General features: G+C 67.6%; 436 protein-coding genes, 12 tRNA genes, 1 other RNA gene and 2 pseudogenes (1 of these 451 only partly in view). 210 read left to right on the top strand and 241 right to left on the bottom strand.

The features are described from left to right. Positions 1–1,009, top strand: the 3' end of a protein-coding gene (locus SOM10_RS03300) for a DNA gyrase/topoisomerase IV subunit B (RefSeq protein ID WP_082297819.1). The gene continues 1,094 nt to the left of window position 1, outside the view; the window shows 1,009 of its 2,103 coding nt (coding positions 1,095–2,103); the start codon falls outside the window, past its left edge; it ends in the stop codon at positions 1,007–1,009. A gap of 87 nt (positions 1,010–1,096) precedes the next feature. Here the strand turns inward: SOM10_RS03300 and SOM10_RS03295 are convergent, their stop codons facing one another. Then, complete coding sequence (locus SOM10_RS03295; protein WP_082297818.1) at positions 1,097–3,538, bottom strand: DNA gyrase/topoisomerase IV subunit A; 2,442 nt, start codon at positions 3,536–3,538, stop codon at positions 1,097–1,099. A gap of 59 nt (positions 3,539–3,597) precedes the next feature. On the opposite strand from SOM10_RS03295, the gene SOM10_RS03290 reads away from it, so the two are divergent. After that, positions 3,598–4,719: an alkaline phosphatase family protein gene (locus SOM10_RS03290; RefSeq protein WP_320488381.1), complete on the top strand. Its 1,122-nt coding sequence runs from the start codon at positions 3,598–3,600 to the stop codon at positions 4,717–4,719. A 27-nt stretch (positions 4,720–4,746) separates the two neighbouring features. Here the strand turns inward: SOM10_RS03290 and sepH are convergent, their stop codons facing one another. Next, the gene (gene sepH / locus SOM10_RS03285; protein ID WP_053096248.1) at positions 4,747–5,781 is read right to left on the bottom strand and encodes a septation protein SepH; all 1,035 of its coding nucleotides are present in this window, start codon (positions 5,779–5,781) and stop codon (positions 4,747–4,749) included. A 196-nt stretch (positions 5,782–5,977) separates the two neighbouring features. On the opposite strand from sepH, the gene SOM10_RS03280 reads away from it, so the two are divergent. Next, positions 5,978–6,271 (top strand): DUF4193 domain-containing protein, encoded by a 294-nt coding sequence (locus SOM10_RS03280; protein WP_042540214.1) that lies wholly within the window; start codon positions 5,978–5,980, stop codon positions 6,269–6,271. A gap of 114 nt (positions 6,272–6,385) precedes the next feature. On the opposite strand, the gene SOM10_RS03275 is transcribed toward SOM10_RS03280, so the two are convergent. Beyond that, positions 6,386–6,850: a DUF3093 domain-containing protein gene (locus tag SOM10_RS03275; protein ID WP_056278808.1), complete on the bottom strand. Its 465-nt coding sequence runs from the start codon at positions 6,848–6,850 to the stop codon at positions 6,386–6,388. A 12-nt stretch (positions 6,851–6,862) separates the two neighbouring features. On the opposite strand from SOM10_RS03275, the gene dut reads away from it, so the two are divergent. The 5 genes from dut to dxs all read left to right on the top strand — a co-directional run bounded on the left by dut (position 6,863) and on the right by dxs (position 13,747). Further along, entirely contained in the window at positions 6,863–7,336 is a 474-nt protein-coding gene (dut, locus tag SOM10_RS03270; protein WP_056278807.1) for a dUTP diphosphatase, read from the top strand. Further along, complete coding sequence (locus tag SOM10_RS03265; RefSeq protein WP_056278806.1) at positions 7,329–7,916, top strand: DUF3710 domain-containing protein; 588 nt, start codon at positions 7,329–7,331, stop codon at positions 7,914–7,916. The genes dut and SOM10_RS03265 overlap by 8 nt, the downstream gene beginning before the upstream one ends. Beyond that, positions 7,913–8,647 carry a DUF3159 domain-containing protein gene (locus SOM10_RS03260; RefSeq protein ID WP_056278805.1) on the top strand — a complete coding sequence of 245 codons (735 nt, stop codon included), beginning with the start codon at positions 7,913–7,915 and terminating at the stop codon, positions 8,645–8,647. The genes SOM10_RS03265 and SOM10_RS03260 overlap by 4 nt, the downstream gene beginning before the upstream one ends. Before the next feature lie 108 nt (positions 8,648–8,755). Next, a complete protein-coding gene (locus SOM10_RS03255) occupies positions 8,756–11,638 on the top strand; it encodes an aconitate hydratase (RefSeq protein ID WP_171821918.1) in 2,883 nt (960 codons plus the stop codon). Between the two features lie 168 nt (positions 11,639–11,806). Beyond that, entirely contained in the window at positions 11,807–13,747 is a 1,941-nt protein-coding gene (dxs, locus tag SOM10_RS03250) for a 1-deoxy-D-xylulose-5-phosphate synthase (RefSeq protein WP_056278804.1), read from the top strand. A gap of 57 nt (positions 13,748–13,804) precedes the next feature. On the opposite strand, the gene SOM10_RS03245 is transcribed toward dxs, so the two are convergent. The 3 genes from SOM10_RS03245 to SOM10_RS03235 form a co-directional block, all read right to left on the bottom strand. Next, the gene (locus SOM10_RS03245; RefSeq protein WP_053096235.1) at positions 13,805–14,500 is read right to left on the bottom strand and encodes an SPFH domain-containing protein; all 696 of its coding nucleotides are present in this window, start codon (positions 14,498–14,500) and stop codon (positions 13,805–13,807) included. Positions 14,501–14,641: 141 nt separating this feature from the next. Further along, positions 14,642–16,087: a glycerol-3-phosphate dehydrogenase/oxidase gene (locus tag SOM10_RS03240; protein WP_320488373.1), complete on the bottom strand. Its 1,446-nt coding sequence runs from the start codon at positions 16,085–16,087 to the stop codon at positions 14,642–14,644. Further along, positions 16,084–16,692, bottom strand: coding sequence for a TetR/AcrR family transcriptional regulator (locus tag SOM10_RS03235; RefSeq protein WP_320488372.1), 609 nt, complete (start codon positions 16,690–16,692; stop codon positions 16,084–16,086). Before SOM10_RS03235 ends, SOM10_RS03240 begins: the two co-directional genes overlap by 4 nt. A gap of 20 nt (positions 16,693–16,712) precedes the next feature. Here SOM10_RS03235 and SOM10_RS03230 point away from each other — a divergent pair, with 20 nt between their 5' ends. The 3 genes from SOM10_RS03230 to SOM10_RS03220 are packed head-to-tail and all read left to right on the top strand — an operon-like array spanning position 16,713 to position 20,897. Continuing rightward, positions 16,713–18,344 (top strand): FAD-binding oxidoreductase, encoded by a 1,632-nt coding sequence (locus SOM10_RS03230; protein ID WP_320488371.1) that lies wholly within the window; start codon positions 16,713–16,715, stop codon positions 18,342–18,344. Further along, positions 18,337–19,248: a YegS/Rv2252/BmrU family lipid kinase gene (locus SOM10_RS03225; protein WP_320488369.1), complete on the top strand. Its 912-nt coding sequence runs from the start codon at positions 18,337–18,339 to the stop codon at positions 19,246–19,248. The genes SOM10_RS03230 and SOM10_RS03225 overlap by 8 nt, the downstream gene beginning before the upstream one ends. Next, entirely contained in the window at positions 19,245–20,897 is a 1,653-nt protein-coding gene (locus tag SOM10_RS03220) for a GMC family oxidoreductase (protein ID WP_320488367.1), read from the top strand. Before SOM10_RS03225 ends, SOM10_RS03220 begins: the two co-directional genes overlap by 4 nt. Before the next feature lie 46 nt (positions 20,898–20,943). On the opposite strand, the gene SOM10_RS03215 is transcribed toward SOM10_RS03220, so the two are convergent. From SOM10_RS03215 to SOM10_RS03200, 4 genes are all read right to left on the bottom strand, one after another. Next, a complete protein-coding gene (locus SOM10_RS03215; RefSeq protein ID WP_320488365.1) occupies positions 20,944–23,103 on the bottom strand; it encodes a 3-hydroxyacyl-CoA dehydrogenase NAD-binding domain-containing protein in 2,160 nt (719 codons plus the stop codon). A 5-nt stretch (positions 23,104–23,108) separates the two neighbouring features. Then, positions 23,109–24,314 (bottom strand): thiolase family protein, encoded by a 1,206-nt coding sequence (locus SOM10_RS03210; protein ID WP_053096225.1) that lies wholly within the window; start codon positions 24,312–24,314, stop codon positions 23,109–23,111. A gap of 73 nt (positions 24,315–24,387) precedes the next feature. Further along, positions 24,388–25,581 carry a ribonuclease D gene (locus tag SOM10_RS03205; RefSeq protein WP_320488363.1) on the bottom strand — a complete coding sequence of 398 codons (1,194 nt, stop codon included), beginning with the start codon at positions 25,579–25,581 and terminating at the stop codon, positions 24,388–24,390. Then, positions 25,574–26,155: a DUF3000 domain-containing protein gene (locus SOM10_RS03200; RefSeq protein ID WP_056278798.1), complete on the bottom strand. Its 582-nt coding sequence runs from the start codon at positions 26,153–26,155 to the stop codon at positions 25,574–25,576. The genes SOM10_RS03205 and SOM10_RS03200 overlap by 8 nt, the downstream gene beginning before the upstream one ends. A 25-nt stretch (positions 26,156–26,180) precedes the next feature. Between SOM10_RS03200 and SOM10_RS03195 the strand changes: the two genes are divergently transcribed. Continuing rightward, entirely contained in the window at positions 26,181–27,335 is a 1,155-nt protein-coding gene (locus SOM10_RS03195) for an alpha/beta hydrolase family protein (RefSeq protein WP_056278797.1), read from the top strand. Here SOM10_RS03195 and SOM10_RS03190 read toward each other — a convergent pair. Beyond that, the gene (locus SOM10_RS03190) at positions 27,319–27,750 is read right to left on the bottom strand and encodes a SufE family protein (RefSeq protein ID WP_072591311.1); all 432 of its coding nucleotides are present in this window, start codon (positions 27,748–27,750) and stop codon (positions 27,319–27,321) included. The two genes, SOM10_RS03195 and SOM10_RS03190, sit on opposite strands and share 17 nt — an antisense overlap. A 19-nt stretch (positions 27,751–27,769) precedes the next feature. Then, on the bottom strand, positions 27,770–28,663 hold the full coding sequence (locus SOM10_RS03185) for a sulfurtransferase (protein WP_320488361.1): 894 nt from the start codon (positions 28,661–28,663) through the stop codon (positions 27,770–27,772). Positions 28,664–28,809: 146 nt separating this feature from the next. On the opposite strand from SOM10_RS03185, the gene zapE reads away from it, so the two are divergent. The 4 genes from zapE (at position 28,810) to SOM10_RS03165 (ending at position 32,290) form a co-directional block, all read left to right on the top strand. Then, positions 28,810–29,859 (top strand): cell division protein ZapE, encoded by a 1,050-nt coding sequence (gene zapE, locus SOM10_RS03180; protein WP_056278794.1) that lies wholly within the window; start codon positions 28,810–28,812, stop codon positions 29,857–29,859. Between the two features lie 115 nt (positions 29,860–29,974). After that, positions 29,975–31,213: an ammonium transporter gene (locus SOM10_RS03175; RefSeq protein WP_053096211.1), complete on the top strand. Its 1,239-nt coding sequence runs from the start codon at positions 29,975–29,977 to the stop codon at positions 31,211–31,213. A 20-nt stretch (positions 31,214–31,233) separates the two neighbouring features. Further along, positions 31,234–31,812, top strand: a complete 579-nt coding sequence (locus tag SOM10_RS03170) for a type II toxin-antitoxin system PemK/MazF family toxin (RefSeq protein WP_083569336.1) — start codon at positions 31,234–31,236, stop codon at positions 31,810–31,812. A gap of 94 nt (positions 31,813–31,906) precedes the next feature. Continuing rightward, entirely contained in the window at positions 31,907–32,290 is a 384-nt protein-coding gene (locus SOM10_RS03165) for an SPW repeat domain-containing protein (protein WP_053096209.1), read from the top strand. Between the two features lie 51 nt (positions 32,291–32,341). Here the strand turns inward: SOM10_RS03165 and SOM10_RS03160 are convergent, their stop codons facing one another. The 3 genes from SOM10_RS03160 to SOM10_RS03150 all read right to left on the bottom strand — a co-directional run bounded on the left by SOM10_RS03160 (position 32,342) and on the right by SOM10_RS03150 (position 33,414). Then, entirely contained in the window at positions 32,342–32,704 is a 363-nt protein-coding gene (locus SOM10_RS03160; RefSeq protein WP_320488360.1) for a GIY-YIG nuclease family protein, read from the bottom strand. An 89-nt stretch (positions 32,705–32,793) separates the two neighbouring features. Continuing rightward, a complete protein-coding gene (locus SOM10_RS03155) occupies positions 32,794–33,246 on the bottom strand; it encodes a hypothetical protein (RefSeq protein ID WP_056278792.1) in 453 nt (150 codons plus the stop codon). A 92-nt stretch (positions 33,247–33,338) separates the two neighbouring features. Next, positions 33,339–33,414 (bottom strand) — tRNA-Val (locus tag SOM10_RS03150). Between the two features lie 152 nt (positions 33,415–33,566). Here SOM10_RS03150 and SOM10_RS03145 point away from each other — a divergent pair. From SOM10_RS03145 to SOM10_RS03135, 3 genes are all read left to right on the top strand, one after another. After that, positions 33,567–33,639 (top strand) — tRNA-Gly (locus tag SOM10_RS03145). A 53-nt stretch (positions 33,640–33,692) separates the two neighbouring features. After that, positions 33,693–33,763 (top strand) — tRNA-Cys (locus SOM10_RS03140). A 25-nt stretch (positions 33,764–33,788) separates the two neighbouring features. Then, a tRNA-Val gene (locus tag SOM10_RS03135) sits at positions 33,789–33,860 on the top strand. A 71-nt stretch (positions 33,861–33,931) separates the two neighbouring features. On the opposite strand, the gene SOM10_RS03130 is transcribed toward SOM10_RS03135, so the two are convergent. Continuing rightward, positions 33,932–35,281: a deoxyribodipyrimidine photo-lyase gene (locus SOM10_RS03130; protein WP_320488358.1), complete on the bottom strand. Its 1,350-nt coding sequence runs from the start codon at positions 35,279–35,281 to the stop codon at positions 33,932–33,934. A gap of 56 nt (positions 35,282–35,337) precedes the next feature. Then, positions 35,338–35,757, bottom strand: a complete 420-nt coding sequence (locus SOM10_RS03125) for a DoxX family protein (RefSeq protein ID WP_053096202.1) — start codon at positions 35,755–35,757, stop codon at positions 35,338–35,340. 101 nt (positions 35,758–35,858) lie between these two features. Between SOM10_RS03125 and SOM10_RS03120 the strand changes: the two genes are divergently transcribed. The 3 genes from SOM10_RS03120 to SOM10_RS03110 all read left to right on the top strand — a co-directional run bounded on the left by SOM10_RS03120 (position 35,859) and on the right by SOM10_RS03110 (position 38,810). After that, the gene (locus SOM10_RS03120) at positions 35,859–36,218 is read left to right on the top strand and encodes a YnfA family protein (RefSeq protein ID WP_053096200.1); all 360 of its coding nucleotides are present in this window, start codon (positions 35,859–35,861) and stop codon (positions 36,216–36,218) included. Positions 36,219–36,339: 121 nt separating this feature from the next. Beyond that, entirely contained in the window at positions 36,340–38,265 is a 1,926-nt protein-coding gene (gene thrS / locus SOM10_RS03115; RefSeq protein ID WP_232224560.1) for a threonine--tRNA ligase, read from the top strand. Continuing rightward, positions 38,262–38,810 (top strand): HIT family protein, encoded by a 549-nt coding sequence (locus tag SOM10_RS03110; RefSeq protein ID WP_053096196.1) that lies wholly within the window; start codon positions 38,262–38,264, stop codon positions 38,808–38,810. Before thrS ends, SOM10_RS03110 begins: the two co-directional genes overlap by 4 nt. Before the next feature lie 21 nt (positions 38,811–38,831). On the opposite strand, the gene pdxY is transcribed toward SOM10_RS03110, so the two are convergent. Together pdxY and SOM10_RS03100 are read right to left on the bottom strand one after the other, a co-directional pair. Beyond that, positions 38,832–39,683: a pyridoxal kinase PdxY gene (gene pdxY / locus SOM10_RS03105; RefSeq protein WP_320488356.1), complete on the bottom strand. Its 852-nt coding sequence runs from the start codon at positions 39,681–39,683 to the stop codon at positions 38,832–38,834. Between the two features lie 46 nt (positions 39,684–39,729). Next, a complete protein-coding gene (locus SOM10_RS03100; protein ID WP_320488355.1) occupies positions 39,730–41,037 on the bottom strand; it encodes an aminotransferase class I/II-fold pyridoxal phosphate-dependent enzyme in 1,308 nt (435 codons plus the stop codon). A gap of 114 nt (positions 41,038–41,151) precedes the next feature. On the opposite strand from SOM10_RS03100, the gene pdxS reads away from it, so the two are divergent. The 5 genes from pdxS to SOM10_RS03075 all read left to right on the top strand — a co-directional run bounded on the left by pdxS (position 41,152) and on the right by SOM10_RS03075 (position 48,179). Beyond that, positions 41,152–42,045 (top strand): pyridoxal 5'-phosphate synthase lyase subunit PdxS, encoded by an 894-nt coding sequence (gene pdxS, locus SOM10_RS03095; protein WP_056278787.1) that lies wholly within the window; start codon positions 41,152–41,154, stop codon positions 42,043–42,045. Then, positions 42,035–42,640: a pyridoxal 5'-phosphate synthase glutaminase subunit PdxT gene (pdxT, locus tag SOM10_RS03090; protein ID WP_320488353.1), complete on the top strand. Its 606-nt coding sequence runs from the start codon at positions 42,035–42,037 to the stop codon at positions 42,638–42,640. Before pdxS ends, pdxT begins: the two co-directional genes overlap by 11 nt. Before the next feature lie 73 nt (positions 42,641–42,713). Beyond that, positions 42,714–44,177, top strand: coding sequence for a DUF3375 domain-containing protein (locus SOM10_RS03085; RefSeq protein ID WP_053096186.1), 1,464 nt, complete (start codon positions 42,714–42,716; stop codon positions 44,175–44,177). After that, positions 44,170–44,829 (top strand): DUF4194 domain-containing protein, encoded by a 660-nt coding sequence (locus tag SOM10_RS03080; protein ID WP_053099121.1) that lies wholly within the window; start codon positions 44,170–44,172, stop codon positions 44,827–44,829. Before SOM10_RS03085 ends, SOM10_RS03080 begins: the two co-directional genes overlap by 8 nt. Then, complete coding sequence (locus tag SOM10_RS03075; protein ID WP_320489743.1) at positions 44,826–48,179, top strand: ATP-binding protein; 3,354 nt, start codon at positions 44,826–44,828, stop codon at positions 48,177–48,179. The genes SOM10_RS03080 and SOM10_RS03075 overlap by 4 nt, the downstream gene beginning before the upstream one ends. A 15-nt stretch (positions 48,180–48,194) precedes the next feature. Here SOM10_RS03075 and SOM10_RS03070 read toward each other — a convergent pair whose 3' ends face one another. Further along, positions 48,195–49,574, bottom strand: coding sequence for a pyridoxal phosphate-dependent decarboxylase family protein (locus tag SOM10_RS03070; protein WP_320488350.1), 1,380 nt, complete (start codon positions 49,572–49,574; stop codon positions 48,195–48,197). Between the two features lie 155 nt (positions 49,575–49,729). Here SOM10_RS03070 and SOM10_RS03065 point away from each other — a divergent pair, with 155 nt between their 5' ends. The 8 genes from SOM10_RS03065 (at position 49,730) to SOM10_RS03030 (ending at position 58,339) form a co-directional block, all read left to right on the top strand. After that, positions 49,730–50,491 (top strand): YebC/PmpR family DNA-binding transcriptional regulator, encoded by a 762-nt coding sequence (locus SOM10_RS03065; RefSeq protein WP_053096182.1) that lies wholly within the window; start codon positions 49,730–49,732, stop codon positions 50,489–50,491. 45 nt (positions 50,492–50,536) lie between these two features. After that, positions 50,537–51,121 (top strand): crossover junction endodeoxyribonuclease RuvC, encoded by a 585-nt coding sequence (gene ruvC / locus SOM10_RS03060; protein WP_053096180.1) that lies wholly within the window; start codon positions 50,537–50,539, stop codon positions 51,119–51,121. Positions 51,122–51,130: 9 nt separating this feature from the next. Next, positions 51,131–51,736 (top strand): Holliday junction branch migration protein RuvA, encoded by a 606-nt coding sequence (gene ruvA, locus SOM10_RS03055; protein WP_053096177.1) that lies wholly within the window; start codon positions 51,131–51,133, stop codon positions 51,734–51,736. Further along, complete coding sequence (gene ruvB / locus SOM10_RS03050; protein ID WP_320488346.1) at positions 51,729–52,754, top strand: Holliday junction branch migration DNA helicase RuvB; 1,026 nt, start codon at positions 51,729–51,731, stop codon at positions 52,752–52,754. The genes ruvA and ruvB overlap by 8 nt, the downstream gene beginning before the upstream one ends. Positions 52,755–52,829: 75 nt before the next feature. Beyond that, positions 52,830–53,249 carry a preprotein translocase subunit YajC gene (locus SOM10_RS03045; RefSeq protein ID WP_308418036.1) on the top strand — a complete coding sequence of 140 codons (420 nt, stop codon included), beginning with the start codon at positions 52,830–52,832 and terminating at the stop codon, positions 53,247–53,249. Positions 53,250–53,301: 52 nt separating this feature from the next. Beyond that, positions 53,302–55,032 carry a protein translocase subunit SecD gene (gene secD, locus SOM10_RS03040; RefSeq protein ID WP_053096171.1) on the top strand — a complete coding sequence of 577 codons (1,731 nt, stop codon included), beginning with the start codon at positions 53,302–53,304 and terminating at the stop codon, positions 55,030–55,032. After that, complete coding sequence (gene secF / locus SOM10_RS03035; RefSeq protein WP_320488341.1) at positions 55,032–56,024, top strand: protein translocase subunit SecF; 993 nt, start codon at positions 55,032–55,034, stop codon at positions 56,022–56,024. The genes secD and secF overlap by 1 nt, the downstream gene beginning before the upstream one ends. 65 nt (positions 56,025–56,089) lie before the next feature. Further along, complete coding sequence (locus SOM10_RS03030; RefSeq protein ID WP_053096167.1) at positions 56,090–58,339, top strand: RelA/SpoT family protein; 2,250 nt, start codon at positions 56,090–56,092, stop codon at positions 58,337–58,339. Here SOM10_RS03030 and SOM10_RS03025 read toward each other — a convergent pair. Further along, on the bottom strand, positions 58,326–58,877 hold the full coding sequence (locus tag SOM10_RS03025; protein ID WP_053096165.1) for a type IV toxin-antitoxin system AbiEi family antitoxin: 552 nt from the start codon (positions 58,875–58,877) through the stop codon (positions 58,326–58,328). The two genes, SOM10_RS03030 and SOM10_RS03025, sit on opposite strands and share 14 nt — an antisense overlap. 61 nt (positions 58,878–58,938) lie before the next feature. Further along, complete coding sequence (locus SOM10_RS03020) at positions 58,939–60,303, bottom strand: DUF349 domain-containing protein (RefSeq protein ID WP_320489742.1); 1,365 nt, start codon at positions 60,301–60,303, stop codon at positions 58,939–58,941. 209 nt (positions 60,304–60,512) lie between these two features. Between SOM10_RS03020 and nirB the strand changes: the two genes are divergently transcribed. Genes nirB through SOM10_RS03000 form a run of 4 tightly spaced genes read left to right on the top strand, consistent with a single transcriptional unit; the run spans position 60,513 to position 65,345 of the window. Continuing rightward, the gene (gene nirB, locus SOM10_RS03015; RefSeq protein WP_320488340.1) at positions 60,513–63,092 is read left to right on the top strand and encodes a nitrite reductase large subunit NirB; all 2,580 of its coding nucleotides are present in this window, start codon (positions 60,513–60,515) and stop codon (positions 63,090–63,092) included. Then, on the top strand, positions 63,089–63,457 hold the full coding sequence (gene nirD / locus SOM10_RS03010; protein WP_320488339.1) for a nitrite reductase small subunit NirD: 369 nt from the start codon (positions 63,089–63,091) through the stop codon (positions 63,455–63,457). The genes nirB and nirD overlap by 4 nt, the downstream gene beginning before the upstream one ends. Continuing rightward, the gene (cobA, locus tag SOM10_RS03005) at positions 63,454–64,221 is read left to right on the top strand and encodes a uroporphyrinogen-III C-methyltransferase (RefSeq protein ID WP_053096161.1); all 768 of its coding nucleotides are present in this window, start codon (positions 63,454–63,456) and stop codon (positions 64,219–64,221) included. Before nirD ends, cobA begins: the two co-directional genes overlap by 4 nt. After that, the gene (locus SOM10_RS03000; protein WP_053096159.1) at positions 64,218–65,345 is read left to right on the top strand and encodes a uroporphyrinogen-III synthase; all 1,128 of its coding nucleotides are present in this window, start codon (positions 64,218–64,220) and stop codon (positions 65,343–65,345) included. The genes cobA and SOM10_RS03000 overlap by 4 nt, the downstream gene beginning before the upstream one ends. A 65-nt stretch (positions 65,346–65,410) precedes the next feature. Here the strand turns inward: SOM10_RS03000 and SOM10_RS02995 are convergent, their stop codons facing one another. Further along, entirely contained in the window at positions 65,411–65,707 is a 297-nt protein-coding gene (locus SOM10_RS02995; RefSeq protein WP_320488338.1) for a hypothetical protein, read from the bottom strand. Positions 65,708–65,819: 112 nt separating this feature from the next. On the opposite strand from SOM10_RS02995, the gene SOM10_RS02990 reads away from it, so the two are divergent. From SOM10_RS02990 to SOM10_RS02770, 45 genes are all read left to right on the top strand, one after another. Then, a complete protein-coding gene (locus SOM10_RS02990) occupies positions 65,820–67,151 on the top strand; it encodes a replication-associated recombination protein A (RefSeq protein WP_082297813.1) in 1,332 nt (443 codons plus the stop codon). A gap of 161 nt (positions 67,152–67,312) precedes the next feature. Continuing rightward, positions 67,313–67,942 carry a 30S ribosomal protein S4 gene (gene rpsD / locus SOM10_RS02985; protein WP_052677824.1) on the top strand — a complete coding sequence of 210 codons (630 nt, stop codon included), beginning with the start codon at positions 67,313–67,315 and terminating at the stop codon, positions 67,940–67,942. A 106-nt stretch (positions 67,943–68,048) separates the two neighbouring features. Beyond that, entirely contained in the window at positions 68,049–68,237 is a 189-nt protein-coding gene (locus SOM10_RS02980) for a hypothetical protein (protein ID WP_053096155.1), read from the top strand. 79 nt (positions 68,238–68,316) lie between these two features. Beyond that, positions 68,317–70,977 carry an alanine--tRNA ligase gene (gene alaS, locus SOM10_RS02975; protein WP_053096153.1) on the top strand — a complete coding sequence of 887 codons (2,661 nt, stop codon included), beginning with the start codon at positions 68,317–68,319 and terminating at the stop codon, positions 70,975–70,977. Next, positions 70,974–71,450, top strand: coding sequence for a Holliday junction resolvase RuvX (gene ruvX, locus SOM10_RS02970; protein ID WP_053096151.1), 477 nt, complete (start codon positions 70,974–70,976; stop codon positions 71,448–71,450). The genes alaS and ruvX overlap by 4 nt, the downstream gene beginning before the upstream one ends. Beyond that, complete coding sequence (gene mltG, locus SOM10_RS02965) at positions 71,450–72,988, top strand: endolytic transglycosylase MltG (protein WP_320488335.1); 1,539 nt, start codon at positions 71,450–71,452, stop codon at positions 72,986–72,988. The genes ruvX and mltG overlap by 1 nt, the downstream gene beginning before the upstream one ends. Then, positions 72,985–73,797 (top strand): shikimate dehydrogenase, encoded by an 813-nt coding sequence (locus SOM10_RS02960; RefSeq protein ID WP_320488334.1) that lies wholly within the window; start codon positions 72,985–72,987, stop codon positions 73,795–73,797. The genes mltG and SOM10_RS02960 overlap by 4 nt, the downstream gene beginning before the upstream one ends. 54 nt (positions 73,798–73,851) lie before the next feature. Beyond that, positions 73,852–75,081 carry a chorismate synthase gene (gene aroC, locus SOM10_RS02955; RefSeq protein WP_320488333.1) on the top strand — a complete coding sequence of 410 codons (1,230 nt, stop codon included), beginning with the start codon at positions 73,852–73,854 and terminating at the stop codon, positions 75,079–75,081. Further along, positions 75,065–75,583: a shikimate kinase gene (locus SOM10_RS02950; RefSeq protein WP_320488332.1), complete on the top strand. Its 519-nt coding sequence runs from the start codon at positions 75,065–75,067 to the stop codon at positions 75,581–75,583. Before aroC ends, SOM10_RS02950 begins: the two co-directional genes overlap by 17 nt. Continuing rightward, positions 75,580–76,668 (top strand): 3-dehydroquinate synthase, encoded by a 1,089-nt coding sequence (aroB, locus tag SOM10_RS02945; RefSeq protein ID WP_320488330.1) that lies wholly within the window; start codon positions 75,580–75,582, stop codon positions 76,666–76,668. Before SOM10_RS02950 ends, aroB begins: the two co-directional genes overlap by 4 nt. Next, entirely contained in the window at positions 76,665–77,102 is a 438-nt protein-coding gene (locus SOM10_RS02940) for a type II 3-dehydroquinate dehydratase (RefSeq protein WP_320488329.1), read from the top strand. The genes aroB and SOM10_RS02940 overlap by 4 nt, the downstream gene beginning before the upstream one ends. Positions 77,103–77,177: 75 nt before the next feature. Continuing rightward, positions 77,178–77,738, top strand: coding sequence for an elongation factor P (gene efp / locus SOM10_RS02935; protein ID WP_053096137.1), 561 nt, complete (start codon positions 77,178–77,180; stop codon positions 77,736–77,738). A 3-nt stretch (positions 77,739–77,741) separates the two neighbouring features. Then, positions 77,742–78,152 carry a transcription antitermination factor NusB gene (nusB, locus tag SOM10_RS02930; protein ID WP_053096135.1) on the top strand — a complete coding sequence of 137 codons (411 nt, stop codon included), beginning with the start codon at positions 77,742–77,744 and terminating at the stop codon, positions 78,150–78,152. A 56-nt stretch (positions 78,153–78,208) separates the two neighbouring features. Beyond that, entirely contained in the window at positions 78,209–81,508 is a 3,300-nt protein-coding gene (locus SOM10_RS02925) for an SNF2-related protein (protein WP_320488327.1), read from the top strand. Positions 81,509–81,583: 75 nt separating this feature from the next. After that, on the top strand, positions 81,584–83,161 hold the full coding sequence (locus SOM10_RS02920) for a Rieske 2Fe-2S domain-containing protein (RefSeq protein ID WP_187249660.1): 1,578 nt from the start codon (positions 81,584–81,586) through the stop codon (positions 83,159–83,161). Positions 83,162–83,213: 52 nt separating this feature from the next. Continuing rightward, positions 83,214–83,747, top strand: a complete 534-nt coding sequence (locus SOM10_RS02915) for a hypothetical protein (protein WP_320488325.1) — start codon at positions 83,214–83,216, stop codon at positions 83,745–83,747. Positions 83,748–83,815: 68 nt separating this feature from the next. Beyond that, positions 83,816–84,346, top strand: coding sequence for a bifunctional pyr operon transcriptional regulator/uracil phosphoribosyltransferase PyrR (gene pyrR / locus SOM10_RS02910; protein ID WP_053096130.1), 531 nt, complete (start codon positions 83,816–83,818; stop codon positions 84,344–84,346). Then, the gene (locus tag SOM10_RS02905; RefSeq protein ID WP_053096128.1) at positions 84,343–85,308 is read left to right on the top strand and encodes an aspartate carbamoyltransferase catalytic subunit; all 966 of its coding nucleotides are present in this window, start codon (positions 84,343–84,345) and stop codon (positions 85,306–85,308) included. The genes pyrR and SOM10_RS02905 overlap by 4 nt, the downstream gene beginning before the upstream one ends. Beyond that, a complete protein-coding gene (locus SOM10_RS02900; RefSeq protein ID WP_056278771.1) occupies positions 85,305–86,609 on the top strand; it encodes a dihydroorotase in 1,305 nt (434 codons plus the stop codon). The genes SOM10_RS02905 and SOM10_RS02900 overlap by 4 nt, the downstream gene beginning before the upstream one ends. Then, positions 86,606–87,133, top strand: a complete 528-nt coding sequence (locus SOM10_RS02895) for a hypothetical protein (protein ID WP_320488322.1) — start codon at positions 86,606–86,608, stop codon at positions 87,131–87,133. Before SOM10_RS02900 ends, SOM10_RS02895 begins: the two co-directional genes overlap by 4 nt. Then, the gene (gene carA / locus SOM10_RS02890; protein ID WP_320488320.1) at positions 87,130–88,275 is read left to right on the top strand and encodes a glutamine-hydrolyzing carbamoyl-phosphate synthase small subunit; all 1,146 of its coding nucleotides are present in this window, start codon (positions 87,130–87,132) and stop codon (positions 88,273–88,275) included. The genes SOM10_RS02895 and carA overlap by 4 nt, the downstream gene beginning before the upstream one ends. After that, positions 88,275–91,562: a carbamoyl-phosphate synthase large subunit gene (gene carB, locus SOM10_RS02885; protein WP_053096119.1), complete on the top strand. Its 3,288-nt coding sequence runs from the start codon at positions 88,275–88,277 to the stop codon at positions 91,560–91,562. Before carA ends, carB begins: the two co-directional genes overlap by 1 nt. After that, positions 91,559–92,404 carry an orotidine-5'-phosphate decarboxylase gene (gene pyrF, locus SOM10_RS02880; protein WP_053096118.1) on the top strand — a complete coding sequence of 282 codons (846 nt, stop codon included), beginning with the start codon at positions 91,559–91,561 and terminating at the stop codon, positions 92,402–92,404. Before carB ends, pyrF begins: the two co-directional genes overlap by 4 nt. Continuing rightward, positions 92,397–93,305, top strand: a complete 909-nt coding sequence (gene gmk, locus SOM10_RS02875; RefSeq protein ID WP_187249657.1) for a guanylate kinase — start codon at positions 92,397–92,399, stop codon at positions 93,303–93,305. Before pyrF ends, gmk begins: the two co-directional genes overlap by 8 nt. 65 nt (positions 93,306–93,370) lie before the next feature. Beyond that, positions 93,371–93,628 carry a DNA-directed RNA polymerase subunit omega gene (gene rpoZ / locus SOM10_RS02870; RefSeq protein WP_042536631.1) on the top strand — a complete coding sequence of 86 codons (258 nt, stop codon included), beginning with the start codon at positions 93,371–93,373 and terminating at the stop codon, positions 93,626–93,628. A 93-nt stretch (positions 93,629–93,721) separates the two neighbouring features. Next, positions 93,722–94,915, top strand: a complete 1,194-nt coding sequence (metK, locus tag SOM10_RS02865; protein ID WP_053096114.1) for a methionine adenosyltransferase — start codon at positions 93,722–93,724, stop codon at positions 94,913–94,915. Positions 94,916–94,922: 7 nt separating this feature from the next. Continuing rightward, on the top strand, positions 94,923–96,905 hold the full coding sequence (locus SOM10_RS02860) for a primosomal protein N' (protein ID WP_320488316.1): 1,983 nt from the start codon (positions 94,923–94,925) through the stop codon (positions 96,903–96,905). Between the two features lie 66 nt (positions 96,906–96,971). Beyond that, positions 96,972–97,892, top strand: a complete 921-nt coding sequence (gene fmt / locus SOM10_RS02855) for a methionyl-tRNA formyltransferase (protein WP_285365522.1) — start codon at positions 96,972–96,974, stop codon at positions 97,890–97,892. Continuing rightward, positions 97,889–99,451 carry an RsmB/NOP family class I SAM-dependent RNA methyltransferase gene (locus SOM10_RS02850; RefSeq protein ID WP_320488314.1) on the top strand — a complete coding sequence of 521 codons (1,563 nt, stop codon included), beginning with the start codon at positions 97,889–97,891 and terminating at the stop codon, positions 99,449–99,451. The genes fmt and SOM10_RS02850 overlap by 4 nt, the downstream gene beginning before the upstream one ends. Positions 99,452–99,454: 3 nt before the next feature. Beyond that, entirely contained in the window at positions 99,455–100,135 is a 681-nt protein-coding gene (gene rpe, locus SOM10_RS02845) for a ribulose-phosphate 3-epimerase (RefSeq protein ID WP_053096108.1), read from the top strand. Continuing rightward, positions 100,132–100,395, top strand: a complete 264-nt coding sequence (locus SOM10_RS02840; protein WP_017202142.1) for a phosphoribosyl-ATP diphosphatase — start codon at positions 100,132–100,134, stop codon at positions 100,393–100,395. The genes rpe and SOM10_RS02840 overlap by 4 nt, the downstream gene beginning before the upstream one ends. Before the next feature lie 38 nt (positions 100,396–100,433). Then, positions 100,434–101,276, top strand: a complete 843-nt coding sequence (hisG, locus tag SOM10_RS02835; protein ID WP_053096106.1) for an ATP phosphoribosyltransferase — start codon at positions 100,434–100,436, stop codon at positions 101,274–101,276. Beyond that, positions 101,276–102,037 carry an imidazole glycerol phosphate synthase subunit HisF gene (gene hisF, locus SOM10_RS02830; RefSeq protein WP_320488307.1) on the top strand — a complete coding sequence of 254 codons (762 nt, stop codon included), beginning with the start codon at positions 101,276–101,278 and terminating at the stop codon, positions 102,035–102,037. The genes hisG and hisF overlap by 1 nt, the downstream gene beginning before the upstream one ends. Next, entirely contained in the window at positions 102,034–102,393 is a 360-nt protein-coding gene (gene hisI, locus SOM10_RS02825) for a phosphoribosyl-AMP cyclohydrolase (RefSeq protein ID WP_056278765.1), read from the top strand. Before hisF ends, hisI begins: the two co-directional genes overlap by 4 nt. Continuing rightward, a complete protein-coding gene (locus tag SOM10_RS02820) occupies positions 102,390–102,980 on the top strand; it encodes a Trp biosynthesis-associated membrane protein (RefSeq protein WP_285365525.1) in 591 nt (196 codons plus the stop codon). The genes hisI and SOM10_RS02820 overlap by 4 nt, the downstream gene beginning before the upstream one ends. A 48-nt stretch (positions 102,981–103,028) precedes the next feature. After that, on the top strand, positions 103,029–103,274 hold the full coding sequence (locus tag SOM10_RS02815) for an HGxxPAAW family protein (protein ID WP_053096098.1): 246 nt from the start codon (positions 103,029–103,031) through the stop codon (positions 103,272–103,274). 2 nt (positions 103,275–103,276) lie between these two features. Continuing rightward, the gene (trpC, locus tag SOM10_RS02810) at positions 103,277–104,047 is read left to right on the top strand and encodes an indole-3-glycerol phosphate synthase TrpC (protein WP_053099114.1); all 771 of its coding nucleotides are present in this window, start codon (positions 103,277–103,279) and stop codon (positions 104,045–104,047) included. Beyond that, positions 104,047–105,315: a tryptophan synthase subunit beta gene (trpB, locus tag SOM10_RS02805; protein WP_320488302.1), complete on the top strand. Its 1,269-nt coding sequence runs from the start codon at positions 104,047–104,049 to the stop codon at positions 105,313–105,315. The genes trpC and trpB overlap by 1 nt, the downstream gene beginning before the upstream one ends. Beyond that, positions 105,312–106,115 (top strand): tryptophan synthase subunit alpha, encoded by an 804-nt coding sequence (gene trpA / locus SOM10_RS02800; protein WP_053096094.1) that lies wholly within the window; start codon positions 105,312–105,314, stop codon positions 106,113–106,115. The genes trpB and trpA overlap by 4 nt, the downstream gene beginning before the upstream one ends. A 10-nt stretch (positions 106,116–106,125) precedes the next feature. After that, positions 106,126–107,154 carry a prolipoprotein diacylglyceryl transferase gene (lgt, locus tag SOM10_RS02795; RefSeq protein WP_053096092.1) on the top strand — a complete coding sequence of 343 codons (1,029 nt, stop codon included), beginning with the start codon at positions 106,126–106,128 and terminating at the stop codon, positions 107,152–107,154. 135 nt (positions 107,155–107,289) lie between these two features. Then, positions 107,290–111,813, top strand: coding sequence for a glutamate synthase large subunit (gene gltB, locus SOM10_RS02790; protein ID WP_320489741.1), 4,524 nt, complete (start codon positions 107,290–107,292; stop codon positions 111,811–111,813). Beyond that, the gene (locus SOM10_RS02785; protein WP_053096090.1) at positions 111,806–113,272 is read left to right on the top strand and encodes a glutamate synthase subunit beta; all 1,467 of its coding nucleotides are present in this window, start codon (positions 111,806–111,808) and stop codon (positions 113,270–113,272) included. Before gltB ends, SOM10_RS02785 begins: the two co-directional genes overlap by 8 nt. Positions 113,273–113,327: 55 nt before the next feature. Beyond that, on the top strand, positions 113,328–114,779 hold the full coding sequence (pyk, locus tag SOM10_RS02780; protein WP_053096089.1) for a pyruvate kinase: 1,452 nt from the start codon (positions 113,328–113,330) through the stop codon (positions 114,777–114,779). A gap of 136 nt (positions 114,780–114,915) precedes the next feature. After that, entirely contained in the window at positions 114,916–115,575 is a 660-nt protein-coding gene (locus SOM10_RS02775) for an esterase/lipase family protein (protein ID WP_230100793.1), read from the top strand. 73 nt (positions 115,576–115,648) lie between these two features. Continuing rightward, positions 115,649–116,191 carry a hypothetical protein gene (locus tag SOM10_RS02770; RefSeq protein ID WP_320488300.1) on the top strand — a complete coding sequence of 181 codons (543 nt, stop codon included), beginning with the start codon at positions 115,649–115,651 and terminating at the stop codon, positions 116,189–116,191. 16 nt (positions 116,192–116,207) lie between these two features. Here SOM10_RS02770 and SOM10_RS02765 read toward each other — a convergent pair. Then, positions 116,208–116,290 (bottom strand) — tRNA-Leu (locus SOM10_RS02765). 101 nt (positions 116,291–116,391) lie between these two features. On the opposite strand from SOM10_RS02765, the gene SOM10_RS02760 reads away from it, so the two are divergent. Together SOM10_RS02760 and SOM10_RS02755 are read left to right on the top strand one after the other, a co-directional pair. Then, the gene (locus tag SOM10_RS02760; RefSeq protein WP_042536652.1) at positions 116,392–117,012 is read left to right on the top strand and encodes an ANTAR domain-containing response regulator; all 621 of its coding nucleotides are present in this window, start codon (positions 116,392–116,394) and stop codon (positions 117,010–117,012) included. A 3-nt stretch (positions 117,013–117,015) separates the two neighbouring features. Beyond that, entirely contained in the window at positions 117,016–117,579 is a 564-nt protein-coding gene (locus SOM10_RS02755; RefSeq protein WP_320488289.1) for a GNAT family N-acetyltransferase, read from the top strand. Here SOM10_RS02755 and SOM10_RS02750 read toward each other — a convergent pair. After that, entirely contained in the window at positions 117,554–117,982 is a 429-nt protein-coding gene (locus SOM10_RS02750) for a hotdog fold thioesterase (protein WP_320488288.1), read from the bottom strand. The two genes, SOM10_RS02755 and SOM10_RS02750, sit on opposite strands and share 26 nt — an antisense overlap. A 45-nt stretch (positions 117,983–118,027) precedes the next feature. Between SOM10_RS02750 and polA the strand changes: the two genes are divergently transcribed. From polA to SOM10_RS02720, 6 genes are all read left to right on the top strand, one after another. Then, entirely contained in the window at positions 118,028–120,661 is a 2,634-nt protein-coding gene (polA, locus tag SOM10_RS02745; protein WP_320488285.1) for a DNA polymerase I, read from the top strand. Positions 120,662–120,763: 102 nt separating this feature from the next. Next, complete coding sequence (locus tag SOM10_RS02740; RefSeq protein WP_320488283.1) at positions 120,764–122,440, top strand: DUF885 domain-containing protein; 1,677 nt, start codon at positions 120,764–120,766, stop codon at positions 122,438–122,440. Between the two features lie 53 nt (positions 122,441–122,493). Continuing rightward, positions 122,494–123,528: an LLM class flavin-dependent oxidoreductase gene (locus SOM10_RS02735; protein WP_320488282.1), complete on the top strand. Its 1,035-nt coding sequence runs from the start codon at positions 122,494–122,496 to the stop codon at positions 123,526–123,528. Positions 123,529–123,570: 42 nt separating this feature from the next. Next, on the top strand, positions 123,571–124,923 hold the full coding sequence (locus SOM10_RS02730) for an MFS transporter (RefSeq protein ID WP_072591281.1): 1,353 nt from the start codon (positions 123,571–123,573) through the stop codon (positions 124,921–124,923). Positions 124,924–124,960: 37 nt separating this feature from the next. After that, complete coding sequence (locus SOM10_RS02725; protein ID WP_320488281.1) at positions 124,961–125,719, top strand: SGNH/GDSL hydrolase family protein; 759 nt, start codon at positions 124,961–124,963, stop codon at positions 125,717–125,719. Continuing rightward, positions 125,716–126,471: a formylglycine-generating enzyme family protein gene (locus tag SOM10_RS02720; protein WP_320488280.1), complete on the top strand. Its 756-nt coding sequence runs from the start codon at positions 125,716–125,718 to the stop codon at positions 126,469–126,471. The genes SOM10_RS02725 and SOM10_RS02720 overlap by 4 nt, the downstream gene beginning before the upstream one ends. Before the next feature lie 16 nt (positions 126,472–126,487). Here SOM10_RS02720 and SOM10_RS02715 read toward each other — a convergent pair whose 3' ends face one another. Both SOM10_RS02715 and SOM10_RS02710 read right to left on the bottom strand, forming a co-directional pair. Further along, entirely contained in the window at positions 126,488–126,637 is a 150-nt protein-coding gene (locus SOM10_RS02715; RefSeq protein ID WP_320488278.1) for a hypothetical protein, read from the bottom strand. An 85-nt stretch (positions 126,638–126,722) separates the two neighbouring features. Next, a complete protein-coding gene (locus SOM10_RS02710; RefSeq protein ID WP_053096080.1) occupies positions 126,723–128,048 on the bottom strand; it encodes an MFS transporter in 1,326 nt (441 codons plus the stop codon). 96 nt (positions 128,049–128,144) lie between these two features. Between SOM10_RS02710 and SOM10_RS02705 the strand changes: the two genes are divergently transcribed. From SOM10_RS02705 to SOM10_RS02690, 4 genes are read left to right on the top strand one after another with little or no spacing between them, the layout of a single operon-like run. Continuing rightward, complete coding sequence (locus tag SOM10_RS02705; protein ID WP_320488276.1) at positions 128,145–128,513, top strand: VOC family protein; 369 nt, start codon at positions 128,145–128,147, stop codon at positions 128,511–128,513. Between the two features lie 15 nt (positions 128,514–128,528). After that, a complete protein-coding gene (locus tag SOM10_RS02700) occupies positions 128,529–129,074 on the top strand; it encodes a GNAT family N-acetyltransferase (protein WP_285365551.1) in 546 nt (181 codons plus the stop codon). Positions 129,075–129,101: 27 nt separating this feature from the next. After that, positions 129,102–129,434, top strand: coding sequence for a metalloregulator ArsR/SmtB family transcription factor (locus SOM10_RS02695; protein WP_320488271.1), 333 nt, complete (start codon positions 129,102–129,104; stop codon positions 129,432–129,434). A 34-nt stretch (positions 129,435–129,468) separates the two neighbouring features. Beyond that, complete coding sequence (locus SOM10_RS02690) at positions 129,469–130,578, top strand: GNAT family N-acetyltransferase (protein WP_320488269.1); 1,110 nt, start codon at positions 129,469–129,471, stop codon at positions 130,576–130,578. A gap of 121 nt (positions 130,579–130,699) precedes the next feature. Here SOM10_RS02690 and SOM10_RS02685 read toward each other — a convergent pair whose 3' ends face one another. Further along, complete coding sequence (locus SOM10_RS02685; RefSeq protein ID WP_053096077.1) at positions 130,700–131,026, bottom strand: hypothetical protein; 327 nt, start codon at positions 131,024–131,026, stop codon at positions 130,700–130,702. Positions 131,027–131,126: 100 nt separating this feature from the next. On the opposite strand from SOM10_RS02685, the gene SOM10_RS02680 reads away from it, so the two are divergent. After that, positions 131,127–131,972, top strand: a complete 846-nt coding sequence (locus tag SOM10_RS02680; protein WP_320488267.1) for a class I SAM-dependent methyltransferase — start codon at positions 131,127–131,129, stop codon at positions 131,970–131,972. 66 nt (positions 131,973–132,038) lie between these two features. Here SOM10_RS02680 and SOM10_RS02675 read toward each other — a convergent pair whose 3' ends face one another. The 3 genes from SOM10_RS02675 to SOM10_RS02665 are packed head-to-tail and all read right to left on the bottom strand — an operon-like array spanning position 132,039 to position 135,230. Further along, on the bottom strand, positions 132,039–134,390 hold the full coding sequence (locus SOM10_RS02675) for an excinuclease ABC subunit UvrA (RefSeq protein ID WP_320488266.1): 2,352 nt from the start codon (positions 134,388–134,390) through the stop codon (positions 132,039–132,041). Between the two features lie 25 nt (positions 134,391–134,415). Then, on the bottom strand, positions 134,416–134,826 hold the full coding sequence (locus SOM10_RS02670) for a VOC family protein (RefSeq protein ID WP_056279056.1): 411 nt from the start codon (positions 134,824–134,826) through the stop codon (positions 134,416–134,418). 5 nt (positions 134,827–134,831) lie between these two features. Then, complete coding sequence (locus tag SOM10_RS02665; RefSeq protein ID WP_232224559.1) at positions 134,832–135,230, bottom strand: helix-turn-helix transcriptional regulator; 399 nt, start codon at positions 135,228–135,230, stop codon at positions 134,832–134,834. Positions 135,231–135,409: 179 nt separating this feature from the next. Here SOM10_RS02665 and SOM10_RS02660 point away from each other — a divergent pair, with 179 nt between their 5' ends. After that, complete coding sequence (locus SOM10_RS02660) at positions 135,410–136,009, top strand: HdeD family acid-resistance protein (protein WP_053096073.1); 600 nt, start codon at positions 135,410–135,412, stop codon at positions 136,007–136,009. A 63-nt stretch (positions 136,010–136,072) separates the two neighbouring features. Here the strand turns inward: SOM10_RS02660 and SOM10_RS02655 are convergent, their stop codons facing one another. Then, positions 136,073–136,837: an SDR family oxidoreductase gene (locus tag SOM10_RS02655; protein WP_072591275.1), complete on the bottom strand. Its 765-nt coding sequence runs from the start codon at positions 136,835–136,837 to the stop codon at positions 136,073–136,075. Between the two features lie 120 nt (positions 136,838–136,957). Between SOM10_RS02655 and SOM10_RS02650 the strand changes: the two genes are divergently transcribed. The 4 genes from SOM10_RS02650 (at position 136,958) to SOM10_RS02635 (ending at position 139,646) form a co-directional block, all read left to right on the top strand. After that, complete coding sequence (locus tag SOM10_RS02650) at positions 136,958–137,431, top strand: NfeD family protein (protein WP_053096071.1); 474 nt, start codon at positions 136,958–136,960, stop codon at positions 137,429–137,431. 9 nt (positions 137,432–137,440) lie between these two features. Next, positions 137,441–138,367 (top strand): SPFH domain-containing protein, encoded by a 927-nt coding sequence (locus SOM10_RS02645; protein WP_053096070.1) that lies wholly within the window; start codon positions 137,441–137,443, stop codon positions 138,365–138,367. Further along, on the top strand, positions 138,364–139,137 hold the full coding sequence (locus tag SOM10_RS02640; protein ID WP_320488263.1) for a glycerophosphodiester phosphodiesterase family protein: 774 nt from the start codon (positions 138,364–138,366) through the stop codon (positions 139,135–139,137). Before SOM10_RS02645 ends, SOM10_RS02640 begins: the two co-directional genes overlap by 4 nt. 125 nt (positions 139,138–139,262) lie before the next feature. After that, positions 139,263–139,646 (top strand): RNA polymerase-binding protein RbpA, encoded by a 384-nt coding sequence (locus SOM10_RS02635; RefSeq protein WP_053096068.1) that lies wholly within the window; start codon positions 139,263–139,265, stop codon positions 139,644–139,646. Here the strand turns inward: SOM10_RS02635 and lnt are convergent. The 9 genes from lnt to SOM10_RS02590 are packed head-to-tail and all read right to left on the bottom strand — an operon-like array spanning position 139,643 to position 149,358. Continuing rightward, the gene (gene lnt, locus SOM10_RS02630) at positions 139,643–141,166 is read right to left on the bottom strand and encodes an apolipoprotein N-acyltransferase (RefSeq protein ID WP_320488261.1); all 1,524 of its coding nucleotides are present in this window, start codon (positions 141,164–141,166) and stop codon (positions 139,643–139,645) included. The two genes, SOM10_RS02635 and lnt, sit on opposite strands and share 4 nt — an antisense overlap. 11 nt (positions 141,167–141,177) lie before the next feature. Next, complete coding sequence (locus SOM10_RS02625; protein ID WP_320488260.1) at positions 141,178–143,655, bottom strand: DEAD/DEAH box helicase; 2,478 nt, start codon at positions 143,653–143,655, stop codon at positions 141,178–141,180. Next, positions 143,652–144,410 carry a twin-arginine translocase subunit TatC gene (gene tatC, locus SOM10_RS02620; RefSeq protein ID WP_320489739.1) on the bottom strand — a complete coding sequence of 253 codons (759 nt, stop codon included), beginning with the start codon at positions 144,408–144,410 and terminating at the stop codon, positions 143,652–143,654. Before tatC ends, SOM10_RS02625 begins: the two co-directional genes overlap by 4 nt. 54 nt (positions 144,411–144,464) lie before the next feature. Further along, the gene (gene tatA, locus SOM10_RS02615) at positions 144,465–144,722 is read right to left on the bottom strand and encodes a Sec-independent protein translocase subunit TatA (protein ID WP_053096064.1); all 258 of its coding nucleotides are present in this window, start codon (positions 144,720–144,722) and stop codon (positions 144,465–144,467) included. A 27-nt stretch (positions 144,723–144,749) separates the two neighbouring features. After that, positions 144,750–145,739, bottom strand: a complete 990-nt coding sequence (locus SOM10_RS02610; protein WP_295102627.1) for a helix-turn-helix transcriptional regulator — start codon at positions 145,737–145,739, stop codon at positions 144,750–144,752. Further along, positions 145,736–146,731, bottom strand: coding sequence for a helix-turn-helix transcriptional regulator (locus SOM10_RS02605; protein WP_320488258.1), 996 nt, complete (start codon positions 146,729–146,731; stop codon positions 145,736–145,738). Before SOM10_RS02605 ends, SOM10_RS02610 begins: the two co-directional genes overlap by 4 nt. Beyond that, positions 146,731–147,648, bottom strand: a complete 918-nt coding sequence (locus SOM10_RS02600) for a hypothetical protein (protein WP_320488257.1) — start codon at positions 147,646–147,648, stop codon at positions 146,731–146,733. The genes SOM10_RS02605 and SOM10_RS02600 overlap by 1 nt, the downstream gene beginning before the upstream one ends. Positions 147,649–147,658: 10 nt before the next feature. After that, the gene (locus SOM10_RS02595) at positions 147,659–148,678 is read right to left on the bottom strand and encodes a tRNA (adenine-N1)-methyltransferase (protein WP_053096060.1); all 1,020 of its coding nucleotides are present in this window, start codon (positions 148,676–148,678) and stop codon (positions 147,659–147,661) included. Continuing rightward, the gene (locus tag SOM10_RS02590) at positions 148,675–149,358 is read right to left on the bottom strand and encodes an HAD family hydrolase (RefSeq protein ID WP_072591272.1); all 684 of its coding nucleotides are present in this window, start codon (positions 149,356–149,358) and stop codon (positions 148,675–148,677) included. Before SOM10_RS02590 ends, SOM10_RS02595 begins: the two co-directional genes overlap by 4 nt. 91 nt (positions 149,359–149,449) lie before the next feature. Here SOM10_RS02590 and SOM10_RS02585 point away from each other — a divergent pair, with 91 nt between their 5' ends. Further along, positions 149,450–150,298: a PAC2 family protein gene (locus tag SOM10_RS02585; RefSeq protein WP_053096058.1), complete on the top strand. Its 849-nt coding sequence runs from the start codon at positions 149,450–149,452 to the stop codon at positions 150,296–150,298. 18 nt (positions 150,299–150,316) lie between these two features. Here the strand turns inward: SOM10_RS02585 and SOM10_RS02580 are convergent, their stop codons facing one another. After that, the gene (locus SOM10_RS02580) at positions 150,317–151,141 is read right to left on the bottom strand and encodes an undecaprenyl-diphosphate phosphatase (protein WP_053096057.1); all 825 of its coding nucleotides are present in this window, start codon (positions 151,139–151,141) and stop codon (positions 150,317–150,319) included. Positions 151,142–151,186: 45 nt separating this feature from the next. Then, on the bottom strand, positions 151,187–152,482 hold the full coding sequence (locus tag SOM10_RS02575) for a M20/M25/M40 family metallo-hydrolase (RefSeq protein ID WP_320488256.1): 1,296 nt from the start codon (positions 152,480–152,482) through the stop codon (positions 151,187–151,189). A gap of 113 nt (positions 152,483–152,595) precedes the next feature. Between SOM10_RS02575 and SOM10_RS02570 the strand changes: the two genes are divergently transcribed. Further along, a tRNA-Leu gene (locus SOM10_RS02570) sits at positions 152,596–152,678 on the top strand. A 122-nt stretch (positions 152,679–152,800) separates the two neighbouring features. Here SOM10_RS02570 and SOM10_RS02565 read toward each other — a convergent pair. Beyond that, positions 152,801–153,898, bottom strand: coding sequence for a VIT1/CCC1 transporter family protein (locus tag SOM10_RS02565; RefSeq protein ID WP_056278715.1), 1,098 nt, complete (start codon positions 153,896–153,898; stop codon positions 152,801–152,803). 125 nt (positions 153,899–154,023) lie between these two features. Continuing rightward, positions 154,024–155,766 (bottom strand): DEAD/DEAH box helicase, encoded by a 1,743-nt coding sequence (locus tag SOM10_RS02560; protein ID WP_072591269.1) that lies wholly within the window; start codon positions 155,764–155,766, stop codon positions 154,024–154,026. Positions 155,767–155,913: 147 nt separating this feature from the next. Between SOM10_RS02560 and SOM10_RS02555 the strand changes: the two genes are divergently transcribed. Next, on the top strand, positions 155,914–156,741 hold the full coding sequence (locus SOM10_RS02555) for an SGNH/GDSL hydrolase family protein (protein WP_053096053.1): 828 nt from the start codon (positions 155,914–155,916) through the stop codon (positions 156,739–156,741). An 18-nt stretch (positions 156,742–156,759) separates the two neighbouring features. On the opposite strand, the gene SOM10_RS02550 is transcribed toward SOM10_RS02555, so the two are convergent. Continuing rightward, positions 156,760–157,563, bottom strand: coding sequence for an RNA methyltransferase (locus SOM10_RS02550; RefSeq protein ID WP_320488255.1), 804 nt, complete (start codon positions 157,561–157,563; stop codon positions 156,760–156,762). 97 nt (positions 157,564–157,660) lie between these two features. Here SOM10_RS02550 and SOM10_RS02545 point away from each other — a divergent pair, with 97 nt between their 5' ends. Together SOM10_RS02545 and SOM10_RS02540 are read left to right on the top strand one after the other, a co-directional pair. Continuing rightward, positions 157,661–158,500: a Sir2 family NAD-dependent protein deacetylase gene (locus SOM10_RS02545; protein WP_053096052.1), complete on the top strand. Its 840-nt coding sequence runs from the start codon at positions 157,661–157,663 to the stop codon at positions 158,498–158,500. Then, positions 158,497–159,084: a histidine phosphatase family protein gene (locus SOM10_RS02540; protein WP_320488254.1), complete on the top strand. Its 588-nt coding sequence runs from the start codon at positions 158,497–158,499 to the stop codon at positions 159,082–159,084. The genes SOM10_RS02545 and SOM10_RS02540 overlap by 4 nt, the downstream gene beginning before the upstream one ends. A 26-nt stretch (positions 159,085–159,110) precedes the next feature. Here SOM10_RS02540 and SOM10_RS02535 read toward each other — a convergent pair whose 3' ends face one another. Genes SOM10_RS02535 through SOM10_RS02515 form a run of 5 tightly spaced genes read right to left on the bottom strand, consistent with a single transcriptional unit; the run spans position 159,111 to position 165,082 of the window. Beyond that, the gene (locus tag SOM10_RS02535) at positions 159,111–159,917 is read right to left on the bottom strand and encodes a CoA ester lyase (protein ID WP_320488252.1); all 807 of its coding nucleotides are present in this window, start codon (positions 159,915–159,917) and stop codon (positions 159,111–159,113) included. Continuing rightward, positions 159,914–160,393: a MaoC family dehydratase gene (locus SOM10_RS02530; RefSeq protein ID WP_320488251.1), complete on the bottom strand. Its 480-nt coding sequence runs from the start codon at positions 160,391–160,393 to the stop codon at positions 159,914–159,916. Before SOM10_RS02530 ends, SOM10_RS02535 begins: the two co-directional genes overlap by 4 nt. A gap of 47 nt (positions 160,394–160,440) precedes the next feature. Next, the gene (locus SOM10_RS02525) at positions 160,441–161,598 is read right to left on the bottom strand and encodes an acyl-CoA dehydrogenase family protein (protein ID WP_320488249.1); all 1,158 of its coding nucleotides are present in this window, start codon (positions 161,596–161,598) and stop codon (positions 160,441–160,443) included. 2 nt (positions 161,599–161,600) lie between these two features. Continuing rightward, complete coding sequence (locus SOM10_RS02520) at positions 161,601–163,523, bottom strand: acetyl/propionyl/methylcrotonyl-CoA carboxylase subunit alpha (protein ID WP_320488248.1); 1,923 nt, start codon at positions 163,521–163,523, stop codon at positions 161,601–161,603. Positions 163,524–163,528: 5 nt separating this feature from the next. Beyond that, the gene (locus SOM10_RS02515) at positions 163,529–165,082 is read right to left on the bottom strand and encodes a carboxyl transferase domain-containing protein (protein ID WP_320488246.1); all 1,554 of its coding nucleotides are present in this window, start codon (positions 165,080–165,082) and stop codon (positions 163,529–163,531) included. Positions 165,083–165,194: 112 nt separating this feature from the next. Here SOM10_RS02515 and SOM10_RS02510 point away from each other — a divergent pair, with 112 nt between their 5' ends. Continuing rightward, a complete protein-coding gene (locus SOM10_RS02510; RefSeq protein ID WP_320488244.1) occupies positions 165,195–165,788 on the top strand; it encodes a TetR/AcrR family transcriptional regulator in 594 nt (197 codons plus the stop codon). Here the strand turns inward: SOM10_RS02510 and SOM10_RS02505 are convergent. The 3 genes from SOM10_RS02505 to pdhA are packed head-to-tail and all read right to left on the bottom strand — an operon-like array spanning position 165,781 to position 169,270. Beyond that, positions 165,781–167,145 (bottom strand): dihydrolipoamide acetyltransferase family protein, encoded by a 1,365-nt coding sequence (locus SOM10_RS02505; protein WP_320488243.1) that lies wholly within the window; start codon positions 167,143–167,145, stop codon positions 165,781–165,783. The two genes, SOM10_RS02510 and SOM10_RS02505, sit on opposite strands and share 8 nt — an antisense overlap. Beyond that, entirely contained in the window at positions 167,142–168,152 is a 1,011-nt protein-coding gene (locus SOM10_RS02500) for an alpha-ketoacid dehydrogenase subunit beta (RefSeq protein WP_056278708.1), read from the bottom strand. Before SOM10_RS02500 ends, SOM10_RS02505 begins: the two co-directional genes overlap by 4 nt. A 2-nt stretch (positions 168,153–168,154) precedes the next feature. Continuing rightward, positions 168,155–169,270: a pyruvate dehydrogenase (acetyl-transferring) E1 component subunit alpha gene (gene pdhA, locus SOM10_RS02495; protein WP_320488242.1), complete on the bottom strand. Its 1,116-nt coding sequence runs from the start codon at positions 169,268–169,270 to the stop codon at positions 168,155–168,157. Between the two features lie 168 nt (positions 169,271–169,438). Here pdhA and SOM10_RS02490 point away from each other — a divergent pair, with 168 nt between their 5' ends. After that, on the top strand, positions 169,439–169,912 hold the full coding sequence (locus tag SOM10_RS02490) for an Lrp/AsnC family transcriptional regulator (RefSeq protein WP_053096043.1): 474 nt from the start codon (positions 169,439–169,441) through the stop codon (positions 169,910–169,912). Here SOM10_RS02490 and SOM10_RS02485 read toward each other — a convergent pair. Further along, entirely contained in the window at positions 169,884–170,783 is a 900-nt protein-coding gene (locus SOM10_RS02485) for an alpha/beta fold hydrolase (RefSeq protein WP_053096042.1), read from the bottom strand. The two genes, SOM10_RS02490 and SOM10_RS02485, sit on opposite strands and share 29 nt — an antisense overlap. A gap of 80 nt (positions 170,784–170,863) precedes the next feature. On the opposite strand from SOM10_RS02485, the gene SOM10_RS02480 reads away from it, so the two are divergent. From SOM10_RS02480 to SOM10_RS02455, 6 genes are all read left to right on the top strand, one after another. After that, positions 170,864–171,616 carry an exonuclease domain-containing protein gene (locus tag SOM10_RS02480; RefSeq protein WP_053099106.1) on the top strand — a complete coding sequence of 251 codons (753 nt, stop codon included), beginning with the start codon at positions 170,864–170,866 and terminating at the stop codon, positions 171,614–171,616. Further along, positions 171,597–172,535: an AraC family transcriptional regulator gene (locus tag SOM10_RS02475; RefSeq protein WP_320488240.1), complete on the top strand. Its 939-nt coding sequence runs from the start codon at positions 171,597–171,599 to the stop codon at positions 172,533–172,535. Before SOM10_RS02480 ends, SOM10_RS02475 begins: the two co-directional genes overlap by 20 nt. Positions 172,536–172,621: 86 nt before the next feature. After that, on the top strand, positions 172,622–172,954 hold the full coding sequence (locus tag SOM10_RS02470) for a hypothetical protein (protein WP_056278704.1): 333 nt from the start codon (positions 172,622–172,624) through the stop codon (positions 172,952–172,954). 77 nt (positions 172,955–173,031) lie between these two features. After that, a complete protein-coding gene (locus SOM10_RS02465; RefSeq protein ID WP_320488237.1) occupies positions 173,032–173,862 on the top strand; it encodes a glycosyltransferase family 2 protein in 831 nt (276 codons plus the stop codon). Then, positions 173,859–174,692: an endonuclease/exonuclease/phosphatase family protein gene (locus tag SOM10_RS02460; protein ID WP_320488236.1), complete on the top strand. Its 834-nt coding sequence runs from the start codon at positions 173,859–173,861 to the stop codon at positions 174,690–174,692. The genes SOM10_RS02465 and SOM10_RS02460 overlap by 4 nt, the downstream gene beginning before the upstream one ends. Beyond that, entirely contained in the window at positions 174,689–175,315 is a 627-nt protein-coding gene (locus tag SOM10_RS02455) for a hypothetical protein (protein ID WP_320488235.1), read from the top strand. The genes SOM10_RS02460 and SOM10_RS02455 overlap by 4 nt, the downstream gene beginning before the upstream one ends. Here the strand turns inward: SOM10_RS02455 and SOM10_RS02450 are convergent. Beyond that, positions 175,297–175,370, bottom strand: a tRNA-Ile gene (locus tag SOM10_RS02450). The genes SOM10_RS02455 and SOM10_RS02450 overlap by 19 nt on opposite strands. Positions 175,371–175,399: 29 nt before the next feature. Then, on the bottom strand, positions 175,400–175,936 hold the full coding sequence (locus SOM10_RS02445; RefSeq protein ID WP_230100818.1) for a gamma carbonic anhydrase family protein: 537 nt from the start codon (positions 175,934–175,936) through the stop codon (positions 175,400–175,402). 140 nt (positions 175,937–176,076) lie between these two features. Here SOM10_RS02445 and SOM10_RS02440 point away from each other — a divergent pair, with 140 nt between their 5' ends. Further along, positions 176,077–176,562 (top strand): Dps family protein, encoded by a 486-nt coding sequence (locus tag SOM10_RS02440; RefSeq protein ID WP_053096038.1) that lies wholly within the window; start codon positions 176,077–176,079, stop codon positions 176,560–176,562. 57 nt (positions 176,563–176,619) lie between these two features. Here SOM10_RS02440 and SOM10_RS02435 read toward each other — a convergent pair whose 3' ends face one another. Genes SOM10_RS02435 through SOM10_RS02415 form a run of 5 tightly spaced genes read right to left on the bottom strand, consistent with a single transcriptional unit; the run spans position 176,620 to position 181,485 of the window. Continuing rightward, complete coding sequence (locus SOM10_RS02435; RefSeq protein ID WP_320488231.1) at positions 176,620–178,116, bottom strand: amidohydrolase; 1,497 nt, start codon at positions 178,114–178,116, stop codon at positions 176,620–176,622. After that, positions 178,113–178,754: an FMN-binding negative transcriptional regulator gene (locus SOM10_RS02430; protein WP_053096036.1), complete on the bottom strand. Its 642-nt coding sequence runs from the start codon at positions 178,752–178,754 to the stop codon at positions 178,113–178,115. The genes SOM10_RS02435 and SOM10_RS02430 overlap by 4 nt, the downstream gene beginning before the upstream one ends. A gap of 23 nt (positions 178,755–178,777) precedes the next feature. After that, positions 178,778–179,776 (bottom strand): Fpg/Nei family DNA glycosylase, encoded by a 999-nt coding sequence (locus SOM10_RS02425; protein WP_056278701.1) that lies wholly within the window; start codon positions 179,774–179,776, stop codon positions 178,778–178,780. Between the two features lies 1 nt (position 179,777). Then, the gene (locus tag SOM10_RS02420; protein WP_320488228.1) at positions 179,778–180,263 is read right to left on the bottom strand and encodes a ribose-5-phosphate isomerase; all 486 of its coding nucleotides are present in this window, start codon (positions 180,261–180,263) and stop codon (positions 179,778–179,780) included. Positions 180,264–180,300: 37 nt separating this feature from the next. Further along, complete coding sequence (locus SOM10_RS02415) at positions 180,301–181,485, bottom strand: ferrochelatase (protein ID WP_320488226.1); 1,185 nt, start codon at positions 181,483–181,485, stop codon at positions 180,301–180,303. A gap of 124 nt (positions 181,486–181,609) precedes the next feature. Here SOM10_RS02415 and pepN (SOM10_RS02410) point away from each other — a divergent pair, with 124 nt between their 5' ends. The 4 genes from pepN (SOM10_RS02410) (at position 181,610) to SOM10_RS02395 (ending at position 187,410) form a co-directional block, all read left to right on the top strand. Next, complete coding sequence (gene pepN / locus SOM10_RS02410; protein ID WP_320488225.1) at positions 181,610–184,162, top strand: aminopeptidase N; 2,553 nt, start codon at positions 181,610–181,612, stop codon at positions 184,160–184,162. Positions 184,163–184,235: 73 nt separating this feature from the next. Next, positions 184,236–185,309, top strand: coding sequence for a mechanosensitive ion channel family protein (locus tag SOM10_RS02405; RefSeq protein WP_320488224.1), 1,074 nt, complete (start codon positions 184,236–184,238; stop codon positions 185,307–185,309). Further along, entirely contained in the window at positions 185,264–185,755 is a 492-nt protein-coding gene (locus tag SOM10_RS02400) for a globin (RefSeq protein WP_394194394.1), read from the top strand. The genes SOM10_RS02405 and SOM10_RS02400 overlap by 46 nt, the downstream gene beginning before the upstream one ends. After that, positions 185,752–187,410, top strand: a complete 1,659-nt coding sequence (locus SOM10_RS02395; RefSeq protein ID WP_320488221.1) for an FAD-binding dehydrogenase — start codon at positions 185,752–185,754, stop codon at positions 187,408–187,410. The genes SOM10_RS02400 and SOM10_RS02395 overlap by 4 nt, the downstream gene beginning before the upstream one ends. Positions 187,411–187,422: 12 nt before the next feature. On the opposite strand, the gene SOM10_RS02390 is transcribed toward SOM10_RS02395, so the two are convergent. After that, positions 187,423–188,088, bottom strand: coding sequence for a hypothetical protein (locus SOM10_RS02390; RefSeq protein WP_187249618.1), 666 nt, complete (start codon positions 188,086–188,088; stop codon positions 187,423–187,425). Between the two features lie 51 nt (positions 188,089–188,139). Here SOM10_RS02390 and SOM10_RS02385 point away from each other — a divergent pair, with 51 nt between their 5' ends. Then, positions 188,140–189,027, top strand: a complete 888-nt coding sequence (locus tag SOM10_RS02385; RefSeq protein WP_053096027.1) for an acyl-CoA thioesterase — start codon at positions 188,140–188,142, stop codon at positions 189,025–189,027. A 29-nt stretch (positions 189,028–189,056) separates the two neighbouring features. Here the strand turns inward: SOM10_RS02385 and SOM10_RS02380 are convergent, their stop codons facing one another. The 4 genes from SOM10_RS02380 to SOM10_RS02365 all read right to left on the bottom strand — a co-directional run bounded on the left by SOM10_RS02380 (position 189,057) and on the right by SOM10_RS02365 (position 192,446). Continuing rightward, entirely contained in the window at positions 189,057–189,545 is a 489-nt protein-coding gene (locus SOM10_RS02380) for an acyl-CoA thioesterase (protein ID WP_056278694.1), read from the bottom strand. A gap of 7 nt (positions 189,546–189,552) precedes the next feature. Next, on the bottom strand, positions 189,553–191,232 hold the full coding sequence (gene ettA, locus SOM10_RS02375; RefSeq protein ID WP_053096025.1) for an energy-dependent translational throttle protein EttA: 1,680 nt from the start codon (positions 191,230–191,232) through the stop codon (positions 189,553–189,555). A gap of 83 nt (positions 191,233–191,315) precedes the next feature. Beyond that, positions 191,316–191,819, bottom strand: coding sequence for a DUF6993 domain-containing protein (locus SOM10_RS02370; RefSeq protein WP_320488217.1), 504 nt, complete (start codon positions 191,817–191,819; stop codon positions 191,316–191,318). An 81-nt stretch (positions 191,820–191,900) separates the two neighbouring features. Further along, complete coding sequence (locus tag SOM10_RS02365) at positions 191,901–192,446, bottom strand: single-stranded DNA-binding protein (RefSeq protein WP_320488216.1); 546 nt, start codon at positions 192,444–192,446, stop codon at positions 191,901–191,903. 202 nt (positions 192,447–192,648) lie between these two features. Here SOM10_RS02365 and SOM10_RS02360 point away from each other — a divergent pair, with 202 nt between their 5' ends. Beyond that, positions 192,649–192,918: a hypothetical protein gene (locus SOM10_RS02360; protein ID WP_053096023.1), complete on the top strand. Its 270-nt coding sequence runs from the start codon at positions 192,649–192,651 to the stop codon at positions 192,916–192,918. Between the two features lie 24 nt (positions 192,919–192,942). On the opposite strand, the gene SOM10_RS02355 is transcribed toward SOM10_RS02360, so the two are convergent. Continuing rightward, positions 192,943–193,018 (bottom strand) — tRNA-Arg (locus SOM10_RS02355). 59 nt (positions 193,019–193,077) lie between these two features. On the opposite strand from SOM10_RS02355, the gene orn reads away from it, so the two are divergent. The 6 genes from orn to SOM10_RS02325 all read left to right on the top strand — a co-directional run bounded on the left by orn (position 193,078) and on the right by SOM10_RS02325 (position 195,733). Next, entirely contained in the window at positions 193,078–193,704 is a 627-nt protein-coding gene (orn, locus tag SOM10_RS02350; RefSeq protein WP_053096022.1) for an oligoribonuclease, read from the top strand. A 36-nt stretch (positions 193,705–193,740) separates the two neighbouring features. Beyond that, positions 193,741–193,816: transfer RNA gene (locus SOM10_RS02345), tRNA-His, on the top strand. 125 nt (positions 193,817–193,941) lie between these two features. Beyond that, positions 193,942–194,571 carry a LysE family transporter gene (locus SOM10_RS02340; protein WP_320488214.1) on the top strand — a complete coding sequence of 210 codons (630 nt, stop codon included), beginning with the start codon at positions 193,942–193,944 and terminating at the stop codon, positions 194,569–194,571. Positions 194,572–194,607: 36 nt separating this feature from the next. Further along, positions 194,608–194,955 (top strand): metallopeptidase family protein, encoded by a 348-nt coding sequence (locus SOM10_RS02335; RefSeq protein ID WP_053096020.1) that lies wholly within the window; start codon positions 194,608–194,610, stop codon positions 194,953–194,955. Further along, positions 194,952–195,245, top strand: coding sequence for an ATP-dependent Clp protease adapter ClpS (gene clpS, locus SOM10_RS02330; RefSeq protein WP_320488212.1), 294 nt, complete (start codon positions 194,952–194,954; stop codon positions 195,243–195,245). The genes SOM10_RS02335 and clpS overlap by 4 nt, the downstream gene beginning before the upstream one ends. Next, complete coding sequence (locus SOM10_RS02325; RefSeq protein ID WP_320488211.1) at positions 195,242–195,733, top strand: DUF2017 family protein; 492 nt, start codon at positions 195,242–195,244, stop codon at positions 195,731–195,733. Before clpS ends, SOM10_RS02325 begins: the two co-directional genes overlap by 4 nt. A 1-nt stretch (position 195,734) precedes the next feature. On the opposite strand, the gene SOM10_RS02320 is transcribed toward SOM10_RS02325, so the two are convergent. From SOM10_RS02320 to gatC, 6 genes are read right to left on the bottom strand one after another with little or no spacing between them, the layout of a single operon-like run. Next, positions 195,735–196,316 (bottom strand): hypothetical protein, encoded by a 582-nt coding sequence (locus SOM10_RS02320; protein ID WP_157538167.1) that lies wholly within the window; start codon positions 196,314–196,316, stop codon positions 195,735–195,737. Beyond that, positions 196,300–196,617, bottom strand: a complete 318-nt coding sequence (locus SOM10_RS02315) for a hypothetical protein (RefSeq protein ID WP_053096016.1) — start codon at positions 196,615–196,617, stop codon at positions 196,300–196,302. Before SOM10_RS02315 ends, SOM10_RS02320 begins: the two co-directional genes overlap by 17 nt. A gap of 37 nt (positions 196,618–196,654) precedes the next feature. Then, positions 196,655–197,911 carry a DNA polymerase IV gene (gene dinB, locus SOM10_RS02310; protein WP_320488210.1) on the bottom strand — a complete coding sequence of 419 codons (1,257 nt, stop codon included), beginning with the start codon at positions 197,909–197,911 and terminating at the stop codon, positions 196,655–196,657. 47 nt (positions 197,912–197,958) lie between these two features. Continuing rightward, positions 197,959–199,473, bottom strand: coding sequence for an Asp-tRNA(Asn)/Glu-tRNA(Gln) amidotransferase subunit GatB (gene gatB, locus SOM10_RS02305; protein WP_320488209.1), 1,515 nt, complete (start codon positions 199,471–199,473; stop codon positions 197,959–197,961). Further along, complete coding sequence (gatA, locus tag SOM10_RS02300) at positions 199,473–200,990, bottom strand: Asp-tRNA(Asn)/Glu-tRNA(Gln) amidotransferase subunit GatA (protein WP_320488208.1); 1,518 nt, start codon at positions 200,988–200,990, stop codon at positions 199,473–199,475. The genes gatB and gatA overlap by 1 nt, the downstream gene beginning before the upstream one ends. Continuing rightward, the gene (gatC, locus tag SOM10_RS02295; protein WP_053096012.1) at positions 200,987–201,286 is read right to left on the bottom strand and encodes an Asp-tRNA(Asn)/Glu-tRNA(Gln) amidotransferase subunit GatC; all 300 of its coding nucleotides are present in this window, start codon (positions 201,284–201,286) and stop codon (positions 200,987–200,989) included. Before gatC ends, gatA begins: the two co-directional genes overlap by 4 nt. Before the next feature lie 67 nt (positions 201,287–201,353). Between gatC and SOM10_RS02290 the strand changes: the two genes are divergently transcribed. Both SOM10_RS02290 and SOM10_RS02285 read left to right on the top strand, forming a co-directional pair. Then, the gene (locus SOM10_RS02290; RefSeq protein ID WP_320488207.1) at positions 201,354–203,054 is read left to right on the top strand and encodes a long-chain-fatty-acid--CoA ligase; all 1,701 of its coding nucleotides are present in this window, start codon (positions 201,354–201,356) and stop codon (positions 203,052–203,054) included. A 47-nt stretch (positions 203,055–203,101) separates the two neighbouring features. After that, positions 203,102–204,946 (top strand): DEAD/DEAH box helicase, encoded by a 1,845-nt coding sequence (locus SOM10_RS02285; protein ID WP_053096010.1) that lies wholly within the window; start codon positions 203,102–203,104, stop codon positions 204,944–204,946. Positions 204,947–205,049: 103 nt separating this feature from the next. Here SOM10_RS02285 and SOM10_RS02280 read toward each other — a convergent pair whose 3' ends face one another. From SOM10_RS02280 to SOM10_RS02265, 4 genes are read right to left on the bottom strand one after another with little or no spacing between them, the layout of a single operon-like run. Further along, entirely contained in the window at positions 205,050–205,526 is a 477-nt protein-coding gene (locus SOM10_RS02280; protein ID WP_320488206.1) for a hypothetical protein, read from the bottom strand. Next, complete coding sequence (gene ligA, locus SOM10_RS02275) at positions 205,523–207,838, bottom strand: NAD-dependent DNA ligase LigA (protein ID WP_320488205.1); 2,316 nt, start codon at positions 207,836–207,838, stop codon at positions 205,523–205,525. The genes SOM10_RS02280 and ligA overlap by 4 nt, the downstream gene beginning before the upstream one ends. 42 nt (positions 207,839–207,880) lie before the next feature. Then, the gene (mnmA, locus tag SOM10_RS02270) at positions 207,881–208,978 is read right to left on the bottom strand and encodes a tRNA 2-thiouridine(34) synthase MnmA (RefSeq protein ID WP_187249587.1); all 1,098 of its coding nucleotides are present in this window, start codon (positions 208,976–208,978) and stop codon (positions 207,881–207,883) included. 9 nt (positions 208,979–208,987) lie between these two features. Continuing rightward, complete coding sequence (locus SOM10_RS02265) at positions 208,988–210,163, bottom strand: cysteine desulfurase family protein (RefSeq protein ID WP_320488204.1); 1,176 nt, start codon at positions 210,161–210,163, stop codon at positions 208,988–208,990. A 95-nt stretch (positions 210,164–210,258) separates the two neighbouring features. On the opposite strand from SOM10_RS02265, the gene glgX reads away from it, so the two are divergent. The 3 genes from glgX (at position 210,259) to glgB (ending at position 216,672) form a co-directional block, all read left to right on the top strand. Then, positions 210,259–212,331 (top strand): glycogen debranching protein GlgX, encoded by a 2,073-nt coding sequence (gene glgX, locus SOM10_RS02260; protein WP_053096005.1) that lies wholly within the window; start codon positions 210,259–210,261, stop codon positions 212,329–212,331. A 76-nt stretch (positions 212,332–212,407) separates the two neighbouring features. After that, on the top strand, positions 212,408–214,471 hold the full coding sequence (locus SOM10_RS02255; protein WP_320489737.1) for an alpha-1,4-glucan--maltose-1-phosphate maltosyltransferase: 2,064 nt from the start codon (positions 212,408–212,410) through the stop codon (positions 214,469–214,471). Next, complete coding sequence (glgB, locus tag SOM10_RS02250) at positions 214,468–216,672, top strand: 1,4-alpha-glucan branching protein GlgB (protein ID WP_320488203.1); 2,205 nt, start codon at positions 214,468–214,470, stop codon at positions 216,670–216,672. Before SOM10_RS02255 ends, glgB begins: the two co-directional genes overlap by 4 nt. 68 nt (positions 216,673–216,740) lie before the next feature. Here glgB and SOM10_RS02245 read toward each other — a convergent pair whose 3' ends face one another. Then, positions 216,741–217,670, bottom strand: coding sequence for a tetratricopeptide repeat protein (locus tag SOM10_RS02245; RefSeq protein ID WP_072591237.1), 930 nt, complete (start codon positions 217,668–217,670; stop codon positions 216,741–216,743). After that, positions 217,667–219,685: a glycosyl transferase gene (locus SOM10_RS02240; RefSeq protein ID WP_187249581.1), complete on the bottom strand. Its 2,019-nt coding sequence runs from the start codon at positions 219,683–219,685 to the stop codon at positions 217,667–217,669. Before SOM10_RS02240 ends, SOM10_RS02245 begins: the two co-directional genes overlap by 4 nt. A gap of 179 nt (positions 219,686–219,864) precedes the next feature. Between SOM10_RS02240 and SOM10_RS02235 the strand changes: the two genes are divergently transcribed. After that, positions 219,865–220,926, top strand: a complete 1,062-nt coding sequence (locus SOM10_RS02235; protein WP_053096001.1) for an AI-2E family transporter — start codon at positions 219,865–219,867, stop codon at positions 220,924–220,926. Here SOM10_RS02235 and SOM10_RS02230 read toward each other — a convergent pair. The 9 genes from SOM10_RS02230 to rpsB form a co-directional block, all read right to left on the bottom strand. After that, on the bottom strand, positions 220,923–221,636 hold the full coding sequence (locus SOM10_RS02230) for an alpha/beta hydrolase (RefSeq protein WP_295101719.1): 714 nt from the start codon (positions 221,634–221,636) through the stop codon (positions 220,923–220,925). The genes SOM10_RS02235 and SOM10_RS02230 overlap by 4 nt on opposite strands. A 2-nt stretch (positions 221,637–221,638) precedes the next feature. Next, positions 221,639–221,926 carry a hypothetical protein gene (locus tag SOM10_RS02225; RefSeq protein ID WP_320488202.1) on the bottom strand — a complete coding sequence of 96 codons (288 nt, stop codon included), beginning with the start codon at positions 221,924–221,926 and terminating at the stop codon, positions 221,639–221,641. A 9-nt stretch (positions 221,927–221,935) separates the two neighbouring features. Further along, entirely contained in the window at positions 221,936–222,619 is a 684-nt protein-coding gene (locus tag SOM10_RS02220; protein WP_320488201.1) for a transglycosylase SLT domain-containing protein, read from the bottom strand. A 48-nt stretch (positions 222,620–222,667) separates the two neighbouring features. Further along, positions 222,668–223,252, bottom strand: a complete 585-nt coding sequence (locus tag SOM10_RS02215) for a DivIVA domain-containing protein (RefSeq protein WP_072591233.1) — start codon at positions 223,250–223,252, stop codon at positions 222,668–222,670. Beyond that, positions 223,252–224,391 (bottom strand): phosphatidate cytidylyltransferase, encoded by a 1,140-nt coding sequence (locus tag SOM10_RS02210; RefSeq protein ID WP_320488199.1) that lies wholly within the window; start codon positions 224,389–224,391, stop codon positions 223,252–223,254. Before SOM10_RS02210 ends, SOM10_RS02215 begins: the two co-directional genes overlap by 1 nt. 5 nt (positions 224,392–224,396) lie before the next feature. Next, positions 224,397–224,951 carry a ribosome recycling factor gene (gene frr / locus SOM10_RS02205; RefSeq protein WP_053095997.1) on the bottom strand — a complete coding sequence of 185 codons (555 nt, stop codon included), beginning with the start codon at positions 224,949–224,951 and terminating at the stop codon, positions 224,397–224,399. Positions 224,952–225,017: 66 nt separating this feature from the next. Then, entirely contained in the window at positions 225,018–225,734 is a 717-nt protein-coding gene (pyrH, locus tag SOM10_RS02200; protein WP_056278675.1) for a UMP kinase, read from the bottom strand. Positions 225,735–225,824: 90 nt separating this feature from the next. Then, positions 225,825–226,652 (bottom strand): translation elongation factor Ts, encoded by an 828-nt coding sequence (gene tsf, locus SOM10_RS02195; protein ID WP_053095995.1) that lies wholly within the window; start codon positions 226,650–226,652, stop codon positions 225,825–225,827. A 44-nt stretch (positions 226,653–226,696) separates the two neighbouring features. Next, positions 226,697–227,641 (bottom strand): 30S ribosomal protein S2, encoded by a 945-nt coding sequence (gene rpsB / locus SOM10_RS02190; protein ID WP_053095994.1) that lies wholly within the window; start codon positions 227,639–227,641, stop codon positions 226,697–226,699. Positions 227,642–227,946: 305 nt separating this feature from the next. Here rpsB and SOM10_RS02185 point away from each other — a divergent pair, with 305 nt between their 5' ends. Further along, positions 227,947–228,474, top strand: coding sequence for a M23 family metallopeptidase (locus SOM10_RS02185; protein WP_320488198.1), 528 nt, complete (start codon positions 227,947–227,949; stop codon positions 228,472–228,474). A gap of 16 nt (positions 228,475–228,490) precedes the next feature. Here the strand turns inward: SOM10_RS02185 and SOM10_RS02180 are convergent, their stop codons facing one another. The 3 genes and pseudogenes from SOM10_RS02180 to SOM10_RS17930 all read right to left on the bottom strand — a co-directional run. Beyond that, positions 228,491–229,393, bottom strand: a complete 903-nt coding sequence (locus SOM10_RS02180; RefSeq protein ID WP_053095992.1) for a tyrosine-type recombinase/integrase — start codon at positions 229,391–229,393, stop codon at positions 228,491–228,493. A 35-nt stretch (positions 229,394–229,428) separates the two neighbouring features. Then, positions 229,429–230,610 (bottom strand): DNA-processing protein DprA, encoded by a 1,182-nt coding sequence (dprA, locus tag SOM10_RS02175; protein ID WP_414683561.1) that lies wholly within the window; start codon positions 230,608–230,610, stop codon positions 229,429–229,431. Next, positions 230,607–231,215: pseudogene (locus SOM10_RS17930) on the bottom strand (ATP-binding protein); the annotation flags it as partial. The gene dprA and the pseudogene SOM10_RS17930, both read right to left, overlap by 4 nt. Before the next feature lie 51 nt (positions 231,216–231,266). Here SOM10_RS17930 and SOM10_RS02160 point away from each other — a divergent pair. The 3 genes from SOM10_RS02160 (at position 231,267) to SOM10_RS02150 (ending at position 235,401) form a co-directional block, all read left to right on the top strand. Further along, positions 231,267–232,964 (top strand): recombinase family protein, encoded by a 1,698-nt coding sequence (locus SOM10_RS02160; protein WP_320488196.1) that lies wholly within the window; start codon positions 231,267–231,269, stop codon positions 232,962–232,964. 915 nt (positions 232,965–233,879) lie between these two features. Continuing rightward, the gene (locus tag SOM10_RS02155; protein ID WP_320488195.1) at positions 233,880–234,818 is read left to right on the top strand and encodes a P22 phage major capsid protein family protein; all 939 of its coding nucleotides are present in this window, start codon (positions 233,880–233,882) and stop codon (positions 234,816–234,818) included. A gap of 91 nt (positions 234,819–234,909) precedes the next feature. Continuing rightward, complete coding sequence (locus SOM10_RS02150; protein ID WP_320488194.1) at positions 234,910–235,401, top strand: hypothetical protein; 492 nt, start codon at positions 234,910–234,912, stop codon at positions 235,399–235,401. A 310-nt stretch (positions 235,402–235,711) separates the two neighbouring features. On the opposite strand, the gene SOM10_RS02145 is transcribed toward SOM10_RS02150, so the two are convergent. After that, positions 235,712–236,326 (bottom strand): hypothetical protein, encoded by a 615-nt coding sequence (locus tag SOM10_RS02145; protein WP_320488193.1) that lies wholly within the window; start codon positions 236,324–236,326, stop codon positions 235,712–235,714. A gap of 105 nt (positions 236,327–236,431) precedes the next feature. Continuing rightward, the gene (locus SOM10_RS02140) at positions 236,432–237,040 is read right to left on the bottom strand and encodes a hypothetical protein (RefSeq protein ID WP_320488191.1); all 609 of its coding nucleotides are present in this window, start codon (positions 237,038–237,040) and stop codon (positions 236,432–236,434) included. A gap of 679 nt (positions 237,041–237,719) precedes the next feature. On the opposite strand from SOM10_RS02140, the gene SOM10_RS02135 reads away from it, so the two are divergent. Then, entirely contained in the window at positions 237,720–239,768 is a 2,049-nt protein-coding gene (locus SOM10_RS02135) for a KAP family P-loop NTPase fold protein (protein ID WP_320488189.1), read from the top strand. 54 nt (positions 239,769–239,822) lie between these two features. Here the strand turns inward: SOM10_RS02135 and SOM10_RS02130 are convergent, their stop codons facing one another. The 8 genes from SOM10_RS02130 to SOM10_RS02095 all read right to left on the bottom strand — a co-directional run bounded on the left by SOM10_RS02130 (position 239,823) and on the right by SOM10_RS02095 (position 244,851). Next, positions 239,823–240,464, bottom strand: a complete 642-nt coding sequence (locus tag SOM10_RS02130) for a hypothetical protein (protein WP_320488188.1) — start codon at positions 240,462–240,464, stop codon at positions 239,823–239,825. A gap of 92 nt (positions 240,465–240,556) precedes the next feature. Beyond that, the gene (locus SOM10_RS02125; protein ID WP_320488186.1) at positions 240,557–241,492 is read right to left on the bottom strand and encodes a YifB family Mg chelatase-like AAA ATPase; all 936 of its coding nucleotides are present in this window, start codon (positions 241,490–241,492) and stop codon (positions 240,557–240,559) included. Next, the gene (locus SOM10_RS02120; protein ID WP_053095956.1) at positions 241,489–241,851 is read right to left on the bottom strand and encodes a YraN family protein; all 363 of its coding nucleotides are present in this window, start codon (positions 241,849–241,851) and stop codon (positions 241,489–241,491) included. Before SOM10_RS02120 ends, SOM10_RS02125 begins: the two co-directional genes overlap by 4 nt. Positions 241,852–241,952: 101 nt before the next feature. Continuing rightward, the gene (locus tag SOM10_RS02115; protein WP_042541663.1) at positions 241,953–242,279 is read right to left on the bottom strand and encodes a DUF2469 family protein; all 327 of its coding nucleotides are present in this window, start codon (positions 242,277–242,279) and stop codon (positions 241,953–241,955) included. Positions 242,280–242,326: 47 nt separating this feature from the next. Further along, positions 242,327–242,986, bottom strand: coding sequence for a ribonuclease HII (locus SOM10_RS02110; protein WP_320488181.1), 660 nt, complete (start codon positions 242,984–242,986; stop codon positions 242,327–242,329). Beyond that, positions 242,983–243,717 carry a signal peptidase I gene (gene lepB / locus SOM10_RS02105; RefSeq protein WP_053095952.1) on the bottom strand — a complete coding sequence of 245 codons (735 nt, stop codon included), beginning with the start codon at positions 243,715–243,717 and terminating at the stop codon, positions 242,983–242,985. The genes SOM10_RS02110 and lepB overlap by 4 nt, the downstream gene beginning before the upstream one ends. 118 nt (positions 243,718–243,835) lie before the next feature. Next, positions 243,836–244,183 (bottom strand): 50S ribosomal protein L19, encoded by a 348-nt coding sequence (gene rplS / locus SOM10_RS02100; protein WP_053099097.1) that lies wholly within the window; start codon positions 244,181–244,183, stop codon positions 243,836–243,838. Between the two features lie 179 nt (positions 244,184–244,362). Next, positions 244,363–244,851, bottom strand: a complete 489-nt coding sequence (locus SOM10_RS02095; RefSeq protein ID WP_072591208.1) for an MFS transporter permease — start codon at positions 244,849–244,851, stop codon at positions 244,363–244,365. Between the two features lie 121 nt (positions 244,852–244,972). Between SOM10_RS02095 and map the strand changes: the two genes are divergently transcribed. Further along, entirely contained in the window at positions 244,973–245,755 is a 783-nt protein-coding gene (gene map / locus SOM10_RS02090) for a type I methionyl aminopeptidase (RefSeq protein ID WP_320488178.1), read from the top strand. Here map and SOM10_RS02085 read toward each other — a convergent pair. Both SOM10_RS02085 and SOM10_RS02080 read right to left on the bottom strand, forming a co-directional pair. Then, positions 245,735–246,211, bottom strand: coding sequence for a pyrimidine dimer DNA glycosylase/endonuclease V (locus SOM10_RS02085; RefSeq protein ID WP_320488177.1), 477 nt, complete (start codon positions 246,209–246,211; stop codon positions 245,735–245,737). The two genes, map and SOM10_RS02085, sit on opposite strands and share 21 nt — an antisense overlap. Beyond that, entirely contained in the window at positions 246,208–246,945 is a 738-nt protein-coding gene (locus SOM10_RS02080) for a class I SAM-dependent methyltransferase (RefSeq protein WP_320488176.1), read from the bottom strand. The genes SOM10_RS02085 and SOM10_RS02080 overlap by 4 nt, the downstream gene beginning before the upstream one ends. An 88-nt stretch (positions 246,946–247,033) precedes the next feature. Here SOM10_RS02080 and SOM10_RS02075 point away from each other — a divergent pair, with 88 nt between their 5' ends. Then, positions 247,034–247,606: a histidine phosphatase family protein gene (locus SOM10_RS02075; protein WP_320488174.1), complete on the top strand. Its 573-nt coding sequence runs from the start codon at positions 247,034–247,036 to the stop codon at positions 247,604–247,606. Here the strand turns inward: SOM10_RS02075 and trmD are convergent. The 4 genes from trmD to rpsP are packed head-to-tail and all read right to left on the bottom strand — an operon-like array spanning position 247,603 to position 249,608. Beyond that, positions 247,603–248,313, bottom strand: coding sequence for a tRNA (guanosine(37)-N1)-methyltransferase TrmD (gene trmD / locus SOM10_RS02070; protein ID WP_053095944.1), 711 nt, complete (start codon positions 248,311–248,313; stop codon positions 247,603–247,605). The genes SOM10_RS02075 and trmD overlap by 4 nt on opposite strands. A gap of 19 nt (positions 248,314–248,332) precedes the next feature. After that, positions 248,333–248,944 carry a ribosome maturation factor RimM gene (gene rimM / locus SOM10_RS02065; protein ID WP_053095943.1) on the bottom strand — a complete coding sequence of 204 codons (612 nt, stop codon included), beginning with the start codon at positions 248,942–248,944 and terminating at the stop codon, positions 248,333–248,335. Then, positions 248,937–249,167 (bottom strand): RNA-binding protein, encoded by a 231-nt coding sequence (locus SOM10_RS02060; protein WP_053095941.1) that lies wholly within the window; start codon positions 249,165–249,167, stop codon positions 248,937–248,939. The genes rimM and SOM10_RS02060 overlap by 8 nt, the downstream gene beginning before the upstream one ends. Positions 249,168–249,173: 6 nt before the next feature. Beyond that, complete coding sequence (rpsP, locus tag SOM10_RS02055) at positions 249,174–249,608, bottom strand: 30S ribosomal protein S16 (RefSeq protein WP_053095939.1); 435 nt, start codon at positions 249,606–249,608, stop codon at positions 249,174–249,176. A gap of 209 nt (positions 249,609–249,817) precedes the next feature. Between rpsP and SOM10_RS02050 the strand changes: the two genes are divergently transcribed. Then, on the top strand, positions 249,818–250,969 hold the full coding sequence (locus SOM10_RS02050) for a glutamate--cysteine ligase (RefSeq protein WP_320488170.1): 1,152 nt from the start codon (positions 249,818–249,820) through the stop codon (positions 250,967–250,969). Positions 250,970–250,971: 2 nt separating this feature from the next. Here the strand turns inward: SOM10_RS02050 and SOM10_RS02045 are convergent, their stop codons facing one another. After that, on the bottom strand, positions 250,972–251,943 hold the full coding sequence (locus tag SOM10_RS02045; protein WP_053099094.1) for a sugar-binding transcriptional regulator: 972 nt from the start codon (positions 251,941–251,943) through the stop codon (positions 250,972–250,974). Positions 251,944–252,043: 100 nt separating this feature from the next. Between SOM10_RS02045 and SOM10_RS02040 the strand changes: the two genes are divergently transcribed. From SOM10_RS02040 to glpK, 3 genes are all read left to right on the top strand, one after another. After that, positions 252,044–253,753 carry a glycerol-3-phosphate dehydrogenase/oxidase gene (locus tag SOM10_RS02040; RefSeq protein ID WP_053095938.1) on the top strand — a complete coding sequence of 570 codons (1,710 nt, stop codon included), beginning with the start codon at positions 252,044–252,046 and terminating at the stop codon, positions 253,751–253,753. 92 nt (positions 253,754–253,845) lie between these two features. Beyond that, entirely contained in the window at positions 253,846–254,598 is a 753-nt protein-coding gene (locus tag SOM10_RS02035; protein ID WP_320488169.1) for an MIP/aquaporin family protein, read from the top strand. Between the two features lie 29 nt (positions 254,599–254,627). After that, the gene (glpK, locus tag SOM10_RS02030; protein WP_053095934.1) at positions 254,628–256,142 is read left to right on the top strand and encodes a glycerol kinase GlpK; all 1,515 of its coding nucleotides are present in this window, start codon (positions 254,628–254,630) and stop codon (positions 256,140–256,142) included. A 2-nt stretch (positions 256,143–256,144) separates the two neighbouring features. On the opposite strand, the gene SOM10_RS02025 is transcribed toward glpK, so the two are convergent. Beyond that, positions 256,145–257,080 (bottom strand): LysR family transcriptional regulator, encoded by a 936-nt coding sequence (locus SOM10_RS02025; protein ID WP_320488168.1) that lies wholly within the window; start codon positions 257,078–257,080, stop codon positions 256,145–256,147. Positions 257,081–257,158: 78 nt separating this feature from the next. Between SOM10_RS02025 and SOM10_RS02020 the strand changes: the two genes are divergently transcribed. Beyond that, the gene (locus SOM10_RS02020) at positions 257,159–258,067 is read left to right on the top strand and encodes an EamA family transporter (protein ID WP_320488166.1); all 909 of its coding nucleotides are present in this window, start codon (positions 257,159–257,161) and stop codon (positions 258,065–258,067) included. Positions 258,068–258,076: 9 nt separating this feature from the next. On the opposite strand, the gene ffh is transcribed toward SOM10_RS02020, so the two are convergent. Both ffh and SOM10_RS02010 read right to left on the bottom strand, forming a co-directional pair. Beyond that, the gene (gene ffh, locus SOM10_RS02015; RefSeq protein ID WP_320488164.1) at positions 258,077–259,630 is read right to left on the bottom strand and encodes a signal recognition particle protein; all 1,554 of its coding nucleotides are present in this window, start codon (positions 259,628–259,630) and stop codon (positions 258,077–258,079) included. 13 nt (positions 259,631–259,643) lie between these two features. Next, on the bottom strand, positions 259,644–260,264 hold the full coding sequence (locus SOM10_RS02010) for a TetR/AcrR family transcriptional regulator (protein WP_053095926.1): 621 nt from the start codon (positions 260,262–260,264) through the stop codon (positions 259,644–259,646). A 93-nt stretch (positions 260,265–260,357) separates the two neighbouring features. Here SOM10_RS02010 and lipB point away from each other — a divergent pair, with 93 nt between their 5' ends. After that, complete coding sequence (lipB, locus tag SOM10_RS02005; protein ID WP_320488162.1) at positions 260,358–261,011, top strand: lipoyl(octanoyl) transferase LipB; 654 nt, start codon at positions 260,358–260,360, stop codon at positions 261,009–261,011. Then, a complete protein-coding gene (gene lipA / locus SOM10_RS02000) occupies positions 261,008–261,997 on the top strand; it encodes a lipoyl synthase (protein ID WP_053095923.1) in 990 nt (329 codons plus the stop codon). The genes lipB and lipA overlap by 4 nt, the downstream gene beginning before the upstream one ends. 16 nt (positions 261,998–262,013) lie before the next feature. On the opposite strand, the gene SOM10_RS01995 is transcribed toward lipA, so the two are convergent. Genes SOM10_RS01995 through smc form a run of 3 tightly spaced genes read right to left on the bottom strand, consistent with a single transcriptional unit; the run spans position 262,014 to position 266,995 of the window. Then, on the bottom strand, positions 262,014–262,514 hold the full coding sequence (locus tag SOM10_RS01995) for a DUF2004 domain-containing protein (RefSeq protein ID WP_053095921.1): 501 nt from the start codon (positions 262,512–262,514) through the stop codon (positions 262,014–262,016). Positions 262,515–262,558: 44 nt separating this feature from the next. Further along, a complete protein-coding gene (ftsY, locus tag SOM10_RS01990; protein ID WP_320488159.1) occupies positions 262,559–263,431 on the bottom strand; it encodes a signal recognition particle-docking protein FtsY in 873 nt (290 codons plus the stop codon). Positions 263,432–263,455: 24 nt separating this feature from the next. After that, positions 263,456–266,995: a chromosome segregation protein SMC gene (gene smc / locus SOM10_RS01985; RefSeq protein ID WP_320488157.1), complete on the bottom strand. Its 3,540-nt coding sequence runs from the start codon at positions 266,993–266,995 to the stop codon at positions 263,456–263,458. 543 nt (positions 266,996–267,538) lie between these two features. On the opposite strand from smc, the gene SOM10_RS01980 reads away from it, so the two are divergent. The 5 genes from SOM10_RS01980 (at position 267,539) to SOM10_RS01960 (ending at position 272,099) form a co-directional block, all read left to right on the top strand. Beyond that, positions 267,539–267,817: a hypothetical protein gene (locus SOM10_RS01980; protein WP_320488156.1), complete on the top strand. Its 279-nt coding sequence runs from the start codon at positions 267,539–267,541 to the stop codon at positions 267,815–267,817. A gap of 13 nt (positions 267,818–267,830) precedes the next feature. Continuing rightward, entirely contained in the window at positions 267,831–268,919 is a 1,089-nt protein-coding gene (locus tag SOM10_RS01975; RefSeq protein WP_320488155.1) for a GNAT family N-acetyltransferase, read from the top strand. After that, on the top strand, positions 268,916–269,995 hold the full coding sequence (locus SOM10_RS01970; RefSeq protein WP_320488153.1) for a GNAT family N-acetyltransferase: 1,080 nt from the start codon (positions 268,916–268,918) through the stop codon (positions 269,993–269,995). The genes SOM10_RS01975 and SOM10_RS01970 overlap by 4 nt, the downstream gene beginning before the upstream one ends. An 89-nt stretch (positions 269,996–270,084) precedes the next feature. Next, the gene (locus SOM10_RS01965) at positions 270,085–270,780 is read left to right on the top strand and encodes an ABC transporter ATP-binding protein (protein WP_320488151.1); all 696 of its coding nucleotides are present in this window, start codon (positions 270,085–270,087) and stop codon (positions 270,778–270,780) included. Next, the gene (locus SOM10_RS01960) at positions 270,777–272,099 is read left to right on the top strand and encodes a permease (protein ID WP_320488150.1); all 1,323 of its coding nucleotides are present in this window, start codon (positions 270,777–270,779) and stop codon (positions 272,097–272,099) included. The genes SOM10_RS01965 and SOM10_RS01960 overlap by 4 nt, the downstream gene beginning before the upstream one ends. A gap of 3 nt (positions 272,100–272,102) precedes the next feature. Here the strand turns inward: SOM10_RS01960 and mutM are convergent, their stop codons facing one another. The 6 genes from mutM to SOM10_RS01930 form a co-directional block, all read right to left on the bottom strand. After that, the gene (mutM, locus tag SOM10_RS01955) at positions 272,103–272,966 is read right to left on the bottom strand and encodes a bifunctional DNA-formamidopyrimidine glycosylase/DNA-(apurinic or apyrimidinic site) lyase (protein WP_320488148.1); all 864 of its coding nucleotides are present in this window, start codon (positions 272,964–272,966) and stop codon (positions 272,103–272,105) included. Further along, entirely contained in the window at positions 272,959–273,651 is a 693-nt protein-coding gene (rnc, locus tag SOM10_RS01950) for a ribonuclease III (protein WP_053095908.1), read from the bottom strand. Before rnc ends, mutM begins: the two co-directional genes overlap by 8 nt. Positions 273,652–273,668: 17 nt before the next feature. Continuing rightward, positions 273,669–273,878 carry a 50S ribosomal protein L32 gene (gene rpmF / locus SOM10_RS01945; RefSeq protein WP_017830754.1) on the bottom strand — a complete coding sequence of 70 codons (210 nt, stop codon included), beginning with the start codon at positions 273,876–273,878 and terminating at the stop codon, positions 273,669–273,671. A 2-nt stretch (positions 273,879–273,880) separates the two neighbouring features. After that, entirely contained in the window at positions 273,881–274,429 is a 549-nt protein-coding gene (locus SOM10_RS01940) for a YceD family protein (protein WP_053095906.1), read from the bottom strand. Between the two features lie 82 nt (positions 274,430–274,511). Continuing rightward, positions 274,512–275,009 carry a pantetheine-phosphate adenylyltransferase gene (gene coaD / locus SOM10_RS01935; protein ID WP_053095905.1) on the bottom strand — a complete coding sequence of 166 codons (498 nt, stop codon included), beginning with the start codon at positions 275,007–275,009 and terminating at the stop codon, positions 274,512–274,514. Positions 275,010–275,039: 30 nt separating this feature from the next. Then, a complete protein-coding gene (locus SOM10_RS01930) occupies positions 275,040–277,214 on the bottom strand; it encodes an ATP-dependent DNA helicase RecG (RefSeq protein WP_320488126.1) in 2,175 nt (724 codons plus the stop codon). A 61-nt stretch (positions 277,215–277,275) separates the two neighbouring features. On the opposite strand from SOM10_RS01930, the gene rsmD reads away from it, so the two are divergent. Further along, positions 277,276–277,878 carry a 16S rRNA (guanine(966)-N(2))-methyltransferase RsmD gene (gene rsmD, locus SOM10_RS01925; RefSeq protein WP_320488125.1) on the top strand — a complete coding sequence of 201 codons (603 nt, stop codon included), beginning with the start codon at positions 277,276–277,278 and terminating at the stop codon, positions 277,876–277,878. On the opposite strand, the gene thiL is transcribed toward rsmD, so the two are convergent. Beyond that, the gene (thiL, locus tag SOM10_RS01920; protein ID WP_320488124.1) at positions 277,848–278,843 is read right to left on the bottom strand and encodes a thiamine-phosphate kinase; all 996 of its coding nucleotides are present in this window, start codon (positions 278,841–278,843) and stop codon (positions 277,848–277,850) included. The two genes, rsmD and thiL, sit on opposite strands and share 31 nt — an antisense overlap. Before the next feature lie 23 nt (positions 278,844–278,866). Between thiL and SOM10_RS01915 the strand changes: the two genes are divergently transcribed. Next, positions 278,867–279,373 (top strand): DUF3515 family protein, encoded by a 507-nt coding sequence (locus tag SOM10_RS01915; protein WP_320488123.1) that lies wholly within the window; start codon positions 278,867–278,869, stop codon positions 279,371–279,373. A gap of 11 nt (positions 279,374–279,384) precedes the next feature. On the opposite strand, the gene SOM10_RS01910 is transcribed toward SOM10_RS01915, so the two are convergent. The 6 genes from SOM10_RS01910 to leuC form a co-directional block, all read right to left on the bottom strand. After that, complete coding sequence (locus tag SOM10_RS01910; RefSeq protein ID WP_320488121.1) at positions 279,385–280,467, bottom strand: D-alanine--D-alanine ligase family protein; 1,083 nt, start codon at positions 280,465–280,467, stop codon at positions 279,385–279,387. After that, the gene (locus tag SOM10_RS01905; RefSeq protein WP_150115057.1) at positions 280,373–281,530 is read right to left on the bottom strand and encodes an NAD(P)H-dependent glycerol-3-phosphate dehydrogenase; all 1,158 of its coding nucleotides are present in this window, start codon (positions 281,528–281,530) and stop codon (positions 280,373–280,375) included. The genes SOM10_RS01910 and SOM10_RS01905 overlap by 95 nt, the downstream gene beginning before the upstream one ends. Further along, positions 281,496–282,251, bottom strand: coding sequence for a lysophospholipid acyltransferase family protein (locus SOM10_RS01900; RefSeq protein ID WP_053095891.1), 756 nt, complete (start codon positions 282,249–282,251; stop codon positions 281,496–281,498). Before SOM10_RS01900 ends, SOM10_RS01905 begins: the two co-directional genes overlap by 35 nt. 5 nt (positions 282,252–282,256) lie before the next feature. Next, positions 282,257–283,624, bottom strand: coding sequence for a UDP-N-acetylglucosamine 1-carboxyvinyltransferase (murA, locus tag SOM10_RS01895; protein WP_053095889.1), 1,368 nt, complete (start codon positions 283,622–283,624; stop codon positions 282,257–282,259). 65 nt (positions 283,625–283,689) lie between these two features. After that, positions 283,690–284,289 carry a 3-isopropylmalate dehydratase small subunit gene (leuD, locus tag SOM10_RS01890; RefSeq protein ID WP_056278654.1) on the bottom strand — a complete coding sequence of 200 codons (600 nt, stop codon included), beginning with the start codon at positions 284,287–284,289 and terminating at the stop codon, positions 283,690–283,692. A 2-nt stretch (positions 284,290–284,291) separates the two neighbouring features. Beyond that, positions 284,292–285,743 carry a 3-isopropylmalate dehydratase large subunit gene (leuC, locus tag SOM10_RS01885; RefSeq protein ID WP_056278653.1) on the bottom strand — a complete coding sequence of 484 codons (1,452 nt, stop codon included), beginning with the start codon at positions 285,741–285,743 and terminating at the stop codon, positions 284,292–284,294. 187 nt (positions 285,744–285,930) lie between these two features. On the opposite strand from leuC, the gene SOM10_RS01880 reads away from it, so the two are divergent. Both SOM10_RS01880 and SOM10_RS01875 read left to right on the top strand, forming a co-directional pair. Beyond that, the gene (locus SOM10_RS01880; protein ID WP_320488118.1) at positions 285,931–287,226 is read left to right on the top strand and encodes an O-acetylhomoserine aminocarboxypropyltransferase/cysteine synthase family protein; all 1,296 of its coding nucleotides are present in this window, start codon (positions 285,931–285,933) and stop codon (positions 287,224–287,226) included. Next, positions 287,223–288,536, top strand: a complete 1,314-nt coding sequence (locus SOM10_RS01875; RefSeq protein WP_320488117.1) for an LLM class flavin-dependent oxidoreductase — start codon at positions 287,223–287,225, stop codon at positions 288,534–288,536. Before SOM10_RS01880 ends, SOM10_RS01875 begins: the two co-directional genes overlap by 4 nt. 17 nt (positions 288,537–288,553) lie before the next feature. Here SOM10_RS01875 and SOM10_RS01870 read toward each other — a convergent pair whose 3' ends face one another. Next, positions 288,554–289,051: a DUF427 domain-containing protein gene (locus tag SOM10_RS01870; RefSeq protein ID WP_053095884.1), complete on the bottom strand. Its 498-nt coding sequence runs from the start codon at positions 289,049–289,051 to the stop codon at positions 288,554–288,556. A gap of 36 nt (positions 289,052–289,087) precedes the next feature. Between SOM10_RS01870 and SOM10_RS01865 the strand changes: the two genes are divergently transcribed. Continuing rightward, on the top strand, positions 289,088–289,681 hold the full coding sequence (locus SOM10_RS01865; RefSeq protein ID WP_053095883.1) for an LON peptidase substrate-binding domain-containing protein: 594 nt from the start codon (positions 289,088–289,090) through the stop codon (positions 289,679–289,681). A 51-nt stretch (positions 289,682–289,732) separates the two neighbouring features. Here the strand turns inward: SOM10_RS01865 and SOM10_RS01860 are convergent, their stop codons facing one another. Beyond that, positions 289,733–290,737 carry a TerC/Alx family metal homeostasis membrane protein gene (locus SOM10_RS01860; protein WP_053095882.1) on the bottom strand — a complete coding sequence of 335 codons (1,005 nt, stop codon included), beginning with the start codon at positions 290,735–290,737 and terminating at the stop codon, positions 289,733–289,735. 247 nt (positions 290,738–290,984) lie between these two features. Between SOM10_RS01860 and SOM10_RS01855 the strand changes: the two genes are divergently transcribed. The 4 genes from SOM10_RS01855 to SOM10_RS01840 all read left to right on the top strand — a co-directional run bounded on the left by SOM10_RS01855 (position 290,985) and on the right by SOM10_RS01840 (position 294,487). Next, positions 290,985–291,542, top strand: coding sequence for an RNA polymerase sigma factor (locus tag SOM10_RS01855; protein WP_056278648.1), 558 nt, complete (start codon positions 290,985–290,987; stop codon positions 291,540–291,542). Continuing rightward, positions 291,539–292,615 (top strand): DUF4349 domain-containing protein, encoded by a 1,077-nt coding sequence (locus SOM10_RS01850; RefSeq protein ID WP_320488116.1) that lies wholly within the window; start codon positions 291,539–291,541, stop codon positions 292,613–292,615. Before SOM10_RS01855 ends, SOM10_RS01850 begins: the two co-directional genes overlap by 4 nt. Positions 292,616–292,694: 79 nt before the next feature. Next, the gene (locus SOM10_RS01845) at positions 292,695–293,243 is read left to right on the top strand and encodes a winged helix-turn-helix domain-containing protein (RefSeq protein WP_320488115.1); all 549 of its coding nucleotides are present in this window, start codon (positions 292,695–292,697) and stop codon (positions 293,241–293,243) included. Continuing rightward, a complete protein-coding gene (locus tag SOM10_RS01840; protein WP_320488114.1) occupies positions 293,240–294,487 on the top strand; it encodes an MFS transporter in 1,248 nt (415 codons plus the stop codon). The genes SOM10_RS01845 and SOM10_RS01840 overlap by 4 nt, the downstream gene beginning before the upstream one ends. A gap of 52 nt (positions 294,488–294,539) precedes the next feature. Here SOM10_RS01840 and SOM10_RS01835 read toward each other — a convergent pair. Continuing rightward, positions 294,540–294,612 (bottom strand) — tRNA-Glu (locus SOM10_RS01835). Positions 294,613–294,765: 153 nt separating this feature from the next. On the opposite strand from SOM10_RS01835, the gene SOM10_RS01830 reads away from it, so the two are divergent. Further along, positions 294,766–295,404, top strand: coding sequence for an MBL fold metallo-hydrolase (locus tag SOM10_RS01830; protein WP_053095878.1), 639 nt, complete (start codon positions 294,766–294,768; stop codon positions 295,402–295,404). A gap of 1 nt (position 295,405) precedes the next feature. Next, positions 295,406–296,284 carry an aminoglycoside phosphotransferase family protein gene (locus tag SOM10_RS01825; RefSeq protein ID WP_320488113.1) on the top strand — a complete coding sequence of 293 codons (879 nt, stop codon included), beginning with the start codon at positions 295,406–295,408 and terminating at the stop codon, positions 296,282–296,284. On the opposite strand, the gene pepN (SOM10_RS01820) is transcribed toward SOM10_RS01825, so the two are convergent. Next, complete coding sequence (pepN, locus tag SOM10_RS01820; RefSeq protein WP_320488111.1) at positions 296,281–298,764, bottom strand: aminopeptidase N; 2,484 nt, start codon at positions 298,762–298,764, stop codon at positions 296,281–296,283. The genes SOM10_RS01825 and pepN (SOM10_RS01820) overlap by 4 nt on opposite strands. 82 nt (positions 298,765–298,846) lie before the next feature. On the opposite strand from pepN (SOM10_RS01820), the gene SOM10_RS01815 reads away from it, so the two are divergent. Next, entirely contained in the window at positions 298,847–299,293 is a 447-nt protein-coding gene (locus tag SOM10_RS01815; protein WP_053095875.1) for a MarR family winged helix-turn-helix transcriptional regulator, read from the top strand. Between the two features lie 35 nt (positions 299,294–299,328). Continuing rightward, positions 299,329–300,186, top strand: a complete 858-nt coding sequence (locus SOM10_RS01810; RefSeq protein WP_320488108.1) for a 3-hydroxyacyl-CoA dehydrogenase — start codon at positions 299,329–299,331, stop codon at positions 300,184–300,186. A gap of 6 nt (positions 300,187–300,192) precedes the next feature. On the opposite strand, the gene SOM10_RS01805 is transcribed toward SOM10_RS01810, so the two are convergent. Further along, complete coding sequence (locus SOM10_RS01805; RefSeq protein WP_414683560.1) at positions 300,193–301,152, bottom strand: DNA topoisomerase IB; 960 nt, start codon at positions 301,150–301,152, stop codon at positions 300,193–300,195. Positions 301,153–301,346: 194 nt separating this feature from the next. Between SOM10_RS01805 and SOM10_RS01800 the strand changes: the two genes are divergently transcribed. Beyond that, positions 301,347–302,168 carry a hypothetical protein gene (locus SOM10_RS01800; RefSeq protein WP_072591174.1) on the top strand — a complete coding sequence of 274 codons (822 nt, stop codon included), beginning with the start codon at positions 301,347–301,349 and terminating at the stop codon, positions 302,166–302,168. Positions 302,169–302,220: 52 nt separating this feature from the next. On the opposite strand, the gene SOM10_RS01795 is transcribed toward SOM10_RS01800, so the two are convergent. Then, positions 302,221–302,292, bottom strand: a tRNA-Gln gene (locus SOM10_RS01795). Positions 302,293–302,441: 149 nt separating this feature from the next. Next, positions 302,442–303,947 (bottom strand): glutamate--tRNA ligase, encoded by a 1,506-nt coding sequence (gene gltX / locus SOM10_RS01790; protein ID WP_320488107.1) that lies wholly within the window; start codon positions 303,945–303,947, stop codon positions 302,442–302,444. A gap of 173 nt (positions 303,948–304,120) precedes the next feature. Between gltX and SOM10_RS01785 the strand changes: the two genes are divergently transcribed. Continuing rightward, positions 304,121–305,365 (top strand): acyl-CoA dehydrogenase family protein, encoded by a 1,245-nt coding sequence (locus tag SOM10_RS01785; protein WP_053095871.1) that lies wholly within the window; start codon positions 304,121–304,123, stop codon positions 305,363–305,365. 87 nt (positions 305,366–305,452) lie between these two features. On the opposite strand, the gene SOM10_RS01780 is transcribed toward SOM10_RS01785, so the two are convergent. The 6 genes from SOM10_RS01780 to SOM10_RS01755 all read right to left on the bottom strand — a co-directional run bounded on the left by SOM10_RS01780 (position 305,453) and on the right by SOM10_RS01755 (position 312,137). Further along, complete coding sequence (locus tag SOM10_RS01780; RefSeq protein WP_320488105.1) at positions 305,453–306,217, bottom strand: class I SAM-dependent methyltransferase; 765 nt, start codon at positions 306,215–306,217, stop codon at positions 305,453–305,455. Continuing rightward, the gene (locus tag SOM10_RS01775; RefSeq protein WP_320488103.1) at positions 306,214–307,470 is read right to left on the bottom strand and encodes an MFS transporter; all 1,257 of its coding nucleotides are present in this window, start codon (positions 307,468–307,470) and stop codon (positions 306,214–306,216) included. Before SOM10_RS01775 ends, SOM10_RS01780 begins: the two co-directional genes overlap by 4 nt. Then, positions 307,467–308,243, bottom strand: a complete 777-nt coding sequence (locus SOM10_RS01770) for a fumarylacetoacetate hydrolase family protein (protein ID WP_072591169.1) — start codon at positions 308,241–308,243, stop codon at positions 307,467–307,469. Before SOM10_RS01770 ends, SOM10_RS01775 begins: the two co-directional genes overlap by 4 nt. Before the next feature lie 78 nt (positions 308,244–308,321). After that, positions 308,322–309,422 carry a branched-chain amino acid aminotransferase gene (locus SOM10_RS01765; protein ID WP_320488101.1) on the bottom strand — a complete coding sequence of 367 codons (1,101 nt, stop codon included), beginning with the start codon at positions 309,420–309,422 and terminating at the stop codon, positions 308,322–308,324. A 60-nt stretch (positions 309,423–309,482) separates the two neighbouring features. Beyond that, entirely contained in the window at positions 309,483–310,526 is a 1,044-nt protein-coding gene (locus tag SOM10_RS01760; protein ID WP_320488100.1) for a 3-isopropylmalate dehydrogenase, read from the bottom strand. Positions 310,527–310,601: 75 nt separating this feature from the next. Further along, complete coding sequence (locus tag SOM10_RS01755) at positions 310,602–312,137, bottom strand: MFS transporter (RefSeq protein WP_295100319.1); 1,536 nt, start codon at positions 312,135–312,137, stop codon at positions 310,602–310,604. 112 nt (positions 312,138–312,249) lie between these two features. On the opposite strand from SOM10_RS01755, the gene SOM10_RS01750 reads away from it, so the two are divergent. Continuing rightward, the gene (locus SOM10_RS01750) at positions 312,250–312,795 is read left to right on the top strand and encodes a TetR/AcrR family transcriptional regulator (protein ID WP_053095865.1); all 546 of its coding nucleotides are present in this window, start codon (positions 312,250–312,252) and stop codon (positions 312,793–312,795) included. 72 nt (positions 312,796–312,867) lie between these two features. Here SOM10_RS01750 and serA read toward each other — a convergent pair whose 3' ends face one another. The 3 genes from serA to SOM10_RS01735 all read right to left on the bottom strand — a co-directional run bounded on the left by serA (position 312,868) and on the right by SOM10_RS01735 (position 315,455). Then, entirely contained in the window at positions 312,868–314,472 is a 1,605-nt protein-coding gene (serA, locus tag SOM10_RS01745; protein WP_053095864.1) for a phosphoglycerate dehydrogenase, read from the bottom strand. A gap of 114 nt (positions 314,473–314,586) precedes the next feature. Beyond that, on the bottom strand, positions 314,587–314,937 hold the full coding sequence (locus tag SOM10_RS01740) for a hypothetical protein (RefSeq protein WP_056278633.1): 351 nt from the start codon (positions 314,935–314,937) through the stop codon (positions 314,587–314,589). Then, complete coding sequence (locus SOM10_RS01735) at positions 314,934–315,455, bottom strand: hypothetical protein (RefSeq protein ID WP_056279044.1); 522 nt, start codon at positions 315,453–315,455, stop codon at positions 314,934–314,936. Before SOM10_RS01735 ends, SOM10_RS01740 begins: the two co-directional genes overlap by 4 nt. A 77-nt stretch (positions 315,456–315,532) precedes the next feature. Between SOM10_RS01735 and SOM10_RS01730 the strand changes: the two genes are divergently transcribed. Continuing rightward, the gene (locus SOM10_RS01730; RefSeq protein WP_320488099.1) at positions 315,533–316,462 is read left to right on the top strand and encodes a hypothetical protein; all 930 of its coding nucleotides are present in this window, start codon (positions 315,533–315,535) and stop codon (positions 316,460–316,462) included. Positions 316,463–316,529: 67 nt separating this feature from the next. On the opposite strand, the gene ilvC is transcribed toward SOM10_RS01730, so the two are convergent. From ilvC to SOM10_RS01695, 7 genes are all read right to left on the bottom strand, one after another. Further along, a complete protein-coding gene (gene ilvC, locus SOM10_RS01725; protein WP_072592268.1) occupies positions 316,530–317,579 on the bottom strand; it encodes a ketol-acid reductoisomerase in 1,050 nt (349 codons plus the stop codon). Positions 317,580–317,604: 25 nt separating this feature from the next. Further along, positions 317,605–318,114 carry an acetolactate synthase small subunit gene (gene ilvN, locus SOM10_RS01720; protein ID WP_056278631.1) on the bottom strand — a complete coding sequence of 170 codons (510 nt, stop codon included), beginning with the start codon at positions 318,112–318,114 and terminating at the stop codon, positions 317,605–317,607. Positions 318,115–318,116: 2 nt separating this feature from the next. Next, complete coding sequence (locus SOM10_RS01715) at positions 318,117–319,919, bottom strand: acetolactate synthase large subunit (protein ID WP_320488096.1); 1,803 nt, start codon at positions 319,917–319,919, stop codon at positions 318,117–318,119. 61 nt (positions 319,920–319,980) lie between these two features. Beyond that, positions 319,981–321,699, bottom strand: a complete 1,719-nt coding sequence (gene ilvD / locus SOM10_RS01710; RefSeq protein WP_053095858.1) for a dihydroxy-acid dehydratase — start codon at positions 321,697–321,699, stop codon at positions 319,981–319,983. A 9-nt stretch (positions 321,700–321,708) separates the two neighbouring features. Continuing rightward, on the bottom strand, positions 321,709–322,503 hold the full coding sequence (gene otsB / locus SOM10_RS01705) for a trehalose-phosphatase (protein WP_320488095.1): 795 nt from the start codon (positions 322,501–322,503) through the stop codon (positions 321,709–321,711). A gap of 63 nt (positions 322,504–322,566) precedes the next feature. Then, entirely contained in the window at positions 322,567–323,976 is a 1,410-nt protein-coding gene (locus SOM10_RS01700; RefSeq protein ID WP_056278630.1) for an alpha,alpha-trehalose-phosphate synthase (UDP-forming), read from the bottom strand. Positions 323,977–324,027: 51 nt separating this feature from the next. After that, entirely contained in the window at positions 324,028–325,299 is a 1,272-nt protein-coding gene (locus tag SOM10_RS01695; protein ID WP_320488094.1) for an MFS transporter, read from the bottom strand. Between the two features lie 237 nt (positions 325,300–325,536). On the opposite strand from SOM10_RS01695, the gene SOM10_RS01690 reads away from it, so the two are divergent. Continuing rightward, complete coding sequence (locus SOM10_RS01690; RefSeq protein WP_053095855.1) at positions 325,537–325,818, top strand: hypothetical protein; 282 nt, start codon at positions 325,537–325,539, stop codon at positions 325,816–325,818. 3 nt (positions 325,819–325,821) lie between these two features. Here the strand turns inward: SOM10_RS01690 and SOM10_RS01685 are convergent, their stop codons facing one another. From SOM10_RS01685 to SOM10_RS01675, 3 genes are read right to left on the bottom strand one after another with little or no spacing between them, the layout of a single operon-like run. Beyond that, positions 325,822–327,024 carry an acetyl-CoA C-acetyltransferase gene (locus tag SOM10_RS01685; protein WP_320488092.1) on the bottom strand — a complete coding sequence of 401 codons (1,203 nt, stop codon included), beginning with the start codon at positions 327,022–327,024 and terminating at the stop codon, positions 325,822–325,824. Positions 327,025–327,047: 23 nt separating this feature from the next. After that, positions 327,048–327,698, bottom strand: a complete 651-nt coding sequence (locus SOM10_RS01680) for a CoA transferase subunit B (RefSeq protein ID WP_320488090.1) — start codon at positions 327,696–327,698, stop codon at positions 327,048–327,050. Position 327,699: 1 nt separating this feature from the next. Then, on the bottom strand, positions 327,700–328,473 hold the full coding sequence (locus tag SOM10_RS01675; RefSeq protein ID WP_056279039.1) for a CoA transferase subunit A: 774 nt from the start codon (positions 328,471–328,473) through the stop codon (positions 327,700–327,702). Positions 328,474–328,579: 106 nt separating this feature from the next. Between SOM10_RS01675 and SOM10_RS01670 the strand changes: the two genes are divergently transcribed. The 3 genes from SOM10_RS01670 to SOM10_RS01660 are packed head-to-tail and all read left to right on the top strand — an operon-like array spanning position 328,580 to position 331,065. Beyond that, the gene (locus SOM10_RS01670; RefSeq protein ID WP_320488087.1) at positions 328,580–329,365 is read left to right on the top strand and encodes an IclR family transcriptional regulator; all 786 of its coding nucleotides are present in this window, start codon (positions 328,580–328,582) and stop codon (positions 329,363–329,365) included. A 39-nt stretch (positions 329,366–329,404) separates the two neighbouring features. Further along, complete coding sequence (locus tag SOM10_RS01665; protein ID WP_056278629.1) at positions 329,405–329,842, top strand: MarR family winged helix-turn-helix transcriptional regulator; 438 nt, start codon at positions 329,405–329,407, stop codon at positions 329,840–329,842. After that, positions 329,839–331,065 (top strand): MFS transporter, encoded by a 1,227-nt coding sequence (locus SOM10_RS01660; RefSeq protein ID WP_320488084.1) that lies wholly within the window; start codon positions 329,839–329,841, stop codon positions 331,063–331,065. Before SOM10_RS01665 ends, SOM10_RS01660 begins: the two co-directional genes overlap by 4 nt. 99 nt (positions 331,066–331,164) lie before the next feature. Here SOM10_RS01660 and SOM10_RS01655 read toward each other — a convergent pair whose 3' ends face one another. Together SOM10_RS01655 and SOM10_RS01650 are read right to left on the bottom strand one after the other, a co-directional pair. Beyond that, positions 331,165–331,575: a protease inhibitor I42 family protein gene (locus SOM10_RS01655; protein WP_320488083.1), complete on the bottom strand. Its 411-nt coding sequence runs from the start codon at positions 331,573–331,575 to the stop codon at positions 331,165–331,167. Between the two features lie 110 nt (positions 331,576–331,685). Next, positions 331,686–331,758, bottom strand: a tRNA-Lys gene (locus SOM10_RS01650). 145 nt (positions 331,759–331,903) lie between these two features. Here SOM10_RS01650 and hisN point away from each other — a divergent pair. Together hisN and SOM10_RS01640 are read left to right on the top strand one after the other, a co-directional pair. Next, positions 331,904–332,701 carry a histidinol-phosphatase gene (hisN, locus tag SOM10_RS01645; RefSeq protein ID WP_053095850.1) on the top strand — a complete coding sequence of 266 codons (798 nt, stop codon included), beginning with the start codon at positions 331,904–331,906 and terminating at the stop codon, positions 332,699–332,701. Between the two features lie 21 nt (positions 332,702–332,722). Then, positions 332,723–333,286 carry a hypothetical protein gene (locus SOM10_RS01640; protein ID WP_320488081.1) on the top strand — a complete coding sequence of 188 codons (564 nt, stop codon included), beginning with the start codon at positions 332,723–332,725 and terminating at the stop codon, positions 333,284–333,286. A 3-nt stretch (positions 333,287–333,289) separates the two neighbouring features. On the opposite strand, the gene SOM10_RS01635 is transcribed toward SOM10_RS01640, so the two are convergent. Continuing rightward, positions 333,290–333,604 carry a hypothetical protein gene (locus SOM10_RS01635; protein ID WP_285362958.1) on the bottom strand — a complete coding sequence of 105 codons (315 nt, stop codon included), beginning with the start codon at positions 333,602–333,604 and terminating at the stop codon, positions 333,290–333,292. Between the two features lie 88 nt (positions 333,605–333,692). Here SOM10_RS01635 and SOM10_RS01630 point away from each other — a divergent pair, with 88 nt between their 5' ends. Continuing rightward, positions 333,693–334,547: a transposase gene (locus SOM10_RS01630; RefSeq protein WP_320488079.1), complete on the top strand. Its 855-nt coding sequence runs from the start codon at positions 333,693–333,695 to the stop codon at positions 334,545–334,547. Positions 334,548–334,672: 125 nt separating this feature from the next. Then, positions 334,673–336,037 (top strand): GmrSD restriction endonuclease domain-containing protein, encoded by a 1,365-nt coding sequence (locus SOM10_RS01625; RefSeq protein WP_320488078.1) that lies wholly within the window; start codon positions 334,673–334,675, stop codon positions 336,035–336,037. A 103-nt stretch (positions 336,038–336,140) separates the two neighbouring features. Here the strand turns inward: SOM10_RS01625 and ssrA are convergent. After that, positions 336,141–336,510: a transfer-messenger RNA gene (ssrA, locus tag SOM10_RS01620) on the bottom strand. 131 nt (positions 336,511–336,641) lie between these two features. Here ssrA and SOM10_RS01615 point away from each other — a divergent pair. Continuing rightward, positions 336,642–337,313 carry an SIMPL domain-containing protein gene (locus SOM10_RS01615; RefSeq protein WP_320488077.1) on the top strand — a complete coding sequence of 224 codons (672 nt, stop codon included), beginning with the start codon at positions 336,642–336,644 and terminating at the stop codon, positions 337,311–337,313. A 24-nt stretch (positions 337,314–337,337) separates the two neighbouring features. Here the strand turns inward: SOM10_RS01615 and hflX are convergent, their stop codons facing one another. Then, positions 337,338–338,672: a GTPase HflX gene (hflX, locus tag SOM10_RS01610; protein WP_372983662.1), complete on the bottom strand. Its 1,335-nt coding sequence runs from the start codon at positions 338,670–338,672 to the stop codon at positions 337,338–337,340. A 245-nt stretch (positions 338,673–338,917) separates the two neighbouring features. Here hflX and SOM10_RS01605 point away from each other — a divergent pair, with 245 nt between their 5' ends. After that, positions 338,918–339,559, top strand: a complete 642-nt coding sequence (locus SOM10_RS01605; RefSeq protein WP_053095844.1) for a class I SAM-dependent methyltransferase — start codon at positions 338,918–338,920, stop codon at positions 339,557–339,559. 18 nt (positions 339,560–339,577) lie between these two features. Here SOM10_RS01605 and SOM10_RS01600 read toward each other — a convergent pair whose 3' ends face one another. The 16 genes from SOM10_RS01600 to dapA all read right to left on the bottom strand — a co-directional run bounded on the left by SOM10_RS01600 (position 339,578) and on the right by dapA (position 354,853). Further along, entirely contained in the window at positions 339,578–340,228 is a 651-nt protein-coding gene (locus SOM10_RS01600; protein WP_320488076.1) for an HAD family hydrolase, read from the bottom strand. After that, positions 340,228–341,100, bottom strand: a complete 873-nt coding sequence (dapF, locus tag SOM10_RS01595) for a diaminopimelate epimerase (protein WP_053095842.1) — start codon at positions 341,098–341,100, stop codon at positions 340,228–340,230. The genes SOM10_RS01600 and dapF overlap by 1 nt, the downstream gene beginning before the upstream one ends. A gap of 22 nt (positions 341,101–341,122) precedes the next feature. Beyond that, on the bottom strand, positions 341,123–341,599 hold the full coding sequence (locus SOM10_RS01590) for a GNAT family acetyltransferase (RefSeq protein WP_320488074.1): 477 nt from the start codon (positions 341,597–341,599) through the stop codon (positions 341,123–341,125). Then, the gene (locus SOM10_RS01585; protein ID WP_056278524.1) at positions 341,592–342,119 is read right to left on the bottom strand and encodes a dihydrofolate reductase family protein; all 528 of its coding nucleotides are present in this window, start codon (positions 342,117–342,119) and stop codon (positions 341,592–341,594) included. The genes SOM10_RS01590 and SOM10_RS01585 overlap by 8 nt, the downstream gene beginning before the upstream one ends. 58 nt (positions 342,120–342,177) lie before the next feature. Then, the gene (miaA, locus tag SOM10_RS01580) at positions 342,178–343,116 is read right to left on the bottom strand and encodes a tRNA (adenosine(37)-N6)-dimethylallyltransferase MiaA (protein ID WP_320488073.1); all 939 of its coding nucleotides are present in this window, start codon (positions 343,114–343,116) and stop codon (positions 342,178–342,180) included. Positions 343,117–343,148: 32 nt separating this feature from the next. After that, positions 343,149–344,696 carry a tRNA (N6-isopentenyl adenosine(37)-C2)-methylthiotransferase MiaB gene (gene miaB, locus SOM10_RS01575; RefSeq protein WP_053095838.1) on the bottom strand — a complete coding sequence of 516 codons (1,548 nt, stop codon included), beginning with the start codon at positions 344,694–344,696 and terminating at the stop codon, positions 343,149–343,151. 86 nt (positions 344,697–344,782) lie between these two features. Then, positions 344,783–345,355, bottom strand: coding sequence for a regulatory protein RecX (locus SOM10_RS01570; protein WP_320488072.1), 573 nt, complete (start codon positions 345,353–345,355; stop codon positions 344,783–344,785). 306 nt (positions 345,356–345,661) lie between these two features. Further along, positions 345,662–346,705 (bottom strand): recombinase RecA, encoded by a 1,044-nt coding sequence (gene recA / locus SOM10_RS01565; protein WP_053095836.1) that lies wholly within the window; start codon positions 346,703–346,705, stop codon positions 345,662–345,664. 285 nt (positions 346,706–346,990) lie between these two features. Next, complete coding sequence (locus tag SOM10_RS01560; RefSeq protein ID WP_053095835.1) at positions 346,991–347,215, bottom strand: DUF3046 domain-containing protein; 225 nt, start codon at positions 347,213–347,215, stop codon at positions 346,991–346,993. Between the two features lie 23 nt (positions 347,216–347,238). Continuing rightward, positions 347,239–347,547 carry a helix-turn-helix domain-containing protein gene (locus SOM10_RS01555; RefSeq protein WP_042541772.1) on the bottom strand — a complete coding sequence of 103 codons (309 nt, stop codon included), beginning with the start codon at positions 347,545–347,547 and terminating at the stop codon, positions 347,239–347,241. A gap of 141 nt (positions 347,548–347,688) precedes the next feature. Beyond that, positions 347,689–348,171 (bottom strand): CinA family protein, encoded by a 483-nt coding sequence (locus SOM10_RS01550; RefSeq protein ID WP_320488068.1) that lies wholly within the window; start codon positions 348,169–348,171, stop codon positions 347,689–347,691. After that, positions 348,168–348,743 (bottom strand): CDP-diacylglycerol--glycerol-3-phosphate 3-phosphatidyltransferase, encoded by a 576-nt coding sequence (gene pgsA / locus SOM10_RS01545; RefSeq protein WP_053095833.1) that lies wholly within the window; start codon positions 348,741–348,743, stop codon positions 348,168–348,170. The genes SOM10_RS01550 and pgsA overlap by 4 nt, the downstream gene beginning before the upstream one ends. Further along, positions 348,743–351,481 carry an FtsK/SpoIIIE family DNA translocase gene (locus SOM10_RS01540; RefSeq protein ID WP_320488067.1) on the bottom strand — a complete coding sequence of 913 codons (2,739 nt, stop codon included), beginning with the start codon at positions 351,479–351,481 and terminating at the stop codon, positions 348,743–348,745. The genes pgsA and SOM10_RS01540 overlap by 1 nt, the downstream gene beginning before the upstream one ends. Positions 351,482–351,562: 81 nt before the next feature. Then, entirely contained in the window at positions 351,563–352,057 is a 495-nt protein-coding gene (locus SOM10_RS01535; protein WP_056278507.1) for a GNAT family N-acetyltransferase, read from the bottom strand. A 73-nt stretch (positions 352,058–352,130) separates the two neighbouring features. Beyond that, entirely contained in the window at positions 352,131–353,807 is a 1,677-nt protein-coding gene (locus SOM10_RS01530) for a ribonuclease J (RefSeq protein WP_053095830.1), read from the bottom strand. Positions 353,808–353,875: 68 nt separating this feature from the next. Beyond that, complete coding sequence (gene dapA / locus SOM10_RS01525; RefSeq protein ID WP_053095829.1) at positions 353,876–354,853, bottom strand: 4-hydroxy-tetrahydrodipicolinate synthase; 978 nt, start codon at positions 354,851–354,853, stop codon at positions 353,876–353,878. Positions 354,854–354,965: 112 nt separating this feature from the next. Between dapA and SOM10_RS01520 the strand changes: the two genes are divergently transcribed. Continuing rightward, on the top strand, positions 354,966–355,505 hold the full coding sequence (locus SOM10_RS01520) for an NUDIX hydrolase (protein WP_320488066.1): 540 nt from the start codon (positions 354,966–354,968) through the stop codon (positions 355,503–355,505). Positions 355,506–355,565: 60 nt separating this feature from the next. Here SOM10_RS01520 and SOM10_RS01515 read toward each other — a convergent pair whose 3' ends face one another. From SOM10_RS01515 to SOM10_RS01505, 3 genes are read right to left on the bottom strand one after another with little or no spacing between them, the layout of a single operon-like run. Beyond that, a complete protein-coding gene (locus tag SOM10_RS01515) occupies positions 355,566–356,327 on the bottom strand; it encodes an SDR family oxidoreductase (RefSeq protein WP_320488064.1) in 762 nt (253 codons plus the stop codon). After that, entirely contained in the window at positions 356,327–356,803 is a 477-nt protein-coding gene (locus SOM10_RS01510) for a dihydrofolate reductase (RefSeq protein WP_053095826.1), read from the bottom strand. The genes SOM10_RS01515 and SOM10_RS01510 overlap by 1 nt, the downstream gene beginning before the upstream one ends. After that, positions 356,800–357,609 carry a thymidylate synthase gene (locus SOM10_RS01505; protein WP_320488063.1) on the bottom strand — a complete coding sequence of 270 codons (810 nt, stop codon included), beginning with the start codon at positions 357,607–357,609 and terminating at the stop codon, positions 356,800–356,802. Before SOM10_RS01505 ends, SOM10_RS01510 begins: the two co-directional genes overlap by 4 nt. Before the next feature lie 96 nt (positions 357,610–357,705). On the opposite strand from SOM10_RS01505, the gene SOM10_RS01500 reads away from it, so the two are divergent. From SOM10_RS01500 to SOM10_RS01490, 3 genes are all read left to right on the top strand, one after another. After that, entirely contained in the window at positions 357,706–358,119 is a 414-nt protein-coding gene (locus SOM10_RS01500) for a thioredoxin family protein (protein ID WP_053095824.1), read from the top strand. Between the two features lie 16 nt (positions 358,120–358,135). Continuing rightward, positions 358,136–358,702, top strand: a complete 567-nt coding sequence (locus SOM10_RS01495; protein ID WP_320488062.1) for a DUF4395 domain-containing protein — start codon at positions 358,136–358,138, stop codon at positions 358,700–358,702. Positions 358,703–358,787: 85 nt separating this feature from the next. Beyond that, complete coding sequence (locus SOM10_RS01490; protein WP_056278497.1) at positions 358,788–359,213, top strand: OsmC family peroxiredoxin; 426 nt, start codon at positions 358,788–358,790, stop codon at positions 359,211–359,213. A 6-nt stretch (positions 359,214–359,219) separates the two neighbouring features. Here SOM10_RS01490 and SOM10_RS01485 read toward each other — a convergent pair whose 3' ends face one another. The 6 genes from SOM10_RS01485 to SOM10_RS01460 form a co-directional block, all read right to left on the bottom strand. Next, positions 359,220–359,654: a hypothetical protein gene (locus SOM10_RS01485; RefSeq protein ID WP_083569321.1), complete on the bottom strand. Its 435-nt coding sequence runs from the start codon at positions 359,652–359,654 to the stop codon at positions 359,220–359,222. Continuing rightward, positions 359,654–360,394 (bottom strand): 4-hydroxy-tetrahydrodipicolinate reductase, encoded by a 741-nt coding sequence (gene dapB / locus SOM10_RS01480; RefSeq protein WP_320488061.1) that lies wholly within the window; start codon positions 360,392–360,394, stop codon positions 359,654–359,656. Before dapB ends, SOM10_RS01485 begins: the two co-directional genes overlap by 1 nt. Positions 360,395–360,464: 70 nt before the next feature. Beyond that, positions 360,465–361,067, bottom strand: a complete 603-nt coding sequence (locus tag SOM10_RS01475; protein WP_053095819.1) for a histidine phosphatase family protein — start codon at positions 361,065–361,067, stop codon at positions 360,465–360,467. An 80-nt stretch (positions 361,068–361,147) separates the two neighbouring features. Beyond that, positions 361,148–362,176: an aldo/keto reductase gene (locus SOM10_RS01470; RefSeq protein WP_053095818.1), complete on the bottom strand. Its 1,029-nt coding sequence runs from the start codon at positions 362,174–362,176 to the stop codon at positions 361,148–361,150. Positions 362,177–362,392: 216 nt separating this feature from the next. Beyond that, positions 362,393–364,669 (bottom strand): polyribonucleotide nucleotidyltransferase, encoded by a 2,277-nt coding sequence (locus tag SOM10_RS01465; protein WP_320488060.1) that lies wholly within the window; start codon positions 364,667–364,669, stop codon positions 362,393–362,395. A gap of 292 nt (positions 364,670–364,961) precedes the next feature. Then, positions 364,962–366,887, bottom strand: a complete 1,926-nt coding sequence (locus SOM10_RS01460; RefSeq protein ID WP_320488059.1) for a GDSL-type esterase/lipase family protein — start codon at positions 366,885–366,887, stop codon at positions 364,962–364,964. A gap of 154 nt (positions 366,888–367,041) precedes the next feature. Here SOM10_RS01460 and SOM10_RS01455 point away from each other — a divergent pair, with 154 nt between their 5' ends. Together SOM10_RS01455 and SOM10_RS01450 are read left to right on the top strand one after the other, a co-directional pair. Further along, positions 367,042–367,614, top strand: a complete 573-nt coding sequence (locus SOM10_RS01455) for a DedA family protein (protein WP_320488058.1) — start codon at positions 367,042–367,044, stop codon at positions 367,612–367,614. Between the two features lie 39 nt (positions 367,615–367,653). Then, positions 367,654–367,830, top strand: coding sequence for a DUF5302 domain-containing protein (locus tag SOM10_RS01450; protein WP_320488057.1), 177 nt, complete (start codon positions 367,654–367,656; stop codon positions 367,828–367,830). A gap of 59 nt (positions 367,831–367,889) precedes the next feature. Here SOM10_RS01450 and SOM10_RS01445 read toward each other — a convergent pair whose 3' ends face one another. Beyond that, positions 367,890–369,329, bottom strand: coding sequence for a cation:dicarboxylate symporter family transporter (locus tag SOM10_RS01445; RefSeq protein ID WP_072591145.1), 1,440 nt, complete (start codon positions 369,327–369,329; stop codon positions 367,890–367,892). A gap of 161 nt (positions 369,330–369,490) precedes the next feature. On the opposite strand from SOM10_RS01445, the gene SOM10_RS01440 reads away from it, so the two are divergent. Both SOM10_RS01440 and SOM10_RS01435 read left to right on the top strand, forming a co-directional pair. After that, positions 369,491–370,762 (top strand): sensor histidine kinase, encoded by a 1,272-nt coding sequence (locus tag SOM10_RS01440; protein WP_320488056.1) that lies wholly within the window; start codon positions 369,491–369,493, stop codon positions 370,760–370,762. Next, on the top strand, positions 370,759–371,457 hold the full coding sequence (locus tag SOM10_RS01435; RefSeq protein WP_320488055.1) for a response regulator: 699 nt from the start codon (positions 370,759–370,761) through the stop codon (positions 371,455–371,457). The genes SOM10_RS01440 and SOM10_RS01435 overlap by 4 nt, the downstream gene beginning before the upstream one ends. Positions 371,458–371,541: 84 nt before the next feature. Here the strand turns inward: SOM10_RS01435 and SOM10_RS01430 are convergent, their stop codons facing one another. The 3 genes from SOM10_RS01430 to SOM10_RS01420 form a co-directional block, all read right to left on the bottom strand. Next, positions 371,542–372,894, bottom strand: a complete 1,353-nt coding sequence (locus tag SOM10_RS01430) for an FAD-binding oxidoreductase (RefSeq protein ID WP_320488054.1) — start codon at positions 372,892–372,894, stop codon at positions 371,542–371,544. 80 nt (positions 372,895–372,974) lie between these two features. Then, a complete protein-coding gene (locus SOM10_RS01425; protein WP_053095813.1) occupies positions 372,975–373,619 on the bottom strand; it encodes an FMN reductase in 645 nt (214 codons plus the stop codon). A gap of 1 nt (position 373,620) precedes the next feature. Next, entirely contained in the window at positions 373,621–374,844 is a 1,224-nt protein-coding gene (locus tag SOM10_RS01420; protein WP_056279032.1) for an LLM class flavin-dependent oxidoreductase, read from the bottom strand. 109 nt (positions 374,845–374,953) lie between these two features. On the opposite strand from SOM10_RS01420, the gene SOM10_RS01415 reads away from it, so the two are divergent. Together SOM10_RS01415 and SOM10_RS01410 are read left to right on the top strand one after the other, a co-directional pair. Further along, positions 374,954–376,111 (top strand): acyltransferase family protein, encoded by a 1,158-nt coding sequence (locus SOM10_RS01415; RefSeq protein ID WP_320488053.1) that lies wholly within the window; start codon positions 374,954–374,956, stop codon positions 376,109–376,111. Further along, the gene (locus tag SOM10_RS01410) at positions 376,108–376,971 is read left to right on the top strand and encodes a serine hydrolase domain-containing protein (protein WP_320488052.1); all 864 of its coding nucleotides are present in this window, start codon (positions 376,108–376,110) and stop codon (positions 376,969–376,971) included. The genes SOM10_RS01415 and SOM10_RS01410 overlap by 4 nt, the downstream gene beginning before the upstream one ends. Before the next feature lie 13 nt (positions 376,972–376,984). Here the strand turns inward: SOM10_RS01410 and efeB are convergent, their stop codons facing one another. Genes efeB through efeU form a run of 3 tightly spaced genes read right to left on the bottom strand, consistent with a single transcriptional unit; the run spans position 376,985 to position 380,500 of the window. Then, positions 376,985–378,298, bottom strand: a complete 1,314-nt coding sequence (gene efeB, locus SOM10_RS01405) for an iron uptake transporter deferrochelatase/peroxidase subunit (protein ID WP_320488051.1) — start codon at positions 378,296–378,298, stop codon at positions 376,985–376,987. Between the two features lie 22 nt (positions 378,299–378,320). Continuing rightward, positions 378,321–379,553, bottom strand: a complete 1,233-nt coding sequence (gene efeO, locus SOM10_RS01400) for an iron uptake system protein EfeO (RefSeq protein ID WP_320488050.1) — start codon at positions 379,551–379,553, stop codon at positions 378,321–378,323. Further along, the gene (gene efeU / locus SOM10_RS01395) at positions 379,550–380,500 is read right to left on the bottom strand and encodes an iron uptake transporter permease EfeU (RefSeq protein WP_320488049.1); all 951 of its coding nucleotides are present in this window, start codon (positions 380,498–380,500) and stop codon (positions 379,550–379,552) included. Before efeU ends, efeO begins: the two co-directional genes overlap by 4 nt. A gap of 155 nt (positions 380,501–380,655) precedes the next feature. On the opposite strand from efeU, the gene SOM10_RS01390 reads away from it, so the two are divergent. Further along, on the top strand, positions 380,656–381,660 hold the full coding sequence (locus tag SOM10_RS01390; RefSeq protein ID WP_187249516.1) for an isopenicillin N synthase family dioxygenase: 1,005 nt from the start codon (positions 380,656–380,658) through the stop codon (positions 381,658–381,660). A 6-nt stretch (positions 381,661–381,666) separates the two neighbouring features. Here the strand turns inward: SOM10_RS01390 and SOM10_RS01385 are convergent, their stop codons facing one another. The 4 genes from SOM10_RS01385 to rpsO form a co-directional block, all read right to left on the bottom strand. Beyond that, complete coding sequence (locus tag SOM10_RS01385; RefSeq protein WP_082586569.1) at positions 381,667–381,996, bottom strand: transcriptional regulator; 330 nt, start codon at positions 381,994–381,996, stop codon at positions 381,667–381,669. Further along, complete coding sequence (locus SOM10_RS01380) at positions 381,989–382,564, bottom strand: hypothetical protein (RefSeq protein WP_320488048.1); 576 nt, start codon at positions 382,562–382,564, stop codon at positions 381,989–381,991. The genes SOM10_RS01385 and SOM10_RS01380 overlap by 8 nt, the downstream gene beginning before the upstream one ends. After that, positions 382,549–382,854 (bottom strand): hypothetical protein, encoded by a 306-nt coding sequence (locus SOM10_RS01375; RefSeq protein ID WP_320488047.1) that lies wholly within the window; start codon positions 382,852–382,854, stop codon positions 382,549–382,551. The genes SOM10_RS01380 and SOM10_RS01375 overlap by 16 nt, the downstream gene beginning before the upstream one ends. Positions 382,855–383,009: 155 nt before the next feature. Then, positions 383,010–383,279: a 30S ribosomal protein S15 gene (rpsO, locus tag SOM10_RS01370; RefSeq protein ID WP_017203073.1), complete on the bottom strand. Its 270-nt coding sequence runs from the start codon at positions 383,277–383,279 to the stop codon at positions 383,010–383,012. 185 nt (positions 383,280–383,464) lie between these two features. Here rpsO and SOM10_RS01365 point away from each other — a divergent pair, with 185 nt between their 5' ends. Next, positions 383,465–384,757, top strand: a complete 1,293-nt coding sequence (locus tag SOM10_RS01365; protein ID WP_320488046.1) for an MFS transporter — start codon at positions 383,465–383,467, stop codon at positions 384,755–384,757. 27 nt (positions 384,758–384,784) lie between these two features. Here the strand turns inward: SOM10_RS01365 and SOM10_RS01360 are convergent, their stop codons facing one another. The 4 genes from SOM10_RS01360 to SOM10_RS01345 all read right to left on the bottom strand — a co-directional run bounded on the left by SOM10_RS01360 (position 384,785) and on the right by SOM10_RS01345 (position 388,157). Continuing rightward, complete coding sequence (locus SOM10_RS01360; RefSeq protein WP_053095805.1) at positions 384,785–385,339, bottom strand: YceI family protein; 555 nt, start codon at positions 385,337–385,339, stop codon at positions 384,785–384,787. Between the two features lie 181 nt (positions 385,340–385,520). Beyond that, a complete protein-coding gene (locus SOM10_RS01355; protein WP_053095804.1) occupies positions 385,521–385,889 on the bottom strand; it encodes an FKBP-type peptidyl-prolyl cis-trans isomerase in 369 nt (122 codons plus the stop codon). Between the two features lie 219 nt (positions 385,890–386,108). Then, positions 386,109–386,804, bottom strand: a complete 696-nt coding sequence (locus SOM10_RS01350; protein ID WP_320488045.1) for an alpha/beta hydrolase — start codon at positions 386,802–386,804, stop codon at positions 386,109–386,111. Positions 386,805–386,816: 12 nt separating this feature from the next. Next, the gene (locus tag SOM10_RS01345; RefSeq protein WP_083569320.1) at positions 386,817–388,157 is read right to left on the bottom strand and encodes a PrsW family intramembrane metalloprotease; all 1,341 of its coding nucleotides are present in this window, start codon (positions 388,155–388,157) and stop codon (positions 386,817–386,819) included. Positions 388,158–388,245: 88 nt separating this feature from the next. On the opposite strand from SOM10_RS01345, the gene SOM10_RS01340 reads away from it, so the two are divergent. Then, positions 388,246–389,112 carry a fumarylacetoacetate hydrolase family protein gene (locus SOM10_RS01340; RefSeq protein ID WP_053095802.1) on the top strand — a complete coding sequence of 289 codons (867 nt, stop codon included), beginning with the start codon at positions 388,246–388,248 and terminating at the stop codon, positions 389,110–389,112. A 72-nt stretch (positions 389,113–389,184) separates the two neighbouring features. On the opposite strand, the gene SOM10_RS01335 is transcribed toward SOM10_RS01340, so the two are convergent. Together SOM10_RS01335 and SOM10_RS01330 are read right to left on the bottom strand one after the other, a co-directional pair. Beyond that, positions 389,185–390,645: an aspartate ammonia-lyase gene (locus SOM10_RS01335; RefSeq protein WP_053095801.1), complete on the bottom strand. Its 1,461-nt coding sequence runs from the start codon at positions 390,643–390,645 to the stop codon at positions 389,185–389,187. A gap of 93 nt (positions 390,646–390,738) precedes the next feature. After that, a complete protein-coding gene (locus tag SOM10_RS01330) occupies positions 390,739–391,653 on the bottom strand; it encodes a metallophosphoesterase (protein ID WP_320488044.1) in 915 nt (304 codons plus the stop codon). Positions 391,654–391,733: 80 nt separating this feature from the next. Between SOM10_RS01330 and SOM10_RS01325 the strand changes: the two genes are divergently transcribed. After that, entirely contained in the window at positions 391,734–392,300 is a 567-nt protein-coding gene (locus SOM10_RS01325) for a TetR/AcrR family transcriptional regulator (RefSeq protein ID WP_056278461.1), read from the top strand. Between the two features lie 25 nt (positions 392,301–392,325). Here the strand turns inward: SOM10_RS01325 and SOM10_RS01320 are convergent, their stop codons facing one another. Then, positions 392,326–392,661 (bottom strand): peptidase, encoded by a 336-nt coding sequence (locus tag SOM10_RS01320; protein ID WP_053095798.1) that lies wholly within the window; start codon positions 392,659–392,661, stop codon positions 392,326–392,328. Further along, positions 392,658–394,037 (bottom strand): inorganic phosphate transporter, encoded by a 1,380-nt coding sequence (locus SOM10_RS01315; protein ID WP_320488043.1) that lies wholly within the window; start codon positions 394,035–394,037, stop codon positions 392,658–392,660. The genes SOM10_RS01320 and SOM10_RS01315 overlap by 4 nt, the downstream gene beginning before the upstream one ends. A gap of 159 nt (positions 394,038–394,196) precedes the next feature. Here SOM10_RS01315 and SOM10_RS01310 point away from each other — a divergent pair, with 159 nt between their 5' ends. Then, the gene (locus SOM10_RS01310) at positions 394,197–396,296 is read left to right on the top strand and encodes a S9 family peptidase (RefSeq protein WP_320488042.1); all 2,100 of its coding nucleotides are present in this window, start codon (positions 394,197–394,199) and stop codon (positions 396,294–396,296) included. 73 nt (positions 396,297–396,369) lie between these two features. Here the strand turns inward: SOM10_RS01310 and SOM10_RS01305 are convergent, their stop codons facing one another. The 6 genes from SOM10_RS01305 to truB form a co-directional block, all read right to left on the bottom strand. After that, a complete protein-coding gene (locus SOM10_RS01305; protein WP_053095796.1) occupies positions 396,370–397,398 on the bottom strand; it encodes an ATP-dependent 6-phosphofructokinase in 1,029 nt (342 codons plus the stop codon). 222 nt (positions 397,399–397,620) lie between these two features. Further along, positions 397,621–399,765, bottom strand: coding sequence for a DEAD/DEAH box helicase (locus SOM10_RS01300; protein ID WP_053095795.1), 2,145 nt, complete (start codon positions 399,763–399,765; stop codon positions 397,621–397,623). 209 nt (positions 399,766–399,974) lie between these two features. After that, complete coding sequence (locus SOM10_RS01295; protein WP_053095794.1) at positions 399,975–400,928, bottom strand: bifunctional riboflavin kinase/FAD synthetase; 954 nt, start codon at positions 400,926–400,928, stop codon at positions 399,975–399,977. Continuing rightward, positions 400,925–401,371, bottom strand: coding sequence for a hypothetical protein (locus SOM10_RS01290; RefSeq protein WP_261987734.1), 447 nt, complete (start codon positions 401,369–401,371; stop codon positions 400,925–400,927). The genes SOM10_RS01295 and SOM10_RS01290 overlap by 4 nt, the downstream gene beginning before the upstream one ends. A 53-nt stretch (positions 401,372–401,424) precedes the next feature. Then, positions 401,425–401,793 (bottom strand): hypothetical protein, encoded by a 369-nt coding sequence (locus SOM10_RS01285; protein WP_320488041.1) that lies wholly within the window; start codon positions 401,791–401,793, stop codon positions 401,425–401,427. Continuing rightward, the gene (truB, locus tag SOM10_RS01280) at positions 401,790–402,683 is read right to left on the bottom strand and encodes a tRNA pseudouridine(55) synthase TruB (protein WP_320488040.1); all 894 of its coding nucleotides are present in this window, start codon (positions 402,681–402,683) and stop codon (positions 401,790–401,792) included. The genes SOM10_RS01285 and truB overlap by 4 nt, the downstream gene beginning before the upstream one ends. A 104-nt stretch (positions 402,684–402,787) precedes the next feature. Between truB and SOM10_RS01275 the strand changes: the two genes are divergently transcribed. Beyond that, positions 402,788–403,687, top strand: a complete 900-nt coding sequence (locus tag SOM10_RS01275; RefSeq protein WP_320488039.1) for an A/G-specific adenine glycosylase — start codon at positions 402,788–402,790, stop codon at positions 403,685–403,687. Positions 403,688–403,696: 9 nt separating this feature from the next. On the opposite strand, the gene SOM10_RS01270 is transcribed toward SOM10_RS01275, so the two are convergent. The 5 genes from SOM10_RS01270 to nusA all read right to left on the bottom strand — a co-directional run bounded on the left by SOM10_RS01270 (position 403,697) and on the right by nusA (position 410,666). Beyond that, on the bottom strand, positions 403,697–405,895 hold the full coding sequence (locus SOM10_RS01270; RefSeq protein ID WP_320488038.1) for a helix-turn-helix transcriptional regulator: 2,199 nt from the start codon (positions 405,893–405,895) through the stop codon (positions 403,697–403,699). A gap of 64 nt (positions 405,896–405,959) precedes the next feature. Continuing rightward, positions 405,960–406,394, bottom strand: coding sequence for a 30S ribosome-binding factor RbfA (rbfA, locus tag SOM10_RS01265; RefSeq protein ID WP_320488037.1), 435 nt, complete (start codon positions 406,392–406,394; stop codon positions 405,960–405,962). Positions 406,395–406,465: 71 nt separating this feature from the next. Next, complete coding sequence (infB, locus tag SOM10_RS01260; protein WP_187249504.1) at positions 406,466–409,273, bottom strand: translation initiation factor IF-2; 2,808 nt, start codon at positions 409,271–409,273, stop codon at positions 406,466–406,468. A gap of 95 nt (positions 409,274–409,368) precedes the next feature. Continuing rightward, positions 409,369–409,623 carry a YlxR family protein gene (locus SOM10_RS01255; protein ID WP_072591126.1) on the bottom strand — a complete coding sequence of 85 codons (255 nt, stop codon included), beginning with the start codon at positions 409,621–409,623 and terminating at the stop codon, positions 409,369–409,371. Positions 409,624–409,682: 59 nt separating this feature from the next. Continuing rightward, positions 409,683–410,666, bottom strand: coding sequence for a transcription termination factor NusA (gene nusA / locus SOM10_RS01250; protein WP_053095786.1), 984 nt, complete (start codon positions 410,664–410,666; stop codon positions 409,683–409,685). A gap of 167 nt (positions 410,667–410,833) precedes the next feature. Between nusA and SOM10_RS01240 the strand changes: the two are divergent. Beyond that, a pseudogene (locus SOM10_RS01240) lies at positions 410,834–412,152 on the top strand (flavin monoamine oxidase family protein). Here the strand turns inward: SOM10_RS01240 and SOM10_RS01235 are convergent. After that, positions 412,121–413,161 (bottom strand): TIGR00730 family Rossman fold protein, encoded by a 1,041-nt coding sequence (locus SOM10_RS01235; protein WP_053095785.1) that lies wholly within the window; start codon positions 413,159–413,161, stop codon positions 412,121–412,123. The pseudogene SOM10_RS01240 and the gene SOM10_RS01235 sit on opposite strands and share 32 nt — an antisense overlap. A 124-nt stretch (positions 413,162–413,285) precedes the next feature. On the opposite strand from SOM10_RS01235, the gene SOM10_RS01230 reads away from it, so the two are divergent. Then, positions 413,286–413,789: a pyridoxamine 5'-phosphate oxidase family protein gene (locus SOM10_RS01230; protein WP_053095784.1), complete on the top strand. Its 504-nt coding sequence runs from the start codon at positions 413,286–413,288 to the stop codon at positions 413,787–413,789. A gap of 66 nt (positions 413,790–413,855) precedes the next feature. On the opposite strand, the gene SOM10_RS01225 is transcribed toward SOM10_RS01230, so the two are convergent. Both SOM10_RS01225 and SOM10_RS01220 read right to left on the bottom strand, forming a co-directional pair. Continuing rightward, entirely contained in the window at positions 413,856–415,613 is a 1,758-nt protein-coding gene (locus SOM10_RS01225; RefSeq protein ID WP_320488035.1) for a proline--tRNA ligase, read from the bottom strand. 43 nt (positions 415,614–415,656) lie between these two features. Continuing rightward, positions 415,657–416,427, bottom strand: a complete 771-nt coding sequence (locus SOM10_RS01220; RefSeq protein ID WP_320488034.1) for an isocitrate lyase/phosphoenolpyruvate mutase family protein — start codon at positions 416,425–416,427, stop codon at positions 415,657–415,659. A gap of 163 nt (positions 416,428–416,590) precedes the next feature. Between SOM10_RS01220 and SOM10_RS01215 the strand changes: the two genes are divergently transcribed. Both SOM10_RS01215 and SOM10_RS01210 read left to right on the top strand, forming a co-directional pair. After that, on the top strand, positions 416,591–418,006 hold the full coding sequence (locus SOM10_RS01215) for an RNB domain-containing ribonuclease (protein WP_320488033.1): 1,416 nt from the start codon (positions 416,591–416,593) through the stop codon (positions 418,004–418,006). A 40-nt stretch (positions 418,007–418,046) separates the two neighbouring features. Beyond that, positions 418,047–418,739 carry a nucleotidyltransferase domain-containing protein gene (locus SOM10_RS01210; protein ID WP_320488032.1) on the top strand — a complete coding sequence of 231 codons (693 nt, stop codon included), beginning with the start codon at positions 418,047–418,049 and terminating at the stop codon, positions 418,737–418,739. Positions 418,740–418,746: 7 nt separating this feature from the next. On the opposite strand, the gene SOM10_RS01205 is transcribed toward SOM10_RS01210, so the two are convergent. Together SOM10_RS01205 and ispG are read right to left on the bottom strand one after the other, a co-directional pair. Further along, positions 418,747–419,613: a hypothetical protein gene (locus tag SOM10_RS01205; protein ID WP_320488031.1), complete on the bottom strand. Its 867-nt coding sequence runs from the start codon at positions 419,611–419,613 to the stop codon at positions 418,747–418,749. A gap of 84 nt (positions 419,614–419,697) precedes the next feature. After that, positions 419,698–420,849, bottom strand: coding sequence for a flavodoxin-dependent (E)-4-hydroxy-3-methylbut-2-enyl-diphosphate synthase (gene ispG, locus SOM10_RS01200; RefSeq protein WP_187249498.1), 1,152 nt, complete (start codon positions 420,847–420,849; stop codon positions 419,698–419,700). A 230-nt stretch (positions 420,850–421,079) separates the two neighbouring features. On the opposite strand from ispG, the gene SOM10_RS01195 reads away from it, so the two are divergent. Next, positions 421,080–422,963, top strand: a complete 1,884-nt coding sequence (locus SOM10_RS01195; protein ID WP_320488030.1) for a chorismate-binding protein — start codon at positions 421,080–421,082, stop codon at positions 422,961–422,963. Between the two features lie 43 nt (positions 422,964–423,006). Here the strand turns inward: SOM10_RS01195 and SOM10_RS01190 are convergent, their stop codons facing one another. Further along, positions 423,007–424,323 (bottom strand): M50 family metallopeptidase, encoded by a 1,317-nt coding sequence (locus SOM10_RS01190; protein WP_150115054.1) that lies wholly within the window; start codon positions 424,321–424,323, stop codon positions 423,007–423,009. Positions 424,324–424,405: 82 nt separating this feature from the next. Between SOM10_RS01190 and SOM10_RS01185 the strand changes: the two genes are divergently transcribed. From SOM10_RS01185 to SOM10_RS01175, 3 genes are all read left to right on the top strand, one after another. Then, positions 424,406–424,978 (top strand): hypothetical protein, encoded by a 573-nt coding sequence (locus SOM10_RS01185; RefSeq protein WP_053095776.1) that lies wholly within the window; start codon positions 424,406–424,408, stop codon positions 424,976–424,978. Between the two features lie 88 nt (positions 424,979–425,066). Beyond that, entirely contained in the window at positions 425,067–425,762 is a 696-nt protein-coding gene (locus SOM10_RS01180; RefSeq protein WP_320488029.1) for a YcnI family protein, read from the top strand. A gap of 89 nt (positions 425,763–425,851) precedes the next feature. After that, positions 425,852–427,474, top strand: a complete 1,623-nt coding sequence (locus SOM10_RS01175; RefSeq protein ID WP_320488028.1) for a Mur ligase family protein — start codon at positions 425,852–425,854, stop codon at positions 427,472–427,474. Between the two features lie 84 nt (positions 427,475–427,558). Here the strand turns inward: SOM10_RS01175 and dxr are convergent, their stop codons facing one another. Continuing rightward, positions 427,559–428,641: a 1-deoxy-D-xylulose-5-phosphate reductoisomerase gene (gene dxr, locus SOM10_RS01170; protein WP_320488027.1), complete on the bottom strand. Its 1,083-nt coding sequence runs from the start codon at positions 428,639–428,641 to the stop codon at positions 427,559–427,561. A gap of 36 nt (positions 428,642–428,677) precedes the next feature. After that, complete coding sequence (locus SOM10_RS01165; RefSeq protein ID WP_053095772.1) at positions 428,678–429,667, bottom strand: FKBP-type peptidyl-prolyl cis-trans isomerase; 990 nt, start codon at positions 429,665–429,667, stop codon at positions 428,678–428,680. A gap of 123 nt (positions 429,668–429,790) precedes the next feature. Between SOM10_RS01165 and SOM10_RS01160 the strand changes: the two genes are divergently transcribed. After that, complete coding sequence (locus tag SOM10_RS01160; protein WP_072591116.1) at positions 429,791–430,570, top strand: lysophospholipid acyltransferase family protein; 780 nt, start codon at positions 429,791–429,793, stop codon at positions 430,568–430,570. A gap of 12 nt (positions 430,571–430,582) precedes the next feature. Here SOM10_RS01160 and SOM10_RS01155 read toward each other — a convergent pair whose 3' ends face one another. Beyond that, positions 430,583–431,077 carry an OsmC family protein gene (locus SOM10_RS01155; protein WP_320488026.1) on the bottom strand — a complete coding sequence of 165 codons (495 nt, stop codon included), beginning with the start codon at positions 431,075–431,077 and terminating at the stop codon, positions 430,583–430,585. Between the two features lie 79 nt (positions 431,078–431,156). On the opposite strand from SOM10_RS01155, the gene SOM10_RS01150 reads away from it, so the two are divergent. Beyond that, positions 431,157–432,152, top strand: coding sequence for an asparaginase (locus tag SOM10_RS01150; RefSeq protein ID WP_053095770.1), 996 nt, complete (start codon positions 431,157–431,159; stop codon positions 432,150–432,152). Between the two features lie 19 nt (positions 432,153–432,171). On the opposite strand, the gene SOM10_RS01145 is transcribed toward SOM10_RS01150, so the two are convergent. The 16 genes from SOM10_RS01145 to prmC form a co-directional block, all read right to left on the bottom strand. Beyond that, the gene (locus SOM10_RS01145) at positions 432,172–434,946 is read right to left on the bottom strand and encodes an FtsK/SpoIIIE domain-containing protein (protein ID WP_320488025.1); all 2,775 of its coding nucleotides are present in this window, start codon (positions 434,944–434,946) and stop codon (positions 432,172–432,174) included. Between the two features lie 57 nt (positions 434,947–435,003). Further along, a complete protein-coding gene (locus SOM10_RS01140) occupies positions 435,004–435,822 on the bottom strand; it encodes a PP2C family protein-serine/threonine phosphatase (protein WP_320488024.1) in 819 nt (272 codons plus the stop codon). 242 nt (positions 435,823–436,064) lie between these two features. After that, positions 436,065–436,868: a DUF5684 domain-containing protein gene (locus SOM10_RS01135; RefSeq protein WP_320488023.1), complete on the bottom strand. Its 804-nt coding sequence runs from the start codon at positions 436,866–436,868 to the stop codon at positions 436,065–436,067. 118 nt (positions 436,869–436,986) lie between these two features. Continuing rightward, positions 436,987–437,733, bottom strand: a complete 747-nt coding sequence (locus SOM10_RS01130) for a peroxide stress protein YaaA (protein ID WP_320488022.1) — start codon at positions 437,731–437,733, stop codon at positions 436,987–436,989. A 72-nt stretch (positions 437,734–437,805) separates the two neighbouring features. Further along, entirely contained in the window at positions 437,806–438,066 is a 261-nt protein-coding gene (locus tag SOM10_RS01125; RefSeq protein WP_053095764.1) for a F0F1 ATP synthase subunit epsilon, read from the bottom strand. A gap of 2 nt (positions 438,067–438,068) precedes the next feature. After that, positions 438,069–439,523, bottom strand: coding sequence for a F0F1 ATP synthase subunit beta (gene atpD / locus SOM10_RS01120; RefSeq protein WP_053095763.1), 1,455 nt, complete (start codon positions 439,521–439,523; stop codon positions 438,069–438,071). Between the two features lie 23 nt (positions 439,524–439,546). Beyond that, entirely contained in the window at positions 439,547–440,446 is a 900-nt protein-coding gene (locus SOM10_RS01115; RefSeq protein WP_053095762.1) for a F0F1 ATP synthase subunit gamma, read from the bottom strand. 20 nt (positions 440,447–440,466) lie between these two features. Further along, positions 440,467–442,107, bottom strand: a complete 1,641-nt coding sequence (atpA, locus tag SOM10_RS01110; RefSeq protein ID WP_053095761.1) for a F0F1 ATP synthase subunit alpha — start codon at positions 442,105–442,107, stop codon at positions 440,467–440,469. Positions 442,108–442,154: 47 nt separating this feature from the next. Next, a complete protein-coding gene (locus tag SOM10_RS01105; RefSeq protein WP_053095760.1) occupies positions 442,155–442,943 on the bottom strand; it encodes a F0F1 ATP synthase subunit delta in 789 nt (262 codons plus the stop codon). Further along, on the bottom strand, positions 442,943–443,497 hold the full coding sequence (locus SOM10_RS01100) for a F0F1 ATP synthase subunit B (RefSeq protein ID WP_053095759.1): 555 nt from the start codon (positions 443,495–443,497) through the stop codon (positions 442,943–442,945). Before SOM10_RS01100 ends, SOM10_RS01105 begins: the two co-directional genes overlap by 1 nt. A gap of 27 nt (positions 443,498–443,524) precedes the next feature. Next, complete coding sequence (gene atpE, locus SOM10_RS01095) at positions 443,525–443,761, bottom strand: ATP synthase F0 subunit C (protein ID WP_042541851.1); 237 nt, start codon at positions 443,759–443,761, stop codon at positions 443,525–443,527. 43 nt (positions 443,762–443,804) lie between these two features. Then, on the bottom strand, positions 443,805–444,587 hold the full coding sequence (gene atpB / locus SOM10_RS01090) for a F0F1 ATP synthase subunit A (protein WP_053095758.1): 783 nt from the start codon (positions 444,585–444,587) through the stop codon (positions 443,805–443,807). A 146-nt stretch (positions 444,588–444,733) separates the two neighbouring features. Then, positions 444,734–445,309: a hypothetical protein gene (locus SOM10_RS01085; protein ID WP_072591112.1), complete on the bottom strand. Its 576-nt coding sequence runs from the start codon at positions 445,307–445,309 to the stop codon at positions 444,734–444,736. After that, positions 445,306–446,478, bottom strand: a complete 1,173-nt coding sequence (locus tag SOM10_RS01080) for an MraY family glycosyltransferase (RefSeq protein WP_053095756.1) — start codon at positions 446,476–446,478, stop codon at positions 445,306–445,308. Before SOM10_RS01080 ends, SOM10_RS01085 begins: the two co-directional genes overlap by 4 nt. After that, the gene (locus SOM10_RS01075; RefSeq protein ID WP_320488021.1) at positions 446,475–447,182 is read right to left on the bottom strand and encodes an L-threonylcarbamoyladenylate synthase; all 708 of its coding nucleotides are present in this window, start codon (positions 447,180–447,182) and stop codon (positions 446,475–446,477) included. The genes SOM10_RS01080 and SOM10_RS01075 overlap by 4 nt, the downstream gene beginning before the upstream one ends. Before the next feature lie 48 nt (positions 447,183–447,230). Beyond that, positions 447,231–448,091, bottom strand: coding sequence for a peptide chain release factor N(5)-glutamine methyltransferase (prmC, locus tag SOM10_RS01070; protein ID WP_056278391.1), 861 nt, complete (start codon positions 448,089–448,091; stop codon positions 447,231–447,233). Between the two features lie 100 nt (positions 448,092–448,191). Between prmC and cysK the strand changes: the two genes are divergently transcribed. Further along, positions 448,192–449,130: a cysteine synthase A gene (gene cysK / locus SOM10_RS01065; RefSeq protein WP_053095753.1), complete on the top strand. Its 939-nt coding sequence runs from the start codon at positions 448,192–448,194 to the stop codon at positions 449,128–449,130. Between the two features lie 7 nt (positions 449,131–449,137). Continuing rightward, on the top strand, positions 449,138–449,707 hold the full coding sequence (gene epsC, locus SOM10_RS01060) for a serine O-acetyltransferase EpsC (protein WP_053095752.1): 570 nt from the start codon (positions 449,138–449,140) through the stop codon (positions 449,705–449,707). Between the two features lie 13 nt (positions 449,708–449,720). Here epsC and SOM10_RS01055 read toward each other — a convergent pair whose 3' ends face one another. Together SOM10_RS01055 and SOM10_RS01050 are read right to left on the bottom strand one after the other, a co-directional pair. Next, entirely contained in the window at positions 449,721–450,134 is a 414-nt protein-coding gene (locus SOM10_RS01055; protein WP_320488020.1) for a hypothetical protein, read from the bottom strand. An 18-nt stretch (positions 450,135–450,152) separates the two neighbouring features. Beyond that, complete coding sequence (locus SOM10_RS01050) at positions 450,153–451,697, bottom strand: CitMHS family transporter (RefSeq protein WP_320488019.1); 1,545 nt, start codon at positions 451,695–451,697, stop codon at positions 450,153–450,155. A gap of 157 nt (positions 451,698–451,854) precedes the next feature. On the opposite strand from SOM10_RS01050, the gene SOM10_RS01045 reads away from it, so the two are divergent. Both SOM10_RS01045 and SOM10_RS01040 read left to right on the top strand, forming a co-directional pair. Beyond that, a complete protein-coding gene (locus SOM10_RS01045) occupies positions 451,855–453,504 on the top strand; it encodes a sensor histidine kinase (RefSeq protein WP_320488018.1) in 1,650 nt (549 codons plus the stop codon). Beyond that, the gene (locus SOM10_RS01040) at positions 453,501–454,154 is read left to right on the top strand and encodes a response regulator (protein ID WP_320488017.1); all 654 of its coding nucleotides are present in this window, start codon (positions 453,501–453,503) and stop codon (positions 454,152–454,154) included. Before SOM10_RS01045 ends, SOM10_RS01040 begins: the two co-directional genes overlap by 4 nt. Positions 454,155–454,171 lie beyond the last annotated feature (17 nt).

Genomic DNA, 454,171 nt, shown 5'->3' with positions numbered 1-454,171 from the left:
CGTCCTCGCCGGGCTCACCGCGGTGCTCACGGTGAACGTCCCCGAGCCGCAGTTCGAGGGCCAGACGAAGGAGATCCTCGGCACCCCGGCCGTGCGTCAGATCGTGGCCCAGGTGCTCCGGAAGGATCTCGGCGCCCGATTCAGCTCGACGAAGCGCGACGACAAGAGCCAGTCGACGCAGCTGCTCGACAAGGTGGTCGCGGAGATGAAGGCACGAGTCTCCGCTCGTGCCCACAAGGAGACCCAGCGCCGAAAGAACGCGCTCGAGTCCTCGACCCTTCCGACCAAGCTGGTCGACTGCCGCACGAACGAGGTGGAGCGCAGCGAGCTGTTCATCGTCGAGGGAGACTCCGCGCTCGGCACAGCGAAGAACGCACGGAACAGCGAGTTCCAGGCGCTGCTGCCCATTCGTGGAAAGATCCTCAACGTCCAGAAGGCGTCGGTCGGCGACATGCTGTCGAACGCCGAGTGCGCATCGATCATCCAGGTGATCGGTGCGGGCTCCGGCCGCAGCTTCGACATCGACGCCGCGCGGTACGGCAAGGTCATCCTGATGAGCGACGCCGATGTCGACGGCGCGCACATCCGCACGCTCCTGCTCACGCTGTTCTATCGCTACATGCGGCCGCTCATCGAGCATGGCCGCGTGTTCGCCGCGGTGCCGCCGCTGCACCGCGTGATCGTGATGAATCCGGGCTCCAAGCCCAACGAGACCATCTACACCTACAGCGAGCAGGAGATGCACGCCCTTCTCGCCAAGCTCCGCAAGTCGGGCAAGCGGTGGCACGAGCCGATTCAGCGATACAAGGGACTCGGCGAGATGGACGCGGAGCAGCTCGCCACGACCACCATGGAACGCGGCGGCCGCCTGCTGCGCCGGGTGCGCATGGAGGATGCCGAGGCTGCGGGTCGCGTGTTCGAGCTGCTGATGGGCAACGAGGTCGCGCCTCGACGTGAGTTCATCATCGATTCGTCCGATCGCCTCTCCCGGGAATCGATCGACGCCTGATCGTTCAGCGCCTCAGCGCCAGAGCCGCGCGGTAGACATCGAGCAGCGCGTCGCGGTGGGCGTTCGGCAAGCGGCGTGGAACAGAGCTCAGACCAGAGTGCGGCCGATGCTCCCGATCACGCCGTCCACCGGCTGACCCGATGCGTCGCGTCGTGCTCCGGGTTCGGGGAGCTTGCGCACCGCACCCGTCGGATCGACGGCCTGCGCCGGGCTCGGCCCGACCCAGGCGACCATGAGGCGGTCCTCGCCCTTCAGGAAGGCGTGGGCACGGACTCCGCCGGTCGCTCGGCCCTTCGAGGGATACTCCGCGAACGAGGTCACCTTGGCACGTCCCGGTTCGGTACCGGGCAGGCTGCTGTCGGAACCGGAGACCGTGGCGACGACGGCATCGGCATCCGGAGTGACAGCGCCGAAGAACAGCACGGACGCGCCGGCCCCCAGCTTCATGCCCGCCATGCCGCCGGCCGGTGCTCCCTGCGGGCGCACGGCTGAGGCCGAGAAGCGCAGCAGCTGGGCATCCGTGGTCACGAACACGAGGTCTGCGTCATCCTGAGCCTCGACAGCACCCACGACCGTGTCGCCGGGCTTCATGCCGATGACCTCGAGGTCGGGACGCACGGGGAGCGTGGAGGGAACGATCCGCTTGACTGTGCCCTGGGCCGTGCCCAGGGCGATCGGGACGTCGCTGTCGAAGCGCACGAACGCGAGGATCCGCTCTCCGCGGGTGGTGATCCCGAGGTAGTCGCGCAGCGGCGCGCCTGCTGCGAGCTGCACGGAAGACGACGGTACCGACGGCAGATCGACGGGGGAGAAGCGCAGCACGCGCCCTTCCGTCGTCAGTGCACCGATCTCCGCGCGCACCGTCGTGTCGACGGTGGTCAGGATCGCGTCGTGCTTGCTCCGTCGGGCCGGCAGCGTGAGCTCCTGCCCCTCGGCGAGGTCCACGCGCACGGCGCGTCCGGTCGTCGACAGCACGAGCACGGTGGGAGCATCGGCGATCTGCAGGTCGACGGCCCCCTTCGTCGCGCGCGGCTTCGGGGGCGCGGCGTTCATCAGGAGCGTACGGCGAGGAGTGCCGTAGGCCTCGGCTGCGGCATCCAACTCCTGTGCGACCACTGCGCGCAGCAGGGCCTCGCTCGACAGGAGATCGCGGAGTCTGGCGATCTCGGCGAGCAGCGCGTCGCGCTCGGTCTCGAGCTCGATGCGCGAGAACTTCGTCAGACGCCGCAGGCGCAGCTCGAGGATGTACTCCGCCTGCAGTTCGCTGAGGTCGAAGACGGACCGCAGTCGTGCGCGCGCCTGCTCGGAGTCGTCGGAGGAGCGGATGACCTGGATGACCTCGTCGATGTCGAGGATCGCGATGAGGAGCCCCTCGACGAGGTGCAGACGCTCTTCGCGGCGAGCGAGGCGATAGCGGCTGCGGCGCGTGATGACCTCGAGCCGGTGCGCGACATAGACGCGCAGCATCTCCTTGAGCCCGAGGGTGCGGGGCTGGCCGTCGACCAGAGCCACATTGTTGATGCTGAAGGAATCCTCGAGAGGCGTGAGCCGGTAGAGCTGCTCGAGGACGGCGTTGGGGTCGAACCCGGTCTTGATGCCGATCGCGACGCGCAGGCCGTGGTTGCGGTCGGTGAGGTCGGTCACGTCGCTGATGCCCTGCAGCTTCTTCGACTGGACGGCGTCACGGATCTTCTCGATCAGTCGCTCCGGCCCGACCATGTACGGCAGCTCGGATACGACGATGCCGGTGCGCCGCGGGCCGAGTGGCTCGACCGACACCTTGCCGCGCACCTTCAATGCGCCGCGTCCGGTCGCGTATGCGTCCTTGACTCCGTCGAGACCCATCAGGATGCCGCCCGAGGGGAAGTCCGGTCCGGGGACGAACTCCATGAGCTCTTCGGTCGTCGCGTCGGGATTCTCGAGCAGGTGGGTGGCGGCGGCGACGACCTCGATCAGGTTGTGCGGTGCCATGTTGGTCGCCATGCCGACGGCGATACCGCTCGCTCCGTTGACGAGCAGGTTCGGGAAAGCTGCGGGCAGCACGGACGGCTGCTGGAACTGGCCGTCGTAGTTCGGGATGAAATCGACGACGTCCTCGTCGAGGTTCTCGGTGAGCGCCATCGCGGGGGAGGCGAGACGCGCCTCGGTGTAGCGCGCAGCCGCGGGACCGTCGTCGAGCGAGCCGAAGTTGCCGTGTCCGTCGACCAGCGGCACGCGCAGCGCCCACTCCTGGGCGAGGCGCACGAGGGCGTCGTAGATCGCCGAGTCGCCGTGCGGGTGCAGCTTTCCCATGACCTCGCCCACGACGCGGGCGCTCTTGACGTGACCGCGGTCGGGACGGAGGCCCATCTCGGCCATCTGATACAGGATGCGTCGCTGCACGGGCTTCAGGCCGTCGCGAGCGTCGGGCAGAGCCCGCGAGTAGATCACCGAGTAGGCGTACTCGAGGAAGGAACCCTGCATCTCTGTCTCGAGATCGATGTCCTGGATACGCTCAGGGGCGAGCTCGGCAGGCGGGGTCTTCGGCATGGGCATCCTGAATGGTGCGAGGCTGAGGGCGTACGGGAGCCTGTGTCAGACTGGCTCGGATGTCCCTCATTCTACCGTCCGAGTCGCCGGCAGCCCGGAGCGTCGTCGGGGTGGCGGACGACGTGTTCGCCGCTCTGCGCGGTGAGTCCGCGACCCTGCCGCGGGCTGAGTCCGTCGTCCTCGTGCTCATCGACGGCCTCGGCGCCATCAGTCTGCGCGCCCATGCCGGCCACGCCAGAGCGCTCACCGCCGGCATGGCGAAGAAGGATGTCGCCCAGTCGGTCTTCCCGTCGACCACCGCGGCGGCTCTCACCAGCATCCTCACGGGCACATGGCCCGGCCAGCATGGACTGGTCGGCTACCGGGTCCTCGATCCGGACAGGGACGTGCTGGTCAACCAGCTCACGGGCTGGGAGTCGGATGGTCTCGATCCGGCGACGTGGCAGGCGGCTCCGACGGTCTTCGAGCGCGCCAGGTCAGAGGGTCGTCCGACCTTCGCCGTCGGCGTCGCGGCGTACGCGGGGAGCGGGTTCACCCGTGCGACGCTGCGCGGTGCCGACTTCGTCGCCGCCCAGACACCCGCCGAGCGAGTGGAGGCCGCATACGACCTCGCGGAGCGCCACCAGGGCTCGCTCGTCTACTGCTACCTCCCCGAGGCCGACAAGGCGGGGCACAGATACGGCCTCGACTCCGTGCACTGGATCGCCGCGCTCGAGGAGATCGACGCCGCGCTCTCACGACGTGTGCCGCCGGGTGTCGGTGTGCTCGTGACGTCGGACCACGGCATGCTCGACGTGCCGGCGCACCGGCAGATCGTTCTCGAGGCAGAGCACCTCGAGGGAGTTCGCCATCTCGGTGGGGAACCGCGGATGCTGCACGTCTATGTCGAACCGGATGCCGACGCATCTGCGGTCGCCGAGCGGTGGGTTCGTGACCTCGACGGCGTCGCTGATGTCGGAACCCGGGATCAGGCGATCGCGGCGGGGTTGTTCGGCCCGGAGGTGACCGAGGCGGCCTCGTCGCGGATCGGCGATGTCCTCGTCGTGGCCCGGGGCAACGGTGCCGTCTACGACGGCACGGCTGCAGACCAGCGCGGCCGTGGAATGATCGGGCAGCACGGGGGACTGACTCCGGAAGAGCGTCAGGTTCCGCTGCTCAGGTTCGGAGCCTTCGCGCGCTGAGTCCTCGCACTCGTGCCGGGGGCCGGTCTACTCGTCGGTGCGGGCCCCGAAGACGATCTCGTCCCACGACGGCATCGCGTTGCGGCGTCGACGGCGACCGTTGCCCTCGTTCGCGGGCTCCGGTGCGGGCTCCGGCTCGTCACTCTCCGCAGGAACGCTCTCGAAGGCGTCGAACAGTGCGATCGGACTCTGGTCCGTGTTCTCGTCGTCCGGCTCGTCGAGGATCGGTGCGGTCTCGCGCTGACCCCGCCGGCGTCGCAACGCCTCGAGCAGGTCGGCGGTCTCGGGGCTCGTCGTCGCGGACTCCGGCGCGCGCTTGATCGCGGCGTCCTGCGCCGCTGCCATCGAGCGCTCTGGGGCGATGCTGTCGTCGACCTCGGCTTCGGGCGCCGGGAGCAGACGTGGTCCGAATGCGCCGGAGTCGAAACGGCTGTCGTCCTTGTAGGGCGATGCCTGCCGTTCGGCCTCGACGGCGCGCAGTCGCGGGATGAGTCCGTCCGGCAGCGAGCCCTGGCGAGACAGCTGGGTCGCGTCGGCGTTGAGCGGTGCGAGGGCGCTGCGGCGGGGGTCGAAGCTCCAGCGAGCGTCGTGCTCGACCTCGTTGGCGGTGAACTCGAGCTTGATGATCCAGCCGCTCTCGTCCTTCCAGCTCGCCCAGCGCTCGGCAGAGGCCTCGACCTCTGACAGCTTGGCTCGGATCGCGGTGCCGAAAGTCGGCTGAGCGTCGGGCTCGACATCGCTGCCGATCAGGACGGGTACGGCGAGCGCCTGGCCGATGACGTGCTCGCGCTCGGCGAGAACGGGTCCTTCGAAGCGGATGACGTCGTCGACGCCGATGCCGAGGAGGGCCGCGACCTCGGGCGCCGTGAGACCGGCGCGGATCTGAGCCTGGATGTCGCGCGGGCTCGCCGCGAGACGCTGAGCAGCCGGCTCGCTCTGTCGCGTCGCCCGACGGATCTCTCGGTGCAGGACGTCGTCGATGGGCAGCGCGAACCGCTCGCCCGACTCGGTCGCGAGTACGAGCAGTCCTGCTTCTGTGCCGACGATGGTGACGTTTTCCATGCGAATGCCCCTCTGATGGGTGTGCGTTCATGGTGTCACGCGGGGCCGCTCAGAACCGGGAATAGTCTGGGCGTGCCGTGAGTTTGGTCTGTCGCAGCCGCGGGCATTTGCTTATTCCTCCGCGGTCATGCAAACTATGGCCGCCGATTACCCCGACGGCGCACCACCCACTCGCATGAAAGTGGAGATTTACCACATGGCAACCGACTACGACGCTCCCCGCAAGAGTGAAGACGACTCCGAGTCGATCGAAGCCCTCAAGGAGCGTGTGCCGGACAAGCTCTCCGGCTCATCGGGAGACGAAGACGCGGACAACCCGTCCAGCTTCGACCTCCCGGGAGCGGATCTCTCCGACCTCGAGCTCGATGTCGTCGTGCTGCCCGCGCAGCAGGACGAGTTCACCTGCATGAACTGCTTCCTCGTGAAGCACCGTTCTCAGCTCGACCACGAGGGCGCATCCGGCCCCATCTGCAAGGAGTGCGCCGCCTGAGCGCACCATAGAGCGAGATCTCACGCGCCCCCGACCTCTTGGTCTGGGGCGCGTCGTCTTTCCGGCCTTGAGCGGCGTGATCGATCCCGCAGCGTGCTCAGGCGGGCGGCGTGGTCAGCGCTGGGCGGCGACGATCGCGGCGGCCAGCCGATCGGGCGTGCGCGACGAGATGGTCCAGGTGTCGACGGGATCGTCGGGGTCGATGTTCGGAACGACGACGATGCCGTCTACCCCGCCCCGGATCAGATGCCAGCCTCGCGCCGGAAGCCCCGGTCCTCGAGCCTGGCGCGCCTCTTCGCCGTTCAGCGCCCGTGGTGTGCCGAGGTGTCGGACGTCGATGTGCGCTCGACCGGCCCGCAGCACATCGCCGTCGACCGAGACGGGCGGGGCGAGTGCGAGGAAGGCGATCACGAGGAGAGCCGAGACCGCTGCGCCGACGACCAGGGCGATGGTCGAGCCGACGGGCACGAAGATGAGCGCCACCATGGGGCCCGCCAGAGCGACCGTCACCAGCAGCCACAGGCTGGGGGACAGTCTCTCGCGGTAGTGGATCCGCGCGTCAGGAGCGATGTTCTGCATTAGCCTCGTGGGGTGACTGATTCCGTTGATGTCCCCATTATCGCCTCTGTGGTGCCCGGCTACGCCCACCCCGGTGATGCGGGCGCCGATCTCGTCGCCGCCGAGGCCGTCCACCTGGCACCCGGCGAGCGGGCGCTCGTGGCCACCGGAGTGCGCATCGCCCTGCCCGAGGGATACGCCGCCTTCGTGGTGCCGCGCAGCGGACTCGCGGCCAAGCACGGGATCTCGATCGTCAACTCGCCCGGCACGGTGGATGCCGGCTATCGCGGTGAGATCAAGGTGAGCCTGATCAACACCGACATCCACAGCGCGTACGATGTCGCCGTCGGCGATCGCATCGCGCAACTGATCGTGATGCCCGTGACCCGAGCCGTGTTCATCCCGGTCGAGGAGCTGCCAGAGAGCGTCCGCGGCGAGGGTGGCTTCGGCTCGACGGGCTACCAGGCAGGATCCCATTCCCCTTCGGCAGGACAGACCAATGACTGACAACAACGCGACTCCTTCGAAGTCCGCACCGGACGACCGGGCGACACAGGGCCCGTTCGACGACTCCGAGGCGAACCCCGTCCGGCCCTACATCGATCTCGGCGGCATCAAGATCCTTCCGCGCGAGGGCCTCAACCTTCGGCTCGAGGTCGAAGAGCAGTCCAAGCGCATCGTGGCCGTCGGGCTCGACTACGCCGATTCGTCCCTGCAGGTGCAGCCTTTCGCGGCACCGCGCTCGGGCGGCCTCTGGGACGAGACCCGGGTGCAGCTGCGTGATCAGGTGCGCACCCAGGGCGGCCGGGTCGAGGAGCGCGACGGTCCCCTCGGCAAGGAGCTCCTCGCCGAGGTTCCCGCGGCGGCCAACGAGGGATCCGAGCTGCGCCTCGCGCGCTTCATCGGCATCGACGGGCCCCGCTGGTTCCTTCGTGGGGTCATCGGCGGAGCCGCGGCATCCGATCTCGAAGCGGCCGCCAAGGTCGAGGATCTCTTCCGGTCGATCGTCGTCGTGCGCGGTGGCGCTCCGATGCCGCCGCGCGACCTGATCCCGCTGAAGATGCCCGCGACTCCCGGCTCCGCGTGACCACCCCGGCCCCGGAGCCCGAGCGCGAGCAGAGCGCGTCGGACATCGTCGGCGCGGCTCTCGGCGGCGCCGCTCGCCGAGCGGGTCTCGACCCGAACGAGAGCGGCGCGACGCACCGTGTGGTGTGGTCCGCGATCGGCGGATGGCGCGGCATCCTCGAGTCCGTCCTTCCGAGCCTCGCGTTCGTCATCCTCTTCACCATCCGCCCCGAGCCGCTGATCGTTCCTCTGGGCGTGTCGGTCGGGCTCGCCGCGGTGTTCACCGTCGTGCGGCTGATCCAGAAGTCACCCCCGTCTGCGGCCATCGGCGGTCTCGTGGCCGCCGCAGCCGCGGCTGCGCTCGCGCTGTGGACGGGCCGCGGCGAAGACAACTTCGTCCCCGGTCTCATCACCAACGCCCTCTATGGCACCGGCATGCTGGTGTCGGCGCTGATCGGCTGGTCGCTGATCGGTCTCGCGGTCGGTTTTCTGATGGGGGAGGGCACCGCATGGCGGCGCGACCGTCGCAAGCGTCGTGCCTTCCTGTGGCTCGGCGTGGCCTGGGCCGCTCTGTTCTTCGCACGTCTCGCAGTGCAGTTGCCGCTGTACCTCGCCGGAGACGTCACCGCGCTCGGCACGCTGAAGCTGATCATGGGCCTGCCGCTGTTCGCGCCGCTGATCGCCGTCACCTGGCTCGTCGTGCGCGCGCTGTATCCGCGCGGCGCCGATGCCGACAAGGCCGCTCAGCCGTGATAGATTTATCTTGACATCAAGATAAATTGCAGGCTTTCGCCTGAGGGCTGAGCGGAGCAGACTGGTTAGGTCTGCCTTGCTAGCCGCAGGGGCTCGCTGGCGAGCAAGATGGAGGCGCCTGTCGCTCCCATCCGAATAGAAGGAGACGGATTCGTGTCCACGGTGAACAGCTTCGGTGCCAAGAGCACCCTGACGGTCGGCAGCACCGACTACGAGATCTTCCGCATCGACACGGTGCCCGGTTTCGACAAGCTCCCTTTCAGTCTGAAGGTCCTCCTCGAGAACCTGCTTCGCACCGAGGACGGCGCGAATGTGACCAAGGCGCAGATCGAAGCACTGGGTTCGTGGGATGCCGCGGCTGAGCCGAGCACCGAGATCCAGTTCACGCCGGCCCGTGTGGTCATGCAGGACTTCACCGGTGTTCCCTGCATCGTCGACCTCGCCACCATGCGCGAGGCCGTCACGGCGCTGGGTGGCGACGCGAACAAGATCAACCCGCTCTCGCCCGCCGAGATGGTCATCGACCACTCGGTGATCGCCGACCTCTTCGGTTCCGAGAACGCCCTCGAGCGCAACGTCGAGATCGAGTACGAGCGCAACGGCGAGCGGTACCAGTTCCTTCGCTGGGGCCAGACGGCATTCAGCGACTTCAAGGTCGTTCCCCCCGGAACCGGCATCGTGCACCAGGTGAACATCGAGCACCTGGCCAAGGTCATCTACGACCGTGACGTCGACGGAGTGCTGCGCGCCTACCCCGACACCTGCGTCGGCACCGACTCGCACACCACGATGGTCAACGGCCTGGGTGTGCTCGGGTGGGGCGTCGGCGGCATCGAGGCCGAGGCCGCGATGCTCGGCCAGCCCGTGTCGATGCTCATCCCGCGCGTCGTCGGCTTCAAGCTCTCCGGCGAGATCCCGGCCGGCGTCACGGCCACGGACGTCGTGCTGACGATCACCGACCTGCTGCGCAAGCACGGAGTCGTCGGCAAGTTCGTCGAGTTCTACGGTGAGGGCGTGGCATCCGTGCCGCTGGCCAACCGCGCGACGATCGGCAACATGTCGCCCGAGTTCGGTTCGACGGCGGCGATCTTCCCGATCGACGACGTGACCCTCGACTACCTGCGTCTGACCGGCCGCAGCGACGAGGCCGTCGCGCTGGTCGAGGCGTACGCGAAGACCCAGAAGCTCTGGCACGACGCATCGCAGGAGCCCGTCTTCAGCGAGTACCTCGAGCTCGACCTCGGCACTGTGGTGCCGTCGATCGCCGGCCCGAAGCGCCCGCAGGACCGCATCCTCCTCTCCGAGGCGAAGTCGCAGTTCGAGCAGGACATCCTGGCCTACGCCGCACCGTCGACCTCGGACGACGTCGTCGACCTCGAGTCGAAGCACTCGTTCCCCGCCTCCGACCCGGGCAACGCGCCCGGTGAAGAGGAGCCGCGCACCACCCGGCCCGTGCACATCAACAGCGGCGCACCGGCGAACGCGTCGAAGCCCGTGCCGGTCACCACTCCGTCGGGTGAGAAGTACATCCTCGACAACGGTGCAGTGACCCTCGCGGCGATCACCTCGTGCACCAACACCTCGAACCCCTCGGTGATGATCGCCGCAGGTCTCGTCGCCCGCAAGGCGCTCGAGAAGGGCCTGAAGCAGAAGCCCTGGGTCAAGACCACCCTCGGCCCCGGCTCGAAGGTCGTCACCGACTACTACGAGAAGTCCGGACTCGACAAGGACCTCGAGGGCCTCGGCTTCTACACCGTCGGCTACGGCTGCACCATCTGCATCGGAAACTCGGGTCCGCTGATCGAAGAGGTCTCCGCGGCCATCAACGATCACGACCTCGCCGTGACCGCCGTGCTCTCGGGCAACCGCAACTTCGAGGGCCGCATCAGCCCCGACGTGAAGATGAACTACCTCGCGAGCCCGCCGCTCGTGATCGCCTACGCCCTCGCGGGGTCGATGCACTTCGACTTCGAGAACGATGCGCTCGGCAAGGGATCCGACGGCAACGACGTGTTCCTCAAGGACATCTGGCCGACGCCCGACGAGGTGCAGGAGATCGTCGATTCCTCGATCTCGCGTGAGCAGTTCATCAAGCAGTACGCGACCGTCTTCGACGGTGACGAGCGCTGGCGCAGCCTGCCCACCCCGGACGACGACATCTTCCAGTGGGACGAGAACTCGACGTACGTGCGCAAGGCTCCGTACTTCGACGGCATGACGATGGAGCTCACCCCGGTGCGCGACATCGAGGGCGCCCGCGTCATGGCGACTCTGGGCGACTCGGTCACGACCGACCACATCTCGCCCGCCGGCAACATCAAGCCCGGCACCCCCGCGGCGCAGTACCTCATGGAGCACGGGGTCGACCGCAAGGACTTCAACTCCTTCGGATCGCGTCGCGGCAACCACGAGGTCATGATCCGCGGCACGTTCGCGAACATCCGCCTGAAGAACCTGATGGTCTCGGCTGTCAACGACGGCCAGGTCGTCGAGGGTGGCTACACCCGCGACTTCACCCAGCCCGGTGGACCGCAGTCGTACATCTACGACGCGAGCATGAACTACCAGGAGCAGGGCACGCCCCTCGTCATCTTCGGTGGTAAGGAGTACGGTTCGGGATCGTCGCGCGACTGGGCGGCGAAGGGCACGAGCCTCCTCGGCGTCAAGGCGGTCATCACCGAGAGCTTCGAGCGCATCCACCGTTCGAACCTGATCGGAATGGGCGTCGTCCCGCTGCAGTTCCCGGCCGGTGAGAGCTGGGAGTCCCTGGGTCTCGACGGCACCGAGATCGTCTCGATCTCCGGTCTCGAGGAGCTCAACAACGGCGTGACCCCGAAGACGGTTCGCGTCACGGCCACGCCGAGCGAGAACTCGCCCGAGGGCAAGCAGGTCGTCGAGTTCGACGCGGTCGTCCGCATCGACACCCCCGGTGAGGCGGATTACTACCGCAACGGCGGCATCCTGCAGTACGTGCTGCGTTCGCTGGTCTGATCGCACGATCGGAAAGGGCTCGGTCCTTCGGAACCGGGCCCTTTCCGCGTGCCGGGGGCGGTGTCAAGGGGGAGTCGCTCTCCGAGCTTTCCCGGGTGCCCGGGGTAGGATCGAGCAGGCGTCCGTACCGGAATCGGCGCCGCGAACGGTGCCTAAGAGGAGGTGCAGATGCCCATTCTTCCGAGCATCTCAGGACCCCGTGACCTCGACTCCCTGTCAGAGGATCAGCTGATCGAACTCGCCGGTGAGATCCGCGAGTTCCTCGTCGAGAACGTGTCGCGCACCGGCGGGCATCTCGGCCCCAACCTCGGTGTCGTCGAGCTCACGATCGCTCTGCACCGCGTCTTCTCGTCGCCCGACGACCCCTTCATCTTCGACACGGGGCACCAGTCCTACGTGCACAAGCTCCTCACCGGTCGCCAGGACTTCTCGTCTCTGCGAGTGCGCGGTGGACTCGCCGGGTATCCGCAGCGCGGCGAGAGCCCTCACGACGTGGTCGAGTCCTCGCACGCGTCGAGCTCGCTCAGCTGGGCCGACGGTGTGTCGCGCGCGCTGACCGCCACGGGGCGAGCCGACCGTCACGTCGTGGCCGTCGTCGGCGACGGAGCACTCACGGGCGGCATGACGTGGGAGGCGCTCAACAACATCTCCGACGACAACGATCGCAACCTCGTGATCGTCGTGAATGACAACGGTCGTTCCTACGCGCCGACCATCGGCGGCATGTCCCGGTTCCTCAACCGGGTGCGCACCGCGGCTGCGTACAAGGAGCTGCACCACAAGTCGGACCGACTCTTCCGTGCGTTCGGTCCGGTCGGCCGCGCGGTGTTCCGCGGGGTGCGCGGCGGCACCCACGGCTTCCTCTCGCGGTTCACGAACAACGAGGCGCTGTACTCGAACCTCGACATCAAGTACCTCGGCCCGGTCGACGGGCACGATCTCCCCGCCCTGCTCGAGACGCTCGAGCTGGCCAAATCGTACGGTGCGCCGGTGATCGTGCACACGATCACCGAGAAGGGCCGCGGCTACCAGCCTGCTCGCGACGATGAGGCCGACCAGTTCCATGCGGTCGGACGCATCGACCCCGCGACCGGCGAGACACTCTCTTCCAGCGGAACGGGCTGGTCCGACGTGTTCTCCGAGTCGCTCGTCGCCATCGGAGAGCGTCGAAGCGATGTCATCGCGATGACCGCAGCGATGCTGCGACCGACCGGTCTCGCGCCGTTCGCCGAGCGCTTCCCCGATCGCGTGTACGACGTGGGCATCGCCGAGCAGCACGCCGTCGCGTCGGCCGCAGGTCTCGCCTTCGGAGGTCTGCACCCCGTCGTCGCGGTCTACGCCACCTTCATGGGGCGCGCCTTCGACCAGGTGCTCATGGACGTCGCTCTGCATCGGGCGGGCGTGACCTTCGTGCTCGACCGCGCCGGCGTCACCGGCCCGGACGGTCCCAGCCACCACGGCATGTGGGATCTCGCGATGCTGCAGATCGTCCCGCACATCCGCATCGCCGCGCCGCGTGACGGAGCCCGGTTGCAGGAGGCCCTCGATGAGGCGGTGCTCGTCGACGATGCGCCGACCGTCATCCGCTTCCCGAAGGGCGACGTCGCGGCGGATCTTCCGGCCATCGAGCGGCTGCACGACGGCGTCGATGTGCTCGCCCGCGGCGAGTCCGAGGATGTCCTGCTCATCGGCATCGGCCCGTTCGCCGCGCTCGCGATGGACGTCGCAGAGCGTCTGCGCGCTCAGGGCATCGGCGCCACGGTGATCGATCCGCGCTGGGCCATCCCGGTGCAGCCCTCGATCGTGAGCATGGCAGCTCGTCATCGTCTGGTCATCACCATCGAAGACGGCATCCGCGTCGGCGGCATCGGCACGCGTGTCCGGCAGGTGCTTCGCGAGGCGGGCATCGACACCGCCGTCGACGAGCTGGGGCTTCCGGACGAGTTCATCGATCACGCGTCGAGGGACCAGATCCTCGCCGACGCCGGTCTCACCGCATCGAAGATCGCGCAGGACGTCGTGTCGCAGGTGCTCGGGACTCGGATCCCCGTCGCTCGGGATGCGGGCACGAGCGGGACGGTCGATCTGCCGCTGCACGAACGCCGCTGACCGGCGTCGCCACCGCGTGACGGCGGATGACGGTCACAGACCGTTCGACCGCTGCGATCAGTTGAGAGCGTGGAGTGCGGCGACCGCCTGCGCCCCGCGATCGGTGTCCCGGAGCGCGGCCGAGAGCAGATAGCCGTCGGTGAGCGCGTCACCGGTGACCATGACGCGTACCAGCTCGACGCCGCATGCCCGACGCACCTCGTCGGCGCTGGCCGCGATCACGCGGGTGTTGATCTCGTCGTTGTGGGGCAGCTCCGCGCCCTCGAGGCCGCGGATGACGTCGCGCAGTGCGGCGCCCACGATGTTCGAGGCCCGTTCTTTGACGTTCACGACGTCGAGTTCGAACACTCGGAGATCTCGTCCGGTCGGGATCGGTCGCCACTCGAACGACGCGTGCACCCGGTGCTGATGGCCGCTCGCCCCGGTCATCTCGCGCGCGGGCAGATCCGTCGCCCTGCAGCGCACATCGATCAGTCGATACCAGTAGAACAGGGGGAACGCGCCATGCGACCCCGGATCGAGGACCACGACTTCGCCGACCGCTCCGCCACGTGAGGTGGGGCGCCGTTGCGGGCGGTTCCGGATGATCGGCTTGCCGTTCCGGGTGCGGATCGCAGCCCACCCCTCATCGACCGTGACGATGAAGATCTTCAGCAGTGCCGGCACGACCAGCAGGATCGTGAGGATCGCCGTGCCGGTCTTGAAGAGCCCCGACATTCCCTTGCCGCCCAACATCGAGAGGAGCATGTCCATGCCACCACTGTGCCCCCTCGATCGCGTTCGGAGCGCTCTCTGAGCGGCGCTGGCGAAGGTGTTCATTCGCTGTTCCGTGCTCGTTACCCGGTGTGCCGTGACGCGGATACGGTTGGCGGCGGTCGCGCGGATGCGGCGTCGTCAGGAGAACGTGGCGAGGATCTCGGCGACCTCGGATTCGACGAACGCCCTCTGCCGCTCCCTGTCGTCGTCGACGAGGCCGAGCCGGGTGCGGCGATCGAGGACGTCGTCGGCGGTCATCGCGCCCTCCGCGCGGACGGCGAAGTCGATGGTCGCTGGGGAGATGTGCCCCCGGCCCCCGCTGTCCCCGGCCCTCATCGCGGAGTCGGTGAGGCGGAGGGATGCCGTGCGGCTCGCGCCGGCGTCGAGCCCCGCCGATGCCACGGCGAGGTCGACCGCATCCTCCGCCATCCGCCGGTAGGTGGTCAGCTTGCCTCCGAGGACGTTGACGAAGCCGCGCTCGGAGACGCGGACCAGATGCCGACGGGAGATGTCCGCCGTCGACGCCGCACCGGTGTCGACGAGCGGCCGCAGGCCCGCGAACGATCCCCTGACCTGCGTGCGCGTGATCGGGACGGTCAGTACTCGGTTGAGGTTCGCGAGCAGGAACTCGATCTCGCCCTCGGTCGGCTCGGGGACCCGCGGAACAGGGCCCGGCGCATCTTCGTCAGTGAGTCCGACGATCACGCGGCCGTGCTGCTGCGGCAGCGCGAACACGAAGCGGCTGATCGACCCCTCATGCGGAATGGTCAGTGCCGAGGACGGGTCGCCGAGATCCGCGGCATCCAGCACGATGTGCGTTCCGCGGCTGGGCCGCACGGTGATCGAGTCGTCGAGGCTTCCGGCCCAGACGCCGGTGGCATTGACGACGGATCGGGCGCGCATGTCCAGACGCTCGCCCGTCAGCACGTCTTCGGCGGTCGCGCCGTCGACGCGCAGCTCGAGCGCTCGGACGCGGGTGAGGACGCGGGCGCCCAGACTGGCGGCTGTCCTGGCGACGGTCACGACCAGGCGGGCGTCGTCGATCAGCTGCCCGTCGTAGGAGAGCATCCCTCCGCGCAGCCCAGCTCCGGCGAGCGACGGGAAGAGCCGCTGTGCCGTACGCGCCGAGACGAGACGCGGCGGGGGGAGGAACCGGCGCGGCGTGCCCGCTCGCATCCGCAGCAGATCACCCAGGGCCATCCCGACCGCGCCGGCTGCGCGCTGGCGGGCCGTCAGCCCTGTCGTGAAGGGCAGCAGCTGCGGGAGAGAGCGAATGAGGTGCGGCGCGATCCTGGTCATCAGCAGGTGACGCTCGAATGCGCTCTCCTTCGCCGTGGCCACATCGCCGGTGGCGAGATAACGGAGTCCGCCGTGCACCAGTTTCGAGCTGAATCGGCTGGTGCCGAAAGCGAGGTCCTCGCCTTCGAGAAGAGTGACGCTCAGACCCCGCGAGGCGGCGTCGAGCGCGACACCGACCCCCGTGATGCCTCCGCCGATCACCAGAAGGTCGACGGTCTGCTCCGCGGCCAGGGAGAGATCTGCGGCCCGACGCGCGACGTTGAGGTCGGGGGAGTGCGCGGTCATGGCCGCAGGAGCCCGTCGAGGGCTGCTCGCAGCTCGCGCTCCCAAGACTCCTCGGAGAGGAGCTCCGACACCGTTCCGTGCGAGAGCACGGCCGACTGCGCGATGAGCAGCAGCATGACGGCAATCTCGTCGGGATCGCCGTGCCTCACCGATCCTCCCTGCTGCGCCGCACCGATCGCGGTCGCCAGCCACCTCAGGATGAGTCTCTGGCTCGAACCCACACGCTGCAGCGTGTAGCGGGTGAACGCCTCCGGTTCATCGGCGAGAAGCCGTCCGTACACGTCGTCGGCACGGAAGAGGGTGGAGAAGCGGAGAACATCGTAGACGAGTCCGTGTCGGCTGGTCGCGTGCGTGGGGAACTGCGCGAGGATCACCGCGACTCTGCGCAGGAGCGCTGAGCGGACGACATCGTCGGCGTCGTTCCAGCTGCGGTAGATCGTCGGCCGGCTGTGACCCGCGCGCCGAGCGAGCTCTGCGATCGTGACGCCATGCACGCCTCGTCGACCGATCAGCGCATCGGCGGCGTCGAGGATGCGCGACTGCGTGGCATCCCACTCCGGAGCGCGGTCGGACATCGCGTCGAGCACCAGTTGACGTTCTTCCATGATCTGTCACACTGTAACGCATGGGCTCAGAGAACGGCAGGGTTGCCGTGACGACGGAGATGCGATGGAACGGCTGGGGCGATCCCGCCAGGGCGTCGGATCTGCCGCGCGCCGTCCGGATGATGCTGCCGTTGCTGCTCGGTCGCGTGCACAGGCCCGCGACGCCCGTGGAACTCGCCGAGGTGGCGCTCGCGAAGTCGTCGCTCCAGGAGGACGATCTCGAGGGACTGGCCGCCGTCGTCGGCGCGGAGCACATCGACATCTCGAGCGAGACGCGCATCCGCCATGCCGGGGGACGTTCGACGCCGGACCTTCTCCGGCGCCGTAGACCTCAGCAGACTTCCCCTGACGCGGTGGTGCTGCCGGGAACCCACGATGAGGTCGCGGCGGTGCTCCGGGCGTGCGTCGACCGGAGGATAGCCGTGGTCCCGTTCGGCGGTGGGACGAGCGTGGTGGGCGCTCTCGATCCCGAACGCGGCACGCACCGCGCTGTCGTCAGCCTGGATCTGCGCCGGCTCTCGGGCCTCATCCACTTCGACGAGGCGAGCGGCGAAGCGATTCTCGCCGCCGGAACGACGGGGCCGGATGCTGAGGCTCTGCTAGCGGCCAGGGGGTTCGAACTCGGTCACTACCCCCAGAGCTTCCGGTACGCCACGATCGGAGGGTTCGCCGCTGCACGCTCGTCAGGTCAGAACTCGGCAGGGCATGGGCGATTCGACTCCATGGTCACCGGGCTGAGAGTCGCGACGCCGACCGGCGACATCGAGCTCGGACGGTCGCCGGGATCTTCAGCCGGGCCCGATCTCGTCCGCGTCTTCCTGGGGTCGGAGGGCATGTTCGGCGTCATCACGGAAGTGAGAGTGCGCGTTCATCCGGTACCGCGCGACCGCCTCTTCGAAGCCTGGACCTTCGCGGACTTCACGCAGGGCGTCGAGGGACTGCGCCGCGTGACGCAGCACGGTGGCGGCCCCACAGTGCTGCGTCTGTCGGATGAAGCCGAGACGGCGGTCAGCCTCGCCCAGGTCGGTCGGATCGGGCAGGCCCTCGCGAAGGGCGCGAGCCTCGTCACCGTCTATGAGGGAGACGACATCGCCGAGCGTCGGGGGCGCACATCGGCGATCCTGGCGGCGGCCGGTGGGATCTCGTCGGGTGAGGGCGCCGCAGAGGGGTGGCTCTCCGGGCGCTTCGACGGTCCGTATCTGCGCGACTCGCTGCTGGATGCAGGAGTGTTCTGCGAGACGCTCGAGACGGCGACCACCTGGTCGAACCTGCTGCACCTCAGAGCGGCGGTCACGTCGGCTCTTCGCGCAGGATTCGAGGATGCCGGCGCCCGGTCGTACGTGATGTGCCACGTCTCGCACGTCTATCCCACCGGAGCCTCGCTGTATTTCACGGTGATCGCGAACCTCCGATCCGAACCGCTCGACACCTGGACGCAGATCAAGCGACGCGTGAACGATGCGCTGCTCGCGGCGGGCGGTACCATCAGCCATCATCATGCGGTCGGTCGTGATCATGCCGCCTGGCTGGAGCAGGAGATCGGAGACACGGGGGTGCGAATCCTCGCGGCCATCAAGCGGGAGCTCGATCCGACGTGGATCCTCAACCCGGGAGCGGTCATCTCGTCGGATCGGTCGCGCGGACGTGGCTGAGCACATCGCGGTGCTGTCGAACCCGTTCGCAGGAAAAGGTCGTGGTGCCCGAGAGACCGAGGTCGCCGTGGCGCACCTGCGATCCCGAGGAGCGGACGTGCGGGCGTACACGGGCGAGTCGGCGGCATCGAGTCGGCTCCTGGCGACTCGGGCGCTCGACGCGCGCCCGGGGGTGCTCGTCGTGGTGGGCGGAGACGGCACGCTGTCCGGCATCCTCGACGTGGTCTGCGCTGCGGGGGTTCCGGTGGTCCTGGTGCCTGCGGGCACGGGCAACGACCTCGCTCGAGCCCTGGGCCTGCCGCGTCGCGACGCGGTCGCTGCGGCCGAGCTCGCTCTGACGGGTATCCCGCGCACGATCGATGTCGGCGAAGTCCGCGCCGCCGACCGCGTCGATCTGTTCCTGACGATCGCCGCCCTCGGGTTCGATGCGAAGGTGAGCGATCGGACCAATCGGCTGCGCTGGCCGCGCGGCGTGCTGCGCTACTACCTGGCGCTGGTCGTGGAGCTCGTGCGACTGCGGCCGATGGATTTCACCGTCTCCCTCGATGGCGCGGAGCCGGTTCACGTGCCGGGAACGCTCGTCGCCGTGGGCAATACGCCGAGCTACGGAGGTGGCATGCCTCTCTGCGTGGGCGCCGCCGCGGACGACGGGATGCTGGACATCGTGCACGTCGCGCCGCTGACCCGGCTCCGCCTGCTGCGGCTGTTCCCGCTCCTGCTGCGCGGAGTGCATCTCGCTCGACCGGAGGTGACGCGGCGCCAGGCTCGTACCGTGACAGTGAGCGCGCCGGGACTCGTCGTCTACGCCGACGGAGAGCGCATCGCCGAAGATGAGTGCACGATCGGAATCCGGCGCTCCGCGCTGACCGTCCTCGTCCCCTCGGGTGCCGGAGGGACACCGTGAACCACAGGTCGGCTTCTCCTCACCACGCCCAGGACTTCGACGAGGACGTCGTCGTCATCGGCTCGGGGTTCGGCGGATCGGTCGCTGCGTTGCGGCTCGTGGAGAAGGGCTACCGTGTCCGCGTGTACGAGGCGGGCCGACGCTTCGAGGACGAGGACTTCGCGAAGACCAGCTGGGACGTCCGCCGCTATCTGTGGGCACCGAGGCTCGGCTGTTTCGGCATCCAGCGCATCCATCGCCTGCCGCACGTGATGATCCTCGCCGGGGCGGGCGTGGGCGGAGGGTCTCTCAACTATGCCAATACGCTGTACCAGCCCGGCGGAGCGTTCTTCGCGGATCCGCAGTGGGGCGCTCTCGCAGACTGGGAGGAGGAGCTGGCGCCGCACTATGCGACGGCGAAGCGGATGCTCGGGGTGGTCGAGCGCTACCCGCACTCCGGACCCGTCGAGCGCATCATGGCAGGAGCGGCCGAAGATCTCGGCGTAGGAAGCACATTCCGACACGCGCCGGTCGGGGTCTGGTTCGGCGCGCCGGGAGTTCGAACGCCCGATCCCTTCTTCGGTGGGGAGGGGCCGGACCGCACCGGATGCACTCTCTGCGGCAACTGCATGGTCGGATGCCGCGTCGGCGCGAAGAACACGCTCATGAAGAACTACCTGGCTCTGGCCCAGAGGCGAGGCTCCGTCATCGAAGCGCTGCGCACCGTCACCGAGGTGCGTGCCCTGGCAGACGGCGGCTTCGCCGTGACGACGGAGCGCAGCGGAGCGTGGTTCCGGCGCGACCGTCGCACCGTGAGCGCGCGTCAGGTGGTGCTCGCCGCGGGAACCTGGGGCACGCAACAGCTGCTGCATCGGATGAAGCTGTCCGGGGCCCTTCCACGGGTCTCCGATGCGGTGGGTCGCCTGACGCGGACCAACTCCGAGGCTCTCGACGGTGCCGTCGCCGTCGCCGTTCCGGCGTCCCTCGAACTCGCGCACGGTGTCGCGATCACGACCTCGTTCCACATCGACGAGAGCACTCACGTCGAGAATGTGCGGTACGGGCCGGGATCGAACCTGATGGGGGCCCTCGCATCGCTGATGGTGCCGGGCGACCGAGGTCTCGGAGGCCGTCTCGTGAGTGTGCTGGGCCAGGTCGTCCGCGCACCGATCCGTCAGTTTCGCCTGGGCTCGCTCCGACGTTGGAGCGAACGGGGCATCATCGCACTCGTGATGCAGACCCTGGACAATTCGCTCACTCTGTCGCTCCGGCGCAGATTCGGGCGGATGGTCATGACGAGCGCGCAGGGGCACGGCGAACCGAACCCCAGTCATCTTCCGCAGGCTCATCGCGCGGCTTCGGCGATCGCCGCGCGTGTCGAGAAGGACGGCGGGGTCGCCGCCGAGCCTCGCGGATCCTGGCCCGAGATCTTCGGGATTCCGCTCACCGCCCACTTCCTCGGCGGAGCGGTGATCTCTGGGGCGCCCGAGACCGGTGTCGTCGACCCCTTCCACCGGGTGTGGGGTCACCCGGGGCTGCACGTCATGGACGGCGCAGCGGTTCCCGCGAATCCCGGGGTGAATCCGTCGCTCACGATCACCGCGCTCGCTGAGAGAGCGATGTCGTTCTGGCCGCGTTCCGGTGAGCTCGACGAGCGTCCTGCACCGTAGACACGGAAAAGGGGGCCGCCGGACGGCGGCCCCCCAGAGGTTCAGCTCAGCGGTGCTCGATGCCGCGGATCTGCGGAGTGTGGAACTCTCCGCCGAACGCGCGCTGCGAGGCGCCCTCGCGGTCGAGGTAGGGCGAAGCCCCACCATCGATGAAGGGCCAGCCCGCGCCGAGGATCAGGCACAGGTCGATGTCCTCGACCTCGGGTACGACGCCCTCGTCGAGCATCATCTTGATCTCGCTCGCAAGGCCGTCCTGCACCCGTTGCAGGATCGTCTCGGCCGACGCGGGCGTCTTGCCGACAGCGGGCTTCAGCAGCTTCTCGGCCTGCTTCGTCCAGCCGGTCACACGACCGCCCTTGTCCTTCTCGATGACCCCGTCGAGCTCCGCGAGAGCGTGGAAGTTCTCGTTTGCGTAGAAGCGATCGGGGAACGCGTGCGCCATCGTGTCCTGCACGTGGGCGGCGACCTTCCATCCGACGAGATCGATCAGCTGGAAGGGACCCATCGGGAGTCCGAGGGGCGCGAAGGCCTTCTCGACATCCGTGATCGGGGTGCCCTCGTACACCGCGCGAGCCGCTTCGCCCATGACCTTGGCCAGCAGACGGTTCACGACGAAGCCCGGCGCGTCGGCGGTGAGGACCGCGTTCTTGCCGAGATTCTTCGCGACGACGAACGCGGTCGAGAGCGCCGCCTCCGAGGTCGTCGGTGTCTTGACGATCTCGATCAGCGGCATCACTGCCACCGGGTTGAAGAAGTGGAAGCCGACGAGGCGCTCGGGGTGAGCGAGCTTCGCGCCGATCTCCTCGACCGAGAGCGAGGAGGTGTTGGTCGCCAGGATCGCGTCCTCGGCGATGATCTTCTCGATCTCGCCGAACACCTGCTGCTTGACGCCGACCTCCTCGAACACGGCCTCGATGACGAAGTCGCAGTCCGCATAAAGGTTCTTGTCCGTCGTCCCGGTCACGAGCGCGCGCAGCTTGTTCGCGGAGTCCGCATCCAGGCGGCCCTTGGCCTCGAGCTTGCCGATCTCCTCGTGGATGTAGGCCACGCCCTTGTCGACGCGCGCCTGATCGAGGTCGGTGATGAGTACCGGCACCTGCAGCTTGCGCACGAAGAGCAGGGCGAACTGGCTCGCCATGAGACCAGCGCCGATGATGCCGACCTTCGTGACCTTCTTCGCAAGTGCCTTGTCGGGGGCTCCCACCGGACGCTTCGCACGCTTCTGCACGAGGTCGAAGGCGTACATGGATGCTGCGAACTTGTCGCCCGTGACGAGTTCGGCGAGCGCCTCGTCCTCACGGGCGAAGCCCTCCGCCTTGGTGCCGCTCTTGGCCTTGTCGAGCAGGTCGAGTGCGGCGTAGGGCGACTTCGGGACGGTGCCGATCTTCGATTCCAGCATGCCGCGTGCCATCTTGATGGCGATCGGCCACTTCGTGAGTCGCTCGATCTTGCCCGGCTCGTTCCTGCGCTCGACCTTCTTGCCGCCGAGCACGGCGTCCGCCCACGCGAGCGAGTTCTCGAGATAGTTCGCGGCGGGGAAGATCGCGTCGACGATGCCGAGGTCGAACGCCTGCTGCGGCTTCAGCATCCGGTTCTGCTTGAGCGGGTTCGAGATGACCACCTCGAGGGCGTTCTCGATCCCGATCAGGTTGGGCAGCAGGTAGGCGCCGCCCCAGCCGGGGATGATGCCGAGGAAGACCTCGGGGAGTGCGATCGCCGCGGCGGAGGCGTCGACCGTGCGGTAGGTCGAGTTGAGTGCGATCTCGAGTCCGCCTCCGAGTGCGAGTCCGTTCACGAAGGCGAACGACGGAACGCCGAGCTCCCCGAACTTTCCGAGCACCTTGTGGCCGAGCTGCGCGATCAGGCGAGCGTTGTCCCGCGACCCGACCTTGCTGATGTCGGAGAGATCGGCGCCGGCGGCCAGGATGTACTGCTTGCCGGTGATGCCGACCGCCTGGATCTCGCCGGCTGACGCACGAGCGGCCAGGCCGTCCAGCGTCTCACCGAGGGCGGTGAGCGTCGCCGGCCCCAGAGTGTTCGGACGCGTGTGGTCGCGTCCGTTGTCGAGGGTGATCAGTGCGAGCACCTTGCCCGACGCGAGACGGATGTCACGCACGGGGGAGTGCGTGATCACCTCGCCGTCGGTGAGCGCCTGGATGGGGGAGAAGTCCACGTTCGCGTACTGCTCGGAAATCGAGTGGGCCATCAGGCTTACTTCCTCTTCTTGCCGTCGAAGTGCGGGTTCTCCCAGATGACCGAGCCGCCCTGTCCGAGACCGACGCACATGGCCGTCAGGCCGTAGCGCACATCGGGTCGCTCGGCGAACTGCGCCGCGAGCTGGATCATCAGACGCACGCCGGATGCCGCGAGCGGGTGGCCCAGCGCGATCGCGCCGCCCCACTGGTTGACGCGGGGGTCATCGTCGGCGATGCCGAAGTGGTCGAGCAGCGAGATCACCTGGATGGCGAAGGCTTCGTTGAGCTCGAACAGGCCGATGTCGGCGATCGTGAGTCCGGCCTTCTTCAGGGCCTTCTCGGTCGAGGGAATCGGGCCGATTCCCATGATCTCCGGCTGCACGCCTGCGAAGGCGAACGAGACCATGCGCATCTTCGGCGCGAGACCGAACTCCTTGACCGCGCCGCCTCCGGCGAGCAGTGACATCGTGGCGCCGTCTGTGAGGGGCGACGAGGTTCCGGCGGTCACACGGCCGTGCGGGCGGAAAGGAGTCTTGAGGGCCGCGAGGTCCTCCATGGTGGTCTGCGGACGACGACCTTCGTCCTCCGTCGCCAGGCCCCATGCGCCGTCGGCGGTCTTGGTCGCGACGGGCACGAGATCCGGCTGGATCTTGCCCGCGTCGTACGCCGCCTGCACCTTGTGCTGGCTGAGCATGCCGAATCGATCTGAGCGCTCCTTGGTGAGGTGCGGGAAGCGATCGAAGATGCGCTCGGCCGTGACACCCATGTTCAGAGCGCCGGGGTCGACCATGCGCTCCGCGACGAATCGCGGGTTGGGGTCGGCGTTGCCGCCGATCGGGTGGTGACCCATGTGCTCGACCCCGCCGGCGAGCGCGAAGTCGTACATGCCGACCCCGATCGATGCTCCCATCGTGGTGACGCTCGTCATCGCTCCCGCGCACATGCGCTCGACGGCGAGTCCGGGCACCGTCTGCGGGAGTCCTGCGAGGATCGCCACGGAGCGCCCGAGGGTCAGGCCCTGGTCTCCGGTCTGGCTGGTCGCGGCGATGGCGACGTCGTCGATGCGGTCGGCCGGAACGGCTGCGTTCCGCTCCATCAGGCCGATGGTCGCCTTGACGGCGAGGTCATCAGCGCGGGTGTTCCAGTACATGCCTTTTTCGCCGGCGCGCCCGAAGGGGGTGCGCACTCCATCGACGAAGAAGACGTCCGAGATCTCGGCCACTCTGCCTCCAAGTTTGTGCGGTGGCCTCAGTCTATGGAGGGCCGGAAACGGGGAGGAATCGGTTGGATCGAACCTACGAAGCCGGTGCGGACGCCTCGTCGGGCGTTTGCGTCGCCTCTACAAAGGCGTCCGCGATCTTCTGTGCAGTCTGTGCAATCTGCCACGGGCGGGCACCCAGCGCGGCGAGTGCCTCGCCGATGGCCTCGGGCGTCGTTCCCGGTACATCCCACGCCACACGGCGCAGGTGATCGGGGGTGAGCAGGTTCTCGGTCGGCATCCCGAGTTCCTCGGCCGTGGCCTCGACGACCGGGCGGGCGGCTTTGAGTCGCGCGTCGGCCTCCGGATTGCGATCGGACCAGGCTCGCGGCGGCGGCAGCGTATCGCTGGGAACCCGCTCCCGGGGAAGCTCCTCCGTGGCACGTCCGTCGACCATCGCCTGCCACCAGCGGTCGAGCTGGGTGCGGCTCGCTCGGCCCTGGAACTCCTTGATCCCCGCGAGCGCCTGCTTGCTCTGCGGGTTCGCCAGCACGGCCGCGATGAGCGATCGGTCCGGCACCAGACGGCCGGGAGAGACGTCCTGATCCTGGGCGAAGCTCTCGCGAGCCTGCCACAGCGAGCGAGCGACCGCGAGGTTCCGCGCGCCGCGCACCTGGTGCAGTCCGCTGAGTCGTCGCCAGGGGTCTTCGCGAGGAGGCTTCGGCAGTCGGGCGAGCGTGGCGGCGAACTCCTCGGCCGCGTACTCGGTCTTCCCCTGCTCCTCGAGCTCCGCCTCCAGAGCCTCGTAGACGTCGATGAGGTGCAGCACATCGAGTGCCGCGTACTCGAGCCATGCAGCGGGAAGGGGTCTGGTCGACCAGTCCGCCGCGGAGTGCTCCTTCTTGAGCGTGATGCCGAGCGTGTTCTCGACGACCGCGGCGAGTCCGACTCGGTCATGACCCAGCAGTCGCGATGCGAGCTCCGTGTCGAAGATCGTGTGGGGGAGCAGATCGAGTTCGCGCAGAGACGGAAGATCCTGGCTGGCGGCGTGGAACACCCACAGGGCGTCGCCGATGGCCTGCTGCAGAGGGCTGAAGTCGCCGAGAGCGGGAGGGTCGAACAGGAAGACCCCCGCGTCGCGGCGGAACACCTGCACGAGATAGGCGCGCTGGGAGTAGCGGAATCCGGATGCCCTCTCGACGTCCACGGCGACAGGCCCAGTTCCTGCGGCCAGTGCGGCGCATGCCGCGTGGAACTCCGAGACGTCGGAGATCACGGAGTATTCAGTCACGTGCTGCCTTTCGCGCGCCGATAACGGCGATGCCCTCGGAACCGGGCGGAAGACCCGCCAGCATCCCGACCAGTTCGACCCAGGCCTCGACATGGGGTGTGAAGGGGCCCTCGGGTGTCCAGGACGCCCTCAACTCTATCTGTGCGCCGTCTCCTTCGTCGGCGAGTCCGCCGAACCCCTTCGACAGGGTCTTGGTCGACGTGCCCGACGCGGAGTGGTAGCCGGCGCCTCTCGAGTCGAGTGCATCGACGAGCCAGGACCACGTGACGTCGGCGAGCAGGGGGTCGGTGCCGATCTCGGTCTCGAGCGGCGCCTGGGCGAAGATCACGATCCGCCAGTCGCCGTCCCATGCGGCCGGGTTGTCGGGATCATGCAGCAGAACGAAACGTCCCGTCCCGTATGCCGACTCTCCGCCGTCGTCCGGGCGGACGTCGGCTGCGAGGGCGAGGGCGTGCGGAGCGAGGCCCTGCGGCGTCGCTATCTCGCGGATGGTGATGTCTGAGCGGAAGGCGATGTCGCGCAGTTCAGCCACGGCGGCGTCGAAGATCGTCCCGGCATCGGGGTGTGCGGTCACGGCAACAGGCTAGAGTCAGGAAGCGATGAAGAGTCTCAGGCACGCCGTTGCACTCCTTGTCCCTGCTCTGCTCGCTCTGGGGACGGCGCTGGCTCTGCTCGTCTTCAGCGTCGCCCGTCGGGTCGTCATGCCGGCGAAGCGACCGGCGAACGTCGAGATCCTCGCCGTCGACACCGGGGCGCAGACGATCGAGCTCACCCGGACGCGGGACACCGAGCTCCCGGGTCGATACGGACTCTTCACCTCGGGAACGTATGGCTACGTCAAGCTCGGCGCGGTGCTGAGCGCTGATGCCACCACCGTGAGGCGCAAGCTGCTGACGCAGATCGAACCGGGCGCCCGCGTCGACAGGAGCGCGGCGTTCAGCGGTTGGTACTACTCCACTCCCGGCGAGCTCCACCTGCCCTCGCAGAACGTGCTCATCGGTTCCCCGGCCGGGCCATGCCCCGCCTGGCTGTTCCCGGCCGACTCCTCGACGTGGGTGATCCAGGTCCACGGACGAGGGGTCACCCGAGCCGAGTGCCTTCGTGCCGTCCCCGTGCTGCATGCCGCGGGCTTCCCGAACCTCGTCGTCTCATACCGCAACGACGGTGAGGCGCCGCGCAGCCGAAGCGGTGCGTACGCTCTGGGGGCTTCGGAGTGGCGCGACGTCGATGCGGCGGTGTCGTATGCGCTCCGACACGGCGCCGATCGAGTGATCCTGATGGGATGGTCGATGGGCGGAGCGGTCGCGATGCAGACCGCCCTGAACTCGGGCAACCGCGACCGCATCGTCGGTCTCATCCTCGAGTCGCCGGTGATCGACTGGCGCAGCGTGCTGCGATTCCAAGCGCGCGAGTCCGGCATGCACGCACCGCTGCCGGACCTCGCGATGGGCGCACTGTCCGTCCCGTTCACCGCGCGGCTCAGCGGCGCGGAGAACGCGATCCCGTTCGACAGCCTGGACATGGTGTCGCGCGCCGACGAGCTGTCGGTGCCCATCCTCATCCTGCACAGCGACGACGACGGATTCGTGCCCGCCGATGCATCGCACGCACTCGAGCAGGCCAGACCCGACCTGGTCACGATGCCCCGCTTCACGGTCGCCCGGCACACCAAGATCTGGAACTACGACCAGGCAGGGTGGAGCGATGCCATCACCGGATGGCTCGCAGCGCAGGGGTTCAGCGCTTCTGCATGACCTGCTTCTTGGCGCGCATCAGCATGCCGGTCATGCCGCCGATGCGCAGCGGCGACACCGCGCGGGTGAGACCGATCGACTGCGGATAGTCGTCGGGGATCGCGAGAACCTCGTCAGGGGTGAGGCCGGAGATGCCCTGCACGAGGATGCTCGCGAATCCGCGCGTGGTCGGCGCCTCGGGCGGGGCGGTGGCGTGCATGGTCACGATTCCGTCGGCGACCTCGACGTAGATGTAGACCGGTGACTGGCACTCCGCGACGCGCTCGCACATCTCGGGGTGATTCGCGACCTCTTCGGAGACCTCCGGCAGCTCGTCCGAGTACTCCAGCAGGAGCAGCAGTCGATCCGCCTCGGGGGTCTCGAGGAATCCGTCGCGGATCTCGGCGAGGGTGTCAGGAACGTGCGTGGTGCTCATCCCTGTCATTCTCCCACGATCAGAGGGATCCGGGCTCCGCGCCGGTCACGATCGGGACCCGCACCGCGCTGCCCCACTCGGTCCACGAGCCGTCGTAGTTGCGGACGTTCTCGAATCCGAGCAGGTGCTTGAGGACGAACCACGTGTGGCTCGAGCGCTCTCCGATGCGGCAGTACGCGACGACCTCGTCGCCATCGGCGAGTCCGGCCCCGTCACGATAGATCGCGTCGAGTTCGGCCCGCGACCGGAAGCCGCCGTCCTCAGCCACGGCCTTCGCCCACGGCACGCTCTGGGCGGTGGGGATGTGCCCCGCGCGCAGGGCTCCCTCTTCGGGGTAGGCCGGTGCGGTGGTGCGCTCACCGCTGTACTCCTCGGGAGAGCGCACATCGATCAGCGGGCTGCCGATGTGAGCGAGGACATCCTCCTTGTATGCGCGGATCTCCGAATCGTCGCGTTCGACCACGGGATACTCCGTCGGCGTGATCTGCGGGGCGTCCCGGGTGATCTCGCGGCCCTCGGAGATCCAGCGATCGCGTCCGCCGTCGAGCAGCCGAACGTCCTCGTGGCCGAAGAGCGAGAAGACCCAGAGCGCGTAGGCGGCCCACCAGTTGTTCTTGTCGCCGTAGATCACGACGGTGTCGTCGCGGGAGATCCCCTTGGAGCTGAGCAGCTTCGCGAAGCCCTCGCCGTCGACATAGTCGCGCACGACGGGATCGTTGAGCTCGGTGTGCCAGTCGACCTTCACGGCCCCGGGGATGTGGCCCGTCTCGTACAGCAGCACGTCCTCATCGGATTCGACGACGACCAGGCCCGGTGTGCCGAGGCGCTCGGCCAGCCACTCGGTGCTCACGAGACGGCCGGGCTCGGCGTACTCGGCGAACTTTGACGAAGTGGTGTCGAACTCGATGGCCACAGGGATCTCCTCAGACGGTGAGCGGCGATGATGCAGGGGACGACGGCGTAATGTGGAGCCGATACTTCGACGATAGATCCACGCCGTGCGCCCTGCACCCGATTCGTAAGACTTCGACACAGGTGCGCCCCCGACACAGGACCGTGATGACCGACACGCCCAGCCGCACGGGCATCGTGCACCTGACAGATCGACAGCCGACCGTCACCGGTCCCGAGATGCTGGCCAGCCTCGTGCCGCCGCCGCAGTTCGACGGTGCGACGTTCGAGAGCTATCGTGCCGATGCGGCCTACCCCTCGCAGGAGGACGCCAAGGAGACGCTCATCCGGTTCGCCGGACGCGGTGCTCCGCTCAAGCGGGGCGGATTCTTCAGCCGAGCCAAGAAGGAGCCGGAGACGAAGCCGGGCGTCTATCTCGACGGCGGATTCGGCGTCGGCAAGACCCACCTGCTGGCGTCGATCTATCACGCGATGCCCGCGCGCAGGAAGTACTTCGGCTCGTTCATCGAGTACACGGCTCTGGTCGGCGCGCTCGGCTACAAGAACACCGTCGACCTGCTCAAGGGTGCAGACCTGCTGTGCATCGACGAGTTCGAACTCGATGACCCGGGCGACACCATGGTCATGACTCGGCTCATCGGTGAGCTGGTTCCCACCGGCACCAAGCTCGCGGCGACCTCGAACACTCCGCCGAACGCACTGGGTGAGGGCCGCTTCGCCGCACAGGACTTCCTCCGAGAGATCCACGCGATGTCCGACAGCTTCCAGACGATCCGCATCGACGGTGTCGACTTCCGCCAGCGGGCGCTCGACGGGCACGCCGTCGTGAGCGACGACGATTCCTATGCCCGCGCGATCGACGAGGGGGCGGGGCACGGAAACGCGTCCGACGATTCCTTCGCCGACGTCATCCGTCACCTGGCCCGGGTGCACCCCTCGCGGTATCTGCGGATCATCGCCGAGCTGGATCTCGTGGGCCTGCGGGATGTGCGGGTCCTGACCGATCAGTCGGAGGCTCTGCGCTTCGTCGCGTTCGTCGACCGCGTGTACGACGCGCAGATCCCGATCGTCGCCACCGGTGTGAGCCTCGACCAGGTCTTCGCAGAAGAGATGCTGAACGGGGGATATCGCAAGAAATATCTGCGCGCTGTCTCCAGACTCAATGCACTTACACACGCGGATCGCAGTGTCGCGTAACGCAGTGTTCACACACGCGGCGTCTCTGTAACGCCACCGCAACAAACCTCACGCATTCCGGAAATCGGGCCTCGTCACACTGAAGCTCTCAGTTTCCCGAATGTGAGGTTTGACTATGGATGCTCCAGGCAACATCTCCTGGGCGATCACCGCGACCGCCCTCGTACTGCTCATGACGCCCGGCGTCGCCTTCTTCTACGGCGGTCTCGTCAAGGCCAAGAGCGTCGTCAGCATGATGATGATGAGCTTCGGCTCGATCGGTCTCGTCGCCGTCCTCTGGATCCTCTTCGGATTCTCGATGAGCGCGGTCGACAGCCCGACGGCATTCGCCGGCAACCCCTTCGCCGACTTCGGTCTCTCGAGCCTCGCGGCCGGTGAGGGCTCGAACGTCGCACTTCTCGGAGTCGCCTACGGCGCGACCTTCGCGATCATCACCGTCGCGCTCATCTCGGGCGCCATCGCCGACCGCGCGAAGTTCGGCAGCTGGCTCATCTTCGCCGGTGTCTTCGCCACCGTCGGATACTTCCCCGTAGCCGCATGGGTCTGGGGCGGCGGCTGGATCATGAACCTCGGCACCACGCTGTTCGGTGAGGACAGCGGCATCGGCGTCATCGACTACGCCGGTGGTACCGCGGTGCACATCAACGCCGGCGCCGCGGCTCTCGCCCTCGCGATCGTCCTCGGCAAGCGCATCGGCTTCCAGAAGGGCATCCTCAAGCCGCACAACGTGCCGCTGACGCTCCTCGGCGCAGCGCTGCTGTGGTTCGGCTGGTTCGGCTTCAACGCCGGCGCCGAGTGGCTCGCAGAGGACATGGGCGGCGTCGGACTCATCGGCCTGAACACCCTCGGCGCCACGGCGGCCGCGATCCTCGGCTGGATCCTCATCGAGCGCATCAAGGACGGCAAGGCAACCTCGGTCGGTGCAGCGTCCGGCGCGGTCGCCGGTCTCGTCGCCATCACCCCGGCCTGCGCGAACCTGACGCCCGGATGGTCGCTGCTGCTCGGTGCCGTCGCCGGTATCGTCTGCGCCCTGGCGGTCGAGATGAAGTTCCGTCTCGGCTTCGATGACTCGCTCGACGTGGTCGGCATCCACCTGGTGGGTGGCCTCATCGGAACGCTGTACCTCGGCTTCTTCGCCACCGAGACCGGTCTGTTCGTCGGAGGCGACGCACGTCAGCTCGCCGTCCAGGCGATCGCAGCGCTCGGTGTGCTGATCTACTCCTTCGTCGTCGCCTTCATCATCGGCTTCGCGATCGAGAAGACGATCGGCTTCCGCATCACGAGCGAAGACGAGATCGCCGGTGTCGACCAGGTCGTCCACGGCGAGGAGGGCTACGCGCTGGCCGACGCCTGAACTGCCGTTAGGGTGACCGTGTGAGCAACACCAACGGCATCCTGGCACGACTCGCGGAGATCCTCTTCACAGCACTGGGATCTGACCGGGCGTCTCGGACGAAAACTCGTCCGAGACGCCCGGTCTCGCGTCTGCGCACCTCCGAGGAGGTCCGCTCCGCCTCAGGGGCGTCGAGAGCGGCGTCGCGCGGCACCGAGACACGGCGGGTCGACCCCGACCGGATCGATGACCTCCGCATCGGCTACGCGCCCGACCGGGACGGCGCCCCTGACGCGGGTGAGATCATCTGGACCTGGGTGCCCTACGAGGAGAACGACGGTCGAGGCAAGGATCGGCCGGTGCTCGTGATCGGGCGCGAATCCGCAGAACGTGTCTATGCGGTGCGGATGACGAGCAAGGCGCACGACGGCGACCGCGACTACCTGTCGATCGGATCCGGCGGCTGGGACGCGCAGGGACGGGAGTCCTGGGTCGACATCGAGCTGCTGTACAGCGTGCACGAGAGCGGACTGCGCCGTGAGGCCGCGGTGCTCGACCGATCGCGCTACGGGGAGGTCGCTTCGGCTCTGGCTCGACGATACGGCTGGGCGACCGCCTGAAGCCCCGACCCGTGTGACCCGGTCGCAATCCGTTCGACGAACGGCTGCGAACAGTCTGTGAGTCGCAGGATGCGACGACACCACAGGAGGAATCATGCGTTTCATCCCCACCAAGGTCCATGGAATTCTCGACTACATCGTCGGAGTGGCGCTGATCGCCGCTCCGTGGCTCTTCGGCTTCGCGAGCATGGGCGGCCCCGCCGTGATCATCCCGATCGTGCTCGGAATCGGGCTCATCGTCTACAGCCTCTTCACGAAGTACGAATGGGGGCCGTTCGGCGTCATCCCGATGCCCGTCCACCTCGTGTTCGACATCGTCGCGAGCCTGTTCCTCGCGCTGTCGCCGTGGATCTTCGGCTTCTCGACGGAGGCGCCGAACGTCTGGGTGCCGCACGTGGTCGTCGGCGTCGCCGTGATCGTGGTCGTGCTGTTCTCGCAGCCGCAGCCCGCGAAGGTCAAGGCCACCGCTCGCGTTTGATGGCGTACGAACTCTGAAGCCCCGCACGGAACGTCGGCCCTGTGCGGGGCTTCAGTTCTGCAATGCCGCCGCCACCCAGCGCGCGTAGAGCTGCCAGGGGTCGTCCAGCGTGCGCAGTCCGTCGATGTGGGCCGCGAGAGACGGGGTGAGGGTGAACCATTCGCCGCCCTCCCGGATGTCGGCGAACTCGCGGTGTCTCGATTGCTCCACCGCACGGCCACCCGGCTCGAACGCGAGGAGCTCGTCGTGGCGGATGCTCGCGAGTCGGTGACGCGGCCGGCGACTGGTGCCGATCTTCACCCGACGGTCGTAGCGGATGTAGTAGACCACCTCGACCACCGGGCGGGGGAGGTCGGGGTCGGGGGAGTCGCCGTAACGCCACCCGCACCAGTCGCACAGCAGCGCGGTGGTCACGCGCACCGCGTCTCCATGGCCGCAGAGCGGACAAGGGCTCGGGAGCGGAGTGCGCGGCATGGTCGGAACGCTACCGCCGGCCACCGACGTCAGACCTCTCCGCGACTTCTCTTCACCCCGCGCGGCACCCATCTCCACCACATGAAGTGATGGTCCCCCTGCTCGACATCGAACAGCCTCCCGCACACGGCGCATTCGGTGACATAGGTCATCGACCAGCCAGGATCACTCGTCGAGAGGATGCTGACGTGGCCGAGCGCCTGTTCCTTCTCGGGGTCATTCGTGAGCAGCCCGGGGTAAGCGGCGCACCAGCACTCCCTGTCGCGATACTGTTCGAGTTTGGTGAGCGCGTGCGCCAGATGGGCGTTGTTCGAATAGATCATCCCGCCCAGATCGAGCCTCGTCGCCTCGCGCCGGAGCTGCGGAAGCGCGGCGACGAGGGGGTCGAGAGTCGCGGCATCCCGCGAGCGGATCGTCTCCCACACCGCGTGCATCACGCGTCCGCGATCTCCGGAGAGGAAGTCGTCGAGCAGGGTGGGCATGCCGCAACGCTAGCAATCGGAAGATCGGCGCTGGCTCCCGCGCCCTCGCGCCATGAGCAAACCCCGCGGCATCTCAGATGCGCGGGGTTCTGTGGTGGGCGATACCGGACTCGAACCGATGACCTCTTCCGTGTGAAGGAAGCGCGCTACCAACTGCGCCAATCGCCCATACCTGCGGGGTACGTCAACCGATACTACCCGACCGTCGGAGGCCAAGTTGACCACCCTGCGAGACACGCGCGAGATTCGGTTTCGGTTTGGACAGTCGCCGATCATCGGCTAATGTTTCATAAGTGCCCGGGACAACAACCGGGAACAACGCGGATGTAGCGCAGTTGGTAGCGCACAACCTTGCCAAGGTTGGGGTCGCGAGTTCGAGTCTCGTCATCCGCTCAAGTGCAGGGGCCTTCTTCGGAAGGCCTTCGGCACGTGGGGTCAATCCACACGGTGGCGTGGCCGAGCGGCTAGGCACCGGCCTGCAAAGCCGTTTACACGGGTTCGAATCCCGTCGCCACCTCTCAGTAACTGAATAGCCCCAACGGGCGCGATTGGCGCAGCGGTAGCGCGCTTCCCTGACACGGAAGAGGTCACTGGTTCGATCCCAGTATCGCGCACAGACAAAACCCCCGGTTCTCCGGGGGTTTTTTGTTGTCCCATGACGGGGCGCAGCCGTCACCGGCGGCGGTCACCCCGAGACCGGGGACGACCGCTTGACGACCTCGTACGCTGCGAGCGCCGCTTTGCGGGTGGCGGCGAGATCGACGATCGGCTCTGTCGGGGCATCCGACGCCCACTCCGAGATGTACAGGCCGTGCGGGTCGAACTTCTTCGCCTGCAGCTCGGGGTTGAACACCCGGAAGTACGGGGCGGCGTCGGCGCCGGATCCTGCCACCCACTGCCAGTTGAACGGGTTGCTCGCGCCGTCGGCGTCGACCAGGGTGTCCCAGAACCACTCCTCGCCGCGCCGCCAGTCGATGAGCAGGTTCTTCACGAGGAACGAGGCCGTCACCATGCGCACCCGGTTGTGCATGAAACCCGTGTGCCACAGTTCGCGCATCCCCGCATCGACGAGCGGGATCCCGGTATCGCCGCGCTGCCACGCCTCGAGTTCCGACGGCTTGAGCCGCGGCCAGGGGAAGGCGTCGTACTGACGACGGAGGTTCTTCGTGGCGATGTCCGGTGCGTGGAACGTCGTGTGCCAGGCGAATTCGCGCCAGTCCAACTCCGAGAGGAACCCGGCCGCGCCATCTGCCTCCACCGCCGCGTGCCACACGGTGAACGGGCTCAGCTCGCCCCACCGCAGACGCGGTGACAGCAGTGACGTCGCGCCCGCCGACGGCTCATCCCGCGCGCGATCGTACGAGCCGATGTCGTCATGCAGGAACGTACGCAGCCGAGCTCTGGCCGCCGGCTCACCGGGCTCCCAGGCGTCGCGGAGTCCGCCCGCCCAGTCGGGGCGGGTCGGCAGCAGATCCCAGTCGACGAGATCGTCGGACGCCGGGGGTCGGGGCACGCCAGCGACACTCCGGGGCGCGGGGAGGGGCACTCGCGGCGTGGGGAGGGAGAGACATGCCCGCCAGAACGGCGTGAACACCGAGAAGTGGGTGCCGCCGCCGGTCTTCACCGTCCACGGTTCGTGCAGCAGCGACGCCTGGAACGACGTGACCTCGTGGCCGTCCGCGCGCAGCGCCGCTTTGAGCGCTGTGTCGACCTCGCGTTCGGCGCCCCCGTATCGCCGGTTCCAGAACACGGCAGTCGCGCCGGAGTCTGCAACGGTCTCGCGGACGATGCGTTCGGCAGGACCTCGACGCAGCGTCAGAGTGGCGCCGAGTTCCCGCAGCGCATCGTCCAAGGACGCGAGGGAGTGGTGGAGCCACCAGCGTGCGGCTCCGCCGAGCGGTCGGATGCCGGGGGACTCCTCGTCGAGGACGAACAGCACGACCAGTGGTTCACCGCGATCGATCGCCGCCCTGAGCGCCGGATTGTCGGCGAGTCGAAGGTCGTCGCGGAGCCAGACGAGCGAGGGAGAGGCCATGGCTCCATTCTGACGGGGTGGACGGAACGAGTGGGCGGGCTTGCGCTGCCGGCTGCTCAGCGGATACGAGGCACCGCGCGCATCCGCGGTCGAGCCGGCTCAGTCGTCGCCCACAGCGCCCAGACGACGAGAAGAGGCTGGAGGAAGAGTCGTCCGAGACGCCGCGCCTCGGTGTCGAGCCCCGGGGTGGACCGGTGAGTGCGCCACTGGTGCACGTTTCCCGGGAACACGGCGACGAAGAACGCGGCGGTGGCGATTCCGACACGCCGTCTCTCGTTCGGCAGCAGGAGCAGCCCGGCGGCGAGGGCGACCTCCGCGGCGCCCGACGCGATGATGATCGCCTCCTTGTCGAGACGAGTGGCCCGAGTCGCCCAGTCAGGCACGACGACGCGGAAACCGCGGGTGCTCGTGAAGTGGACGATGCCGATCGCACCCAGGGCGAGTGCGAGGATCCAGCGCGCCAGTGGTCTGATCATCCGCTCACGCTACCCCGGCGGAATCGGAGCTCACGGGTGTCGCCCGGGCGCGTCGCGGCAGGTCTGCCCGCCCAAGTGGCGGCCTTTGCCACACTGAGTGCATGACCGTCCTGCGCATCAGCATCCTCTTCGTGCTCGCCGCCGTCGCCGAGATCGGCGGCGCGTGGCTGATCTGGCAGGCCGTGAAGGAGAACCGTGGCTGGGTCTTCGCTGTGCTCGGCGTGATGGCTCTCGGTGCGTACGGGTTCATCGCGGCGCTCCAGCCTGACGCGAACTTCGGACGTGTGCTCGCCTCGTACGGCGGGGTGTTCATCGCCGGATCGCTCGCGTGGGGCATCATCGTCGACGGCTTCAAGCCGACCGTCTGGGACTGGGTCGGCTCGGCGATCGCGCTCGTCGGCGCGGCGATCATCATCCTCGCTCCCACGGCGGCGAACACCGAGTCTGAGGTGGCGTCGTAGCGGTCAGCGGCCCCCGGGCATGCGAGTAGCCTAGATCCAGACCCAGATGGAGTGTGCAGTGCCTGAAAATGCTCAGCCGAAAGACGGCTTCGCCCTGTTCTCTGACCGTTCAGTCGTCGCCATGCGCGTCAACGGGACCCTCAAGGACCTCGCCGCGACAGTGACGGATGCCGACGAGGTCGAGCCGGTCACGATCGACAGTCCCGACGGGCTGAACATCCTGCGTCACTCGGCCGCGCACGTGCTCGCGCAGGCGGTGCAGCGGATCAACCCGCAGGCGAACCTGGGCATCGGGCCGCCCATCACCGACGGCTTCTACTACGACTTCGGCGTCGACACCCCGTTCACGCCCGAGGACATCAAGGCCATCACGAAGGAGATGCAGCGCATCGTCCGTGAGGGGCAGCGCTTCGTGCGTCGTGTCGTCACGGACGACGAGGCGCGGGCAGAGCTGGCCGACGAGCCGTTCAAGCTCGAGCTCATCGGTCTCAAGGGCGGCAAGGAAGCCGCCGAGGGCGCCTCCGTCGAGGTCGGCGAGGGCGAGCTGACGATCTACGACAACACGACCCGCGACGGCGAGGTCGTCTGGAAGGACCTCTGCCGCGGGCCGCACCTGCCCAACACCCGCATGATCGGTAACGGCTGGGATCTGACCCGCATCGCCGCCGCGTACTGGCGGGGCAGCGAGAAGAACCCGCAGCTGCAGCGGATCTACGGCACCGCCTGGCCGTCGAAGGACGAGCTGCGTGAGTACCAGCACCGCCTCGAGGAGGCCGCCAAGCGCGACCACCGCCGTCTCGGCAAGGAGCTCGACCTCTTCTCGTTCCCCGAGGAGATCGGTTCGGGTCTGTCGGTCTGGCACCCCCGTGGCGGCATCGTCCGCGGCGAGATGGAGCAGCACGCTCGCAGGCGCCACATCGAGGGCGGCTACACCTACGTGTACACCCCGCACATCTCGAAGGAAGACCTCTTCCTCACCTCGAACCACCTCGTGACGTACAAGGAGGGCATGTACCCGCCGATCGTCATGGACGAGGAGCGCGACGACGAGGGCAACATCACGAAGCAGGGCCAGGACTACTACCTGAAGCCCATGAACTGCCCGATGCACATCCTGATCTATAAGGAGCGCGCGCGCAGCTACCGTGATCTGCCCCTGCGGTTCGCCGAGAACGGCACCGTCTATCGCAACGAGCTCTCCGGTGCGCTGCACGGCCTCACCCGAGTGCGCGGCTTCACTCAGGATGACTCGCACCTGTTCGTCACCCCCGATCAGCTCGAGGGCGAGGTCGCGAAGGTCCTGGAGTTCATCCTGTCGATGCTGCGCGACTTCGGTCTCACCGACTTCGAGCTCGAGCTGTCGATGAAGGATGACGAGAAGTCCAAGTGGATCGGCTCGGACGAGTTCTGGGAATCGTCGACCGATGCTCTCCGCCGGGTCGCCGTGGCATCCGGCCTGAAGCTCACCGAAGTCCCCGGCGAGGCCGCGTTCTACGGACCGAAGATCGACCTCAAGACGCGTGATGCGATCGGCCGCACCTGGCAGCTGTCGACCGTGCAGGTCGACCCTAACCTGCCCGAGCGCTTCGAGCTCGAGTACATGGACAAGGACGGCCAGAAGAAGCGTCCGATCATGATCCACCGTGCGCTGTTCGGCTCGATCGAGCGGTTCTTCGCGATCCTCCTCGAGCACTACGCCGGCGACTTCCCGGTGTGGCTGTCGCCCGTGCAGGTCGTGGGGATCCCCGTCGCCGACGAGTTCGCCGACTACCTGGGCGAGATCGTCCAGACGCTGCGCACGCAGGGCGTGCGCGCCGAGCTCGACGCCTCCGACGACCGGATGCAGAAGAAGATCCGCACGCACACGACCGGCAAGGTCCCGCTGCTGCTGATCGCGGGCGAGAAGGATCGCGACGCGGGCACCGTCTCGTTCCGCTACCGCGACGGCACGCAGGAGAACGGCGTGCCGATCACCGATGCAGTAGCGCGCATCCGCGCAGCGATCGATGCACACACTCTCGTGCAGACAGCAGGGGACCTGGCGTGACGTCCTCGGAGTCGTGGGAGGACGCCGGCGAGTTCGCGGGCGTCCCCGACGAGTTCCAGCGGCTCTGGACGCCGCACCGGATGGCCTACATCCAGGCTGGTCCTGAGCCACTGCGCGAGGAGTGCCCGTTCTGCGAGGCTCCGAAGTTCCCGGATGCCGAGCGGCTGATCGTCGCCCGGGGGGAGACGGCCTATGTGCTGCTCAACCTTTTCCCGTACAACTCCGGACACCTGCTGGTGTGCCCGTACCGCCACATCGGCACCTACGACCAGGCGACACCCGAGGAGGTCGCCGAGATCGGGGCACTGACCCAGATCGGCATGCGCGTGCTCCGCGAGGTCTCGCGCTGCGACGGCTTCAACATCGGGATGAATCAGGGTGCCGTCGCCGGTGCCGGAGTCGACGGCCACCTGCACCAGCACATCGTGCCGCGGTGGACGTCGGACGCCAACTTCTTCCCGATCATCGCCAAGACCAAGGCCCTGCCCCAGCTGCTCGGCGAGGTGCGCGAAGCCGTGGCGAACGCCTGGCCGACGACGGCGTAGGCCACGGCTCGGAATCGCGGGTCAGCGCACCTGGCGTGCCGTGAACTGCATCCGAGGGTTCGCGTAGAACTCCTGCGCTTCGACGAGCTGCAGCTCGCGCGCACCCGACTCGAGGGTCGCGGCGAGCAGGTCGAACACGCTGGACGCGGTGCGCTCGAGCGCCGTCTTCGCGTCACCGGATCCGACATAGTGGGCCGTGAAGAGCGCCGCGGTGACATCGCCCGAGCCGTTCGCCTTCATCGGAAGCCGAGGCGTCTGCACGATCCAGGCTCCTGCGGCGTCGGCCACGAGCATCTCGATCGTGTCGTCCTCTCGGTCCGGTCGCTCGACGCTCGTGACCAGCACCGTGCTCGGTCCCATCGCCATGGCCAGGTCGACCGAGGCCAGGGTGGACTCGAGCGTGTCGGGCTCTGTGCCGGTCAGGAACCCGAGCTCGAACTGGTTCGGAGTGATGATGTCGGCAGCCGGCACGACCTTCTCGCGCAGCAGGATCGGGATGGCCGGGGCGACGAAGCACCCTGACTTCGCGTTGCCCATCACCGGATCGCAGGCGTACACGGCGGCGGGATTGGCGGCCTTGACGCGCGCCACGGCGTCGATGATCACATCGCCGATGCCCTCGCCGCCCTGGTAACCGCTCAGCACCGCGTCGATCTCGCCGAACACGCCGCGCTCCTCGATGCCCGTGATGACCTCGCGCACGTCGTCCGGCGAGATGAGCGGACCGCGCCAGGCGCCGTAGCCGGTGTGATTGGAGAAGTTCACGGTGTAGACCGGCAGAACCTCGACGCCGATGCGCTGCAACGGGAAGACCGCGGCGGAGTTCCCGACATGCCCGTACGCGACGGCGGACTGGATGGAGAGGACCTTCATTCCCCGATCCTTTCTTTCAGAGCGGGAATGCTCCCGCGGCGGTGGGTCATCGTGCGGCCGATACGAGGTCGGCGACGAGTGTCGCAGTGTCGTCTTCGGACAGGTCATGCACTGTGAGGCGCAGATGGCGCGACGGATCGGCGCGTTCGTCGAGGGCGAAGTCGTCGCCGGTTCGAGCGAGCCAGCCTCGACGCATGAGGCGTTCGGCGACGATGCGCGCCGGCTTCGGCAACTCGATCCACAGGCTCAGACCGTCGGTGGCGGGGGAGTCGAGGCCATGCTCACGCAGCCGCGACGCGAAGGCCGAATTGCGTGCCGCGTAGTGCTCGCGGGCGTCGGCGATGCGTGCGAGCACCGACTCGTCGGTCAGCTGAGTGAGGGTGAGACGCTGCAGCAGGTGGCTGACCCAGGTGGTTCCGGGACTCAGACGCATGGCGAGGCGCTCTGCCGTGGTGGCATCCGTCGCCGCGATGGCGAGGCACATGTCCGGCCCGAGGAACTTCGAGACCGAGCGCACCAGCGCGAACCGCCGGTGGTCCGGGCCGATCAGCGATTCGTATGGACGCTGCGACAGCATCGAGAAGTGATCGTCCTCGATGATCAGCGCGTACGGATGAGCCGCGAGCACGGCGCGCAGCTCCGCCGCACGAGCGGCCGTGAGACTCGCCCCCGTCGGGTTCTGAGCGCGCGGGGTGCAGATCACCGCTCGCACGCCGGCATCCAAGGCGGCGCGCAGCCCCTCGACCGTCATCCCCTGTTCGTCCACCGGCACGGGAACGGCCCGATACCCGCCGAGTCGGACCGTGTGGATGCTCGCCAGGAAGCAGGGATCCTCGAGTGCGACGGCATCGTCGCGCATCAGCGCCTGCGCGAGCAGTCGCTCGACGGCGTCGACGGCGCCGCTCGTGACGGTGATGCCGAAGTCGAGGTGACCGAGATCATGCGCGATCCATTCGCGCGCCCAGTCCTGCAGCCCCGGGTCGATGACGGGCTCGCCGTAGAGCACCGGACGACCGGCCACCGTGGCCAGCGCAGGCGACGGATCGGGGATCAGCCGAGGGTCAGGGTTGCCTGTCCCGACGTCGCGCAGCACCGTATCGGAGGCGTAGCCCTCCTGGGCCACCGACTCGAGACCGGCGATGACCGTGCCGGCGCGACCTCGGGAGATCACGAGCCCGGCCTGAGCGAGCTGTCGGTATGCGGCGACCGCGGTGTTGCGATTGACGCCGAGGGTCGTGGCGAGCTCCCGCACGGGAGGGAGGGGACTGCCGGCGCGCAGCACACCGCGCTCGCGCAGACCGCGCACGCTGTCGGCGATGTCCGCTGCGGTCGTTCCGGTGATCTGGTCGCTCATGTGTCCTCACCACCGATTCTAGGTCGTTCGGGACAGTGCTACTGTTTGGCCTAGATCAAACGAGACATCGTTCGACACACTCATGCACATCGTGCTTCCCCGACAGGAGCTCTCATGACCGAACAGACCACCACCGGATCCTCGCGCGTCAAGCGCGGTCTCGCCGAGATGCTCAAGGGCGGCGTGATCATGGACGTGGTCACCGCCGATCAGGCCAAGATCGCCGAAGACGCGGGCGCCGTCGCCGTCATGGCGCTCGAGCGGGTTCCCGCCGACATCCGCGCACAGGGCGGTGTCTCGCGCATGAGCGACCCCGACATGATCGACAGCATCATCGCGTCGGTGTCGATCCCCGTCATGGCGAAGGCACGCATCGGCCACTTCGTCGAAGCGCAGGTGCTGCAGGAGCTCGGCGTCGACTACATCGACGAGTCCGAGGTGCTCTCTCCCGCCGACTACGTGAACCACATCGACAAGCACGGCTTCGCTGTGCCCTTCGTCTGCGGTGCCACCAACCTCGGTGAGGCGCTGCGCCGCATCAATGAGGGCGCGGCGATGATCCGCTCCAAGGGTGAGGCCGGCACGGGGGATGTCTCCGAGGCGATGAAGCACATCAGGAAGATCCGTGGCGAGATCGCGGCTCTCACGGCTCTTCCGAAGGACGAGCTGTTCGTCGCGGCGAAAGAGCTGCAGGCGCCGTACGAGCTCGTGGCCGAGATCGCCGAGACCGGCAAACTCCCCGTCGTGCTGTTCGTCGCGGGTGGCGTCGCGACCCCCGCGGATGCAGCGATGATGATGCAGCTGGGCGCCGACGGCGTCTTCGTGGGCTCGGGCATCTTCAAGTCCGGCAACCCGGCGGAGCGCGCCAAGGCGATCGTCAAGGCGACCACCTTCTTCGATGACGCCAAGGTGATCGCCGAGGTCTCACGCGGACTCGGCGAGGCCATGGTCGGCATCAACGTCTCCGACCTCCCCGCGCCGCACCGCCTGGCCGAGCGTGGCTGGTAGTCCACGGGTCGGCGTCCTCGCGCTGCAGGGCGACGTGCGCGAGCACGCCGCCCTGCTCGCGGGGCTCGGAGCCGAGGTGGCGCTGGTGCGCCGCCCGGAGGAGCTGGCGTCTGTCGACGGTCTCGTCATCCCCGGCGGCGAGTCCAGCGTGATCGACAAGCTGTCGCGCACATTCGGGATGCAGGAGCCGATCAGGGACGCGATCGCTGCGGGGCTCCCCGTGTACGGGACGTGCGCCGGGCTGATCCTTCTCGCCGATGAAGTACTCGACGGCATCGAGGGACAGCAGTCATTCGGCGGCCTGGACATCGCCGTACGCCGCAATGCCTTCGGACGCCAGACGGAGTCCTTCGAGATGGACCTCGACGTTCCGGCGCTCGGTGAGGTGCCTGTGCACGCGACGTTCATCCGAGCTCCGATCGTCGAACGCGCAGGCGAGCGGGTCGAGGTGCTCGCCTCGCTTCCGGACGGCAGAATCGTCGCCGTGCGGCAGAGGACACTCATCGGCACCAGCTTCCACCCCGAGGTCGACGGCGAGACGCGCTTTCACGAGCTGTTCCTCGCGGGAGTCCGGGAGCGCACCTCGCGCCGTTGACGCCCTGCCGTGCGACCCGCCACGGACCGGCGCGTGACAGGCGAGGGCCCGAGGTCGGACTATTCTCGTTCGAGTGACTGGATCCAGGGCTGAGGCCGCGTATGCGCGTGCCGTCACCGCATTCAGCACCCCGACACTCGATCTGCTGCACGGTCGGTTCGCCCCGTTCGTGGTCGCGTCGCTCACTCTTCTGTTCACCGCCGACCGGGCGTCTGTCGCGGTCGCGGATGCGCACGCCGAGCTGGGCGAGGTGCTCGACGAACTCCGAGCGGCGGGGTACGACGACGACAGGCGGCTTCCGTCCGGGAGCGGCCGGGACGTGTGCCGGAACTGGGTGCGCCTCGGCTGGCTGATCCAGCAGATCGACGACGACGTCGAGGTCTACCGCCTGTCTGCGCATGCCGTCGCAGCACTCGAGATATCCGGCCGCACCGGCGGAGGGCGCACGCGCGTGTCGAACTCCCGCGTGCGCACCCTCCTCGACGCGGTCGACCACCTGTCGGTGAGCGCGGAAGTCGACCCGGTCCGGCGGCTGGCGCGGCTGTATGACGAACGCGATCTGCTCGACGCAGAGATCGCTCGCATCCAGGAGACCGGGCATGCCGACCCTGCCGACGATGAGGAGCTCCTCGAGGAGGCCGAGAACGTCCTGCACCTGGCACGCGAACTGCCCGCCGATTTCACGCGCGTCGCCGAGTCGCTCAGGTCGATGCAACGCGACGTCGTCGCCCACCTGCGCAGGGACGAGAGACCGACGAGCGAAGTGCTCCGCGAGTATCTGCAGCGCGCCCAGGATGTGATGCAGTCGACACCGGAGGGGCGCGCGTTCGCAGGAGCCCTGCGTCTGATCGGCGACCCCGATCGCATCGATGCCCTCACAGAGCAGCTTCGCGGACTGCTCGGCCGGCCCTTCGCCCGTATGCTCGACGGCGCGCAGCGCGCCGAGCTCGACGCCATCGGTCGACGCGTAGAGCAGGGGGTGGAGGAGGTGCTGGCCGCGCAGCGCCGCGCTTCGCACGTGATCACCGGCCAGGTGAAGACCCACGATCCGCTGCGCGATCGTCAGATCGACGACCTCCTGCGCGACGTCATCGCCGGGCTCCATGGGTGGTCCGGCCCGGCGACGGTCGTCGACCCGGTGCGCAGCATGCCGCTGATCGATCTCGGGCATCTGCGTCAGACCACCAGCGATATCCGCCCGCCGCGTGCACCGGCGCCCCTCGCCGACGCCGATGACGTCGACTTCCTCGATCACGACACGCGCGCCTGGGGTGGTCCGAGATATGCCGAGCTCGAGGAATACGTCGCCGGACTGGGGACGGACTTCGACCTCGCCGATGCCTTCCGGTCGGTGCCCGACGCGGCTCGGCGCCCTGTCGATCTGCTCGGTCTGCTCGAGATCGCGCACCGGAACGGCCTCACCGAGGGAGATGGCATCTCGACGGTCGAAGCATTGCGCCCGGACGGCACGAGCAGGCGATTCGCATTCGGCGCCGTGACCGCCCGCAGCACGAAAGAGGATTCAGATGATGAGTGACGACGACCTCACCACAGCCGGCGCGGATGAGGGGTTCATCGCTCCGACGGCGATGGAGGACGACCTCGAGGCGCACTTCCCCGGCGATCGCGGCACGCTCGATCCCGAGATCAGACGCGTGCTCGTGCACCTGCTCCAGCGGCGTTTCATCTCGATGGAGCGCAACCGACGTGAGTGGACGCTGCTGCTCGAGCACCAGCAGGTGATCGAGTCGCGGCTCAACGACATCTACCTGCGTCTGATCATCGATCACGCCAGAGGGTTCGCGTACAAGCAGCAGCTGCGCTCTGACGAGGTCGAGATGCCCGTGCTGCTGAAGGACTCTCCGTACTCGCGCGCCGAGACGCTCGTTCTCGTGCACCTGCGGACCGTCTACCAGCGCGAGTCCGCGTCCGGCGAGGGTTCAGTGCGGATCGACATCGAGGACGTCGAGCAGACCGTGCTGAGCTACTTCGCGGACGTCGACGGCGGAACCGCGAAGCAGCAGCGCGCCATCCGCAGCGCATTGGATCGGCTGGATCGAGAGGGCATCGTGCAGGAGGAGACCAGCGGACGCTACCGGATCACCGCGCTCGTCGAGGTGGTGCTCAGTGCGGAGACGCTCAAGGAGCTGCGGGAGTGGCTGCGATCCCAGGCGGTGGTGGCGCGATGACGATGATGGACACGCTCTTCGGGATGATCCCCGCGAGCTCACGCGGTCAGCAGTGGGTCGCGGAGGAGCTCCAGCTCATCAACTGGGGCGGCTACGACGGCGGTCCCCACCGCGTGCGGTTCTCGCCCGATGCGACCCTGCTGTGCGGCGGATCGGGGTCGGGCAAGTCGACGCTCATGGACGGCTACATCGCGCTGATGATGCCGCACACGACGCCCTTCAACGGCGCGTCCAACGGCGGCGTCACGGGCCGTCCCCGCGGCGACGAGCAGCGGAACATCCTGTCGTACGGGCGCGGCAAGATCGACGAGTCCCGCACCGAGGAGGGGACGAAGCTCCGCGTGCTGCGCGGCGACGGCGAGGACACCTGGAGCGCCGTCTCGATGACGTGGTTGGATCACGACGGCTCGCGCTTCACGGCGGTGCGCGGGTGGTACATCCCCGCGGACGCCCGCACCCTCGAGGACACCACGCGATTGCGGGCCACGATCGACGGCGCCTTCGACCTCTCGCAGCTCGAACGCGCTGCGGTCCAGCGACTCAGTGACGCGTCGGTGCGCGCCGGCGGGCTGGAGCCCGTGGCGACCGACCGCGAGTTCTCGGCTCGACTTCACGCCGTGCTCGGCATCGGCGCGGCCGGTTCGGGGGCGAAGGCGATCAGTCTTCTCGCCCGCATCCAGGCCGGTCAGCAGATCACGACGGTCGACGACCTCTACAAGAAGCTCGTGCTCGAGGAGCCCGAGACGATGGCGACCGCGGACGCGGTGGTCGCTCATTTCGATGAGTTGGAGAGCACCCGGACGCGGATGCTCGTCGCCAAGCAGCAGGTGGCGGCTCTCGAGCCGATCCGCGAGATCTCGCAGCGCATCGAGGCGGCGTCGGCGCGGATGAGCGTCGTGGACGAGGTCGGGGTCTTCTCGGAGCCGACCTCCCTCGCGTCCCTGTGGAGCGCCGAGCGCCGCCTCGATCTGCTGCGCGAGGTGGAGGCGGATCTGCGTGACCGCACCCAGGCGCTGCAGCTGGCCGTCCGCGAGAAGAACGCACTGATCGCCGCCGCCGAGGTCGAGCGGGAGGGGCTGCTCGACGTCCTGCGGCAGTCCGGAGGCGACCGCCTCGAGACCGCTCAGCGCGAGCTGCGGGGTGTCGAGCGCCGACTGGAGGACGTCCAGCGCGAGCGGGCGCGCTTCGACAGCGTCGCCAGGGAGCTCGGCGCCGAGGTGCGCACCGCATCCGATTTCGAGGAACTGCTCGCCCGCGTCGGCCGGGAGCTCCCGCAGAGCGGACTGCGCGGAGCCCGCGCCGCCTTCGCCGACGCAGAGTCGTCGCGCCGAGCGGTCGAGAGCGAGCTGAGTCGGGCGCGTGCCGAGCAGGACCGCACCCGTGAGCTCCGCGGGAGCATTCCCGCGCATCTGCAGGAGGCGAGAACTCTCCTCGCCCAGGCGGCCGGGCTCACCCCGACGGATCTGCCTTTCGTCGGTGAGCTCATCGAGGTGCGCACCGAGTTCGAACCCTGGCGGGACGCGTTCAACCTCGCCCTCGGCGGGTTCGCGCGGACATTGCTCGTCGATGTCGCGGACCTCGGGCGGTTCCGTGCGGCCATCGAGTCGGTGCGCATCGCTGAGCGGATCAGCTACGAAGGCGTCCCGATGGGCGTCGCCGACTCTCGGACGGCGGACCCCCGCACGCTCCCCGGTCGTCTCGATCACCGATCGACGCCGTTCACCGGATGGCTTCAGCAGCGACTCCGTGAGCGGTTCGAGTACGTGTGCGTGGACTCGTCGACCGAGCTCGCCGAGCACTCTCGCGCGCTGACGCTCGCGGGGCAGGTGTCGCACGGAGACCGCGGGTCCCATGGCGGGCATGGCCGGGCGAACATGCTCGGATTCTCGAACGCGCGCCGTCTTCGCGAGCTCGACGAGCAGATCAGCCAGCTCGAGAGCCGCCGCGATGCTGCGACTCAGGCCGCTGCGGACGCCGAGGCCGACCTCGACCGGATCGAGGCGACGTCCAAGGCGCACGCGAAGATCGAGGACCTCACCTGGGATCAGATCGACGTCGAGGCCGTCACGGCGGAGCGCGCGCGATGGGTCGCAGTGGAGGCGGAGGTCACCGACGAGAACCCGAAGATCGCCGAGCTGAAGTCGCAGGCCGAGGAGCTCAGAAAACGGGTCGGCCGTCTGCGCGACGAGAGCTCCCGACTCGGGGGAGACCTCACACTCGCTCAGGACCGTTGGGTGGAGGTCACCGACCAGGTCGACGACTGTCAGCGGATCGTCGATGCGGCTGAGGCGGCCGAGATCGCGCTGGAGGAGCGGCATCGTTCGTTCCTCGACGCGCGCTTCCTCGGAGCAGACGCGGCCGTCAGCGTGACGGCGTCGGAGCGCCTCGCTCACCTCGACGCCGCATTGCGCACGGCCGCGACCAGACTGCTCGAGGACCGCACGTCGGCAGCCGCGGCGCACGCCGAGCAGCGTGAGCAGATGCGACGCCTGATGACGGGCTTCCTCGAGCGCTGGGATACGCTCACGATCCTCCCCGACCCCGACGAGTCGGTCGCGGAGTTCGAGAGCATCCTCGTGGCGCTCGAGACCAACGGCCTGCACGAGCTGGAATCCGAATGGCGAGACAGCCTCCTCAAGCTCTCCGGAAACGATCTGACGAGCCTGGATTCGACGCTGGGTCGTGCACTGCGCGAGATCAAGAACCGCATCGACCCGATCAACAGGATCATGGAGGAGCTGCCGTTCTACGACGATGATCACCGTCTTCAGATCACACCGCGCGAGAACCAGTCCGAGGCGCGCAGGCGATTCCGCAAGGAGCTTCGCGAGGTGCGCAGCCTCATCGACGCAGCGGAGACGGATGTCGATCGTGAGAGCGTCTACCGGAGGATGAGCCGTCTCATCGGTCGGATGCGACGCACAGCTCCCGACTTCGCCGAGCTCATCGACGTGCGCAACCATGTGCGGGTGAGCGCGGAGCGGGTCCATGCGACGACCCGGGAGCATGTCGCGCTCTACGACCACATCGGCGAGAAATCGGGTGGAGAGTCGCAGGAGCTGGTCGCCTTCATCGTGGGCGCGGCACTGCGCTACCAGCTCGGCGACGCGGGTGCCGAGCGTCCGAGGTATGCACCCGTGTTCATGGACGAGGCCCTGATCAAGGCGGACGCGCACTTCACGAAGCGTGCGATCGGAGCATGGCGGGGTCTCGGCTTCCAGCTCGTGATCGGTGCGCCGAACGACAAGTACAGCGCCATCGAACCGCATGTCGACGTGGAGTACGACATCCTCAAGGACACGCGCGGCCGCTCCTGGGCACGGCCGAAGGTCGGTCTGCCCGCCGAGTGACACCGGCGATGATGGTCAGCGCGACACGAGAGTTCGGATCGCGCCGACCGTGCGGTCGATGTCGTCCCGGGTCGTCGCCCAGGACGACATCGAGCAGCGCAGCGCAGCGCGACCTCTCCACTCGGCCCCGGTCATGGCGGCGGTGCCCTCCACGAGCACGGCCTCACCCAGCCGTCGCGTCGCCTCATCGGAATCGAGACAGAACATGACCTGCGTGTAGTCGACGTCGTTGAGGATGCGGATGCCGTCGATCGTCGTGAGCCCCTCGGCCATCGCCACCGCGTTCTCGTGCAGCCTGTCGATCAGGTTCGAGATGCCGTCCCGTCCGAGGCTGCGCATCGCCGCCCACGCGGGCACGCCGCGTGCGCGACGGGACAGTTCCGGCGTCACGTCCCACGGGTCCAGACTCGTGTAGATGAGGTAGTCGCCACCCGTGCGGAACGCGGCGATCGAGTCCGCAGGGTCGCGGACGATCGCCATGCCGCAGTCGTAGGGCACGTTGAGCGTCTTATGCGCGTCTGTCGCCCACGAATCGGCGTCGGACATGCCCGCCGTCAGCGGCCGCAGCGACTCGGAGGCCGCGGCCCAGAGGCCGAATGCGCCGTCGACGTGCACCCAGGCTCCGTGCCGATGGGCTATCGGTATGAGGGCAGCGAAGTCGTCGAATGCGCCGGTGTGCACTTCTCCGGCCTGTAGACAGACGATGGTCGGTCCGGAGCCGTCCGCGAGGACGCTGTCCAGGGCGTCTGGTCGCATGCGCCCCTGCGCGTCGGATTCGACGGCAGTGATGCCGGTGCGTCCGATCCCGAGGAACCGCGCTGCACGGTCGATCGACCCATGGCGGTCGGCACCTACGACGAAGCGCATCTGCGGAGATCCGTGCAGTCCCTTCTCGCTGAGGTTCCAGCCGACTCGAGCGAGAACGGCGTTCCGTGCCGTCGCGAGGCAGGTGAAGTTCGCCATCTGGCCGCCGGTGACGAATCCGACGCTCGCGTCGTCGGGCAGGCCCAGGATGTCGAGCATCCACCGGCCGGCTATGCGCTCCAACGCCACGGTCGTGGGCGTGAGCAGGGCGGATCCCGAATTCTGGTCCCAGGCGGACACGAGCCAGTCGGCGGCGAGGGCAGCGGGATGCGTGCCGCCGATGACGAACCCGAAGAATCGTCCTCCGGGGATCGCGACGAGACCGGGGTCCGCCCGCGACACGATCTCGCCGATCACCTCTTCCGGGTCCATGCCTTCGGCGGGCAGGGGGCCGCCGAAGGCGTCGAGCATCTCGGCGAGGGTCGCCCGCGGCCACACCGGTCTGTCGTCGAGCGACCCGAGGAACTCGAGTGCTGCTCGGTGGGCGGCGTCCAGTCCGCGGATCCTGTCATCGTCGACGCTCTGGTCCATGTGTCAGGACTACACCCAGGCCTGCCCTCACACCAGAGCGATCACGGGAACAGGAGGCCGCCGCTCCGTGTGCGGCCACAGGCCGCGGGCATGGTTCGATAGAATGGACGATGCCCTGGGCCGTGCCCACGGGCGGATACGACGAGCGGAGAATTATGTCCGGGCATTCCAAGTGGGCCACCACGAAGCACAAGAAGGCCATCATCGACTCCAGGCGCGCCAAGTCCTGGGCCAAGCTCATCAAGAACATCGAGGTCGCGGCCAAGCTCGGCGGAGCCGACCTGCAGGGAAACCCGACGCTGTTCGACGCGGTGCAGAAGGCGAAGAAGACGTCGGTCCCGAAGGACAACATCGATCGCGCAGTGAAGCGCGGCGCGGGCATCGGCGGCGAAGCGGTCGAGTACACCTCGATCATGTACGAGGGGTACGGACCCAACGGCGTCGCGATGATGATCGAATGTCTGACCGACAACAAGAACCGTGCTGCGGCCGAGGTCCGCACTGCTCTCAGCCGCAACGGCGGAACCCTCGCCGACCCGGGCAGCGTCGCCTACAACTTCAGCCGCAAGGGCGTGATCGTGGTCGGCTCCGAGGGGACCACCGAGGATGACGTGATGATGGCCGCGCTCGAAGCGGGGGCCGAAGAGATCGAGCCGCACGCCGAGGGCTTCGAGATCATCACCGAGGCGACGGATCTCGTGACCGTCCGCAGCGCGCTGCAGGAGGCGGGAATCGACTACGAATCCGCCGACGTCGAGTTCGTGCCGAACCTCAAGGTCGAGATCGACGCCGACACCGCTCGCAAGATCTTCCGCCTCATCGATGCACTCGAAGACAGCGAGGACGTGCAGAACGTCTTCACCAACTTCGATCTCACCGCCGAGGTGCAGGCCGAGCTCGAGAACGACGACGCGTAGGCGCGCCGACCGCGTGCCGTCGGACGAGACGCTTAGCCTGGGGGAGTGACCTCCTCCTCGCTTCGCGTGCTCGGCATAGACCCGGGTCTCACCCGGTGCGGCGTGGGGGTCGTCGACGTCGACCGGGCTCGACGAGGCACGCTCGTGCATGTCGGAGTCATCCGCTCGGCGCCCGATCTCCCGATCGGCGAACGACTCGCGATCGTCGCCGCGGGCATCCGAGAAGTGCTGGAGCTCCATCGGCCCGACGCTGTCGCGGTCGAGCGCGTGTTCGCGCAGCAGAACAGTCACACGGTGATGGGCACCGCCCAGGCGAGCGGCGTGGCTCTGCTGCTCGCTGCTGAGGCAGGACTCCCGGCGGCCACGCACACTCCGAGCGAGGTCAAGGCGGCGGTCACCGGCTACGGCTCGGCGGACAAGCGTCAGGTGCAGACCATGATCGCCCGGATCCTGCGCCTGGATGCGCCGCCGCAGCCGCCGGATGCCGCTGACGCCCTCGCGATCGCGCTCTGCCACGCGTGGCGTCGGGGCGCAGCGGGGGTCCCGGGTGTGGATGCGCTCACCCCGGCCCAGAAGGCTTGGGCCGACGCGGAGCGTGTCGCTCGAACATATCTACGATCGGGTGCGTAGGCTGGGCGGATGATCTCCTCGCTGCACGGCGCTGTCCTCCACTCGACCGCCGATCAGGTCATCATCGACGTCGGGGGAGTCGGGTTCTCCGTCTCGGTGCCCGCAGACGTGGCTCACACCGCGACCGTCGGCGAGAAGCTGATGCTGCACACGAGCCTCATCGTGCGCGAGGATGCGCTGTCGCTCTACGGGTTCGCCGACCGCAGCGAGCTGGAGATCTTCGGCCTGCTGATCAGCGTGACCGGCGTCGGGCCGAAGTCGGCGCTGGGGGTGCTGTCGCATCTCACCGTCGACCAGATCGCGGAAGCCGTGACATCGGAGGATGACGCCCCGTTCCGCCGTGTCTCGGGTATCGGCCCCAAGACCGCCAAGCTCATCGTCCTCCAGCTCGCGGGCAAGGTGCATCCGGTGGGCGCGGCGTCGAAGCCCGCCGCGAGCGGACCCGTCGACGTCGTCGATCAGGTCGCTGCCGCGCTCGTCGGTCTGGGGTGGTCCGAGAAGGTCGCCGCCGAGGCCGCCGCGCAGACCGCCGCGGAGGCCTCTGAGGCCGAGCGGGCAGCCGTCGCACCGCTGCTGCGCCGCACGCTCGCACTGCTGGGACCGGCGCGTGTCTGACATCCGCGACGCCGCCGAGCCCTCCGACGACACCGAGCTGGCGATCGAAGGAGCCCTGCGACCCACGAGCCTGGGTGAGTTCGTCGGTCAGCAGAAGGTGCGGGGGCAGCTCCAGCTGCTCCTCGATGCCGCACGGATCCAGAATCGCCCGCCCGACCACATCCTGCTCGCGGGCCCGCCCGGGCTCGGCAAGACCACGCTGGCGATGATCGTCGCGCACGAGAGCGAACGTCCGCTGCGCCTCTCGAGCGGACCGGCGATCCAGCACGCCGGTGACCTCGCCGCGCTCCTCTCGAGCCTCGTGCCCGGAGAGGTGCTGTTCATCGACGAGATCCACCGGATGGCGCGGTCGGCGGAGGAGATGCTCTATCTCGCGATGGAGGACTTCCGCATCGACATCATGGTGGGCAAGGGCGCGGGGGCGACCAGCATCCCGCTGGACCTCGCACCGTTCACGCTCGTGGGTGCGACGACGCGCTCGGGTCTGCTGCCGAACCCGCTGCGGGATCGCTTCGGCTTCACCGGTCACCTGGAGTTCTACGAGGAGTCGGAGCTCGAGCGCGTCATCGCACGCTCGGCCCTCATGCTGGGCGTCGATCTGCCGCGGGATTCGCTGTCGGAGATCGCCCGTCGCTCGCGCGGCACTCCTCGTATCGCGAACCGCCTGCTGCGTCGAGTGCGCGACTATGCGCTCGTTCACGGCGGCGGCGCGGCCTCCCTGGTCGGGGTCAAGGCCGCGCTGGAGCTCTACGACGTCGACCCCATCGGACTGGACCGCCTCGACAGAGCGGTGCTCGAGGCGCTCGTTCGGCGCTTCCGCGGGGGTCCCGTGGGGCTCAGCACGCTCGCGGTCGCCGTGGGCGAGGAGGCCGAGACGGTCGAGAGCGTCGTCGAGCCCTATCTCGTGCGCATCGGATTCCTGGGTCGCACACCTCGAGGTCGCGTCGCCATGCCGGAGGCCTACAGCCACCTCGGCATCGCGCACCCGGACGGGGCGCTCCGACTTGATGACCTATAATCGCTGAAGACTTCCCCTGATAGAACTGCGCGACCGTCCTGTGGTGCGCGCACCTGAGAAAGGCCCTTTGCCACCATGCCCATGGAAATCCTCCTCTTCGGCCTTCTCGCCGTTCTCGTCGTCTTCATGTTCGTCAACGGACGCAAGCGCCAGAAGCAGATGAAGGCTGAGCAGGAGGAGAAGGCGACCAAGACCGTTCCCGGGGTCAAGGTGCTCCTCCAGGGTGGTATCTACGGCACGATCGTGGCCTACGACCATGACGACCTCGACTCGCCCGCGCTCGTCGAGATCGCTCCCGGCACCGTCATCGAGGTGCACAGCCAGGCGATCCTGCGCATCGTCGAGCCCAAGGACGCGATCGAGACCGACCCGGCAGTGCTCGCCGCCGAGGATGCACCGATCGTGAACGACGTTCCCGTCGTCGACGATGCTCCGGCCCTCGAGACTCCCGAGGAGACCCGTCGCCGTCTCGAGCGCGACGCCGACGACAAGTAGCCTTCGCGCTGCACCACCTCGGCACTCCGGCATCTTAGAAAGCTGATCACACGTGGCCACTTCTTCTCCGGTCCGTCATGCCTGGCGGGTCCTCATGGGCCTGCTCCTGGTGACGGGCGTCCTCTTCGGCATCAACGCGCTCGGCGTCCACGTGTTCGAGAAGAGCTCCTGGACCCCTGAGCTCGCGCTCGACCTGCAGGGCGGCACGCAGATCGTGCTCAGTGCCGAGACCGAGGACGGCGCTGCGCCCTCCCCGGAGCAGCTCGATCAGGCGGCCGCGATCATCCGCCAGCGCGTCGATGCATCCGGTGTGGCCGAGGCCGACATCACCACCGAGGGCGGCCGCAACATCGTGGTGCAGATCCCGGGTGTCGCGGACGAGCAGACGCGTGCGCGCATCCAGTCCAGCGCGCAGCTGGAGTTCCGCCCGGTGCTCGCCACGACGGCAGGCACGAATCAGTACGTGGGTGAAGACGGCAACGAGACGGCGTATCCGACCCCGGACGACTCGCTGAACGCGACGCCGACGGCCGAGCCGACGGACGCGAGCGACCTCGCCTGGGTGACCGACAGGCTCGCCGCGGAGTTCCAGGCCTACGACTGCGCCAACCCCGAGAACGACCCCTCGAACGCGCCCAAGGACCAGCCGCTCATCGCGTGCGATCCCTCGGGCCAGGCGAAGTACCTCCTCGGTCCGACCGAGCTCACGGGTGACGCCATCACCGACGCATCCGCGGGTCGCGACCCGAAGACGGGCGCGTGGCTCGTCCAGCTGACGATGAACGGCGACGGCGCCGAGGCCTTCGGCGAGGTGAGCACCCGTCTCAACCAGAACCGCCTCGCGGAGCTCTCGCCGCGTGATCAGTTCGCCTTCGTCCTGGACGGATCGGTGATCAGCGCACCGCGCATGAACGGACAGATCCTCGACGGTCGCCCGAGCATCTCGGGAGACTTCAACCAGGAGTCGGCGACCGCCCTCGCCGACCAGCTCAAGTTCGGCGCCCTGCCCCTGAGCTTCGAGGTTCAGAGCTCCGACACCATCTCCGCGACCCTGGGCACCCAGCAGCTTCAGATCGGTCTCATCGCGGGCCTCATCGGTCTCGCACTCGTGGCGATCTACTCACTGATCGTCTATCGGGCGCTCGGCTCCGTGATCATCGCGTCCATCGCGGTGATGGCTGTTCTGACGTACATCATCATCTGCATCCTCGCGTGGCGATTGGGCTTCCGCCTGTCGCTCGCCGGCGTCGCGGGCCTCATCGTCTCGATCGGCTTCACCGCCGACTCGTTCATCGTGTACTTCGAGAGGATCCGAGACGAGCTCCGCGACGGAAAGTCGATCACCTCGGCGGTCGAAGACGGCTGGGGCAGAGCGAAGCGCACGATCTACATCTCGAAGTCGATCAACATCCTCGCGGCAGTGGTGCTGTACATCCTCGCGGACTCCACTGTGAAGGGCTTCGCCTTCACTCTGGGGCTCACGACCCTCATCGACGTGTTCATCTTCGTGATCTTCACGCACCCGGTGATGCAGCTGCTCGCCCGCACCAAGTTCTTCGGCGGGGGCCACAAGCTCTCCGGTCTCGATCCCGAATCGCTCGGTGCGGTGTACCGCAGCCGATCGCAGTTCCGTCAGGTGTCGACCGCCACCGCGGGCCGCGGGGCGAAGAACGCCAGAGCCAAGGGCGAAGCCGAGCGCCGTCAGACCATCGCAGAGCGCAAGCGCGCCGAAGCACTAGCCGGTGAGAGAACCACCCGCACCGGAAGCGAGGGGGACGCCTGATGGCTTCCATGAACGAGTTCGGTAACAACCTCTACACGGGAAAGACGTCCTTCCCGTTCGTCGGCAAGCGCCGCCTGTGGTTCATCATCGCGATCGTGCTGGTCGTCGGCTCGGCGCTGGTGCCGCTCATCCGCCCGATCCAGTTCTCGATCGAGTTCACGGGCGGGTCGCAGTTCACCGTGCAGGCGCCCGACAGCTTCGAGCAGGAGACCGCGAAGACCGCGGTGCAGTCGGTCGTACCCGGTGCGGCGACCAAGGTCGTCGTGGTGGGCGGCAACGACATCCGCGTCCAGACCGATCAGATGAGCGCTGCCGAGACGCAGCAGGTCTCCAACGCCCTCGCCGATGCCTATGGCGTCGAGCCCGAGAGCGTGACCTCGTCGTTCATCGGACCGGCGTGGGGTGAGAACGTCACCAAGCAGTCCCTCTGGGGTCTCGCGATCTTCCTCGCACTGACGTTCCTGATCCTCGCGATCTACTTCCGGACGTGGAAGATGTCCGCGGCAGCGATCCTCGGGCTGCTCGACGTCCTCGTCATCACGGTCGGCGTCTACGCCCTGGCCGGGTTCGAGATCTCACCGGCCGCGGTCATCGGATTCCTGACGATCCTCGCCTACTCGCTGTATGACACCACGGTGGTGTTCGACAAGATCAGGGAGAACACCACGGAGGACGGCGAGAACTCGACGCGAACCTTCGGCGAGTCGGTCAACCTGGCGGTGAACCAGACGCTCATCCGATCGATCAACACCTCGGTCGTCGCCGCACTGCCGGTCGGCGCGGTCCTTTTCATCGGAGCCTTCTGGCTGGGCGCCGAGTCCCTCACGGACATCTCGCTCTCGATCTTCGTCGGCATCCTGGTCGCGACCTACTCGACCCTGTTCTTGGCCGCGCCGCTCTACTCGCTCTTCCGCGAGAACGAGCCGCAGATCGCGGCACGAGATGCCAAGATCCGCGAGGCGCGAAGCCTCGCGACCGCAGAGACCCGATAGTCCCCGCTCCGCGGGGCCGCACCCCGTGGAGCACGCGTAAGCTGTTGTGATTCGGAGGTGAGCGGATGGCGGAACCGCAGACGGCGTCGCAGGGCTCCAGCCTGAGACGACTGGTTCCCCGCATCTTCTCCCGCGCGCCCAGGATCAACGACCTCGACAATCTGATCCGCACGGTCCGTGCGAATCACCCGCGAGGCGATCTCGCCGTCATCGAGCGCGCCTACGCCGTGGCCAAGGAGAAGCACACCGGCCAGCAGCGCCAGAGCGGCGAGCCCTACATCACGCACCCGCTCGCCGTCGCGCAGATTCTCGCAGAGATGGGCCTGGGTCCTCGAGCCATCGCTGCGGCGCTGCTGCACGACACCGTCGAAGACACCGGCTATGCGCTCACCGACCTCACGGCGGAGTTCGGCGACGAGGTCGCGATGCTCGTCGACGGCGTCACCAAGCTCGACAAGGTCAAGTACGGCGAGAGCGCCCAGGCCGAGACCGTCCGCAAGATGATCGTCGCGATGTCGAAGGACATCCGCGTCCTGCTGATCAAGCTCGCCGACCGCCTGCACAACGCCCGCACGTGGGGATTCGTCCCGCCCGAGAAGGCTGCGAAGAAGGCCAAGGAGACGCTCGAGATCTACGCGCCTCTGGCCAACCGCCTCGGTATCCAGGCGATCAAGTCCGAGCTCGAGGACCTCTCGTTCGCCGTGCTGCATCCGAAGATCTACAACGAGATCCACAACCTGATCGCCCAGCGCACCCCGCAGCGCGAGAAGTACCTCGCTCAGGTCGTCGAGGAGATCGACGAGGACCTGCGCGATCTGCGCATCCGAGGCAAGGTCGTCGGGCGTCCGAAGCAGCTGTACTCGGTGTACCAGAAGATGGTCGTACGAGGCCGTGAGTTCGACGACATCTACGACCTGATCGGCATCCGCGTGCTGGTCGCGTCGGTGCGCGACTGCTACGCGGTGCTCGGCGCCATCCACGCGCGCTGGACGCCGCTGCCCGGTCGCTTCAAGGACTACATCGCCACCCCGAAGTTCAACCTCTACCAGTCGCTGCACACCACGGTGATCGGACCGTCGGGTCGGACGGTCGAGATCCAGATCCGCACGCACGAGATGCACCAGCAGGCGGAGTACGGCGTCGCCGCGCACTGGATGTACAAAGAGCGGATGAACGGCGGCAAGACCGAGGTCCGCGCCGCGGACAACGACATGGCGTGGCTCGCGCACATCTCGGACTGGCAGGCCGAGACGGCGGATCCCGGCGAGTTCCTCGACTCTCTGCGCTTCGAGATCGGCGCGAAAGAGGTCTACGTCTTCACGCCGAAGGGGCGCGTCGTCGGGCTACCGGCGGGTGCGACGCCGGTCGACTTCGCGTACGCCGTGCACACCGAGATCGGCCACCGCACGATGGGCTCGAAGGTCAACGGGCGCCTCGTGCCGTTGGAATCGGAGCTCAAGAGCGGTGACGTGGTCGAGGTCTTCACCTCGAAGAACCCCGACGCCGGCCCTAGCCAGGATTGGCTCGGCTTCGTCAAGAGCACCCGCGCACGCAACAAGATCCGCGGATGGTTCACGAAGGAGCGTCGCGAAGAGGCGATCGAGCAGGGCAAGGAGGCCATCGCTCGCGCCATGCGCCGCCAGAACATGCCGCTGCAGCGCCTGATGAGCCAGGACTCGTTCGCCGAGGTCGCACATCAGCTCCGCTATGAGGACGTCTCTGCGCTGTATGCCGCCGTGGGCGAAGGTCACGTCTCCACGCAGTCCGTGCTCGAGAAGGTCACCGCGCTGGTCGCGGCGACCGATCCCGCCACAGGTCCGATCGACCTCCCCGGCAGCATGCCGTCGCGGGAGCCCCGGGCAGGGGATTCGGGTGTCCTGGTGCGCGGAGCATCGGACATCCTCGTGAAGGTCGCGAAGTGCTGCACTCCGGTTCCCGGAGACGAGATCGTCGGTTTCGTGACGCGTGGCAGCGGCGTGTCCGTGCACCGCACGGACTGCCCGAACGTCAAGGCGCTCGCGAGCGAGGAGGACCGATTCGTCGAGGTGTCGTGGGCCCCGACGACGAAGAGCGTCTTCCGGGTGCAGATCCAGGTCGAGGCCCTCGACCGTTCGGGGCTGCTCTCGGATGTCACCCGGGTGCTGAGCGAGCATCACGTCAACATCCTGTCGGCGACCGTCAGCACCACCGACGAACGCCTCGCCATCAGCCGCTTCGTCTTCGAGATGGGCGATGCCGTCCACCTCGACCGGGTGCTGAACGCGGTGCGTCGCATCGACGCGGTATATGACGTGTACCGCGTCACCTCGTCCTGACGAGAATCCTCTCGAGCGCGCCGCGTCCGGCGCGCTTTCCCGGCACGCGGGTCATGCGCTCGAGCTCCCGAAGCGCAGCGGACACGAGATCCGGTTCGGCGTCGGCGAGGAGCACCATCCACCGATGCAGGGATCCGTCGCGGTGGAGTCCGAGAGCGAGATCGACCATGGTGCGCTCCGGCGTCATCACCGGTACGCCGCCGATCACGACGAGATCCGACGGCGGCAACGCTGTGTCATGAAGGATCACTCGTGCAGGCAGAGCGGGGCGAATCCGATGGCTCACTGCGCGCCGGACGTGATGGCGCGCAGGGGGAGTGTCGCCGGCACCGTGGATCCATGCTGCCGTCGGGCCGGAGGCGGCCGTGTCCGCAGGGACGAGGGGCGCGAGCGCGGCTGCTCTCGCGCTTGCGCTCTCGACGAGATCGGCGGGGATGTAGCCCTCGCCCAGATCGACGAGATGCCCGTCGAGCCTCGCCGCGCTGAGTTCGGGGATCGTGAGGCGTTGGCCGGGCAGATACAGGAACGCGGGATGCATCACGCCAGTCTGGCGCGGTGCATCCCGCGTACTGATTCGATCCGGAGATCTGTGGAGAAGGTCAGCCGCCGAGGGCGTTGAGCCAGGTGCGGCGCGCTTCGAGAGCATCCGCCGCGGTCTTGGCGGCCTTCTTGTCTCCCGACTTCTCTGCGGCGGCCAGCTCGGACTCGAGCTTCTCGATCGCGTCGAGCAGCTGCGAGCTCATGTCGTTGGCGCGTGCCTTGGTCTCGGGGTTGTTCTTCTTCCAGTCGACCTCTTCGCGTGCCTTGAGCGCCTGCTCGATCACACGGAGACGATCGTCGAGAGCGCGCTCCTTCTCGCGGGGGAAGATGCGGCCGATCTCATCCCACTGGCGCTGGATGCCGGTGAGCAGCGCGCGGGCGCGCTTGATGTTCGGCTCGTCTGCGACTGCCTTGGCCTCTTCGAGAAGGGCCTGACGTGCTTCGATCTTCGGAACGGAGTCCGCCTCTTCAGCCGCCGACTGCTCGGCACGAGCGGAGTACAGCGCGTCGCCGGCTGCCTTGAATCGCGCCCAGAGCGCGTCGTCGGCCTTGCGACCAGCGCGACCGGCGGCCTTCCACTCGTCGAGCAGACTGCGATACGCGGGGATGCCGTCGACTCCGCGAGGAGCGAGAGCCTCCGCGCGCTCGACCAGCCGCGTCTTGGCGTCACGAGCGGTCTTGTGGGTGTCGTCGAGCTCGGAGTAGAACGCGCGGCGTGCCTTGTCGACGGTGCCGCGCGCGTCACGGAACCGCTTCCAGAGCTGCTGGGACACCCCCTTCGACAGACGAGGGCCGTTCTGCTGCTGCGCCTGCCACGCGTCGAAGAGTTCGCCGAGCTCGGCGGTCACCTGCTTCCACTGCACCTTCGAGAGGTCGCGGGCTGCGATCGCCTCGGCGCGCTCGACGAGAGCCGTGCGCTCGGCGATGGCCTTGTCGACCAGCTCCTTGGCCTGCTGGGCCTCCTGAGCGGTCGCCTCGGAGAGCGAGGAGACCAGGGTGTTCAGACGCTCACGGAGTCCGGCGAGGTCGCCCACAGCGGCAGCGTCGGTGGCCTCGGTGAGAAGATGACCGGCCTGCTTGACCAGGTCACCCGCAGACGCGCCGCCGGCCTGGTGACGCTGCTCGAGCGTGTGCACCTTGAACGCGATGTCTTCGTACTTGCGCACGAAGTAAGCGAGTGCCTCGTCGGGGGTGCCGTCGGGATACTGCCCGACCACGCGCCACTCGTCGCCCTCGCGAACCTCGACCGTGCCGTCTTCGGCGACACGGCCCCACTTCGCTGCCTCGGCACTCGATGCGGAGGTCGCGGGCGATGCTGCGGCTGCGGGAGTCGCTGCAGTGGGCTTGGTCAGCTTTCGCGGCAGCGGCGCTGCCGGGGGAGCGGGAATGGGGGGAGTCGGCTTGGACGGCTCAGACACGGTGATTCTCCTTGCGCGGTAGGGCCCGCGGGAGGCGGAAAGGACGAGCTTCAGCCTAGTACGAGAGCGAGGTTGCAGTGTGGTCGTCGAATCTCACAATGGCCGTTACCGTTCTGTGAGCGAATCGTTCGACGCACGAAACACCGCGCGTCACATGCGGGAAACACCAGGCTCCTATCGTCGCCATCACGACGTCCCCCGGCGATTGGAGCAACATGAGCGAGGTCCTCCTCACACCCCAGGAGATCGTGGTGGTCGGTGCAGGGATGGTCGCGCATCGATTCGTGGAGAGCCTGATCAGCCGGACCGAGACGCCGATGCATGTGACGGTGATCGGAGACGAGGCCCGTCGACCGTACGATCGGGTCGGACTCACCGGGTTCTTCTCGGGGGCGACTCCCGAGGAGCTCGAACTCGATCGCTCGGTGTTCGACGACTTCCGCGTGCGATTCCTCGCCGACGACAGAGTGCTGCGGATCGATCGCTCGGCCCGCACCGTCACGACGAGGTCGCGCACGAGCATCCCGTACGACACCCTGGTGCTGGCGACCGGCTCCTACGCCGCGAAGGTCGCCGTGGACGGTGCGGACCTGCCCGGCTGCTTCGTCTATCGCACACTCGACGACGTCCAGGGCCTCAAGGACTTCGTCGAGCGGCGAGGACGCATGCTCGGTCGTCCGCTGCGCGGCGCGGTGATCGGCGGAGGGCTCCTCGGGCTCGAGGCCGCCGGTGCTCTGCAGGGAATGGATGTCGACGCCACCGTCGTGCAGTACTCCGATCGCCTGATGTCCGCTCAGCTCGACTCAGCGGGTGGAGGGATGCTCAAGCGTCTGCTCGAAGCGCGTGGCATCTCGGTGCGCACCGGATCGAGGACGACTCGGCTGGACCCGGATGACTCCGGCGCGGTCACGGCGCTCGAGTTCCAGGACGGATCGATCGAACGGGCGGACGTCGTGGTCTTCACCGTCGGCGTGCGTCCCCGGGACGAGCTGGCGCGCAATGCGGAGATGCAGGTGGACCCCCGCGGCGGTGTGATCATCGACGATCGGTGCTCGACGTCCGACCCCCACATCCTGGCGATCGGCGAGGTCGCCAACTTCGACGGTCGCTGCGTCGGACTGGTGGCTCCCGGATACGCCATGGCAGAGGTGGCGGCGACGCGCCTGCTCGGAGGCGATGCGGCGTTCCCCGGCTACGACGACTCCTCCAAGCTGAAGCTCTCGGGTGTCGATGTCGCGAGCTTCGGCGATGCGATGGCCACGACTCCCCATGCGCTCGACGTCGTCTATGCGGATCCTGTCGCCGGTGTCTATAAGAAGCTCGTGCTGTCGGATGACGCTCAGACGCTGCTCGGTGGGATCCTCGTCGGCGATGCGGCGGCCTACGGCGCGCTGCGTCCCCTCGTCGGCGCGAAGCTCGGCGCCGACCCGGCCGCCTACCTGCTGCCGGAAGGCGGGAACGAGGCTCCTGGTGGCGAGCTGCCGGATGAGGCCGTGGTCTGCTCGTGCTCGAATGTGACCGCCGGGCGCATCCGCCGGGCAGTGCACGACGAGGGGTGCACGGACGCCGCCGCGGTGAAGGGCTGCACGAAGGCCGGGGCGACCTGCGGATCCTGCGTGCTGATGGTGAAGAAGGTCGTGGGGCAGGAGCTCACCAAGCTCGGCCAGACCGTGTCGCATGCCCTCTGTGAGCACTTCGATCTCTCGCGCCGCCAGCTCTTCGACGCGGTACGGGTGGCTCAGCTCACGACGTTCAGTGGCATCGTCGAGCGCTTCGGGCGCGGCCGAGGGTGCGACATCTGCAAGCCGGCGATCGCCAGCATCCTCTCGGTGCTCGTGGGCGCGCACGTGCTCGACGGCGAGAACGCCACGCTGCAGGACACCAACGACCACGTGATGGCCAACATGCAGAAGGACGGCACGTACTCCGTCGTCCCGCGGATGGCCGGTGGCGAGGTCACCCCGGAGGGACTGATCGCGATCGGGCAGATCGCGAAGGACTTCGCGCTGTACACGAAGATCACCGGCGGGCAGCGGATCGACATGTTCGGAGCGCGGCTCGAGCAGCTTCCGGTGATCTGGCAGCGTCTGGTCGACGCGGGCTTCGAGTCGGGGCAGGCGTACGGCAAGTCGCTGCGCACGGTGAAGTCGTGCGTCGGGTCGACGTGGTGCCGCTATGGCGTCCTCGACGCGGTCGGCATGGCCGTCAAGCTCGAACTGCGCTATCGGGGGCTCCGTGCTCCCCACAAGCTCAAGCTCGGCGTCTCGGGCTGCGCTCGTGAATGCGCGGAGGCGCGGGGCAAGGACGTGGGAGTCATCGCCACCGAGACGGGGTGGAACATGTATGTCGGCGGCAACGGCGGCTTCACGCCGCGGCACGCGCAGCTGCTCGCGTCGGACCTCGACGACGAGGGTCTCATCAGGGCCATCGACCGCTTCTTCATGTACTACATCCGCACCGCCGATCGTCTGCAGCGCACGGCTCCCTGGTGCGAGGAGCTCGAGGGCGGACTCGACGGGCTGCGGAGTGTGATCTTCGACGACAGCCTGGGCATCTGCGCCGACCTCGATGCCTCGATGGCGCAGCACGTCGATCGCTACGAGGACGAATGGGCGGCCACCCTCGCTGACCCCGTGAAGCTCGAACGGTTCCGGTCGTTCGTCAACGCGGCCGATACGGCGGATCCGTCACTCGCCTATGTCTCTGAGCGCGGGCAGATCCGCCCGGCGTCGCCGGAGGAGCGTCGCGCCGGAGGCATCCTGATCGCCGGAACCGCTCTGGAGGTGCGCCGATGACCGTCGCGATGGACTCCACCACGCATGTGCGGGTATGCACGCTCGAGGACCTCGAGGTCGAACGAGGGCGAGCCGCTCTCTTGGACGGACAGCAGGTGGCGCTGTTCCTCCTCTCGGACGGCACCGTGCTCGCAGTCGACAATCTCGACCCGTTCAGCGGAGCCAACGTCATCTCCCGCGGGATCGTGGGAAGTCGTGGGGATGTCCCCACGGTCGCATCCCCACTTCACAAGCAGATCTTCGATCTCCGCACCGGCGAGTGCATCGAGAACCACGGCAAGCCCCCCGCAGCACTGCGGGTGTGGCCGGTCGCGATCGACGACGGCGTCGTGTACGTCCGGATGCCGGAGAGCGTCGGATCATGAGGCGGACGCGTGTGGGCAGGGTCGACCTCGTCGGCGGTGGGCCGGGTCCCGCCGACCTCATGACGGTGCGCGCCTATCGCCTGCTGATGGCGGCCGACGTCGTGGTCGCCGATCGCCTCGGTCCGTTCGCGGAGCTCCGGAACGAGCTCCCGTCCCACGTCGAGGTCATCGATGTCGGCAAACGCCCGGGTCACCACCCCGTCCCTCAGCACGAGATCGATGCCCTCCTCGTCGAACGCGCCCTCGCCGGCCACCGCGTGGTGCGGCTGAAAGGCGGCGATCCCTTCGTGCTCGGTCGCGGGGGAGAAGAGGTTCTCGCGTGTGAGGCCGCCGGTGTGCCGGTCAGTGTGACCCCGGGCGTGAGCAGCGCGATCTCGGTGCCTCAGGCCGCGGGGATCCCGGTGACCCATCGCGGCGTCGCGTCAGCGGTGCACATCATCAACGGGCACGGCGACCTCACCCCGAGTGCGCTCGCATCTCTGTCCGATCCGACGGTCACCACCGTCGTCCTGATGGGCGTGGCCTCGCTGCCTCGCCTCGCAGCCTCGGCCGCGTCGCACGGGGTGTCCGGCGACATCCCTGTGGCGATCGTCGAGAACGGTCACACCGAACGACAGCGGACCATCCGCAGCACCCTGGCGACGGCGGCGCAGGACGCGGCCGCTGCGCAGGTCGTGAACCCGTCCGTCATCGTGATCGGCGAGGTGGCTCGCGCGGGACTGCTGCTGCCGACGAGGGCGATGATCGCGGAGAGCGCCACATGACGACCGCGCGCACGCTCGACTCGGCGCTGGCCGGATGCACGATCATCGTCGCCGCAGACCGCCGCTCGATCGACCTGGCGACAGCCCTCGAGCGTCGCGGTGCGGTGGTCCATCGCGCGCCGGCGCTGAGCATCGTCACCAACTCCGACGACGCGCAGCTTCTCGCCCGCACCGAGCAGGTGATCGCCGCTCCTCCGGACATCGTGATCGTCACCACGGGCGTCGGGTTTCGCGGATGGATGGATGCCGCGCACGAGCACGGCCTCGACGGACAGCTCGACGCGGCACTGCAGGGCGCGCACTTCGTCGCACGGGGACCCAAGGCGCACGGCGCGATCCAGCAGGCGGGTTTCACGGCTGACTGGGTCGCCGAATCCGAGACGTCGGCCGAGGTCGGCGAGTACCTCCTCGCCTCCGGGGTCGCGGGCAAGCGGATCCTCGTGCAGCATCATGGCGCCGGATCGGACGGCCTCGACGAGTTGCTGGCGGATGCCGGAGCCGAGGTGCTGAGCATCACGGTCTACCGGTGGGGGCCGCCGCCGGATCCTGAGGTGGTGCGGCGTTCGGCATTGCAGGCGGCGGCCGGCGAGGCGGACGCCGTGCTGTTCACCTCGGCACCGGGAGCGGCGTCGTGGATCGCGGTGGCAGAGGAGTCCGGCGCGCTCGAGCGCATCAGGAGACGCGCGGAGTCGGGCCGCCTCCTCCTGGCGTGCGTGGGCCCGATCACGGCCGCGCCGCTGCACGGCGCGAACCTCCGCACCACGATCGCCGACCGGGGGCGACTCGGATCCCTCGCTCGAACGGTCATCGCGCATTTCGGCGGCGGGAGGGCACCGTCACTCCCGACCGACGCGGGTCTGGTCGAGGTACGCAGCGGCGGAGTCCTCGTGGACGGCGTGTTCATCCCGCTCTCGCGGTCGGCTGCCGCCTTGATCGAGGCGCTCGCCTCTGCGGGCGGGCGTGTGCTCTCGCGCGCCGAGCTCGGGGGCGTTCTCCCCGGCGCCGAGCGCAACGGACATGCGGTCGAGGTGGCCGTCGCACGGCTGCGGGAGGCTCTCGGCGGCAACGAACTCGTGCACACGGTGGTGAAACGCGGCTACCGCCTGGCGGTCACCGAGTACTGAGCGAGGTGCGCGCGGGGGAGTGCGGGCAGTGAACGCCCGTGTCCGCCACCCACAGGGACCGTGGTCTATCCGGCGGGGGCCTCAGTGGGTGCAGGCTCCGGCGTCGCGGGGTCTGTCGGCACGGGCGCCTCCGTCGGCTCGACGGTAGGCGTGGGCGAGGGGGCCGGGGGATTCACCTGCGCGTGAACGACCTGGCTCACCACGGCTCCGGCGACGATGAGCACTCCGGCGACGACGGCGATCGTGTTGTCGCGGGTGCGACGCCGGATCTGACCCTCATGCCACGTCTTGCGGGCGGTGTGCAGACGTGCGCGCTCCACCTCGGTGCGCGACTGCTGCGTGCTCTTCCCGCGTCCGGCCATTGCGTGCTCCCTTACTGGGCGTGAATGTGCAACGTCGCCTGAGAGCCTACCGTCGAGATCGCGTCACGCCGTTCCCACCCGAAGTGTCGGTCCCCCGCGTTAGCCTGGACGGATGACCTCCGCCTCCGCACTGCTCTCCGGGCAGACGCCTCTCGCCGTGCGAATGCGCCCCGTGTCGCTCGATGAGGTCGCCGGTCAGAAGCACCTGCTGCGCGCGGGTTCCCCGATCGTCGCACTCGCCGACCCTGCCGCGACATCCCCGGGTGCCGTCTCGATCATCCTGTGGGGTCCGCCCGGCACCGGCAAGACCACTCTGGCGCAGGCGATCGCACGCTCATCGGGCCGCCGGTTCGTCGAGCTCTCCGCGATCACCGCCGGCGTGAAGGACGTGCGCGAGGTCATGCAGGAGGCGATCACCCAGCGCGACCTCTATGGCCAGACGACGATCCTCTTCCTCGATGAGATCCATCGGTTCACCAAGGCGCAGCAGGACGCCCTGCTCCCGGGCGTCGAGAACGGCTGGGTGCTGCTGATCGCGGCGACCACCGAGAATCCCTCGTTCTCGGTGATCTCGCCGTTGATGTCGCGATCGCTGCTCCTCACGCTTCAGCCGCTGACGGATGACGACATCGGGCTCCTGGTCGATCGGGCGGTGACCGATGCGCGCGGACTCAATGGCGCGGTCACCCTGGCCGACGACGCGCGCGCGGCGCTGATCCGGCTGGCGTCGGGCGATGCGCGGCGTGCGCTCACCGGACTCGAGGCGGCAGCGGCCGTAGCCCTCTCGAAGGGGGAAGAAGGCGCGGTGCCCGCCGCGACGGCGGACGACGTCGCTCAGGCCGTCGACAAGGCGCTGCTGCGATACGACCGCCAGGGAGACGAGCACTACGACGTCATCAGCGCGTTCATCAAGTCGATCCGAGGATCCGACCCGGATGCGGCCCTGCACTATCTCGCGCGGATGATCGAGGCGGGGGAGGACCCTCGCTTCATCGCTCGGCGCCTGGTCATCTCGGCCTCCGAGGACGTGGGCCTCGCCGACCCGCAGGCGCTCTCCATCGCGGTCGCGGCCGCGGACGCCGTCGCGTTCATCGGAATGCCGGAGGGGCGGATCCCGCTCGCCGAAGCGACCGTCTATCTGGCCACGACAGCCAAATCGAATGCGGCGTACGTGGGAATCGACCAGGCGATCGCCGACATCCGCTCCGGGGGGTTCGGACGCGTCCCGCTGCATCTGCGAGACGCGCACTATCCGGGCGCGAAGCGGCTCGGTCACGGCCGGGGATACGTCTACCCGCACGACAGCGAGTTCGGCATCCTGCCGCAGCAGTACCTCCCTGACGAACTGCGCGGAAAGCGGTACTACGAACCCAAGAACCTGGGTGCCGAGCGCGACATCTCGGCTCGCCTCGAGCGCATCAGACGCATCCTCGACGGGCGCTGACGCGAATCTGTTAGACTTGATCGGCTCGAAACCGTGTTTTCGGGCATCTCCTCGTTCACACCACACCTTGCTGGCGCCCCGGCGTGCGCTCCAAGGCAGAACGCGGACGATACGTCCGTGAGTCGTGAAAGACGCGACCACGTCATCGGAAGGAACACTTCGTGACCACGAAGTCCCAGGACCGCCGCAAGGTACGTCTGAGCCGTGCCCTCGGCATCCCGCTCACCCCGAAGGCCGCCCGCTACCTCGAGAAGCGTCCCTACGCTCCGGGTGAGCACGGCCGCACCAAGCGCAAGGCAGACAGCGACTACGCCGTCCGTCTGCGTGAGAAGCAGCGTCTGCGCGAGCAGTACGGCATCCGCGAGAAGCAGATGCGCAACACGTTCAACGAGGCTCGCCGTCAGGACGGCCTGACCGGTGAGAACCTGGTCGAGCTGCTCGAGATGCGTCTCGACGCCCTCGTCGTGCGTTCGGGCTTCGCCCGCACCACCGCGCAGGCTCGTCAGCTCGTCGTGCACCGTCACATCCTCGTCGACGGTCAGCTCGTCGACCGCCCGTCCTTCCGCGTGAAGCCGGGTCAGCTCATCCACGTCAAGGCCAAGAGCGAGGGCACCGAGCCCTTCCAGGTCGCAGCGGCCGGCGGTCACGCCGAGGTCCTGCCTCCCGTTCCCGGCTACCTCGAGGTCGAGCTCGACAAGCTCCAGGCTCGCCTGGTTCGTCGCCCGAAGCGCGCCGAGGTCCCCGTGACCTGTGAAGTGCAGCTCGTCGTCGAGTACTACGCAGCTCGCTGAGTTCCAGCTTTTCCGCAGAAGGCGTCGGGGTCACCCGACGCCTTCTGTCGTTTGCGCATACGATGGTGACACCGCGCCTTCGCGGGTCAGAGGCAAGGATGACGACATGAAGAACGTGCTGTGGTTCCTGATCGGTGTGATCGGCGGATTCGTCGCTGCGCATTTCATGAACAAGGACCCGCGCGGTCACGACATCCTCGCCGAGGTCGACGCTCGCTTCAACGAGTTCACCGGCATCATCGGCGACTCGTACCGCGAGCAGCAGGCGCGACTCGTAGACCCCGCGGACGACTGATCGCGCGCGGTCTCCCGGCCGCTGCCGCATCATCGTCCCGCCCTTCCACACCCTGTACGCAAGGACACCTGGCACCCCTATGAAAACTGCGGAGATCGCGCAGCGCTATCTCGACTTCTTCGAGAAGAACGACCACGTCATCGTCCCCTCGGCCTCTCTGGTCAGCGACGATCCGTCGCTGCTGTTCACGGTCGCCGGAATGGTGCCGATGATCCCGTACCTCACCGGAGTCGTGCCCGCGCCGCACCCGCGCATCGCGGACCTGCAGAAGTGCATCCGCACCAACGACATCGAAGAAGTCGGGAAGACCGCGCGTCACGGCACCTTCTTCCAGATGATGGGCAACTGGTCCTTCGGCGACTACTTCAAAGAGGGCGCGATCCGCTACGCGTGGGAGCTGCTGACGAGCTCGGAGGCAGACGGCGGCCTCGGTTTCGACGAGAAGGACCTCTGGGTCACCGTCTACGAGACCGACGACGAGGCTGAGGCCATCTGGCGCGACATCATCGGCCTGAAGCCGGAGCGCATCCAGCGTCTGGGGCGTGCGGACAACTACTGGAACACCGGTCAGCCCGGTCCCGGTGGCCCCGACAGCGAGATCTTCTTCGACCGAGGTCCCGCGTACGGCAAGGACGGCGGCCCCGCGGCCGACGACTCGCGGTTCCTCGAGATCTGGAACCTCGTGTTCATGCAGGACTTCATCGACAACATCCGCGGCAAGACCGAGTTCGACATCGTGGGCGAGCTGCCCCAGAAGAACATCGACACCGGCATGGGACTCGAGCGCGTCGCGTTCCTCAAGCAGGGCGTCGAGAACATGTACGAGACGGATCAGGTGCGCCCGGTCCTCGATCGCGCGGTCGAGCTCTCCGGCCGCCGTTACGGTGCCGTCCACGAAGACGACGTGCGCTTCCGTGTCGTGGCCGACCACGTGCGCTCGTCCCTCATGCTGCTGTCCGACGGCGTCCGCCCGTCCAATGAGGGCCGCGGATACATCCTCCGCCGCCTCATGCGGCGCACGGTGCGCTCGATGCGTCTGCTCGGCGTCGACGAGCCGGTCTTCCCCGAGCTCTTCGCCACGTCCCGTGATGCCATGAAGTCGGCATACCCGGTGCTCGAGAAGGAATGGTCGACTCTCTCGGCCTCCGCCTTCGCCGAGGAGGAGACCTTCCGGCGCACTCTGGCGCAGGGGTCGACGATCCTCGATCTCGCTCTGGACGAGACGAAGAAGGGCGGCGGGGCGGCGCTGAGCGGCTCCGAGGCGTTCCTGCTGCACGACACGTACGGCTTCCCGATCGATCTCACGCTCGAGGTCGCTGAGGAAGCAGGTCTCGCGGTCGACCGTGAGGCGTTCGACACCCTGATGCAGGAGCAGCGCTCGCGCGCCAAGGCGGACGCTCGCAACCGCAAGCGTCAGCTCGCGGACGTCTCGGTGTACCGCGATCTCCGTGCGCTGGGCGAGACGGGCTTCGACGGCTACTCCGAGCTGGAGGTCGACTCGCGCATCCTCGGCATCCTGGTCGACGGGCAGCCGGCCCGCACCGCCTCAGAGGGGCAGATCGCCGAGGTCGTGCTCGCCGAGACGACTCTCTACGCCGAGTCCGGCGGTCAGGTCGCCGACAAGGGCGTCATCGTCGGGCCGGGCTACGAGCTCGAGGTGCTCGATGTGCAGCGTCCGGTGCCCGGTCTGATCAGCCACACGGTCGAGGTCACTCGCGGGGCTGTAGCCGTGGACGACCCCGCGACCACGGTCGTCGACGCCGCCAACCGACGCGCCGCCAGGCAGGCGCACTCGGCGACGCACCTCGTGCATGCGGCGCTGCGTGACACGCTCGGACCGACCGCCACGCAGGCCGGTTCGCTCAACCGTGCCGGGTACATGCGTTTCGACTTCTCGTGGTCTCAGGCTCTCTCGGCCGACACGCGCACCGAGATCGAGGAGATCACCAACCGCGCGGTCAACGACGCCCTCGAGGTCACGACTCGCATCGTGACGCTCGACGAGGCGAAGGAGGCCGGTGCTATGGCGCTCTTCGGCGAGAAGTACGGCGACGTCGTGCGGATGGTCGACATCGGCGGTCCGTGGTCGCGCGAACTCTGCGCGGGCACGCACGTCACCACGAGTGCCGAGATCGGCCTCGTCAGCGTCGTCGGCGAGTCGTCGGTCGGCGCGTCGAACCGCCGCATCGAGGCCCTGGTCGGCCAGGACGCGTTCCGCGAGCTCGCTGCAGAACGCGCGCTCGTGTCGCAGCTGACCACCTCGCTCAAGACCCCTCGCGACCAGCTCGCCGAGCGCATCGCGGATCTCTCCGCCAACCTCAAGGCGGCCGAGAAGCGCATCGCCCAGTTCGAGTCCAAGGAGCGCGCGGGCCGTGTCCCGGCCATCGCCGATGCCGCGAACCGCGTCGGCGCGTTCCGTGTGGCCGCGCAGTCGCTCGGTGAGGTGGCGTCGGCCGACGATGTGCGCGAGCTCGTCCTCGGCGTCCGCGACCGTCTCGGTTCCGACCCCGCCGTCGTCGCTCTCGGCGCGGTCGTGAACGGACGCCCGGTGGTGGTCGTCGCGACGAACGATGCCGCACGCACCGCCGGAGCGAAGGCCGGTGCCCTCGCGAAGCGCGCCGCCTCCGTACTCGGCGGCGGCGGCGGAGGTCGTGACGACGTCGCTCAGGGTGGTGGCACGGATGTCGCCGCCCTGCAGGCAGCGCTCGAGGCCGTGTCGCAGGAGCTGCAGTCAGCGTGAGCGGCTTCCGCCGCGGCGTGCGGCTCGGTGTCGATGTCGGGCGTGCCCGGGTCGGCGTCGCCCGCTGCGATCCGGACGGCATGCTCGCGGTGCCGGTCGAGACCGTGCAGCGCAACGACACGTCGATCGACAGGATCGCCGCGATCGCCGAGGACTTCGACGTGCTCGAGTTCGTGGTCGGGCTGCCGGTCAATCTGCAGGGCGCCGATACCGCGTCGACGACGGACGCTCGCGAGTTCGCAGCGGCTCTGCAGGCGCAGACGGGCACTCCCGTCCGGCTCGTCGACGAGCGCCTCAGCACCGTCACCGCACACGCCGCTCTGCGTTCTTCGGGCAGAACACAGAAGAAGTCTCGTAGCATTGTGGATCAGATCGCCGCGGTGATCCTGCTGCAGCAGGCGATCGACACGGAGAAGAGCACCGGAAACCCGCCCGGTGCCACGATTCCGCTCGACGAGGAGTCCCCCCGATAATGCCCGAACGCGAGAGCGCTTCGCCTCAGCACGATCCGGATGCCCGTCTGGGCGATCTGTTCGAGAACCTTCCCGACCCGTCGCCGCAGATCCCGACGGTCGACAACACCCCGCCCGCTCCAGGGTCGCGCCGGGCGGCGCGTGAAGCCGCGGCTGCGCAGCCGGGGGCTCCGGCCGGGCCAGACAGCACCCCCGCGGACCGCTCGTCGTCGGACGATGCGTCGACCAGGGCGATGCCCGCACTGTCCGCGGACGAGCCCGTTGCCGCCCGACTTTCCGAAAGCGAGTCCTCCGTCGGCGAGGCGGCCGCGGACCGAGCCGAATCCGGCTCGGGGTCGGAAGCATCTGCCGGCGCCGCGGTGGGCGCCGCGTCGGGGAGCGCGGCAGCAGGCGGACGCCTCGAAGACCTCTTCCACGCGCATCCGGAACACGATGCCGGCCACCCAGCGCCCGCGAAGAAGAAGCGCCGCACGGGCTGCCTGGTGGCGCTCGTCATCGTCCTCGCCGTGATCGGCGGCATCGTCGGCGCGGGATTCTGGGCGTGGGGCACCTACGGCGACAAGGTCAGCGAGGCGCTCGGATGGGGCGACCCCAAGGACTGGGAGCCCGGGCTCGCATCCGGCGAGGTGCTCGTCACCATCCATGAGGGCGACACCGGCGCTCCCGTGTCCACCGCGCTCTACGAAGCGGGCGTCACGCGCACGGAGGACGTCTTCTACGACTACCTGGTCACCGAGAACGTCGCGGTCACCTTCTATCCGGGCATCTACAGCCTGAAGGAGAAGATGACAGCCGAGGCGGCGCTCGAGGCGCTGCAGGACCCCGCCAACAAACGCGAGAACTCTGCGAGCGTGGGCGAGGGCGCGACCATCGAATCCTCCCTGCCCGACATGGCCGAATCGCTCGGCATGCCCATCGAGGAGCTCCAGGCGGCGGTCGACGCCGACCCTGCGACCTACGGCGTGACCGCGCAGAGCCTCGAGGGGTGGCTGTTCCCGGCCGTCTACACGTTCGATCCGGGAGTCACCGCCACCCAGGTCATCCAGCGGATGGTCGACCGCACGAAGGAATCGCTGACAGAGGCCGGGGTGCCGGCGGAGGACGCTCAACGCGTTCTCACGATCGCCTCGATCATCCAACGTGAGGGCCTCACCGCAGACTTCCCGAAGGTGTCTCGTGTGATCGAGAACCGCCTCGACATCGACATGAAGCTGCAGATGGACTCGACGGCGCAGTACGGCTACGGTTCGCTGCACGAGGGCGTCGTGTCGAGTTCGGCGGAGGCGCTCGAGGACGACAATCCTTGGAACACCTACGTGCACACCGGCCTGCCGGTCACGCCGATCGCGAGCCCGAGCTTCGCTGCGATCGACGCGGCGATGCACCCCGCAGACGGCCCCTGGCTCTACTTCGTGACGACGAACCTCGCCACCGGAGAGACCCAGTTCTCGGTCACCTACGAGGAGCACCTCCAGGGAGTCGAGAAATGGGAGCAGTGGTGTCAGGAGAACCCCGACGGGGGTTGCTCGGCCGGATGAGCTCCCCGCGGCTCGCAGTCTGGGGCGACCCGATCGCGCACTCCAAGTCTCCGCAGCTGCACGCGGCCGCCTACCGTGCGCTGGGCCTCGATTGGGAGTACACGCGTCGCCAGGTCGACGACGTGGCGTTCGACACGACTCTGGCCACTCTGGACGATTCGTGGCGGGGGCTCTCGCTCACGATGCCGCTGAAGGAGAAGGCGCACAGCGCGTCGTTCACGCACGACCGCTATGCCGACCTCACCGGAGCAGTGAACACGCTGCTGCTCACCGACGGCATCCGCGGCTTCAACACCGATGTCGGCGGGATCCTCGACGCCCTGGGCGAGCAGGACCTTCGGGGAATCGGTGATGTCCGCATCCTCGGCGCCGGCGCCACGGCATCCTCGGCTCTGGTCGCGTGCGTCGAGGCCGGGGCCCGCACTGTCGATGTGAGGGCGCGCCGTCCCGAACGGGCAGCCGGACTGGTGGCTCTCGGACGGAGACTCGGCGTCTCGATCACGGCCTCGACGTTCGATGCCGACGCCGACGATGTCGGGCTCACCGTCGCGACGCTCCCCGGAGGCTCCGTGCTGGACGAGGCGACGTCAGCGCGCCTCAGCGAGAGCGGGGGCGCGCTGTTCGACGTCGCGTACTCACCCTGGCCGTCGGCGCTCGCATCGGTGTGGCGCGGGGGGCGGGCCGTCTCCGGGGAGGCGATGCTGCTGCGTCAGGCCGTGCGCCAGATCCGCATCTTCCTGCACGGAGACCAGAGCGTTCCGCTCCCCACGGAGGAGGTCGTGGTCGCCGCGATGGAAGCCGCCCTGTAGTCACCGGCCGTCACGCGGCACGATCCGAGGCGAAACGCGTGGGAGACTAGACCAATGCTCCGCGTGCTCACGGCCGGCGAATCGCACGGCCCAGAACTCATTGCCGTCATGGAGGGTCTGCCTTCGGGCGTCCCGGTGTCCTCCGAGGCGATCCAGGCCGATCTCGCACGACGCAAACTCGGCTACGGTCGAGGCTCCCGCATGAAGTTCGAGCAGGACGAGCTGACGATCTCGGGCGGCGTCCGCCACGGCAAGACGCTCGGAAGCCCGATCGCTCTTCGCATCGGCAACACGGAGTGGCCGAAGTGGATCGAGGTCATGAACCCGGAGCCGGTCGAGCTGACAGACAGGTCGCGTGGCCGGAGCGCACCGCTGACCCGCCCGCGGCCGGGACACGCCGATCTCGTCGGCATGCAGAAGTACGACTTCGACGAGGCTCGCCCCATCCTCGAACGTGCCAGCGCCCGAGAGACGGCGGCCAGGGTGGCGCTCGGCGCCATCGCGCGGTCGTTCCTCGGCGAGCTGGGCATCCGTCTCGTCAGCCACACCCTCTCGATCGGCCCGGTGCGCGTGCCCGACAGCGCCGCACTGCCGACCCCGGACGACGTGGACCGGTTGGACGCCGATCCGCTGCGCTGCTTCGACGCGTCGACCTCCGCCCTGATGGTGGCCGAGGTCGATGACGCGAAGAAGGACGGCGACACGCTCGGCGGGATCGTCGAGGTGCTCGCCTACGGTCTTCCGCCCGGACTCGGCTCGCACGTCCACTGGGATCGCCGTCTGGACGCGCGGCTGGCGCAGGCTCTCATGAGCATCCAGGCCATCAAGGGCGTGGAGGTCGGCGACGGCTTCGAGACCACACGACGACGCGGATCCGCGGCTCACGACGAGCTGTTCGCGACGGCAGACGGCATCTCGCGCGGCTCCGACCGCGCCGGAGGCACCGAGGGAGGGATGTCGACGGGTACGGTGTTGCGCGTCCGTGCGGGCATGAAGCCGATCGCCACCGTGCCGCACGCGCTGCGCACGATCGACATCGCGTCCGGCGAGGATGCCACGGCGCACCATCAGCGATCCGACGTGTGCGCCGTGCCTGCGGCAGGCGTCGTGGCCGAGGCCATGGTCGCCGTCGAGCTCGCCAACGCCGTGCTCGAGAAGTTCGGCGGCGACAGCATCGGCGAGACGCGCCGCAACCTCGACGCCTACCTCGCTGCGATCCCGGCCGAGCTGCGGACGACGCCTGCGTCCGAGGCGGCGCTCATCGCGCATGACGAGCGCGGCTGACCTGCTGTCGCTGGTGCTCGTCGGCCCGATGGCGGCGGGCAAGACCAGCGTCGGTCGTCGTGTCGCGCGCAAGCTCGGCGTCCCGTTCGTCGACACGGACAAGCGGGTGGTCGCGGTGCACGGCCCGATCCCCCTGATCTTCGAGGAGCACGGGGAGTCGCATTTCCGCGCGCTCGAACGGGCCGAGGTCGCAGAGGCGCTGCGTGCGGGCGGCGTGATCTCGCTGGGCGGGGGAGCGGTGACCGACCCTGAGACCAGGAGGCTGCTGCTCGACCACCCGGTCGTCTTCCTGACGGTCACCCCCGCAGCGGTGGCTGACCGCATACAGAGCGGCGGCCGACCGCTGCTCGCGGGCGACGACCCCGTCGGGCGATGGACGCAGATCTTCGAAGAACGTCGAGACTGGTATGACGAGGTGGCATCCGTGACGTTCGACACGTCGCGGCGCCCCATGCAGCGCATCGCCGACGACATCGCGGCGTGGAGGAGAGAACTGGGATGACTACGACAACCATCAGCGTGACGGGCGAGAACCCCTACGACATCGCCATCGGGCGGGGGATCCTCGATCAGGTGTCCGCGGCACTCGATCCCGGAGTCCGCAAGGTGCTGGTCGTCCACCCGCCGACCCTGGCCGCGCGTGCGGCAGAGCTTCGTGACAGGCTGCTCGCCGATGTCGAGAACGGTCCGCGGGAGGTCCTGCTCGCCGAGGTGCCGGATGCCGAGCAGGGCAAGCGCATCGAGGTCGCCGCCTTCTGCTGGCAGGTCATGGGGCAGGCCGACTTCACGCGCTCGGACGCGGTCGTCGGATACGGCGGAGGCGCCGTGACCGACCTCGCCGGATTCGTCGCGGCGACCTGGCTTCGCGGCGTGCAGCTCGTGCAGGTGCCCACCACCGTGCTCGGCCTCGTCGATGCCTCCGTGGGCGGCAAGACGGGGATCAACACCGCTGAGGGCAAGAACCTCGTCGGAGCGTTCTGGGCTCCCCGTGCGGTGATCGGCGATCTCGACGAGCTGGCGAGCCTCAGCCCGAACGAGGCGACCGCCGGATTCGCCGAGGTGGTGAAGGCGGGGTTCATCTGGGCACCGGAGATCCTCGACATCATCGAAGCCGATCCGGTGCGCGCCGTCGACTCGACCACACCGGAGTTCCGGCGTGCGGTCGAGCTCGCGATCGACATGAAGGCCCAGGTCGTCTCGGACGACTTCCGCGAGGCGGGGCAGCGCGAGATCCTCAACTACGGCCATACGCTCGGCCACGCCATCGAGCATGCCGAGCGCTACCGCTGGCGCCACGGCGCGGCGATCTCGATCGGCATGCTGTACGCCGCCGAGCTGTCGCGTCTCGCGGGGCGACTGTCCGACTCCGCAGCCGAGCGCCACCGCACGGTCCTCGAGTCGCTGGGCCTTCCGACCGTCTACCGTGCCGGTGCGTGGCCGCAGCTGCTGGCGACGATGCAGCGCGACAAGAAGAGCCGCGGCGGCATGCTGCGCTTCATCCTCCTCGACGACATCGCGAAGCCCACCGTGCTGCAGGCACCCGATGAGTCGCTGCTCTTCGCCGCGTACCAGGAGATCGGCGAATGACACGCTGCATCCTGCTCGTCAACGGGCCGAACCTCAACCTGCTCGGCAGTCGCGAGCCCGAGGTCTACGGCACGGCGACGCTCGCCGATGTGGAGCGACTCACCGCTGAGGCGGCCGCAGCCGAGGGCTTCGAGATCCGCGCTGTGCAGAGCAATCACGAGGGTGTGCTGATCGACGAGATCCATGCCGCGCGCGCGGACTGCGCGGCGATCATCATCAATCCGGGCGGGCTCACGCACACGAGCGTGTCGCTGCGCGATGCGCTCACGGGAGTCGCGCTGCCGTTCGCCGAGGTGCACATCTCCGACGTGTACGCACGTGAGGAGTTCCGGCACCACTCGTACCTGCACGATGTCGCTGCGGTGCGGGTCATCGGCGAGGGTGTCGACGGCTACGCGAGCGCTGTGCGGCAGCTCGCAGCGCTGATCCCGTAGAATCGACTCTCGGCCCACCCCAGTCCAGACCGGACGCGAGCGGCCCCCAGACTCGAGAAACGGAAAGTCCAGCGCATGGCATCTACCGCAGACATCAAGAACGGCGTCGTCCTGAGCATCGAGCGGCAGCTCTGGAGCGTCGTCGAGTTCCAGCACGTCAAGCCCGGCAAGGGTGGCGCCTTCGTGCGCACCAAGCTGAAGAACGTCATGACCGGAAAGGTCGTCGACAAGACGTTCAACGCCGGTGCCAAGGTCGAGATCGAGAACGTCGACCGTCGCGACTTCACCTACCTCTACACCGATGGTGACGGGTACGTGTTCATGGACCAGACGGACTACGACCAGATCACGGTCCCCGCTGCGACCGTCGGCGACGCGAAGAACTTCCTGCTCGAGAACCAGCAGGTCACGATCGCGCTCAACAACGGCAACCCGCTGTACATCGATCTCCCCGCGTCCGTGATCCTCGAGATCACCTACAGCGAGCCCGGTGTGCAGGGCGACCGCTCGTCGGCGGGAACGAAGCCGGCCACGCTCGAGACGGGCTACGAGATCCAGGTGCCGCTCTTCGTCGAGACCGGCACCAAGGTCAAGGTCGACACGCGCACCGGCGACTACCTCGGTCGCGAGAAGTAAGGCGTGAGCGCCCGTACGAAAGCGCGCAAGCGCGCACTCGACATCCTGTTCTCCGCCGACGTCCGTGGGGACGAGATCGCGGTGACCCTGGCCGCAGAGGCCAAGCGCGCCGCGAGCGAACCCGCTCGCGAGGCCTCCTGGCTCTACGCCCGTGAGGTGGTGGACGGCATCATCGACCACCACGACGAGATCGACGAGCAGATCACGACCCACAGCCGCGATTGGAGGATCGAGCGCATGCCCGCGGTCGATCGCGCGCTGCTGCGCATCGGCGTCTGGGAGATCCTGTTCAATGACGCGGTGCCGACCGCTGTCGCCATCGATGAGGCGGTCGAACTCGCCAAGGAGTTCTCCACCGACGATTCGGGCGCGTTCGTGCACGGCGTGCTCGCACGCGTCTCTCGCGCGGCCTGAGCGACGACTCGGGACGCGGTCTCCGAGATGTCGGAGGCCGCGGGAAGGATGGGGCCATGCCCGCGCCGCACGTCGATCTTCGCGACCTCATGCAGATCACCGATGTCGGGGGCTACCAGCGCGGTCTCGCGTACTTCCGCGAGGGCAATGTGCTCGACGTGGTGTGGCACGAGGATCTGCTCGAACTCGAGGGCCATGTGCGCGGCAGCTCGGACGCGCAGTATGTGACCGAGATCGTCTTCCTCTCGTCCAACGGGACGAGACGGGTTCGGACGACCCGCTGCACCTGCCCGGTGCGGAGCGGCTGCAAGCACGTGGTCGCCACGCTGCTCGCGTCCAATGTGCACGAGTACTCGCAGCAGGCCGCGGCTCTCCAGCGGCAGCCCGACGCGGAGCAGAAGCCCGCCGCACCGCGCACCGCCGCAGTGGCGTCGTGGCGGACCCTGCTCGACCCTGCGGTGTCGCAGCACCCGCAGCGCCTCGCTCTCGGCATCGAACTGCGTCACCGTGAGTCTCGGAGCGAGAACCACTGGGGGCCGCGCCCCGTCCGGGCGGCGACCGCGCGCGATCTCGCCCGCCCGAGCGGTGAGCTGCTTCTGGCGATCCGCCCGATGATGCGCAGCGCGCAGACCGGTGCATGGATCCAGGGCGGCGCAGGCTGGGATGCGGTCCGTCGCGACGCCTCGCAGTTCGGTCGCGACCAGAACCGCTGGTTCGGGGATCTCCTCAGCATCTCGCGGGACTCGCTGCTCTCCGGCAATGCCGGCGAGTGGCTCGTCCTCGACCAGGTCGAGTCGCCGCTGCTGTGGAGGCACCTCCGATCGGCCACCGACGTCGGAATCCCTCTCGTTCCCAGTCAGAAGAGCGCCTCGGTGCGGATCGCATCCGCGGCCGACGTCTCCGCGAAGATCAGTCGCACCGAGGAGGGTGCTCTGGAGGTCGCCGCCGACGTGCGCATCGACGATCGAGTGATTCCCGCCCGCGAGGTGCATCCGATCGGTCGTACGGGTGTCTACGCGGCGAGCCTCGTGGGTGCGCGGATCGAGGTCGTCCTCGCCGAAGTGTCGTTGAGCGAGCAGACACGTGCCCTGCTCGCGGCCTCCGACCCTATCCTCGTGCCGGCCGACGACGAGCAGGCGTTCATCGCCGACGCCTATCCGCTTCTGGCCCGGCGCAGCACCGTGCGCACGGTCGGGGAGGTCGCGCTTCCCGACGTGCCCGAACCGGAGGCGGTGCTCACGGTCAGCTACGAGCGCGGCGACGTCGTCAGCTACGCATTCGAGTGGTCGTACGGTCCGTTCGGCCGAGTGCCGTTCGCGTGGAATGACGCAGCGGTGCGAGATGCCGAGAGCGAGACGACCAGACGCGCGGCGATCGAGGCGGCATGGCAGGAGTTCCGCACGACGAGCTTCCGCCCGAGCGGTTCGTTCCACGACATCGATGCGGCGGCGTTCATCGCGGAAGGCGTTCCCGCGCTCGAGGCTGTGGGCGTCCGCGTCGAGTCCCACGGAGAACGCAAGGCGTATCGCGAGCTGACGGGGGATCCTGAGGTCAAAGTCACGACCGTCGAATCGACCGACTCGGACTGGTTCGATCTCGGCATCCTCGTGACGATCGACGGTCGACTCATCCCGTTCGGACCGCTGTTCACGGCGCTGAGCAGGGGGCGCAAGAAGCTGCTCCTCTCCGACGGCGGCTACTTCTCGCTCAACCACCCGTCGCTGGATCGTCTGCGTGATCTCATCGAGGAGGCGGGCGAGCTCGACGAGTGGGAGACCGGTCCGCGCATCAGTCGCTACCAGACCGATCTGTGGGAGGAGTTCGAAGACCTCGCCGACGAGGCCCAGCCGGCTGTCAGCTGGCGCGCCACGGCCGACGGGCTCCGTCAGGCCACGGGGGTTCCGCCGACGCCCGTTCCTGCGGGAGTGCAGGCCGATCTCCGCCCTTATCAGAAGGCCGGCTTCGACTGGCTTGTCTTCCTGTGGCGTCACCGACTGGGCGGGATCCTCGCCGACGACATGGGCCTGGGCAAGACCCTGCAGCTCCTCACGTTCGTCCAGCACACGCGGGATGCCGGCGAGACGAGACCGTTCCTGGTGCTGGCCCCCACGTCTGTCCTGAGCACGTGGCGGTCGGAGGCGGCCCGATTCACTCCCGGGCTTCGTGTCTCCATCGTCGACAGCACGAGCGGGAAACGCGCCGACGTCCTGAGGGCGGCGGCCCGGTCGAGCGATCTCGTCGTGAGCTCGTACACGGTCGCCCGACTCGACGAAGAGGAGTTCCGCGAGATCGAGTGGGCCGGACTGATCCTCGATGAGGCCCAGTTCGTCAAGAACCCCAAGACGCGGCTCCACCGCGCCATCTCGACATTCCATGCCGACGTCACGTACGCGGTCACGGGAACCCCGATGGAGAACAGCCTCTCCGAGCTGTGGTCGCTGCTCAAGCTCGCCGCCCCCGGCCTGTTCCCCTCGGCTCGGAAGTTCAAGGACCGCTACATCCAGCCGATCGAGAAGGGCAAGGTGCCCGAGAACGAGGAGGGCGGCGAGTACCGCGCGCGGCGCCTCGCTCAGCTGCGTCGTCGAGTGAGACCCCTGATGCTGCGACGTACCAAGGAGCTCGTCGCTCCCGACCTGCCGGCGAAGCAGGAGCAACTGCTCGAGGTCGAGCTGAGTCCGCCGCACAGGGCCCTCTACGACGTCGTGCTGCAGCGCGAACGGCAGAAGGTCCTGGGGCTGATCGACGACCTCGATCGCAACCGCTTCATCGTCTTCCGCTCGCTCACCCTGCTGCGCATGCTGAGCCTCGCTCCCGTGCTGGTCGACGAGGCCGACGCCGAGATCGGGTCGAGCAAGCTCGACACACTGCTCGAGCGCGTCGCCGAACTGCAGGCCGAAGGGCACCGTGCTCTGGTCTTCAGCCAGTTCACGTCGTTCCTCGACCTCGCGGCTGCCCGGCTCGAGGCCGCCGGCATCCCGTATGCGCATCTCGACGGCTCGACGCGCCGCAGAGAGCAGGTGATCGACGGCTTCAAGTCGGGGGAGCAGCCGGTCTTCCTCATCAGCTTGAAGGCGGGTGGGTTCGGACTCACGCTGACGGAAGCCGACTACGTGTTCCTCCTCGATCCGTGGTGGAATCCCGCGGCCGAGGAGCAGGCGATCGACCGGACGCACCGCATCGGTCAGACCAATCAGGTGTTCGTCTACCGGATGATCTCGACCGGCACGATCGAGGAGAAGGTGCTCGAGCTGCAGCGCCGCAAGGCCAGGCTCTTCACCGCGGTGATGGACGACGACGAGCTGTTCGCGCAGTCCCTCACCGCAGACGACATCAAGGGTCTGTTCGACGGCGCGTGATTTCTCCCGGCCGGGTCACCGCGTCCGCCCAGGACCCCGTCGGTAGAATCGAACGGTTCACTTCAGGAGGAATGCATGCGGATCACGGGACTCGGCCACGCCGGGATGTTCATCGAGACGGTCGGCGGGAACATCATCTGCGACCCGGTTCTCGGGCCCTCGTTCTTCGGCTCGTGGTTCCCGTTCCCCGACAACCGCGGGCTCGACTGGGAGCGTTTCGGCCGCGAAGCGGACTTCCTGTACATCTCGCACCGGCACCGCGACCACTTCGATCCCCGGCTCCTCGAGCGCTACATCCGCAAGGACATCGAGGTGCTGCTGCCCGAGTACCCGATCGATGACCTCGAGCAGGACATCAGGGCGCTGGGCTACACGAACATCACCTACGCCCCGGCCGGCGAGATCATCGAGCGCGGCGATCTGAAGATCATGATCACTCCGCTGCGCGCTCCGAGCGACGGACCCATCGGAGACTCGTCGCTGAGCGTCGACGACGGCACCGGCTCGGTGCTCAACCAGAACGACTCGCACCCTCTCGATCTCGACACGCTGCTGCACTTCGGCAAGCCCGACGCGTACTTCACTCAGGTCTCGGGTGCGATCTGGTGGCCCATGGTCTATGACCTGCCGCTGGATGCGAAGCAGAACTTCGCGAAGCTCAAGCGCGACGCGCAGAACAAGCGGGCGATGTACTACATCGACAAGGTGGACGCGCCTCACGTCTTCCCGATGGCCGGTCCGCCGATGTTCCTGCGCGACGAGCTCTTCGATTTCAACGGCGTCGGGCGCAACGGCGAATCGATCTTCACCGACCAGAAGCAGTTCCTGGCCCACATGAAGGAGCTCTCGCCCCAGTACGACGGACATCTGTTCGTGCCGGGCACGGTGGTCACCGTCGAGAGCGGCTCCGTGTCCACCGAGCAGTCGCTCTACACCGAGGCCGAGCTCGCCCACATCTTCGACGAGAAGTGGGACTACCTCGAGGAGCAGCGCGCCTCCCGACAGCGGGAGATCCGTGACGAGGAGGCGTCGCGCGCCGAGGTCATGCCCGCCGCCGAGATGCTCGAGGAGCTGAAGACCTGGTGGGAGCCGCTGCTGAAGAAGTCGCGCACGATCCGACTCGGAGTCGGGGGATGCGTGCGCTTCAGGATCGGCGACCTCGACATGGTCGTGGACTTCCCCCGCGCGAAGGTTCGCGAGTACGCGGGCGAGGAGTGCATCTACTGGTACACGATCCCCGCCGACCTCGTCTCGACGAACATCCGCGACCACGAGATCGACTGGTCGAACTCGATCTTCCTCTCGATGCAGTTCGAGGTGGGGCGCAGCGGAAAGTTCAACGAGTTCCTCACGACGTTCCTCAAGTGCCTCTCGGTCGATCGCATCGAGTACGTCGAGAACTGGTATCAGGAGCAGACGGACCAGACCGAGGATGCCGAGATCGGCGACTGGGTCGTGCAGCGTCGCTGCCCCCACCTGCGCGCCGACCTGACCAAGACCGGAAAGGTCGACGACGACGGCATCCTGACCTGCAGCATGCACGACTGGAAGTGGGACCTCAACACAGGCCGCTGCCTGTCGACGAGCGGCCACCCGATCCGCTCCACGAAGATCGACGAGGTCACCGACGCAGTGCTTCGCGAGGCCAGCTGACGTGGTTCGTTCCTCGCACCCGCACGGATCGGGGCGCGACGCTCGAACGCCGATGCCGATGTTCACTGGGCTTCTCCGCGGGGCTCGATGGATCACCCGCTCCACGCCGGAACGGCTGATCCGGGTGGCCGTGGAATTCCTCGAGGACGCCGGTTTCGAGCAACGGCACGATGGCTTCGACGAGAAGCTGAGAGGCCGCGGATCCGAGTGGACGGCCGTCGCGCTGGAGATCGGGGACGAGGAGAAGTCGAAGAGGCGCGCACTGCTCGGGCTCGTGATCGACGAACTCCCGTTCCCCGTCCCCCGGGCGTTCCAGCGTGTGCTGTCGCCGACGCTGGTCGTCGTCGCGTCCCGTCCCGTCGGACCCCTCGTGTCGGAGCTGATCGTCTTTCCCCACACCTCGCGTCGCGGTGCGCCGCCCTACTCGAGAGCCGCGGCTCCTCGCGTGCGCGACGCCCTCGAGCAGATCACCGCGGCAGCGGGCCTGGAAGGCGCGATGCTCTCGCACGAATCGCTCGCCGGAGTCCCGGATGACGGTTCCCCCGTCTCGCAGGCGGTCGTCCGAGAGGTCCTGGGCTGGCACTGACGCACGCTAGACTGGTGCCATCAAGCAACCTTTAACACCGTCCTGTGAGGCGGAGAAGGGAGCGGCCGATGTCTGCACGAACCGTGCTGCACGAAGCCGATATCTCGCGGGCTCTCACCCGTATCGCGCACGAGATCCTCGAATCCAATCGAGGGGCTGAGAACCTCGTCCTGCTGGGCATTCCGACCCGCGGCGTCACTCTCGCCCACCGCCTGTCCGCAGCGATCGGCGCCATCGCGAAGACCACCGTTCCGGTGGGGGCTTTGGACGTCACCCTCTTCCGTGACGACCTCGCCTCGCAGCCGACGCGTTCTCCGCGGCCCACGGACATCCCTGCCGGCGGGATCGACGGCAGGACCGTCGTCCTCGTCGACGACGTGCTGTTCTCCGGCCGCAGCATCCGCGCCGCACTCGACGCGCTGCAGTCGATCGGTCGCCCGTCGATCGTCCGCCTCGCGATCCTCGTCGATCGCGGCCACCGGGAACTCCCGATCCGCCCCGACTTCGTCGGCAAGAACATCCCGTCGTCTCGCCAGGAGCGCGTCAACGTCCGGCTGACCGAGCACGACGGCACCGAAGAGGTGACGATCGAAGCATGAGACACCTGCTGGATACCCGCACCCTCGACCGAGAGTCGGCTCTGCGCATCCTCGATGTCGCCGAGGACATGTCCGACACCCAGTCGCGCGAGGTCAAGAAGCTTCCGACCCTTCGCGGCAAGACGGTCGTGAATCTGTTCTTCGAGGACTCGACCCGCACCCGCATCTCCTTCGAAGCCGCTGCGAAGCGCCTCTCAGCCGATGTGATCAACTTCGCAGCCAAGGGCTCGAGCGTGTCGAAGGGCGAGAGCCTCAAGGACACCGCCCAGACGCTGCAGGCGATGGGAGCGGATGCGGTCGTCATCCGCCATCCCGCCTCCGGCGCCCCGCAGACCCTCGCGACCAGCGGGTGGATCTCCGCCGGAGTCGTGAACGCCGGCGACGGCACGCACGAGCATCCGACCCAGGCTCTCCTCGACGCGTTCACGATCCGCAAACGGCGCTTCGGCGCCGACAGCCGCGGTCGTGATCTCGCCGGCATCCGGGTCGTGATCGTCGGCGACGTGCTCCACTCCCGCGTCGCACGGTCGAACGTCTGGCTGCTCGCCACGCTCGGCGCCGAGGTCACCCTGGTCGCGCCGCCCACCCTGGTGCCGCAGAACGTCTCGCTCTGGCCTGCGAAGGTCGTCTACGACCTCGATCAGGCTCTGGCGGACGGTCCGGACGCCGTGATGATGCTCCGCATCCAGCTCGAACGGATGAGCGCTGCATATTTCCCCACTGAGCGGGAGTATTCCAGGCGATGGGGTTTGGACGCACTGCGTGTGGCCGGCCTTCCGGACGGTAGCATTGTGATGCACCCCGGACCCATGAACCGAGGGTTGGAGATATCCTCCGAAGCCGCAGATTCCCCGCGCTCGACAGTGCTGGAACAGGTGACGAACGGGGTGTCCATCCGCATGGCGGTGCTGTACCTGCTCCTTGCAGGAGAACGAGACGACGAACGAGGGGGAGACCAGTGAGCGAGACCCTCGTCATCACCGGAGCACAGCTTCTCGGTGCCGAGCGCGCCGACATCATCGTGGAGAACGGGCAGATCTCCGAGATCGGCACCGGACTGAGCCGCTCCGGTGCGCGAGTCATCGACGCCGACGGCCTGGTGGCCCTTCCCGGACTCGTCGACCTGCACACCCACCTCCGGGAGCCGGGCTACGAAGCCTCCGAGACGATCCTCACCGGGACCCGTGCTGCGGCGGCAGGCGGGTTCACGGCGGTGTTCGCGATGCCGAACACCTCGCCGGTCGCGGACACGGCCGGTGTGGTCGAGCAGGAGCTCGCCCTGGGCGAGGCCGCCGGGTACGCGACCGTGCAGCCCATCGGCGCCGTCACCGTGGGGCAGAAGGGCGAGCGCCTCGCCGAACTCGGTGCGATGGCCACCTCGCGCGCCCAGGTGCGCGTCTTCAGCGACGACGGCTTCTGCGTCTTCGATCCGCTGATCATGCGGCGCGCACTCGAGTATGTGAAGTCGTTCGACGGAGTCATCGCGCAGCACGCTCAGGATCCACGCCTCACCGAGGGCGCCCAGATGAACGAGGGCACAGTGTCGGCCGAGCTCGGACTCGCCGGATGGCCGGCGGTCGCGGAGGAGTCGATCATCGCTCGCGATGTGCTCCTCGCGGAGCATGTCGGATCCCGACTGCACGTGTGCCACCTGTCGACCGCAGGCTCTGTCGACATCATCCGCTGGGCGAAGAAGCGGGGGATCAACGTCACGGCCGAGGTCACCCCGCACCACCTCCTGCTCACCGATGAACTGGTGCGCGGCTACGACGCCCGCTACAAGGTCAACCCGCCGCTGCGCCGTGAGGAAGACGTCATGGCGGTGCGCGAGGGCCTCGCCGACGGCACCATCGACATCGTGGCGACCGATCACGCCCCGCACCCGAGCGAGCACAAGTCGTGCGAGTGGCAGGCCGCAGCCAACGGCATGGTCGGACTCGAGAGCGCCCTGCGCGTCGTGCACCAGTCGATGGTGCAGACCGGCCTGATCGGCTGGGAGGACGTCGCCCGGGTGATGAGTGCGGCCCCCGCGCGGATCGGACGTCTGTCCGATCATGGGCTGCCCCTGCAGGCCGGTGCTGCTGCGCAGATCACCCTCTACGACCCGTCCGCCGCCGGCGTGTTCACCGAATCCGACCTGCACGGTCGGAGCGTGAACTCGCCGTACCTCGGTCGCGACCTCCCCGGCCGCGTCGAGTTCACGATCCACCGCGGGCTGCTGACGGTCGACGGCGGATCCGTGGTCGAGGAGCTGAACGCATGAGCACGCGCGACATCGCCATCGCGATCACGATCGCCGTGGCGGCACTCGTCCTGGTCGCCATGTTCACGGCGTGGCGCCGACGACTCCGACGCGACTCGGGTCTGGCGGCTCCCCTGGGCGTGCCGGAGCATGCGGAGGTCCTCGACCGTCACGAGGTGCTCTACGTCTCGACGACGAAGCACGATCAGCCGCTGGAGCGCCTCGCCATCCGGCCGCTCGCCTATCGCGCCAGGGGAGAGGCTGCGGTCACCGATCGCGGACTCGCACTCTGCCTCGACGGTGCGCCGACCGTCTTCCTCGCCTCTGCACGACTCGCGAGCGTCGACCGCGCCACGGTGACGATCGACCGCGTCGTCGAACCGGGTGGACTCGTCCGCGTCGCCTGGAATGCGGACGACGACACGATCGTCGACTCGTATCTGCGGGTCACCGACGGCGATCCCCAGAACTTCATCTCAGAACTGCAGCGCCTCGTCCCCGCCACGGACGACACCGCCGCCCCCGACACAGGAGCAACGTCATGACAGCCCTCCCCGAACCCGCCGTCCTCGTCCTCGAAGACGGGACCCGCCACGTCGGCCGTGCATACGGCGCGCTGGGCACCACCTTCGGCGAGGTCGTCTTCTCGACCGGCATGTCCGGATACCAGGAGACGCTCACCGACCCGTCGTACGCGGGCCAGATCGTCCTGCAGACGGCCCCGCACATCGGCAACACCGGCATGAACGACGAGGACCCTGAGTCCCGTCGCATCTGGGTCGCCGGCTACATCGTGCGCGACCCCTCACGAGTCGTCTCGAACTGGCGTGCGACCGCTTCGCTGGACGAGATCCTCGAGCGGGACGGCATCGTCGGCATCAGCGGCATCGACACCCGATCGATCACGCGGCACATCCGCTCTGCCGGGTCTATGCGCGGCGGCGTCTTCTCGGGCGAGGCCGCGCAGATCGACGCCGACGAGCAGCTGCGCCTCGTGCGCGAGGCGCCTCAGATGGTCGGCCAGAACCTCTCGGCGCAGGTCTCGGTCGACGTCGCCACGGTCACGACGGCGATGGGGGAGCGGGTCGGCAATCTCGCCGTCCTCGACCTCGGCGTCAAGCAGGCCACGATCGACAACCTGGCGGCCCGTGGCTTCGAGGTGCACGTCCTGCCTCAGAACGTCACGATCGATGACATCCGTGCGATCGATCCCGTCGCCGTCTTCTACTCGAACGGCCCTGGCGACCCCGCAGCCTCCGGCGACCACGTCGAGCTGCTGCGCTCGGTGCTCGACGACGGGCTGCCCTTCTTCGGCATCTGCTTCGGCAACCAGCTGCTCGGCAGGGCGCTGGGTCTCGGCACCTACAAGCTGCCGTTCGGGCACCGCGGCATCAACCAGCCCGTACTCGACAAGTCCACCGGACGCGTCGAGATCACCGCGCACAACCACGGGTTCGCCGTGGAGGCGCCGCTGGAGGGCTCGTTCGACAGCCCCCACGGCTACGGCAAGGTCGAGGTCAGTCACATCGGCCTGAACGACAACGTGGTCGAGGGCCTCCGCGCTCTCGACATCCCGGCGTTCTCGGTGCAGTACCACCCGGAGGCTGCGGCCGGACCGCACGACGCCAACTATCTCTTCGACCGGTTCCGTGACATGGTCATCGCCAGCAAGAAGGACACCAAGTAATGCCCAAGCGCGACGACATCAACTCCGTTCTCGTCATCGGCTCCGGCCCGATCGTCATCGGTCAGGCGTGCGAGTTCGACTACTCCGGCACCCAGGCCTGCCGCGTCCTGCGCGAGGAGGGCGTGAGGGTCATCCTGGTCAACTCCAACCCGGCGACGATCATGACCGACCCCGACTTCGCCGACGCGACGTACATCGAGCCGATCACCTGGCAAGTCATCGAGACGATCATCGCGAAGGAGCGTCCCGACGCGATCCTGCCGACCCTCGGCGGGCAGACGGCCCTGAACGCCGCGATCGAGCTGCACAACCACGGCATCCTCGAGAAGTACGACGTCGAGCTGATCGGTGCGAGCTTCGAAGCCATCAACAAGGGCGAGGACCGCCAGATCTTCAAGCAGCTCGTCCTCGATGCCGGCGCCGACGTCGCCCGCAGCATCATCGCGCACACCATGGACGACCTGCTCGAGGGAGCGGCCGAGCTGGGCTACCCGCTCGTCGTGCGCCCCTCGTTCACGATGGGCGGTCTCGGGTCCGGCTTCGCCTACGACGAGGCGGATCTGCGTCGCATCGGCGGTGCCGGTCTGCGCGACTCTCCGACCACGGAGGTCCTCCTGGAGGAGTCGATCCTCGGCTGGAAGGAGTACGAGCTCGAGCTCATGCGCGACACCGCCGACAACACGGTGGTCGTCTGCTCGATCGAGAACGTCGACCCCGTCGGCGTGCACACGGGCGACTCGATCACCGTGGCTCCCGCTCTGACGCTCACGGACCGCGAATACCAGAAGCTCCGCGACATCGGCATCGACATCATCCGCGCGGTGGGCGTCGACACCGGCGGCTGCAACATCCAGTTCGCCATCGACCCGAGCAACGGGCGCATCATCGTCATCGAGATGAACCCTCGCGTCTCGCGCTCGAGCGCCCTGGCCTCCAAGGCTACGGGGTTCCCGATCGCGAAGCTCGCCGCGAAGCTGGCGCTCGGCTACCGTCTCGATGAGATCCCGAACGACATCACGGGCGTCACCCCCGCGAGCTTCGAACCCACGCTCGACTATGTCGTCGTCAAGGTGCCGCGGTTCGCGTTCGAGAAGTTCCCGGCCGCTGACGCGACGCTGACGACCACCATGAAGTCGGTCGGCGAGGCGATGGCGATCGGCCGCAACTACGCGACCGCGCTGCAGAAGGCGCTGCGCTCGCTCGAGAAGCGCGGTTCCAGCTTCCACTGGGGCGCGGAGAGCCGTTCCGTCGACGAGCTGCTCGAGATCTCGAAGGTCCCGACGGACGGTCGGATCGTCACCCTCCAGCAGGCGCTGCGCAAGGGCGCGACGGTCGAGCAGGCGTTCGAGGCCACGGCGATCGATCCCTGGTTCATCGACCAGATCGTCCTGATCAACGAGGTCGCCGAGATCGTGCGCACGGCACCGGAGCTCGACGCGGCCACGCTGCGCTACGCCAAGGAGCACGGCTTCTCCGACGCGCAGATCGCGGAGCTCCGCGGCGAGAAGGAAGCGGAGATCCGCGGCGTGCGCCACGGACTCGGCATCCGTCCGGTGTTCAAGACCGTCGACACCTGCGCTGGCGAGTTCCCGGCTCTCACGCCGTACCACTACTCGAGCTACGACTTCGAGACCGAGGTCACACCGTCCGATCGCACCAAGGTCGTGATCATCGGATCGGGTCCGAACCGCATCGGTCAGGGCGTCGAGTTCGACTACTCGTGCGTGCACGCGTCGTTCGCCCTCTCGGATGCCGGCTTCGAGACCATCATGGTCAACTGCAACCCCGAGACGGTGTCCACCGACTACGACACGTCCGACCGGCTCTACTTCGAGCCGCTCACGCTGGAGGACGTGCTGGAGGTGCTCGACGCGGAAGCCGCGAGCGGCACCATCCTCGGAGTCGTCTGCCAGCTCGGCGGCCAGACGCCGCTGGGGCTCGCAAAGGGCATCGAGGCAGCCGGCTACCAGGTGCTCGGCACCAGCCCGGAGGCCATCGACATCGCCGAGGAGCGCGAGCTGTTCTCGCAGCTGCTCGACACGGCAGGCCTCATCGCCCCGCGCCACGGCACCGCTGTGGACGCGGACGGCGCGGTGGCCGTCGCCGAGGAGATCGGATACCCGGTGCTCGTGCGTCCGAGCTTCGTGCTCGGCGGACGCGGCATGGAGATCGTCTACAGCTCCGAGTCGCTGCGCGAGTACTTCGTGCGCACGGCGGGCGAGGTCATCATCGAGGAGGGCAAGCCCCTGCTCGTCGATCGCTTCCTCGATGACGCGATCGAGCTCGATGTCGACGCCCTCTACGACGGCACCGAACTGTTCATCGGCGGCGTGATGGAGCACCTCGAAGAGGCCGGCATCCACTCGGGCGACTCGAGCTGCACCCTTCCGCCCGTCTCGCTCGGCCGCACCGACATCGACCGGGTGCGCGAGGCGACACTCGCGATCGCGAAGGGCGTGGGCGTCCGTGGCCTGCTCAACGTGCAGTTCGCGATCAGCGCCGGCGTCCTCTACGTGATCGAGGCGAACCCGCGCGCGAGCCGCACCGTGCCCTTCGTCTCGAAGGCGCTGGGCATCCCGATGGCCAAGGCCGCGAGCCGTGTGATGGTGGGGTCGACGATCGCGGAGCTCCGCGCCGAGGGCATGCTGCCCGAGCAGGACGGCTCGCGAGTGCCCCTCGACGCCCCCGTCTCGGTCAAGGAGGCCGTGCTTCCGTTCAAGCGGTTCCGTACGGCCGACGGCAAGACCGTCGACTCGATCCTCGGCCCGGAGATGCGCTCGACCGGCGAGGTCATGGGCATCGACCGCGACTTCCCGACCGCGTTCGCCAAGAGCCAGGCGGCCGCGTACGGCGGAATGCCGACCTCCGGCACCGTGTTCATCTCGGTCGCGGACTCCGACAAGCGCGCCGTGATCCTGCCGGCGCATCGCCTGCAGCAGCTGGGGTTCACGATCGTGGCCACCGAGGGCACTGCCGAGATCCTCTCGCGCAACGGCATCGCGGTGACGGTGGTCGAGAAGTACAGCGAGACCCAGGAGTCCGGCGCGACGAACATCGTCGACCTCATCAACGACGGCTCGATCGACATCGTCGTGAACACCCCGTCCGGGGGCGCGGCGCGTGCAGACGGCTATGAGATCCGCGCGGCGGCTGTCGCGGCCGACAAGGCGCTGTTCACCACGATGGCGGTGCTCGGCGCCGCCGTGAGCGGTATGGACGCAGCGCACGAGGGCTTCCAGGTGAAGAGCCTGCAGGAGTACGCCCTCGACCGGAAGGCCGCAGTGTGAGCGCACGCTTCGGCGAACGGGTCCGTGTCGCCCTCGCGGCGCACGGCCCGCTGTGCGTGGGCATCGACCCGCACGCCGCCCTGCTCGGATCCTGGGGCCTCGGCGACGACGCCTCGGGCGTCCGGGAGTTCGGGCTGCGCACGGTCGAGGCCGCGGCGGGCCGTGCCGCGATCGTGAAGCCTCAGGTGTCGTTCTTCGAGCGCTTCGGATCCGCAGGATTCGCGGCGCTCGAAGAGGTCATCGCGGCTGCGAGGGACGCCGGCCTCCTCGTGATCGCGGATGCCAAGCGCGGCGACATCGGGTCGACCATGGACGCCTACGCGGCTGCGTGGCTCACCCCGGGGTCTCCGCTCGAGGCCGACGCCCTCACCGTGAACCCGTTCCTGGGTGTCGGCGCGCTCGACGGCGCCTTCGCCCTCGCCGATCAGCACGACAAGGGTCTGTTCGTGCTGGCTGCCACGAGCAACCCCGAAGCCGAGGTGCTGCAGCGCTCGATCTCGGAGACCGGCCGTGCCGTCTCGGCGGACATCGTCTCGGTCGTCTCGGCGCGCAACACCGAGCACACGCCCGCAGGGGAGTGGGGGAGCTTCGGCTTCGTCATCGGCGCGACCGTGGACTGGACGGATGCCGGCATCGCCGCCTTCGCACCGGTGGCACCCATCCTCGCTCCGGGATTCGGCACGCAGGGTGCGACGCCGTCAGACCTGCACCGCCGGTTCGGTTCGATGAGCGCCGCCGTCATCGCGAGCGAGAGCCGCAGCATCCTCTCGGCTGGACCCGCCGGTCTCGCCGCCGCCATCGACGCCCGCGTCGCAGAGTACAGGGAGGCCGGCCGTGGCTGAGTCCCGTCCCGTCCCCGAGGTCGACCGCGCTGCCGCCGCACGCAAGGCGGTCGAACGACGCCGCGCCCGCGCATCGCTCAAGCGCGATCTGACCACGCGTGTCGTGACACCGCAGGCCGTGCTCGAGCGGGCGACCGCAGACCCGGACTCGGTCGAGGGGTCCATGCGCATCACGGACTTCCTGCTCGCTCTCCCCGCGATCGGCGCGGGCAAGCGCGACCGCATCCTGGCAGAGCTGCACATCTCGCCGGTCAAGCGACTGGGAGGGCTCGGCGTCCGCCAGCGGGTGGCGCTCTCGCAGTGGCTCGACGCGCGCTTCCCGCTGCTCGAGCCGCGTGGCGCACGAAGCCGTCTGCTCGTGCTCGCCGGGCCCACGGCAGTCGGCAAGGGCACCGTCGCCGCCCACATCCGTGAGCACAACCCCGAGATCCATCTGTCGGTCTCGGCGACGACGCGCGCACCGCGACCTGGCGAGATCGATGGCGTGCACTACTACTTCGTCGACGATGCGGAGTTCGACCGTCTGATCGCAGACGACGAACTCCTGGAGTACGCCGTCGTCCACAACAAGTCGCGCTACGGCACGCCGCGTGCGCCGATCGACGCCGCTCTCGCTGCAGGCAAGACCGTGCTGCTCGAGATCGACCTGCAGGGCGCGCGCCAGGTGCGCAAGGCGGAGCCTGCAGCCACGCTCATCTTCCTGCTGCCTCCGACCTGGGACGAACTCGTCCAGCGGCTGGTCGGACGAGGCACGGAGGGCGCGGAGGAACGCGCTCGCAGACTGCGCACCGCGAAGGTCGAATTGGCAGCGCAGAACGAGTTCGACCACCTCATCGTGAACGAGGACGTCGCCGCTGCGGCCGCGGAGGTCGTAGAATTGTCTTCGAGCTCTGCGCGCTGAGCGTCTTCGCGCGCCCGCATCACCGTCTTCGCGACGATCCCGTCGCCTGATCAGGAGGTCCCACCATGGCCGGACACCACACCAACGGAATCATCGATCCCCCCATCGACAACCTGCTCGACCGGGTCGACTCGAAGTACGAGCTCGTGATCTACGCCGCCAAGCGCGCCCGTCAGATCAACGACTACTACTCCGACCTCCACGAGGGCAACCTGTTCGACAACGTCGGGCCGCTCGTCGACTCGTCCGTCGAGGACAAGCCGCTGACCATCGCTCTGCACGAGATCAACGAGGACAAGCTCCGCCTCCGTCACGCCGAGTGACGTCCGATGACCGCACCGCCGACTGATGTCGGCGGTGCGGTCCATCATGGGAGCCACCCCCTTCCTGCTGTCCGATTCCGTTCTGGAGCCCTGATGAGCGCGCTGCGTCTGTTCACGTCCGAGTCCGTCACCGAGGGGCACCCCGACAAGATCTGCGACCAGATCTCGGACAGCATCCTCGACGGACTCATCGCGAAAGACCCCGGCTCCCGGGTCGCCGTCGAGACGCTGGTGACCACCGGTCTCGTCCACGTCGCCGGCGAGATCCGCACCGAGGCGTACGTCGACATCCCGACGATCGTCCGCCAGGTGGTCAACGGCATCGGCTACACCTCGAGCGAGACCGGCTTCGACGGAGATTCCTGCGGTGTGAGCATCTCGGTGGGAGAGCAGTCGACCGACATCGCCCACGGCGTCGACAACGCCCAGGAGCACCGCGACGGCGGCTCCATCGATCCTCTCGACGGCCTCGGCGCTGGCGACCAGGGCATCATGTTCGGCTTCGCGACGAACGAGACCCCGCAGCTCATGCCCATGGCTGCGTGGACCGCGCATCGCATCGCGGAGCGGCTCAGCGAGGTCCGACGATCGGGTGCGCTGCCGTTCCTGCGCCCGGACGGCAAGACCCAGGTCACTCTCGGATATGAGGGCTTCACCCCCAAGACCGTGGATGCCGTCGTGCTGTCGACCCAGCACCACCCCGACATCTCGCAGGACGACCTCAAGGCTCAGGTGCGCGAGCACGTGATCGATCCGATCCTGGCCTCCACGGGGCTCGATCTCGGCGACCTCACGTACTACATCAACCCCGCCGGTCCGTTCGTGACGGGCGGCCCCAAGGGCGATGCCGGACTCACCGGACGCAAGATCATCATCGACACCTACGGCGGAGCGGCGCGACATGGTGGCGGTGCCTTCAGCGGCAAGGATCCGTCGAAGGTCGACCGCTCCGGCGCCTATGCCACGCGCTGGGTGGCCAAGAACGCGGTCGCCGCAGGACTCGCCGACCGTCTCGAGGTCCAGGTCGCCTACGCGATCGGGGTCGCTCGTCCGGTCGGTCTCTACGTCGAGACATTCGGCACGGGCAAGGTGTCCGACGAGGTGATCACGCGCGCCATCGACGAGGTCTTCGATCTGCGTCCCCAGGCGATCATCGAGCAGCTCGACCTCCTGCGCCCGATCTACGCGCAGACCGCCGCCTACGGGCACTTCGGACGCGAGTTGCCGGAGTTCACGTGGGAGCGCACCGACCGCGCGGAAGAGCTGCGGCGCGCTGCAGGACTCTGAGGGCCGCATGCCTGATGGCGTCCCTTCTCCTCTGACATCGCAGAGTCGGAGGATCGCGCGCGTGCTCTTGGACTCGCCGCTTCCACAGTTGGATCGTCTCTTCGACTACGCCGTGCCTGCGGAGCTCGGAGACGTCCCTCTGGGTGTGCGCGTGCGTGTGCCCCTGCGTACCGCCGGTCGTGTCATCGACGGCTACGTCGTCGAACTCGACACCGAACACGATGGCGACAGGCCACTGTCCGAGGTCGACAGCGTCGTATCCCCTGTGGCGGTGCTTCCGGAGCGTCTCTACCGCCTCGCGCGCCGCGCCGCCGATCGCGCTGCGGGCTCCGCCTCCGACGTCCTGCGGCTCGTCATCCCGAAGCGCCAGGTGCGGGTGGAGAAGGCCTGGAGCGACGACTCCCCGGAGCTCGCCCCATCAGACGAAGCACTCTCGGCCGCATCCGAGCTGATCGCGTCCTACGACTCGCTCGCCGATGTGCTCGATGCGGGCGGCCGGGCCGCGGTCGAGGCGATCCCCGTGCGCCATCAGGACGATCCCGGGTGGGCGGCTCTTCTCGCGTCCGCAGCGGCGCGGACGCTGGCAGCGGGCCGCTCCAGTGTTCTCGTCGTGCCTGACCACCGCGACCTCGATCAGCTGCTCGCCGCTCTCGGCTCGTATGTCCCTGACCAGGCCGTCGTGCGCTTCGACTCGCGCCAGACGAACCCCGATCGGTACCGCGCGTTCCTCCGCTCGCTCGAGGACGCGCCGTGCATCGTGGTGGGCAATCGTTCTGCGGTGTACGCGCCGGTTCGTGCGGGCGTCGTCGCTGTGTGGGACGACGGCGATCCTCTCCTCGGCGAGCCGCTCGCGCCGTACATCAACGCACGGGACGCTGCTCTCCTCCGTCAGGAGCAGGAGGGATCCGCACTGCTGTTCGTCGGCCACACCCGCACCACCGACGTCGAACGCCTCGTCGCCCACGGATGGCTGCAGGATGTCCGGGCCGCGCGTCGGGTGCTGCCGCGCGTGATCCTCAGCACACCCCAGGAGATGGATGCTCCGACTGCACAGCGGATGCCGTCGTCCGCGTTCCTCTCCGCGCGCAATGCCGCAGCCGAGGGACCGGTGCTGGTGCAGGTGTCACGACCGGGGTTCGCCCCGTCGCTGGTCTGCGCGGAATGCCGGGCGCCTGCACGGTGCGCCCACTGCGGCGGACCGCTCGGAGCCAAGCACCGTGGTGCCGTGCCGGTGTGCGCCTGGTGCGGCAGGGGAGCCCGAGCGTGGGCGTGCCCGGCGTGCGCGTCGACCAAGCTGCGCCTCGCCTCCTCGGGCAGCGAGCGGACGGCGGATGAGCTGGGCAAGGCGTTCCCCGGAATCCGGGTCATCGTGGCAGACAGCGCTCATCCGGTCGAGCGCGTCGCCGACAAGCCGGCCCTCGTCGTCGCGACACGGGGGGCCGAGCCGCTGGCGGAGGGCGGATACCGTGCCGTGGTCCTGCTCGACGGACCGAGGATGCTCCAGGCCCCCGACCTGCGGATCGGCGAGTCCTGTCTGCGCTGGTGGTCGAACGCGGCTGCACTCGCGGCTCCCGGTGCTCCCATCCATCTGGTCGGCGTCGACGGAGCGATCGCGCGAGCGCTTGCCACCTGGAGCCAGTCCGCCTATGCGAGGACCGAGCTCTCCGAACGTGCGCCGTTGCACATGCCGCCGGCTGCGAGGGTCGCGCTGGTCGAGGGGTCGACGGCATCCGTGGCGAGAGCGCTGGCGTCGCTGCAGGAGCTCGCTCTGCCCTCCGACGCGGTACTCGGCCCGGTGCCGATCGAGTCTGACGACTACCCGCCGCGTGTCAGGGCCCTGATCCGGTTCGACTACAGCGCGGGTGCCAGGGTCGCCACCACGTTGCGGGCCGCGGTCGTCGCCGAAGCGGTCAGCAACCGGCGGGGCAAGGGCAAGTCGACTCGGAGCGCCCTCACGGTTCGACTCGATATCCTCGATCCGGAACTCTGAACGCGAAGAACCACCTCGCGCTCCGATTTCACCCGATCCACCCCCGCATCCCTCCGGAGCACCTTCATGCGTCTCGTCTTCGCCGGCACACCGTCGGCAGCCGTCCCCACACTCCGCCGCCTCGCGGCCGAGCACGACATCGCTGCGGTCGTCACCCGCCCGGACGCGCCGCTGGGCCGCAAGCGGGTGCTCACGCCGTCGCCTGTCGCTCACGCCGCCGACGAGCTCGGACTGCCGGTCATCAAGGCGGCTCGTCTCGACGACGACGCGACGGCCGCCATCACCGCGCTCGATGTCGAGCTCGGTGTGATCGTGGCGTACGGCGGACTCGTTCGCGAGCCGCTGCTCTCCACACCGTCGAAGGGCTGGATCAATCTGCATTTCTCGCTCCTCCCGCAGTGGCGCGGTGCCGCACCCGTGCAGCGCGCACTGATCAACGGCGATGCGCAGATGGGCGCCAGTGTGTTCCAGCTCGTTCCCGCGCTCGATGCCGGTGATGTCTTCGCGACGCGGGTCGTCGCGGTCGCTCCCGAGGCGACGGCGGATGCCGCACTCGACGCACTCGCTCTCGATGGCGCCGAACTAACGGCGGAAGTGGTCGCGGCCATCGCCGACGGCACTGCGCGCGCTGTGCCCCAGGAGGGGGAGGCGTCGCTGGCCCCGAAGCTGACTCTCGACGATGGTCTGCTCGATTGGACCCGCCCGCTCAGCGAGGTGTTCGCGCGGTTCCGTGGAGTCACCCCCGAACCGGGCGCCCACACGACCGTCGACGGGATCCGCCTCAAGGTGCTGGAGGCCACTCCCTCGGAAAGCGACGTCGCCCTCGCGCCGGGCGCGTTCACCGCGACCAAGTCCGCTCTCCTCATCGGAACGGCCTCGGCCCCGCTCGCGGTCACGCGTGTGCAGCCCTCGGGCAAGGGCGCGATGAGCGCGGTCGACTGGTGGCGCGGGCAGCGCGACACCGAGAACCTGCGAGCCGGCGCATGAGCGGGCGGCAGGACGACGGCGCACGTCGCGAGCCGCGTCGCGGCGAGTCCGGCCGCGGATCCCGTTCGGGACCGAGCACGCCGCGCGATCAGCGTCCACGTGACGGCCAGGCTCGGGGCGGGAAGCGCGACGGACAGTTCCGCGGCCCGCAGCGCACGGCGCCGCAGCGCACGGTGCAGCCTGCGCGGCGCGTGGCCTACGACGTGCTGCGGGCGGTGTCGGAATCGGATGCCTACGCGAACCTGATCCTTCCGGCCGCGATCGCGGACGCAGGACTCACTCCACAGGACGCCGCTCTCGCCACAGAACTCGCCTACGGCACACTGCGACGCCGCGGAACGTATGACGCGATCATCGCCGCGGCCGCCGACAGGCCTGTCGAGGAGATCGACGCCGGTGTGCTCGACGCGCTGAGACTCGCGACCCATCAGCTGCTCGCGACCCGCGTCGCGTCGCACGCGGCCGTCAACGAGTCGGTGAACATCGTCGCCGCCACCCAGGGCCGCGGTGCATCCAGCTTCGCGAACGCCGTGCTGAGGCGAATCTCCCGCGAGACGCCGGGGGAGTGGGAGCAGCGCATCGAGTCCTCCGCGCGGTCGGACGACGAGCGGCTGGCGCTGCGCTCCGCTCACCCCGTCTGGGTCATCCGTGCCCTGCGTCGCGCGTTGGCCGCTGAAGGTCGCGTCGAGGAGCTCGACGACCTACTCGACGCCGACAACGCCTCGCCGGAGGTCACTCTCGTCGCTCTGCCCGGCCTCGCCGAGCCCGGGGAGCCACGTCGACCGTATGCGCCGACGGCCTACGGATCTCAGGGCGGCGACCCGCACCACGTGATCGCCTCCTCGGGCGGCACGGTGCGTGTGCAGGATGAAGGGTCGCAGCTCGTCGCACTGGCTCTCGCCGAAGCTGCGCCGATCCGTTCCGGCGAACGCTGGCTCGACCTGTGCGCAGGCCCCGGCGGCAAGACGGCGCTGCTCGCGGCGGTCGCGCGACAGCACGATGTGTCGCTGGAGGCGAACGAGGTGGTGCCCACCCGTGCGCGACTCGTCCGCAACGCCCTGCGCGCCGTGCCCGCCGATGTCGTGGTTCATGAAGAGGACGGCCGCACGTTCGGCACCTCCCACGCGGGCCAGTTCGATCGCATCCTCGTCGATGCGCCGTGCACGGGACTCGGGGCTCTGCGGCGGCGGCCCGAGGCGAGATGGCGCAAGACCCCCGGTGATGTCGCCGAGCTGGTGCCGCTGCAGGTCGAACTGCTCTCGGCGGCCCTCGACGCGCTGGCGCCCGGCGGCATCGTCGCGTACGCGACCTGCTCGCCGCATCTCGCCGAGACGACGGGCGTCGTCCAGGAGGTGCTCCGTGGCCGCACCGACATCACCGAGCTCGATGCGCGTGCGGTCCTCGAGGGTGTCGTGACCTCACCGATCGATCTCGGCAGCGACGGCACCGGGCGGGTCCAGCTGTGGCCGCACCGGCACGGGACCGATGCGATGTTCCTCGCGCTCCTCCGACGAGCAGACACCGATCAGCGCGACGCCAGCGCCGAGCAAGGAGACTAGAGAGTGGACCTGCCCCGCGCACCGCGCATCAACCCCAGCATCCTGGCCGCCGACTTCGTGAACATGCAGCGTGATCTCGCCAAGATCGCCACTGCCGACTTCGCGCATGTCGACGTCATGGACAACCACTTCGTCCCGAACCTCACGTTCGGGCCGCAGATGGTCGAGCGGATCCAGGCGACCAGCCCGATCCCGCTCGACGTGCATCTGATGATCACCGACCCCGAGCGGTGGGCTCCCGCGTATGCGGAGCTCGGTGCCGCGAGCGTCACGTTCCACCTCGAGGCCGCCGCCGATCCGATCTCGCTGGCCCGCACTCTGCGCAGCATCGGGGCGAGGGCCGGAGTGGCGATCAAGCCGGACACACCCGCGGACGGTCTCTACAGCGTGCTCGAGGAGTTCGACCAGATCCTCGTGATGACCGTCGAACCAGGGTTCGGCGGGCAGGGATTCATGCCCGAGACGATGCCGAAGCTGCGCGCTCTCGCCGACGAGGCGAAGCGGCGAGGGTCGAACGTCTGGCTGCAGGTCGACGGCGGGATCTCCGATGCGACGATCGAGGCGGCGGCCGCCGCCGGCGCAGACACCTTCGTCGCAGGATCCGCGGTCTACGGCGCCGACGACGTCGAGGCGGCCGTCACCCGGCTCAGAGACCGCGCCAGAGCCGCTAGCCTGGAATCGTGAAGACTTTCGACGAGCTGTTCGCCGAGCTCAGCGTCAAGGCCGAGACCCGCCCCGAGGGATCAGGCACGGTTGCAGAGCTCGACGGCGGCGTGCACACGATCGGCAAGAAGATCGTCGAGGAGGCTGCCGAGGTCTGGATGGCGTCCGAGTACGAGTCCGACGAGGCCGCTGCAGAGGAGATCTCGCAGCTGCTGTACCACGTGCAGGTGATGATGCTCGCGAAGGGCCTGAGCCTGCAGGACGTCTACCGACATCTGTGAAGCGCTCCGCCCCACTCGCTTCGATCTGAAGGCATCCCATGCTGCGCATTGCTGTTCCCAACAAGGGCTCTCTCTCCGAGACGGCCGCCGACATGCTCGCGGAGGCCGGCTACGCCGGTCGTCGTGACCCCAAGACGCTCCACGTCGTCGACAGCGACAACGACGTCGAGTTCTTCTACCTCCGTCCGAAGGACATCGCGACGTACGTCGGCTCCGGCGCCATCGATGTCGGCATCACCGGTCGCGACCTGCTTCTCGACGCCCGCATGCCCGGCGCGCGCGAGATCGAGGCGCTCGGCTTCGCCGGCTCGACCTTCCGCTTCGCCGCGCCCTCGGGGCGCTACACCGAGGTGTCCGAGCTCGACGGTCTGCGCATCGCGACCTCGTATCCCGGTCTCGTCGACGCGTTCCTCGATGAGCGCGGAATCGCGGTCGACCTCGTGCCGCTCGACGGTGCGGTGGAGTCCGCCGTGCGCCTCGGTGTGGCCGACGCCGTGGCTGACGTCGTCGAGACGGGCACGACCCTGCGTCAAGCGGGGCTCGACGTCTTCGGTCCCGTGATCCTGCAGTCCGAGGCCGTGCTGATCGCGGGTCCGCAGGACGCCGAGGGATCCGAGACGCTTCTCCGCCGTCTCCGCGGCGTCATGGTGGCCCGCCGGTTCGTGATGATCGATTACGACCTGCCGCTCGCTCTGCTCGACGACGCCGTGAAGATCGCCGGCGGCATCGAGTCTCCCACCGTCTCGCCCCTGCGCGACCCCGAGTGGGTCGCGGTGCGGGTCATGGTGGCCCGCGCGCGGGTCAACCCCGTGATGGATGCGCTCTACGCTCTCGGTGCCCGAGCGATCCTCGTCACGGCGATCCACAACGCGAGGCTCTGATGGCGCTCGCGAGTCGCGTCATCCCCTGCCTCGACGTCGCCGCCGGCCGCGTCGTCAAGGGAGTCAACTTCGAGAACCTGCGCGACATGGGCGACCCGGTCGAGCTTGCCCGCCACTACGCGGCGCAGGGCGCCGATGAGATCACCTTCCTCGACGTGACCGCGACGGTCGATGCACGCGCGACGACCTACGAAGTCGTCCAGCGCACCGCCGAGCAGGTGTTCGTGCCGCTGACGGTCGGCGGGGGAGTCCGCAGCGTCGACGACGTGTCACGCCTGCTGTCCGTCGGAGCCGACAAGGTCGGTGTGAACTCCGCTGCGATCGCGCGCCCCGAGCTGATCGGCGAGATCGCCGACCGCTTCGGGGCGCAGGTGCTCGTGCTGTCGCTCGATGTCAAGCGGGCCGACACGACCGCATCCGGCTTCGTGGTCACCACCCACGGCGGACGCACGCAGACCACCCTCGACGCACTCGACTGGGCGCGAGAGGCCGCTGAACGCGGCGCGGGCGAGCTGCTCGTCAACTCGATCGACGCCGACGGCACGCGAGACGGCTTCGATCTCGAGCTGGTGAAGCTGATGCGCGAGGCAGCCTCCGTGCCCGTGATCGCGTCGGGCGGAGCAGGCAAGGCCGCAGACTTCGCTCCGGCGATCAAGGCCGGGGCGGATGCGGTTCTGGCAGCCAGCGTGTTCCACACCGGCGCGCTCACGGTCGGCGACGTGAAGGATGCACTGCGTGCGGAAGGAGTGCTCGTCCGATGAGCGACGTCGAAGAGCGCATCGCGCAGGTCGCCTTCAATGACGACGGTCTCGCACCGGTGATCGTGCAGCAGTGGGACACTGCAGAGGTCCTGATGCTCGCCTGGGTGGATGCCGAGGCGCTGCGACGTACCCTCACCACCGGACGTGCGGTCTACTGGTCTCGATCCCGCCGGGAGTACTGGCGCAAGGGCGACACCTCGGGCAACATCCAGGTGGTGCACGAGGCGCGGCTCGACTGCGACGGCGATGCGATCCTGCTTCGTGTCGACCAGACGGGACCGGCCTGTCACACGGGCACGCGTACCTGCTTCGACACGACCGACCTGCAGGCCGTCGAGGGGGGCTCCGCAGAATGACGCTCGCACGCAGAGGCCGGTCGATCGCCGTCTCGGGGTTCCTCCTCTCCGGTGCGATCGGCATCATCTCGTCGACGCAGACCTGGCTGACCGTCGCGCGCACCGATGCGGGAGAGGCGATCCTCGTGCCGGGGGCGTCGGCGCTGCCCTTGCTCGCGCCTCTCAGCCTCGCCGTGCTGGCGCTCGGCATCGCGCTCTCGATCGTCGGTCCCGTGCTCCGGCTGATCTTCGGCGTGCTCGCCACCGCTGCCGCGCTCTTCCTCGGGTGGACGACGCTCCAGTTGGTGCTGACCGAGCCGCTGAGCGCTGTCGGCCCCACCGTCACCGAGACGACCGGTCTCGCCGGGAGCTCGGCGATCACGGACGTGGTCGCCGGCATCGAGCTCTCCGCCTGGCCCGTCATGACGCTCATCGGCTGGGTCATCCTGCTCGCGGCATCCCTCGTCGTGCTCATCACGTGGCGCCGCTGGAAGCGCGGCGGCCGCCGCTACCGCACCGATGCCGCACATGTGGACGCGACCGCCGGCCCCGTGGACGCGATCGATTCGTGGGACGACCTGTCTCGCGGAACCGACCCGACGCGATGACCCCGATAGACTTGACCCGAACCAGCACGTCGTCCCCCGGAGGAGACCATGACCAACCCGATCGCTGACCCCGGCCACGGACACTCGCCTGCCGCATGGACGGGCGTCATCATCATGCTCGCCGGCTTCACGATCGGCACGCTGGCGTTCTGCCTCGCCGAGTTCAGCCCCGTCTGGGTCGCCCTGATCTGGGTCGGCGCGGCCATCATCCCGATCGGCGCGCTCGTGGGCTGGCTGCTCGCGAGGGCCGGCTACGGCGTGAAGGGCCCCAAGTACTCGCCGAAGGCGCACTAATGGTGCTCGCCGACCTCACGGCCGGCGCAGTCGCAGACGCTGAGCGTCGCGCTCTCACCAGGCCACTGGCCGAGGTGGAACGCGATGCTCTCGCACGCCCCGCCGCCAAGGACGCCCTGGCGTTCCTCGCTCCCGCCGAGCGCGTGAAGATCATCGCCGAGGTGAAGCGCGCGAGCCCGTCGCGTGGCGCCCTGGCCGAGATCCCGGATCCCGCTTTCCAGGCGTCGCTGTACGAGACGGGCGGCGCGTCGGCGATCAGCGTCCTGACCGAGGAACGCCGGTTCGGCGGCAGCCTCGCCGATCTCGAAGCCGTCACCGCGCGCGTGTCCCTTCCCGTGCTGCGCAAGGACTTCATCGCGAATCGATATCAGGTCCTCGAAGCACGAGCCGCCGGTGCCGATCTCGTGCTGCTGATCGTCGCGGGGCTCGAGCCGCATGTGCTCCGTGAGCTCTTCGGCTTCATCACCGAGCTCGGCATGACGCCGCTCGTCGAGACGCACTCGGCCGACGAGCTCGAGGTCGCGATCGATCTCGGGGCATCGCTGATCGGCGTCAATGCGCGCGACCTGAAGACCCTCGAGCTCGACCGCGATCTCTTCGGCCGTCTCGTCGACCGGATCCCTGAGACCGCGGTCAAGATCGCGGAATCCGCGGTCCTCACACCTGAAGACGTCAGGCACTACCGCTCAGCGGGCGCTGACGTCGTCCTGATCGGGGAGGCGCTCGTCACGGGCGACCCGGTCGCCACACTCAAGAGCTTCCTGGAGGCGTGATGAGCCTGCGAGACCAGCACGGTCCACTGTTCGGCGACTACGGCGGACGCTACATGCCCGAGTCGCTGATCGCCGCGATCGACGAGCTCTCGGCGGCATACGCCGACGCGATCGTCGATCCGGTCTTCCGCGACGAGCTGGCGTCTCTGCTCAGCTCCTACGCCGGGCGCCCGTCGCCGCTCACCGAGGTCGCCCGGTTCGCCGAGCACGCCGGCGGAGCGCGAGTGTTCCTCAAGCGCGAGGACCTCAACCACACCGGCTCGCACAAGATCAACAACGTGCTGGGGCAGGCGCTGCTGACGAAGCGCCTCGGCAAGACCCGCGTGATCGCCGAGACGGGGGCAGGCCAGCACGGCGTCGCCACGGCTACCGCTGCCGCTCTCTTCGGCCTCGACTGCACCATCTACATGGGCGAGGTCGACACCGAGCGCCAGGCGCTCAACGTCGCGCGGATGCGACTGCTCGGCGCCGAGGTGATCGCGGTCACCTCCGGATCGCGCACGCTGAAGGACGCGATCAACGACGCGTACCGCGACTGGGTGGCGAGCGTCGAGACGACCAACTACATCTTCGGCACCGCGGCGGGGCCGCACCCGTTCCCCGCGATGGTTCGGGACTTCCAGAAGATCATCGGCGAAGAGGCTCGCCAGCAGCTGCTCGACGAGGTCGGCCGACTGCCTGACGCGGTCATCGCGTGCGTCGGAGGCGGCTCGAACGCGATCGGAATGTTCGATGCGTTCCTCGACGACGCCGGCGTGAAGCTCTACGGAGTCGAGGCGGCCGGCGACGGCGTCGACACACCTCGCCACGCGGCCTCCATCGAGCGTGGGCGTCCCGGCATCCTGCACGGCGCGAAGACCTACGTCCTCCAAGACGAAGACGGCCAGACGGTCGAGTCGCACTCGATCTCCGCAGGTCTCGACTACCCGGGCGTGGGCCCGGAGCACTCCTGGCTCGCCGACATCGGTCGCGCCGAGTACATCCCGGCGACCGACGACGAGGCCATGCAGGCGCTGCGCCTGCTGAGCCGCACCGAAGGCATCATCCCCGCCATCGAGTCCGCCCACGCCCTCGCGGGCGCCCTGCGCCTCGGACGTGAGATGGGTCCGGACGCCGTGCTCGCGATCTGCCTGTCGGGTCGCGGCGACAAGGACATGGACACAGCAGCCCGCTACTTCGACCTCTACGACGCCGAGGCGCTCGCGCACGATGTCGCCGACGAGAGCGACGTCGAAGCAGCCGCGTCGAAGGGGGAGCCGGAGCTGTGAGCCGCGTCGAACAGGCGATCGCCGCCGCCCATGACGCGGGCCGCAGCGCCTTCGTCGGATACCTCCCCGTCGGCTACCCCGACCTCGAGACGAGCATCCGCGCCGCCATCGCCCTCGCCGAGAACGGCGTCGACATCATCGAGCTCGGACCGCCCTACAGCGACCCGGTGATGGACGGCGCCGTGATCCAGGAGGCGACCACCGCGGCTCTCGCGAACGGCTTCAAGATGAAGGACCTCTTCACGGCCGTGCGCGCGATCACCGACGCCACCGATGTGCCCGTCCTGGTCATGACGTACTGGAATCCGGTGTTCCAGTACGGCGTCGATCGCTATGCGGACGACCTGCTGGCCGCGGGGGGAGCGGGCCTGATCACGCCCGACATCACCCCTGACGTGGCAGGGGAGTGGATCGCAGCGAGCGAGCGCACGGGCCTCGACCGCGTCTTCCTCGCCGCGCCCACCTCGACCGACGAGCGCCTCGACCTCGTCGTGAAGTCGTCCACCGGCTTCGTCTACACCGTCTCGACCATGGGCATCACCGGTGAGCGCACCGAGCTCGACCGCGCTGCGCGCACCCTGGTCGGACGCCTTCGCGAGCACGGCGACATCCGCGCCTGCGTCGGGATCGGCATCTCGACCGCCGAGCAGATCGCCGGAGTCTCCGAATACGCGGACGGCGCCATCGTCGGCACCGCACTCGTCCGCGCCCTCCGCGACGGCGGCATCCCCGCCCTCGCAGAGGTCACCCGAAACCTGGCGGTCGGCACGTCGTCGGCACGCCCCGTACACGAGAACTAGAATCGCACTCATGTCCCTCGCGCTCCACAGCACCTTCAGCGGCGTGCTCGCCAGCATCCCGAGCCCCACGGTCTCCTACATCGACCTCGGCCCGCTCCGGATCCACTTCTACGCGCTCTGCATCATCGCCGGCATCATCGCGGCGGTACTGCTCACCAACCACCGCCTCACCAAGCGCGGTGCAGAGCCGTGGGTCGTGATCGACATCTCGATCCTCGCCGTTCCGCTGGCCATCATCGGCGCGCGCATCTTCCACGTCCTGACCCACCCGAACTTCTACTTCGGCGAGGGCAGGAACACCTGGAACCCCTTCGAACCCGGATCCGTCTGGGCCATCTGGGAGGGCGGTATCGCCATCTTCGGCGCCCTCATCGGCGGCGCAGTGGGCGCGTACCTCGGATGCCGCTGGACCGGCATCCGCTTCTGGACCTTCGCCGACGCACTGGCACCCGGGCTCCTGCTCGCACAGGCCATGGGCCGTTTCGGCAACTGGTTCAACAACGAGCTCTACGGTCTGCCCACCGACCTGCCGTGGGGCCTCGAGATCCCCTCCGACAACTCCGCGTTCCCTCCCGGCCTCCCCGAGGGCACGCTCTTCCACCCCACGTTCCTGTACGAGGTGATCTGGAACGGTCTCGGCGTGATCGTGCTGCTCTGGCTGAGCCGCAAGGCGACCGCGTTCCAGTGGGGAAAGCTCTTCGCCATCTACCTCATCTGGTACAGCGCCGGACGTGTGGTCTGGGAGTCGATCCGCATCGATCCGAGCGAGATCATCCTGGGTCTCCGCAGCAACGTGTGGGCCGCCATCATCGGCATCATCGTGGGCATCGCGATCCTCATCGTCCAGTCTCGCCGTCACCCCGGTCTCGAGCCGTCGCCCTACCAGCCCGGCCGCGGCCGGAAGGACCTCGACGCTGATGTAGAATCGCAGAACAATCCCTCCGATTTCGTGGACGTGAGTGAGCCTCCGTCCGAAGAAGTCGCCGCAGGAGCCAGCGCCACAAGCACCGCTCCCACGGACTCGGAAGGCGCTCGATAGCCCACCGGTCCGTGCGGACCCCATCGCATCCACCCGGCCAATGACGCCCCCGGGTCATCCGAAGATCTGAGGACGGTACTGGTGTATTTTCAGCCTCCCTACGGCGCTTCCGGCGCTTACCCCCCGAAGCAGGGCATGTACAACCCGGCGTTCGAGAAGGACGCCTGCGGCCTCGCCATGGTCGCGACCCTCCGCGGCGAGGCGGGCCACGACATCATCGCGCTCGCGCTCGAAGCGCTGCGCAACCTGGAGCACCGCGGGGCGATCGGCTCGGATGCCGGCACCGGAGACGGCGCGGGCATCCTGACGCAGATGCCGGACGCGTTCCTGCGCGCCGTCACCGACTTCGAACTGCCCCCGGTCGGCGAGTACGCCGCGGGCCTGGCATTCCTGCCGCGCGATTCCAGCGAGCGCCGCCAGCAGAAGGCCGGCATCGAGAAGATCGCCCGCTCGGAGGGACTCCGCGTCCTCGGCTGGCGCGAGGTTCCGACGGTCAACGACAACCTCGGAAAGCTCGCCGACGAGGCGCGTCCCGCCTTCGAGCAGCTCTTCGTGAGCGCCGGGGGAGCGACGCACTCGGACGCCCCGCTGACCGGCATCGCCCTCGACCGCGTCGCATACCGACTGCGCAAACGCGCCGGTCACGAGCTCGGCGCCTACTTCGTGACGCTGTCCGCCCGCACTCTCGGCTACAAGGGCATGGTCACGACGCTGCAGCTCGAGCCGTTCTACCCCGACCTGCAGGACGAGCGCTTCATGTCCGAGCTCGCGGTCGTGCACTCCCGCTACTCCACGAACACGTTCCCCTCCTGGCCGCTCGCTCAGCCGCTGCGCATGCTCGCGCACAACGGCGAGATCAACACGGTCGGCGGCAACCGCAACTGGATGCGCGCTCGCCAGTCGCAGCTCGAATCCGAGCTGCTGGGCGATGTCGCGCCGCTGCTGCCGATCTGCACCGACGGTGCCAGCGACTCCGCGTCGTTCGACGAGGTGCTCGAGTTGCTCACCCTCACCGGCCGCAGCCTGCCGCACGCCATCATGATGATGGTCCCCGAGGCGTACGAGAAGCAGTCCGACATCTCTCCGGAGCTTCGTTCGTTCTACGAGTACCACTCGAACCAGATGGAGCCCTGGGACGGCCCGGCGGCGCTCATCTTCACCGACGGCACCGTCGTCGGCGCGACCCTCGACCGCAACGGGCTCCGCCCCGGGCGCTGGACCGAGACGACCGACGGCCTCATCGTCATCGGCTCGGAGACCGGTGTGCTCACCTTCGAACCCGAGCGGATCAAGCGTCGCGGACGCCTGCAGCCCGGCAAGATGTTCCTCGTCGACACGTCGCAGCGACGCATCATCGAAGACGAGGAGATCAAGCACGATCTCGCGACCATGCACCCGTGGCAGGAATGGCTGGATGCCGGTTCCGTGCGGCTCGCCGACCTTCCCGAGCGGGAGCACATCGTGCACCCGCCCGCATCGATCACCCGCCGTCAGCGCACCTTCGGCTACACGGAGGAGGAGGTGCGCATCCTGCTGACCCCGATGGGCCAGAACGGTGTCGAGCCTCTCGGCGCGATGGGATCCGACACTCCGATCGCGGTGCTCAGCAAGCGTCCCCGCCTGCTCTTCGACTACTTCACTCAGCAGTTCGCGCAGGTGACCAACCCGCCGCTCGACTCGATCCGCGAAGAGGTCGTCACGAGTCTGAAGCTCGGTCTCGGCCCCGAGAGCAATCTGCTCACCTGGGGTCCCGACCACACGCGCACGGTGTCGCTCGACTTCCCGGTCATCGACAACGACGAGCTCGCGAAGATCCGTCACATCGACAAGGCTCTTCCCGATCGCTCCAGCGTGACGATCAGGGGCCTGTACCACTTCGACGCCGGCTCGAACACGCTCGAGAAGCGTCTGACCGAGATGTGCGACGAGGTCGATGAGGCCATCGAGAGCGGTGCCGAGTTCATCATCCTGTCGGATCGCGACTCGAACAAGGATCTGACCCCGATCCCTTCGCTTCTCATGGTCTCGGCCATCCATCACCACCTGATCCGTCGCGAGAACCGCATGAAGGTCGGTCTGATCGTGGAGGCGGGTGACGTCCGCGAGGTGCACCACGTCGCGACGCTGATCGGATACGGCGCGTCGGCGGTCAACCCGTACCTCGCGATGGAGACCGTGGAGCACCTGGTGCGCACCGGTTACATCACCGGCATCAGCCCCGAGAAGGCCGTCCGCAACCTGATCTACGCGCTCGGCAAGGGCGTTCTGAAGATCATGTCGAAGATGGGCATCTCGACCGTCTCGTCGTACGCCGGCGCACAGGTCTTCGAGGCCGTCGGTCTGAGCGAGGAGTTCATCGACAAGTACTTCACCCGCACCGAGTCGAAGCTCGGCGGCATCGGGATCCAAGAGATCTTCATCGAGAATCAGGCTCGTCACGATTACGCCTACCCGGAGGATGAGGCTGCTCGCGCTCACGAGCGCCTCTGGACCGGTGGCGAGTACCAGTGGCGTCGCGACGGTTCCCCGCACCTCTTCAACCCGGAGACGGTGTTCAAGCTGCAGCACGCCACACGCGAGCGCCGCTACGACATCTTCCGCGAGTACACCAGGATGGTCGACGATCAGGCGGCGGAGCTCAAGACGCTGCGCGGTCTGTTCTCGCTGCGGACCGGTACGCGCAAGCCCGTGCCGCTCGACGAGGTCGAGCCGGCCTCGGCGATCGTCAAGCGGTTCTCGACCGGCGCGATGAGCTACGGATCGATCTCGAAAGAGGCACACGAGACTCTCGCGATCGCCATGAACAGGCTCGGCGGCAAGTCCAACACGGGTGAGGGCGGGGAGGATGCCGACCGTCTGCTCGATCCCGAGCGCCGCAGCGCGATCAAGCAGGTCGCCTCGGGACGCTTCGGCGTCACCAGCCTGTACCTCACCGAGGCCGACGACATCCAGATCAAGCTCGCCCAGGGTGCGAAGCCCGGCGAGGGCGGTCAGCTGCCTCCGCAGAAGGTGTATCCGTGGGTAGCGCGCACGCGCGGCGGAACACCCGGTGTGGGACTCATCTCGCCCCCGCCGCACCACGACATCTATTCGATCGAAGACCTGAAGCAGCTCATCTTCGACCTGAAGCGGGCCAACCCCGAGGCGCGGATCCACACGAAGCTCGTCAGCCAGTCGGGCATCGGCGCGGTCTCGGCGGGTGTCGCGAAGGCTCTGAGCGACGTCATCCTGGTCTCAGGTCACGACGGCGGCACGGGTGCGAGCCCGATGAACTCGCTCAAGCACGCGGGAACGCCGTGGGAGCTCGGCCTCGCCGAGACCCAGCAGACGCTGATGCTCAACGGCATGCGCGACCGCGTGGTCGTGCAGGTCGACGGCCAGCTCAAGACGGGACGCGATGTCATCATCGGCGCTCTGCTGGGCGCGGAGGAGTTCGGATTCGCGACGGCTCCGCTCGTCGTCAGCGGCTGCATCATGATGCGCGTCTGCCACCTCGACACCTGCCCGGTGGGCGTCGCGACGCAGAACCCCGTGCTGCGCGAGCGCTTCACCGGCAAGCCGGAGTTCGTCGTGAACTTCATGGAGTTCATCGCCGAAGAGGTGCGCGAGATCCTGGCCGAGCTCGGCTACCGCTCGATCGATGAGATCGTCGGCCGCACCGAGCTGATCGAGGCGAACGCCGCACTCCAGCACTGGAAGGCGGAGGGCCTCGACCTGAGCCCCGTGCTCGAGGGACCGGCATTCCCGGCGAGCGAGCCGCGTCGCAGCCGCCGCACGCAGGATCACGAGCTCGAGAAGCACTTCGACGTGCAGCTCATCGACATCGCCAAGCCGGCGCTCCTCAACGGCGAACCGGTGGTGGTCGAGCTGCCGATCGCGAACACCGAACGCGCCGTCGGGACGATGCTGGGTCACCAGGTCACCTCCCGACACGGCGCCGCGGGGCTTCCCAGCGGCACCATCGACGTCACGCTGCACGGCACCGCCGGTCAATCGCTCGGCGCTTTCCTGCCTTCTGGGATCGTGCTTCGACTCGAGGGCGACGCGAACGACTACGTCGGCAAGGGGCTCTCGGGCGGCGACATCTCGATCCGTCCCGCTCGCGGGGCTGCCATCGCTCCGCACGAGAACGTGATCGCCGGCAACGTGATCGGCTACGGCGCGACGTCCGGGACCATGTATCTCTCCGGGGTGGTCGGCGAGCGATTCCTCGTGCGCAACTCCGGCGCGACAGCCGTCGTCGAGGGAGTGGGCGACCACGCGCTCGAGTACATGACGGGCGGCGTCGCGGTGATCCTCGGCTCGACGGGTCGCAACCTCGGCGCCGGCATGTCCGGGGGAGTGGCCTACATCCACTCGCTCGACAGCGGCAAGATCAACGCCCAGTCGCTCGGCAGCGGCGAGCTCCGGCTCGAACCGCTCGACCGAGCCGACCTCGAAGTGCTGCGGAGCCTGATCGTGGCACACGTGGAGCGCACGGCCTCGCCGCTCGGCTCCGACATCCTGGCACGGTTCGATGAGACCGCAGGCCAGTTCACGAAGGTGCTTCCTCGCGACTACGCGGCAGTCCGCAGCATGCGCGAAGAAGCAGTCGCCGAGGGCATCGACCCCGACGGCGACATCGTCTGGAACCGCATCCTGGAGGTGACCGGTGGCTGATCCCAAAGGTTTTCTGAAGGTCACAGAACGTGAGCTTCCCCCGCGTCGCCCTGTGCCCGTACGCATCATGGACTGGAAAGAGGTCTACGAGCCCGGCGACCAGGCCGTCCTGAAGCGGCAGGCAGGTCGCTGCATGGACTGCGGCGTGCCGTTCTGTCATCAGGGCTGCCCGCTGGGCAACCTGATCCCCGAGTGGAACGACCTGACCTGGCGCGGCGAGGGCCGTGCGGCGATCGATCGCCTGCACGCGACCAACAACTTCCCGGAGTTCACCGGTCGCCTGTGCCCGGCACCGTGCGAGAGCTCCTGCGTGCTCGGCATCAACCAGCCTCCTGTCACGATCAAGCAGATCGAGGTCTCGATCATCGACGAGGCGTTCGCCAAGGGCTGGGTCGAACCGCAGCCACCGGCCCGCCTGACGGGCAAGACCGTCGCGGTCGTCGGGTCCGGCCCTGCCGGTCTCGCCGCTGCTCAGCAGCTCACGCGCGCCGGTCACACGGTCGCGGTGTTCGAGCGCGACGACCGCATCGGCGGCCTGCTGCGTTACGGGATCCCCGACTTCAAGATGGAGAAGGGGCAGCTCGAGTCGCGCCTTCGCCAGATGCAGGAAGAGGGAACACGCTTCCGCGCCGGAGTAGAGATCGGCAAGGACATCTCATGGGCCGACCTGCGCGCCCGCTACGACGCCATCGTGATCGCCACCGGATCCACGGTTCCGCGCGACCTGTCGATCCCCGGTCGCGACCTCGACGGAGTGCACTTCGCGATGGAGTACCTGGTCGAGTCGAACCACGCGGTCGCCGGTGACAAGGTGCCGGAGCAGATCACCGCCGAGGGCAAGCACGTCATCGTGATCGGTGGCGGTGACACCGGTGCGGACTGCATCGGCACCGCACACCGTCAGGGCGCGATCAGCGTCACGAACCTCGCGATCGGCAAGCAGCCAGGCACCGAGCGACCGGGCCACCAGCCCTGGCCGATGATGCCGACGCTGTTCGAGATCTCCTCGGCACATGAAGAGGGCGGCGAGCGGGTCTTCCTCGCCTCGACCGTCGAATTCCTCTCGAACGATGTGGGCGAGGTGCGCGCGCTCCGCGTCGCCGAGACCGAGTTCATCGACGGCCGCCGGGTTCCCAAGAGCGGGACGGAGCGCGAGATCCCCGCAGATCTGGTACTGATCGCGATGGGCTTCACCGGTCCGGAGCAGGACGGCTACTCCGAGGACACCCTCCCGCAGGTGACCGACCGCGGTGCCTTCCGACGTGATGACAGCTACGAGTCCACGGTTCCCGGCGTCTTCGTCGCCGGCGATGCCGGTCGCGGACAGTCGCTGATCGTCTGGGCGATCGCCGAGGGCCGCGCGGCTGCGGCGAACGTCGACCGATTCCTCATGGGGACCACCGTGCTGCCCGAGCCGGTGCGACCACATGAAGTCGCTATCGGTCTCCAGCCCGCGTAGGCTGAGCGGCGGCACCGTCGCCTGATTTCCATCCCCCACTACCCTGGAGCAATCTTTGAGACGCGCGAAAATCGTCGCCACCCTGGGCCCCGCCACCTCCACGTACGAGACCGTTCGTGCACTCATCGACGCCGGAGTGGACGTCGCCCGTCTGAACCTCAGCCACGGTGACTACTCCGTGCACGAGAACAACTACGCCAACGTCCGTCGCGCTGCCGACGATGCGGGCCGCGCCGTCGCCATCCTCGTCGACCTTCAGGGGCCGAAGATCCGTCTCGGCAAGTTCGAGAACGGTCCCTACGAGCTCGCCGAAGGCGACATCTTCAAGATCACGACCGAAGACATCATCGGCAACAAGGAGATCTCGGGCACGACGTTCAAGGGCCTGCCCAACGACGTCAAGCCGGGCGACTTCCTGCTTATCGACGACGGCAAGGTCCGCGTCGAGGTCGTCGAGACCGACGGAGTCACCGTCACGACGCGCGTGATCGTCGCGGGCGCCGTCTCGAACAACAAGGGCATCAACCTGCCCGGCGTCGCCGTCAACGTCCCCGCGCTCAGCGAGAAGGACGAGGACGACCTCCGTTGGGGCCTGCGCATCGGCGCCGACCTCATCGCCCTGTCGTTCGTCCGCAACGCCGAAGACGTCAGCCGCGTGCACGAGATCATGGCAGAAGAGGGCGTCAAGGTCCCCGTCATCGCCAAGGTCGAGAAGCCGCAGGCCGTCGACGCTCTCGAGGAGATCGTCGACGCGTTCGACGCGATCATGGTCGCCCGTGGCGACCTCGGGGTCGAGCTGCCTCTGGAGGCCGTGCCGATCGTCCAGAAGCGCGCTGTCGAACTGGCACGCCGCAACGCGAAGCCCGTCATCGTCGCCACTCAGATGCTCGAATCGATGATCAACAGCCCGGTGCCGACGCGCGCCGAGACCTCCGACGTCGCCAACGCCGTGCTCGACGGCGCGGATGCCGTGATGCTCTCGGGCGAGACCAGCGTGGGTGACTACCCGGTCGTCGTCGTCGAGACGATGGCTCGCATCATCGAGTCCACTGAGGAGCACGGACTCGAGCGCATCGCTCCGCTGACGAACAAGCCGCGCACGCAGGGTGGTGCGATCACTCTCGCCGCTCTCGAGGTGGCCGAGTTCGTCGACGCGAAGTTCCTCTGCGTGTTCACCCAGTCGGGTGACTCGGCGCGTCGTCTCTCGCGTCTGCGCTCGCGCATCCCGATGATCGCGTTCACACCCGAGCCGAGCATCCGCCGTCGCATGGCGCTCACCTGGGGCATCCGCTCGAAGCTCGTCGACATGGTCCAGCACACGGACCTGATGTATCTGCAGGTCGACGACTATCTGCTCAGCAGCGGACTCGCCGTCGAGGGTGACAAGGTCGTCGTGATCTCCGGTTCCCCTCCCGGAATCGTCGGCTCGACCAACGACATCCGCGTGCACAAGGTCGGAGACGCCGTGAACGGCGCGGCTCCGATCTACAAGGAAGCCACGGTCTGATCCAGGCAAGAGGCGAAGGGGCGGAGCCACGGTTCCGCCCCTTCGTCGTATCCGTCGCCGGGGAGTCCTGGCGGTTGGTATCGTCTGGCGTGACGGATGCGGCGCGGCCACCAGGGGAGGGGACATCATCGATCTCGTGAGACGGGCCCGCTGGTGGATCGCGGACTACGCCTATGCCGCCTACTGGCAGGTGCGCTCGGCCTTCGACCGCCGCGATCCGTCTTCGTTCGCCGGGGGCCATGCTGCTCCGATCGTCATCCTTCCCGGGGTCTACGAGACATGGCGCTTCATGCAACCGCTGATCACGGCCCTGCATGATCGCGGCCATCCGATCTACGTGGTCGATGCCCTGAGACGCAATCAGCGTCCCGTGCGGGATGCAGCGCGGGTCGTGACGGCCTTCCTCGAGCGCGCGGACCTGTCCGACGTGCTGCTCGTCGCGCACAGCAAGGGCGGACTCGCGGGGAAGCTCGCGATGGCCGGCCCGGCGGGGACTCGAGTGCGCGCCATGTTGGCGGTCGCGACTCCCTTCGGCGGTTCCCGGTACGCACGGATACTCCCTGTCCCGTCCCTGTGGGCCTTCGCCCCCTCGCACCCCTCGATCGTGGAGCTCGCTCGGCATCAGGACGTGAACGAACGGATCGTATCGGTGTACGCCACCTTCGATCCGCATATCCCCGAGGGCAGCGAACTGCCGGGTGCGCGCCGGAACGTCCGGCTCGACACAGGCGGGCACTTCCGGATCCTCGCGGATCCTCGCGTCCTGGGCGAGGTCGCGTCTCTCTCCGAACCCTGAGCCGGTCGGCCTCGGCGCCTGCGGGCACCGTCTCGGGACCGGTCGGCGCCGTGACATGACGGATTCTCAGCGCATGACGGATACTCTGGTGCTGGCGCACGCCGTGACAGACCACGCGGGCGCCGTGCCCATGGATGAAGCGACCATCGAACCCGCCACGGACGCGCGCCTCGACAGCGCCCGGCCGCCGTGCGGCGTGCCCGGTGCGGGTCGTTCTGAGGCCCCGGTCGACCCTGCTGCGGTGATGGCTGATCCGATGACGTCGTCGAAGCCCGGCAGCATCGGGGTCCGCTACCGCCTCAAGCGCCGATTCCGAACGTGCGACGCGATCGCGTGCGTGCCGGTGCCGCTCGCGCAGACGCACATCGCGGAGACGATCGCGGCGGACGACGGAGCCCGCATCTACGGTGGCGGCACCTACATGCCCGTGCTGCGTGACGGAGCCCCGGTTGACGCCTCCGACGAGAACCTCGACGCGATCATCCGTGCGGCGGTGCCGACAGGGGTCGTGCTCGCAGAGCATCCTGCCGTCGCGGAGCGCGAACTGCACGCGGCCATGCGGCCCGTACTGGATCGCTACCTGCTCATCGACGATGAGATCTGGTCACTCGTCTGAGGGCTGTTCTCTGATGTGCCGGCGGTGGGACTCGAACCCACACGCCCTTTCGGACAAAGCATTTTGAGTGCTCCGCGTCTGCCATTCCGCCACGCCGGCTCGTGTGTCGCGTCTTCGACTTTAGCGCAGCGCATCAGTGTCGATCCTCACGCGCCGCGGCATCGGGGGACCTCAGAGGCGCTCTCCACTAGGATGGATCTGTGACCGAGCAAGAACAGGCAGCCGAGCAGCCCACGTCATCCGCACCCCGACGCGTCGTCGTCGCCGAGGACGAGTCGCTGATCCGTCTCGACATCGTCGAGATCCTCCGCGACAACGGCTTCGATGTCGTCGGCGAGGCCGGCGACGGAGAGACCGCCGTGGCGCTGGCGACCGAGCTGCGCCCCGATCTCGTCATCATGGACGTCAAGATGCCGCAGCTCGATGGCATCAGCGCCGCCGAGAAGCTGCACAAGGGCAACATCGCACCCGTCGTCCTCCTCACGGCATTCAGCCAGAAGGAACTCGTCGAACGGGCCAGCGAGGCCGGCGCCCTGGCCTATGTGGTCAAGCCGTTCACGCCGAACGACCTGCTGCCCGCCATCGAGATCGCTCTCGCTCGCCACGAGCAGATCATCACGCTCGAGGCCGAGGTCGCCGACATGGTCGAGCGCTTCGAGACCCGCAAGCTCGTCGACCGCGCCAAGGGACTGCTCAACGAGAAGATGGGCCTTTCCGAGCCCGAGGCGTTCCGCTGGATCCAGAAGGCATCGATGGACCGCCGCCTGACGATGCAGGACGTGGCGAAGGCGATCATCGAGCAGCTCGCTCCGAAGAAGTAGCCTTTGCTTCCACTCGACGCAGAGCATGTTCTGCGTCCGGTCCGGATCGGCGACGGCGCGGCCCTCGCGAGAGCGTACTCCGCGAATCGCGACCATCTCGCGCCGTGGGAACCGCTCAGGGCTCCGGAGTTCTTCACTCCGGAGTGGCAGGAGTTCCATGCGGAGCAGTGCGTCATCGAAGCCTCGGCCGGTCGCAACATCCGGTTCGTGATCGAGTCGTCCGATGGTGAGATCCGCGGAAGGATCAACCTCAACAACATCGTCCGCGGGGCTTTCTGGAATGCGGACCTGGGCTACTGGGTCGACAGGACGCGTCTGCGGCGGGGACTCGCTTCCCGCGGCGTCCACCGGGTCGCCGAGTACGCCCGCGACGAGGTGCAGCTGCACAGGCTGCAGGCAGCGACCCTCCTGCACAACTCTGGTTCACAGCGTGTGCTCGCCGACAACGGCTTCGAGCGCATCGGAATCGCGTCGCAGTACCTGCGCATCGCGGGGGAGTGGCAGGATCACCTGCTGTTCCAGTTGCTGCTGGTCGAGCCGCTCAGCCTGCCGCGGGAGCGTCCTTGATCATGTTGGTGATCCGGATGGTCGAGCAACGACGCCCCTGATCGTCGGTCACGACGATCTCGTGCACGGTGATGCTGCGGCCGAGATGGACGGGTGTGCAGACGCCCGTCACGACACCCGACGTGGCGGAGCGCGTGTGGGTGGCGTTGATGTCCACCCCGACCGCGAGTCGGCCCGGGCCCGCGTGCAGGTTCGCCGCCATCGAGCCGAGCGACTCGCCGAGAACCACGTAGGCACCGCCGTGCATGAGGCCGACGGGCTGTGTGTTCCCCTCGACCGGGAGCGTCGCGACGCATCGCTCGGTGGTGAATTCGAGGAACTCCATGCCCATCTTCTCAGCGAGAGCACCCATTCCACGGGCTGTCGCCCAGTCGAGTCCTGCACTGGTGGCAGTGTCGCTCATGGTTCCTCCTCAGCGGGTGTCTGTCGTCCTCGTTAGGCTGACAGGGTGACGGACTCCGCAAAGCCTACCCTCATGGTCGTCGACGGCCATTCGCTCGCCTATCGTGCCTTCTTCGCCCTCCCGGTCGAGAACTTCACGACGAAGGACAATCAGCACACGAACGCCATCTACGGTTTCCTGTCGATGCTGGTGAACCTCATCAAGGCCGAGCAGCCGACGCACATGGCGATCGCGTTCGACACCTCCCGTCATTCGTTCCGCACCGATCAGTACCCCGAATACAAGGCGACGCGGTCGGAGTCCCCGCAGGAGTTCCGGGGTCAGATCCCGCTGCTGCAGGACTGCCTCGCGGCGATGTCGATCCCCGTGCTCACCAAAGAGGGCTTCGAGGCCGACGACATCCTCGCGACGCTCTCGACGCAGGGCGCGGAGCAGGGATACGACGTCCTGGTGGTCTCCGGAGACCGCGACACGATCCAGCTGGTCACCGACGACGTCACGCTGCTGTACCCGTCCGTGCAGGGCGTCTCGCAGCTCAAGCGCTACGACCCGGTGACCGTGCAGGAACGCTACGGAGTGCGGCCCGAGCAGTATCCCGACATCGCGGCTCTCGTGGGCGAGACGAGCGACAATCTCCCCGGCGTGCCCAAGGTGGGGGAGAAGACCGCCGTCAAGTGGCTGACGCAGTTCGGTTCGCTCGACGACCTGCTCGAGCGAGCCGATGAGATCAAGGGGGTCGTGGGCGGCAACCTGCGCGATCACATCGAGGACGTGCGCCGTAACCGTCGGCTCAACCGACTGCTGCGCGACGTCGAGCTTCCCGTCGCTCCCGACGACCTCGCGGTCGCCCCGATCGACGCTCAGGCTGTGCGAGACATCTTCGCCCGCCTCGAGTTCCGCACCCTGCTGCCCCGTGTCTTCGAAGCAGTCGGCGCCGGCGAGGTCGCCGACGATCCGGCTGCGACGGTGGTGCTGCCCGAACCGACGCAGGTCACCGCAGCAGAGTTCGTCAGCTGGGCCGACGCGCAGACGGACGACGTCGCACTGCGTATCGTCGTGCAGGGCGGGGCACCGACGCGTCTCGGCGCCGCGACCGCGAGCGAGCTCCGCGAACTCGACTGGAACGATGACGTCATCGAGGTGCTGAGACCGTGGCTCGAGTCGACGCGCCCCAAGGTGCTGCACGATGCGAAGCCGCAGGTGAAGGCGCTGCTGCGCCTCGGCATCCGCCTCCAGGGACTCGCTTACGACACCAGTCTCGCAGGCTGGCTGCTGCGACCGAGCTTCCCCGACAAGACTCTGTCCGACCTCGTAGAACGGTATCTCGGAGAGAAGCTCCCCGAGGCGGATCCCTCGCAGCTCGTGCCGGAGACCGAGGGCGCCACCCCATCGCAGGAGGCCTGGTTCGCGCTCCGCGTCGCCACGGCTCTGCGTGACGACATCCCCGAGTCGGTCGCCGCTGTGCTCACCGGCATCGAGCTTCCGACCCTGCTCACTCTGGCCGACATGGAGGTCGCGGGAGTCGCGGTGTCGCACGACGTCCTCTCGACGTTCTCGGGCGAGCTGGCGACGCGCGCCGACCGCCTCGCACAGGAGGCGTTCGGGATCGTCGGTCGCGAGTTCAATCTCGGATCTCCGAAGCAGCTCCAGGAGGTGCTGTTCGACGACCTGCAGCTGCCCAAGACCCGCAAGACGAAGACCGGATACTCCACGGATGCTGCGGTGCTCGCCGATCTCCAGGAGTCGCATCCGCATCCGTTCCTCGGTCTGCTGCTGCAGCACCGTGAGGCCACGAAGCTCCGTCAGATCATCGAGTCGCTCGACACTGCGATCGGAACCGATCACCGTGTGCACACGACGTATGTGCAGACCGGAAGCCAGACCGGGCGCCTGTCGAGCACAGACCCGAACCTGCAGAACATCCCGGTGCGCACCGAGGAGTCGCGTCGCATCCGCAGCGCGTTCCAGGTGGGAGAGGGGTACGAGTCGCTGCTCACCGCCGACTACTCGCAGATCGAGATGCGCATCATGGCCCATCTGTCCGGCGACGAAGGCCTCATCGAGGCGTTCAACAGCGGTGAGGACCTCCACCGCTTCGTCGGCGCGCGAGTGTTCGGGGTCGAACCGAGCGAGGTGACGTCCGCGATGCGCACGAAGGTGAAGGCGATGTCCTACGGCCTCGTCTACGGTCTCTCCGCGTTCGGCCTGTCGAAGCAGCTCCGCATCGAGCAGTCCGAGGCGAAGCAGCTGATGGTCGAGTACTTCGCGCGGTTCGGAGCGGTACGCGACTACCTCCGGGCATCTGTCATGAAGGCCAAAGAGGTCGGCTACACCGAGACCATCTTCGGGCGGCGGCGACCCTTCCCCGACCTCGCGAGCCCCAACCGCGTGCTGCGCGAGAACGCAGAGCGCGCAGCGCTCAACGCACCGATCCAGGGCAGCGCGGCCGACATCATGAAGATCGCGCTGCTGCACATCCACGAAGACCTCAGGTCGGAGGGACTGTCCTCGCGTGCGCTGCTGCAGATCCACGACGAACTCGTCGTCGAGGTCGCACCGGGGGAGTGGGACGCGGCCGAGCGGATCGTTCGGACTCGCATGGGCGATGCGGCGGATCTCACCGTGCCGCTCGACGTGCAGGTCGGGCGCGGGCAGGACTGGAACGAGGCGGCGCACTGATTCCGACCGCGCGTCCGTGACGACGGATGCGACCGCGAGGGCCGACAGCCCCGGCGACGGGTACCAATATCCTGTGCCGGGGCGCAGGGCTACGCTGGAGGGATGACCTCTTCCTCTCGCACACCGTCTGCCATCGACAGAGTCGCCGATGAGTGGGTCGACACCATCGCGGTGCTCGCTCCGACGCTCGGCACCTACATCGGCCGGGACGACGTCAACGACCGTTTCGGCGACCTGAGCCCCGAGGGGCACGAGGAGATCGTGCGAGCGACTCGTTCGACCCTCGCCGCGCTCGAAGCGCTCGAGCCCGTGGACGCGATCGATGAGGTCACCAAGACCGATCTGGCTGCCGAGCTGAGTCTCGACCTCGAACTGCACGATGCCGACTGGCACCTGCGCGACCTGAACGTCATCGCGTCGGAGGCGCAGGACGTACGGTCGGCCTTCGACCTGATGCCTACGGCGACGGCGGACGACTGGAGCGTCATCGCCACCCGCCTCGCCGCGGTCCCTGATGCGCTCCGGGGCTACACCGAGACCCTCCGTGCAGGCATCGCCGCCGGAGTGACCCCCGCACGCCGTCAGGTCGTGGAAGTCGCGACGCAGATCGATCGCTATACCGCCGATGACGGATTCTTCGCTGCATTCGTCGCCGAGGCAGCGCCTCAGGAAGGCAATCTCCCCGCATCGCTCGCCCGTACTCTGGCTGACAACTCGGCCGCCGCTCGGGTCGCCTACGACGAGCTCCGCAGCTTCCTCGCGGACGAGCTGGCACCGGCAGCGACTGAGACGGACGCCGTCGGCCGAGAACTCTACGCGCTCAACTCGCGACGTTTCCTCGGAGCGACGATCGACCTCGACGAGACCTATGAATGGGGCCGCGAAGAACTCGCCCGCATGGTCGCGGAGCAGACCGCGATTGCGAACGAGATCCTGCCCGGAGCCACCGTTGAAGAGGCTGTCGCCCATCTCGAGGCCGACCCGTCCCGCAAGCTCGTGGGCACCGATGCTCTACAGCGCTGGATGCAGGAGACGAGCGACCGTGCCGTCGCAGAGCTCGGCGCGACGCACTTCGACATCCCGGAGGCGATCCGGACCCTCGAGTGCATGATCGCTCCGACGCAGGAGGGCGGCATCTACTACACCGGCCCCACCGACGACTTCTCACGCCCCGGCCGGATGTGGTGGTCGGTGCCCGAAGGCGTCACCGAGTTCGATACCTGGCGGGAACTGACGACCGTCTACCACGAGGGCGTCCCGGGGCACCACCTGCAGATCGCCCAGGCGGTCTACAACCGCGCGGAGCTCAACTCCTGGCGCCGTCTGCTCGCAGGGACGTCGGGACACGCCGAGGGATGGGCGCTGTACGCCGAACGTCTGATGCAGCAGCTCGGCTACCTCGACGACCCGGCGGACAGGCTCGGCATGCTCGACGGTCAGCGGATGCGCGCAGCCCGCGTCGTGCTCGACATCGGTGTGCACCTCGGCAAACCTCGTCTCGACGGTCAGGGCACGTGGGATGCCGACTACGCCCTGGACTTCATGCGCAAGAACGTGAACATGTCCGATCAGTTCGTGCAGTTCGAGGTCAATCGGTATCTGGGCTGGCCGGGGCAGGCTCCGTCGTACAAGGTCGGCCAGCGCATCTGGGAGCAGGTGCGCGACGCGTATCAGGCTGAGCGTGGCGCGGACTTCGATGTGAAGGAGTTCCATAAGCGCGCGCTCGACATGGGCGGGGTCGGACTCGACACGCTCCGCACGGCACTTCTGAATCGCTGAGGGAATGCCGCGCCGGTGTGCGCTGTTCATTCAGCTGAATAGAAAGGGCTGACATGAGCATCGAGTTCGGACTGGACACCTTCGGAGACATCACGAGAGGCGACGACGGCGAGCTCCTGACCGGCGCGCAGACGATCCGCAACATCGTCGAGCAGGCGGAGCGAGCCGACAGCGTCGGAGTCGACTTCTTCGGTGTGGGGGAGCACCACCGTGAGGAGTTCGCGGTGTCGTCCCCGGAGATGGTGCTCGCCACCATCGCAGGGCGCACAGAGAACATCCGCCTCGGCACCGCCGTCACCGTGCTCTCCTCCGACGACCCGGTGCGCGTCTTCGAACGGTTCTCGACACTCGACGCGCTCTCCAGCGGACGCGCCGAGGTCGTGCTCGGGCGCGGATCGTTCATCGAGTCCTTCCCGCTCTTCGGATACGACCTCCGCGACTACGACGCGCTCTTCGAGCAGAAGCTCGAGCTCTTCGTCGAGCTCCTCAAGGAGGAGCCGGTGACCTGGTCCGGCTCGATGCGCGCATCGCTCGAGAACGCGAATGTCTTCCCGAAGACGGAGAACGGTCTGCGCACCTGGGTGGGTGTCGGCGGCAGCCCCGAATCCGTCGTGCGGGTCGCCCGCCACGGACTGGGCCTGATGCTCGCGATCATCGGAGGTCCTGCGGGGCGATTCCGTCAGTTCGTCGACCTCTACCACCGCTCGATTGCGTCCTTCGGCACGACGTCGCATCCGATCGCGGTGCACTCGCCTGGTCACATCGCCGATACCGACGAGGAGGCGTGGGAGGCCGCGTACTCCGGTTTCGAGGCGATGAACAACACCATCGGTCGCGAACGCGGGTGGCCTCCCTACAGCCGGGCGCGGTTCCAGAACGACGTCGGTCCCGCGGGTGCCCTCTACGTCGGTTCTCCCGACCGGGTCGCGGCCAAGATCGCCGACACCGTCACGACGCTCGGACTCGGGCGATTCGACATGAAGTACGCCACCGGCACGCTGTCGCACGACTCGATGATGCGCAGCATAGAGCTCTACGGGTCCGAGGTCATCCCTCGGGTGCGCAAGCTGCTGGCCGCCCAGGACTGACGCGGGACTCGGCAGCGCGGCGCTCCCCTCTACGATGAGGGGATGGCCAATACCGCGCTGCCGAGCCGGGCGTCCATCGCCGGGCGTCTCGATGAGCTTCCGTTCACGCGCCGCCACCTTCGTCTGCTCACAGGATCAGGCGTGGGGTGGGCTCTGGATGCGATGGACGTGGGACTCATCTCGTTCATCCTCGCCGCACTCACCCAGCAGTGGGGCCTGACGAAGGCGGATGCCGGGTGGATCGCCTCCGTCGGCTTCATCGGAATGGCGATCGGCGCAACGCTGGGCGGACTTCTCGCCGACCGGCTCGGACGGCGCCAGGTCTTCGCTCTGACGTTGCTCATCTACGGCATCGCCACCGGAGCGAGTGCGCTCGTGAGCGGCCTCGCCGCGCTTCTCGTGCTGCGCTTCCTGGTGGGGCTGGGGCTCGGCGCCGAGCTTCCCGTGGCGTCGACGTACGTGAGCGAGTTCGCGCCGGCGCGCATCAGAGGCCGACTGATCGTCATCCTCGAGGCGTTCTGGGCGGTGGGATGGACGGCGGCCGCACTGATCGGCTTCTTCGTGATCCCCGCGTCCGACGCCGGCTGGCGCTGGGCGTTCGCCCTCGGCGCGATCCCCGCGGTCTACGCACTGATCGTGCGCTGGGGACTGCCGGAATCGCCTCGGTGGCTCGCGTCGCGCGGGCGCATCGCAGAGGCCGATCGCATCGTCTCGGCATTCGAGGCCGACGCCGGTGTCGAGCCGGGGCCTGCGATCAGACGCGAGCCGATGTCGCGGGCGATCGCCGTGACGACGCGAGCTCGTCTGACGACACTGTGGAACGGCGAGTTCCGCGTGCGCACCCTGTGTCTATGGGTCGTCTGGCTGTGCGTGAATTTCGCGTACTACGGCGCCTTCATCTGGATCCCCAGCATCCTGGTCGATGCAGGCTTCGATCTCGTCCGCTCGTTCGGTTTCACTCTCATCATCACGCTCGCGCAGCTTCCGGGTTACGCCGTCGCCGCGTGGCTCATCGAGGTGTGGGGTCGACGCACGACGCTGTCGGTCTTCCTGATCGGCTCGGCGGTCTCGGCCGTCTTCTTCGGCACGTCGACGACCGAAGCCGCGATCATCGCCTCGGGCATGGCTCTCTCGTTCTTCAACCTGGGCGCATGGGGTGCGCTGTACGCGGTCACCCCGGAGATCTACCCGACCTCGCTTCGCGGCACCGGCGCGGGCTGGGCCGCCGGAGTGGGGCGTATCGCGTCCATCATCGCTCCGCTCGCGGTGCCGGTCGTGCTCGTCGCCGGGGGCGCGCCGGTGCTGTTCGCGGTGTTCGGCGCGTGCTTCGTGGTCGCGGCCGCGGCGGCATGGGGCCTGGTCGATCGCGGCGGGATGGCGCTGGACGACCGCTGATGCGCCTGGTGTCGGCGAGCGGGAATAGGCTGTCGAGGTGACAGACGTTCGTTATGTGGCCATCGGAGATTCCTTCACCGAGGGAGTGGGTGATGTGCTGCCCGACGGCCGCGAGCGAGGCTGGGCCGATCTCGTGGCTCAGGGGTGGGCCGATGCCGCCGGCCATTCGATCAGCTATGCCAACCTCGCCATCCGCGGCAAGCTGGCTTGGCCGATCGTCGAGCAGCAGCTGGAGCCGGCGCTCGCGCTGCGCCCGACCCACCTGTCGTTCAACGGCGGAGGCAACGACATGCTGCGGCCGCGGACCGACCTCGAGCACATCGCTGACGCGTTCAGCCGGGTCCTGCGCCGCTGCGACGAAGAAGGCGTCACCCTGATCCTCCTCTCCGGAGCGAATCCGAGCGGCCAGCTCCCGATGGGATCGCTCGTGCAGCGGCGAGGCGACCAGCTCTCGGATGCCGTGCTTCGACGCGTCGAAGGGCGCGACGATGTCGTGCGCGCATTGAACTGGCCCGACCGCGAGTTGGCAGATGCGAAGTACTGGTCCGAGGACCGCCTGCACATGAACGCCGCCGGTCACCACCGCGTCGCCGCACGGGTGCTGAAGGGGCTGGGCTACGAGCCTCCGTCGACCTGGTGGTCACCGACAGCCCTCACCGCGGGTGGCCCCGCGGGGCTCGCCTACTATCGAGAGTTCGTCGGCCCGTGGGTCAGGCGACGCGTCACGCGCACCTCGTCCGGTGACGGACGTGCCGCGAAGTACCCCGACTGGGTCGAGAGGGTGCCGCAGGCGTGACCGATATCGAGATGCGACCGATCCGGGGCGGGTCGGTCACACTGCATGATGCGCGCCGAAAGGTGGAACGCACCGTCAGTCTCGAGGATTTCGAGATCGGCGTCTTCCCGATCACCGAGGAGCAGCTGGCGGAGATCCTTCCGATCTCCTCACGCCATCCCCGTCGACCGGCCGCGGACCTGAGCTGGTTGCGCGCGATCCACTTCTGCAATGCCGCATCGGAGTGGGAGGGATTCGACCCGGTCTACCGATTCGACGGCGAGGACGTCACGTGGGACGTGACCGCAGACGGCTATCGTCTCCCGACCGAAGCCGAATGGGAGTACGCGTGCCGGGCAGGGTCGACGGGGCCGCACTATGCACCTCTCGCCGAGGCCGCGTGGACGAGTGCCGACGGTGTGTCGGCTCCCCAGGAGGTCGGCGGCAAGCTGCCCAACCTCAACGGGCTGTTCGACATGCTCGGCAACGTGTGGGAGTGGTGCTGGGATCTGCTGGATCCCGCGCGATACGACGACTATCGCGTGTTCCGCGGGGGCGGCTTCGCAGACGATTCGTGGAGCGTCCGCGCCTCGGTGCGTCGCGGAGGAGGACCCCGCATGCACCATGAGGACGTCGGGCTTCGAGTCGCGCGCGGCGCGTATGAGACTCCGGGAGAAGCTCAGGGGTGGTCGACGCGCGCCGACCAGGAGAGAGCAGCGTTCGACGGCCCGGTGCCGTTCGGCTGGACGCCGTTGCGGCGCCCAGGGCGCTGAATCGCTCGAGGCCGTCTCATCGCGACATGGGCCTGATCATGTACCGGCTCAGTCCCTCCGGCTCGGAGAAGCCGAACTTCGCGTAGAGGCCGTCCGCATCGCTGGTGGCGAGCATGATGCGCTTCACGGTCGAGGTCTCCTGCAGATCATCGACGATGCCCTGCACGAGCATCCTTCCGATTCCGATTCCGATTCCGAGTCCTCGTTCGAGAAGGTGAAGCTCGGGGGCATGAGCACCATCCTAGGATTCCTCAGCGTCGCCGCTCAGGATCCAGCCCCATCCGGATGCGGGTGCGCTTGCGTTCGATCACGATGAAGGTGACACCGAGGATCCACAGCGGGATGGGCATGAGGAACGCCACTCGGAACGCCTCCAGCGAGTAGGTCTCCGGCGTCCCCGCGCCCTGCAGGTCGAGTGCGAGACCGATAAGGAAGATCGCGATGAGAGCGGCGATGAAGCCACCGGCATTCGTCACTCCTGTGGCCGTGCTGAGACGATGCGAGGGGTTGTGCGTGCGCGCGTGGTCGAAGGCGATCATGCTCGCCGGGCCTCCCGTCGCGAGCGCCACGGCGAGGACGTAGAGCAGCCAGAGCGGAGCCGGTTCGGGCAGGGCGAGGACGGCGACCCATGCGACGACCTGCACCCCGACGGCCGGAAGGACGAGTGCGAGCGAACGCTGATTCGGCAGCCGACGCGAGAGGTCTCCGATGATGGGGCCCAGTGCCATTCCGGCGATCACATACACCGAGATGATGCCCGCAGCATGCGCCGTGTCGAGCCCCTGCGCTGCGGTCAGGAAGGGCATTCCCCAGAGGAGGATGAACGCCGTGCCCGCGAAAGGTGTCGTGAAGTGCGACCAGAACGCGAGGCGGGTGCCGGGGTGCGCCCACGCGGCGCGGATGCCGACACCGGTGTCGATCGCCGACGTGACGACGCGGATGACACCCGTGTCGGTGTTGACCGTCACGTCGGCCCCACGCTCCGCCGGGTGATTGCGGATGACGAGCGCGACGAGAATGGTGAACAGCACGCCGAGCCCCGCGATGCTGCCGAAGGTGATCGTCCACGTCGTCGCGTGCAGGAGTGCGGCGAGGGGCACGAGTGCGATCAACTGTCCCGCCTGCCCGATGATGCCGGTGAACTGGACCATGATCGGCCCGCGCTGCGCAGGGAACCACGTCGCCACGAGCCGCAGCACGGCCGGGAAGATCGCCGCGTCGCCGGCGCCGAGCAGGATGCGCGCGAAGATCGCGATGCCGATGCCGGGGGAGAGGGCCATGGTGAGCTGACCTGCAGCCATGAGCAGCATGCCGATCGTCATGATCGGGCGCGAGCCGAAACGGTCGAGCAGGATGCCGATCGGAATCTGCATTCCGCCGTAGACGGCGAGTTGGACCACGGCGAACAGCGCGAGGGTCGACGCGTCGGCCTGGAATCGATCCGCGGCCTCCACCCCGACGGCGCCGAGGGAGGTGCGGTTCGTGATCGCCAGGACGTACGCCGCGACGCCGACACCCCAGATGAGCCAGGCTCTCCATCCCGGGGCGGTCACGGGGGAGCGGGGAACCTGATGCACTCCTCCCACGGTACTCCTGGTCGCGACCTCCCCTGTCGCGCAGCCCGCCCTCTCGGTTGTCTGGCGCATGTCGGATGCTGTCGCTAGCGTGGCCGCATGACACCCGCACCCGTGCACCACGCCATCCACTACGTCGAACTCGTCGTCAATGATCTCGAGACGGCGAAACGGTTCTACCGCGACGCCTTCGGATGGGTTTTCGTCGACTACGGTCCCGCCTATGCAGGGATCGCCTCGCCCACAGGCGACGGATCCGAGGTCGGCGGGCTGCTCCTCTCCGATCAGGGGCGCCCGCCCGGTGGCCCTCTCGTGCTGTTGTACTCCGACGATCTGGATGCCACCCAGGTGGCGATCACCGAGGCCGGCGGTGCGGTCGTGCAAGGTCCGTACGAGTTCCCCGGCGGCCGCCGCCTGCACTTCCTCGACCCGAGCGGCAACGAGCTCGGCGTCTGGTCCTCACGCTGAGGGCAGAATGAACCTGTGACCGAACAGCCTGATCTCGACACACTCATACGCCCCGAGCGCGCCTCTGTCCGCATCCGGCGGACGAACCTGCACGGTTCCGACGCGGTTGCGGTGACCCATCTCGTGCGGACGTACCTCCTACAGACCGAGGACGAGAAGCGGGAGCACGGGATCGCAGTGCCATCCCCGCCCGGCACGCTGCCGCCGCATTACAGGCAGGAGGCTGATGACCCCGCTCTGGCGTACGCCGGGTGCGTTGTGCTCATTGCAGAGCTGGACGATCAGCCCGTGGGAGTGGTCGTCATCCGGCCGGTCGCCGGAGAAGCAGAGGTCAAGAGGTTCTGGACGGATCCGAGCGTGCGGGGACGAGGCGTCGGCGGTGCTCTGCTCGATGCCGCCCTGGAGGTCGCGGGTTCCCCTGTCCGGCTGTCCGTCTGGCATTGGCGTGATGCGGCGATCCGTCTGTATGAATCCCGGGACTTCCTGCGTGTCGAATCCTGGGAGGATCGCGAGGCCCTCGTGTGCATGGTGCGACACCGCGACACTTTGCCCTTGCGCTAACCGTTCAGGTGCAGAATACTTTCATCTATGGCTAACCATGAAGGCGTGAACGGAGTATTCCTCGCGCTCGCAGACCCGACGCGGCGGGAGGTGATCCGGATTCTCGGATCGGGTCCGGCGAGCGTGGGGGAGTTGGCGAAGTCGTTCGCGATCACGCTGCCCTCTTTCATGAAGCACGTGCGCACGCTGGAGGAGAATGGTCTCATCCGCACGACCAAGCGCGGACGCGTGCGCACCTGCAGCCTCGACCGCGATCGACTCGCCACCGTGGGGGACTGGCTCGACGCTCAGCGCCGAATCTGGGATTCCCGTACCGATCGACTCGAAGTGGTCGCTGCAGGACTGGAGGAGCGCCGATGATCGACACGCTGGCGGCCGAGAACCCCGAGGCCCCGTGACGAACACATCCGGCCGAGCGGGCGCAAGACCCCTTCCTGGTCGCCTGCGGACGGCGCGCCTGATCCTTCGGCCGCAGACCGCCACCGACGCGACCGTCTTCCACACGCTCTGGACCGAGCGGGATGAGCGCGTGCCGGCGCACCGGAAGCTGGACGCAGCCGGACACCCTACGGCGTCCGACATCGCCGCGCACATCACCGATCCGGCCTCGGAGCGATCGAGCCTGCTCACAGTGGAGGACGCGGTGTCAGGGGAGGTTTACGGATACTGCGGGCTCGTCTTCGACGCGAACGGCAACGATGAGGAGCCCGAGGTAGCGTTCGAGCTCCTCCAGGCCGTGCACAATCGCGGATATGCCACGGAGGCCGCGACGGCGGTCCTGCGGTGGGCTGCCGAAGCGGGCTATCGCCGTGCGTGGGCGGGAGTCTGGGAGTGGAACGTGAGTTCGCGTCGCGTGCTCGACAAGCTGGGGTTCGTGGATTCGGGCCGATCGGGCCGCGTCAGCGAGCACGGTCGCACCCTCATCACGGTCCGCGACCTCGGGACCGAGCACACCCCGATCGAACGCACCGAGCTCGTCGAGCATCAGGATCTTTCCACATCGCAGTTGTCAGCGCTCGGCAAACTCTTCGACTCCGAGTACCGCGTGACGCACGGCGCCTGGAATCCTGACCGCCCGTACGGGTATTCGCCGGCGCATGTTCATGTGATGCTGTCGATCGGCCGGATCGTGATCGCGCATGTCGGCTTTCAGCGACGCACGATCAGTGCAGGCGGCCACGAGATCGTCGTCGCCGGAACCGGGGGAGTCCTCGTGCATTCCGACTGGCGCGGCAGCGGGGTCGGGCGACGGGTGATGGCGCGTGCCCAGCAGGCGATGCGGGACGACGCGCTGGTCGACTTCGGGTACCTCGGATGCCGTGAGGCGGTCGTGCCGTTCTATGAGAGCACCGGCTGGAGGCGGATCCGCGCGCAAGAACGTCACATATCGATCGCCGACGGTTCCGACGCGACCGAGCCCTTCGGAGCTCCCATACTCATCTACGACGCATCTGACTCGCGATGGCCGCCGGGGGACGTCGATCTGAGGGGTACGCCCTGGTGACGCTCAGGCCTCCAGGAGAGGGCGCTTCTCCCTCGAACTGACATAATGTGCATTATCGGCTATTACCCGTTCCGGTGGCTCCCGCTGCGCCGTCGTCCAGAACGCCGCGGGACGGCCGGTGTCATTCGAGGTCGTATCCGGGTGGATACTCGATCTCCAGCGGCTGACTCGTCGGAGACTCGATAGAACGGGTGCGCTGTCGCAGTCGCTCGACGAGTTCGGGATCCTCGATCTCCGGACCCTCGCCAGCGGCCTCCTTGGACACGATCTGGCTCGCTGGACCGATGAGGAACTTCGCGACGGCTGTGCCGCCGTCGTTCTCCCGCACCGGGATCTCGACGATCTCCGCACGCTCATCGTCTCCCAGTGCTCGGCTGTAAGCCAGCAGCGCATCGGCGATCGCATCTCCAGTGAGGTACTCATCTCCGGCGTAGATGATCTTCTGCATGCTGCTTTTCTAGAGGATGACGCCGTCGACAAGATCTCCCTTGATCCGCGACTCGTTATTTGCTACGAGAACGATGCGAGCGCATCGCTAGGCTCTAGGCGTGAACGGTAGCAACATCGACATCGATTGGACGGTCGCCCGCGACGCCAATCAGGACAACTGGAACGATCGCGTACCGCTGCATGAGGTCGCCTACGGTCTCGACGCGTTCGACGATCCTTCGCATCTCAGCGACGTCGTCAGTGCCGATCTCCCGGTGCTTCGCCGATTCCTGCCCGACGGCAGGATCACGGGACTCGACCTGTGCCATCTGCAATGCCATATCGGTACCGACACCGTCTCGCTGGCCCGTGCGGGAGCGACCGTCACCGGCGTCGACTTCTCGGCGCCGGCCCTTGCTGCGGCCGAAGCGCTGGCCGAGCGCACGGGGGTTTCGGCGACATGGATCGAGACGGACGTCCTCGACGCACGCGCAGCCGTGACGGGTGACTTCGATGTCGTCTACACGAGCATCGGCACGATCACCTGGTTGGACGACCTCGACCGCTGGGCTGCGCAGATCGTCGGCCTGCTGCGTCCGGGAGGCACGTTCTTCATCCGCGACGGACATCCTGCTCTGTACGCGCTCGACGAAGATGCGCCGACGCTCGTGACCCGCTACCCGTATTTCGGCGACGGCCGGGCGCAGCGATGGGACGACGAATCGACCTACGCCGGAGACGGCAAGGTCGCGCACCCGCGCACGTACGAATGGCCGCACCCGCTCTCGGAGATCCTGGGGTCGCTGTTGAAAGCGGGCCTGCGTCTTCTGCACTTCGACGAGGGACGAACACTCCCCTGGCGGTTCAGTCCTCGGATGGTCGAGGTCCCCGGCGGGTATGCCTGGCCTGAAACGGAACGGAACCTTCTCCCCTGCACGTACACGGTGGTCGCACGCAAGGACTGATCGCTCGTCGCGAAGGTTCGTACTCATCTGGCGACACGACTCGTGACATGGCGCCAGCCGCCCGCTCTACGCGCCGACGTACTCTGCCAGATGCTCGCCCGTGACCGTCGTTCGCGAAGCCACGAGTTCTGCGGGGCTTCCCTCGAAGACGACGCGGCCGCCGTCGTGGCCCGCGCCGGGACCGACGTCGATGATCCAGTCGGCGTGCGCCATCACAGCCTGGTGATGCTCGATGACGATCACGGTCTTTCCGGATTCGACGAGTCGATCGAGCAGTCCGAGGATGTTCTGGACGTCAGCGAGGTGGAGCCCCGTGGTCGGCTCGTCGAGCACGTACGTGTCGCCCTTCTCCCCCATCTGGATGGCCAGCTTGATGCGCTGGCGTTCGCCTCCGGACAGAGTGGACAGCGGCTGTCCCAGCGACAGGTAACCGAGGCCCACATCTTCGAGGCGTCCGAGGATCGTCGCTGCCGCCGGCAGCTTCGCCTCCCCCTCGGAGAAGAACACCCGTGCCTCGGCGACCGGGAGATCCAACACCTCTGTGATGTCCTTGCCCGCCAGCTTGTACTCGAGGACGGCAGCCTGGAAGCGCTTGCCGCCGCAGTCCTCGCAGGGTGTCTCTATCGTGTCCATGAACCCGAGTTCGGTGATGATGACACCGGCGCCCTTGCAGGTCGGGCAGGCACCCTCGGAGTTCGCGCTGAACAGGGCCGGCTTGACGCCGTTGGCTTTGGCGAAAGCCTTGCGGATCGGTTCGAGCATGCCCGTGTAGGTGGCGGGATTGCTGCGCCGTGATCCCTTGATCGCGCCCTGGTCGATCGCCACGACCCCCTCGCGCTTCGACACGGACCCGTGGATCAGGGAGCTCTTGCCTGAACCCGCGACCCCGGTCACGACGGTGAGGATCCCGGTGGGGATGTCGACATCGACGTTCTGCAGGTTGTTGGCCGAGGCGCCTCGGATCTCGATCGCGCCGGTGGCACTGCGCACCGAATCCTTCAGCGCGGCTCGATCGTCGAGGTGGGCGCCGGTGCGGGTTCCGCTGGCCTTCAATCCCTCGATGGTCCCCTCGAAGCAGATCTCACCGCCGGCGCTTCCGGCGCCGGGACCGAGATCCACCACGTGGTCTCCGATGGCGATGGTCTCCGGCTTGTGTTCCACCACCAGCACGGTGTTGCCCTTGTCGCGCAGGCGCAGCAGGAGGGTGTTCATCCGCTGGATGTCATGCGGGTGGAGGCCGATGGTCGGCTCGTCGAACACGTACGTGACATCGGTGAGAGACGAGCCGAGGTGACGCAGCATCTTGATGCGCTGCGCCTCTCCCCCGGACAGCGTCCCAGATGGACGCTCGAGGCTCAGGTATCCCAGGCCGAGCGTGACGAACGCGTCGAGGTTCGCGCTCAGCGCCTCGAGCAGGGGCGCCGCCCCGGGGAGTTCCAAGCCTCTCACCCACTCGGCGAGATCGGTCACCTGCATGCGGCAGGCATCGGCGATGCTGATGCCGTCGATCTTGGAGGACCTCGCTCCTTCGGTGAGGCGGGTGCCATCGCACTCCGGGCATGTCGCGAACGTCGCCACGCGTTCGACGAAGGCGCGGATGTGCGGCTGCAGCGCGTCGAGGTCTTTCGAGAGCATCGACTTCGTGATCTTGGGGATCAACCCCTCGTACGTCATGTTGATGCCCGAGATCTTGACCTTGGTGACCTCGCCGTAGAGGAAGAGCTGTCGCTGCTTCTCGGTGAACTCCGAGACCGGCTTGTCGGCGGGATAGAAGCCCGATGCGGAGAAGCCCTTCACCATCCAGCCGTCCGCCGTGTAGCCGGGAACCATGATCGCTCCCTCGTCGAGAGACTTCGACTCGTCGACGATCTGCGCGAGGTCGAGATCCGACACCGCTCCCCTGCCCTCGCACCGAGGGCACATGCCGCCGAAGTAGATGGCGTCCTTGACGATCTTCTTCTCGCCGCCCGGCCCCGTCATCACTCCGCTGGCCTTCTGAGTCGGGATGTTGAACGAGAACGCCGTCGGGCCTCCGATGTAGGGGTCACCGAGCTTGCTGAAGAGGATGCGCAGCATGGCGTTCGCGTCGGTGACCGTTCCGACGGTGGATCGCGGATTCGCGCCGAGACGCTCCTGATCGACGATGATCGAGGTCGTGAGTCCCTCGAGCACGTCGACGTCCGGACGCGGGACCGACGGCATGAACCCCTGGACGAACGCGCTGTACGTCTCGTCGATCATGCGCCGTGACTCGGCGGCGATCGTGTCGAAGACCAGCGAGCTCTTGCCGGATCCGGAGACTCCGGTGAAGACGGTGAGGCGACGCTTGGGAATGTCGACGCTCACCTCTTTGAGGTTGTTCTCGCGCGCACCCTGTACGCGGATGATGTCGTGGCCGTCAACGGGGTGCGTCGTCATGGTGATCCTCGAGTAGCGACCGGGGTCAGCCGGCCTGGTTGATTCGGAGCAGGTTGCCTGCGGGGTCTCGGAAGGCGCAGTCGCGCACGCCGTAGGGCTGATCCATGGGCTCCTGCACCACATCGGCGCCGTTGTCGACAAGTCGCTCGAACACCGCGTCGAGATCGTCGCTCGCGAGAGTCAGCGCGCCGTAGCTGCCCTTCGCGATGAGTTCGAGGATCGTCTGGCGCTCGGCGTCCGTGATCCCGGGATCGGTTGCCGGCGGGTGCAGCACGATCGACGTCTCCGGCTGCCCCGCGGGACCGACCGTGAGCCACCGCAGGCCGTCGTAGCCGACGTCGTTGCGCACCTCGAAGCCAAGGGCGTCACGGTAGAAGCCGAGAGCCGCCTCGGCATCGGTGTGCGGAAGGAATGCGTAGTGGATGCTGATGTTCATGAGACTCACGTTAGGTGCGCGCCCGTGCGCGGCGCTTCTTGATTCCTGATCGGTCGGATGACGTGCTTCGCCTGGAACGTCGGAATGCCGTCGACGTCGGCGGCGCGCTCACGATACACGCGGGGTGGGACACCGACCAGTTCCGTGAATCGAGTGCTGAACGTGCCCAGCGATGAGCATCCGACTTCGAAGCACACCTCGGTGACGCTGAGGTCGCCGCGGCGCAGCAGAGCCATCGCGCGCTCGATCCGCCGCGTCATCAGATAGGAGTATGGCGACTCGCCGTAGGTCTCCTTGAAGCGCCTGCTGAGATGGCCGGCCGACATGTGTGCTCCGCGGGCGAGCGCCTCCACATCGAGAGGTGTGGCGTACTCGCGGTCGATCCGATCCCGCACCTTGCGCATCACGACGAGTTCGCGGAGCCGCGCGTCATCGTCCGAGGTCACCCCCTGATTTTGCCATGACCGCGCGTGACGGAGTGTGAACGTCGGCGACATATCGATATCGGGTTCCCCCATCCGTCACCGGACAGCGCTACTCTGTCAGCATCCCTCACAGGATTTTCTCAGAAAGGGTCCCCACCATGACTGATTCCCTCGCTTCCGAAGCGAAATCGCTGTTCAAGTCCATTCGAGTCGTCCTGGCCGTCTCCGGTGTCATCGCACTGATCGCGGGCATCGTCCTGCTCGTCTGGCCCGCCAAGTCCGCCGTCATCGTGACGGGCATCTTCGCCACCTACCTCGTGATCGCGGGCCTCGTCTACATCGGGCTCGGCATCTTCTCCCGCGTGAAGGGCGGGTGGGCTCGAGTCGGGCACATCGTGCTGGGCCTCGTGTACATCGTGGCCGGCGTCATCGCGTTCGCGAACCTCGGCGTCGCCGCTGCCACTCTCGCGCTCGTCGTCGTCATCTTCATCGGCATCAGCTGGATCGTCGACGGAGTGGTGGCGTTGTCGCTTCTCGGAAAGGACGGCTCGCGAGTCTGGACGCTGCTCTACGCTCTGCTCAGCATCATCGCCGGTATCGTCGTCCTCTTCTCGCCCCTGTACGCGGCAGCCGTGCTCTGGCTGGTGCTCGGCATCTCGCTCGTCGTCCTCGGGATCGTCCAGATCGTGCGCGCGATCACACTGGGCAAGGACGCGAAGGAGTTCGTGGCATCGGCGAAGGCCGACTCCGCGCTCTGATCCTCCCCGCAACGCGAAGAGCCCCGACCACGCGGACGGGGCTCTTTCGGTGCTATCAGCCGCTCACTCCGCGACGAATGCGCTCACATCGCCGACGAGACGCGTGTTGTCGGCGGGGACAGCGTCGATTGCCGCGCGAGCGACCTCCGCGGCGAACTCCGACACGTTGTAGAGCTTGCCGGCGGATTCGCGCCGCTCCGCGATCGCTCCAGGGTTGGCGCGCTCGAGCAGAGTCGCGGTGATCGTGCCTTCGATCATGTCTCCGGACACCACGGTGAAGCCGATGCCCTTACCCGCGAGCCCGGGGATCCGCTCGCGGAGCGCGTCTTCTCCGGCGCGCTTCGACAGGGCGACGGGCTCGTACTCCGGCATCGTCGGGGTGGTGCGGATGAAGTGCGCCTGGTGGCTCGTGACGAAGACGACCCGCGCGCCGTCGCCGAGCAGCGGAACAGCCGCATCGAGGACGTTCAGCTGCGCGTCGCGGTTGAGGGTCAGGGCGTAGTCCTCGGCCATTCCCGATTCCATGCCGCCGGAGGCATTGAGGACGAGGACGTCGAGGCGTCCGAACTCGGCCTTCACCGCATCGAACATCTCGCCGACGGACGCGGGGTCGGTCAGGTCGGCACCGACGACCAGCACGCGGCGGCCCAGCTCGCGCAGCTGCCCGGCGAGCTTCTCTGCACGTGGGGCCTTGTTGCGGAAGTTGATCACCACGTCGGCGCCGGCCTCGGCGAGGTAGCGCACGGTGTCCGCCCCGATGCCTCGAGACGAGCCGGTGACGAGGGCGACCTTGCCCTCGAGAGAACCTGCGGGAAGAACGTCGGTCACAGTGACTCCTCTGATGCGTGATTCGCCGTGATGACACGGCGCTTTCAGACTATCAAGCCGGCCCCGTCCAGCCGGGACCGCGCTCGACCTGCGTGATAGGTTGACCGCAAAGGAGGCCGCATGGACAACTTCGCGACATTCGTTCAGTTCATCGACCAATGGGCATGGATCGGTTGGCTGATCCTGATCGCCATCTTCCTCGTGATCGAGATGCTGACTCTCGACTTCACCTTCCTGATGCTGAGCTTCGGCAGCGTCGTCGGGCTCGTCACGGACTTCCTCGGCATCCCGGTCTGGGTACAGGTGCTGATCGCCGCCGCGGCGGCCGCGCTCTTCATCCTGTTCCTGCGTCCGCCGCTGATCAAACGCCTGCATCGGGGCGAGGACCCGACCAAGTCCAACGTCGACGCGCTTCTCGATCTCCGAGGCATCGCGCTGCAGGACATCACCCAGATCTCCGGCCAGGTGAAGCTGAGCAACGGCGACACCTGGACCGCCCGCACCGCCGGAGCCGTGCCGATCCCGCAAGGATCACCGATCGCCGTCATGACGATCAACGGCGCGACCGCGACCGTCCGTCCCGTCAACGACTAGGAGAGTCTCTTGGACGATGCATCGTTCATCCCCGCAGCGATCGGGTGGATCCTCGTCATCGCGATCATCATCTTCGTGGTGGTCACGCTGGCTCGCTCCATCCGAATCATCCCCCAGGCCACGGCCGGCGTGGTCGAGCGCCTGGGCCGATATCACAAGACACTGACGCCGGGTCTGAACATCCTGGTGCCGTTCATCGACCGGCTGCGTCCCCTCATCGACATGCGCGAGCAGGTGGTGTCCTTCCCACCGCAGCCCGTGATCACCGAGGACAACCTGGTGGTCTCCATCGACACCGTCGTCTACTTCCAGGTCACCGATGCTCGCGCTGCGACATACGAGATCGCCAACTACCTGGGCGCCGTCGAGCAGCTGACGACGACGACACTGCGAAATGTGGTCGGTGGACTCAACCTCGAAGAGGCCCTGACCAGTCGCGACAACATCAACGGACAGCTTCGCGTCGTGCTCGACGAGGCGACGGGCAAGTGGGGAATCCGCGTCGGCCGCGTCGAGCTGAAGGCCATCGACCCGCCCATCTCCATCCAGGACTCGATGGAGAAGCAGATGCGCGCCGAGCGGGACCGTCGAGCGGCGATCCTCACGGCTGAGGGAACCAAGCAGTCGGCGATCCTCGAGGCCGAAGGTGCGCGACAGGCCGAGATCCTCCGCGCAGAGGGCGACAAGCAGGCCGCCGTGCTGCGCGCCCAGGGTGAGGCCGAAGCGATCCAGAACGTCTTCACCGCCATCCACCAGGGCGAGCCTGACGACAAGCTGCTCGCGTACCAGTACCTGCAGATGCTTCCGAAGATCAGCGAAGGCCAGTCGAACAAGCTCTGGATCATCCCGAGCGAGCTGACCGAGGCGCTCAAGGGCATCGGCACCGCGTTCACCCCGCGACCGGGACAGCCCCCGACGAACCTGCCGGGCGCGTGACGCACCCGTATTTCGTCAAGGCGCGTCACCCCCGAGTCCTCGCTCACCGCGGTCTGATCACCGCGGCGGGCGGGGACTCCGGTGTCTGGGAGAACTCGGCCGCCGCCGTCGCCGCCGCTCATGCCGCCGGAGCAGAGTACATCGAGACCGACTGCCGAGTGACGGCCGACGGTGACGTCGTGCTCTTCCACGACGCGACGCTGCACAGACTGGCCGACGATCCCCGTCCCGTCGGTGAGGTGCGCACCCGCGAACTCTCGGCGATCTTCTCCGACCACGGCGGGCTGCTCACGGTCGCTGACGCACTCTCCGCCTTCCCGACCACGCGCTTCAACATCGACGTCAAGACCGTCGACGCGGCAGCACCCCTCGGCCCCCTCCTGGCGGACCACACGCATCGAGTTCTCGTGACCAGCTTCTCCGATGCGAACCGACGTGCGACGATCGCAGCGGTCCTGCGCGCGGGGGCTCCGCTCCGACCGGCGACGTCGGGCGGCAGCCGCACCATCGCCGCGGTCCGCGCTCTCTCCGCTCTGCGCCTCGCCCCCGGCCGCGCTCTGCTCGACATCGACGTGCTGCAGATTCCTGAGCGGCATCGCGGCGTGAAGGTGCTGACGCCTGCACTCCTCCGAGCGGCGCACCGGCGCGGCGTCGAGGTTCACGTGTGGACGGTGAACGACGCGGACTCCATGCGACGACTCGTCCGGCTCGGTGTCGACGGCATCGTCACCGACCGCGCCGATCTCGCGCTGGTCACGATCGGCCGCTGAGACCGCCACGCCGCCATTACGCTGTGGCGCTGGGATTCCGCTGTGAATAGCGCCGAGAACGCGCTCGTATGGATGAAGCGCACAGGCTGGAGCGTTATACCTGACAGCGACGAGAGGACCACACAATGGCAGATCGCAGCCTACGCGGCATCCGACTCGGCGCCCAGAGCCTACAGAGCGAAGAGGGCGTCGTTTTCATGGAGCGCCGTGAAACCACCTACATCTGTGACACCTGCGGCCATGTCACGAACCTGATGTTCTCGGCGGACGCAGAGCCGCCCCAGACGTGGGAATGCCGTTCCTGCGGAGCGGACGCGCGCCTGAACGTCGACGGCCAGGCCGTCACGCTCGATGCCACGGACGAGAAGGCCGCCCGCACACACTGGGACATGCTTCTCGAGCGTCGTACCCGCGCAGAGCTCGAGGAGCTCCTCGAGGAGCGACTCGCCTTCATCCGTGCCCGCCGCGGCGCAGGTGAAGACCCGACCCGCGAGAAGATCGGCGCCTAGCGCCTGCGGGCGCGCAACCACCCGAAGGCCAGCGCGCCCAGTCCGCCCCAGACCAGAAGACCTTGGATCCAGGGTCCCAGGACGACTCCAGCAGTCAGGCCGGAGCGCAGCTCGACATCCTCGAGCAACGCTCCGGCCTTTCCTGCATCCAGGCTCGAGACCGTCGTGCCATCCGCGCGGATCACCTGGCTGGTGCCGACCGTCGAGATGTTCACGACGCTGCGGCCGGTCTCGATCGCACGCATCCGCGCGACGGCGAGTTGCTGCAGATTCTCATTCGTCCCACGGAAGTCCGCGTTGTTCGTCTGGAAGACGAGCACTTCGGCACCGTCTGCCATGCCCTCGCTGATCACGTCGTCGTAGATCACGTCGAAGCAGATCGCCAGCCCGACCTTCACACCGTCGACGTCGATGACCGGCGGATTCGAGCCCGGGGTGTACTCGCGCTGGATCAGACCGATCAGATCGGGTGCGAGTGCGTTGAAGAAGGCGCGGTCGGGGACGTACTCCCCGAAGGGGACCGGATGCCGCTTGTCATGGACCTGCCCGTCAGCGCCCTCTTGCGTCCAGAGCATCGACGTGTTGTAGAAGAGACCGTCTCGTTCCGTGGCGGCATTCGCCAGCAGCGATGCGCCGACACGCGAGGCGATCGCGCTCATTCTTCTCGCCAGAGAGTCCGATTGGAACGGATCGAAGTCGAGCGACCCCTCGGGCCAGACCAGCAGGTCGACGTCCTCGCCGTAGAGCGGTTCGGTCGCGTCGGTCTGCGCGTCGATGAGCGAGTAAGGCTCGCGCTCGTCGAAATACCCGCTCGGCCCGTTCCCCTGCACCGCCGCGATGCGCAGCGATCCGCTGGTGGTCGTGGGGAAGAGCGGTGTGAGCAGCAGAACCACGGTCACGACGACCGGTGCGATCAGCGCAGCCGGCCGGCGCCAGAGTCGTTCGCGCACCACCTGGATCACGAGGGCGACGAGGAACACCATCAGGAAGCTGAGACCGCTCACGCCGGTCCAGGACGCGACGTGAGCCAGCGGGCTCTCGGCCTGGCTCATGCCCAGACGAGCCCAGGGGAACCCTCCATAGGGCCAGGAGCCGACGAACACCTCGCGCCCGACCCAGAGCGCCGCCACCACGGCCGGAAGGAGCAGGAGCCGCGCCCAGACGCTCGGGAAGGCTCGGGGCATCCAGCGATAGGCGAGGGTGATCAGGATAACGGCCACCGCCGTGAGCACGCCTTCCAGGACACTCAGCGCCGCCCAGGGCAGCGGGCCCAGGTAGCGAGACGTGAAGGACACGAGCAGTCCGAAGAAGAGCACACCGTAGACGAGTCCGACCGCCAGAGCTCCGCAGGCCCGTCGACCGATCAGCGCCACGAGCAGCAGCGCGGTGGCCGGGAAAGCCAGCACCCACACCGCAGTGGACGGATAGGACAGATTCATCAGGAGCGCGGCCATCGCCGCAGCGGGGAGGGCGAGCGAGAGCGGCAGGAGGGGGCGCTGCGGCACGCGGGGTTCGGGCATCCTTCCTATTCTCACATCGAGGAATAGGCGACGATGCCGCGACGGACGCCGTCCAGAGCCACGCGGGCGTTGCGGGCCAGCGCACCGTCTTCCGCGACGATCGAGAGCTGATCGAGCAGATCGATCGTCTGTTTGGCCCATCGCACGAAGTCGCCGGCCGCCATGTCTGCGTCCACGAGGACGCGGTCCAGCATCCCTCCTCGCGCCCACGAGTGCATCGCACCGGCGAGGCCTGCCGACAGAGGCTCGGATCCCGGCAGATGGTGGTCCTTCTCGAGGTCGTCCAGCTCGGCCCACAGGGTCGTCGTCTTCTCGTACGCTGCGCGGAAGGCACCGCGGGGCAGGTCCCGCTCCCCCGCGTTCGCCTCGTCGCGACGAGGCTCGTAGACGAGGCAGCAGGCCATCGCAGCGAGGGACGGCGCGTCGAGACCGTTCCACAGCCCCTGCCTGAGAGATTCGGCCACCAGCAGATCGCGTTCGCCATAGATCCGGCGCATCGTCCGCCCGGCCTCGGTGAGCGTTGTCTCCCCCTCGTCGTCTCGGTGGAGATAGTCCAGGGTCTCGAGCACCTCGACGACGCGGTCGAAGACGCGCGCCACCGTGCCGGTCCTCGTCTCGATCTGTCGGCGGATGCGATCGTTCTGACGCTTGAGCTTCCAGTACCGCTCGGCCCAGCGCGCATGGGCTTCGCGATCAGGGCATCGATGGCATCCGTGACGCTGCATGCGCGTGCGGAGGCTGTGGATCTGCTTCATGCGCTTGTCGCGCGATGTGCGCGACGCGTTCGAGTCCTGGCGGTTCTTCTTCTCGAGATCGCTCAGCTCGCGGCGTATCGAGGCGTAGTCCAGGAAGTCGCCGTGATCGCAGACCATCGCCGCCTTGTACCCGTCGAGCGACTCCTCCGCTTCGCGGACCTGTCTCGCCAGTCCGACGACTGCGCGGTCGGCCTGGAACTGCGCGAAAGACGACTCGAGCACTTCGCGGGCCCGGGGCTTGCCGAACAGATCGATCAGGTTGACGGCCATGTTATACGTCGGCCGGAAGCTGGAGTTCAGCGGATAGGTGCGGCGAGAGGCGAGGGCCGCGACCGCCTGCGGATCCATGCCCTCGGTCCACTGCACCACCGCGTGACCTTCGACGTCGATGCCGCGTCGTCCCGCGCGACCGGTGAGCTGCGTGTACTCCCCCGATGTGATCGCGACTCGGGCCTCGCCGTTGAACTTCTCCATCTTCTCGAGAACGACGGTTCTCGCGGGCATGTTGATGCCCAGAGCCAGGGTCTCGGTGGCGAAGACGACCTTCACGAGCTTGCGCTTGAAGAGGTCCTCGACGACCTCCTTGAAGGCCGGCAGCAGACCCGCATGGTGCGCAGCCACACCGCGCTCGAGGTTCTCGAGCCACTCCCAGTAGCCCAGCACGCCGAGGTCCTCATCCTGCAGCGAACGGGTGCGGTCCTCGACGATCGCCCGGATCTCCGCGCGCTCCTCGGTCGACGTCAGCCGCACGCCCGATCTCCGGACCTGCTGCACCGCCGCATCGCACCCGACTCTGCTGAAGATGAAGAAGATGGCAGGCAGGAGGTTGGACTGCTCGAGCAGCCGCACCACGTCCGGGCGATCCATGCGCTCGATCCGACGCACGTTCGCGGAACGGACGGGGCGACGTCCGCCTCGTGGCGGGCGCTGCGCCTGTCGGCCGGCATGGCGATTGCTGCGATACTCCTGCGCCGAACGATTGTTGTCGTAGTTGGAGCCGGTGAAGGAGCGGATCCGCATCAGCTCCTGATTGACCTGTGCGGTCGCGATCCCCGCCCGATCGTCGAAGAGCGGCAGCAGATCATCGCGGACGAGCACGTGCTGCTCGAGCGGAACCGGACGGATCTCCGAGACGATCACCTCGGTGTCCCCGCGCACGGTGTCGAGCCAGTCCCCGAACTCCTCGGCGTTCGAGACGGTGGCGCTCAAGGAGACCAGCCGTACGTGCTGCGGCAGGTGGATGATCACCTCTTCCCACACTGCCCCGCGGAAACGATCCGCGAGGTAGTGGACCTCGTCCATGATGACGTAGCGGAGGTCTCGGAGCGCGGCCGAGTCGGCGTAGATCATGTTGCGCAGCACCTCGGTCGTCATCACGACGATCCGGGCGTTGCCGTTGATGTTCGTGTCGCCGGTGAGCAGACCGACGTCGTCCGGGCCGTACACATCGACCAGCTCGCGGAACTTCTGATTCGAGAGCGCCTTCATCGGCGTCGTGTAGAAAGCCTTGTCCCGTGGAGTCTGCATCGCGAGATGGATCGCGAACTCGCCGACGATCGTCTTGCCTGCACCGGTCGGCGCGGCGACGAGCACGCTCTGGCCGTCTTCGAGTGCGTGGCATCCTTCGACCTGGAAGGGGTCGAGCTCGAACTTCTGGTTCGCAGCGAAGGCGACGGTCGCCGGGTGCCCTGCCGCCTGTCGAGCCGCGGCGTATCGTTCGGCCGGCGAGCTCATACGGCCACGGGTTCGATGCCTGCAGCGGCGTCGCGCTTGCGCTTGCGTCGGTCGAAGAGCATCGAGATGAAGGTCGCCGCGAAGTACAGCACGATCATCGATCCCATCAGCAGCAGCATCGAGAACACATCAGCAGGCGGAGTCGTGACGGCGGCGAAGATCGTGCACACCAGGATGGCGACTCGCCAGCCCTTCAGGATGTCGCGGCCCGACATGATGCCGGCGAGATTGAGTGCCACCAGGAAGACAGGCAGCACGAAGGCGATGCCGAGCACGAGCAGGAACTTGAAGACGAAGTCGTAGTAGGTGGAGTAGTCGAAGAACTGCGCCATGCCGGTGGGGACGAACGATGCCATGACTTCGATCACATGCGGAAGCACGAAGAACGCGACCGTGCAACCGCCGAAGAACAGCGGGATGGCCGCCCCGAGGAATCCCCAGGTGTACTGGGTCTCCTTCTTCGTGAGCCCCGGCATGACGAAGGCCCAGACCTGCCACAGCCATACCGGCGCGGAGATCAGGAGTCCGATTGCGAAGGCAATCCGCATCCGCAGATCGAACCCGCTCGTGACGGTCGTGAAGTTGAGACCCGTGTACTCGCGCCCGGCTTCTGCAGCGATCGTGCGGATCGGCACCGAGAGGAGCTCGATGATCGGCTCCGTCACGAAGAAGGCGATGATCATGCCGACCACCAGGGCACCTGCCGCGATGAACAGACGCTTACGGAGCTCGATCAGGTGCGCGCCGAGAGACATCCGCCTGTCACGGCCCGGCGTCTCCTGGTCGGCGGAATCGAGAGCGGACACGAACTAGGCGGATCGAGGAGGCTGACCCGGATCCGTGTCGCGAGCCGTCACCGTGGTGTCTGCGACCGAGGTCGTGGTGGTCGGGGATGCCGGATCTGCGGCATCAGTCGCGTCCTCGTTCTTCATCGCCTTCATCTCGCCCTTGAACACCCGGGCGGACTGACCGAGGCTCTTCGCCAGTGCCGGCAGCTTCGCCGCACCGAAGAGCAGCAGGATGACGGCGAGGATGATCAGCAGATGTGGCCAACCGAAAGCGCCCATGATTCTCCTTCGTCGTTTGGTGAAAGTCTAACGGGCGTTGTCGCCTTCGGGGTGGCGATACAGGGCGAGTCCGGCCGCAGCCCATTCCCGCGCGGCAGTTCGAGCGACCCCGGGATCCACCACTTCGAGGGCGCCGCCGAACTTCGCCGCCAGTCGCTTCACTCCCCGAGGGTCTGCGAGATGCAGCCGAACGGTGACGATCCCATCGCTGGCGTCGGAGTTGTCGGCCGTCAGGAAGTCTCCGAGCAGGGGCGCCATCCGCTCGGGCACCCGCACTCGCACCTCCCCCTCGTCCTCGACGGCCGAGAAGGCCTCAGGGACGTGCTCGCCCGCGTGCGTGATCGGGATGTCGGTCAGCCGGGCATCGCTCACGCGATCCAGGTGGAAGGTGCGCATGGCCTGTCGCATGTGGCACCACCCCTGCAGATACCACTGCGCGTTGGTGATGAGCACCTGCACGGGATCCACGGTGCGCGTCGTGGGCGCGGCATCGGGCGCCTGATACGTGAACGACACGGCGACGCCGTTCTGCACGGCCCTCGACACCACCTGGCGGACCTCGTCGACGGCGCTCGGCGCGACGACGACCTCGGCCGGCGCATCGGCCGCGCCGCGCGAGAGCTTCGAGATGAGGCCGCTGACCAATCCCGAGTCGGAGACCGCCGGCACGGCGGCGACCATCTGCAGGCCCGCGAGGAGCGCGGCGGCTTCTCGGGCCGTGAATCGAGGAACCCGGCGCAGAGCGACGTCGTTGGTGATCTCGATGATGTCCTCTTCGTCGAGGAGGTCCCAGTTGATGTCGAACATCTCCTGCGGCTGCTGCCAGAAGCCGGAATCACCGGGCAGGCCGATGACCGTGAGCTTCTCGACCATCTGCCGCATCTCCGTCGAGGTCACACCGAACTCGGCAGCCGCCTCGGCGAGCGAGACCTGTCCGTGCTCGAGGAGATAGGGCACCAGAGTCAGATAGACGCGGACTCGGTCAGCGGCGAGCAGCGGCTTGCCTTGGGCGCTCATCGGACCTCTCCCACATCTGAATTCGTCGCCACGACCGCCGTCAGGCGATCGACGACGGCCGAGCGGAGCTCCGCAGGCTCGACAACCCGCACCTCGGGACCGTACGACGCGAGCTCGTCGGCGAAGATGTGCAGGTCCACGAACGGGACGAGGATGCCCTGGGTCGCCGCCGGAGTCGCCCGGCGGCCGAGCCGCAGCGACGCCTCGGTGCCGGGTGTGACCTCGAGCAGCGCAGAGTTCTGAGCGGCGACGCGCTCGAGACCGGCCAGGGCACGCTCCCCCGCGCCCTCGCGCAGCGCAGGGTCGAATGCCTTCGCCGTGATCTTCACATCGCCGACGATCCTGCTGAGCAGGAACATGCGGTCCTGCTCGATGTCCACATCGACGCCGAACACGTGCCATCTCGCTTCATAGTCGACGAGTGCGAGCGGGCGGATGCTGCGGCGCCGCGGTGCGCCCTCCCCCGGCTTGAGGTAGTCGAAGACGACCACGCGGCTCTTCTCGATGGCATCCTGCAGTGGAGGGAAAGCGGCATCGCGCGCGGTGATCCGCGGCGCGAACCCGATGATCGGTTCGTCGCCGTCGATCCCGAGCGCCCGGATCTTGCGCACGCCGGCCTTGGCGTCGCCGGATGCGGACTCGGCGCTCCACACGCTCCCCGCCAGCTGCAGCACGGCGAGCTCGGCGGCCGTGAACTCGATATCGCTGGGCAGGTCGTATTCCGCCTGCGGAATACGGTAACGCGCTTCGCGGAGGTCATTCGGATCGGCCTGATCCCCGATCGTCTCGACGGGGACGCCGAGAGTGCGCAGTTCGTCCTTGTCGCGCTCGAACATCTTCTCGAGTGCATCCGAACGCACGCCCGCATCGGCGCGCTGACGGTAACCCGACACGTTGTCGAGGATCTGCTGCTTCGTGAGCCCGATCTCCGTGGCCATGAGCGCCACGACGAGATTCGTCAGGCGCTCTTCCGCGGGAATACGGGCCGCCATCACTGCTCCAGGACGGGAACGACGCCCAGGATGTCGACCACGATCGCGGTCGCCGGGTTTCCGTCTGCCTCGGGCACGACGACCAGGAGCTGGGAGCCGACCGTCGCGCCGACGAGCTCCTTCGCTGCGGGGCCGATGTTGGGCTCGGCACCCCACGTGCTCGAGGTGACCGTCTTGTCGTCCCATCCGAGCGCCATGATGTTGGTCACGATGGTCGATTCCTTCTCGACCTTCTCCCCGTCACCCTTGATGAGCGTCTGAGTGACGGTCTCGGTGGGGGCGTCGCTGTCGGGGATGATCACTCCGGGGGTGCCATCGGGAGCGCGGACGACCGTCGGCAGGCCCCGGGCGTCGTTGAACTGCGATGAGCCCTCGGCGTGAGCGAGGTAGACATCCTGGAGGTCGATGATGGCGACCACGTTCTCATCCTCTTCGAGACCGAAGGCCTCGACATTCGCCTCGCCGAAGTCCTCTGGGGTCAGCACCGCGACGATCCGGCTGCCTCCGGTCGCGCACTCCAAAACGGTCTCGAGACCGGCGGACCGCTCTGCCCAGTAGGAGATGCTGTGCACACGGCTCGGGTCGCCGTTGAACTCGGACTCGTACAGCTTCTCGCCGCTCTCGCCGCCATAGAAGGCGATGTCGAGCACCATCGGCTGGGAGGTGGTGGTGAGGGTGTTTCCCTCTCCGGTCACCACGTCGGCGAAGGACGTCTCGTCCGCCTTCACCGGGCTGTACACGGTGACGTCCGGAGCCTCTCCGAGGTCGCCCTCGACGGTGACCGAATCCTTCACGGATGCGGTCGATGCCGCCGCCCGATCGCACGCATCACCGGCGAACGAGGGCGCCGAGGCGCATCCGGTCAGAGTGAGGACGGCGAGGCTGATGGTTGCCAGAACGGCGGACGTTTTACGCACGCGCTCCAGTCTATTCCGTCGGTGGCTCGGATTCGCGCGAACCGGCGGCGAGACGGGCGCCCTCAGCGGCCTTCGCGGCCTCTCTCGCCCGCTTGCGCAGATTCTTGTCGTTGATCTCGCGATCGCCGACAGCCCCCGGCGTCCACGCCTCGACATCCGCATCGCCGTAGCTGCTCTTCGATGCCCTGCGCTTCACCTGAGGGGCCACGGCGCCCGGCGCCAGCCGACGAGCCGTGAGGAGGAAGCCGGTGTGCGCCACCATCCGGTGATCGGGTCGCACGGCGAGACCCTCGACGTGCCAGCCGCGAACCATCGTCTCGGACGCCTCGGGATCCGTGAACAGGCCCGTGCTGCGGATGTACTCGGCCACCCGTGAGAGCTGCGTGGCGGTGGCCACGTAGCACAGCACGACGCCGCCGGGGGTGAGTGCGTCGGCGACGACATCCATGCATTCCCACGGCGCGAGCATGTCGAGTACGACACGGTCGACCGTGCCCGCCGGGAACTCCGCCGGCAGCGCATCCGCGAGATCTCCCACCACGACGTCCCAGGTGTCCGGCGTCTCGCCGAAGAAGGTCTCGACGTTGCCCCGTGCGACCTGGGCGAAGTCCTCACGACGCTCGAACGACACCAGCCGGCCGACCGGACCGATGGCCCGCAGGAGCGAGAGCGAAAGGGCACCGGACCCGACACCCGCTTCCACGACGACGGCACCGGGGAAGATGTCGGCCTGCATCACGATCTGCGCGGCGTCCTTGGGGTAGACGATCGCGGCGCCGCGCGGCATCGACATCGCGAAGTCGCGGAGCAGAGGCCGGAGCGCGAGGTACTCGTGTCCCGAGCTGTTCGCGGCCACTGAGCCGTCGGGCAGACCGATGAGGTCGCGGTGCCGGAGCACGCCCTGGTGCGTGTGCAGCTCGCCGTCCTCTCGGAGGGTCACGGTGTGCAGGCGACCCTTGGGGCCGGTCAGCTGCACCCGATCGCCCTCGCGGAACGGCCCGCTCGGCCGCTGTGAGGTGGTGTCGGTCATCGGGTGGCTCCCGTCATGGAGGTCTTTCGGTCGAAGAGTTCGATCAGGTCGGCGGCGGTGCGCCCCTCGAGGCTCGGCCACAGCTCATGCGCGCCCACGTGATCGAGCGAGACGATGTGCGGCACGCCGAGGGCGACGGCGCCGGATGCGATGCCCGCGCGGAGCCCGGTCGGCGAGTCCTCGATGACCACAGCATCGGCGATGTCGATCTCGAGCAGGGATGCCGCGTGGAGGTAGGGCTCGGGGTGGGGCTTCGGGTTGGTCACATCATCGCCGGCGACGACGATGTCGAAGGCCTGGAACTCGATCAGGTCGACGACGCTCAGCGCCATGCGACGCAGCGACATCGTGACGAGTCCTGTGGGGATCCCCGCTGACCTCAGGTCCTGCAGCAGCTCGCGGGCGCCGGGGCGGAAGGGCACTCCTTGCGTGCGCAGTGCATCCTGCACGCCGTCGGTGAGGAGCGAGATGATCGCCTCGGCATCCATGTCGACGCCCGCGTTCTGAAGGATGATCGCGCTGTCGATGAGTCCGTTGCCGACGAGCTGAAGCGCATCCTCGTGGGTCCACGTGCCGCCGAAGGATTCGACCAGCGCGGTCTCGGCCGCCATCCAGTACGGCTCGGTGTCGACGAGTGTTCCGTCCATGTCCCAGAGGATCGCGCGGGGCTGTCTGCTCACCGAACCATGTTACCCGTGGGTCCACCCTGTCCCCGCGCCGTCGGACTAGCCTGGAGGGATACCGATCCGGAATCCACGAAGGGAGCCCACGATGGATGGCCTCGGTTCACGCATCGTCATCGTCGCCTTCGACGGGTGGAACGACGCAGGGGAAGCCGCGAGCGGCGCGGTCGCCGCACTGCGCGAGACGACGGATTACGACCTCGTGCACTCGATCGACCCGGAGCTGTACTTCGACTACCAGTACACGCGCCCTGCGACGAAGATGGACGCCGAAGGGCGTCGCCAGCTCACATGGCCCGAAGCCGGACTCTGGCGCCCGCGCGACCCGGGTCCCGGTCCCGAGTTCTGGATCCTCACGGGAGTGGAGCCTGCGCGCACCTGGCAGGCTTTCGCGTCGGAGTTCATCGACGTCGCTCTCCGCGACGACATCACGGGCTTCGTGACGCTCGGCGCGATGCTCTCCGACGTGCCCCACACCCGCCCCATCTCGATCTTCGCGTCGAGCCAGAACGAGCAGGTCCGCGAGGCGCACGGCCTCGAGCGCTCGCTCTACGAAGGCCCCGTCGGAATTCTCAGCGTCATCGAGCACTTCGCCGAGAGCGCCGGCATTCCGACCGCCAGTCTGTGGGCGAGCGTGCCGCACTACGTCGCCTCCGCCACACCGTCGCCCAAGGTGACCCTCGCTCTTCTCGATCGGCTCGAGGAGCTGACCGGCGTGGATGTGCCTCGCGACCACCTGCGCACCGAGGCCGCCGCCTGGGAGGCATCGATCGATGCCGCCGCCGCGGACGACGAGGACATGACCGAGTACATCCATCAGCTCGAGCGCACGCGCGACACGTGGGACTCCCCCGATGCGTCGGGCGATGCCATCGCTCAGGCCTTCGAGCGCTATCTCAAGCGCCGTGGCGACGGCCCCGGCGACCACAAGCGGTAGTCGCCGGGGCCCTCGTCATCACGCCGCGATGACGCCGGTCCCCAGCAGCACCAGGAGGACGGTGCCCAGGAGGATGCGGTAGATCACGAACGGCAGGAAGCTCCGCTTCGAGATGTAGTTCATGAAGAAGGCGATCACGCCGAGCGCCACGACGAATGCGATGCCCGTCGCCGCGAGCGTGTCTCCGAAGGAGAAGAACGACGGCTCGTCCCAGCTCTTGAACACCTGGTAGAAGCCACTGCCGAACACGGCGGGGATCGCGAGCAGGAACGCGTAGCGAGCGGCTGCGGCACGCTCGTAGCCGAGGAAGAGTCCCATCGTGATCGTTCCACCGGAGCGCGAGACTCCGGGGATCAGCGCCAGAGCCTGCGCGAAGCCGTACGCGATGCCGTGCGGGTAGGTGAGCTGATCGAGCTTGCGCCGCTTCGCGCCGACGTGGTCGGCGATCCCGAGCAGGATGCCGAAGACGATCAGCATGATCGCGACGATCCAGAGGGAGCGGAAGACGGTCTCGATCTGGTCCTGGAAGAGCAGCCCCAGGACCACGATCGGGATGCTGCCGATGATGATCATCCATCCCATGCGCGCATCCGGATCGCTGCGCGGGACCCTGCCGGTCAGCGACCGGAACCACTGCGCGATGATCCGCACGATGTCGCGCCAGAAGAACACCACGACCGCCGCCTCCGTGCCGATCTGGGTGATCGCGGTGAACGCGGCGCCGGGATCCTCGCCCGAGGGCAGGAAGGTGCCGAGGATGCGCAGATGGGCGCTGGAGGAGATCGGGAGGAACTCGGTGAGTCCCTGGACTATGCCGAGGATGAGCGCTTCGAACAAGTGCATGGAGGAGCTTTCTGAGTCGTGGTGCGCGGACGTGGAGCCGAGAGCTCAATACGTGCGCAGCAGATCGGCCAGCACCCGCTGACCGAAGACAAGCGATTCTACGGGCACCCGCTCATCGACCCCGTGGAACATCCCGGTGAAGTCGAGGTCTGCGGGAAGCCGGAGAGGCGCGAACCCGTACCCGGTGATTCCGAGATAGGCGAGCGCCTTGTTGTCGGTTCCTGCACCCAGCAGGTACGGGATGACCGGCACGCCGGGGTCATGCCGGCCGAGACTCGCGACCATCGCCTCGACGAGCTCGCCGTCGAAAGGCGTCTCCATGCCGATGTCCCGCACCACCGTCTGGATCTCGATCTCGTCGCCGACGATCTGCTGCAGCTCGGCGAGCACGTCGTCTTCGGTTCCGGGGATCACCCGCACGTCGATCAGCGCCTCGGCACGCTCGGGGATCACGTTGTGCTTGTATCCGGCGGACAGGGCGGTCGGGTTCGTCGTCGTGCGGAACGACGAACGGAGGAAGGCCTCGGCGGGCCCTGCAGCCGCCGCGAGGGCATCCGGGTCGTCGACGGAGCGCCCGGTGAGATCGCTCAAGCCCTGCAGCAGTGCCTCGGTGGTGGGAGTGAGTCGCAGGGGCCACCGCGTGCCACCCAGGGCCGCCACGGCCTCCGCGAGCTTCGTGACCGCATTGTCGTCGTGGAGACGGCTTCCGTGGCCGGCGCGGCCCTTCGCCACGAGGCGTATCCAGATGAGCGCCTTCTCCCCCACCTGCAGCAGGTAGGCGCGGCGATCGTCGACCGTGATCGAATAGCCGCCCACCTCGCTGATCGCCTCGGTCGCGCCCTCGAACCACTCGGGGCGGTTCTGCACCACGAGAGCCGATCCCTCGACTCCGCCGTTCTCCTCATCGGCGAAGAAGGCGAGCACCAGGTCGCGTTCGGGCTGCTCGCCCGCTCGCAGCAGGTCGCCGACCGCCGTCAGGATCATCGCGTTCATGTTCTTCATGTCGACGGCGCCCCGCCCCCAGAGCATGCCGTCCTTGACGACGCCCGCGAAAGGATCGACGGTCCAGTCCTCGGCCATGGCCGGGACGACGTCGAGGTGGCCATGCACCACGAGCGCCGGCTTGCTCCGGTCGCGTCCGGGCACCCGCGCCATGACGTTCGTGCGCCGCGGGATGGGCTCGTAGTACTCGACTTCCAGGCCGAGATCCTGCAGATAGGCGCCGACGTAGTCGGCCGCTTCCCGCTCGCCCTTCGCGTTGCCCCCGCCGAAGTTCGAGGTGTCGAATCGGATCAGGTCGCGCGCGATGCGAACCACCTCGGGCAGAGACACGTCAGTCATGGAGTCCAGGCTATCGAAAGGCCGTGGCGCGCCCGGGCGTCGCCGTCGGTTTCTGAGTGCCCCGAAGCTCGTGCTAATGTAAATCTTCGTTCGGCAACGAACATCCAACACCTGCGCGGGTGGCGGAATGGTAGACGCGCTACGTTGAGGTCGTAGTGCCCGTAAGGGCGTGGGGGTTCAAGTCCCCCTCCGCGCACAGACAGGCCCCGGATATCCACATGATATCCGGGGCCTTCTTCGTTTCCGATGTCGCCGTGTCGTCGGACAGGACTCGCGTGGATCGTCGAGTCCTGTCCGACGCGGTCGGGCCGGCGCCTGTCAGACCGCGCCGACGCCGAACACCAGACCGAGCACGTACGTGACCGCTGCGGCTCCGAAACCGATCGCCAGCTGACGCAGCGCACGACGCAGGGGCGGCCCTCCGGACAGGATGCCGACCATCGCTCCCGTCGACAGGAGCGCGATGCCCACGAGCACGAGAGCGACGACCACCGCTGTGGTCCCCTCGAGCCCGAAGAGCCACGGGAGCACGGGGATGATCGCACCGGATGCGAAGAGCAGGAAGCTCGAGATCGCGGCGGTCCAGTCGCTGCCGACGATCTCGTGGTCGTCTCCGGCGTGGACGTGGACCGGCCCTGTGGCGGTGCGTTCCACGCCGGCGCGCGCGGCATCGACGATGCGCCGTGCGCGCTCCAGAGCCTCCTGCTGGCCGATCCCGCGCGCCCGGTATACCAGAGCGAGCTCGTTCTCATCGATGTCGAGGTCGGCGGCGGATGCGGCAGCATCCTCGTTGGCCTCCGTCGACGCGAGCAACTCTCGTTGAGACCGCACGGACACGAACTCCCCCGCTCCCATCGACAGCGCGCCGGCGAGCAGGCCTGCGATGCCGCTGAACAGGACGAAACCCGAACTGACGCCCGTGGCGCCGATGCCGAGCACGAGCGCGAGGTTGCTCACGAGGCCGTCGTTGGCCCCGAAGACCGCTGCGCGGAACGAGCCCGACAGGCGACGCCGACCCCGCGCAGCGAGACCGCGAACCACCTCGTAGTGCACTTTCTCGTCAGCGCGCATCGCCGGCGTCGCGTACTGCTCCGAGTCGTACGGTGAACGTGCCTCGGCGCTCTGCGCGAGGGCGAGCACGAAGATGGATCCGAAGCGGCCCGCCATCCAGCCGAGGAGGCGGGAGCGGATGCCGGCGCGTGGCAATCGGCCCGGTTCCGCGCCGAGCAGATCGAGCCAGTGCTGCTCATGGCGCCGCTCGGCGTCGGCGAGGCTGAGAAGGATCTCACGCTCCTCCCCCGTGCGTCGGCTCGCGAGCTTCTGGTACACGTGTCCTTCGGCGCGTTCCTCGACGAGGTACCGCGCCCAGCGGCGGCGGTCTGCGGCGGTGGGCTCGGCGGCAGCGGGGGCTGTCATGAAGTCTCCTGATCGACGGTCCCCGTTCTCGGGGCAACCGTTCAACGCTAGCTTCGGGAGCCCGTCTCAGTCGCACCCGGCGACGGTATTGCCAGCTTTTCGGGTATCCGAACCGACGCCAGGGTTCAGGAGCGGACGCGCTTGCGGAGTACGTCGATACGGGACTGCAGCTGCGTCACGGTCGCCTGGGCGACTGCTGGTCCACCGCAGATCCGGCGCAGCTCGGCATGGACCGCGCCATGCGGTTCGCCCTTCTGACGGGCGTACAGCCCCACGAGGCTGTTCAGCAGCTGCCGTTGCTCGCGCAGCGTGCGGTGCAGGGGCGCAGGGAGCGTCGTCGTCTCGGTGGGACCCGCCTCGGCTTCTCTCGTCTCTCGCAGTCGCGTCTGCCGTGCCTGTCGCTGCATCAGGAGCTCGTGCACGTGCTCGGGCTCGAGAAGACCGGGAAAGCCGATGAACTCCTCTTCTTCGGGGGTGCCCGGCTCGGCCAGCTGACCGAACTCCTGGCCCTCGAACACGACCCGGTCGAAGTGGGCCACCGACGAGAGCGCCTGATAGCTGAATTCCTGGGTCAGCGCGTCGGACGCGTCGTCCTCGCGGTTCGCGGAGTCGAGCAGCGAGTCCTCGAGCCCGTCGTCGTCCTTCGACTGACGGTCGAGCGCGTGATCGCGCTGCTTGTCCATCTCGTTCGCGAGACCCATCAGGACCGGCACCTGAGGGAGGAATACGCTCGCGGCCTCGCCACGGCGGCGTGCTCGCACGAATCGGCCGATGGCCTGAGCGAAGAACAGCGGCGTCGACGACGACGTGGCGTAGACGCCGACCGCGAGACGCGGCACGTCCACCCCCTCGGACACCATGCGCACCGCGACCATCCAGCGGTCCTCGCTGTTGCTGAACTTCTCGATGCGTTCGGAGGCCGTCGCGTCATCGGACAGGACGATCGTCGGCTGCTGACCGGTGATGCTGTGCAGGATCTTGGCGTAGGCACGCGCGACGGTCTGATCGGTCGCGAGCACCAGGCCGCCGGCATCCGGAACGTGATGCCTGATCTCGGTCAGACGACGATCGGCTGCGGACAGCACAGCCGGCATCCACTCGCCCTCGGGGTCGAGCGCCGTGCGCCAGGCCTGCGAGGTCACGTCCTTGGTGTTGTCCTGCCCGAGATGCGTCTCGAGCTCGTCTCCGGTGCTCGTGCGCCATCGCATCTTGCCGGCGTACATGTGGAACAGCACGGGGCGGACGACGCCGTCAGCCAGGGCGCGACCGTAGCCGTAGTTGTAGTCGGTGCGGGAGATCCGTGCACCGGACTCGTCAGGGTGATACTCCACGAACGGGATCGGTGCGGTGTCGCTGCGGAAGGGCGTTCCAGACAGCAGCAGTCGGCGCTTCGCCGGCCCGTACGCGTCTCGGATCGCATCACCCCAGCTGAGGGCGTCTCCGCCGTGATGCACCTCGTCGAGGACGACGAGGGTCTTCGCATCCTCGGTCAGATGACGGTGGACCGACGACTTCGCCGCGACCTGCGCGTAGGTCACGACGGCGCCGTGGTAATGCCGCGCCGGTGCCCAATGACTGTTGCGGAACCGGGGATCCAGACGGATGTGCACCCGCGCTGCTGCATCGGCCCACTGCGTCTTGAGATGCTCGGTCGGCGCGACCACGATGATCCGGTTGACCTCCCCCATGCGCATGAGCTCGACCGCGAGGGTGAGCGCGAAGGTCGTCTTGCCTGCACCGGGTGTCGCCGCGACGAGGAAGTCACGCTGATCCGCCTGGAAGTACTGTTCGAGCGCCTCCTGCTGCCAGGCGCGCAGCTTGTTCGCAGTACCCCAGGGGGCGCGCTGGGGGAAGGACGGAGAAAGCATCGAGTCAACGATAATCGCTGCCGCCGACACTCGGCACGCTCACGCGATCCGCCGCGCGCGTCCTCCCCACAGCCCACGCACCCGAGTAGGCTCGGTCACTGCGTGGCCGCCCCACATGGGCCGCGTTCGTTCGCGAAGGAGAGCTGGATGACAGACCAGGATTCGATCCGAACCCCGGAACTCGACAACGAGAATCCGCACCCCTGGCGGAGGTTCGTCGCGATCGGCGACTCGTTCACCGAGGGGATCGGCGACCCCGACCCGTCGCAGCCCGGCAGCCACCGCGGCTGGGCCGACCGCGTCGCCGAGGTGCTCTCGCGTCAGGTCGACGACTTCGCGTACGCCAACCTCGCCGTGCGCGGCAAGCTGATCGCCCAGATCGTGCGCGACCAGATCGAACCCGCCGTGGCGCTGCATCCCGACCTGATCTCGATCTGCGCGGGCGGCAACGACGTGATCCGTCCGGGCACCGACCCCGACGCCATCGCCGTCCAGCTGGAGGACGCCGTCGCACGCCTGTCGTCGACGGGTGCCGCCGTGCTGCTGTTCACCGGGATCGACACCGCCTTCACTCCTGTCTTCCGAGCGTTCCGCGGCAAGGTCGCGATCTACAACGAGAACGTCCGCGCGATCGCCGAGCGCCACGACTGCATCGTCGCCGACCAGTGGGCGCTCAAGGTCGTGCAGGACATGCGGTTCTTCGATGACGACCGTCTGCACTACAACTCGCTGGGCCATCATGAGGTCGCCCGCATGGCGCTGCGCGCGCTCAACGTGCCCAACGACCTCGAGTCCATGCAGCCCGAGCCGCTTCCGCTGCGCACCTGGCGGGAGGCGCGCTCCGAAGACCTCGGCTGGGCGCGGGAGCATCTGGTTCCGTGGGTGCTGCGGCGTCTTCGCCATGAGTCATCCGGTGATCACATCGTCGCGAAGCGTCCCGAGCCCTCGCCGATCATCTTCCCGTCGTCCGACTGACCATCTCATCCCATCCCGTCAGCGGCGTCCGAGCGCCCACAGCGCCACGGCCGCGGCAGACGCCACGTTCAGCGAGTCGACGCCTCCCGACATGGGAATCGTCACCACGGTGTCTGCCTCGTCGAGGGCGGTGCGTGAGAGTCCGTCGCCTTCGGATCCCATGACGAGAGCGACGCGCTCGGGACGCGACGCGACATAGGCGTCGAGAGTCACCGCGTCGTCGCTCAGCGCGAGGGCCGCGACGTCGAACCCCGCGGCATGAAGGTCGGTGACGGCGGACGCCCAGTCCGTGATCCGGGTCCACGGCACCTGGAACACCGTTCCCATGCTGACGCGCACGCTGCGCCGGTACAGGGGGTCGGCTCCCCCGGGAGACACCAGCACGGCATCCGCTCCGAGCGCGGCGGCCGCACGGAATGCGGCGCCGACATTCGTGTGATCGCCGACGTTCTCGAGAATCAGCACGAGCGTGGCGGAGTCGATGACCTCACGCACCGTCGGCAGGTCAGGACGATGCATCGAGGCGATCGTGCCCCGGTGCACGGCGAAACCGGTCAGCGCCTCCGCCACCTCGTCCGGGACGACGTACACAGGTACATCGAGTTCTCCGACGATCGCTCGGATGTCGTCCACCCGCCGCTCCTGAACGAGGACCGATCGCGGACGATGCCCCGCAGCGACTGCTCGCGCGATGACTTTCGTCGATTCGGCGATGTACAGCCCGCCGGCCGGGTCGCTCACACTTCGGAGCGCGGTGTCGGTCAGTGCGCGATAGTCGTCGAGTCGTCGATCATCGGGATTCGTCACGCGCAGCAGTTCCACGAGCCCCAGTCTGCCATCGCTCTCCGAGTCGCCGTCGCGGTCGGCCGCGACGCGTCGAGCGACCTGCGCACGCCGTAGACTCGCACAGGGAGGTCCTGTGAGCGCATCGAGTCCGGTCGAACTGTCGACCACCATCGCTCGCACCGCCGAACTCCTGCGCGGTCGGAAGATCGCCTTGCTCACCGGCGCCGGGATCTCCACGGACTCGGGAATCCCCGCTTACCGCGGCGAAGGGTCGCGCAACCGGACTGATCCCATGACGATCCAGCGGTACCTGGCCGATGAGACGGCGCGGCGTCGTTATTGGGTCGGCGGGCATCTCGGCTGGCGGGCGTTCGCCCGCGCCGAGCCGAACCCCGGCCATCTCTCTCTAGCCGCCATGGAGTCCTCCGGACACGTCACCGGCGTCATCACCCAGAACGTCGACGGACTGCATCTGCGCGCGGGCAGCTCGCACGTCATCGAAGTGCACGGCACCATGCGCAGGGTTCTCTGCCTGAAGTGCGGCCAGGTCTTCGATCGCCGCGACATCGCAGTGCAGATCGAAGAGCGCAATCCGTGGATCTCCGTCCCCGAGAATGTGGCGCTCGCTCCCGACGGCGACGTGCTCCCCGAGAGCACCGACGGCTTCATCGTGCCGGTGTGCACGGTGTGCGAAGGGATGCTGAAGCCCGACGTCGTGTTCTTCGGCGAATACGTGCCGCAGGGGCGCTTCAAGGCCGCGGAGTCGCTGCTCCGGGCGAGCGATGCGCTGATCGTCGCCGGCTCATCCCTCGTCGTCAACTCCGGTGTGCGCCTCGTCGAGCGCGCACGACGCCGCAGCATCCCCCTCATCATCATCAACCGCGAGCCGACGCGCGCGGATGTCTGGGCCGATGCCACCATCGCCGCAGGCACCAGCGACGTGCTCCCCGCGATCCAGGAGCTCCTCGAATGACTCTGCTCACGCTCATCCGCCACGGCCAGACGGATTGGAACCTCGCCCGACGGATCCAGGGCTCCACCGACATCCCCCTGAACGAGAAGGGCCGTGCGGACGCACGCACCGCCGCGGATCGTCTCGAGGGCGTGACACATCACTCGATCTACGCCAGCCCGCTGAAGCGGGCGCGGGAGACGGCAGAGATCATCTCCGAAAGCCTGGGCCTCGGGGCTCCCGTGCTGGTGCCGGACATGCGCGAGCGCGAGTTCGGTGAGGGCGAGGGCATGCTCGTCTCCGACTACATCGAGAAGTACGGCGATTGGCTCTCGCCGGTTCCCGGCGCGGAGACCCTGGAAGGTGTCGCCGAACGGGCGCTGGTCGCCCTCGACGCGATCGCCCGCGATGCTCGCCGTCGCTCCGCACCGGTGGCGGAGTCCATCATCGTCGTGACGCACGGCGGCGTGATCCGGTCACTGATCAACCACGTCTCCGGCGGCACGCTGCCGCGCGTCGGCGAGGTGCTCGCGAACGGTTCCGCCCACCGTTTCGAGGCCTCCCCCGGATCTCTGCGTCTCATCGACCAGGCGATCCTGGTCTGAACGACCGACCGCCAGAGATCGTTCGATCAGCGGGTGCGACCGAGCAGCGACCGAGCATGCCTCAGCACGGGCTCGTCGATCATGCGTCCGTCGAAGCGGAACACGCCTCGCTCGCTCGCTGAGGCGGCGAGAACCCGGCGGGCCCACTCGAGCGCCGCGTCATCCGGAGCGTACGCCGCGCGGATGACCGCCACTTGACTCGGGTGGATGCACGCGGTCGCGATGAACCCGGACGCGGCGGCGTCGACAGCCTCGGCCTCCTGACCTGCGACATCGCCGATCTCGATGTGCACGGCGTCGATGGCGCGCTTGCCCTGTGCCCCCGCTTCGAGGAGAACCCGGGAGCGGGCATAGCGCGCGATGTCTCGATAGCCACCCTCCGGTGTGCGGCTCGATGTGCCGCCGAGGGAGGCGACGAGATCCTCCGCGCCCCACATCATCGCGACGACCTGCGGATGTGCTGCGATGCGATCTGCCGCGTGGATCCCCTTCGCCGTCTCGCACAGGGCGATCAACGAGAACCTCTCGTCGAAAGCGCTGAGGCTCTCAGCGCTCTCGGTCTTCGCGACCATCACGGTGCGGAAGTCGGTCTGAGCGAGCATGGCGAGGTCTGAGACGTAGGCGTCGGAACCCGGTGCGTTCACGCGGACGATCACTCGATCGGGGTCCAGGTCGGCATCGACGAGATTGTCGCGAGCTGCGGCCTTCGCCTCGGCCAGCACCGCGTCTTCGAGGTCGAGGATGACAGCGTCCGCCTTCTCGAGGGCGCCGCGGAACCGTTCGGGTCGATCGGCAGGGCAGAAGAGCAGTGCCGGTCCGAGATCAAAGCTCATCGTTCCCCCTCGGCAAGACAGTGCACGAGCACCGTTCGGGTCGCGGTGGCGACGACTGTGCCGTCCTGGTTGCGTCCGGTATGCGCGATGGTCACGATCCCCTGCCCCGCTCGTGACGTCGAGAGCCGCTTGTCGACGACCACGCTCTCGGTGTACAGCGTGTCACCGGCGAACAGCGGATGCGGGAAGGCGATCTCGCCCAACCCGAGCTGAGCCACCAGGGTGCCTTGGGTGAGCTGCGCGACGGATGCCCCGACCATGGTCGAGAGCGTCCACATCGAGTTGATCAGACGCGCACCGAACGGCTGCTGCCCATCGGCGAAGGCGGCGTCGAGGTGCAGCGCCTGGGTGTTCATCGTGAGCGTCGTGAAGAGGACGTTGTCGGCCTCGGTCGCGGTGCGCCCAGGGCGATGAAGATATCGGGCATCGGTGACGAACTCCTCGAAGAAGAGACCGCGCTGGACGATGTCGTGCATGATCACCTCACCTCCTCGGTTCGCTGAGCGGATGGCATCCTGCCACGCTACCCGGCGAGCCCCAACGCTCGCGCGATCACGAGGAGCTGCACCTCGGTGGTGCCCTCGCCGATCTCGAGGATCTTCGAGTCGCGATAGTGACGGGCCACCGGGAACTCGTTCATGAAGCCGTTGCCGCCGAAGATCTGCGTCGCGTCCCTGGCGTTGTCCATCGCGGCCTCGCCCGCCACGAGCTTCGCGATCGCCGCCTGCTCCGCGAACTGCCGCCCGGCGTCACGGAGCCGTGCCGCATAGTGCCAGGCGAGCCGTGCCGTGTGCACTCGGGCACGCATGCGCGCGAGGGTGAACTGTGCGTTCTGTCGCGTGCTGAGGGCGCTGCCGAAGATGGTGCGACTCTTCGCATAGTCGACGGCTGCCTCGAGGCAGCCCTCCGCGGCGCCGGTCGACAGCGCGGCGATCGCGATGCGGCCCTCGTCGAGGATGCTCAGGAAGTTGCGGAAGCCGCTCCCCTGCTCGCCCAGGAGGTTGCCGGCGGGGACCCGTGCCCCGGTGAAGCTGAGCGGATGCGTGTCGGACGCGTTCCACCCGACCTTGTCGTACGGCGCCTCGACGGTGAACCCGGGTGTGCCGTTGGGCACGATGATGGTCGAGATCTGCTTGCGGCCCCCCTCGTTCCCGGTGACCGCGGTGACCGCGGTGACCGTGACGAAACGCGTGATGGGCGTTCCTGAATTGGTGATGAACTGCTTCGACCCGTCGATGACCCATTCGTCGCCGTCGAGCCGGGCGGTGGTCCGGGTCGCTCCCGCGTCGCTCCCGGCCTCCGGCTCGGTGAGGCCGAAGCCCGCGAGCGCTCGGCCGGCGAGCAGGTCCGGCAGGTACTCCTGCTTCTGCTCTTCGGTGCCGAAGCGGAAGACGGGCATCGCACCGAGGCTGACTCCGGCTTCGAGCGTGATGGCGATGGACTGGTCGACGCGTCCGAGCGCCTCGATCGCGATGCCCAGCGCCATGTAGTCGCCGCCCTGACCCCCGTACTCCTCGGGGAACGGCAGGCCGAACAGCCCGAGGTCACCCATCTGGGCGACCACGTCCATCGACAGCGTGTGCGTGCGGTCCGCCTCGTAGGACTGCGGCGCGACGACCGTCTCGGCGAACTCGCGCACCATCGCCGCGAGTTCGCGCTCTTCATCGGTCAGCTCATGCATCGTCACTTCTCCTCCGTCGTCATGTGCGCGACCGGCTGGTCGCGTCGAACCTGATCGCCGACGGCGACCAGGAGGCGCACCGTCCCGTCCTGGGGCGCCAGCACCGGGTGCTCCATCTTCATCGCCTCGATCGATACGAGCGGCGTGCCGGCGGTCACGACGTCGCCGTCGCGGACATGCACGGCCACCACGCTTCCCGGCATCGGGGCTCTCGCATCCGGACCGTTCGCGGACTCGCTCTGCTCCCTCTGCTGCAGACGGTGCAGCAACAGGGCTCGGCGATCGAGAGCCTCCAGGCGCACGGTGCGTCCGTCCTCGCTGACCCAGACCGCACCGTCGTCGTCCACCGCAGCCATGGCGCGCGACCGCGAGCCGCTGGATGCAGGCGCGGGGATGACCTCGCCGCGTTCGGTCCGGAAGGAGATCTCGCGCCGATCGTCCTGCGTGAGGTCCTGCCACACCGCGCCCGCTCGCTGACTCGCCCTGGTCGCGCCGACCGCGTCATCCGTGCCTGAGACGGTTCGCCGTGCGGCGGCCAGCATCGTCGGCGATGGCGGCTCCTCGACGAGCGGCAGAAGCGTCTCGATGAGTCCCGTGTCGAGGTCCCCGGCCGTGACCCGCTCATCGCGGCAGAGTGTGCGCAAGAACCCGATGTTCGTGTCCACACCCAGCACGACGGTCCTGCTCAGAGCCTCATCGAGCAGGCGGAGCGCGGTGGTCCGGTCGTCAGCGAACGCGATGATCTTCGCGATCATCGGGTCGTAGAATCCGGTCACGTCGTTGCCCGTCTCCACGGCCGCATCGACCCTCACGCCGCGCGGCGGATCGAACAGCAGCACGCGTCCGGTCGAGGGCAGGAACCCGCGCTCCGGCGATTCCGCGTACACGCGCGCCTCGACGGCGTGACCGTGCAGACCCGGCGCAGGGTCGAGACGTCCGCCTGCCGCGACGTGGATCTGCAGGGCGACGAGGTCGAGGCCGGTGACCTCCTCGGTGACGGGGTGCTCGACCTGCAGACGGGTGTTCATCTCGATGAAGAAGACCTGGTCCGGAACATCGGCGTCGATGAGGAACTCCACGGTTCCGGCGCCGACGTACGAGACGCTCTGTGCGGCCTGCATGGCGGCTTCGAGGAGTCGGTCCCTCGTCGACTCGGGGATCCCCGCAGAGGGAGCCTCCTCGATCACCTTCTGGTGACGTCGCTGCAGCGTGCACTCGCGCTCGCCGAGGGTGATCACCGTTCCGTGAGCGTCGCCGAACACCTGCACCTCGATGTGCCGGGGGCGTCGGATGAGCCGCTCCAGGATCAGGGAGTCGTCACCGAACGCCGAACGCGCCACCCGTCGACCGGACGCCAGTGCGGCGCTGAGCCCGGATGCCGCCTCGACGACCTCCATACCCTTGCCGCCGCCGCCCGCACTCGGCTTGACGAGCAGCGGGTAGCCGACAGCGTCGGCCTCGTCAGCGATCTCCGCGTCCGACAGTCCTCTCGCATCGAAACCCGGCACCACCGGGACGCCGGATCGCACGACATGGTCGCGGGCCTTCGCCTTGTCTCCCATGACCTGGAGTGCGTCGACCGACGGACCGATGAAGACGATGCCGCTCTCCGCGCATGCCTCGGCCAGCCCGACGCTCTCCGAGAGGAATCCGTAGCCCGGATGGATGGCCTGCGCTCCGGTCGCGCGGGCTGCGGCGATGACGGCATCGATGTCGAGGTACGACTCGGCGACCGGCGCCGGGCCGATCCGCACGGCTTGATCGGCCTCGCGCACATGGGGGGCGTCGGCATCCGCATCGCTGTAGACGGCGACGCTGCGGATGCCCATCGCACTGAGAGTGCGGATGACCCGGCGTGCGATCTCCCCTCGATTGGCGACGAGGACGCTGTCGAAACGATGGGAGGTGGAGACACTGTTCGTCATTGCGGTCACATCCGGAAGAGGCCGAAACGCGGCTCGGGCAGAGGGCTTCGCGCGACCACATCGAGGGCGAGCCCCAGCAGGTCGCGGGTCTGGGCGGGGTCGATGATGCCGTCGTCCCACAGGCGGGCGGTGGCGTAGTACGGCTCACCCTGGGTCTCGTACTGCTCCCGGATGGGCTGTTCGAACGCGAGCCTCTCGTCGGTGTTCCACGCCTGTCCGCGAGCCGTCAGCTGGTCGTCCTTCACCGTCCCGAGAACGGAGGCCGCCTGGGCGCCGCCCATCACCGAGATACGGCTGGCCGGCCACGTCCACAGGAAGCGAGGCGAGTACGCACGTCCGCACATGGAGTAGTTGCCGGCCCCGAAGGATCCGCCGATGATGACGGTGAGCTTCGGCACGCGGGTGCTGGCGACGGCGGTGACCATCTTCGCTCCGTCCTTCGCGATGCCGCCCGCTTCGGCTTCCGATCCGACCATGAAGCCGGAGATGTTCTGCAGGAACACCAGAGGGATGCCGCGTTGGTCGCAGAGCTCTATGAAGTGCGCGCCCTTCAGGGCGGATTCGCTGAAGAGCACTCCGTTGTTCGCGACGATCCCGACCGGGTGCCCGTGCAGGCGCCCGAAGCCGGTGACGAGGGTCGTGCCGTACTCCTTCTTGAACTCGCGGAACGTGTCGCCGTCGATCAGCCGATCGATCACCTCGTGCACGTCGTACGGGGTGTTGACGTCGACCGGGACGACGTCATAGAGCGAGCCGGGTTCGGACGGCCGACGCGACTCGACCACGTCCCAGACCGGAGCGAGGGGCGACGGCAGGGTGGCGACGATGTCGCGCAGGATCTCGAGTGCGTGCTCGTCATCCTCGGCGAGATGGTCGACCACCCCGCTGCGCCGGGCGTGCAGTTCGCCGCCGCCGAGCTCCTCCGCCGACACGATCTCACCGATCGCCGCTTTCACGAGCGGAGGGCCGCCGAGGAAGATCGTCCCCTGGCCACGCACGATGACGGTCTCGTCACTCATCGCGGGGACATAGGCTCCGCCCGCCGTGCACGAACCGAGCACGGCGGCGAGCTGCGGGATCCCCTCCGCGGACATCCTGGCCTGGTTGAAGAAGATGCGTCCGAAGTGCTCGCGGTCCGGGAACACCTCGTCCTGCTTGGGGAGGAAGGCGCCGCCGGAGTCGACGAGGTAGAGACACGGAAGTCGATTCTCGAGCGCTATCTCCTGTGCGCGCAGGTGCTTCTTGACCGTGAGCGGATAGTAGGTTCCGCCCTTGACTGTCGCGTCGTTGCACACGACCATCACGTGCCTGCTGTGGACGAGGCCGATCCCCGCGATGACTCCTGCGGCTGGCGCCTCTCCCTCGTACAGTCCGTCGGCCGCCAACGGGGCGATCTCGACGAAGGGGCTGCCCTCGTCGAGGAGTCTGGTCACGCGATCACGCGGGAGGAGCTTGCCGCGCGCGATGTGCCGTTCCCGGGACGCCTGCGGCCCCCCTTGAGCGGCGACGGCCAGTCGTTCGTGCAGCTCGGCAGCGAGAGACTGCTGGGTTGCGGGCATCGTGACGTCCTCCTCGACCACATCGCGCCGGCGTCATCGCCCTGGCGCATTCGATGCTTTCTCGGTTAGTGTTCACTAACCGATCGCATCAGGTTAGCGAGGATTAACTGAGATGACAAGCCCTCCCACTGCGCGAGACCGCGCCAAGGCGGAGCGGTCTGACGCCATCCTCCGAGAAGCCGCACGACTCTTCGCCGAGAGCGGATACAACGGTGTGAGCCTCGAAGACATCGGCGCCGCCGTAGGCGTCTCCGGACCGGCGGTCTACCGCCACTTCGCCGGCAAGCAGGCGCTGCTCGGCGCCGTGCTCGTCCAGGTGAGCGATGACCTGGTCTCGGGCGGCACGAGTGTCGCGGCGGGCGGGTCCACACCCGAGGAGCGCATCCGCGCGCTCGTCGCCTTCCACGTGGAGTTCGCGCTGGGTCACGCGGATGTGATCCGAGTGCATGACCGGGACGTCGCGCATCTCGCCGCTCAGGATCATGCCGAGGTCCGCCGGCTGCAGCGCGCATACATCGAGCTCTGGATCGAGACCCTGAGCCATCTGGTCGATGCCGACGCCGACGAGCTTCGTCTGCGGGTGCAAGCGTGCTTCGGGCTCATCAACTCGACACCGCACAGCACGCGCGCGGCGTCCCGGCAGCGCTCCGCCACCGCGACAGTGCTCGCCGCGATGGCGGAATCAGCGCTCCGAGCGACTACCTGAGCAGCATCGCCCTCCCAGGTTCCTCCAACACGTCCGCGACGTCCTTGAGGAACCTCGCTCCCTCCGCCCCGTCGACGATGCGGTGGTCGAACGACAGGCTGAGAGTCATCACCTGGCGAAGGGCGATCTCACCGCGGTACTCCCACGGAAGGCGCCGGACGGCGCCGACGGCGAGGATTCCCGACTGCCCCGGAGGCAGGATGGGGGTGCCCGCGTCGATGCCGAACACACCGATGTTCGAGATGGAGAAGGTGCCGCCCGCCAGCTCGACAGGAGATGTGCGTCCTTCCCGCGCGGTGACGGCGAGAGATGCCACCGCATCGGCGAGCTCTGTGAGTGTCAGAGACTCGGCGTCGCGGATGTGAGGCACGATGAGTCCCCGCTCGGTCGCTGCGGCGATCCCGAGGTCCACGTATCCGAACTGCACGATCTCGCCCGCGGACTCGTCCCATCGGGCATTGAGCCCGGGCGTGCGACTCAAGGCGAGACAGGCCGCTTTCGCCACCACCGCAAGCGGACCGATCCGATGCTCCGAGAGTGAGCGGTCGCCCCGCAGCGAGGCGATGAGGTCCATCGTCGCCGTGACATCCACCGTGTGGAAGACCGTGACGTGCGGTGCGGTGAACGCGCTCTCGACCATCGCCGCAGCCGTGTGCTTGCGAACTCCGCGGATGGGGATCCGCGTCTCCCGAGAGCCATCACGGAGGCTCGCGGCATCGTCCGGAACCCGCGGTCGGGGAGGCGCGGGATCGACCTGTTCTGCGGTCGTCGCCGTGCGAGACGCGTAGTCGTCGACATCCCCGCGGGTGATCACGCGATCCCCCACCGTCGCCGCCACCAGCACGAGATCGATCCCGAGACGCTTGGCATACGCACGCACGGGCGGAGTGGAGCGCGGCCGCTCGGCGACGACCTCGACGCTCACGGTCGGCGACGCGTCGTGCGGCGCCGCTTCGAGCACGGCCGTGTCGGTCGCCGCCCGTCCGCCGACCGCACGTCTGGCACGTCGGGCCGGTCGCCCGGATGCTGATGGCGCAGCTCCGTAGCCCACGAGGTTGGGTTGCGCCTTCTCCTCAGCACCGCCGCCATCCGAGGCGGCAGACGAAGCGTCGTCGGCTCCCTCGACATCGAACTCGATCAGCGGCGCGCCCACTGCGACGGTCTCCCCCGCCGCAGCATGCAGGGCTGTGACGACGCCTGCGTGCGGAGAAGGCAACTCGACGATCGCCTTGGCGGTCTCGACCTCGGCGAGAGTCTGATTGAGCGCGACGACATCGCCGGGAGCGACGAGCCACTGGACGACCTCCGCCTCTGTGAGTCCTTCTCCGAGGTCGGGCAGTCTGAACTCCGCGTTCACGCGTCTGCTCCCGTCAGGCTGTTCGGACGGTCGAGCACCCGGTCGACGGCGTCCAGCAGTCGGTCGAGATCCGGCAGATGGTATTTCTCGAGCTTCGCCGGCGGGTACGGGACGTCGTGTCCGGTCACGCGCAACGGCGCCGACTCGAGGTACTCGAAGCAGCGCTCCGTGACGCTCGCGATCACCTCAGCCGCCATACCGGCCTCTCGCGACGCCTCGTGCGCGACGACGACACGGCCGGTCTTGCGGACCGACGTCGCCACGGTGTCGTAGTCGACCGGCGACAGCGAGCGCAGATCGATGACCTCGAGCGAGATGCCATCGTCTTCGGCGGCCTCGGCGGCCTGCAGCGCGGTCGTCACCATCGCCCCGTAGGTGATGAGCGTCGCATCATCGCCTGTGCGGACGACTCGCGCGAGTCCCATGGGGGCGGCATCCGCGAGCGGGGCGTCGAGATCGACATCGCCCTTGTGGTGGTAGAGCCGCTTCGGCTCGAAGAAGATCACCGGGTCGTCCGACGCGATCGCCTGGCGAAGACTCCGGTAGGCGTCTTCCGGATTGGAGACCGCGATCACACGGAGCCCTGCGGTGTGCACGAAGTACGCCTCAGGCGATTCCGAGTGATGCTCGGCAGCACCGATGCCTCCCGCCCAGGGGATGCGGATCGTTATCGGCATCTTCACTCGGCCCTGCGTCCGGTAGTGCAGCTTCGCCACCTGCGCGACGATCTGGTCGAAGGCCGGATAGACGAAACCGTCGAACTGGATCTCGACTACAGGCCGATAGCCGCGGAACGCCAACCCGACCGCCATGCCGACGATGCCGGATTCAGCGAGGGGCGTGTCGATGACACGCTGGGGCCCGAACTCGTCGAGGAGTCCATCCGTGATGCGGAAGACGCCTCCGAGCTTGCCGATGTCCTCGCCCAGCAGCACGACCTTGTCGTCGTCGCGCATCGCCCGTCGTAGACCTGCTCCGAGCGCCTTTCCGAGAGTGATCTGAGTCATGCTCACGCCTCGCCGTCGAATGACGCGAGGTACGCGGCGTACTCGTCGCGCTGCCGCTCGAGGCCGGAGTGCGGCTCTGCGTAGACGCCGTCGAACACCGCGAGCGGAGGACGCGTCACCATGCCCAGGCACTCGGCGCGCATGTCTCGAGCCGCGGCGTCCGCCGCTCTCTGCGTGTCCGCGAGCTGCTCGTCGTCGAGCTCGCCGATCGATCGCAGGTGTGCCTCCAGCCGGGCGATCGGGTCACGCTCACGCCATGCCTCGAGTTCGTCGTCGCTGCGGTAGCGGGTCGGGTCGTCGGCTGTCGTGTGCGGACCCATGCGATATGTGACGGCCTCGATGTAGGCGGGGCCCTGTCCGGACCGCGCGTGCGCGAGAGCCCAGCGCATCGCGGCCATGCAGGCCAGCACGTCGTTGCCGTCCACGCGCAGGCTCGGGATGCCGAAGCCGGGCGCGCGTCCGGCGATCGGATACTGCGATTGCACCGACACCGGCTCCGAGATGGCCCAGTGGTTGTTCTGGCAGACGAACACCACCGGAGCCTGATACGAGGACGCGAAGATCATCGCCTCGTTCACATCTCCCTGGCTCGTGGCACCGTCGCCGAAGTAGGTGACGGCGACCTCGTCCGCATCTTCGTGACGGATGCCGAGCGCATACCCGACCGCGTGGAGCGTCTGCGCTCCGATGATGATCTGCAACGGAGCGACGCGGAGTGCTGCGGGGTCGTGACCCGCGCCCTCTTCACCACGCCACATACGGACGAAGTCGCCCGGCTGCGCGCCCCGTGCATAGATGACCCCCGTCTCGCGGTAGCTCGGGAAGACGTAATCCTGCGGTGCGAGCGCCCTCGCGGTTCCGATCTGGGTCGCCTCCTGCCCCTGGCATGGCGCCCAGAGCCCCAGCTGGCCCTGGCGCTGGAGCGCCACCCCCTCCGCGTCGATGCGCCGGAGGATGACCATGTCGCGGTGAAGCGCGCGCAGTCCGGCACCGTCGACGTCGGCGACGAACCCGTCGAGACGAGTGTTCGCGACGCGCTCGCCGTCCGGCGCGAGGATGCGCTCCGCGAGTTCGAGATCCTGCGCCATGTCGGCGATCGGAGTGATCTGGGGTGACATCGTCGTCCTCCTCGTTCGTGGCCGTCGTCACGGGTTCTACGCGCGGCCCCGGCCTCAGCGCCGGTTCACTTGAGAGTACGTCCGCTCATCACCTCGCTCAAGCAATCGAGAGCGGCTTGAGCATGTTGCCAAATATGGGGTGCATCGTCCCTGCTATCGTTTGGCACTATGGCCGGACTTGACCGCATTGATCTGGAACTTCTCGCCGCACTCGCCGATGACCCTCGCGTGACGATCGTGGCGCTGGCAGAGAATCTCGGACTCTCCCGCAACACCATCCAGGCGCGCATGGCGAGACTCGAGCAGACAGGGATCTTCCAGTCGTACGAGCGGTCGTTCTCGACCGACGTGCTGGGGTTCCCCCTTCAGGCGTTCGTGAGCATCGGCGTGCGTCAGACCGAATTGCCGCGGATCATCAACGAACTGGCGCGCATTCCCGAGGTCGTGCAGGCGCACGGACTCAGCGGATCGATCGATCTGCTGGCACGCGTCGCGTGCAGGGACGCCCGCCACCTGTTCGACACCGATGCGCGCATCCTGTCGATCGACGGAGTCGAGCGGACTGAGACCTCCCTGGCCATGGGCGAGGTCATCCCCTTCCGGGTTGCCGGCCTCATCGGGCTCGCGAGACGGGAATCCTGAGGAATCGTCGTACGGCGCCTGCAGCCTCGGCAGGCGTCTCGTAATGGATCAGGTGTCCGACCTCGGCGATCTCCACGAGGGTCGCGTCATCGAATCTGGTGGCGAGCTCCCGCTCGACTTCGATCGGTGTGATGTCGTCGCGCTGAGCGGCGATGAGCAGAGTCGGGGTCGGGATCGAGCGGGCGAATTCGCTCACATCATGCGACACGCTCGTCACGAAGGCGTCCCGCAGGACATCGCGGTCGGCGAAGCGCGAGAAGTAGGTGTCGTGCTGATCGTGGATGAAACGGCGCAGCTGCGGGTCCGACGTCTTCGCCATCGTGATGCTCATGACTCTGACGATCAGTCGATTCCGCAGCAGAGCAGTGCCCAGCCGCTCGGGCAGCCGCGCCCCGAGCGAGTAGTACAGCACGGCCAGCCGCGTCATGATGCCCTTGGGGCCCTCGAGGGCGGGTGCTCCGATCGGATTGATGAGGATCAGCCGCGGAGTCTCGAGCCCTGCCGCCACGGCCGCGGAGGCGACGATCGATCCGAAGGAGTGCCCGAGGATCACCGCCCCGGGGGCCACCGCAGCGGCGAACTCGGTCAGCCACGCGACATACTCATCGAGATCGTACGAGCGCCCGGCGACGGGCGCCGTCTCTCCGAAGCCGGGAAGGTCGGGAGAGATGACCCGGACCTCGGGAAGGAACGCGAGAACCGGCTCGAGACCGTGGTGCTCACCTCGGAATCCATGCACGGCGACGACTGTCACATCTGCATCGGAGGGACCGTACTCCCAGTACACGGTCGTCCCGCCTCTGACCTCGACCTCATGACGCACGACCGGCAGTCGGCTCAGACGGTCGGCATACGGGGAGGGCGCGGGCATGGATCAAGTCTAGGGTCGTCGCATGCGGGATCCCCGTGTGCCTCCGCCCCGATGTCGGAGCCCGGTTCTACGGTGAGATCATGCCCCCGGCACCCTCGCTCCCGCACTGGATCACTCGCGTAGGCGTGTTCGACCTCGAGACGACCGGTGTGGACGTGGAGCACGACCGCATCGTCAGCGCACACGTCGGGCTCCTCGACGCCGGCGGCCGCGAGATCGCCGCACGGGACTGGCTCGCGGATCCCGGCATGCCGATTCCGGACGGCGCCACCGCCGTGCACGGGATCACGACCGAGCACGCGCGCCGCCACGGACGGCAGGGCGCCGAGGTGGTCCGAGAGGTCACGGCGGCCCTGCGATCCCTGCTTTCTCAGGGTGTGCCGATCGTGGCCTACAACGCCGCATACGATTTCTCCCTCCTGGCACACGAGGCGCACCGCCACGGCATCCCGCCACTGGAGGACCCTTCACCGATCATCGACCCGCTCGTGATCGACAAGGCCTATGACCGCTATCGTCCGGGCAAGCGCACGCTCGAGGTGGTCGCAGCCCTCTATGCGGTGCGCCTCGAGGACGCCCACGAAGCGGCGGCGGATGCCGTGGCCGCAGGCCGGGTCGCGCAGGCTCTGGCCCGCCAGTTCGTGCTTCCGGATACCCTGGAAGAGCTGCACACACGCCAGATCGGGTGGGCCCGCTCTCAGGCGGCGAGCCTCACGGAGTACTTCATCCGGATGGGGCGCATCGAACCTGATGAGCGCCTCGACGGAACCTGGCCGGTCCGTGCACGTCGAACCGTTCAGGAGGTGCCCCGCGATGCGATTCCGTACCAGTGACGTCTCGCGTGTCGAGAGCACCTGGAAGCAGTTCGTCCCGTCCGCCGTACTGCACGACGTCGACCCGCAACGCTTCCGCTTCGACTGGCACTCTGCCGATCTCGGTGCCGTGAGTCTCGTGCGCTACGACCTCGCCGCCGAGGTGCGCTCGACAGCCGAACCACAGGACCAGGTGCTGGTCTGCCGTGTCGATGGGCCCGATGCCCGGGTGTACTCCGATCGAGGAGATCTCGATGCGAGTCTCCCCTGGATCTCCGATGGTCCGAGAGTGCGCGCCCGCTGGGATGCGGGAGCGAGGGTCACGGCACTCGTCTTCGAGCGGGACACCCTGACCCACCTCGCGAAGAGGATCAGTGGCGACGACGGCGTATCCGTCCGCGTGGGCGATCTCGCTCCGCGCTCCGCGCACGCCGGGGCTGCCTGGGATCGCATGTTCGCGTATCTCGAGATGAGCGCCGCGGATCTCGTCGACGATGCGGACGATGACGATCTCGTGCGCAGCGAACTGGCTCGCCATGCCGCGGCGACGACGCTCGCGGCCTTCGCGACGACGAGTCGCCTGCAACGGCATCGGCCGGCGCAGAGCACGCCGGCGCCGGCGACGGTGCGTCGCGCCCTCGCCTTCATCGCCGAGAACTCGCACCGGCCGATCACGGTCGACGACGTCGCCGCTGCCGTCCACATCTCGACGCGAGGCCTTCAATACGCCTTTCGGCGCGCGCTCGACACGACGCCGGCGGAGTCGCTGAGGCAGGCGCGCCTCGATGGAGCGCACCGCGACCTGCGTTCGGGCTCACTGACGACGGTCGCCGCGGTGGCCCGCCGGTGGGGTTTCTCGCATCCGTCTCGCTTCGCCGCGGCGTATCGCGAGAGCTTCGGCGTGCTTCCTTCTGTGACGGCGGCGAAGCACCGTCGATGACACTATGCGAACAGATTGTTCGCACGTGTCGCGCGCCGCGACCAGCACGCCGAGAGCGGCGCCGACTGAGACATATATTCCGAGATATGGGTTCTCTCTATTACGGCGGCTCGGAGCCGATCCATATCGAAGATCGGGCGCTCGCGCACCTCAAGGTCGTCGTCGCGACGAAGTTGCGTCGCAACGAGAGCTTCACACTCACGTGGAAGCATCCCGACGGTGACACCGAAGGCCGTTCGACGGTCTGGCTGCATCCGTCGATCCCGCTGCGGTTCGTCTTCGACGAGAGCGAGACGCCCGAGCTCAGCCGCCGATGGATCGAGGATCTCGCTCATTCGGCCAACTCGAGCGGGGGCATCACGCTCGTCGACGAGGTCATCGACCCCTCGCCCGACCTCGACGCCGCGGGCACTCGCTGACGTCCACAGGCATCGGCACGCACCCGCCGGTGTCAAGTCCCTCGCGCCCGACGTCGGGTGATGCCACGATCGAACCGATGACGGCACACACCGAGGGGCACACGATGGAGACGGTCGATGGCCTTCCGTCGACGGCGAATCAGGGCACACGGCTCACCACGTCAGTGGTCATCCCGGTCAAGGACGATGCCGAGCTGCTGGCGCGCTGCCTGAGCGCTCTGCACGCCCAGGACCAGCCGGCCGACGAGATCATCGTCGTCGACAACGGCTCATCCGACTCGTCGGCCTCCGTCGCCCTCGCCTGGGGTGCGCGCGTGCTGACGTGTCTCGATCCCGGCATTCCCGCTGCGGCGTCGACCGGGTATGACGCGGCTCTCGGCGAACTGATCCTGCGCCTCGACGCGGACTGCGAACCGGATGCTCAGTGGATCACGGCCATCGTCTCGGCCTTCGACGACGACGAGCACCTCGGGGCGATCACCGGGGCCGCGCGCTTCACGGACGGGCCGGCAGCCCTGCGCACGCCACTCTCGCGGCTCTATCTCGGCGCCTATATGACCCTCTTGAGCGTCACTCTCGGACATCTGCCCCTCTTCGGATCCAATCTCGCGTTCCGCAGGGAGGCCTGGCAGGCCGTGCGGTCCGACGTGCACCGAGGAGACCCCGACATCCACGACGACCTCGACCTCGCCTTCCACCTCGGCGAGAACCACCGCATCGCCCGGCTCCCGCACACCACGATGGGGATGTCGATGAGGCCGCTCACCGCAGGACAGTTCGGTCGACGCGTGCACCGAGGCGTCCGTAGCGTGCTCGTGCACTGGCCCCGCGACTTCCCACCCCTGCGTTGGGGACGGCTCATCGTCCGCCGCCGCCTGTTCAGCACCGCGGGACGGAGCGCCCGGTGACGGTCGTGCCGCTGATCGGTCCCGCTGCTGCACCGGACCTGCACGTGATGTCGTTCAACATCCGTCGCGCGATGGAAGGCGCCCTGCGTCGGAAGCGTGACCGCTGGAGCCATCGCGAGCCTGCGGTCGCTGAGATGGTCCGCTCGGAGCGGCCGACCGTCCTCGGACTGCAGGAAGTGCTCCCCCGGTCGCTGAAGGCCGTCACCGACGCGCTCGGGCGGGACCATCGGTTCATCGGCAGAGGGAGGAACCGCGATGGCACGGGTGAGGGAACACCCATCCTCTACGACGCATCGCGGCTGGAACTGCGCGGGTGGGACCAACACGCTCTCTCGACACGGATCGACGAGCCGGGCAGCCTGTCATGGGGAGCGCTCTTTCCTCGCATCGTCGTCTCCGCGGAGTTCAGGGACAGGTCGACAGGGGTCGGGTTCCTGGTCGTCAACACCCATCTCGATCATCTCTCGCCTCGGTCTCGGCGACGTTCTGCCGAAATCATCGCCGCAATGGTTCGCGCGCGCGCCCTTCCGACGGTCGTGATGGGAGATCTGAATGCGGGCCCCGGCTCCCAGGCCCTGCGCACACTCGTCTCGCGCGCCGATCTGAGCGACTCCTGGGGCGCGGCAGACGATCGGCTGACGCCCCTGTGGAGCACCCTCAGCGGATATCGGCGTCCGAAGGTCGGCGGTCGACGCATCGATTGGCTGCTCGTCAGTCCGGATGTCCGAGTCCGTGCCGCTGCAGTGAACGCGCACGTCTTCGACGGGATCGCACCCTCGGATCATCGCCCGGTGCAGGCGCTCCTGCGCCTGACGGGGAGGACACCGTGAAAGAGGACTTCCTGCGACCGCCGCGCACCGTCACGGAGTGGTCGGCCGACTTCGTGCGGGCGGTGGGCATCATCGGGGTCGCCGTCGCGCTGGTATGGCTCGCCCCGACCGACGCCGGCATCGCGGCGCTTGCGCTTCCCGCTCTGATGCTGCCGCGAGTTCTGGGCATGCGCGGGTGGTTCGACCTCACTGTATGCGCCACCGTGCTCGTGGCGGCGTGGAGCAATGTGCTCGACCTGTACCGGTCGATCCCCGGATGGGACCTGCTCCTGCACCTGATCTGCACGGGGGTTCTCACGGTCGTCGCCGCACTGATCCTCACCCGGGCAGATGTCGTGCCCCTGACTCGCGACTCGGGCGCCAGCCGACGCACCTCGCTGATCCTCGCGCCCGTCCTTGCGCTGGCGCTGAGCGCGGTGTGGGAGATGATCGAGTGGCTCGGCTGGGCCTACCTCAGTGACGAGATCTTCGTCACCTACCAGGACACGATCGGCGACATGGTCTTCGGCGCCTTGGGCGGGATCGCCGCCGGAACAGTCCTCGCGACGTCGTCCCTCGATCGACAGCGGTCGACCGATGACGTCGCTACGAAGCGGAGCAGGAGTAGGGCGGGCGGGACTTGAACCCGCGATCGTTGGGTTATGAGCCCACTGCCTTAACCAGCTTGGCCACCGCCCCGTGAGGACCAGCCTATCGGTCGAATCCGATCAGATCGGTGTCGCCGCGGCGTGGGTCCGGACGTGCGCGAGGTAGACGTCGGCGTTCGCGATCAGGTCAGCACGCTCCTGGTCGCTGAGCGCTCGGCGCACCTTCGCGGGCACCCCGGCCACCAGTGATCCGTCTGGCACCTCCGTGCCTCCGAGCACGACGGCTCCACCGGCGATGAGACAGCCGGCGCCGATGACGGCCCCGCTGAGCACGACGGCTCCCATGCCGATGAGCGAACCGTCTCCGATCGTGCACCCATGGACGACCGCGTTGTGACCGATCGACACCTTCGCGCCGATGACGACCGGATGCGCCGCGTCGACATGGACCGAGACATTGTCCTGGACGTTGCTGTCGCGTCCGACCGCGATGGAGGCAGAGTCGCCTCGAAGGACCGCGTTGTACCAGACACTCGCACCCTCGGCCAGCGACACGTCTCCCACGATGCGTGCGCCCTCGGCGATGAAAGCGTCGGCGGCGATCCGCGGGGACTTCCCCGGCAGGGCGAGGACGGAGGCTCCGGCAGCGATGCTCATAAGGTGAGACTATCCTCCCAAGCCCGGATTTCCGCGTGATTCCGGGCCACTAAGCCGAGCCTTCGCTTGCTTGCGGAATGATTTCAGACGAGTAGCGTTGTCCTCATCAGGCACGAAGAGACAACTCCGGAGGAGTCACAATGAGCAAGGTACAGACCGTTTCCACCACCGCCAGCGACCCGACCGTGGCCGCTGCAGCGTCTCAGTTCCTCTCCCCCGTCGTGCTCGGTCTCCAGGCGCTGACGATCGACGGCAAGCAGGCGCACTGGCATGTCCGCGGCGCCAACTTCGTCGGAGTTCATGAGCTCCTCGACACCATCGTCGCGCACGCCGGCGACTTCGCCGACACGGCCGCCGAGCGGATCGTCGCCCTCGGTCTCCCGATCGACGCGCGCATCAGCGCCGTCGCCGCCAAGGGCGGTGCGACGTCGGTTCCGGCTGGCTTCACCCAGTCCGATGAGCTCGTGCGCGCCGTCATCTCCGACATCGACGCGATCCTCGTCGACGTGAAGGCAGCGATCGACGGGCTCGACGAGGTCGACCTCACGAGCCAGGACGTCGCGATCGAGATCATGCGCGGGCTCGAGAAGGACCGCTGGTTCCTCGTGTCGCACATCGCAGCCTGAGCACCCACGCGACGAAGAAGGGCACCGGGCTTCCCGTGCCCTTCTTCGTTCTCGCGCTCATCCGCCGTAGGTCAGCCGCCCGGCGACCATCGTCGCCATGACCGGCATCCCTCGCAGATCCGCACCTGATGCGGAGAGCGGGTCGTAGCCGCACAGGGCGATGTCTGCGGCCTCCCCCGGACGCAGAGCCGTGCGGACGCTCGCCTGGATCGCCTGTTCCCTCGTCAGTCGCTCTTCGGGGTGCCAGGGGTCGCGATCATCGTCCGTGCGGGTGACCGCCGCGGCGATCGCCTGCCAGGGATCGAGGGGAGCCACGGGAGCGTCGGATCCGAAGCGGATCTCCACACCGGCGTCTCGGAGGGCACTGAGCGGATAGCCGATCGACGTCTGCCCGGCCCAGTGCCGGCCGACCAGATCCCTGTCATCGAGCGCGTGCTGCGGTTGCACACTCGCGATGACGCCGAGCCTGCCGAACCGCGCGAGGTCGGAGTGCCGCACCAGCTGAGCGTGCTCGATGGTTCCGACGGCACCCGACACCGTGAAGGCGTCCAGCGCCCCGGTGACGGCGCGATCACCGATCGCATGCACCGCGACCGAGAGCCCTGCGCCGGTGGCGGTCGTGAGCAGCTCGGCGAGCTCGGCGGTCGGTACATTGAGCACCCCGAAGTTCTCGGGATCGCCAGGATACGAATGCGAGCAGGCCGCGGTGCGCGTGCCCAGCGAGCCGTCGCTGATGATCTTCAGCGGCCCGATCCGGATCAGGCCGCGCCCGGCTTCCGGTGCGTCCGCCGCCTCGTGCAGCTCGCCCGACCGGAGCCCGGCGCGGATCGCACGTCCGAGGTCGAAAGGGTAGATGGCGAACTCGACACGATGGGCAGCGAACCCGGCGCCGATACGCCGCGGCCAGGCATCGGCGTTCCAGGCCATGTCGAAGTCCACCAGGCCGGTGATGCCTCGAGAGGCGGCCCTCTCCCCCGCGTCGCGGACCGCTCTGTCGCCGCGTTCCGGGTCGACGGCGTTCAGGCGACGGGAGATCTCGAAGGCTTGCTCCTCTCTGAGCATCCCGTCCGGACTGTCGAAGCCCTCGAGCCGCAACGCCGCCGAGTTGAGCCACGTGCTGTGCACATCCGCGTTGATGAGATAGGTGGGCACTTCTCCCGTGGCGCTGTCGAGAAGTGCGAGCGAGGGCTGATCGGGCCACATCGCATCACGGAACCCGCTGCCGACCTTCCGCCCGTCCGGGAGGGGCGCCGCGGAGGACATGATCGCAGCCGCCTCCGACGCGGAGCCCGCGCCACCGAGAGCGACGCGTTCGGCGGCCAGAGCCCACTGCACCGTGTGCACGTGGTTGTCCCAGAGGCCCGGCACGGCCCACGCTCCGTTGCCGTCGAGGATGCGCCCCTGTGGCGGCAGCGCTCCGGCGGGGGCGATGTCGCTGATCCGGCCGTCTTCGATGAAGATGTCGACGGGCTCGTCGTCGATCAGGAACTCCTTGCCCGGTCCTGAGACCCGGACGCCCGACAGGGTGGCCACGCTGTCTGCGGCTCCGGTCACGAGCGGGCTCCGACGCGCGCCTGCTGGGCGCGACGCATCTCGGCGGCGAGGGCGGGCTGTGCGTACGGCCCATCGGCCTCGAGTTCGGCGATGATGGTCTCCACTGTCTCGGCCGGCTTGTTCTGACTCAGTTTGCGTTTGGCGACGACGCGTGTCGGGGTGAGCCTGAATCCCACCGTCCCTGCGGCCAGCCGTGTGATGAACGCGGGGTCGTTCGGCCGTTCCCACATCTGCCGTGGCTCCGGCATCCGCCCCTCGAAACGGTCGACGAGTCGATCGAGAACGGCGAGATTCTCTTCGTCGCTGAGTATCTCGGGAACTCCGGCAAGATGAACGGCCGTGTAGTTCCACGTCGGAACGGAGGGGACATCGCCATACCAGCCCGGTGAGATGTAGCCGTGCGGCCCCTGGAACACGATGAGCAGTTCCCTCTCGCCCAAGCCGTGGATCAGGTCGTCGGGCCGGCCGACGTGACCGACGACCGTGAGATCATCGCGATCCTGGTCGAGCAGCACGACGTAGTGAGAGGAGACGAGGCCCTCCGGTCCGTCGCTCACTATGGTCGCCCACGGATCGGCATCGATGACCCGACGGATCTCGGCCACATCAGCGAGCGTGAAACTGGGGTTCTGACGCATCCTCTCAGCCTACGGCTGACCGGTCAGGCCTGGCAGCGCGGGCACCAGTACAGCTTGCGGGCGCCGATCTCCTCGAGGGCGATCTCGGTGCCGCAGATTCGACACGGCAGACCGGCACGATGGTAGACCCAGTGGCGATCGTCGCGGCTCGCCATCGCCGCCCGATAGGCGTCGGGCGACAGATCATCCATGGTCATCATCTGGCCGGTCTCCACACCGACGGCCAGCAGACGCACCCAGTCGCGCCACAGTGCTCGCACGACCTCCTCGGGCACCTCGCGGCCGGGCGTGTGGGGGTTCAGCCGCTGTCGGAACAGCATCTCCGCCCGATACACGTTTCCGATGCCGCTGACCACGGCCTGATCCATCAGCAGAAGTGCGATCACCGTCTGCTTCTTACGGACCGCCTGCACGAAGCGCTCCTCGTTCTGCGCGGGATCCCCCACGAGGGGATCCGGGCCGAGCTTGGCGACGCTTGCGAGCATCTCCTCGGGACTCTGGAGCACGCAGGCCGTGGGGCCGCGCAGATCGGCAGCCGTGATGTCGGTCATCAGACGCAGTCGAACCTGTCCGACGACCGGTGGGGGCCATTCGAGTCCCTCGTCGGCGAGCCCCTTCGTCTGCTCCGACATGCGCACGTGCACCCGAGTCCGGCGGGGTGCGCCGATCGAGGCGAGCGAGTTCTCTCCGGCATCGTCGAGGATCTCCTCGTCGACCACAGTTCCGCGCTGGTTCGTCTGGCCCATGCGGCCGTTCGCAGAGGCGATCGTCGGGTCGACCAGGATGTCGCCGGCGAAGTCCCACGCGCCGTACAGGCCGAGGTGCACCCGAAGCCACACATCGCCTTCGGCCTCGAGGAACATCTGCTTCCCCACCGCCTGCACGCTGATCGCCTCACGACCGTTCAGGACGGCCGCACCCTCGGCGAATCGTCCCTGGGGGCTCGAGGCGAGCATCTGCTTCCCGACGAAGTTACGGTCGAACTGGCGCGCGATGCGGTGAACCGAATGTCCCTCGGGCATCTCAGCCTCTCGGATCCGGGAGCAGCGAGCCGTTGCGCTCGAAGTCCGCGATCTGACCGATTCGGCGGATGTGGCGCTCGTCCTCCGAGAACGGCGTCGCGATGAAGGTATCGATGAACGAGGTGACCTCGTCGAAGGAATGCTGCCGCGCCCCGATCGAGATCACGTTCGCGTCATTGTGCTGGCGGGCCAGCTCGGCGGTCGACGTGTTCCACACCAGCGCGGCACGGACGCCCTCGACCTTGTTCGCGGCGATCTGCTCGCCGTTGCCGGAGCCGCCGAACACCACACCGAGCGTCTCGACACCGGCCGCCTGATCCGCGACGACGGCCTGCGCCGCACGGATGCAGAATGCGGGGTAATCGTCGAGCGCGTCGTACTCGATCGGCCCGTGATCCACGACCTCGTGTCCCGCGCCGCGGAGGTGATCCTGTAGCTGCGTGGAGAAGTCGAGACCGGCGTGATCGGTGGCGATATGGATGCGCATGGCATCCATCCTAGAAGCGCCGCGGGTCAGCGGGTGCTCACGGGGCCACGCCGGCGGCGGCCGGCTTGAATCCGGCGCGGACGTTCTCGCAGCAGCCCGGACGGCACACGTCGAACGCACCCGGCAGCGACGTCACGTGAGGGCGCTCCTCGTTGGGGCGGCCTTCCAGCCGCTCGACGATCAGGTCGACGATGCCGGTGACAAATGACGGCGCCACTCCGGGCGTGGGAGTGCGTGTGAAAGCCAGTCCGGCCTCTTCCGCAGCTTCGGCCGCCTCGGTGTCGAGGTCCCAGAGGACCTCCATGTGGTCGCTCATGAAACCGACCGGCACGACCGCCACGGCTTTCCGACCGCGCTCGGGGAGTTCGCCGATCACGTCGCACACATCCGGCTCCAGCCACGGCTGCGAGGCGGGACCCGAACGGGACTGGTAGACGAGCTCCCATGACACGTCCGCCGCCTCGGGGATGCTCTCGCGGACTCGATCCATGACCCACGCGGCGACCGCGAGGTGCTGCGCCGCGTAGGCGCCGCCCTCGCCCCAGTCGATGTCCCGCGCACCGGAGCGCTCCGCGTCGGCCGTCGGGATGCTGTGGGTCGAGAACAGGATCTGGATGTCCCCGGGGGCGACGCCCTGTCCGAGGAACGCCTCCACGGCCTCGCGGACGCCCGTCTCGAACGACTCGACGAATCCGGGGTGGTCGTAGAAGGGACGGATCTTGTCGATCGTCACCCTGTCGCCGAGCTTCGTCTCCTCGAGCACCCGTGCGAAGTCCTCGCGATACTGCCGGCAGCTCGAGAACGAGCTGTAGGCACTGGTGGCGAACGCGAGCAGCGTCGTCTTCCCGTCGGCGGCCGCCTCGGTCACGACCTCCTCGAGGTACGGACTCCAGTTGCGGTTGCCCCAGTACACCGGAAGATCGATGCCGCGGCGTGCGAGCTCGCCCTCCAGGGCCTCCTTGAGAATGCGGTTCTGACCGTTGATCGGGCTCACGCCACCGAAGTGGCGGTAGTGATGCGCCACCTCTTCCAGTCGTTCATCGGGGATACCGCGACCGCGCGTGACATTGCGGAGGAACGGGATGACGTCGTCCTGTCCCTCGGGCCCTCCGAATCCGGCGAGCAGGATGCCGTCGTACGCCGTCGGCGTCGACACGTAGGGCGCACCTTCGGCAGCGGCAGCAGAGGCAAAGAGGACGTGGTTCGGCTCGATCGCGGTCACCCCTCCATCCTTTCACCTTCCAGACGTGAGACAGGCCGCCGTGCTGGCGTAGGCTGTCATGGTTGCCGTGGGCGCCAACTGCGCTGGGTTGCGGCAGCATCCCCTCACCCCTGGGAGTACAGCTGTGCCTGGAGAGAACCTCACCCGCATCGAAGCGCAGGAGCGCCGCGACGTCATCGACACTCAGTCGTACGAAGTCTCGCTCGACCTGACGAAGGGTGCGGAGGTCTTCGGCTCCCGCAGCGTCGTCCGGTTCACCGCGACGCCGGAGAGCACCACCTTCATCGATCTGATCGCCCGCGACGTGCGCGAGATCTCGCTGAACGGCGAGCAGCTGGACCCCGACGAGGTCTTCGCCGACTCGCGCATCGCACTCGCCGGTCTGCAGGCCGAGAACGTCCTCGTGGTCGACGCGGACTGCCTCTACACGAACACCGGAGAGGGACTCCACCGGTTCGTCGATCCCGTGGACGGCGAGGTCTACCTCTACTCGCAGTTCGAGGTCCCCGACTCCCGACGCGTGTTCGCGGTGTTCGAGCAGCCCGACCTCAAGGCGACGTTCCAGTTCACGGTCACCGCACCGGCGTCGTGGAAGGTCGTCTCCAACTCCCCCACGCCCGAGCCCATCGTGCACGACGACCACTCGGTCGCCACCTGGGGCTTCGAGCCCACCCCGCGCATCTCCTCGTACATCACCGCGCTCGTCGCCGGGCCCTACGAAGCGACGTTCTCCGAGCTCACCAGCGCCTCGGGCCGGGTGATCCCGCTCGGCGTCTACGGACGCAAGAGCCTCTGGCAGCACCTCGACGCCGACTACATCTTCGACAAGACCCGCGAGGGATTCGCATACTTCGAGTCGAAGTTCGGCGTCCCCTACCCGTTCGCGAAGTACGACCAGCTCTTCGTCCCGGAGTTCAACGCCGGCGCCATGGAGAACGCGGGCGCGGTGACCTTCACCGAGACCTACGTCTTCCGCAGCAAGGTGACCGACGCCGTCAAGGAGCGTCGCGTCGTCACGATCCTGCATGAGCTCGCACACATGTGGTTCGGCGACCTCGTCACGATGAAGTGGTGGAACGACCTCTGGCTGAACGAATCGTTCGCCGAGTGGGCGTCGACGATCGCGACCGCCGAGGCCACCGAGTGGACCGAGGCATGGACCACGTTCAACGCGATGGAGAAGACCTGGGCCTACCGTCAGGATCAGCTTCCGTCCACCCACCCGATCGTGGCCGAGATCAACGATCTCGAAGACGTGCAGGTGAACTTCGACGGCATCACCTACGCGAAGGGCGGCTCGGTTCTCAAGCAGCTCGCCGCCTGGGTCGGCATCGAGGAGTTCTTCGCGGGTGTCTCGCAGTACTTCCAGAAGCACTCGTGGGGCAACACCGAGCTGAGCGATCTGCTCACCGAGCTCGAGGCCACCAGCGGTCGCGATCTGAGCACCTGGTCGAAGAAGTGGCTCGAGACCGCGGGCGTGAACACGCTCGAACCGGTGATCGCCGACGACGTCGACGGCACCATCACGCGGTTCGCCGTGACGCAGACTGCTCCCGCGGACTACCCCACCATCCGCCCTCACCGCCTCGGCATCGGCTTCTACAACCTCCAGGACGGCGCACTCGTGCGGTCGCACTATGCCGAGGTCGACGTCGACGGAGACCGCACCGAGGTCCCCGAGCTGCACGGCCTCAAGCGCCCCGACCTGGTGCTGCTCAACGATGACGATCTCGCCTACGCGAAGATCCGCCTCGATGACCGTTCCCTCGCCACGGCGATCGAGCACCTCGCAGACATCCGTGATCCCCTCGCACGCTCGCTCGTGTGGGGAGCGGCGTGGGATCAGACCCGCGACGCCGAGACCGCCGCATCCGATTACATCGATCTGGTGCTGGGGAACATCGGCCGCGAGACGGAGTCGACCACGGTCCGTACGACCCTTGCGCAGCTGCGCACGGCTGCGACGCTCTACGTCACGCCGGAGGACCGCCTGACGGCCCGCCAGAAGGTCGCCGACGGTCTCTGGACACTCGCAGAATCCGCCGAATCGGGCAGCGACAGCCAGCTCCAGTTCGTGACGGCCTTCGCGAACGCGCTCGTCACTCCCGAGCACGCCGGCATCGTGGGTCGACTGCGCTCCGGCGAGGAGACGCTTCCCGGTCTCGAGATCGACGCGGACCTCAGCTGGCAGCTCCTTGTGGGCCTCGCCACGATCGGAGCGACGGACGCAGCATCCATCGATGCCGCGCTGTCCTCGGACAACACCTCGAAGGGCGGCGAGTTCGCCGCGCAGGCGCGTGCCGCGCTGCCGGACTCCGCCTCGAAGAAGGCCGCGTGGGCCTCGCTGATCGATCGTGACGACGCTCCGAACACGATCGTGCGTTCGGCCGCACTCGGCTTCGTCCACCCGGCGGGCGCCGAATCGCTCCGCGAGTTCGTTCCGGCGTACTTTGACATGCTCGTGCCGATCTGGGAGTCCCGCAGCTACCAGATCGCGCAGTACCTCATCGTCGGCCTGTTCCCCACCGCCATCGCGGATGTCGAACTGCGCGATGCGACGCGGGCCTGGCTGTCCGCGAATCAGGACGCCGCACCGGCACTCCGTCGTCTCGTGCTCGAGAACCTCGCAGACGTCGAGCGGTCGCTCGCCGCGCAGTCTCGCGACGCAGAGGACTGACCCGTCTCTCCCGATCAGGCCTCTGTGCGGTGCATCCAGCCCGCGCAGAGGCCTGATCGCTACTCTGGAGGGGATGATGCAGCCATTCGATACGAACCCTGACCCTGCAGAGACCCCACTCCCCGACTGGTGGATGGATGCTGTCACCGTGCTCCGGGACGTGGGCCTCCAAGCTCTCGGGGTCGTCGCGATCATCGGCGGCTGCATCCTGATCGGTCTGGTCCTCCGGGTGGTCATCCGACGCGTCGTGCACCGGATCGTCGACAGTGCGAAGAGCAAGGCAGACGTCGACGACACCCAGGCCCTCGAGCGATCTCCGCTCGCCGACATGCGCCTCGTGCAGCGGACGCGCACTCTCGGGACGATCCTGCAGAACATCGTCAATGTGATGCTCGTGGTGATCGCGATCGTGCTGGTGGTCAACCATCTGTCCCCCACCCTGCTCGGTTCCCTCACCCTGCTCACTGCGGCGGTCGGCGCGGGCCTCGGCTTCGGCGCTCAGAACATCGTCAAGGACGTGCTGAACGGCATGTTCATCGTCGCGGAGGATCAGATCGGCATCGGCGACGTCGTCGATCTCGGTCTCGCGTCAGGCGTCGTCGAGTACGTGAGTGTGCGCATCACCCAGGTCCGTGATGTGAACGGCACCCTCTGGTACGTCCGCAACGGCGAGGTGCTCCGCATCGGCAACATGTCCCAGGGTTGGGCGCGCGCGATCATCGATGTCGGTGTGCCCGTCGACTCGGACTTCGACAAGGCCGAGCAGACCATGTTGGACACCGCGCTGGCGCTGGCCAAGGATCCGAAGTGGCGAACTCGCATCGTCGAGAAGCCGGAGCTGTGGGGTCTCGAGTCGATCGACGGCGACGCCCTGGTCATCCGTCTCGTGATCAAGGCTCGCGCGAACGCCAAGGACGACGTGGCGCAGGAACTGCGCAAGCGTCTGCGGTCGGCCCTGCTCGAGAACGAGATCGCGCTCCCGAGCATGACGACGGTCGTGCCCACCGGTCTCGACGGTGCACGCCGGGTTCGGGGTGCGAATCCGCCCAAGACCCGTCCGAACGCGGTCACCGGCGTGCCTGTGATCCCGGACAGGGGAATCTGGCGACGCAAGAAGACGAACGACGACGGGAGCTCCCAGAAGTGACTTTCTACGACGAGGTCGGCGGTCGCGACACCTTCGCGAAGATCGTGTCGGTCTTCTACCGCGAGGTCGCACTCGATCCTGTCCTGAAGCCGATGTATCCCGAAGAGGATCTCGGCCCCGCCGAGGAACGCCTGCTCCTGTTCCTCGAGCAGTACTGGGGTGGCCCCACGACGTACGGCGAGACTCGTGGCCACCCCCGCCTCAGGATGCGCCACATGCCGTTCCACGTCGACCCCGACGCGCGTGACCGGTGGCTCCGGCACATGCGAACGGCCGTGGACGAGGCGCAGTTGTCGCCACTCCACGAATCGACGCTCTGGGACTACCTGGAACGAGCCGCGTATGCCATGGTGAACACATTCGAGCCGTCCGGCATCGGCGCACCCTCCGCCGGGCGTCCCACGCTCGAGACGCGATCACGTCAGGAATCAACGGAGAGCACATGACGACCACGCCCCTGTCTGCAGACGTACTGGTCATCGGATGGGGGCTTGCCGGGCTCGTCGCGGCGAGTGAGGCGTTGGATGCCGGGCGTCGCGTGATCCTCGTCGACCAGGAGCCGCGCACGAATCTCGGCGGGCAGGCGTGGTGGTCGTTCGGCGGACTCTTCTTGATCGATTCGCCCGAGCAGCGACGGATGGGGATCCGGGATTCGCTCGCGCTGGCGACCCAGGACTGGTTCGGAACAGCCTCCTTCGACCGCCCGGAGGATCACTGGCCGCGCCGGTGGGCCGAGGCCTACCTCCAGTTCGCGGCCGGTGAGAAGCGCGCGTGGCTGCGCGAACGCGGCGTCACGTTCTTCCCCGTGGTCGGATGGGCCGAGCGAGGCGGATACGGTGCACTCGGTCCGGGCAACTCGGTTCCGCGATTCCACATCACCTGGGGCACCGGACCCGGTGTCGTGGCTCCGTTCGCCGCAGCAGTCGAACAGGGTGAGCGCGAGGGCCGGATCACGATCCTGCCCCGCCACCGGGTGACCGAACTCGTCACCACCGACGGAGCCGTCACCGGCGTACGGGGAACGATCCTGGAGTCGAGCCCCGCGCTTCGCGGCGTCGAGTCGTCACGGTCCGCGATCGGCGACTTCGAGATCAGCGCCGGAGCGACGATCGTCTCCTCGGGCGGCATCGGCGGCAACCACGATCTCGTGCGTGCGGCATGGCCTGCGAGCCTCGGCGTGCCGCCCGAGCACATGCTGACGGGGGTGCCCGCGTACGTGGACGGATCGATGCACGCCGTCTCGGACGCGGCGGGGGCTCGCCTCGTGAACGGTGACCGGATGTGGCACTACGTCGAAGGCATCACGAACTGGGATCCGGTCTGGCCGTCCCACGGCATCCGCATCCTCCCCGGACCCTCGTCGCTGTGGCTCGATGCCACGGGGACGCGATTGCCTGTCCCCCTGTTTCCTGGCTTCGACACGCTGGGCACGCTCGCCCACCTCCGCCGCACCGGCTACGACCACTCGTGGTTCATCACCTCTCGTCAGATCGTCGAGAAGGAGTTCGCCCTCTCGGGAAGTGAGCAGAACCCCGACCTGACGGGCAAGGACGTCGGTCTGCTGGTGAAGTCCCGACTGGCGAAGGGACCGACCGGCCCGGTGCAGGCATTCCTCGACGAGGGTGAGGACTTCATCGTCGAGAACGATCTCGAGTCCCTGCTCGAGCAGATGAAGCGGCATCCCGGCGGCGAATCGCTCGACATCGACCACGTCCGACGGGAGGTCGTGGCGCGCGACCTGGAGATGGACAACGAGTTCTCGAAGGACGCCCAGATCGGCATGCTTCGCTCCATGCGCGGATATCGTGGCGACAGGCTGATCCGCACCGCCGCACCGCACCGGCTCCAGGATCCGGCAGCAGGTCCGCTCGTCGCTGTGAAACTGCACGTCCTCACGCGGAAATCACTCGGCGGAATCAATACCGATCTCGACGGCCGTGCTCTCGGAGCCGACGGCGAACCGATCCCCGGCCTGTATGCCGCGGGCGAGGCGAGCGGCTTCGGCGGCGGCGGGATGCACGGCTACCGCGCACTCGAGGGCACGTTCCTCGGCGGATGTCTCTTCTCGGGCCGTCAGGCCGGGCGCGCTGCCGCGCGGTGAGGTCGTACGCGTCTACTGTGCGGAGCCCGTACCCCTGACGGCGGTCAGGCCCGACGCAACGGGACCTCGAGAGAGCACGTGTCCGCGACGGAAGGCGAGCCGAGTCCATCGCCCCGATTGCATGACCGGAACGTCCTCCTCGCCGGAGATGAAGCCGAACGCGTCCGCCGCGAATGCCACTCCGCGCGGCAGACCGCCGAGATCGTCATCGGGCTCGCCCCAGATGGCCGCACGGAGGGCTCTGACCGCCTCCTCGCCCGCGCCCGGCGTCGCTCCACGAGCAACGGCGCTGATCCCCCACTGGGCGCGTCGGGCGATCACGGATGCCGGCAGGGTCGACGTCGCCTGCCAGGGACCGCGCGGCGGGGCGACCCCGGCCCACGCGGGTGAGAGCCCGGTCTCTGGCAGCGTCAGGGCGCGCTCGTCGTCCGTCGCTGTGAGCGCGGCGACGACGACGTCGCACTCGAGTTCGGGGTCCGCCTGGACGACTCGCATCGCCAGCACGGTCGGAGTCTGATCGAACAGGCCGTGGGGAGAGAGCGCGGCGCCCGTCAGCGCGAGAACTCCCCTCGCTGCCTGCAGCCGAACCCCTTCATCGGAGATGCGGGTCGCTCGTCCGAGGAAGGTCAGAACGTCCTTGGCGGTCTCGGCGTCTGCGAGAAGAAGCTGGTGGGGCACACCCTCTAAACTAGCAACGCCAGATGCATCCGCAGTCGCGGGAAGGAAGTCATGACCGCCGACGCCCACGCGATCCGCACCGTCGAACAACTCCTCGACGTGCTCGATCTCGACTCGACGCAGGCTCGCACCACCGAGGACATCTTCACCGGTTCGTCGCATCCGATGCCGTCCGGACGGATCTACGGTGGCCAGGTGCTCGCGCAGACCCTGCTCGCCGCGGAGCGTACGCTGCCGGAGGATCGGGCCGTCCACTCCATGCACGGCTACTTCCTGCGGCCGGGCGACGCGAGTCAGGGAATCACGATCGCCGTGGATCGCATCCACGACGGGCGATCCTTCTCGACTCGCCGATCACAGGCCTATCAGAACGGCGTACCGATCTTCTCGATGATCGCGTCCTTCCAGGACGAGGATCCGGGACTCGAGCATGCCGTCCCCATGCCCGCCGATGTCCCCGGTCCCGACTCCTTGCTCCCCGATGAGCAGCGCGTCGACGGTCTGCCCTCCGGCGTCGTGCGGATGCTCAGTGATCGCGCGGCCGACGTGCGCCATATCGACTCGCCTCTGTTTCTGCCGAGCGCAGACGACCGCGTCCCTCAACAGGGTGTGTGGATGCGCATGAAGGCGCCGCTTCCCGATGACCAGCGCATCCACAGGGCGGCTCTCGCATACCTGAGCGACATGACGATCCAGGAATCGATCCTCCGGGCCCATGGCGTCTATTGGGGCCTGCCCGGGCTCAAGGTGGCGAGCCTGGACCACGCGATGTGGTGGCACCGTCCCGCACGTGTCGACGAGTGGTTGCTCTATCTACAGGAGTCCCCGAACGCGCGCGGCGGCCGTGGACTCGCCCAGGGACGCATCTACACGCAGTCGGGCGACCTCGTCGCCTCGGTCGCGCAGGAGATCATGGTCAGGGTGCCGGCACCGGCGTGATCCGGCCGGCGCCGACGAGTCGGCTCACCTCACCGGTGGGCGTACTCGATGGACGGCCCGACGTACGGTTCCCAGGCCTCGCGCATCTCCTGGGTGAGCCGCGTGGGTCGTCCGGTCTTCGCATCGACGAGCACGATGATGGCGGTGGAGCGCGCATAGATCGTACGAGGTTCCGCCGTCGGGTCGTTGTGCACCTCGTAGCAGACCTCGACGCTGGAGCCGCCGAGCTTGCCGAACCACATCTGCACTTCGAGCGGGCGCCGTTGATACGGCACCGGTGCGAGATACTCGATCTCCTGACGAGCGATGAGCGTCAGCGTTCCCTCGTCGATGCCTGAGTCGAGCACAGCGGTGGATGGCGCCTGCTCACCGGGACCCGCACGCCAGAACGCGCGTACGCGCGCCTCCTCGAGGAGCTTCAGCATCGAGGTGTTGTTGACGTGATTGAATGCGTCCAGATCCCCCCAGCGGAGGTGGATCGGGATGTGCAGCCGGGATCCCGGTGTCAGGTCGGACATCGGGCGGTCAGTCGCGCGTGAGCTTGCGGTGCGTCGAGCGGTGCGGCTTCGCCGCGTCTGCACCGAGGCGCTGGATCTTGTTCTCCTCGTACGCCTCGAAGTTGCCCTCGAACCAGTACCACTGGTCGGGCTTCTCGTCGGTACCCTCGTACGCGAGGATGTGCGTCGCGATGCGGTCGAGGAACCACCGGTCGTGAGTGATCACGACTGCGCAGCCGGGGAATTCGAGCAGCGCGTTCTCGAGGGAGCTCAGGGTCTCGACGTCGAGGTCGTTGGTGGGCTCGTCGAGCAGCAGCAGGTTGCCGCCCTCCTTCAGAGTGAGGGCCAGGTTCAGTCGGTTGCGCTCACCACCGGAGAGCACACCGGCCTTCTTCTGCTGGTCCGGCCCCTTGAAGCCGAACTTCGAGACGTACGCGCGCGAGGGGATCTCCGTCTTGCCCACGGTGATGAAGTCGAGCCCGTCGGAGACGACCTCCCACAGCGTCTTGTCCGGGTCGATGTTCGACCGGGACTGGTCGACGTAGCTGATCTTGACCGTCTCACCGATCTTGAGATCGCCCGCGTCGAGCGGCTCGAGGCCGACGATCGTCTTGAACAGCGTCGTCTTACCCACACCGTTCGGGCCGATCACCCCGACGATGCCGTTCGGCGGAAGGCTGAAGCTGAGGCCGTCGATGAGCGAACGCCCGTCGAACCCCTTCTTCAGGTTCTTCGCGTCGATGACGACACTCCCGAGTCGGGGACCCGCCGGGATCGTGATCTCCTCGAAGTCCAGCTTCCTGGTCCGCTCGGCCTCGGTCGCCATCTCCTCGTACCGCGCGAGACGTGCCTTGGACTTGGTCTGACGGCCCTTCGCGCTCGACCGCACCCACTCGAGCTCCTCCTTGAGGCGCTTGGCGAGCTTGGCGTCCTTCTTGCCCTGGATCTCGAGGCGTTCGCCCTTCTTCTCCAGATAGGTCGAGTAGTTGCCCTCGTACCCGATGAGCCGACCACGGTCGACCTCGGCGATCCACTCGGCGACGTGGTCGAGGAAGTACCGGTCGTGGGTGATCGCGATCACCGCGCCCTTGTAGGCCTGCAGGTGCTGCTCGAGCCAGAGCACGCTCTCGGCGTCCAGGTGGTTGGTGGGCTCGTCGAGCAGCAGAAGATCGGGCTTCTGGAGCAGGAGCTTCGCCAGCGCGACTCGGCGCTTCTCTCCACCGGAGAGAGGCGCGATGGCGGCATCGGCCGGCGGCGTGCGGAGGGCGTCCATCGCCTGCTCGAGCTGCGAGTCGAGGTCCCAGCCATCGGCTGCATCGATCTCTTCCTGCAGTGTGCCCATCTCAGCCAAAAGCGAGTCGAAGTCCGCATCCGGGTCGGCCATCAGCATCGAGATCTCGTTGAAGCGGTCGACCTTCGCCTTGATGGCGATGCCGTCCTGGATGTTCTCGATGACGGTCTTGCTCTCGTCGAGCTCGGGCTCCTGCATCAGGATCCCGACGGAGAAGCCGGGAGACAGCTTCGCCTCGCCGTTGGACGGCGTGTCCATGCCGGCCATGATCTTGAGGATCGTCGACTTGCCGGCGCCGTTCGGACCCACCATGCCGATCTTGGCACCGGGGAGGAATGCCATGGTGACGTCATCGAGGATGAGCTTGTCGCCCACCGCCTTGCGCGCACGAACCATCGAGTAGATGTACTCAGCCACCGAAAACCGCTCCTTCTGTTGGCGTCGAAGATCGACACTCCAGCCTACCGGCGATCGCAGGGCTCGCTACCGGAGCCGCCGTATCACCAGTCGATTGCCCGCGTCGCACCGACGAGACAGCGCCCCTCTGCGAGCTGGGGCATCACGACGGCGACGGGCTCGCCGGTCGACGGTCCCACCTGGCCGACGAGGCACTCCGCGTCGCCCCAACGCACCGCGAACTGCAGGCTCTCGACCGGGTTTCCGACCGTCGTGACGTCTGCGGTCACCTGCATGGCGGCCTTGTCGAAGCCGGCCGCCGTCAGGGCATCGATATACGCGCGGCCGGAAACCCTCTGCTCGGATACCCATACGCCGTCGGTCACGGCTGCGAAGAGCGGCAGGTTGTCCTCCGCACTGCCGTCCGCCACGAACACGGGACCTGCCGGAGATGCCGACGGCCCCGGCGACTCAGCGGCGTCGGTCGGACCCGGTGCCGGTGCGGGCGAGGCTGTCGGACCGCACGCCGTCAGCAGCAGCACCAGAGTCGTGCCGATGCCGACTGCGATCGCTGAACGCGGTGCGGAGGAGTCCGGTCGTCGAAGCACGAACCGAGTCTACGGGCGTCCTCCTCCGCACGCGTCCGGCTCACCACGATCGAGTGCGTCGGACGCAGTCCTCACCCGCCCTCAGGACGCACCGGACCCTGAGGGAAACGAACCCACGAGGTCGCTGCCTGATCCCGCAGGCTCGGCGTCGTTCGCGGCCCACGACGTGTCGATGTCCTTCATCTCATCGCTCGAGCCCAGGCTCCCCGCGTCGTCGCTGACCGCATCCGACGGCGCCGCGCCACCCCGCGGAGGCGCGTCGACGGTCGCTCTGGAACTACGGCGATACGCGGTCGTGCCCCAGCGGAGGTCGTGGCCGATCGCATCCGCGTCGATGTCGACGCTGGTCCCCTGCTTGCCGTTGTTCTCCCATGCGCGGATCTTCATCCTCCCGGTGACGATCACGCTGTCGCCCGCCCGCAGCGAGGCCTTGGCATGCTCTCCCAACTGGCGAAAAGCCGCGACCGAATACCAGTTCGTGACCACGTCGATCCAGGTCCGCGTCGATTCGTCGAACCGCCTGTGAGTGCTGGCGAGTCGGAAGTTCGTGACAGGGATCCCGCTGGTCGTGCGCCCCTGGGTGGGATCGGTCGCAACGTTTCCCACGATCGTCACTGTGTCGTACATGTTCGCTCCTCTGTGCCCGTAACGTGCGTCCGGCTCGCTACAGAGTGCGCTCCGGCGGTGCTTCCTGCGCACGCGGAACACCAGATCCTGAACAACCAGAATCGACGTCCGCATGTGCAGAAGAACTGCGCTTGCCGCCGCATCATGCCACCCGCGCAATGTCGGTGGTCGGTCATACGTTCGAATCAGGAAAGGAGATTCGATGTCCGCCACCCTGATCACGTCCGTCCCCGAGGTTCCCCACGCGACGCCGCGGCTGTCGGCGAAGAAGGAGCACCTTGTGCGCGCCTCAGCCCATCTCTGGCGGGTGCAGGACGCGAAGGACCGGGTCCTCGGGCATCTGCGCCTCGTCCCGGATCCCCTCGGGGTCAGGTATCGGGCGGAACGCCTCCACCTCGCCACGTCGTCTTTCCGACTCGTCGGAGACTTCTGGAGCGCAGACGATGCGGTGGCCGCGCTGCGGAACGGATGAGCCTCCGCACACGGGCCCAGGCGATGGTGCCCCCGGCAGGATTCGAACCTGCGACCAAGAGATTAGAAGGCTCCTGCTCTATCCCCTGAGCTACGGAGGCGCACAGAACTACCGTACCGCGCCCGACTCGGATGTCGGAGCCGTCGATAGGATGGCGACATGGTATCTGCCTCAGAGAACGACCGCCTCGTCTGGATCGACTGTGAGATGACCGGTCTCGATCTCTCCGTCGACGAGCTCGTCGAGATCGCCGTCGTCATCACTGATTTCGAACTGCGTCCGGTCGATCCCGGCTTCCAGATCGTGATCCGCCCGAGCGACGCAGCACTCGAGAACATGAACGACTTCGTGACGAAGATGCACGAGTCCTCCGGGCTGATCACAGAGATCCCGCATGGCGTCTCGCTGGCCGAGGCCGAGGAGCAGACCCTCGCCTACATCAAGCGGTTCGTCCCCCTCGAACGCAAGGCTCCGCTCGCAGGCAACACCATCGGCACCGACCGCATGTTCCTGGCGAAGTACATGAGCCAGGTGGACCAGTGGCTGCACTACCGCAACGTCGACGTCTCCAGCATCAAGGAGTTGTCGCGGCGGTGGTACCCGCGGGTGTTCTTCCAGGCGCCGGCGAAGGACGGCGGACACCGCGCCCTCGCGGACATCCTCGAGTCGATCCGCGAGCTGCGGTACTACCGTGAGGCGGTCTTCGTCGACGAGCCCGGACCGTCGAGTGACGACGCTCGCGACATCGCCACTCGCACCGTGTCAGAGTTCACCCCGAACATGTAATAGACTCGTCTGGTTGCCAATCGCGATTGGCACATGGTGGGTATAGCTCAGCTGGTAGAGCGCTGGCTTGTGGTGCCGGATGTCGCGGGTTCGAGTCCCGTTACTCACCCCACTCAGAAGAAGGTCCGAGTCGAGAGACTCGGACCTTCTTCTGTTCTCCTCGTCGGATGACGCCTCGGTCCTCAAGCCCAGGCGGCGGTGATCGAGAGCACGCTGAGCTGCCCCTAGGATTGCGGGGTGTCGCTCGCCGTGTGGTTCTCGCTTCTGACCGCCTGCGTGGTGATCAGCTTCACGCCGGGCGCCGGTGCCATCAACACGATGTCGAACGCTCTGAGTCAGGGCTGGCGCCGATCGATCTGGGGCATCCTCGGGCAGCAGCTGGCTCTCGTCCTCCATGTCATGATCGTCGCCGCGGGCCTGGGGCTTCTCGTCTCGCAGTCCGAAGTCCTCTTCAACGTGATCAGGTATGCCGGCGCGGCGTACCTGGTCTTCCTCGGAATCCGACTGATCCTCACGAGGCCTCGACGTGCCGCCGATGACGACGGGACGGTCGTCGACCTGCACGAGGGCCACTGGTCGATGATCAGACGCGGATTCTGGGTCAACCTGCTCAATCCCAAGGCGATCGTCTTCTTCCTCGCCTTCATCCCGCAGTTCATCCGACTGGACGAGCCCCAACTCCCCCAGTACCTCACTCTCATCGGCACCGTCATCATCGTCGACATCGTGGTGATGTGGGGATTCTTCGCCACAGCGGCCGGGCCGTTCCGCAGGCTCACGAGATCCTCGCGAGGGCAGCGGACGCTCAACAGTGTCTTCGGCGTCCTCTTCATCGCCGTCGCGGGCCTCCTCGTCTTCCTCCACTGACGCGCAGCTCCCCCAGCCGGCAATAGGCTGGAGCTGATGGAGATGGATGCAGCGGACTTCGAAGAGCTCGTGATCGACGAGCTCGATCGCCTGCCCGACGAGATGGTCGACGGGCTGGAGAACGTGGTGTTCGTCGTCGAGGATCGTCCGGAGGATGGAAGCCTCGACCTGCTCGGACTCTATGACGGCTTGGCCCTGACGGAGCGAACGCAATACGGCTCCGGGGAGCTCCCGGATCGGATCGTCGTCTATCGCGAGTCTCATCTGGCCGCCTGCGACAGCGATGACGAGCTTCGCGACGAGATCCATACGACCCTCGTGCACGAGATCGCGCACTTCTACGGCATCGACGACGAGCAGCTCCACACGCTGGGGTGGGCATGAGTCCCCTCGCTACACCTGACATCGCCGAACAGCTCGATCTCTCGGCCGCCCCGCTCGAGCCCTGGGAGGTCGTCGTGTGGAACGACCCGGTGAATCTGATGAGCTACGTCGTGCGGGTCTTCCGCACCTATTTCGGATATTCGCTCGAGCGAGCCACGATGCTGATGCGACAGGTGCACCACGACGGTCAGGCCATCGTCGCTACGGGCCCGCGCGAGACGATGGAGGTGCACGCGCAGGCGATGCACGACTACGGCCTCTGGGCGACCGTCCGAAAGGCTTCGAGGTGACCGACCTGACCGTACGGGTGCGGATGGCCCGCGTCGAGGGTGCGCAGCTGGTGCACCTGGTCGACGACTTCCGTGAACTCGTGGGAGCGAACCGCGACGTCGAGGATCCCGCGATCGGTCGCCTGATTCCAGACCCCTATCCCGAAGACGAAGACTCGGCGCGCGCGTTCCGTGACGCGACCCGAGACGATCTCTTGGATCGACGCGCTCTGGACGCGGACATCGTCCGTACCGCACTCGCCGGGATGCGCGGGGACCTCGGCGACATGCCCCGGGACGAAGCCTTCGCAGAGCACGATCTCGACATCCCCCTGTCTGATGTCGACGCGTGGATGCGCACGCTCACCGCCCTCCGACTCGTCATCGCCGAGCGTCTCGGGATCCAGAACGATGACGATCATGATCCCGACGACCCGAGGTACGGCGTCTACGACTGGCTCGGATATCGTCTCGAGCTGACTGTCGAAGCGGCGGACCGCCTCCTCTGAGCTACGGCACTTCGACGACCCTGGTCGCCAGGGAGCGGGGATCATCGCGCGCGATGTGATCGCTTTCCTGCCGCGCCCACTGCTCCCAATGAGGCCGGTACGTCTCCCCATCCCGCGCCAGAGCCCGCGCCTTGCGGCCGGTTTCGGCGGACTCGATCCAGACGCGCACGTCCGCGATCGCCGCGGTGGCCGGCGTCAGTATCCCGCTCCCCTCGATGAGCACGCCCAGCGAGGGGTCTACCGCGTGAGTCTCAGCCTCGGCGCCCTTCGCCCAGTCCCAGCGTCGCCACTCCCCGAGGTACCCGCGACCATGCGGACGCAGAATACCGTTCAGTGCTCGCTCCACTCCGTCGCTGAGGCCGTCCCAACCGGGGTAGATGGAGTCGAGAGCGACGAGCTGCACCCGTCCGGCGATCGGCCAGCGCTGGACGAGCATCCGGGCGAGAGTCGTCTTACCGGCACCGCTGCGACCGTCGATGAGGACGACCGGATTGGCCGCAGACAGCATCCGGATGTCCTCGACGATCTGGGTCGCTGCGCGCTCGAGCGCGACAGCGACCGGGTCGTCACTTCTTGAGTGCACGGATGATGCGAGAGAGCGCGCGCCCGGTGACCCAGATGAACGGCACGGCGACGACGAGCAGCGTCACGATGTTGGGCTCGAATCGGAGTCCCTCCTCGCGGCGGACGTAGACGCCGACCGGAACGGAGACACCGCCGCCACCACCACCTTCGGCGCCGTCACCGCTGCCTCCGCCGAAGCCGGAGTAGGTGAAAGCGACAGGAGTGATGCTCACTCCATCGACATCCTGCTGTTCGCCGTACGCGCTCTTCACGCCGAACGCGGCGGCCTGCTTTCCGAGTTCCAGTGCAATGTTGGGCATGGCTCCACGCTAGTCCAGGAATCGTCCGCGACAAGCGTCAATCCAGTCCATGGGCCTTGGGATGCTGGGCAGCACCGCGGCCGTCACCGCGCCCTATGTGGCGCGCTCGACTGATCGTGGCGCTCCCGAACCGTGCCACGGCGTCGTCGACCGCGCCCTCGACGCGTCGCCAGTCCTCATCGTCGTCCCACAGGCCGAACCCGCCACCGCCGGCGGGACGCAGCTTCTCTGCGCGCACCCCGACGAGCCGCACAGGATCGCGTCGCTCGATCTGATCGAAGAGTGTCTGAGCCGCTTCGCCGATGCGCTGCCCCACCGCGGTGGGTTCCGGGAGCGTCTGTGAACGGCTGATGGTGCGGAAGTCGTCGAACCTGATCTTGATGGCGACGGTCGAGGTCTCCCACTCTGCTTTCCGCAGACGCGCCGCGACGCGGTCCGCGAGGCGCAGCAGTTCAGCCCTGAGGAACGATCGGTCCATGATGTCCGTGTCGAAGGTCTCCTCGTGCCCGATGCTATTCTCCACCCGCTCGGTCTCGACTGCACGGGGGTCCTCCCCGCGGGCGAGTTCCGAGAGCCGAGCGCTCAGAGCCGGTCCGACGGCACGGTCGAGAATCGCCTGCGACGAGGTGCGGATGTCCCGCACTGTGCGAATTCCTCGTCCCTCCAGCGCTTCGGCGGCTTTCGGGCCCACACCCCACATCGCACGCACTGGGCGCGGATCGAGGAAGTCCTGGGTTTCCGATGCGGCGATGACCAGCATCCCGTCAGGTTTCGAGATCGTCGAGGCCATCTTCGCCACATGCTTGGTCGCAGCGACGCCGACGCTGCAGGTGATCCCTACCTCTTCTCTGACTCGCTCGCGAACGAGGTGCGCGATTCTCGCAGGGCTTCCCCAGAGACGTCGGACTCCCCGCACATCGAGAAACGCCTCGTCGACAGAGAGCGGCTCGACGAGAGGCGTGAACGACTCGAAGATCGCCATGACCTGTCGCGAGACGGCGTGGTATCGATGGAAATGCGGAGGGACGATGCGCGCAGAAGGACACAGGCGCAGAGCCTGAGAGACCGGCATAGCTGCGCGAACGCCGTAGCGACGAGCCTCGTACGAGGCGCTCGACACCACCGAGCGACCGTCAGGCGCTCCGATGATCAACGGGAGTCCTCGCAGGCGCGGATCATCGAGCACCTCGACGGCCGCGTAGAACGCATCCATATCGACGTGCAGGATGCTCGTGCCGGTGTCGTCGGCATCCGCGGACGACACGATGCGCCCTCTGCCGTCACCGTGACCCATGACACCATTCTCCCCCGGGCCTCGGACATGAGGCCCGGGGGAACCGGTTACTGCGCAGCGCGCTCGAGGACGAGTTCGCGGACACGGGCGGCGTCCGCCTGGCCCTTCATCGCCTTCATCACAGCGCCGATAACGGCCCCGGCGGCCTGGACCTTGCCGTCCTTGATCTTGGCCAGCACATCGGGCTGCGCTGCGAGTGCGTCGTCGATCGCTGCGATCAGCGCACCGTCATCCGAGACGACCGCGAGTCCGCGGCCATCGACGACCTCCTGAGGCGTGCCCTCGCCCGCAATGACGCCCTCGAGCACCTGACGCGCGAGCTTGTCTGTGAGCGTTCCGGCGTCGACGAGTTTCTGCAGGGCCGCGACGTTCTCCGGCGAGACCAGCTCGGTGACGTCCTTCTCCTGCGAGTTGGCGAGGCGCGTGATCTCGCCCGTCCACCACTTCCGGGCCGTCGCCGGAGACGCGCCGGCGGCGATCGTCGCTTCGACGACCTCCAGCAGCCCTCCATTGCGCACGTCCTGGAACTCCAGGTCCGTGAAGCCCCACTCGGCCATCAGACGGCGTCGACGGGCGACGGGCTGTTCCGGGAGCTCGGCACGCAGGGCTTCGATCAGCTCTGCTGCAGGCTCCACCGGCAGGAGGTCGGGCTCAGGGAAGTAGCGATAGTCGTCCGCATCCGACTTCGGACGACCGGGCGAGGTCGTCCCGGTGTCCTCGTGCCAGTGTCGCGTCTCCTGAGTGATGGTCCCGCCATCGGCGAGGATCTGCGCCTGACGCTGGATCTCGTACCGGACGGCACGCTCGACCGAGCGCATCGAGTTGACGTTCTTCGTCTCGGTGCGGGTGCCCAGCTTCTCCTGTCCGCGGGGACGCAGCGACACGTTCGCGTCGCAGCGCAGGTTGCCTCGTTCCAGACGCGCCTCGGAGATCCCGAGGCTGCGCACGATGTCACGGATCGTCGCGACGTATGCCTTGGCGACCTCGGGGGCGCGGTGCTCGGTGCCGAAGATCGTCTTCGTCACGATCTCGACGAGCGGCACACCGGCACGGTTGTAGTCGACGAGCGAGTATTCGGCTCCCTGGATGCGTCCGGTCGCGCCACCCATATGGGTGAGCTTGCCGGCGTCCTCCTCCATGTGGGCGCGCTCGATGGGGATCTGCACGATCGTGCCGTCCTCGAGCTCGACCTCGACGGAACCCTCGAACGCGATCGGCTCGTCGTACTGGGAGATCTGGTAGTTCTTGCCGAGATCCGGGTAGAAGTAGTTCTTCCGGGCGAAGCGGCTCGACGGTGCGATCGAGCATCCGAGAGCGAGACCGAGACTGATCGACGAACGGATCGCCGTCTCGTTCACGACCGGGAGCGATCCGGGCAGGCCCAGATCCACCGGCGCGATCAGCGTGTTGGGCTCGGCGGCGTGGTAGAGCTCGTTCGCCGGGTTCGGCGCGTCCGAGAACATCTTGGTGTGCGTGTTGAGCTCGACGTGGACCTCGAACCCGAGCACGGGCTCGTACAGTTCGAGCGCCTTGTCGAAGTCCATGAGCTTGGCGGTGGCCATCAGCGGGTCCCTCCCACGAGCTGGGGTGCACGCGTGAGAAGCGGCGCTCCCCACGAATCGACGAGCAGCGTCTCGACGGCGGCGCCCACCTTGTAGAGTCGCGCATCCTCCCGCGCCGGTGCGATGAACTGGATGCCGACGGGCAATCCGTCTTCCGACGCGAGTCCGCTGGGGACCGAGATGCCGGGAACGCCCGCGAGGTTGACGGGAATGGTCGTGATGTCGTTCAGATACATCTGCAGCGGATCGTCGATCTTCTCGCCGATCTTGAACGCGGTGGTCGGAGCCGAGGGCGTCGCGATGACGTCGACCTCCGCGAAGGCGTTCGCGAAGTCCCGCTGAATGAGCGTGCGCACCTTCTGAGCACTGCCGTAGTACGCGTCGTAGTAGCCGGCCGACAGCGCGTAGGTGCCGAGGATGATGCGTCGCTTCACCTCGTCGCCGAAACCGGCGTCACGCGTGGCGGACATGACGTCCTCGACGGTGGGGGTGCCGTGGGGCGTGACGCGCAGGCCGAAGCGCACCGAGTCGAACTTCGCGAGGTTGCTCGACGCCTCTGCAGGCAGGATCAGGTAGTAGGCCGCGACGCCGTACTCGAAGTGCGGGGCGCCGATCTCGACGATCTCCGCGCCCTGCGCCTCCATCATCGCGAGCGCGCTGCGGAACGATTCGGCGACACCGGGCTGGAACCCGCTGTCCGGCAGCTCTCGGATGACACCGACCTTGAGCCCCTTGAGCACGTCACCGCGCGCGCCCTCACGGGCCGCATCAGCGAATGAGGGCCACTCGTCACGCAAAGACGTGGAGTCCTTCGGGTCGTGCCCGCCGATCGCATCGTGCAGGAGACCCGCGTCGAGCACTGTACGCGTGACGGGTCCGACCTGGTCGAGGCTGGAGGCGAGTGCGATGGCCCCGTAGCGGCTGACGCCGCCGTAGGTCGGCTTGACGCCCACCGTGCCGGTGACATGAGCAGGCTGACGGATCGAGCCGCCGGTGTCGGAGCCGAGTGCCAGCGGAGCCTCGAAAGCGGCGACTGCTGCCGCCGATCCGCCGCCGGAACCGCCGGGGATCCGGTCGAGGTCCCACGGGTTGCGGGTGGGACCGTAGGCGGAGTGCTCCGTCGAGGACCCCATGGCGAACTCGTCCATGTTGGTCTTGCCGAGCGGGATCAGCCCCGCCGCGCGCGAGCGGGCGACGACCGTGGCGTCGTACGGCGAGCGGTAGCCCTCGAGGATCCGCGAGCCGCTCGTCGTCGGCTGGTCGGTCGTCACGAGGACGTCCTTGATGGCGAGCGGCACGCCGGCGATCGGGCCGAGCTGCTCACCCGCCGCACGCTGAGCGTCGACAGCGGCGGCCGCCTCGAGCGCACCCTCGTTGATGTGCAGGAAGGCATGAACGTCGCCGTCGACGGCTGCGATGCGGTCGAGGTGAGCGCGAGTGGCCTCGACGCTCGAGATCTCGCGGCTGGCGAGCTTGTCGGCAAGCTCCGCCGCAGTCATGCGGATGATGTCGCTCACTGCTCTTCTCCCAGGATCGCGGTGACGCGGAATCGGCCGTCGGCCTGATCCGGCGCGTTCTGGAGCACCTGCTCGTGTGTGAGGGTCTCGCCCACCACATCGGGACGGTAGACGTTGCTCAGCGGAATCGGATGACTCGTCGCTGCGATGTCGGGGCCTGCGACCTCCGACACCTTCGCGATGTTGTCGACGATGGCATCGAGCTGGCCCGTGAGTCGGGACACCTCGTCGTCGTTGAGCTGGATGCGCGCGAGCACGCCGAGATGACGCACAAGATCAGGGGTGATTTCAGACACGGCCCCAGTCTAGTTGCCGTGCTCACCGGGTCCCTGCAGTCCGGCGAAGCCGCCCTATGCTGGGCGGGTGAGCTCGTACCAGCCTCCTCGCCCATGGATCGCCAGCTATGCCGCAGGCGTCCCGGAAGACCTCTCCCCCGTGTCCGGATCGCTGGTCGACATCGTCGCCGCGTCCGCCCGCGACTACCCGGATGCCCCCGCCCTGCAGTTCTTCGGTCGCGAGACGTCGTACTCAGAACTGCAGAATGCGATCGACCGAGCAGCCGCAGGACTGCGCGACCTCGGCGTGCGGGCGGGCGATCCCGTGGCGATCGTGCTTCCGAACTGTCCGCAGCACATCGTGGCGTTCTACGCGGTGCTCCGTCTCGGCGCCGTCGCCGTCGAGCACAACCCGCTCTACACCCCGCGCGAGCTGCGGAAGCAGTTCGAGGACCATGGCGCGAAGCACGCGATCGTGTGGAACAAGGTCGTCGCCACGGTGCAGGAGTTCCCCGCCGACCTCGCCGTGACGAACCTCATCTCCGTCGACGTGACGCGCGCGATGCCCCTTCTCACTCGTGTGGCGCTGCGGCTGCCGGTGGCGAAGGCCCGTGAGTCTCGCGCCGCTCTGACCGAGAAGGTGCGAGGAACCGTCACCTGGGACTCGCTGGTGCAGTCGGCCCCGATCCCTGCCGCGCACCCGAAGCCCGCCACCGACGACCTCGCGATCATCCAATACACGTCCGGCACGACGGGAACCCCCAAGGGCGCCGCCCTGACCCACGGCAACCTGCTCGCGAACGCCGCGCAGTCGCAGGCATGGGTTCCGTCGATCCAGCGCGGCAAGGGCTGCGTCGTGTACGCGGTGCTGCCGATGTTCCACGCATACGGTCTGACGCTCTGCCTGACGTTCGCGATGTCCATGGGTGCGCGCCTGGTGCTCTTCCCGAAGTTCGATCCGGATCTCGTGCTCGACGTGATGAAGAAGCACCCCGCCACCTTCCTTCCCCTCGTGCCCCCGATCGCCGACCGCCTGCTGTCGGCGGCGAAGGCGAAGGATGTCTCGCTCGACGGCATCGAGGTCGCGATCTCCGGTGCCATGGCTTTGCCGCACGAACTCGTGGTGCCGTTCGAGGCGGCGACGCATGGCTTCCTCGTCGAGGGGTACGGACTCAGCGAGTGCTCCCCCGTGTTGATGGCGAACCCCGTAGCTGACAACCGCGTGCCCGGCACCGTGGGACTTCCTCTTCCGGGAACCGAATGCCGCGTCGTCGATCCCGAGAACCCGACCGTCGACGTTCCTGAAGGATCCGCGGGTGAGCTCCTGGTGCGCGGACCCCAGGTGTTCTCCGGTTACTACGGCAAGCCGGAGGAGACGGAGGCCGTCTTCGTCGACGGCTGGTTCCGCACCGGTGACATCGTGACGGTCGATGAGGCGGGTTTCATCCGGATCGTCGACCGCATCAAGGAGCTGATCATCACCGGCGGCTTCAATGTGGCCCCCACCGAGGTCGAGAGCGCTCTGCGTCAGCATCCTCAGGTCGTAGACGCGGCCGTGGTCGGTCTGCCGAGCGACCACTCCGGCGAGGAGGTCGTCGCCGCGATCGTCGTCGACGCGGGGGCAGACGTCGACGTCGAAGCGATCCGCGAGTATGCGCGCAGCATCCTCACCCCGTACAAGGTTCCGCGGCGTCTGTTCATCGTCGACGAGCTGCCCAAATCGCTGATCGGCAAGGTGCTGCGTCGCCAGGTCAAGGAGAGACTGCTCACTCTGACTTCCGGCTCCTGAGGGCGCCCTCACAGGCGCGGAATCCCGCGAAGCGCTACCCTTGGTCAGTGACTCCTGAAGACGCTGTGCCCACCGACGCCCCCGAGACCCCTGGATTCGAGGAGCTCGGCATCACCGGCCCCGTCCTCAAGGCCATCAAGGACCTCGGCTACGAGACCCCCTCCCCCATCCAAGCCGCCACGATCCCGACCCTGCTCTCCGGTCGCGATGTCGTCGGTATGGCGCAGACCGGAACGGGAAAGACCGCGGCATTCGCGCTCCCCGTGCTCGAGCGCCTCGACGTGTCCCAGAAGACCCCGCAAGCTCTCGTGCTCGCTCCGACCCGCGAGCTCGCTCTGCAGGTGTGCGAGGCGTTCGAGTCGTACGCGTCGAAGATGAAGGGCGTCCACGTCCTCCCCGTCTACGGCGGACAGGGCTACGGCGTGCAGCTGTCGGCGCTGCGCCGCGGCGTGCACGTGATCGTCGGCACCCCCGGTCGCATCATGGACCACCTCGCCAAGGGCACCCTCGACCTGTCCCAGCTGCAGTACCTGGTGCTCGATGAAGCCGACGAGATGCTCAAGATGGGCTTCGCCGAAGACGTCGAGCAGATCCTCGCGCAGACGCCCGAGGAGAAGCAGGTAGCCCTCTTCTCAGCGACCATGCCCCCGCAGATCCGCCGACTCGCGCAGAAGTACCTGCGTGAGCCCGAAGAGATCAGCATCAAGTCGAAGACCGCCACCGGCACCAACATCACGCAGCGGTACCTCGTGGTGTCGTACGCGCAGAAGGTGGATGCGCTCACTCGCATCCTCGAGGTCGAGAACTTCGACGGCATGATCGTGTTCGTCCGCACGAAGAACGAGACCGAGACGCTGGCCGAGAAGCTGCGTGCCCGCGGATACTCCGCCGCCGCCATCAACGGCGACGTGCCCCAGGTCCAGCGTGAGCGCAGCGTCAACCAGCTCAAGGCGAGCAAGCTCGACATCCTCGTCGCGACCGACGTGGCCGCTCGCGGTCTCGACGTCGAGCGCATCAGCCACGTCATCAACTTCGACATCCCCACCGACACCGAGTCGTACGTGCACCGCATCGGCCGAACCGGCCGCGCGGGACGCACCGGAGACGCGATCAGCTTCATCACCCCGCGTGAGCGCTACCTGCTCAAGTCGATCGAGAAGGCCACGCGTCAGCAGCCCACTCAGATGCAGCTGCCCAGCCTCGACGACGTGAACACCACGCGCCTCGCCCGCTTCGACGACGCGATCACGACCGCGCTCAGCGATAGCACCCGCATCGAGAAGTTCCGCGACATCATCGACCACTACGTGCGCAACCACGATGTGCCCGAGGCCGATGTCGCAGCTGCGCTCGCTGTCGTCGCCCAGGGCGATACTCCTCTGCTGCTCGACCCGGCCGACGACGCCCTGTCGAAAGCGGTCGAGTACGACAACCGTCCGCCGCGCGAGAGCAACACTCGCGAGCGTCGCGAGACCCGCGAACCGCGCGAGCGCCGTGGGCGCGGCGACTACAAGCCGTACCGCATCGAGGTCGGACGCCGTCACCGCGTCGAGCCCCGTCAGATCGTCGGCGCACTCGCGAATGAGGGCGGCCTGGGTCGTGATGACTTCGGCGCGATCAACATCCGGCCGGACTTCACTGTCGTCGAGTTGCCGGCGAACCTCGATTCGTCCGTCCTGGAGAAGCTGAAGGACACCCGCATCTCGGGTCGGCTCATCGAGATCAAGCCCGACCGTGGGCCTGGAGCCCGTCGTAACGACGGCCCTCGTGACGGCGCCCGCGGTGGGTTCGAGCGCCGCGATGACCGTCCGCGCTACGACCGTGACGACCGTCCTGCTCGCACCGATGAGCGAGGCGAGAAGCCGTTCCGCAAGCCCCGACACAAGGGCTGATCAGCCGTAGAACGCATCGAGCGCGCCGTGCCCGGACGAAAGTCCGGGCACGGCGCGCTCGCGTGCACCGATGGGCAGCCATCCTGAAGGGCCAGCCTGCGCGTCAGGCTCCCGAAGGCCTGTGGCGAGCGAGACGCGCGGCCACGTCGATGAGCTGTTCAGGGCGCGCGAGCAACGCTCTCTGCTCCGGGTTGTCGATGAGATGCTGCAGCAGCCGGTGTGCCCCGTCCACCGTCGGTGTCCAGTACCCGCCGACGTGGTGACGGCTCAGCGGTGCGATCGACGTTTCCCCGTCTGCCAGGAGCTCGACCGCGCCATCCTCAGGGTCGAATCCGAGATCGGACACGGCGAGGAACGTCAGGGCGCCGAGGACGAGCGTGCTCAAGAGGCCGGGCAGACGGAACCGCGTGGTGGGCACGTCGAGGATCACTCGCTGCACCTGGGACCAGGAAATGATCCCCCGGTTCTCTGTGCCGTGGCGGATCAGGAGCGCATCAGGCGTCAGACGCAGGTGGTTGCGGCCCGGGTCTCCCACAGCCATCGCGCCGGAGACGGCGATCAGCGGTCCATATCGCCTCATCCCAGAGCGTCCGGCCCCTCCGTGACGAGGATGTGGAACTGAGCGGCATCGAGGATGCGGATGCCGAGCTCCTCCGCCTTCCCCAGCTTCGACCCCGCTCCGGGACCGGCCGCGACGAAGTCCGTCTTCTTGGAGACGCTCGACGCGGCCTTACCGCCCGCCTTGAGGATGGCCTCCTGCGCTCCATCTCGGGTGTACCCGTCGAGCGAACCGGTCGCCACGACCGTGATCCCGTCCAACACACCGCCCTGGACGACTGCCGCGCCCGGACCGGGATGACCGGGCGTGGCCCACTGGACGCCTGCCTCGGCCCAGCGACGAACGATGTCCTGGTGCCAGTCGACATCGAACCACGCGAGCAGGGAGTCGGCGATGATGCCGCCGACTCCTTCCACAGCGGCGAGCTCGTCGCGAGAGGCCGCGCGGATCGCGTCGAGCGAACCGAACCACTGCGCCAGCGCCCTCGCCGCGACCGGCCCGACGTGACGGATGTTCAGTGAGACGAGCAGCCGCCAAAGGTCTTTGGTCTTCGCCTTCTCGAGTTCCGCGAGCAGAGTCACAGCTTGAGAGGAGGGCTGGGGGCCCTCCAGCCCCGACTTCTTCTCTGTGGCGGTCGGGTTGCGTCGAAATGGCGCCCTCGTCTTCACGAGACCGTCTTCGTCCTCCTTGGGCAGCCCCGTCTCGGCATCGCGCACGACGAGCTCGATCGGCACGATCTCATCGAGCGTCAGCGCGAACAGTCCGGCTTCGGTCTCGAGAGGCGGTGTCGCCGGCGAGGTCGGCTGGGTGAGCGCGGCAGCCGTGACTTCTCCGAGCGCCTCGATGTCGAGGGCGCCCCGCGACCCGATGTGCTCGACACGACCGCGAACCTGGGCCGGACACGAGCGCGCGTTGGGGCAGCGCAGATCGATGTCGCCCTCCTTCATCGGACGCAGGGGCGTGCCGCACTCGGGGCATTCGATCGGCATCACGAACTCCCGCTCGGTACCGTCGCGTTTCTCGACGACCGGACCGAGGACCTCGGGGATCACGTCGCCCGCCTTGCGCAGGACGACGGTGTCGCCGATCAGCACTCCCTTGGCTTTCACAACGTCCTTGTTGTGCAGCGTCGCCTGCCTGACGACGCTCCCCGCGACCTGGGCGGGAGCCATCACCGCAAACGGCGTCGCCCTGCCGGTGCGACCCACAGACACGACGATGTCGAGCAGCTTCGTCTGCACCTCTTCGGGCGGGTACTTGTACGCGATCGCCCAGCGAGGCGCCCGACTGGTGGCGCCGAGCTCGTCGTGAAGGGACAGCTCGTCGACCTTGACGACGATCCCGTCCAGCTCGTGCTCGATATCGTGGCGGTGCTCGCCGAAGTACTCGACGAACGCAACCACGTCGTCGATGCTCGTGCACACCCTGGTGTGCGGGCTGGTCGGCAGCCCCCAGTCCGACAGCTTGTCGTAGACCTGACTCTGTGCGGCGACCGGCGGATTCTCCCAGGCCCCGATGCCGTGCACGTACAGCGCGAGCGACTCGATGCGCAGCATCCCCGCCTCGAGTTCGAGCCCGTCCTTCTTGTCGATCTGCTGACGCAGGCCACCACTCGCCGCGTTCCGCGGATTCGCGAACGAGGGGAACCGTCGAGCCGCAGCAGTTCGCGCCTTCTCTTCGTCGAACGGCTTCTTCGCTCCGCTCCGAGCCTCCCAGCGGGCGAGAGCATCGGCGTAGGCCCGGTCGCGGAACTCCGCCTGTGCGGCATTCAGGCGCTCGAAGGCGGCCACGGGAATGAACACCTCGCCGCGCACCTCGACGATGGGAGGGTGACCTTCGCCGCTGAGCTCGAGGGGGATCTCGGGAAGGCGCAGCGCGTTCTCGGTGACGATCTCACCGACGCGCCCATCTCCCCGCGTCGCCGCCGACGTCAGCCGCCCGTTCTCGTAGCGGAGATTGATCGCGAGGCCGTCGATCTTGAGTTCGGTGAGCCAGTCGACAGCTCGCCCCGCAGAGGCGCGCGTCTTGGCGGCCCAATCCCTGAGCCCGTCGATCGAGAACACGTTGTCGAGACTCAGCATCCGCTCCGCGTGCTCGATGGTGGCGAGCCCGGTGGCCTCGGCCGCCCCCACCATCTGAGTGGGCGAGTCCTGACCCTGCAGCTCGGGATGCATCCGCTCCAGCTCTTCGAGCCTGTGCATCCACCCGTCGTAGGTGAAGTCGTCGACGAGTGAAGTGTCGCGCCCGTAGTACGCGTCCTTCGCTTCGAGGATTCGAGTGGTCAGCTCGTCCGCTTCGATACGGGCGTCTTCCAGCGAGATGTTCTCCGGCACCCCGCCAGTCTACGAGCGGGCGCCGACATCGAGAGGCAGGCGCTATGCGTCGACCGGCACTGCGGACACGGTGCGGTCGATCGTGAACTGGCCGAGCACGCGCGTTCCGACGTACAGCACGGCGGTCTGGCCCGGCGCGACGCCGTTGAGCGGCTGCTCGGGAACGACGCGCACGCCCTCGGGCGAGACGAATGCCCGGGCTGCTTCCGGCTCGGCGTGGGCGCGGATCTGCACCTCGCAGTCGAACTCGGAGTCGACGGGCGCTGCGCCCGCCCAGCTGAATCGATCGCCCGAGATCTCACGCGTCGCGAGAGCCTCCTTCGGCCCCACGACCACCGTGTTGGACACCGGCCGCACCTCGAGCACGAAGCGGGGCTTGCCGTCGGCCGCCGGGACGCCGAGCTTCAGACCACGGCGCTGACCGACCGTGAAAGCGTGCGCGCCCTCGTGCGAGCCGACGACGGAGCCCGTGCGGTCGACGATCTCACCGGTGGCGGTACCGACCTTCTCGGCCAGCCAGCCTCGCGTGTCACCGTCGGGGATGAAGCAGATGTCGTGGCTGTCGGGCTTCTGCGCGACACTCAGCCCACGCTCCTCCGCCTCGGCACGCACGACCGCTTTGGACGGAGTCGTTCCGAGCGGGAAGTAGGTGTGCGCGAGCTGCTCGGCGGTGAGTACGCCGAGCACATAGGACTGATCCTTGGCGTTGTCCGCGGCTCTGTGCAGCTCGAGACCGGCGTCCGTGGGGATCAGCGTCGCGTAGTGCCCCGTGCACACCGCGTCGAAACCGAGCTCGATGGCGCGCTCGAGAAGGGCGGCGAACTTGATCTTCTCATTGCAGCGCATGCAGGGATTGGGGGTGCGCCCTGCCTGGTACTCCGAGACGAAATCGGCGATCACGTCGTCGCGGAAGCGCTCGGAGAAGTCCCAGACGTAGAACGGGATGCCCAGGAGATCGGCCGCACGACGCGCATCGAGCGCATCCTCGATCGTGCAGCATCCCCGGCTTCCGGTGCGCAGCGTGCCGCCCGCCCGGGACAGCGCGAGATGCACGCCGACGACGTCGTGCCCCGCGTCCACGGCCCGTGCGGCCGCGACTGCGGAGTCCACTCCGCCACTCATGGCCGCAAGAATCCTCATGGGACCAGTCTACGAGCGTGGGGCTGAGCCGGAGCCGGAAGCCCGCAGGTAGGCCTCGCCGATGGATGCGAGGACGGCATCGACGTCGGCGTCCGTCGATGTGCGTCCCAGCGTGAATCGGAGCGCGCTGCGCGCGTCCTGCTCACTGCGCCCCATCGCCATCACGACATGCGATGGCTCCGCCACACCCGCCTGGCAGGCCGACCCGGTCGACGCGGCGATGCCTGCCATGTCGAGAAGGAAGAGCAGGCTCTCCCCCACCGCTCCGGGAAACAGTATGTGGGCGTTGCCGGGGAGCCGTCGCGAGCCGTCTCCCAGAAGCTCGGCCTGCGGCACCCGCGCCAGGATGCCGTCGATCAGCCGATCGCGCATCGTCGCCAGCCGCGCGGTCTCCGTCTCTCGCTCCGACTCGGCGAGCTCGAGCGCGGTGGCGAAGGCCGCGGCACCGGCCACGTCCTGCGTTCCGGCGCGAAGTCCGCGCTGCTGCGCGCCGCCGCGAAGGAGTGCGGAGAGCCGCGCGGTGCGAGCGACCACCAAGGCTCCGACGCCGACCGGCGCGCCGATCTTGTGTCCGGCCACGCTCATCGCGACAAGACCGACCGAGTCGGGCGCATCGCCTCTCAGCGTGCGGAACGACAGAGGCAGGTGGCCGAGGACCGCGACCGCATCGAGATGGAGGGGAACGAGCGCCTGTGCGGTCGACGACCCCAGCATGGCGGCGTCGTTGATCGTCCCGGCCTCGTTGTTGGCGACGAGCGCGGTCGCCAGCGCCGCGCCCGGAAGCTGGGCAGTGAACTCGTCCACGTCGATGGCCGCCGAGCGATATACCGGAACAGCGCGCAGCACCGCCCCTGCCGCCACCAGGGCCTCGACGGTGTCCATCGTCGCGTGGTGCTCGGCATCCGGCATAACGATGGCATCCGACTCCGCCGGCCGCGCCTGCCACAACCCCTGAAGCGCGAGATTGATCGACTCCGTGCCCCCGGAGGTGAACACGACCTCGATGGGGTCGCAGTCGAGCACTGCGGCCGAGCGCTCGCGTGCCTCCTCGAGCAGGCGCCGCGCGTCCTGGCCGGCACCGTGCGTCGATGACGCATTCCCGACCATCTCGCTCGCTTCGAGCCACGCCTCCCGCGCCTCGGGACGCAGCGGCGTCGTCGCGGCGTGGTCGAGATAGTGCTGCATCCCTCCACTCTCCCCCATTTTCCGCGCAGTGGCGTGCACATGGAACTGAGTGCATGCTGTCCTGAGACCCGAGCGCAGACCTCTATGGTGTACTCATGCCCGCGATCCGAGACATCACCGTGCCCGGCGGTACTGCACTCGACAACCTCGGTGTGCGCCTTCACGACGGCGTCGGAACCCTCCGCGTCTGGTCGCAGAACGCGTCCTCCATCGAACTCGTCGTCTTCGATGCCACCGACCTCGACTGGGTCATCGACCAGGTCGATCTCGCGCGCCTTCCCGGCGGCATCTGGGAGGTGACGACAGAACTGCTCCAGCCCGGCACCCGGTATGCGATCCGCGTCGGAGGGCCACACGGGCCGGGGAACACGTTCAACCCCGAGACTCTGCTCCTCGACCCCTACGCTCGCGGTCTCGCGCAGGGCGACGGCTACGAGGAGTGGCGCTCCGTGGTGATCGTCGACGGGTTCGACTGGGGAGAGTCCGTCAAGCCACGGATACCGCTCGACCGCACCGTGATCTACGAAGGGCACCTGAAGGGGCTGACCAAGCGTCAGCCCGATGTGCCCCCGGCGCTGCACGGCACATACGCCGGACTCGCGCATCCCGCGATGATCGAGTACTTCCACTCGCTCGGGATCACCTCGATCGAGCTCCTGCCCGTCCAGGCGTTCGTTCCGGAGCCTCGCCTGCTCGAGCGCGGCCTCACGAACTACTGGGGCTACAACACCCTCAACTTCTTCACACCGCACAACGCCTACGCCACTGAGGACGCACGCAAGGGCGGCCCCGAGGCCGTTCTCGCCGAGTTCAAAGGCATGGTGCGACTGCTGCACGAAGCCGGACTCGAAGTCATCCTGGACGTCGTGTACAACCACACGTCGGAAGAGGGCCTCGGTGGACCTCGGTCCAGTCTGCGCGGCATCGACAACGCCAGCTACTACCGACAGGACGCATCAGGCGCGTACATCGACACGACCGGCTGCGGCAACACGCTCGACACCTCGACCGATGCCGGAGCGCGCCTCGTGCTCGACTCGCTGCGCTACTGGGCGCAGGAGATGCAGATCGACGGATTCCGCTTCGATCTCGCGGCCGCGATCGCGCGCGACGGCTCGCACACCTATACGCCCGAGCACCCGCTTCTCACCGCCATCGCGAACGATCCGATCCTCCGCGACACCAAGCTCATCGCCGAGCCGTGGGACGTCGGCATGGGCGGCTGGCAGACCGGCAACTTCCCGAACGGCTGGATGGAGTGGAACGACCGCTACCGCGACCGGGTCAGGAACTTCTGGCTGAGCGACATCGACTATGCGCGTCGTGCGTCCGCTCCGGTCGGCATCGGGGGCTTCGCGACGCGTCTCGCCGGCTCGTCGAACACTTTCGCCGATGTTCGGGGGCCGCTGGCCAGCATCAACTTCGTCACCGCGCACGACGGATTCACCATGCACGACCTCGTGTCGTACGACGTCAAGCACAACGAGGCGAACGGCGAACAGAATCGCGATGGTGCCGACATGAATCGGGCTTTCAATCACGGTATCGAGGGGCCGACCGACGACCCTGCGATCCTCGCTGCCAGGCGAAAGGCGATGCGCAACCTGCTCGGCACCCTGCTGCTGTCAGCCGGGATCCCCATGCTCACGGCCGGCGATGAGGTCGGTCGGACGCAACGCGGAAACAACAATGCCTACGCCCAGGATTCGTCGATGACGTGGCTCGGCTGGGACGCGGAACCGTGGCAGGAGGACCTGCGCGCACACGTCGCTCGACTCATCCAGCTCCGTTCCGAGAATCCCGCCCTGCGTCCCAGCCGGTACGCCCGACTCGGTGAGCACATCCCCAACGCCTCTGTCATGGACTGGTTCGACCAGAACGGCGAGACGATGGAGAGCCAGCAGTGGACGGACCCTGGTAACCGCACTCTGCAGTATGTGGCGGCCTCGACCCCCGATCGCGAATCGGCCAATCGGATCCTCCTCATCGTGCACGGGACGGAGTCGCCCATCGACGTGCGTCTGCCCGACGACCTCGAGGAGGCGACGCGTTTCGTCTCGCTGTGGTCGAGCGCCGACGACCGCCCGCAAGACGGCGGCGAGGTGTTCGCCCCCGGCGACGTCCTGCCCATCCCCGGCACCTCCATGCGACTCTTCCGCGTGGAATGAACGGCGGCGCGCCGGGGCCCTCCGCGAGCTACCCGCTTCACGCCGCGAGCGGTACATTCGGGGGGTGGCCGCACGTATGAGCAGCATCAGTCCGAAGGCTCTCCGAAGCCCCGCGCAGATCCCGTCGCGCCCGCTGGGCGCCGTCTCGGACGGCGACGGACTCGTCGCGACGCGAATTCCTCTGGTGGGCGGCGCACCGTCCGTCCCCGGAGGCTTCGCGCCCAAGGCGTTCGTCGGCGAGGTGGTGCCGTTCAGCGTCGTCGCCTTCCGTGAAGGGCACGACCTGATCGGGGTTCAGCTTCGGTTGACGGCCCCGAACGGCGAGGAGTCCCTGCACCGATTGACGCCCTTGCTCGATGGGAGCGATCGCTGGGCAGCGGAGGTCGCTGTGGACATGCAGGGCCCGTGGGCGTTTCGCTTCGAGGCGTTCTCCGACGACTTCGCGACCTGGGCGCACGCCGCCGAGGTGAAGGTCGCCGCGGGCGTCGATGTGCCGGTCATGGCAGCCCTCGGCGCCGAACTTCTCGCGCGCGCAGCGAAAGAGAAGGATCGCCCTGCGGCTCAGCGCAGACGCATCAGCGAACTCGCCACCGCACTGGCGGGGGGCGATGCAGAGACCACCACCGCGGTCTCGACCGACGCCGAGCTGGGCGGTCTCTTCCATGAGCGGCCTCTCATGACGTTGCGTTCAGCATCTGCCACGCACACTCTGCTCGTGGAGCGGACCGCCGCAGGCGTCGGTGCCTGGTACGAGTTCTTTCCCCGCTCGGAGGGCGCGAAACGCCTGAAGGACGGCACTGTCAAGAGCGGTACGTTCAGGACAGCCGCCAAACGTCTTCCCGCTGTCGCCGCCATGGGCTTCGACGTCATCTACCTGGTGCCGATCCATCCGATCGGAACGACCAACCGCAAGGGACGCAACAACACTCTGACGACGGAGCCAGGCGATCCGGGCTCACCGTATGCCATCGGCTCCGTTGACGGCGGCCACGATGCGATCCACCCGGAACTCGGCAAGCCGGCCGACTTCCGCGCATTCGTCAGGGCGGCGAAGAACGAAGGGCTGGAGGTCGCTCTCGATCTCGCACTGCAGGCCTCTCCGGACCACCCGTGGGTCGATGAGCACCCCGAGTGGTTCACCACTCTCCCGGATGGCACCATCGCCTACGCAGAGAACCCGCCCAAGAAGTACCAGGACATCTACCCGCTGAACTTCGACAACGATCCCGCCGGTATCTACCAGGAGATGCTCCGCATCGTGCAGCACTGGGTTCGCGAAGGCGTGAAGATCTTCCGCGTCGACAACCCGCACACGAAGCCGCTGCAGTTCTGGGAATGGCTCATCGCGACCGTGAACGCCCAGGACCCGGACGTGATCTTCCTGGCCGAGGCGTTCACTCGACCCGCCGTGATGCGTGCGCTCGCGGCCGTGGGGTTCCAACAGAGCTACAGCTATTTCACCTGGCGCAACACCAAGGCGGAGCTCGAGGAGTTCCTCACCAGCGTCTCACACGAGACGAGCGACTACATGCGGCCGAATCTCTTCGTGAACACGCACGACATCCTCACGGAGTACCTGCAGTTCGGCGGCCGCGCCGCCTATCGGATCCGCGCCTGCATCGCCGCCACCGCCGCCCCTGTGTACGGCGTGTACGCCGGGTACGAGCTCTTCGAGAACGTGGCGAGGCCCGGTTCCGAGGAGAACATCGACAACGAGAAGTACGAGTTCAAGTTCCGGGACTGGGAGGGCGCGGAGGCATCGGGTGACTCGCTTGCGCCTCTCCTGCGCCGACTGAACGAGATCCGCCGTGAGCACCCGGCTCTTCGACAGCTCCGGAATCTCTCCGTGCACTGGAGCGACGACGACTCGGTGCTCGTCTACAGCAAGCACCTCGATGCCGCGTTCACCGGCACGGGCCACTCCGATACGATCCTCGTCGTCGCCAACGTCGATCCGCACTCCGTGCGTGAGACCACCGTGCACCTCGACACAACGATCTGGGGCGTACCACCTGGCGAGCCGTTCGAGGTGGAGGACCTCCTGACCGGTGCCGTGTGGACGTGGGCCGATCACAACTACGTGCGCCTCGACGCCTTCGCCGAGCCGGTGCACATTCTGAAGGTGAGGAGACGAGCATGAGCTACGTCGAAGATGCCACTACATCACCGGACTGGGCGGCTGTCGCAGCCGGCGCCCATCACGACCCGCACGCGGTGCTCGGCTCCCACCCGTTCACGGATGCGAGTGACCGGACCGTCACGGTGATCCGCGCTCGCCGACCTCTCGCGTCCTCGGTCGCAGCCGTCTTCGAGGACGGGAGCCGATTGGAGCTCGATCACGTCGCACACGGCATCTGGGAGGCCCAGCACGACGGTGCCCCGGTGGCGTATCGCGTCGCCACCGCGTACGGCGACGACGACGAGACGATCACCGGCGACCCGTACCGGCACCTCCCGACTCTGGGCGACGTCGATCTCCATCTGATCGCCGAAGGGCGGCACGAGCGGCTGTGGCAGGTGCTGGGTGCGCACGCGACGGTCGCAGACGCCGAAGACGGCGTCGCATTCGCCGTCTGGGCCCCGAACGCCACAGCCGTGCGAGTCGTCGGAGATCACAACGGGTGGAACGGCGAAGCGCACGCGATGCGCTCGATGGGCGTGAGTGGCGTCTGGGAGCTGTTCATCCCCGATCTCGCCGTCGGAACGACATACAAGTATCAGATCCGCACCCGCGGCGGCTCCTGGATCTTCAAGGCCGACCCGATGGCGCAGGCCGCGCAAGTGCCGCCCGAGACCGCGTCGGTGGTCACGCGGTCGGACTACGCATGGTCAGACGGCGCGTGGATGACCCGCCGGGCAGCGACTCACGCGGTCGCTCAGCCGCTGTCGGTCTACGAGGTGCACCTCGGCTCCTGGCGCGGAGGCCTGAGCTACCGCGATGCCGCAGAACCGCTGATCGCACACGTCACCGAGGCCGGTTTCACGCACATCGAGTTCATGCCGCTCGCCGAGCATCCGTTCGGCGGCTCCTGGGGCTATCAGGTGAGCGGGTACTACGCGGCGACCAGTCGCTTCGGCAGCCCGGATGACCTGCGATACCTCATCGACCAGCTGCATCAGGCCGGGATCGGCGTGATCATGGACTGGGTGCCCGGGCACTTCCCCAAAGACGCGTTCGCCCTCGCGAGGTTCGACGGACAGCCGCTGTACGAGCACCCCGACCCTCGTCGCGGTGAGCATCAGGACTGGGGAACGCTCATCTTCGACTACGGCCGCCCTGAGGTGCGCGGATTCCTGGTCGCGAACGCACTGTTCTGGCTGAGCGAGTTCCATGTCGACGGCCTGCGAGTGGATGCCGTGGCCTCGATGCTGTACCTCGACTACTCGCGTAACGAAGGCGAGTGGGAGCCGAACATCCACGGGGGTCGGGAGAACCTCGAAGCGATCCGCTTCCTCCAGGAGGTCAACGCAACCGCCTACCGCCTGCACCCCGGCGTGCTGATGATCGCTGAGGAATCGACGAGTTTCCCCGGTGTGACCGCACCCACCGACCACGCGGGTCTCGGCTTCGGGTTCAAGTGGAACATGGGCTGGATGAACGACTCCCTCCAGTACATCGAACGAGACCCGATGTATCGCGCGCACCACGAAGGTGAGATGACGTTCTCGTTCGTCTACGCGTTCGGGGAGAATTATCTGCTGCCGATCAGCCACGATGAGGTCGTGCATGGAAAGGGCAGCCTCGTCTCGAAGATGCCCGGCGACCACTGGCACAAGCTCGCCAATGTCCGCGCATACCTCGGATACATGTGGGGTCACCCCGGAAAGAAGCTCCTCTTCATGGGGCAGGAGTTCGGGCAGCTCGCCGAATGGTCGGAATCCCGCCAGCTCGACTGGTGGCTCCTCGACCAGCCGTCGCACGCGCAGCTGCAGGGTTTCGTCGGACAGCTCAACCGCACCTATCGCGCTCAGGCCCCGCTCTGGGAGCGGGACAACGACGGATCCTCGTTCTCACGCCTCGGCGCCCCGAGCTGGGATCCCAATGTCATCGCCTTCGAACGCCGCGACGCACATGGCGGCCGTCTCGTGGTGATCAGCAACTTCGCCGGCGTCGAGCGCAGCGGTTACAGCCTCGCGCTGCCGATCCCCGGCGTGTGGCAGGAGATCCTCAACACGGACGCCGCAGAATACGGCGGTCGCGGATCCGGCAATCTCGGCATGGTCGTCGCGCACTCGGAGGACGACGGACCGGCCGTGGCGACGATCACGGTTCCCGCACTGTCGACCATCTGGCTGCGCCACGAGAGCGACCCGCACGTGCCCACGATCAGCCGCGGCTGACAGCCTCTGCCGATCAGCGAGACGGCCCCGGCCCGACAGAGCCTGGGCCGTCTCGCTGCACTCTCAGCTCAGAACAGCAGGGAAGACAGTCTGTTGCGCGCGGTGATGACGCGTGGATCTGCGACCCCGATCAGGCCGAACAGCTCGAGAAGACGTTCCCGTACGGGCGTTCGCTCATCCGAGGGCAGCTGGGCGAACAGGTCGAGAAGCCTTCCGAACGCATCTTCGACATGGCCTCCCGCGAGGTCGAGGTCGGCGACATCGAACTGGGCCTGGATGTCCAGGGGTCCGGCTGCGGCCGCGGCCCGAGCATCCTGGAGATCGAGTTTCTGGACGCGGTCGAGCAGACGGACCTGGCCCAGGCCTGCGATCGCATCCTCATCGCGCGGATTCTCCGCGAGAGCCTTCTCGTATGCCACGACCGCCGCGGCGTAGTCGCCGTTCTCGATCGCGGCGAAAGCCTCCGCGTGCAGCGGCGGCATCGGCGGCTCCTCCGGCGTCTGCTCGCCCTCGGGCGCCTCTCCGACGTTCAACGTGCCCGTCACCCCGTTCTGAGCAGCGAGCTGAAGCAGCTGCGCGAAGACCTCTCTGACCTGTTGCTCGGGCACTGCACCGGTGAACATCGGAACCGGCTGACCGGCGATGAGTGCCACGACCATCGGGATCGACTGCGCGCGGAATCCCTGGGCCAGCTGCGGGTTGGCGTCGACATCGACCTTCGCGAGAAGCACCCTGCCGCCGAGTTCACGCGTCACCTTCTCGATGATGGGGCTCAGCTGCTTGCACGGCCCGCACCATTCGGCCCAGAGGTCGACGACCACCGGCACTGTCCGGGAGAGCTCGAGGATCTGACCGAACGACTCGTCGGTCGCATCGACCACGATGTCCACGGCCCCGGGAGCAGGGCTCTGCGCTCCGGCGGCAGCAGCCGCGGGCCGGTTTCGCAGAGAGGAGAGGTCGACGGCTCCACGGAGCGCGGCGGGAGAGATATCGGTCATTTGATCACCTCGACGGAGAGTAGGTCCTGTCGGACCGCCATGAGTCGGATCTGCTCCGTCGAGCCCTGCGCGGGAACGGAGAAGAACAGCTGGAATTCGTACTTGGTCGTGAAGCCCTTCGCGGACTCCGTGACACCCGTCAGCGCCTTCGCCTGCGGATTCGCGTCTTCCAGTCGGATGACGGCGTCCGGTGACGTCGGGGTGACCGATTCGGTGTCGATGAGCGAGACGGCAACGATCGCACCACTGTCCAGCGTGGTCATCGAGACCGGCTCGGAATCGGCCGGGAGGATGTCGAAGGCGGTCTGAGAAGTCTCCGCCGCTCCGTTGTCCGCCAGCGTCTGCACGACCGCCTGCCGGCTGTCGCGAATCGACTGGGCGAGGTTCTGCGAGATTTCGTCGAACATGCCGTACGAAGGGCTGGCCTCGCCCGCGTCGACGACGTCGGCGAAGGTCTCCGCAAGCTCTCCCGGCGGGATGCTGAGGAATGCGGAATCGTCGGGAACGAGCGAGGTGCCGAGCCACGACGCAGCCACGTCGGGGAAGACGGCATCCGCAGACATCTCGGCCATGTTCGTGACCTTGTAGTTCGACCACGGATCCTGCTGCGTCATGGTCAGGATGACGGGGGGAACGGTGTCGTCGTCAGCGCTCTTCGAGAGCAGGAGCACCGTGCGCGGCCACCGGTCGGTGGCTTCGGGAAGCACGACCTCGACGTCATCGGTCGGGAGTGCGGCGGGCGGTGCGGTCTCCGGAAGAGCTGTCCGAAGCGCGTACTCGGTGGTGCGAGCCGTGAGCGCCGGGCCGTCCAGACGAGTGCCGGCCAGAGCGATGTCCATCGACGCGTCCGCGTCGGACAGGGTCGTCGACACTTCCTGCAGGATCCGCTTCGCCTGAGCCTCCGTCACTGCCGGGGGCTTCTGATTGTCCGGGGCGATCACCGTCGCGCTGGGAGACGGCGAGGGCGTTCCCTCTCCGAGCTGCGGCCATGAGTCAGGCGAGCAGCCGCTCGCGAGCAACGCAGTCACGGCGAGGGCGGGGACCGCGAGCAGGCGCCGTCGACGGTTCACAGGTCGCGCACGCATCTCCGTCTTCCGATCGGGGTCTGGGTTCTTCGGACCGGCGGCGTCGACTGCCCCCGGGTCACCGGCGGCTGCCGCGTCGGAGTCTGCGCCGGTCCGACCGGGCTCATCCCCGGCAGCGGTGGTCGAGGTGTCGTCGATCGCCGCGCGTTCCGATGGCGGCAGCTGAGCCACGTCGATCGGCTCGGTGGCCGGAAGGGGGCCGGGGCCCTTGCGCCGCGGTCCTCGCCCGCGACGCTGGTGCCGGATCGCGAGGACGTAGAGCACGAGTCCGACGAGAAGCATCGCCGCGCCCGCCGCCATGAGCGGTCCGGCGAGAGGGGTGGACGTGTCCAGCGGCCAGGACACCACGATGTCGTCCGGTGCGTCGGCGGTGCCGTCGTACGCGATGATCAGACTCACGCCCTCGGGCAGCTGCATGTTGTCTGCGATGAGTGTGTCGGTCTCGGTGAAGGAGTCCAGCCAGAGGTCGGAGCCGGCGGGGTTGCGGCCCGGCTCTGCGGCTGCATCGCCCTCGGCGGGCGTCTCCGCCGGTGCCGGGGTCTCGGCCGCGGCCGGTGTCTCGGCAGGGGCGGGGGTTTCGGAGGCCCCATCACCTTCCGGTGCTGATCCGGCGGGGACCAGCTCGACTTCCAGGTCACCATCGTCGCCGACCGTCACGCGGTTGTACGACGAGTCGGCAAGCCACGCTTCCATGTCGGCGGTGCGGCCATAGGCGGCGAAGATCTCGCCCTCTCCGCGCACCAGCAAGGTCTGAGATCCCGGGTGCTCACGAAGGACGTCGCCGTCCATCAGCACAAACGGGGCGGGTTCCTCTGCAGCGACTGAGACTTCCTGAGTCGACGGACCCATGAAGATGGTTCGCTGCGCGATGCCCGCAGCGATCAGTCCCGCAGCCAGCACGAAGGCCACGACGGCCCATACGAAACGCACGAATAGTCTCCTCACACGGCCCGGACGCACGCCCGAGTCGCAACACTCGACATTTCAGACTAGCGAAATCACCTGTGTGTTGCCCACGAGGGGCATGCGGCACCACGTGCGGCACGTCGTCCCGGCCGGTCGTGGTGCGGTGGATACGCTTGCAGAGTCCCCCATTCCGAGGAGCAACGATGAAGATCCACAACCCGTTCCGCACCGCCCTCGTGGCGACGCTCGGCGTGGGACTGGGAATCCTGCTGATCGGAAGCGTGGAGAGCCTGTCGACCGTGCTGCTCTACGTCGGTACGGCTCTCTTCCTCAGTCTCGGCCTGGATCCGCTCGTCTCCTTCCTCGAGCGCAGGCGTCTCCCCCGCTGGCTCGCCGTGCTCATCACGATCCTCGCGGTGCTCGGGATCTTCGCCGGGATCATCCTGATCGTCATCCCCGTGCTGGTCGACCAGATCTCGCAGCTCATCGCCGAGATCACGGCCATCGTCCAACGCGGGACATTTCTCCTCGACCTGCGCCAGTGGATGGTCGACACGTTCCCCAATCTCAAGGTGGATGACGTCTTCGCCTATGTGACCGACTGGCTGGAGACGAACCTCGCCCAGATCGGGGGGTCCATCGGGCAGGGCGTGCTCGCCGCCGGCGGGGCACTGCTGAGCGGACTGTTCGGCGCGTTCATCATCCTCATCCTGACGATCTATCTGACCGCCTCGACACCGTCGCTCAAGCGCGCCGTCTACCAGCTCGCTCCTGCATCCAAGCGCGAGCGCTTCATCGACCTGGCCGAGCAGATCACCGATTCGGTCGGCTACTACGTCATGGGCCAGGTCTCCCAGGGCGTCATCAACGGCATCCTGAGCATGATCTTCCTCACGATCATCGATGCGCCGTTCCCGGCCGTGCTCGCCGTCGTCGCCTTCTTCTTCTCACTGATTCCACTCGTCGGCACCCTCACGGGGTCGACCATCATCGTGCTCGTGTGCCTGATCCCCGGCCTGGGATCACCGGCGACAGCGATCGCCGCCGCCATCTACTACCTCATCTACATGCAGATCGAGGCGTACGTGATCTCGCCGCGCATCATGAGCCGGGCCGTGTCCGTACCCGGAGCGGTCGTCGTCGTCGCGGCGTTGGCGGGCGGAAGCCTCCTGGGGCTGCTCGGCGCGCTGATCGCGATTCCGGTGGCAGCCAGCATCCTGATCCTCTACCGGCAGGTGCTGATCCCTCGCATGAACGAGCTCTAGTCGGCGGGCCACTCCGTCGGCAGCGGAAGAGCTGCCGGGTTCACGGCAGCGACGATCTCGGTGAGGACTCTCCGAGTCTGGCTCTCCCCCACCCAGAGGTGCTTGCCACCCTCGACGGCGATCAGCTTCGCATGCGGAATCGCGGAGAAGCGCTCGCGTGCTTCGGCCGGGCGGAGGTAGTCGTCGAGCTCGGGTACCAGCACCACGACGTCAGCATCGGAGTCGGCCCACTCCGCCACCTCGGCGTCTGTGGCGCGGTGAAGTGGCGGGGACAGGAGGATGATCCCCTCGACATCGTGTTCCCGACCGTACTTCAGCGCGAGTTCGGTGCCGAACGACCAGCCGAGCAGCCATGGGCGCGGAAGACCGCGCTCGCGCACGAAGCCCATCGCCGCCGCGACGTCGAACTGCTCCGCCTCTCCCCCATCGAACGCGCCATCGCTGGTGCCACGCGGAGAGGTGGTCCCTCTCGTGTTGAAGCGCAGCACAGCGAGGTCCGCCAGCGCAGGCAGACGGGCGGCAGCCTTGCGGATGATGTGCGAGTCCATGAACCCGCCGGCCGTCGGGAGAGGATGCAGCGTGACGAGCGTGGCCACGGGCGCCGACGACTCGGGAACCGCCAGCTCCCCGACCAGTGTCAGCTCGTCTGCGGTCTCCAGTGCGATGTCTTCGCGCCGCGCAGGCAGCTCGATCGGTCCACGGATCTCCATGCTCACGCAATCCTCCAACAGTGTGTGTGCCAATGCCTGCGTGCCGCGAGGTCTGCGGCGTCACCGAGCACCCCGTCTGCGCGCCAGATCACGAGGTGAGCGGTCCCGGGAACAACCGATCGCCCGCACCCAGGACAGATGTACTCCTTCAGCGCCTGAGCTGCCGACACCGGCTGGACGGTCCACTCGGAACCACGACGGACTTCCGTGCGCTTCCAGGACGAGAGGAGTCGATCGAGCGAATCGTCGGTGTCAGGGCGCGCCGGACGGCGTCTGCGAGAGCGGGCCATGAGGCCGACTCACCACCAGTGGTTGTTCGTCCAGAAGGCGTGGGCGCCCGCCCAGCTTCCGTATCGACCCGTGGCGTATCCGGTTGCCCAGCGCAGGTTGTCCACCGGGTCGTAGCCGTTGCCGGGAACCTTGCTGCATGGCAGAGCCTGGACGAGCCCACACGCTCCAGAGGACTTGTTCGTCGCGTTCGGGTTCCAGCCGCTCTCGCGGGAGACGATGTAGTCGACGAAGCCCCAGTCGGACTCCGCGATGCCCGCTGCGGCCATCCACTCCGCAGGGGCTCCCCCGCCGGTGTAATACAGAGGAGCGCTGGGACCGGGTTTCGATGACCCGGATGACCCGGACGACGCGGTCGTCGGGGTCGGGGTGGGAGTCGGCTTGGGCGTCACGTAGACCGAGAACGATCCACGCTGAACCGGTGCGATAGCGGCACCCTCTGCGGTCACCGTGAGATTCTGCGTCTCCGTGAGCGCCGCTGAGTACGCCGACTCGGGGCCTTCCGTCTCAGGCTGCTGAGCCAGCGCGACGCCGGTCGGGGCGACCATCGCGGCCGCGAAACCCACGACCGCGAGGGCGCTGACGAAACCGACGACGCCCCGTCGGCGGCTACCGCTGCGCGCCGAAAGCGCCGCCGACGCAGGCACCGGCGTGACGTCATTGCGATGAGGTGTGATGTCGTTTCGGGAGTTCACGATGAGTGGCAGTCTACCCGGTGAGGCGTGAGTCGGCCATCAGAACGCTCAGCGAACCGCCAGGATCACATCGACGGTAGCGTCGAGAAGGGCATCCACCTGCTCTTCCCGGTACCCGCCGCGCTGCATGCGGAACGCCGCCGAACGCAGCTGCTCGGCCGTCAGCGGTTCGCCGTCTCGCAGATAGCGGGCGATGCGGGTGCCCACATGGTCGACCTCGTCGATGCGATACCCGAAGGTGAGGACGCCCGTGCGCGCGAAACGCTGACGCTTCGGACGCGCGAGGTGGTCGAGGATGATCTGGGCATCGTCTCGTGCCTGCTCGACCCATGCCCCCGCGCCCTGCGACCGGACGGCCCGGTCACGCGCGCGAGCCGCCAGCGCGTCCTCGACTCTCCCGAGCGCCGCATCGACCTCTGCCACGACATAGCCGTTCTTCACGAGCGGGAAGGACGCCACGCGTACGTCAGCTGCGCCGAGATCGTCCGCGTCGCCTTCGAATGCAGCCCGAGCGGCTGCCAGGAACGTGTCGACCGCTGCGCGGTGATAGCCGCGCACGCGACCGGTCGTCACAGAGAACGCGGCCGGAGGCTGAACCGAACCGTCCGATGTTCGCACGTCGTCGGAGACCATCACAGCACCACCCAGGAGGAGAAGAGGAAATACAGGCACAGCGCGGGCACCGTCGACGGAAGGATGCTGTCGAGTCGATCGAGGAGCCCGCCGTGACCGGGCAGCCAGGAGCTCATGTCCTTGATTCCGAGATCACGCTTGAGCATGGACTCGCCGAGGTCGCCGAGGGTCGCGGACAGCAGGATGGCGACGCCGAAGATCACGCCGATCCACCACGGCAGGTGCAACAGGAAGATCGCGAGGAGGACACCCGCCGTGATGGAACCCACCACGGCTCCACCGAACCCTTCCCACGTCTTCTTGGGACTGATTCGCGGGGCCATCGGATGCCGGCCGAAGGCCAGCCCGGCGGCATACGCGCCGGTGTCCGCCACGACGGCGATGGCGATGAAGCTCAGCACCCACCACTGGCCACCCTCCTGCTTGAGCAGGATCAGGGCGACCGCCGCGAGGAACGGCACGTAGATCTGAACGAAGCCTCCGATGACGGCATCCGTCAGCACGTCGCCGTAGGTTCTCCCGTCCTTGGCGACCATCTGGGCGACCAACCGCCACACGATCACGAATGCGACGGCGAAGAACAGCATCACCCAGACGAACCACAGGTCGAGGAAGAACGCGGACAGCACGAGCAGCGTCGCCGCTACGAACTGAGCGATCACGTCGATCCGCCGCCCGGACGCGCGCAGTGCCAGCGAGAGCTCGTACACCCCGAGCAGCGCCGCTGCCAACGCGAACGGCACGAAGAGGACCTTGATGAACAGCAGCGAGGCGAGCAGGGCGGCGCCGAACGCCAGCCCGATCAGCGTCGCGAGGATGAGGTCACGCCCTGTGCGCTCTTTGATGCGCTCGTTCGCCTGGTCGAGCTGCCCGCGAGCATTCGTGACGTGGGTCCCGAACTCGTCGCGTGCGGCACGCCACTGCTCTCTGATCGCGTTGTGATCAGCTGTGTCCAACGGGGGCTCCGTCATCGCGCGCTCCTCGGCGGGGAGAGGTGGACGTGGCGGGATGCTCGTCGCGTCGAACGCCGGGAAGGCGCCGTCGACCAGCGGGATGGCGCCGGTCGAGGTCGACGAGTCGCGCGCCTCCCGGCGCGTCTGCGGCTTGTCGGTGCCGTCATCGGTGCGTTCGTCGGACATGCCGCCTACACCTCGAGGAGCTCAGCCTCTTTGCGCTTGAGTGCGTCGTCGATGAGGTCGACGTGCTGGCGCGTGAGGGCGTCGAGTTCCTTCTCTCCGCGAGAGATCTCGTCTTCTCCGAGCTCGCTCTTGAGACCGTCGAGTTCGTCCTTGGCCTTGCGACGGATGCCGCGCACGTGCACCTTGGCGTCCTCGGCCTTGGTCTTGACGAGCTTGACGTACTCCTTGCGGCGCTCAGCCGTGAGCTCGGGCATCGTCACGCGGACGAGGTTGCCGTCGTTCGTGGGGTTCGCGCCGAGGTTCGGCATGTCCCGGATCGCCTGCTCGATCCCCTTCAGAGCACTCTTGTCGTAGGGAGTGATGATGAGGGTGCGCGCCTCCTGGTTCGCCAGAGAGGCGAGCTGGGCGAGCGGCGTCGGCGTTCCGTAGTAGTCGACGAGCACCTTCTGGAAGAGCTGCGGGTTGGCGCGACCCGTGCGCACCGTGGAGAAGTCCTCCTTGGCGGCCTCGACCGCTCGTGCCATACGGGAGGTGGTTTCAGCGAGGACATCCGCGATCACGGTGACTCCTATCGTCGGGGTGTTCTGAAATTCTATCTGGCGCGGCGCGTGAGCACCGTCAGGGACTCAGGCGGTGACGAGAGTGCCGATCGGCTCTCCGAGGAGCGCACGCGTGACATTGCCCGCCGGCTCCATGCCGAACACCCTCATGTCCATGTTGTTGTCCATGCAGAGGCTGAACGCGGTCGAGTCGACCACCTTGAGGCCGCGCTGAAGGGCATCGCGGTAGGTCACGCGCTCGATGCGCTCGGCGTCGGCGTGCTTGTTGGGGTCCGCGGTGTAGATGGCGTCGACGCCGTTCTTGGCCACGAGCACCTCCTGCGCCCCGATCTCCAGCGCGCGCTGCGCGGCGACCGTGTCGGTGGAGAAGTACGGGAGGCCCGCTCCGGCGCCGAAGATGACGACGCGGCCCTTCTCCATGTGCCGCTCGGCCCGCAACGGGATGTACGGCTCGGCGACCTGCGTCATCGAGATCGCGGACTGCACGCGGGTCGGCGCTCCGGCCTGCTCGAGGAAGTCCTGCAGCGCGAGGGCGTTCATCACCGTGCCGAGCATGCCCATGTAGTCGGCTCGCCCCCGGTCCATTCCGCGCTGGCTGAGTTCCGCTCCGCGGAAGAAGTTGCCGCCGCCGACGACGATCGCGATCTCTACGCGGTCGACGGCCGCGGCGATGTCACGGGCGATCTGGCTGACGACGTCGGGGTTGACGCCGAGCTGTCCGGCGCCGAACGCCTCACCGGAGAGCTTCAGGAGAACGCGACGGCGTCCGTTGCCTTCGGTCATGGGGGTGTTCCTCTCGTCCCGATTCAAGATAGTGCCTTCTGGGCATGAAGAAGGGGTTCGGATCATGTGATCCGAACCCCTTCGACGGTGTTACGCGCCGACCTTGAAGCGCGCGAAGTCCGTCACGGTGATACCGGCGTCCTTCGCCACCTGGGCGACGGAGAGCTTGTTGTCCTTCGCGTAGTCCTGCTCGAGCAGTGCGACCTGCTTGATGAACGCGGAGACACGGCCCTCGACGATCTTGGGCAGAGCCGCTTCCGGCTTGCCCTCGTTGCGGGAGATCTCGGTGACGATCTCGCGCTCCTTCTCCACGGCGTCAGCCGGGACGTCCTCGCGGGACAGGTACGACGGGTTCGCGAACGAGATGTGCTGCGCGATGCTGCGAGCGGTCTCGGCGTTGTCACCCGTGTAGGCGACGACGACGCCGATCTGCGGCGGGAGGTCCTTGCTCGTGCGGTGCAGGTAGACCTCGACGTTGTCGCCGGTGATCGTGCGAACGCGACGAAGTTCGACCTTCTCGCCGATGATCGCAGCCTCTTCCGAGATGACCTGCTCGACGCTCTTGTCGCCTGCCTGGGCGGCGAGTCCGGCCTCGACCGAGTCGGCCTTGACGGCCGCGACAGCGTCGGCGACCTTGTCGGCCAGTGCGATGAAGCGCTCGTTCTTCGCGACGAAGTCCGTCTCGCAGGCGAGCTCGATCAGCGTCACTGCGCCGTCCTGCTCGCGAGCGACGATGAGGCCCTCGCTGGTCGAACGGTCGGCACGCTTCGCGTTGCCCTTGGCACCCTTGAGACGCAGGATCTCGGTGGCCTTCTCGACGTCTCCGTCGGCCTCCTCGAGCGCCTTCTTGGTGTCGACCATTCCCGTTCCGAGCTGCTCACGCAGCGCCTTGAGGTCGGCGATGGTGAAGTTGGCCATGTGTGGTGGCTCCTTGCTTCGTGATGTGTGTGGTGGTCGCGGAATTACTTGGCGTCTGCTGCCTCGGCGGCGGCGACCTCAGCGGTCTCCTCGCCGGAAGCGGCAGCGATGGCCTCGTCGTGCGCCTCGGCGCCGGCCTCGTCAGCAGCGGTCTCGTCGGCAGCGGGGGTCTCGACGGTGGCAGCTTCGTCAGCTGCGGCGTCATCGACCTCTGCGGCGTCAGCCGACTCCTGGACGGGAGCCTCGAGGAGCTCCTTCTCCCAGTCGGCGAGCGGCTCAGCGTCACCCGTCTCGGGGTTGTGCTTCTGCTGCAGGCCCTCTGCCGCTGCATCCGCGATGATGCGGGTGAGCAGCGAGACGGAGCGGATGGCGTCGTCGTTGCCGGGGATCGGGTACTGGAAGTCGTCCGGGTCGGCGTTGGTGTCGAGAATGCCGATCACCGGGATGCCGAGCTTCTTGGCCTCGTCGATGGCGAGGTGCTCGCGCTTGGCGTCGACGACCCAGAGAGCGGACGGCGTCTTGGTGAGGTTGCGGATACCACCGAGCGACTTGTGCAGCTTGTCGAGCTCGCGCTTCTTGAGAAGGAGTTCCTTCTTGGTGAAGCCCGAGGCAGCCGGGTTCTCGTAGTCGAGCTCCTCGAGCTCCTTCATGCGAGCGAGACGCTTCGCGATGGTCTGGAAGTTGGTGAGGAGTCCACCGAGCCAGCGCTGGTTGACGTAGGGCTGGCCGACGCGCGTGGCCTGCTCCGCGAGGATCTCCTGCGCCTGCTTCTTCGTGCCGACGAAGAGGATCGTGCCGCCGTGCGCGACGGTCTCCTTGACGAAGTCGTAGGCCTTGTCGATGTAGCCGAGCGACTGCTGGAGGTCGATGATGTGGATGCCGCTGCGCTCCGTGAGGATGAAGCGCTTGACCTTCGGGTTCCACCGACGGGTCTGGTGTCCGAAGTGCACGCCGCTGTCGAGCAGCTGGCGGATGGTGACCACAGCCATGGTCGTCTCCTTGTTCCGGCGCGATTCTGCGCCCTTGAGGTTGTCGAGTCGATCGGACGACCGAACTCCCTGGTGCCCGGCGCACACCCGCCTGAGTGGAATCAGGACCAGTGGGAGTGGATGCCACGACCGAAGTCGCTCTGGGCACGCGTAGTCACCCCGAGATCGAGGTGCTCCAACAGCATACAGGATGCGGCGGCCTCACTCCTCCTGCACGATGCACCGAAGCCATGTTTTCCCCACATGGATCGCGGGGGTTGCGATGACGCGTCCCTCCGCCGGCGGGAGCGACGGACCATTGCCTCATGAACTCCCGCGCACGCGCGACCATCGCCTTTCTTCTGCTGGTCGCCCTGATTCTTGTCGCTCCGATCCCGACGCGTGCGCACGCGTCATCCGCGCAAGGTGAGAGGTATCCCGTCTGGCTCTGGCCGACCGATGAGCGCCGCGCGATCGCGTCGCCGTATCGCGCTCCCGCGCACGAGTACGGTGCCGGCCATCGAGGGATGGACCTCGCGACGACGCCGGGGGCTGTGATCCGCGCTCCCGCCGACGGGACGATCGCATTCCGCGGAACCGTCGTCGACAGGCCTCTGATCACGATCGAGCACCCCGGTGGCTACGTGTCGACGTTCGAGCCGTTGTCCTCCGAGCTCTCGCCGGGAGACGCGATCTCATCGGGGCAGGTGATCGGCACCGTGGCTGCCGGTGGCCACGCGGCGCCCGGCACTCTGCACCTCGGTGTGCGAATGGATGGCGCGTACATCAACCCGTTGCTCCTCTTCGGCACCGTACCCAGGGCGGTACTGCTCCCCTGCTGCGCGACCCCGTGAATCGGCGACCGGGTGTTCAGGCGCGCGGGTGTGCGAGGCGATACGTCGCGGTCAGCCGTTCGGCGGACACGTGGGTGTAGATCTGGGTCGTACCGAGACTGGCATGGCCGAGGATCTCCTGCACCGCTCGCAAGTCCGCGCCGCCGTCCAGGAGGTGGGTCGCGGCAGTGTGTCTCAGCGCATGCGGGCCGACCGTGTCCGCCCCGATGAACGGTGCGAGCACGTCGGCGACGAGCGAATAGACCGCGCGCGGTCCGATCCGCGCGCCTCGACTGCCGAGTAGCAGAGCCGGCGACGGTCGGGCAGCTCGTGCGGCGAGTGAGGGGCGCCCTCGAGACAGGTAGGCACCGGTGGCATCACGTGCAGGAGCACCGTAGGGCACCACCCTCTCTTTCGCGCCTTTTCCCAACACGCGCGCCGTGCCCCGGTCGAGGTCCAGATCGTCGACATCGAGTCCGCACAGCTCGGAGACTCGGATCCCTGCCCCGTACAGCAGCTCGAGAATCGCATGGTCGCGGAGCGCGATCGGATCACCGGCGGCGGCGGCGTGCCGTTGCGCCTCGAGAAGAGTCGTCATCGCGTCCTGAGAGGCGATGACGGGCAGCGTCCGCCCCCGCTTCGGGGCTACCAGCCGGAGACTCGGATCGTGTGCGACGAGCTGCTGCTCCTGCGCCCAGCTGAAGAACGACCGCGCCGCCGCGGCGCGCCGCGCGAGTGTTGACCGCGCGTCCCCCCGTTGAGTCGCGCGCCACAGCCAGTCGCGCAGTGTCTCGAGTGTGACGTCTTCGAGCTCGCGATCGCCGACGGTCTCCGCGAGATCACGGAGATCAGATCGGTAGGCCCGCACAGTCGCTGAAGACAGCCGACGCACTCGGGAGAGATGCTCGGTGAAGGCGTGTGCTGCTGCCTGGAACTGCATGGATCAAGTGTGCAGGAGCGCGAATCCGCGCGGTGTCAGCCGCGCCGCTCTCCGTCCGGCCGTTTCCGCCATCCGCTCTCGACGCGCGTGACAATCCCATCCAGCTCCAGGAGCCCGAGGAGGGCACCGATCCTCTCGGGAGCGAGCCCCGATCTTCGGGACAGCTCGAGAACGGGTCGTGCGGAGCGACTGCTCAGGGCGTCGAGCACCCGAGACCGATCCGGGTCCGTGGCTCCGCCAACGGTCGTCCCGGGTGCGGCGTCACCCCACAACTCGCGTATCTCGGCGGTGGTCGTGACGCATCTCGCGTCGTATTCACGAAGAAGCCGATGACAGCCGGCCGACGATGCGGAGGTCACAGGCCCAGGCACCGCACCGAGCGGCCGTCCGAGCGCAGCCGCGTGTCCTGCGGTGTTCAGTGAACCGCTCCGCCACCCTGCCTCCACCACGACCGTCGCGTCGCCGAGAGCGGCGATGAGTCTGTTGCGCGAGAGGAATCGCCACTTCGTCGGCGCGGTGCCGCAGGGCACTTCGCTCACCACGGCTCCGGTCTCCACGATTCTCCGCAGCAGCTGCTGATGGCCTTGGGGATACGCGCGATCGACTCCCCCGGCGAGGAAGGCCACGGTCTTGCCGCTCACGCCGAGGGCGGCCCGATGGGCTGCCCCGTCGATGCCGTACGCTCCGCCGGATACGACGACCGTTCCGCTGGCTGCGAGCTCGCCGGCGAAGTCACCGGCGAGCATCTCTCCATAACCGCTGGCCGCCCTCGCGCCGACGATCGCGACTCGGCTCGGAGCCGTGAGCAGCGCCGGGTCTCCGCGAACCCAGAGCACTGTCGGCGCATGCACCCCAAGGTCGTCGAGAGATCTCGGCCAGAGGTCGTCCCCCGGCAGAAGCAGCCGAGCGCCGACCTCGGCTGCTGCACGGATCGCATCGAGAACGCTGCGCGCATCCGCGCGGACCATCCACCTGGCTCGTCCCTCGGCGAGAGCCCGTTCACTGACCTCCGAACTCGCCACGGCCCCTCCGCCGATCGCCAGCCCCAGTGATGCCACTGCGCCCCGCTCCGCGATGAGCGCTCCGGCGACTCCGTCCCCCGGCTCGGTGAGGACTGACCACGACACTCGCGCCAGCGCCTCGTCCAGGTCATCGACCGGTCGCACCTGTCGCAGCGATCGTCGCACCGCCGCATCGCCTCTGAAAGACTCGATCACGATAGGTATCCCCTCTTCAAGAACAGTGCCCGTCCTATTTCTTCCCGGCCTGGACTGTCGACCTCTGCGAGGTCCGCCATGGTCCAAGCCAGCCGCAGAACCCTGTCATAGCCGCGAAGAGTGAGAGCTCCCCGCTCGAGAGCCCTATCCAGTGGCGCCCTTGCCTCTGCGGCGATCCGCAGATCGAGTTGCCTCAATCGGGCGCCCGGAACGTCGCTGTTGCGGACCCACGGTGTCCCCCGCCACCGCGAGACCGCCCGCTCACGCGCCTGCATGACTCTCGCTCGAGCTCGCTCGCTCGTCACCTCCGTACGGTCGCCGATCATGGCCCGAGCAGCAGACACGCGCGAGACATGCAGCTCGATATCGACCCGGTCGCGAAGCGGACCGGAGAGTCTGGTCGAGTATCTCCGGATCGCCAACGACGGACATGTGCATTCCGCACCGCGCACCCCGTAATTGCCGCACGGGCACGGATTGAGCGCCATGACCAGTTGGAAGCGTGCGGGGAACTGTGCGGTGACGCCCGATCGACTCACCTCGATGACGCCGGACTCGAGCGGCTGCCGCAGTGCGTCGAGCGCCACTCTCGAGAATTCCGCTGCTTCGTCAAGTAACGTCTAATATTCCCGCTTCTAAATCGCTCCGGAGAGAACATGCCTCGCATGCGCCGCGCCGTCATCTACCAGCGCATCAGCCGCACCAAGGACACGAGTGTCGCACTCAAGCGACAAGAGGCCGCTTTGAGGGAGCTCGCGGACCGCGAGGGCTGGGAGGTCGTCACTGTAATCGAGGACGACGGGGTCTCCGGCACCGTCAAGCGCCCAAACGCTGAGCGCGCCCTCTCCCTTCTCCGCTCCGGCGAGGCGGACACCCTCCTCGTCTGGGCCTTCGACCGATGGGCACGGTCCGGACTCCCCGCCGTCGCGGCGCTCATCGAGACCCTCAACGCTCGTCCTGGCCTCCTCTTCATCGCGCACAACAGCGGTCTCCGCTCTGACCAGAGCACCTGGCGCATGGTCGCCGGAGTCCTCGCCGAGGTCGCCGCCATGGAGGCAGAGAACACACGAGATCGAATCCGTGCGGCCCGCGCCTTCCACCTCCGACAGACCGAGCCCGAAAATCAACGGTTCTTAGGAGCCCGCGCTCCGTTCGGCTATCGCCCCATCAAGTCGCCACACGGACCAGGAAAGGTGCTCGTCCCCGACCACTACGAGGCTGAAATCGCCCGCCAGGTCGCCGACAAGCTCATCGCAGGGACGACTCTCGGCGATGCGACCAAGTGGCTCGCAGAGAACAGCGTCCCGACCCCTCAAAGCGAAGCGCGACGACGGCGACAAAACGGCGTCGACATCGATGCCCCCAACTTTGACGAACCGGAGACGGTGAAGACGGGGAAAGGCCGCGAGCAAGCCTTCCGAGGCGCATGGCGGGCCACGACCGTTCGCAACCTCTGGCGCTCGGAGACGCTCATCGGACGCACGACGCGGGCTGAGCCGATCCTCGGGCCTGAAGGCGACCCCGTGCTCGACGAGAACGGCAAGCCCAAGATGACCGACGGCGTCGTCCGCGATGCGTCAGGTCTGCCTATTACCCGCTGGGAGCCGATCCTCGACGCCGACACGTTTACACGGCTCCAGGCACGATTCAAGGCTCCGGGGCGCGAACAGCCGCGCCGTATGGTCTCCTGGCTGACCGGCGTGCTCCACTGCCAAGAATGCGGACGCCGCCTCTACGCCCACCGCCGGGACCGGGACGATAGGGACGCCAGCTACTTCCGATGCGCCGGGGTATCCGACGTCCTGACCCCCTGCCCGGCTCCGGCGCGCATCTCCTTCGCCCGCGTCGAGGAGTACGTGGAGTCACACTTCCTCGGCGTCGCCGGGGGCTGGCCGGAGCTCGAGCGGCGGGAGTTCCTGGAGTCCGCAGACGTCACCCAACGCGTCGAGGACATCAAGCGCGCCATCGACGACATCACTGCTGCACTGGGCCGTGACGACGCCGATGAGGCACTCCTCCTCCCCCAGCTACGCGAGCTCAAGAGGGAGCGCTCCACGCTGACCGCGCTCCCCTCACGTCTGAGGGTCGCAATGGTGCCGACGGGGCGCACCCTCCGCGATATCTGGGACGACACCGCCAACGACCTCCGCGCGCGCCGCGACGTGCTCTCTGACGTCGTCAGGTGGGTCGCCGTCGCACGCGCCGACACCCCAGGTACGCCGACGCCGCTGGACCGGGATCACATCTTCATCCAGTGGGACCCCGAGCGAGTGCCGACGCACGATCTGGATCTCCTCGACGAGTCGTCGCTGGCGACGCCGGAGGCACCGAGTCGTCTGAGGATCAAGCTCTAGGTGCGCCGGGCTGAGCCCGATGGGGCAAGAAATGCCGCCCGAAGTGACGGAGTGACGATTCACTTCGTCACTCCCTATTCCCCCCTCGAGAGCTCTCTCTCTTCTACAAGTAATAAGGAGTGACGAACTTTTCCGTCACTCCGTCATCCCCGAGCGTCGCCGCGCCCTCCTCGCCTGACAACTCCCTGTGAGCTCAAGAGCCCAGCGCCATCGATCCCGCGTGATTCCGAGCCTCGGCGTGAGCGCACAGGCGGTCTTCTCAAGTGAACCCCCATGGTGTTCTATGCCCTCGCCGGTCTTGGCCGACGGGGCCTTTTGCTTGCCCTCTAGCCGTTCGAACGGCTGACCCGCGCCGCCGAAAGGGACGCCCTATGCCACACCTCGTCAAGTGCGCCCAGTGCGCTAAGGCCACCGAGCTCGCTCGGGAAGGCCGCTTCTGCTCCACCGCGTGCCGCACCCGCTATCACCGCGAGACGGCCATCTCGCAGCGCGAACGTCTGGCTACCGCCGTCAACGACGCCATCCTCTCCGGCGACCTCTCGGCGCTGAGGACAGTCGCCCACACCGCTCGCCTCCTCGCCGTCCAACGGCAAACATCACCGCCGCTCCAAGCGGTCTCCTAGTCGTCAAGACGCGCTCAGCGCGCAGTCCGCATCGCCTCCCCGGGGTCGCTCCCCACGAGGCACGACGCACCCCGAGCTCGTCGCGCCGCCGCGCAAGGTCAACGCGGCTAGGCGACGCTCTCCGGGCCCATCTCGGCCCGCCACCGCCCGACGCCCACGGGCGCACTTCTAGCGCGTCTGGACGGCACCGAGCACCCCCGACGTGCGCCGCAAGGTCGACGTGCGTCACACCCGCAAGGCGGGCTCCCCACTCACCGCGCCATCCCGGCGCATCACTCCACAGGAGAGCCTCATGGCTTACAACACCTACACCCCGGAACAGGCCGGAGAGGTCGCCCTCGCGGCGATCAGTACGAGCCTGGACCTCGCCCGCCACGTCCGCCGCTACACCGAGGCGGACTTCGCCCCGGGCACGGGCGGCAAGGCGTACCTCCGCATCCCGTCGGCGCTCACCGCCCGCGCGCGGAGCCTCCGCGACACGTCCACCGCCGTCGTCTTCGACGAGCTCATCGAGCGCCGCACTTCGGTCGACCTCTCGACCAACCTCGTGAGCGCGGTCAAGATCGGCGACGCCGAGCTTCGTCTCGACATCACCGACTTCACCAAGCAGGTCCTCCGCCCTCAGGGCGAGAGCATCGCCGACGGTATCGACAACGCGCTCGCCGCTCTGCTCTCGGGCATCACGGCCAGCACCGACCCGACCGGCTACGACGCCGCGAAGCCCACCGACCTCTTCGTGAAGGGCCGCCGAGCGCTCCGCGCCAAGGGCGTCGACGTCGCCAACTCCGACCTCGTCGCCTTCGTCGGCGGCGCGGTCATCGACGACCTCCTCCTCTCCGGCGCGCTGGACTTCGCCAAGACCGGCGACGCCAACGCTCTCCGCTCCGGCTCTGCCGGTCGCATCGCGGGCTTCGAGGTCGCCGAAACGTCACGCGGCATCGAGGACGACGAGATCGTCTTTACGACCCGCACGGGTCTCTACGTCGCCACGGTCGCCCCTGAGGTGCCCAACGGCGTCGCGTTCGGCACCGTCACAGCCAAGGACGGGCTCTCGGTCCGATACCTCCGCGACTACGACGCGACACACCTGACCGAGCGCTCCGTCGCCTCGGTCTTCGTCGGAACGGGCATCAGCCCGCTCTACGACGTCGAGCGCGACTACGACACCCACGCCGCGACGGTTACCCCCGTCGACGGCGGCGCGGTCGTCAAGGTGTCGACCTCGGCGTAACCCCGACGCTACGGCGTCACCGCGAGGCCCCAGCGTTTACACGACGCCGGGGCCTCGCTCCCCCTCCCAACTCTTCTCAGATCGGAACCCCATGCCTCGCAGGACCAACAGGAACGAGGCGGCATTTACACAAGCCGCGATCCAGCACGACCTCCGCCAGCGCCGGGACGAATCACCGATCCCATCCGCTCCCGCCCCCTCTGAACGCGCACCGCGCGGCCTCCGAATCCCAGGCAACCGCGCGAGCCACAAGTCGCCCCGCGCCCGATTCCTCGCCCTCGTCCGCGACCACGACCACGACATCCTCCACGTCTTCGACGCCGTCACCGACGACGCCCTTGTCGACTTCGGGCAGGGCATGGCCTACGAGGCCATCCGAGGCGAGTACACCGCCGCCAGCGGCCTCGCCCGCAACATCTGGCGCATCCCCGACGACGCCATCGAGCTCGTCACCTCCGCCGCTCTCACAGCTTTCTACCCGCACGCTGGCCAAATCGTTCTCGCCCGCCCGTCGGACGCCACCGTCCGCGAGCTCTCCCGAGTCCTCGCCGAGCATGGCCTCCGGCTATCCCGCCGCGACTAACCCCAGCCTCTGACTCCTGGCGGCGCTCACAGAGCGACCGCCAGCCCCTCCTCATCGCTCGCATTATGACCGGCGCGCCGATGAACTCGCGTCGGCGTTCTCCTTTCCACCGCCCCGAGTGCACCCCGCGAGTAAGAACCGCGTGGGGTGAGCATCCGTACACCCTTGGTACGGTCACGCGGGATGAGCGCTCAGCGGGCCTTATCGCCCCGCGTGGAGCGCGACGGGGACATCGTCGTCATTCCCGACCGCCGCTCGCTTCCGTCTCCTTGAGCGAGCGGCGGGCCTCAACCGCTCTCCTCGCGCGCGTTTAGACCCCTCGGGCGTCCGCTTCAGCGGCGTCATGCCCAGCCGACACCTCGCGATACACGGCGAACCACGTCTGCGCCGCCGCGCGTACGTCCTCCCAGGACTCCCCGATGACCAAATCGGGCAAGTACGCGAATGGGCGGAAGTCCGCCGTGCCCGTCTCATGCCAGTCGATCAACTGATCAGACGCGCGCCCCACGAATCGCCGTTCCAGGTCTCCGTCGTCCCCGTGCTCTGAAGTCATCGCGTGCACCCGACGGGCGAACTCACGAGCGTCAGCATCGCCCGAGGACGTGAGGCACATTCGTAACTTGGCCATCGCGGCGTTCGACCGCGCGGCGGGCTCTCTGTAGTCGCGGGAAGTGTGCGACTCGTCGGCGTGCACATTCGCAAGCTCGACCGTTGCGGCGGTCCACTCGACGATGGCCTCTCCCCGCGCCGTCTTCGCGACAGCCCCGGCGTCGGCCTTCCGGCGCTTGGCGTCAACGATCAGCGGGCCGACCACGCCCGCGAGCGCTCCGATCAGAGCCCCGAGGAGGGCGCTCACGGCGCTAACCCACGGCGTCAGGTCAAATACGACCGCATCTTGCGCGGCGGCGGCCAGAGTGAAACTCATGCGCCGATGCTAACGCGCGCGGCTATTTCTACGTGCAAAGCAGAGTTCCCCTAGGGCTGGATGACCCGCCGAACTCGGGTCCTCCGGCACGATCACACGGAGCACTCAGTCAGTGATCTCATGCCAGTACTGGCCAGAGGCGTCGTGGGGCGTGTATCCAGATGCGCGTAGGAGCGTTGCGGCCTCTGCCACGTTCAACGTGAATACCCGTGTCACATCAGTCATCGCCCAGCTAGGGTGCGCCTTGACCCACTGCGTCAACTCAAGGTGCGGCTGAGTGTGCGTCCCAACGATCAGCCATCGTCTCGCTTCTGCCCGCTGACTCCGGTAAAGCGCGGCCCCCAAGGCGCCATGTCCCTGACGCAAGAGGTCCCAGATGCCGACCACAGTGAGCCCTGCGCCGACCCACTCGGACAACGTGTCCATCAGGCCGCCGCCGCCACGTCCAACGCGGCTTACGGTGATCTCCTCGCCTCCGGCGAACGTGTGAACCTGACGCATCGTGACTCCGCGGTCGATAGGGGCGAAGGTCCACGCTTCGGTGCCGGGGACTCTCACGTCGACGTGCCCGGCATGCGACTCCTCCGACGGAATACGCGCCAGAATCACGTCCGCGAACAAATCGTCAGCCTCACCGACGAGCTCTACGTCCTGAGCGCGATTCTCCCCGACTGCACTGGACCAAGAGACGAACTTGACGCGAATAGTCACCATGTCAGGACTCTACTGTCAACGCCCCTGGGGGCCCTCTCCCCTACCCCCGTCCACGTCTCCCCGGAGAGGCATAGCCTCGCCCTGTTTTTGCGCATAGCTCTCCGTTTTGCCCGCTCGTCGCGCCGCCCGAAAGGCGGCCGCCATGGCAAAATCCGCGCAAACCCGCGCCGGAAGCGCCCGAAGCGTACCCGCCAAACGGGCTTTCCCGGACGTCGTCAGCGCGTATCCAGCCCTCGAAAAGGCCAAGCTAACGGCCCTCTACGCCACATCTCCTCACCATCGACCTCCTGACTCTCGTCGCCGGCGAGTCAGACCAGGACTACGCCGACCGAGCCGCGAAACTCACCGAGGCCATCGTCAGCGCTCGGGGCGGCGACGTTTCAGCGCCCGATCCCTATCGGACCTCCTGAATGCTTGTGCCGTGGGCGCCCGATCACGACGAGAATCCCGCAGTCTGGCGGCTCGCGACCTCAGCGTAGATCTCCTCATCGGCACCTTCGCCTCCCATAGCCGTCAGTGCTTCGATGATTGACTCGCGCCATGAGGACGTACTCCGACGAGAGCCGCGTCTCCCGGGCACGGAGTCCGCTCCACTATCGCGAACTGGGCTCCAAGTCTCCGAGACGCACCGAGCCGCGACGCCGCACTCTAGATTGGTAAGACGCTAGAGGGGGCGATCATGATCAAGAGCGACAACCCGATTCAGGAAGCATCCGAGGACAGACTGAACCGCGAAGATCCGGCTTCACGGTTCGTCGATCATGTCCTGTCTCTCGATGATTCAGAGGGCCTGGTTGTGGGCGTCCTCGGCCCCTGGGGGACTGGGAAGTCTTCATTCCTCAACCTCACGCGTCCACACTTTAAAGCAGCAGACGCCGTCGTCATTGACTTCAATCCGTGGATGTTCAGCGGCGCAGACCAACTCGTGACGTCGTTCTTCGCGGAGCTTTCTGAGCAGCTCAAAGTACGCTCAGGTCTTGCAGACATCGGCGAAGCTATCGGCGAGTACGGCGGCGCCCTGGAGGGTTTGGGATGGCTGCCGATTCTGGGACCGTGGATCGAACGCGGACGAGGGTTGAGCAAGCTGATCAGCGCTGCATCTAAGAAGAACGCCGGAAGCGTAGACGCCCGAAGAAACAAGATCATTGCGAAACTGAAGTCGGCACCGAGCCCGATCATCGTGATCCTCGATGACATCGATCGCCTCAGCACACAGGAAATCCGCGACTTGTTCAAGCTCGTGCGGCTCACAGCCAGTTTCCCCAAGATCACTTATCTCGTGTCATTCGACCGACAACGGGTCGAGCTCGCACTGTCTGAGGGTCCCGTCCATGGGCGTGATTACCTCGAGAAGATCCTGCAAGTGGCAGTGGACCTGCCGGTGATTCAGCAACAGACGCTTCGAATCGAGACTCTGACTCTTCTGGAAGAAGCCACAAGCGGAGTCGACTGGGTTGATGAAGAAGACCAGGCCGCGTGGCTTGATGCCTTCGCTGACCTTGTCGCCCCGCTGATTAGGCATATGCGCGATGTGCGCCGGTACACCCTGGCGGTGAGTGGCTCCCTCCGACCTTTCCGGGGGCGGATCGCAGTCTCAGATCTGCTCGCCCTTGAAGCCGTGCGAACGTTCATGCCAGACGTTTTTGCATGTCTACCCGCCGCAGCGTCAGCGCTCACCTCAGTGAGCGGCTCGGTACTCGGCCTGCAGAGCGACGAAGGGAAAGCCCAGATAGACACACTTCTCGCCGCGGCGGGCGACCGTCGTGACATCGCGGAGAACATGATTCGCCGACTCTTTCCGGCTGGGATGCGCCATATCTCGAACATGCACTACGACTCCGCATCGTCGCAGGTCTGGAGGAAGCACAAGCGCGTAGCGCATAAGGATCATCTGAGCTTCTATCTCGAACACCTCGAGGGTGACGCTCTTCTCGCTTTCAATCACGCCGAGACCGCCGCAAATCTGATGACCAACGAGCAAGAGTTTTCGCGCTACATGGATGCTCTCACGCCGCAGATCCGTCTTGAGGTTCTAGCGGGCCTCCTTGACCAGTCGGAGTCGTTCTCGGCGCAGCATGTGGAGGCCTCCGTGCCCTACCTCCTGAACACTCTTCGTACGCTTCCGACCTCTAGACCCGGGGTCTTCCCGACATCGTCTGAGTTCTTTGTGGACTTGCTCGTCACCAGATTGCTCGAGACCATCGAGGACCCGGCGGATCTTGAGCAAGCAGTCGTCGACCTACTGCCGAAGGTCGACTGGCACGGCGGTCGTTACCTCCTGCTGGTCATTGTTAGCCGAACTCCCCGTGATTCCGAAAGCATGCTCTCGGCGAAGGCCGCAGCGCCCATTCAGCACGGCTGGCTCCAACAGATCCGCACCGACGATCCGGCTGTTCTGGCCACGGAGCCGCGCCTACTTCGGACTATTGGAGCCGCGCGATACGACGTCGAGGGCAAAGTCGAGTGGGAGATACCGTGGCACCCAGACCTTACGTTGGCGCTCCTCAAGGGCGGCGTCGTTGAAGGCACGGAAGAAACCGATGGAAGTCGCGCAACGAAGAAGATCCGCCGCCTCCGAGGAGACGATCTCCGCCGCCTCTTCGGCACAGACGAGTCGCTTGCAGAGCGTGTTGATTCGGTTCGGGACACGCTTGCAATCCAGGATCCAGACCTGCTTGACCTGTTCGATAGGCACCGTGACGGTGACGACGACGGCGTCGACTTCTGAGGAAGAACGCGCGATTCAGGAAGTGGGAACGAGTGGCGGTTGCCGCACGCGGAGTTATGGCCACGGAGTTGAACCACATCGGGCGTCGACTTGCGCCGCGAGCTCTCTATCCATCGCCTCGACAAGCTTCCCCAAGAACTTCCTCCAGCGCTCAACAGTCGGCTTTCTCAGGGGCTCGGTCGTCTTCCCCTTGTGAACTATGTCCCCGCGGACGTCGTTGATCAGCTTCGCTAGCTCGGGAACGATACTTCCCCGCTTCTGCCCCTTCCACCCGAGGCCCTCGACAAAGTCCTCGAGGCCGAACGCGAAGTGTATGAGTCCGTCGACCTGCCCTGGACCCGCGTTGTTGAGTTCACGGACCTGCTGCTCAACAAGTGATCTCGCCGTGTTGACCCATCCCGGGCCAGCAAGCGTCCACGGGTCCCTCTTGCCTTTGGCTTCAACCGCAGTCCTCACGCCGCCTACGAGCAACGAGTGATCATGAGCGATGACGCCGAGCACATGCTCAAAAGCCTGCATGATTGCGAGTTCGACGTAGTTCTCCCAAGCGGTGGCCATCAGCACAACTGCGGACCTTAGTATCGGGCCGTTGTCACCTTTTGGCCGCCCGACGGTGCCTGTCGATGAGTGTTGTCCCAACAGGTTCGCGACGTCCAGATCCAGTTCCGCGAATGTCTTGATGGCTCGTGATGGCATGTCCCCTCCGGCGTTCGGTACGTATCTGAAGCTAGACCATCGACATCGGAGCCCAACGATACATCGCTGTCTGAACGCGAACACGGCTGAGATTAGGCGTTACTAGCTTCGTCGAGGAAGAGCACACCTCGGTGCGCGCGAGAGATGGCGCCAGGACGAACAGACCTCGTGCCGCCTCCGACGAGCGCCGCAACCGAGGCGCTGTGGTGAGGCGACTCCATCGGCGGCGTGGCGTCGAGAGCTCGCACAGCGTCGCCGGTGAGTGAGCGGATCGAGGCCACTTCGAGAGCCTCGTCGTCGGAGAGACTCGGAAGTATGCCGGGGAGTCGCCGCGCGAGCATAGTCTTGCCTGCGCCTGGCGGGCCGCTGAGCAGCATGTGATGGCCTCCTGCTGCCGCGACGATCAGAGCCTCGACCGCCTCGTCCTGGCCGACGACGTCCGCGAGGTCCAGCCTCTCGCGATGCTCCGGCGCGAGTGTCGCCGAGGCGACCGGATCGGCATCGAGCACGTCGATCTCTGCGCCGTGCCAGACGGCGACCTGCGAGAGGCTCGCTGCTGCGCGAACCTCGATTCCGGGCACCAGCCTCGCCTCCGCCTCGTTGCCCCACGGCACGATCACGGTGTCGAACCCCGCACGCGCAGCGGCGAAGACGGACGGGAGCACCCCGGGCACGGGACGGAGCCGGCCGTCGAGTCCGAGTTCGCCGAGATGCACCGTTCCCGCGATGGACCGCGTCGACAGCGCTCCCCCTGCCGCGAGAGCGGCGACGGCGATGCTCAGGTCGAAACCGGCTCCCTGCTTGGGGAGGCTGGCGGGCGAGAGGTTGACCGTGAGCCGGCGGCGCGGAAGATCGAGTTGCGTGTTCTTGCAGGCGTTGTGAACCCGCTGAACCGCCTCGCCGAGCGCTTTGTCCGGCAGGCCGATGATCTTGAAGTCGGGGGTCTGGTTCGAGATGTCGGCTTCGACCTCGACCATGTGCCCGTCGACCCCGGTGAGCGCGACCGCCCACGTGCGGGCCGTCTTCACGACACGTCCACGAGATGTTCGAGGGTGCTGTGCTGCGGGTCGGCTCCGATGATCCCGATCGCCTCGATCCGGATCACGAGGCCGACCGCCTTTTCGGGATGGTCGGCCGCCCACGCATGAGCCAATTGCCACAGTCGTCGGATCTTGCGGGAATCCACGGCCTCGAACGGGTGTCCGTGGGAGATCGTCCGTCGTGTCTTGACCTCGACGATGGCGAGGTGGTGACCGCGACAGGCGACGATGTCGATCTCGCCCTGCGCACATCGCCAGTTGCGGTCGAGGACCACATATCCGATGCCGGTCAGATACCGAACCGCATGTTCTTCGCCGGATCTACCGAGCTCGTCTTTCGCTGCCATGAAGACAGCCTGTCGATCGGGATCGACGACCGCGCTTCAGGAGTGGGGACGTTGCGGAGTGCGGGGACAGCCCATCAGAAAGCCGGACTGTGCAGAAGTGGTCACTCCCCGTCGAGCGACAGCTCCTGGGGCAGCTCGAACTCGCGGCGCTGAAGCTCTTCGACGTTGACGTCCTTGAACGTCAGCACGCGCACAGCCTTCACGAAGCGGTCGGCACGATAGATGTCCCACACCCAGACGTCACTCATCGAGATCTCGAAGTAGAAGTCGTGCTCGGTGTCACGACGCACGACGTTCACCTCGTTGGCGAGGTAGAACCGGCGTTCCGTCTCGACAACGTACTGGAACTGCGCGACGACATCGCGGTATTCGCGGAACAGCGCCAGCTCGAGCTCGCGGTCGTAGTCGTCGAAGGCTTCCTCATCCATGATCACTCCATCCTAGAGTCGGCGACGCGTCGATGCCGCACGCAGGCTCAGAACAGAGTCGGGACATCCGCGATCGCCCAGGATGATCGGTGGTGTGGAGAAAGCCCGAGGCTGCGGATCGCATCGCGATGCTCGAGGCTCGCGTATCCCTTGTTCCGGTCCCACTGGTACGCGGGGTGACCCTCGTGGAGCTCCGCCATGTAGGTGTCCCTCGCCACTTTCGCGATCACCGATGCCGCCGAGACCGATGCGCAGTCGCGGTCGCCCTTGACGACCGGTCGCACCCGTAGAGGCACCGGATGCACCCGCGAGACATAGTCGTGGTTGCCGTCGAGGAGCACCAGAGCCCCCTCGAGGCGAACTCCCGAATCGACGACGCTCTGCACGGCGCGGGACGCCGCAAGACCGAGCGCTCGCATGATGCCCACCTCGTCGACCTCGGCCGCGCTGGCCCAACCGACTCCAGAAGCCTGCACCCATGCCGCGGCTCGCGCAGCGACATCGGGCCGACGCCGCTCGGTGACCAGCTTCGAATCCCGAAGCCCTTCGGGAACGCGGCGGCGCGCCCCTGCCGCATCCATCACGGCAGCTCCGACCGCCACCGGCCCGGCAAGCGCACCGCGTCCGACCTCATCGAGGGAGATGATCAGATCGCACTCGCTCAGCAGCCTGCGCTCCAGAGTGAGCTTCGGAGCGACGACGGTCATTCCGGATCCGGGACGCCGTTGAAGCTGTCATGGTGGCCGTCGATCGTGCCCAGACGGTCGAAGGGCCACGTGGTGAAGAACGCCTTGCCCACGACGTTCTCGATCGGGACGAAGCCGCCGCTCGGAAGATCCTGATGCGCCCGCGAGTCGCGCGAGCGATCGCGGTTGTCTCCGAGGAGCCACAGCGACCCATCCGGCACGACCACGTCGAACGGATCGTTCGACGCTGCAGTGTCGCCGTCTGGCAGGTTGAGGTAGCTGAGCTCGTCGATGGGCGCTCCGTTGACCGTGATCTGTCCGAGCGCGTTGCAGCAGACGACGTGGTCACCTGGGAGACCGATCACACGCTTGACGAGGTGATCCTGCGAATCCGTGGCCGAGATCCCGACGACGTTGAGCATCCAGTCGAAAGCCTCGACGAGAGGCGGCTGCGCAGGAGTCTGCGGCTGGCCGTCGAGCCACCCGCCCGGGTCCTTGAAGACCACGACGTCGCCGCGTTCGTAGGCGGTCCACCGCGGCGTCAGCTCGTCCACGAGGATCCGATCGTTGACCAGGAGAGTTCGTTCCATCGACGCGGACGGGATGTAGAAGGAGCGGACGATGAAGGTCTTGACGACGAAGGAGACGAGCGCCGCGATGACGACGATCACGAGGACGTCGCGCAGGAACACGAGGAACCCACGACGCCGCTTCGTCGGTCGAGCGGACGCGGCGGCGGAGTCAGTCGTCATGGGGATTCCTTCACAGTCTCGCACCGCACGGAGACGGCAGTATCAAGGGTCGCACACCCCGGGGAGAACACAGCACCCCGGGACATCGTGTCCCGGGGTGCTGTGGAGAGCCTGCGCGTCAGTTGTCGCGCTTCTCCTTGATCTTGGCCTTCTTGCCCCGCAGCTGACGGAGGTAGTAGAGCTTCGCGCGACGCACGTCACCGCGGGTGACGACCTCGATGTGGTCGATCACCGGGGAGTGCACCGGGAACGTACGCTCGACGCCCACCTGGAAGCTGATCTTGCGAACGGTGAAGGTCTCACGCACGCCGTCGCCCTGGCGGCCGATGACGACGCCCTTGAAGACCTGGATACGCGAGCGGGTGCCCTCGGTGATGTTCACGTGCACGTTGACCGTGTCACCGGGGTGGAAGACGGGAACGTCTGAACGCAGGGATGCTGCGTCGACGGCGTCGAGGATCTGCATGATCGTCTCTCTCTGCACTCGCCTCAGGTCGGTTGCATGCTGTAAGTAGGAATAAGAAGAAGTGTGTGCTGAACGGCGCCGAAGCGTCCGTGGGCTCCCCTGAGGCAGAACCGGTCACGGCACAAACACTCATTCTGCCATGGATGCCGCACACGGCCAAAACGTCGCGTGCGCTGCCGTCACTCCGGCGAGTCCTTCTCCCGGATGACGAAGACCTCTCGCACGCGGGTCTCCGGCGCGGGCTCGTCGACGCCGGGAACGGTGGACCACGAGATGGTCTCGCGGATCCGTGCTCCGCTTCCCTTCGCCTCGTTCCACAGCTGCCAGAGCTGCAGCCAGACCAGACCGATGCCGACGACGACGGCGGCGGCGAGAAGCCAGCCGAATGCGCCGTCGATGAAGCATCCGACAGCGATGGTCAGTCCGTGCCAGAGCGTGAAACCGCCGACATCCCACCACGAGACGGCCCTCTCGACCCGCACCGACGGGCGAGACCGAGTCAGGAGCGTGAGAAGAAGCTGGCCGACGAACACGGAGGGGACCGCGATGAAGAGGACCCAGAGGATGGCCCAACCGCCTTGGAAGACGCCCCACCCCACGAGCAACCAGAGCGGCAGGAGGAACGCTGCCGGAATGAGCCACCGGAAGAACGCCTGACGCAACCACATGTCACAAATCGTACGACGGCGTGCGGCCGATGATCCAGGTGTTCGCTCTGAGCACGCGGCCTCGAGGCGGACGCCCGTCACCCGGAGATCGGGGAGAATGGAGAGGACGAGAGGACACCCGATGATCGAACTGCGCACCCCTGCCGAGATCGACGAGATGCGCGCCGCCGGTCGCTTCGTGGCCGAGACCCTGGCAACCCTGCGCGACGAGACGAAGGTCGGCACGAACCTGCTGTCGATCGATCGCCGAGCGCACGACATGATCCGCAAGGCCGGAGCGGAGTCCTGCTACATCGACTACCACCCGTCCTTCGGCGCCAGTCCCTTCGGCAAGGTGATCTGCACCTCGATCAACGACGCTGTACTGCACGGCCTCCCCCACGACTACACGCTGCGAGACGGCGACCTGGTGTCGCTCGATTTCGCCGTCTCCGTCGACGGATGGGTGGCCGACTCCGCGGTGTCCTTCGTCGTCGGCACTCCCCGCGACGAGGACCTCCGCATCATCGAGACGACAGAGCGCGCTCTCGCTGCGGCCATCGACGCTGCCGTGGTCGGCAACCGGATCGGTGACATCTCAGCCGCCATCGCCGCGATCTCACACGGCGAGGGGTATTCGATCAACACCGACTTCGGCGGTCACGGTGTCGGACGCATCATGCACGGCGACCCCCACGTCCCCAACCACGGCCGCGCGGGACGTGGATTCCCGTTGCGCGAGGGCCTGGTGTTCGCGCTGGAACCGTGGCTGCTCGAGACCACGGACGAACTCGTGACCGATCCCGACGGATGGACCCTGCGGAGTGTGGACGGTTCCAGGGGCGCGCATTCCGAGCACACCGTGGCCGTGACGGCCGATGGCCCGGTCGTCCTCACCGACAGGTCATTCCTCGGCGTTCGCTGACCCGCGGGGCTCAGCCGGCGGCAGCGCGCGTTCCCACGTGGCGACCGGACCCTCGAGAACGTGGAACGCCGGATGCGGTTCGGGCACCGAGACGGCGGACCAGAGTCCGAGCACGTCGGGATTGCGCTCCGCGAGCTTCGCGCTGAGATGCGACCATTCCAGCGCGAGCTGGCCGGTGGTCACGGAGAGGATCGACTCACCTCTCGCGTCCGGTCGATCGATTCGCGATCGGTCGAAGGTATAGCTGCGCACGTCCGCCTCGACGGCGACGCCCCGAAGGTACGCGCCGATGGCATCGAGCGGGTCGGGATAGGCACGGAACCGCTCCAGCTGGGGGTGACCGGTGTAGCCACGGGTTCGCCCGGCGAGCACCGCTTGAGCGAGCAGCGCCTCCCGCCAGCAGGCCACCAGACCCTGGCGATCGAGGTACTGCGGGTGCAGTGACCAGATCCTCATGCGCGCCGATAGACGAACACGTCGGTGATGATCGGCAACTCGAGCTGTTCGCGCCCGCGTGTGTCCGGGTCCCCGTCGAGCTCCGCTTCGATGGCGGTCGACATCACCGAACGGGCATGGTCGTCGGCCACGAGGAAGGTGCTCACCGTCGACCAGCGACGGAGGTATGCCTCGCGGCTGATCTGCTCCGTCCAGTGGATCGATTCGCTCGTCACGAACGTGAATCCGGGGAGCTCCGCCGCGGCGGTGCTGGTCGTTCCGTCCGTGTCAGCGACCGCGGGGTGCGCGATACGGTGCGCTGCTCGATCCCACGAACTCGACGGATCCGAGTGGTTCCAGACCAGCCCGAGAGTTCCGCCCGGCGTGAGGATGCGCGAGATCTCCGCACAGGCCGACTCCCGATCGAACCAATGGAACGCCTGCGCGACGGCGACGACATCCGCCGTGCCGTCCGGCAACGGAATCCGCTCGGCACTGCCGATGAGGCCTTCCACATCCGGAAGCTTGGCTCGCAGAACCGACAGCATCTGCTCGGAAGGCTCGACAGCGATCACGCGTTCCGCTCGGGCCGACAGCAGTTCCGTGAATTTCCCGGTGCCCGCGCCGAGGTCCAGCGCAGTCCCGATGCGCTGTGGTGCGATGAGCTCGACCGCCTCCACGGGGAATCCGGGACGGTAGCGGTCGTAATCCGCCCCGATCGTCTCGAACGACTTCGCCAGCACCTCATCGACCATGGTGCGACGCTATCAGCCGCCGATTCCGCCGGGTACGGAGGCGACGCGGCTATGCCATCCTGAGTCCATGATTCCGGAGGATCGGCATGTGCCAGAACACCTGTTCCTGGTGCGGCACGGGCAGACCTGCTGGAACCTCGATCATCGGCTGCACGGACAACTCGACTCGCCTCTGACCGAGGACGGCATCCTTCAGGCGCAGAGCGTCGCCGCGCGCCTCGTCGACCGAGGCATCACCACCGTGTGCTCCAGCCCGCTCGGCCGCGCGCTCCGGACCGCGGTCATCGTCGCCGATCGGATCGGCGCAGATCTCGTGGAGGTACCGGAGCTCGCCGAGCTCCATCACGGTGAGATGGCCGGCCTGACCTGGTCCGAGATCGATGAACGATTCCCCACCGCCCGCGAGGACCGGGCTGAGAACCGATATGGTTGGGCATTTCCCGGAGGTGAGAGCTACGCCCAGGCGAAGGGACGTGCCCGCCGGGCACTGTCGGTGTGCGGGTGGGCTTCGTCCGGGATCCCGCTGCTGGTGAGTCACGAGATGATCGGTCGGCTGTTGCGTGCGGAGCTCCGGGGCCTGGCCCCCGCATCCGCGCTCTCACTGCGGCACCCTCAGGGCGTGGTGTTCGAGATCGACTCGGGGATCGAACGGATCGTCTAGCGGTCGTCGTCCGGCAGCAGATCCGGGCGCCGACGTCGCGTCCGTTCGATCTGCTGATCCCGCCGCCAGGAAGCGATCACGCCGTGATTGCCGCTCAGCAGCACGTCCGGCACCGGTCGCTCTCGCCACACCGACGGCTTCGTGTAAGACGGGTACTCGAGGAGTCCGTCCTCGTGAGACTCCTCGACGAGGCTCGCCGGATTTCCCACGACACCGGGGATCAGGCGACCGATGGCCTCGATCATCGCCATCGTCGCCACTTCCCCGCCGTTGAGGACGTAATCGCCGAGACTGATGAGCCGCACCTCGCCGAGCGATGAGGCGTATTCGAACACCCGCTCGTCGATCCCCTCGTATCGACCGCATCCGAAGATGAGGTGGTCGCGAGTGCTGAGATCGCGTGCGGTGGCCTGCGTGAAGACCTCGCCTGCGGGCGAGGGGAAGATGATCGTGGGCCGACTGCCCTCTTCGGACGGAGCAGATGATGCCAGCTCGTCGAGCGCGAGCCCCCAGGGCTCCGGCTTCATCACCATCCCCGCCCCGCCCCCGTAGGGGGTGTCGTCCACGGTGCGGTGACGATCAGACGTCCACTCGCGGAGGTCTCGGACACGCAGGTCGAGGATGCCGGTACTCTGCGCCTTCCCGAGCAGGGAGAGCGTCAGACCGTCGAAGTACGACGGGAAGATCGAGAGGACGTCGATGCGCACTGGCGGGCCGAACGAGGGATCAGTCAGTGGCGTCGGAGTCGGAGGACTCCCCCGCCTCCGTCGCATCGGACGCGTCAGGGAGCTCTTCGAAGAGGCCCGCAGGCGGCGTGACGATGACGCGCCCGGCGCTGATGTCGACCGTGGGAACGATCGCCTGGACGAACGGCACCATGATGTCCTGCTCGCCGGACCTGACGATGAGCAGATCCTGCGCAGGGAAATGCTCGACGCGAGCCACCTTGCCCACGACGACGCCGTCACGGACGACGTCGAGACCCACGAGCTGATGGTCGAACCACGCGTTGTCCTCGACCTCGTCGTTGTCCTGATCGATCCAGAGGATGGCTCGGACGAGAGTCTCTGCGCCCTCGCGATCGTCGACATCCTTGAGGAAGACGACGGGGTTGCCGTTCATCACGCGGTATTCGCGAACGACGACGGTCTTGCCGTGCCACGGAGATGCCTCAGGCACCTGCAACGTGAACTCGGCTCCTGGAGTGAATCGGCGTTCCGGGTTGTCGGTGTACAGCTCGAGCTTGAGAGCGCCCTTGAGGCCGTGGGCCTTGACGAGGCGCCCCACCCGCAGCTGGTTCTTGCCCTGGTTGCGGTCCTTGGACACCACGTCAGTCATCCGCGACGTCGACCCGGACACGCCGCCCATCCGCGAGAGCGGCGATGAGCGTGCGCAGTGCTTTTGCGGTGCGGCCGCCGCGCCCGATCACTCGACCACGGTCGTCGGGGTGCACACGCACCTCGAGCAGGTCGCCTCTCGGCGTCGTGGAAGCGTTGATGCGGACATCTTCAGGGTGATCGACGATCCCCTTGACGATGTGTTCGAGCGCGGCGGCGAGCACGACGAATTACTCTGCGTCGGCGGCGGGAGCCTCTGCGGCCTCCGCGTCGGCCTTGGCGGGAGCCTCCTCAGCGGGGGCCTCCACCTTCTTCTCGGCCTTGGGCTTGACGACGGACTTCTTGGACGCGTCGATCTCGAACGGAACCTTGGGCTCCTTGACCTTCAGCGTGGACTTCGCGTCCTTGTCGCCCTTGAACTTGCCCCAGTCGCCCGTGATCTTGAGCAGAGCAGCGACCTGCTCGGTCGGCTGAGCGCCGACGGAGAGCCAGTACTGCGCACGGTCGGAGTCGATCTCGATGAACGAGGGCTCCTCGGTGGGGTGGTACTTGCCGATCTCCTCGATCACGCGACCATCGCGCTTGGTCTTCGAGTCGGCGACGACGATGCGGTAGTACGGCGCACGGATCTTGCCCAGGCGCTTGAGACGAATCTTGACAGCCACGATTCTCCTGAATTGTGTGGAAGGTAACGAACCGATCGCCTGGAGAGTGGGGTGCACACCCGGCGGAAGCTCAAATAGGGAGGACGAGTGCTGGATAGAGGGTCGAGCACGTCGTCCGACCTTCTATTCTGCCAGATCCGCGGCCCAGGAGCGAAACGCGGCGACACGACGGTTGCCGTGTCGCCGACAGCGCGTGTCAGACTGTGCTCGTGAAGCTCGATTTCGCGCCATCGGCCCGGTCCACCGTCGGTCTCGAGTGGGAGATCATGCTCGCCGATCCGGTGAGCGGTGATCTCGTCGGCCGCGCCCCCGAGCTGCTGTCGGCACTCGAGGATGAGAGTGCAGAAGAACGGCACACCGTGACGGGCGAGCTCCTCACCAACACGATCGAGGTCACCAGCGGCATCGGCGATTCCGTGGCCCATGCCGTGGACGACATCGCCAACGCGATCACCGCTGTTCGTGCGGCGACGGATCCGGCCGGCATCGAGCTGCTCTCGGCCGGCAGTCACCCGTTCGCGCAGTGGTACCACCAGGAAGTGACCGACAAGACGCGCTACCACACCCTGATCGAGCGCACCCAGTGGTGGGGTCGGAACATGATGATCTGGGGGATCCACGTCCACATCGGCGTGGAGGATCAGCGCAAGGTCATCCCGATCATCAACGCCCTCGCCGCTTATCTCCCGCATCTGCAGGCTCTCTCCGCCTCGAGTCCGTTCTGGGCCGGTGAGCGCACCGGATACGCCTCGAACCGTGCTCTGGTGTTCCAGCAGCTGCCCACTGCGGGGCTCCCGTGGCCGCTGCAGGACTGGTCGGAGTACGAGGCCTACCTCGACGACATGGTGCGCACCGGTGTGATGGCGGACGCCACCGAAGTGCGCTGGGACATCCGGCCCGCACCGCGGTGGGGGACGATCGAGGTGCGGGCATGCGACGGGCTCTCCACGCTGCCGGAGCTCGCGGCAGTGGCCGCGCTCGTGCAGGTCCTGGTCGAGCATCTCTCGCGTCAGATGGACGAGGGAGTCCCCCTCGCGCAGATGCCCGCCTGGTACCACCGGGAGAACAAGTGGCGCGCCGCGCGCTACGGCTTGGACGCGCGGGTGATCGTCGACGCCGCCGGAACCCAGCGTCCCGTGCGGGAGCATCTTTCGGAGGTGCTCGAGGAGCTCGCCCCGGTCGCGGTCGAACTCGGCTGCGTGCGTGAGTTCGGCAGCATCGAGACGATCCTCACGGACGGCGCGAGCTACGAGCGTCAGCTGACGATCGCGAACGCGACGGGCGGCGACCTCGGTGCAGTCGTCCAGCATCTGATCCGAGAGTTCCGCTCCGGCCCGGAATCCTCGACCGACGAGCCGTAGGGTCAGTCCTCGACGAGCCTGCGCGCGAGTCCTTCATCGAGCACCACGTCCGTGATGAGGTCGGCGGCGATGGCGGCGCGGAGGCTGGCGAGCTTCGGAACACCGGACACCACGCACACGCGTCGGGGCACCCGCCGCAGCCGGTCGAGACCCGGACCCGTCGCCCGTGCGTTGACACGGATGTCCCTCCAGGATCCGTCCGCGCGGAAGAAGACCGTGGCCACGTCGCCGATCGCATGGTCCTCCCGGAGGCTCCGGTAGTCATCGCGACCGAGATAGCCGCCGACGTACACGCGACTGGGGACCTCCGCGGCCGGAGAGCCGAGACTGAACACGGCGATGTCCATCTTCGACTGCAGGTCGAGCACCCGCAGAGTGCTCCGCTCTCGCCACATCGCCTCGCGCGTCGAGGGATCGTCGAAGAACGCGGGCACGGGGAACTGCTGCACCTGCGCACCGAACGCGCTGCCGAAGCGCTGGAGGATGTCGCTCGAGTACTCGACCCCGCTGGTCTGCGTGTTCCCGGCACCGTTCAACTGCACGAACGTCGTGTTGTGCGTCTCCTTCTGCGTGAGACCACGACTGACCGCGCTGATCGTGGATCCCCACGCGACACCCACGATCATGTTCGAGTCGACGAACTGCGACAGCAGTCGCCCTGCGGTCAGGGCCACCCGCTCGAGCCTCTCGACCTCGCTGACGATCTCGGGGATGGGCACGACGTGGGCCACGAGGCGATGCCTGTCCCGGATGCGCTGCTCCAGCATGCCGAGTCGCTCGAGAGGCGAATTGATGCGTATGTCCACGAGTCCGCTCTCGCGGGCGAAGCTGAGCAGGCGAGACACCGATGATCGCGAGGTCTTCAGCTCCTGCGCGATCACCTCCATGGTCTTGTCCTGCATGTAGTAGAGCTGTGCCGCGGTGAGCGCGGCGATCAGCTTGGAATCGCGCGATCCCGCGTCAGACTGGCGCATGACGACCTCCTCGAGTCGATCTTTGCACATATGTGCAACGGGCTTGCGCGTGGTGGGCGATCAGGTCGAAGCTGGGAGCACGCACAGAGAAGGGTCGAAGATGATCGAGTCGACACACTCATCACCGGAACGCGCGGCAGTCCGCGCCGTCCGTGAGTCCGGACGCACGAGCGTCCTTGTCATCGGAGCCGGGATCAACGGGATCTCCGCGTTCCGTGATCTGGCGCTGCAGGGCGTCGACGTACTGCTCGTCGAGCGAGGCGACTTCGCCTCCGGCGCGTCGGCGGCGTCGAGCCACATGATCCACGGCGGCATCCGCTATCTCGAGAACGGCGAGTTCCGACTCGTGCGCGAATCGGTCGAAGAGCGCAACGGTCTGCTGAAGATCGCCCCGCACTACGTCAAGCCGCTCGAGACGACGATCCCCATCTACTCGACCTTCTCCGGCATCCTGTCCGCTCCCCTGCGCTTCCTCACGCACAAGAGCGGCAAGCCCCAGGAGCGTGGAGCGTTCCTGATCAAGGTGGGACTGACGATCTACGACACGTTCTCCCGCGACGGCGGCATGGTGCCCCGTCACCGGTTCCTGGGTCGCAAGCGCTCGCTCGCCGAGCTCCCCTCGCTCGACCCGAACATCAAGTACACGGCCACCTACTACGACGCGTCTATGCACGACCCGGAGCGCCTCGCGCTCGACGTCCTGCAGGACGGACGCGCCGCACACCCCGGCGCCGTCGCACTGAACTACGTCGAGGCGATCGCGCGGGACGGCGAGAAGGTCGTCCTCCGCGATCGTGAGAGCGGGACCGAGTTCACCGTCACCGCCGATGTCGTCGTGAACGCATCCGGTCCGTGGACCGATCTCACCAACGACGCGCTGGGCAACGACACGCGTTTCATGGGCGGCACCAAGGGATCCCACATCGTCCTCGACCACCCCGAGCTCCTCGAGGCGACGCGCGGACGCGAGATCTTCTTCGAGCACTCCGACGGTCGCATCGTCCTGATCTACCCGCTCAAGGGTCGCGTTCTCGTGGGAACGACCGACATCGATGCAGACCCCCGCGAGGTCCCGGTGTGCACCGAGGAGGAGATCGACTACTTCTTCGACCTCATCCACCACGTCTTCCCGACGATCGACGTGACCCGCGAGCAGATCGTCTTCAACTTCTCGGGGATCCGTCCGCTCCCCCGGCACGAGGACACCGCGCCGGGATTCGTCTCTCGCGACTATCGCATCGAAGTCGACGAGAAGGGTGCCGCCCCTCTCGTGAGTCTCGTCGGAGGCAAGTGGACCACCTTCCGAGCCCTCGGCGAATCGCTCTCCGACGTGGTGCTCGGTCTGATCGGTCGCACCCGCACCGTGTCCACCGCCGGACGCGCCATCGGCGGAGGCCGTGACTTCCCGCGCACCGAGAAGGCACGTCGCATCTGGATCCAGGAGAACCTGCCCGGAGCCGGCGATCGCGCCGAGCGTCTTCTCGCCCGATACGGAACCCGCGCCGCGCAGGTCTGGGAGTTCATCGAGCAGGGAGACGACGCGCCTCTGGTCGGCGGCGACCTCTCGACGCGCGAGCTGGCATGGATGGTCGAGAACGAGATGGTCGCGCGACTGCAGGACGTCGTTCTGCGCCGCACCAGCATCGCTTTCACCGGCAATGCCGATGCGGATGTGCTCGAAGAGCTTGCAGACGCGCTGTCTCCTCTGCTCGACTGGGATCGCGCACGGCACGATGCCGAACTCGAGCAGACGCGGGCGCTGCTGAACGAACGCCATGGACTCCAGATCTCGTCACGCGCACGCGGCTGACGAGACATCCGAACACCGCCCTCCACGCGGTGTAATTCCCAACAAGTGCCAGGGCTAAGGGGCCCTGGCACTCAAGAAAGGTCAATGAAGACATGACTGAAGTGAATCTCGGTCTCTACTTCCTCTCGGAGTTCGTCGGCACAGCGCTGCTGATCCTCCTCGGATGTGGTGTGGTCGCCAACGTCGCGCTAGCCAAGAACAAGGGCTTCGGCGGCGGTTTCCTGATGGTCAACTGGGGATGGGGTCTCGCGGTCTTCGTGGGTGTCCTCGCCTCCGCCTACTCCGGCGCCATCCTGAACCCTGCTGTCGGCATCGGCCTTCTCGTCGCAGGCAAGATCGACTTCTCTCAGTTCGCGGTCGCGACCGGTGCTGAGCTGCTCGGCGCGATCGTCGGTGCGATCCTCACCTGGCTGGCCTACAAGCAGCACTTCGACGAGGAGCCCGACCCCGCCAACAAGCTCGGCGTCTTCTCGACCGGTCCCGCGATCCGCTCGTACGGCTGGAACCTCGTCACCGAGGTCATCGGCACGTTCGTCCTCGTGTTCGCGATCTTCGCGTTCGCTGACTACGGCGACATCGAGATCGGCGTCCCCGGAGGCCTCGGCCCGCTCAGCGCCCTTCCCGTCGCACTCGTCGTGGTCGCCATCGGTGCATCGCTCGGTGGACCGACCGGATACGCGATCAACCCGGCACGTGACCTCGGCCCCCGCATCGCCCACGCCATCCTCCCGATCAAGGGCAAGGGTTCCAGCGACTGGTCCTACTCGTGGGTCCCGGTCGTCGGTCCGCTCATCGGTGGTGTCCTCGCCGCCGTCGCTGCGCCGGTACTGCTCAACCTCGCCTGAACCCGAACCTGACTTCAAAGGAGAACACAATGGCCGACTACATCATCGCCATCGATCAGGGCACCACTTCCAGCCGCGCGATCATCTTCGACAAGAAGGGCAGCATCGTCGCGACCGGTCAGAAGGAGCACGAGCAGATCCTGCCCAAGGCAGGCTGGGTCGAGCACGACCCCGCTGAGATCTGGCGCAACGTGCAGGAGGTCATCGGACTCGCACTGAGTCGCGCCGACCTGACGCGCCACGACATCGCCGCGGTCGGAATCACGAACCAGCGCGAGACCGCTGTGGTCTGGGACAAGACCACCGGCAAGGCCGTCTACAACGCCATCGTCTGGCAGGACACCCGTACGCAGGAGATCGTCGACCGCCTCGCGGCCGACGGCGGGGTCGAGCGGTTCAAGCCCATCGTGGGCCTCCCCCTCGCCACCTACTTCTCCGGCACCAAGATCGCCTGGATCCTCGAGAACGTCGAGGGCGCTCGCGAGAAGGCGGATGCCGGCGACCTCGTCTTCGGCACGACGGACAGCTGGGTGCTCTGGAACCTCACCGGCGGTGTCGACGGCGGCGTTCACGTGACGGACGTCACCAACGCCTCGCGCACGATGTTCATGGATCTCGAGACGCTCGAGTGGCGCGACGACATCCTCGAGGCGTTCGGCGTTCCCCGATCGATGATGCCCGAGATCCGCTCCTCGTCCGAGGTCTACGGCGCAGCCGAGGACTCGTCACTGCTGCGCGAGACGCCGATCGCCGGCATCCTCGGCGACCAGCAGGCCGCGACCTTCGGCCAGGCCGCATTCAACACGGGCGAGAGCAAGAACACCTACGGCACCGGGTGCTTCCTGATCTTCAACACGGGTGAGGAGATCGTCCACTCGAAGAACGGCCTGCTCACCACTGTCGGCTACAAGCTCGGCGACGGACCGACGCACTACGCGCTCGAGGGCTCGATCGCCGTCACCGGATCCCTGATCCAGTGGCTGCGCGACCAGCTCGGCATCATCGGCTCCGCTCCCGAGGTCGAAGAACTCGCGAAGCAGGTCGACGACAACGGCGGCGTGTACATCGTCCCGGCGTTCTCCGGTCTGTTCGCGCCCTACTGGCGCCCGGACGCCCGCGGCGCCATCGTGGGCCTCACCCGCTACGCGAACAAGAATCACATCGCTCGCGCAGCGCTCGAGGCGGTCGCATTCCAGACCCGCGACGTGCTCGACGCCGTCAACGCGGATGCCGGAGTCGACCTCACGGAACTCAAGGTCGACGGCGGGATGGTCGCGAACGACGCGCTCATGCAGTTCCAGGCCGATGTGCTCGGTGTGCCGGTCGTTCGCCCCGTCGTGGCGGAGACGACAGCGCTCGGCGCCGCTTACGCGGCCGGTCTCGCCGTCGGATTCTGGAACGGACTCGACGATCTCTCCGCCAACTGGCAGGAGGACCGCCGTTGGGAGCCCTCCATGGAAGACGGAGAGCGCGATCGCCAGCTGCGTCTGTGGCGCAAGGCCGTCAGCAAGTCGATGGACTGGGTCGACGAAGACGTGAAGTGACCTCAGATACCTGAGTGGGCGGGCCCGGAGGATTCCTCCGGGCCCGCTTCATCATTCCGGCGCGACGTCATCGACTCGACGACGCGGAGGAAGGCGGACGTGACGTTGCGCGGGGCGCGATCGTCCCAGGCGACGTACTGAACCCGTACGGGACCATCGACGAGATCGACCGCCGCGACGTCGAAGGACGACGTAGCGATCACCCCCGGTGCCAGCAGTGAGATCGCGAGCCCCTGGGAGACGAGACCCAATATCAGCTCAGACGAGTCCGCTTGGAAGGGCACGTCACGTGTGATGCCGGCTGCCGCGAAGGCAGCGTCCGCCTGGGCGCGGCCAGATGTGCCCGCGGGAAAGTCCGCGAAGACCTCATCCGCGAGGTCGGCGAGGCTGACGCCGACATGCCCGGAGATGCGGTGAGCAGGGGATGCCGCGACGACAAGGCGTTCGCGGGCGAGTGCACGAAATGCCACGCTCCGAGGCTCGACGCCCTCTCGCAGTCCCAGCAGAGCGACATCGAGGTCGCCGCGCCGAACGGCCTCCACCAGCGTGTCGCTGTTGCCGACCGTGAGCTCGACCGCGGCATCCGGATGAGCGGCGCGGAATCGTGCGATCGCTCGCGGGACAGGGACGGCGCTGCCCGTGGGGATGACACCGAGATGAAGGGTGCCCACGACGCGGCCGGCCGTGGCAGCCGCAGCGTCACGCGCATCGTGCGCTGCTCTGACCGCCCGATTCGCATGGACGAGGAATGCCTCACCCGCCTCGGTGGTGCGTACGCTGCGGCTCGATCGGACGAACAGCCGCTGCCCGAGTTCCCGCTCGAGAGCAGCTATCTGGTGGCTCAGCGCCGACTGCGTCACGAAGCAGCGCTCGGCGGCGCGCGTGAAACTGGCGGACGACGCGACTTCAACGACGTATCTCAACTGCTGCAGATCCATGCATTCATGATCGCAGTTCATGTGTCAGGTGAGAACCATGCGTTGGACTCATGGCTGATGGGCATTGAGGCTGAAGGAATGAACCGCCTCGCCCTGGTGCTGCTCACCGCGCTGGCCCCTCTGTCGTGGGGCACCACCTACCTCGTGACGACGGAGTTGCTCCCGACCGGTCATCCCCTCTTCGCAGGACTCCTCCGCGCGCTTCCTGCGGGACTCGTCGCACTGGCGATCGGTCGCGCTCTGCCGCGCGGAGCCTGGTGGCTGAGATCTCTCGCACTCGGAACCCTCAACATCGGCGCATTCTTCCCGCTCCTGTTCATCGCCGCGGAAAGGCTGCCCGGCGGAGTCGCCGCCGCCGTCGCGGGTGTCCAACCGCTGACCATCCTCGGACTGAGTGCTCTGCTGCTCGGAGACCGCATCCGCCCTGTCACGGCAATCGCTGCCGCCGTGGGTGCCGGAGGCGTCGCTCTCGTCGTGCTCGGACCAGCAGCCCAGCTCGATGCCCTCGGCATCCTGGCGGCACTCGGCGGGGTGACTGCGACCTCGGTGGGCATGATCCTCACCAAGCGCTGGGGGCGCCCGGCAGGCGTGGGGGCCGTCGCCTACGCGGGGTGGCAGCTGACTGCGGGCGGGCTGGTCCTGCTGCCCCTCGCCCTGTTGTTCGAAGGCACTCCCCCGACCGTCGACGGCGGAGCAGCGCTCGGGTACGTCTGGCTCGGATCGGTGGGAGGCCTGCTCGCCTACATACTGTGGTTTCGAGGCATCCAGCAGCTGCCGGTGATCGCACCCGGGCTGCTCGCTCTGCTCTCCCCCGTCGTGGCGACTCTGCTGGGCGCACTCGTCGCCGGCGAGAGGTTCACGACGGCTCAGGTCATCGGTGTCGTTCTCGTCCCGGTCGCCCTCGTCGGAGGACAGCTGACCGCGATCCGGCGACCCCGCCGGTCGTCACGTGTTCCCGAACCGGCGCTGCCCGCGCGCCGACTCTGACGGGACGCCTCAGTTCTTGCCGAAGAGCTTCTGGATCTCCGCGAGGTCGGCTTCGCTCGGCGCCTTCGGGCCCCCGAGACCGAAACCCGAACCCGTCGGAGTCGACGTCGGAGCGAGGCCGGCGTTCTCGGCGGCGCGCTTGGCGGGGTTGCCCGAACGTGAACCGCCGGAGGACTTGCCCTTCTTGCCGCGCTTCGACGACGCGCCGGGCTTGCCCATGCCGGGCATCGACCCCATGCCGGGGATGTTCGGGGTGCCACCGCGCGCGACGGTCTTCATCATCTTCGCGGCCTGATCGAAGCGCTGGACGAGCTGGTTGACATCCGTGACCGTCATTCCCGAACCGCGGGCGATACGCAGGCGACGCGAGCCGTTGAGGACCTTCGGATTGCGGCGCTCACCGGGAGTCATGGAGCGGATGATCGCCTCGGTGCGATCGATCTCGCGCTCGTCGAAGTCCTCGAGCTGCTGCTTCATCTGCCCCATGCCGGGAAGCATTCCCAGCATCTTCTTCATCGATCCCATCTTCTTCATCTGCTGAAGCTGGTCGAGGAAGTCTTCGAGTGTGAACTGCTCGGTCGCGAGCTTCTCGGCCATCTTGACCGCCTCTTCCTCATCGAAGGCCTGCTGGGCCTGCTCGATGAGGGTGAGGATGTCGCCGAGATCCAGGATCCGGCTGGCCATGCGATCGGGGTGGAACGGCTCGAGGTCTTCGAGGCGCTCACCGGTCGATGCGAAGATGATCGGTCGTCCGGTCACGGAGGCGACGGACAGCGCCGCACCACCGCGGGCATCTCCGTCGAGCTTCGACAGCACGACGCCGGTGAAGTCGACACCCTCCTGGAACGCACGAGCGGTGTTCACCGCATCCTGGCCGATCATGGCGTCGATGACGAAGAGAACCTCGTCGGGGTCGGTGGCCTTGCGGATGTCGGATGCCTGCTTCATGAGCTCGGCATCCACGCCCAGGCGTCCGGCGGTGTCGATGATGACCACGTCGTGCTGGTGACGTCGCGCATGCTCGACACCGTCACGCGAGACCTTGACCGGGTCGCCCACGCCGTTGCCCGGCTCGGGTGCGTAGACGGTGGCACCGGCCTGCTCGGCGACCACCTGGAGCTGGTTCACGGCGTTCGGGCGCTGGAGGTCCGCCGCGACGAGCAGAGGAGTGTGTCCCTCCCCCTCGAGCTGCTTCGCGAGCTTGCCCGCGAACGTCGTCTTACCCGAACCCTGGAGTCCTGCGAGCATGATGACCGTCGGCGCGGTCTTGGCGAACTGGAGACGACGCTGCTCGCCTCCGAGGATCTGCACGAGCTCCTCGTTGACGATCTGCACGACCTGCTGGGCCGGGTTCAGTGCCTTGTTGACCTCGTCGCCGAGGGCACGTTCGCGCACCTTCGCGGTGAAGTCCTTGACGACCGTGAGCGCGACGTCGGCGTCGAGCAGCGCACGCCGGATCTCGCGCACTGTGCCGTCGACGTCGGCCGCAGTGAGCTTTCCCTTCGTGCGAAGGTTGCGGAAGGTCTCGGTGAGCCGATCGGAGAGCGTGCCAAAGGTAGCCATGGTGACACCGAGTTTACGCGAATCCTGACCCGTTCTCCGCGCTCGCTGCCGCGGTCCACGGCAACCGCGCGATCGCGCGCACAGCGTCGGCGAATCGATCGCTGACCGAACCGCGACCTGCGCCGCTCTCGGCCCAGGCTCGCACCGCAGCGAGAACCGCGGCGGCCCACGTCGCTGCCGCGATGTCGGCGGTGAGCGCGGGGACGCCGGAGCGCCGGGCGAGATCGGCGAGGGTCGCAGCCAGGCGCGCCTGTCGCCGTGCGGCGTCCTGCTCGAGTTCGTCGTCGAGCCCCATCGCGGACGAGTTGTTGATCGCGAGTGCGAGGCTGTCGGGTGCGAAGTCGTCGACGAGAGCCGAGAGGATGCGTCTGACGTGCGCGCCGTCGCGATCTTCGTGCACCGCGACCAGATCTTCGACCGCACGACCGATGCGGTCGTCGAGACCGGACCAGAGCACGTCGCTCTTCGACGAGAAGTAGTTGAAGAAGCTCGAGCGGCTCACTCCGGCTCGCTGGGTGATGTCGGCGACCGAGGTGGCGTCGTACCCCTGCTCCAGGAACAGCTCGCAGGCAGCCTCGGCGAGAGTCTCCCGCGAAGACGCCTTCGGCCGCCCTGCTCGGCTCGTGCTGCTCATGTCAACACGCTACCGCGCGTCGCTGCGGCGCGCCGCCGTCAGTGCGGAGGAGTATTCTTAGACGCAATCCATCTATTGACGAGAGTGGTCTCCATGCTCGAGATACTGACGGCGGGTCTCGCCCCGGCGTACGTCCCCTACACCGTGGGCTGGGATCTGCAGCGCAGCATCCATGCCGACGTCGTGTCCGGCACCCGTCCGGACACGCTCATCCTCCTCGAGCATGAGGCCGTGTACACCGCCGGCAAGCGGACCGAGCCGCAGGAGCGCCCCCACGACGGCACTCCGGTGATCGACGTCGACCGCGGCGGGAAGATCACCTGGCATGGCCCTGGCCAGCTCGTGGGATACCCGATCGTCCGACTGCCCGAGCCGATGGACGTCGTCGCTCACGTCCGCCGCCTCGAGCGCATCCTGATCGACGTGCTCCGTCCGCTCGGCGTCGACGGGTACCAGGTCGAGGGACGCAGCGGCGTATGGGTCCGCCGCCCGCTCTCGGAGGACAAGGTCGCGGCGATCGGGGTGCGTGTGCAGCAGGGCGTCACGATGCACGGCTTCGCGATCAACTGCGACAACACTCTCGCGGGCTTCGGCGGCATCATCCCGTGCGGGATCACCGACGCGGGCGTGACGACGGTGAGCGAGGTCGTCGGTGCTGACGTCTCCCCCGCCGACATCAGCGCCTCCGTGTCCGCCGCCTTCCTCGCCGAATACTCGACCGCCGACCGTGTAGGAGCCTCCAGATGACCGCCGCACCCGAGGGACGCAAGCTCCTCCGCCTCGAGATCCGCAACGCCGAGACGCCCATCGAGCGCAAGCCGGAATGGATCAAGACGAAGGCGAAGATGGGGCCCGAGTACACCGCACTCCACTCGCTGGTGAAGAGCGAGGACCTCCACACCGTGTGCCAGGAGGCGGGGTGTCCGAACATCTTCGAATGCTGGGAGGACCGAGAGGCGACCTTCCTCATCGGCGGGTCGCAGTGCACCCGTCGGTGCGACTTCTGCCAGATCGACACCGGCAAGCCCGACGCCTACGACACGGACGAGCCGCGCCGGGTCGCCGAGAGCGTCGTGCGGATGAACCTCCGCTATGCGACGGTCACCAGCGTCGCCCGCGACGACCTCCCGGACACCGGAGCCTGGCTGAATGCCGAGACCGTCCGGAAGATCCACGAGCTCAACCCGAACACCGGAGTAGAGCTGCTCGCCAACGAGCACAACGCCGATCCGGCCTTCCTCGGCCAGATCTTCGACGCACGCCCCGAGGTCTTCGCCCACAACGTCGAGACCGTGCCGCGCATCTTCAAGCGCATCCGCCCTGCATTCCGGTACGAGCGCTCGCTCGATGTGATCACCCAGGCACGCAACGCGGGACTGATCACCAAGTCCAACCTCATCCTCGGAATGGGCGAGGAACCGGAGGAGGTCGTCCAGGCGCTGAACGACCTGCACGACGCCGGCTGCGACATCATCACCATCACGCAGTATCTGCGGCCGTCTCCTCGTCACCTGCCTGTCGCACGGTGGGTCAAGCCGACCGAGTTCGTGGAGTTCAAGGAGGAGGCCGAGCGGATCGGCTTCCTCGGCGTGCTCGCAGGCCCCCTCGTGCGCTCGTCCTACCGCGCCGGCCGGCTGTGGGCGCAGTCGATGGTGTCGAAAGGACGCGAGATCCCGCCGCACCTGGCGCACATCGCCGAGAGTGCAGACCTCGGCTTCGCCCAAGCCGTCTGAACTGAGGCGGGAACGGTCAGTCCGCGCTCATCACGGATTGCACGCTGCCGTCGGAGCCGAGGTTCACGAGCAGGACGTCGTCGGTGGTGGTGGCGTCGAGCGCGTACTCCAACACGGCGAAGGGCTCGGACCCACCGTGCTCGTCGGCGAGGATCGTCATGCTCATGAGCCGGAGCGATCGGATGATGTCGACGGCGGCGTCACCGCTCACGTCGACGAGGACGTCTTCGAGCTCGTCACCATACGCCTCCTGCTGCTGCAGGATGTACTCGGTGACCTCGCTCGTGCGATCGTCGACCTCCGCGAGCATGCCCCGCCGCGAGACCGCGTCGACGTTCTCGATCCCTGCGATGAGCGAAGCGGCGATGTCGAGCGCGTCGGCAGAGACATCGTCCTGGTCGGGAGCCGTGAGGTCGACGGTGACACTCTGGTCACCAAGCTCCACCGTCTCGGACCAGAAGATCGAGCCGTCGGGCCCTGAGGACAGGAGTCCGAAGTAGTCGTGTTCGATCGCCATAACGCTATGAAACCAGCCTCGTGCTCGCGGCGGTAGTCCCGTCGTCAGCCGACGAGCGACTTGACGAAGACATGGGGGGTGAATCCGGTCAGATCATCGATGCCCTCGCCCTGCCCGAGGAGCTTGACGGGGATGCCGGTGCGCTCCTGCACGGCGAGGACGAAACCGCCCTTCGCCGATCCGTCGAGCTTGGTCAGGACGAGACCGGTGACGCCGGCATGCTGGAGGAAGGCCTCGGCCTGCATCACTCCGTTCTGCCCGGTCGTCGCGTCGAGCACGAGAAGGACCTCGCTGATCGGCGCCTGCTTCTCGATCACGCGACGGATCTTTCCCAGCTCATCCATCAGCCCGCCCTTGGTGTGCAGACGACCGGCCGTGTCGATGATCGCGATCTCGATGCCCTCACGCTGGGCGAACTCGATCGTCTGGTAGGCGACGGATGCCGGATCCTGGCCCTCCTGCTGGGGACGGACGATCGCCGCTCCCCCGCGCTGCGCCCAGGTGGCGAGCTGATCGACGGCCGCCGCACGGAACGTGTCGGCTGCGCCGACCACCACGCTGCGCTGGAACCCGCGGAGGAACTTGGTGAACTTGCCGATCGTCGTGGTCTTGCCGACGCCGTTGACGCCCACGACGAGCACGACCGCCGGTCGCTCGGTGAGCTTCAGGGTGGTGTCGAACTTCGCGAAGTGCTCCTCGAGCGTCTCGCGCAGCATCCGCTGGAGATCCTGCGGATCGGTCGTGCGGTAGCGCTCGACCTTCTCTCGAAGCTCCGCGACGACCCTCTCGCTGATGTCGGGACCGAAGTCAGCCGTGATGAGGGCGGTCTCAAGGTCCTCCCACGTCGTCTCGTCGATAGTGGGCTTGACGAACATCCCGCGCAGCGCGCGAGTGAGGGACCACGACTTCTCCGCCATGACTCCAGCCTACGGGTAGCGCCGTCAGACGGCGGCCGCGCGGTCGCCCACGCGCTGCCCGACGACCGCGGAGACGCCGTCCTGACGCATCGACACACCGTAGAGAGCGTCCGCGATCTCCATGGTTCGCTTCTGGTGGGTGATGACGAGCAGCTGCGAGCTCTCGCGAAGCTGCTCGAACACGGTGAGCAGGCGGCCGAGATTGGCGTCGTCGAGCGCCGCCTCGACCTCGTCGAGGATGTAGAAGGGGCTCGGGCGCGCCTTGAAGATGGCGACGAGCAGAGCGACCGCGGCGAGGGAGCGTTCACCTCCCGAGAGCAGGGAGAGCCGCTCGATCTTCTTGCCGACCGGACGCACCGACACCTCGATGCCCGTGGTGAGCATGTTCTCGGGATCTGTGAGCGAGATGCTTCCGGATCCGCCGGGGAACAGCAGAGGGAAGACCTCTCCGAACGCGATCCTCGTGTCTTCGAACGCGCTCGCGAAGATCGTCTGCATCCGCTCGTCGAGATCGGCGATGATCGTGAGCAGATCCTGACGGGTCTGGGTCAGGTCGGCGAGCTGTTCGGTGAGGAATGCATGGCGCTGCTCGAGTGCCGCGAACTCCTCCAGCGCGAGCGGGTTCACGCGTCCGAGTTGAGCGAGCTTGCGCTCCGCATCAGCCAGTCGACGCTGCTGAATCCGTCGATCGAACGGGATCGCCGTGTCGAGCTGCTCGTCATCGGCGGGCTCCGCAGCGGGGTCCCGCGGAACGAGCTGGTCGGGACCATATTCCGCAACGAGAATATCTTCGTCGAGCGCGAGCTCCGACGCCACCCGCTCCAGGAGGCTGTTGAGGTGCAGCTTCTTCTCATGGATCTGCAGCTCGAGACCGTGGACGCTCTCGGTGAGGCCGGCCAGCCTCTCCCGGAGCGAGGTCTCCTGCGCGCGCAGAGCCGTCAACTCCTGGTTCTGCGCCGATCGCGCCGACTCCGCCTCGGCCAGCGCGACGCGTGCCTCGGTGACGGACCGATCGATCGAATCGAGGATGCGCGGGAGCTCTAGCGCGACGCCGGATGCCGCCTCGCGCTGCGCACGGCGGATGACGGCCCGGCGCGCTGCCTCGGCAGCCGCGTCCCGCTCCTGCTCGCGCTGCCGCTCGAGACCGACGACCCGGGACTGGGCAGCGCGCACGCGCTCACGCAGCGTCTCGATCTCCAGGCGAGCCCTGACCTCGCCCTCGCGTGCGATCTCGAGCGCTTCGAGCAGTCCGTCACGCGCTGAGGCGTCGAGCACGGGCCGCGGCGCCGCGACAGCGGCGTCCCACTCGGCCTTGGCTGCCTCCGACGCGGCCTCGGCCTCCTGCACCGCGCTCTGCGCCTGCGCGAGCCCGTTCTCGAGTCGCTCGCACTCGGCGACCGCCGACTCGTGGGTGACCGTGATGCGGTTGACCTGCTCGGCGTGCGTCGCCAGCGCGGCATCGTGCTCGCGGAGCGCCCGGAGCGCGTCCTTCGCCAGACGACGGGATGTCTCGACGGACTCGTTCGCGTCCTCACGCGCCTCCCGCAGCGAGTCGACGATGACCTGCACTTCGGCCAGGCGGTCGTTCGCCGCGTCTCGTTCGGCGGCGAGCTCGAGGCGCGAGCGTTCGCCGCCGGAACCCGTGCGCAGAGTCTGAGCGGTGACGACGTCGCCGGCGGTGGTCACGATCGTGGTGGTGGTGTCGCCGGCGAGATCGAGTGACAGTCGCGCGGCACGCGCTGCGTCGAGGCTGTCTGCGATGACCACGTGCGACAGGATGCCGAGGACGCCGTCCGGCGCCGTGACCGTGTCGACCGCGCGGGTCACCCCATCGATGGCGGGCAGCTCGATCGACGGACGCGCGGAGTCGGCGATCACGAAATCGACCACTCCCCGTCGCTGCTCTGACGCGTCGCCGGCGAGGTCGAACGCATCGTCCGCGCCGTCGACGAGGACGCCTTCGGCGAGGGGACCCAGCACCGCCGCGACGGCAGCTTCGAATCCGCTCCTGACCTGCACCGAGTCGCCCACGAGTCCGCGTATCCCCGGACCGCCGGTCTTCACGATCTCCGCGGCTCCTCCGGAGATCGCGAGCGCGCTCCCGAGCGCCGCCGACTTCGCGGTGAGCGCGTCGACCTCGCGTTCCGCCGCGTGCAGCCGCTCACGGAGTGTCTCCCGCTCGGCTTCGGCCGCCGTCGCAGCCCGCTGCGCGCTCTCGTACGTTGCGGAATGCTCGGCTGCCGTGCCCTCAGGCGCCTCGGCATCGGCGATCGCATCGAGGGCTTCCGCTGCGTCACGACGGCGCGCGTTCGCCGCCTCGAGAGCGTTCTCCTGTCGAAGAACCGCGCCCCGCACGGCAGCGAGAGCGGACGCGGCCGCATCGGCTGTGCCACGCAGCGAACTGATGCGCATGTCGTACTCCGACACCAGCGCGCTCTGTTCGGCGATGTCGACGTCGAGAGTGTCGAGTTCGGCGCGCGCGAGCATCACCTCGCGGCTCGCCACGGTCGCCGCTTCCTGGGCGTCACCGAGGCCCGCGGAGATCACGGTGATCTCATCTTTCGCCTCGTCGATCGTGCTCTGCGTGACCGTGACGGCGGTCACTGCCGCGTCATCGTCGTCCGAGCCGAGCAGCGCGAGCCGCTGATTGGCCAGAGTGTAAAGCCCGCGCATCCGCTCCTGCACCTGCTCGAGACCGAAGGCGACGCTTCGCGCCTGATCCACCGCGGCCGAGTTCTGATCCTGCTCGAGCCGTGCGATGTTCGCCCGCACCGCTTCCGCCTGATCGGACAGCACCAGTCGTTCGGTATGTCTCTCGTTCTCCGTGCGCGTGTGATCGGCCAGGGCGGTGCGCAGCGCCACGACGTCGTCGGCGAAGATCCGGGCCTTGGCATCGCGGACGACCGCGGCGATCGTCTGCGCCTCTCGCGCGATCTCGGCCTGGCGTCCCAGCGGCTTCAGTTGACGGCGGATCTCACCCGCGAGGTCGCTCAATCGCGTGAGGTTGGTCTCCATCGCATCGAGCTTGCGAAGGGTCTTCTCCTTGCGCCGCCGATGCTTGAGGATGCCGGCGGCCTCTTCGATGAAGCCACGACGGTCTTCCGGCGATGCCTGGAGCACTGTGTCCAGCCGGCCCTGTCCGACGATGACGTGCATCTCTCGTCCCAGCCCCGAGTCGCTGAGGAGCTCCTGCAGATCGAGCAGGCGGCAGTTCTCTCCGTTGATCGCGTACTCGCTCGATCCGTTGCGGAACAGAGTCCGGCTGATCGTGACCTCGGCGAACTCGATCGGCAGTGCTCCGTCGCTGTTGTCGATCGTCAGCTGCACCTCGGCGCGGCCCAGCGGCCCCCGGGTCGAGGTGCCTGCGAAGATGACGTCTTCCATCTTGCCGCCGCGCAGCGTCTTGGCCCCTTGTTCGCCCATGACCCACGCGAGGGCGTCCACCACGTTGGACTTGCCTGACCCGTTGGGTCCGACGATGCAGGTGACACCCGGCTCGAAGACGAAGCTGGTCGGCTGCGCGAAGGACTTGAACCCCTTGAGGGTCAGGCTCTTCAGATGCATGCGCGTACCGCGTCTCGGGGGTGAATCACGCCCATACGCTACCGGAATGACGGCTCAGAACGGGCATCCCGCGCGGGTTCGCAGTGAACCGGAATTCCGCGCGACACGCCGATCCACGCCGGTCATGCTTGACGGACACGCCCGGGTTTCGCTACCGTAACCTCCGGATCGCCACACGAAAGGAGGTTACCGATGATCACTCAGCTCACTGCTCAGGCCACTGGCCTCGCCGCGCCATTCGCGCCGCGCTCTGCGCACTCGGTAACCGCCGGCGTCCGTCGAAGCGCTCTCTCGTAGAACCGCAGCCCGAGAACTCTGCCCCGAACCATCCACCGGTCTCCGACCTGTGACGGGGCTTCTCGCCCGCTCTACTCCGCGCTCCGCCCTCTGATCCTCTCCGGATCACGGCTCTCCGCCGATCCCGGCGCTCGCCTTCGGGCGCACCGGGCTCTCGACTCTCACCGCGCACCGCCGCCCTTCAACGAAGGCCCTGCGGCCGCGTTCGCCGCACCCATCACCACCATTCATCTCGAAGGAATCATCGTGAACACCACGCTGTACCGCAGCATCCCCCACCCTCCGGATACCGAGGACCAGCAGGTCCTCCACCTCCCCGCACCCGATGAGCTGCGGCGCCTCGCGCTGGCAGATCGTCTCTCTCTCCGGATCGGCCTCTGGCTGCTCCAGAGGGCACAGCGCCCTCGCCCGGTACGTCGTATCGCCGCCGCCGAAGCGGATGCGCTGCGTCTCGATCGACGTGATCGCACGCCCGGCGAGACCTACGCCCTGCTCACCTACGACCTGCAGCGTCAGCTGCGCTGACCTGGAGATCGCCATGAGCATCCCGCTCACCCCCGATGCGTCGCTGCATCCGCTCGTGCTGCCGGCACGAGCGGATGCGGCTGACGCCGCCGAATTCCGCGAGCTCGCCCGTGTTCGCAACGCCGTCTACCGAGAGGTCACCGGACGCACCGAGCAGGATCTGACGCCAGAGGCGCTGCTTCCGATCCTGCGCTCTCGCAAAGAGCGCACGACTGCTGTGTGGGCGGTGCGCGTCGGAGGCGAGATCGTCGGGCGCACAGTCATCGACATTCCTCATGAGGAGGGGTCGCGTGTGGCGATCGCCGCGATCGAGATCCACCCCCGTGTCTGGGGTCAGGGGATCGGAACCGCGATCCTGCCGCACGTCGAGGCCTTCGCCCGTCTCCACGGCCGCGCGGTCATTCAGAACTGGACGGAGCAGCCGGCCAGCGACGGACCCAGGCTGCAGGCGAAGACGGGCTTCGGCAGCGTTCCGGACGATCACGTCGCACGATTCCTCATCCGCCATGGATTCACCCTCGAGCAGGTCTATCGGGTGAGCCGCCTCGCGGTCACCCAGGAGACGGTTCAGCGTGCCGAGGAGCTGCGCGAGGACGCGCGAGCGCTCTCACAGGACTATCGCGTGCTCCAGTGGATGCTTCCGACGCCACCGGAGCACGTCGACGGCTACGCATGGCTCAAGTCGCGCATGTCGACCGACGCCCCCTCGGCCGATCTCGAGACCGACGAGGAGGCCTGGGACGCAGAGCGTCTGGTCGCCACGGAGAAGAGAGTCGCGGAGATGGGCCAGATCATGCAGGTCACTGTCGCGCAGCACATCCCGACAGGCGAGCTCACCGCATTCACCGAACTCGGAATCGGTCCGGATCCCACCGCCACCACACACCAGCACGACACCCTGGTGCTCACCGAGCACCGCGGCCATCGTCTGGGGCAACTCGTGAAGTGCGAAGCGTTCCTGTCGTGGACAGGCATCGCTCCCGCGTCACGCGACGTGATCACTTACAACGCCGAGGAGAACCGGCCGATGCTCGCCATCAACGAGGCGATGGGATTCACCGCCGTCGCCTATGAAGGCGCGTGGAAGAAGGAGCTGTCATGACGACCAGCACACTGACGATCACACCTCTGGCCGTCCCCCGCGCGCTGGACGCCGAGGATGCCGCGGACTTCCGCGCATACGGAGAGCTCAACAGGCAGATCTGCGAGGAGCTGGTCGGTCTGCCCGACATCGCCCCCGATGCCGCGCAGATGCTCGCATCGTGGCAGGATCCCAGCGATACCCTGCAGACCGGGTTCGTCGCCAGGCTCGGAACCGAGATCGTCGGCATGATCACTCTCTCCTACGCTCAGGAGGCGGACGCGAACGCCGCAGAGGCGGACCTCCTCGTGCCGGCGAGCCAATGGGGACGCGGTGTCGAAGACGCTCTCCTGTCGCTCGCCGAGTCGGAGGCGCGCGCACACGGCCGATCCCTGGTGCAGACCTGGACGCTGCACAGGCCCATGGAGTCGGACCGGATGATCACACCGCGAACAGGGTGGGGTCGCATTCCGGCGATTCCGCTGTCGGACGCTCTCGTCGCCCGCGGATACGAGTTCGAACAGGTCGAACGCAACAGCGAGCTCGATCTGCGCTCCGACCCCGCCCCGCTGCGGGCCGCTCTGGAATCGGCGAAGACCGCCGCCGGCGACGATTACCGGGTGCTCCAGTGGATGGCGCCGACACCGCCTGAGTTCCGCGACGGGTACGCGGCGATCCTCGCTCGCCTGTCTACCGACGCCCCGAGCGGCGACATGGACTTCGTCGCCGAGGAGTGGGATGCGGAACGTGTCGTGCGACGTGAGCGACGGCTCACGGGGGCCGGTCAGGCTCTGTCGATCGTCGCGGTGCAGCATGTGCCCAGCGGAGACATGGTGGCCTACAACGAGCTGCTCGTCGGGGCGGACCGCGCAGGAGTGACCCACCAGCTCGGCACTCTGGTGTCTCGCGAGCACCGCGGGCACCGTCTCGGCACGATCGTCAAGTGCGCGAATCTCCTCCGTTGGAGAGAGCTCATGCCGCTCACCCCGACGGTCTCGACGTTCAACGCAGAGGAGAACCGTCCCATGTTGAGCATCAACGAGGCGATCGGTTTCGCGCCTGTCTCCTATGCGGGAGCGTGGCAGAAGCGGATCTGATCGAGATCATCCGAGCGGTGTACACGGCCGGCCACGGATCATCCGCCCGGCCGACGCAGCGGTCTCCGTATGGCCGCGAGGCTGGATGCATGAACACGACGGTTCTCGACGCACGCTCTCTGACCAAGTCCTACGGAACGACCCGCGCACTCGCCGGGGTGGATCTCACCATCCACCGCGGCGAGTCGGTCGCCATCATGGGTGCCTCCGGGTCGGGCAAGACCACTCTCCTCCATGTCCTCGCCGGCATCATCAGTCCGGACTCGGGCACCGTGTCGTTCCAGCCCTCGGTCGGTCAGGCGGTGGAACTCGCCGGACTCGGAGAATCCGCTCGTTCCCGGCTGCGGAGAGAGCGGTTCGGGTTCGTCTTCCAGCAGGGTCTGCTCATTCCGGAGCTCACGGCGGTCGAGAACGTGGCGCTCGCATCGATGATCAACGGAGTGAAGAAAGCACAGGCCACCGCTCACGCGGCGTCCTGGCTCGCCGCGCTCGGGCTGGCCGGGATGGAGGACCGCCGAATCGGCGAGCTGTCCGGCGGGCAGGCGCAGCGCGTCGCGATCGCACGGGCTCAGGCGACGGGTGCGGAACTCGTGTTCGCCGACGAGCCGACCGGCGCCCTCGACTCGCACACGTCGCAAGACGTGATGAATGCGCTGCTGTGGTCGACGACGGGCCAAGGGCGCACGCTGCTCGTCGTGACACACGATGCAGACGTGGCGGCGCGCTGCTCGCGGATCGTCTCCGTGCGCGACGGCCAGATCATCTCGTCGGCGGTGACGGCATGAACGCCCGCGTCCTGGCTGTGCTTCTTCGCGCCGGGACGGGAGAGAAAGCGGTGCTCGCGCTTCCGCTCATCGCTTTCGGCATCGTCACCGCCCTCGTGCTGACCGTCGTGGGCGGGGCTCAGTCGTTCTGGACCTGGACCGATGAGTACGCGCCGGTGTACCACGCGTTGGCCGCGATCGCGCTCGTGCTCCTCATCGTCCCGCTGATGAATCTCGGCGGGGCGGCCGCCCGTCTTTCGGCCCGCCGTCGTGACGAGCGTCTCTCGACCCTGCGACTTCTCGGCGTGACGCCTCTGGGCGTCGGCGTCGCTACGGTCATCGAATCCCTGATCGTCGCGGCCGCCGGTGCCGTCGCCGGAGTCGTCGTCCATCTCGCCCTCACCCCTCTCGTCGGACTCATCCCGTTCCGTGGCACGGCTCTCGGCGTCGAGGCGGTCATGCTCTCGCCCCTCGGCGTTCTCGCCGTCGTGGGAGGCGTCCTTCTCGTGGCGGCAGCGAGTGCTGTGCTGGGGCTCCGGCGCGTGATCATCTCGCCCCTCGGCGTGCGCCTGCGGACGACCGTCTCCACCGCGCACTGGTTCCGCGCGATCATCGCAGTCTCCGTTCTTGCGCTCGTGTTCGTCCTTGTCACGGTCTTCCCGTCCGTCGCAGGACTCGCGGCGACCATCGCCGTCCTCGCCCTGTTGTTCGCCGTCTCCCTGGCGGTGCTCAATGTGATCGGACCATGGGTCCTGAAGGTCGCCGCCGGGCGTCAGCTGCGCAAGGCCGAGCACGCAGATCGGCTGCTCGCCGCCCGCCTGGTGCTGGACTCCCCCAAAGCCGCGTGGCGTCAGGTGAGCGGCATCGCGATGGCGAGCTTCATGGCGGTGTTCGCAGGAACCGGCGTCTCCCTGATGAATGTGATGAACAGCGGCGACACGACGTCCGCGGATGCGGCCCTCGCCGCGGACATGCGCACCGGCCTCGTCATCACCCTCGTCGCTTCATTCCTGATGGTCGCGGCATCCGTGGGGGTCAATCAAGCCGCGGCCGTTCTCGATCAGCAGGAACTCCACCGGAGTCTGCACCGGCTGGGCGTGCCGCTCGCGATCGTCGACAGCGCACGCCGCCGGGCGATCATGTCTCCACTCCTCGTGACCGCGATCGGCTCGGCCACCTGTGCCGGCGTGCTGGTCTTCCCGCTGCTGGGGATCGCCCTGGTCGTGGCACCCGAGTCTCTCCTCACGATCGCGCTCGTACTGGCCGTGGGGATCGGAATCGTCTGGATGAGCACTCGAGCGACGCGGCCGCTGCTCGCCCGGTCGTTCGAGATGGTGTGAGTCTCAGCGACGCCGCTGGCAGCGCGGACAGTAATGACTCGAGCGGTTCATGAAAGCCTCCCGGCGGATCAGAGTGCCGCAGCGCGGGCACGGCTGTCCGCCTCGACCGTACGCGTTGAGCGAGTGGGCGAAGTAGCCTGCCTGACCGTTCACATTGACGTACTGGGAGTCGAAGCTCGTGCCGCCCTCTGCAAGGGCCTTCACGAGCACCACTCTGATCTCGGCGAGGAGGCGCCTGCTCGCTTGCGTCGACAGCGCACTCGCGAGCGTCGCCGGGTGGATGCGCGCCGCCCACAGCGCCTCATCCGCATAGATGTTGCCCACGCCGCTGATCGTCTGCTGATCGAGCAGCACTCGCTTGATCGCACTGCCGCGTGTGCGGAGTGCACGCAGGAAGCGATCGTCGTCGAACATCGGGTCTATCGGATCACGGGCGATGTGCACGACCTGAGTCGGGATCCACGTCGGTCCGTCCGGCACCAGACCGTCGACCGCCAACGACCCGAAAGTCCTCTGGTCGGCGAAGACGATCGCGAGCTCGCCATGCCGAGGATGCTCGATGCTGATCCGGATGCGCTCGTGGCGTTCCGCCTCGGCGTCCGGCGCGCGCAGCAGCATCTGTCCGCTCATTCCGAGGTGCGCGATCAACGCGGAATCAGCGGTGTCCAGCGGCAGCCAGAGGAACTTGCCCCGTCGGTCGGCTGCAGTGACTCTGCGTCCCTCCAGGCGCGCGACGAAGTCGGACGGCCCGGCCGCATGCCGTGTGAGAGCTCGTTCATCGAACACGCTCACGGCCGTGATGAACGAGCCGATCACCGCGGGAGCGAGACCCGCCCGGACGACCTCGACCTCGGGAAGCTCAGGCACGCTCGTTGAGCAGTCGCCACGCGCTGAGCGCGGCGGCCATCTCTGCCGTCTTCTTGCTGCTGCCCTTGCCGGTCATCGCCAGATCGCCGACGACCACGGTTGCGAGGAATCGACGATCGTGGTCGGGGCCGCTCGCCTCCACCGAGTACTGGGGCGGAGTCGCACCGACTCGCGCAGCCAGCTCCTGCAGGCTCGTCTTCGGATCCATCGCCGCGCCGTAGCGCTCGGGGTCGGCGAGGAGCGGCGCGGTCAGCCGGAGCACGAGCTCGGTCGCCGCCTCAGGACCCGCTGACAGATACGTCGCGCCGATCACGGCTTCCATCGTGTCGGCGAGGATCGAGTCCTTGTCGCGACCGCCCGTCTGTTCCTCACCGCGTCCCAGCAGCAGATGGCTGCCGAGATCGATCGCTCTCGCGACCTCGGCGAGAGCGACCGTCGAGACGACGCTCGCGCGCCGCTTGGCCAACTCCCCCTCATCCAGCCCCGGATGGGTCGTGAAGAGCATCACCGTCACGGCTTGTCCGAGAACGGAGTCGCCGAGGAACTCGAGACGTTCGTTATGGGGGATGCCGCCGTGCTCGTAGGCATAGGAGCGATGGGTGAGCGCCAACTCCAGAAGCTCCGCGTCGATATCGACGCGGAGCTTCTCTGGGAGCGGTCTCGTCCCCCCAGGGACCTCAGTCACAATCGTGAAGTCGCGACTCAGACGTCGGCGACCTTGCGACCCTTGTACTCGAGGAAGAGCTCGGTGCCCTGCGAGTCGGTGACGACCTTGGCCTGGTGAGGACGGCTGTAGACGACCTGACCGTTCTCGATGGTCTTGACGAGTGCGACAGGCGCCGCCTTCCACTGCGCGCGGCGCGAGCGGGTGTTCGAACGGGATACCTTGCGCTTCGGGGGGTTACCAGCCATGACTAGCTCTCTTCTTTCTCGGCGGCTCGGCTCTGTGCCTCACCGTCTTGGTCTGTGATCTGCTGGAGCGCGCTCCACCGAGGATCGATGGGAGCCACCTGCTCCGTCCCGGTGCTCGCGGTCAGCCTCTCGCCCGTCTCCGGGTCGAGCCCGGGGCAATCCGGCTGACACACCGGCTGAAATGGAAGCGCCAATACGGCCGCATCCCTGACTAGAGTTTCAAGATCCACGTGGTCGTCTTGAACCTCGAAGTCAGTTTCTTCCTCACCAGGATACGCGAAAAGCTCCTGGAACTCGACTTCGACGGGCCGGGTGATGTCGATCAGGCATCTTCCGCATACGCCGGAGTACTCAGCGTCGGCGGTTCCGGAGACCAGGATGCCCTCGTGAACCGACTCGAGACGCACGTCCAGGTCGAGCGCAGAACCGGCTTCATACGCGACGATTCCCTCTCCCCAGCCTTCGCCGAGGGTCACCGAGAACTCATGCTCGCGCATCTCGCCCGGCTTGCGGACGATGTCACGGACGGGCAGGACGAAGGGACCATTCATTCGGGAACGCACCCGGCAATGGTACCGGCTCCTGCGGGATGGAGGCTGGTTCCGCGCTGTGTGGAGACGGCGCCTCCGGAAATCAGATCCCGCGCGATCCGGTGTCGAGGAAGGAGGCAACCGCCGGAGGCACGAACGGCGACACGTCACCGCCGAGGCCGGCCACCTGGCGTACCAGGGAGCTGGAGACCAGGGCATGCGCGGGGTCGGGCAGGAGGAAGACCGTCTCGATGTCGGCGAGATGACGGTTGACGATCGCCATCGGGGATTCGTACGCGACGTCGATCTGCGAACGGATGCCCTTCACGAGAACTCCCGCGCCGACGTCGCGGGCGTAGTCCACGAGCAGCCCCATGCTCCAGGAGCCCACGACGACGTTGTCGCCGATCCCGTCCTCAGCGATCGACTGCTCGAGCAGCGACATCCGCTGAGCGATCGGGAGCAGCGCCTCTTTGCCGGGGTTGTGCACCACGAGCACGTGGAGTTCGTCGTACAGCTTGGCTGCGCGACGGATCACGTCGAGATGACCCAGGGTCGGCGGATCGAACGATCCAGGGACGACGGCGATCCGGCTGCTCATGCCCCCAGCCTAAAGCACGCGATGCCGCGGTCAGTTCTTCGCGAGTGCCGCCCGGTCGTCGTCGCTCACGCGTCGCTCGATCGCCGAGCGGAGTCCGGGATTCGCCCGCAGATCCGGGTCGTCGGAGAGGATGCCCTCCGCGAGCTCCCGGGCTCGGACGATCAGGCCCGAGTCCTTGACGACCCGCAGCAGCTTCAGGGAGGACCGAGCTCCAGCCTGTGCGGCACCGAGCACGTCACCTTCACCGCGGAGCTCGAGATCGACCTCCGCGAGAGCGAATCCGTCGAGAGTCGCTGCCACCGCGTCCACGCGTTCGCGCGCCACTGACCCCTCTTCGGCTTCGGTGACCAACAGGCAGAGCCCTGGAACGCCTCCTCGACCGACACGGCCCCTCAGCTGGTGCAGCTGCGACACCCCGAACCGATCGGCGTCGAGAACGATCATGGTCGAGGCGTTCGGGACGTCGACGCCGACCTCGATCACGGTCGTCGCCACCAGCAGGTCGATCTCACCGCGCGCGAAGGACTGCATGACGGCGTCCTTCTCGTCGGACGGCATGCGACCGTGCAGCACGGCCCGTCGGACGTTCCCGAGCTGGGGGTGCGTCGCCAGGGCCTCATCGAGCTGCACCACGCCCCAGCGAGGACCCGACGCACCCTCGGGCGGGATCACGGGCTGCTCCCCCGCTTCCGCCGTCTTCTTGGTCGTGTCGATCGCCGCGCATACCGCGAACACCTGTCGGCCCTGAGAGATCTCCTCGGCGGCGCGCTCCCAGACTCGATTGAACCAGCCGGGATGCTCTGCGAGCGGAGCGACGAAGGACTCGATTCCGGCTCGTCCCTTGGGCATCGTGCGGATCACGGAGGTGTCGAGATCGCCGAACACCGTCATCGCGACCGTGCGCGGGATCGGGGTCGCGGTGAGAACCAGCGCGTGCGGGCTGGACCCCTTCGCGCGAAGCGCCTCTCGTTGCTCGACTCCGAACCGGTGCTGCTCGTCGACGACGACGAGGCCGAGATCAGCGAAGGTCGTCTTCTCGCCGAGCAGCGCGTGCGTGCCCACGACGATCAGCGCCTGTCCGGAGGCGACGCGGAGCGCAGCCTTGCGACGCTCGGCGGCCGGCATCTGACCGGTGAGCAGTGTGGGCATCACGAGCGGCGACATGTGCGGCCCGAGCATCTTCGCGATCGATCGCAGGTGCTGCCCTGCGAGCACCTCGGTCGGGGCGATCAGCGCCGCCTGACCGCCGGACTCGGCCACCTGGAGCATCGCACGCAGCGCGACGAGGGTCTTGCCGGACCCGACCTCACCCTGCACGAGACGATTCATCGGCCAGGCGGCGACGAGGTCGCTCGCCACCTGCTCGCCGACCGTCTTCTGGTCGGGCGTGAGGTCGTACGGCAGCGAGGCGTCGAAGCGCTCGAGCAGCCCACCGGGCTTCGACGGACGCGCGGTCGCCGACAGCGATCGCACGGCATCCCGCTGCTGCAGGAGGGCGGTCTGGAGAGTGAGCGCCTCGTGCATCCGCAGGGTGCGGACCGCAGGATCGATGTCGTTGCGGGTCTTCGGGCGGTGAATCTGCTCGAGCGCCTCTCGGGCGGTCAGAAGTTCCTCCCGCGCGCGGACATCGGGGACGAGAGGCTCCGGCACGTCGCCGAGGCCGTCGAGCGCCCGCGTGATGAACTTCGCGATCTGCCACGTCTGCAGCGTCGACGTCGCGGGATAGATGGGAATCAGCACGGCAGCGCGCGCGTCCGCCCGGCGTCTGGCCGCATCCTCGTCGTCGAACAGCTCGTACTCGGGATGCGCGAACTGCGTCATGCCGTTGAACTCGCCGACCTTGCCCGAGAAGACACCTCGACGTCCGACCGCGAGGTCCTCGGAGCGCCACTTGGCCGCGCCCAGGTTCTTCGCGAAGAACGTCAGAGACATCTTGCCGATGCCGTCGCCGATCACGACGTCGACCATCGCACCACGACGGTTGCGCATCGCCCTGGCGCTGGAGGACAGCACCTCGGCGACGATCGTCACCGTCTCGCCCAGAGGGAGTTCACGGATCGGGGTCAGCTCGCCCGGATCCGCGTACCGTCGGGGATAGTGCGACACGAGATCGCCGACCGTCTTCATGCTGAAGGCTCTGTCGAGAGACTTCGCCGGCGTGGCGCCCAGCGCCTCCTCGAGCGACGAATCCAGCGTGAGCGACATGATCCGAGTCTAGGAGTCCGCACGGACACGACGTGCGCCGCAGCTGTCGTATCGTGAACGGGTGACGAGGATCATCGCCGGAACAGCGCGCGGCGCGCGGCTCGACGTGCCCCGCGCGGGAACGAGACCCACCAGCGACCGCGTGCGGGAGTCGCTCTTCGGAGCGCTGGAGTCGACGGACGCCATCGTCGGCGCGCGGGTACTCGACCTCTATGCCGGCTCGGGTGCGCTGGGACTGGAGACCCTCAGCCGCGGCGCGACGAGCGCGGATCTCGTCGAGCACGGCCGAGAGGCGGCGTCGGTGGTCCGCCGCAACGCCGCCACCGTCGCGAAGGCCGGAGCGCCGAGCGCGAGGGTGCACCAGAGCACCGTCCGATCGTTCCTGCTGCGCGCCTCCGGCCCGTACGACCTCGTGTTCTCGGATCCCCCGTACGACCTCGACGACGAGGCGATGACGGCGGACCTCGTCACGCTCGCGCCGCTTCTCGCTCCCGACGCCCTCGTGATCATCGAGCGCGCCCGGCGATCGACCCCTCCCGACCTCGCTGCGGCCGGACTGGAGCTGATCCGCGAGAAGGCCTACGGCGACACCGCGCTCTGGTGGGCCGAGCCCGCTCCCGCGACGGAGTCGTCTCAGCCCGAGGCCGAGTCCCAGTCGCGATAGGGATCCCAGCCGCTGACGTCCGCGGGTGCGCCGTCGACCAGCAGCTCATGCTCGCCCTGGGGCACGACAGTGCCGATGACGCGGAAGCCCGCCGGCACGATCCCCGGCGGGAAGCAGGCGAGCAGGGCGTGATCCTCGCCACCGGCGAGAGCTCGCTGGGGGCTGTCGCCGAGGGCTGCGCTGTCGAGTGCGATGGTGACCTCGGAGGCCGCTGCCATCCGTCGCGCGTCGAGCGCGAGCCCGTCTGAGATGTCCATCATCGCGGTCGCGCCCGCGGTGGCAGCGAAAGGGCCGAGACCGATCGGCGGCGATGGACGGAGCTGTGCAGCCAGAGCAGCGCTCTCACGCGGGGCGAGCAGGGACGGATCGACGGGGACCGGCGCCTCCCCCTCACGGAACCTTCCGAAGAGCACCGAGAGTCCGTGAGCGGCGTGCCCCAGTTCGCCTGCGACCGCGACCGCGTCACCGACCCGTGCACCCGACCGGGTCACGGGCGGCCGGCCCTCGAGATCGCCGAGCGCGGTGACCGCCACGGTCAGGACGTCCGAGACCGTGAGATCGCCGCCGACCACCGCGCATCCCGGTGCGAGTGCGGCGCAGGCTTCTCGGAAGCCGTCTGCGAGGCGCTCGATGAACGACAGTCGAAGGTCGCGGGGAACGGCCAGCGCCACCAGGAGCGCCGTCGGCCGTGCGCCCATGGCCGCCACGTCGGCGAGGTTGACGGCGGCGGCCTTCCAACCGAGGTCGTACCCAGACGACCACGCGAGCCGGAAGTCCGGGCCGTGCACGAGAGTGTCCGTCGTGGCGACCACCGAACCCGAGGGAGCGGCTATCACCGCCGCATCGTCGCCGGGTCCGACGAGCGTGTGAGAGGCCCGCGCCGTCCGCGCCAGGATCGCTCGGAGGATCTCCCCCTCCGACAGTTCGCCGAGGGTCGGATCATCGTCGCGAGGTCGGGAGGACATGCAGTCAAAGGTAGCCTGGATGCATGCCCCGCTCTCGCCGTCTCGCTGTCGTCGCGGGCTCGCTGGCCCTCCTCGCCGCACTGTCCGGCTGCTCGACGACGATCCACCTCGAACCCGCTGAGGACGCCAACGATCCGGCCTGCGCCGAGGTGTCCGTGCTGCTCCCCGACGCCGTCGGCGATCTCGATCGGGTGTGGACCGATGCTCAGGCGACCGGAGCCTGGGGCGACCCGACCGTCGTGCTGCGATGCGGCGTCGAACCGCCGGCGCCGTCGACAGAGGTGTGCACGACCATCGGCAGCGTCGACTGGCTCGTTCTCGATCAGGAGGAAGACCGGCAGCGTCTCGTGACGTACGGTCGCGAGCCCGCCATCGAGGTGATCATCCGCCGTGGCGAGGAGATCGACTTCCGCACGGTCGTCGAGAGCCTCTCCACGAGCATCCAGTCGGGCCTCGCACCGGCCACGGCACGCTGCACCGACCGGGTGCCCACCGACGAGAACCCGGACGACGGATCGACCGAAGGCTGACGCGTCGAGGGTCAGCGGCGCAGGCCCGCCTCGATCAACTCGGAGATCAGGTCGCCGTAGCTGAGTCCGGACGCCACCCAGCACTTCGGGAACATCGAGATCGGAGTGAATCCCGGCATCGTGTTCAGCTCGTTGACCACGAGCTCTCCCGTAGGCGTGAGGAACATGTCGACGCGCGCAAGACCTCGCCCGTCCACCGCCTCGAACGCACGGACTGCGGCATCCTGAATGGCCGCGACCGCGGATTCCTCGAGCTCCGCCGGGCACACGACGTCGACGCCGTCGCCGCCGAGGTACTTTCCCTCGAAGTCGTAGAACCCTCGAGTCGTCAGCACGATCTCGCCAGGAAGCGACGCTCGGACGCCGTCGGCACCTTCGAGCACGGCGACCTCGATCTCGCGGCCGACCACGCCCGCCTCGATCAGGACCTTGTCGTCTTCTGCGAACGCGATCGCCAGCGCCGCATCGAGCTCGTCGGCGCTCTCGACCTTCGAGACGCCCACGCTGGATCCCGCGCGAGCCGGCTTCACGAAGAGCGGCAGGCCGAGCGCCGCCGCCGAGTCGCGGATCGCGACGGCATCCTGTTCCCACTGGCGCGCGCGCACCGTCAGTCCGGCCGCCACCGCGATACCGGCGGCCCGCAGCGCGATCTTCATGAAGTGCTTGTCCATGCACAGTGCGGAGTCGAGCACCCCGCCGCCGGCGTAGGGGACCTCGAGGGTGTCGAAGTACCCCTGGATGGTGCCGTCCTCGCCGTGCGGGCCGTGGAGGATCGGCAGCACGATATCGATCTCGCCGAGGGATTCGGTGGTGCCGTCGGTGCGCACGACGCGCAGGCTGCGGTCTCCGCCGGGTTCCGGCCACAGCACCCGTGTGCCGTTGTCGGCGACCTCGGGCAGGTGAGCGGCATCCAGCGGGAACTTCGCCGGGTCGTCGTCCTCGAGGACGAAGGCGCCGTCGCGGGTGATCCCGACCGGGATCACGGCGTACCGATCGCGATCAATCGCGCCCAGCACTCCGCCCGCCGTTGCGGAACTGATCGAATGCTCGCTGGAGCGCCCTCCGAAGAGCACCACCACCGTCTGCTTGTCCATGGTTGGTCCTCTCACCCTGCGGGGTGTCGTCGTCCGTCGTCAGGTGGGGTGCGATGTCGCGGGGGTTCATCTTGCCGTCGAGCACCATCTTCACCTGCTCGACGATGGGCATGTGCACGTCGGACTCGCGGGCGAGTTGCAGCACGGGCGCCACGGACGCGAGGCCCTCAGCGGTCTGCTGCATCTGCTTCACGACGTCCTGGAAGCTGTATCCCTGGCCGAGCAGGCGCCCGGCCGTGTTGTTGCGGCTCAGCGGGGACTGACATGTCGCGATGAGGTCGCCCAGGCCCGCGAGTCCCTGCAGGGTCTCGGGGTGAGCGCCGTTGGCGACGGCGAAATCGGTCATCTCCACGAGCCCGCGGGTGATGATCGACGCCTTGGTGTTCTCGCCGTACCCGACGCCGTCGACGATGCCGATGGCCACCGCGATGAGGTTCTTCAGCACTCCCCCGAACTCCGTGCCGATCACGTCGGTGTTCACGAACGTCCGGAAGTAGCTGTTACGTGCCGCGCGCGCGACCTCCTCGGCGGTCTCCCGACTGCGTGAGGAGATCACGGCGGCCGTGGGCTGCTCGCGAGCGATCTCGAGCGCGAGGTTCGGCCCGGAGGCGACCGCGATGCGGTCGGGATCGCAGCGCAGCTCCTGCTCGATGACCTGGCTCATCCGGAGCCCCGTCGTGCGCTCGACGCCCTTCATCAGGCTGACGATCTTCGCGTCGTTGTCGGCGAGCAGCGGCCGAAGCGCCTTGAGGTTCTCCCGCAGCGACTGACTCGGCACCGAGAGATACACCTGGTCGACATCGCGGAGCGCGATCGCCAGCTCGTGCGTCGCGGACATCGTGCGCGGCAGGTTGATGCCGGGCAGATAGCGGGAGTTGCGCTTGGCCTCGTCGATCTCGTGGGCGAGTTCGGCTCGGCGCGCCCACATCGTGACCTGCGCCCCGCCGTCGGCGAGGATCTTTCCGAACGTGGTGCCCCAGCTTCCGGCACCGATCACCGCGACGCGTGGTCCTGCGGGAGCGTTGCGCTTAGGAGTCAAGGCGACCCGTCTCCTTCTGTCCATGGGCGGACGGGTTCCAGCGCTCGGCCGGAGCCTTCTCGTCACGCAGGTCCTCGAGCAGCGCCGTGATGGCCTGCATCAGTCGTTCGGTGGCTTCGTTCAGCGCCGATGCCTCGCCCGCACGACCACGGAGGTCCGACAGATCGACGGGATCGCCGATGACGACGTCCACGGGCTTGCGCAGCGGCCAGAGGCTGAGCCCCTTCTGGTAGCGCCCCATGATCCGCTGGGTGCCCCAGTGGGCCATCGGGATGAGCGGGATGCCGTCGGTCAGCGCGAGCCGGACAGCCCCGGACTTTCCGCGCATCGGCCACATGTCGGGGTCGCGCGTCAGCGTGCCCTCCGGATAGACGATCACACCGCGACCGTGCTCGACGAGCTCGGCCGACTGCTTGAGCGTCTGCTTCGCCGCGGATGCCGACGAGGCGCGTGCCACGGGGACCATTCCTGTCGCGCGGAGCACGGCTCCGAGCACAGGAACCTTGAAGAGACTCTCCTTCGCCATGAAGCGCGGAGCTCGACCGATGCGCCACACCGCGAGTGCGACCACGAGCGGATCGAACTCGGAGTAGTGGTTCGGGGCGAGAACGTACGCTCCCTCACGCGGGAGCTTCTCGCTTCCCGTGATGCGGAGCTTCGCGACGAGCGAGATCAGCGGCACGGCGATCGCCGCGACCGGCCAGAACGCACTCGGTCGCGTGGTCTCCGTCGAGCGGGAACCCATCGGGGTCACCGGATGACGTCGAAGTCGGCGCCCACGGCATCGAGCTTGGCGAGGAACTTCTCGTAGCCGCGGCTGAGGATGTCCACTCCGGACACCCTCGACTCGCCTTCGGCGGTCAGCGCCGCGATGACGTGGCTGTATCCGCCGCGAAGGTCGGGAACGACGATGTCTGCGGCGTGCAGCGGCGTCGGGCCGGTGATGACGGCGGCCTGCTCGAGGTCCCGGCGCGGGACACGACGGGCTCCGTCCTGCAGTCCGCGGGGGTGCACGACGATGTCGGCGCCCATCTTGACGAGCGCCTCGGTGAAGCCCAGACGGTTCTCGTAGACCGTCTCGTGCACGACCGAGCGGCCCTTGGCCTGAGTGAGCGCCACGACGAGAGGCTGCTGCCAGTCGGTCATGAATCCGGGGTGCACGTCGGTCTCGACGATGACCGGCTTGAGCTCGCCGTCGCGACGGAACAGGATCCCGTCCTCCTTGATGTCGAACCATCCGCCGGCCTTGCGGAACACGTTGAGGAACGTGAGCATCTCCTGCTGCTTCGCGCCGCCCACGAAGATCTCGCCGTCGGTGGCGAGTGCGGCGGACGCCCAGGATGCGGCTTCGTTGCGGTCGAAGATCGAGCGGTGGTCGTACCCCCGAAGCGTCTCGACACCCTCGATGAGGATGACGCGGTTCGGCTCGTAGGAGATGATCGCGCCCATCTTCTGCAGCACCGCGATCAGGTCCATGATCTCGGGCTCGATGGCGGCGTTGCGAAGCTCCGTGGTGCCCTCGGCGCGAACGGCCGTGAGCAGTACCTGCTCGGTCGCTCCGACACTCGGGTACGGGAGGTGGATGTTCGCACCGTGCAGGCGCGCACCACCCGTCGACAGGCGGATGCCGCTCGGCAGCTTCTCGACGATGGCGCCGAACTTGCGGAGCGCGTCCAGATGGAAGTCGATCGGGCGGTCGCCGATGCGGCAGCCGCCCAGGTCGGGGATGAAGGCCTGACCGAGACGGTGCAGCAGCGGGCCGCAGAAGAGGATCGGGATGCGCGAGGCACCCGCGTGAGCGTCGATCTCCTCGAAGTGGGCCGACTCGACGTCGCTGGGGTCGAAGACGAGAGCTCCGGGCTCATCGCCGTCGGAGACCCGCACGCCATGGACCTCGAGCAGCGAGCGGACGACCGCGACGTCGCTGATGGCCGGCACGTCGCGCAGCACGCTGACGGTCTCTCCGAGCAGGGACGCGACCATCGCCTTGGTCGCGAGGTTCTTCGCGCCCTTGACGTCGACGCGGCCGCGCAGCGGGCGCCCTCCGCGAATGGCGAGGACGTCTCCGGTGAGTGGGGGGACTCCGTCCGGAAGAGCGTCGCGCACAGGTGTCGTCATTCGGAGCCTCACTTCATTCAACGGAATTCGGGGCGGGGTCGCCCTCGGCTCCCCCGCCCCGCCGTTCACTGCTGAACGGGAAGGGTCCGGGGCCGCCACGACTCGCGACGGGCCTCGAACTGCGCGATCTTGTCTTCGTTGCGCAGGGTGAGCCCGATGTCATCGAGCCCTTCGAGGAGCCGCCATCTAGTGTAATCGTCGATCCCGAGGTCAGCCTGGATCTCACCGATCGACGCGACTCGCGCCTCGAGGTCGACCGTGATCGAAGCCCCGGGATTCCGGTCGATCTCAGCCCAGATCCGCTCGAGATCCTCTTCGGAGATGGTGGCGGCGAGGAGCCCCTGCTTGCCCGAGTTTCCCCGGAAGATGTCGGCGAAGCGCGGGCTCAGGATCACCGCGAAGCCGAAGTCGCGCAGCGCCCAGACAGCATGCTCGCGGCTGGATCCGGTGCCGAAGTCGGGGCCGGCGACGAGCACCGATGCGCCCTGGAAAGCCGGCTGGTTGAGCACGAACTCGGGATCCTGACGCCAGCCGTGGAACAGCGCGTCCTCGAAGCCGGTCTTCGTGACCCGCTTGAGGAACACGGCGGGGATGATCTGGTCCGTGTCGACGTTCGAGCGCTTCAGCGGGGCGGCGATGCCGGTGTGGGTGGTGAACTTCTCCATGGTCAGACCTCCGCCATCTCGTTCAGGTCGCTCGGACTCGACAGCGTGCCGCGGATCGCGGTCGCGGCGGCGACGAGCGGCGACACCAGGTGCGTGCGTCCGCCCTTGCCCTGCCGGCCCTCGAAGTTGCGGTTGGAGGTCGACGCGCAGCGCTCCCCCGGCGCGAGCTGATCGGGGTTCATCCCGAGGCACATCGAGCACCCCGCGAATCGCCACTCGGCTCCGAAGTCCTTGATGATCTTGTCGAGTCCTTCGGCCTCCGCCTCCAGCCGCACCCGGGCAGAGCCGGGAACGACCATGACGCGGACGCCGTCAGCCTTCTTCTTGCCTTCGACGATCGACGCGAACGCGCGGAGATCCTCGATGCGGCTGTTCGTGCACGACCCCATGAAGACGGCGTCGACCGGCACCTCCTTGAGAGGCGTGCCAGGCGTCAGATCCATGTACTCGAGGGCCCGCTCGGCTGCGGCACGCTCATTGGCATCGGCGATCTCTGCCGGATCGGGAACCGCCGCCGACAGCGAGCTGCCCTGGCCGGGGTTGGTGCCCCACGTCACGAACGGCTCGAGCTCATCGGCATCGATGAAGACCTCGGCGTCGAACGTCGCCCCCTCATCCGTCGGCAGCGTTCGCCAGTACGCGACGGCGTCGTCCCAGTCCTGCCCCTTCGGGGCGTGCGGGCGACCCTTCAGGTACTCGAAGGTCGTCTCGTCGGGCGCGACCATGCCGGCACGAGCGCCGGCCTCGATCGACATGTTGCAGATCGTCATCCGGCCCTCCATCGACAACGCCCGGATCGCGCTGCCGCGGAACTCCAGGACGTAGCCCTGACCGCCGCCGGTGGTGATCTTCGCGATCACCGCGAGGATGATGTCCTTCGCGGTGACGCCGGGCCTCAGCGTGCCCTCGACGTTGATCGCCATGGTCTTGAACGGCTTCAGCGGCAACGTCTGCGTCGCCATGACATGCTCGACCTCGCTCGTGCCGATGCCGAAGGCCATGGCGCCGAACGCGCCGTGCGTCGATGTGTGGGAGTCGCCGCAGACCACCGTGATGCCGGGCATCGTGAGACCGAGCTGCGGCCCCACGACGTGGACGATGCCCTGTTCGGCGTCGCCGAGCGAGTGCAGACGCACGCCGAACTCCGCGGCGTTGCGGCGCAGCGTCTCGATCTGCGTGCGGCTCGTGAGGTCGGCGATGGGCTTGTCGATGTCCCAGGTCGGCGTGTTGTGGTCCTCGGTGGCGATCGTCAGGTCGAGGCGCCGCAGCGGTCGCCCCTCCGATCGCAGTCCGTCGAACGCCTGCGGGCTCGTCACCTCATGCACCAGGTGCAGATCGATGTAGATGAGGTCCGGCTCGCCGTTCTCGCCCTTGACGACGAGATGGTCGTCCCAGACCTTCTCGGCGAGGGTCCTGGGACGGACGGGAGCAGTGTCTGCTGCGGGGGTGTTCATTGCGTGTCTCCTGAAGCTGGCGGTTCGGCCCACGATGGACTCCGCGACGAGGAGGGGCTCAGAACGAGGTCTCGTCGCGGCCGCTAAGAAGGAGCACGATCCGCATGACGTCAGATTACCACCGCTTCAGCGCCCGGAGTCTCCGCGTGACACGCTACTGTCACCCGCACCTTCGAGAGGCACCCGCATGACCGACGACAGCACCGGATTCGCCACGAGAGCGGTCCACGCGGCCCGGAATCAGGGGCCCGCATCGTCGAGGGCGACGCCGATCTACCTGACGGCGGGATTCGAGTTCGACGACTTCGACCATGCCGCCGACCACTTCGGCACCGGCGCGGGGTTCGGATACACGCGCACGGGGAATCCGACGGTGCACGCTGTCGAGCGCCAGCTCGCCGCACTCGAATCCGCCGCGGAGGCCGTGCTCGTCGCCAGCGGCCAGGCCGCGGTCGTCACCGCACTGCTGACCGTCGCCGGAGCGGGCGATCACATCGTCTCCTCGACGCACATCTACGAAGGCACGCGAGGGCTTCTGCTCGACAACCTCGCTCGCCTCGGCATCGAGACGACATTCATCGACGACATCGCCGACCCCGGCGCCTGGCGGGGTGCGATCCGCCCGACCACCCGGGCGCTGTTCGGCGAGTCCATCGCGAACGCGCGCAACGACATCCTCGACATCTCCGCGGTGAGCGCGGTCGCCGACGAGTTCGCCATCCCGCTCATCGTCGACAACACCCTCGCGACGCCGTTCCTGCTCCGGCCGCTCGAGCATGGCGCCGCCATGGTGGTGCACTCCGCCTCGAAGTTCCTCGCCGGTCACGGGTCGGTGCTCGGCGGCGTGATCCTCGACGACGGTCGCTTCGACCCGGCGAAGGCGGGGCACAACGCTCCGCATCTCGTTCTTCCGGGGCGCGGCGGGTTCCCGAGCGTGGCTTCGCGTCATGGCGGCAACGCGCGCATCGCCTACGCGCGCGAGTCCGTCGCTCCGCGATTCGGCGCGTCCCCGTCGCCGCTCAACGCGTTCCTGATCGGACAGGGCGCCGAGACCCTCGGTCTGCGGGTCGAGCGGCAGTCCCGGAACGCCCTCGAGATCGCCCGCTGGCTCGCCGCGCAGGAAGCGGTCGAGAGCGTCGACTACGTCGGCCTCGACACGCATTCCGACCACGGCCTCGCCGAGACGTACCTCTCGGGAGGGTACGGCTCGATCTTCACCTTCACGCTCCGCGGGGGCCTCGACGCCGCACGCGACTTCGTCGAGAGCGTCGACGTGTTCACGCACATGACCCACATCGGCGACGTGCGCTCTCTGGTGCTGCACCCCGCGACCACCAGCCACTCGCATCGCACGCCCGAGGAGCGAGACGTCCTCGGAGTGCAGCCGGGAACCCTGCGGCTGTCGGTCGGCATCGAAGACGTCGCCGACCTCCTCGGCGACCTGGCCCGAGTCCTGGAACCCGCACGAGAGGCCGTCTCATGACCAGGCCCCAGCACTTCGGGTGGTTCCTGGCACGCGGCTTCGGCCCGCAGGGGTGGGGCTATCCGTCGCTGGACTGGGACTACGACTGGACCCGTCCGGAGATCTACCAGGAGGCGGCTCGCACGCTCGAGCAGGCAGGCTTCGACCTCCTCATCATCGAGGACGCGCCGTCGCTCGGCTCTCCCGACACGATCGACCTCCGGGTGCGCCATGCCTTCGGCGGCCCCAAGCACGACCCGCTGCTGCTCGCTCCCTACCTCTTCCAGGCGACACGGCATCTCGGGGTCGTGCCCACCGTGAACCCGGCGGCGTACCTGCCGTATACCGCGGCTCGGCAGTTCTCCACGCTTCAGCACCTCAGTGGCCACCGCCTCGGGCTCAACGTGGTGACCGACACCGGCAGTGCGCGACATTTCTCCGCCGCGGAACAGCTCGGGCACGATGCTGCATACGACCGCGCCGAAGAATGGCTCGCCGGCATCCGCTCGCTCTGGCGCAGCTGGGACGACGGTGCGCTGGTCCGCGATCGCGAGACCGACGTGTTCGCCGACGGATCGACGCTGCGCTCCGTGCAGCACCGCGGAACGCACTTCGACTTCGACGGCCCGTTGAACGCCGTGCCGTTCACCGACGGGGAGCCGTCGATCGTCTCCCCCGGCGGCTCCGGCCGCGGCCTCGGATTCGCCGGCGCCAACTCCGATGTGCAACTCGCCCTCGCGCCGCTGGACCAGGCCTCGGTGCGTGCCTATCGAGCGAAGATCCACGATGCGGCGATCGCCGCCGGACGCTCGCCGGACGACATCAAGATCCTGTTCGCGATCCAGCCGGTGATCACATCATCCGCCGAGGAGGCCGACCGAATCGTCGCCGCCTCCGCGCATCCCGACGACGCGACCCTCGTGCAGATCGCACGCAAGCAGTCCAGCGACCTCGAGACGGATCTGACCTCGCTCGATCTCGACAGACCACTCGACCTCGAGATCTTCGGCGAGCACGTCTCGCGCGGGAGCATCCAGCGCCTGATCGGCGACCGCGGAGACGATGCTCCTCTGCGAGTCCATCTCACCGCGCTCGCTCGGACGGGCCGCATCTCCGATCGCTCGGGTTTCGTCGGCACTGCCGAGGAGTTCGCAGATCTGATCGAAGAGCTCGGCGAGTGGGGCAACGACGGCGTCCTGCTGTGGGGCGACTTCCACCCCGTCACGCTGCATCGGACGCTGGATGAACTCGTGCCCGTTCTTCGACGCCGGGGCATCCTGCGCCGGGACTACGTCGACGGAGGGCTGCAGGCGAACCTCCGCGCGTTCTGACGCGTAGGCGAGCAGGGTCACCAGCCCAGGGTGCCGGGTGCACCCTTGAAGGGGCCGACGACCGTCGACGTGACCCACCCGCCGTAGAACCCGCCCGGCTGCGGTGTGACGACCTCGTCCCCCACCGTGCACTCGTCCATCGGACCCGCATAGACGGCGACCCGGTCTGCCAGCATCTCGAAACCTCGAGAGGGATTCGGGTAGTTCCAGGCGGCCCCGGCCGCCGTCTGCGCTCCACCTCGCACATCGAGGTAGCGTGCGGCTCCCTTGAACTCGCAGAACGAGGAGCCCGGCGCGTCAGAGAGCGAGCCCGCGGTGAAGTCGGCGATCGGCAGGTAGTACACGGGAGGATGGCTCGTCTCGAGGACTCGCACCGCGTCGCGCGTGTCGGCGATGAGCTCGCCGCCGAGGCGGACGGTGATGCGCGCAGCCACGGGCTCGACCTTCGGCGGTCGAGGATAGTCCCAGACGGATTCCTGACCGGGCGAGGGCATCAGAGGGCGGGGTCTGCGCATCTGTTCACTGTACGTCGCACGGTGTTGACTGGGGCCATGTCAGAAATACCGATGTTCCCGCTGGGGTCGGTGCTCTTCCCGTACACCCCGCTCCCGCTCCGCGTGTTCGAGCCGAGGTACCTCACCATGATCGGGCAGCTGCTCGACGAGGACGACCCTCAGTTCGGCGTCGTGCTCATCGAGCGCGGACATGAGGTCGGCGGGGGCGACCGCCGCAGTGGATTCGGCACGATGGCGCGCCTGGTGAGCGTGGCGGCGGATGCCCAGGTGCTGCACACCCTGGCGGTCGGCACGGCACGCTTCACCGTCGAGCAGTGGCTGGACGAAGCTCCTTACCCGCGCGCAGAGGTGACCCCGCTGCCCGAGCTGACCTGGAACGATGCCCTCACCCCCCTGCGCACCGAAGCCGAGGCGATCGTGCGCCGGGTGCTGGCACGCACCGACTCGCCCTGGGACGCCGACACCGAGCTGTCGGAAGAACCGCTCGCGGCCGCCTGGCAGCTCGCCGCCATCGCGCCGCTGGGCGAATACGACCAGTACACGCTGCTGCAGTCCACCACGGTGGGCGCTCTGCTGCGTCAGGTGATCGATCTCACGCTCGACGCCGAGGCGCTCTGGACAGCGGAGTGACACGTCTCCTGCTCGTCGCGGGAATCGCGGGCGCCGCGGAGAGCGACCGCCTCACTCGACCGTCGGGCTGACGCGCTGCGCCCGCTTCTCCCGAGACGAGGCGATGAGGCTGGCGACGGTGGCCACGGTCATCGCCACGACGATGACGCCCAGCGACACCATGTTGTCGATGTCGGGAACCCACTCGACATGCTGACCGCCGTTGATGAACGGCAGCTCGTTCTCGTGCAGCGCGTGAAGGATCAGCTTGATGCCGATGAATCCGAGGATGACCGCGATCCCGTAGTGGAGGTAGCGCAGACGATCGAGCAGATCACCGAGCAGGAAGTAGAGCTGGCGCAGACCCATGAGCGCGAAGATGTTCGCGGCGAAGACGAGGAACCCGTTGGTGGTGATCTCGAAGATCGCCGGGATCGAGTCGATCGCGAAGATCAGGTCGGTGACGCCGATCGTGATGAACACGATGACCATCGGCGTCCACATGCGCTTGCCGTCGACGGTCGTGCGCAGCTTCGAGCCGTCGTACTCCTCGCTGATGTCGATGCGGCGCCGCAGCAGGCGCACGATGAAGTTCTCCTTCTTCACATCGTCTTCGTGCTCGCCCTCGGGCATCGCCTGCTTGATCGCGGTGTAGATGAGGAAGGCACCGAAGATGTAGAAGATCGGCGAGAAGTGCTCGACGATCGTGACGCCGACGAGGATGAACGCTCCGCGGAGGACGAGGGCGATGATGATGCCGACCATCAGCACCTGCTGCTGCAAGCGTCGCGGCACCGCGAACTGCGCCATGATCAGCACGAAGACGAAGAGGTTGTCGATCGAGAGGCTGTATTCGAGCGCCCAGCCGGTGATGAAGTCGCCGGCGTTTCGCCAGCCTGCGACGTTTCCGAGAAGAACCGCGAAGAGCAGCGCGAGTCCGACGTAGAACACCACCCACAGGGTCGACTCCTTGGTCGAGGGGATGTGGGGACGAAGTCGGATCAGAAGCAGGTCGCCGATCAGGATGATCGTGAGGACGATCATCGAGGTGATCTCGAACCAGACAGGGATTTCCAAGGGCGTACAGCACCTTTCGGGAGGGTCGGAAAAACGCCGAAAGTCTCTCCCACGCACAGAGTGCGTCGCACGACCGGAGCAGCGGTGTCGGTGCTCGTGATGACGGTGGATGCGCTTGCGGGATACTCCCTCTCGCCTCAGCAATGGTAGCGGAGTCGAAGACGCTTGCGGGTGCCGCCGCCACCGATCTGAGACGATGGGGCGTCGACCGACACTTCCTGGGTGAGAGACACCGAACGGAATCGGGATGCCAGTGCAGACGAGTGACCAGAGAGTGGCGGCGCGGGCCGCGGCAGGTGACGAGAGCGCCTTCCGCGAGCTGTACCGCGCGTACGCCCGCCCGGTCTACTGGATCGCACACGGGATCGTCGGCGCCGCCGCGGATGCCGAGGACGTGACTCAGGAGACGTTCGTCACGGCGTGGCGGAAGCTGCCGGGGTTCGAGCTGCAGGGAGACTCCATCCTCCCGTGGCTCGCGACGATCTGCCGCTTCCAGGCCGCGAACCGCCTGCGCCAGCGCAGACGCGACCAGGCCAATACCGCGGATGCGGTCGATGAGACCCTCCCCTCGACGGTCAGCGTGGAGGAGCAGGTGATCACCGCGGACCTCGCAGAGCGGATCGCGGCCGAGGTCGGCACCCTCAGCGACCTCGATCGCGCGATCTTCCGCCTCTGCGCCGCGGAAGGCTACGCCTACCAGGCCGCGGCCGAGGAGCTCGGCGTGAGCCACGCCATCGTCCGGAACCGTCTCTCCCGAGTCCGCACCCGACTGCGTGGTGCCGTGAAGGAAGCGAGCGACGCATGAACGACACCTCCACCGAGCCACTGCCCGAGCTCACCGATGCCGCAGTGGAGCGCATCGAGAGAGCCGTGTTCGAGGACATCGCCGCCGAGCTGCCGCGGCAGTCGCCTGCGGAGAAGCGCGGTCGCGTTCGTCGTCGGTGGCTCACCGGCACCGGCATCGCCGCGGCGTTCGTCATCGGCGTCCTCATCACCCCGCCCATCCTCACCGCGGTCGGCGGTTCGGCGACGAGCTCGGCCGACGGCGGGGGCGTGACTGTCGTCGAGGACGCTCGCTCGGGCGCCGTCGACCAGAGCGCGCCCTCGGCTCTGACCGAGTCAGCCGAGTCGGGCGCGGTCGCCGGAGATGTCGCAGCGGGTGATCGTGAGATCATCGCCACGGCCATCGCCACGGTGGAGGTGAAGGACGTCTCGGACGCCGCGGTCGCCATCGGGGCACTCGCAGAGTCGCATGGCGGCTACGTCGAGAGCACCGAGATCGGCGGGACCCCTGCCGTGGACGCCTCCTCCGATCCTGTCGCCGCGGACTCGGAGTACGGCTGGATCAGCATTCGCGTGCCGTCGGCGGATCTTCCCGCCGTCATCGATGAGCTCACCGAATCCGGCGAGGTGCTCTCCTCCTCCATCGCGCAGCAGGATGTGACCTCGACCGCGATCGATCTGCGAGCGCGCATCGATGCGACCAGGGCATCCGTCCAGCGACTCAGCGAGCTCATGTCCCAGACCGGCACCGTCGCGGAGCTCATCGAGGCGGAGGTGGCGCTGACCGATCGTCAGGCGCAGCTCGAGTCGTACGAGCAGCAGCTCGCCTCGCTCGAGGACCAGGTCGCGATGTCGAGTCTCTCGGTGCAGCTGACCCGCACCGCCGCGCCGACGACGGCCGATCCCGCAGGATTCTCCGATGGGCTCGTCGCGGGATGGAACGGGCTCGTGGTCTCGCTGAACGCCCTGGTGGTCTCTGTCGGATTCCTGCTTCCGTGGCTCGCCGTGGCCGGGCTGGTCGTGCTGATCATATGGGGCGTCCGCCGAGCACGCCGCGGTCGTCGAGGCTCCGACGCGGCGGGTACCGACAGCTGAGATCACCCGTTAAATCTCGGATTTCCGGGATATACAAGAACTCTTGTGAGAATCGGGAACCGGTTCTAACGTGACGTTCATGGAAGACATCTCGGTCGTCACCGCCGTGCACCACCCGCTGCGCCGACGCATCTACGACTACCTGCTGCTGTACGGCACATCGCAGGTGACGGCACTCGCCCGGTCGCTCGATGCGCAGGTCGGCAGCATCAGCCATCATCTGCGCATGCTGGAGCGGGCGGGCCTCGTCGAGCGCGCCGAGGACCCGTCGGGCGACCGGCGCACGAGCTGGTGGAAGATCGCCCGTCGCGGCCTGACCTGGTCGGCGGAAGACTTCGCGGACTCCCCCGCCGACGCGCTTCTGGCGCGCGAAGCGCAACGGCAGAGCATCCGGATGCAGATCGAGCGCCTCCAACGCTGGCAGCGCCGGCACGATGATCCGGCCGTCGCCGGCTATGACGCCTCGAACACCGAGACCACGGCCTGGGCGACGCCGGACGAGCTGCGCGACCTCAGCTCGAGGCTGTCGGCGACGCTGATGGACTGGCGCGACTCGGTCGATCTCGAAGACGGGCAGCAGCGGACACCGATCTTCTTCTTCGCGCACGCCTTCCCGACGACACCATGACCGCCGCAGACCCTGTGCAGCTCGTCGAGCCGCCGGCGTTCCGACGAGACCATCGAGTGCATGCGTGGATCCTCGTCAAGGCGCTCTCGGACGCGGGCGACGCCCTGTGGACGATCGCGCTGGCGTGGACCGCCGTGCAGACGGCCTCGCCTGCGGTCGCAGGACTCATCGTCGCCGCCGGCACTCTGCCTCGTGCGGTCGTCCTGCTGTTCGGCGGCATGATCGCCGACCGCGCGGACGCGCGCCGAGTGATGATGCTGTTCAACGCCGCCCGGGTGGGCGTTCTCGTGACGGTGGCGCTCTGGGTGCTCTCCGCGCCGCCCACCGTGGGTGTGCTCCTCCTCGCCGCCATCGCATTCGGCGTCTGCGACGCCTTCTACGAGCCCTCGGCGGGCACCGTCGCCCGCCAGCTCGTGCGAGCCGCTGACCTGCCGTCCTACGGCGCTCTCTCGCAGACCGCATCGCGACTCGGAACGATGGCCGGCGCGGCCGTCGGCGGTGTGATCGTCGCGTCCGCGGGCCTCGTCGGAAGCGCGGCGGTGAACGCGGTGACTTTCACCGTCGTCATCGCGTTCATCGCCATCTGGCTCAGACCGCGGTTCCTGCTCGCACGGGCAGACCGACAGTCCGCTCTTCGCGACATCGCGGGTGGATTCGCCCACCTCGGCGCACATCCGACCACCCGCACGCTCGTCATCGCCCTCTCGGGGCTCAACCTCGCGGTCGGTCCGGCCGTCGGGATCGGCCTCGCGCTCCGAGCACACGACGAAGGCTGGGGCGCGCCGGCTGTAGGGCTGTTCGAAGCTCTGTTGGGACTCGGCGCGGCGATCGGCGCCGTGTCCGTCGCCAGGTGGCGGCCTCGGCGCGAGGCACGCGCGGGATTCCGTGCTCTGATGCTGCAGGGAATGGCCATCGTCGCACTCGGCTGGGGTCCCGCGTGGAGTGTCGGAGTCGCTGCCTTCGTCATCGGTGCGACCGCCGGCTACGCATCGGTGCTGCTCAGCGCCACGTTCTCGGCAACCGTCGACACCGCGTACCTCGGCCGCATGAGCTCCATCACCCGGTTGGGCGACGACTGCCTGATGCCGCTCGCGATGGCCGCGTTCGGTCTGCTCGCGTCGACCACCGCGCTCTGGGTTCCCTTCGCCCTCTTCGGTGGAGCGATGACGGCATCGATGGTGGCGCCGTTGGCCAACCCCGCGTTCCGGAGCATGTCGCTGCGTACAGCCGTCGGATCCACATGATGGATGCGGAGACGACGAAAGCCCTCGGAGAACCGAGGGCTTTCGCTTGTTGTGACCCCAGCGGGATTCGAACCCGCGTTACCGCCGTGAGAGGGCAGCGTACTAGGCCGCTATACGATGGGGCCGTCTGGCGGAACGTTTCCGTGCCGCGACAACTGTTCAAGTATGCCACGACGATTCTCACGTCGCCAAATCGAGCGGGACGGTCTTCAGATCCCGGGCGTGGCGCACCTGCCGAGGGGTTTGCCACGGCGCCCCTGAAGGAGTTGACTCATCTCATGCGCGTCACCAAATTCGAACATGCCGCTCTTCGCATCCAGCAGGGCGATGACGTCCTTCTCCTCGACCCGGGCTCGTTCACCTCTCCCCTGAACGATCTCTCGGGTCTCGTCGCTGTCGTGATCACTCACGAGCACCCCGACCATTGGACCCCCGAGCACCTGGATCGGATCCTGCGCGCAGCCCCCGGCACCCCGATCTACGCCCCGGCGGGCGTCGCGCGCGCGGCCGACGGCTATGACATCTCCGTGGTCGCTCCGGGCGAGACGGTGGAGGTCGGTGCGTTCACGCTCCGCTTCTTCGGCGGCACGCATGAGGTGATCCACTCGTCACTGCCGGTGGTCGAGAACGTCGGCGTGCTGATCAACGATGTCTTCTACTATCCGGGCGACTCGTACGCGATCCCCGAGGGCGTCGAGGTCGGCACTCTCGCGGCACCGCTCGGCGCGCCGTGGCTGAAGATCGGCGAGGCCATGGACTACGTCCTGGCCGTGAAACCACGGCGGGCGTTCGGCACTCACGACATGACGCTGTCCGTCGCGGGCAAGACGATGCACCGGCAGCGGCTGCAGTGGGCGACCGAGCAGGGCGGCGGCGAGTTCTCGATACTCGAACCGGGCGACTCGCTCGACATCTGACGTGGCGGACTCCCCCTCTGCCGAGTACTCGCTCGACGAGGGCGGCGTACGAGATCTCCTCCGAAGCACGGACCCCGCCCTCGCCGAGCTTCCGCTGAGGCTGTTCGCCGACGGCTGGGACAACTCGATGTGGCGCCTCGGCTCCGAACTCGCCGTGCGACTGCCTCGACGCGATCTCTCGGTGCCGCTCATCACCCACGAGCAGCGTGCCCTGCGCACGATCGGCCCGGCTCTCGCCGCCGTCGGCATCCGTGCGCCCGTCCCCGTGATCGTGGGCGAGCCGAGCGCGCACTTTCCGCGACCCTGGTCCGTTCTGCCCTGGATCCCCGGAACGACGGCGCTCGCGTCCTCCCGCCCGGACAACGCGACCTGGGCGCCCCGACTCGCGGACGCCCTGCGCGCGCTGCACGTCGCCGCGCCGGTCGATGCTCCCCGCAACCCGGTGCGCGGACGCGCCCTGTCCACTCGAGACGCCGCCATTCGGCCACGTCTGGACGCGTTCGACCGCCGGACGGCACTGCGCGACGCCTGGGCCGCGGCACTCGCAGCGCCGCCCGCATCGGAGCAGGTCTGGATCCATGGCGATCTGCACCCGGGCAACGTGCTCGTCGCCGACGGCACGCTCACCGCGCTCATCGACTTCGGCGATGTCACGGTCGGCGACCCCGCCTACGACCTCGCCTCGGCCTGGATGCTCTTCGACGCCTGCGGCCGAGAGGCATTCCGGCGAGCGACGAGGGAGCGTTACGACGACGCCACCTGGACCCGCGCGAGAGGCTGGGCGGCGTACATCGCCCTCGTCCTGATGACTCAGAGCGATGACAGGCCCGAGTACTTCGCCGTCGGAGCGAGCACGGTCGACGCGCTCGAAGAGGACTAGCTCTGCGCGGCTCGAACGCGCAGAGCTCGAGCCAGGTGGTCGCGCTGTTCGATGACGATTCGGCGCAGAGCGGCGGGCGCCGTGTCGTTGTCCGCGAGCCACGCATCCACGGCATCGAGTGTGGGCGAGGCGGGGAAGAGTCCGACCACGAGGCGTTGCGCAAGCTCGATGCTCCGTGTCGCCCACGCATCGCCGATCCGCCCGAAGTACTCGGCATCGAACCTCTCGATGAGATCGCGGCGTCCTCCGGCTCGGAACCCGCCGATCACCGCGTCGAGATGATCGTTGCTGAGCGATCCGTCGTTCCACGCCGCGTCCCAGGCGGCAGCCCGGACGTCCGGTTCGGGACGCGAGGCCAGGGCCCTGCGGGCAGCGGTGCGTCCGCTGCCCGTGTCGTCGGACTCCAGCTCCGCGGCCACCGCATCGGCATCCGCGTGTCCCGTGGTGACGAGGGCGGTGAGGAGCTGCCACCGCAGATCCGGGTCGATCGTGAGCCCGTCGGGGGCATCGCCATGCAGGATCGCGCGGATGTCGTCTGCACGCACATCGTCGAAAGCTGATGCCGATGTGAGCGCACGCGCCCAGGAGAGCTGTGCATCGCTGCCGGCATCGGATGCCTGGAGCGCAGTCCATGCGGTCTCGACCCATGCTGTCGACTCACGCTGTCGCGCGTCATCGCTCGCGTAGTTGCGGATCGCGAAGAGCGTATTCGCGAGGATGCCGGCGAGAAGGCCGATGTTCGACTCCCGCGGAGCGTGGGCACGAACGATCTCGGCGTACCGAGCGACCGCGAGCTCGCCGTCGCGGGTGGCGTTCCAGAGCGATGACCAGATGACAGCCCTGGCGAGAGGATCGTCGAGCGAAGACAGTGATTCCCGCACCGTCGCCAGAGAGGCGTCATCGAGACGCACCTTGGCATAGGTGAGGTCGTCATCATTGAGGAGCACGAGATCCGCAGCCGGGATGACGACCGGTGTCCGCTCGTCGTCGATGTCGAGCGCGATCTGATCGCGACGGACGACCCTCCCGTCGACACGATCGTAGAGACCGATGCGCAGGCGGTGCGGCCGAGGATCGCTCTGCATGACGGCGGCGCCGCCGTCGGCATCCCGCTCCACCCACAGCGTCGAGACCCCGGTGGTCTGCAACCAGGCACGCGACCAATCGGTCATGTCCCGCCCGGAGACCGCACTTAACTGCACGAGGAAGTCGTCGAGGGTCGTGTTGCCGAAGGCGTTCGCCGCGAAGTACCGCCGCGCGCCCTCGAAGAACGCCTCGTCGCCGACGAACGCGACGAGCTGCTTGAGCACGGCGGCACCCTTGGCGTAGGTGATGCCGTCGAAGTTCAGCTTCGCCGCCTCGAGATCGGGGATGTCCGCGACGATCGGGTGCGTCGTGGGCAACTGGTCCTGCTGGTACGCCCACGCTTTGCGGTTCGCAGCGAATTTCACCCAGGCGTCGTGGAAGCGCGTCGCCACCGCCGAGGCGTGCGAACCCATGTAGTCGGCGAACGACTCCTTGAGCCACAGGTCGTCCCACCACTTCATCGTGACCAGGTCGCCGAACCACATGTGCGCCATCTCATGCAGGATCGTGTTCGCGCGAGCGGCACGCTGGGCATCCGTGGCGGCCCCTCGCGACAGGTAGGACTCTGTGAATGTCACGAGGCCGGGGTTCTCCATCGCGCCGAGGTTGTATTCGGGCACGAAGATCTGGTCGTACTTGCCCCAGGGATAGGGGTAGGCGAACGCGTCGGTGAAGAAATCGAGACCCTGGCGGGTGATCTCGAGGATCTCGTCCGACTCCAGGTACTGCGCGAGGGACTGTCGCGCGAACAGGCCCAGCGCGATGCGCTGATCGTCGCGCTGCCACTCGCCGTCGACTCGAGCGTAGGGTCCCGCCGCGATGGACGTGATGTAACTGGAGATCGGAAGCGTAGGAGCGAACTCGACACGTTGCACGCCGACGCCGGCGTCGACGCTGACCGCCGCCTGGTTCGACAGCACCTGCCAACCCGCCGGAGCATCGATCACGAACGTGTAGGGCGCCTTGATGTCGGGCTGCTCGAAGCAGGCCATCACCCGTCGCGCGTCGGCGGGCTCGTACTGCGTGTAGAGGTAGGTGCGGTCGTCGACCGGGTCGTGGAACCGGTGCAGGCCTTCGCCGGATCGGCTGTAGCTCGCGACAGCTTCGACACGGACGACGTTCTCGGTCCCGAGGCCGCTCAGCTCGATGCGCGACCCGTCGTAGACGACATCGCGGTCGACGCCGTTGACGACGACCCTCTCGACGCTCTCTCCGATGAAGTCCACCCAGGTCGAGTCCGCCGTCGCGGTGAAATCCAGGGTCGTGGTCGTGGAGAACCCGCTGCGTGCCCGCTCCGGCGCACCCGTGAGGTCGAGTTCTACGCGGATGCTGCGCACGGAGACGGCGGCGGATCGCGCCGCGGTCTCCTCTCGGGAGAGATTGGCTGTGTCCATGCCTCCATCCTTTCATCCGCGTTCCCGCCCTGCCGAACCTACGTACGTTGCCTCACGCAACAGAGGAGCGTAGAGTTGCGCTATGCAACATGAGACTGGGTCAGACGAACGCCGAACCGACAGCGCCGCCGTCCTGAAGTCGCTCGTCGCCATCACGCGGCGCGGCCTGGTCGACGCCCGCGCGGGAGAGCCGACGCTCTCGATGACCGACCAGTCCATCGTCATGGCGATCGCCGACCAGCCCGGGATCCGGTCGACGGACATCGCGCGGATGTTCCGACTGAACCGCTCGACCGTTTCACGTCAGCTGTCCGCACTCATGTCTCTCGGCCTCGTGCAGGAGACCCCTTCGAACTCCGGACGCGGCCGACCGCTCGAGCTGACCGCCGAGGGCGAGGAGGCATTCCGCGGCACACTGCGATCGCTGCAGGACGTCATCGACGCCCATCTCGCGCAGTGGACGGATGACGAGGTGCAGCGCTTCGCGCATGATCTCCGGCGTTTCGACAGCGGCGACGAACAAGCCTGACCACGGCCCAAAAGGCCACCAGAGGAAGAAGAGAAATGAAGAACATCACTGTTCTCGGCACCGGCGTGCTCGGATCGCAGATCGCGTTCCAGACCGCCTTCCACGGTTTCGACGTCGTCGCATACGACATCGATCAGTCCGCGCTCGATCGCGCGGCCGAACGACTCGAGGGTCTCGCCTCGCGCTACATCGCAGACGGCGTGGAGAATGCCGCTGACGGCGGCGCGAATGCCGCGATCGACCGCATCCGGCTCACCTCCGACCTCGCGGATGCAGCCGCTGCGGCTGACCTCATCATCGAGGCGGTGCCCGAGAGCCTCGAACTCAAGCAGAGCATCTACCGGACCCTCGCCGACGCCGCACCGGCGACCACGATCTTCGCGACCAACTCCTCGACCCTCCTGCCGAGCGCGCTCGCGGAATCGACGGGTCGCCCCGACCGGTTCCTCGCCCTCCACTTCGCGAACGAGATCTGGTCGCACAACACCGCCGAGGTCATGGGAACCCCCGCAACCGACCCCACCGTCTACGAGACGGTCGTCGAGTTCGCGACGCAGATCGGGATGGTCCCCATCCAGATCAAGAAGGAGAAGGCGGGCTACCTGCTGAACTCGCTGCTCGTGCCCTTCCTCCAGGCCGGGGCCGAGCTGCTCGTCGACGGCATCGCCGAGCCCGCGGACATCGACGCGACCTGGCGGATCGGCACGGGCGCGCCGGCAGGCCCCTTCGAGATCTACGACATCGTCGGTCTGACGACCGCCTACAACATCTCGCGCATGGGCGGCGAGAAGCAGCAGCGCTTCGCAGACCTGCTCAAGGAGCAGTACATCGACCACGGCAAGCTGGGGGTCGCGACGGGCGAGGGTTTCTACACCTACCCTCGCGAGAGCTGACGCCCCTCACCGCCCGAGGAGCTTGCGGATAGCAGTCTCCGGCGACACCGACAGGTCGAGAGTGCGACCGCGCGCGTAGAGCCGGAAGACCCGCGGGTCGATGTAGCTCCCTCGGGCGACCGCGAGAGTGTTGCCGAGCGCCGACGCCGTGGCCTGCACAGCGAGGCGCTCGGCGCGCCGTCGATCGGTCTTCGTCTCGAGTCGGCCGATCCGCGCCAGCGCGTCCGCCGCGAGGATCGTACCGTGCAGCGTGCGGAAGTCCTTCGCGGTGAACGACGATCCCGCCACCTGCCGTAGATAGTCGTTGACCTCGCTCGAGGTGAGTCGCACCCGGCGACGACCCTTGCGATAGGCGAGCAGCGGAGCCTTCGGCGAACCGACGGCGAACTCCGACAGCGCCACGGCGAGCGGCGCATCGGTGATCTCGATCGAGGCGAGCTGCTTGCTCTTCGCAGGGAAGCTGAGCGCGACCGTACTCCCGTCGATCCGCACGTCCCGTCGCCGAAGCGTGCTCAGGCCGCGACTGCCGTGTTTCACCAGGTAACGCTCCGAGCCGATGCGCAGTGCAGCGTCGTCCAGCAGCCGGAAGGAGACGGCGAGGGCGCGGTCACGTGTCAGTCCCGGTTCACCGATGGCACGGGTGACCTTCGCCCTGGCGGCGGGCAGCGCCTCGGCCAGTTTGAGCGCCCGGGCGAACTTGCGCTGATCTCTGCCGGTCCGCCAGAGCGGATGGTAGAGATACTGACGTCTGCCCGCATCGTCTGTGCCGACCGCCTGAATGTGAGCGAGGGGGTCGGCGGCGATCCACACGTCTTTCCACGCGGGAGGTATCGCGAGGTCCCGGATGCGCTCTCGATCGGCCTCGGCCACGGGCGTGTTACCGGCATCGACGTATCGGAAGCCGGAGCCCGATCGCACGCGTCGAATTCCCGGCGTCTCGCCGGGGACGACTCTCGTGAGTGCCATTGGCATCCTCCCTGTCATGCCGCGTCGGGCATCTGCGATCACGATGCCCGGCCCGGCGACGGCAGTGAAGGGCATGGCGCGACACGGGCGCGCTCTGCTAGGCGATATCTCCCTCCGGACGGCATGCTCCGTCGGCAGCGGCATCGCGCGGATCGGATTGTCCGGGCACCCGATGGTCTGCCATCCTCGTGACTATGGCGATGTCATTCGAGGAGTTCCGTGCGTCCCTGACCCGTGCAGATCTGCGCGCCCCACTCGGGTTGCAGCTCACCGACCTCGAAGCCCGACAGGTGGCCGACGATACCGCGTCCGCTCAGAGCTGGTACGCCTACTGGGTGTCGACTCAGCCGACCGCTCCCCCGCCGCCCACGGGCCCCGCATACGACGCACCTCCTCCGGCGTACGACGCACCTCCTCCCGCATACGACACGGCGCCCGTGTACGCCACGCAGGCCCCGGCGCCAGCAGGCCCGCCGGTGTACCCGGGATACACGGCCGCGCCCGACGGCCCTCCGGGTCAGAAGAGGCGTGTCGGTCTCTGGGTGGCGCTCTCGATCGTGGGCGCGCTCCTTCTCATCGCGGCGATCGTCGTGATCTTCGCCTTCGCCACGGCGCGACACTGGACCAAGACCGATGTACCCGAGCAGCCGGAGACCTTCCGCAGCGAGGAGTACGAGACCGGGCGCTACGACGTCACGATGGACGACGTGAACCCCTGCAGCGTGAACCAGGACTGGACGGACTGCACGAACCTCATGGTCGCGACCTACACGGCAGCCTGCGTCGATGTCGAGCTCACCGAGAGCGCGACCCGCCTGTGCGCCGAGTACAGCGCGGCGATAGACGAGATGAAGGCGCAGGACGGCGACGGCTACTTCGTGGCCACGCTCGGCAGCTATGGCAGCCTTCACCGGACGCCTGAGATCGATACACGTCAGGTGTCGAACGACGACTACGAGCCGGCCGTCACGCACGAAGCGGTGTGCTACCTCGGGTTCATCGGAGAGTGCGAGTAGGCACGCATCCAGTAACGACAAAACCCCCGCCTGAGCGGGGGTTTTTGTCTTGCTGGGGTACCTGGACTCGAACCAAGAACAACGGAACCAGAAACCGCCGTGTTGCCAATTACACCATACCCCAAGGGCGAAACCGGAGTCTCGCACCGAGAGTCAAGCTTACCCGAGCCGCGGCCCTAATGCCAAAACGCCGCCGTTCGTCCGGGCGCGTCGCGGGCGGAGATGACGAGGGAGAGCACTCATCGGCGACTCTCCCTCGTCGACCAGGCCATCTCAGCCGGCCAGGAACTCCGACAGCAACCGGAGCCGTCGCAGCGACTCGTCCTTGCCCAGGAGCTCCATGGATTCGAACAGCGGCGGCGAGATGCGGCGTCCCGTGATCGCGACACGCGGAGGACCGTAGGCGACACGCGGCTTGAGCTCGAGGCTCTCGACGAGCGCCGCTGCGAGAGCCTCCTGAATCTTCTCGGGGGTGAAGTCGGTCACCGGCTCGAGAGCCACCACGCACGCGTCGAGCACCTCGCCGGCGTTCGCAGGGAGCCCCTTGAGCGCGTCGGCGTCATACGAGACGTCGTCGGAGAAGAGGAAGCCGACCATGCCGGGCACGTCGCCGAGCAGCTGCACGCGCTCCTGCACGAGCGGGGCGACCCGGAAGGCGAGCACGAGCTCTTCGTGAGTCGGCTCGTCGAAGAGGCCGGCGGCCGCGAGGTACGGGATCGTCCTCTCGGCGAAGTCCTTCTCGTCGAGCTTGCGGATGTGGTCGCCGTTGATCGACTCGGCCTTCTTCTGGTCGAACCGAGCCGGGTTCGGGTTGACGTCCACGATGTCGAACGCCTCGGTGAACTCCTCGAGCGTGAAGACATCGCGGTCGTGACCGATGGACCAGCCGAGCAGCGCCAGATAGTTCAGCAGCCCCTCGTGTATGAATCCGCGATCCCGGTGCAGGAAAAGATCCGCCTGCGGGTCGCGCTTGGAGAGCTTCTTGTTGCCCGTCTCGCCGAGCACGAGCGGCATGTGAGCGAACCGCGGGACGAACGTGGTGACGCCGGCGTCGATCAGGGCCGCGTACAGCGCGAGCTGACGAGCCGTGGAAGGCATCAGGTCTTCGCCGCGCAGAACGTGCGTGACGCCCATGAGCGCGTCGTCGACGGGATTCACGAACGTGTAGAGCGGGATCCCGTTCGGACGCACCACCACGAAATCCGGGAAGGAACCGGCGGGGAAGGTCACCTCACCGCGGATCAGATCGACGTAGGTGAGGTCCTCGTCCGGCACGCGCAGTCGGAGTGCCGGCTGACGGCCCTCCGCGCGGAAGGCGTCCTTCTGCTCGGTCGTGAGATCCCGGTCGTGATTGTCGTAGCCGAGCTGCTTCGCGCGTCCGGCCGCCTCGTTGCGGGCGTCGATCTCCTCCGCCGTGGAGAAGCTCTCGTACAGGGCGCCGGAGGCGAGGAGCTTGTCGATCACGCCGCGATAGATGTCGTGACGCTCGGACTGGCGGTACGGGGCATGCGGCCCACCGACCTCGACGCCCTCATCCCAGTCGATCTTGAGCCAGGTCAGAGCGTCGACGAGCTGGCGGAAGCTCTCCTCACTGTCGCGCGCGGCGTCGGTGTCCTCGATGCGGAACACCATCTTCCCGCCGTTGTGGCGGGCGTACGCCCAGTTGAAGAGGGCCGTGCGGACCATGCCGACGTGCGGCAGTCCGGTGGGCGAGGGGCAGAAGCGGACGCGTACGTCGGAGCCGCTGGCGGTCGTGGTGAGGGGGTGCGGGGTAGCCATATCCCCTCGATTCTAGTTGCCGGGTGGCGTCTCGACCTCCCCGATCGCCAGCGGTCGCGGGCCGCTCAGGAGGGGTCACCGTGGGTAACAGTCCCTCACCCTGGGTAACAACCCGCATTCGACGCCGACGCGCTCCTATCGTTGCCGCATCGACCAACCGGAAGGGTGACAACATGACAATCACGGATGCAGTGACGACAGGCCTCAGCGATCGCTGGCGCGGCACGCCAAGACCTCAGACCAGCCTCGAGTGGATCGACCGCGCCGAGGAGGTGGCCGACATCCTCGCGGTGGATGCCGTCGAGCGGGACCGCGCGAATGCGACCCCTCGGGCCGAGGTCCAGCTGCTCAAGGACTCGGGGCTGGTCACCCTGCTCGGCCCTCGCGCCCACGGCGGCGCCGGTGAGAGCTGGGACACCGCCTACAAGGTGATCAGGGCGGTGGCCCGCGGCGACGGGTCGATCGGACAGGTCCTCGGGTATCACTACCTCTGGGCGTGGGCGGCCCGTCTCGTCGGAACCGAAGAGCAGATCGCCGCGGTCGAGGAGCTGTACACCGCGAACGACTTCGTCTTCGGCGGCGCGGTCAACCCGCGCGACTCCGACTTGGTGATCCGCGAAGACGGCGATGATCTCGTGTTCTCCGGGCGCAAGTCCTTCTCGACGGGCGGCCAGATCTCGGACCTGACCGTCCTCGAAGGCGTCCTCGAAGGCACCGAGACGCACATCTTCGCGATCGTCCCCACGGCTCAGGAGGGGATCGTCTTCGGAGACGACTGGGACAACCTGGGGCAGCGACTCACCGAATCGGGCTCGGTCGAGATCCGCGACGTCCGAGTCCCCTGGTCGGCGGCAGCCGGCTTCGTCGACCGGGTGTTCCGCCCCTTGACCTACAACACTCTGAACGTGCCGACCATCCAGCTCGTCTTCGCGAACTTCTACCTCGGCATCGCACAGGGTGCCCTCCAGACGGCATCCGCCTACACGCGATCTGTGACCCGCCCGTGGCCGTACGGCGGCGATGACAAGCAGCACGCGACAGACGAGTGGTATCTGCTCGAAGGCTATGGCGAGCTGGCATCGAAGCTGTGGGCCGACGAAGCGCTGCTCGATGCCGTGGGCGCCGAGATCAGTGCGGTGCTGCATGCCCCGCGCGAAGAACTCACTGCACGTCGACGTGGCGAGATCGCCGTGCGCATCGCGGCGGGGAAGCTGCGCATCGTCGACGACGGCCTGGAGGTCGCCACGAAGATCTACGAGCTCACCGGCGCCAGGGCCTCGGCCAATTCGGTCGGCCTCGACATCTTCTGGCGCAACCTGCGCACGCACAGCCTGCACGACCCGATCGCGTACAAGAAGCGGGAGGTCGGCGACTACGTGCTGCGCAACGAGGTGCCTGAGCCGACCTGGTACACCTGATCGCCGCGATTCAGGTGCTCCTCGGTGCCGCGCTCACGGAGGCGGTCGCGGCACCGGGGAGCCCTGGGCATTCTGCCCTGGGCGGTCTCAGCCTCGCGGCGCGACGGCGACCGCCGCAGCATGCGCCAGCGGCAGGCGTCCGGCGATCGACCGCTCGGCGCACACGAACTCGAAGGCCGCGCGGAACGAGCGCCGACCGGCGTCGTCGAGCGCACGGTAGAACTGACCGGCTCCCCCGACGCCTCCCTCGGCGGACGCCCACAGCGCGGTCGCATCGGCCGACCACGTCCAGGTGATCTCAGACACCTGCGGGCGCGGCCAGCCCGCGTCGTCGAGCATCCTCGCGAAGCCGTCGACGGTGCGCTCGAAGTCCTTCTCCGGCGGCAGTCGCTCCCCCGTCGCAGGAATGAGTGCCGCACGCTCGCACACCTCCCGCCAGAGCCAGGTGGGCGAGTTCGTCCAGATCGTCGCCGACACCAGATCTACGGAGACGCGGAGGAGCTCCGCCGCGGATGCTCGGGGGTCGGCGACGTGGTTCAGCACGAAGTTCGCCACGACGACGTCGAACTGGCCGTCCTCGAAAGGCAGGTCAGGCAGCGTTCCGTCGCGCACCGGAATCTCGGGATGCTCGCGCAGCGCGACGTCTCGCATCGTCGGCTCGGGCTCGCATCCGGTCGCATCCCAGCCGGCATCGGCGAATGCGGCCGTGAGCATTCCTGTGCCCGACCCCACGTCGAGCAGCGTCCGTTTCCCAGGGGTTCCGAACGCTCCGAGCAGGGCCTCCGCGGTCCCGACGCAGAGCGACGCGTAGGAGTCGGCGTATGCGCGCCCGGTGCCCGTCCAGTCCTTCATCCGCGCGAGCGGCCGAGCGGCGACAGCGCGACGATGGCGATGACGATCACCGATGCCGCGATCCCGAGCCCTGCGTACTGGAAGTTCGCGAGCACCACACCCGCGAGCACAGCGCCTGCTGCGGCCGAGAGGCTCATCAGCGAATCGCTGCGGCCCTGCCTGCGCGTGCGGATCTCGGGGGCACTCGACTCGGTCAGCAGCGCGGCCCCTGCCACCGTCGCCGCGCTCCATCCGAGTCCCAGCAGGATGAGAGCGACGATCACGCCCCACTCCCGATCGTTCGCGAAGACGGCGAAGGCGAGCGCCCCGCCGAGAAGGATCTGACCCAGCAGAACCACGCGCAGCCGGCCCCATCTGTCGGCGAGGATGCCGAAGACGGGTGACAGCGCGTACATGCCTCCGACGTGCAGGGCGATCGTGATGCCCACGAGAGCCGAGACATCGGCCGGGGTGGGCGCCATGCCGTGTGCACCGTGCGCCATGTGGGCGAGGTGGACAGGGGTCATCGCCATGACGGAGGCCATCACCACGTGCGAACCGGCCACCGCGAACATCGCGTAGCGCGCGACCACAGGTCGGTCGGCGAAGACGGCGCCCGTCGCCTTCGCGGCCGCCGAGGCGAGCCGCTGCGCTGCCAGAAGCGGGTCGGGCCGGAGCGCCACGAGGTACAGGACGAGCGCGACGCACTGAGCGACGAACGAGAAGGCGTAGGAACCGGTCTGTGGCGGCATGCCGATCGCCGCCCCGACGATCTCCCCCGGCCCCAGCAGCAACGGCCCAGCGACACCGCCGATGGTGGTCGCCCAGACCACGATCGAGAGATCCCTTCCGCGATGCTGCGGTGCGGCGAGGTCGGTCGCGGCGAACCGCGACTGCAGATTGCCCGCATTGCCGGCGCCGATCATCAGGATGCCGACGAGCAGCAGCGGGAACACCCGCAACGACGCCGCGAGGATCACCACCGCGATGCCGACGAGTGCGAAAAGATTTCCCAAGGTGAGGGCTCGGCGTCGGCCCATCTTGGCAGCCAGGCGCGCGAGCGGGATGGCGCACAGCGCGGCCCCGAGGGTGACCGACGCCGTCGCGAGCCCCGAGAGGGCGTCGCTGCCCGAGATGTCGGCCGCAAGCAGAGCGCCGAGAGACACCGTCGCCCCGAATGCGATCCCGCCCAGCACCTGCCCTGTGGAGAGAACCAGCACGGTTCGCCGCTGCACCGCCGCCTGCTGAGCAGCCGTGAGGGCGACGACGGTCATGACGCGCGCACGGCGTCGCGCACGGTGTTGCGCAGGATACCCAGTCCGGTGATCTCGACCTCGACGGTGTCCCCGGCGACGAACTCCCCCACACCTGCCGGCGTACCCGTGAGGATGACGTCGCCGGGGAGCAGCGTGAAGGCCGCCGAGGCATGCTCGATGATCGCCTCGACCGAGTGGATCATGTCGGTGAGCGGGGCCTTCTGCCGCACCTCGCCGTTGATGCGGGTCTCGATCGTCGCGACCGAGGGGTCGAAGTCGGTGCTGATGGTCGGGCCGAGAGGGCAGAAGGTGTCGAAGCCCTTCGCCCGAGCCCACTGACCGTCCTTGCGCTGGAGGTCACGCGCGGTGACGTCGTTGGCGATCGTGTAGCCGAGCACGTGATCGAGGGCATCCGCGGCCTTCACGTTCTTCGCGACCCTACCGATCACGACAGCGAGCTCACCCTCGTACTCGGTCTGCTCCGAGATCGAGGGGCGCACGATGGCGTCTCCCGGGCCGATGACGGCGGTGTTGGGCTTGAGGAACAGCAGCGGCTCCTCGGGGGCGACTCCGCCCATCTCGGCGGCGTGATCGTGGTAGTTCTTGCCGACGCAGACGATCTTGGAGCGCGGGATCACCGGAGCGAGGATCACCGCGTCCGCGATCGGCACCCGGTCACCCGTGGGCTCGTAGCCCGCGAAGAGCGGATCGCCGGAGAGGACGACGAGGTCGGTGTCATCGACGATCCCGAAGAGGATGGCGTCGTCATGGCTGAATCGGGCGATCTTCATGCCACCAGCCTATCCAGCGTGATGCACGACGAGACCCCGCTGCACGGAAGCGCAGCGGGGTCTCGAGAGTACGAAGGCTCAGGCGTCGAGCCGCAGAAGCCAGCCGTGCTTGTCCTCACGGCGGCCGTACTGGATGTCGGTGAGCTCTTCGCGCAGCGACAGGGCCAGTTCGCCGAGCGGCTGCGGCTCATCGAAGCCCTCGCCGACGAGAGCACCGATGGGAGTCACGACGGCGGCGGTGCCGCAGGCGAAGACCTCGACGATATCGCCTGAGGCCACACCCTCGCGCCACTCGTCGATGGAGATCGGACGCTTCTCGACCGCGTAGCCGCGGTCTTCGGCGAGCTGCAGCAGCGAATCGCGTGTGATCCCCTCGAGGATGCTGTCGGACTCGGGCGTCACGACGCGGCCGTCTTTGAAGACGAACACGACGTTCATGCCGCCGAGCTCCTCGACGTTGCGCTGCTCGTTGAGGAACACGACCTGGTCGCAGCCCTTCGCGCTCGCCTCACTCTGCGCGAGCAGGCTCGAGGCGTAGTTGCCGCCGGTCTTCGCCTTGCCGGTGCCGCCCTTGCCGGCACGGGCGTAGTCCTCGGAGAGCCAGATCCGCACGGGCTTCACTCCCCCGGTGAAGTACGCTCCGGCTGGGCTGGCGATCACGTAGTACGCGACCTTCTGAGCCGCGCGAACACCGAGGAAGGCCTCCCTGGCGAACATGAACGGACGCAGGTACAGGCTCTGGTCGGCACCTGAGGGAACCCAGCGACCGTCGACCGCGATGATCTCGCGCAGCGACTGGATGAAGTACTCGGTGGGCAGCTCCGGGAGCGCGAGTCGACGCGCGCTGGCCTGCAGTCGTGCCGCGTTGCGGTCGGGGCGGAACGTGTGGATCGAGCCGTCGGCGTGACGATAGGCCTTGATGCCCTCGAAGATCTCCTGGGCGTAGTGCAGCACGGACGCGGCCGGGTCGAGCGGGATGGGTCCGTAGGGCTGCACGCGCGGTCGGTGCCATCCGCCCTTGACGGACCAGCAGATGTCGACCATGTGGTCGGTGAACACGACACCGAACCCCGGGTTCTCGTGAACCTCGGCGACCCGACCGGGCGTCGCGGCGGTCAGGTTCTTGGTCACAGCGAACTCCAGCGGAGCCACGGTGGTCTCGGCGTCGATGGTCGTCATCTCGTCATCCATTCCTCATGCGGCGCGCATCCTCGCGCCGTCTCAGCCTACGCCTGTCGGTCAGAGCAGAGCAGCGATCGCGGAGCCGGTCTCCGCGGTCGTGCGCGCACCCGTGCGGGTCGCGATGTCGGATTCGACGGCGGCACTCACTCGAGCGGCCTCCGCTCCGAGTCCGAGGTGGTCGAGCAGCAGCGCGACCGACAGGATCGCCGCGGTGGGGTCGGCCTTCTGCTGCCCCGCGATGTCGGGAGCCGAGCCGTGCACCGGCTCGAACATCGACGGGAAGGTGCCGTCGGGGTTGATGTTGCCCGATGCGGCGAGTCCGATGCCGCCGGTGACAGCGCCTGCGAGATCGGTGAGGATGTCGCCGAAGAGGTTGTCGGTGACGATCACGTCGAAGCGCGAGGGATCGGTGACGAGGAAGATCGTCGCGGCATCGACGTGCAGGTAGTCGACGGACACGTCGGGATGCTCGGACGCGACCTCGTCGACGACGCGCTGCCAGATGGCGCCGGCGTGCACGAGCACGTTCGTCTTGTGCACGAGGGTGATCTTCTTGCTGCGACGTTCGGCGAGATCGAACGCGTATCGCACGACCCGCTCGACACCGAATGCCGTGTTCACGGACGTCTCGTTGGCGACTTCGTGCGGTGTGCCCTTGCGGATCGCGCCGCCGTTGCCGACGTACGGCCCCTCAGTGCCCTCGCGGACGACGACGAAGTCGATCTCGCCGGGATTCGCGAGCGGACCCGAGGCACCGGCGAAGAGCTTGGACGGACGCAGATTGACGTAATGATCCAGCGTGAAGCGGAGTTTCAGCAGCAGGCCGCGCTCGATGTTCGCGTCCTTCAGGCGCGGGTCTCCTGGCGTGCCGCCGACCGCGCCGAGCAGGATCGCGTCGTGTTCGGAGATCGACTGCAGATCATCGTCGGTGAGAGTGTCGCCCGTCTCGAGGAAACGGGCGGCGCCGAGCGAGAAGCGCGTCTTGTCGAACGTCACATCGCTCGATGCGGTGACCGCGTCGAGGACCTTCTCGGCCTCGGCGACGACCTCTGGGCCGATTCCGTCACCGGGGATGACGGCCAGCTTCACGACACGCGACATGACACTCCTTGCATCGGGATGGACCGGCCGACGCTCGGATGCATGCCGAGCGGGCCGGTCCTCCCAGCGTACTGGTCAGTGCGAGGGCGCCTTGCGCAGTGTGACGGCGGCGATCACCCCGGCCACGATCACCAGGCCTGCGCCGATCAGCGAGGTCACCAGGACACCCGATCCGAAGGCGGCGGCAGCCGCATCCCACAACGCGTCTCCGAGCTGCGCGGGCAGATCCTTCGCGGCAGTGTAGGCGCCGGCCAGCGTCTCCGTCGCGGCGTGCGCCGCCTCCGCTGGGATGCCGGAGGGAATCACCAGCGCCCCGCGGTAGAACGCGGTGATCAGGCCGCCGAGGACGGCGGTGCCGAGCACCGCTCCCAGCTCGTAGGCGGTCTCGGAGACGGCGCTGGCCGCGCCCGCCTTCTCGGCCGGAGCACTGGACAGGATCAGCTCATTCGAGATCGTCTCCGCCGCCCCGATGCCGATGCCCAGCACCACGAAGGCGATGATCAGCGGAGCGACGCCGTGATCCGCCGTCGTGAACGCGACCAGGAGGTAACCGGCGACAGAGAACGCGAGACCCGCGGGCACGAGCACGTGCGGTGGCACTCGCCGTGAGATCGGCACGACCGAGAGGCCGGCGACGATCATCGCGGCCATTCCGGGCACGAGCGCTGCGCCGGCCGTCATCGGCGAGAGGCCGAGGACGAGCTGCAGGTGCTGCGACACGAAGTAGAGGAAGCCCACGAGCGCCACGACGCTCAGGAGGTTCACGAGGATCGCCCCCGAGAAGGAGCCCCGGCGGAACAGCTGCATGTCGAGCATCGGGACCTCGGCTGCGAGCTGACGTCGCACGAAGAGATACCCCATCGCGATGCCGAGCAGCGCCCACGCCCCCGCCGTGAGACTGGGGCCGTCGACGGCGAGCGACTTGATCGCGTAGACGACCGGGATCATCGCTGCCATCGAGAGCATGATGCTGACGATGTCGATGCGTCCGGGGTGCGGGTCACGGCTTTCGGGAACGAGCAGCGGCGCCGCGATGAGGAGCGGGATCAGCACGGGCACGGCGATCAGGAAGACCGAGCCCCAGTCGAAGTGCTCGAGCAGGAAGCCGCCGACGATAGGCCCGAGGGCCGAGCCCGCGGAGAACGCCGACGCCCAGACCGCGATGGCGAGGCGCCGCTGATCGCGGTTCGTGAAGATCGAGCGCAGCAGCGAGAGGGTCGACGGCATCAGCATCGCACCGAAGAAGCCGAGCAGCGCTCGCGCGGCGATGAGAAGACCTGCCGTGGGGGCGAACGCAGCGAGTGCCGACACGGCCGCGAAGCCGGTCGCGCCGATCAGCAGCATCCGACGACGCCCGAAGCGGTCTCCGAGTGTGCCCATGGTCACGAGCAGCCCGGCGAGCACGAGCGGATACACATCGATGATCCACAGCTGCTCCGCTCCGGTGGGCGCGAGCGCGATGGAGATCTCGGGCAGCGCGAAGCTCAGCACCGTGTTGTCCACCGACACCAGGAGCACCGGCAGCATGAGCACGACGAGTGCCGCCCAGCCACGGGCGCCGACGCGGGGAGCATCCGTCTCTGTCGTCGGGATCGACGCAGTACGGGTCATGGAACACCTCTCAGGATCACGACGGCATCGTTACTAAACCGTCCAGATGGTATAGTAACAGAATCGTCATACGGCCGCGCTACTGTGAATCGAGACGAACAGAGGATCCCCGATGCCCCGACCTCCCCTCGCCCGCGAACGCGTCCTGGACGCCTTCGAATCGATCGTCATCGAAGACGGTGAGCGGGCGGCCACGTTGGATGCGACAGCGAAGGCCGCCGGCGTGTCGAAGGGCGGCCTCCTCTATCACTTCGGCTCGAAGGACGAGCTGGCAGCGGGCCTCATCGAGCGCCTCGATGCGCTCACCACTCTGGATCTCGAGCGGATGACCTCGGCCGAAGAGGGCCCCGTCGCGTACTACGTGCGCACCTCCGTGATGGAGGACGACGCGTTGGACCGCGTCCTCATCGCCGCCACCCGCCTGGCCCAAGGCGGCTCGGCACCCGCTGCCGACGCGCTGCGACGCAACCGCGACCGCTGGGAGGACACGATCCGTCCTCATGTGCGGGATGCCGCGAGCCTCGATCTCGTGATGCTGCTCAGCGACGGTCTGTATTTCAACAACTCGCTCGATGTGCACGGTCCCGAACGCCTGGTGCCGAGAAGTGACGAGCTGTCCGACCTGATCGCGCTCGTGCTGCGCGCCACCGCTCCCTGAGGCCGGGAACGACAGAGCGGGAGGAGCGACCTCCCGGCCGCTCCTCCCGCTCTGTCGGAGTCTCCCCTGCGATCAGACCTCGGTGATCTCGATCTGACGGAACAGGTCTGCGTCGATCTCGTTGCGCAGGTCGTCGAGCAGATCGTCCGAGACCGGCGAGTCGAGGGTGAGAACGCTGAGCGCCTGATCGCCCGCCCCCAGGCGCGAGATCTGCATGCCTGCGATGTTGATACCGGCCTCGCCGAACTTCTGACCGTAGACCGCGACGATGCCGGGACGGTCGGTGTAGAGCATCACGACGTGGTGCTTCTCGATCGGCAGCTCGAGGGCGTGGTCATTGATGGCGACCAGCTTCTCGGCCTGCTTGGGGCCCGTGAGGGTGCCCGACACCGACAGCTGCGTGCCGTCCGAGAGCGCTCCGGCCAGAGTGATGACGTTGCGGTACTCGTCGCTCACGTCGTCCTTGAGCAGACGGACCGCGATACCGCGCTGGTCGGCGAGCAGCGGTGCGTTGACGTACGACACGGTCTCGCTGACGATGTTCGTGAAGACGCCCTTGAGCGCGGCGAGCTTCAGCACGCTCACGTCGTAGTCGTTGAGCTCGCCGTGCACCTCGACATCGAGGCTCGTGAGAGGCGACGTCGCGAGCGCCGCGAAGATCTGGCCGAGCTTCTCGACGAGCGAGATGCCGGGGCGCACATACGGGTCGATGACTCCCCCGGCCACGTTGACCGCATCGGGAACGAGGTCGCCGCCCAGCGCGAGGCGCACGGAACGCGCGACCGAGACCCCGGCCTTCTCCTGCGCCTCCTCCGTGCTGGCACCCAGGTGCGGAGTGACGACGACGTTCGGGAGGTCGAGCAGCGGACGAGCAGTTCCGCCCTCGGCCGGGGGCTCGGAGGTGAAGACGTCGAGACCCGCACCCGCGATCTCACCGGCGACGAGGGCCGCGTGCAGCGCTTCCTCGTCGATGAGGCCACCGCGGGCGACGTTGACGACGAAGGCCGTGGGCTTCATGGCCGTGAACTGCTCGGCACCGATCATGCCGGTCGTCTCCGGCGTCTTCGGCATGTGGATCGTGAGGAAGTCCGCCTCTGCGACGAGCTCGTCGAGCGAGAGGAGCTGCACACCGAGCTGCTGCGCGCGGGCCGAGGTGACGTAGGGGTCGTAAGCGACGACGCGCATGTCGAACGCGGCGAGGCGCGCGGCGACGAGAGCTCCGATGCGGCCGAGGCCGACGATGCCGACCGTCTTCTCGAAGAGCTCGGCTCCCGTGAACGAGCTGCGCTTCCACTGACCGGCCGCGAGCGACGCGTGTGCGGCGGGGATGCGACGGGCGAGGCTGAGGATGTGGCCGACCGTCAGCTCGGCGGCCGAGACGATGTTCGAGGTCGGCGCGTTGACCACCATGACACCCGCGGCGGTGGCCGCCTTGATGTCGACGTTGTCGAGCCCGACGCCCGCGCGGGCGACGACCTTGAGCTTCGGAGCGTGGGTGAGCGCCTCTTCGTCGATGTGCGTCGCCGAACGGATGAGCACCGCGTCGGCATCCGCGAGCGAGGCGAACAGCGCTTCGCGGTCGGTGCCGTCGACGTTGCGAACGTCGAAGTCGGGGCCGAGGGCCTCGATCGTGGCGGGAGAGAGAACTTCAGCGATGAGCACGACGGGCTTCGGCACAGGGATCCTTCGGGGCAGCGCGACAGGGGGCCGATGCGCCGCACACCGTGGGGGCGCGATCACTTCAACTGTACCCGAGCGGCTCCGCTGCTCCGTGCCGTGTGACGCCGTCTGTCAGAGAGCGACGGTCACGAGATCGGACATGTTGAGGATGCTGTAGCCGATCAGGCTCAGCCAGAACACCGCCACGACGCCGAGACCCGCCAGCAGCACCAGAGCGAGCTCGCCCGCGCGTCGCCGTCGCCCGATCACGTACGCGAACACGAAGACGAGCGCCGGGAACACCACTCCGAAGAGAAGGGTCACCCAGCCGATGCCGGTGAGTCCGCTCTGGGCCATGGAGACGAGATGAGCGACGGCATTCCAGATCGCATAGGCGTAGAAGAGTCCTGCGACTCCGAGCACGAGTGCGTTGAGCCACCGCGGGGAGGCGGAGGTCGCCGGAGAGGTCGACTGCTCGGTCATGATCCGATCACCCCCACCGTCACGAAAGGCCAGGGCACGAGCAGCACGACTCCGAGCAGCAGCAGTCCGACCCGGACCCACGTCGCCTTCGCACGGGTCAAGACCCACACCGCGAGGAACCAGAGCGCGGGCGCCGCGACCGCGAGCACGAACCACGGCACGTACATGGCATCGGCCACGATCAGATTGGCCAGCGGCTTCAGCCGCAGCCCTCCGACGACCCAGCCGATGCTGTACAGGAGGTATACGCCGCCGACGACCCCGAGGGTCAGCAGCATCGCGGTGCTCAGGTGTGCTGATTCCTGCTCGTCCGGCATCGTGACGGTGCCGTCGGTCTCGACGCGACCGACGGCCTCGCTGCCGCGGCCGACGGCGTTCCAGCCGTCCGGCAGCGCCGCATCATCGGCGTGATCCCGCTGGGTGGACGCCTCGCTCTCAGAGCGCTTCGGAGTGCGCGCCTTCGGCGCGACGCCGTCGTCGCCGTCCCAGCTCAGGGCATCGTCGGAGTCGGAAGTCATGTCCCCAGCGTAGGACACGTCGTCCACTATGCTCGGGGGCATCTGGGCCACCGCGGCCCTCTCCGGAAGGGAAGCCAGTGGCCGAGCAGAACGACAGGGTCGACCAGAGCACACCGGGCGGAGCCGACGAGCCCGCCGCGGGATGGAAGCCGACAGCCGCGGCGAAGTCGCGGGCGACGACCTTCCGCTGGATCGCCGCGGTCCTGTGGGGTCTCGCCATCGCGGCCGAGGCGGTGTCGATCTTCTGGCTGCTCCGCCAGCGCGAGTACGTCGGCGAGGACGGCACGCTCGTGCGCGACCCCGACACGGGCCTCCTGGAAGAGCAGGGCGTCACGGCGCAGTTCCCGCAGTGGGCGTTCGTCACGCTTCTCGTCCTGCTCGTGCTCATCGCCGCGCTCGCGATCACCGGCTCGCTGCTCTGGAAGAAGGCGAACAGGCTCGACCCCGCGCGCCGATCCGAGACCGTGCGCTTCTTCGTGCAGAACCAGCTCGGCGCGATCATCGCGGTCGTGGCCTTCCTCCCCCTGGTGATCCTGATCTTCCTCAACAAGGACATGAGCAAGGGGCAGAAGACGACGGCCGGCATCGTCGGCGTGGTCCTCGCCCTGCTCGCCACAGTGATCGGTGTCGACTTCAACCCGCCGTCCGTCGAGAAGTACACGGCCGACCAGTCGGCGGTCATCCTGATGCTCGGAAAGGACGAGGTCGTGTGGGTCGACGGCGGTGCGGTCTACCACGTGTGCGATGAGGTCTCCGACATCCAGACCGGCAGCGAGAAGCGCACCGGCACCACGGCTGAGGCCGTGGGGGCCGGCAAGAGCCGCCTCACGCTGAAGTTCGCCTCCGAGCTGCGCACCTGCGGTCTCGCCGTGCCCGAGAACGCCGACGAGATCGAGGACGCGTTGCGCGAGATCCAGGGCGGAGCGGTCGACACTCTTCTGCCCGCGCCGGTATGGGCCGACCCCGCCGACGCCCCGATCGAGGTCGAGGAGGCTGCGGCGGAGTGACCCGCAGAACCGCGAGAAGGGGCCCGGTGCGATCCGCACCGGGCCCCTTCTCTTCGACCGTCTCAGATCAGCGCGCAGCGCTGCCGTCGACGTAGTCTTCGTCCTGCTGCTTCCATGCGAAGAGCGAACGCAGCTCCTTGCCGGTGGCCTCGATCGGGTGCGTCTCCTCCTTGGCACGCAGTGCCAGGAACTCCTCGGCGCCGTTGTCCTGGTCGTCGATGAAGCGCTTCGCGAAGTTGCCGTTCTGGATGTCCGCGAGGATCGCCTTCATCGACTCCTTGACCTCGGGGGTCACGACGCGGGGACCCGAGACGTAGTCGCCGTACTCAGCAGTGTCGGAGACCGACCAACGCTGCTTCGCGATGCCGCCCTCCCACATGAGATCGACGATGAGCTTCAGCTCGTGCAGCACCTCGAAGTACGCGATCTGCGGCTGGTATCCCGCTTCGGTGAGCGTCTCGAAGCCGGCCTGCACGAGGTGGCTGACGCCACCGCACAGCACGGCCTGCTCGCCGAACAGGTCGGTCTCGGTCTCTTCGGTGAAGGTCGTCTTGATGACGCCGGCACGGGTGCCGCCGATGGCCTTCGCGTACGAGAGCGCCGTGGCCCACGCGTTGCCCGATGCGTCCCGCTCGACGGCGATGATGTCGGGGATTCCACGGCCGGCGACGAACTCGCGACGGACCGTGTGACCCGGAGCCTTCGGGGCGACGAGGATCACGTCGACACCCTCAGGAGCATCGATGTAGCCGAAGCGGATGTTGAAGCCGTGCGCGAAGGCGAGCGTCTTGCCCTCGGTGAGGTTCGGTGCGATCGACTCGCTGTAGATCGTGCGCTGGTGCTGGTCCGGCGCGAGGATCATGATGAGGTCGGCCCACTGCGTCGCGTCGGCGACGGTCTTGACCGCGAATCCGGCCTCTTCCGCCTTCGGCGCCGACTTCGACCCCTCCTTGAGGGCGATGGCGACCTCGACACCCGAGTCGCGAAGGTTCTGCGCGTGCGCGTGACCCTGCGAGCCGTAGCCGACGATCGCGACCTTCTTGCCCTGGATGATCGACAGATCGGCGTCTGCGTCGTAGAAGATCTCGGTGCTCACTGGTTTCTCTCCTTGATTGATGTTCGTGTACGTGTGTGAAATCTGGTCAGCCACGCAGGACGCGCTCGGTGATGCTCTTGCCGCCGCGGCCGATGGCGAGGAGGCCCGACTGCGCGATCTCCTTGATTCCGAAAGGCTCGAGGGCGCGGAGCATGGCGTCGACCTTGCCCCGGTCACCGGTGACCTCGATCACCAGCGCGTCGGAGGCGTAGTCCACCACAGAGGCGCGGAACAGGTTCGCCACCTCGATGACGTTCGACCTGGTCGCGTTGTCGGTGCGCACCTTGACGAGCATGTGCTCGCGCTGCACCGAGGTCGGGAAGTCGAGCTCGACGATCTTGATGACGTTGATCAGCTTGTTGAGCTGCTTGGTCACCTGCTCGAGAGGAAGATCCTCGAGGTCGACGACGACCGTGATGCGCGAGATGCCAGGCACTTCGGTCACGCCCACCGCGAGAGAGTCGATGTTGAAGCCGCGGCGTGCGAACAGTCCCGCGACTCGGGTCAGCAGGCCGGGGGTGTTCTCCACGAGGAGGCTCAGCACGTGAGTCGACATGGTCAGTCCTCCTCGTCGAATGCGGGCGCGTGCTCGCGGGCGTACTGGACGTAGCTGTTGCTGACGCCCTGGGGAACCATCGGCCACACCATCGAATCCGCGCTGACGACGAAGTCGATGACGACGGGACGGTCGTTCGTCTCGAGGGCGAGCTTGATCGCCGCGTCCACCTCCTCCTCCTTCTCCACGCGGATCGCGAGGCAGCCATATGCCTCCGCGAGCTTCACGAAGTCGGGGATGCGGACGGTGCCGTGACCGGTGTTGAGGTCGGTGTTCGAGTGGCGACCGTCGTAGAACAGCGTCTGCCACTGGCGCACCATGCCCAGCGACGAGTTGTTGATGATCGCGACCTTGATCGGGATGTTGTTGATCGTGCAGGTGGCGAGCTCCTGATTGGTCATCTGGAAGCAGCCGTCACCGTCGATCGCCCACACCGCACGGTCGGGCTCGGCGACCTTCGCGCCCATCGCAGCGGGAACCGAGTAGCCCATGGTTCCTGCGCCCCCGGAGTTCAGCCAGGCGTTGGGGCGCTCGTACTTGATGAACTGCGCAGCCCACATCTGGTGCTGTCCCACGCCCGCGGCGTAGATGCCCTCCGGCCCGGTCAGCTCACCGATCCGCTGGATCACGTACTGCGGAGCGAGGAGGCCGTCGGTCGTCGGCGCGTACCCGAGCGGGAACTCGTTGCGCAGCCCGTCGAGGTACGACCACCACTCCTCGGTGTCAGGGGTCGTGGTGGTGATCGCGGTGCGGAACGCCGACTCGAGATCGACCAGCACGTCGCGGACGTCGCCCACGATCGGCACGTCTGCGGTGCGGATCTTCGAGATCTCGGCCGGATCGATGTCGACGTGCACGACCTTGGCGTTCGGCGCGAAGAGCGCGGCCTTGCCGGTCACGCGGTCGTCGAACCGCGCCCCGAGGGACACGATCAGGTCGGCCTCCTGCAGCGCCAGCACCGCCGGAACGGTGCCGTGCATGCCCGGCATGCCGAGGTGCTGCTGGTGGGAGTCGGGGAATGCGCCGCGAGCCATGAGTGTGGTCACGACGGGCGCATTCGTGGTCTCGGCGAGGGCGAGCAGCTCGGCAGACGCGCGACCGCGGATCACACCGCCGCCGACGTACAGCACCGGCTTCTTGGCCTCGGCCAGAAGGGCCGCCGCCGCCTGGATCTGCTTGCCGTGCGCTTTGGTCACGGGGCGGTATCCGGGCAGGTCGTACTTGGGAGGCCAGACGAACGGCGCCATCGCTTGCTGGGCGTCCTTCGTGATGTCGACGAGCACCGGACCCGGTCGGCCGGTCGAGGCGATCTCATAGGCCGCCGCGATGGCGCCCGGGATCTCCGACGCATCCTTCACGAGGAACGAGTGCTTCGTGACCGGCATCGTGATGCCGACGATGTCGGCCTCCTGGAACGCGTCAGTGCCCATCAGCGTCGAGAACACCTGCCCGGTGATCGCGAGCAGCGGCACCGAGTCCATGTAGGCGTCGGCGATCGCGGTCACGAGGTTGGTCGCACCGGGACCCGACGTCGCGATGCAGACGCCGACCTTGCCCGAGGACGACGCGTAGCCTTCGGCGGCGTGTCCCGCTCCCTGTTCGTGCCGCACGAGGATGTGCCGCAGCTCGGCGGCGTCCATCAGCGGGTCATAGACCGGGAGGATCGCTCCTCCGGGAAGACCGAAGACGTCCTTGACGCCGAGGAGCTCGAGCGTGCGGACCACGGCCTCGGCTCCGGAGATCTCCGGTGCGGCGGACTTGGGTGCGGGCGGCCTCGGCACAGCCGAGACGGTGTCAGCAGTCATGACACTCCTTCTGGTGGTCTGTTGGCGACGTCGGAGGCTGGGATGCCGGAGCCGACGCGGATCAGCCGGTCGTCGCGCCCTCGGCGGCGGACCGCACGAGTCGCGAGTACTTGGCAAGAACGCCACGGGTATAGCGCGGGGGTAGCGGCTCCCAGCCAGAGCGGCGGGAGGCGAGCTCCGCCTCGTCGACGAGTAGGTCGAGAGAGCGAGCTGCGATATCGACCCGTATCAGATCACCATCGCGCACGAAGGCGATAGGACCTGCGTCCACCGCTTCGGGTGCTATGTGGCCGATGCACAGGCCGGTTGTGCCGCCTGAGAATCGTCCGTCAGTCAAGAGTAGTACATCTTTTCCGAGCCCCGCGCCCTTGATGGCCGCGGTGATGGCGAGCATCTCGCGCATACCGGGTCCGCCCTTCGGACCCTCGTAGCGGATGACGATGACGGTGCCCGCCTCGATCTCGCCGTTGGCCACGGCGTCCATGGCCGCGCGCTCGCGCTCGAACACCCGGGCGGAGCCCTCGAAGACGGCCGCGTCGAAGCCTGCGGTCTTCACGACGGCACCCTCGGGCGCGAGCGACCCGTGCAGGATCGTCAGGCCGCCGGTCGCGTGGATCGGGTTGTCGAAGGTGTGGATGACCTCGCCGTCGATCGGCTGCGGGTCGAGGTCCGCGAGGTTCTCGGCGAGCGTCTTGCCCGTCACGGTGAGCGCGTCACCGTGCAGCAGGCCCTCGTCGAGCATCGCCTTCATGATCACGGGGATGCCGCCGTGGCGGTCGACGTCGTTCATGACGTACTTGCCGAACGGCTTCATGTCCGCGACGTGCGGCACCTTGTCGCCGATGCGGTTGAAGTCGTGCAGGCTCAGCTCGACCTCGGCCTCGCGCGCGATCGCGAGCAGGTGCAGCACGACGTTGGTCGAACCGCCCAGGGCCATCGCGAGGGCGATCGCGTTCTCGAACGCCTCCTTGGTGAGGATGTCGCGGGTCGTGATGCCCTGGCGGAGCAGGTTGACGACGGCCTCGCCGGAACGGTGCGCGAAGTAGTCACGACGACGATCCGCGGCGGGCGGAGCGGCAGAACCGGGAAGGCTCAGGCCCAGGGCCTCGGCGACCGACGCCATCGTGTTCGCCGTGTACATGCCACCGCAGGCGCCCTCACCCGGTGCGATCGCGCATTCGATGCGCTTGAGGTCCTCTTCGCTCATGAGTCCCGCGCGGCAGGCGCCGACGGCCTCGAACGAGTCGATGATCGTGACGTCCTTCTCGGTGCCGTCCGAGAGCTTGACCCAGCCCGGTGCGATGGAGCCGGCGTAGAGGAACACGCTCGACAGGTCGAGCCGGGCGCTGGCCATCAGCATCCCGGGGATCGACTTGTCGCAACCGGCGAGCAGCACCGATCCGTCGAGTCGCTCGGCCATCATCACGGTCTCGACCGAGTCGGCGATGACCTCGCGCGACACGAGCGAGAAGTGCATGCCCTCGTGGCCCATCGAGATGCCGTCCGAGACCGAGATCGTGCCGAACTGCAGCGGGTACCCGCCGCCGGAGTGCACGCCCTCCTTGGCACCCTGCGCGAGCCGGTCGAGGCTCAGGTTGCAGGGTGTGATCTCGTTCCAGCTGGAGGCGATTCCGATCTGGGGCTTGTCCCAGTCGGCGTCGCCCATGCCGACGGCACGGAGCATGCCTCGGGAGGTCGTCGCCTCGATGCCGTCGGTGACGACGCGGCTGCGGGGCTTGATGTCGATGGGCGCGCTGGTGGAGGGATCATGCGAGGACATGACGGAAGTCTATTCCCGCCGGGAGGTGCGCTCGTCCGCGAGCGCCTCCAGAAGCAGGGCGATCTGTTGTGGGTTCTCCACACGAAGCTCGGCGGCGCTCTCCCCCGGTCCCACGCGGACGCCGAGATCGTCGCCGCTGAGCACGCGCATGGCGTCCTCGTCCGTGACGTCATCGCCGGCGAAAAGGATGGCGGTGGCGTCGAAATGCTCGCGCAGCGCGGTCATCGCGGCATCCTTGCCCTCGTTCCGCGACGAGAACTCGAGCACACGGTGCCCCGAGCGGCGTCGCCAGTGCGGGAAGCGCTCCGCGACGAGTGCATCGATCTCGGCGAACACCGCCTTCTCGACCTCCGGTGTGGCCGTGCGGGTGTGCACACCCATTCCGAAGGTCTTGGGCTCGAGCTCCGCTCCCTCGTATCGATCGATGATCGGCCGCGCGGCCTCCCACAGCTCCTCTCGCGACCCCTCCGCGGTGTCGCCGTCGGCCTCGTTGGCGCCGACTCCGGGATACCAGTACTGCGCACCGTGCGATCCGGCCAGCGCGATCAGCGAGTCATCCGTGTGCTCGGTGATCACCCGCAGGTCGTGCATGCTGCGCCCGGAGACGTAGGCGACGACCGTGTCGGGGAGCGCCGCGAGACGGGCGACCTGCACCGCGACCTGGGGAAGAGCCCTGGCGGCCATCGGATCGGGGACGAGCGGAGATGCCGTGCCGTCGAAGTCCAGCGCGACGATCAGTCTGGGTGTGGCGGCGATGGCGCTCAGCGCCGGGTCTGCGGCTCCGGGGGTCCAGCTACGGGTCACAGTGTCTCCAATCGAGGCGGTGTCCTCCCAGTATGACCCGGCGGAACGGTGCGACCCGGCCGATCAGCGTCCGCGGACGTCCGCGAGTGCGCGCAGGAACGACGACGACCACGCGTTCACGTCGTTCTCCAGCACGCGACGTCGCAGCGACCGCATCCGCTTGCCCTGCTCAGCGGGCGTCATGGTGACCGCGGTCATGATCGCGTCCTTCAACCCGGCGATGTCGTGCGGGTTGACGCGCACCGCCTGCCGCAGCTCGTCGGCGGCGCCCGTGAACTCGCTCAGCACGAGCACCCCGCGATTGTCGGCCCGCGTCGCGACGTACTCCTTCGCGACGAGGTTCATGCCGTCGCGCAGCGCGGTCACGAGCATGACGTCGGCGGCGAGGTACAGTGCGACCATCTCCTCGCGCGGGTAGCCCTGGTGCAGATAGCGGATGGCGGTGTGCCCCATGGTGTCGTGATCGCCGTTGATGCGCCCGACCGCGAGTTCGATCTCATCGCGAAGATGCACGTACGCGTCGACACGCTCTCGGCTCGGACTCGCGACCTGCACGAAGGTGACGTCGTCGACGCTCAGCTTGCCGTCTTCGAGGAGCTCGCCGTACGCCTTGATGCGATGCCGGATGCCCTTGGTGTAGTCGAGGCGGTCCACGCCCAGGAGGATCTTCTTCGGGTTGCCGAGGCTCGCTCTTATCTCGGCCGCGCGCGCTCGGACATCGGGGCGTGCCGCGAGCTCGAGGTACGGAGCGGTGTCGATCGAGATCGGGAAGGCCCGAGCGACGGCGGTGCGCGTGCCGCCCCCCTCGGTCGGGATGGTGACCGCCGACCCCTTCACCTCGTGACGCAGACGACGGCGCACAGCGGTCAGGAAGTAGGTGGCGTCCTGTGCGCGCTGGAAGCCGATGACATCAGCGCCGAGCAGGCCTTTGAGCACCTGATCACGCCACGGGAGCTGGGCATAGAGCCCGTGCGCAGGGAACGGGATGTGGTGGAAGTAGCCGATCGTGACATCGGGCCTCAGTTCGCGGATCATCTGCGGCACCAGCTGCAGCTGGTAGTCGTGCACCCAGACGGTGCCGTCCTGTGCGACGACGTCGGCGGCTGCCTCCGCGAAACGGCGGTTGACCTTGACGTACGCCTCCCACCATTCGCGGTGGTACTGCGGCGGCGCGATGACGTCGTGGTACAGCGGCCAGATCGTGTCGTTCGCGAAGCCCTCGTAGTAGTCGGCGACCTCCTCGGCGCTGAGCGGCACCGGGATCAGGTCGATGCCGTTGATCTCGAATCGATCCAGCTCGACATCCGGCTGGCCGGCCCACCCGACCCAGGCTCCGCGCGCACTGCGCATCATCGGCTCGAGTGCGGCGACCAGACCGCCCGGGGAGGTCCGCCACTCCTCGTCTCCGTCAGGACCCACGACCCGGTCGACGGGAAGTCGGTTGGCGACGACGACGAAATCTGCGACTGACATGGGTGAGTGCTCCTGACGATGCAGTGGGGGTGCTCCTCAGGCTACAGAAGCTCAGACCGAGGCTACGCGAGGTCGGGGGCCGCTCAGCCACCAGTTGACAAGCCCGGCGACGAAGGCTATCGCCGCAGAGATGATCGGCAGCACGAGAGCGCTGGTCGTTCCCGCGCTCTCGGCGAGCTCTCCCGCCACGGCCGCGCCGAGGGACTGGCCGACGACGATCCCCGAGCCGAGCATCGTCATCACGGTCGCCGAGCGCCCCAGAGGGCTGCGCGCAGCCCCGAAGCTGTACTGCGTGACGAGGGTCGGGCCGATGCCGATCCCCATGATCCCGAGAGCGATCATCATGGTCGCCGGCGAGTCGACGAGGAGGAGCAGCAGGCTTCCGCCGAGCAGGATGCCGGCGAACAGCAGCCAGCGCGCGCGGAGCGAGAACCGCACCGGGAGCCACGCGACGCCGAGCGCGAGAATCGCCGACCCGACGCCCATCACGCCGTAGAGGAGCCCTGCCTGTTCTGCGGCGCCGCGGTCCGCCATGAAGGAGGTGAGCGATGTGAGCATCGTGCCGAAGAACATGCCGACGCCGAGGATGCCGACGACGACGATCAGCAGACGCGGGCTGAAGAGCTCGGTCACGGCCGACGGCGCCCGCCCGTCCTCGCCTCGGTGCACCGAGACGACACGCGCGCTCGGATGCAGGGCGAACGCGCCCACGATCACGACCGTGAGCACCGCCGCACCGATGAGCGGGGCCCACGGCGCGATGGCGGAGGCGAGGATGCCGACGATGAACGGGCCGAACACGAACACGGTCTCATCGGCGGCGGACTCATACGCCATGGTCCCCGAGACCGTGCGCGTGCGCGCCGCCTCAGGCATCCGATCGGCGATCATCGTCACGAGTCTGGATCGAGACATCGGAGCGACCTGCGGAGCGGTGGCGCCGATGCCGAACGCGGATATCAGCACCAGCGCGTCCGCTCCCCCCGTGTAGACGACGACGGTGAAGAGCACCAGCATCGCCCCGTTGGCGATCGCCAGAATCAGCAGCACCATGCGCTGTCCGAACCGATCGGCGGCGGCGCCGAGCAGAGGTCCGAAGCATGCTGTGCCGAGTCCGACGGCCGCGGAGGTGAGTCCGCCGAGCGAGAGCGAACCGCGCGCCGAGACGACGACCGTGAGCACTCCGACGACCATCATCGCGAACGGAAGCCGGGCGATGAACGCGATGATGAAATACGGGAGCCCCGCGATGCGGAGCAGGCCTCGCTCCTCAGCCGCGGGGATCGGGGCAGGGTGCTCGGGAATGGGAGTTGCGTGTGTCATGGGCTCTCGCGCGTCCGCGGACGCGGGGTCGGGTGCCGCCGCTGTCCGCCGGGAAGCCGGCGGCCGGTAGATACACGGATTGCGGCCGCGGACCAGCCGCGACCCTTCCATGGTAGCGCGGTCGGCGGGACGACGCCTGGGTTCCCGGGCCGCCTCATCGACGGACGGCTCTGACAGATTCCCCGCCGAGTTGTCAAGGCGGGGCGCGACGCAGCCGTCGGCAGGTAGCGTGAAGTCATGAACTACCTCTCGGGCACCGGAATCGTCGGCGCGATCATGACGGGCGTCACTCTGCTCCGCGGATCCCGCGACACCAAGATCACCTGGCGCTCCGCCCTCGCGTGGGTGAGCTGGGGAATCACGCTCGCGCTGTCGATCGGCGCTGTCATCGACACTCGCCGCGCGAAGCAGGGTCGCCCCGTGTCGCCCGATTCGCCGGTCTATGCCAAGCAGCAGAAGGAGCGCGAGAAGGAAGCCAAGAAGCAGCGCTCCGAGGGCGTCAAGCCGATCAAGCGCTGAGTCTCAGCGAGTGAGGATCAGCGCCTCGCCCTGACCGCCTCCTCCGCACAGCCCCACAGCCGCGACACCGCTTCCTCTGCGAGCGAGTTCGTGTGCCATGTGGACGACCAGACGTGTGCCTGACGCGCCGATCGGATGACCGATCGCGATGCCGCCGCCGTGGACGTTCACGATGTCGCTGGAGAGCCCGAGCTCGAGCTGCGATCGGGCGACGACCGCTCCGAAGGCCTCGTTGATCTCGACGACATCGAGGTCTGCGGCTGTGATGCCCTGCTTCTCGCACGCGCGTTCGATGGCCCGCGCGGGCTGCGCCTGCAGCGAGTTGTCCGGCCCTGCGGTCTGCCCGCTGGCGCCGACGGTGACGAGCACCGGCCAGCCTCTGGTCGCCGCCGTGGCGCGGGTCGTCACGACGACCGCCGACGCTCCGTCGGAGATCTGAGACGAATTGCCGGCCGTGATCGAGCCGCCCTCGGCGAACGCCGCCCGAAGGCCCGCGAGAGACTCGACGGTCGTGTCGGGCCTGATGCCCTCATCGGCGGTGACGAGCGTCGGCTCCCCCCGCCGCTGGGGAACGGCGACGGACACGATCTCATCGTCGAAGACGCCGGCGGCCTGAGCCGCCGAAGCGCGCTGATGCGACAGCGCCGCCACCTGATCCTGAGCCCCGCGCGTCAGCTCGTAGCGGGCGTTGTGGTGCTCGGTGGACGCGCCCATGCTCTCTTTGTCGTACGCGTCGGTGAGGCCGTCGTGGGCCATGTGATCGAGCACCTCCACGCTGCCGTACGTCCATCCGTCCCGCGACCCCATGAGCAGGTGCGGAGCCCTGGTCATGGATTCCATGCCCGCCGCGACGACGACCGCCGCGTCTCCCGTCCGGATCATCCGAGCCGCGTCGATGATCGCCGTGAGACCTGAGAGGCACACCTTGTTCACGGAATGGGCGGGAACGTCCCAGCCGATACCGGCTCCGATCGCCGCCTGTCTCGCTGCGTTCTGTCCCGAGCCGGCCGCGAGGACCTGGCCTATGATCACGGCGTCCACGTCCGAGGGATCGATGGACCCCTGTTCCAGGGCACCTCGGATCGCGAATGTGCCGAGCTCCGGCGCGCTGAAGCTCGCCAGCTGTCCCTTGAGGCGGCCCTGGGGAGTGCGTGCCGCGGCGACGATCACGACGTCCGCGTCGCTCGAGTGGTCTGGGGCGTTCATCTCCGCCTCTCCGTTCTGTGCGTTCATCGGTCGTGCAGTTCTTCGGGGACCGTGAGTGTCGGCTCCGTCGCCGCCACGACCTGCTCCACCGTCACGCCCGGTGCGAGCTCGACGAGCGAGAGACCGTCCGGTCTCACGTCGATCACCGCCAGGTCGGTGATGATGCGATCGACGACCCCGCGGCCTGTGAGTGGAAGCGAGCAGTCGTGCACGATCTTCGCCGATCCGTCCTTCGCGGTGTGTTCCATCAGCACGATGACGCGCGCGGCACCATGCACGAGATCCATCGCGCCGCCGGGTCCCTTCACCATCTTGCCCGGGATCATCCAGTTCGCGAGGTCTCCGGTGGCGGACACCTGCATGGCGCCGAGGATCGCCGCGTCGATCTTGCCGCCTCTGATCATGCCGAAACTCGTCGCGGAGTCGAAGTACGCGGCACCGGCCAGCACCGTGACGGTCTCTTTGCCGGCGTTGATCAGGTCCGGATCCACCGCGCCCTCGTGCGGGTACGGTCCGACGCCGAGGATGCCGTTCTCGGATTGCAGCACGACGGTCACGCCGTCAGGCACGTGGTTCGGCACGAGCGTGGGCAGCCCGATGCCGAGGTTGACATAGGAGCCGTCCCGCAGCTCTGCGGCAGCGCGAGCGGCCATCTCATCGCGTGTGAGCGCCATGTCAGACTCCTTCCGGCGTGACGGTTCGACGTTCGATCCGCTTCGGGATGTCGGTGCCGACCTCGACGACGCGGTGCACGAAGACACCCGGCAGATGGACGCGGTCCGGATCCAGCTCCCCCGGTTCGACGAGCTGCTCCACCTGCGCGATGCAGATTCGTCCGGCCATCCCCGCGAGGGGGTTGAAGTTGCGCGCCGCCTTGTTGAAGATCAGATTCCCGTGCCTGTCCCCCGCCAGCGCATGCACCAGCGCGAAATCGGTGGTGATGGCCTCTTCGAGCACATACTCACGCGGCCCTGCCGCGGTGTCGAAGGTACGAACATCCTTCGCCGGAGACGCCACCGCGATGCTGCCGTCGGGGTTGTAGCGTCGCGGGAGCCCACCCTCGGCGACCTGCGTGCCGACGCCGGTCTGGGTGAAGAATGCGGCGATTCCAGACCCTCCCGCCCTGAGCTTCTCGGCGAGGGTTCCCTGCGGTGTCAGCTCGAGCTCGAGTTCGCCGGAGAGGAACTGCCGTTCGAACTCCTTGTTCTCCCCGACGTAGGACGAGGTCATCTTGCGGATCCGGCGAGCGGCGAGCAGGATGCCGAGTCCCCAGTCGTCCACTCCGCAGTTGTTGCTGACGATGCTGAGCCCGCTCGTTCCCCGGGCGAGCAGCGCGTCGATGAGCGCAGTCGGGTTCCCGGAGAGCCCGAATCCTCCGACGGCGAGAGACGCACCGTCCTCGATGTCTGCGACCGCTTCTTCGGCGCTCGCCCACTGTTTGTCGATCACGCATGCTCCTTCGAATGACGCTCGTTCCTTCAGCATCCGCTCTCCGGCATCCTCGAGGGAAGAACACTCTTGCGATGTGGACACATCAACGAATAGCGTCCACATTATGGAACCCTCCGCCTCGATTCCCGGAACGCAGGCGATCGCGCGCGCCGCGAAGCTCTTGAGGCTCGTGACCTCCAGCGGCCACGACGGTGCGTCGCTCCAGGAGCTGTCCGCGTCCGCCGGGTTGTCCCGCTCGACCGCGCATCGCCTGCTCTCCGCACTTCGCGCCGAGGGTCTGGTCGACCGCGACGAGTCCTCCACTCGCTGGATGCCCGGGCCGGAGCTCTATCTCATGGGATCCGTCGCAGCAGCCCGTTACGACGTGACTGCCCTGGGGCGTGATATCGTCCGCTCGCTCGCGGTCAAGACCGAGGAGAGCGCCTTCCTCTCGGTGCGCCGTGCCGATGAGACGGTGTGCCTCGTCCGCGAGGAGGGCTCCTTCCCGATCCGGTCATTCGTGCTGAGCGAGGGCGTGCGGTTTCCGCTCGGCGTGGCAAGCGCCGGACTCGCCATTCTGGCGTTCCTCCCTGACCACGATGTGGACGCCTATCTGGAACGTCATCCGGAGCTCGAGACCAACTGGGGCAGATCTCACGGTGCCGCACCCCTGCGAACACGGCTGGCCGAGACGAAGGAGAGAGGCTATGCGGTGAATCCGGGGCTGATCGTGGAGGGCAGCTGGGGTCTCGGCGCGGCGGTCTTCGATCGCTCGGGTCGACCGGAATGGGCCTTGAGCCTGACCGGCGTGGGATTCCGCTTCGGCCCTGATCGGATCGGCGAGCTGGGCAGGACGCTCCTCGCCCATGCGCACCAGCTCTCGGCTCGGATCGCGGGGGCTCGGCGCTGACCCCGACTTATACATACCAGTGGTTATATACTTTCTGGTATGAATCGTCAGGATGTCATCCCCTCGCTCGTGCTCTCCGGGTATGCGCTCGGCCGGATCGCCGCACAGGACGCCGGCAATGATGCGCCTGCCGCGCAGTGGCGGGTGCTGAGTCTGCTCGAGCAGTCCGGGCCCAAGCGGGTCGGAGAGCTCGCGGCAGCCGCACGCACGACCCAGCCCGGGATGACCCGGCTCATCGGGAATCTCGAGCGCGAGGGATTGGTCCTTCGCTCCCCCGTCGCCGAGGACTCTCGCGCGACAGCCGTCGCCATCACCGCGGCCGGGTCCCACGCGCTGCAGTCATGGCGCGAAGAGTTCCGTGACACGCTCGCCCCTCGCTTCGCCGACCTCGACGGCGACGAATGGAGCATCCTGACGCGCGCCGCCGAGATCCTCGCGGCGCACACCACCACCGACTCGACAGGAGCAGCAGCGTGAACACCCCCGCCACCTCAGTGTGGAAGCAACCAGCCCAGGTCTGGGCCGTCGCCTTCGCGTGCGTCGTCGCATTCATGGGCATCGGACTCGTGGATCCCATCCTCCCCGCGATCGCGGAATCCCTGCAGGCGACCCCGTTCGAGACGGAGCTCCTGTTCACGAGCTATCTCGCGGTCACCGGTCTCGCGATGCTCGTGACCAGCTGGATCTCGAGCCGCATCGGCGCCAAGAAGACGCTTCTGATCGGGCTGGCGCTCATCGTGGTGTTCGCCCTGCTCTGCGCGCTCAGCGGCAGCGTCGACGCGGTCATCGGCTTCCGCGCAGGATGGGGTCTGGGCAACGCGCTGTTCATCTCCACCGCTCTCGCGACGATCGTGGGCGCGGCGTCGGGGGGCAGCTCAGCTGCGATCGTCCTCTACGAGGCAGCCCTCGGGCTCGGTATCGCCATCGGTCCGCTTCTGGGCGGCCTGCTGGGCGAGCAGAGCTGGCGCGCCCCGTTCTTCGGAGTGGTGGTGCTCATGGCGATCGCCTTCCTCGCCGTGCTCGTGCTTCTGCGCGGACCCGAGGACAAGCGCGCGCCCATCCCGTTCTCGGCACCCTTCAGGGCCCTGGGTCGTCCTGCGCTCGCGATTCTCGCGATCGCGGCCTTCTTCTACAACATCGGCTTCTTCATCCTGCTCGCGTTCTCGCCGTTCCCTCTGGGCTTCGGGGCCATGGGGATCGGCTTCACGTTCTTCGGCTGGGGCCTCGCCCTCGCCATCACGAGCGTCTGGGTGGCTCCCCTGCTCATGCGCCGGATGTCCCGCACGAGCGTGATCCTCACCGTCCTGCCGCTTCTCGCCGTGGATCTGATCATCGCCGGCCTGCTGGTCGAATCCGCCACCGCGCTGGTCGTGTGCATCGTCATCGGCGGACTGCTGCTGGGTGTGATGAACACCGTGCTCACCGAAGCGGTGATGGAGGCCACGGACCTGCCCCGCTCGGTCGCATCGTCGGCGTACTCGTCTGTGAGGTTCCTCGGCGGAGCCATCGCGCCGCCCCTCGCAGCGGCTCTCTGGCACGCGTTCAACGCGACGATCCCGTATCTGGTCGCCGCTCTCGCCGTGCTCATCGCAGCGGCGACGATCTTCTTCGGCAGGAAGATCCTCGCCCACATCGACGACGAGCCTGACGATGCCACGATCGAGGACGCTCAGGCCATCCTGCTCGGCGACGCCGGGTGACACGCCAGCCTGCTGCGTTCGATGCCGTGGGGCGATGAGCGAGCTCTCAGAGCGCAGCAGGCCCACCGGCGGCGCTGTCATCGCAGTCGCCTGATCGACCTACTTGACGGTGACCGTGATCTCCGCGGTCTTCTGGTCGTCGAGGTCCTCGGGAACGGCGCCGCGGAATCGGTACTCGAACTGGATCACGGTGGTTCCCTCACCCACGGGCGCGAAGCGGTAGGTGAGCGCGCTCGGCGCTCCGGTCTCACCCTCCTCGCCCAGGTACCGCGACCGCTCGTCGCCGGGTCCGAGAACCGCCGGATCGGGCTCCCGCGTCAGCACCCACTCCTCACCGACGGTGGGATTGATGTCACCGAAGTCGACCACGAGCGCCTCGTCGGGGCCCAGCGTCACCGAGGAGGCCGTATAGGCGATGCTCGTCTCGAGCCCAGCCGAGCATGCGGTGAGCGGAAGACTGCAGACGGCCACGATCGCACCGACTGCGAGTCTCCTCACCCGTGCGCGCATCGCCACCCCTTAGCGTTTGCATCAAACTAGCGCACGGAATGCGATGTCGGCGGCATCACCGCGACGCAGAAAAGCCCCGATGACTGGCGAGAGTCATCGAGGCTGATCCGTGCACCCCCTCGGACTTGAACCGAGAACCCACTGATTAAGAGTCAGTTGCTCTGCCGATTGAGCTAGAGGTGCGTGGCGCGGTATTCCCCGGCCGAGGAATTACATTACCAGCCGATCGCCGCGGTGCGAAATCGAGTCGGGTCCCACGTGTCCGCCGCGCGTGTCGCCCCGTGTCACGAGCCCTCGGGTCCCCGGGCGGGGCGGTTATCCTGGAGATGTGACCGCCTCCCCCCGCGTCGACGACTTCTCTCGCGACCTCGCACTCGCCCTTCGACTCGCCGACGCCGCAGATGCGCAGTCGCTCCCCCGGTTCGACAGCTCCGACCTGGAGATCTCGACCAAAGCGGACAATTCTCATGTCACCGATGCGGACCTCGCCACCGAGCGGGCGATCCGCGCCATCCTGTCGATCGAACGGCCCGATGACGGCATCTTCGGCGAGGAGTTCGGCGCTGAGGGCAGCACCCATCGGCAGTGGATCATCGATCCCATCGACGGCACCGCGAACTTCCTCCGCGGAGTGCCGCTGTGGGGCACGATGATCGCCCTCGCGGTCGACGGCGTACCGCAGGTCGGAGTGGTCAGCATGCCCGCGATCGGACGCCGCTGGTGGGCGGCGTCAGGGTCAGGGGCATGGACGGCGACGGATGCCGAACCGCGCCGCGTCTCGGCATCCTCCGTGTCGTCTCTCGATGACGCGAGCGTGAGCTTCCAGAGCATCACCCAATGGGCTGAGTCCGGTCACCTCGACCAACTGCTGAAGCTGGCCGACCGGGTATGGCGCGACCGCGCCTACGGAGACATCTACGCCTACATGCTCCTGGCCGAGGGGCGGATCGACATGGTCGCGGAATTCGGCGTCAAGGAGTACGACGTCGCGGCCGCAGTCCCGATCGTGCGCGAGGCGGGCGGTCGGATGACCGGTTTCGACGGCGCAGAGACGATCTCCGACCTTTCGGCGCTGGCCACCAACGGCATCCTCCACGACGCGTTCCTCGCACTTCTGCACGACTGACCCCTGATGAAGGCACGCGCGATGAACCGCTTCACCTCCGCCGCACTCGGTGCGCTCCTGCTCACCGTCGCGCTCGTCTCCTGCGCAGCGACGCCCGAGGGAGCGCCGTCGCCCACCCCCGACTCGCCGAAGCCCTCCCCCACGGCGACTGCGGAGCCGGCAGCCACTCCCACACCCTCCCCGGCGGTGGAGCCAGCCTGCGACACGATCGTCTCGGCCGGAACCGTGCAGGCACTCACCGATCAGGGCTGGACCTTCGAGGAGAAGGAGTTCGTGGTGGGTGGCGTGACGCTCGCCGACGGGCTCCTCTGCTTCTGGGCCGACTACAGCGTCGCCTCAGATCACGGTCAGCTCTACGGGTGGTCGACGATCAGCGCTGAAGACGCCACTGCTGCACAGACCTCCCTCCTCGGAGAAGGCTGGACCCGCGAGGACGGGCCCGACGGCATCTACATCACCGAGAACCCGCAGTTCGCGATGGGCACCGACGAAGACGGCTACGGCATGACGTATCTGTTCGGCGACGGCTGGGTGAAGTTCGCGGACACGCGCCAGGGCCTCATCCTGATCGAGTGGGCCGGCTGACGCTCACTCGACCGGAGAATCGATCACCTCGTCGACGAGGAGGATGCCGCCTGTCGAGTTCACCGACTGCATCAGATCGTCGATCCACCGCGGGTTCAGCTGAGGCTGCTCCGGCTCGTCGAAGGTGAAGCGCAGCGGGATGGACGGATGGATCCAGATGGTGGATCGCCCGCCGGGCTCTCCCTCGGGATGACGCCATGACAGGGTGAAGCTCTCCTGACGGCGGAGCTTGGTCGCGATGACGATCTTCAGATGCGCGAGTGCTCGATCCTCGATGTGGATCGGAACGTCCGACGCGCCATAGAACAGCGTTGCCATGCGAACCAGAATACTGGCACAGGTGGCTCGGAACGCGCATCTGACGTGGCAGGGAGGAGCTCATCCTGCGCGGTGTATCGTCGCACGCATGGACTCCCCGCTCGCTGACATCGCAGTGGAGCTGTACACGGGGTCACCTGCAGAGTTCGTGAGCGCACGCAACGCGCGCGCCGCCGAGGCCGACGACGCGGGCCTCGCCGCGCAGATTCGCGATCTGAAGAAGCCGTCGGTCGCCGCCTGGGTGGTCAACGTCTTCGCACACGAGCGCGCCGCGCAACTCGGAGAAGCGCTTCAACTCGCCGAAGAGCTCCGCGAAGCTCAGGCGGACCTGGATGCTCGCGCGCTCGCGCAGCTCGGTCGCAACCGCCGCGCCCTCACGAGCCGACTCGCGGCAGATGCCGCTGCGCTCGCTGAAGCGCGCGGACAGCGCGTCACGGCTTCGACGAGAGAGGCGGTTCAGCAGACCATCAGCGCGGCCTTCTTCGATCCGACTGCGGCCGCCGCCGTCGCCTCGGCGAGGCTCGTGCGCGAGCTGGAACCGGCCGGCACGTTCGCCGACATCGCCGACACCCTCGTGGGTGGAGGCGCACCCGCACCGCCCGCGATCTCGCCCACACCCGTCGACGAGGTGCGGTCACGCAGAGAGCGACGGGACGCGGAACGGGCCGTCAGAGAAGCCCAGAAGGCTCACGACACGGCGGCACGCGAAGCGGCGACGGCCGACCGAGCACTCCGCGATGCTGCGGTGAGGATCGAAGCCCTCACACGTCGTGAGCGTGAACTCGAAGCTGACCTGGCGAAGGTCCGACATGAAACGAAGCGCGCGCGAGAAGACGCCGAGGAGGCGAAGGCCGAACAGGAATCGCTCGCGCAGCGAGTGCGGGAGTCGGAAGAGCATCTCCGCACCGCAGAGGACGCTCTCGACCGGCTCACCACCGGCTGACCACCGACGCGGGAGGACGTGTCAGCGGACGCACGCGCCGTCGAACGACCTCGACAGCGTACCGGTATTCTGTGTGTATCCTGAGCGCGAGGCTCCACGGCGGAGCCGATTTCACAGGGAGTGGCATGCGCAATCGGTTCCTGAGTGCCATTCTCGTCGCGACCGCGGTCGTCGCAGGCTCGCTCACTCCGTCAGCGGCGGTGGCAGCGCCTCCGCCATCGACGGAAAGGGTACCCGTCGGCACGCTCCTCGATCAGCTGCGTGTCGAGGCTCCGTCCACCGTGAAGTACGACCGCGACCTCTTCTTCGAAGGCGCGGATCTCGACGGGGACGGATGCCGCACCCGTCAGGAGGTGCTGCTCGAGGAGTCCGACATTCCGACGACCGTCACCGGCGCGTGCACCGTCACTGGAGGTCAGTGGTTCTCCTACTACGACAACGTCACGCACATCGACCCCGCCGCGATCGAGATGGATCACCTTGTCGCGCTCAAGGAAGCGTGGGCGTCCGGCGCGTGGGCCTGGACCGACGCGCAACGACAGAGCTACTCCAACGACCTCGACGACCAGCGCACCCTGACCATGGTCACCGCCGCCGTGAACACCGCGAAGGCCGACAAGGATCCTGCATCCTGGTTGCCTCCATACCGGCCGATGCGGTGCACCTATGTGTCCGAGTGGGTCGCGGTGAAGTGGCGGTGGAACCTGTCCGTCGACCCCGTCGAGAAGAGCGCCATCCAGACGCTCCTCCGAGAATGCGGCCCCCAGTGGGACGCCTGGATGCCGGCGACGCCCGCCGTCGGACGGCCCTCCGCGCCGCCGATGCCAGACCCCGTCGGCGTGTACCGGTTCTGGAGCCCCGTCTACCAGGGGCACTTCTTCACCACTGACCCGACGGAGCGCGATCAGATCATCGCCCGTTGGCCGAACGTCTGGACCTACGAGGGGCAGCGGTACACCGCGTTCACGACTCAGGTCGCCGGAACCATCCCGCTCTACAGGTTCTGGAGCAGCACGTACTCGGGACATTTCTACACCGCAGACCCCGCCGAGCGCGCGGCTGTCATCGCCAAGTGGCCGAACATCTGGAAAGACGAAGGGATCGCGTACTACGTCTACCCGGCCGACTCCACGCAGGCCGGCACCGTTCCCGTCGCGCGGTTCTGGTCGAACTCCGCGGCTCATCACTTCTACACCGCGGACGCGGCCGAACGAGATGCAGTCCTCGCCAAGTGGTGGCGGGTGTGGATCTACGAAGGCGACAACTTCCGAGTACCGTCCTCAGGCATCCCCGTCCCTCAGCCGCCTCAGCAACCTCAACCGCCTCAGCAACCGGGGAACCCCGGGGACACGCGGAATTGCACGGACTTCGCGAACTACGCTGCAGCGAAGGAATGGTTCGACCGGTTCTACCCCTACTACGGCGACGTCGCAAAGCTCGACTTCGACAACGACGGCATCCCCTGCGAGACCCTGCCTGGCGCGCCGTAGGCCGAGCCTGAGCCGCGTCGATTCCCGATCACGCACACAAAAGACCCGCCTCCCTTCGTGATCTTCACCAGGGAGGCGGGCCTTCTTGCTTGTGACAGCGACGTGGTGGAGCTGGGGGGAATCGAACCCCCGTCCAACGCTGAGTCTCCACGCCTTCTCCGGGCGCAGTCTGTGAAAACGTTCTGCTCGGCTCCGACCTTTGTCACAGACACCTAAGTCGACGAGCCCAGCCTGGGAAGAGTCCCACGTGACGTCCAGACGCCATCACGCAGCAAGATTCCTAAATGACGCCAGGATCCGTATCGGAATCACATACGGCCTGACGGACTATCGGGCTCGCTTATGCAGCGAGGGCGAAGTCGTTGCGCTTGGTTTCGGCAACTATTTTTTTGCAGAGAGCGTTTACGAGATAACTCTGCATCCTCGGCCCGCTTCTCGTGGATTCACAGGCGCTGTCGAAACCGATCAGCCCCGTGGTCCTTCTCTCGAAGGAGCCGCTGTCACTCTGTGTACTTATCATCCCGGGAACCGGAGTCCCCGAGCCTCACAGACTACAACGTTCGCGAGGCCTTCGCCATTCCATGCCCTGGCGTAGAGTCACGACATGAGCGAAGTCACCGTCACCGTCCGCGGCGATCACGAGGCGCGAGTTGCGCCCGAGCGCGCCACCATCCACGTCAGTGTCCGCGCAGACGGCGCCGACCGCGCAGGAGTGGTGGATAGCGTGATGCATCTCACCGAGCCGGTGCGCGAGAGCATCACCGCGCGGCTGGACACGGGCATCGTCGTCGACTGGTCCAGCAAGCGGTTGTCCGTGCGCGCCGAGCGTCCGTGGAACTCGGAGGGCACGCAGCTCGCGCCCGTTCACTACGCCGGCGTGGATCTGACTGCGACGTTCGCCGAAGCCTCGGCGCTCTCGCTCTGGGTGTCCGAGGTCTCGGCATGGGACGGTGTCGAGGTCGGCTGGGTCGACTGGCACCTCACCGCCGAGACGAGGTCCCGGGTCGAACGGGAGGTCGCGGCGCAGGCCGTCGGAGCGGCCGTGACGCGCGCGCAGGCATACGCCACAGCGCTCGGACTCGGTTCCGTCGTTCCCGTCGAGATCGCCGATGTCGGGCTGATCGCCCCCGCACCCGTTCAGCCGCTCGCGGGCATGCCCAAGATGCGCGGGGCGATGATGCAGGAGTCCCAGGACGTGGGCGGGCCGTCAATGGACTACGAACCCGACGAGATCGTCATCTCCGCAACGGTCGAGGCGCGATTCGTCGCGCGCTGAACCGCGCCCCGCACCGCAAAGCGGTCAGGCGTCGATCGCGAACGGCGCCAGATCGGCGGCGAGTCGCTCCGACACACGCGCGTGCACGACTGTGCCCTGCTCGCTGTGGTCCACCGCCAGCAGCATCCCGGTCTCGTGGATCGCCGCGACCAGATCACCCCTGTCATAGGGAACGACCGCGTGCACCTCCACGGCCGGCTTCGGAAGCGCCTCTTCGATCGCCGCTCGAAGCTCTTCGATGCCCTCGCCCGACCGGGATGAGACGAAATGCGCCGTGGGCTCGAGGCCTCGCAGCACGAGACGCTCGTCGTCGTCGATCAGATCGGCCTTGTTGAACACCACGAGCTCGGGCATATCACGCACACCGACGTCGCCCATGACGTCCCGCACGGTCTGCAGTTGACCGGCGGGGTCGGGGTGAGATCCGTCAACGACGTGCAGCACGACGTCGGCGTCGCCGACCTCTTCCAACGTGGATCGGAAAGCCTCGACGAGCTGGTGCGGAAGGTTGCGGACGAAGCCGACGGTGTCCGTCAGCGTGTACACACGCCCGTCCGACGTCTCCGAGCGGCGGACCGTCGCATCCAGCGTCGCGAACAGTGCGTTCTCCACGAGCACCCCTGCGCTCGTGAGAGCGTTGAGGAGGCTCGACTTGCCGGCGTTGGTGTATCCGGCGATGGCCACGGAAGGAATCGTGTTGCGCTTGCGCTCGGCGCGCTTGGCCTCTCGCGCCGGGCCGAAGTCGCGGATCTGCCGGCGAAGGAGCGCCATCTTGGTGCGGATTCGGCGACGGTCGAGCTCGATCTTCGTCTCACCGGGGCCACGGGAGCCCATTCCGGCACCACCGGCACCGACCTGGCCACCCGCCTGACGGCTCATCGAGTCACCCCAGCCGCGCAGGCGCGGCAGGAGGTACTCGAGCTGCGCGAGTTCGACCTGGGCTTTGCCCTCACGGCTCTTGGCGTGCTGGCTGAAGATGTCGAGGATGACGGTGGTGCGGTCGATGACCTTGACCTTGACCACGTCCTCGAGAGCTCGTCGCTGGCTGGGGGCGAGTTCCGTGTCGGCGATCACGGTGTCCGCGCCCGTGGCCGCCACGATGTCCTTCAGCTCCTGCGCCTTGCCGCGCCCGATGTAGGTCGCGGCGTCCGGGTGCGGTCGCCTCTGCAGAACGCCATCGAGGACGACGGCTCCTGCGGTCTCCGCGAGGGCTGCGAGTTCGCGGAGCGAGTTCTCCGCGTCCTCCTGAGCGCCCTGCGGATACACGCCGACCAGCACCACGTTCTCGAGCCGGAGCTGGCGGTACTCGACCTCCGTGACGTCTTCGAGTTCTGTGGAGAGACCGCCGACGCGCCGCAGCGCATGACGATCCTCGAGGTCCCACTGGTCGCCGTCCGAGAACGCGTGTGACGCGGTGGACTGGTCCTGCAGCGCCTGAGCGGCGCCGAAGACTCGTGCCTCCGTCCGCTTCTCCGCATTCGCGAGAACGCGATCGACTGCTTCGTCACCTGTGGAGTGTGTGCTGGTCTCCGTCATCCGTCCCTTATCTCTGGGTTTTGTTGCGAGCCTTAACCTTAGCCCGCGCTGTCCGCTACGCTCACGGTATGGGGTCCGACCATTACTTCACCGCGGCCCCGGCAAGCCCCGAGAACCTGCGATCGATCCGTGTGACGCTCGCAGGCCGAGAGCTGGACGTCACCACTGCTGGCGGCGTCTTCAGCCCGGATCGGCTGGATGCCGGTACTGCCGTCCTTCTCGCAAACACGCCTCCGGTTCCGCCGGGAGGCCATCTTCTCGACCTCGGAAGCGGGTGGGGACCGGTCACGCTGTCGATGGCATTGGCCGCGCCCCATGCGACCGTGTGGGCGGTCGATGTGAACGAGCGGGCTCTGGATCTCGTGCGTCGCAACGCCGCGGCTCATGGTCTCAAGAATGTCAACGCCTCACTGCCCGAGGATGTTCCCGCTGACGTGACTTTCCGCTCGATCCGCTCGAATCCTCCGATCCGCGTCGGCAAGAACGAGCTTCACGGCCTGCTCGAGAAGTGGATCCCCCGCCTCGACGAGCGCAGCGACGCGTGGCTCGTCGTGCAGCGCAACCTCGGCGCGGATTCGCTGCAACGGTGGATCGGCTCGACGTTCCATCCTGGTTTCAGCGTGCACCGCACCGCGACCTCCAAGGGCTATCGCATCCTCAAGGTGCGCAAGCACGGCACCCCACCCACCGAGCCGATCGCTCTCGTCTGACGTCTCGCCGCAGCGACATCAGCGACCGAGAAGGTCGGGAAGGTCGCGCATGTCGGCGAACACGACGGCTCCTTCCTGTTCGAGCCACTCGGCTGGGGTGAGCCCGCCGGCGTAGCCGTATACCCGCATCCCGGCGGCTCGAGCGGCGCGGACGCCGAACCGGCTGTCCTCGACGACCGCGCAGTGTTCGGGGTGCACCCCGAGCCGATCTGCGGCGTGCAGAAAGAGATCCGGGGCGGGCTTACCGACGACCACGTCGTCCACGCTGAAGATCCGTCCCTCGAATCGCGGAAGGAGACCGGTCATCCCGAGCGTTCTCCGGATCTTCGCATGGGTACCGCTCGAAGCCACGCACGTGGCCGTCACGATCTCGTCGAGTGCGCGCTCGACGCCGTCCACCGCGATCAGCTCAGCGAAGGCAGCGACGTACCACGGCTGATAGGTCGCCTCCCAGTCGTCGGGAAGCGGGCTCCCGAGGAACGACTCGATCGCGGAGCGGAAGTAGGCGGCAGAACGTCCGACGAACCGGTGCACGATCTCGTCCGAGGACAGTTCCCACCCGAGATCGGCGAGTACCCGCCGGTCCACCTCGATCGAGAGCCGCTCGCTGTCGACGAGGACTCCGTCGCAGTCGAAGATGACCAGATCGATCGGACCGGTCGCGCCCATCAGATCAGGTCGACCTCGCCGCTGAACACAAGCTGCGCGGGGCCGGACAGCGCGACGTGCTCGCCGTCCTCCGCGGGGAACATGCGCACGCCGAGCGTGCCACCCGGCACCTCGACCCGCCAGTTGTCGGGCGCCTTCGCACCTGCCCAGTAGCGCACCGCCAGAGCTGTGGCCGCCACACCCGTGCCACAGCTGAGGGTCTCCCCCACACCGCGCTCGGAGACGCGCATCGAGACGTGCCCGATCCCGTCCCGCACAAGCGGCTCACCCGGGACGACGAACTCGACGTTCGCACCCGCGGGCGGGGTGGGTTCGAGCACCGGAGCACGGTGGAGTTCGAGTGAGGCGAGTTCCGCCTCGGATGCGAGGGCGACCACCACATGAGGATTCCCGACGTCGATGCCCAGCCCCGGGCGCGTGACGGGGAGCCCGTCCGCCGTGACAAGAGGGTCGTCGCCGGAGAGCTTCCACAGGCCGAGATCCACCTGATATCCCGTCTCACTGCGGGTCACGTCGCGCACGCCCGCTCGGGTTCCGATCGGGAGCGTCGAGCCGGGCTGGATCGTGGCGAGCCCGGAACGCACGAGATAGTGCGCGAAGACGCGGATGCCGTTGCCGCACATCTCGGCGATCGATCCGTCGGCGTTGCGGTAGTCCATGAACCATTCAGCTGCCGGCTCCTCAGCGAGTGACGCCCGCCCGTCCACGATCGCTGCAGAGCGCACGACACGAAGGATGCCGTCGGCTCCGATGCCGCGGTGCCGGTCACAGAGCACTGCGACCTGTTCCGAGCTGAGTTCCAGTGAGCCGTCGGGGTCGGCGATGATCACGAAATCGTTGCCCGTACCGTGCCCTTTGGTGAATGCGACCATTCGTCCAGTCTAGAGATCTCGGCTAGGCGTCGACGATCAGGCGTCTGCCCGTGTTCGACACGGAGAATCGTTCGTAGCCCAGGTCGTCGTAGAAACCGAGGACGCCTTCGTTCCCCTCCCTGACCATGAGCTGCACCTTCGGGCAGCCCATGGCGACGAGAAGCCGTTCGGCCTCGCGCACGAGTGCTCTCGCGATCCCTCGTTGGCGGTGCGACTTGGCGGTCGCCAGGTAGTAGAGCCAGCCGCGGTGTCCGTCGTAGCCGGCCATGACCGTCCCGAGGATCGGTGCCGAGCTCGATTCGTGCTCGGTGCTCTCGACGACCAGAAACAGCTCCGGCTGCACCGTGAGCTTGCGCTCGATGTCGAGCCGCGGATCGTTCCACGGGCGCGTGAGCCCGACCTCGTCCCAGAGCGCGACAACCGCCTCGGTGTCCGCCCGATCGAACGCCCGGACCGGCCAGCTCTCGACTGCGCGCCGAGGAGCTGACGCCTCAGCCACGGCGCACGCGGTAACGCCCGCACATGAAGTTGCGGTTGCGAGCCACCTCGAGAAGCTCGAGGTCCAGCATCCGCGGCAACAGGGGCGCCCCGGATCCGAGAGTGACCGGCGCGTACTGCACCCACACCTCATCGAGAAGACCCGCATCCGCGAACTGCCCGGCCAGGTCTCCGCCGCCGACGACCCACAGATCCTTGCCGCCGGCGGCAGTGACCATCTCGGAGTGAACGGCGGTCACATCGCCCTGCGCCTTGCGGACGTCGGCGCCGACGGGAATCTCGAGCTCCCTGTGCGTGAACACCCAGGTCGGCTGCTCGTAGCCCCAGCGCCCTTCTTCGTGCTGCATGACCCAGTTGTAGGTCGATGCCCCCATGGCCAGCGCCCCGATCGTCTTCTCGAACGCCCCATAGGACATCGGTCCTTCGGCGTCGATGTCCTGCTTGAGGAGCCAATCGAGGGAGTGCTGGTCAGTCGCGATGAAACCGTCGAGGCTGCTCGCCGTGTAGAAGTGGGTGGCCATGGATCCACCTTCTCATCGGTCACCGACATCGCGCGATGGCGGTGAGGGAGATGTCGACTCAGGACTCGACGAGTGCCGTCGCGTCGACCGGGGGTTCGTGCCAGGTGAGACCCGGATACCGCTTGAACCAGGACACCTGACGTCGGGCATACCGACGCGTGAGGGCCTGCGTCTCGGCGATCGCCTCGTCTTGACTGAGCCGCCCGTCGATCTGCCCCAGAGCCTGGGAGTAGCCGATGGCACGCTGCGCAGTGACGCCATCCTCGAGCCCTTGCCGCCGGAGCCCCGCCACCTCGTCGACGAGGCCTGCACGCCACATCTGTTCGACCCGTGCGTCGAGCCGTTCGACGAGGACGCTGCGCTCGACATGGAGACCGATCAGTCGGGTGTCCGCCTGCCAGAGCGACGGCTGTTTCGGCAGAGCGGCACCGTGCGTGGCGCTGCCCTGCTCGAGCACCTCGAGGGCGCGGATCACGCGTCTCCCGTTGTGCGGGTCGACGCGCGCCGCCGTGGCGGGGTCGAGCGCTCTCAGCCGGTCGAGCATCGCCCCCGCACCCTCGTCCTCGAGCTCGCGTTCGAGCCGAGCGCGGATGACCGGATCGCGCGGCGGGAAGGCGAAGTCGAAGACGACGCTGGAGACGTAGAGTCCGGAGCCGCCGACGAGGATCGCGTCAGCACCACGGCGCTGGATATCGATGATCACGGAGCGCGCAAGAGGCTGATACCAGGCGACCGCCGCTTCCTCGTCGACCTCGCGCACGTCGAAGAGGTGGTGCGGAATACCGCGTCGGTCTGCGGCGGCGAGCTTCGCCGTGCCGATGTCCATTCCGCGGTAGAGCTGCATCGCATCGGCGTTCACGATCTCGGCTGCGTTGCCCCGCCGGCGCAGCGCCTCGGCGAGATCGAGCGCGAGATCGCTCTTGCCCGTCCCCGTCGCGCCGACGACTGCCCAGAGCCGCGGTGCATCGTGCGTGCCGCCCGGCTCCGTACCCGTCATCCCTTGGATACCGGCTTTGTCGCGAGCAGCGGTCACCTGCCGACGCGCAGCGTCGGCAGGCCGAGAGACACCGCCCGCGTGCCGTCGGGCGCCGCAGGCGCCGGCACGGCGCACGATTCCGCCTGGGCGCGATCCCACGCGTCCCCGCCGCGCGTGCGACGGATCTTGAGCGGGGAGCCCGTCGGGTCATCGGCGAGCAGGTGGAACGGAGCCGCATGGGTGATGGTCACCGAGACGACGTCACCGGGCCGGGGAACAGCCGACCCCGGGGTCACCTCGAAGTGCACGAGGCGGTTGTCCTCTCCCCGGCCGGTCAGCCTATGCGTCTCGGCGTCCTTCTTGCCCTCGCCTGTCGAGACGAGGACCTCGACCTCGCGGCCGATCTGCTTCTGGTTCTCTTCGAGCGAGATGCGCTCCTGCAGCGCGATGAGCCGGTTGTAGCGTTCCTGCACGACGGCCTTCGGAACCTGGTCTTCCATGGTCGCCGCCGGTGTGCCCTCGCGGATCGAGTACTGGAAGGTGAAGGCGCTCGAGAAGCGGGCCTGTTCGACCACCCGCATCGTGTCCTCGAAGTCCGCCTCGGTCTCACCGGGGAACCCGACGATGATGTCGGTGGTGATCGCGGCATGCGGAATGCGATCACGGACGCGGTCGAGGATTCCGAGGAACCGCTCACTGCGATAAGAACGACGCATGGACTTGAGGATGCGATCGCTGCCGGACTGCAGCGGCATGTGAAGCTGCGGCATCACAGTGGGAGTCTCAGCCATCGCGTCGATCACGTCGTCGGTGAACGCAGCCGGGTGAGGACTCGTGAAGCGAATGCGCTCGAGTCCGTCGATCTCGCCCGCCGCGCGCAGGAGCTTGCCGAAAGCCTGGCGATCGCCGAACTCCACGCCGTAGGAGTTGACGTTCTGTCCGAGCAGGGTGACCTCGATGGCACCGTCCTCCACGAGGAGGCGGATCTCGTTCAGGATGTCACCCGGACGGCGGTCCTTCTCCTTGCCGCGAAGACTCGGAACGATGCAGAAGGTGCACGTGTTGTTGCATCCGACCGAGATGGACACCCACCCGCTGTGCGCAGAGTCACGCTTGGTCGGGAGCGTCGAGGGAAACACCTCGAGCGACTCGAGGATCTCCAGCTCGGCGTCACCGTTGTGTCGCGCTCTCTCGAGCAGGCCGGGAAGCGACCCCATGTTGTGCGTGCCGAAGACCACATCGACCCATGGGGCCTTGTCGAGAACGGCTTGCTTGTCCATCTGGGCAAGACAGCCCCCGACGGCGATCTGCATGCCGTCCTTGCGGCGCTTCACCGAAGCGAGCTGACCGAGGGTCCCGTAGAGCTTGCCCGCGGCATTGTCGCGAACTGCGCACGTGTTGATGATCACGACATCGGCCTCGGCGCCGTCCGTGGCGCGGACGTATCCCGCACTTTCGAGCGAGCCCGAGAGACGTTCGGAATCGTGGACGTTCATCTGGCAGCCGAAGGTGCGGACCTCGTACGAACGCTGGCGCCCGTCACGGTCGATTGCGGCTGACGACGACGCGATGATCGTCGGTTCACTGCGCGGGATAGTCATGATCTCCCCATTGTACGAGCGGTTCCCCCTCGCTGCCGCTGCCGCTGACCGGCCGGCGCCGGGCGAGGTGCGCGCCCTCCCCGGTGTCAGTCCGAATCGACGAATCGGACCCGCGACGACGAGCCGGAAGATTCCTCGGCGAGGGCCGTCTTCGCAGCCGTCATCGCGATGGAACCGTTGTACCCGCGACGTGATAGCTGACCGACGAGGCGTCTCAGAGCAGTATCCGGCTCGAGGCGGGACATCGATCGTGCTTTCGAGCGAGCGTACTCGAGTGCACGCTCCGCGTCGTCGTCGGGAACGTCGCCCAATGCCGCGTCGATCACATCGCGGGGAATCCCCCGCTGCGAGAGCGCTCGCGACAGAGCGACCCGTCCCTGTCCTTTTCGCTCGATTCCCGACATCACGAGCTGATCGGCGAGAACCGCGTCATCGAGGTAGCCGCGGCGACAGAAGTCGTCGATCACGTCGTCGATCGATCCGGAGTCGAGCCGGACGCGGTTCTCTTCGTAGCCCTTGAGCACCATCCGCGCCTCGGACAAAGAGAGCGATCGAGCCCTCAGCTTGCGCACGAGAAGCTCCTCGGCGTCGACACGCAGCTTCGACGGATCGACTCCGCTCTCATCTGCTGAGTCTTCGTGCGGCTGCAGTGCACGCAATCGGGGAGCAGACCGAGCCGCAGCGCCACGAGCTGGATGCCGTTCGCTGGGCCCACGAGAGTCGACGAGTGGAGCTGGAGCCGAGTCGCCGGTGGATGCGACTCCTGCCGCCGTCGATTCCTCGTGGCCTGCGTCTTCCGCAGCGCGGGGGGTGCCTGCATCGGACCCGGCAGAGCTTCGATCGACCGGCTTCATCCGCGCGGAATCACGGCCGAACAGAGGGATGATGGGGGCGAGCTCCTGAGGCACGCCCCCGCCATCACTCATGGTTCGCTCCGGTTGCGCCACAACCGCGAACCATCACGATCATGCCGGGCGGCGCTCGGCGAGCTCGTCAGCAGGCGCCTCGGTGGCTCCTCCGATGCCGAGCTTCTGCTTGATCTGGGTCTCGATCGCCAGCGCGATGTCGGGGTTCTTGAGCAGGAACGTTCGCGCGTTCTCCTTGCCCTGTCCCAGCTGGTCACCGTCATAGGTGTACCAGGACCCGGACTTCTTGACGATGCCGTGCTCCACACCGAAGTCGATCAGGCTGCCCTCACGGGAGATGCCGACGCCGTAGAGGATGTCGAACTCAGCCTGCTTGAACGGCGGAGCCATCTTGTTCTTCACGACCTTGACCCTCGTACGGTTTCCGACTGCGTCGGTGCCGTCCTTCAGAGTCTCGATTCGGCGGATGTCCATTCGGACGGACGCGTAGAACTTCAGCGCCTTTCCACCCGCGGTGGTCTCCGGCGAGCCGAAGAAGACACCGATCTTCTCGCGCAGCTGGTTGATGAAGATCATCGTGGTGTTCGTCTGGTTGAGCCCACCGGTGAGCTTTCGCAGCGCCTGAGACATCAGACGAGCCTGCAGACCCACGTGGGAGTCACCCATCTCGCCCTCGATCTCGGCTCGAGGCACGAGCGCGGCCACGGAGTCGATGACGATCAGGTCGATTGCGCCGGAGCGGACGAGCATGTCCGCGATCTCGAGCGCCTGCTCACCCGTGTCGGGCTGCGAGACGAGAAGGGCGTCGATGTCGACACCGAGCTTCGCGGCATAGTCAGGGTCGAGCGCGTGCTCGGCGTCGATGAAGGCAGCGATTCCGCCGGCGCGCTGAGCGTTGGCGATCGCGTGGAGGGTGAGCGTCGTCTTACCCGACGACTCAGGACCGTAGATCTCGACGATTCGTCCACGCGGCAGTCCTCCGACGCCGAGGGCGACATCGAGAGCGATGGAACCGGTCGGAATGACGGCGACAGGCGCACGCTCGTCGCTGCCCAGTCTCATGACCGAGCCCTTTCCGAACTGACGATCGATCTGGGCGAGGGCGGTCTCGAGGGACTTCTCGCGGTCAGCGGGTGATGGCATGACGTGCTCCTTATGCTCGCGTGGTGCCGCCTGTAGGCTGTCGCGGTCCTCCCGGCTGGGCGGAACTCTCCGACAAGGCGTATGGCTCTTCGGCTTGTTCTTCACCGTAGGAGGAGCCTCCGACATTGCGTCGTCAGCACCGCGAAACAGGGAGAGAAACGTCTCTGAACCACTTGTGCAGAAGACTACGCCCGTTTCGAACACATATTCGACGACACGCCGTCGCGGCGTGTCGCAAATCGAAACCGCCTCGAACGCGGCCCTCGCCGCGAACGCCTCAGAGGGTCATCGCTTGCGCGGCTCCAGACGACCTGCACCGTGTCGCCGCTCCAGGGGGACATCCGTCTCGGCGCACAGCGCCAGCCAGATCTCGCGCGGTGCGACGCCAGCGTCCAGCGCTTCGTCGGCAGTGCGCCCGGCGAGCTGAGTCAGAACGAGGTCGCTGATCAGAGATGACCCGCGACCGCCGAATTCCGCATCGACTGCGCGGAGGAACTCACTACGTCGCATCAGAGGCTATGAGAGTCCGACGTTCAGTGGAGCGACAGCTCGGGCTCGACAGAAGCCACGAGGTCGTCCGGAACGACATCAGGGAAGACCTGAATGCCTTCGAGGACCGAGATCCGGTCGCCGACCTCTCGCATGATGATCGAGATGGGAACATCCAGAGCGTCAGCCACCGAGGCGAGAATCTCACTCGATGCTTCCTTCTGGCCCCGCTCGACCTCGCTGAGATAGCCCAGCGCCACAGAAGCCTTGCTTGCAACCTGCCGGAGCGTCCGCCCCTTCTGCAGGCGGAAGTCCCTCAGCACATCGCCGATTTCCTGTCGTACAAGAATCATCGGAACCTCCTCCCAGATCGTCTTCTCGAGGTCTCCCTCGAAGAGACCGCCAGTCTAGTCCTACCGACCTTCACAAAATCTACCTTCGCACGCTGTGCTTTCGGTGTGAGCACATAGGACATAACGGAGCGCACCCATCCCCTATTCCCGCAGAACCCGAGCGAGCATATCGATCGCCGCGTCGACCGCCTGCGCCCGCACCTCGGCACGATCACCGGCGAATCGAAACAACTCGGTGACCGAAAAATCCGGCGTCACCACGGCCACATGCACCGTGCCGACCGGCTGACCGTCAGGTGAGTCCGGCCCCGCGATACCCGTGGTCGAGACGCCGACGTCGGCAGGGGCCCCGTCGACGTTCAACGCACCGCGCACCCCCGCCGCCATCTGAAGAGCGACGTCGGGGTGGACGGGACCGTGCGCGTCGAGCAGCGCGTCGTCCACGCCCAGCAGCGTGTGCTTCACCGGAGTGGCGTACGCGACGATCGCTCCGCGGAGGGAGGCCGACGCCCCCGGCACGGAGACGAACTCGGCAGCGAGAGCACCGCCCGTCAACGACTCCGCGACACCGAGCGTCCAGCCACGCTCGACCAGCGCGGCGAGCACGGCCGACGCAGATGTCACGAGGGCTGCCGCGCGCCTCGTACCTGCGCGACGATGTAGTCGATTCCGCTCGCCACGGTCAGGATCAGCACGAGCACCATCAGGATCGCGGTCACGAGCAGCCACGGCTCCAGCCCGATCACGACGTGCAACGGAAGCAGCGCCCAGGACAAGGCCACCGCCTGCACTGCCGTCTTGATCTTGCCCATCCAGGCCGCAGCCACGACGTGCTCCTTCGCCACCATGAGACGGTGGATCGTGATGCCCCACTCCCGAATGAGGATGATGATCACCAGCCACCAGTTCAGCTCGCCGAGTATCGCGAGACCGATGAAACCGGCGCCGGTGAGCAGCTTGTCGGCGATCGGGTCCCAGAGCTTTCCGAAGTCGCTGACGATCTCGTAGCGGCGGGCCAGATAGCCATCGACCCAATCGGTCGAGATCGCGACGATGAAGAGAACGGCGGCGATCCAGCGGACAGCGATGTCGTCGAGTCCGAACGTGCCACCGATCAGCAGGAGGACGAAGAAGATCACCGCGAGCGGTATGCGCGCGACCGTGATCGCGTTGGGAAGCTGCCGTGGAATGGCCATCAGTCGCGTCCCGTCAGTCCCCAGGCGTCTTCGTCGCCATCGTCTTCAGCCTCGACCACAGGGAGTCCCTGGAACTGCGCCTCGACCGGGTCGTGCGGCGTCCCGGCAGCAGTCGCGGCCGAGGAGGGGGCAGGCGGCTTCGGCGGAGTGTCGTCGCCTCGCAGCTTCGCCATGACCTGGGGCAGCTGATCGGCCGTCGCCAGCACATCGCGCGCCTTCGATCCTTCTGACGGGCCGACGATCTCTCGCGACTCGAGGAGGTCCATCAGGCGACCGGCCTTCGCGAACCCGACGCGGAGCTTGCGCTGCAGCATCGACGTCGACCCGAACTGCGACGACACGATGAGTTCGGCCGCGGCGAGAAGAAGCTCGAGATCGTCGCCGATGTCCTCGTCGACCTCCTTCTTCTTCGTGGGCTCCAGCGCTTCCTGGACGTCGGCGCGGTAGTCCGGACGGGCCTGACGCGTCACGTGCTTGACGACCGCGTCGATCTCCTTCTCATCGACCCACGCACCCTGCAGTCGGAACGGCTTGGACGACCCCATGGGCGAGAACAGCGCATCGCCCTGTCCGATCAGCTTGTCGGCGCCGGGGCTGTCGAGGATCACGCGACTGTCTGTGACGCTCGTGACGGCGAACGCGAGGCGCGAGGGGACATTCGCCTTGATCAGACCGGTCACGACATCGACGCTGGGTCGCTGCGTCGCGAGCACGAGGTGGATACCGGACGCGCGTGCGAGCTGGGTGATGCGGACGATCGAGTCCTCGACGTCGCGCGGGGCGACCATCATCAGGTCCGCCAATTCGTCGACGACGACGAGGAGGTACGGGTAGGGCTTGAGCACGCGTTCGCTTCCCACGGGAAGCTCCACCTCGCCGGCGCGGACGGCACGGTTGAAGTCGTCGATGTGACGGAACCCGAACGACGCGAGGTCGTCGTACCGCATGTCCATCTCCTTCACGACCCACTGCAGCGCTTCCGCCGCCTTCTTGGGGTTCGTGATGATGGGTGTGATCAGGTGCGGCACCCCGGCGTAGCTCGTCAGCTCCACGCGCTTGGGGTCGATCAGGACCATCCGCACATCCGTGGGTCGGGCGCGCATGAGCAGACTCGTGATCATCGAGTTGACGAAGCTCGACTTTCCGGAGCCGGTGGAACCGGCGACAAGCAGGTGAGGCATCTTCGCGAGGTTGGCGATGACGATGTTCCCACCGACGTCCTTTCCGACGCCGATCGTCATCGGGTGGGTGCTCTTGTGCGCTGCCGGAGACCTGAGCACATCGCCGAGCGCGACCATCTCCTTGTCGGCGTTCGGGATCTCGATTCCGATCGCGCTCTTTCCGGGTATCGGCGAGAGGATCCGCACATCGTTCGATGCGACCGCATACGCGAAGTTGTTGCTCAGCTGGAGGATCTTCTCGACCTTGACGCCGTGCCCCACCTCGACCTCGTACTGGGTGACCGTGGGGCCACGCGAGAAACCAGTGACCTTCGCGTCGACCTTGAACTGTGTCAGCACGCTCGTGATCTGCTCGATCACCTTGTCGGTCGCCTCGGAGCGCGCGACCGGTGGAGGCCCTTCGACCAGAAGACCTGGCGACGGCAGCACGTACGGGGCGACGGGGGCCTGGGGGCCTCGCTCCCCCGGCCCGGCCGTGCCGAAGCCGTCGAGACCCGGAAGCTCCGGCATCTCTCCGGTGTCGGACTCGTCGTCTAGCAGTGCGGTGGTCTGCTGCCCTGCCAGGGATTCCGTCACGGACCGCACGTCCGTCAGCACCTCCGTCGCCGCGTCATACGGATCTTCCACGACGACGGCCTGATCGTAAGCCGGAGTCGGCTCGGAGGTCGTCAGCAGCGCGGTGATGTCGTCGGAGCCCAGCGTCCCCTCGTCGGGGTCTTCCTCACGGCCGGTCTTGTTCCGCCGCCACCAGGGAAGGACGTCGGGGTCGTCGACCTTGTCGGACTCGTCGATCGCCGCGGCTTCCTTCGCAGGCTTCTCGGTGCGCTCAGCGTCGAACATCCACGCGTAGAGGTCGCCCAGGCGCTGCCCGATACGGTTCGGCGGAGTCTTGGTCAGGATCAGGATGCTGAGTCCCGCCAGCAGGGCCAGGACGATATAGGCACCCACCGGAGTGAGATACGAGAGCGGCTCACCGATCATCCAGCCGAAGAGACCGCCCGCTTCGCTGAGCGCAGGCATGCCGTCCCGGGGCTGCGCACGAACGAGCAGTCCGGCGGAGTCGACTCGACCCGCTGCGATGTGGCAGAAGCCTGCCAGGGTGAGCACGAAGAGTCCGAAGCCGATGCCGATGCGCCCGTTGTCGTGGACGGACGAGGGATGGCGGAACAGCCACCCTGCCAGCAGCAGCAGCAGCACGGGCATGACGAAAGCCACGCGCCCGACCAGAAGCCCCACCGAGTAGGCGCTGATGTTCGACGCGACCTCGTTGCCGATGAAGAACCATTCGTTGACCGCTCCGGCGATCGCCAGAAGCACCAGCAGGAAGGGGAATCCGTCGCGCCGGTCATCCTTTTCGAGCGTCTCCGGGCCGAATGCCCGGAACAGGCCACCGACGCCGTGGGCGAGCCCGTTCCACGCTCGTACCGCCACCGGAGGCTTGTCGATCTCGTCGATGTACTTCTTCGGCGCAGCCTGGGCCTTCGGCGCAGCCTGCCGCTTCGGGCGAGGCGTGGCGCTCTCGGACGCGCGCGCGGACTTCGTGGTACTCCTGGCCATGCTCTCACGTTACGGCCAGAGGCCGACATTCACCCGTAATGACGCGGCATTCCGGCCGGTTCCCGGGCCCGCGAAGGGAGATCAGGACGTGCGATGCACCATCGTGTCACGGAGATCCCCCGCGTCGGTGACCACGAAACCCTCCGACCTATACAGGGCGTGCGCGAAGTTGTCCCGTTCGACGCTGAGGCTGATCCGAGGGTGCCCCTGCTCGCGCGCGTGGGTCACGAGGCGTCGAAGCAGGGTCCGTCCGACTCCGTGCGCCCGCCAGATCGGCTGCACTCCGATGATGAGCTCGGGCACCGCGGTTCCGACGAAACCGAAGCCTGCGTCGTCCGGCGCGAGCATCCGATACCACGCCGCACCGATGGGTCGCAGATCGGAGTCGAGCGCGATGAAACCGGCATCCGCCGGCCGCATCCACCCCGCGATGTAGCGCCGGTGCTCGACGGCGCTGAGAATCTCATGCCGAGCCCGTGCCCCGCCGGAGCGCCAGTTCGCCGCCTCGACGACCATGTCGCCGAGGAAGCTCCCGTCCGCCTGGTCGGCGGGTCGAATCGAGAAGACGTCCGGCATGGAGTGAGCCTAGGCCGTTCGCGTTACAGCCGAGTGTCGGTCGACTGGGAACCCGCGAACCACCGGGCTCCGATCACGCTTCGATGACCAGCGGGACGATCATCGGACGACGACGGAGCTTCTGGTTGACCCAGCGCCCGATGGTCCGACGGATGACCTGCGAGAGCGCATGCGTGTCGCGCACGCCGTTGCCGGAGGCCTCCTTGAGGGCGGCGATGATCTTCGGGGTGACGTCATCGAAGACGGAATCGTCTTCGGCGATGCCGCGCGCGTGGATCTCCGGACCGGAGATGATGCGACCGGTGGCGGCATCGACCACGACGATCACGGAGACGAAGCCCTCTTCAGCCAGGATCCGACGATCCTTGAGGTCTGCGTCCGTGATCGCGCCGACGGTCGAGCCGTCGACGTACACGAAACCGAGATCGAGCTGGCCGACCACTCGGGCGTCGCCGCCCTTCAGGTCGATGACCGTGCCGTTCGAGGCGATGATCGTGCGCTCGGCCTCGATGCCCGTGTCCTGCGCCAGCTTGGCGTTGGCGATCAGATGGCGGTACTCGCCGTGCACCGGCAGCACGTTCTTGGGTCGCAGGATGTTGTAGCAGTAGATGAGCTCACCCGCTGCAGCATGGCCCGAGACGTGCACCTTGGCGTTCGCCTTGTGCACCACGTTCGCGCCGAGCTTGGTCAGACCGTCGATCACGCGGTACACGGCATTCTCGTTGCCGGGGATGAGGCTCGAGGCCAGGATGACGGTGTCACCCGGTCCGGGCTCGATCGCATGGTCGAGGTTGGCCATGCGACTCAGAACGGCCATGGGCTCGCCCTGCGAGCCGGTGGACATGTAGACGATCTTGTCGTCCGGAAGGTCGCGGGCCTTCTTGTAGTCGATGAGAAGACCGCTCGGCACCTTCAGGTATCCGAGATCCTCGGCGATCGTCATGTTGCGCAGCATGCTGCGTCCGAGCAGCGCGACCCGTCGGCCGTGCGCATGCGCGGCGTCGAGAACCTGCTGCACGCGGTGCACGTGACTCGAGAAGCTCGCGACGATGACCCGGCGAGGCGCCTTGCCGATCACCTGATCGAGCACGGGGCCGATCGAGCGCTCCGTGGGAGTGAACCCGGGCACGTCGGCGTTCGTCGAGTCGACGAGGAACAGGTCGACCCCTTCCTCGCCGAGGCGGGCGAACGCGCGGAGGTCGGTGATGCGTCCGTCGAGCGGAAGCTGGTCCATCTTGAAGTCGCCGGTCGCCAGCACGAGGCCCGCGGGAGTGCGGATCGCCACGGCGAGTGCGTCCGGGATCGAGTGGTTGACCGCGACGAACTCGAGGTCGAACGGTCCGACCTGCTCCCGCTGGCCCTCCTTCACCGTGAGGGTGTAGGCCTTGATGCGGTGCTCCTTGAGCTTCGCCTCGACCAGCGCGAGCGTGAGGCCCGATCCGATCACGGGGATGTCGCTCTTCAGGCGCAGCAGGTAGGGAACGGCACCGATGTGGTCCTCGTGCCCGTGGGTGAGGACGACTCCGACGATGTCGTCGAGGCGGCTCTTGATCGGCTCGAAGTCCGGCAGTATCAGGTCGACTCCGGGCTGGTGCTCCTCCGGGAAGAGCACTCCGCAGTCGACGATCAGGATCTTGCCGTCGAACTCGAAGATGGTCATGTTGCGACCGATCTCACCGAGTCCGCCGAGCGGAGTGACCCGCAGCGTCCCCTCGTCGAGAGCTGCGGGTTCTGCGAGCGGGATGGACATGCTGTCTCCTCAGTCGGACACTCCACGCGTCCGTTCGTTCATGGTGACGCGCCTCGGCGCGTGCGTTCTCAGCGGGTCGTGCCGTGCACCTTCGGCAGGGCGCCGCCCGCGGCCGCGTTGCGGTCGGGGCGGAAGTTGGAGAAGTCTGCTCCCGGAACGTCCCTCACGAGATCGAGCTCGTCCTCGATGAGCGCGGCCTCCCACTCTTCGGGACCCACCAGGGGCAGACGCACGCGGGGGCTGGAGATCCGGCCCAGGCCGTGCAGGATGTACTTCGCGGCGACGGTTCCCGGGACATGCGTCATGACCGCGCGCACGAGCGGCTCGAGCCTCTTGTGCTCTGCCGTGGCCGTCGTCAGATCGCCTCGGTTGACGGCGTCGATGATGGTGCGGTACGGAGCCGCCGCGACGTTGGCGGTCACGCCGATCAGGCCGGTCGCGCCGATGGCGAGATGCGGCAGAACATTCGCGTCGTCTCCCGAGAAGTACATGAGGTCGGTCTGGTTCAGGACGCGGCTCACCTCGGAGAAGTCGCCCTTGGCGTCCTTCACGGCGAGGATGTTCGGGTGCTTGGCGAGGCGCAGGATGGTCTCGTACTTGATCGGCACGCCGGTGCGACCGGGGATGTCGTAGAGGATCACCGGCAGGTCGGTGGCGTCGGCCACCAGGCGGAAATGCGTGAGGATCCCGGCCTGGGTCGGCTTGTTGTAGTACGGCGTGACGATCATGATGGCGTCTGCGCCGGCCTTCTCGCTCGCCTTGTAGAGCTCGATCGCGTGCGCGGTCTCGTTGGATCCACCGCCGGTGATGATCTTGGCGCGTCCGGCCGAGACCGACTTTCCGACCTCGACGAGCTTGAGCTTCTCAGGGTCCGTCAGGGTCGAGGTCTCGCCGGTCGTTCCCGTCACGACGATTCCGTCAGCACCGGCGGTGATGACGTCATCGATGTGCTTCTCGACGGCGGGCCAATCGACTTCGCCGTCGGCCGTCATCGGAGTGACGAGCGCGACGAGAACCTGTCCGAAGGGGTTGCCCGAGTGCGTCATGCCCCCAGCGTATCGGTTCGAATGCCGCTCACCCAGACGAGGGACGGCGGATGACATCTCCCCGGACGATCGCGACCATCATCTTGATTGGGATCCACATAGGCTCGACTCCATGGCATGGGTCACACGCGAATCGTCGACGGTGTACGAGAACCGGTGGATCGAGGTTCGGGAGGACCAGGTCACGGGGCCCGGGGGCGATGGCATCTACGGCGTGGTGACCATGCGGCATCCGGCAGTCTTCGTCGTCGCACTCGATGACGAGGACCGCGTCTGCCTCATCACTCTCGAGCGCTACACGACCGGAGTCTCGATCGAGATTCCTGCCGGAGGAAGCGACGGCGAAGAACCGCTCGCGGCAGCGCAGCGCGAGCTGCTCGAGGAGACGGGCTTCGTCGCCGAGGACTGGACGGAACTCGGAACGATGAACGCCCTGAACGGGATCGCCCACGCCCCCGAGCACGTGTTCCTCGCTCGGAGTCTGACTCCGTCCGACGACTCCACTCGCACGCAGGCGGAGGAGGGCATCGACGCCGTCACCTGGGTACCGTTCTCCGACGTCCTCGGCATGATCTCCGAGGGCCGCATCACCGATGGAGAGACCGTGGCGGCGATCGGATACGCCGGTATTCGTCTGGGCAGATTCCGCTGATCTCGTAGCGCCCACATTCGCGCACGGCGCGCGCGCAGCGGGACGCGGTCGACGTTCAGATCAGACGCGGCCGCGACGTGCGACGCCGGAGGTCAGCGCGCTCGGAAGCAGGGACGCGACAGCGACGATCGCCTTGTAACGCAGCGAGGGGATCGAGACGGCCCGTCCGCGCGCTGCGTCACGGAGCGCCTCGAGGACCACATTCCGCGCGTCGAGCCACATGAAGCCGGGAACGCCCTCGTGCCCCGGTTCGAGTCCCATCCGCTCGTGGAAGGTCGTGTGCGTGAAACCCGGGCAGACGGCGGTGACCGTCACTTCGTCGGGTGCGTACTCGACATTCGCCCAGCGGCTGAATCCGATCAACCAGCTCTTGCACGCGGAATACGTGGAGCGCGAGATGAACCCTGCGACGGACGCGACGTTGATGATCCGGCCCCCGCGGCCGCGCATCGTCTGAAGCGCCGCGTGCATGAGCCGCATCGACGCCTCGACGTGAACGCGCAGATGGCGCACCTCGTCGTCGATGTCGTTGTCGGCGAACTGCAGCGGGAGGCCGAAGCCTGCGTTGTTGATGAGAAGGTCGACCGGATCGGAGGCATCACGGAGACGGTCGGCGACGCGCTCGACATCCTCATCGATCGACAGGTCGGCGGGAAGCACCTCGACCGCGACACCGTGCTCGCTGCGCAACTCGGCCGCCACGACCTCGAGATCGCCGGCGGAACGTGCGACGAGGATCAGATCGGCTCGGCGCCGGGCCAACTGGCGCGCGAACTCTGCGCCGAGGCCGGCGCTCGCTCCGGTGATCAGCGCGGTGGGCATCAGCGCTCGTATCCCAGGAAGCGGAACCGGATGCCGGAGCGCGACGTCTGCCACTCCCCCTCGTTCACGAGCCGCCACCCGGCTTTGGACGGCGCATACGCGTCGCCGGAGACCTCGATGTCGAGCTCGGTGACTTCGAGGCGGTCGGCGTCGGCGATCACCAGGCGGAAGATCTCGGCGCCGCCGATGATCCATACCTTCTCGTGGCCCCGCACCGCGTCCGTGACGGTCGCGGCACGACGGGCGCCGTCCGCGGACCAGTCCTGCTGGCGGGTGATGACGATGTTCTCTCGCCCTGGAAGCGGGCGGAAGCGCTCAGGGAGCGAGTCCCACGTCTTGCGACCCATGATCACGGGAGCGCCGAGGGTGACTTCCTTGAAGTGAGCGAGATCCTCGGGGACGTTCCAGGGCATGCCGCCCTCTGCTCCGATGACGCCGCCGTGCGCCTCTGCCCAGATCAGCCCGACCCAGGTCATACCGCGACCGCCGCCCTGATCGGAGCGTGGTGCTGGTAATCCTCGACGACGAAGTCCTCGTAGTCGTAGTCGAGGATCGACTCGGGCTTCCGGGCGAACCTCAGCGTCGGGTATGGATACGGTTCGCGCGTGAGCTGTTCGTTCACCTGGTCGAGGTGATTGTCGTAGATGTGGCAGTCACCCCCGGTCCAGACGAAGTCACCCGGCTCGAGTCCCACCTGCTGGGCGACCATCAACGTCAGCAGGGCGTAGGACGCGATGTTGAACGGGACGCCGAGGAACAGGTCGGCGCTGCGCTGATAGAGCTGGCAGGAGAGCTTGCCGTCCGCCACGTAGAACTGGAACAGGGCGTGACAGGGAGCAAGCGCCATGTCGGGGATGTCCGCCGGGTTCCAGGCAGACACGATGAGTCGCCGGGAGTCGGGCGTCTGCCGGATCTGCTCGATCACCTGAGCGAGCTGATCGATGCTCTCACCCTCCGGCGTCGGCCAGCTGCGCCACTGCACTCCGTAGACCGGACCCAGATCGCCGTCGGCATCCGCCCATTCGTCCCAGATGGTGACGCCATGCTCCTGCAGCCACTTCACATTCGAGTCGCCCCTGAGGAACCAGAGGAGCTCGTAGGCGATCGACTTGAAGTGCACCCGCTTCGTGGTGATGAGCGGGAAGCCCTCGGAGAGATCGAAGCGGATCTGCCGCCCGAAGACGCTGGTGGTGCCGGTTCCTGTTCGATCGGACTTGTGAGTGCCGGACTCCAGCACGTCTCGGAGAAGGTCTTCGTACGGCGTCGGGACGGCTGCGCTCATGTGTGCCAGACTACCCGCCCTGGGGGCTGTCGAGTCGGATCGTCACGATGCGACATATCGGCCCGGGCGGTGCCGGATCGCCCGTATTCTCGACGCATGTCACCCGCCGTCGCCCTTCTCCTCGCCGCAGCGCTGCTCGTGCTCGCCGGCACGATCGGTGTCGTGCTGAGACTTCTCGACGGACGGCGTCGCGGAGGCGGCCATCTGCGCTTCGATCCGAACGACGCGGGCGTGTCGCGCCTGGGCGCGAGAGCGACAGTCGTGCAGTTCAGCACCGAGATGTGCACCCGCTGCCCCCAGGTACGACGCATGCTCAGCAGCTACGTCGCAGAATCGGAGGGCCTGGACCACGTGGAGGTCGACCTGACGCATCGACCGGATCTGTCGGCTCGATACAAGGTCATGCAGACACCGACGACCTTCATCGTCGACGGATCAGGAGCCGTCCGCGCACGCTTCCATGGCGTACCCCATCGACACGCGCTGAACGACGCGCTGGCAACCGTATGACGAGGACGGAAAGCACATGACGACACCGGCCGGCATCGATCCCCGCGGCCCGCGATTCGCAGCGACGATCACGACAGTGCTGCTGCTCGTCGCGACATATCTGGCGCTGGTCGGCATCTCGACTGCACGGACCTTCGGCTGGTTCGCCTATCAGCCGCTCGACTCGGCCGACATCGGCTCGGCCACGTGGGCCGTGACGTCGGCGACCCTTGCACAGCGCGCGCTGGACCCGGGGTTCCTCCTCACGATCGTGATCGCCCTGCTGTTCCTGTGGGGCGTCCTGTCACCCGCGACTGCACCGTGGGGCGTCGTGTTCCGCAGGGTCATCCGTCCGAGACTGGCCGCTCCGACCGAGCTCGAGGATCCGCGTCCACCGCGGTTCGCCCAGGGTGTCGGTCTCGTCGTCGTCACGATCGGTCTCGTGCTGCACCTCGCCGGGGTCCCGTGGGCGCTGCCCATCGCGACCGCCGCCGCTTTCATCGCCGCCTTCCTCAATGCGGCGTTCTCCTTCTGCCTCGGATGCCAGATCTATCTGCTGCTGCAGCGAGCAGGCATCCTCGGTCGCGCGGCGTCGACCGCCTGAGCGCTGTTCCGCCGCACGCCCACGCTCGATAGGCTGGCCGCACACGCGACCCGCATCGAGCAGCGCGCGATACAACGGAGGAATCATGCCCGTCACCAGCGAAGCCACCACCACCTGGACCGGATCCCTCACCGAGGGCTCGGGCACAGTCGCGTTCTCCTCGTCGAAGCTCGGGACCTTCCCGATCAACTGGAAGGCCCGCAGCGAGGGCAGCGACACCACCACCACGCCTGAAGAGCTGATCGCCGCAGCCCACGCGTCGTGTTTCAGCATGGCGCTGTCTCACGCGCTGTCCGAGAACGGCACTCCGCCGGAGCGCGTCAACACGAGCGCGTCCGTCACCTTCAAGCCCGGTGTCGGAATCAGCGGAAGCCACCTCAACGTGAACGCGGTCGTCCCCGGGCTCAGCCCTGAGGAGTTCCAGTCGATCGCTGCCGAGGCGAAGGTCGGCTGCCCCGTATCGCAGGCGCTCGCCGGCATCGAGATCACGCTCGAGGCCACGCTCGCCTGACGTCGGTCATCCGCGAGCGATGCGAATCGCCTCGCGGATGCTGGCGCGAGCGTCCTTGCGGCGGCCAGCGGCATCCTGGACGACGCCGAGTCGGTAGCGCGCGCGCCAGTCCGTCGGCTCCGCATCCGCCTCCCCCGCGTATCTCGCGATGAGCGGGTCTGCGTCGGCACGAGCGATTCGGCCACTCGGCGTCAGCTCGGACTCCGCCGCGGGCATACCGCCCTCGGCATCGAGCTCACGCCCGAGCCGGTCGGCAGCGAACCCGAACTGCATCTCTCGGACGAGCGCCCATGCCCCGATCGGGGCGAGAACGATCAGCGCGATGCCCATGCCGATGGACACCGGTGTGCCGACAGCGAAGAACATCACGGCCAACCAGATGGCGACGGCGAGGTAGACCAGCAGTGCGGCGGCCATCAGGCCGACGCCGATCCGCGACATCACGAGCGGATGCCGATGTCGATCATGCTCTCGAGCCCGACGAAGACGCCGATCGCCTGGGCCGCGAACGGCACCGCGAGACGGATGCCCGGGGCGTAGGCGAGTGCGGGGTCGACCGTGTCATGCGTGAACGTGAGGGACTCACCGGGGCCGGACAGGACGACCTCCTGCTTGGCGATGACGCCGGGACGCCGGAGCGAGTGGATCGGCACGCTGCCGACCTGCTGTCCGCGCGCTCGCTGGTCGGCGTGCGGTGCGCTGACCGGACCCTGTTCGGCGCGTGCGGCGGCGATGAGCTCGGCCGTGCGCACCGCAGTGCCGCTCGGCGAATCCACCTTCGCCTCATGGTGCGCCTCGACGATCTCCGCCGATCCGAAGAACGGCGCGGCTGCTGCGGCCAGAGCCGAACCGAGCACCGATCCCAGCGAGAAGTTCGGGATGAAGACAGCCCCGGTTCCGGCGTTCTCCACCAGAGGACGCACGAGTGCGATCCGCTCGGTGGACCATCCCGACGTGGCGACGAGAATGTTGATCTCACGCTCGACCGCAGCGCGCACGACGTCGACACTGACCTGAGGCGTGGTGGCGTCGATCACCAGGTCCGCACCGTCGAGCTCGGCGAGGTCGCTACGAGACGTCAGCACGCGCGTCACCTCGAAGCCCTCGAGCTCGTCGATCACCGAACCGATGATCGATCCGAGCTTCCCGGTTCCGCCGACGAGTGCTACCTGGGTGGTCATGCGTTCAGTCTATTTCGCGACGTCGATCCGCCCGGCGCGGCGGGCCGGAACTCAGGGAATCAACCGGGAATCAGACGGGCATCGCATCGGGGATGCCGGTGCGCAGCTCGACCGGGAGGTGCCCGGTGTCGTTGTGAGTAAGGAGCGTCCAGGGCCGGCCCTGTTTCTGGGCGATCACCGTGAGGCCGCAGTGCGCCTGGTTCAAGGTCATCCATCGCCACTCGGGGGCACCGAGGACCTCCCGCACGAACCACGAGATCACGAAGTTGTGGGTGATGAGCACCTCGTGCACGTCACCCGGTTTGCGCACCAGGAACTCGTTGACCGCGTCGAACATCTGAGCACGGCCGGCATCGAGCTCCGCCTCGGTCACCGAGCCGAAGAACGGTTCGTAGGCGGCCGGGGTCTCGTCGGTCATCCCCGTGGGCACGCAGTCGAACAGCAGTGCGGTCGGCTCTGGATCGACCGACGGGAGCCGCTCGGCGATCGCACGGGCCGTCTCGTTGGCGCGCAGGAGCGGAGAGTGCCAGACGGCGTCGAGCGGGAGTCCCGAGAGCCGATCTGCGATGAGTTCGGCCTGACGCTGGCCACGCGGCGACAGGGGTCCGTCGGCGAGACCGTGCTCGGCGTCCTGATGTTCACCATGTCTGACCAGATATATGTAATGCGTCACAAACTCGCTCGCTTCATCGACAGCGTCCGCCGGGATTCACTCCACCCTATGCCAGGTCTGTGACAGAGGCGTTACGACGCTCAGTTGCCGGCGCGAGTGAGCTCGGTGACCTGTGCGCGCGACAGCGTGACGCCAGCGCCCTGCATCAGCTCGTCGACGTGCTCGGTCGCGAAGGTGTTGACGATGGGCGCCGCGATGGTCCGCTGCGCGAGCAGCCACGCGATGGACACGGCGGCCACGGGAACCTCGAGTTCGGTCGCGACCTGGTCGAGAGCCCGCAGGATCTTCGTGCCACGCCTGTTGAGATGCCCCCGCAGCTGCTCCCCGCGTACGCCCCGCGAGGTCAGCGCCTTGCTGCGGTGGCGACCGGAGAGGAAACCGTGCTCGAGAGCGTGCGACGGCGTGACCGCGAGGCTCTGCGCACCCGCCACCAGACGCAGGTCCCCTTCGAACGGCTGACGGCGGACGAGGTTGTACGGCGAATCGATGACCTCGATGCGTGGGTACCCGGCCGAGGCGAGGATGCGCGCCTCCACGAGCCGCTCGGGTGCGAAGCCGAATGCGCCGAGTGCGCCGATCTTGCCCGCGTCGACCATCCATTCGACCGTCGCGAGGGTGTCCTCGAGATTCGTCGTGCGGTCGAGCGTCGCGTCGAGATACAGCACGTCGATGCGCTCGACGCCGAGTCGCGTGAGCGACCCCTCGACAGCGCGGACGAGGTTCACCGAGCCGAGACCGGGATTGTCTGCGTGAGCACCGATCCGCACGCTCAGCAGGGCGCGGTCGCGTCGCCCTCTGGACTGCAGCCATTGGCCGATGATGTGCTCGCTGCGGCCGCCGGAGAATCCGTCGGCGGTGTGGATGGCGTTGCCACCGAATTCGACGTAGCGGTCGAGTATCCCATGGCTCGTCTCGAGATCGACGTTCCAGCCGAACTCCGCCGCACCGAGCATGAGCGGAAAGGTCTCGAGCCCGGTCTCGCCGAGAGGGACGCGGATGGTCTCCCCTATTCCGGGTCCGACGATCGGGATGGGTGCGGACGGGTGCTCTGCGGCGCCCTGCTGCGCGCGATCGGCCGGCGCTCCTGCGCCTACACTGAACAACCGCATATCCTCACCCCCGCGTCAATCGGTGCGTACCGACCTGCGTCACTGCCTGAAATGCACCCCCCGGTGCGTACTTCGAGAGTAGGCGAGATCTGCGAACTCCCCGACCAATACGGGGAACGGCGCAAGAACTTCCCATAACGGTTTGATCACATCGGATACGACGAAGCCCGGACCGTCCGTGTGGACAGCCCGGGCCTCGTGTCTAAGCGCTGGCGATTACTCGGCAGCGGCCTCGTCAGCAGCAGCTGCGTCCGCTGCGGGGGCGTCGTCGAGCACGGGCTCGAGCGACAGCTTGCCGCGGTCGTCGATCTTCGTGATCTTCACGAGGATCTTCTGGCCGACGGACAGGACGTCATCGACGTTCTCGACGCGCTTGCCACCGGCGAGCTTGCGCACCTCGGTGACGTGCAGCAGGCCGTCCTTGCCGGGCAGCAGCGAGACGAACGCACCGAACGTCGCGATCTTCACGACGGTTCCGAGGAACTGCTCTCCCACCTCCGGGTTGGTCGGGTTCGCGATCGCGTTGACCTGGGCACGGGCAGCCTCGGCCGAGGGGCCGTCGGTCGCGCCGATGTAGACGGTGCCGTCCTCCTCGATGGAGATCTGCGCGCCGGTCTCGTCCTGGATCGCGTTGATCGTCTTGCCCTTCGGGCCGATCAGCTCACCGATCTTGTCGACCGGGATCTGCACGCTGATGACGCGCGGCGCGGTCGGCGCCATCTCGTCGGGAGCGTCGATCGCGGCGTTCAGCACGTTGAGGATGGTCAGACGGGCGTCGCGAGCCTGGGTCAGCGCGCCGGCGAGCACCGACGACGGGATGCCGTCGAGCTTCGTGTCGAGCTGGATGGCCGTGACGAACTCGCTGGTACCGGCGACCTTGAAGTCCATGTCGCCCAGTGCGTCCTCTGCGCCGAGGATGTCGGTGAGGGCCGCGTAGCGCGTCTCTCCGTCGACCTCATCGGAGACGAGTCCCATCGCGATGCCGGCGACGGCTGCGCGCAGAGGCACACCCGCGTTCAGCAGCGACAGGGTCGACGCGCAGACGGAACCCATCGACGTCGAGCCGTTGGAGCTCAGCGCCTCGGAGACCTGACGGATCGCGTAGGGGAACTCCTCGCGGCTGGGCAGCACCGGCACGAGCGCGCGCTCGGCGAGGAAGCCGTGCCCGATCTCGCGACGCTTCGGCGAACCGACCCGGCCGGTCTCACCGGTCGAGTAGGGCGGGAAGTTGTAGTGGTGCATGTAGCGCTTGCTCGTGGTCGGCGACAGCGAGTCGATCTGCTGCTCCATCTTGAGCATGTTCAGCGTGGTGATTCCCATGATCTGGGTCTCGCCGCGCTGGAAGATCGCGGAGCCGTGAACGCGCGGGATGACCTGGACCTCGGCGTCGAGCGGACGGATGTCGGCCAGGCCGCGGCCGTCCATGCGCACGCTCTCGGTGAGGATGCGGCCGCGGACGATCTTCTTCGTGACGGACTTGTACGCTGCGGAGAACTCGATCGGGGCTCCAGCGGGCAGGTTGCCTGCTTCGACCGCTTCGATGAGCTGCGCCCTGACGCGGTCCTTGACCTCGTCGTCCTTGCCCTGACGCTCCTGCTTGTCGGCGATCTGGTAGACGTTCACCAGGTCGTCGTAGGAGCGCTCGGCCACGAAGTCGTAGACCTCGCTGGAGTACGGCGGGAAGACCGGGTACACACCCGGCTCCTTCGACGCGCTGGCGGCGAGCTCGGCCTGAGCCTTGACGAGCTGAGCGATGAAGGGCTTCGATGCCTCGAGGCCCTGCGCGACGACAGCCTCGTCGGGCTTGGTGGCGCCGGCCTTGATGAGGTTCCAGCTGCCCTCGGTGGCCTCAGCCTCGACCATCATGATCGCGACGTCTTCGGTGCCGTCGGACTTGGTGACGACGCGACCGGCGACGATCAGGTCGAACACGGCCTCGCTGACCTGCTCAGCCGTCGGGAACGCGACCCACTGGTCCGCGTGCTCGCCGTGGCCGGGGATGAACGCGAGGCGCACACCGGCGACGGGACCCGAGAACGGGAGACCCGAGATCTGCGTCGACGCGGAAGCCGCGTTGATCGCAAGGGCGTCGTAGAACTCGCCCGGGGCGATCGACAGGACGGTGATGACGATCTGGACCTCGTTGCGCAGGCCGTCGACGAACGACGGACGCAGCGGACGGTCGATCAGACGGCAGACGAGGATCGCCTCGGTCGAGGGACGTCCCTCACGACGGAAGAACGAGCCGGGGATCTTGCCTGCTGCGTACGAACGCTCTTCGACGTCGACCGTCAGCGGGAAGAAGTCGAAGCCCTCGCGCGGGTGCTTGCCTGCGCTGGTGGCCGAGAGGAGCATGGTCTCGCCGTCGAGGTACGCGGCGACTGCGCCCTGAGCCTGCTGCGCGAGGCGGCCGGTCTCGAAGCGGATGGTGCGGGTGCCGAAGCGGCCGTTGTCGAGAACGGCCTCGGTGGCGGTGATTTCAGGACCTTCCAAGAGGTCTCTCCTTCTTTGTTTAGACTCGCGAGTCCGTGTGACGCGCGAGCGCATTCATGAAGGAGCGGATTCAGCCGGATACGGGCGCGCGGGCATCCCCGCGAATCTCACCTGCGCTGGCCACCAGTAGAAAGCCACCCGACGTCGCGCCGAGGAACCCACCACAGGGGACCAGCTCTCCGCCGATCGCTCCATGAGTCGATATGAAGTTGTGCGGTCGACACACGTCGACCTCCTCCAGCCTATCAGCGCGCCCTTGAATGTCCTCCGTTTCCGTCCGCGGCGGGTTCGTTCAGTGGACCTTGACGTCCTGCGGAGCGCTCGATCGTCCGAGATAGACGTAGTCGTCGTGCTTCGCGACCCGGCCATCGCCGGCCGCCCGACCGTGCAGTCGTCGCCACACCCAGGGCAGCGCATGGCGGCGCCACCACAGTCCCGCGCCGATCTGCTCGTTCTCATGCAGCGCGGCATCGAGCACCCCCAGCGCGTCGGCGTGCGGCACCGAGAGGACCTCGCCCGCGCGATACGCGAGGAATCTGTGACCACGACTGCTGAGGTGGACGAGGTCCTCCCCCCAGTTCGGGCGATCCGGAAGCGACGGGTACAGGTCGGTGTCGATCAGGATCGCGCCCGTCCGCGCGGCGATGCCGGACAGTGCCGTGGCGAATGCCGCGAACCTCCTGGTGTAGATCCCGGCCGCTCTCCGACGGGGCAGGAACGGAGTGACGAGCAGCACGTCGGCCTCGATGTCGCGGAGCCGGGTGACCGCGCCCTCGAGCTCCGCGGCGAGCGCGGGCACGTCGACCGTCGACTTAACCAGATCGTTGGCGCCGATCAGGATGGACACGAGGTCCGGCTGCAGTTCGAGCGCTCGATCGAGCTGGGTGCCGCACACATCACGCACACGCTTCGACCGGACGGCGAGGTTCGCATACCGGAGACCTCCGCGTGCGGCGAGCAGCAGGGCGAGCCGGTCGGCCCATCCACGGAGCGCACCATCCGGTGCCGGATCGCACAGGCCTTCCGTGAGCGAGTCCCCCAGCGCCACGTAACGCCGCCAGGTGCGCGCTTGCACCGGGGCGATGGGCTCCGGCCGCGTCAGGCGGCGAGCGCGCGCTCCCTCATCGATCATCCTGAGCTCTCGGGCCTCCTCGTAATGCCCCATCAGCTGAGAACAGACGTTCGCCCAGCTGCGACCCTGCACGGCCTCGCGTCCTGCTGCGCCGAACGCCCGGCGTTTGCGGCCGTCGCCGGTGAGGTCGACCACGCGCATCCGCAGGTCGCCGAGATCGCCGGGACGGTAGAGCCATCCGTCAATTCCCATCCGGACGAGGCCGAGGGGACCGCCGCGACCGGTGGCGACGACGGGCACCCCGCTGGCGTGGGCCTCCTGGAGGGTCTGTCCGAAGGTCTCGCTCTCTCCCGGGTGGACGAACACGTCGAAGGATGCCATGGCTGCTGCGAGCGCGTCGCCTTCGAGGTGCCCGAGGAAGCACGCACCGGGCATCAGGGACTCGAGTCGAGGCCTGCTCGGTCCGTCCCCCACGATCACGAGGCGCGCACCGGGGATCGTCTGCAGCACTGCCAGGTCTTCCACCTGCTTCTCGGGTGCGAGCCTGCCCACGTAGCCGATCACGACCTCGCTCGCCCACTCCGCGCGCAGTGTCGCGCTCCGGCGGGCCGGCTGGAACCGCTCGGCATCCACGCCTCTCCCCCACAGACGGATGCGATCCACACCGAGCTCCGCGAGCTGCTGCGCCGAGTCGGGCGACGGCGCGAGCGTGATGGTCGCGCGCCGATGGAGCCGCGCGATGTGCGATTCGGCGACACCGGTCGCCACAGGGATGCGATACCTCTGCGTGTATGCCGCGACATCGGTCTGGTACGCGGCGACGGCGGCGACGCCGATGTGCTCTGCGGCGAGCGCGCCTCGCCACCCGAGGGCGAAGGGCGAAGCCAGGTGGACGACATCGGGGCGAAAGCGTCGCAGCGATGCCGCGACCTGACGTGCAGGCGGGGTTCCCACGCGCACACTGCGGTACCCCGGCAGCGCGAGGCTGGGGACCGCTTCCACAGCGGCTCCGTGCACCTCCCCGGGGATGCCGGTCCCATCGGGCGCGATCACATGCGCATCATGGCCAGCACGTTCGAGGTGACTGAGGATCTGCAGGACGGATCCGGTGACACCGTTCATGTGCGGAAGGAAGGACTCTGTCACGATCGCGACTCTCACGTCCTCAGGATGCAGCCCTCGACTCCCACCCGAGGCGCGAATCGGGTCGGAACACCAGAAGTTCACCGGATGCTGGACGGCTCTTCACCGGCTATCCCGGCGTTGGTTCCCGTTCACCTCCGACGACCACGGTGGGAACGTGTCCACTGAACTGCTCGACGGCCCCTGGGCTCTGGTGGTCATGAGCCTGCTCGTGCTGGGCGACTCGTTCTTCGTGGTGGTTCCGGGAGAGATCGCGGTGACCGCGCTCGGCGCCGTCGCATCGACGACCGGCGATCCTCCCCTGTGGTGTGTGATCCTGTGGGCGGGCATCGCCGCGGTCGCCGGAGACGTCACCTGCTATCTCGTGGGTCGCAGCGTGGGCGTCGACAGGTGGCGCTGGATGCGCACGCCCCGAGTGCGCCGAGCGCTCACCTGGGCGCGGCTGCGTCTGGACGGCGGGACCGCCACCGTGCTCTTCACCGCGCGCTTCGTCCCTTTCGCTCGACTGGCGATCAACCTCATGGCAGGGGCCTCGCGGATCCCGCCGGCTCGGTATCTGCCGCTCGTGACGATCGCGGCGTTCGGGTGGTCCGCCTACCAGGCATCCGTGGGCGCCATCGTCGCCGTGCTGCTTCCGGGAGGCCCTCTGGTCGCCGTCCTCGTGTCCGTCATCGTCGCCGTCGGGCTCGGCGCCGCGATCGATGTCGTGTCGCGCCGAGCACGGAACTGATCCACCCATGCTTCAGATGCGTGCCCTAGGCTGGCGAGCATGAGCACCGAAGAAGGCGCCTCCTCCAGCGAGGAGATGAAGCGCAAGTTCAAGGAAGCGCTCGAGAAGAAGAACGCGCACCACCGGCAGGGCGAGGCCCACCTGGATGGCGACTCCGCCGTCCATGGCTCGCCCGCCCCGCAGACGCGGCGCGAGTTCCGACGCAAGAGCGGTTGACCACAGGATGCGGGAGCCGACTGCCGTCGACTCCCGCATCCCTCTTCTCAGCAGGCAGCTCAGCTTCGCGCCGCGCGCGCCCGTGCCCGCTCCTCCTTCGCCGCCATCTCGTCGAGCGCGGATTCCTTGAGGCCCTGGATGTCCACGGCCGTGCGCTCGTCCGCCATGCCGTGATCGTCCACGCCGTCGAGCGAGGACTCCTCGAACGGCAGCGCGCCGCTCAGCACCTGCTGCACGCGTTCGCGATCGATCTGGCGCGTCCAGGTGCCGATGAGCAGCGTCGCCACCGCGTTGCCGGTGAAGTTCGTCAGGGCCCGTCCCTCCGACATGAACCGGTCGATGCCCACGATCACGCCGACGCCGTCGACCAGGTCGGGACGGTAAGCCTGCAGCCCGCCGGCGAGTGTGGCGAGTCCGGCTCCGGTGACACCGGCGGCACCCTTGCTGGCGATGATCATGAAAACGAGCAAGCCGATCTGCTCACCGATCGTCATCGGCTGCCCCATGCCGGTCGCGATGAAGAGCGACGCCATCGTGAGGTAGATCGCCGTGCCGTCGAGGTTGAACGAGTACCCGGTGGGGACCGTGATGCCGACGACGGGCTTGGATACCCCGATGTGCTCCATCTTCGCGATCAACCGGGGAAGGGCGGACTCAGATGACGAGGTGCCGACGATCAGCAGGTACTCGCGGGCGAGGTACTTCACCAGGCTGAAGATGTTGACCCGGGTGACGGCGAAGAGCAGGGTTCCGAGCACGACCACGATGAACAGGATGCAGGTGATGTAGAACGCGACCATCAGCACGCCGAGGCTCCAGATCGCGGCGATGCCCGTCTTGCCGACGACCGCGGCGATGGCTCCGAACGCGCCGAGCGGTGCAAGCCACAAGATCATGCCCAGGATGCGGAAGACCAGCTTCTGGAGGTTCTTGACCGCATCCATGATCGGGGCGCCCTTTTCGCCGAGTCCCTGGAGTGCGAAGCCGACGAGCAGCGCGATGAACAGAACCTGCAGCACGCTCTCGCCCGTGAAGGCGGAGAAGAACGTCGTCGGGATGATGCCCAGGATGAACTCCGTGGTGGTCTTCGCCTCGGTCGCTGTCGCGTCATAGCTGGAGTTCGCCATATCGAGGCCCGCACCGGGGTGGATGATGTTGCCGACCACCAGGCCGATCGCCAGCGCGAACGTCGACATGACCATGAAGTAGAGCAGCGCGAGTCCGCCGATCTTGCCGACGGTCGCTGCCTTGGCGATCGAGCCGACGCCCACCACGATCGTGCAGAAGATGATCGGCGCGATCATCATCTTGATGAGAGAGACGAAGCCCTTGCCGATCGGTTCGAGGCTCTGTCCGACCTCGGGCCAGATGAGGCCGACCGCGGCTCCGAGCACGACGGCGATGATCACCGACACGTACAGCCACGTGTGCCTGTCCCATGCCTGCTTGCCGCGCCGCCAATGGAATCCGGGAAGCGAGAACCCTGTCGTGATGGCCATGTTTTCCTCCTTGATCATGAACGTCTTCGTCTCATGCCCTCGGGCGCCCTCGCCTTCGGTAAGCTCACCGTCGCGGACATCACTCGGCAAAGCCATTTGTGGTCGTATTGGTCATTACCGATATGCCGGACTCCGCGATCACCGTCGATCGGAAGGACGCGATGAGACCTGCCCGCAGCATCGCCTCACGGGTGTTCGCCGTGCTCCTGGTCGCCGCGCTCGTCGTGGGAGCTCTGGTCGCCGTCTTCCTCGTGATCGATGCGCAACGCGCCACGCATGCCGAGGCCGAGCGCGTCACGGCGGCGACAGCAGTGACTCTCGCCGTGTCACCGCTCGTGATCGACACCCTCGAGGCCGGCGATGCCGCAACGGCCACGCAGACCCTCGAGCCCTATGCGCTCGATGTGATCTCGGACGCGGATCTCGACTTCGTGACGATCATGACGCCTGACGGCACCCGCGTGACCCACCCTGACATCGAGCAGATCGGGGCGAGATACCTCGGCACCATCCCCGACACGCCTCGAACCTTCACCGAGGTGTTCACCGGCACTCTCGGGCCCTCGGTGCGAACCATCGTTCCGGTACTCGCCTCCGATGGCGAACCGGTGGGCTGGGTCTCGGCCGGCGTGACGACCGAGACCATCTCCGACACCCTGATCCGTCGTCTCCCCCTGTCACTCGGCATCACCGTCGGCCTCATCGCTCTCGGTGCGCTCGGCGCGTGGATCGCTCGCCGGTTCACGCGCGGTATCGCAGGAGACCTGCCGCCGGGTCAGGTGAGGGACGCCGTGTCGTCATACGAATCCCTGCGCACTCTGGGCGACGCGCTACGCGCTCAGACGCACGAGCACGGCAATCGCATGCACACGGCGGTCGCGCTTCTCGAGCTCGGCCGTAGCGAGGAGGCGATCGACATCCTGACCGAGACCTCGCGCCAGAGTCAGTCGCTCGTCGATCAGGTCACCGCACGACAGGCCGGCGACCCCGCCGTCGGTGCCCTGCTTCTCGGCAAGGCGTCGCAGGCCAGGGAGCGCGGGATCGACTGGCGGGTGAGCATCGACCCGGACACTCCCGCCTCCCCGCTCTCCCCCGTCGACAGCGTCGCCGTGCTCGGCAACCTGATCGACAACGCGATGGATGCCGCCGCCACCGGCGCCGAGCGCTGGGTGGGGGTCTCGCTGCGCCCCTCGAAGAACGGCGGAATCGTCCTCGAAGTCTCCGACGGCGGTGACGGCATACCCTCCGACCTGCGCGAGCGCGTCTTCACCCAGGGCTTCTCGACCAAGCCTGCAAACAACCACGGGCGCGGAGTCGGGCTCGCTCTCGTCCGCGCGGTGGTGGCCGGGGTGGGCGGCACTGTGGAGCTCTCCGCTCATCCGACCACGTTCACCGTCACCCTCCCGCCAGCGAGAGGACGCAGGAGCCCATGATCCGCACGCTGATCGTCGATGACGACGCTCTGACACTCGAGCTCCACCGCTCGTACCTCGAGAGGATCGACGGCTTCATCGTGGGCGGCGAGTGCACCGGCGCCAGGGCCGCATTGACCGCCGTGCTCGATCAGCCGCACGACGAGCCGTTCGACCTGGTCCTTCTCGACATCACGATGCCCGACGGCTCCGGCATCGATGTGCTCCGAGGGCTGCGTGCCCGACACGCTGCCGTCGATGTGATCGCGATCACCGGCGTGCGCGATGCGGACACCGTCCGGCAGATGGCAGCTCTCGGCGTCTACCAGTACCTCGTCAAGCCGTTCCCCTTCGCGGTGTTCCACGAGCGTCTCACCGCGTATCGCATCCATCGGGAGCAGGCACGGTCGACGGCCGGAGAGGCGACCCAGGCGGAGATCGATGCGCTTCTCGGGCGCACGACGGGGACGACCCCGATTCCCAAAGGGCTGTCGACCGCGACGCTGCAGAAGGTGACGACAGAGCTGCGCTCCTCCAGCGCCGCGGTCTCGGCGAGCGAGGCCGCCGCGCGACTCGGGATGTCACGCGTGTCCGTACGGAGGTACCTGGAGCATCTCACCGATTCGGGCATCATCACACGCAGCGCTCGCTACGGCGCACGTGGACGCCCGGAGACGGAGTACCGCTGGACGAGACGCGTCGACGGAGACGAATGATGCCGGCGCGGCACCCCCGCCCGTCCCGATCGTTCGAACGACGCGGATCCTTTCCGCTGGATGCAGCCCGGTCTCAGCCCGGTGTCAGCGCGGGAGCCGCCCCTCGTGGATCAGCGAGTCGGGGTCGGCGGCGGCCCTGATGGCGCGAAGACGATCGATCGCCGTCGGGTCACCGCAGCGCTCGAGGGTCTCACCCGGACCCAGGAACGTCGGGACCGTGCACGGGGCGATCGCGTGCGCCAGCACCTCACGGAAGCCCGCCATGCTCGCCTCCCCCGGTTCGCTCGGCACCCCGGGGAAGACGGGCACCAGGGCGTGGAGCAGCCAGCCGACGCCCTGAAGTGTCGCGAATCCGGCGCGTCGAGGATCGTTCAGCGCGCCACCGAGCATCCGGATGTCGATGCCCATGATCGGCCACTGATCCGGCAGCTCGCGGAACCGCAAGAGATCGTCGATCGTCGCGTCGTCGAGCGACGAGAGCGCAGCAGACACGCCTTTGCCCGGCGTCGGTTCGGTGGGTTCGCCGCTCGACGCCGCGACGGTCTTCGGCGATGTGGCCCCCGACATCGCACGACGGACCGTGCCTGCTCGCCGCACCCGCTCGAACAGCTCATCGGCGGATCCGACCGTGGACAGCGCCCGCACGCTGAGGAAGCTGCGTCCGCGGATCTCCTCGGGAAGCTGCGGAGCGTCGGGCATACGCATCGAATTCACGAACACGTTGAGCGATGCCGGGGCCTCTACGGACAGATCGCGGACGGCCCGCAGCACCGACCCGGCGTCTGCGGCGTCGAAAGTGAGTTCGGTTCCCCACAGCGACGGCGCGGGAACCAGGTCGATCTCGAGGGCCGTCACGATTCCGACGACGCCGCCCGCTCCGCGAAGCGCCCACATCATCTCCGGGTCGCTCTCGTCGTCGACCCGATCATGGGTCCCGTCGCTCCGCAGCACCCACGCGGCCCTGAGGTTGTCCGACCCGAGTCCTGCTGTGCGACTGAACCAGGAATGGCCGCCGCCCAGGGTGTACCCCGCGACGGCGACGACCGGGCTCGTGCCGGCAGGAGCCACCCAGCCCGTTCCTTCGAGCGCCTCGACGACGGCGCCCCAGCGGACTCCGCTGCCGACGCGGACCACCCCCGAACCGAGGTCGATCGACAGCTCGTCGAAGGCCGCCATTCGGACGATGACGGCGTCGGCCAGGTCTCCGCCGGCGCCGTGCCCGGTGGGCTGGACCGCGAGCGTCACGCCCGCGTCGCCAGCGGCGTCGAGAAGAGCGCGCAGATCGCGCAGATCGGCCGGTGCGGCCACGCCCGCCGGATGCTGTTCGATCGCCAGGTTCCACGGACGACGCGCCGCGTCGAAGGATTCGTCGCCGGGGAGGACGAGAGCGCCGCGCAGGGCATGCCGCGCGGATTCGAGGACAGAGCGAAGGGCCATGAGGTCACCGTACGACTCCCTTCGGACATCGTCGACGGCCTCATGGCCCTGCGCTCATTCCCGGTCGTGCCGGGGATCGATCACTCGCCGGCGAGACCGCCGAGCATGTGGCCGAACGAACGGCCCTCTCCGAGATACGTCGCCGGGTCGTACGGGTCGGCGGCCGCAGCCACCTCGCGCTTCGCGATCGCCTCAGCCAGCTCGCGAGCGCCCTTCTCGACGCGCTTGGCCAGAGGCGCGACGTCGTCGCCGCCCCCGCCCCAGTCGCTCGACGCCGCGAACACACCGGTCGAGACGGCGTCGGCATGCAGGTAGGCGAAGAGCGGACGGATGGCGTAGTCGATGGCGAGCGAGTGACGAGCCGTGCCGGCGTTCGCTCCGATCAGCACCGGCTTGCCCGTGAGCGCGTCGGGATCGAGCACGTCGATGAACGACTTGAAGAGCCCGTTGTAGCTCGTCGAGAAGATCGGCGTGACGGCGATGAGCGCGTCCGCCGACACCACTGTGTTGATCGCGGTCTCGAGCGCGGGCGGTGCGAATCCGGTGAGCAGGTTGTTCGTGATGTCGTGGGCGTAGTCGCGCAGCTCGATCACGTCGACGCTCGCCTCGATGTCGTGCCCCGCGAGGGCCTTCACGGTCTCGGCCGCGAGGCGATCCGCGAGCATGCGCGTGGACGACGGGTTCGAGAGCCCGGCAGACACGACGGCGATACGACGAGTGGTCATCTCAGGCCCCCTTCCGGCTGAGTCCGAACGCGGCTCCCGCCGGAGCGGGAGAGTCCTGATAGGGCGAATCCCCCGTCAGGTTGTCACCGCGGTTCGCACCCGGACGAGCCTGACGCGTCGGTCCGTCGCCGAACTCGGCCCTCACCCGTGCGGCATGGGTCGGAGCATCCGGCACGCCGGCCGGACGATCCTTCGCCAGCTCCTTGCGCAGCACGGGCACGACCTCGGAACCGAGGATGTCCAGCTGCTCGAGGACGGTCTTCAGCGGAAGGCCCGCGTGGTCGATCAGGAACAGCTGACGCTGGTAGTCGCCGTAGTGCTCGCGCATGGCGGCATAGCGGTCGATGACCTGCTGAGGCGAGCCCACCGTCAGCGGGGTCATCTCGGTGAAGTCCTCCATGCTCGGTCCGTGACCGTACACAGGGGCATTGTCGAAGTAGGGGCGGAACTGATTCACGGCATCCTGCGACTTCGCCGCCATGAACACCTGGCCGCCGAGGCCGACGATCGCCTGTTCGGGTGTGCCGTGTCCGTAGTGCGCGTAGCGCTGGCGGTACAGCTCGATCAGGCGCTGGTAGTGCTCCTTGGGCCAGAAGATGTTGTTCGCGAAGAAGCCGTCGCCGTAGTACGCGGCCTGCTCGGCGATCTCCGGGGTGCGGATCGATCCGTGCCACACGAACGGCGCGACTCCGTCGAGGGGACGAGGCGTCGAGGTGAAGCCCTGCAGCGGGGTGCGGAACTTGCCCTCCCAGTTCACGACGTCCTCACGCCACAGCTTGTGCAGCAGGGCGTAGTTCTCGATCGCCAGCGGGAGCCCCTGACGGATGTCCTGACCGAACCAGGGGTACACCGGACCCGTGTTGCCGCGGCCGAGCATGAGGTCCATGCGCCCGTCCGAGACGTGCTGCAGCATCGCGTATTCCTCGGCGATGCGCACCGGGTCGTTGGTCGTGATCAGGGTGGTCGACGTCGAGACGATCAGACGCTCGGTCTGAGCCGCGAGGGCGGCGAGGAACGTCGTGGGGCTCGAGGACCAGAACGGAGGGTTGTGGTGCTCGCCGATCGCGAAGACGTCGAGACCGACCTCCTCGCTGTGCTTGGCGATCGCGAGGGTCGCCTTGATCCGCTCCTGCTCACTCGGCGTCTCGCCGGTGGTCGGGTCGCGGGTGATGTCGCTGACCGACATGATGCCGAACTGCACCGGGACGCCTGCCTGCTCACTCATGATTGCTCCGTCTTCTCCGAATCGGGTGCCCTGCATCCGGTTCTATTCATTTGAATGTATCCGAGTCAACGCGATGCGAGCAACTTTATTCCCCGAGTAGCCTCAGAGCATGCACAGCGACGGATCCGCCCTGACGAACCCCGCCACCGGATCCGTCCAGAAGTCCCGCAAGCGCGTGCCGTTCTGGGACAACGCGCGATATGCGTGCATCGTCCTCGTGGTGCTCGGCCACGCGATCCAGCGCCTCACCTACGACTCCGACATCGCGCTCGCGGCCTATCTCGCCCTCTACGCCTTCCACATGCCGGCGTTCGCGATCATCTCGGGCTACTTCTCGAAGTCCGGTTCCCCGACGCGTGTGCAGATGGCCAGGGTGATCACCGACATCCTGCTGCCCTACGTGATCTTCGAGTTCCTGTGGACCCTCACGAAATGGCTGGTCGAAGGTCAGGCCGACCCGAACTTCACCAAACCGTCCTGGACCCTCTGGTTCCTCCTGGCGCTCGGCATCTTCCGCCTCGTCCTCCCCTACCTCGCGCTGCTGCGGTGGCCGCTGCTGTGGACCGTCATCATCTCGATCGGCGTGGGCTATCTGCCCAACGTCGACAGCACGTTCTCGCTCTCGCGGACCCTGGGCCTTCTTCCCTTCTTCGCACTCGGCTGGTGGCTGCGCGAACGCGACGTCGTCACTCGCTTCCGCCTCCTCGAGATCCGCCCGTGGTGGATCCGCGTCGTCAGCGTCGTACTCCTCGCCGCGGCAGGGTTCTCGGCCTGGCGGTGGATCGATGTCTGGAAGGAGCTCGATCTGCGCCACTGGTTGTTCTACGAGGACGCGTACGCGGACCTCGGCGGAGAGCAGTGGTGGGCCGGCGGTGTGCGCGTCGCACTCATGCTGATGGCAGTGATCCTGAGCGCCGCCTTCTTCGCTCTGATCCCCCGCGGAACCTACTGGTGGACGAAGTTCGGCCAGTACACCATGTACGTGTTCCTGCTCCACTCGTTCGTGCTGTACCCCTTCCGCGAGACCGGGGTGCTGCGCGACCTCGACCCGACGTGGCTGTGGCTGCCGCTCGTGACGCTGCTGTCGGTGGTGCTGGCTCTCGCGCTCGCCACCAAGCCCGTGCGCTGGCTCTTCCGCCCGCTGGTGGAGCCCCGCCCGTCCTGGCTCTTCCGAGACCCCGAGCTGGCTCGACGCGAGGGCCACCGCAGCGACCCGACCGGCTCTCGTCGGCCCCGTCAGGGCGCAGCGGCTAGCCTGAAGGAGTGACGAGAGCCGAGATGATCCGCGACCGCCTCGTGGACCATGCGGACGCGTCGGGGTTCGGGGCTCACGGGCTCCACGTGCTCGTGGGCGACGACGTCGCCGAGCACCGGTGGACTGCCGACGTCCGCGAGGAGATCCACTCGGTTGCGAAGGGCGTGTGCGTCCTCGCGGCCGGAATCGCTGCAGCCGACGGTCTCATCTCGCTCGATGCCCCGATCGCAGAGTACGTGCCGGACCTCACCTTCGGAGACGGCGTCGAGCACCTCACGCTGCGACGACTGCTCTCGATGTCGAGCGGAGTCGATCTCGCCTGGTCGGAGACCATGATGACGGACTGGCCCGATCTCGCACGAGAGTTCCTCTCGCGCCCGTCTCGCGGTCACGTCTTCCAGTACTCCAACGCCAGCACGTACGCGGCGATGATGATCCTGGCCACGCGGACCGGTGACGTCGTCGAGTATCTGCGTCCCCGGCTGCTCGCGCCTCTGGGCTTCGACGACCTCGAGTGGGAGCGGTGCCCGCAGGGACGCATCGTCGCGGGAGGCGGCATCGCACTGCGCACGGAGGAGATGGCGCGCCTCGGTCGGCTGATCCGCGACCGTGGCGAATGGCAGGGCCGACGACTCGTGCCGACCGAGATCATCGACGCGATGCACTCCGACTGGGTGGTCGCCGGTGAGAATGCCGGTTACGAGCGCTATGCGCTCGCGGGCTGGGACGGCCCGGGCCAGGTGTGGCGCCTGCACGGGGCGTACGGACAGCTGCTGATATTCGGTGAGGATGCCGTCGTCACGATCACAGCCGACGACCATTTCGGTGCGGATGCCTACGCGACCTTTGTCGCGGAGACGCTGCGCTCCTGACCCTCGACCGGCATCAGGCGAAGAGGTCGGCGCCGACGAACGAGCCCGGCTTCGAGCCACCGGGGACCGCCCAGATCCCTGACCCGACATGCGTGACGTACTCGTTCATCCGATCCGTCGACAGCCGGCGCTGCAGCGAGACGAACTGAGCGGGATCCCGCTGGTACGACAGGAAGAAGAGCCCCGCGTCCAGCCGTCCGAGATCGTTGTTGCCGTTGACGTAGTTGAATCCTCGCCGCAGGATCCGGATGCCGTCGTTCTGGTCCGGATGCGCGAGACGCACGTGCGCGTTCTGATCGATGGCCGACGTACCGAAATCCGGCGCCGCGAACTCGTCGCCGCCGGAGAGCGGAGCGCCCTCGCCCTTGTCTCGCCCGATGATGGTGTTCTGCTCGGAGAGCCGCACGCGGTCCCAGGTCTCGATCCGCATCGCGATCTTGCGCGCCACGAGGTACGACCCGCCGACCATCCACTCGGGCCTGTCATCGGGGCCGAGCCACACGTTCTCGTCGAGGGCGACGGAGTCATCGGCGAGGATGTTCGCGGTCCCGTCCTTGAAGCCGAACAGGTTGCGGGGCGTCGCCTGCGCCGACGTCGTGCGGGACGTCTTGCCGAACCCGAGCTGGGACCAGCGCAGCTTGGCACGACCGAAGGCGATGCGGCTCAGGTTGCGGATCGCATGCACGGCGACCTGGGGGTCGTCGGCGCACGCCTGGATGCAGAGATCGCCGTGCGAGGTCTGCGGGTCGAGATCGTCGCCGAGGAAGGCGGGAAGCCTCTCGAGCCGCTCGGGACGCAGGGAGGCGATGCCGTACCGGTCGCCCTCGTCGTTCTCGAACAGGGTCGGGCCGAAGCCGAACGTGATCGTGAGGCCGGCTGCCGTCAGCCCGAGAGCCTCGCCCGTGTCATCCGGCGGCACCTCCGCATCGCCCCCGACAGCGCCGGTGGCACTCACCTCGAGCCCCTGCGTCATCCGCGAGGCGGCATAAGTCCAATCCTGCAGCAGCGAGACCAGGTCTTCGCGGTCGGTGCGAGGCATCATGTCGAAGGAGGCGAAATGCAGATGCTCCTGCACGGGCGTCGTGATTCCCGCCTGATGGGCGCCGAAGAAGTCGTACGCACGCTGGGCGTCCGCTTCTGCTCTCGCGCGTCCGAGCGCGACTCCCCCCGACAGTCCGGCGCCGACTCCGACGGCGAGGGACGCGACGCCGCCGCCGAGTGCCAGTCCGAGGAGTCCGCGCCGGCTGAGACCCGTGGCCGAGGATGCCGCGGCCCCCGACTCCGGGAGGGAGTCGGCAGCTGCAGCGTCCTTCGCGCTGTCGTTCATGTGCGAGACCGTGTCCGTCGGATCAGTCGAGGACGGTGCCGGTGAGCTGCGAGAGCGGCTCTGCGAGGGCGTTGATGAGATCGGTGAACTCGCGCTTGTCCGCATCGGTGAGCTCGGCGTAGCCGACGAAGCCGTCGGAGAGCGAGCCGTGCGCCGCGAGGGATTCCTCGAGAGCGGAGTATCCGCCTTCGATCTCGGTCACGAGATCCGCGCCTTCATCCCCCTGTGCCGTGGCGAAATCCTGAACGAGCGTGAATGCCATCTTCGACCCCTCGACGTTCGCGGCGAAGTCGTACAGGTCGGTGCCGGACCACCAGTCCTCCTCGCCGGAGATCTTGCCCGTCGCCACTTCGTCGAGCAGCGCGATTGCGCCGTTCGAGATGCCGCCGATCCCCTGGTCGTCGAGAGCCGCGGTGAAGTCGTCCGAGTGCACGTAGTCGTAGAGCTCCTGCACGTCGGCGATCAGCTGGTCGCCGTACTCGGCGCGCTCCTCCGTCGTCGACGGTGCCCAGTCCTGCCATGCGGGCGTCTCGCCGTCGGCGTTGAGGGCGTCCTGCGCCGGCACCCAGAGGTCCTTCTCGATGCGGTGGAAGCCCGTCCAGTCGAGGCCCTCCGCCACAGCGTCGACCTCGCGGTAGTCGATGCGGGGGTCGAGCGTCCCGAGCGCTTCGGCGACGGGCTCGATGCGCTCGTAGAACGCGCGCGTCTGGGGGAACAGCGCTCGCGCGGCCTCATCATCGCCGGACTCATAGGCGGTGACGAACTCGTCGACCGACGGAACCAGCTGACCGACCTGGTCCTTGACGAAGGCGGCGTAGAGGTCGACGGCCTGCTGCTTCTGATCGGCATCCTCGCCGTCGACAGCGACCCGGTCGCCGGTCACGGTGAACGCGGACTTGCCGACCCCCTCGCCGATCATGCCCGGCTTGCACAGCGTGAAGTACTCCCCCGGCTGAGCCACCACCGTGAGGGTCCGCGACGCTGAGGGCGCGATGTTCTCGACCTCGCCGACGATGCGGAGGCCGTCTTCTGCGAGCAGATAGAACTCCGAGGTCTGCGCGCTGTCGTTCTTCACATCGAACGTGAGTGTGCCGCTCTTGGCGGTCGCAGCCGAGACGGCGCACGCCGAGTCGGTCGACGAGACGTCGAAGGATGCACCCGCGGCGACATCGCTCTTGGCGACGCACCCGCTGAGGACGAGTGCTGCCGCGCCTGCTGCGGCGACGGTACCGAGGATTCGGCGAGAGGTGGTCATGCTGCTCCTTGCTGGGTGAGAGTGGATGCCGACGCGTCCCGGCCAGGGGACGTCTGCACATGTGGGGAGGCGGACCGGCGTGACCGGAGCCCCCGGATGAAGAAGAGCCCGACGACGACGATGTACACGGTCCAAGCCGTGACCTGGAGCCACGTCATCCGTGGCATGAAGCCGACGGTCGCCTGCAGGATGGTCGCCCAGGCACTGTCGGGCGCGATCACGTTCGTGACATCGAAGGCCCAGCCGAAGGGGAATGCCACCCAGCCGAGAGCGACCGCCCCGGTGGCCGCGTCGATCGGTGCCGCCGCGGTGAACGGTCCCGGCAACGCGCCGGCCTCCTGGAGGTCCATGATCGCGTAGGCGAGCACCCCGGCTGCGACGATGACGAGGAACCCACTGGTCCAGGTGAAGAACCGGCGAAGGTCGAGCCGGACGGTGCCGCGGGCGAGCGCCCAGCCGATCACCACGGCGGCGAGAAGCCCAAGCACCGCGCCGAGCAGCGCCGACGGAGCATCGCCGAAGGACTGCACCATCGACCACAGCAGAAGAGTCGTCTCGATCCCCTCGCGTGCCACCGAGACGAAGCCGATCGCGATCAGCGCCCAGACGCCGCCCTGTGTGAGCGCGCGGTCGAGTCCGCCCTCGAGGGTCGCCTTCATCGTGCGCCCGGCCTTCTGCATCCAGAAGATCATCCAGGTCACCATGCCCACCGCGAGCAGCGACAGCAGTCCGCCGATCAGCTCCTGAGCCTCGAAGGTCAGCGAGTACGCACCGAAGGTCAGGACGGCCCCGATGCCGAGTGCGAGGGCGACTGCCAGGCCGACCCCCGCCCAGAGCCTGGGCAACGCGTCACCGCGACCGAGCCTGCGCAGGTAGGCGACGAGGATGCCGACGACGATCGCGGCTTCGAGGCCTTCACGAAGACCGATGAGAAAAGTGGCGAGCACGGAGGGAACTCTCTGGGAAAGACTGAGGTAAGGCATCCCTTACTTCAGAGACATTAGCACCCCTTCCGCTCGGGCCTCGCACGCACGCGATCGCCTCTCGGTAATTCGGCGCAACACTGAACCGCACTCGCCCAGACCCGATCTACGCTCGGTGAATGGCTGATCTCTCGCTTCCCATCCTCGACCTGTCCCAGCTCGATGCCGGTCCCGAAGCCGCTGCTCGGTTCCGCGACGACCTTCGCGCGGCCACGCACGACGTGGGCTTCTTCTATCTAACCGGCACAGGCGTCTCCCCCGAGCTGGAGGCGAGGTTGCACCGCGCGGCGCTCGATTTCTTCGCGCTGCCCGACGACGAGAAGCTCGCGATCGAGAACGTCAAGAGTCCTCATTTCCGCGGGTACACGCGGGTCGGCGGCGAGCGGACGCAGGGCAAGGTCGATTGGCGCGAGCAGATCGACATCGGCCCCGAACGCGAGCCTGTCGAGGGCGGTCCGGCCTTCAATCGACTCGTCGGCCCGAATCTGTGGCCCTCCGCACAGCCCGAGCTCAAAGCGGTGATCACCGAGTGGCACGACACGCTGACCGAGGTCGCCCGCAAGCTCCTGCGCGCCTGGGCCGTCACGCTCGGGGCGGACGAGTCGTACTTCGACGAGCCCTTCCGTGATCCGTCGACGCTGATCAAGATCGTCCGCTACCCCGGCACCCACGAACCCGAGCCGCAGCAGGGCGTCGGAGCGCACAAGGACTCCGGAGTGCTGACCCTGCTCTGGGTCGAGCCCGGCAAGGGCGGCCTGCAGGTCGAACGAGACGGCGAGTGGGTGTCAGCCCCGTCCGTCCCGGGCGCGTTCGTCGTCAACATCGGCGAGCTGCTGGAGTACGCGACCGGCGGCTACCTCAAGGCGACCAATCACCGCGTCATCTCCCCTCGGGCACCCGAAGAGCGCATCTCCATCCCGTTCTTCTTCAACCCCGCGCTCGATCAGCAGCTGCCGCTTCTCGAGCTTCCCGCAGATCTCGCCGCGGCGGCGACCGGCATCACCGAGGACCCGAGCAACCCCATCCATGCCACCTATGGCGAGAACGCCATGAAGTCGCGACTGCGTGCGCACCCCGACGTGGCTGCGATCCACCACCCGGACCTGGTCGGCACGAACGCCTGAGACGGGTCACAGCGCCGCGCCTCCTCCGAGCGCGACGATCTCGCGCAGGGCCTGGAGGTGTCCGTCGAAGGCTGCACGGCCGGCTGCGGTCGAACGGACCCACGTGCGAGGGCGACTGCCGAGGCTTCCCTTGCGCGCGACGACGTACCCCGCGGCCTGAAGGTGCGAGATGGCCTTGCTCAGCGGAGAGTCGCCGCACTGGAGGATCTCACGCAGCGTCGCGAAGTCGAGCTCGATGCCGTCACCGAGCGACGCGAGGACCGAGAAGCGGATCGGCGACGCGAAGTTGTCGTCGAGTCGGGTCCGCGGGTGCGGCACCGATGGGGTGTCAGTCACGGAGATCACGTCCGGGGACGAACGACACGGCGACGAACAGCGCGATGATGCCCAGGCCACCGACGAATCCGAGGCCGATCGGAACGCCGTCGAGCAGGACGAGCAGAGCCAGTGCACAGCCAGCAGCGGCGAAAGCGAGCTGGTGCGGCCAGCGCCACGAGGCGCCGACCGCAGGAAGGCCCATCTCACTGCGAGCGGCGACGAGCCAGACGAAGGTCATGAGCACGACGAGCAGAAGGAGCGTGCTCGCCAGAACCCCGTCTGGCGCGGAGCCGAGCATGGCCATCACTCCGAGAGCGACTCCCACGCAGATGGTTCCCCACCGCATCGCCCGTGGAAGCGGCTTCGGCATGGACCGCGGGGGGCGCGGGTCACCCGATGCCAGAGCGAGCTGAACTGCGCCGTAGCCACCGAATCCGACCAGCATGAGGACGGCCGGGATCCACACACCGATCTCCGGGAACCCGGGATAGAAGACAGCGAAGCCGAAGACGACGAGCACCACGACCGTCAGAGCACCGCCGGCCAGCAGAATGGGCCAGCGCGACCACGTCAGGCGCAGTTGCATTCCGCTCCGCTCCGCTGAGCCATACCTGTGGAGAGCTGCCCCCACACGAGAAAACTGAAGACGAAGACCTGCGGCGTCACGCCGCCGTGACCACGTATCGCCGTAACCAGAGCGACGAGATACACCGCAGTAACGGCCGCATTGGCGATCTGCAGCCACGCAAGCGCCCGCCGGTCGACTACGCGCCCGCGCCGGTGCTTCACAGCATCCGCCTCGTCGAGGTAGCGCTGCGCGACGTCCGCACTGGGCGGCGCGATCGCCTCGTGCCCTTGGATCGGCTTCTGCTCCATCGCGTGACCCCCTTCGCTTTCCATCTGGAAAGCTCACTACTTTCCTAATGGAAAGCGTGCACGAGATCAACCCCCGAACATGACGAAGGCCGCCCCACACCTGGGGCGGCCTTCTCAAGAATGTTCTGCGCGATTGTACGCTGGCTCGCTCCGCGTTATCGGCGGAGACCCAGGCGTGCGATCAGCGAGCGGTAACGCTCGATGTCGACGCTCTGGAGGTAGCCGAGCAGACGACGGCGCTGACCCACGAGCAGGAACAGGCCACGACGCGAGTGGTGGTCGTGCTTGTGCTCCTTCAGGTGCTCCGTGAGGTCCTTGATGCGCTGCGTCAGCATCGCGGCCTGCACCTCGGGGGATCCGGTGTCACCGGGGTGCGTCGCGTACTCTTCGATGATCGCCTTCTTGACGTCTGCTTCCAGTGCCATAGATTCGATCCCCTCTCTGCTTGTTGCGCGGTGCCCGACGCCTGATGCGTGAGCTCTCTTTATCCGCGGCCGATCAAACGGCAACCTGAAGAGTCTACCAGGACTCGATGCCGCTGGGTGACCGTGCCCACGCCCGCCCGACGGCACCTCGGATACTCTCGAATCATGCATGACGGATACGCGGCGTGAGCGCTGCACGCAGCCATCTGATCGATCTCAGCCCCCTGCGGGCCAGCCCTGCATTCGCACGCATGTGGATCGGCTCGGTGCTCGCGGGGATCGGCGGGCAGCTGACGATCGTCACGGTGATGCTGCACGTGTTCGCGCTCACCGGAAGCACCTTCGCGGTATCGATGATCGCGGTCGCCGGACTCGTCCCCATGATCCTCGCCGGCCTCTACGGCGGGATGCTCGCGGACGCGTTCGACCGCCGCCGCGTGGCGTTGGTCGCGGCCACGGTGACCTTCGCCTCGACCGCGTTGCTCGCCGCGCTCACCTGGACCGGTGCGGAGACGATCTGGTGGCTCTACGTGCTGAGCATCGTCAACTCCGCCGCGAACTCGGTCGGCATGGCCACCCGGACCGCGATCGTGCCACGGCTCATCCCCCGCGACAAGCTGGCCGCCGCGTCCGCGCTCAACGGAGTGGCGTTCGGCCTCACCGTGATGGCCGGCCCCGCGGTAGCCGGCATACTCGTCGCGCTGACAGGCTACGGGTGGACTTACACACTCGACGTCATCCTGATGCTGTCGATGTTCCTCGGCCTGTGGAGTCTCCCTCCGCTGCGGCCGGAAGGGGACATCCTGCGGCCGGGGTTCGCATCGCTCGTGGACGGGTGGAGGTTCCTGCGCCGCGCGAACAACATCCGAATGCAATACGTGGTCGACATCATCGCCATGACATTCGGGCAGCCCCTCGTGCTCTTCCCTGCACTCGGCACCCTTCTGCTGGGCGGCGGAGCGGTGACCACCGGCATCCTCACCGCAGCCGTCGCCGCGGGCACATTCGCATCGAGCCTCTTCTCCGGTCGGGTCGTGCAGTACCGCTGGCACGGACGCGGCATCGAGCGCGCGGTCGAGGCCTATGGCGCGTCCATCCTGCTCTTCGGCGTGGTCCTGGTCATCGGAGCCGTCTCTGCCGGGGCGACCGAGGCGACGCCGGACGTCGGGCTGATCATCGCCTCGTGCATCGCGCTCGCGCTCTCCGGCGCATCCGACAACATCAGCTCGATCTATCGCAACACGATGATGCAGGCGGCCGTGCCCGACGCCATGCGCGGTCGACTGCAGGGGGTCTTCATCATCGTGGTCGCCGGCGGCCCCCGGATCGGCGCCCTCTACGCGGGCACGCTCGCGACCTTCACGACCCTGTGGTTCCCGCCGCTGCTGGGCGGATTGCTGGTGATCACCCTGGTCGCCCTGCTCGCACGGCGCAGCCCGGGATTCCGCGGCTACGACGCAGAGAACCCCGAGCCCTGAGGGCCCGGGGTTCTCGAGATCAGGTGATCAGTCCTGCTGCAGAGCGCCCTGCAGGTCGAGGCTGATCGTGACGTCCTTGCCGACGAGCACGCCGCCGGTCTCGAGCGCGGCGTTCCACGTCAGGCCGAAGTCCTCGCGGTTGATGACCGTCTTGGCCGATGCGCCAGCCTTGTAGTTGCCCCACGGGTCGGAGCCGAAGCCACCGAAGTCGAGCTCGAAGCTGACGGGCTTGGTGATGCCGCGGATCGTCAGGTCGCCGTCGACGAAGAGCTCGCCGTCCTCGGCGCGCGCACCCGTCGACACGAACTCCATCGTGGGGAAGTTCTCGGTGTCGAAGAAGTCGCCGGAGCGCAGGTGCGTGTCGCGCCCCTCGTCCTTGGTGTCGATCGAGGTGACGTCGACGCTCGCCTCGACGCGGGCCTCGAGCGGGTTCTCGGGAGCGATCAGCGTCGCGCTCTTGACGCCGAACGTGCCGCGCACCTTCGAGATCATCATGTGGCGCACGCTGAACGTGACCTCGCTGTGCGACGGGTCGAGCACCCAGGTGCCGGGACGGTAGCCGGGAATGTCGATGCTGGTCATGGTTTCTCCTCTGGAGACATCAGCCGCATGTGTGCGGCAACGGATGAGGGGCCGTGTTCACGGCGTCACGCGTAACAACTTACATGCACATGCATGTATTCCCCTGAATGCGGATATTTCCTCGGAGGACGAAAAGGCGCCGAGCCCGCAGTGGGCCCGGCGCCTTCCGGCGTCGATCGGGTCAGCCGACGGCGACGAGATCGATGATGAAGATGAGGGTCTTGCCCGAGAGGAAGTGGCCTCCTCCGACCGGGCCGTATGCGAGGTGCGGCGGGATGACGAGCTCGCGCCGTCCGCCTTCCTTCATGCCCGGGATGCCGTCCTGCCACCCCTGGATCAGGCCGCGAAGCGGGAACTGGATGGTCTCGCCGCGACCCCACGACGAGTCGAACTCCTCGCCCGATTCGAACTCGACACCGGCGTAGTGCACGGTGACCGTGTCGCCGGGCTTGGCCTCGGCTCCGTCTCCCTCGATGATGTCGCGGATCACGAGCTCCGCGGGGGCGGGTCCGGTGGGGGCGTCGAACTCAGGCTTTGTGCGATCAGTCATGTCCTCCATCAAACCCGAGTCGCACGGCGCGGGTCAACGCGATCGCTCCGCTGAGGGCGAAACGGCGATGCCGCCCGTCGACTGCCCCTAAGCCCTTGACACCCGCGCACACCGGGTGCACCCTGTTTACAGATCAACTCAGCGCCCGGTAGACATGCAGGCATCGCCGCAGCACCGGGCGCTGAGTCTTGGTACGGAACCTGCTTGACGGCTCGAGCATCATGACGCTTGCTGCTCCTGCGCGTAGGCGATCAGCATCGATGCGAGCTCTTCGGGCCGGCTGAGGGCGACACAGTGACTCCCCTCGATCTCGTCGGCGACGATGCCCAGGCGCTTCCGGGCGAGGTCGCGAAGGAATGCGGGCGGGAAGAATCTGTCCTCCGTGCAGACGACGAACCGAGTGGGAACAGAGGGCCAGGCCGTGAGCGGCCACGAGACGGCCATTGATGCGACCGACGGATGTGCTCTCTCCCGACCGATCGCCTCGTCGGCGAGCGCTCGCGGCACGTCGTGATAGAAGCCGATGTGCGGATCGTCGTTGCCGGTGAGGCCTCCGTCGCGGGCTGCCTGCGCCGCCACGGCATCCTCGAATCCGGTGTTGGACCACCACTCGTCCGGACGCTCCCCCGGGTCGGGAATCATCGCCGCCAGCATCACGAGCACGTCCGCCGCCAATCTCTCAGCGACGATCGGTGCGGTGAATCCCCCGAACGAATGGCCGACCACGACACCGCCCCGTCTCGCGTCTGCCGCGGCCACGACGGCGTCCGCGTAGTCGGTGAGAGTGAGGGACTCGTCATCGCCCGGCAGGTCGGGTGCGATCACCTCATGTCCGCGCTCCCGCAGGACGGCGGCGAGCCGATGCCATGACCACCCCGTGTCTCCTGCTCCGTGCACGAGGATGAAGAGGGCCATGATCAGCGGGTCTCAGTAGGCCAGCAGAGCAGCCCGAGTGGCGCGGGTTCGGGCGAGCAGCGCCTGCTCGTCCGCCGGTGCCATAGGGTCGCGCCCCGTTATCGCGCGCTGACGGACGGATGCCAGCATGGTGGCGTCCTTGATGAACTCGCGCATCAGCGGACGCCGATCGCCCCGAAGCTGCGACGCCCATGCCAGGCCGGTCTTGCGCCCGGCGGGAGTCGCGAGCATCGTGACCTCCTCGGGGGTGAACCACCCGGCGGCCGCGTAATCGCCCAGACGCGCCTTCGTGAGGCGAGACTCCTCGCGCCTCAACGCGATGATCCCCACGATGAACCCCACGAACAGCGGCACCTGGAGGACGAAGTAGAGGAGGAAGAAGTTCGCGAAGGACGATCCGTTCCACAGGCCGTGGAGCACCATCGCCCCCAGCATCCCGAGCAGACCGAACCCGAGTGCGGCCCCTGTCGACGCGTGCCGTCGAGCGGCCAGGCCGATGGCGAGACCCGTCAGCGATGTGAACATCGCGTGGGCAAAGGGCGACATGATCGCCCGGAGGATGAACGTCACCGTCAGCTGCTCGCCGCCGCCCTCGATGAGGCTGATCGCGAAGTACTGGATGTTCTCGGTGAACGCGAAGCCGGCACCGACCAGCGCCCCGTAGACGACCCCGTCGACCGGACCGTCGAACGAGCGACGCGCGATGAGGAAGATCAGGAAGACTCCGAAACCCTTCCAGAACTCCTCGACGATCGGCGCCTGGATGACGGCGCCCGCCACTTCTCCCCGGAACCCCAGCAGCGCGGTCAACCCGAGGTCGACGAGGAGCGTGAGTCCCACGGCGGCGATCGCACCCCAGGCGATCGCGAAGAACACCAGCGACTTGGGCTCGGGTTCCCACCGGTCGATCATACGGACGACGAAGAAGACGATGGCGAGCGGGACGAGCGCGAGGACGAGGCCGATGATCGATGCGAGCGGACCCAGGAACAGACCGAAGTAGGCGATGAGCCCGAGCATCAGCAGACCGAGGAAGCCGAACAGCGCGAACAGCGCGACGCGTCCGCCTCGGCGTGCCGCCGGCAGGGCAGGAAGACCGGGGGCAGGCGAGGGTGCGGCCGGAGCGGGAGGCGAATACGGGGTCGGCTGAGCGAGGACCGAGGCGTACTGAGGACGCTGGGAGAACTGCGGCGGGGCGTAGTTCGACTGCGCGTACTGCTGCGCCGAATACTGCGGGGGCTGCGCAGCATACTGCTGGGGATACGTCGGCGGCTGCTGGGGATACGTCGGCGGCTGTTGCTGCGCGGGCGGCGGCGTGTACGGCGATGGCTGGGACGGTCCTCCGGAACTCATAGCCAAAGCATATGGCGAACAACCAACTTCGCCCGGGTCTGGCGACTTCCTCCAGGCAATCGAGCCGAGCAGCGGATAGCGTAGGAGCATGCGGTTCGCTCATCTGCGTCGTGCCGACTCTCCCGCTGCGCATCTCGCAGTGGTGGAGGGTGCCGATGCCATCCTCGTCTCCGATCTCCTTCCCGACCCCCCTGCGACGCTTCAGCAGCTGATCGAAGGGGGCGAGCAGACGCTCACCGCTCTTCGCTCGGCCCTCGACGGCGATGCTCCGCGGCACCCGCTCGACGGGTGGAGCTTCGCCTCAGCGGTCATCGCTCCCCCGGCGGTCCTCGCGGTCGGCCTCAACTACGCGGCTCACTCGAGCGAGCTCGGTCTGAAGACCGACGCCGCTCCGACCGTGTTCACCCTGTGGCCGAACTCGCTGACAGGCCACGAGCAGACGACGTCGTGGCCGCGTTCGCTGAGCGAGGCTGTGGACTACGAGGCGGAGCTCGGTGTGCTGATCGGCACCCCGGCGAAGGATGTCGCAGAGGCCGACGCGCTCTCGCACGTCTGGGGCTACACCGTCGTGAACGACATCACCGCGCGGAACGTCCAGTTCTCTGAAGCGCAGTGGTCACGGTGCAAGTCGTTCGACGGCTTCACCCCGACCGGTCCCTTCGCCGTCACGGCCGACGAGGTCGCCGACCCGCAGGACCTGCACATCTGGGCGATCGTCGACGGCCAGACCGTCCAGGACGCGAGCACGGATCAGATGGTGCGGTCGGTCGCGAAGCTCATCGCGCATCTCTCGCAGTCCCTGACGCTGCTTCCCGGCACTCTGATCTCCACCGGGAGCCCCGGCGGTGCCGGATACTCTCGAGACCCCCAGATCTTCCTCCGGGATCGTTCGACGGTGACGGTCGGCATCGACGGCATCGGCGAGCTCACCACCCACTGTCGCGTGCTGGACTGATCCCCCGCTCACTCTGTGACACACGGAAGGGCCCCGGCGAGATGTCGCCGGGGCCCTTCCGTGTGCTCGGAGTCAGATCTCGATGAGGTCCTCGGACCCGATCACCGGGATCGCGGCCGTGATGGCTTCGAGTCCCGACAGGCGCGCGGGCGACAACTGCTTGATGACCTCTTCGCGAGACATCAGTCCGGCTTCGACGACCAGGTCGGCGACGTTCCTGTTCGTCAGCAGCGCGGTCTTGGCCAGCGCGGCCGCGGCGGCGTATCCGATGAACGGCGTGAGTGCTGTGATGACGCCGACCGAAGCGCCGACCATGGCGCCGAGGCGGTCTCGGTTCGCCGTGATGCCGTCGACGCAGTTGACGCGCAGCGTCCACATCGCCTGTCGCATCCAGGTGATGGACTGGAAGATCGAGTGGGCGATCACGGGCTCGAATGCGTTGAGCTGGAGCTGCCCGGCCTCGGCCGCCATCGTCACCGTCATGTCCGCGCCGGCGACCGCGAACGCCACCTGATTGACGACCTCCGGGATCACCGGGTTCACCTTGCCCGGCATGATGCTGGAACCGGCCTGCATCGCCGGCAGGTTGATCTCGCCGAAGCCCGCCTGCGGACCCGACGACAGCAGTCGCAGGTCGTTGCAGATCTTCGACAGCTTCATGGCGTTGCGCTTCAGGGTCGACGAGAACGACATGAACGAGCCGGTGTCGCTGGTCGCCTCGACGAGGTCGCCGGCCGTCACCAGGTCGAGTCCGGTGATCTCGCGCAGATGCTTCAGCACAGCGGGTGCGTAGTCGACGTGCGTGGTGATGCCGGTGCCGATGGCGGTCGCACCCATGTTGATCTCGAACATCAGCGAGGCGTTCTCGGTGAGGCGCGTGTGATCGTAGCCGAGGGTCGAAGCGAAGCCGTGGAACTCCTGACCCAGAGTCATGGGCACGGCGTCCTGCAGCTGCGTGCGTCCGACCTTGAGCACATCGTGGAACTCGTGCGACTTGTGCAGGAACGAGATGCGCAGCAGATCGAGCTCTTCGAGCAGCGAGCGGAGTGTCAGAGAGAGACCGATCTTGACCGCCGTCGGGTAGACGTCGTTGGTCGACTGACTGCGGTTCGTGTGATCGATCGGCGAGAGGAACGCGTAGTCGCCCTTCTCGCGTCCGGCGAGCTCGAGGGCGATGTTGGTGATGACCTCGTTGGCGTTCATGTTCGTCGACGTGCCGGCACCGCCCTGGATCACACCGACGGTGAACTGATCGTGGAACTCTCCGTCGATGACACGCTGGGCGGCCCGATCGATCAGGTCCGCACGCTCGGGGTCGAGGACGCCGATCTCGCGGTTCGCTCTGGCGCTGGCCTGCTTGACCATCGCGAGTGCGACGACGAGGTCCGGATAGACCGAGATCGGACGCTTGGTGATCGGGAAGTTCGCGTCGGCGCGGGCGGTGTGGATCCCCCAGTACGCGTCGGCGGGAATCTCCATGCTCCCGAGCGAATCGGTCTCGGTGCGGGTGGGGGCAGGCGCGGCAGAAGCCATGTCACATCCTTGTGGGTAGTGGCGAGTGTGTGGTGCGGGGGATGCATCCAGTCTACGCCTGCGTGCATGCACGGCCAGGGATACGACGGCGGGTCAGCGTTTGCGAGAGAAAGCCTCGAGACGCTCTGCCGGGCTGAGACGGGCCATTCTCTCCAGCCACGCCATCGAGAAGTGATCGCCGGTCGGCGCGTCGGTCACGGGCACCACGGTGTGGGTGATCGTCTCGGGTCGTACATGCACGATCTGGAACGCCTGCGCCGCATCCATGCCGTTCACATCGGCGGCCGGACGAGCGACATTCATCGTGTAGCAGGTCGCCGAGGACACGCTGACAGGCACGCCCGCGAAGGTGCCGTGCGACGAGTAATGCAGGTGGCCGGCGAGGATACCGCGCACGTCCGTGTCACGAATGACCTCCGCGAGTTCGTCCTGGTGCCGCAGCTCGAGTATGTCGAAGAGCGGAAGGTGGCTCGGGAGCGGCGGGTGGTGCATCGCGAGCAGCGTGCCGTGCGGCGCCGGTTGCTTCAGGATCTCCGCCAGCCAGGAGAGCTGGCCGGGGTCCAGGTCGCCGTGATGCCATCCGGGCACACTCGTGTCGAGGGCGATCAGGCGCAGACCGTCGAGGTCCCATGCGCCCGTCACGGGCTCCTCCGTCGCGGGCAGGTCGAGCAGCCCCTCGCGCAGCGCCGGCCGCTCGTCGTGGTTGCCGGCAACCCAGACGACGGTCGTCCCCAGCTCCTGCGCCACCGGCTCGACGGCGCGGCGGAGACGGCGATACGCATCCGGCTCCCCCAGGTCGGCCAGGTCGCCGGTGATGACGATCGCCGACGGGTGCGGGTGCACGGCCCTGATCGCCTCAAGGGTGCGAGCGAAGTTCGACTCGACGTCGTATCGTCCGCCGAGCCGCGCTCCACCCGCGAGGAAGTGCGGGTCGCTCACATGGATGATGACGTGCGAGGCGGGATCATGGCGACCGAAGACGAAGCCGCTGTCGGAAGGCGCTGACATGGTCTCAGCCTAGGCCGCGGCGCGACACCGGACGGGCGACGACTCCACGGCAGCTGTAGTAGTCGCGATACAGTGCTCGGATGGCGAAGAACGAGACACGGCGACGGATCATCGCGGATGCAGGGCTGACCGTTCTGGCGACCGATGGCTCTCGCGGTCTCACCCACCGAGCCGTGGACATCGTCGCGGCCGTGCCGGTGGGCACCACCTCGAACTACTTCCGCAGCCGAGAGGCACTCATCGCGGGCCTCGTCGATCGGATCGGCGAGCGTCTCGCCCCCAGCGACGACGACCTCGCACGGCGGTCATCGGAGGAACCGAGCAGAGAGCTCTTCGCCGAGTACATCCGCGACATCGTGCGTCGCCTCACCGACGACCGCGACGTCACACTCGCACTGTTCGAGCTGCGGCTCGAGAGCAGCCGCCGCCCCGAGGTCGGCGCCCTTCTCGGCGCGTGGCAGCGAGCGGGGTTCGACGCGGACGTCGCTTTCAACGCGGGAGCGGGCCTTCCGGGTGGTCGCCGAGAGATCGCGCTCTTCCACTATGCGATCGACGGCCTGCTGCTCGATCGGCTCACGACCCCGATCGATCCGGACACCACCACCGACGAGATCGTCGACGACCTCGTCGCCGGTCTCCTCCGCTGACGCCCTCCTGGGCAGGACTCGTCGGTCAGTGCCCGACGACGATGATCAGGATGCCTGCCACGACCGCAGCCGCGCAGAGCGCGAAGCATCCGTACGCGCCGAACAGTGCGATCCGTCGCTGCCCCTCGGTGAGCGGACTCTTCTTCGCCGCCTTGGCCGCCTGCTTGGCAGCCCGCTTGAGCTCCTTCTCGGAGATCACGGTGATGGCGTCGGTGAACTCCGCCGGACTCACGACCGGCGCGTGTCCGCTGCGAACAAGAAGCCGAAGACCCAACGCATAGAACGTCACGACCGCGCAGGCTCCGATCAGAGCCGCAAGGAACACCTGGACGAATGCGCCCCAGTCGATGCCGACACTCACTTCGACTCCTCGCTCTTCGCCGTCTCGGGACTGTCTACCCCAGGGCCGTCGACCCGCGTCGAGGCTCCCGTCTTCGGGGTCTTCTTCGCGGCCTTGGCCGCTGCCTTCGCCTTGGCGTCCGCCTTGGCCTGAGCCTTGACCTTCTCGCGCGCCTCCGCACGAGCCTTGGCCTCGGCCTTGGCCTCGATGATCCGCTGCTGTCGACGCGTGGGCGGGGGCGTGTCGGGGTGCTCGATCGCGAGCCCCGACTCGGCCACATCGCTCATGGCGTTCGCGGAGGTCACTGCATCCTTGCGGGAGCGAAGGAACAGGCCGATGATCACGGCCAGCGCCAGGACCGCGTCGATCGCGATGCCCCAGAGGCCGAGCCAGGTGATGAGCAGGGCCGCGAGGGCACCGACTGCACCTGCAGCCGGAAGTGTGAGGAGCCAGCCGATGGCGATTCGACCGGCGGTCCGCCAGCGGACCGTGGAGCCGCGGCGGCCGAGGCCGGAGCCGATGACCGAGCCCGAAGCGACCTGCGTCGTCGAGAGCGCGAAGCCGAAAGCGCTGGAGGCGAGGATGGTCGCTGCCGTCGAGCTCTCGGCCGAGAAGCCCTGCGCGGGCTTGACCTCGGTCAGCCCCTTGCCCAGAGTGCGGATGATGCGCCACCCGCCGAGATAGGTGCCGAGGGCGATCGTCACCGCACAGGCGATGATGACCCAGAGATACGGATCGGCCTGCTCGCTGCTCTGCCACCCGACAGTGATCAGCGCGAGGGTGATCACGCCCATCGTCTTCTGAGCGTCGTTCGTGCCGTGCGCGAGTGCGACCAATGACGACGTGAAGATCTGTCCCCAGCGGAAGCCGTCGCGCCCGTCGGGCTTGCCGTCGTAGCGTCGGGTGATCGAGTACGCGAGCTTGGTCGCCGCGAAGGCGATGATGCCGGCCGTCAGCGGGGCGATGAGCGCCGGGAGGATGATCTTCGAGAGCACCATCCCGAAGTCGATGCCGTTGACTCCGACGCCGACCAGGGTGGCTCCGATCAGGCCGCCGAACAGCGCGTGGGACGAGCTCGAGGGCAGACCCAGCAGCCAGGTCAGCATGTTCCAGGTGATCGCGCCGATGAGACCGGCGAAGATCATCGGCAGGAACACGTCGCCTTGGATCGTGTCCTCGCGGATGATCCCGTGCGACACGGTCTTGGAGACCTCCGTCGACAGGAATGCTCCGACGAGGTTGAGGACTGCTGCGAGAAGGACAGCGGTCTTGGGCTTCAGCGCGCCTGTCGCGATGGGCGTGGCCATCGCGTTGGCGGTGTCGTGAAACCCGTTGGTGAAGTCGAAGAAGAGTGCCAGCAGGATAACCAGCACGACGATGAGGGCTGCGGTTTCCACCGTTCGCTTTCGGTCGTTGAGGAAGAAAGGAGAGGTGTCGACGGGATCGACGTGACGAACGAAGAGTTCACCGTGGGTTTTACTTCCGTTAACCGGCCCCGGTAGATCCTCCCACCCTCCCGGGTGCCGGTCAACTTGACCTGGGATAGCGTGGGAGGCGTGACTGATGCCCCGATCGCAGACCGCCGCTCGACCCTTCGCACGCACCACGGTGACACCTTCGATGATCCATACGAATGGCTTCGGGAGAAGGAATCCGGCGAGGTCATCGCACACCTCGAAGCCGAGAACGCGCACACTGAGGCCGAGCTCTCCCATCTGGCCGACCTCCGCGAGACTCTGTTCCAGGAGATCAAGGGCCGTGTGCAGGAGACGGATCTGTCCGTGCCCACGCGGCGCGGTGCCTGGTGGTACTACAGCCGCACCGAAGAGGGCGCGCAGTACGGCATCCACTGCCGTACCGCCGCGGCCGAGGACGACTGGACTCCCCCGGTGCTGGAGCCGGGCGTGGCGGTGCCGGGCGAGATCGTGCTGCTCGACGGCAACGTCGAGGCCGAGGGGCACGAGTTCTTCTCCCTCGGAGCGTTCGACACCTCGGACGACGCGACGAAGCTGCTCTGGGCGACGGACTTCGAGGGCGACGAGCTCTACACGGTGCACGTGCGCGACCTCGCGACCGGCGAGACGCTGCCCGACGAGATCCCCGACACGGGTGGCGCGTTCTTCACACCGGATGGCACCGGGATCCTCTACACGACACGCGACGAGGCATGGCGGCCCGACACTCTCTGGCTGCATCGTCTCGGCACTCCCGTCTCGGGCGACGTGAAGCTCTTCCACGAGCCCGATGAGAAGTACTGGCTCGGCGCCGGCATCACCCGCAGCCGCAAGTACCTGGTGATCGCCGTCGGATCGAGCATCACCAGCGAGGAGTACCTCGTCGATCTCGCCGGAGACCTCACCGCAGCTCCTCGAATCGTCTGGCCGCGCCGCGAAGGCGTCGAGTACTCGCTCGAGCACGCCGTGGTGGACGGCGAGGACCGCCTCTACATCCTGCACAACGATGAGGCCCTGGACTTCGAGCTCGTCTCCGTGCCCGCCTCCGACCCACAGAGTGAGCGCCGCATCGTCCTCGCGCACGAGCCGGGTCGTCGACTGCTCGGGATGGACGCGTTCCGCGACTTCGCGACGGTGGAGTACCGCCGTGAAGGCCTGGAACGGGTCGGCATCCTGGACTACACGACGGACTCGGTCGACGACATCGCCTTCGACGAGCCCCTGTACTCGGCAGGCGTCAGCGGCAATCCGGAATGGCACTCGCCGTTCCTCCGGCTCGGCTACACGTCGTTCGTGACTCCGGGAACCGTCTACGAGATGGATCTCGCCACCCGCGAGCTGCATCTGCGCAAGCAGGTCGCCGTCCTCGGCGGGTATGACCCCCGGGAGTACGGCCAGAAGCGCGACTGGGCCACGGCGTCGGACGGTACCCGCGTGCCGATCTCCCTCGTGTGGAAGCGATCGTTCGGAGAGCCTGGCGTCGACCCGCGCCCCGTGCATCTCTACGGCTATGGCTCGTACGAGCACTCGATCGACCCCGGCTTCTCGGTCGCGCGGCTCTCGGAACTCGACCGCGGCATCGTCTTCGCCGTCGCTCATGTCCGCGGCGGTGGCGAGATGGGTCGGCAGTGGTACGAGGACGGCAAGCTGCTGAACAAGCGCAACACCTTCACCGACTTCGTCGCGTGCGCCGAGCACCTCGTGGAGCAGGGAGTCACGTCGCCCGAGCGCCTGGTCGCCGAGGGAGGAAGCGCGGGAGGACTCCTCATGGGCGCGGTGACGAACCTCGCTCCCGAGCTGTTCGCCGGCGTGCTCGCGGCAGTGCCGTTCGTCGACGCGCTCACCACGATCCTCGACCCCTCCCTCCCCCTGACGGTGATCGAGTGGGATGAATGGGGCGACCCGCTGCACGGAGCCGAGGTGTACGAGTACATGAAGTCGTACTCGCCGTATGAGAACGTCCGCGACGGCGTGCGCTACCCGCGCATCCTGGCCGTGACCTCGCTCAATGACACACGCGTCCTCTACGTCGAGCCTGCGAAGTGGATCGCTGCCCTGCGCGTCGCCGGTGCGACCGACGCCCTGCTCAAGTGCGAGATGGTCGCCGGTCACGGCGGTGTCAGCGGACGCTACAACTCGTGGAAGGAGCGGGCGTTCGAGCTCGCCTGGATCCTCGACACGGTCGGCCTCGCGTCGCGCTGAGCTCTCGAAGAACACAGAGAACGGGCCGATCCGCAGGGATCGGCCCGTTCTCTGTGGTGCACGCGATCGAGGCTCAGCCGAAGAGCGCTGCTGCCTCGTCGTAGCGGCTGCGCGGAACGGTGTTCAGCTCGCCCAGAGCCTCGGCGAACGGCACGCGTACGATGTCCGTGCCCTGCATCGCGACCATCTGGCCCCATGCCTTGTCGATGATCGCGTCGGCCGCGTGGAGTCCGAGGCGCGTCGCGAGCACGCGGTCGAAGGCTGACGGCGATCCGCCGCGCTGGATGTGGCCGAGGATCGTCGCGCGGGTCTCGATGCCCGTGATGCGCTCGATCGCCGGAGCGAGCTGATCGCCGATGCCGCCGAGTCGAGGACGGTTGAATGCGTCCAGGCCCTTGTCGCTGTAGGCCTCATCCATACCGAGCAGCTTGAACCCCTCGGAGACGACGACGAGCGGTGCGCGACCGCGATCGTGCGCGCTCGAGACGAGCTCGGTGATGTCGTCGATCGACATGGGCACTTCGGGGATGCAGATGGCGTGAGCGCCCGCTGCCATGCCCGCGTGAAGGGCGATCCAACCGACGTGGCGCCCCATGACCTCGGCGACCATGCAGCGCTGGTGGGAGTCGCCCGTGGTGCGCAGACGATCCATCGCGTCCGTGGCGATGTTGACCGCCGTGTCGAACCCGAACGAGTAGTCCGTGGCGCGCAGGTCGTTGTCGATCGTCTTCGGCACGCCGATGACGTTGATGCCGTCCTTGGCGAGGCGGTCGGCTGCTGCGAGGGTCCCCTCGCCGCCGATCGCGATGATGCCGTCGATCTTGTGTCCGTACAGCGTCTTGGCGATGTTCTCGGCGCCGCCGCGCTCACCCTCGTAGGGGTTCGTGCGACTGGTGCCCAGGATCGTGCCGCCGACCTTCGACAGGCCCTTCACCTCGTGTCTGGTGAGCGGGAAGAAGTCCCCGTCGACCACGCCGCGCCAGCCGTCGCGGATGCCGACGAACTCGAGGTCGTAGGTGGTGGTGCCCTTGAGCACGATGCCGCGGATGACCGCGTTGAGTCCGGGGCAGTCGCCGCCGCTCGTCAGAATGCCGATCTTCATGCTTGCCTCAGACGGGTTCAGGGAAGGGGGAACAGGCGACGTTGCCTGCGATCGACACTAGCGCTCCGGGCGGACCGGGCGCCATTCGAGACGATGAAAACCGAGGATCTTGCCGCCGTCGCGCGACGATTCGCCAGAAATGCGCGATACGTCCGCCCGACATGAGAAATCGGCGCCAAGAAACAGAGTTCTTAACGCCGATCTCTGTCGACTCGAGAAGGCTCAGACGACGCCGAGCGTCTCCCGCAGAAGATGCATGAGAGCGCCCAGCTGCACAGGCTCGGCCGCCGCCTCGTCGAGGGCCTCGCCGTCCAGCGCACGGGCCGCGAGGCCCTGCTTCTGATCGATGAGCTCCGCGATCTTGGCGTCGATCGTGTGCGCGGCGATGATCCGCCACGCCGTCACCGGCTCGTCCTGACCGATACGGTGCACGCGGTCGATCGCCTGAGTCTGCTCCGCGGCCGTCCAGGACAGTTCCGCCAGGACCACGTTGGATGCGGCCTGCAGGTTCAGGCCGACACCGGCAGCGGTCAGCGAACACACCGCGATGCCGACCTCGGGGTCGCTGTTGAAGTCGTCGATCGACTGCTGCCGCACGGTCGAGGTCTGGTCGCCGCGGATCGAGACCGAACGGATGCCGGCCGACGCGAAGTGCGCCTCCGCCTGGTCCATCACGTCGATGTGCTTCGCGAAGAACACGACCTTGCCCACCGATCGCTGCAGCTGGGCCGCGTAGTCGGCTGCCAGGTGCGCCTTCGCCTGTCCGATGCGCCGCACCATCGTGAAGACGTTGTCTCCCCCGGTGCCAGCGGCCTTCGACTCCTCGAGCTCGTTCTGGGCGACCAGACGCACGATGTCGTCGTCGATCTCGCCGGGTGCCAGTCCGCGATCCCCTCGCGCCTCGATGATCCGCCGGTAGCGGGCGGCGAGCCGCTCGCCCAACTCTCGCTCGGCCTGACGGATGCCGCGGCCGAACTCGTCGTCCAGCTGCACGGGAAGGTCGGCGATGAGCTTGTCGGGAAGGTCGGCGGCGACGTCCTTCTTCTTGCGCCGCACGATACCCATCGAGATCACGGCTTCGCGAGCCTCGGGGTAGAACGCCTTGTCTGCGGGGGTGAAGCCGGTCGCGTCGAGCTTCTCCATCAACTCCGGCCCGGGCTTCTCACCCGTCGTCCACCCGAGGAAGCGCCAGATCGCGTCGAAGTCCTCGACGTCGTTGATCAGTGGGGTTCCCGTGAGCGCGAGCATCAGCGGGTTGCCGCCGGGGGTGCGCTCACGAACGCGATTCGCGAGCGACAGCACGTTCTGCGACCGCTGGGAGCTGAGATTCTTGATGAAGTGGGCCTCGTCGACGACCATGCCCCGGAGGCCGATGGATGCGAGCCACGACATGTGGCGATCGAGGATCTCGTAGTTCACGATGAACACATCCGCGAAGGCGTCGATGTCATCGCCATCGCCCTGGATCACCGTGGCCCTGCGCTGAGGGGTCCAGCGCTCGACCTCTCGCGCCCAGTTCATCTTGACCACGTTGGGCACGACCACGAGCAGCGGGTAGGCCCCGGCCACGGACGCCGCGAGCACCGACTGCGCCGTCTTGCCCAGACCGGGCTCGTCGGCGAGGAGGAAGCTCCTGTGCCCCTCTCGCACCGCTTCGAGGAAGCGGGACTGATGCACCATGACCTCGAGGCCCTTGGGCGAGAGGTGGTCGTACTCGGGCGCCGGAGGCAGGTCCATACTGGCTGCTCCTCCCCCGGCTCCGGTCTCGAAAGCCTTGTAGAGCGGGCCCATGAGCTCCCAGCCGTCGAGACGTCGACGCGGAGTCGTGGTGGCGCGCGGGGTGAGATCGGGCGCGAGGAACGGGTTCGCCAGCTGACGCGCCTCGACAGAGGGCGGGGTCACCTGGCGCTCAGCGATCGCGGCGGACACCACGGGTGCCTGAACGGGCGCGATGTCGGCGATGATCAGCTCTTCGGGAGCCAGTTCGGCTCCCGACTCGAGCAGCCAGTCGCGTCGCATGCGCTTCGCGACCGGTGAGGTCGCCTGATCGGCTTCGAGAAGCTGGATCAGGGACGTGTCGCGCGCCGCCGTCTTCGCCAGGATCGTGGCGACGCCGTCGAGTCGCTTGAGAAGCTCTGCGCGGGCGGCATCGGCGATGTCGGCATCCGCCTTGACCCTGGCGCGCTCTTCACGCACCAGGAAGGCGATGACCTGGAACTTGACCCGGTTGGTGGGTCCGAGCTTTCCTCGCTGCGACTTCGCCTCGATCTCACGCACCTTGCGGGCGAGGATCGGGATGAGGGGTGCCTCATCGTCGCGACGGGACGTCTTCTTGCGCCGTGTTGCGGCGGTTGCCGTGGTCGGCATGCTCCTCCTGAGCGTGAAGGCCGGAACACCCTGAGGATGCATCGGCCGTTCTCGGTGTCCGCGTGTGGCGTGAGCCAGGACCGTACGAACAGTATTTCCGGCGGTCGTCGACGAGCGAAGGACGCGCGAGGATCAGGGACCACCGAGGCCCATTCTATGCCATGCAGCCTGAGCCACGCAGATCAGGACACGCAGAGTTCAGGGCGAGTTCAGCGGGCGTCGCGCGACAGGACGGTCTCGGCATCGGTCACGTCGGCGGCCATCTGGGATTTCAGCTTCTCGATCCCCTCGAACGCGACCATTCCGCGCAGACGCTCGACGAACTCGACGGTGACGTCGTGACCGTACAGATCGAGATCGGTCTCTCCGATCACGTGCGCCTCGACCTGGCGTTCGAGCACGTCGTCGAAGGTGGGGTTGGTGCCGACCGAGATGGCAGCCCGGTGGCGGAGGCCGGTCTCGTGGTCTACGAGCCAGCCCGCGTAGACTCCGTCGGCCGGCACGAACGAGTCGACGGACGCCGAGAGGTTCGCCGTGGGGAAGCCGAGCTCGCGTCCGCGCTTGAGTCCGTGCACCACCTCCCCGCGCACGTCCACGTTGCGGTCGAGCACACGCGCGGCGGCGGTGACATCTCCGGCCATCAGCAGTTCCCTGATCCAGGTGGACGAGACCCGACGGTCGGAGCCGTCGAGGAAGACGTCGTCGACGACCTCTACGGTGAAGCCGTATTTCGGTCCGAGCTGTCGGAGGAGATCGGGGTTGCCCGCTCCGCCGCGGCCGAACCGGAAGTCTTCACCCACGAGAACGGTGGACACGTGCAGGGCACTGGTCAGGATGCCGGCGACGAAGTCCTCCGCGCTGCGCGCTGCGAGCTCCTCGTCGAACGTCAGAAGCAGCGTGGCGTCGAGCTCGAGCTCGCTCAGCAGCTCGATCTTCCGCTCGACCGTGACCACGTTCTCCGGGCAGCGGTCGGGCCGCAGCACGGCGAGCGGATTGCGGTCGAACGTGACGGCCACGGCGCGGATCCCTGACTCGGCAGCGATCTCCTTGAGGCGCCCGATCACCGCTCTGTGCCCCGCGTGGACGCCGTCGAACTTGCCGATCGCCACGGCGGAGGGACCGAAACCGGGGGGAACCTCGCTCGGGTCTCGGAAGACGATCATGCGCTCGCCTCGACACGGAGAGCGGACGCGACCGCACGGGCCGGCCTATGCGTGCGCAGCCACCAGATGCCGAAGATCGGCAGCACGAGCGGGATGAACAGATACCCGCGCCCGAACATCGACCAGACCGTGTCGTGCGGAAAAAGCTCGGGGAAGAAGATGCTGAGCGAGCCGACCACGAGGACGCCGGCGAGCTCGAAGACGATCGCCACCCAGGCCACCGCGTACCAGCCGCGTCGATTCGCGAGAACGAGTGCCAACGTCGCCAGGATGTACACGACGGCAGCGAGCGCCGAGAGCGCATACGCGAGAGGGGCTTCACCGAACTGGCGGAAGATCTGCACGAAGCTTCGCCCGGTCGCCGCCAACGCCATCACGGCGTAGACGATCACGAGGACACGACCGATGCCGGTCATGCGGGAGGTGGGAACGGTGGTGCTCATAGCGTCCTCCATTCTAGATCCGGGCGGGAAGCCCCGGATGCCTCGCCGACCGGTCAGGCCACCTGGATGGTCCAGATCACGTGCATGCGCCAGATCATGATCGCGACGGCCAGCGCCGCCACCCCGAGGATCACCGTGCTCCAACGGCTCCTCTCCATCAGCGCCCACAGCACGGCGCCGATGGGGAGCAGCACCGCGGAGACGAGATAGACCCAGTACTCGAGCAGGTCGCCCGTCGGCGGGTTCCCCACCAGCGGCGCCACGATGGCGACGATCACCTGCACGATGAGGAGCAGCTCGACGAGCGCGAGCGCACCGACGGAGTAGTCGCTCGGACGTCGTCCGGCCAGGCCGAGTGACACGCAGAACAGTCCGGCCAGGGTCGCGACCGCCACCTGGGCGATCGTCAGCCAGAGGATCATCGAGCCGCCTCCGGCATGTTCATGGCGCTCTTGAGATCGGCACCGCGCCTCTCGACGACGCCGACCAGGACGCCGTCCTCGTCGATCGCAGCCGCGAGGGAGCCGGTCAGCCGATCCGCCTGGCCGACCAGCCGCTTGCCGTGACGCAGATCTCTCGCTTCCTCTGCCGACACCGGCATCACATCCAGGACCCTCGCGGCCGCAGCGGCCGGAGTCAGCAGCGCTGTCTCGACGACGCCGTCGACCGTCACGGCATCCGCGACGTCGAAGTCGCCGACTCGCGAGCGCCGAAGGGCCGTGAGATGCCCGCCGACCCCGAGCGCTGCCCCCAGATCACGGGCGAGGGAACGGATGTACGTGCCGGAGGAGCAGTCGACGACGACATCGAGATCCAGGAACCCGTCACCGGAACGCTCCGCCAGAACCTCGAACCGCGACACTGTGACGTCACGAGCTGCCAACACGACCTCTTCGCCGGCCCGCACACGGTCGTACGCACGACGTCCGTCGACCTTGATCGCGGACACCGAGCTCGGGACCTGAGAGATCGCGCCGGTGAGCGCGTCGATCGCCGCCGCGACCCGATCAGGGGTGACCGAGTCCCAGGACCCCGCCGTGGCTCGGGTCAGGATCTCGCCGTCCGCATCGTCCGTGCCCGTCGTCTGTCCCAGTCGGATCGTCGCCTCGTAGGTCTTGTCCGCTCCGACGATGTAGGTGAGCAGTCGCGTCGCGCCCTCGACGCCGATCACGAGCAGACCCGTGGCCATGGGGTCGAGGGTTCCGGCATGCCCGACCTTGCGAGTGCCGAGCGCACGTCGAGTGCGTGCGACGACGTCATGGCTGGTCAGTCCAGCTGGTTTGTCGACGAGGAGGATGCCGGGCGAGACCATCTCTCAAGCCTACGGTGCGCTCGAACTGCCCTCTGCCCGTCGCGACCCATGTCGACGCCGTCCGCCGCTCTTCAGGGGGATCGGTGTTCGCCTAGGCTGACGAGGTGCCTTCGACTTCGCATCCACCCGCCGAGGTGTCCGAGCCTCTCGCGGACTGGTACCGGGGTGCCGCACGCGACCTGCCGTGGCGGCGCACGGAATTCCGCGAGGATTTCGGCGCGTGGGGAACGCTGGTCAGCGAGTTCATGCTGCAGCAGACGCCCGTGAACCGAGTGATACCGCACCTCGAGGCGTGGCTCGCCCGGTGGCCGACGCCCGCGGCCATGGCCGCCGCTTCACCCGCCGAGGTCGTGCAGCAGTGGGCCAACCTCGGCTACCCGCGCCGCGCACTCTGGCTGCATCGCGCGGCCATCGAGATCTCTGAGCGACACGGCGGCGTCGTCCCCAACGACATCGATGCCCTCCTCAAGCTCTCGGGCATCGGCGACTACACGGCCAGGGCTGTCGCTGTCTTCGCCTACGGCGACCGGCACCCCGTCGTCGACACGAACACTCGACGTGTGATGGCGCGCGCCATCCTCGGCCGAGCACAGCCGGGACCGCCCTCGCGTCGCGACCTGGCGCTGATGGACTCGCTGCTGCCCGCCGATGTCGCAGAGTCCGCCGTGTTCAATGCGGCCGCGATGGAGCTGGGCGCGACGGTGTGCACGGCACGCTCGCCGCGCTGCGACGTCTGCCCGCTGAGCGACACATGCGCGTGGCTGGCCGCAGGGCGACCCGAGACCGGTGACACCCGCAGACGCCAAGCCGCCTTCGAGGGTTCTGACCGCCAGGCACGAGGAGCCGTGCTCCGGGTGCTGCGAACCGCCGCGCCCACCCCGGTGCTGATCGACTCCGTGCTGGCCGACTGGCCCGATCCGCTTCAGCGCGACCGTGCGATCGACTCGCTCATCGCCGACGGCCTCGCCGAGGCCGATGGCGAACTGCTGTCGCTTCCCCGCTGAGTCCGCCCGTCAGACGAACTGCCCGATGCGGTGAGCGAGCACCGTGAGCTCGACTCGGGTCCTCACCTCGAGCTTCACGAAGACCCGACCGAGGTGCACCTCCACGGTGCGCACCGAAACGTGGAGCGCATCCGCGATGTCGCGGTTAGAAGCTCCGCCGACCGCCAGCATCGCCACCTCGAACTCTCGAGCGGTGAGCATCGACTCCCACACTCGCCGGCACGAGGAGAGCGGGTCACCGCTGGCGGCAGCTCCGTCGGAGGCCTCCACCTGCTCCAGACGCACCGAGACCGCTCTCGCCCATGCCGTCGCACCGGAGACCTCGAGCAGGTTCCGTGCCATCGAGAGGTGCTCCCGTCCGAGACCCACGTCTCCCTTGATCAGCGACCTCGTGCCGATCATCGCCTCGACCCGTCCGCGCGAGAAAGGCGAGGTCAAGGTCCGTGCGGCGGCGACCACGACCGGCCGCGCAAGGCGCCACTCGTCGTCCGAGCAGCTGGTGATCTGCACGCGCAGCCGTTGCGCCAGAGCGATCTCGGGCGGTTCGATCCGCTGCGGGCTCCATGATCCGCCATGCGTGACCACGATCGCCTCCTCCAGCCCCGGCACCGACAGGGTCGGCTGAGGAGCGCCGCGATCCCTCCAGAGCCGCATGCACGCCGCGGCTTCGGCCGAGTGTCCCGACAGGAATGATTCGATCCCCCTGTCCACCAGCTGATCGATGCGCAGAGGGGCCGGGAGGGCGGCGGTGAGAGCCTTGGCGAACGGCCCCAGATGTCCGAGAACCGCGAGATCGAGGCGTCGTGCGATCACGACGCCGAGCCCGGCGAAAGGCAGCGCCACAGGCAGCTCGACGGCCGCACGAAGCATCCGGTCGCGCGCGGCGCCGATGTCTCCACGCCACATCAGGAGCAGCACCTCGGCGACCGCGCGGTACGCCGCGACGAGTGGACTCAGCTCGAAGCCGGCCACGAACGGGTCGACCTCGACGCCGACCGGCGAGTCACCTGCGGCGAGCAGGCTCAGCCCCCGGTCGACGTCCCCGTCGACCGCCGCTTGCAGAGCCCTCAACAGGCCGCCGGTGAGGGGCCCGGCCCCGCGAACGTCGTCCTTCTCGCGGTCGCCGATGACGAGCCAGGCCAGTGCGACGACCGGATCTCGGAGTTCGCGATCGGCTTCGACGCGCGCGCTCGCGTGACGGAGAGCGTCGAGCCACGAGCGCATCGTGCGACGGTCACCGCGTTCGGCGCACAACATCGCCGCAAAGGCAGCAGCTCGCGCCCAGGAGTACCAGTGCTCCGCGTCATCGCGATCCGGCCGGATCACGCTCATGTCGACCTCGGGAACTGAGCCGCGCAGATGCGTCTCGGCGACGAGCAGCCCGCCGAGTCCCTGGAGCCGATAGAGCTCGTCGCCACCGGGGAAGAGACTTCCGAGCCGTCGCGCCGCCTCGACCGCGTGCCCGGCCGCGATGGCGGCGACACCGGCGACGAGGTTCGCCTCGTCCTGCTCGACCCCGCTCGAGTGGGCGGCGGCTTCTGCAGCGAGGTGGAAGGCGCGCTCGCTGAGTCCCGCCTCCGAATGCTCCCTGGCTATCCGTGTGAGCTCCCCGGCAGTCACCGGTTCGCCGTGCATCGCAGCTCGAGCGCTGTGCCAGTCGGCGTCCACCTGCTCGCCGCGTTCGTCGAAGAGTCGGTGGAGTCGCAGGTGCACTGCAGCAGCCGCGGAGGAGGGCGTCGTCGCTCGCAACCAGATCGCCAAGCGGAGGTCGGACAGACGGACGCGACCGGCGTGGATGTCGAGGAGCGCTCCGAGAGGGCCCGTGGTGAGCTCCGCGGCAGAACGACCGGCGAAATCGACCAGCGGATCCAGCCTGTCGTCGAGGCGCATCGACACCGCGATGAGCACCTCACGGTCGCTGTCGTCCAGCTCCAGCTGGGCGAAAAGCGTCTCGACCGATGACACCATCGGCAACGGTGAGGGGAGCGCCCTGAGCCCCTGCCGTTGAGCCGCGTCAAGACGAGCTGCGACGGCCAGGATCGTGGGAGGGTCCTCCGACAGCTCGGCCGCGAGTCGCGCCGCGACATGCGGCGCGCAGCTCAGGTCGTGCTCGAGGAGTTCCTCGAGAATCGTCTCGACAGCTGCCGGTGCGACCGAAGCTGTCCTCTGCGCACGCGAAACGTCGATGCTGAACTCCCCAGTCCCCACGGGCGACCGCCCGTTAGGCCGAGGTTACCAAGACTGCTCACACCCTCAGACGAGGGCGCGATATTCAGGCCTGCGTGTCGTCGTCGTCCTGGCGCAGGTACGGGTCTGCGTCACCGGCGTGCGAGGCGGAGGAGGCGAGCTTCGCCACGTCGGCATCGCGCTGCTGCGCCTCGCGAAGAAGCGCCGAGATGTGATCGGCGTTCTCGGGCAGCGCGTCGGGGATGAACTCGAGCGTCGGAACCAGGCGGGTGCTCAGCTGCTTCCCGACCTCGCTGCGGAGCATGCCGGTCGCGGAGGTCAGCGCCGCACCGCTGGAGAGGCGCTCCTCCTCGGTGCCCAGCACCGTGTAGAACACGGAGGCGTGCTGCAGGTCTCCGCTCACGCGGACGTCGGTGATGGTCACGAATCCGAGTCGCGGGTCGCGCAGACCCTTCTCCAGTCGCTCTGCGAGGATCACACGAATGCGATCGGCCAGACGTGCCTGTCGTTCACCAGCCATTGTTCTCTCCCTCTACGTACCCTTCGGGCGAGGGTGCATGACGCACCCTCGCCCGAAGATATCGAACTCGATCAGCTGCGAGGCTTCTCGACCAGCTCAGTGGTCTCGATCTCGTCGCCGATCTGGATGTCGTTGAACTTGCCGAGGCCGATACCGGCCTCGTAGTCCGTGCGAACCTCGGTGACGTCGTCCTTGAACCGACGCAGCGACTCGATGGCGAGGCCATCGGCGATCACCACACCGTCGCGGATGACGCGAGCCTTGGCGTTTCGCGTGATCGTTCCCGAGCGCACGATGACACCGGCGATGTTGCCGAACTTCGAGGAGCGGAACACCTCGCGGATCTCGGCGACACCCGACTGGACCTCTTCGTACTCCGGCTTGAGCATGCCCTTGAGCGAGCTCTCGATCTCGTCGATCGCGTTGTAGATCACCGAGTAGAACCGGATGTCCACGCCTTCACGCTGTGCACGCTCGCGCGCCTTCGTGTCGGGACGGACGTTGAAGCCCACGATGATCGCGTTGTCGATCGTCGCGAGGTTGACGTCGGACTCCGTGATCGCACCGACACCGCGGTGGATGATGCGGAGCTGCACCGAGTCGTCGACCTCGATCTTGAGAAGCGACTCCTCGAGCGCCTCGACGGCACCGGAGACGTCACCCTTGATGATGAGGTTGAGCGACTCGACCTTGCCCTCTTCGAGAGCACGGGTGAAGTCCTCGAGCGAGATGCGCTTGCGGGCCTTCGCCAGCTGCGCGTTGCGCTCGACAGCTTCACGCTTCTCGGCGATCTGACGGGCCATGCGGTCTTCCTCAGTGACGATGAAGACGTCGCCGGCACGCGGCACGGAGTTCAGACCCTGCACCTGCACGGGACGCGACGGGTAGGCCTCGAGGACCTGCTCGCCGTTCTCATCCGCCATCGCACGCACGCGGCCGTACGCCGTTCCGGCGACGATCGCGTCACCGACGCGCAGCGTTCCGGACTGGATGAGCACCGTGGCGACCGAACCGCGACCCTTGTCGAGCTTCGCCTCGATGGCGACACCGCGAGCGGCCTTGTTCGGGTTGGCGGTCAGGTCGAGGCCTGCATCGGCAGTGAGCAGCACCGCGTCCAGGAGCTCCTGGATTCCGGTGTTCGCACGGGCCGAGACGTCGACGAACATGACGTCTCCGCCATACTCCTCTGCGACCAGGCCGTACTCGGTGAGCTGCTGGCGCACCTTGGCCGGGTTGGCGTCGGGCTTGTCGACCTTGTTCACCGCGACCACGATCGGCACGTTCGCCGCCTGGGCGTGGTTGAGCGCCTCGACCGTCTGCGGCATGATGCCGTCGTCGGCCGCGACCACGAGGATCGCGAGGTCGGTGACCTGCGCTCCACGAGCACGCATGGCCGTGAAGGCCTCGTGACCCGGGGTGTCGATGAAGGTGATGGCACGCTCGATGCCCTCGTGCTCCGTCCACACCTGGTACGCACCGATGTGCTGGGTGATGCCGCCGGCTTCACCCTCGATGACGTTGGTCTGACGGATGGCGTCGAGAAGGCGCGTCTTACCGTGGTCGACGTGGCCCATGACGGTGACCACCGGAGGACGGATCTCGAGGTCGTCCTCGCTCTCCTCCTCGAGCTCCTGCTCGAGGTTGAGACCGAAGCCCTCGAGGAGCTCCTTGTCCTCGTCCTCGGGCGAGACCATCTGGATCTTGTATCCGAGCTCCGCACCCAGGACCTCGAACGTCGCCTCATCCAGCGACTCGGTGGCCGTGGCCATCTCGCCGAGGTTGAAGAGGATCGTCACGAGGGTTCCGGGCTGGACCGTGTAGCCGGTCAGCGTCTCGATCTTGTCGGCGAAGTCCGAGATCGACGCGCCGCGGCGCATACGGATGATCTCCCCGTTACCGCGGGTGACGTTGACGCCACCGACGACCGGGGCGCTCCGCATCTCGAATTCCTGCCGCTTCGCCCGCCGCGACTTGCGCTGCTTGCTCTTGCCGCCGCCCTTGCCGAAGGCACCTGCGGTACCTCCACCGGGACCACGACCGCGACCTCCACCGCCACCGGGACGACCTGCGAAGCCTCCACCGGGACGAGCGCCGGGACCTGCACCGGGTCCACCGGCACCGCCGGGACGACCGGGTCCACCCGGACGCTGCTGGAACGGTGCGCCACCGGGACGACCGCCCTGACCGCCGCGCGGGGCGCCGGGACGGGGGGAACCGGGACGAGGTGCACCCGGACGCGGCGCGCCGGGACGCGGAGCCTGCGGACGCGGGATGTTGCCCGGCGTCGGGCGCTGGCCCATCCCCTGCGCGGACGCGAAGGGGTTGTTGCCGGGTCGCGGTCCGTTGGGCCGCTGACCCATGCCCTGAGCGGACGAGAACGGGTTGTTGCCCGGGCGCGGGGCGCCGGGCTTGGGTGCGCCGCCATCAGCGGGCTTGGAAGCTGCGCTGTCTGCGGACTGGGGAGCTGCCGGCGTGGCGGCAGCCGGAGCGGCGGCCTCGGCCGGAGCTTCGGGTGCCGGAGCGGCAGCAGGCGCCTCGGGCGCGGGCGCGGGCTTGGGCCCGGGCTTGGGTCCGGGTGTCGGTGCACCGGCACCGGGCTTGGCGGCACCGGGCTTGGCGGCACCGGGCTTGGCAGCACCGGGCTTGGCTGCACCGGGTTTGGCGGCACCGGGCTTCGCTGCGGCGGGAGCCGCGTCCGCGGAGCCCTTCAGCGAGGCGTCCGACTCGATGGCAGCGCGAAGCTTGCGCGCCACCGGCGGTTCGATGGTCGAAGAGGGGCTCTTGACGAACTCTCCGAGTTCCTTGAGCTTTGCAAGTGCGATCTTGCTGTCGACGCCGAGTTCGGCGGCGATCTCGTGTACGCGTGGTTTACCAGCCACAATTCTCCTGTCTGGGGTCGGTCCACCCAGACAGGGCAGACCACTAGTCGCGGACGGGTCTCATTTCGAGCCGTTCACTTTGTTTCCATAGCCGTTCAGCCTTTGTTTCTTGGTGGGTGCTGTTCGATGATCCGCGTGTCCAGATCGCTGGAGACGCGCAGTGCTCTTCCGAAAGCCCGGCGCCGCAGAGCGGCATCCACGCATTCCGGTGTCGGATGAACCCACGCGCCTCGCCCTGGCAGAACGGCGCGCTCATCGAGGATGAGGATGTCGTTCTGGGACACCACTCTGAGAAGAGCGGCGCGGGGAGCACGCGTGCGACAGCCGACGCACGTTCGTACGGGTTCCATCTTACACCTGTGTTCCCGTCCGACTCGCGCGGCTGGCGCGAGTCGGACGTGGCGAGCGGTCAGTCCAGGACGCTGTCCGGCTGGATGTCGATCTTCGCTCCGGTGAGCTTGGCAGCCAGACGGGCGTTCTGCCCCTCCTTGCCGATCGCGAGCGAGAGCTGATAGTCGGGCACGAGTGCACGCACGGCCCTGGTGTTCGCGTCGAGGATGAACGAGCTCGTGACCTTGGCGGGAGAGAGGGCGTTCGCGACGAACGCGGCGAGCTCCGGGTCGTGATCGACGATGTCGATCTTCTCGCCGGCCAGCTCCTCGGTGACGGCACGAACGCGTCGGCCCATCTCGCCGATGCAGGCGCCCTTCGCGTTGATCGCCGGGTCGTTCGCACGGACGGCGATCTTGGTGCGGTGGCCGGCCTCACGAGCCAGCGAGACGATCTCCACGAGACCTGCGGCGATCTCGGGCACCTCGAGCGCGAACAGCTTGCGGACGAGACCGGGGTGCGTGCGCGAGACGGTGATCTGCGGTCCCTTGAGACCCTTCGCGACGCTGGTCACGTAGACGCGGAGGCGCGACCCGTGGGTGTACTCCTCGCCCGGCACCTGCTCCTCCGGAGGAAGGATCGCCTCGACGGCTCCGAGATCGACGTGGATCATGCGGGGATTCGGTCCCTGCTGGATCACGCCGGCGACGATGTCGCCTTCCTTGTCCTTGAAGTCTCCCAGCACGACATCATCCGCGATGTCCCGCAGGCGCTGGCTGATGACCTGCTTGGCGGCGAAGGCCGCGATACGTCCGAAGTCATTCGGCGTCGCGTCCTCTTCGCCGATGATCGCGCCCTCTTCGTCCTTGACGACCTGCAGCACGGCGACGTGCCCGGTGCGACGATCGAGTTCGACGCGGACCCCCTCGGGGGTGGCGCCGTCGTCCGAGACGTGCTTGGAGTAGGCGGTCAGGATGGCCTGTTCGATGATCGAGACCAGCTCATCGAAGGGGATCGCCTTCTCCTTCTCGATCCCACGCAGCAGACTCAGTTCGATATCCATGACGACTCCCTATTCAGCTCTCGTCGCGCGGGTGTTCACGCGCGACATCCGTACCACGATACCCTGTGCCCACCGCCCGATGCCACGGAGGCGGCCGCACCGACGCGGTGCCGAGCGCGCAGGAGGACTCAGTGACGACGTACGACACCATCGTGATCGGGGCAGGGATGTCGGGTGTGACGGCGGCCCGCATGCTCGACGACGCCGGAGCCGACGTCATCGTCCTCGAGGCGAGGGATCGCGTCGGGGGCAGGATGCACACCGACCGCGCTGCGGGTTTTCCCGTCGATCGCGGTGCGTCGTGGTCCACGGCATCGACGACTCCCCGCTGTGGGATCTCGTGCAGGCGCTCGGCATCCCCACCCTCGAGTACACCGTCGGCAGCTTCCAGGCCGGAGGCAGGCCGATCGAGAACTTCGACGGGGAGGGCAGGGCGATGGATCCTGCGAGCACTTCTCAGTGGGTCGCCGATGTCGAGCAAGCAGATCGACTGTTGGCAGAGGAGATCACCCGGTCCTCCCCCGGCGACACCTATCTGGATGTCACGGAGCGCGCGCTCGACCGCTCGGGCTTCGAGCCGGAGCGCATCGATGAGGTCCGCGAGTTCTTCCGTCACCGCGTCGAGGAGCAGTGCGGTGCATGGGTCGGGGACCTCGACGCGCACGGGCTCGACGAGGATGCGATCGACGGCGACGAGGTCATCTTCCCGCGCGGCTACGATGAGCTCCCGCGTCGGATCGCCGCCGGTCTCGACATCCGACTCGGTCACGTCGTCACCCGCATCGAGCGGACCGACCGGGGCGTCACCGTGTCGACCCGGAACGGAGAGTTCTCGGCCCGCAACGCGCTGGTGACCGTGCCGCTCGGCGTGCTCAAGGCGGAGTCGATCGAGTTCGCCCCTCCGCTGCCCGACGCTGTCGGCGGACCGATCGCGCGACTGGGCATGGGAGTGTTCAACAAGGTGTTCATCCAGTTCCCGGAACGCTTCTGGCGCGAGGACAGCTACGTTCTCCGGGCGCTCGGCGAGGCCGGTGAGCACTGGCACTCCTGGTACGACGTCTCGGCGGTCAGCGGGATCCCGACGTTGCTGACCTTCGCCGCCGGCCCGTTCGGCCGCCGGATGCAGGATCTGTCGGATGAGGAGGTCGTCGCGGACGTCGTGAGCGCCCTGCGGTTCCTCTACCCGGATGCCGTCGGCGACCCCACCGCGCACTGGATCACCCGATGGGGACAGGACGAGTTCTCGAACGGGTCGTACTCGCATCTCGCGGTCGGCTCGTCACACCACGACCACGACGAGCTCGCGGGGCCGGTCGACGCAGTGCTGCACTTCGCCGGTGAGGCGACATGGGGCGACGAGCCGGCGACCGTGGGGGCCGCGTACTACTCGGGGCACCGCGCCGCTGAGCGCATTCTCGGTCGGTCGATCGACCTGGCGGACTTCGCCGCAGGCATCACAGCGCGGGAGCAGACTCCAGTGAGTTGATCGCGCCGATCAGACGGAACAGGTTGCCGACCTGTCGCTGGTCGAGATGCAGGGAGAGACGAGGAAGGTGCAGCAGATCGTCGTCTGCGACCTCCGGCGACCGCGGAGCTGTCCGTTCGATCCGTCCGCTCGCCAGCATCCCGGCGAACCGGTCGTTGAGATCCTCGAGCTCTTCGTCCGTCGGCTCTCCACGCAGTCTCAGCACGAGCGAGTCCCCGACCCAGCGCAGCGAGTCGTAGTTGCGCCAGAACCCGGCGATCACGGCGGCTGCCGACTCGACGGAGTCGGTGATGACCACGCGATCGAAGTCACCCTCGGAGATCACCCCTGTCGGCGCCAGGTCCTCGTCGATGAATCGCTTGAGGCCGTTCCAGAACGTGCCTCCCGGCTCGTCGAGCAGCACGATCGGCGTCGGCTCGGCCTTTCCGGTCTGCTGGAGGGTCAGCAGCTCGAACATCTCGTCGAGGGTGCCGAATCCGCCAGGGAGACAGATGAAGCCGCTGGACTCCTTGATGAGCATGAGTTTGCGGGTGAAGAAGTACTTCATCGCCACCACATGCTCGCTCGCCGCGATCAGGCTGTTGGCCTTCTCCTCGAACGGCAGCCTGATCGACACGCCGAGCGAGAGCGCGGGGCCGGCACCTTCAGCGGCAGCCTGCATGATTCCCGGTCCTGCTCCGGTCACCACCATCCATCCGTCCGCTGCGAGAGCAGCCGCGACATCACGCGCCTGGACGTAGAGCGGATCGTCGTGGAGGGTACGCGCCGAGCCGAACACCGTGACCTTCGGCACCCCTTCGAACGGTGCGAACAAGCGGAAGGCGTCCCGCATCTCGGCGAGGGCGGCGGAGGCGATCTTGAGATCGAGGCGGTTCGTGCCGTCCTCCCCCAGCAGGACCGCTGTGCGCATCATGCGCATCACGAGTCTGCGATCGGTCTTGACCCCTGCTTCGTCGAGGACGTTGTTGATCTCGGCGCTCAGCGACGCCGTCAGCGGTTCGTCGGTCATGCCCTCAGCCTGTCATGGGAGCACGTCGGGCGGGCCGCCGCAACGCCGCCCTCCGCCCTCACCACGCTCACGCCCCCGTGTCAACGCCCGTGCCAAGTCAGGTCTCCTGCGGGACAGTGGCTGCATGACAGAGATCACTGGACCGGAAGCACTGGCACGCGTCACCGAACTCGTCGAGGACATCGACTTCACGATGCTGACGACCACCGACGACGACGGCAACCTCGTGAGCAGGCCGATGTCGACCCGGCAGATGGACGACGCCGGCGACATCTGGTTCTTCACCGCCGAAGACACCGAGAAGGTCGAGGAGGCGCGCGCCCATCGACAGGTCGGCCTCTCGTACTGCGACGCGAAGGGCATGCGATACGTGTCGGTGGCCGGCAACGCGTCCGTGGTGCACGACCGCGCGAAGATGGAAGAGCTCTATTCGCCCTCGCTCGACATCTGGTTCGAGGACGGGCTGGACACTCCCGGCATCGCACTTCTCAAGGTGACGCCGACGGTGACCGAGTTCTGGGAGCCCTCCAAGGGCAAGATCGCGATGGCGGCCGGCGCGCTCAAGGCCCTCGTGACCAAGGACACGCCCGATGACGACATCATGAACCACGGCCGGATCGTCTGCTGACGTCCGCTCCGAACGACAGAATGCCGCGCACCCGGTGAGGTGCGCGGCATTTCTCTGTCGTCGAGGTCAGCGCCGGGTCAGCTGATCGACGGCGTCGGCGACGGACACCGCGCTGCGATCCCCCGTGCGCCGGTCCCACAGCTCGACCTGACCGTCCGCGGCCCCTCGGCCGACGATGACGATCTGCGGAACGCCGACGAGCTCGGCGTCTCCGAACTTGACTCCGGGCGAGACCTTCGGGCGGTCGTCGTAGAGCACGTCGAGACCGGCGGACTCGAGCTGAGCGGAGAGCTCAGCTGCCACGTCGAAGGCCACCTGGTCACGACCAGCAGCCACGACCTGCACATCGAAGGGCGCGACCGATGCCGGCCAGATGAGACCCTTCTCGTCGTTGTTCAACTCGGCGATGATCGCCAGGATGCGTGTCACGCCGATGCCGTACGACCCCATCGTGACCGTGACGAGCTTGCCGTTCTCGTTGAGCACCTTGAGTCCGAGCGCGTCCGCGTACTTGCGACCCAGCTGGAACACGTGACCGATCTCCATTCCGCGCGCGAGCTCGACCGGACCGGAGCCGTCAGGAGCCGGATCGCCCGCGCGGACGTCGGCGATCTCGACGATGCCGTCGGCGAAGAAGTCACGTCCGGCGACAACCGAATGCGCGTGCTTCTCGTCGAGGTTCGCACCGGTGATCCAGCTCGTGCCCTCGCTCACACGGGGGTCGACCAGGTAGCGGATGCCGGTAGCCGATTCCTCGCCGAGCACAGCTCCCGTGGGCGACCAGGGGCCGATGTAGCCCTTGACGAGCAGCGGATTCTTCTCGAAGTCGTCTGCCGTGGCGGTCTCGACCTCGGCGGGCGCGAACGCGACCTCGGCCCGCTTCTCGTCGACCTCGCGGTCGCCGGGGATGCCGACGACGACGAGTTCACGGGTGCCGTCGAGGTGCGTGAGCGCGAGCACGACGTTCTTGAGCGTGTCCGCAGCCGTGTAGTCGCCGTCGAGGTGCACGTTCGAGTGCGCGACGAGAGTCTCGATCGTGGGCGTGTTCGGCGAGTCGAAGATCACCGGTGCCGCATCCGCGTCGAACGCGATGGCGTCGGGAACGGCGGTCGTGAATGCCTCCACATTGGCGGCGTATCCGCCGGCGCTGCGGACGAACGTGTCCTCGCCGACGGGAGTCGGGTGCAGGAATTCCTCGCTCCGCGAACCGCCCATCGCTCCGGCATCCGCCTGGACGATGACGTACTCGAGACCCAGGCGCTGGAAGATGCGCTCGTAGGCATCGCGCTGAGCCTGGTAGCTGAGACCGAGACCCTCATCGGAGGAATCGAACGAATAGGCGTCCTTCATCGTGAACTCACGTCCGCGAAGCAGTCCTGCCCGCGGACGCGCCTCATCGCGGTACTTGTCCTGGATCTGGTAGAGCGTGAGGGGAAGATCCTTGTACGACGAGTACAGGTCCTTCACGAGCAGCGTGAAGGCCTCTTCGTGCGTCGGGGCGAGCAGGTAGTCGCCGCCCTTGCGGTCCTGGAGACGGAACAGCAGGTCGCCGTACTCGTCCCAGCGTCCGGTCGCCTCATACGACTCGCGGGGCATGAGAGCCGGGAAGTGCACCTCCTGTGCGCCTGCCGCGGCCATCTCCTCGCGGACGACGGTCTCGATCTTGGCCTTCACGCGGAGACCCAGCGGGAGCCACGCGAAGATACCGGCAGCCTGCGGCCGGATGTACCCGGCGCGGATCAGCAGCTTGTGGCTCGCGACCTCTGCGCCTGCAGGGTCTTCACGGAGCGTGCGGAGGAAGAATTTCGAAAGACGAGTGACCACCGGGCAAGTCTACTGACCGGTGGTCGCTCGTTTTCGCGATGCGTCAGTTGAGCGCGGGCAGGCCGTTCGGGATCACGCCGCCCGCGTAGAGGCTTGCCGCAAGATCCTGGACCGCGGTCAGGGCGACCCGCTGAGGGAGCGGGCCATAGGAGATGCGGGCCACACCGAGCTTCTCGTACTCCGAGGCGGCGAGGGTGCCGGGGAGCCCGATGACGCTGAGCTTGCCCTCGCCGAGCCCCTCCACGAGCTGACGCGTGATGTTGGCGTCGAGCATGCCCGGAACGAAGACAGCCGTGGCGCCGGCGTCGAGGAACGCCCGGCCGCGCTGCATCGCATCGGCGATGCTCTCGGCGACAGGACGGTGGCCGGCGCGCACGAAAGCGTCGGTACGAGCGTTCAGAGCGAACGGAACACCCTCGGCCTCGGCGGCCTTGACGATGGCCTCGACGGCCGCGACCGACTCGTCGAACGGCTTCAGACGGTCTTCGACGTTGGCACCCACCACGCCGGCGCCGATCGCGAGTCGCGTGGTCTCTCCTGCGTCGCCGTATCCGTCGTCGAGGTCGGCGGTCACCGGAACGGAGACGGATGCGGCGATGCGGCCGACCATGTCGATCATGATGTCGCGGGTGATGGTGCCGTCCTCGAAGCCGAACGAGGCGGCGATGCCGTGTCCGGCCGTCGCGATCGCCTTCGTCTCGGGAAGCTTCGCGACGGCGCGGGCGGACACGACGTCCCACACGTTCACGACGCGGAGGATCTCCGGAGCTTTGTAGAGTCCGATCAGGGTCTGGGCTTTCGCAGCAGTGGTCATGTCCCCACGCTAACGCCCAGTATTCCGGTCAGGGCCGGACGGACACGCGAATCTCAGGTTCCGGGTGGTGCGCATCGCTGCGGCTGACGGCTCGGCCACTCGGCTCCCGCGGTGCTGCCCCGACGGCACCGGCTCGCGAAAGCGAAGGATCTAGTGTGGGGTCATGCCTCAGCGCCGATCCCACGTTGCTCCGTCAGCCGCGCAGACCGAGCTCGCCGTCGCGCTCGCCACCCTGCGGGAATCTCTGGGCGCCCCCACGGATTTCCCTGCGGCGGTCCTGGCGGAGGCTGCAGCCGCGGACGCTGCGACCCCAGAGCTCGATCTGCGCGACATCCCGTTCGCCACCCTGGATCCGCTCGGGTCGCGCGACCTCGACCAGGCCTTCCACCTCGAGCGCCGGGGATCCGGCTACACCGTCCGCTACGCGATCGCCGATGTACCCGCTTTCGTGCGACCGGGCGGCGCTGTCGACGCGGAAGCCCGCCGGCGAGGTCAGACCCTGTATGCAGCGGACGGCACGATCCCGTTGCATCCGAAGGTGTTGAGCGAGGATCGTGCGTCGCTGCTGGCCGATGTGGATCGCCCCGCGCTCGTCTGGACCTTCGCGTTGGATTCCGCGGGAGTCGTCGAGGAGTTCCGGCTCGAGCGAGCGCTGATCCGCTCGCGCGCCCAGCTCGACTACGCCAGCACGCAGGCGGCACTCGATCAGGGCGAGGCGGGTCCCGCCGAGCTCCTGCCGGAGATCGGCGCGCTCCGCATCGCGCAGGAGAAGCTGCGGGGCGGTGCGAGCCTGAACCTGCCGGACGAAGAGGTCGTGCGGCGCGTCGACGGAACCTTCGCCATCGAACGCCGGCATCCGCTTCCTGTCGAGGAATGGAATGCTCAGCTGTCGCTCATGACGGGCATGGCAGCCGCGTCGCTCATGATCGACGCAGGCATCGGGATCCTGCGGACGATGCCCCAGCCCGACGAGAAATCGTTCGAGGCGTTCCGCCACCAGACCGAGGCCCTCGGCCGGCCGTGGACGACCGGCAGGTATGGTGACTACCTCCGCGAGCTGGACCGCGAAGACCCCATGACCCTCCCGATCCTCGAAGCTGCGGCGTCCCTGGTCCGCGGAGCGGGGTACGTGACCTTCGACGGCCCGGTGCCGCCCGACACGGAACAGGCGGCGATCGCCGCCCCCTACGCTCATGCCACCGCACCATTGCGGCGTCTCGTCGACCGCTGGTCGCTCACTGTCTGCCTCGCCGCATCCGAGGGTCGCGAGGTTCCGGGCTGGGTGCGCGAGTCCCTCGCCGAGCTTCCTGCACTGATGCAGGAGTCCGGCCAGCGTGCCTCCCGACTCGATTCCGCGACGATCAACTGCGTCGAGGCTGCGCTGATGACACCGCTGGTCGGCGCATCCGTCGACGCGACCGTCATCGAGATGCGCGGTGAGCGCGCGACCGTCCAGATCGCCGATCCCGCCGTGACGGCCTCCGCCCCTGTGCCGCCCGACACCGTCCCCGGCGCGATCGTGCGCCTCCGTGTCGAGCGGGTGGACGTCACCCGAGGTGAGATCGAGTTCGCCGTCTGACTCTCTCGGAACACACGCGGAGGGACGTTACGCTGGCGGCGTGGACCACCTCGCCATCGCTGAACGATTCGTCGTCGCTCACTATCCCGAGGCAGACGTCGCGGTAGTTGCGGGGAGCACCGCGCGCGGAGAGCGGACACCGTCGAGTGACATCGATCTGCTGCTTCTCGGCGACCGCCTCTTCGCGGTCGAGGAGCAGACGAGTGAGGCCTCGACGCACGAGTTCGAGGGCGAGATCTTCGAGGTCTTCGCATACACCCCGGCGGGATTCGACGAGTGGGCCGACCGCGGCGTCGCACAGCATCGACCGGTGACGGTGCACATGCTCGTCGAAGGCATCGCGATCCGAGACGACGGTCGCCTCTCCGCGCTGCGCGCTCGATGGCGGAGCGTGCTCGACGACGGCCCCTCCCTGAGCGCGAAGGAGTCCGCCTTTCGCCGATACGTCATCACCGATGTGCTCGACGATCTCAGGGATGCGACGGATGCGCTGGAGCAGCAGGTCGAGGCCGCCATCCTGTTCGAGAGGATGGCGGAGCTCATGCTGTTGAGCGAAGGACGCTGGACGGCGACGGGCAAGTGGCTTCCGCGACGGCTTCGGAGCCTCAGTCGCGAGCGTGCCGACCTCCTGAGCACCCCTCTGCTCGCGCGGGACTACGCCGCCTTCGCCGCCCGGGTCGAGGACGAGCTCATCCGCGCGGGCGGCCGGGTGCAGAGCGGCTTCGTGCGCTGAGCGGGGCTCAGGATGCGGGCACGGCCCGCGTCGTCATGACCAGCAGCTGCGGATCGGTCAGGTCGAGTGTCACTGAGATCGAGACGAACTCGGCGAGGGACGCCACGTGCGTGCCGCCGCAGAGGATCTCGGCCGTACCCTCCGGCAGCTCGCAGTGCCAAGTACGGCGGTCCACGATCGTCGAGCCTTCGGTCACCACCCTGCTCGATGCGCCGGAGGCCACCCATTCCGCCAGCTGAGCGTTGATCGCCGCCTCGCGCTCAGCGAGCGTCGTCGCGAAGGTCTCCGTGTCGAAGCCTGCCCGGCGCAGGCTCTTTCCCAGTCGGTATTCGTCCACAGCACCGTCGACGTGGATGCGGCTGGACTGATTGGCCTTCCCCTCGAAGTTCGGGTTGCCCAGAGCATCCTCGCCCGGATCCTTCCGCCAGAGGTCGGCGAGAGCCAGGTCGAGCGCCAACGACGCGAGGTGGCAGGCAGTATGTCCGCGGCTGAGACCGGCCCGCCGTGACGAATCGACCGACAGCTCGACACGTGCGCCCTCGACCAGCCAGGACGGGGACTCCCCCTCCAGCGGATGACCGACGAGCCATGTCCATCCCGCGGCGCCGCGCTTCACCGGGATGTCGGATGCTACGGCGAACTCGCCCTCGTCGGAGACCGCTGCCATCACAGCCTCGGAGACGCGGACACTCGAACCGTCCTGCGCGATCTCGCCGCCGTCTCCCGGCTGATCGGGCCAGGTGTGGTCGACGGGGTGGAAGGGCGTCGCGTCGACGACGACGACGACACCTGCGGGAGTCGACTCGACCCGTGCGACGGTGCTCGAACCCGAGACGTCGCCACCGGCGAAGGACACGACAGTTGACGAGGGCATGGAGCTCCTTGAGGTGTGCTGGATGGTCGCCGTCCCCCGCCGACAGGACCCGCTTTCGAGTCCGAGCGAGGGAACGCTCCGCGGTCAGACCGTGACGACCTGCGCGGTGCCGAGTGGCGCTTCCGGCCCCATGTCGGCCGCGATGCGGTTCGCCTCTTCGATGAGCGTCGCGACGATGTCGGCCTCCGGCACGGTCTTGATGACCTCGCCCTTGACGAAGATCTGTCCCTTGCCGTTGCCCGAGGCGACCCCGAGGTCAGCTTCGCGCGCCTCGCCGGGACCGTTCACGACGCATCCCATGACGGCGACGCGCAACGGCACCGTCATGTCTTTGAGACCCTCGGTCACGTTCTCGGCGAGCGTGTACACGTCGACCTGTGCGCGCCCGCACGAGGGGCACGAGACGATCTCGAGCTTGCGCTCTCGCAGGTTCAGCGACTGCAGGATCTGGTGACCGACCTTGACCTCTTCGGCGGGCGGTGCGGACAGGGAGACGCGGATGGTGTCTCCGATGCCCTCACCGAGCAGGATGCCGAACGCCGTGGCGCTCTTGATCGTGCCCTGGAACGCCGGACCGGCCTCAGTCACACCGAGGTGCAGCGGCCAGTCGCCCCGCTCGGCGAGCAGGCGGTAGGCCTTCACCATGACGATCGGGTCGTTGTGCTTGACCGAGATCTTGAAATCGTGGAAGTCGTGCTCCTCGAACAGCGACGCCTCCCAGACGGCACTCTCGACGAGGGCCTCAGCCGTCGCCTTGCCGTACTTGGTGAGGATGCGCCGGTCGAGCGACCCGGCATTGACACCGATCCGCAGAGAGACACCCGCGGCCTTGGCCGCCTCCGCGATCTTGCCGACGTTGCCGTCGAACTCCCGGATGTTCCCCGGGTTCACACGCACGGCGCCGCATCCCGCATCGATGGCGGTGTAGATGTAGCGCGGCTGGAAGTGGATGTCGGCGATCACCGGGATCTGGCTCTTCATGGCGATGATCTTCAACGCGTCGGCGTCGTCCTGATGAGGGACGGCGACACGGACGATCTCGCATCCGGACGCGGTCAGCTCGGCGATCTGCTGGAGCGTCGCGTTGATGTCCGTCGTCTTCGTCGTCGTCATGGACTGCACGGTGACGGGAGCGTCGCCACCCACGAGCACCTTGCCCACCTTGATCTGGCGAGACTTGCGGCGCGGGGCGAGGACTTCGGGGATCTTCGGCATCCCAAGATTCACTGCTGGCACAACCCCCAGCCTACGCCGCCTGAATGCACACAGGCTGGATGTCGCCCGGCTCGGATGCGCGTCATACGACCGGGAACGCGGCGTTCGGTGTGATAGTTTTCAGCCCATGCTCGCGAACTTCACCTGGTGGCCCGCCTCTTAGGCGGTGTGTTCGCGTTCCCACGAATCCAGACCGCCTCCGGGGCGGTCTTTTCGTTGAGCCGAGCCGGAGCCACGCACAGGAGACACCGATGACCCTCTCACGTCTTGCCGAGCTCACCGCAGATCCCACGGCCTCGTTCGTGCTGATCGCCCGCGACGGCGCCGACACCGTCGAGCTGCTCACAGGCGAGGTCGTCGACGTCGACCTGCTCGCCGACATCCCGCTCACGATCGAGGGCACCCCCCGCGAGATCTTCGCCATGGTGCCGTACCGCCAGGTGCGCGAGCGCGGGTTCGTCGCCCAAGACGACGGCGCGCCGCTGCGATGCATCCTGGTCGACGAGCATCTGCATCTCCCGGCTTCCGAACTGGTCGCCGAACTCCCTTCCGCCCCTGTCCCCCTTCGTGACGGCGGCTTCGACATCGCCGACGACGACTACGCCCAGATCGTCGAGACCGTGATCGCCGACGAGATCGGACGGGGCGAGGGCGCGAACTTCGTGATCCGCCGCGACTTCACCGCAGAGATCGACGTCGACGACCGAGCCGCGGCCCTCACCTGGTTCCGCGCCCTGCTCACGCACGAACGCGGCGCCTACTGGACCTTCGCGGTCGTCACGCCCGGACACATCGCCGTCGGCGCGAGCCCCGAGGCGCATGTCGTCGCGCGAGGCGGCGTCGTCACCATGAACCCGATCTCGGGCACCTTCCGCCACCCGGCCGGCGGAGCGACTCGGGACACCCTGGTGGACTTCCTCTCGTCGACCAAGGAGACCGAGGAGCTCTTCATGGTCGTGGACGAGGAGCTCAAGATGATGAGCGCCGTCTGCTCCGACGGTGGGCGCATCACCGGCCCGCATCTGAAGGAGATGTCCCGCCTCACGCATACGGAGTACATGCTCCGCGGGCGCAGCACGCTCGACCCGCGGGACATCCTGCGCGAGACGATGTTCGCGCCGACGGTGACGGGCTCGCCGATGCAGAACGCATGCGCGGTGATCCGCCGGCACGAGAAGAAGCCCCGCGGATACTACTCGGGCGTCGCCGCACTGTTCACTCCGAACGTCGACGGCGGTCACGACCTCGACGCCCCGATCCTCATCCGAACCGTGTACCTGCAGAACGGATCGCTCAGCGTCCCGGTGGGTGCGACCCTGGTTCGGCACTCGGATCCCCACGGCGAGGTGTCGGAGACGCATGGCAAGGCCGCTGGGGTGCTCGGCGCGATCGGAGCGATCGACCGAGACCGCGTCGCCGAAGCCCGCGACGACGCGGACGCCCCGGGTCGGCCGCAGACGCTTGCCGACGACCCCGCGGTCTCGGAGCTCCTCTCGTCCCGCAATGCGCGGCTCGCGGACTTCTGGTTGAATCCGCAGGGCGATGACCTGAGCGGTCCTTTCGCCGGGCGATCGGCGATCGTCGTCGATGCAGAGGATCGTTTCACCACGATGCTGGCGCATCAGCTGCGCCACCTGGGACTCGACGTCGCGATCCGCGCCTGGAGCGAGGCCGACGACGCGGAGCTCGATGCAGCCGATCTCGTTGTCGCGGGTCCGGGCCCCGGCGACCCCCGTGACGTCGAGAGCGACCGCATCACCCGACTGCGTGAGGTCGTGTCCCGACGCGTCGACGCCGAGGCGCCACTGCTCGCGGTATGCCTGAGCCACCAGATCCTCAGTGATCGCTTCGGCATCGAACTGACTCCCCTCACGGCGCCGCACCAGGGGCTGCAGAAGGCGGTGCCCGTGTTCGGCGAGAACGCCTCGATCGGCTTCTACAACACCTTCACCGCCAGGGTTGCTCCGGGCACGACGTCGATCGGCTCGGTCGAGGTGTCGGCAGACCCGGAATCGGGCGACGTCTATGCGCTTCGCGGCGACCGCTTCGCGTCGGTGCAGGGGCACCTGGAATCGATCCTGTCCCGCGACGGCATCCGCACTCTCGAGCGCCTGGTCACGCACGCGCTCAGCTGATCCTCGACCGGGCGCAGTCCGGTGGATCGGCCGCACCGGCCGCTCAACCTCCGAAGAGCTTCACGGGGTTGAACACGTCGGCGAGGAGCAGCACGGCCCCCATCGCGATGAGAAGCGTGGCGACGACGACCGTGAGCGGCACGAGCCTGGTCGCGTCGACGGGCGCGGGCGGCGGACGACGGAACAGCTTCGCCCAGGCGCGCCTGATGCCGTCCCACAGGGCGACCACGACATGACCGCCGTCGAGCGGCAGGAGCGGAATCAGGTTGAACACGAACAGGGCCACGTTCAGGGAGCCGAGAAGTCCGAGAAGCACGGAGAACCGATTGAGGACCGGCGCATCGGTCGCCGCGACCTCACCGGCGATGCGTCCGACCCCGACGACGCTCAGGGGTCCATTCGGGTCCCGCTCCGAACCGGTGACCAGTGAGACGCCCACGTCCCAGATCCGAACGGGAAGGGTGACGATCATCGACCCCACGCGGGCGACGGTGTCCGCGGCCATCTGGGGGCCGGCGGAGAGCGGCTGCGGCACGAAGCCCATCTGAGCGGCCATACCCACGTAGCCGACCTCTCGCACGACGGGTTGGCCGTCGTCGTCGAGGACGGGCTGCCCACTCGCATCCGTGATGGTGCGCTCAGCTTCGATAGGCGTGATGCTGAGCGTCTCCTCGGCACCGTCCCGCAGCACCACCATCTCCAGGGTCTCGCCCGGCGCCGCCTGCACGATGGCCGTCGCCTGAGCGAACGTCGACACCGGCTGCCCGTCCACGGACACGAGGACGTCGCCCGGGAGGATCCCGGCTTCTGCCGCGGGCGTGGCCGGATCGTCCGGCGTGCATTCGGTCGCCGATGAGCCGGCGGGGAGCACGCACTCGTTCACCGAAGCGATCGTCGTGGTTCCCTGCTGGACGCCGATCCCGGAGACGAGGACGGTGAAGATCACGACCGCGAGGATCAGATTCATCAGCGGACCGCCGAGCATCACGATGACCCGCTTCCACACGGGAAGCCGGTAGAAGACGCGGTCCTCAGCACCCTCGGCGATCGTCTCGTCATTCGCCGTCCGTGCGTCCTGGACGAGAGCGCTGAACACCCCTTTCGCAGGCCCCGATGCGGCGGAAGCCGGGTACATCCCCGACATCGAGATGAAGCCACCGAGCGGCAGCAGCTTGAACCCGTACTCGGTCTCGCCGATTCGCTTGGACCAGATCCTCGGACCGAAGCCGATCATGTACTGGCCGACGCGCACGCCGAACAGCTTGGCCGGCAGGAGATGTCCGACCTCGTGCAGACCGATCGACAGACCGAGGCCGATCAGCATGAACACGATGCCGGCCAGATAGAGCAGTGCTTCCACTCCCCCAAGCTAGTGCTCGACGCCTAGGAATACGCCCCGAGAGCTGCACGGGGCGACCGCGTCGCACGGTTAGGCTTGTCCCGTGACCTCCCGCCAGCTGCGACTTCTGCGCGCAGCGACGGCATCCGGTGCTGCGACTCTCGTCGCCGCCGCATCGCACACCACCGCTGGCGGGGCCGCGCCGCATCCGCTCCTCGTGGTCGCCGTGGCGATCCTCCTGGTCCCGCTCGCCGCACTGCTCATCGGCGTAGGGATGTCTCGCGCGCGGATCGCTCTGACGGTACTGATCAGCCAGGGGCTCTTCCACCTGGTGTTCCAGCTGCTCGGCACGCCGACCGGAACGGCGGCACCGGCGGGACATCAGCACCACCTCGATCTCGCCGCTCTGGGCCCGGTGGTCGCGACGACCGCCCCCGACTCCCTCATGCTCATCGGCCACGTCGCCGCGGCGATCCTCACCACTGCTCTGCTGTGTCACGGCGAATCGTCGGTGCGGGCCATCGCCGGATGGGTGCGGGCTCGCCTTCGTCACGCGGTCGCCGTGTTCCGGCCTCTGTCCGAGCACCCCGCGCTCCCCGTGTTCGCGATCCGACTGCCGGATCAGGACCTTCTCGCTGCGTCGGTCTCCCGCCGCGGACCTCCTGCACTCGTCTGATCTCGCATCGCCTCCCCGAGGCGTTTCCCCTTCCCGCGGACGACGCGCACACCGACGCGCCCGCAGATCAGCACACAGGAGTACCACCATGCGTTCCACCAACACCCGCACCACCCGTCGCAACGTCACCGCAGGCCTCATCGGGGGTGCCATCCTCGCACTCGCCATCCCCGCCATGGCCAGCGCGCACGTCAGCGTCAGCCCCGACGAGCTGACTGCAGGAGACCACGGTGTTCTGACCTTCTCGTTCGCGCACGGCTGCGAGAACTCTCCGACCACCTCGCTGAAGGTCACGATGCCGGAGGGGCTCGCGTCGGTCGCGCCCACCATGGACAGCGACTGGACGATCGACGTAGAGAAGGGCGACGACGGGCTCGTCAGCGCCGTGACGTACACCGCCGTCGCACCGGTGCCCAACGAGCTGCGCGGAGCGGTCAGCATGGCGGTCGGCCTCGACGAGAACACACCCGCTTCTCTCGCTTTCCCCGTGATCCAGACCTGCGTCGAAGGCAGCACCGAATGGACCCAGCTCGCGGAGGACGGCGAGGACCCGCACAGCCTCGACGCGCCCGCTCCCGTGGTCGAGGTGACCGCGGCCGCTGCCGACGGGCACGGCGAGCATGACTCTGCCGAAGATGCCGGAGATGCAGACTCCGCCGGTGCGGACGCGGCCGACGATGCGGGATCCGCGAATGCGGTCGGCACGGCGCTGGGCGCAGGCGGCCTCGTCGCCGGCGTCGCCGCGCTCGTGGTCTCGGTACTGGCGTACCGCCGCGCGGCGTGACGCGCCGGCACGTCTCCCCGATCGCATGCGGCCGGGGAGACGTGCCGCACCCGGTCATCGCGCCGCGGGCGTGAGATCATGAGAGGGACATGTCGATTGAACAACAACCGAGCCTGCCTCCCGTGCTCCGCCCCGCGAACCCGCCCCGGCGTGAGCTGTCCGAACTCGCCTCTCGATTCGCACGAGACGTCCGTGGCGAGGTGACCGGTGTCACCCTGTCCGGCATCACCCTGGCCACCGCCGATCTCCGCCCCGGCGAGGCGTTCGTCGCGATCCGAGGCGTGAACCGCCACGGCGCTGATTTCGCGGTCACCGCCGCGGAGAAGGGCGCCGTCGCGATCATCACGGATGAGGACGGCGCCGAGATCGCCGAGCCCGCGGGCCTGCCCGTGCTCGTGGTGGACGACCCGCGCGCAGTCCTCGGCGCGCTCAGCGCCTGGGTCTACGGCACCGGCGCAGGCGAGCCGCTCCCGCTGCTGTTCGCGACGACCGGGACGAACGGCAAGACGAGTGTCTCGCACCTCCTCGAGGGCATCCTCGACCAGCTCGGCGTCGTCACCGGACTCTCATCGACCGCCGAACGACACATCGCCGGCGAGGTGATCGTGTCGAGACTCACCACTCCTGAGGCATCCGAGATGCACGCGCTCCTCGCCCTGATGCGCGAGCGCGATGTCGAAGCCGTGGCCGTCGAGGTCAGCGCGCAGGCGCTCTCACGTCATCGCGTCGACGGCATCCGCTTCGACGTCGCCGGCTTCACCAACCTCAGCCATGACCACCTCGACGACTACGCCGACATGGAGGAGTACTTCGAGGCGAAGCTGCCGCTCTTCCGTCCGGATCGAGCGACCCGCGCAGTGGTATGTCTCGATTCCCCGTCGGGCGCCACGGTCGTTCAGCGCTCGGAGATCCCCGTGGTCACCGTCGGCACGCCCTCCATCGCCGCCGACCCCGATGCCGCGGCCCGTGCCGACTGGGTCGTCGTGATCGACGACGAACGCGCGTCCGGCACCACGTTCACTCTCACCGGCCCGGCCGGCAGGCTCACGACGACGGTTCCCGTGATCGGTCCGCACATGGCCGCGAACGCAGCACTCGCCATCGTGATGCTGCTCGAGGGCGGCTACGCCTGGGATCGAATCGCCACGGCACTCGACCGCGACGGTGGCATTCTGGCGCACCTTCCCGGTCGCACCCAGCTCGTCTCCGGCGACACCGGCCCGGTCGTCTTCGTCGACTTCGGGCACTCCCCCGACGCGTTCGAGAAGACGCTCGCCGCGGTCCGCCGTGTCACACCGGGCAAGGTGCTGATGCTCTTCGGCGCCGATGGCGACCGCGATGCCAGCAAGCGCTACGACATGGCGCGCACGGCCGTCGAGGGCAGCGACATCCTCGTCGTCACGGACCACCACCCCCGTTTCGAAGACCCCGACTCGATCAGAGCCACTCTCGTGGCCGGCGCACGCGCCGCGCGCCCGGACGCGCAGATCCATGAGTACTCGCCTCCCGAGACGGCCATCGTGGCGGCCGTGGGCCTGGTCGGCGAAGGCGACTCGATCCTGTGGGCGGGACCCGGCCACCAGGACTATCGCGACATCCGGGGTGTTCGCACGCCGTACTCGGCCCGCGAGCTGGCGCGTCGTGCCCTCCGAGCAGCCGGATGGCCCGTGCCCGATTCTCACTGGCCGGTCCCCTACCCGGACGAGGACTGACCCGGGCGCGGATGCCGTCGACGACCGCATCCGCGCCCGGGTCGACCGCGCGGCATGGGCGGAATACCGCCCAGAACCGCCCGATCAGGCTCGCGCGATGAGCTGGTCGGCTTTGCGGCGCGCCCACTCCTCGGCATCCGCCAGCGACTCGACCGTCAGCGTCTGCGGGGGCTCGTGGGAGTCGACGACCCGAGAGATCGTGTCGACGATCCCGAGGAACGGCAGGCGCCCCTCGTGGAAGGCACCGACGGCCTGCTCGTTGGCCGCGTTGTAGACCGCAGGGAAAGTGGCAGCCGCACGACCGACGGATTTCGCGAGATCAACCGCCGGGAACGCGTCGTTGTCGAGCGGCTCGAAGGTCCACGAGGTCGCCTGAGTCCAGTCGAGCGGGCGACCGACGCCGCCCACACGGCTCGGCCAGTCGAGACCCAGCGAGATCGGCAGACGCATGTCGGGCGGGGACGCCTGAGCGATCGTCGAGCCGTCGATGAATTCGACCATCGAATGCACGATGGACTGCGGGTGCACCACGACCTCGATGTCGTCGTAGGCGACATCGAACAGCAGGTGCGCCTCGATCACCTCAAGTCCCTTGTTCACGAGCGTCGCGGAGTTCGTCGTGACCATCCGGCCCATGTCCCAGGTGGGGTGCGCGAGCGCTTCCTGCGGCGCGACATCGAGCATCTGATCACGCGAACGGCCGCGGAACGGACCACCGGATGCCGTCACGACCAGGCGTCGCACCTCGGCGTGCGTGCCGCTTCGCAGCGCCTGGGCGAGCGCCGAGTGCTCGGAGTCGACCGGGACGATCTGGTCAGGGGCAGCTGCTGCGCGCACCAACTCGCCTCCGACGACGAGAGACTCCTTATTCGCGAGAGCGAGCGTTCTCCCGGCCTTCAGCGCCGCGAGAGTGGCGCCGAGTCCGATCGATCCGGTGATCGCGTTGAGAACGACGTCAGCCTCGACGTCACGCACGAGCTGCTCGGCCTCGGTCGCGCCGAGCGCGATGTTCTCGACCCCGAAAGCGGCAGCCTGCTCTGCGAGCATCTCGGCATTCGTTCCGGCCGCGAGCCCGACGAGTTCGAAGCGACGTGGATTCGCCCGGATGACGTCGAGCGCCTGTGTGCCGATGGAGCCGGTGGAGCCGAGGACGATGATGCGACGCATGCCGCCAGCCTATGGCAAGCCCTCGACCCCTCCGTCTTACTGGGCCTGTTCGATCGGCGTGGTCGCGAGGATGTCGACGACGAAGACCAGGGTCTCGCCGGTCAGATCGGTGTCGTTGATCTCGCCCTCGCCATAGCCATCCTTCGGAGGCATGGCGACGATGACCTGCGAACCGACCTTCTGGCCCTCGAGTGCCATCTTGAAGCCCGTCACGACACCGCTGGTCTGGAACTGCGAGGGAGCTGCATCCCGGCTCCAGCTGGAGTCGAACTCCGAGCCGTCCGACCACTTCACACCGCGGTACTGCACAGTGACCAGGTCGCCTGCGCCGACGACGGCGCCGTCGCCCTGCTTGAGGACGGCCACCTCCGTCTCGGCGGGAGCATCGGAGTCCGGGAGCGTGATCGTCGGCGAGCCCTCGTCGTCGAGCTTCACGGTCGGCATGCCTTCGGTCGCGTCGACATCAGAGCCGGATGCGGTCGTAGGAAGCTGTTCGATCGTCTCGACGTAGAGGACGCTCGGGTTCATGCCCTCCTGCGCGGCGGGGAGCGTCAGCACGACACTCGAACCGATCGGGAGGCACTCGGCCGCCACCGTGAACACCGTGGACTGCGTCGGGTCGACGATCTGCTGAGGCTGCTGCACCGCGAGCAGGGCTGACAGTACCCCGTCGGGGCCCCGCTCCGAGGTGCTGAGCACCTCGTTGGTGGTGGCGTCGATGAGCTGGTAGCGCAGAGACACGAGATCGCCGGGCATGACGTCATCGCCGTCACCCTCGACGACGACCGAGCGCTCGGCCTCCGCGAGGTCGGTGCCCGCCGGCACCGTGACCTTGGCGTCTGCCCCGGATCCCTCGACGGTCACGGCATCGGAGCCGGCGCCCGACGCGATGTCCGCCAGGCAGGAGGTCTCGGCGGCAGGGTCAGGAGTGCTCGTGGACTCGGGGTCCGAGCCTCCGGCGCACCCGGCCAGCAGAAGGGTCGCCGCGGCGACGGTGGACAGGACGATAAGCGGACGCTTGCGCACAGTGGAACCTCAGGATCGCGGGCGGGACACCCCATCATCCCCCATACCCCTTTGCCGATGCTGGGAGACTCGCTCCGGCGCTTCATTCCCACTGGGGCATGATCGCCGGGGTAATCTGCTCTGATGACGTCAGAGCAGTCCGTGGAGCCCGAAACTTCGCCCGCAGAGACTGAGAAGCCTCGACACGCCGGCTTCGCCTATGCGCTCGGTCGCAGCCTCATCACGCCCCTCGCGCGCACGATATACCGGCCCCGCATCGAAGGCAGGGAGAACGTCCCGAAGGACGGCCCGGTCATCTTCGCGAGCAACCACCTGTCGTTCATCGACTCGATCGCGATCCCGGTCGCCGCACCGAGGCCCGTGCACTTCCTCGCGAAGTCCACGTATTTCGAGGGCCCTGGATTCAAGGGCTGGCTCAGCAAGACGTTCTTCGAGTCCATCGGGGCGATCTCGGTTCGCCGTGGAGCGGGGAAGGCCGCCCTCGACGCACTCGACGTGCAGCGTCAGCTTCTCGATGAGGGCCTCGCTGTCGCCCTCTACCCGGAGGGCACGCGCTCGACGGACGGACGCCTCTACAAGGGACGCACCGGCGTGGCGTTCCTCGCCCTGCAGACCGGTGCGCCGGTCGTGCCGGTCGGCCTCGTCGGCACGGACAAGGTGATGCCCGTCGGCGCCAAGATGCCGACCCTGAAGGAGCGCATCACCGTGCGCTTCGGCGAACCTCTCGACCTCTCGCCCCACGGACCCGCCACGAGCGGGCGCGCCCGCAGACTCGCGACGGACGAGATCATGGCCGCGATCCATGCCCTGTCCGGGCAGGAACTGGCGGACGCCTACAACGAGGCTCCCGCGCAGGGCACCATCGAGAAGATCAAGCAGGCGCTGCCCCACGAGCGCCGCTGACGCCGCCGCCGGTCAGCTCTGCTGGGCGCGGACCGAGGCTTCGTGCCGCACGGGGAAGTTCATCGAATTCGCGATGAAGCACCATGCGTTCGCCTGGGCATGGGCACGTTCGGCCGCCTCTATCATCGAGGCGTCCGCGACGACGACCTCGGGCCGCAGCATCACCTCGACGAACGCGCCGCCGCCGCGCCCGTCCTCTCGCATCATGCCGGAGGCCGTATCGCGGTAGGAGTCGACGACGACGCCAGCCGTTACGCACGCGTGCAGATACGAGAGCAGATGGCACTGCGACAGGGAGGCGAGGAGCAGATCCTCAGGGTTCCACCGGGACGGATCGCCACGGAACGGCTTATCGGCTGAGGCCAGGATGTCGGGCTTGCCGTCGACCTCGAGCGTGACATCGCGTCGATACTCGCGGTAGCCGCTGGTGCCGGTGCCAGAGTTTCCGGTCCAGGTCGAGGTGAGTGAGTAACGGTGCTCGCCGAGCGGCGCGAGTCGATCTGCCATATCGACAGTCTGCCACTCGACTCTGCCGGACGATGTGCCGGTGGCACGGTCGACACCCATCCGACGATATCCTGGGGAGGTGCTGGAGACTCTCACCGTTCAAGATGCCGTGGAACTCGCCGTCGTCGAACGCAGCGGGTTCATCGAGTCCCGCCACGCGGGGGCGGCGGTGGTCCTCTCACCCGACGGCGACGTCGTCGCTCGATACGGCAACGCCGACGCCCTGATACTTCCGCGCTCGAGCCTCAAGCCGCTGCAGGCCGTGGCGTGCATCACCGCGGGTGCCGCTCTCGAGGACGAGCAGCTCGCCATGTCGACCGCGAGCCACAGCGGCACGGATCGTCATGCCTCCGTGGTTCGCGACGTGCTCACCGAGGGCGGTCTCACCGAGGACCACCTGGGCTGCCCGCCGGCGTGGCCGGGCGACACCGCCGCTCGCGATGAGCTCGTGCGCGAACACGGCGCACAGACACGTATCCGCATGAACTGCTCAGGCAAGCACGCGGCCATGCTCCGTGCCTGCGTCGCGACGGGCTGGCCGACCGACAGCTACCTGGACCCGGCGCATCCGCTTCAGCTGCACATCCGCGACGTGATCGAGCGTCTCACCGGCGAGAAGGTCGCTCACACGGCCATCGACGGCTGCGGCGCCCCGGTATACGCGATCACGCTGACGGGCCTCGCCCGATCGATCCACCGGATCGGCACCGCCTCGGACCGCTCGCCCTTCGCCCTGCACCGGGTGGCCGGCTCGCTGGTGCGCGCGGTGCGTGAGCACCCGTGGACGATCGACGGCCCGGGGCGCCCGGACACCATCGCGATCGAGACACTCGGCGTGTTCGCGAAGGGCGGTGCCGAAGGGATCATGGTCATGGTCGCCCCCAACGGCACGACCGTCGCGCTGAAGATGCTCGACGGCGGGGCGCGCGCGTCGACCATCGTGGCGGCGACTCTGCTGGCGCGCGCAGGCGGGCTCACCGATTCGGACGTGGCGACACTCGCCGCCGCGCTGCCTCTCGAGGTGCTCGGCGGTGGGGCGACGGTCGGAGCCGTTCGTCCCGGCAGTGCCATCTGACCAGGAGACGACACGCTTCTCATCGCCGGGGCGCGAGTGCCGGGATCACGATTCGTCGGGGCCCGGAGTCGCCGACCAGCGACCACGCCCGGCCCGCATGCGGTCGCGAATATGGCGGGAGCTCTCGCACACCGGCGAGCTGCCGCAGCTCCGCGGCATTCTCGGCTCGGATGAGCACTTCGCCCTCTCGACGCACCCGCTGCCACAGCGTCCAACTGCGCTGCCACGCGTCTGCATCGCCGAGCAGGACGGTGGGACGCGTGGGTGCCTGAGCATCGCGCGGTTCGCCGCTCAGAGTGACGACGTCGCAGTCGGGATACGCAGCCGCCACTGACTCCGCCACCGCAGACACCCCCGGCGTGATGAGCGCCGTGAGGGCACGCCGCGGAGCCCAGCCGTCACCTTCCCGCTCCCGATATCGAGAGGTGCCACTGGATGGACCCGACGACCGCAGTCGCTCCTCGGGGACCCAGACCAGTTGGATCTCCCGATCCCCCATCCGCATCCGTCCCGGACCGCGCTGCGGATCGAAACCTGCGGAGTCCCCACCCGCAGCAAGGTGATCGACCCGACTCGGCATCCTGAGCAGCCCCCGACGCGGCAGAGCATCGAGAAGCCGCCCGACAGGCCCCGATGCTCTCGTCGCCGTGATCGCGATCGTGGCTCCGGCCCCGTTGCGGAGGATCTGCTCCCAGAGCTGCGCCAGCTGTTGGCCGTACTCGACGGGCAGCTCGCCGATCCGGACGTCGATGTCGTCGCACAGCACGAGCCCCCCGCGCGGAATTCCCCGTTCCGCCAGAGCCACGACGGCATCCCACGAATGCTCTGGATCGGTCGGTATCCACAGTGGATGCCCATGCTGCTTGGCCAGCGCACGCAAGGCGGAGCTGCGCCCCGACTCGGGTCCTCCGAGGAAGGCGATTCCTCGATCGGATCCGATCGACAGGCGCTCGAGTGGCTGCTCCTGACGTTCCGGATCGTCGACTCGGCCCAGGATGACTTCGCCGTCCTTGCGTGTCTCAGCCTGAAGCTCCGCGAGAGGAAGCATCCGCGGCAGCACCGGTAGCCACGGGCTGACCGGAACGTCGTCGTCAGCCCACCTCAGTGCGATCGCCCTGAGATCGGCGACGCCGGTCAGAGCCACTCGCATCGCTATCGGCGCAGCGTCCTGCGGGCGACGAACCAGAGCCAAGCCCCTCGACTCGACGCCGCCCGGTAGCTCAGCCGCGTCGTCGGCACCGATGACTGCCCGACTGTCAGCGGCGTCCGCAACACGCAGGCTCACTCTCAGCGGACAGTTCGCCGCCAACGCGTCGCGGATCACGCCGGACGCGCGCTGCGTCCCGAGGACGAGGTGCATGCCCAGCGCCCTTCCCCGAGCGGCGATGTCCGTGAACACAGCCCCGAGGTCCGGATGATCCTGGAGCAGCGCGGCGAACTCGTCGACCACGATGACCAGTCTCGCCATGCCGACCTCACGGACGTCTCGTGCGCCGGCCTCGGCGAGAACCGACTCGCGGCGCCGCAGCTCGGCGGTCAGGCTGGAGACGCCCCTCCGCGCCCCCTCCTCATCGAGGTCCGTGATCACTGCAGCCACCTGCGGGAGCATCCGAAGCGGTTCGAAGGCTGTGCCGCCCTTGAAATCGGCGAGGACGAATGTCACTCGATCGGGTCCATGGCGGCTCGCCATGGCCGTCACCCACGAGACCAGCAGCTCGCTCTTGCCCGTTCCGGTCGTGCCGGTCACGATGGCGTGCGGTCCGTCATCGACGATGTCGAGGAGCATGTCCTCCCGCTCACCACGGCCGACTGCGGCCGGCAGACCGACGAGCGATTCCGGCTGCAGCAGGTCGCTGAGCGCCACCGACGCGGGGACAGAATCGAGTTCCTCTCCCTCTCCTGTGCGACTGACCCCGATCGCGATCGTCTGATCCCGGGACATGCACTCGGCGTCGACCTCGACGATCCCCTGCGCCGTGCGGACGCGCGCCCGGTGCGGCTCGGTGACATCGATGACGGTCGTTATCCCCTCCGGAACATCGTCATCCCGGTCCAGCAGCCAGATCACGGCGTCGGCCGCCGGTCGAGGATCAGCGCCCTGCACCACGGCCACCCGGAACGAGCCGCGCCGCGCGGCGTGGGCCTGCGGGAACCCCGCGAGCCCCAGCTCTTCAAGACGGGAGCCGATGATGGACATCTGGGGGGCGCCGAATCTGAGACACAGCTGCACCACGAGCGCTCTCGTCGCGGCGGCGAGGAGAGGATACGAGCCGCGCAGTCCGATGCCGCCGCTGAGGGGCACCGTCACCGGCACCCGCTCGACCCTCGCGCATCGCATCCGGAAGTCCCGTTCGCGCTCCCCATCCCCGCCCGAAGCGCGCACGCCGCTGTCGCCGGTACCGCTGCCGACGACGACCTGAGTGGCGGCGGCGGGTGGATCGAGGCCGCGCAGCGGCGGCTGCGCCAGGCCTGCCGCTGCGTCGGGATGTCGATGCCACCGCAGCTGACGCTCATCATCGTGAAGCTGCGTCAACTGAGCTTCGACGAGCGACCACGCAGCCTCGCTGTCGGTCGCAGCCACCCGCGATGCCTTGCGTCGGGATCGTGACCCGTCGATCAGCGAAGCGATGATCATCAGGGGACCCAGAACCGCGAAGCACAGGGAGAACAGCGACCCGGTGACGAGCCAGAGAACCACCCCAGCGGCCACGGGGACGAGTGCCGCGACGAACGGTGTCGGGGGCCTACGAGCCGGTGCGGGGGCGGCAGGGATCGCGATCGGCAGAGAGTCCATGCCCCCAGTGGACCGCACCCGCGGGCCTCAGAAGCAGCCCTCCACAGGGAAAGGACGTCAGACGGAGGACTCGTCCGTTGTGGAGGAGGACTCGTCCGGCGCCGAGGGCGACTCGTCCGCGATCTGCACGATGACGAGCGTCACGTTGTCGCGACCGCCATTCTCGAGTGCCGCAGCGAGCATCGCATCGACGGCGGCAGCCGGATCGGCGTTCTCGCGGAGGAAATGCTGGATGCCGTAGTCGGTCAGCTCTTTCGTGAGTCCGTCAGAGCAGATCACGAAACGATCTCCCGGGCGCACATCGAGCGTGACGTAGTCGGGAGCGGTGAGCTCGCTCGCCCCGACCGCTCGTGTGATCACATTGCTGTACGGATGACCTTCGGCCTCTTCGGGGCTGATCTTGCCTGCCGCGATGAGCTCCTGCACGACCGAGTGGTCGGTGGTGATCTGCACCAGGCGGTCGTCCCTGAGGAGGTACACGCGCGAGTCGCCGATGTTGAGCGATGTCCAATGCGGCTCGTCGCCCTCGAACTCGAGGAAGACTCCGGTGAGCGTCGTCCCTGTACCCTCGTCTGTGGTCTCCGGATGGTCGGCGATGTCGGCCACCGCCATCTCCAACGCACCCTCGATGGCGCCGCGATCGACCGCGCCGGCAGCGACCACGGCGTCGAGCCGCTTCACCGTGCTGCGGCTCGCGATCTCGCCGCCCGCATGGCCACCCATGCCATCGGCGACGATGAAGAGCGGGTAGTCCGCGAAGAACGCGTCCTGGTTCGTCTCACGTCGCCGACCCACGTCGGTGACGCCTGCCCAGGACAGGAGCAGCTGACGCTGCGCAACCGTGACGCGGCGCGTCTTCGTCGTCGTCTCAGCCACTCGTCGCCTCCGGATTTCCTGCGGTTCGGGCTACCCCAGGACACTCACATATCGTAGTGGACGCCGCGACGGCCGCACGCGCACCCCCGGCCATCACGCGGAGTCCTGCGGCGCCGACTCTGGGCTGCGACATGAGCATGCCTCCACGTTATCGTCTTCCACCGTTGCTCTTCACCACGCCGCGAGCGCCCCATGCAGCACAGAGCCCCCGACCGAAGTCGAGGGCTCTGTGCGGTCTGCGATCAGGCCGGAGGCTGCGTGGGATCCGTGGGCGGAACCTGCGGAGCGGCCGGAGGCGCTGCGGGCGGAGCCGGCGGCGCCGTGGGCGGCGCCGTGGGCGGCGTCGACGGAGCAGCCGGCGGAGCACCGGTGGTCGACGGGGCCGCGGGCGGAGCGTAACCGGGCTGGGCGGGCGGAGCGTAGCCGGGCTGCGCGGGCGGTGCGTATCCCTGCGGCGCGGGCGGTGCGTATCCCTGCGGCGCGGGCGGCGCGTAGCCCTGCTGAGGAGCGCCGTAGCCCTGCGGAGCGCCGTAGCCGGGACCGGCTGCCGGACGCGGCTGCACAGGAACGCCATCCCAGACGGTGGAATCGGCGAGGAAGCTGTTTCCTGCCCACGGTGCGGGAACGATGTTCGGGTTCCAGCGCGACTTGTCGAACGCGTTGATGCCATACCAGACGATCGAGAGCAGAACGAACAGGACCACCCAGACGGCATCCTTCTGCAGCTTCAGTCCGACCCGCCATGCGGCCAGAGCGAGCACCACAGCGAGAGCGATGCCGGTCAGGAAGTTGAGGTACGGAATGAACGAGAGACCGATGCCGATGAGGACGACCCACGGCGAGATGTCACCCAGCTTCGCGAAGATCATCGTGTTGTACACCGGCACCCACGCGCGCCACTTGCCCTGGACGCCAGCCTTTTCGAAGATCTTCATGAGGAAGATCGACGAGATCACATAGAACGCCAGCGCAAAGAGCAGACTGATCAAGAAGACGACGAACAGACCGGCGATAGCCGCCCCGTTGTCGTAATAGTCGTTGTACATGATCCCCTCCGGATCCGATGGAGCGGACGCTGTGCGCGCCGCGAGACCCACCATATCGGTGTGCTGATATTCGGGGCAACGACACACGCGGAGACAGCGCACTGCCCGTCATGCACCGTCATTCCGCGACGACGAGCTCCTCGACACCGCGGTCGTCGGTCGGTCGAAGGACGAGACCCCTGCTCGCCGCCCATGTCCGAAGCGTGCGAAGCGACCGAACTCGCGGGCGGTCCTCCGCCAGCGCGCGCACGAGAAGACCCTTGGACTTCTTGTTGAAGTGATTGAGAGCCCGTCCGTGCTCGGTGACGACCCGCACATAAGCGGAGGGCACGGAGTCCGGCACGGGACCGAGCGCGACGTAGGCCTCACTGCGCAGATCGAGAATGAAGTCGGGGTCCTCCCCCGCTATGGCCGCCGTGGTCGCGTCTGCCCAGTGCCTGCGCAGCGCAGCCAGGCCCGGCAATGAGGTCCCGGCAGCGAGCCGGTACGGCGGAATGAGATCGAGCGCTCCGATCGGCCCCAGCGGCGCCGAGTGGATCCAGACGTGCGAACCGAGCCAGCGGCGAGACGCGGGGTCGAGACTGCCCGCGTCGAGAGCGTCATACAGAACGCCCGTGTAACGGTCGACCGCCGGCATCGTCGCGGCCGAGCGCAGCATCCGATTGTGCTCGACATCGCCTGCCTGCTTGGGGCTCAGCTTCAGCACTCTGCGCGCTGCTTCCTCGTCGTGCGCCAGATCGATGAGCGCATCGATCACCGCTCGGCGCTCAGCGACCAGACCGGGGAGCGCCAGCGAGCTCTCGTCGAGAGGCGCATCGCGTCCTCCGGGTCGCTTGGTCTCCGACGGGGGCAGCAGAATCTTCATGAGACCTCGGGATACAGACGCGTCCGCCCCGACCCACTGAGGGCCGAGGCGGACGCGAGGAACTGGGACTGATCAGGCGATGAGAGCCGCGTTGCCTGCCACGATCGTCAGGACGTCGCTCTCCATCGAGAGGAATCCGTCCTGCGCGTTGGCGAGCACCTTTGTGCCATCCGTCTGCGTGATCCGGACCTCGCCCTGGGCGAGGATCGCCAGGACCGGCTCGTGGCCGGCCATGAATCCGATCTCACCCTCGACGGTCTTGGCGACCACGAGGCTCGCCTCTCCCGTCCAGACCTCCGCATCCGCGGAGACGAGGCTGACATGCAGTGCCATGATCAGCCGTTCTCCTTCTGGATCTTCGCCCACTGCTCTTCGACATCGGAGATGCCACCGACGTTGAAGAAGGCCTGCTCGGCGACGTGGTCGAAGTCACCGCGGGCGATCGCATCGAACGACTCGATGGTCTCCTTGAGCGGGACGGTCGAACCCTCGACACCCGTGAACTTCTTGGCCATGTAGGTGTTCTGCGAGAGGAACTGCTGGATACGACGTGCACGAGACACGACGATCTTGTCCTCTTCGGAGAGCTCATCGACACCGAGGATGGCGATGATCTCCTGCAGTTCCTTGTTCTTCTGGAGGATCTGCTTGACCGTGGTGGCGACGCGGTAGTGGTCCTCGCCCAAGTAGCGGGGGTCCATGATGCGCGACGTCGAGGTCAGCGGGTCGATCGCCGGGTACAGACCCTTCGACGCGATCTCACGCGAGAGCTCCGTGGTGGCGTCGAGGTGGGCGAACGTGGTCGCCGGTGCCGGGTCGGTGTAGTCATCGGCGGGCACGTAGATCGCCTGCAGCGAGGTGATCGAGTGGCCACGGGTCGACGTGATGCGCTCCTGCAGGAGACCCATCTCGTCGGCGAGGTTCGGCTGGTAACCCACGGCGGAGGGCATGCGGCCCAGCAGCGTGGAGACCTCGGAACCGGCCTGCGTGAAGCGGAAGATGTTGTCGATGAAGAGCAGCACGTCCTGCTTCTGCACGTCACGGAAGTACTCCGCCATCGTCAGAGCCGAGAGGGCGACGCGCAGACGCGTTCCCGGCGGCTCGTCCATCTGGCCGAAGACGAGGGCCGTCTTGTCGAAGACACCCGCCTCTTCCATCTCGTGGATGAGGTCGTTGCCCTCACGGGTGCGCTCACCGACACCGGCGAACACCGAGACTCCACCGTGGTCCTGCGCGACGCGCTGGATCATCTCCTGGATGAGGACGGTCTTGCCGACACCGGCTCCACCGAACAGACCGATCTTTCCACCCAGCACGTACGGCGTGAGGAGGTCGATCGACTTGATGCCGGTCTCGAACATCGTGGTCTTCGACTCGAGCTGGTCGAAGTTGGGAGCCTTGCGGTGGATCGGCCAGCGCTCGGTGACCTCGATGGTCTCGCCGGGCTCGAGGTTCAGGACCTCGCCGATCACGTTGAAGACCTTGCCCTTGGTGACGTCGCCGACCGGGACCGAGATGGCCTCGCCCGTGTCGCGGACTTCCTGGCCGCGGACGATGCCGTCGGTGGGCTTCAGCGCGATGGCGCGAACGAGGTCGTCGCCGAGGTGCTGAGCGACCTCGAGGGTGATCTCCGTGGACTCCTCGCCGATGACGATGGTGGTCTTCAGAGCGTTGTAGATGTCGGGGATCGAGTCGTGCGGGAACTCGATGTCGACAACCGGACCGTTGACGCGCGCGACGCGCCCGACGACCGCGGTCGCCGGCTGGTCAGCCGTAGCGGTGGGGGTCATTTCTTCGTCTCTTTCCTGATGGTCTATTTGCTCGACGAGAGTGCGTCGGCGCCGCCGACGATCTCCGCGATCTGCTGCGTGATCTCCGCCTGACGCGCGTTGTTGCGCAGACGGGTGTAGTCGGTGATGAGCTTGTCGGCGTTGTCGCTGGCCGACTTCATCGCCTTCTGCGTGGCGGCCTGCTTGGCGGCAGACGACTGCAGGAGAGCGTTGAAGACGCGGCTCTGGATGTACACCGGCAGGATCGCGTCGAGGACTGTCTCGGCATCCGGCTCGAACTCGTACAGCGGGTAGACGGCGCTGCCCGCTTCCGAGTCATCGGCTTCCGCGATCTCCAGCGGGAGCAGTCGCACGGATTCCGGCGACTGCGTCATCATGCTGACGAAGCGGTTGTACACGAGGTGGATCTCGTCGACGCCACCCTCGTCCGCACCGCGCGAGAAGTCCTCGAGCAGCGTGGCCGAGATCTCCTCCGCCGTGTGGAACGACGGGGTGTCGGTGTCGCCCGTCCACTCCGCAGCAGCCGCGATGCGGCGGAACTGGAAGTAGCCGACGGCCTTGCGTCCGACGAGGTAGAACACCGGCTCCTTGCCCTGCCCCCGCAGGAGCTCCGCCACCTCGAGACCCTCACGGAGGATCTGCGAGTTGAAGGCTCCGGCGAGACCGCGGTCCGACGAGAAGATCACGACCGCAGAGCGGCGGATCGTCTCGGGCTCGCGGGTGAGCGGGTGGTCGACGTTCGAGTGCGTCGCGACGGCGGACACGGCCCTCGTCACGGCCCGCGCGAAGGGGCTGGACGCTTTGACGCGTGCCATCGCCTTCTGGATGCGCGAAGCCGCGATGAGTTCCATCGCCTTCGTGATCTTCTTGGTCGTCTGAGCAGAAGAGATCTTCTGCTTGTAGACCCTGAGTTGAGCGCCCATGAAATCAGTTCCTCACGCGATTACGCGCGACGACCCTTGACGATCTTCTCCTGGTTGACGTCCTCAGCCTCGGCTGCAGCGTGCTCCTCGTGACCCGGGGCGCCGATGGCCTGCCCCTTGCCACCCTGGAACTCCAGAAGGAAAGCGTCGGTGTGCTTGTCGAGCTCGGCGACGGTGTCGTCATCGAGGACGTTGGTCTCGCGCAGGGTCTCGAGCACCTTCGTGTTGCGACGCAGGTAGTCGAGCAGCTCGCGCTCGAAGCGAAGCACGTCCGAGACCTCGAGGGTGTCGAGCTTGCCCTTCGTTCCGGCCCAGATCGAGACGACCTGCTCCTCGACGGGGTACGGCGAGTACTGAGGCTGCTTGAGCAGCTCCGTCAGGCGCGCTCCGCGGGAGAGCTGACGACGCGAAGCCGCGTCGAGGTCGGATGCGAACATCGCGAACGCCTCGAGCGAGCGGTACTGCGCGAGCTCCAGCTTCAACGTTCCGGAGACCTTCTTGATCGACTTGACCTGAGCGTCACCACCGACTCGCGACACCGAGATACCCACGTCGACCGCCGGACGCTGGTTGGCGTTGAAGAGGTCGGACTGGAGGAAGATCTGGCCGTCGGTGATCGAGATCACGTTGGTCGGAATGTATGCCGAGACGTCGTTCGCCTTGGTCTCGATGATCGGGAGACCGGTCATCGAACCTGCGCCGAGCTCGTCGGACAGCTTCGCGCAACGCTCGAGCAGACGCGAGTGCAGGTAGAAGACGTCACCCGGGTAAGCCTCGCGGCCCGGCGGACGACGGAGGAGAAGCGACACCGCACGGTAGGCCTCAGCCTGCTTCGACAGGTCGTCGAAGATGATGAGGACGTGCTTGCCGCCGTACATCCAGTGCTGGCCGATGGCCGAACCGGTGTAGGGAGCGAGGTACTTGAAACCGGCGGGGTCGGATGCCGGAGCCGCCACGATGGTGGTGTACTCCAGAGCGCCGGCCTCTTCGAGCGCGCCCTTCACCGAAGCGATGGTCGAGCCCTTCTGACCGATGGCGACGTAGATGCAGCGCACCTGCTTGTTGACGTCGCCCGACTCCCAGTTGGCCTTCTGGTTGATGATCGTGTCGATCGCGATGGCCGTCTTGCCGGTCTGGCGGTCACCGATGATCAGCTGACGCTGACCGCGGCCGACGGGGATCATGGCGTCGATGGCCTTGATGCCGGTCTGCATCGGCTCGTGCACCGACTTGCGCTGCATGACACCCGGTGCCTGCAGCTCGAGCTCGCGAACGCCTTCGGTGGCGATGGAGCCGAGGCCGTCGATCGGGTTACCCAGCGGGTCGACGACGCGACCGAGGTAGCCGTCGCCGACGGGAACCGAGAGGACCTCACCCGTGCGGGTGACTTCCTGGCCGGCCTCGACGCCGGTGAAGTCGCCGAGCACGACGACACCGATCTGGTGCTCGTCGAGGTTGAGCGCGAGACCCTTGGTGCCGTCCGCGAAGGTGACGAGTTCGTTCGCCATCACCCCGGGCAGTCCCTCGACATGCGCGATGCCGTCGGCTGCGTCGATGACGGTGCCGACCTCGGTCGCCGCGGCCCCAGTGGGCTCGTATGCTGCGGCGAAGTCCTTCAGCGCGTCACGGATGACGTCGGGGCTGATCGATAGTTCTGCCATTGTCTTCCCTTTGTATCTGGGTGCGCGGTTCCCCGCGCGAAGTCGTGTTAGCCGGCGAGCTTCTGGCGAAGATCGGCGAGACGGGCGGAGATACTGCCGTCGATGACGTCATCGGCGATCTGCACGCGCAGGCCTCCGACGACAGAGGGGTCGTTGACCTCGTTGAGCGAGATCTTGCCGTCGTAACGACGCGAGAGAGCGTCGCTGAGACGGGTGCGCTGTGCGTCGGTGAGCGGTGTGGCGCTGTGCACCGTCGCGACCACACGGTCGCCCTGGTCGGCGACGACCCGCGTCGCACGGGTGAGCATCTGCCGAACGCGACGGTCACGAGGCTGGCGCACCAGCGACGAGACGATCACGGCGGTCGCGTCGCTGACGCCCCCGGCGAGAAGCCTGTCGACGAGCGCGCCCTTGGCGTCTTCGCCCCCGAGGCGGCTTCCGAGCGCGAGCTCGAGCTCCGCGTTCGCGGCGATCACCCGGGTGAAGCCGAAGAGCTCTCCCCCGATGTCAGCCTGCGGTTCGGCGATCGCGGCAGCCCTGATCGCGAGTTCCTCGACGCCGTCCACGAGCTGGGAAGCCGATGACCAGCGCTCGGCGACGACCGTCTTCAGGACGGTCTGCGCGTTCTGCGAGAACCCGCCGAACACCGCGGCGACGACGTTCTGTCGCGCCACGACCGGAGCCGACGGGTCAGCGAGCGCGCCGCTCAAATGAGACGACTCCGCCACGGCGCGTGCGGCTGCGAACAGCTCCCGCGCCGTGTCGAGAGTGACGTCCGTCGCTGCGGCAAGCGTCTGAGTGGATGCCGCGAGTGCCTGAGTGGTCGCGCTGCCCATTACTGAGCCGCCTTCTCGGATGCTTCGAGGTCGGCGAGGAAGCGGTCGACGACCGCGGTCGCACGTGCATCGTCGGAGAGCGTCTCGCCGACCACGCCACCGGCGAGGTCGATCGCGAGCGAGCCGACCTCGCTGCGCAGCGAGACGAGAGCGGTCTGCCGCTCGGCCTCGATCTGCGTGTGCGCGGTCGCGGTGATGCGAGCTGCTTCGCTCGACGCGGCCTCCTTGGCCTCGGCGACGATCTTCTTGCCGTCCTCACGGGCGGCTTCGCGGATCTCACCGGCCTCGGTGCGTGCCTCGGCGAGCTGACGGGTGTACTCCTCGAGCGCGGCCTCAGCCTGCTTCTGTGCTTCGTCCGCCTTGGCGATGTTGCCCTCGATGGCGGCGGACCGCTTGTCGAGCATTGCCGTGAACTTCGGAAGGGCGACCTTCCACACGACGATGAGGATGACGAGGAACCACAGACCCGACCAGATGATGTCGTACCACGCAGGGATCAGAGGGTTGGGTGTTTCACCCTCTGCTGCGAGGTTCGTGACAAGAGCGTTCAGCATCCTGTCTCCTTCAGAAGTCGGTTCGGATTACGGGAAGGGGATGAATCCGACGGCGATGCCGACGAATGCAAGCGCCTCGGTGAAGGCGATACCGATCCACATGAGGACCTGCAGGCGGCCGGCCAGCTCGGGCTGACGAGCGACACCCTCGATGGTCTTGCCGACGACGATACCCACGCCGATGGCCGGACCGATCGCTGCGAGGCCGTAGCCGACCGATGCGAGGTGACCGTTGATGTCTGCGAGAACCGTAGTAGCGTCCACGGGTTTTTCCTTTCGTTGGGTGGGACGGCAGTTGCCGACCCGCTCAGTGCTCTTCTGCGACCGCGAGCTGGATGTAGACCGCGGTGAGGACGGTGAAGACGTATGCCTGGAGAACGGCGACCAGGATCTCGAAGAGAGTGAAGGCGCCGCCGAAGGCGAGGGTTCCGACACCGAGAGCGGCCCAGCCGCCACCTGCGGTGAAGAAGAAGAACTGGGTGGCTGCGAAGCACAGCACCAGGAGCATGTGGCCGACCACCATGTTCATCAGGAGTCGGAGCATCAGCGTGACGGGCCGGATGATGAACGTCGAGAGGAACTCGATCGGCGTCACGATGATGTAGACCGGCCACGGAACGCCGGCCGGGAACAGCGCGTTCTTGAAGAAGCCCAGCGGGCTCTTCTTGATACCCGCGTAGATGAAGGTGATGTAGCTCACCAGCGCGAGCGTCAGCGGCACGGCCGCGATGCTCGTGCCTGCGATGTTCAGGAACGGGATGATTCCCGTGATGTTCATGAACAGCACCATGAAGAAGATGGTGGTGAGGATCGGCAGGAATCGGTTGCCGTCCTTGCGTCCGAGCAGATCGTGCGCGATATTGGTGCGGACGAAGTCCAGCCCCATCTCGACGACGCTCTGGAAGCGTCCGGGGACGATCTTCATACGGCGGGTTCCGAGGACGAGGATCAGCACGACGGCGACCACGGCGAGGAACTGCACGAGGTGGATTCGGTGCACGGGGATACCCGCGACTTCGAAGAGGATCTCCGGGAAGAACTCGTCGATCGAAGGTCCGTGGAACTCGCCGTCAGAGGCGAGTTTGGGCATCAGGGTCGCAGCAAGATTGAACAGCGCGGGCTCCAGCTTCGGGGCACCGGTCAGAACCGGGGCGACGATGGTCGGTGTGCTTCAAGCGCAAGCGCTCGCGGGCGAGCGGCGGGCACGTCTCAACACTATCAGAATAAGAGGGTGTCCTAAGACCGCGGGGGCTGTTCGCCGGAGCCTTCCTGCGCAGGGGGTTCGGGCACGATGTGGTGGCGCCCGGGCGCACGATCCTCCGGCACGACGGTCGGCAGCTCCACCCCCGGCGCGCGGTCGATCGGAGCCTCGGAGGGAAGGGACGCGTCGCTCACGTGCGGAAGGCGCATCCGCGTGATGACGATCACGTCGATGACGAGAGTCGCCACCACTCCCGTGACGATCGACAGGAAGAACACCATCGGCTCGATCCACGGCTGACCGCTCAGGACGATCATGATCACGACGAAGAGGCCGAGCTTCAGAAGCCATCCGCCGAGCACGATCGCGAAGAACAGCTGCACGTAGAGCGGATCGCCGAACCAGCGGTTGGCGATGAGGATGCTGAGGGCCGTGATGCCGAGGAACAGCATGGCGAGCACGACGCCCAGCAGGCCGCTGACGAGACCTTCCGTCCCGCCGACGAGGAGACCGATCGCTCCGGCGACGATCGCGAGGACCGCCATCGAGACCGCGGACCAGATCAGCGTCCTCCGCAGGATCGGATTGCTGGAAACAGGGCTCGGGCTCACGGGGACTCCACGGGTGTCGGGTCGGACTCAGCAGACGCCGCGGGCTTCCGTCGGCGCAGAGGATTCAGGGTGATGACGAGGCACGCGGCGATTCCCACCAGGCCGAACACGACTCCGGGGAGGTACTGGCCGGGCCAGTCCTCACGCGCGCCCACGTACATGAGGAGGACGGCCAGGGAGATGACCGCGGTCCAGGCGTAGAAGATGAGCACGGCGTCGCGGTCGCGGTGGCCGAGGTCGAGCATGCGGTGATGCAGGTGCTTGCGGTCGGGTGAGAACGGCGACTTCCCCGCGTTCATCCGTCGCAGCACTGCGAGCCCGAAATCGAGGAGCGGCAGCAGCACGACCAGAAGAGGGAGGAGGATCGGGATGAACGCGCCGAGGAGCTGCGATCGTCCGAGTCGCTCGGGATCGAGGGCCGACGGCTCGAGCTGCCCGGTCACGGCGATCGCGGACGTCGCCATCAGCAGACCGATCACGAGCGCTCCCGAATCGCCCATGAAGAGCTTCGCAGGACTCCAGTTGAACGGGAGGAAGCCGAGGCACGCGCCGATCAGCACTGCGGCGAGGAAGGATGCGAGGTTGAAGTAGCTCGATGCTCCGGTGTCACGCGTCAGGATGTAGGAGTAGGCGAAGAACACGCCGTTCGCGATCAGGCAGACGCCGGCGACGAGGCCGTCGAGGCCGTCGATGAAGTTGACGGCGTTCATCACGATGACGATCGCGAACATCGTGATGGTGATGCTCAGCCAGCTCGAGAAGACGATCAGATCGCCGAACGGCAGGGAGAGGATCTGCAGCCCGCCACCGACGGTGATGATCCCGGCGGCGAGGAACTGTGCGCCGAGCTTGATCATCCAGTCGAGATCCCACAGATCGTCGACGACGCCGATGACGGCGATCAAGAGGGATGCGGCGAGGATCGACCACATCGTCTGCGGCGGCATCCACATGGTGGTGAAGAACGGATTCAGAGCCGAGACCCCGATCGCCGCTGCGATGCCGAGGAAGATCGCGACGCCACCGAGACGGGGAGTGGGAGTCGTGTGCACATCCCGCTCTCGGATGCCGGGGTACAGCTTGAAACGCAGGCTCAGCTTCCAGACCGCCCAGGTCAACGCGAAGGTGATCGCGGCGGTCAGGATGATCGTGAGGAGGTACTGCTTCACGAATCCCCGTCCGATTCCGGCGACGGCGCCTCGGGTTCGAGCAGGTCGCCGAGCACCTCCTCCAGCCGTTCGCGGCTGACGGCGCCGGCTCTGAGGATGCGAACACCACCGGCGGCGGGCTCCGCGCCGCGGGGAACCAGGGAGGTCGCGTCGACGATCGTCGACGCGACCCCGTCGCGACTGACGCCGTCTGCGAGATACACCGACACGCTGTCTCCGAGCATCCGCTCGGCATCGAACGCGGAGATCGCCGACTCACGGCCGGTGAGGTTCGCGCTGGAGACGGCCAGCGGTCCGGTCTCCGCCAGGAGCTCCAGCGCTACGCGCCCCTCGGGCATTCTGACGGCGACGGTCCCCTCCGTGTCGCCCAGGTCCCAGACGAGAGAGGGCTGAGCGGGGAGAACGATGGTCAGGCCGCCGGGCCAGAAGGTGTCGACGAGTCGCTGGACGGGCTCGGGAACGGACTCCGCCAGCGCGTGCAGCGTCTCCTTCGTGCCGATGAGCACGGGAGGCGGCTGATTGCGCCCTCGCCCTTTGGCGTCGAGGAGGCGCTGTACGGCAGCGGGAGAGAACGCGTCGGCGGCGACGCCGTAGACCGTGTCGGTGGGCATGACGATGAGTTCGCCGCGGGCGATGGCCTGGCGGGCGTGGCGCATGCCGGCGAGGAGCTGGGCCTCGTCGCCGCAATCGAAGATGGAGGACATGACGATCCGATTCTAGTTGGCGATGTCTGTGCGGTTCGTGTCTGCGCGTCAGGGACGCAGAGCGGTCGTCGCGCGGTCTCGCAAGGTGAGGTCGCGGTGCGTCGCGGCGGCACGCCAGCCGTCGCGCGTGAGGATGCTGCGGATCTCCTCGCCCTGGAGCTCCCCGTGCTCGATCACCAGCAGCCCGCCCGGATGCAGCAGCTCGAGCGCGCGCACGCTGAGCACACGCACGATGTCGAGCCCGTCTTCTCCCCCGTACAGCGCCATCGACGGATCGAAGAGCCGAACCTCAGGGTCACGGGGCACCGCGGCGTCCGGAACGTACGGCGGGTTCGAGATCACGACGGAGGCAGTGCCGTCGAGCTCCGCGAACGCGTGCGCCAGGTCGTCGTTCACGAGGGTGAGGTTGGCCACCCCCGCCGTGTTCCGCGCCGCCCACGGATACGCGTCGGGCGAGAGCTCGGCGGCGAAGATGCGCGCATGGGGCACCTCGGTGGCCATGGCGAGTGCTATCGCCCCGCTGCCGGTGCCGAGATCGATGCCGATCGGGTCGGGAAGCGCGGACCCGAGGAGCGCGTCGATCGCGTACTGCACGACCGTCTCGGTCTCAGGTCGCGGGACGAAGACTCCGGGCCCGACCGCGAGCTCGAGGTGGCGGAACGGCGCCGTTCCGGTGATGTGCTGCAAGGGCTCCCTGCTCGCACGACGGGCGACCAGAGCCCGCAACGCCTCGGCGTCCGCCTCCTCCACCGCATCACCGCGGATGATCGATGCCTGCACCTCACCACGCCTCGCGCCGAGGACGTGACCGGCGAGCAGCTCCGCGTCGACGAGAGGATCCGTGACCCCGGCGTCTGCGAGCTGTCGGGCCGCCGCATGCACGGCGGAGGCGAGGGAGAGATCGGACATGGATCAAGCGTAGAGCGCGGCAGGTGTCATATTGCCCACCCCCCCTAGGGCTCTCGCCTAGGCTGGAGCGCGCAGTCCCCCGCACAGGAAGGCTCTCCCCATGCCCGGTATCCACTCCGACATCACCTCCGCTTTCGGCAACACTCCCCTGGTTCGTCTGAACCGGGTCACCGAGGGCCTCGGCGCGACAGTCCTCGCCAAGCTCGAGTTCTACAACCCGGCCTCGAGCGTCAAAGACCGGCTCGGCATCGCCATCGTCGACGCTGCGGAGGCCTCGGGCGAGCTGAAGCCCGGAGGCACGATCGTGGAGGCGACCAGCGGCAACACCGGTATCGCGCTGGCGATGGTCGGCGCCGCACGTGGGTACAAGGTGATCCTCACGATGCCCGCGTCGATGTCCAAGGAGCGGCGCCTCCTTCTCAAGGCGTTCGGCGCCGAACTCATCCTCACCGACCCCACGAAGGGCATGACGAACGCGATCGCCGAGGCGGAGGCGATCGCCGCCCGCACTCCGGGTGCCATTCTCGCGAAGCAGTTCGCCAACGAGGCGAACCCCGCGATCCACCGCCGCACGACGGCCGAGGAGATCCTCCGCGACACGGAGGGCTCCGTCGACTACCTCGTCGCCGGCATCGGCACGGGCGGAACCATCACGGGCGTCGGTCAGGTCCTGAAGGAGCGCGTCCCCGGGGTGAAGATCGTCGCCGTCGAACCCAAGGATTCGCCCATCCTCACCGAGGGACACCCCGGGCCGCACAAGATCCAGGGCATCGGACCGAACTTCGTGCCTCCGATCCTCGATCGCGATGTCCTCGACGAGGTCATCGACGTCACGTTCGACGACGCCATCCGTGTCGCGCGCGAGACCGCGAGCCGCGAGGGCATCCTCGTGGGCATGTCGAGCGGAGCCGCGATCTGGGCCGCTCTGCAGGTCGCCCAGCGCCCGGAGGCTGCGGGGAAGACGATCGTCGTCATCATCCCCTCGTTCGGCGAGCGCTACCTCTCGACCGCGCTCTACGAGGATCTGCGCGAGGCCTGAACTCCCGATGGACATGATCGGCCGAATGCGCGAGGACATCGCGGCAGCCCGACTTCGCGACCCCGCCGCGCGCAGCGGCGCCGAGGTGGCGCTGCTGTATCCGGGGATGCACGCGATCTGGGCACATCGGGTCTCGCACGCGCTGTGGCGCCGCCGGCTGCGGCTGCTCGCCCGTGCGACATCACAGGTGTCGCGATGGCTCACCGGGATCGAGATCCACCCCGGCGCGCGGATCGGTCGTCGCTTCTTCATCGACCATGGCATGGGCGTGGTCATCGGCGAGACGGCAGAGGTCGGCGACGATGTGATGCTGTATCACGGGGTCACTCTCGGCGGCCGCACGCGTGACTCAGGCAAGCGGCATCCGACGCTCGGCGACGGCGTGGCCGTGGGAGCAGGCGCGAAGATCCTCGGACCGATCACGATCGGCGAGGGCTCCGTGGTCGGAGCGAATGCCGTGGTCACGCGCGACGCCCCGGCGGACAGCATCCTCGTCGGTGTGCCCGCCAAGCCCCGTGCACGGGTCATGGGCGAGGACACCCGAGCGGTGCTCACCGCACCCGACTACTCGATCTGACGCGCCCGCGCTCTCAGGCCACCCCGCGGCGAGACCTCACCTTGTCGACCTTCTTGCGAAGGAAGATCAGTGGCAGCAGCACGCTGCCGAGCGCCGTGATCAGCCAGACGATCACCGATCCGAGCAGCCAGCCCACGAGATCGACGATGCGCAGCCCACCGATCGGCAGCAGGACGACGACCACGAGGGCGATGAGCGTCGAGAAGATGCCGATGCCGCCCATCAGGACCGGTGCATAGCGGTCCGCGATCTTGCTGACCCACGGTGAGAGCACGCTCTGCAGCACGGCGAAGATCAGGATGCAGAGCACGAACCCCCACCACTGGTCCCACTGGATCTGGAACCCCTCGAGCGCGAGGTCGGCCACGATGAGACCGAGACCGGCCGAGATGACGTACATCAGCGCGCGGAAGAGGAAGGTGATCACGCGCTGAGCATATCGCTCTCACTGGGCGACGAAGAAGGGGATCGCGCCCGACAGGATGCCGACGGCGAGCATCACGAGCGACACGATCACCGCGCGCCACAGCACCTTCCTGTGGTGATCGCCCAGGTTGACGCTGGCGAGCGAGACGAGCAGCAGGATCGCCGGCACGAGCGGGCTCTGCAGGTGGACCGGCTGACCGATGATCGATGCCCTCGCCATCTCGACGGGGTCGATGCCGAACGTCGCCGCGCTCTGCGAGAGCACCGGCAGGATGCCGAAGTAGAAGGCGTCGTTCGACATGAAGAACGTGAACGGGATCGACAGAACACCGGTGATGGGTGCGAGGAAGGGGCCGAGCGCAGGCGGAAGCACGTCGGTGATCCAGGTCGCCATCGCATCGACCATCCCGGTGCCGGTCAGGACGCCGACCAGGACTCCGGCCGCGATCACCATCGAGACGACACCGACGATGCTGGGCGCATGGGCCACGATCTCGGACGCCTGCTCCTTGATCCCTCGGAAGTTGACCAGCAGCGCGACGGCGGCACCGACCATGAACACGTACGGGAGCGGCATGATGTCGAGAACGAGCAGCACCATGACGGCGACGGTGAGCGCGAGGTTGAACCAGATCAGTCGCGGCCTCAGCGTCGGGCGCGCGGGGTCGAGCATGGTGTCCGCCATGGCGGTGTCGGCCGGGTCGACGCTGGCCGCGGCGACGGGCCCTCGCCCACCGGCGACGACGACGATGTTGCCGGTGCGGAGCGCTGCACGGGCGCCGGGCTTCGGTCCGGCACCGCGGAAGATCTTCGGCACTGTAGAAAGAGCACCGCCGTCGGAACCCGTGAGCAGCCCTTCGGAGTCGAGGCGCCCGAGTCGGCGGCGCTCCCCCAGCCCGAGCATCCAGGCGAAGCCCAGCGTCACGACGATGCCGACGCCGAGAGCCGGCAGCATGGGGACGAAGATGTCCGTCGGCTGCAGTCCCAGAGCGGTCGCCGCGCGCACCGTCGGCCCGCCCCAGGGAACGATGTTCAGAGTGCCGTTCATCAAGCCGGCGACGCACGTGAGGACGACCGGACTCATGCCGAGACGGAGGTAGATCGGCAGCATCGCCGACGTCGTGATGATGAACGTCGTCGAGCCGTCGCCGTCGAGCGAGACGGCTCCCGCGAGGATCGCGGTTCCCAGCACGACCTTCGCCGGGTCATCACCGAGAACACGCGTGATCACCCGGATCAGCGGATCGAACAGGCCGACGTCGATCATGATGCCGAAGAACATGATCGCGAACATCAGCAACGCTGCGGTCGGGGCCATCGTGGCGATCGAATCGAGGATCATGTCGCCCATGCCGAGCCCCGCACCGGCGAACAGCCCGAACACGGTCGGCACGAGGATCAGCGCCACCATGGGCGTCAGTCGCTTCGTCATGATCAGCGTCATGAAGGCCAGCACCATGGTGAATCCCAGGAGGACCAGAACCCATTCGGGCGGCACGAACGCGACGTCGTAGGTCGGCGCCTCTTCTGCGGCCGTGGACAGGCCGGTGAGTGCATCGAGCATGCTGTGACTCCTTCGTCGAAGCTCCGTCGACTGCGACGGATCCTGACGAGACTAGGCAATCCCTCCCCGCAGAGCGCGGTATGCCGCATTCTCGGATGTTGTGCGCGTAGCGTGGGTTCTGCGCATATTGCGCGGGAGCAGAGAGGGAAGGACCACGGTGTCGACGACGACGACGCGACCTCGGTTCGCGACCCGCACGCTGCTGCTGCATCTCGCCACGGTCGCCCTTGTCGTCGTGATGTGCACCGGCGTGTACCTCCTACTCGCCGTGCAGCAGCTTCGCACCGAAGCCGAGTCCACCGCCCTCGGCATCGCCCGGACCCTCGCCGAGGACCCGCAGGTCCGCGACGAGGTCGCACGAATCTCGGCCGCCGAAGAGGCGCCGGACCCGGACGAGCTCAGGAAGGGCGAGCTCGCGCGCCTTGCAGCGGACGTCTCTGACCGCACCGGTGCACTGTTCGTCGTCATCGCCGATGAGGACGGCATCCGCCTCGCCCATCCCACCAGTTCACGCATCGGCCAGATGGTGAGCACACCCTTCGAGGAGGTGCTCGCCGGGAACGAGGTGGTCGACTGGCAGACCGGAACCCTCGGCGAGTCGGCTCGCGCCAAGGTCCCCGTGCTCGACGATGCGGGGATCCCCGTCGGCGAGGTCAGCGTCGGATTCGAGCGCACAGGCGTCTTCGATGACCTGCCTCCGCTGCTCGCAGTGATCGGCATCACCGCCGCCGGTGCCCTGGCGCTGGCTCTCCTCGCGTTCCTGCTGCTGCGCCGTCGCTGGGAGCGCCTGACGCTCGGCGTGCAGCCCGAGGAGCTCGTGGCGCTCGTGCAGAACCAGACAGCAGTGCTGAATGGTGTGGATGACGGCGTCCTGGCCGTCGACACGGCAGGGATCGTGCGGGTGAGCAATGATGCGGCCGATCGGATGCTCGGTCTCGACGCCGCTGTGGGACGACGGCTGGCGGAGCTCTCGCTGCCGACCGCTGTCGTCGAGACCGCGACGGGAGCGCCCACGACGTCGAGCACCGTCGTGGACAACCGCGTGCTCTACATCGATTCCCGTCCGGTGATCCGCGACGGCAGGCCGCTCGGACATGTGCTGATCATCCGTGACCGCACCGACCTCATCGCTCTGACGGAGCGACTGGAGACCGTGCAAGCCGTGACCGCCGCCCTGCGCGTGCAGCGTCACGAGTTCGCGAACCGGATGCACGTGGTCGCGGGGCTCATCGACGCAGCCAGGATCGACGATGCCCGGGGATTCCTCGATGAGCTCGTCGAGCGCGGCTCGGTCGCATTCCCCGTCGCCGGGCTCGACCTGCTCAGCGACCCGTTCCTGCACTCTTTCCTGGGCGCCAAGGGGATCGAGGCCGGTGAACGCGGCGTCTCCCTGCGCGTCGCGGACGAGAGCCAGCTGATCGGCAGCGTGGCAGAACCGGAGGACGTCGCCGCCGTCGTGGGCAACCTCGTCGACAACGCGGTGACCGCCGCCGTCGCCGGAGCGCGGACTCCCCGCTGGGTCGAGGTCGCGGTGCTCGGAGACGGCGACGCGCTCGTCGTCACGGTCGCAGACTCGGGACCGGGACTCGCGGGGATCGACCCGATGGCTCCGAGTCAGCCGCGCGACGACGACACAGACCGCGTGCACGGCCGCGGGCTCGGCATCCCGTTGGCTCGAGACATCGCGCGACGCCGCGGCGGCGATCTCTGGATCATCGACGCAGGAGGCGAGGAGCACGGTGCCGTGTTCGCCGCTCGACTCGGTGGCGCCGTCACCGACACATCGACGACTGAGGAGAACCGATGAACGATCCCCTGCGGGTGCTGATCCTCGACGACGACTTCCGCGTCGGACGACTGCACCGGAGCATCATCGAGGACCAGCCCGGATTCTCGGCACTGGAGCCCGTCCGCACTCTCGCCGAGGCACGGGACGGCATCCGCGCATCACGCCCTGACCTCCTCCTGGCGGATGTCTTCCTCCCGGACGGAGACGGCATCGCCCTCGTGCGTGAGACCGGCGTGGACGCGATCCTCATCTCGGCCGCCGACGACGCGCCGACGATTCGACGCGCGCTCAGATCGGGCGCCGTCGGGTACCTGCTGAAGCCGTTCGATCGTCGGGCGCTCGTCGGCCTGCTCGAGCGCTACGCGCGGTACCGCAACCTGCTCGCCGGAGATCGTCCCCTTCGCCAGGAGGACACCGATCGCGCCCTGGCGATCCTCCACGGATCCGGAGAACCTGTGTCTGTCTCGCGATCCGCGACCGAGCAGCTGGTGCTCGCCGCTCTCGGCGACGGCGAGGCGTCGGCGGCAGAAGTCGGAGAGCGCGTCGGGATCTCGCGTGCCACCGCGCAGCGCCACCTCGCGGCTCTCGCTGCTCGGACGGTCGTGGAGGTCCGCCTGCGTTACGGGGCGACCGGACGGCCGGAGCACCGGTACGCGGCCCGCTCGTGACCCGCGCCGCAGCTCAG

This window comes from Microbacterium sp. CFBP9023 (genome assembly GCF_034045055.1).
In the GTDB taxonomy this organism is placed as follows: domain Bacteria; phylum Actinomycetota; class Actinomycetes; order Actinomycetales; family Microbacteriaceae; genus Microbacterium.
Note: the sequence above shows the minus strand (reverse complement) of the source record. Positions and strands in the feature narration are given on the sequence as shown.

Coding starts and splice junctions, on each gene's coding strand:
- carB (WP_053096119.1), top strand. CDS start 88,275: ATGCCCAAGCGCGACGACATCAACTCCGTTCTCGTCATCGGCTCCGGC.
- SOM10_RS03175 (WP_053096211.1), top strand. CDS start 29,975: ATGGATGCTCCAGGCAACATCTCCTGGGCGATCACCGCGACCGCCCTC.
- SOM10_RS02245 (WP_072591237.1), bottom strand. CDS start 217,670: ATGACCGATATCTCTCCCGCCGCGCTCCGTGGAGCCGTCGACCTCTCC.
- SOM10_RS02430 (WP_053096036.1), bottom strand. CDS start 178,754: ATGCGTCAGAACCCCAGTTTCACGCTCGCTGATGTGGCCGAGATCCGT.
- map (WP_320488178.1), top strand. CDS start 244,973: ATGATCGAACTGCGCACCCCTGCCGAGATCGACGAGATGCGCGCCGCC.
- SOM10_RS01470 (WP_053095818.1), bottom strand. CDS start 362,176: ATGCGGTTGTTCAGTGTAGGCGCAGGAGCGCCGGCCGATCGCGCGCAG.
- SOM10_RS01630 (WP_320488079.1), top strand. CDS start 333,693: ATGGACTCCCCGCTCGCTGACATCGCAGTGGAGCTGTACACGGGGTCA.
- SOM10_RS01510 (WP_053095826.1), bottom strand. CDS start 356,803: ATGACCTGGGTCGGGCTGATCTGGGCAGAGGCGCACGGCGGCGTCATC.
- SOM10_RS02860 (WP_320488316.1), top strand. CDS start 94,923: ATGCCTGATGGCGTCCCTTCTCCTCTGACATCGCAGAGTCGGAGGATC.
- SOM10_RS01115 (WP_053095762.1), bottom strand. CDS start 440,446: ATGGGCGCTCAACTCAGGGTCTACAAGCAGAAGATCTCTTCTGCTCAG.
- SOM10_RS01670 (WP_320488087.1), top strand. CDS start 328,580: ATGGAACCCTCCGCCTCGATTCCCGGAACGCAGGCGATCGCGCGCGCC.
- tsf (WP_053095995.1), bottom strand. CDS start 226,652: ATGGCCAACTTCACCATCGCCGACCTCAAGGCGCTGCGTGAGCAGCTC.
- SOM10_RS01290 (WP_261987734.1), bottom strand. CDS start 401,371: ATGAGCACCACCGTTCCCACCTCCCGCATGACCGGCATCGGTCGTGTC.
- hisF (WP_320488307.1), top strand. CDS start 101,276: ATGGCGCTCGCGAGTCGCGTCATCCCCTGCCTCGACGTCGCCGCCGGC.
- SOM10_RS02940 (WP_320488329.1), top strand. CDS start 76,665: ATGACACGCTGCATCCTGCTCGTCAACGGGCCGAACCTCAACCTGCTC.
- SOM10_RS01600 (WP_320488076.1), bottom strand. CDS start 340,228: ATGGGCGCGACCGGTCCGATCGATCTGGTCATCTTCGACTGCGACGGA.
- tatA (WP_053096064.1), bottom strand. CDS start 144,722: ATGGGCGCTTTCGGTTGGCCACATCTGCTGATCATCCTCGCCGTCATC.
- SOM10_RS02130 (WP_320488188.1), bottom strand. CDS start 240,464: ATGCCATCACGAGCCATCAAGACATTCGCGGAACTGGATCTGGACGTC.
- mnmA (WP_187249587.1), bottom strand. CDS start 208,978: ATGAGGATTCTTGCGGCCATGAGTGGCGGAGTGGACTCCGCAGTCGCG.
- SOM10_RS02920 (WP_187249660.1), top strand. CDS start 81,584: ATGCGGATCACGGGACTCGGCCACGCCGGGATGTTCATCGAGACGGTC.
- SOM10_RS02535 (WP_320488252.1), bottom strand. CDS start 159,917: ATGAGCTTTGATCTCGGACCGGCACTGCTCTTCTGCCCTGCCGATCGA.
- sepH (WP_053096248.1), bottom strand. CDS start 5,781: ATGGAAAACGTCACCATCGTCGGCACAGAAGCAGGACTGCTCGTACTC.
- SOM10_RS01635 (WP_285362958.1), bottom strand. CDS start 333,604: ATGGCAACGCTGTTCTATGGCGCGTCGGACGTTCCGATCCACATCGAG.
- cysK (WP_053095753.1), top strand. CDS start 448,192: ATGCCCGGTATCCACTCCGACATCACCTCCGCTTTCGGCAACACTCCC.
- SOM10_RS01450 (WP_320488057.1), top strand. CDS start 367,654: ATGAGCACCGAAGAAGGCGCCTCCTCCAGCGAGGAGATGAAGCGCAAG.
- glgX (WP_053096005.1), top strand. CDS start 210,259: ATGCCCGCGATCCGAGACATCACCGTGCCCGGCGGTACTGCACTCGAC.
- SOM10_RS02485 (WP_053096042.1), bottom strand. CDS start 170,783: ATGCCCGCGCCCTCCCCGTATGCCGACCGTCTGAGCCGACTGCCGGTC.
- thrS (WP_232224560.1), top strand. CDS start 36,340: ATGCGCGTCAACGGGACCCTCAAGGACCTCGCCGCGACAGTGACGGAT.
- SOM10_RS01930 (WP_320488126.1), bottom strand. CDS start 277,214: ATGTCGCTCACGCTGGATTCGTCGCTCGAGGAGGCGCTGGGCGCCACG.
- SOM10_RS03290 (WP_320488381.1), top strand. CDS start 3,598: ATGTCCCTCATTCTACCGTCCGAGTCGCCGGCAGCCCGGAGCGTCGTC.
- SOM10_RS01965 (WP_320488151.1), top strand. CDS start 270,085: ATGAACACGACGGTTCTCGACGCACGCTCTCTGACCAAGTCCTACGGA.
- SOM10_RS02480 (WP_053099106.1), top strand. CDS start 170,864: ATGCCCCCGGCACCCTCGCTCCCGCACTGGATCACTCGCGTAGGCGTG.
- SOM10_RS01915 (WP_320488123.1), top strand. CDS start 278,867: ATGCCCCGCTCTCGCCGTCTCGCTGTCGTCGCGGGCTCGCTGGCCCTC.
- SOM10_RS01640 (WP_320488081.1), top strand. CDS start 332,723: ATGAACCGCTTCACCTCCGCCGCACTCGGTGCGCTCCTGCTCACCGTC.
- cobA (WP_053096161.1), top strand. CDS start 63,454: ATGAGGCGGACGCGTGTGGGCAGGGTCGACCTCGTCGGCGGTGGGCCG.
- lipB (WP_320488162.1), top strand. CDS start 260,358: ATGCTCGAGATACTGACGGCGGGTCTCGCCCCGGCGTACGTCCCCTAC.
- SOM10_RS01350 (WP_320488045.1), bottom strand. CDS start 386,804: ATGGCCCTCTTCATCCTCGTGCACGGAGCAGGAGACACGGGGTGGTCA.
- SOM10_RS02580 (WP_053096057.1), bottom strand. CDS start 151,141: ATGCACTTGTTCGAAGCGCTCATCCTCGGCATAGTCCAGGGACTCACC.
- SOM10_RS02815 (WP_053096098.1), top strand. CDS start 103,029: ATGACCAACCCGATCGCTGACCCCGGCCACGGACACTCGCCTGCCGCA.
- lnt (WP_320488261.1), bottom strand. CDS start 141,166: ATGCCCGAACCCCGCGTGCCGCAGCGCCCCCTCCTGCCGCTCTCGCTC.
- SOM10_RS01040 (WP_320488017.1), top strand. CDS start 453,501: ATGAACGATCCCCTGCGGGTGCTGATCCTCGACGACGACTTCCGCGTC.
- rpmF (WP_017830754.1), bottom strand. CDS start 273,878: ATGGCTGGTAACCCCCCGAAGCGCAAGGTATCCCGTTCGAACACCCGC.
- rplS (WP_053099097.1), bottom strand. CDS start 244,183: ATGCAGATCCTCGACGCCGTCGACGCAGCATCCCTGCGTTCAGACGTT.
- efeO (WP_320488050.1), bottom strand. CDS start 379,553: ATGACCACCTCTCGCCGAATCCTCGGTACCGTCGCCGCAGCAGGCGCG.
- SOM10_RS01585 (WP_056278524.1), bottom strand. CDS start 342,119: ATGGCCACCCACTTCTACACGGCGAGCAGCCTCGACGGTTTCATCGCG.
- pepN (WP_320488111.1), bottom strand. CDS start 298,764: ATGGACACAGCCAATCTCTCCCGAGAGGAGACCGCGGCGCGATCCGCC.
- SOM10_RS02020 (WP_320488166.1), top strand. CDS start 257,159: ATGAACCGCCTCGCCCTGGTGCTGCTCACCGCGCTGGCCCCTCTGTCG.
- lgt (WP_053096092.1), top strand. CDS start 106,126: ATGTCCCTCGCGCTCCACAGCACCTTCAGCGGCGTGCTCGCCAGCATC.
- SOM10_RS01880 (WP_320488118.1), top strand. CDS start 285,931: ATGACCGACGACAGCACCGGATTCGCCACGAGAGCGGTCCACGCGGCC.
- SOM10_RS01735 (WP_056279044.1), bottom strand. CDS start 315,455: ATGACTTCCGACTCCGACGATGCCCTGAGCTGGGACGGCGACGACGGC.
- SOM10_RS03030 (WP_053096167.1), top strand. CDS start 56,090: ATGGCGGAACCGCAGACGGCGTCGCAGGGCTCCAGCCTGAGACGACTG.
- SOM10_RS02595 (WP_053096060.1), bottom strand. CDS start 148,678: ATGACCGACACCACCTCACAGCGGCCGAGCGGGCCGTTCCGCGAGGGC.
- pdxS (WP_056278787.1), top strand. CDS start 41,152: ATGACCGAACAGACCACCACCGGATCCTCGCGCGTCAAGCGCGGTCTC.
- SOM10_RS01875 (WP_320488117.1), top strand. CDS start 287,223: ATGACCAGGCCCCAGCACTTCGGGTGGTTCCTGGCACGCGGCTTCGGC.
- SOM10_RS02110 (WP_320488181.1), bottom strand. CDS start 242,986: ATGACCGTCGTCGCTCCGAAGCTCACTCTGGAGCGCAGGCTGCTGAGC.
- SOM10_RS01770 (WP_072591169.1), bottom strand. CDS start 308,243: ATGAAGATCGCCCGATTCAGCCATGACGACGCCATCCTCTTCGGGATC.
- dapA (WP_053095829.1), bottom strand. CDS start 354,853: ATGACGCACTCGGGCAACCCCTTCGGACAGGTTCTCGTCGCGCTCGTC.
- aroB (WP_320488330.1), top strand. CDS start 75,580: ATGACTACGACAACCATCAGCGTGACGGGCGAGAACCCCTACGACATC.
- SOM10_RS01220 (WP_320488034.1), bottom strand. CDS start 416,427: ATGACCACTGCTGCGAAAGCCCAGACCCTGATCGGACTCTACAAAGCT.
- prmC (WP_056278391.1), bottom strand. CDS start 448,091: ATGTCCGATCTCTCCCTCGCCTCCGCCGTGCATGCGGCGGCCCGACAG.
- SOM10_RS02635 (WP_053096068.1), top strand. CDS start 139,263: ATGGCAGATCGCAGCCTACGCGGCATCCGACTCGGCGCCCAGAGCCTA.
- SOM10_RS03240 (WP_320488373.1), bottom strand. CDS start 16,087: ATGACCGCGCACTCCCCCGACCTCAACGTCGCGCGTCGGGCCGCAGAT.
- SOM10_RS02025 (WP_320488168.1), bottom strand. CDS start 257,080: ATGGATCTGCAGCAGTTGAGATACGTCGTTGAAGTCGCGTCGTCCGCC.
- SOM10_RS01375 (WP_320488047.1), bottom strand. CDS start 382,854: ATGGAGCAGAAGCCGATCCAAGGGCACGAGGCGATCGCGCCGCCCAGT.
- atpB (WP_053095758.1), bottom strand. CDS start 444,587: ATGCCCAAACTCGCCTCTGACGGCGAGTTCCACGGACCTTCGATCGAC.
- dinB (WP_320488210.1), bottom strand. CDS start 197,911: ATGGGTCACGGTGACGGCAGAGGGCGCATCGTGTCGTCCGCGGATGCC.
- nirB (WP_320488340.1), top strand. CDS start 60,513: ATGAGCGAGGTCCTCCTCACACCCCAGGAGATCGTGGTGGTCGGTGCA.
- SOM10_RS02380 (WP_056278694.1), bottom strand. CDS start 189,545: ATGTCCGACCTGACACCGGGATCCCGGCTGCACATCCCGATCCACCTC.
- SOM10_RS01960 (WP_320488150.1), top strand. CDS start 270,777: ATGAACGCCCGCGTCCTGGCTGTGCTTCTTCGCGCCGGGACGGGAGAG.
- mltG (WP_320488335.1), top strand. CDS start 71,450: ATGCCCGAACGCGAGAGCGCTTCGCCTCAGCACGATCCGGATGCCCGT.
- dxs (WP_056278804.1), top strand. CDS start 11,807: ATGCCCATTCTTCCGAGCATCTCAGGACCCCGTGACCTCGACTCCCTG.
- fmt (WP_285365522.1), top strand. CDS start 96,972: ATGCGTCTCGTCTTCGCCGGCACACCGTCGGCAGCCGTCCCCACACTC.
- SOM10_RS01430 (WP_320488054.1), bottom strand. CDS start 372,894: ATGGCCCTTCGCTCTGTCCTCGAATCCGCGCGGCATGCCCTGCGCGGC.
- SOM10_RS01130 (WP_320488022.1), bottom strand. CDS start 437,733: ATGAAGATTCTGCTGCCCCCGTCGGAGACCAAGCGACCCGGAGGACGC.
- efp (WP_053096137.1), top strand. CDS start 77,178: ATGGCATCTACCGCAGACATCAAGAACGGCGTCGTCCTGAGCATCGAG.
- SOM10_RS02540 (WP_320488254.1), top strand. CDS start 158,497: ATGACTCTGCTCACGCTCATCCGCCACGGCCAGACGGATTGGAACCTC.
- trpB (WP_320488302.1), top strand. CDS start 104,047: ATGAGCCTGCGAGACCAGCACGGTCCACTGTTCGGCGACTACGGCGGA.
- SOM10_RS02085 (WP_320488177.1), bottom strand. CDS start 246,211: ATGAGGATCTGGTCACTGCACCCGCAGTACCTCGATCGCCAGGGTCTG.
- clpS (WP_320488212.1), top strand. CDS start 194,952: ATGAGTCCCCTCGCTACACCTGACATCGCCGAACAGCTCGATCTCTCG.
- SOM10_RS01305 (WP_053095796.1), bottom strand. CDS start 397,398: ATGAAGATCGGCATTCTGACGAGCGGCGGCGACTGCCCCGGACTCAAC.
- SOM10_RS02215 (WP_072591233.1), bottom strand. CDS start 223,252: ATGGTCTCCGACGACGTGCGAACATCGGACGGTTCGGTTCAGCCTCCG.
- SOM10_RS02695 (WP_320488271.1), top strand. CDS start 129,102: ATGGCTAACCATGAAGGCGTGAACGGAGTATTCCTCGCGCTCGCAGAC.
- dapB (WP_320488061.1), bottom strand. CDS start 360,394: ATGACCACCCAGGTAGCACTCGTCGGCGGAACCGGGAAGCTCGGATCG.
- SOM10_RS02120 (WP_053095956.1), bottom strand. CDS start 241,851: ATGGCAGCGAAAGACGAGCTCGGTAGATCCGGCGAAGAACATGCGGTT.
- SOM10_RS01105 (WP_053095760.1), bottom strand. CDS start 442,943: ATGGGCAGCGCGACCACTCAGGCACTCGCGGCATCCACTCAGACGCTT.
- SOM10_RS03065 (WP_053096182.1), top strand. CDS start 49,730: ATGTCCGGGCATTCCAAGTGGGCCACCACGAAGCACAAGAAGGCCATC.
- hisG (WP_053096106.1), top strand. CDS start 100,434: ATGCTGCGCATTGCTGTTCCCAACAAGGGCTCTCTCTCCGAGACGGCC.
- SOM10_RS01485 (WP_083569321.1), bottom strand. CDS start 359,654: ATGTCGCGGATCGGCGTCGGCCTGATGGCCGCCGCACTGCTGGTCTAC.
- SOM10_RS01905 (WP_150115057.1), bottom strand. CDS start 281,530: ATGGACAGAAGGAGACGGGTCGCCTTGACTCCTAAGCGCAACGCTCCC.
- SOM10_RS02315 (WP_053096016.1), bottom strand. CDS start 196,617: ATGCCCAACATTGCACTGGAACTCGGAAAGCAGGCCGCCGCGTTCGGC.
- SOM10_RS02705 (WP_320488276.1), top strand. CDS start 128,145: ATGACACCCGCACCCGTGCACCACGCCATCCACTACGTCGAACTCGTC.
- SOM10_RS01695 (WP_320488094.1), bottom strand. CDS start 325,299: ATGACACACGCAACTCCCATTCCCGAGCACCCTGCCCCGATCCCCGCG.
- SOM10_RS02185 (WP_320488198.1), top strand. CDS start 227,947: ATGAACTCCCGCGCACGCGCGACCATCGCCTTTCTTCTGCTGGTCGCC.
- SOM10_RS02095 (WP_072591208.1), bottom strand. CDS start 244,851: ATGTGGTTGCGTCAGGCGTTCTTCCGGTGGCTCATTCCGGCAGCGTTC.
- SOM10_RS01765 (WP_320488101.1), bottom strand. CDS start 309,422: ATGACGACCATCGACGCCGAGACCACCGTGGCTCCGCTGGAGTTCGCT.
- SOM10_RS02575 (WP_320488256.1), bottom strand. CDS start 152,482: ATGACTGACGTGTCTCTGCCCGAGGTGGTTCGCATCGCGCGCGACCTG.
- SOM10_RS01530 (WP_053095830.1), bottom strand. CDS start 353,807: ATGTCCATCCCGCTCGCAGAACCCGCAGCTCTCGACGAGGGGACGCTG.
- SOM10_RS01295 (WP_053095794.1), bottom strand. CDS start 400,928: ATGATCGTCTTCCGAGACCCGAGCGAGGTTCCCCCCGGTTTCGGTCCC.
- orn (WP_053096022.1), top strand. CDS start 193,078: ATGGTATCTGCCTCAGAGAACGACCGCCTCGTCTGGATCGACTGTGAG.
- SOM10_RS02990 (WP_082297813.1), top strand. CDS start 65,820: ATGACCTCCGCCTCCGCACTGCTCTCCGGGCAGACGCCTCTCGCCGTG.
- murA (WP_053095889.1), bottom strand. CDS start 283,624: ATGACGACACCTGTGCGCGACGCTCTTCCGGACGGAGTCCCCCCACTC.
- SOM10_RS03080 (WP_053099121.1), top strand. CDS start 44,170: ATGAGTGACGACGACCTCACCACAGCCGGCGCGGATGAGGGGTTCATC.
- SOM10_RS01340 (WP_053095802.1), top strand. CDS start 388,246: ATGCGGTTCGCTCATCTGCGTCGTGCCGACTCTCCCGCTGCGCATCTC.
- SOM10_RS02560 (WP_072591269.1), bottom strand. CDS start 155,766: ATGCTTTCTCCGTCCTTCCCCCAGCGCGCCCCCTGGGGTACTGCGAAC.
- SOM10_RS01135 (WP_320488023.1), bottom strand. CDS start 436,868: ATGTACAACGACTATTACGACAACGGGGCGGCTATCGCCGGTCTGTTC.
- epsC (WP_053095752.1), top strand. CDS start 449,138: ATGGACATGATCGGCCGAATGCGCGAGGACATCGCGGCAGCCCGACTT.
- SOM10_RS01205 (WP_320488031.1), bottom strand. CDS start 419,613: ATGCCCTCGTCAACTGTCGTGTCCTTCGCCGGTGGCGACGTCTCGGGT.
- SOM10_RS01605 (WP_053095844.1), top strand. CDS start 338,918: ATGGGGTCCGACCATTACTTCACCGCGGCCCCGGCAAGCCCCGAGAAC.
- SOM10_RS03195 (WP_056278797.1), top strand. CDS start 26,181: ATGAAGAGTCTCAGGCACGCCGTTGCACTCCTTGTCCCTGCTCTGCTC.
- SOM10_RS01805 (WP_414683560.1), bottom strand. CDS start 301,152: ATGGCACTCACGAGAGTCGTCCCCGGCGAGACGCCGGGAATTCGACGC.
- SOM10_RS02650 (WP_053096071.1), top strand. CDS start 136,958: ATGGACAACTTCGCGACATTCGTTCAGTTCATCGACCAATGGGCATGG.
- SOM10_RS02895 (WP_320488322.1), top strand. CDS start 86,606: ATGAGCACGCGCGACATCGCCATCGCGATCACGATCGCCGTGGCGGCA.
- SOM10_RS01145 (WP_320488025.1), bottom strand. CDS start 434,946: ATGGACTCTCTGCCGATCGCGATCCCTGCCGCCCCCGCACCGGCTCGT.
- SOM10_RS02730 (WP_072591281.1), top strand. CDS start 123,571: ATGGCCAATACCGCGCTGCCGAGCCGGGCGTCCATCGCCGGGCGTCTC.
- SOM10_RS01495 (WP_320488062.1), top strand. CDS start 358,136: ATGACGACACCGGCCGGCATCGATCCCCGCGGCCCGCGATTCGCAGCG.
- gltB (WP_320489741.1), top strand. CDS start 107,290: ATGTACAACCCGGCGTTCGAGAAGGACGCCTGCGGCCTCGCCATGGTC.
- gatB (WP_320488209.1), bottom strand. CDS start 199,473: ATGGCCACCGCCAAGCTCATGGACTTCGACAAGGCGCTCGAACTGTAC.
- SOM10_RS01540 (WP_320488067.1), bottom strand. CDS start 351,481: ATGGCCAGGAGTACCACGAAGTCCGCGCGCGCGTCCGAGAGCGCCACG.
- SOM10_RS01490 (WP_056278497.1), top strand. CDS start 358,788: ATGCCCGTCACCAGCGAAGCCACCACCACCTGGACCGGATCCCTCACC.
- SOM10_RS01850 (WP_320488116.1), top strand. CDS start 291,539: ATGAACGACACCTCCACCGAGCCACTGCCCGAGCTCACCGATGCCGCA.
- SOM10_RS02080 (WP_320488176.1), bottom strand. CDS start 246,945: ATGGTCGATGAGGTGCTGGCGAAGTCGTTCGAGACGATCGGGGCGGAT.
- SOM10_RS01665 (WP_056278629.1), top strand. CDS start 329,405: ATGAATCGTCAGGATGTCATCCCCTCGCTCGTGCTCTCCGGGTATGCG.
- smc (WP_320488157.1), bottom strand. CDS start 266,995: ATGCATCTGAAGAGCCTGACCCTCAAGGGGTTCAAGTCCTTCGCGCAG.
- SOM10_RS01100 (WP_053095759.1), bottom strand. CDS start 443,497: ATGCTGAACGCTCTTGTCACGAACCTCGCAGCAGAGGGTGAAACACCC.
- pdhA (WP_320488242.1), bottom strand. CDS start 169,270: ATGTCACCCCAGATCACTCCGATCGCCGACATGGCGCAGGATCTCGAA.
- thiL (WP_320488124.1), bottom strand. CDS start 278,843: ATGTCCTCCCGACCTCGCGACGATGATCCGACCCTCGGCGAACTGTCG.
- SOM10_RS02470 (WP_056278704.1), top strand. CDS start 172,622: ATGGGTTCTCTCTATTACGGCGGCTCGGAGCCGATCCATATCGAAGAT.
- SOM10_RS01685 (WP_320488092.1), bottom strand. CDS start 327,024: ATGAACGCCCCAGACCACTCGAGCGACGCGGACGTCGTGATCGTCGCC.
- SOM10_RS01750 (WP_053095865.1), top strand. CDS start 312,250: ATGCCCCGACCTCCCCTCGCCCGCGAACGCGTCCTGGACGCCTTCGAA.
- SOM10_RS02230 (WP_295101719.1), bottom strand. CDS start 221,636: ATGGAGATCCGTGGACCGATCGAGCTGCCTGCGCGGCGCGAAGACATC.
- recA (WP_053095836.1), bottom strand. CDS start 346,705: ATGCCATCACCCGCTGACCGCGAGAAGTCCCTCGAGACCGCCCTCGCC.
- nirD (WP_320488339.1), top strand. CDS start 63,089: ATGACCGTCGCGATGGACTCCACCACGCATGTGCGGGTATGCACGCTC.
- SOM10_RS03025 (WP_053096165.1), bottom strand. CDS start 58,877: ATGCATCCCGCGTTCCTGTATCTGCCCGGCCAACGCCTCACGATCCCC.
- miaA (WP_320488073.1), bottom strand. CDS start 343,116: ATGACGGGTACGGAGCCGGGCGGCACGCACGATGCACCGCGGCTCTGG.
- SOM10_RS02605 (WP_320488258.1), bottom strand. CDS start 146,731: ATGGCGGCCCGTATTCCCGCGGAAGAGCGCCTGACGAATCTCGTCGTG.
- SOM10_RS02255 (WP_320489737.1), top strand. CDS start 212,408: ATGAGCAGCATCAGTCCGAAGGCTCTCCGAAGCCCCGCGCAGATCCCG.
- ilvN (WP_056278631.1), bottom strand. CDS start 318,114: ATGTCGACTCACGTGCTGAGCCTCCTCGTGGAGAACACCCCCGGCCTG.
- SOM10_RS02115 (WP_042541663.1), bottom strand. CDS start 242,279: ATGGATGAGGAAGCCTTCGACGACTACGACCGCGAGCTCGAGCTGGCG.
- nusA (WP_053095786.1), bottom strand. CDS start 410,666: ATGGATATCGAACTGAGTCTGCTGCGTGGGATCGAGAAGGAGAAGGCG.
- rpoZ (WP_042536631.1), top strand. CDS start 93,371: ATGGCCGGACACCACACCAACGGAATCATCGATCCCCCCATCGACAAC.
- SOM10_RS01715 (WP_320488096.1), bottom strand. CDS start 319,919: ATGACTGCTGACACCGTCTCGGCTGTGCCGAGGCCGCCCGCACCCAAG.
- aroC (WP_320488333.1), top strand. CDS start 73,852: ATGCTCCGCGTGCTCACGGCCGGCGAATCGCACGGCCCAGAACTCATT.
- SOM10_RS02360 (WP_053096023.1), top strand. CDS start 192,649: ATGTCCGCCACCCTGATCACGTCCGTCCCCGAGGTTCCCCACGCGACG.
- SOM10_RS01075 (WP_320488021.1), bottom strand. CDS start 447,182: ATGTCCTCCATCTTCGATTGCGGCGACGAGGCCCAGCTCCTCGCCGGC.
- SOM10_RS03255 (WP_171821918.1), top strand. CDS start 8,756: ATGGAGGCGCCTGTCGCTCCCATCCGAATAGAAGGAGACGGATTCGTG.
- secF (WP_320488341.1), top strand. CDS start 55,032: ATGGCTTCCATGAACGAGTTCGGTAACAACCTCTACACGGGAAAGACG.
- SOM10_RS02035 (WP_320488169.1), top strand. CDS start 253,846: ATGACTGAAGTGAATCTCGGTCTCTACTTCCTCTCGGAGTTCGTCGGC.
- SOM10_RS03155 (WP_056278792.1), bottom strand. CDS start 33,246: ATGCCCACCCTGCTCGACGACTTCCTCTCCGGAGATCGCGGACGCGTG.
- SOM10_RS01300 (WP_053095795.1), bottom strand. CDS start 399,765: ATGCCGACCACGGCAACCGCCGCAACACGGCGCAAGAAGACGTCCCGT.
- SOM10_RS03000 (WP_053096159.1), top strand. CDS start 64,218: ATGACGACCGCGCGCACGCTCGACTCGGCGCTGGCCGGATGCACGATC.
- SOM10_RS01845 (WP_320488115.1), top strand. CDS start 292,695: ATGGAAGACATCTCGGTCGTCACCGCCGTGCACCACCCGCTGCGCCGA.
- SOM10_RS01180 (WP_320488029.1), top strand. CDS start 425,067: ATGCGTTCCACCAACACCCGCACCACCCGTCGCAACGTCACCGCAGGC.
- SOM10_RS01230 (WP_053095784.1), top strand. CDS start 413,286: ATGACAGAGATCACTGGACCGGAAGCACTGGCACGCGTCACCGAACTC.
- SOM10_RS01355 (WP_053095804.1), bottom strand. CDS start 385,889: ATGACTGATCGCACAAAGCCTGAGTTCGACGCCCCCACCGGACCCGCC.
- SOM10_RS01615 (WP_320488077.1), top strand. CDS start 336,642: ATGAGCGAAGTCACCGTCACCGTCCGCGGCGATCACGAGGCGCGAGTT.
- truB (WP_320488040.1), bottom strand. CDS start 402,683: ATGGTCTCGCCCGGCATCCTCCTCGTCGACAAACCAGCTGGACTGACC.
- SOM10_RS01255 (WP_072591126.1), bottom strand. CDS start 409,623: ATGGAACCCGTACGAACGTGCGTCGGCTGTCGCACGCGTGCTCCCCGC.
- SOM10_RS03100 (WP_320488355.1), bottom strand. CDS start 41,037: ATGAGCGACCAGATCACCGGAACGACCGCAGCGGACATCGCCGACAGC.
- SOM10_RS02555 (WP_053096053.1), top strand. CDS start 155,914: ATGACAGACCAGGATTCGATCCGAACCCCGGAACTCGACAACGAGAAT.
- SOM10_RS01515 (WP_320488064.1), bottom strand. CDS start 356,327: ATGCCCACCGCGCTGATCACCGGAGCGAGCGCCGGCCTCGGCGCAGAG.
- SOM10_RS01445 (WP_072591145.1), bottom strand. CDS start 369,329: ATGGCCATCACGACAGGGTTCTCGCTTCCCGGATTCCATTGGCGGCGC.
- SOM10_RS01900 (WP_053095891.1), bottom strand. CDS start 282,251: ATGGGTTCCCGCTCGACGGAGACCACGCGACCGAGTGCGTTCTGGCCG.
- rpsO (WP_017203073.1), bottom strand. CDS start 383,279: ATGGCACTGGAAGCAGACGTCAAGAAGGCGATCATCGAAGAGTACGCG.
- SOM10_RS02010 (WP_053095926.1), bottom strand. CDS start 260,264: ATGAGCAGCACGAGCCGAGCAGGGCGGCCGAAGGCGTCTTCGCGGGAG.
- SOM10_RS01970 (WP_320488153.1), top strand. CDS start 268,916: ATGACGACCAGCACACTGACGATCACACCTCTGGCCGTCCCCCGCGCG.
- SOM10_RS01740 (WP_056278633.1), bottom strand. CDS start 314,937: ATGACCGAGCAGTCGACCTCTCCGGCGACCTCCGCCTCCCCGCGGTGG.
- SOM10_RS01680 (WP_320488090.1), bottom strand. CDS start 327,698: ATGGCGCTCACACGCGATGAGATGGCCGCTCGCGCTGCCGCAGAGCTG.
- SOM10_RS03130 (WP_320488358.1), bottom strand. CDS start 35,281: ATGGCCTCTCCCTCGCTCGTCTGGCTCCGCGACGACCTTCGACTCGCC.
- SOM10_RS01785 (WP_053095871.1), top strand. CDS start 304,121: ATGACAATCACGGATGCAGTGACGACAGGCCTCAGCGATCGCTGGCGC.
- SOM10_RS01380 (WP_320488048.1), bottom strand. CDS start 382,564: ATGCAACTGCGCCTGACGTGGTCGCGCTGGCCCATTCTGCTGGCCGGC.
- SOM10_RS02445 (WP_230100818.1), bottom strand. CDS start 175,936: ATGAGCATCGCTGCCGGAGCCTCCGTCCTCGCCCTGCCGGGGAAGTCC.
- SOM10_RS02465 (WP_320488237.1), top strand. CDS start 173,032: ATGACGGCACACACCGAGGGGCACACGATGGAGACGGTCGATGGCCTT.
- SOM10_RS02530 (WP_320488251.1), bottom strand. CDS start 160,393: ATGCACGACATCGTCCAGCGCGGTCTCTTCTTCGAGGAGTTCGTCACC.
- SOM10_RS02135 (WP_320488189.1), top strand. CDS start 237,720: ATGATCAAGAGCGACAACCCGATTCAGGAAGCATCCGAGGACAGACTG.
- SOM10_RS02365 (WP_320488216.1), bottom strand. CDS start 192,446: ATGTACGACACAGTGACGATCGTGGGAAACGTTGCGACCGATCCCACC.
- SOM10_RS03190 (WP_072591311.1), bottom strand. CDS start 27,750: ATGAGCACCACGCACGTTCCTGACACCCTCGCCGAGATCCGCGACGGA.
- SOM10_RS01125 (WP_053095764.1), bottom strand. CDS start 438,066: ATGGCACTGCATGTCAGCCTCGTCTCCGCGGATGCGGAGGTCTGGACG.
- SOM10_RS01865 (WP_053095883.1), top strand. CDS start 289,088: ATGTCAGAAATACCGATGTTCCCGCTGGGGTCGGTGCTCTTCCCGTAC.
- SOM10_RS02440 (WP_053096038.1), top strand. CDS start 176,077: ATGAGCAAGGTACAGACCGTTTCCACCACCGCCAGCGACCCGACCGTG.
- SOM10_RS01940 (WP_053095906.1), bottom strand. CDS start 274,429: ATGAATGGTCCCTTCGTCCTGCCCGTCCGTGACATCGTCCGCAAGCCG.
- SOM10_RS02145 (WP_320488193.1), bottom strand. CDS start 236,326: ATGAGTTTCACTCTGGCCGCCGCCGCGCAAGATGCGGTCGTATTTGAC.
- ruvA (WP_053096177.1), top strand. CDS start 51,131: ATGATCTCCTCGCTGCACGGCGCTGTCCTCCACTCGACCGCCGATCAG.
- SOM10_RS02625 (WP_320488260.1), bottom strand. CDS start 143,655: ATGAGCTCGCCGGCCGAACGATACGCCGCGGCTCGACAGGCGGCAGGG.
- SOM10_RS01050 (WP_320488019.1), bottom strand. CDS start 451,697: ATGCTCGATGCACTCACCGGCCTGTCCACGGCCGCAGAAGAGGCGCCG.
- SOM10_RS03120 (WP_053096200.1), top strand. CDS start 35,859: ATGACCGTCCTGCGCATCAGCATCCTCTTCGTGCTCGCCGCCGTCGCC.
- SOM10_RS01780 (WP_320488105.1), bottom strand. CDS start 306,217: ATGAAGGACTGGACGGGCACCGGGCGCGCATACGCCGACTCCTACGCG.
- SOM10_RS01800 (WP_072591174.1), top strand. CDS start 301,347: ATGGCGATGTCATTCGAGGAGTTCCGTGCGTCCCTGACCCGTGCAGAT.
- SOM10_RS01215 (WP_320488033.1), top strand. CDS start 416,591: ATGCCTCAGCGCCGATCCCACGTTGCTCCGTCAGCCGCGCAGACCGAG.
- rimM (WP_053095943.1), bottom strand. CDS start 248,944: ATGACTGACGTGGTGTCCAAGGACCGCAACCAGGGCAAGAACCAGCTG.
- SOM10_RS01415 (WP_320488053.1), top strand. CDS start 374,954: ATGCACAGCGACGGATCCGCCCTGACGAACCCCGCCACCGGATCCGTC.
- SOM10_RS02850 (WP_320488314.1), top strand. CDS start 97,889: ATGAGCGGGCGGCAGGACGACGGCGCACGTCGCGAGCCGCGTCGCGGC.
- SOM10_RS03235 (WP_320488372.1), bottom strand. CDS start 16,692: ATGGAAGAACGTCAACTGGTGCTCGACGCGATGTCCGACCGCGCTCCG.
- SOM10_RS02500 (WP_056278708.1), bottom strand. CDS start 168,152: ATGACTCAGATCACTCTCGGAAAGGCGCTCGGAGCAGGTCTACGACGG.
- coaD (WP_053095905.1), bottom strand. CDS start 275,009: ATGAGCAGCCGGATCGCCGTCGTCCCTGGATCGTTCGATCCGCCGACC.
- SOM10_RS02280 (WP_320488206.1), bottom strand. CDS start 205,526: ATGAGGCGATATGGACCGCTGATCGCCGTCTCCGGCGCGATGGCTGTG.
- SOM10_RS02750 (WP_320488288.1), bottom strand. CDS start 117,982: ATGAGCGACACTGCCACCAGTGCAGGACTCGACTGGGCGACAGCCCGT.
- SOM10_RS02995 (WP_320488338.1), bottom strand. CDS start 65,707: ATGGCCGGACGCGGGAAGAGCACGCAGCAGTCGCGCACCGAGGTGGAG.
- SOM10_RS01775 (WP_320488103.1), bottom strand. CDS start 307,470: ATGACCGTCGTCGCCCTCACGGCTGCTCAGCAGGCGGCGGTGCAGCGG.
- SOM10_RS01655 (WP_320488083.1), bottom strand. CDS start 331,575: ATGCGCGCACGGGTGAGGAGACTCGCAGTCGGTGCGATCGTGGCCGTC.
- SOM10_RS02405 (WP_320488224.1), top strand. CDS start 184,236: ATGATGCAGCCATTCGATACGAACCCTGACCCTGCAGAGACCCCACTC.
- SOM10_RS03275 (WP_056278808.1), bottom strand. CDS start 6,850: ATGCAGAACATCGCTCCTGACGCGCGGATCCACTACCGCGAGAGACTG.
- SOM10_RS01520 (WP_320488066.1), top strand. CDS start 354,966: ATGGCATGGGTCACACGCGAATCGTCGACGGTGTACGAGAACCGGTGG.
- SOM10_RS02670 (WP_056279056.1), bottom strand. CDS start 134,826: ATGAACATCAGCATCCACTACGCATTCCTTCCGCACACCGATGCCGAG.
- hisI (WP_056278765.1), top strand. CDS start 102,034: ATGAGCGACGTCGAAGAGCGCATCGCGCAGGTCGCCTTCAATGACGAC.
- ffh (WP_320488164.1), bottom strand. CDS start 259,630: ATGGCTACCTTTGGCACGCTCTCCGATCGGCTCACCGAGACCTTCCGC.
- SOM10_RS01505 (WP_320488063.1), bottom strand. CDS start 357,609: ATGAGCGCAGCCGTCCCGACGCCGTACGAAGACCTTCTCCGAGACGTG.
- SOM10_RS03230 (WP_320488371.1), top strand. CDS start 16,713: ATGGGCTCAGAGAACGGCAGGGTTGCCGTGACGACGGAGATGCGATGG.
- SOM10_RS02610 (WP_295102627.1), bottom strand. CDS start 145,739: ATGAGCGCCCAAGGCAAGCCGCTGCTCGCCGCTGACCGAGTCCGCGTC.
- SOM10_RS01555 (WP_042541772.1), bottom strand. CDS start 347,547: ATGATTCTTGTACGACAGGAAATCGGCGATGTGCTGAGGGACTTCCGC.
- SOM10_RS02490 (WP_053096043.1), top strand. CDS start 169,439: ATGGCCGGACTTGACCGCATTGATCTGGAACTTCTCGCCGCACTCGCC.
- leuC (WP_056278653.1), bottom strand. CDS start 285,743: ATGAACACCCCCGCAGCAGACACTGCTCCCGTCCGTCCCAGGACCCTC.
- SOM10_RS02520 (WP_320488248.1), bottom strand. CDS start 163,523: ATGACGAACAGTGTCTCCACCTCCCATCGTTTCGACAGCGTCCTCGTC.
- SOM10_RS01700 (WP_056278630.1), bottom strand. CDS start 323,976: ATGTCAGTCGCAGATTTCGTCGTCGTCGCCAACCGACTTCCCGTCGAC.
- SOM10_RS01345 (WP_083569320.1), bottom strand. CDS start 388,157: ATGAGTTCCGGAGGACCGTCCCAGCCATCGCCGTACACGCCGCCGCCC.
- SOM10_RS01335 (WP_053095801.1), bottom strand. CDS start 390,645: ATGGCTTCTGCCGCGCCTGCCCCCACCCGCACCGAGACCGATTCGCTC.
- SOM10_RS02335 (WP_053096020.1), top strand. CDS start 194,608: ATGGAGATGGATGCAGCGGACTTCGAAGAGCTCGTGATCGACGAGCTC.
- zapE (WP_056278794.1), top strand. CDS start 28,810: ATGACCGACACGCCCAGCCGCACGGGCATCGTGCACCTGACAGATCGA.
- SOM10_RS01625 (WP_320488078.1), top strand. CDS start 334,673: ATGCGCAATCGGTTCCTGAGTGCCATTCTCGTCGCGACCGCGGTCGTC.
- SOM10_RS02225 (WP_320488202.1), bottom strand. CDS start 221,926: ATGGCCCGCTCTCGCAGACGCCGTCCGGCGCGCCCTGACACCGACGAT.
- lepB (WP_053095952.1), bottom strand. CDS start 243,717: ATGACGACTGACTCCGCCGCCGCGTCCGCTCGACCGACGAAGCGGCGT.
- SOM10_RS03245 (WP_053096235.1), bottom strand. CDS start 14,500: ATGGACATGCTCCTCTCGATGTTGGGCGGCAAGGGAATGTCGGGGCTC.
- SOM10_RS03070 (WP_320488350.1), bottom strand. CDS start 49,574: ATGGACCAGAGCGTCGACGATGACAGGATCCGCGGACTGGACGCCGCC.
- SOM10_RS02820 (WP_285365525.1), top strand. CDS start 102,390: ATGACGCTCGCACGCAGAGGCCGGTCGATCGCCGTCTCGGGGTTCCTC.
- SOM10_RS02395 (WP_320488221.1), top strand. CDS start 185,752: ATGACGACCACGCCCCTGTCTGCAGACGTACTGGTCATCGGATGGGGG.
- SOM10_RS01755 (WP_295100319.1), bottom strand. CDS start 312,137: ATGACCCGTACTGCGTCGATCCCGACGACAGAGACGGATGCTCCCCGC.
- SOM10_RS02040 (WP_053095938.1), top strand. CDS start 252,044: ATGATCGAGTCGACACACTCATCACCGGAACGCGCGGCAGTCCGCGCC.
- SOM10_RS03075 (WP_320489743.1), top strand. CDS start 44,826: ATGACGATGATGGACACGCTCTTCGGGATGATCCCCGCGAGCTCACGC.
- SOM10_RS01155 (WP_320488026.1), bottom strand. CDS start 431,077: ATGGCAGATCGACTCGCGCCGCTCGGCGAGCACCGTTACTCACTCACC.
- atpA (WP_053095761.1), bottom strand. CDS start 442,107: ATGGCAGAACTATCGATCAGCCCCGACGTCATCCGTGACGCGCTGAAG.
- SOM10_RS02675 (WP_320488266.1), bottom strand. CDS start 134,390: ATGACGACGCACCCCGTTGACGGCCACGACATCATCCGCGTACAGGGT.
- pdxY (WP_320488356.1), bottom strand. CDS start 39,683: ATGAAGGTCCTCTCCATCCAGTCCGCCGTCGCGTACGGGCATGTCGGG.
- alaS (WP_053096153.1), top strand. CDS start 68,317: ATGAAAACTGCGGAGATCGCGCAGCGCTATCTCGACTTCTTCGAGAAG.
- SOM10_RS02180 (WP_053095992.1), bottom strand. CDS start 229,393: ATGCAGTTCCAGGCAGCAGCACACGCCTTCACCGAGCATCTCTCCCGA.
- SOM10_RS01360 (WP_053095805.1), bottom strand. CDS start 385,339: ATGACCAGCATCGACATTCCCGGCTACCGTCCCGGCACCTGGGTGCTC.
- SOM10_RS01815 (WP_053095875.1), top strand. CDS start 298,847: ATGCAACATGAGACTGGGTCAGACGAACGCCGAACCGACAGCGCCGCC.
- SOM10_RS01390 (WP_187249516.1), top strand. CDS start 380,656: ATGGCTGATCTCTCGCTTCCCATCCTCGACCTGTCCCAGCTCGATGCC.
- glpK (WP_053095934.1), top strand. CDS start 254,628: ATGGCCGACTACATCATCGCCATCGATCAGGGCACCACTTCCAGCCGC.
- SOM10_RS01175 (WP_320488028.1), top strand. CDS start 425,852: ATGTCGATTGAACAACAACCGAGCCTGCCTCCCGTGCTCCGCCCCGCG.
- SOM10_RS01855 (WP_056278648.1), top strand. CDS start 290,985: ATGCCAGTGCAGACGAGTGACCAGAGAGTGGCGGCGCGGGCCGCGGCA.
- SOM10_RS01235 (WP_053095785.1), bottom strand. CDS start 413,161: ATGACCGACGAACCGCTGACGGCGTCGCTGAGCGCCGAGATCAACAAC.
- dapF (WP_053095842.1), bottom strand. CDS start 341,100: ATGGTCGCATTCACCAAAGGGCACGGTACGGGCAACGATTTCGTGATC.
- SOM10_RS02740 (WP_320488283.1), top strand. CDS start 120,764: ATGACCTCTTCCTCTCGCACACCGTCTGCCATCGACAGAGTCGCCGAT.
- SOM10_RS01690 (WP_053095855.1), top strand. CDS start 325,537: ATGAACTACCTCTCGGGCACCGGAATCGTCGGCGCGATCATGACGGGC.
- ilvD (WP_053095858.1), bottom strand. CDS start 321,699: ATGTCCTCGCATGATCCCTCCACCAGCGCGCCCATCGACATCAAGCCC.
- SOM10_RS02155 (WP_320488195.1), top strand. CDS start 233,880: ATGGCTTACAACACCTACACCCCGGAACAGGCCGGAGAGGTCGCCCTC.
- SOM10_RS02515 (WP_320488246.1), bottom strand. CDS start 165,082: ATGCCCGCAACCCAGCAGTCTCTCGCTGCCGAGCTGCACGAACGACTG.
- SOM10_RS03280 (WP_042540214.1), top strand. CDS start 5,978: ATGGCAACCGACTACGACGCTCCCCGCAAGAGTGAAGACGACTCCGAG.
- SOM10_RS02045 (WP_053099094.1), bottom strand. CDS start 251,943: ATGCGCCAGTCTGACGCGGGATCGCGCGATTCCAAGCTGATCGCCGCG.
- SOM10_RS01840 (WP_320488114.1), top strand. CDS start 293,240: ATGACCGCCGCAGACCCTGTGCAGCTCGTCGAGCCGCCGGCGTTCCGA.
- SOM10_RS03165 (WP_053096209.1), top strand. CDS start 31,907: ATGCGTTTCATCCCCACCAAGGTCCATGGAATTCTCGACTACATCGTC.
- metK (WP_053096114.1), top strand. CDS start 93,722: ATGAGCGCGCTGCGTCTGTTCACGTCCGAGTCCGTCACCGAGGGGCAC.
- SOM10_RS01330 (WP_320488044.1), bottom strand. CDS start 391,653: ATGTCAGCGCCTTCCGACAGCGGCTTCGTCTTCGGTCGCCATGATCCC.
- SOM10_RS02210 (WP_320488199.1), bottom strand. CDS start 224,391: ATGTCCGACGAACGCACCGATGACGGCACCGACAAGCCGCAGACGCGC.
- SOM10_RS02685 (WP_053096077.1), bottom strand. CDS start 131,026: ATGCAGAAGATCATCTACGCCGGAGATGAGTACCTCACTGGAGATGCG.
- rbfA (WP_320488037.1), bottom strand. CDS start 406,394: ATGGCTGGTGAACGACAGGCACGTCTGGCCGATCGCATTCGTGTGATC.
- SOM10_RS01810 (WP_320488108.1), top strand. CDS start 299,329: ATGAAGAACATCACTGTTCTCGGCACCGGCGTGCTCGGATCGCAGATC.
- SOM10_RS02950 (WP_320488332.1), top strand. CDS start 75,065: ATGACGAGCGCGGCTGACCTGCTGTCGCTGGTGCTCGTCGGCCCGATG.
- SOM10_RS02960 (WP_320488334.1), top strand. CDS start 72,985: ATGAGCTCCCCGCGGCTCGCAGTCTGGGGCGACCCGATCGCGCACTCC.
- SOM10_RS02980 (WP_053096155.1), top strand. CDS start 68,049: ATGAAGAACGTGCTGTGGTTCCTGATCGGTGTGATCGGCGGATTCGTC.
- pyrR (WP_053096130.1), top strand. CDS start 83,816: ATGTCTGCACGAACCGTGCTGCACGAAGCCGATATCTCGCGGGCTCTC.
- efeB (WP_320488051.1), bottom strand. CDS start 378,298: ATGAACGACAGCGCGAAGGACGCTGCAGCTGCCGACTCCCTCCCGGAG.
- SOM10_RS02265 (WP_320488204.1), bottom strand. CDS start 210,163: ATGCAGCACTATCTCGACCACGCCGCGACGACGCCGCTGCGTCCCGAG.
- SOM10_RS02475 (WP_320488240.1), top strand. CDS start 171,597: ATGCGATTCCGTACCAGTGACGTCTCGCGTGTCGAGAGCACCTGGAAG.
- SOM10_RS02150 (WP_320488194.1), top strand. CDS start 234,910: ATGCCTCGCAGGACCAACAGGAACGAGGCGGCATTTACACAAGCCGCG.
- leuD (WP_056278654.1), bottom strand. CDS start 284,289: ATGGAGAAGTTCACCACCCACACCGGCATCGCCGCCCCGCTGAAGCGC.
- SOM10_RS01500 (WP_053095824.1), top strand. CDS start 357,706: ATGTCACCCGCCGTCGCCCTTCTCCTCGCCGCAGCGCTGCTCGTGCTC.
- miaB (WP_053095838.1), bottom strand. CDS start 344,696: ATGACTATCCCGCGCAGTGAACCGACGATCATCGCGTCGTCGTCAGCC.
- SOM10_RS02385 (WP_053096027.1), top strand. CDS start 188,140: ATGACCGCCGACGCCCACGCGATCCGCACCGTCGAACAACTCCTCGAC.
- SOM10_RS02585 (WP_053096058.1), top strand. CDS start 149,450: ATGGATGGCCTCGGTTCACGCATCGTCATCGTCGCCTTCGACGGGTGG.
- SOM10_RS01325 (WP_056278461.1), top strand. CDS start 391,734: ATGGCGAAGAACGAGACACGGCGACGGATCATCGCGGATGCAGGGCTG.
- SOM10_RS01285 (WP_320488041.1), bottom strand. CDS start 401,793: ATGATCCTCTGGCTGACGATCGCCCAGGTGGCGGTCGCGACCCTGGCC.
- pgsA (WP_053095833.1), bottom strand. CDS start 348,743: ATGGCCATTCCACGGCAGCTTCCCAACGCGATCACGGTCGCGCGCATA.
- SOM10_RS02770 (WP_320488300.1), top strand. CDS start 115,649: ATGACGGATACTCTGGTGCTGGCGCACGCCGTGACAGACCACGCGGGC.
- SOM10_RS03295 (WP_082297818.1), bottom strand. CDS start 3,538: ATGCCGAAGACCCCGCCTGCCGAGCTCGCCCCTGAGCGTATCCAGGAC.
- SOM10_RS02665 (WP_232224559.1), bottom strand. CDS start 135,230: ATGCGCAAGGTGCGGGATCGGATCGACCGCGAGTACGCCACACCTCTC.
- SOM10_RS02925 (WP_320488327.1), top strand. CDS start 78,209: ATGCCCGCGCCGCACGTCGATCTTCGCGACCTCATGCAGATCACCGAT.
- SOM10_RS01870 (WP_053095884.1), bottom strand. CDS start 289,051: ATGCGCAGACCCCGCCCTCTGATGCCCTCGCCCGGTCAGGAATCCGTC.
- SOM10_RS02915 (WP_320488325.1), top strand. CDS start 83,214: ATGCCGATGTTCACTGGGCTTCTCCGCGGGGCTCGATGGATCACCCGC.
- SOM10_RS02735 (WP_320488282.1), top strand. CDS start 122,494: ATGAGCATCGAGTTCGGACTGGACACCTTCGGAGACATCACGAGAGGC.
- SOM10_RS02160 (WP_320488196.1), top strand. CDS start 231,267: ATGCCTCGCATGCGCCGCGCCGTCATCTACCAGCGCATCAGCCGCACC.
- SOM10_RS01160 (WP_072591116.1), top strand. CDS start 429,791: ATGACGTCAGAGCAGTCCGTGGAGCCCGAAACTTCGCCCGCAGAGACT.
- SOM10_RS02660 (WP_053096073.1), top strand. CDS start 135,410: ATGACTGATTCCCTCGCTTCCGAAGCGAAATCGCTGTTCAAGTCCATT.
- carA (WP_320488320.1), top strand. CDS start 87,130: ATGACAGCCCTCCCCGAACCCGCCGTCCTCGTCCTCGAAGACGGGACC.
- SOM10_RS01425 (WP_053095813.1), bottom strand. CDS start 373,619: ATGACCACTCGTCGTATCGCCGTCGTGTCTGCCGGGCTCTCGAACCCG.
- rpsB (WP_053095994.1), bottom strand. CDS start 227,641: ATGGCTGTGGTCACCATCCGCCAGCTGCTCGACAGCGGCGTGCACTTC.
- SOM10_RS01910 (WP_320488121.1), bottom strand. CDS start 280,467: ATGGACAAGCAGACGGTGGTGGTGCTCTTCGGAGGGCGCTCCAGCGAG.
- dxr (WP_320488027.1), bottom strand. CDS start 428,641: ATGCGTCGCATCATCGTCCTCGGCTCCACCGGCTCCATCGGCACACAG.
- SOM10_RS03265 (WP_056278806.1), top strand. CDS start 7,329: ATGACTGACAACAACGCGACTCCTTCGAAGTCCGCACCGGACGACCGG.
- SOM10_RS02565 (WP_056278715.1), bottom strand. CDS start 153,898: ATGACAGCCCCCGCTGCCGCCGAGCCCACCGCCGCAGACCGCCGCCGC.
- SOM10_RS03125 (WP_053096202.1), bottom strand. CDS start 35,757: ATGATCAGACCACTGGCGCGCTGGATCCTCGCACTCGCCCTGGGTGCG.
- atpD (WP_053095763.1), bottom strand. CDS start 439,523: ATGACCCCCACCGCTACGGCTGACCAGCCGGCGACCGCGGTCGTCGGG.
- SOM10_RS03215 (WP_320488365.1), bottom strand. CDS start 23,103: ATGGCCCACTCGATTTCCGAGCAGTACGCGAACGTGGACTTCTCCCCC.
- SOM10_RS02420 (WP_320488228.1), bottom strand. CDS start 180,263: ATGCGCATCCATATCGCCACCGATCACGCCGGTCTCGACTTCTCCACG.
- SOM10_RS02235 (WP_053096001.1), top strand. CDS start 219,865: ATGAAGATCCACAACCCGTTCCGCACCGCCCTCGTGGCGACGCTCGGC.
- SOM10_RS02525 (WP_320488249.1), bottom strand. CDS start 161,598: ATGCATGAGCTGACCGATGAAGAGCGCGAACTCGCGGCGATGGTGCGC.
- gltX (WP_320488107.1), bottom strand. CDS start 303,947: ATGGCTACCCCGCACCCCCTCACCACGACCGCCAGCGGCTCCGACGTA.
- glgB (WP_320488203.1), top strand. CDS start 214,468: ATGAGCTACGTCGAAGATGCCACTACATCACCGGACTGGGCGGCTGTC.
- SOM10_RS01195 (WP_320488030.1), top strand. CDS start 421,080: ATGACCCTCTCACGTCTTGCCGAGCTCACCGCAGATCCCACGGCCTCG.
- pyrH (WP_056278675.1), bottom strand. CDS start 225,734: ATGACCGAAGGCAACGGACGCCGTCGCGTTCTCCTGAAGCTCTCCGGT.
- SOM10_RS02510 (WP_320488244.1), top strand. CDS start 165,195: ATGACAAGCCCTCCCACTGCGCGAGACCGCGCCAAGGCGGAGCGGTCT.
- SOM10_RS01830 (WP_053095878.1), top strand. CDS start 294,766: ATGCGCGTCACCAAATTCGAACATGCCGCTCTTCGCATCCAGCAGGGC.
- SOM10_RS02425 (WP_056278701.1), bottom strand. CDS start 179,776: ATGCCCGAGGGACATTCGGTTCACCGCATCGCGCGCCAGTTCGACCGT.
- lipA (WP_053095923.1), top strand. CDS start 261,008: ATGACCGCCGCACCCGAGGGACGCAAGCTCCTCCGCCTCGAGATCCGC.
- SOM10_RS02140 (WP_320488191.1), bottom strand. CDS start 237,040: ATGGTGACTATTCGCGTCAAGTTCGTCTCTTGGTCCAGTGCAGTCGGG.
- SOM10_RS01435 (WP_320488055.1), top strand. CDS start 370,759: ATGATCCGCACGCTGATCGTCGATGACGACGCTCTGACACTCGAGCTC.
- SOM10_RS01420 (WP_056279032.1), bottom strand. CDS start 374,844: ATGAGTGAGCAGGCAGGCGTCCCGGTGCAGTTCGGCATCATGTCGGTC.
- SOM10_RS01760 (WP_320488100.1), bottom strand. CDS start 310,526: ATGTCGCGTGTCGTGAAGCTGGCCGTCATCCCCGGTGACGGAATCGGC.
- tatC (WP_320489739.1), bottom strand. CDS start 144,410: ATGTCTCTCGGCGCGCACCTGATCGAGCTCCGTAAGCGTCTGTTCATC.
- SOM10_RS01440 (WP_320488056.1), top strand. CDS start 369,491: ATGAGACCTGCCCGCAGCATCGCCTCACGGGTGTTCGCCGTGCTCCTG.
- SOM10_RS02905 (WP_053096128.1), top strand. CDS start 84,343: ATGAGACACCTGCTGGATACCCGCACCCTCGACCGAGAGTCGGCTCTG.
- SOM10_RS01535 (WP_056278507.1), bottom strand. CDS start 352,057: ATGCCGGACGTCTTCTCGATTCGACCCGCCGACCAGGCGGACGGGAGC.
- SOM10_RS01975 (WP_320488155.1), top strand. CDS start 267,831: ATGAGCATCCCGCTCACCCCCGATGCGTCGCTGCATCCGCTCGTGCTG.
- ftsY (WP_320488159.1), bottom strand. CDS start 263,431: ATGGCGGAGAAGTCGTGGTCCCTCACTCGCGCGCTGCGCGGGATGTTC.
- SOM10_RS03045 (WP_308418036.1), top strand. CDS start 52,830: ATGCCCATGGAAATCCTCCTCTTCGGCCTTCTCGCCGTTCTCGTCGTC.
- SOM10_RS01560 (WP_053095835.1), bottom strand. CDS start 347,215: ATGCGACGTAGTGAGTTCCTCCGCGCAGTCGATGCGGAATTCGGCGGT.
- SOM10_RS01995 (WP_053095921.1), bottom strand. CDS start 262,514: ATGGCGATCGAACACGACTACTTCGGACTCCTGTCCTCAGGGCCCGAC.